Source organism: Kitasatospora sp. NBC_01246, from assembly GCF_036226505.1.
Classification (GTDB): Bacteria; Actinomycetota; Actinomycetes; order Streptomycetales; family Streptomycetaceae; genus Kitasatospora.
In genome coordinates, this window is record NZ_CP108484.1 from 855,143 (window position 1) to 1,311,608 (window position 456,466).

A 456,466-nucleotide genomic window follows, 5' to 3' on the forward strand; every position below is an offset into this window, starting at 1 on the left:
GCGCCTACCTCGCCGTGCTCGCCGACGAGGGCGTCGACGCCGGGCTGATGGGCCAGCGGATGCGCGACCTGGTCGCCCGGATCGGCGAGCACCTCACCACACCGGCGCGCAACGGCGGGCAGGTCGCGTGAGTGCGACCGACCAGGACTGGGACGACGGAGAAGCCGAACGCCTCTACGTGATCACGCGCGGCCGCGGCGGACCGGCCGAGCAGACCACGTTCGATCTGGTCACCCTGATCGTCTCCCGGGCGCAGCCGACTCCCTCGATGCAGCCGGAGCACGCGGCGATCCTGCGGATCTGCGGCTCGCCCCTGTCGGTGGCCGAGATCTCCGCCTATCTGCGACTGCCGATGAGCGCGGTCACCGTCCTCCTGGCGGACCTCCTCGCCGAGGAGCTGATCGAGGCCCGAATGCGGGTCCCCCAGGCCATCCTTCCCGAACGCGCCCTGCTGGAGGCGGTGATACATGGACTTCAGAGACTCTGAGACGGCCCTGGGCCCGCAGCGCGCCGACCTCCTGCCGGCCTCGGCCACCACGGCGGTCAAGGTGGTGATCGTGGGGGGCTTCGGGGTCGGCAAGACGACCCTGGTCGGCTCCGTGAGCGAGATCCGTCCGCTGACGACCGAGGAGACGATGACGCAGGCCGGAGCCGACGTCGACGACACGGCCGGGATCGAGCGCAAGACCTCGACCACGGTCGCGATGGACTTCGGCCGGATCAGCATCAACGAGGAACTGGTGCTGTACGTGTTCGGCACCCCCGGGCAGGAGCGGTTCTGGTTCCTCTGGAACGGCCTGTTCGAGGGTGCGCTCGGCGCGGTCGTGCTCGTCGACACCCGTCGGCTCGAAGTCAGCTTCGAGGTCATCGGACGGCTGGAGGACCGTGGCGTGCCGTTCGTCGTCGCGGCCAACACCTTCCCCGAGTCGCCGAGTTACCCCGTCGAGGAGCTGCGGGCGGCGCTCGACCTGCCGCCCGAGGTGCCGATCGTGGACTGCGACGCCCGCACCCGCGAGTCCAGCCGTGACGTGCTCCTCGCCCTGATGCGCTACCTGTACGACCGCCCGGCGCCCTAGGGGGCACGGCCCGGCCACCGCGCTCCCCGGCCGGAGCCCGGGCCGTGCCCCCGCCGCCCTTCACACTCCCCCCGCCCGCGACGGCCGCCTCCGAGTGGCCGCCCCGCCCCGACCCCGGAGCCACCGTGACCTCCCCGTTCCCTGAGGACGCCCTGCCCACCCCGCCGCCCGGCTGCCCCGCGCACGGCCTCGCCACCGGCGGTTCCGGTACCGGCGGCCTGGGCGCCGGCGGCCTCCGGCGGCTCTACGGGCCCGAGGCCGAGGCCGACCCGGCGGGCCTGTACGAGAAGCTGCGCGCCGAACACGGCGAGGTGGCACCGGTCCTGCTGCACGGCGACCTCCCGGCCTGGCTGATCGTCGGCCACTCCGCGAACCTCATCGCGATGCGCACGCCCTCCCGGTTCTCCCGGGACTCCCGCCGCTGGTCGGCCTTCCAGGACGGGCTGGTCTCCCCGGACTCGCCGCTGATGCCGGTGATCGCCTGGCAGCCGCTCTGCGTGTTCGCCGACGGCGAGGAGCACAAGCGCCTGCGCGGCGCCGTCACCGACGGGCTGAACAGCTTCGACCGGCGCGGGGTGCGGCGCCACGTCACCCGCTTCACCGACCAGCTCGTCCAGGAGTTCGGCCCCACCGGCCGGGCCGAGCTGGTCACCCAGTTCGCGGAGCACCTGCCGATGCTCGTGATGACCCAACTGGTCGGCATGCCGGAGGAGTACGGCCCGCACCTGGTCTCCGCCGCCCGCGACCTGATGAAGGGCACCGAGACGGCCATCGCGAGCAACGACTACGTCGTCGCGACGCTGCGCCGGATGATGGAGCGCAAGCGGGTCTCCCCCGGCCCCGACCTGGTGTCCCGGCTGATGCAGCACGAGGCCGGGCTCACCGACGACGAGGTCCTCGAACACCTGCGGGTCGTCCTGCTCGCCGCGAACGAGACGACCGTCAACCTGATCGCGGACACCCTCAAGATGGTCCTCACCGACCAGCGGTTCCGCACCCACCTGTCCGGCGGCCACATGACCCTGGCCGACGCCCTGGACCAGGTGCTCTGGGACGCGGCGCCGATGTCGCTGGTCGCGGGCCGCTGGGCGACCGGCGACACCGAACTCGGCGGGCAGCAGATCAAGGCCGGCGACATGCTCCTGCTCGGCCTCGCGGCCGGCAACTCCGACCCTGCCATCCGCCCCGACCTGGCCACGCCCCTCCACGGGAACCGCTCCCACCTGGCCTTCGGCGCCGGTCCGCACGAGTGCCCCGGCCAGGACATCGGCCGGGCCATCGCCGAGACGGGGATCGACATCCTGCTCACCCGCCTGCCGGACCTCCGCCTCGCGGTCGAGGAGGAGGAGCTGAGCTGGACGTCGGCCTGGATCTCGCGCCACCTGTCCGCCCTGCCCGTCGAGTTCACCCCGAGGACGCCCGAGGGCGAGCGGCGGGCCCCGACCGGCACGCTGCCGCCGCCGCGCAGCGTTCCCTCCACACCGCCGCCCGCCACGCCGCAGGCCGTCGGGGCGCAGGCCACCGCGTCGCAGGCCGTCGGGGTCGAGCCGGCCGGTCCGGCCGTCGCCGAGGACGCGCTCGCCGCCGCCGTGCCCCGGCCGCGGCGCTCCTGGTGGGACGCGCTGACCCGGTGGTTCCGGCCCTGAGCCGCTCCGGTCCCTGAGCGGGGCCCGGCTCCGGGCTTCCGGCTCTGAGCCGGGCCCCGCTCCCCGGTCCGGCTCAGGCCTCGGTCCGGCCCCGCTCCCCGGTCCGGCTCAGGCCTCGGCCTCGTCCAGGTCGACGGCGGCCGTGCCGTGCAGCACCCGCCCGGCCACCCGTGCCTCCTCCAGGCTCCGGGTGAAGACCTCGATGCGCTCCCGCGGCTCCAGGGACATCAGTCCGGGCGGCCACGTTCCCGGCGGCACCACGAGGACGACGGCCCGGCCGCGCCCCTCGGCCGCCGACTCCCAGCCGGGCGAGACCTCGACCGGGGAGGCGGGCTCCCACACCTGCCGGCCGCCGACCAGGACCAGCCTGGCCAGCAGCGGGCCGCGCACCTCCAGCACCCCGGTGGTGTCCGGCGGGTCCCCCGCCGCCAGCGTGAACCCGCTGTCCACCAGGTTCTCGACGAGTTCGCCGTGCAGCGCGGCGCCGACCTCCACGATCACCTCGGCGAGCGGCGGCCCGTCGGCCGTCTCCCGGATCGCCAGCGCCCACACCATCGGCGCCCGCTGCGGGCCCGTGCCCGCCTCATCGGACACCCGGCCCACCGCCCGCCCGCACGCGGCGCTCCGAGCCGAACGGACCGGCCGGGTGCGGCCGGTGACCTCCCGTCCGGGACGGGGCCGGCGCCCACCGGGCACGTCCGCCGGGAGTCACCTCGCGAGGGCCTGGGTGAACCGCACCAGGTTGCCGGCCGGATCGCGGAACCCGCAGTCGCGGACGCCGTAGGGCTGGTCCATCGGCTCCTGCAACACCTCCCCGCCGGCCGCGCTGACCCGCTCGAAGGCGGCGTCGCAGTCGTCCGTCGCGAAGATGACACCGCGCAGCAGCCCCTTGGCCATCAGCTCCGCCATGGCCTGCCGGTCCGCCGAGGAGGCGTTCGGGTCGGCGAGCGGCGGTTCGAGCACGATGTTCACGTCCGGCTGTGAGGGCGCGCCGACGGTCACCCAGCGCATCCCCTCGAACCCGACGTCGTTGCGCACCTCCAGGCCGAGCACGTCGCGGTAGAAGGCGATCGCCTTGTCGTGGTCGTCGACGGCGATGAAGCACTGCGAGAGCCTGATGTCCATGCCGCCCAGGCTACGACCGGGGGGCGGCGCCCGCTTCTCCGTTCCTGACCGGCCGCGTGTGGATCTTGGCGATGCAGGCCGGGACGGCGGCGCCGTCCTCGTGGTCACGGGCCCGGTAGCTGCTCGGGTTCTCGCCGACCAGCTCGGTGAAGCGGGTGCTGAACGAGCCGAGCGACGTACAGCCGACCGCGAAGCACACCTCGGTCACCGTGAGGTCGCCGCGGCGCAGCAGCGCCTTGGCCCGCTCGATGCGGCGGGTCATCAGGTAGCTGTAGGGCGTCTCGCCGAAGGCGGCGCGGAAGCTGCGGGAGAAGTGGCCCGAGGACATCAGGGCATCCCGGGCCAGGGCGGCGACGTCCAGTGGCTCGGCGTAGTCGCGGTCCATCCGGTCCCGGGCCCGCCGCAGCCGGACGAGGTCGTCGAGCTCTTGCGGCTTCACCCGGCCAGTCTCCCACAGCGCCCCGGACCGGGGCCGGGCGCGGACCCCACCGCCCGCCCGCGCGGACGCCGGGGTCGGCGCGGACGGGGGCGGGGGGTCAGGCTCCGACGTAGGCGGCGAGGTGCTCGCCGGTCAGCGTCGAGCGGGCGGCCACCAGCTCGGCCGGGGTGCCCTCGAAGACGATCCGGCCGCCGTTGTGGCCGGCGCCGGGGCCGAGGTCGATGATCCAGTCGGCGTGGGCCATGACCGCCTGGTGGTGCTCGACGACGATGACCGACTTGCCGGCGTCGACGAGCCGGTCGAGCAGGCCGAGCAGCTGTTCGACGTCGGCGAGGTGGAGACCGGCGGTCGGCTCGTCGAGGACGTAGACGCCGCCCTTGTCGGCCATGTGGGTGGCCAGCTTGAGCCGCTGCCGCTCGCCGCCGGAGAGGGTGGTGAGCGGCTGGCCGAGGCTGAGGTAGCCGAGCCCGACGTCGGCCAGCCGGCCGAGGACGGCGTGCGCCGCCGGGGTGCGCGCCTCACCGGCGCCGAAGAACTCCTCCGCCTCCGTCACCGACATCGCGAGCACCTCGCTGATGTCGCGGCCGCCGAGCCGGTACTCCAGCACCGCCGCCTGGAACCGCTTGCCCTCGCACTCCTCGCAGGTGCTGGCGACGCCGGCCATCATCGCGAGGTCGGTGAAGACGACCCCGGCGCCGTTGCAGGTCGGGCAGGCACCCTCGGAGTTGGCGCTGAACAGGGCCGGCTTCACCCCGTTGGCCTTGGCGAACGCCTTGCGGATCGGGTCGAGCAGCCCGGTGTACGTCGCGGGGTTGCTGCGCCGCGAGCCGCGGATCGGGCTCTGGTCGACCGAGACCACGCCCTGCTCGGCGCCCAGCGGGCCCTTGACCAGCGAGCCGTGCACGAGCGAGCTCTTGCCGGAGCCGGCGACACCGGTGACCACGGCCAGCACCCCGAGCGGGATGTCGACGTCGACGTCGCGCAGGTTGTTGGCCGTCGCGCCCCGGACCTCCAGCACGCCGGTGGGCTTGCGCACCTCCTCCTTGACGGCGGCCCGGTCGTCGAAGTGGCGGCCGGTGACGGTGCCGCTGGCCCGCAGCCCCTCGACGGTGCCCTCGAAGCAGACGGTGCCGCCCGCCGTGCCGGCGCCCGGGCCGAGGTCGACGATGTGGTCGGCGATCACGATCGTCTCCGGCTTGTGCTCCACCACGAGCACCGTGTTGCCCTTGTCCCGCAGCCGCAGCAGCAGGTCGTTCATCCGCTGGATGTCGTGCGGGTGCAGACCCGCGGTGGGCTCGTCGAAGACGTAGGTGGTGTCGGTGAGCGAGGAGCCGAGGTGACGGATCATCTTGACCCGCTGGGCCTCGCCGCCGGACAGCGTGCCGGACGCCCGGTCCAGCGCGAGGTAACCCAGACCGATCTCCACGAACGAGTCGAGGGTCTGCTTCAGCGCGGTGAGCAGGGGCGCCACCGACGGCTCCGTGAGGCCGCCGACCCAGACGGCCAGGTCGCTGATCTGCATCGCGCAGGCCTCGGCGATGCCGATCCGCCCGATCTTCGACGACCGGGCGCCCTCGCTGAGCCGGGTGCCCTCGCACTCGGGGCAGGTGGTGAAGGTGACCGCCCGCTCCACGAACGCCCGGATGTGCGGCTGCAGCGATTCCTTGTCCTTGGACAGGAAGGACTTCTGGATTTTGGGGATCAGGCCCTCGTAGGTGAGGTTCACGCCCTCGACCTTCACCTTGGTCGGCTCCCGGTAGAGGAAGTCCTGCATCTCCTTCTTGGTGAACTTCCGGATCGGCTTGTTCGGGTCGAGGAAACCGGACTCGGCGTAGACCCGCACCGTCCAGAAGCTGTCCGACTTCCACCCGGGGATGGTGAACGCGCCCTCGGCGAGCGACTTGGAGTCGTCGTAGAGCTGGGTGAGGTCGATGTCGGAGACGCTGCCCCGGCCCTCGCAGCGCGGGCACATGCCGCCGGTGCGCTGGAAGGTCGCCTTCACCGTCTTCTTGTCGCCGCGCTCGACGGTGATGGCCCCGCTGGCCCGGACGGAGGGCACGTTGAAGGCGTAGGCGCTCGGCGGGCCGATGTGCGGCTCGCCCAGCCGGCTGAAGAGGATGCGCAGCATCGCGTTGGCGTCGGTGGCGGTGCCGACCGTGGAGCGGGGGTCGCTGCCCATCCGCTGCTGGTCGACGATGATCGCGGTGGTCAGCCCTTCGAGGACGTCGACCTCGGGCCGTGCCAGCGTCGGCATGAAGCCCTGGACGAAAGCGCTGTAGGTCTCGTTGATCAGCCGCTGCGACTCCGCCGCGATCGTGCCGAACACCAGGGAGCTCTTGCCCGAGCCGGAGACACCGGTGAGCACCGTCAGCCGGCGCTTCGGGATCTCGACGCTGACGTCCTTGAGGTTGTTCACCCGCGCGCCGTGCACGCGGATCACGTCGTGGCTGTCGGCAGCGTGCGGCGCAGTCGGCTGCGCGTCCGTCCTCTTGGCCATGCCTGTCGTCTCTCCATCCGTCGTGCGGGCCGCCCTCGCGGGCTGTCTCGGCGGCACCGGCTCGATCCAACCAGGTCCCACCGACACTCTCGTGTCCCCGGCCGGGCCGGCGGACCTCGCCGATCCGGCCGTGTCGCCCGCGGGGTCGCGGAACCAGGCTAGGCACGAGCGGGCGGTCGCGGCTTCTCGGATCCTGATCGGTCCGGGTGCCCGCCCGGCGGCCGCGCGGTCGCCTCCGGTCGCGGTCCCCGGTCGCCGGTCGCGGTCTTCGATCGCGGTCCTGGGTCACGGCCTCCGGCACGAGGGGACCTGACACGGCGTGAGCATAGGATCCGATGGTTCACGGAGCATCGATACCGGCGGAGGCGCCCCCCATGTCCGATCAGCGCGTTGTCATCGTGACCGGCGGCGGTACCGGCATCGGGGCGGCCACCGCCCGGCTGCTACGGGCCGAGGGCTGCCGGGTGGTGGTCTCCGGGCGGCGGTCCGAGCCGCTGGAGCGGGTGGCCCGGGAGACCGGCGCGCTCGCCCGGGTGTCGGACACCACCGACCCGGACGACGTGCACGCCCTGGTGGAGGAGACCGTCTCCGCCTTCGGCCGGCTGGACGGGGTGGTGCTCAACGCCGGTGTCGGCCGGGGCGGTTCGGTCGGCGACGTCACCCTGGACGACTGGGAGCTGGTGATGCGCACCAACCTCACCGGTCCCTTCCTCGTACTGCGGGCCGCCCTGCCCCACCTGCTGCGGTCGCGGGGATCCGTGGTGGCGGTCTCCTCGGTCTCCGCCCTGCGCAACGGGGTGGGGAACGCGGCCTACGCCACCTCGAAGGCCGCGCTGCTGCAGCTCTGCCGCTCGCTCGCCGTCGACTACGGCCACCGCGGGCTGCGGGCCAACACCGTCTGCCCCAGCTGGGTGCGCACGGAGATGGCCGACCGCCGGATGGCCCGCTTCGCGGACGAGGAGGGGCTGGCCGACACCGACGCGGCGTACCGGGAGGCGACCCGGCTGACGCCGACCGGCCGGCCGGGCGAGCCCGAGGAGGTGGCCGCGGCGATCGGCTGGCTGCTGTCCCCGGCGGCGAGCTACGTCAACGGCGCGGTCCTCACCGTGGACGGCGGGGTCACCGCCCTCGACCCGGGCACCACGGCCTTCGACTTCCGGCTGGAGCCGCGGCACGGCGCCTGACACCGCCCGGGCTCGTCCGCCCGCGCGAGCCGGTCGCCGACTGGTCGGCGCTCCGCACGCCCTGTCGAACCCGCCGTCCGGGCACGGGGCCCGCTGCCCGCCCTGCTGCGGCCGCGGGACGCCACCCTCCCGCTCTGCTCGCCCTCCCGGGGCCCCGGACCCGGACGACACGATCCGGGCGGGGCTCGGCGACCTCGCCGCGCCGCGGCCGGGCAGCGGCCTGCTCCGTCCGGTGCGGGCGGCGGTGGCCGCCCGGGCCGCTCCGGCCGGTCCGGTTCCCGGTGCGACGGGGCCCCGGTGGCGAACCCGGCCCGGGACGGCAGGCATGAAACGACCGATCCGGGTCAGACGAGGCACGCACCGCGCCCGTTCGTCGTCGACAAGGAGCCGTAGCGTGAGCGACATCTCCCACCTGCCCGGCACACCGGAGCACCGTTGGAACCGGCCGCAGCACGCCGCGTGCCGGAGCACCGACGGCAGGCGCCTCTTCCAGCGCGTGGGCGCCGCCGACGCGGGCCACGGCGAGGCCGAGGAAGCGGCCAAGGCCCTCTGCGGTGACTGCCCGGTGCGGATCGAGTGCCGCCGCCACGCCCTCGCCGCGCGTGAGCCGTTCGGCGTCTGGGGCGGGCTGGGCGCGGAGGAGCGCCACGCCCTCTTCGTCCACGACCGGACCGTCGTCCGCCCGGCCGCCTGACATCCCGGGCTTCCTGCGTTCCCGGACGCCTGACGTCCGGGCCTTCCTGACCTCCCGGGGTCGGTCGCACCGCCGGACGGCTCCGCAGCCCTGGAGCCGGGACCGATCCCCGAGCCCGGCCGGCCGAGGCCATGCCGCGGCCGGCCGGGCACCGGCAGCCCCGCACACGCGGGCGGCGGTGGCGCGGCGGGGCTCCTCGCCCGCGCCGCGCCACCGCCGCGGGCGGCACGGCGCACACCGTGCCGCCGTGGTGGCGGTCAGCCGCGCCGGACGGCCAGCTCGACCTCGCGGGCGGTCCCGTCCCCCGGCGCGGGGAGGTGGTGGCCGGTGGGCTCGAAGCCGGTCTTCCGGTACATCGCCCCGGCCCGGCCGTTGGCCTCGTGGACGAAGAGCCGCACCCGCTCGACGCGCGGCTCGGCGAGCGACCAGGACCAGTCCAGGGCGGCCTCGAAGAGCCCCTGCGCGACACCGCTGCCGCGCGCCTCGGACCGCACGAAGACGCCGACGACATGGGTCTGCGCCTGCTCCGGGACATCACCGAAGAAGGTCGCCGTACCGGCGTGCTCGACCAGCACCGAGACGGTGCCGAGCCAGCGCCCGTCGGCCGCCTCCGCGACGAACTGCCGCGCGGCGACGCCCTCGGCCGCACCGGCGGCGCGCTCCTGCCAGAACTCGTCCGGCTGGGCGGCCGCCTTCTCGTAGCTGTCGTGGAAGGCGATGGGCGCCGCCGGATCGAGCAGCGCGTCCAGCCGGAGCTGCTTGATCTTCGGCCAGTCCTCGGCGTCCACCGCCCTGATGATGTGCTTCATGCGCATGATCATCCCACCGCCACCGGCCGCCCCCGCAGCGGGGGAGCCGCCCGCCCGAACGACGGGACGAAGGCCCGCAGCTCGGCGACGAGCAGCAGGTCCCCGTCCCCGGAGGCGGGCGGCGAAGGAGTGGACACCCCGAGTGGATCTTCGAGGCTCCCGGGCCGGTTCCCGTGATCCGCGTCACCGGGGCCGCCCGGGGCGGGGCGACGGACCTCGGGCACCCGCCCCGCCGGTGCGGTCAGCGGCCGAGCACCGCGTCCGCGGCCTGGCCCGCCTGGGCCTGCTCGATGCGCTTGGCCAGCAGGACGGCGAGGCGCTGCGCCGTCGCGGTGTCCACCGGGCCGTCCTCGGTGGTCACGGTGGCGACCACGGTGCCGGCCCGCATCACGACGGCGATGCCGTCCCGGCCGCCGGGCTCGCCCTGCCAGGCCCGGCTCTCGGTGCCGATGGCGGGCAGCTCCACGGCGTGGTAGCGGGTGGCGTCTCCGTACGCCGCGTACGCCGCCTTGAGCTTGTCCTGGGCGGCCGCCTTGGTCGGCAGGGTGTCGACGAGGAAGCGCGCGACCACGTCGCCGGAGCTGAACCTCGCCTCGCCGCTGAGCGGCTTGCCGTTGCAGGCCGCGGGGTTCTGGCAGTCCGCGGAGTGGTCGGTGAGGTCGACCCGCCGCTTCTCCTGCTCCCAGCCGGTCATCGCGGCCTGGTCCGGCATCAGCTGCAGGACGGCCCGGTAGTCGAGCAGCGGCGTCGCGGCGTCGCTCCAGACGGGCATCGGGACGGCGCCGGCCGCCGGGCCGCCACCGGGCGCGGCGGTACCGCCGGACGGCGCCGCGCCGGGCGCCGGGGCACCGCCGCGGCGGCCGCACCGGGCGAGGCGCCCGCGCCGCCGGTGGAGGCCTGCGGCGACGCGGTGCCCGCACCCGCGCTCGCCTCCGCGCTCGCACCGGCCGTCGCCGTGCCCCGGCCGGCCGCCGCGGCGCCGTCGCCCGAGGCCTTCGAACCGCTGGAGCCGCAGGCCGTCAGGACCCCCAGCAGCACCCCGGCCGTAGCCACCGTCATCGTGCGACCGACCAACTTCACAGCACTCTCCCTCGTACCCCGGTGTCCGTGGACCGCCAAGGAACCATAGCCCCGACCTCCCCGGCTCCGTCCCGCCCCTCCCCCTTCGCCGGTCGGGGCCCGTTCTCCGGGCTCCCGCGCCCGGCTGCGCCCGGGCCCGGCCGCGGATACGCTGACGCCGACCCCCGCCGTCAGCGCCTGAGGCCCCCATGAACCACTCGCTGGTCCTCTCCGCCGTCCCGCGGCTCGCCGGCTCGGCCGTCCTCGGAGCGGCCCTCGGAACGGTCGTCGCCGTCCTGACGGGCGTGCCGCTGGGCGTCCTCGCCGGCATCGCCGGAGCGGAGACGGCCTTCGTCGTGGCGGGGTGGATCGTCCTGTGGCCGATGGACGCCGCCGCCACCCGCCGCAACGTCCGGCGCGAGGAGTTCCGGCCCGCCCTGGAGGAGTTCGCCGTCGTCACCGCCGCGCTGTGCGGACTGGTCGGCATCGTGCTGCTGTTCCTGGCCAGCCGCTCCGACCTGAGCCGGGCCGCGGCCGCGACGGCCCTCTGCGGCGTGTTCACGGCCTGGGCGGCGCTCCACCTGATGTACGCCACCCGCTACGCGTACATCTACTACGGGAGCCCCGGCGGCGGGATCGACTTCAACACCGAGGTCCCGCCCCGGTACAGCGACTTCCTGTACTTCAGCTACAACCTCGGCATGACGTACCAGGTCTCCGACACCAGCGTCTCCAGTACCGGGCTGCGGGCGGTCGTGCTGCGGCACTGCCTGCTGTCCTACGTCTTCGGCGCCAGCATCCTGGCCACCACCATCAACCTCGTCGCCGACATCGCCACCGGCCGCTGAACCGCCGCCCGGCCCGGCGCTCCGGACCGCCTTCGGACGGCCGCCGGGTCAGTGCCCGGCCGGGGCCAGCAGGGCGTCCGCGAGCGCGGTGCGGGCGTAGAGGACGGAGCGGCCGCTGCGGTGCGCGGTCACCAGGCCGGCGTTGCGCAGGGCCGTCAGGTGCTGGGAGACACCGGCCGCGGACAGGCCGGACCGCTGGGCGAGCCGGGTGGTCGACGCGGGCGTGTCGAGCTCGGTCAGCAGCATCGTGCGGGAGCGGCCCAACACGGCGGCCACCGCGTCCGGGGAGGTGGTGGCCCGGGGCTCCCAGAGGTTGCCGATCCCGCGCGCCGGATAGGCGAGCTGCGGCGGCTCAGGCGCCACCGACCGGGTCAGCACCTTCGGCCAGGCGAACGCGGAGGGCACCAGGAGCAGCCCGGAACCGACCTGGTCACGGGTCAGCGCGCAGTGCCGGCGGACCAGCCGCAGGGTGCCGTCGTCCCACCGGACGGAGTCGTGCAGCTCGTTGAGCACGTGGGCCGAGCCGTGCTCCGCCACCTGCCGCGCCCGGTGGAACACATCGGCTTCGAGCAACCGCCGGATCCGCTCCCAGTAGGGCGCGAGGGCGAGCTCCCAGTAGGCCTCGACCTCCGCGGCGACCTTCGCCAACGCCTCCTCCGGAGCCTCGGACAGGATCCGGAACCGGGCAGGCGCCCCGTCGTCGCGCTCGGCGGCCAGCATCCCGAGCTCGACCCGCACCCGCTCGGGCGCGGTCCGCCGGATCGCCTCCAGCTCGGTGGCGAGCGTGGGGAACGGACCGGCCGGAGTCGGATTGAGGAAGTCCGCGAGGTAGCCGTCGACGGGCACGAGCTCCGCCAGCCACCCCCGGTCGAGCCCCGCCCGCACCAGCCGCGGCCGGACCTGCTCGGCCCACCGCCGGTACAACGGCTGCTCGTCCGCCCGCCGCAGCAGCCGGAAGCTGGTGACGACCTCCCACATCGGCGACACCGCGAAGCGCGTCTGCGCCAGGTCCGCCGCGGAGAAACTCAGCCCCGCCTGCATCCGCCCCACCCTCCCTCGCCCTCCGCCCGAGCCTAATCGACGGGGCCCGGGGCATCGACGAACTCGCCCTCGAACCGACCTCCTTGCTGCCCTCCCAGCGTCGACCGCCTGCGGGAGGACTCGCGGGAGACGCCGCCCGGGTCGGGCATCTACATCGTCCGGCCGGGCACGGGGGCGCGGGACGTGACCATGGTCTGACCAGGTCCGGCCGGGCAGGGTGGACCTGGATGCGACCAGGGGGCGGGGGCGTCGGGCCGGGGACTCGGGCGGCGGTCGCCCCTTCCGTCACCACGGCCCCGGCCCGTACCGCCACGCCTCCGGGCCGCACCGCGTCGACCGGTGGCAGGTACGCCCTGGTCCGGTGCCCGATCCTCAGCCCGGCCGCTTGGCCATGATGACCACGCCCGGTCCGACGTGCTCGTCCGCGGGGAGCCGGAGTTCGGCGACCGGGCGCAGTCCGGCCTGCTCGATCAGGTGCGTGAGCTGCTCGGGCCGCCACTTGTGGGTCGTCCAGCGGACGGGGACGCCTCCGTAGGCCTCGGTGCGCAGCGCGTCCTCGTCGCCGACATGGGTCGCGGTGATGAAGTGTCCGCCCGGCACCAGGGCGCGCGCGAACATGGCGAGGACCTGGGGAAGGACGTCACGCGGGAGGTTGAACAGTGACCACCAGCCGAGCAGGCCGCCGTGGGAGGCGTCGGCGAGGTCCAGGTCGGTGGCAGAGCTGACGCCGAACCGGCACTGCGGGTGGAGGCGGCGCGCGTTCTCGATCATGCGGGGGGAGAGATCGACGCCGGACACGTCGAGGCCGCGCTCGGCGAGGTAGGCGGTCACCGTTCCGGGCCCGCAGCCGACGTCGAGCACGGGCCCGAGGCCGCTCACGGTGTCGGCGAAGGCGTCGATCGACGCCTTGAGCCACGGGTGGGTCCGGATGTCGCCGATCCCCGTGGTCGCCACCATGTGGGCGTAGTTGTCGGCCACGCGGTCATAGGACTCGCGGACCACGTCGAGATCGGACGGTCGGTCGATGGGGTGAGCGCGCATCAGCCAACGATAGGCCTGTGCGACGGTCTGCCGCCGGGGTCTTGTGGCCGTGGTCGCCGCTTGCCCGGGGGACCGAGCCTGCCGGCTCGGCCGCGGTGACCCGGTCCGGCGGGCATCAGGGCGTGCCCTGACGGCCTGTTGATCGTTGCTTGATTGGTCCGTCACCAACACCCCGTCGGCCGAGACGCGTACGGGACGTGATGCCGGAACGCCCGTGGCGAGGACGGGCCGACGGGTGGCGGCGGTGCGCCGGGACCGCCGGCGCACCGCGAGTCGAGAGAGGGAGCACCTGTGCGTATCACCGACCTGGCCCGCTGCGAGGCCCGTCCGGGGCGTGTCATGGAATGGACCCTCCACCCGTCCACCATCGACGCCGCCACGGCCCTGGCGGACGACCTCCGCCCGCTCTCCCACCTCCAGCAGTCGCACCTGCGCACCGCGCGGACCGTACGCGACAACGGCCTGACCATGCCGACCTGGATCGGCACCCGGTTCAGCCTGCCCGGCCCGGCGGATCCGGCCGTGCTGGAGGCCACCCTGCTCGACTGGACCCTGCGCCACGAGACGCTGCGCAGCGGATTCCGCCGCCGCACCGAGGGCGTCCGCCGGTTCACGATCGGCGCCGGTTCGGTGGCCCTGCACCGGCACGAGGCAGGGGTGTTCGACCGGGCGGAGGAGCTGGTCACCTACCTGCAGAACCGTTTCGACGCCGCGACGAACGCGCTCGAATGGCCGAACTACATCTACGCGGCCGTCCTGCGCGAGGACGGCACGGACGTCTACCTCGCCTTCGACCACAGCAACGTGGACGCGTACTCGCTGTTCCGCATCCCCGCCGAGGTCCACGAGCTCTACGACACCCGCCGGGGCGGCGGCGAACCGCGAGCGGTCGAGGTCGGAAGCTACCTCGACTTCTGCGAACTCGAATGCGCGCACGCGGAGCAGGTCGACGAGATCCACTCGGCGGTCGCCCGCTGGCGGGAGTTCATCGCCGGCTGCGACGACCGGCTGCCGAGGTTCCCGCTCGACCTCGGTCTGGAGCCGGAGGAGCCGATGCCCGCCCAACGGCTGATGACCGAGATGCTGGTGGGCGAGGAGCACGCCGCCGGGTTCGAGCGGTACTGCCGCCCCTTCGGGGGCACGCTGGCCGGCATCCTGGCCGCCAGCGCGCTGATCGCCCGGGACCTCGGCGGGCACGACGTGTACCGGACGGTGGTGCCGTTCCACACCAGGGCGGCCTCCCAGTGGCAGGACTCGCTGGGCTGGTACGTCGGCGTCGTACCCATCGAGATCCCCGCGGCCGACGCCCCCGACTTCCGGAGCGCGCTGGCGATGGCACGCTCCGAGCTGCACGCGAACCGCCGGCTTGCCCGCACCCCGCTGGCCCGGATCCTGCACCTGCTCGGCTCGGACTTCCGTCCGACCTCGCCCGACCTGCACTCGCTCATGTCGTTCGTCGACGCCAGGGCCGTCCCCGGAGCCGAGCGCTGGACCGAGCAGAACGCCTGCGCGACGGTCCGGGTCTCCCACGGCGACCAGGCCTGCGTCTGGATCACCCGACTCCACGAGGGTCTGCACCTCGCCTGCCGCCACCCCGACACCACCGTCGCCGCCCAGTCCCTGCGCGCCTACGCGGACGCGCTGCGCGACACCGTCGTACGGGTCGCCGAGGACGGCGGCGACCTCGTGCCGGGGAGGAAGCACGCAGTGGTGGACGCCCTCGCTCCCCTGCCGGCCTGAGTGGCCCGAGCGGCCTGAGTGACGAGGGCGGCCTGAGTGACGAGGCGGCGGCCGCGTCGGGGGCCGGCTCCGACCGGCGGTCCTCGCGTTCACCCGATTCCGGTGGACGAGATCCGCCGGATCGGACGGTTGGACGGCTGGTCCATCGCGGGGCATCGCCCGGGTCAGTAATAGCCCTTGGTGCCGTCGAGGAGCTCCCGGACGATGTCGGCGTGGCCGGCGTGGCGCCCGGTCTCCTCGACGAGGTGGATCAGCATCCAGCGGAGGTTGGCGCCACCGGAGCGGAAGCCGGAGTGACGGCCGACGTCGTCCAGGGAGGCCGCGGCGACGATCTCGTTGCTCCGGGCGCACTGGGCCTCGTACTCCGCGAGCAGCTCGGCCAGGGAGCGGTCGCCGGGCTGCCAGTCGGCGTCCTCGCCCGACTCGGCGAACGACGGGTTCTGCTTCTCGTCGCCGCCGAGGAACAGGACCTCCAGCCAGGTGTGCTCGGTCCAGCGCATATGAGTGATGAGACCGGCCATCGTCATGGCCGGTGAACTCGGGAGGACGGAGCGACGAGCGTCCTCCTCCGTCAGCCCCTCGCACTTCCAGCGAAGAATCTGCCGCTGCAGGTCCAACCAGCCGATGAGCGCGGTACGTTCGTCGGCCTGAAGTGGGGGGCGTTCCAGTTCGGGTGTCATATCGGCGCAGGCTACCGGCCTGCCCGGGGCCCTGGCACCTGGTTTTCCGGACGGCCGGCGTCGAACGGCCGGCGTCGGCCGGTCGGTGTCGGCCGGTCGGTCGAGCGACTCGCCCACGGGCGGGTGACGCGGGGTGGCGGGCGGGCGCGCCGCTGCTAGAAGTCCGGAAGCGGAGAAGCTCCCGTAACGGATCGAGGCAGCAGTGAACTCCCTTGCCGAGGCAAGCCTCCGGCTGGATGCCGAGCCGGTCGACTACGTCCTGCTCGCCGTCTACTTCGCCCTGGTGCTGGGTATCGGCTCGCTCGCCCGCAGGTCGGTCTCCTCCAGTCTGGACTTCTTCCTGGCCGGCCGGTCGCTGCCCGCCTGGATCACCGGCCTGGCGTTCATCTCGGCCAACCTCGGGGCGGTGGAGATCTTCGGGATGACCGCCAACGGCGCGCAGTTCGGCATCCCGACCGTGCACTACTACTGGATCGGCGCGATCCCGGCCATGGTCTTCCTCGGCCTGGTCATGATGCCGTTCTACTACGGGTCCAAGGTGCGCAGCGTCCCGGAGTTCCTGCGGTTGCGGTTCGGCCGCTTCGCGCACCTGGTGAACGCGCTCAGCTTCGCGCTCGCCCAGGTGCTGATCGCCGGGGTCAACCTGTACGCGCTCAGCACGGTGGTCAACGCCCTGCTGGGCTGGCCGCTGTGGTCCTCCGTCCTGGTGGCGGCGCTGATCGTGCTGGCGTACACGACCCTGGGCGGGCTCTCGGCCGCGGTGTACAACGAGGTGATGCAGTTCTTCCTGATCGTCGCCATGCTGGTGCCGATCACCCTGGTAGGGCTGCACCGGGTGGGCGGCTGGGACGGGCTGAGCGACCGGATCCGGGCGGTGAACGCCGACGCGGCGGAGCAGTTGAACGCCTGGCCGGCCAGCAACCTGACCGGGATCGCCAACGCCACCCTGTCCGTGCTGGGCATCGTGTTCGGCCTCGGGTTCGTGCTGTCGTTCGGCTACTGGACGACGAACTTCGCGGAGGTGCAGCGCGCGCTGGCGGCGAGGAACATGTCGGCGGCCCGGCGCACGCCGCTGATCGGCGCGTACCCGAAAGCGCTGATCGCGCTGGTCATCGTGATCCCGGGGATGCTGGCCGCGGTCCTCTCGCCGGAGCTGGCGCGGTACAAGGCGGCGGGCGGCACGTCGACCGAGGGCGTCACGTACAACAACGCGATCGAACTGCTCATCCGCGACCTGCTGCCCAACGGCATGCTGGGGGTGGCGATCACCGGGCTGCTGGCGGCCTTCATGGCCGGCATGGCGGCCAACGTGAGCTCGTTCAACACGGTGTTCACCTACGACCTCTGGCAGGCGTACGTGGTCAGGGGCCGGTCGGACGCGTACTACCTGCGGGTGGGCCGGACGGTCACCGTGCTCGGCTGCGCGATCGCGGTCGGCACCGCGTTCATCGCCAGTGGCTACAACAACATCATGGACTACCTCCAGACGCTGTTCTCGTTCTTCAACGCCCCGCTGTTCGCCACGTTCATCCTGGGGATGTTCTGGAAGCGGACGACGCCGCTCGCGGGCGGGATCGGGCTGATCGTCGGAACGGCGGCCGCCGTGACGGTGGACCAGCTCGTCCGCCACGACGTGCTGCACCTGGCGGGTCAGGGGCCCAGCTTCGTCGCGGCGAGCGCCGCCTTCGTCCTGGACATCGCGGTCAGCGTCGCGGTCTCGCTGGCCACCCGGCCCAAGCCCGACAGCGAACTGGTCGGCCTGGTCTGGTCGCTGACGCCCAGGGACCGGCTCAAGGAGGGCGACACCGCCGAGGACGCGGGCTGGTACCGCAGCCCCGCGCTGCTCGGGGCCGGGGCCCTGCTGCTCGCCACCGTACTCAACGTGATCTTCTGGTGAGAGGAGCGAGGACATGACGGATCCGACGACGGGGGCGGCCGGGCCGGCGGCCGTGAAGGCCGGGATCTTCGACCTGCGCCTGATCCTCGCGCTGCTCTTCTGCGTCTACGGCACGGTGCTGACCGTGCTGGGCGCCACCGCCACCTCGCAGGCCGACCTCGACCGGGCGGGCGGCGCGAACGTGAACCTCTGGGTGGGCGTCGGCATGCTGGTCGGGGCGGCGCTCTTCGCCGGCTGGGCGAGGCTGCGACCGGTCCGGCTGCCGCCGGGAGCGGCGGAGCCGACGGGCTCCACGACGGGCACCACGGGGCCGGAGCAGTAGGGCCGCCGCGGGTACGGGGTGGGGCGGCCGGCCGTGGCGGACGCCCGTCCACCGGCGGCGGTGTCACCACCAGGCTGCGGTGTCACCACCAGGCCGGACGCTGCCAGGGTTCCACGGTCACCCGGCCGACCGGGAGGATCACGGCGTTGCGACGGCGCCGCAGGGCGTCCGGGGTGTCGGCCCTGAGGAGAGCCGCCTCCCGCGCCTGGCCGCTGCTGTCGGCCCACTCGACGAAGGTCTGGGTGCCGGCCCGGCCGTCGGGGAAGGTCACCGGGACGGTGACGCACCAGGGGCTGCTGCTGCGCCCGCTCCAGGCGGCGACCTGACCCGCGCCCCGGGCGGTGCAGGACGCCGCCGGCACCGGGGCGGACTCCGATGGCGGGGCGAAGACGGATGCGAACATGGCTCTCTCCGGGTGTGACGCGCCTGCGGAAGCCGTGCTGTCTTCTTCCGGGTGGCGGATTCCGTCGCCGAGCGGCGTTTCGGACCGGCGGCGCTGTGGGGGCGATGCGGGTGGGGGCGGTGCCGTGTTCGGTACCGGAAGGAGAGCGGGGTGTGCTCCATCATGTTTCAACAGGTTCAAACACTTATGAACAACATGAAACGCCGATTGCGGAAGGGCGTCAAGACCTACCGGACGGAAATGTTCGCGTGCGGGGCGGCTCGCCGCAGTGGTCCGTTCACCGGCTCGGAACCCGCCGGGGAGCGCTTCGCCCGGATCCTGGTGCGGCCCACCCGGTCCACGATCAGCGAGTTCCGCACGGAGCTCACCGGCCTCACCCAGTGCGGGCTCCACGCGGGGGTCGGATTCGCCGAGGCGCGCCGAACGCCGGCGGCCGAACACCCCACAGGACGCCACCCGTGGGCCGGCCGGGGTGACGACGACCGCCACCGGTTCACCCGGCAGTGCCGGGCCACCCGGACCCCCTACCCCTTCGGCCGGCACCACACCAACGCCAAAGCCGCCTCACCGAGGCGTACGGCCTGCGCAGCCGACCCGGCATCGCGCAGGCCCTGGAGATCCGCCGGGCTCCCCCTGGAAGGCCGCCACCACTGGGGCGAGGACGACGCCTGGAACATCGCCGCGCTCAGCCCTCCACCTGTCCGAGCGGACCGACCGGCCCCGGCGTCGGCGGCTTGAATCCGCCCTCTGGCCGAGGGGCGCCACTGCCATCGGTGGATCCGGTCGGCAGGCCGGGACACCTCGCCGACGGTAGACGCCGCGCCGGGGCGAGCAGCCTGCGGCCCGGGTGGTCGGGTCGGCTCAGTCGCGCAGATGGGCCGTGAGCACGTCGCCCGCCGGGTAGGGGCGTTCCGCGGGGAGCAACTGCCGGGCGGCGTCCAGTGCTCCGTCCCTCACGTGGGCGTGGATCGCCTGCGCGAGCGCGGTGACGTCGCGGATCGAAACGATCCACTCCTCCGCGTAGCGCTCAGCGGCCTCGCCCGTGAGGCCGAGTTGCAGGGACCGGTGAGCGAGCGGCCGCAGGTGCAGATCGCGTTCGGGGTCCCACTGCACCCGGGCCGGGGCTCGCTTCAGCCGGCGCTTCCAGTCGCCGCGGTCGGGATGCAGTCCGGGTTGGTAGTGGGCCAGGCAGGCGTTCTCCAGGGCCCATTCGAAGCCCTCGCGGGTGATCTCGACCGCCAGCACGGTCTCCTGGCCCTCCTTGCCCGCCCATCCGCAGCGATACATCATCCAGAGGAACGAAGGCTTGATCCACGTCATCCGGTCCCGCCGCCAGGCTGCGGGAAAGCGACCGTCCAGTGCGGCGGGCAGGCCGATCTCCGGCGCGTACGCCTGGTAGACCGTCACTGTCGTGTCCGTGTAGCTGGCGCGGATCTGGTGCTTGGGTTCTGACACGGTGACCAGAGTCGACGGTGGACGCGCTCGGCGCCATCGAATTACCCCGTCGAACGGCGCTGGTTGAGCGCTGAGCGCTACCAGGCCTCTCGGGCCGGACTCGGGCGGTGCCGTCCCCCCGCTCCTCCGGATGCTCCTATAGACGTCAAGCCGCAGGAGCAAGATCGGGTTGGGTGATTCGTGAGGTTGGAGTGCTGGTCAGTGCGCGGTAGACCTCGCGGGCGACGAAGCCGACCCCCGCGCCGCAGAACGCCGGGCCTGGCGCCACTGACCGGTGGCACTCGCAGGTCGGTACGGGCCGGCCCGGGTCGGCCCGCGGGGCTCTGCCACCTCACTCGATGTCACTCGATTCCGAGGGGTCCGACGCCCAGGTCCTCACGCATGAGGCGACGCATCCGCGCCATGGCCTCGCGTCGCCGCGCTATCAGGGGCGCGTCGTCGGCCGAGCCGACCGCCGCTCCCCGGGCGTAGGCGTCGCGGATCGCCCGCAGGCAGTGGAACGCCTCGTTCCCGGCCTCCACGACCGGCGACGGGCCCACGAGCCACAGGCGTTCGCTCGCCGTGTAGATGCCGGTGCGCCGCACCGCCTCCCGCACCGCCGCGTCGCGGGCCGAATCTGACATGTGGTCGCCCAGGGCGACGGCCCGGATCTCCTCACCCGCGGCCTTGAGCGCGGAGACGTACTCCGTGTAGACCTCGCGCCGCACGTCCAGCGCATGCCTGGCCTCCTCCCGCCGCCACCGGTTGCGGTCGGCGATCAGCGTGGCGGCGATGCCGATGACGGCACCGGTCAGTGTGGAGAGCAGAGGCGTCCAGTCCATGGGCCCCAGCTTGTCCAAGCCGCTGCGCCGGTACCAGTGGCTTTCGCTGCGAACGTCCGGGGCCGGCCACACGGGAGCCCTGCCGCGCGACGGGAGGGACCGGATCCGGGACGGCCCCGGGGCCGTCCCGGTCGGGTGCGCGCGGTACTTCAGCGGCCGGGGACGACGATGCCCTGGGTGGACGGCCTACCTTGTGCCGAGCCGTGCCGTGTCCGCGGCCAACCCGGGTTGTCCGCTGGTCACCTGGGCCGCAGCCGAGTCCGGTGGATGGACAATCGGACATGCCTGCACTGTGGGCTTCACCAGGCCATCGGACAACGTGTCGAGGCCCGCGACGGGACACCCCGGGGCTTCCGGCACGGAGACGGTCCCCCGGCAGTCCCGTCCCGGCCCTGGACACCCACCGCACTCGAAGGAGCTCGCCATGCTCAAGAAGCACCTCGCGACGGTACTCGCGGCCACGGTCCTCGCCGGAGGCTTCGTCGGCCTCTCCGCCGGCGCGGCCCACGCCTACCCCCGGGTCAACAAGTGCGGGAGCGCGTACGACTTCAAGCAGAGCTGGGACATCACGGACAACGCCCAAACGAGCGTGGTGGTCGGCTTCATCGACATCTACTACAACAGCGGAAACGGGATCAACTGTGCGATCGCCCGCGGGAAGGACGGGACCGTCACCGGTCACCACGACATCCGGGTCGCGATACGACGCTCCGGAACGAGCGACTGGATCCAGGACGGCGCCGGGAGCAACTACTCCAGCTACGCGGGCCCGGTCTACACGTACGCCAAGGGGGCCTGCATCGACTTCGTCGGCGGGCTGATGTACAACGAGTTCGCAGGTCAAGGGGCATCCGGCTACAGCTCCAAGCACTGCGGCTGAAGCGAGGAAGACGTACAGCGGCGAGGAGAGTCCCGAGCGCCGGGGCCCGGCAGACGGAATAGTCCGAGCAGGGCCGAGGCTGGGCTGATCATGAGTGAGATTCTTGTGACGGGCGCGACCGGCAACGTCGGCCGACACGTCGTTGCTCGGCTCCTGGCCGCGGGCGCCGGGGTGCGGGCGCTGGCGCGTGATCCCGAAACGGCGGGGCTGCCGGAGGGAGTGAAGGTCGTCAGCGGGGACCTGTCCGCGCCGGCCACGCTCGATGTGGCGCTGGAGGGGACCAGCGCAGTGTTCCTGGTCTGGCCCTTCCTGACGACCGAGGGCGCGCCCGCCGTACTGGAGGCGCTTGCACGACGTACCGGGCGCATCGTCTATCTCTCGTCGTCGGGCGTCAACGAGGCGGCCGAGCGGCAGACCGATCCGATCAACCAGCTCCACGCCGACATGGAGCGCATGATCGAGGAATCCGGCCTGGAGTGGACTTTCCTGCGGTCGAACACCATCGCGTCCAACGCGCGGGGGTGGGGCGAGCAGGTCCGCGCCACGCGCACCGTTCGCGGTCCCGGTATCGCCGCTACCGCGGTGATCCACGAGGGCGACATCGCGGCTGTGGCGGTTCCTGTCCTGACCGGTGACGGGCACGTGGGCGCGAGGCTTGTCCTGACGGGTCCGCAGGTACTGAGCAGGGCCGAACAGGTCCGTGCGATCGGGGAGGCCATCGGTCGCCCGGTGGCGTTCGAGGAAGTCCCCGTAGAGGTCGCGCGACGGCAGATGCTCGCTGACGGCAGGCCACCCGCACTCGTCGAGGCGCTGTTGGCCAGCGCCGAGACCCGGCCCGCATCGAACGTGATCACCTCCACCGTGGAAGAGATCACCGGAGTTCCCGCGCGCACGTTCCGCACCTGGGCGGAGGAGCACGCGGAGGAGTTCCGCTAGGTTCGCCGTCCGGGTCCAGGACACCGGCCGCCCCTCACCCAGCACCAGGTCCCGGCGATCCTCGGCCGCCGGGGCCTCGTCGCACTGCCTGGATGGTCCGCGTGAACATCGAGATGTCCAGCCGGATCCGGGTGCGAGCCGCGGACGCCACGGACTTGCCGGCCCTCGTCGCCATCGACGCGATCGCGGCCGCCGGCGACGAAGTGCGGGCCCGGAGCATTCGTCGGTGGTTGGACCAGGGATCCGTCAGCGTGGCCGAAGATCCGTCAGGCATCCTGGGCTACGGCGTTCTGGAGTACACGTTCTTCGAACAGGGCTTCGTGACCATGGTGACGGTCTCGCCGGGCGCACGCCGACGGGGCGTCGGCGCCCGCCTTCTCCAGGCCGTCGAAGCAAGCTGCTCCACCCCGAAGCCGTTCACCTCGACGAACGTCTCGAACCATCCCATGCAGCTGCTGTTGCAACAGCTCGGCTGGCACCCGGCCGGCCTGGTCCACGGCCTCGACGAGGCGGACCCCGAACTGTTCTACCTCTGCCCGCCCGAGCGACTCCGGCCACGCTGGATCGGACTCGGCCCACACCGGCGGGTCGGACCGCGCACCGGTGAGCTTCCCGCGTCACGCTGGTCTCCACGCCGGACACCCACGACGGAAGGCTGGCCATGCGGAAGCTGATCTACGGCATGAACCTGACCCTGGACGGCTACGTCACCGCCGCCGGGGACGACATCGGCTGGAGCGGACCGCCGAGCGACGAGCTGTTCCAGTGGTGGCTCGACCAGGAGCGGGCGAGTGGCCTGACCCTGTACGGGCGCAAGCTGTGGGAGACGATGAGCTCCTACTGGCCGACCGGCGACGAGCAGCCCGATGCCACCCCGGGGGAGATCGCGTTCGCGCGGAACTGGCGGGACACACCGAAGGTGGTGTTCTCCTCGACGATGACGGCCGAGGAGGTCGACTGGAACACCCGCCTGGTCACCGGCGACGCGATCGCCGAGATCACCCGGCTCAAGGCCGAGGACGGCGGCCCGATGACCATCGGCGGCGCGACGCTCGCCGGGGCGGCCATGCGCGCCGGGCTGATCGACGAGTACGCGATCGCCACCTATCCGGTCCTGGTGGGCGGCGGGACACCGTTCTTCACCGCGCTGGACAGCTGGGTGGACCTGAACCTGGTGGAGACGCGGACGTTCCCCGGCGGCGTGGTCATGACCAGGTACGAGACGAGGCGTTGAGCAGCGTGAGGTACCGGGGCTCGCGGGCCGAGGCGCGCGGCCCCCGTTCGGGCCGGGTGGCGACCACCCGATCCCGTGGACGAAGCGTGGCGCGGTCAGGGGTGGGGCCGGCTGGCCGACGTGCCGTTCACCCGGCGGGCACCGCCGTCGCCGGTGGGGGCGTCGTGGTCGCGGTCCTTGCGGTTGGGGGCGAGCAGGTCGAGCAGTGCGCTGATGCTGAGCCCGGCCTCGGCGGGGTGTCTGAGCAGGGTGCCGGAGGCGATGCTGTAGTGGGTGCGCCGCCCGGCGCGGTCGCGGGTGAGGTAGCCGCCCTGGTCGAGGTCGGTCACGATCGCCTGGACGGCGCGCTCGGTCAGCTGGACCTCCACGGCGATGTCCCGCAGCCGGATGCCGGGGTCGCGGGCGATCGCGGCCAGCACGCGGGCGTGGTTGGTCACGAACGTCCAGCTTGTTCTCGCCGTGGGTTCCTCGAGTGCCATGCCCTCTACCGTAAGACGAAAGATTCAGATTTCGCTACACATGAATCGAATTTCGGGTATCTCTTGACGTGAATGTGGCTGCGGGCCACGCTGGAAGGGTCTCAGCCCGCCCCTTCCCTCCCCAAGGACCCGGCCATGACCGAAGATCCGTCCGCTACCGGCGCCGCAGGGTGCTCCGCCGTGCAGCCGCCGTCCGTACCGCGGCGCCTGACCGGCGGCCCGGACCTCACGGTCACCGCCGGAGCACACCGCACCCTGGTCCAGGTGGCCGGGGAGATCGACATGGACAGCGCGGACGGCCTGCGCGAGACCCTGGAACAACTGCTCCACCAGAGCGGCACCGGCCTCGACCTCGACACCTCCGCCGTCACGTTCTGCGACAGCTACGGCCTCAACATGCTCCTGCGCCTGCGCCTGACCGCCCTGCGCGCCAAACGCCGCCTCACGATCACCGACCCGGGCCCCCGCCTGGAGCGGCTCCTGGCCCTCACCGAGACCACCGCCCTGTTCACCCTCGACGGCCACCCCGACGGGGCCACACCGCCCGGCGGCACCCGCCCCGCCGACGCCAAAACCGGCCTCCACACCAAACCCGTCCGCACCACCGGCCTCCTCAATGACACCCCGGCCGAGCCCCCCGGCTCCATCCTCGAGGGGAAGCACCTGCCATGACCACCCCCGCCCCGGCCACCGGCCGCGCCCGCGGCGCGGTCCGCCGGCTCACCGCGCCCGCCCCCGCACGGATCCGCGCCGGAGCCGCACGCCGGCTCCCGGCCGTCGCCGAACGCCCCGGCCTCGCCGGCCTCGCCGACCAGCACGACAGCTTCGACCAGCGAGGCAGTGCGCCGTGAGGGACGCCACGCGCTACGCCATCGCCGTCCGCGGCCCGAACGGCACGACACGCACCGTCATCGTGCACCGCACCGACCGCCTCGGGCCGGCCCACGAACCCGTCTACGAGGACACCACCGGCGGATTCCGCTTCCAGATCAACGGCTCGACCGCCGAAGTCCTCGTCCTGCCCACCGGCTACGGCACTGCCCACCCCTGCCTGGAAGCCGTCCCGATGCCCTGACCCGCCCCACCGGCGGGGCCCGCTCCGGGCCGTCGCGGATGCCCGGCCCGCTCAGGCCGTCAAGATTTCTCCGTCCATCGGTCACGTTCCTTCGGCGAGGTCCGTCGATGAAGTGAGGCGGACCGCCTGACCGACCGATGGAAGGACCACACGGTGCTGACGAACATCATGTACGTAACGCTCTATGTCACCGACCAGGACCGCGCGCTGAGGTTCTACACGGAGCAGCTCGGCCTGGAGAAGCGCGTCGACTACCCCGGTCCTGACGGGCGCTTCCTCACCGTAGGTGTCTCCGGCGGCCCGTTGGAGATCATCCTCTGGCCGCACGCCGCAGCCTCGGGGCAGCCGGCCGCGCTGCGGCCGGGCACGACGCCCGGTCCGGTCTTCCTCGAATCGGACGACCTGCGGGCGGACTTCAAGGTGCTCCGCGAGCGCGGTGTGACCTTCGACCAGCCCGAACCGGAGGACTACGGGTACGGGATCCGGATCGAGGCCGTGGATCCCGACGGGAACCGGATCTCGCTGCGCCAGCGGGCGACCTGGCAGAGCAAGGGCGATGCCTGATCCTTCGTAAGGCCCGGTGGGGCCGGCGCGGGCCGGCGCCGGCCCCACCGGGCCCGAACCGATGCCGGCGGTCATGGCCAGGGCATTGACCGCAGACCCCGACGGCTGCGGGCGGGATCACGGCTGCTTGCCCCACAGCCACCCCTGCGCCCCGGCGCCCCACCCGTATGGCGCAGCCCTGTCCACCCGGGGCGATCGTTCGAGTGCGATGGATTTCCCGGAATCCACCCGCCCGGCCGAGCCGCTCTGCCATGCTCGGCCCGACATCATCGGACTCCGGGTGACCGGTGTCTCACGCAGGGTCAACCCAGGTCGGAGTGGGCAGTGCAGTACACGATCAGTGCGACGGCGTTCCTCGCGATCATCATCTTCGTCCGGCTCCGGCGCCCCACCCATTCCCGCAGCCGCGTCGACGAGGGCTTCACCGTCTTCACCGCCGTCGTGTTCGGTGTCCTGATCGCCACCACGGCCTGGGGGCAGGCGATCCTCCAGCTCGTCGGCATCGCCGTCCAGGCCACCCACTGACCGGGGGACGGGAGCGGACCCCGACGTCCGAGGGGCCGCCCGGTCCGGGATGCGGTGACCGGGAGGCGGCGGTCAGCATGGAGGAACGGCCCTGACCAAGGCAGGCCGCCGGGCCGGCAGTGTCCGCCGGCTCGACGTCCCGAGAACGCCGTCTCCCCGGCAGGAGTGGCCCATGAACGACTACCCCCCGATCGCGAACCACGGCTTGGTGGGAGACCTGCAGACCGCGGCGCTGATCGCCTCCGACGGGACCGTGGACTGGTGGTGCACGCCCCGGTTCGACTCGCCCAGCCTGTTCGCGTCGCTGCTCGACAGCGACCGCGGCGGCCACTGCCGCCTCGCCGCCGACCTCGGAGAAGACGCCACGGTGCGCCAGCTCTACCTGCCGGACACGCCGATCCTCATCACCCGGTTCCTGGCCGAGCAGGGCGTCGGCGAGGTCATCGACTTCATGGAACCCATCACCTCCGACGAGCCGGCCGCACGGCACCGGCTGATCCGGGTCGCCCGAGTGGTCCGCGGCAGCCTCCCGTTCGAGCTGATCTGCCGACCCCGCTTCGACTACGGCCGCGCCTCGCACACCCTCGACCGCCTCGACGACGGAAGCGCCGTCTTCCACGGTCCCGACGACGACCTGCACGTCCAGGCGACCGAGCAGATCACGCTCCACGCCGACGGCCACGACGTCTCCGCGCGTTTCACCCTGCACGCGGGCGAGAGCGCCGCGGTCGTCCTCACCAGCGAGACCGGCGCGCCGGGCACCCGTGGCGGGCACCCCGGCGGGCCACCGCCGACCGTCGAGGAGGTGACCGCGGCGTTCGACGCCTGCCGGGACTTCTGGCTCGGCTGGCTGCGCTCCTGCCGTTACAAGGGCCGCTGGCACGAGATGGTCGTCCGCTCCGCGATCACCCTCAAGCTGCTCACCTACGCGCCGACGGGTGCCCCGATCGCGGCGCCCACCATGGGCCTGCCCGAGCAGATCGGCAGCGAGCGCAACTGGGACTACCGCTACACCTGGGTCCGGGACGCGTCACTGTCGGTGCGCGCGCTGATCGACCTCGGCTTCACCGACGAGGCCGACGCCTTCCGGCGGTGGATGCGCGAGCGGCTGGAGGCCGGCGGCACCGCCTCCGGCGAGCCGCTGCAGATCATGTACCGCGTCGACGGGGAGCCCCACCTGACCGAGGAGGCCCTCGACCACCTGGAGGGCTACCGGCGCTCCGCCCCCGTGCGGGCCGGCAACGCCGCGGCCGACCAGATCCAGCTCGACATCTACGGCGAGGCGGCCTACGCCCTGGCCCAGAGCGAGGACATCGGCGGCATCCGCGGCTGGCAGGTGTTCGCCGATCTGATCGACTGGCTGTGCGACCACTGGGACCGCCCGGACGAGGGCATCTGGGAGACCCGCGGCGGACAGAAGAACTTCACCTACAGTCGGCTGATGACCTGGGTCGCCTTCGACCGGGCGATCCGACTGGCCACCACGCACTCCCGCCCCGCCGACCTCGCCCGCTGGCGCGAAGCCCGCGACACGGTCTTCCGGCAGATCATCGAGCGCGGCTGGAGCGACAACCGCCGGGCCTTCGTCCAGCACTACGACAGCGAGGTGCTCGACGCCTCCCTGCTCCTCATGCCCCGCGTCGGATTCCTGTCGCCCACCGACCCGGACTGGCTCAGCACGCTGGACGCGATGACCGACGAACTCGTCAGCGACAGCCTGGTCTACCGCTACGACCCGGCGGCCTCGCCCGACGGCCTCCAGGGGTCGGAGGGCACCTTCAGCCTGTGCAGCTTCCTGTACGTCGAGGCCCTCGCCCGCTCCGGCCGCGTCCACCAGGCCCGCTACGCCTTCGACAAGATGCTCACCTACGCCAACCACGTCGGCCTGTTCGCCGAGGAGATCGGCCCGTCCGGCGAGCAACTCGGCAACTTCCCGCAGGCGTTCACCCATCTCGCGCTGGTGGCAGCGGCCATCGCCCTCGACAAGGAGCTCGACCGCGCCGAACAGCAGCCGGGCGCCTGATCCTCCCGCCGTGAGAAGAGGCCGATCGTGACCGAGGATCCCGCAGCCGGCGAACAGCGCCGTCCGGCCCGGCCGGGCGCCGGGTCCCGCATGCTGGCGCCGCTCGCGCTGGCGCAGTTCATCTGCAGCTTCGCCGGCTCCAACATGAACGTGATGATCAACGACATCAGCCGCGACCTGAACACCACCGTCCAGGGCGTGCAGGTCGCGATCACCGTGTTCCTGCTCGTCATGGCCGCCCTGATGATCCCGGGCGGCAAGGCGACCGACCGGTTCGGCCGCAAGCGCTGCTTTCTCGCCGGCCTCGCCGTCTACGGGGTCGGCGCGATCCTCAGCGCGGTGTCCCCGGGGCTGGGCGTGCTGATCCTCGGCAACTCCGTCCTCGAAGGCGTCGGCACGGCCCTGCTCATCCCCCCGGTCTACATCCTGACCACCCTGCTGTACCCCGACCTGACCTCCCGAGCCCGCGCGTTCGGGGTCATCATGGCCGCCGGCGGCGTCGGGGCGGCAGCGGGCCCGCTGATCGGCGGCCTGATCACCTCCGCGATCAGCTGGCGCGCGGCGTTCGTCTTCCAGGCCGTGGTGATCGCGCTGATCATCCTGCTGAGCCGCACCCTCGTCGACCCGCTGCCCCCCGACCCCGACCGCCACTTCGATGTCCGGGGCGCCGTGCTGTCCGCGGGCGGGCTGGTCCTGATCGTCATGGGCATCCTGGCCGCCGACAACAACCTGTGGCTCGCCGGCGGCCTGATCGCCGCCGGAGCCCTCGTCCTGGCCTGGTTCCTGCACTGGATCCGCAGCGAGGAACGCGCCGGCGTGGAACCGCTGCTGTCGACCGCGCTCTTCCGCGACCGCACCTCGAACCTCGGCCTCGTCACGCAGAACGCCCAGTGGCTGCTGCTCATGGGAACCTCGTTCACCGTCGCCACCTACCTCCAGGTGGTCCGCGGCTACGACGCCATCGAAACCGGCGTCATCTTCACCGCCGCCACCGTCGGGGTGCTCGCCACCTCGCTCGCCGCCGAACGCCTCGCCGAGCGCTTCGCGCAGCGGACCCTCATCATCACCGGGTTCGCCCTCGCCGTCTGCGGCATCGCCGTCCTGCTCGCCCTGGTCGCCGGCAGCCCCAGCGCCTGGGCGTTCGCCCCCGGCCTGCTGCTGATCGGCCTGGGCCTCGGCGTCATGCTCACCCCCTCCGTGAACGTGGTCCAGTCCGCCTTCCCGGAGGACCAACAGGGCGAGATCTCCGGCCTGTCCCGGAGCGTCTCCAACCTCGGCTCCTCCTTCGGCACCGCCATCGCCGGCACCATCCTGATCGCGAACCTCACCAAGAACGCCTACGCCGCCGCGATGGCCACCCTCGCCCTCGCCGCCCTCATCGGCCTCGCCACCGCCACCCGCCTCCCCCGCACCGGCCCCACCGCCCCACCCCCGGCCGCCGCCCGGCCCCGGCCGTGACGCGGCGGGGCTGCGGCCCCTACGGGAGCAGGGCCAGCGCCTCCCGGAGGTTGTGTTCGGCGATGCCCTGCATGAACTCCCGGTCGGGGAAGTCGCCGTCGAGCAGTCGCAGGGGGCCGGCCACCAGGGAGAGGCGCATGGCCAGCAGGTAGAGGTCCAGGCGCCGTGGGTCGAGGCCGGGTCGGGCGAGGGCCGCGTAGCGCTCGTGGAAGCGCAGGCGGAGGAAGACGTGCTCCCACTCGGCGTCGAAGTGCATCAGGCCCTCGATGTCGATGAGGACGGCACGGCCTTCGGCGCTCACCAGGACGTGGTCCGGGCCCAGTTCCCCGTGGATCAGTCCGTACTCGGCGCGCGGGGCCACCAGGGCCGCCAGCTCCCGCAGACGGTCGTCCAGCCGGCCGTGCACCGCACCGATCCTCGGGTCGCGGCCCGCCGCCTCCCCGAGGTTCCGCAGGGCCCGGTCGAACACCAGCTGCTCGCAGGAGCTTCCGAGGGCGACGCCACCCAGCTCCAGCACGTCCACCCGGCCGTAGTGGGGCGCGCGGTGTCGCTGCATCAGGTCGAGCGTGCGGGCCAGGTCGTCCAGGACGCCCTCGGCGCGACCGGGATCGGTCTCGAAGAGCGCTTCCAGTGTGCCGCCGGAGACGTCCTCGACTAGGGCGACGTCCGCCGCGTACCGCTGCCTGGTGTCATCCGCCAACAGCAGGTGGGGTACACGCGCCCCGACCTCGTCCAGCCGGCGCCGAGCGGCCAGGAACGGCACCAGCCCGGAGGCCGGCGCGAACGGGTCCGTCGCATCGTCCTCGGCGGCGCCGGGCCAGAAGTTCTCACCGTCCGACCATCGGTAGACGATCACGCTCTCCGTCCCGCTCCCGTCGAGCCGGACCCGGTACACGCCCTTCTTGCTCCCCCCGCGCAAGCGGTCCACCCCTACGATCCGGCACCCCGCCCCCAGCGCCTGACGCACCACGTCCGACAGGTCCTCGGCCTCCGCGAATCTGCGCATCCGCAGAATCTACGCGACACCCCTCGGAGCGGGCACCGCAATTCAGCGCCACGGGCCGTTTCGCCATGGGTTTCACCGGCCGTCGGCCGTGGCCTTTTCGCGAACCCGGTGGTCCACTCCGGTAGTGCGGGCCTCCTGCGGCTCGCTCCGATGCGCCACGCCACGCGGTGAGCCGGGGAGGAGCAGCGGCTCCCCCGGTGGGGGGAGTCGGTACCTTCTTGCGGCGGAGGTGTGACGGGGGGTGGGCTGGGAGGTTGGAGGCAGTCGGGAACGGCCCGACTCCGCTCTCCCGATTGGGGATTGACCATGCGAACGCTCAGCAGTGCCATCGCGCTCACCACCGCGGCCGCGGCCCTCGCGGCCGGGTCGGCCGGGACCGCCGCGGCCGCGCCGGCCACTCCCGCACCGGCCCAGCAGCTCGTGCTGCACAGCTGGACCCTGCTCAACGAACACGGCCCGGGCCCCAACCCGGGCGAGCGGCTCACCGCGTGGGTCGACGCCCGTACGGTCGACGGCCGGCCCCGGGGTCACGTGGTGGTCCAGCACGTGTTCGAGAGGACCGGCACCACCCGGGCCGAGCTCGACGTCGACTGCCTGACCGTCGCCGGGGACGGCGCCATCACCGTGACCGGGCCCATCGCGCAGACCGTGGTCACCCCCTACGGGGGCGAGCCGTACCTGTTCGAGGAGGGCCTGCACCCCGAGGCCGGCCTCACCTTCTACCCGACCGACGAGCAGCACCAGCGCCGGGTCGGCTGGCAGCGGACCGGCGCCCCGGGGGGTTCCGAGGTCGTCAGGTGCGGCGCGGTGTCGCCCAGCCTCTGGATCATCGACGGCGGGACCTTCCTGCGTCGCACGCGCTGACCGCTGCCGGTCGGCGCCGGTCGAGCCGGACCGCTGCGTTCGCGAGGCGATCGACTGGGCTAGCATGCCTCTCCGGCAAACTCACCCATGATCGTCAACAGGGGAGAGCCCGCGTGGAGTTCAGGACGCGCCGGTGCGATGTGGAGCGAAGGACGGACGATGGCGTACGAGATCGTTGCTGAGCAGATCCGGATCGAGGCGGCCGCGGGGGCGCCGCCGATGGGGGCCTACCTCGCACGGCCCGCCGAGCCGGGGGACCACCCCGTCGTGCTCGTCGGGGCCGAGCTGTGGGGGGTGACGGAGGACGTCCGGAAGACGGTGCGGGACGTCGCCGCGCTCGGCTTCGTCGCTGTCGCGCCCGACCTCTACTACCGCGCGGGCGAGGAGGGGACGGCCGCCGGCATGGCGCAGAGCCCCGAGAACCGTACCCGGGCCTTCGCGCTGCTCGACGGGTTCGCCCGGGACGAGGTGGAGGCGGATCTGCGGGCCGCCGTCGCGCACGCCCGGCAGTACGCGGGGGCTTCGACGCGTACCGCCATGATCGGCTTCAGCCTCGGCGGGCACATCGCGTACTTCGCGGCGACCCGCCTCGAACTGGACGCCGTGGTGGCCTACTTCCCCGGCTGGCTGACGACCTCGGGCACGGCGCTGAGCCGCCCGGCCCCGCTCGCCGAGGACACCCCGGCCATCGCCCGGGTGGGCACGCGCATGCTGCTGTTCTTCGCCGGCCGGGACCATGTGATCGGCGCCGCCGAGCGCGAGGAGGTCGTCGCGGGTCTCGCCTCGGCGGGCGTCCCGCACGAGGTGGTCGTCTACCCCGAGGCGCAGCACGCCTTCTTCTTCCCGGGCCACCCGCCGTACGACAAGGAGTCCGCCGAGGACTCGTGGCGCAGGGCGGGGGCGTTCCTGAAGGGTGCGTGACCGCCTGCCGGCCTCCGCGCGCGGACGCCGGCAGGCGGGGGCGTGTGCGGCCGCCGGACCGGAACCGGCCGGTGCCGCAGACGTCTCCCGCACCATGACCTCGCCGCGCGGCGCCTCCGGCAGGAGCGCGAGCCCGCTCCTCGCGTTGTCGGCGGCGTGTGCCAGGCTGGGCTCGACCCACCTGAGGAGGAGCAGCATCATGCACAGGCCGAGCCGGCCCGAGGATCTGGACCACGGTGACCGGGTGTGGGCGAGGGCCGTCGCCTTCGCCCTCCTGGAGGCCGCCCACGGCAACCCCGAGGGCTACTGGCTGGACGAGCACGGGGTGTGGTGCGACGCGACGGGCGGCTCCTACTGGTGGCGCGTCACGCGGTGCGAGGGCGGCGGCGTCGTCTTCTGCGGGCAGGACTCCGACGGCAGCCGGACCCACGTCGACGGCCGGCAGATCGACTTCCTCGCCGGCGGTCCGTCGTGGCTGCCCTGGGAGGCGCTGCGCGAGGACGCCGAGGGGAACCTGTTCGGCTTCGTCTACTGGTGGCAGGCCGGGGCCTGGCACCGCATCCCGTACCCGGAGTCGCTCGACGACGACGGACTGTCCGGCGCCGCCGGGTGGTTGGGCTCGGAGGCGGAGTTCGCCGACGAGGCGGCCGAGCTCGCCGCCGTCCGGCCCGCGGACGCGGCGGCGTTCACCGATGCGCTCGCCCGGTTCGTCCGGCACGCCGAGGCGCGCACCGTGGACGCCGCGGTGGTGGCGGATCTGCTGGCGGCGGCCGGTCCGGAGCACGAGGACCGCCGTCCGCTCCTGCTGAAGCCGGCGCTGGACGTCGCCGAGCGGGCCGGGATCACCCGGCCCGCCGGGCTCGGCTGATCGCCCCGGCCGGGGCCACGGCCGACGTGAGACGTGAGCGGGGCCGCCGCCGGGAACCACCCGGCCGCGGCCCCGCGACCCACCGGCAGGACTACCGCGTGACGGACCCTCAGGCGGCCAGCGTCTTGAGCGTCTCGAACGCGGTGTCCCGGGACTTCTCCGCCAGCGGCTTGAGCGCGGCCATCTGCGGCACGATCGCGGCCAGCGTCAGCTCGGCGTGGACGAAGGTCAGGTCGTCCGCCAGGCCGATCGCGCCCAGGACGGCGCGCAGGTACGGCTCCTGGTAGTCCCAGCCCTCACGGGGGGTGCCGGGGGCGTAGGAGCCGCCCCGGGCGGTGACCACCACGACGGACTTGCCGCTGAGCAGGCCCGGGTCGCCGCCGGGAGCCACCATGTGGGCCGGGGTGACGAGACGGTCCACCCACGCCTTGAGCGTCGACGGGATGGTGTAGTTGTACATCGGGGCGCCGATGATCAGCGTGGTCGCCTCGCGCACCTCGGCGGTGACCGCCTCGCTGAGCGCCCGCTCCTCCGGGGTCTCGCCGTGCTCGCCGCTCGGGTCGAGCAGGGCCTCGCGGACGGCGTGCGTGATGTGCGGGACGGGCTCGGCACCCAGGTCGCGGTAGACGTAACCGCCGTCGGGGTGGTTCTCGCGCCACTGGGTGGCGAAGTAGGCGGACAACTCGCGGGACACGGAGCCGTCGTGACGAATGCTCGCGTCGATGTGCAGCAGGGAAGGCATGAAGGCGACCTCGGGTGGTATCAGGGGCGAATCAAAGCATCGCCACCGGTCGGCCGCGTCAGCGGTGTGACGCGGTCTCCGGTGCCGTCGAACCACGGGTGGTCATGGCCGGACACCCGGCCAGGCCCCCCGGACGCGTCTCCGCCGCCCGTTCGGCGCCGGTACGCGATGTCGACGGTAGACATTGACGCCGACGTCAAAGCAAGCGCTTCAGCACTCCTGCCCACTCGCTGCGTCGACGAACCGGCTCCGCGGCGCCCTGCTCCGCCGCTCCCCCACCTGTCGGGCCGGCGCCCCGTGCTCAGCCGCCGCCCATCCCGCCCTGCGCGGCCACCATGGTCGTCCCCAGCCCGTCGACCGCCTTGGCCAGCCCGGGCGCCCGCTCCCCCAGCCGCGCGGTGAGGGCCGCGATGCGCCCGGCGTGCGTCCGCTGCTCCTGGCGCGACAGCACCAGCCGCACCTGCCCGTGCGCGGCCAGCGCCGCCAGCACCGCGTCCGCGAACGCCACCTCGCCCACCGGCTCCTCGCCACGGACCAGTTCGGCCACCCGGAGCTGCCGGTCCAGCGCCTCCCGGGGGTCGGGCATCGCCACCGGCCGCCGCGGCACGACGGGGCCGTAGGGGTCACGGTCCCGGACCGTCAGCACGCCGAGGACGGCCAGCCGCTGCTCGACGGCGTCCAGCGTCTCCTCGCGGCCGCGTTTGATCCACGACTTCCAGCCGCGCCGCCGTGCGGCCACCTCGGCCAGGACGGCGTCCAGCACCGGGTCCCCGGCGGGGCCGACGCCGGGTGCCACCAGCACCCGGCCCCGGCCGTCCTCGACGAGGTCACCGCGGTGGGCCAGCTCGGCCAGCGCGGCGGCGCGCAGCAGGAACCCGGCCCGGGTGCGGTCCTGGAGGGCCTGGGCCCGGGTGTCGTAGGCCATCAGGTAGGTGGCCAGGTGCAGCGGTCGGCTCATACCGCCGACGATACGGCGCACCGCCCCGGCCGCCATCCGCCCGCAGGAGGGCATCGGCCTCCCACCTGCGGCGTACCCCGCGGCACGCACCCGGACCAGGGAGCTGCCCGGCCCCGGCCGCACCGGCCGGCCCGGGGACCCGACCGTCACCAGCGCCGGCCCCTGCGCCGACTTCTGGCTGCTGGGGCTCGTCGAACCGCGCTGAGCCGAACCGCGTCGACGGGACGGACGGCCCCGGTCGATAGGCGGGCTCCTCCTCCTTCCGGCGGAGCCCGCACGACACCCCCGGGGGAGGCCGTCGCGACCTCGGGCGGACGCCCGCCCCGGCGGGCCGGGGCCAGGCTGGCATCAGCCGGAAGGGAATCCGGCGCTTCTCGGGAGGGACACCGTCATGACCGTCAGCACGTCACCGTCAAGGCTCCGCCGCTCGGCCGCCGGAGCCGCGATCGCCGCCCTGGCGACGGCCGGCCTCCTGGGCACCGCGGCGCCGGCGGCCCTCGCGGCGACGTCCGGTGGCGTCGTGGCAACCGCCCCGGCGCGGCCCGTGACCGACGCCGCCGCGCTGGACCGGGCGATCCGGGCCGTGGTGTCGGAGGGCGGCTCCAGCGCCGTGCAGGCCGAGGTGCGCGAGGACGGCCGCCGGGTGTGGCGGGGCGCGGCGGGCGTCGCCGACCTGCGCAGCGGAGCGCCGGTGCCCGAGGACGCCCGGTTTCGGATCGGCAGCGTCACCAAGACCTTCGCCGCCACCGTGGTGCTCCAGCTGGTCGCGGAGGGGAGGATCGCCCTGGACGCCCCGGTCGAGCGGTACCTGCCCGGGGTCGTACCGAACGGCGGCGCGATCACCGTGCGCCGGCTGCTGAACCACACCAGCGGTCTCTACAACTTCACGGACGACGCCCGGTTCAGCACCGAGGGCGAGGCGGCCGACCGCTGGCTGCGGGTCGGGCGCTGGACCACCTACCGGCCGCAGGACGTCGTCGACCTCGCCAACGCCCACCCGCCGTACTCGGAGCCCGGCCCGTGGCACTACTCCAACACCAACTACGTGCTGCTCGGGATGATCGTCCAGCGGACGACCGGGCGCTCCTGGGCGGACGAGGTCGAGCGCCGCGTCATCCGCCCGCTGGGCCTGTCCGGGACGTCGATGCCCGGCTCCTCGCCCTTCGTCCCCGGGCCGCACGCCCACGGATACCTCCCGCGGGCCGACGGCCCGGTCGACATCACCCTGCAGAACCCCTCCGCCTTCGGGCCGGCGGGCGCCGGGATCTCGACCACCGCCGACCTCACCCGCTTCAATGCCGCGCTGCTCGGCGGCAGGTTGCTGGGCCCGGCCGAGCTGGCCGAGATGAAGCAGCAGGTCACCACGGACACCGGGGGCGGCTACGGGCTCGGGCTGGTGCGGTACCCGACCGCCTGCGGCGACTACTGGGGGCTCAGCGGCGGGATCGCGGGCTACGGCACGATCGTGATGGGCGACGCCGCCGGGCGCCGGCAGCTGGCGATCTCGCTGAATCCCTACGAGCTGAGCGAGGCGACCGGCCGCACCTTCCAGGCGTTGATCGACACGGCCACCTGCGGCGGCGCCGCCGCGCCCACGGCCTCCGCCGCCCCGCCCGGCCGCTGACCCCGGCGCGGCCCCCGGACCGCCGCGGAGCCGGTCCGGGACGGTCCGGACGGGCCGGGGCGGTCCGGGCCGCTCCCGCGCTCAGCCGTTCGGCAGGATCACCGCGCGGCCGTTGATCAGCCCGGCGTGCAGGCGCTCGTACGCCAGCGGGGCGTCGTCGATGCCGTAGGTCTCGACGTGCACCTCGACCGCGCCGGCCCGGGCGAGGTCCAGCACCTCGATCAGCTCGGGTCGGGTGCCCCAGTACGGGGAGGCCACCGACACCTCGTACGGGAGGGTGCCGAAGCCGACCGGCAGGGAGCCGCCGCCGAGGCCGACGATCGTCACGTCGCCCTCCACCGCCGCCATCGCGCCGGCCGAGGCCACCGTCGGCGGGGCGCCGACGAAGTCCAGCACCACCTGGGCGCCGACGCCGCCGGTGAGGGCGCGGACCGCCGCCGGTGCCGAGGCGTCCGAGAGCACCGCCTCGTGCGCGCCCACGGCCCGGGCCAGGGCCAGCTTCTCCTCGGTCACGTCCAGGGCGACCACCCGGGCCGCCGTCATCGCGCGCAGCAGCTGGATCGCGACATGGCCGAGGCCGCCGGTGCCGATCACCACGGCGGTGCTGCCCGGCACCAGCTTGCCCAGCGAGCGCTTGATCGCGTGATAGGGCGTCAGACCGGCGTCGGTCAGCGGGACGGCCCGCACCGGGTCGAGACCGCCGAGCGGTACCAGGTGCCGCGGGTCGTCGACGATCATGTACTCCGCCATCGCGCCCGGGGCACCCAGGCCCGGTGGGCGGATGCCGAGCTCGGCGGCGCGCAGGCAGTAGTTCTCCTTGCCCTCCGCGCATTTGGCACAGCTGCCGCAGCCCCAGGGCCCGTACACGGCGACCGGGTCGCCCTCGGTGAAGCCGGTCACTCCGGCGCCGAGCGCCGCGACGGTGCCGACGCCCTCGTGGCCGAGGGTCAGCGGCAGCGGGAAGGACAGCTGCTCGGCGGGCAGGCTCATCACGGCGATGTCGGAGTGGCACACGCCCGCGGCGGTGACCTTCAGCAGGACCTGCCCGGGGCCGGGCTCCGGATCGGGGACGGTGACCACCTCGGGGGCGGCGCCGGCCGTGCGGTACTGGACTGCCTTCATCGTCGTGACTCTCCTTCGGTGCGGGCGCGTTCGGGACGGGCGTCCGGTGCGCGCGGCGTGCGGTGTCCCCCCGGAATCGGCCGGGTCAGCGGGCCGCGTAGGCGCCGTCGACCAGGTGGTAGCTGCCGTGGACGAAGGAGGCCCGGTCGGAGAGCAGGAAGGCGGTCAGCTCGGCGACCTCCTCCGCGCGGCCGAGCCGGCCGGCCGGGTGCAGCGCGACCAGCGCGTCGCGGGCGGCGGCGTCGGCGTCGCGCAGCAGCGGCGTGTCGATGAAGCCCGGGCCGACGGCGTTGATCCGCACGCCCTGGGCGGCGTACTCCAGGGCGGCCGTCTTGGTGAGGCCGACCACGCCGTGCTTCGCGGCGGCGTAGGCGGGCGAGCCGGCGAAGCCGTTGGTCCCGAGGATCGAGGCCATGTTGACGACGGCGCCGCCGCCGGCCGCGAGGATGGCGGGGATCTCGTAGCGCAGCGAGTAGAAGACGCCGTCCAGGTTGGTGGCCAGCACCCGCCGCCAGTCCTCGGGCTCGTAGGCGCCGGTGGGGGCGGCCGCCCCGGCGATGCCGGCGTTGTTGACGGCCAGGTGGAGGGCGCCGAGCCCGTCGACGGTGGCCCGGACGGCGGCGCGCACCGACTCCGGGTCGGTGACGTCCACGTCGACGGCCAGGGCGCGGGCTCCGGCGGCCGACAGCTCGGCGGCGGCCTCGCGGGCGCCCGCCGGGTCGAAGTCGGCGATCGCGACGGCGGCGCCGCCGGCCGCCAGTCGCCGGGCCACCGCGAGGCCGATGCCGGAGGCGCCTCCGGTGACCAGCGCGGTCCGGCCGGTGAACTCCTGGGTGTAGTCGATGCCGGTCATGGCGGTCGTTCCTTTCGTACCGGTGCGCGCCGGGTGGGCGCGCTCGTTCACACCGCCGTGCCGTCGGGTGGCGGTTCGGCGGTGAGCAGCTCGAAGGCCTGCTCCAGCAGGTCGGGCAGGTCGGGGGCCGCGCCGGTCGCGGGGTGCCGGACCCAGGCGCGGGAGGCGGCCTGGAGGGCCGCGACCCCGAGGCCGATGGCGACGGCCGGGCGCAGGTCGTGCTCGGCGTCCAGGCCGAGCCGGGCGGCGGCGATCCGGATGGACGCCTCCTCCTCGTCGACGCAGATCCGCCGGTAGGCGGCGGTCAGCGCGGGTTCCGCGGCGATCAGGCCGAACAGCTCGCGGACGCCGGGGCGCCGGTGCCAGGCCGGGTCGAGGTCGTCCCGCAGCCAGACCCGCAGGGCCGCGCGGTACGCGGTCAGCGGGGTCTCGGCGGCGGGGCGCTCGGCCAGGGCCGCGTTGATCCGGGCGAAGTCGGCCCGCAGGCAGTCCAGTACGGCGTCCTCCCGGGAGGGGAAGTACCGGCTGAAGGTGCGCCGGGAGACGTCGGCCAGGTCGGTGACGTCCTCCACGGAGACGGCGGCCAGGCCCCGCTCCAGGACCAGCCGCAGGGCCGCGGCGGCCAGCGACTCCCGGGTTCGGCGTGCCTTGCGTTCGCGCCGGCCCTCGGGGGCCGCTCCCGCTGCCTCTTCGATGCTCACGTCGTCCACCGTACACCCGGAAATGTCCCACTGGGACATGAGTCCCGGCGAGACATCCGACAGGTCAGCTCGGTTCGGGATGGAACCGGTGCAGGCCCTTGCGGTCGTAGTAGGTGGTCATCGCGAAGCCGAAGACCAGGGCCGCGACCGTGCCGATCGCGATCATCACCCAGGCTCGCGCCAGCCCGGCGTCGGCCTGCGCGTCGAAGTAGAGGATGGCCCGGACGCCGTCGCTGAGCTGGCGCATCGGCTCGAACACCGCCAGCCCCCGGTAGAAGGTCGGCAGCGCCTGGAGCGGGATGGTCGCCCCGGAGGACGGCAGCGACAGGGCGATGAAGACGAACATGCTGATCAGCTGCCCGATCCCGCCGAACGCGGCGATCAGTGCCTGCGCGCCGAGCCCGACCGCCGCGCTGGCGCAGACCGAGAAGACCCAGAGCAGCGGCAGGTGCGAGGCGTCCATCCCGAGCACCACCACGGTCGCCAGCATCACCAGACTGGAGGTCAGCACCGAGAGGCAGACGGACATCACGCAGGTGACGGTCAGCGTCTGGGTGCGGCTGATCGGCACCAGCGGGTGCTGCATCCGCAGCGGCCCCAGCTCGCTGGCCGCGTAGCCGAGCGCAACGTCCACACCGTTGCTGATCACGTTGGCGCCCAGGAAGCCGGCCAGCACGAGGAGCAGCGTGTAGTAGAACGCCGTCAGGCCCAGCCCGCTGTGCGGGCCGATGGGGTGGCCGACCTTGACCTCGACGGCCGCCGGGTCGGCCAGCTGGAGCAGCGTCGCGTTGATCGCCGCACCCCCGCCGGCCGCCGGCTGGGCCTGCGCCTGCGCCTGCGCCGTGAGGGTCTTGCCGAGCTGCGTCGAGGCCTGTTGCGCGGCCGCCTGGGTGATCGAGGAGGCCAGCGAGGACGCGAGACTGCCCACCCCGGGGTTGGTCAGCACCGTCAGCGTGGGCCGCGGCGGCATCGGCTGCGCGGGCGCGCCCAGCGCGGCCACGGCGGCGGTGAAGCCGGCCGGGACCTCCAGCGCGCCCGCGAGCTTGCCCGAGGCCAGCTGGTCGTCGGCGGCGGCCTGGTCGAGCAGCCGCCAGGAGACCTGCCCCTGCGGGTCCGGCGCGGCCGCGATGCCGGCCGTGATCTGCGCGCCGAGGTTCTGCGGCTGGCCCGCCACGACGGCCCCCTGGTCGGCGTTGACCAGGCCGATCGGCAACCGGTGCAGGTCCGCCCGGGGGTTGATGATGCCGCCCAGGTAGAGCAGCGACAGCAGGAAGGCCACCGTGCCGACGATGACGGTCGGGACCATCCAGACCTTGGGGTTGCGGAGCACCTGCCAGGCCCGTACCCGTACCACCGCCACCCCGCCCTCGGGCCGCTTCGAAGTCATGGCTCTCCCGTGCGCGTCGTCCGGTCGTCCCGCCCCCGCCAGAAGGTAGCGGCCGACCTCCGTCCGACCGGCGCGCCTCGCCCGAACAGCCCGCAGGCCGACCCGGTCGGCAGCGTCCGGACCGGGTCGGAGGCGGGACCTCCGGTCCCGCCCTGGCGCACTGACTAAGCGCTTGCTTAGACTCTCCCTCGTCGCGGGAGGTCCGCCGTACCGCGCTCCAGCTCAGTCCAGCCACCGGGAGCCGCCATGTTGTCCGCAGAGAACCGCCAGATCCGCCTCGCCCGCCGGCCGGTGGGCGAGATCGGCCCCGAGGACTGGGAACACGTCACCGAGCCGGCCGCGGCGCCGGGCGAGGGCCGGTTCGCCGGCCGCACCCGCTACCTCTCGCTGGACCCGGCGATGCGCGGCTGGCTGGACGACCGCCCCTCCTACCTGCCGCCGGTCGGGATCGGCGAGGTGATGCGGGCCGGGTCGGTCGTCGAGGTCACCGAGTCCAACCACCCCGGCTTCGCCATCGGCGACCTGGTCGCGGGCCTCTTCGGCGTCCAGGAGCACGTGGTCTCCGACGGGAAGGGCGCCGTGCGGATCGACCCCGCGCTCGCCTCGCCGTCGACCTTCCTCGGCGCGCTCGGCAGCCCGGGCATGACGGCGTACTTCGGCCTGCTGGACGTCGGCGCGCTCAAGGAGGGCGAGACGGTGGTGGTCTCCGGCGCCGCGGGCGCCGTGGGCAGCATGGTCGGCCAGATCGCCAAGGCGAAGGGCTGCCGGGTCGTCGGCATCGCCGGCGGCGCCGAGAAGTGCGCCGTGCTGACGGACGAGCTCGGCTTCGACGCGGCGGTCGACTACCGCGCCGGGAACGTCCGGAAGGCGCTGCGCACCCTGGTGCCGGACGGCATCGACGTGTACTTCGACAACGTCGGCGGGGAGATCCTGGACGCCGCCCTGGCCTGCCTGGCGATGCGCGCCCGGGTGGTCGTCTGCGGCGCGATCAGCCAGTACAACGCCACCGACGTCCAGGGGCCGTCGAACTACCTGTCGCTGCTGGTGCGCCGGGCCCGGATGGAGGGCTTCGTGGTGTTCGACTACGCGCCGCGCTACAAGGAGGCCGCGCGGGAACTCGGCGGCTGGATCGCCGAGGGGCGGATCAAGGTGCTGGAGCACGTGGTCCGCGGCACGGTGGACGACTTCCCGCAGACCCTGCAGATGCTCTTCCGGGGCGAGAACACCGGCAAGCTCGTGCTCGAACTCGTCTGACCGGCCTGGGCGGCGCGGCGGCGGTGAGGGCCCGCGCGGCGGCGCGGCGGGCGGCGGCGCGACGGCGGTGAGAGCCTCGGACCTCGGCGGCGCGACGGCGGTGAGAGCCTCGGACCGCGGCGGCGCGACGGGCGGCGGCGCGGCGGGCGCTCAGACGGTGAGCGGGCCGTCGGACGGCGAGACCGGTGCGGGCAGTTCGGTGCGCCCGCGCAGGTGGCGGTCGACGGCGGCCGCCACCGCCCGGCCCTCGGCGATCGCCCAGACGATCAGCGACTGGCCGCGCCCGGCGTCGCCCGCGACGAACACGCCGTCCGCCCCGCCTGCGAACTCCTCGTCGCGGACGAGGGTGCCCCGCGGGCCGACGGCGAGGCCGAGTTGGCCGACCAGCCCGCCGTCCCGGCCGGGCCCGGAGAAGCCGGCGCCGGGGAAGCCCGGGCCGGCGAAGCCGAGGGCCAGCAGGGCGAGGTCCGCCGGGAGGGTGCGTTCGGTCCCGGGCCGGGGGCTGCGGTCGCCCCGCCGCGCCTCGGCGAAGCGGACGGCCGCCAGCCGGCCGTCCGGGCCCGCCTCGAACCCCACCGTGGCCGCCGCGAACACCCGGGGCTCGGCGGCCGGGCCGCCGGCCTCCTCGTGCGAGGTGGTCACCCGGTAGACCTTGGGGTGCACGGGCCAGGGCTGGCCGGAGGCGCGGCGCCCGGGCGGGCGGGGGTTGATGTCGAACTGGGTGACCGTCGCGGCCCGCTGGCGCAGCGCGGTGCCCAGGCAGTCGGCGGCGGTGTCGCCGCCTCCGACGATCACTACGTGGCGGCCCTCGGCGGAGACCGGCGAGACGGGGTAGTCGCCCTCGTCGACCCGGTTGGCGAGGGTCAGGTAGCTGATGGCCTGGTGCACGCCGGCCAGCTCGCGGCCGGGTACCGGGAGGTCGCGGCAGCGGGTCGCGCCGACCGCGACCACCAGGGCGTCGCTGCGGGCGCGCAGTTCGTCGGCGGGCAGGTCGTGGCCGACCGCGACACCGGTGCGGAAGACCGTGCCCTCGGCCCGCATCTGGTCGATCCGCCGGTCCAGCCGGTGCTTCTCCAGCCGGAACGCCGGGATGCCGTAGCGCAGCAGGCCGCCGATCCGGTCGGCGCGTTCGTAGACGGTCGTGGTGTGGCCGGCCCGGGTCAGCTGCTGGGCGGCGGCCAGCCCGGCGGGGCCCGAGCCGACCACGGCCACCCGCAGGCCGGTCAGCCGCTCGGGCGGCTGCGGCAGGTCGTAGCCGCTCTCCAGCGCCCGGTCGGCGATCGCCAGCTCGATGTTCTTGATCGTCACGGCCTCCGCGTCGATCGCCAGTACGCAGGCGCTCTCGCACGGGGCGGGGCAGAGCCGGCCGGTGAACTCGGGGAAGTTGTTGGTGGCCAGCAGACGCGCGGCGGCCGCGCGCCAGTCGTCGTGGGCGACCAGGGTGTTCCAGTCCGGGACGAGGTTGCCGAGCGGGCAGGCGTGGTGGCAGAAGGGCAGACCGCAGTCCATGCAGCGGGCGGCCTGGTCACCGGCGACCGGCAGCGTCGCGCCCTCCCGGTAGACCTCGCGCCAGTCTCCCAGCCGCTCCTGCGGGTCCCGGCGCTCACGGGGGCGCCGGGGCGTGGTGAAGAAGGCCATGCGGTCGGCCAGGGGATCAGCCATCGCGGTCTCCGGCGGGGCGTGCCATCGCGGGGCGGTGGCGCCGCCGTCCCGCGCCCCGACGGGCGCGCGACCGCACTGCGCACCACCGTGTGGCCACCGTACGCCTGCGAACCGCCCGGCGACAGCGGCCGGCCGTCGCCAGGGCGCCTCGGTCGGCCATGCTCGGGCGCCGGGTGGCCGGAAGTGAACGTTCCGGTCCGAATTGACGGCGTACCGTCGTATGGTCTTAGCGCCGTGAGCGGTCGAACCCCTTGATCCCGCCGACGGCGCCGCCCTAGGATCCAAATGAAATGTCACATGGCAATGGAGCCGTCGTGGGGGATCACACCGTTCCGAGCCGGGGTACCGCCACGAGCGCCCTGCCCAGGCCGTTCTACCGGCTCGCCGTCGGGGACGCCGTCTCCAGCTACGGCAGCCAGCTCAACATGGTCGCGCTCAGCCTCTTCGCCTACGAGGCCGCGGGCAACGCCCTCGGCACCGCCGGGTACCTGACGCTGCGTCTGCTCGGCGGCTTCGGCGCCGGCGTGCTCGCCGGGCGCGTCGTCGCCCGCCTCGACCGCCGGCTGCTGATGGTCGGCTGCGCCTTCACCCAGGCCACCGGCCTGGTGGCGCTCGCGATCGTCCCCGACCACCTCCGGATCCCGGTGCTCTACCCGCTGGCCCTGCTCTTCGGCGCGGCCGGCACGCTCAGCGCCGTCGCGCTGCGCAGCAGCGTGCCCGAGATGGTCGGCCCGGAGCACCGGGCCCGCGCCAACGGGGTGCTGGTGACCGGGCGTTCGACGGCGATGGTGCTCGGGTTCGCCTCGGCCGGCGTGCTGGTGGCCTGGGCCGGGTTCCAGGCCGCGCTGCTCACCGACGCCGCCAGCTTCGTCGTGTTCGGCACGGTCGTGCTGCGACTGCCGCTGCGCACCCGGGCCGAGCGCGACGGAGCGACGGAGCGCCCGGCGGCCGAGCCGGGCGGGCGGTTCGCCGGGCTGGTGCTGCTGCGCACCCTGCCGGTGATCGGCGCGATGGTCGCCATCCGGCTGGTCGACGCCTTCGGCTCGGCCGCGCACAACATCGGCCTGCCGGTGTTCGCGACCCGGACGTCCCCGGAGAACCCGGCCGCCGTGCTGGGCCTGTTCTGGGCCACCTGGGCGGTCGGCAGCCTGGGCGCCCACCAGCTGGTCTCCCGACTCCTCGTCAAACGCGGCCGGGAGCCGGGCGAGCGGGCCTTCGCGGTCGGCACCGCGCTGATGTCCACCTGCTTCATCCTCGCCTTCACCGGGCTGCCGACCCCGCTCTTCCTCGTCGTCGCGCTCGGCGCCGGGCTCGCCGACGGCTTCACCGAGATCTCCTACACCACCCGGATCCAGGCCGTCGACGACGACCGGCGCGGCCAGGCGTTCGGGCTGGTGGCGAGCGCCGAGAGCCTCGGCATGGGCGTCGGGATGCTGCTCAGCGCCGGGCTGATGGAGCGGTTCAGCCCGCTCACGGTGGTCGGCTTCTCGCACGCCGTGCCGATCGCGCTGGCCGCCGGGTTCCTGCTGATGGTGGGGGTCGGCGCCCGTCGGCGGCGCGCGCCCGCCGCGCGGCCCGTCCCCGCCGACCACTAGCCGCGTACCGGCCCTCCCCCACCGGGCGGCCGAGCCCCGGGCGACCGCCCGCGGTACCCGCCCGACCGCCGTACCGGCCGCCCCGGCCGCCGCCCGCCGTCACCCCGCCGTACCGCGCCCCGCCCGCCCTTGTCGCAGAGCCCAGGAAGGTACGACCCGCATGAGCGTCCCCGGCCCCGACCGCCCCAGAGCCGACGTGGTGGAGGGCCGGCTGCTGCGCCACCCCGGCCTGGCCGGCTGCGCCCTCGTCCCCGGCGGTTCCCCGGGTGGCGCCGAGCCGATCGTCTACCTGGTGCCGGCCGACGACCGGGACCACGCCGGACTGCGCCGCTGGGCCGCCGCCCACCTGCTGGAGGACGCCCCCGACGCGGAGATCCGCCTGGTCGACGGCATCCCCCGGACCGCGGAAGGGGCGGCCGACGCCGCCGCCCTGGCCGCCGCCCGCGACCCGCGCGAGCACCCCCGCCCCGCCCGCCGGCACCTGAGCGAACTCACCGGCCGCTGGCGCCCGTTCGGCGCCGCCGCGCCGGCCGCACCGGAGCCGCCGGCGGAGCCCGCGCCCGCGCCCGCGGCCGGCGGGCCCGCCGTCGCCGTCGGACCCGCCCTGACGGCGCTGCCCGACGGCCCCGCCGACCTGCCCGACGCGCTGCTGCGCGCCGCCCGGCTGCACCCCGAACGCGGCCTGCACCTGGTGCGCGCCGACGGCGGCGCCACCACCCTGCGCTACCCCGAGCTGCTGGACCGGGCGCTGCGCGTGCTCGGCACCCTCACCGCGGCGGGCCTCGGCCCGGGCGACCGCGCGATCCTCCAAGTCCCGGACCTGGAGCACTACTTCCCCGCGCTCTGGGCCTGCCTGCTGGGCGGCGTCCTGCCCGTCACGGTGGCCCGCCCGCCGGGCTACGACCGCCCGGGCCCCGTCCTGGAGAAGCTGGTCAACGCCTGGGAGACGCTGGAGCACCCGCCGGTGCTGGCCGCCGGTGAGGCCGTCGCCGGGCTCGCGGGCATCGGCCGGCTCGACCCGCGGGCCGCCGGTCTGCGGGTGATCCCGGTCGACCGCTCCGCCGCGCAGCCGCCCGCCGCGCCGCACGGCGCCGGCGGCGATGTCGCGATCCTCCAGCTGTCCTCCGGCTCCACCGGGCGCTCCAAGGCGATCCGGATCAGCCACCGCGGCATCCTGGAGTACGTGGCGGGCGCCTGCGAGCAGGGCTTCGCACCCGGCGACCCGACCGTCAACTGGCTGCCGCTCGACCATGTCGCGGGCCTGCTGATGTTCCACCTGCGGGACGTCGTGGCGGCCTGCGACCAGACCCACATCCCCACCGAACTCGTCCTCGCCGACCCGCTGTTGTGGCTGGACACGCTGGAACGCCGGGGCGCCGCGCACTCCTGGTCGCCGAACTTCGGCTACCGCCTGGTCGCCGAGGCGCTGCGGGCCGCCCCCGAGCGGCGCTGGGACCTCTCGGCCGTCAAGTCCCTGATCAACGCGGGCGAGCAGTGCACCGAGGGCGTCGCCGAGGAGTTCCTGGCCAGGCTGGCCCCCTCCGGTCTGCGGCCCGACCACCTGCTGCTCGCCTGGGGCATGGCCGAGACCTGCACTGTCATCACCTACAAGCGCTACGGCGAACCCGGCGCCGTCCAGGTCCTGGCCACCGACTCGCTGACCGGAGCGCTGCGGCCGCTGCCGGAGGGCTCGGACGAGGCGGCCACCCGTTTCCTCTCGATGGGCCGCCCGGCCGCCGGCGCGCGGCTGCGGGTCGCCGACGACCGGGGCGCCGTCCTGCCCGAGCTGCGGATCGGACGGCTCCAGGTCTCCTCCGGCCGGGTCACTCCCGGCTACCTGAACAACCCGCGGGCGGACCGCGAATCCGCCACCGCCGACGGCTGGTTCGACACCGGGGACCTCGCCTACCTGCGCGACGGGGAGGTGATCCTCACCGGTCGGCGCAAGGAGATCATCATCATCAACGGCGTCCACCACTTCTGCCACGACCTGGAGGACGTGGTGTCCGCCGTCGACGGGGTGCTCTCCGGTCACGTCGCCGCGTGCGGGGTGCCCGACGAGCGCAGCGGCAGCGAGCAGTTGGCGGTCTTCTTCGTGGCCGCCCCGGAGGCGGGCGAGCCGCACCGGACGGCGGGCGCCGTACGGGCCGCGCTGGCCGAGCGGTTCGGGCTGTCGGCCGCGCTGGTGCTGCCCGTCCCGGCCGCCGACTTCCCCCGCACCACCAGCGGCAAGATCCAGCGCACCGCGATCCGCGCCCGGCTGCTGGACGGCGGCCTGGACGCGCTGATCACCCGCCTCGACCTCGCCGAGGGCAACGCCCGCACCGTGCCGGACGTCGTCCGCCGCGCGGCCTGGGAGCCCCGGCCCGCGCCGGACGCCGCGCCGGTGCCACCGCCGGGGACCGTCCTGCTGCTCGGGCCGGTGGGACCGGGCACGTTGTCGGACGCACTCGCCGCCGTGCTGCCGGACACCGTCCAGGCGTCCCAGGCCGAGTCCTTCGCCCGGCTGGGCGACGGCTACGCGCTCGACCAGCGGCGGGCCGGGAGCTGGCCGCGGCTGCTGGACGAGCTGGAGGCGGCCGGCCGCCGCCCGCACCGGGTGCTGCACCTGTGGGCGCAGGTTGCCGAGCCGGACGAGGTGCTGTGCGGCGAGGCCCTGCTCGGACTGACCCGGGCGCTGGCCCACCGGTACGGCGGTGGTCCGGACGGGGTCGAACTCGTCACTGTCAGCGCCGGGTTGCACGCGCTCGCCGACGGCGAGCTGCCGCGGCCGGTCGCCGCGCCGACCGCGGCCCTGACCGCCGGGGCCCGGGCCGAGCGGTTGCTCGCCGGGGCCCGCCACCTCGACCTGCCCGCCGACGCCCCGGCGGACCCGCGGGCCGTGCTGGCCTTCCTCGCCGACCCGCGGCGCGAGCCCGAGGCCGCCTGGCGCGACGGGCGCCCCTACGTACCCCGGCTCGGCCCGCTCGCCCCGCTCACCGCGCCGGAGGCCGCCGCCGCACCGGCCTGCACGCTGCTCTCTCCCGGGGCCCGCTGGCTGGTGACCGGCGGACTGGGCGGCCTCGCCGGGGAACTGCTCCCGGAACTGCTCCGCAGGTACGGCCCGCACCTGCTGCTGGTGGGGCGCACCGACCCGGCCGCGGGTGGTCCGGCGGCGGCCGCGCGCCGCGCCGCGCTGGAGCGCCTGGTGCGGGCCGGCGGCCGGGTCGAGTACCGGACGGCCGACGTGACGGACCGCCGGGCCCTGGCGGCCGCCGTCGCCGAGGCCGAACAGGCCTGGGGCGCGCCGCTGGAGGGCGTCCTGCACCTGGCCGGCGAGTACCGGATCGGCCTGCTGGAGGAGCTCGGACCCGAGCAGTGGCAGGAGGCCGTCCGGGCCAAGACCGCGGGCACCGACGCGCTGGCCGAGCTGGTGGCGGCCCGCCCCGGTGCCCAGTTCGTCGGCTACTCCTCGATGATCGGGTTCCAGGAGGCGGTCGGCTCGGCGGGGTACGCGGCAGCCAACCGCTCCCTGGAGGCGGCGGTCGAGCGGCTGCGCCGGGAGCACCGGGTCGCGGCCTGGACGGTCTCCTGGGGCCTGTGGCGGGGTGTCGGGATGAACCGGGAGGCCTCCCACGACGCGGCCGCCGCCGAGCGCGGGATCGCCGTGCTCGACGCCGCCGAGGGCCGGCGGCTGGCCACCGCGCTGCTCGCGGCCCCGCCCGGTCACTACTACGCCGGTCCCGACAGCACCCGCCCCGCCGCCCGGCGCCGACTGCTGGCGGGTGAGCCGCGGCTGGTCGCCGACGCCCCGGAGCCGCGCGCCGCCGGTCCGGCGCGCCCGGTGGTGGCGGCGCCCGCCCCGGCCGAGCTGCGCCGCGCCGTGCTGGACACCTTCGAGGCCGTCCTCGGCGAACCGGTCGACCCCGGCCGGCCCTTCCACGAACTCGGCCTCGGATCGGTGCAGTTGATGCGAGTCCAGGCCGCGCTGGCGGCGGGCCCGGCGCCCGGGCTGGAGCCGACCGCGCTGTTCCGGCACCCCACCGTGGACGCGCTGGCGGCCCGGCTGGCCGGCGGTGCGCCGGAGGCGGCACCGACCTCCACCGCGCCCGCGCCGGAGGTGCCCGCCGACCGGCGGGTGGCGGTGATCGGCCTGGCACTGCGGCTGCCCGGCGCGGACACCCCCGAGGAGTACTGGCGCAACATCGTCGACGGCGTGGTCAGCACCACCCGGTACACCCCCGAACAGCTCGCCGCCGCCGGCATCCGCGCCGAGGAGTACAGCCACCCCGACTTCGTCCCGGTCACCGCGCCGATCGCCGACATCGGCCACTTCGACGCCGAGGCCTTCGGCATCAGCGCCGCCGAGGCCGCCCTGATGGACCCCCAGCAGCGGCTGCTGCTGGAGACCTGTGCCCGGGCCCTGGACGACGGCGGCTACGGCGACACCGCGCCGGACACCCGGGTCGGGGTCTTCGCCGGCACCGGCATGACGCTGTACTCGCTGCGCGGCTACCTCCAGCACGCCATCGGCACGGCCGCCGACCCGGCCCGGCCGGTCGAGGCGCTGCAGGTGGCGATCGGCAACCAGGCCGACTTCGCGGCCACCCGGGTCGCCTACCGGCTCGGCCTCACCGGGCCCGCCGTCGGCGTGCAGACCGCCTGCTCCACCTCGCTGGTCGCCGTCCACCTGGCCGTCCAGTCGCTGCTGACCGGCGACAGCGACCTCGCCCTCGCGGGCGCCGCCGCCCTGCACGTCCCGCAGGCCGCCGGCTACCGCTACCAGGAGGGCTCGATCCTGGCGCCCGACGGCGTCTGCCGGGCCTTCGACGAGCGGGCCGCCGGAACGGTGGGCGGCAACGGCGTCGCCGCCGTCCTGCTCAAGCGCCTCGACCGGGCGCTGGCCGACGGCGACACCGTGCACGCGGTGATCCTCGGCTCCGCCGTCAACAACGACGGTGCGGGCAAGGTCGGTTACACCGCGCCCGGCCTGGACGGCCAGGCCGCCGTGGTCGGCCGGGCACTGGACGTGGCGGGCGTGCCGGCCGACAGCATCGGCTACGTCGAGGCGCACGGCACCGGCACCCCGCTCGGCGACCCGATCGAGGTCCAGGCGCTCACCCGTGCCTACCGGGCCCGTACCGGGGCGGTCGGCTTCTGCGCCCTCGGCTCGGTCAAGCCGAACATCGGCCACCTGGACACCTGCGCCGGGATGGCGGGTCTGATCAAGGCCGTCCTCGCGCTGCGCCACCGGGCGATCCCGCCGGTGACCCACCTGACCAGGCCCAATCCGGCTCTCGGGCTGGCCGGCAGCCCCTTCACGCTCCCGACCGAGGCATCGCACTGGCCCACCGGGGATGCCCCGCGCCGGGCCGGGGTCAGCGCGCTGGGCGTCGGCGGCACCAACGCCCACCTGATCCTGGAGGAGGCACCGGCCGGCACCCCCGCGGACGCCCCCGCCGCCCCCGACAGCGAACCGCCGGTCGCCCTGCTGCCGCTGTCGGCCCGCAGCCCGCAGGCGCTCACCGACCTCGCGGCCACCGTGCTCGACCGGCTGCGCGCCGAACACCCGCCCCGCCCGGCCGACCTGCTGCTCACCCTCGGCGCGGGCCGCCGCCCGCTGCGCCACCGGCTCGCCGTCACCGGCACCGGGCCCGCCGAACTCGCCGACGCGCTCGCCGGGTTCGTCGCCGGGCGGCCCTCCGGCCCGGCGCACTCGGCGCGGGACGCCGGGCGCGGCACACCGGCCCCCGTCCTGCTCTACACCGGACAGGGCGCGCAGTACCGGGGCATGGCCGCCGGGCTGTACCGGGCGTACCCGGTGTTCCGGGAGGTGCTGGACACCTGTGACCGGCTGCACCGCGAGACCTGGGGGGAGTCGCTGCTGCCCCTGCTGCTGGAGCCCGATCCCGACGGCGAGGAGCAGCCGTGGACCACCGAGGCCGCGCAGCCCGCGCTGTTCGCGGTGCAGGCCGCGTACACCGCGCTCTGGGAGGAGTTCGGGCTGCGGCCGGCGGCGGTGGCGGGGCACAGCGCGGGCGAGTACGCGGCGGCCTACGCGGCCGGGGCCTGCTCACTGGCCGACGGCCTCTTCCTGGCCGGGGTGCGCGGGCGGCTGATGCACCGTTCGACGGAGCCGGGGGCGATGACGGTGGCCACCGCGTCCGCCGAACGCCTCGGCGCGCTCGCCGAGTGGCTGCCCGGGGTGGACCTGGCCGTGGTGAACGGCGCCGGGCAGTGCGTCCTGGCCGGGCGGCCCGGGGACATCGCGGGAGCGGAGGCGGTGCTCGCCCTGGAGGGTGTCGGAACCGAACGGCTCACCGCCGACCGGGCGTTCCACTCCCGGCTGATGGAGCCGATGCTGGAGGCGTTCCGGCGCCGGCTGGAGCAGATCACCCTCCGGCCGCTGCGGGTCCCGCTGGTGAGCAATCTGGACGGCGTGCCGCTGGCACCGGGCACGGTGCCCGGCCCCGACCACTTCGTCCGCCAGACCCGGGAGACCGCGCGCTTCGACCGGGTGCTCGCGACGCTCGACGGGCTCGGCCACGGGCTCTTCCTGGAGGTCGGTCCGCACCACACCCTGAGCGGGCTGGGCCGGCGCGAACTCGCGGGGGCGGTGTTCGTGCCGAGCGGACGCCGCGGTCGCCGCACGGAGCGCCAACTGCTCACCGCACTGGGCACGCTGTGGACCCACGGGGTGCCGGTGGACTGGGCGGCGGCCGCCGCCGCCCGGCGGTGGCCGGACGGGCCCGCGCGGCGCGTCCCGCTGCCGGGCCGACCGTTCCACCGTACCTACCACTGGTTCACCGCGCCCGGCGCCGAAGACACGGCCGACGCCTCGACCGCATCGCCGCCCGCGACCGCGGCCCGGCCCGTACCGGCGCCGGGGCCCGCACCGCTGTCGGGTTCCGTACCGCTGTCGGGTTCCGTACCGCTGACCGTGGCCGGGGCCCGTCCCGGGCCGGCGGCCCCGCACGTAGCCGAACGCACCGTCCTGGAGGAGCCCGTCATGACCGACACCCCCGCGCCGGACCCGCTGGAGCAGGCGGCCGCCCTGGTCCTGGGCCGGGTCGTCGCGCAGACCGTGCGTCAGCTCGGCGTGGCGGAGGAGGCGGTGGGCGCCGAGGACCCCTTCTTCGACCTCGGGGCCGACTCGCTGTCGATGATCAACATGATCCGGGACCTGGAGCGCGCCTTCGGGGTGCGGGTCCCGATGCGCGAGCTGTTCGAGGACGCGGACACCCCGGCGCGGCTGGCCGGGCTGATCGCCGGGCGGATGAGCGCCGAGGCGCTGGCCGGCCTGGTGCCCGCGCCGACGGCGGCGGCTCCGGAAGCGGTGCCCGCGCCGGTACCGGAGCCCCTGGCGGTGGCACCGGCCGCGCCCGCGCCGACGCCCGGACAGCCGGCGCCCACCCCGGCCCCCGGACAGCCGGCGCCCACCCCGGCCCCCGCCACCCCGTCCCCCGTCGCTGCGGCCCCCGCCACCCCGGCCCCCGTCGCTGCGGCACCCGTCACCCCGGTGGCGGCCGCCGCTCCCGACGGGGCCGGCGCGGTGATCGAACGCCAGCTCGCCCTGATGGGCCAGTTCTCCCAGCTGATGGCCGACCAGCTCGCCCTGCTCGCCGGCTCCCCCGCCACGCCCGCCACGCCGACCGCGCCCGCCTTGCCCACCGCCGCAGCCGCCACAGCCGCCGCAGCCGCCGCAGCCGCCGCAGCCGCCGCCGTCACGGTCGCACCGGAACTCCCCGCCACACCGGCCCAGCCGGCCACCCAATCGCAAGCACAGGTGCACGGCCCGCGCGTCACGGTCGCCCGGGACTCCGGGATGGCCGGGGGCGGCCTGACCGGCGAACAGCGCCGCCACCTTGACGAGTTGGTCGAACGCTTCACCGCCCGCACCGCCGCCTCCAAGGCGCTCACCCAGCGCCACCGCCGGGTGCTCGCGGACAGCCGGGCCGTGGTCGGCTTCCGCTCGGCCACCAAGGAGATGCTCTACCCGCTCGCCGCCCGCCGGGCGCAGGGCTCCCGGCTGGAGGACGTCGACGGCAACTCCTACGTCGACATCACGATGGGTTTCGGCGTGCTGCTCTTCGGCCACGAGCCCGCCTTCGTCCAGGAGGCCGTCCGCGAGCACCTGGCCGGCGGTCTGCGGCTGGGTCCGCGCGGCGCGGAGACCGGCGAGGCCGCCGAACTGCTCGCGGAGCTGACCGGCACCGAGCGGGTCGCGTTCGCCAACTCCGGGACGGAGGCCAACGCGGGGGCGATCCGGCTGGCCCGGGCGTACACCGGGCGGGACACCATCGTGATGTTCGAGGGCTCGTACCACGGGCACTTCGACCACACGCTGGGCCGCCCGGTGGGCCACGGGGCCGAGCGCGAGACGGTCCCGGTGTCGATCGGCATCCCCGGCAGCGCGGTCGCCGACCTGGTCGTGCTGCCGTACGGGGAGCCGGAGAGCCTGCGGGTCGTCGACGAGCTGGGTGACCGGATCGCCGCCGTGCTCGTCGAACCGGTGCAGAGCCGCCACCCCTCCCGCCAGCCCGCCGAGTTCGTCCGGGGGCTGCGCGAGCTGACCGCCCGCCGCGGCATCGTGCTGATCTTCGACGAGATGCTCACCGGCTTCCGGCCGCACCTGCGCGGCGCCCGCGGGTTCTGGGGCGTGGAGCCCGACCTCTCGACGTACGGCAAGGTCCTCGGCGGCGGCTTCCCGATCGGCGCCATCGCCGGGCGGGCGGCCGTGATGGACGGCATCGACGGCGGCTTCTGGCAGTACGGGGACGCCAGCCACCCGCCGAACGACACCACCTTCTTCGGCGGCACCTACATCCAGCACCCGCTGTCGATGGCCGCCTGCCGTGCCGTGCTGCGGCACTTCAAGGAGCAGGGGCCGGGCCTTCAGGAGCGGCTGAACGCCCGGACCGGGGAGCTGGCGACCACCCTCAACGGCTTCTTCGAGGAGGAGGAGTTCCCGCTCCGGCTGGCGCACTTCGGCTCGCTCTTCCGCTTCGAGCCGCGTGCCGACATGGAGCTGCTCTTCCACCACCTGCTGGTGAAGGGGGTCTACGTCTGGGAGTGGCGCAACTTCTTCCTCTCCACCGCGCACTCCGACGGCGACGTGGAGTTCGTGGCCGACGCCGTCCGCTCCTCCCTGCGGGACATGCGGCGCGGCGGCTTCTTCCCCTCGACGCGCGGGGTGGCCGTGCCGTCCGTACCCGCCCCGCGCCTCGAACTGCCCGAGCCCACCCCCGTCCCCGCGCCCGTCCCTGCGCCCGTCCCCGTCCCCACCCCCGTCCCTGCGCCCGTCGCCGTCCCCGCGCCCGCCGGTGACCCGGACCGCGAGGTCGACTTCAGCCTCTCCTTCTTCGGCGACTACCCGCTCGACACCCGGCCCGAGGACCGCTACCGGATCGTCCTGGAGAGCGCCCGGTTCGCCGACCGCAACGGCTTCCACGCCGTCTGGCTGCCCGAGCGGCACTTCCACTCCTTCGGCGGCATCTTCCCCAACCCCTCGGTGCTGGCCGCCGCGCTGGCCCGGGAGACCGAGCGCGTCCGGCTGAACGCGGGCTGCGCCGTGCTGCCGCTGCACCACCCCGTCCGGGTCGCCGAGGAGTGGTCGGTGGTCGACAACCTGTCCGGCGGGCGGGTCGGCCTAGGCTGCGCCAGCGGCTGGCACCCCAACGACTTCCTGTTCTTCCCCGACCGCTACGGCACCCACAAGGAGCTGATGCACCGGCAGGTCGACACGATCCGGGCGCTGTGGCGCGGCGAGCCCTACCGGGGCCGCAACGGCAGCGGCGAGGAGATCGAGGTGCACCTGCACCCGCGCCCGCTCCAGGAGCTGCCGCCGATGTACACGGCGATCGTCGGCAACCCGGACAGCTTCCGCGAGGCCGCCCGCCACGACCTCGGCGTGATCACCAATCTGATGACCCAGAGCGTCGAGGAGCTGGCCGCCAACGTCGCCCTCTACCGGCGCACCCGGGCCGAGCACGGCCTGGACCCCGGGGCCGGGCGCGTGGTGGTGCTGGTGCACAGCTACCTCGGCGCCGACCTCGCCACCGCCCGCGAGCAGGCCTACCGCCCGTTCTGCGGCTACCTGCGCTCCTCGCTCTCGCTCTTCGGGCAGGTCGCCAACAGCCTCGGCCTCACCCTGGACTACGAGAACACCCCGGAGGAGGACCTGGAGTTCGTCCTGGAGCGCGCGTACGAGCGGTACTGCGCCTCGCGCGCGCTGATCGGCACCCCGGAGAGCGTGCGGACCGTCCTGGACTCGCTGCGCGCCGCCGGCGCCGACGAGATCGCCGCCTTCGTCGACTTCGGCCTCTCGCCCGAGCAGGTCGCCGCCGGCCTGCCGTACCTGGACGAGCTGCGCCGCACCGCCCAGCGGCCCCGCGAGCGGCGCGCGCCGCTGTCGTACGCCCAGCAGCGGATGTGGTTCCTGCACCGGATGCTGCCCGACAGCTCCCGGTACAACGAGGTCAAGGCCATCGCCCTGGACGGGCCGCTCGACCACCGCGCGCTGGCCGGCGCCCTGCACGCCCTGACCGAACGGCACCCGGCGCTGCGCACCGTCTTCCGCGAGCAGGACGGCGAGCCGTACCAGGTGGTGCTGCCCGCCACCGGTGCGCCGCTCCCGGTCGAGGACGCCCCGCCGGGGCGGGACCGGGAGGGGGCCGTCCGCGCGCTGGTCGCCGAGGAGGGCGCCCACCGCTTCGACCTGGCCACCGGCCCGCTGCTGCGCACCCGGCTGCTGCGTCTGGCCGAGGAGCGCCATGTGCTCGTCCTCGCCATGCACCACATCGTCATCGACACCCTCTCCGCCGTGGTGATCACCCGCGAGCTGGGCGAGCTCTACCGGGCCGCGCAAGCGGGCCGCCGTCCCGAACTGCCGCACCTGCCCACCGACTACGCCGCGTTCGCGGCCCGGGAGCGGGCCCTGGTGGCCGAGGGCGCGCACGCCGCGAGCCTGGCACACTGGCGCGAGGTCCTCGGCGGCGAGCTGCCGGTGCTGGCGCTGCCCACCGACCGGCCGCGCCCGGCCCTGCCGGACGGCCGGGGCCGTGCCTTCGTCCGCCTGCTCGACGGCGAACTCTCCGCCCGGGTAAGGGAGCTGGCCCGCTCCCGGCGCTCCACCCTGTTCATGGTGCTGCTCACCGCGTTCGCCGGCGTGCTGCACCGCTTCAGCGGCCAGGACGAACTCGTGCTCGGCACCCCCGTCGCCAACCGCGAGGAGGGCACCGAGGACCTGGTCGGCTTCTTCGTCAACACGCTCGCCCTGCGCCTCGACCTGTCCGGGGAGCCCGACTTCGAACGGCTGCTCGCCCGGGTGCGGACCACCGCACTGGACGCGTACGAGCACCAGCGGCTCCCGTTCGAAGTCCTGGTGCAGGAGCTGAACCCGGCCCGCGACACCAGCCGCAACCCGCTCTTCCAGGTGATGGTGGAGTTCGAGAACCACGCACTGTTCGAGCTCGACCTGCCCGGCATCGAGGCCCGGCCGCTGGACGACGTCGTCGACAAGTCCGGCTTCGACCTCACCCTGTTCCTCACCAACCTGCCGGAGGGCATCCGCTGCCACGTCGAGTACGCCACCGCGCTCTTCGACCGGGAGAGCGTCGAGCGCCTGCTGACCGCCTTCGAGCAGCTGCTGGCCGCCGCCGTCGCCGACCCCGCCCGCCCGGTGGCCGAGCTGCTGCCCGGCGGCCGCGAGGTGGCCACCCCGGCCCTGCCCGGCACCCCGTCGCTGCGCGAACGGCTGGCCCGCACGGCGGCCGCGCACGCCGACCGCACCGCCGTCCTCACCCCGGACGGCACCCCGGTCACCTACCGCGAGATCACCGACCGGGCCGAGCGGCTGGCGGCGCTGCTGGCCGCCGCCGGGGTCACCGCCGGCACCCCCGTCGCCACCCTGCTGCCGCGCTCCGCCGACCAGGTCGCCGCGCTGCTCGCGGTCGTCCGCCTGGGGGCCGTCCACGTACCGATCGACCCGGTGCACGGCGCCGAGCGCTGCCGGCTGATCGCCGCCGACAGCGGCGCGCCCGTCCTGCTCACCCGCACCGGCACCGATCGGCTCGGCATCGCCCTGCCCGCCGTCCTGGCCGACGACGAGAGCGCGGTGCCGCCGGCACCCGCCGCCGTCGACCCCGATCCCGAGTCACCCGCCTACTGCCTCTACACCTCCGGCACCACCGGCCGGCCCAAGGGCGTCGTGATGCCCTACCGCGGCCTGCGGTCCCTGGTCGACTGGAACACCGACCAGCACGGCCCGCTGCGCACCCTGCAGTACGCCTCCTGCGGGTTCGACGTCTGCGTCCAGGAGACCCTCACCGCCCTCGCTGGCGGCGGCACCCTCGTCCTCGTCGACGAGGCGACCCGCTACGACGCCCGGGCGCTGGCCGACCACCTCCGGCGCACCCGCACCGAACGCATCCACCTCCCGCACACCACCCTGACCGGCCTGCTCGGCGCCCTGGCCGAGGCCCCGGTGCCCGACCTGCGCGAAATCGTCTCCGGCGGCGAGCAGCTGCTGCTCACCCCGGCGCTGCGCGCCTTCCTGCGGGCGAACCCGCGGTGCCGGCTGTTCAACCACTACGGGCCGACCGAGACCCATGCGATGACCAGCGTCGAACTCTCCGCCGACGGCCCCGACCACGCCCCGGTCGGCCGCCCCGTCCCCGGCAGCCGCGTCCAGCTGCTCGACCCGCACGGCCGGCCGGTGCCGGAGGGCGCGGTCGGCGAGATCCACGTGCTCGGCGACCAGGTCGGCCTCGGCTACCTGAACCGCCCCGAGGAGACCGCCGCCGCCTTCGTCCGCACCCCGCAGGGCCTGCGCTACCGCACCGGCGACCTCGGCCGGCTGCGGCCCGACGGCACGCTGGACCTCCTCGGCCGGATCGACGAGCAGGTGAAGATCCGCGGCTACCGGATCGAACCCGGGGAGGTGGAGAACGTGCTGCGCGCCGTCCCCGGGGTGCGGCAGGCCGCCGTCGCCGCGCACCACGGCCCGCAGGGCACCGCGCTCGCCGCGTACGTCGTGCTCGCCCCCGGAGCCGCCGAAGCCCCCGAAGACCCCGAGGCTCCGGCAGCTCCGGCAGGTCCGGCAGCTCTGCCAGCTCCGGCAGCTCCCGACGCGGCCGCCGCCCTCGCCCGGGTGCGCGACGAGCTCGCCGACCGGCTGCCCGAGCACATGGTGCCCCGGCTCTGGGCCCGCGTCACCCACGTGCCGCTGACCCGCAACGGCAAGCTGGACCGCGCCGCACTGCCCCCGGCCGTGCCGATCGGCGCCGACGCGGACACCGCCCCCGCCACCGAGCTGGAGCAGCGCCTCCAACAGCTCTGGGCGAAGGAGCTGGACGTCCCCGCCCCGGGCGTCGAGACCTCGTTCTTCGATCTGGGCGGGCACTCGCTGGCCGCCACCCGGCTGCTCAACCTGGTCCGCGAGGAGACCGGCCTGGAGATCGGCATCCTCGACTTCTTCCGCCGGCCCACCATCCGCGGCATGGCCGACCGCGCCCGCGCCGCCGCACCGGCCGAGACCTTCGAGCGAGGGACGCTGTGACCGCCGTGCCCACCGGACCGACCGCATCCGCCGTGCCCGCGCCGACCGAGGACTGGCAGCGGCTCGTCCGGCTGCTGGACGAGCGGGAGATCGTCCTCTCCACCGAGGGCGGCCGGCTCGACTACCTCGCCCCGCCCGGAGCGATGGACGCCCCGCTCGTCGCCCTCGTGAAGGCCGAACGGCCCCGGCTGCTCGCCACCCTGACCGGCGGCGGGGCCGCCGAGGCCGCCGCACCGGCCGGCATCGCCCAGGCCCGGATGCACCGCAGCCACGGCCGGGTGGCTGACCCGAGCCTGTGGAACATCACCCAGCGGATCACCCTGCGCGGGCCGCTCGACCCCGCCCGCCTGCAACGGGCCCTGACCGCGCTGACCGCCCGCCACCGCAGCGTGCGCACCCGGTACGCGCCCTCCGACCTCGGGCTGCTCCAGCAGGTCCTGCCCGCGCCCGACGGCCTGCCACTGCCGGTCGCCGCGGTGGGCGGCGGCGCGGAGGCGGTGGCCGCCACCACCCGCGAGGAGGCCGCCACCCCGTTCGACCTCGCCGCCCCGCCCCTGCTCCGGGCCCGGTTGCTCCGGCTGGGCCCCGAGCACCACGTCCTGCTGCTGACGATCCATCACATCGTGCTGGACGGCTGGTCCCTGGCCACCCTGCTGGCCGATCTCGGCACGCTGTACGGGGACCACCGGGCCGACCTGCCCGAGCCGGGATCGATGATCGAACACGCCTGCTGGGAACGGACGGTGGTGACCCGGGAGGCAGTGCGCCGGGCCACCGCCCGGTACGCCGAGCGGCTGGCCGGGCTGCCGCTCACGGTGCCGCTGCCCACCGACCGGCCCCGGCCCGAACGGCGCTCCGGGCACGGCGGCGTGCTGCCCTTCACGCTCACCCCCGAGCTCACCGCGGCGCTGAACCGGTGCGTGGCCCGCCGCTCCACCACCCCGGCGGCCGTGGTGCTGGCCGCCGTGGGCGAACTGCTGGGCGAACTCACCGGCGCCGACGAGACCTTGGTGATGCTCTCGACCGCCAACCGGCGGCGCCGGGAGCACGAGCGGCTGGTCGGACTGCTCACCACCAACCTGCCGGTCCGGCTGCCGAGCCGCGTGCCGGGCGGGTTCGCCGGGCTGGTCGACCGGGCCGGCGAGGCCCTGGCCACCACGCTCGACCAGGCGGACGTCCCGTTCGGCCTGGTCACGGAGGAACTGCGGGCGTTGGGACTGGCGCTCCCGCCGTCCTTCCCCCAGGTACTGCTGGCCGTGCAGACCACCCCGGCGCCGGTCCTGGAGCTGACCGGCCTGGACGTCGTGGTCGAGGACGTTCCGGGCAGCGGCGCCCGCTCGGACCTGCTGCTGATGCTCACCCCCGAGGGGAACGGCCTGACGGGCCTGGCCGAGTACGACGCCGACCTCTTCGACGAGGCCACCGTCCGGGGCTGGCTGGACCGGCTGGTGCGACGGCTGGCCGAGCAGGTGCCGCCGCTGGCGTGACCTTCCCCCGGGTCAGGCCCCCGGAGGCCGACCCCGGAGCCGACCCCCAGCGCCCGTCAGGCGCGCAGAAAGGCCTCCAGGGCGGTCGCCAGCGCCACCGGCACCTCGTGCATCGGGTAGTGCCCGGAGTTGGCCAGGACCTCCAGGTCCGCGTTCGGGTAGTGCGCCAGCCAGGTGCCGCGCATCAACTCCGCGGACAGCGCGAGGTCGTGCTCACCGACGAAGACCTTGACCGGCAGGGTGCTGCCGGCGATCCGCGCCGCGAAGTCCTGGGTGGTCCAGTCGTCGAGGTAGCCGGCGACGGCCTCCGGGCTGGAGCCGGCCACCGAGCGGGCCGTCATCGCGTCCAGCCAGCGGCCGCAGGCGCGGTGCCCGGTCACCAGGTCCAGGATGGCCCGCCGGTTGGCGGGCTGCCGCGGGGCCTGGTGGAACAGGTCGTACGCGTCGCCCTCCAACGGATAGGCGCTCGCGGGCACCGGGGCCAGCCCCACCAGCTTGCGCACCCGGTCCGGCGACTCGGCCAGGACGCGCTGCGCCGCCTTGCCGCCCATCGAGTGCCCGACCACGGAGAAGGTGTCCCAGCCCAGCTGGTCGGTCAGGGCCAGCGCGTCCGAGGCGATCTCCGCCAGGGTGAACTCGCCCTCCACGTCGCGCCGTTCGCCGTAGCCCCGGTAGTCGAGGAAGGCGTAGCCGAAGGCGTCCGGGTCCAGGTGGTCGAGGAACGCGCCCCAACCCGCGCTGGTGCCGAACCAGTCGTGCAGGACGAGCACCTTGTGCTCGCCGGTACCGATGGTGCGGTGACTGATCGTCATGGCGGCGCTCCCGTTCGCGATGGTCTGCCGCTCTCCTCCCCCGGCCCGCCGTTCACCAACCCCACCGGCCACCGACGCCACCGCGCCCGCCCCGGGAGCCGGGGCCGCCCGGCCCCGCGGGGTCCTCAGGCGGGCAGCTGCTGGCGGTAGGCGTCCAGTGCGGGCGCGGTGGTGGTGGCGAGGAACTCCGTGACGGTGTACTCCGCCAGACCGGCCAGGCTGAACGGGTCGGTCCGGACGATCTCCTCGACGACAGCCCGGTCCGGGGCCACGGCGATGATCACGCCGCCGTCGCGGGGCTCCTTGCGGCCCGAGGCGAGGAAGGTCCCGGCCTCGTAGTGCTCCTTCAGCCACTCCACGTGCCGCGGGAGCACGGCGTCGATACGGTCCAGGGGCGCGGTGTAGGTCAACTCCAGAACGAACATGGGTCCAGGCTAGTCCTCCCTCCCGACGGAATGTCAGCGGGGCTGCGGTCCGGAGATTTTGCCGAACGGTGGACCAACGCACCCCGCGTCCCGGATAGCGTGCGGGCATCCCCGTGATCACGGGCGCGGCCGGACCGCGCCGGAAGAGGTGTGCCATGAACCGGATCGACGTCCCCGCGACCGCCGCCGTACTGCCCGGGGCCTGGCGCTCGCGCGTCCTCGGCCGGATCGGCACGGCCGCCGTCAAGGTGCTGCGGATGGACGAGCTGCCGCTGGCCGAGGAGCGGCACCCGCACGCCGAGGCGCTGCTCGTCCTGGACGGCCGGCTGGACCTGCTGGTCGCCGGCACGGCCGTCCCGCTCGGCCCCGGGGAGCTGTACGTGGTGGCGGCCGGCGTCCCGCACGCGGTGGCCCCGGGCAGCCGGGGCACGCTGGTGATCGTCGAGGTGGACGACGACGGCGCCGGACCGGCCTGAGCCCGCCGTCCGGACGGCCCGCGCCCCGTTCACGCCCTCAACGGCGCAGGGGACTGCCCGGAGACGGGCCGACTGCGGTACAACTGCGCTGATATGACGATTGATCGGAGATATCTGCCATGAGCAAGTCAGCTCTGCCCCGCCGCGGTCTGCTCGTCGGCGCGGCGGCCACGGTCATCGGCTGGAACACCGCCGGCCGCAGCTGGGCCGTCGCCGCCGGCCAGGGCGCCCCCACCGACGGCCCGGCCACGGCGGACGCGGTGGCCGCACTGCCCCGGCTGGACGGCAGCCTGGTCACCGACCCCGCCACGCTCACCCGGTTCACCGGTGACTTCGGGCACCTGGTGACCGCCGCGCCCCGGGCCGTACTTCGGCCGGGCTCGGTGCGCGACATCACCGAGGTCGTCGGCTTCGCCCACCGCCACCGGATCCCGGTCGCCATGAACGGCCAGAGCGGCGGCGGTGACCCCGCGGAGCTGGAGTCGCACTCCGGCTACGGCCAGGCCACCGCACCCGGCGGCATCGCCGTCGACGCGCGGGGCCTGGACCGGATCCTCTCCCTCACCCCCGGCCGGGCCGTGGTGGAGGCCGGCGTCACCTGGGCGCAGCTCACCGACGCCGCCCTCGCCCAGGGCTGGATGCCGCCCTGTCTGACGGACTACCTGCACCTCTCCGTCGGCGGCACGCTCAGCGTGGGCGGGATCGGCTCCGCCGTGCAGCGCCACGGCCTGCAGGTGGACACCGTCGAGTCGGTCGACGTGGTCACCGGTACCGGCCGGCTGCTGACCGCCTCCGCCACCACCAACCGTCAGCTGTTCGAGGCCGTCCTGGCCGGCGGCGGACAGGCCGGGATCATCGTCCGCGCCACGCTGCGGCTCGTCCCGGCCCGCCAGCGCGCCCTGGTGTTCAGCCTGTTCTACGACGACCTCGCCGACTACCTCGGTGACCAGGAGCGGCTGATGGCCGAGCGCCGCTTCGACCTCCAGGCGGGTGAGGCGGTGCTCGACGCCGCGGCCGGCACGTGGCGGTACAAGATCGAGACGGTCGCCCACTACGACGGCGCCACACCCCCGGACCGGGACGCCCTGCTGCGCGGGCTGCGCTGCCTCCCCGGCGAGACCACCGTCGTCGACCAGAGCGCCCGCGACTACGCCTTCCGGGTCGACGGCTTCGCCGGCTACCTCAAGGCCGCCGGCCTCTGGACCCAGCCCAAGGCCTGGCTCAGCGTCTTCCTGCCCGCCTCCACCGCGGCCGCCTTCGTCCGCGAGGCCACCGCGTCGCTCACCCCCGCGGACCTCGGCGCCGGGCTCCTCCTGCTCTACCCCTACCGCACCGCCGCCCTGACCCGCCCGATGGCCGTGATGCCGGACGCACCGGTCGGCTGGCACTTCGACCTGCTCTCCTTCCCCGCCCCCGGCGCCGACACCGCCGCCATGCTCCGCCGCAACCGTCGCCTCTACGACCGGGCCGTCGCCCTGGGCGGCAAGCGCTACCTGATCGGCGCCGTCCCCGGCATGACGCCGACGGACTGGCGCCGTCACTACGGCTCCCGCTGGGCGGCCGCCGTCGCGGCGAAGCGCCGCTACGACCCGGCCGGCATCCTCACCCCCGGCCAGGGCATCCACACCTGATCCGCCGCAGGCCTGCCCCGCCCCCGCGGCGGGCGGGGCAGGCCTGCGGGGAGGCACGGTGAAAATCGGTTCGGATCGGCGTGCGCCCGTGAGAGTGTCGACGGGGGAGAAGTGCGAGCGCGTGGACGCGGCCTGACGGCGCGTCACCCGAGCGGGTCGTGGGCGGACGGAGCGCCGCGGCCGGCCCGGGCCGACAACCGGTCGGCCGAGGCGGCGACCCCGGTGGACGGAACGAGGGACGAACCCGATGGAAGCTGCACGCGTGATCGCCCTCGTGGCCGCGACGATCACCACCGGACTGAGCGCGGGGCTGTTCTACGCCTACGCCTGCTCGGTGATGCCGGGACTGCGCACGACGGAGGACCGTACGTTCATCGACGTGATGCAGCGCATCAACGTGGCCATCCTCAACGGCTGGTTCCTGGTCGGGTTCGTCGGTGCGCTGGTCTGCACGGCGGTGGCGGTGGCACTGCACCTGCCGTCGGACGGTCACGACGTCCTGCCGGCCGCCGTCGCGGCCCTGGTCTGCTACACGGCGACGCTCGCGGTGACCCGGAAGATCAACATCCCGCTGAACGACGCGCTGGCCGCCGCCGGGGAGCCCGGGCGGATCCCGGAGCCCGCCGCGGTGCGCGAGCGGTTCGAGGCGCGCTGGGTGCACTGGAACATCGCCCGGGCGCTGCTCTGCACGGCGGCCCTCGGATGCCTCTGCTGGGCGCTGGTGCTGCACGGCAACGCGAGCGGCTGAGCCCCGCCCGGCACCGGGCGGGGCTCAGCGCGCGGCCGGCGGCCTCGGCGGGTTGTTGCGCAGCGGAGCGATCTCGCGGTCCAGCGTGGCGACATCCATCGCTATCCGCCGGGCGATGTCGCGCGGACCCGCCTCGGCCGGCAGCCGCCGGCTCCAGGAGCGGGCCCGGGCCGGGCCGTCGTGCGCCATGTGGAAGTTCAGCCGCAGCCCGCCGCCCAGATCGACCAGGCTGATCAGGAAGTGGATGTCGGACAGGTCGATGGTGACGTCGTTGCCGATGCAGGAACAGCCGACCAGATCGCCGATCTCCTCCTCCGCGAGGTACTTGGCGAGCTGGACGGCCTTTCCCTCGACACGGAACGGTCGCAGTACGGGATCCACGCTGGCTGTCGCCTCTTCCCCGGTGTTCGCTGGACTCCTGCCGTTGCCGACATGATTCTAGAACCGTCCTTGGAGTCCAAGTCACCGGCATCACAACGGACTTGGCCAGACAGCACGTGGGGGCGCAGGGGCGCACCACGACGGAGGGGCGGCGAGCCGCCTGCGCGGTGCGGTCCGCCGGCTACCGCGTCTTCTGCTCCTTCCGCGCCGTCGCGGGCTCCCGCTGTCCCGCCCGCTGCCGCCACAGCAGCGGCAGGGCCGGCGCCGCCACGACCGCGAGCAGGCCGGCCAGGCCGATCGCGCGGCCGGCGCCGATCGCCTGGACGTCGCGGAAGGCCGCGGTGATGGCGTCCGCGGTGGCCTGGTCGACCGAGGAGAGGATCTGGTCGGCGAGCTTGGAGTCCGTGACCGCGTTGCCCAGTTGCTGGGCGTCGTCCTCCGAGAGCCCGGCCGCCCGCGCCCGGCTGATCGCCTGGTCGGTCTCCACCGCCTGCTGGACCGCGACCGTCACGGCCACCCCGAAGGCGCCGCCCAGCATGCTGGTGACCTTGAACATCCCGGAGGCCGTGCCGGCCAGCTCCTCCGGCGGCCCGGCGACCGCGGTGTCGGACAGCGGGACGGACATCAGCCCGAGACCGGCGCCGAGCACCAGCAGCCCGGTGGCCAGGACGGCGTAGTGGTAGGTGTCGCCGATCACGGCGGTCACCAGGGTGCCGATGCCCAGCAGGAACAGGCCGACGGCCACCGGGAGCCGTGCCCCCCGCCGCGCCGCCACCCGGCCGCCGAACGGGTTGAACAGCAGGATGGTCACGGTGGACGGCAGCAACAGCAGCCCGGCCGCGACCGGACCGTAGCCGCGGACCTCCTGGAGGTAGAGCGTGAGCAGGAAGCTCACCCCGGCGAAGACGATGTTCATCACGGAGTTCGCCGCGAGCGCCCCGTCGAACGGCCGGGAGGCGAACAGCCGCAGGTCGAGCAGCGGATCCCGGACCCGCCGCTCCACCAGCACGAACAGCGCCGCGAGCAGTACCGACGCGACCAGCAGAGCGATGATCACCGGGTCGGTGAAGCCGTCCTCCTGACCGGCCGTGCACCCGTAGAGCAGGCAGAACGCGGCCGCGGCGCTGATCACCAGGCCGGTGAAGTCGATGTGCCGGGTGGCGTTCGGGTCGGTGGACTCCACGGCAGACCGGCGCACCAGCCACCAGGCGATCACCGCCAGCGGGGCGTTGATCCAGAAGGTCGACCGCCAGCCGGCCAGGCCGGTCAGCACGCCGCCGACGGCCGGCCCGGCGGCCTGGCCGACCCAGGCCACCGCCATCCAGGCCCCGAACGCCCGGGGCTGCTCGCTCACCGGGAACATCGGCGGGATCAGCGCCAGCGTCGCGGGCAGGATCAGCGCGGCGCCGAAGCCCATCGCGGCCCGCCCGGCGATCATCCCGGTCACCCCCGGCGTGAACGCCGTCAGCAAGGAGACCACGCCCAGCAGCACCAGGCCGGTCTCCAGCATGCGCTTGCGCCCGAACACGTCGCCCAGCTTCCCGGCCGCGAGCACCAGCGCACCGGTGGAGAGGCTGAAGGCGTTGTTGGCCCACTGCAGGGCGGGCAGCGAGACCGACAGTTCGTCCGAGATCGTCGGCACCGCCACCCCGAAGTCGGCGAACGACAGCCAGACCATGCCGGCCGCGACGCACATCCCGGTCATCGCGGTCCACCGCTGCGGGGAGTACCCCCCGTCCGGCTCCCCGGACGTTCCGGCCATGGGTCCGCTCCCTCCTGCGCCCGGCCCCGTGCCGAACGGACCTGCCCACTATCCGGGCCCGCCCGGCGCCGGACCGGTGGCACACGCCGCGCATCCCCTGAACGGCCCCGTCGGCGTGGCCCTGCCCCGAGGCGCGCGGTCAGCCCCGTCACCGTGGCCGGCCCCGAGGCGCGCGGTCAGCCCCGGGCCCGGTGCTCGTACTGGTAGGGCGTCATGGTGGTCAGGACGGCGAAGCCGAGCCGCTCCAGGATCGGGCGGCTCTGGTCGGAGGCGTCGACCCGCAGGTACTCGTAGCCGAGACCGGCGGCGATCCGGGCCCGGTGCGCCACCAGCGCGCGGTAGACGCCGCGGCCGCGCCAGGCCGCCAGCGTCCCGCCGCCCCAGAGCCCCGCGAAGCCCGTTCCGGGATACAGCTCCATCCGGGACGCGCACACCGGAACCTCCCGGCCCTCGTGGTGGGCGATCGCGAGGTGCACCTTCAAGGTGTCCGGGCTCTCGGTGAGCTGGGCCAGGATGCGGCGGCCGAGCCGGGTGCCGTCGGTGCCGAAGGCCTCCTCGTGGACGGCGACCACCTGGGCCACGCCCGCCTCGTCGGTGACCTCGCGCAGCTCGATGCCGGCCGGCTCCGCCGTGTCCGCCATCCGGCGGGTGAGGTCGCCGAGCTCGGCGACCATCAGGGTCTCCGGCTCCTCCGGGGTGAAGGCGGCGGCGGTGAGGCGCTCGCCGAGGTCGGCCGGGCGGTCGTGTCCGTACATGGTCCACTCGAAGTCCTGGCCGAGACCGGCGTAGTGGCGGACCTGCTCGGCGATCACGGCGTCGGCGCCGGTGGGATCGAGGTCGGACCAGACGATGCCGTTCCAGACGCTCTCGGGACCGCTCTGGCGCACGATCCCCGGGGACTGCTCGATGCGCGCGGCCGGGGTCTCGCGCGAGATGCCTCGGCGCATCCGGGAGTCGACGAGGGCCAGCAAGGTGTCGTGATCGGTAGTCATCCGGGCACTCCATCATCCCGGTGAGCTGCGGGGCAATCGGAATTCCGGTGGGTGGCCGGTGGCCGGTGGACGGCCGGGGTCGGCTCTCCTCGCCCCGGCCGCCCGAACGCCCTCGGTCAGCGCCGGGCCGCGGTCACCACGGTCGCGTCGCGGTCCTCGCACGAGGCGACCGCGCCGTCCAGCCCGGCCGCGCCGACCACGGCGAGGGCCGCGGGCACCTGGCGCTCACTGGTCTCGAAGAACAGCGCCCCGCCCGGGGCCAGCCAGTGCGGCGCCTCCCCCGCCACCCGGCGCAGCACGTCCAGCCCGTCCGCGCCGCCGTCCAGGGCCGGGCGCGCCTCGTGCACCCGAGCCTCGGCGGGGAGCAGCGCGATGTCGGCGGTCGGTACGTAGGGCACGTTCGCCAGCAACACGTCGACCCGGCCGCGTAGTTCGACGGGCAGCGGATCGAACAGGTCGCCCTCGAACACCCGGCCGCCGGCGCCCGCCAGGTTGCGGCGGGCGCACCGGACGGCGGCCGCGTCGACGTCCGCCGCGTACACCTCGACCGGGTGGGCGGCCGCCGCCGCGAGGGCGGCGGCCAGCGCGCCGCTCCCGCAGCAGAGGTCCACCACCAGGGCGTGCGCGGGCGTCAGCCCGAGCGCCGTCTCGACCAGGAACTCGCTGCGGCGCCGGGGCACGAAGACGCCCGCATCGACGGCGATCCGCAGACCCCCGAACTCCGCCCAGCCGACCACGTGCTCCAGCGGGCGGCCCTGGGCGCGGGAGCGGACCATCGCCGCGAGTTCGGCGGGAGTGGCGGCGGCGTCGAGCAGGATGCGCGCCTCGTCCTCGGCGAAGACACAGCCGGCCGCCCGGAGGCGGGAGGTCACCGAGGAACGCAACAGTGCGGAAGAGAAGACAGACAACAGAAGAACCCCATCAAAGACACAGGCGAAAGATCAATCCGCCAGGACTCCCCGAGAGGGACCGCCGCCGAACCGGCAGAGCGCCACTACGCGCTCGGTGCCACGTCTTCACAGCTGTTCCCGGGGAGCACCCGCTCCGTCGTACCGGTAATGGGTCTCACCTCCCGAGGTCGTGGTTCTGTTCGGCGCCGCCACCCTACCGCACGCTCCGCACCCGGAAGGCATCGTGGCGAGGGGCCCTCACCCGGTGGCATCCAGGTCCGTTGCGCTCCTCCGCCACACCCGACAAGCCGCCGACGCCGTGCTGTGCGACATCGACGGCGTGGCCCGCTTCTTCGACCAGCACGAGGTGACCCGCCTCGAACACTCCGCCGGGCTGGGGATGACGGGGCTGCTCCACCGCGAGCCCGAGGACCTGCGCCGGGCGCTCGCCCCGCTGTTCGACGGCCCGCGCGCCCTGGCCGGTAGACCGTCGGCCAGGGCGCGGACCTCGGGCCTCGGGCCTCGGGCCTCGGGCATCGGACCTCGGGCCTCGGGCGGGGTGACCGGGCCTCAGGCGAGGTGGTCGGCGACCAGGGTGGCGAACTCCTCCGGGGTGAGGATCCGGATGCCGAGCTCCTCCGCCTTGGCCCGCTTGGAACCGGCCTTCTCCCCCGCGACCAGCAGGGTGGTCCGCTTGGAGACGGACGAGGAGGCCTTGCCGCCGGCCCGCTCGATCAGCTCGTTGACCGCGTTGCGCGAGAGCTCGGCCAGCGGACCGGTCATGGCTCCGGTGACGACGACGCTCTCACCGGTCAGCGGGCCGGCCACCGCACCGGCCACCGCCTCCCCCTCCGCGCCGTCGGCGGACGCGACGGGCGCGGTCGGGGTGGTGACGGCGGTGCCCACCCCCAGGGCGGCCAGCCGGTCCAACAGCGTTGCCACCCCGGCGAGTTCGGTGACGATGACGGCGGCCTTCTCGCCGCCGATGCCGTCCACCCCGGCCAGCGCCTCGGCATCGGCGGCGCGGATCGCCGCCATACTGCCGAAGTGTGCGGCGATCCGGCGCGACATCGTCCGGCCCGTGCCGCGGATCCCGAGCGCGCAGAACACCCGGTTGAGCGGCTGGGTGCGGGCGGTCTCGATGGCGGCGAGCAGGTTGTCGGCGCTGGTGTCGCCCATCCGCTCCAGGGTGAGCAGTTGCTCCTTGGTGAGCGTGAAGAGGTCGGCGAGATCGGCGACCAGCCCCGCCTCGACGAGCTGGACGGCGCGGGTGCCGCCGAGGCCCTCCACGTCGAGCTGGTCGCGCCCGGCGGCGTAGATGATCGAGGCGACGGCCTGGCAGGCCCGGCCGCGCACGCAGCGCCAGCGCTGCTCGGTGGTGTCGATGGCGTCACCGCAGCGCGGGCAGGTCTCGGGGAAGGCGATCGGCTGCTCGGCGCCGGTGCGCTGGTCCACCAGGGGGGCCTCGACACGCGGGATGACGTCGCCCGCCCGGTAGACGAACACCTGGTCGCCGATCATCAGGCCCCGGCGCTCGATGTCGGCCGGGTTGTGCAGGGTGGCGTAGGTGACGGTGACACCGTCGATGACCACCGGCTCCAGGACGGCGCGCGGCGCGATGATGCCCGTCCGGCCGACGTTCCACTCCACCCCCAGCAGCCGGGTGACCTTGTGCTGGGCCTGCAGCTTGCGGGCCACCGCCCAGCGCGGGGCGCGCGAGCCGGAGCCGGCCTGCTCCTGGTCGGCGGCGGAGTCCGCCTTGACCACGACGCCGTCGATGCCGAACGGCAGGGCGGCGCGCAGCGCGGCGATCTCGTCCACGCGCTGCCCGACCTCCTCGATCGTGGCGCAGCGCTGCGGGTGGGCCGCCGTGCTGGCGGCGGTGTTGGCGCCGAGAGCGGCGAGGCGCTCCAGCAGCTCGCCGTGCCCGAGGTCGGGCAGCCCGATGGCGCCGTAGGCGAAGAAGGTGAGCTCGACGCGGTAGGCGCGGTCCTTGGCCCGCAGGGTACCGGCCGCGCCGCTGCGGGGGTGCGCGAACGGGGTGGCGCCGTGCTCGGTGCGGACGGCGTTGGCGTGGTCGAACTGCTCCTGGGTGAGCAGGACTTCGCCGCGCAGCTCGATGTCCAGGGGTTCGCCGAGCCGGGCGGGCAGGCCGAGCACCGCGTCGGCGGCGGGGGTGATGTCCTCGCCCGCGAGGCCGTCGCCGCGGGTCAGCACCTGGGTGAGGCGGCCTGCCCGGTAGCGGGCCGCGATCGCCAGGCCGTCCAGCTTCGGCTCGACGCACCAGCCGGCCACCGGCCGGCCCAGCCTGCGCTCCAGGCCCTCGACCCAGGACGCCAGCTCCTCGGCGGAGAACACGTTGTCGAGCGAGAGCATCGGCACCGAGTGCGGGACGTCCCCGACGACCGCGCCGCCGGCCACCTTGCCGGTCGGGGAGTCGGGGAGCACCTCCTGCGGGTGCTCGCGCTCGTACGCCTCGATGGCGCGCACCAGGGCGTCGTACTCGTCGTCGCCGAGCGGGGTGGCGCCGTCGGCGTAGTACGCCGCGGCGGCCCGCACCGCCGTGGAGACGGCGTCGGCGTAGGCGTCCGGGGAGGCCAGGGCAGCGGGAGAGGCCATGGTGGCTGCGTCCTTCATACCGCCATGATGGCTCCCGGCACTGACATTCGACCGCAGGGCCGTTCGACCGCCGGGCGCGGGTGTCTCCGGACGGCCGGGGCGGGCAGGCCGCCCCACCGGCCCGCGGACCGTCGGCCTTTCCGTCCCCGGCGACCGGGGTCGGGACGGCGTCCGCCGCGACCGGGGTCAGCCGACCGGCGGCGCCGCGGTCCGGTAGGAGTCGACCGCCTCCGGGAGGACGAGGCAGGGCAGCAGCCAGTCCCAGAACGCCTGCAGCCGGCCGGCCAGCTCCTCCCGGCCGCGCGCCGCGCCGCCCAGCACCTCCAGTCCGCACGCGGCGGCCACCAGCAGGGACTCCGGACCGACCCCGCCCGAGCGTTCGCGCAGCTCACCCGCCCGGCGCGCGCCCGCCAGCAGCTCCCGGACGGCGCCCGCCCAGACGCCCTGGAAGCCGCGGACCCCGGCGACCGGCCCGTCCTCGCCCTGCCAGGCCCCGTCCTCGCGACCCAGCCGGAACGCCGCCCGGACCACCGGATCCGACTCCAGCGAGGCCACCAGCCAGTAGCCCGCGTCGATCAGTGCCTGGACGGACGTGGATTCCGTCCGCAGCGCGCAGCAGGCCTCCCGCAGCGCCCGCTCGGCGTGCTCCACCACGGCCCGCGCCAGCTCCTCCTTCGAGCTGAAGTGGAAGTAGAGCGCGCCCTTCGTCACCCCCGCCGCCGAGGCGATGTCCGCGAGCGTCGCGCCCGCGTAGCCGGACCGGTCGAACAGCTCCGCTCCCGCCGCGACCAGACGCCCGCGCGTCCGCTCCGATCTCTCCTGCACCAACCGGCCCTCCATTCCGCCCGCCCGCACCACGCCGGGCCCGACCCGGCGACCGCGCCGTCCGTCACCCGTGCCGCGGGAGCCGGCCAGGTCCGCGCCGGACCGTCGTCGCGCCGCCGGTGGGACGTCCCCGCCCCACCGTGACACCCCGGCCGACCGCCACCGGTCGCCCGAACTCCCGCGCGTCGACGATGCCGTGACTGATGGTCACCGGGTAACCCCTCCGGTGATCTGCCGACGCATCCTTGGCACATTGGTTTGCCCGGGCGGCCGGGCGGCCGGCCGGCGGAGGGTGGGCACGGCCGGGGCGGCCCCGCGCCGGACCGGCGTCGACCCCGCATCGGAGCGCGAGAAACGGGACGAGCGGTTTGTCAGCCACCAAACCGGACGCGCTGTACGGTTCGTCGTGACACGGGCAGGGCCCCGGCGGACGGGTCTTCAGCAGGCCGCGGCCGCGCGGGCGGCGGCGACCTCGGCGACCACCCTGGCGCCCCGGTCGGCATCCATCTCCAGGGAGGCCAGCACCCCGGGCACGGCCACGCTCGGCAGCAGGTGCTGGAAGAGGCCCGCGACGCGTCGCTCCAGGTCCGCGCGGCTGGCGAGCTTCTGCGACTGGACCTGTACACCCGCCCAGGCCGCCGTCACCAGCCAGGCGGTGTCGGCCGGCACCACGTGCGGGAGCAGTTCGCCGCGCTCCCCCGCGGCCGTCAGCAGCGCCTCGAACCGGGCGATCCACCCGGGGACGGCGCCCCCGCCCAGGTCCCCGAGGCCGTCCTGGCCCAGCGACAGCCGAGCGCCCGCGCTCAGCACCGTGTCACGCGGCAGCAGATGGGCCACCACCATGCCGGTGTCGACGAACTCCTGCAGTCTGCAGGCGCGTTCGGGTACGGAGTCGTGGGCGAACTGCTCCTCCACCACCCCCTGGGCGAGGTCCCGCTTGGACGCGAAGTGGAAGTAGACCGCTCCCCGGGTGACGCCGGCGCGGGCCACCACCTCACCGATCGTCGCCGCCTCGTACCCGCACTCGTCGAAGACCGATGCCGCCGCCTCCAGAATCAGCCGGCGCGTCCGCACCGCCCGCTCCTGCCGCACCACACGACCACCCCGCCCACCGCACCGATCGAACAAAACCAGACAGCCCGTATCTTAACCGGCAGGCAATCCCGTACCGAACCTGCGGTTTTCTCCGGCCCGGCGGTTGCTTCGGGGGTCAGAAAACCGACCGTGCGGTATATCGGGAGGTCTGCGGCGCGCTCCTGGCCCACCGCGAGGCGTCGGGATCCCGCCGGATTCACGGGAACGGCGTGGCGGGAGCCGCGTTCAGGGCGTCGTCGACCCGCTTCCAGAAGGCCCGGAAGTCCGCGGGAGCCGCCCGGTCGGCGGCGTACTGGGCGGAGTGCGCCTTCAGCACCTCCAGGTACTCCGGGGTGAGGATGACCGAGAACTCCCATCGGTCGGGCCCGCTGTAGGCCGGGACGGCACGGTTGCGCGCCTGGGCCAGTTCGTCCGAGATCATCCGGAGGTCGAGCAGGTACTCGGCGAGCCGGTCCCCCTCGGGCGGGGCCGCCCGCAGCCGCTCGGCGAGCCCGTCGAGCAGCACCTTCATCCGGTCGTAGTCGTGGTAGTCCAGCTCGACGAGATAGGTGAACTCCCTTGTCTCCACCCGGTTCTCACGCACCTTCTGACACCAGACCGGGGCCAGCTCCCGGGCGGACGGGGCCGAGCGCGGATTCCTGCGCAGGAGGGTGGCCAGTGCCCTGAGGTTCCCGTCCCCGATGTTCCCCTGGTACTCACGGGCGACGGCCGGGAGGGTGACCCGGGTGGGCTGCAGGGTACTGAAGTGCGCCAGCACGACGCCGTGTTCCTGCTCGTCCAGCGTTCCCCACTCACCGTGCGGGCCGCCGCACGCGTCCGCGAGTGCGGACAGGCAGGCCGCGACGGCCATCGCCTCGCTGCCCCGCCACTCCCGCTCCAGCCACTGCTCGAAAGCCGACCCGTTGTTCACCGGCTGCCCTCCCTCTCGGTCCTGTCGATCGGTGCTCCGCGGTTCCCCGTCGTCGAAACGCCTGCGGCCGGCGAGCGCGCCGAGCCCGAGCGTGAGTCGCTTCTGCAGGCCGTCGAACCGGGACCGGGCGATCTGGTGACCGGCGTCGGCCGCCTTCTCGTACCAGCGCAGCGCTTCGCTCGGGTTGCCGAGCCACTCCTCGTAGAGGGTCCCCAGGAAGAGCGCGCCGAACGCGCTGCCGAGCTGCGCGGACCTCCGGTACCAGTGCATGGCCAGCTCGGCGTCGGCGGCCGACGGCTCCTCCGGCAGCTCCCCGCGCAGCCTGGCCCGCATCCGGCCCTCGACGATCAGCCCCAACCGGGCCATCGCGTCGGCGTTCCCGGCCCCGGCGGCCAGCCGGTGGAGCTGCTCGATCCTCGGCAGGTTCTGCGTCCCGTCCCCGCCGCTCCACTCCAACTCCAGGAGGCAGGCGGCCTCGTAGGCCTCCCGGGCCTGCTCCTCGGTGAGCAGCCCTTCCGGCAGGGCGAACGGGTCGGGCGGCGGCGGCAGTCGCGGCGCGGTGGAGGAGCCGCCCGGGAACGTCACGTGGTAGTGGACCCCGCCCATGACGAGCCCGGCCTGGACCACCGACATCGACACCGCCGTCCCGACGGAGAGTTCGTTGCGGACCACGCCCGGCATGTCCGGCGTGGCAGCGTCCGCCACGTCCGGCACGTCCCGCGCATCCGGCCCGGCGACGCCCGGCACGGACGGCGCGGCGCTGTCCGCGCGGTGCTCCGCGGCCTCGTCCAAGAGGTCACCCCACTCGCTGCGCGTCCGGACGGCGTCGCCGGTGCCACCGGCCGGCGACGGGGCCGGACGGACCGGTCGACAGCGCCGGTGCAGGGATGCTACCCGCGTCAACCACGGTGCAGGACACGCGTTCTGGCCAATCTGACGATGAACGGCAGAACACGGCACCCTGCTCCCCCGCGCGACCTCCGGGAGCTGCCGGACCGATTCGGAGTGAGCCGCCGGACCCACCCGTAGGGAACCGCCGCACCGGCCCGGAGTTCGGCATCGGGCACCGCCGGACCCTCCGGGCCGGTCCGCCCGTCCGGGTGAACAGCGCATGCGGCACCGGGGCGGAACGCCTAGCGTGGCCCGGGGCACCCCGCCCGGCCCGCCGCCCTCCCCGGACGGGCGCGACCGCGCCGCGGGGCTCCGACCCTCCGGCTCCGCCCCCGTTCCCCTCAGGAGATCCCCGTGACCACGACGACCCCGCTGGCCGATCTCACCGGCGACTACGTCCTGGACCCGGCGCACACCCGGATCGGCTTCGTGGCACGCCACGCCATGGTGACGAAGGTGCGCGGCGCGTTCCAGACCTTCGAAGGCAGCGCCCACCTCGACGGCACCGACCCGAGCCGCTCCACCGCCCGGGTGTCGATCAGCGCCGAGAGCATCGACACCGGCAACGAGCAGCGCGACGGGCACCTGCGCACCAACGACTTCCTCGACGCCCCGAACCACCCGAGGATCACCTTCACCTCGACGGGCGTCGAGCAGCTGAACAGTGCCGAGTACCGGGTCAGCGGTGAGCTGACCATCAAGGAGACCACCCGCCCGATCACCATCGACTTCGAGTACACCGGCAACGCCCGAGACCCGTACGGCAACCTCCGGGTCGGCCTGGAGGGATCGGTCGCCATCAGCCGGAAGGACTACGGCATCACCTGGAACGCCGCCCTCGAAGGCGGCGGCGTCCTGGTCGGCGACAAGGTGGTGCTGGAGTTCGACATCTCGGCGATCAAGCAGGAGTGACCCGGCCCGGGTGTACCCGAGGGCCTGTGGCGGAGACCGCCACAGGCCCTCGGCGCGTTCCGGGGCACGCCTCGCGGTTACTCAACCCCCTGGTTGAACAAGCACGCGGCACGGAGTAGCCTCGTATTCAACCAAACAGTTGCGAAGAGAAGCAGAGGTGCGCTGATGGCCTCCGATCCGCTGTCCAGGGCGTTCGTCGCCCTGGCCGACCCGACCCGGCGCGACATCGTCGCCCGGCTCTCCGTCCGCGACGCCGGGGTCGGCGAACTCGCGGAGTCCTACGCCATGTCGATGCAGGCCGTCTCCAAGCACCTCAAGGTGCTGGAGGAGGCGGGGCTGGTGAGCCGCAGTCGCGACGCCCAGCGCCGGCCGTGCCACCTGGAGCCCCAGGTGCTCGATCTGATGACGGTCTGGATCGAGCGGTACCGCCGGCAGGCCGAGGAGCGGTTCGGTCGGCTGGACGCCGTCCTCGCCGCCATGGAGGACGGCGACGAGCCCGGAGCGGCCGTCCCGGCCCCGGAATCCCCCGAAGAGCACGAAGAGCACGAAGGAGCAGCGTCATGACCTCCAGCGACGACCGCCGGACCACGATCGAGGCGGACCCGGCACTCCCCGTCATCCGCATCGTCCGCGAGTTCGACGCCCCACCGGCCCGGGTGTTCCGCGCCTGGACCGAGCCCGAGCTGGTGGCGCGGTGGCTCGGCCCCAGGGACCGGGTCATGAAGATCGACACCTGGGACGCCCGCACCGGCGGCAGCTACCGCTACTCCGCACTGGCCGGGGACGGGGCCGGGGACGGGGCCGGGCCGGCGAGTGAGGTGATCGCCTCCTTCTACGGCTCGTTCCACGAAGTCCGCCGGGACAGCCGGCTCGTCCAGACCTTCACCTTCGAGGGCGTACCGGACGGCGTCTCACTGGAGACCGTGGTCTTCGAGCCGGTCGGCGAAGGCCGCACCCGGGTCAGCTCGCTCTCCCTCGTCGACAGCCTGGCCACCCGCGACGCGATCATGGCGAGCGGGATGGACCGCGGCGTGATCGAGGGCTACGCGCAGCTCGACGAGCTCCTCGCCGCCGGCTGACCCCGGCGCGCCGCCGCCACGGGGGCGGTCGCTCAGGACAGCACGGCGACCGCCTCGACCTCGACGAGCTGGTCCGTGTAGCCCAGGACGGTGACGCCGAGCAGGGTGCTGGGCACGTCGTGGCTCCCCAGGTAGGAGCGGTAGACCTCCCACGCCGTCACGAGGTCCTCCTGCCGGGAGGAGGCCACGTACACGGTGGTCCGGACGAGGTCGGTCAGGGCGGCGCCCTCGTCCTCCAGCACGGTGATCAGGTTGCGCATGACCTGGTGGGCCTGGGCCCCGACGTCGCCCACCGCGACCGTCCGCCCCTCCGCGTCGAGCGGGCAGGCGCCCGCCAGCCAGAGCGAGCGCACCGGCGCGTCCACGGAGGCGGCGTAGGCGTAGTCCACCGCCTGGGTGAGCCGTGGGTTGCGGATCAGCCGGACCGTACCGCTCATGGGGGCTCCGAAGGTCGAACGGATGTCTGCTCCCCATCCTCGACAGCCGCCTGATCGCCGGTCAAACCATTAACCGCCGCCCGCTCCTCCCGCCGCGCCCCCGCACTCCCGGTTCACCGGTGCGGGTGATGGCGGGTCGCCCCGCCGGACGGCGATCCTGGTGCCCCACCGAACGAAGGGGTTCCGCGATGGTGCTTCGACTGCCCGGCCGCGGTGTCGGCCGCCGCCGGATCCTGGGGCTGGCCCTGGGCGCGAGCGCCGTACCCGTCCTCGCGACCGTCGCGGCCCGGGCGGCACCGGCCGCGGCGCCGCTGCCACCGGCCGCCCTGGGCCGCCGGGTCGCCGAGGTGGCGGCCGCGCAGATCGGCGTGCCGTACGCCTGGGGCGGCGGCGACCGGCTGGGCGCGGGCATCGGGTTCTGCGACGAGGAGAACGGCTACCTCGACGGCCAGTGCCTCGGCGAGCACACCGTCGGCTTCGACTGCAGCGGGCTGTCCCTCTACAGCTGGTACCGGGCCAGCGGGGGCGCCGTCGACCTCGCCCACTACACCGTCGCGCAGTACCACCGCTCCGAGCCGGTCGCCCGGGCCGACCTGCTCCCCGGCGACCTGCTGTTCTTCTCGCGCGCGGGCGCGCCACTGCACCACGTCGGCGTCCACGCGGGCGACGGCGCGATGATCCACGCCGAACGCACCGGCACCCTGGTCACCCGTCTGCCCGGTGTCTTCGAAGACCCGCGCTGGGCGGCCGAGTTCGCCGGCGCCCGGCGCCCGCTGCCGCTCGGCTGAGCGAGCGGAAGCGACCGGGAGCCCGCCCGCCCGCTCTCAGAGCGCCCCCGGCAGGTCGTGGTGGACCCGGCGCAGCAGGTCGTGCAGGGTGCGGCGCTCCCGCGGGTCCAGCGGGGCGAGGATCTCGTCCTGCACCGCGCGGGCCTCGGCCTCCAGTTCGGCCAGGACCGCCCGGCCCGTCCCGGTGATGCTCACCGAGACGCGCCGGCGGTCCGCCGTGTCACGGATGCGCTCGACGCAGTCGGCGGCGGCCAGCCGGTCGGCGACCTTGGCCATGTCGCTGGGGTCCACGCCCAGCCGCCGGACCAGGTCGCGCTGGGCGTGCGGCCCGAAGTCGGCCAGTGCGGCGAGCACCGCCATGTCCCAGAGCCGCAGGCCGCGCCCGGCCAGCCGCTCGGCCAGCCGGCTCCGCGCGGCCCTGCCGGTCCGGGAGAGCAGGTAGGTGCTGAGGTCCAGCAGGGTGGGCGGGGTGGAGCTCTCGGGAGTCACCCCATCAGTCTAGGGTCCAGCCCTATAGTGGGTCAGCACCTACTAATTGCGGTGGGCCGCCCGCCGCCCCGAGCCCAGGAGTCCCGACGTGGATGCCCTGTACACCCGCCTGCTCGTCTCCCGCTTCGCCGAGTGCTTCGCCTTCTACCGCGCCGTCCTGCCCCCGCTCACCGGCGCCGCCCTGGCCAAGGGCGAGGCGGCGGGCCCGTACGCCAACTGGGAGGCCGACGGCCGGACCGTGCTCGCGCTGTACGACCGCGCGATGATGGCCGCCGCCCTGGGCACCGAGCGGCTCCCGCCCCGCCCGCCGGCCGCCCAGGACTCCGCGATGCTGGCCGTCCGCGTCACCGACGTGGACGAGGCGCTCGCCCTCTGCCTCCGCCGCGGCGCCCGCGTGGCGGCCGAAGCCACCGACCGCCCCGCGTGGGGCCCGACCCTGCGCACCGCCCACCTCCGTGACCCGGAAGGCCACCTGATCGAGCTGCAGTCCTACTGACCGCCGCCCCCGGCCGGCCGGCTACTCCCCGGCCGGGGCGGACCCCCACAGGTCGGGGCTGCCCGCCCCGACCAGGGACCGGATCCGGGCCAGGGCCTCGTCGGCCGGGATCGGGGCGAGCCGGCGGCCGTCGCGCAGGCGCAGGGCCACCTGGCCGTCGGCCGCCTCCCTCGGCCCGATCACCGCCTGGTACGGCACCAGCCGGGCCTCCCGGATCCGGGCGCCCAGGGTGCCGTGCTCGGGCCCGGCGACCTCGGCCCGCAGCCCCTGGTCGAGGCAGCGCTGCCGCAGTCGCCCGGCCTGGTCGGCCTCCCCCTCGGAGACCGGCAGCAGGACCAGCTGGGTGGGCGCCAGCCAGGCCGGGAACGCGCCGCCGTACAGCTCGATCAGATGGGCGACGACCCGCTCGACGCTGCCGATGACACTGCGGTGCACCATCACCGGGCGGTGCCTGGCCCCGTCGGCGCCGATGTAGTGCAGGCCGAACCGCTCCGGCTGGTGGAAGTCGATCTGCACGGTGGAGAGGGTGGATTCGCGACCGGCGCCGTCGGCGATCTGGACGTCGACCTTCGGTCCGTAGAACGCCGCCTCCCCCTCGACCGCCTCGAAGGGCACGCCGGACCGCTCCAGCACCTCGGTCAGCAGCGCGGTGGCCCGCTCCCAGAGCGCCGGGTCGGCCACGTACTTCCCGCCCTCGCCGGGCAGCGAGAGCCGGTAGCGGGCGGGGCGGATCCCGAGCGCCCGGTGCGCCTCGCGGATCAGCTCCAGCGCGGCCAGCGCCTCGTCGGCCGCCTGCTCGGGGGTGCAGAAGATGTGGGCGTCGTTCAGCTGGATCGCCCGGACCCGGGTGAGCCCGCCCAGCACGCCCGATGGTTCGGACCGGTACATCCCGCCCAGTTCGGCCATCCGCAGCGGGAGCTCGCGGTAACTGCGCGCCCGGGAGCGGTAGATGAGGGCGTGGTGCGGGCAGAGGCTCGGGCGCAGCACGACCTGTTCGGCGCCCAGGTCCATCGGCGGGAACATGTCGTCGCGGTAGTGCGACCAGTGGCCGGAGATCTCGTACAGCTCGCGTTTGCCGAGCACCGGCGAGTACACGTGGCGGTAGCCGGCCCGCTGTTCGCACCCCCGGACGAACTCCTCCAGGGTGTGCCGGACGGCGGCGCCGTCGGGCAGCCAGTACGGCAGGCCGGCGCCCATCAGCGGGTCGGTGTCGAAGAGGTCGAGTTCACGGCCGAGGCGGCGGTGGTCGTGCATGGTGGCGGTCTCCACTCGGGTCTGCGGGGTCGCACCTGCGGGGGGCTCTCCGCAGGCGGCGCTCCTGGGCCGAGTGGGCGGGAACGACGAAGCCCCGGGGCACTCGGCCCCGGGGCTTCGGACTAGGTCAGCAGTCAGCGCACCGGGACTCTCTCCGGCGTCGTCGTCAGGACGGCTGCAGCGCGCTTCATGCCTCCCACGGTAACAGGGCGGCGACGCTCCCGGCGATCCGTTTCCGGTGCTCGCCCGCGCCCCGGAGCCGATCGGGAGCGGGCGTCCTCAGTACAGCACCGCGCAGCCCCGCTCGCCGAGGGCGGCGAGCAGCCGGGGCGGCGGTGTGACGTCGTTCCACCGCAGGTCGAGCTTCTCCAGGGCCGGCAATCCGGCCAGCCAGTGCGGCAGTTCGGTGATGCGATTGCTCCGCAGGTCCACCCGGCGCAGCAGCGGGAGCCCGGCGAGCACCGGAGGGATCTCGGTGAGGGCGTTGTCCCGCAGGTCGAGCTCGCGCAGCGCGGCGAGTCCGGCGGCGGACGGCGGCAGAGCGGTCAACGCGTTGCCGCGCAGCCACAGTTCGCGCAGGGCGCCGAGCCGGCCCAGGGTGTCCGGCAGGCGGGTGAGCCGGTTGTGCTGGGCCCGGAGCTCCACGAGGGCGGTCATCCCACCGAGGGCGTCCGGCAGTTCGCCGATCCGGTTCTCGCCGACGTTGAGGTAGCGCAGGGCGCCGAGCCGGCCGAGGGCGTCCGGCAGCCGGGTGAGCGCGTTGTCGTGCAGGTAGAGGAAGTCGCGCAGTGCGGTGAGTTCACCGAGTTCCTCCGGCACGGCGGTGAGCGCGTTGTGCCCGAGGTCGAGGGTCCGGAGACGGCGCAACCGTCCGATGGCGGGCGGCAGTTCGGTCAGGCCGGTCTCGGCCAGGATGAGGACGGTCAGGTCGGTGCGGTCCCAGACGGATTCCGGCACCGCACCGAGCGGCTGCCGCCAGAGGTTGAGGGTCAGGTCTGTCACCCGGGCATTCTCCGCCGGTGCGACGCCCCGGCGAAGCCCGGGGCCGCTACGCGCCCGGGAGGTGGAGGGTCCCGTCGAGGACGGTGACGGCGGTGCCGGAGAGGTGGACGCGGTCGCCGTGGAGGGCCGTCCGGACCAGGCCGGTGCGGGCGGAGACCTGGAGGCCGGCGAGCTGGTCACGGCCCAGCCGGGCCGTCCAGTACGGGGCGAGCGCGGTGTGGGCGCTGCCGGTGACCGGGTCCTCCGGGATCCCTCGGGCCGGGGCGAAGAAGCGGGAGACGAAGTCGTACCCGGCGTCGCCGCGGGCCGCGGGCGCCGTGACGATGACGCCGCGCAGGTCGTCGCGGAGCGTCAGGGCGGCCAGCGCGTCCAGCCGGGGCGTCAGGTCGCGCACGGCGGCCTCGTCCGGCAGGACGGCCAGCAGGTCGCCGAGCCTGCCGGTGTGCCAGGCCGACTCGGGCTCGACGGTCAGCGCCTCGGCCAGCCCCTCGGGGACGGGGACCTCGGTGCCGGGTGCGGCCGGGAAGTCCAGGGAGACGCCGCCGGCCTCGTCGGTGTGGGTGACGAGGACCCCGTGGTACCGGCTGCGGAACCGCACCGTGCCGAGGATCCCCCGCTCGGTGCGGAGCGTGTGCGCCGTGGCCAGGGTGGCGTGCCCGCACAGGGTGGCCTCGACGGTGGGGGTGAACCACCGGATCGCCCAGTCGGCTTCGGCGCCGCCGGGCAGCGGGAGGGCGAACGCCGTCTCGGAGTGGTTCAGCTCGGCGGCCACCTGCCGCATCCAGGTGTCGTCCGGCCACTCCCCGGCGGGCAGCAGGCACACGCCGGCCGGATTGCCGGCGAACGGACGATCGGTGAAGGCGTCGACCACGTGAATGCGCATGGCGGGGACGATAGCGGTGGCCCCGGCGGGTCGCCATGGCCAATCGGAGGTGATTGGCCTGGTGCCGGGCGGGCGGGCGGTCGCGCCGCCCGCCCGGCACCCCTGACCGCGGTCCTGACCGTGGTCCCGGGCGGGCCCGTGTCACATGTTGATCATGTGCCCGGCCAGGCCGTGGACGGCCTCCTTGACCGCCTCGCCGAGCGTCGGGTGGGCGTGCACGTTGCGGGCCACCTCGTGCACGGTGAGGTCCCACTGCTGGGCCAGCGTCAGCTCCGGCAGCAGCTCGGTGACCTCGGGGCCGATCAGGTGGGCGCCCAGCAGCTCGCCGTGCTTGCCGTCGCTGATCACCTTGACGAAGCCGATCGGGTGGCCGAGCCCGTGCGCCTTGCCGTTGGCGGTGAACGGGAACTTGGCGACCTTGACGTCGTACCCCTGCTCGCGGGCCTGCGCCTCGGTGTACCCGAAGCTGGCGATCTGCGGCTGGCAGTAGGTGGCGCGCGGGATCATCACGAAGTCGAGCTCCATGGTCTCGGCCCCGCCGATGGTCTCGGCGGCGATCACGCCCATCGACTCGGCCGCGTGGGCCAGCATCAGCTTGGCCGTCACGTCACCGATCGCGAAGATGTGGTCGACGCTGGTGCGGCCCCGGCCGTCGACGTCGATCGCGCCGCGGTCGGTGAGCTTCACCCCGGTGTTCTCCAGGCCGTAGCCGTTCACCCGGGGCGCGAAGCCGATCGCCTGGAGCACCTTGTCGGCCTCCAGCACCTGCTGCTGACCGTCGCGGGTGACGGTGACCCTGACCTTGGCGGCCGGGTCGCTGTCGTCGATCGACTCCACCCGGGTCGAGGTGAGCACCTCGATGCCGAGCTTGCGGTACTGCTTGCCGAGCTCGGCGGAGACCTCGGCGTCCTCCAGCGGCACCATCCGGTCGAGGAACTCGACGATGGTGACCTTCACACCGTAGTTGTGCAGCACGTACGCGAACTCGACGCCGATCGCGCCGGCGCCCGCGATGATGATGCTGCCCGGCAGCTCCTCGGTGAGGATCTGCTCCTCGTAGGTGACCACGCGCTCGCTGAGGCTGGTGCCGGGGAGCAGCCGGGTGGTGGCGCCGGCCGCGATGATGCAGTGGTCGAAGGTGACGACCTCGAAGCCGCCGCCGCTCATCGCGACCTGGAGGGTGCGGTCGTCGACGAAGGTGCCCCGGCCGTCGTACTCGGTGATGCCGTTCTTCTTCATCAGGTAGTGGACGCCCTTGACCCGGCCGTCGGCGACGGTCCGGCTGCGGCGGAACGCCTCGCCGAAGTCGAAGCTCACCGTGCCCTCGACCTTGATGCCGAAGGTCTTGGCCTCCTTGGTGAAGATGTGCGCCAGCTCGGCGTTGCGCAGCAGGGCCTTGGAGGGGATGCAGCCGACGTTGAGACAGACCCCGCCCCAGTACTTGGCCTCGATGACGGCGGTCCGCAGGCCCAGCTGGGCGGCCCGGACGGCGGCGGTGTAGCCGCCGGGACCCGCGCCGAGGACGACGACGTCGTAGTGCGTGCTCATGATGCTGACTCCTCCGAGGGTGTCACGGTGACGTGATCTCGGTGCCATGGTGTCAGGAGCCCGGGCAGCGCACTCATCGGCCCCGGCCGATCGGCCGCCGTCCGGGTGCGGCCCGGGAGCGCGACGGGGAAAGGGCGCGGCGCAGCGGGGAACGGCGGGGAACGGCGGGGAACGGCGGGGAACGGCGGGGAACGGCGGGGAACGGAGCGGCGCCGGGGCCCCGCCCGGTGGCGGGGCCCCGGGCGGTCAGGCCGACACCTCGTGGGTGTGGCCCTCGTGGAGGCCGCCACCGCTGCCGGCCTGGCCCTCGGTGTGCTGCGGCGCCACCGGCGCGTGCAGGGAGGAGAGGTCCCAGGCGTAGGTGCCGACGGCGTCGGCGATCACGTCGATGTTGACGTCGAAGGCCAACAGGTCGAGGTTGCCCAGGTTGTCGCAGGCCTTGTGGTAGCACGTGTCGAACGCCACCCCGGCCGTGCCGCCGTAACGCGCCGCCTGCGCCGCGGACTTGATCACCTCGGCGCCGGTGTCGGTGCCGCCCGCCGGGATCCCCGCGTCGATGAACGGGCCGTAGTCGGAGCGGCCGGTGAAGTCGGTGCCCTCGTGCGGCAGGCCCCGGCGGTCCAGGTAGTCGGTGATGTGCCGCTCCAGTTGCGCCGAGCCGTCCGGGCCGGGGCCGGAGCCGACGTGGTCGGAGTCGTCGCCGTCGTAGACGAACTGGGCGGAGTTGGGCGAGGCGATCATGTCGAAGTTCAGATAGAGCTTGATCTTCTTCTGCTCGGCCTCGGAGAGTGACGCCACGTAGGCCTCGGAGCCCTTGAGGCCGAACTCCTCGGCCGACCACCAGGCGAACCTGACCTTGTTCCTGACCGGCCGGTCGCCGAGGTTCTTCGCCACCTCCAGGACGCCCGCCGAGCCGGAGCCGTTGTCGTTGATGCCCGGGCCCGCCACCACGGAGTCCAGGTGGGAGCCGATGACGACGGTGTTCGCCGGGTCGCCGCCGCGGGTCTCGGCGATGACGTTCCAGGTCTTGCGCTTCTCCATGAGGGTACGGATGTCCAGGCCCACGGTGACCGGCCCGGCGGCGGCTTTGGCGACCAGCGCCTCGCCCGCCGCCCTGCTGATCCCGCCGGTCGGGACGCGGCCGGCGGTCGGCTCCCCGAGGGTGCCGTTGAGGTCGCCGTCCGCGTTGTTGTAGACGAGGACGCCGGTCGCACCGGCGTCCGCCGCCGCGGCCGCCTTGACGGCGAAGCTGCAGCCGCCGCGCTTGATCAGCGCGATCCGGCCGGTGAACGCGCCGGCCGCGTAGTCCCCCGCCTCGCAGCCGGTGGTGTCGTCCGCCGGGACGACCGCGAGCGGGGCGGTCAGCCCGGCTGCCGGCCCGCCGACGGAGTACGTCATGGCGATCACCGGTACATCCTCGGCCTGGGGGGACACCACCGTCAGTTTCTGCGCGAGGGCCTGGAAGAAGGTGTACTCGAATTCCTGCTTCGACACCTTCAGACCGGCCTGGCGGGCCTGCTCGTAGACGTAGCGCGCCGACTCGTCGTGGCCGCGGGAGCCCGCCACCCGGTTGCCGCCGTTGCGGTCCGCGATCCGCTGCAGCGCGGCCAGCGTCCGGCGGGCGCTGCCGGCGCTGCTCTCCTCGACGAGCCGGGCGGCCAGCTTGGCTCCCTTGCGGCCCGGGTCCGGTGCGGCCGCGGCGCTCCCGGCGCCGACCAGCAGCAGCGGCGTCACCAGGGCCGCGACCGCCAGCGCGGAGCTCGCGACCCGGGTGGTCCGGGCAGCGCCCGGGCGGGGTAAGACGGTCGGGCGGCGGGTCCGAACATTCACGGCTGGTCCTTCCGAGAGTCCATGGAGATCCCGATTTGACATGCCCCAGGCCACCTTGCCAACCCTGCCGCGAAAGCTGACCGGATGCGGACATCCGACGGCGCGGCGATCCTGGATGAGGAGGGGCCGTCTCATCCAGGAGTGTGACCGAATGTCCATGATCGACAAGATCAAGCAGATGCTGAAGGGCCACGAGGACCAGGCGGACAAGGCCGTCGACAAGGCCGGTGACACCGTCGACCAACGGACCCAGGGCAAGTACAGCGGCCACGTCGACACGGCCCAGGACAGGGTCAAGGACCAGTTCCGCGACCAGCCTCCCCAGTAGCCCGCCGACGCAGTCCGGACCCACGGGTCCGGTACCCCGGCCGGGTGAGCGCGACGACGCGCGCACCCGGCCGGGGTACCGCGCGTCCACGGCCGGACGAGCGCTCCCCCCGGACCGTACGGGCGCCCGCGGGGACCCTCCCACCAGGAGGGCTTTACACAGTCATTACCATTGGCACGGTAGCGCTTCCGCGTGTCGCACACGGCGCGGCGCCGTTCACCCGTCCGGGTGAGCGGCAGCCCCGCCGGGCCGGCCCAGTTCCGGCGGACGGCCGGCCCTGTTCCGGCGGACGTCGCGCACGCCAGCGGGAAGCCCTGACGAGAGGACAGCCGCCGTGTCGATCCCCCGTGTCCGGACCACTCCCCTGCCCGGCGTCGGCGTCCAGTACGACCTCACCACCCGAGAACAACGGCACCTGTCCGTCATCGCCCACCGGGACGGCTCACGCAGCCTCAACGTCTACCGCTCGGACGACCCCGACGCCTGCGCCCAGGCGTTCCGGCTGACGGCCGAGGAGTCCACCGCCCTGGTCGACGCCCTGACGCCCGCTCACCACAACCCGGACCTGCTGCACACCACCGACCTGGGCCTGGTCGCCGAACGCCTCCCCGTCGAGGGCGCCTCGCACTGGAACGGCCGGGTGCTCGGCGAGACCCGGATGCGCACCGAGACCGGCGCCTCGATCGTCGCCGTGCTGCGCCGCACCGGCGCCGTGCCCTCCCCGACCCCCGACTTCCGGCTGGCCGGCGGGGACATCCTGATCGTGATCGGCACCCGCGAGGGCGTGGACGCCGCCGCCGCGATCCTGGGCAGGGAGTGATCGGATGCACACCGCAAGCGTCTTCATCGAACTCGGCTCGGTCATCCTGGTCCTCGGCCTGCTCGGCCGAATAGCCGGCCGGTACGGGTTCTCGCCCATCCCGCTCTACCTACTCGGCGGACTGGCCTTCGGCAAGGGCGGCCTGCTGCCGCTCAGCGCCAGTGAGGAGTTCGTGGCCACCGGCGCCGAGATCGGCGTCGTCCTGCTGCTGCTGATGCTGGGTCTGGAGTACACCGCCGCCGACCTGGTGACCAACCTCAAGGCCCAGTACCCGGCCGGCGCCGTCGACTTCGTGCTCAACGCACTGCCCGGCGCGGCCGCCGCCCTGCTCCTCGGCTGGGGCCCGGTCGCCGCCGTGGTACTGGCCGGCGTCACCTGGATCTCCTCCTCCGGGGTGATCGCCAAGGTGCTCGGCGACCTCGGCCGGCTCGGCAACCGGGAGACCCCGGTGATCCTCAGCATCCTGGTGCTGGAGGACCTCGCGATGGCCGTCTACCTGCCGATCCTGACCGCGCTGCTGGCCGGCGCCGGCCTGCTCGCCGGCTCGCTCACCCTCGCCATCGCGCTCGCCACCGCGGGCGCCGTGCTCTTCGTCGCGCTCCGCTACGGCCGGGTGATCTCGAAGTTCGTCTCGCACGACGACCCGGAGAAGCTGCTGCTGGTCGTCCTCGGACTGACCCTGCTGGTGGCCGGCCTCGCGCAGCAGCTCCAGGTGTCCGCCGCGGTCGGGGCGTTCCTGGTCGGCATCGCCCTCTCCGGCGAGGCCGCCGAGGGCGCGCACACCCTGCTCAGCCCGTTGCGGGACCTCTTCGCGGCGGTCTTCTTCGTCTTCTTCGGGCTCAGCACGGATCCGACGAGCATCCCGCCCGTCCTGCTGCCCGCGCTGCTGCTGGCCGTGGTCACCGCGCTCACCAAGGTGGCGACGGGGTACTGGGCCGCCCGCCGGGCCGGGATCGGCGAACGCGGCCGCTGGCGGGCCGGCGGCGCGCTGGTCTCGCGCGGGGAGTTCTCCATCGTCATCGCCGGTCTGGCCGTCACCGCGGGCATCGAGCCCGAACTCGGGCCGTTCGCCACCGCGTACGTGCTGATCCTGGTGGTCACCGGCCCGCTCGCGGCCCGGTACACCCAGCCCGCGGTGGAGCGCCTCGGGGCGCTGCGCGGGCGCTGGGCTCCGGCGGCCCGGGTCTCGCCGGGCGCCGAACGGCTGCCCGGCGCCGGGGCGAGCGACGCCGCCACGGCGCCGGAGGCGATCACGTTCGAGGGGCCGGAGCCGGCGGATCTCGTTCAGGACGGGTTCGCGCAGGACGGGTTCGCGCAGGAGCAGCCGGCCAACGGGCTGCCGCGCTGAGGCCGGGGCCCCGGGGCGGATCAGTCGGACCGGTCCGCCCCGGGGCCGGGCTCCCGGCCCGACCCGGGCCGGCGGCCGGGCTCGGGGTCCGGCACCGCACCGCAGTTCTCGCAGGGCTGCCGCCCGGCCCGCTCGCGCAGCCGGCCGCACTCCGGGCAGACCCGGTCCAGCCAGCACGCCGATTCGCCGCCTTCGTCCATACCGCCGATTCTGCCCGGCCCACCCCCGCGACGGCGAGTAGACACTGTCTACTCGCTCCTGGTAGACAGTGTCTATGACTGATCAGGGTTCGGGCCTGCGCACCCGGCTGGTGGCGGCCGGCGTCGAACTGGTGACGGCTCAGGGGGTCCACGCGCTCTCGCTGCGCGAGATCGCCCGCCAGGCCGGCGTCTCGCACGGCGCGCCGCGCCGCTACTTCGCCACCCACGTCGAGCTGCTGTCGGCCATCGCCCGGCACGGCTTCGACGAGCTGGCCACCGACCTCACCCGTGCGACGGCCGGCGCGGGCCCGGGCCCGCGCGAGCGGCTCGCCGCACTCGCCCGCGGCTACCTCGGCTTCGCCGCCGCCCAGCCCGGCATGTTCGAGCTGATGTTCCGCCACGACCTGCTGGAGGGCAGCGGCATCGGCCTGCGGCAGACCAGCCTCCCGCTCTTCCGGACCTTCACCGCCCTGGTCGCCGAGGTGCGGCCACCGAGCGGCGCGGAGCCCGCGGCGGCGGCCGCCGCACTCTGGGCCAACCTGCACGGGCTCGCCCAGCTCCGCGCCTGGGGCAGCCTCCAACTCGCCACCGGCAGCGACGACATCGAGCCGCTGCTGCACGCCGCCCTGGCCGCCCACCTGGGCCCGGAGGCCCGGTGAACACGCCCGCGCGCCGGCGCCTGACCCTCGCCGGGAGCATCACCGGCGCCTCGATCGTGGCCCTGGACGGCACCGTCCTCACCGTCGCCCGGCCCGCCATGCAGCACGACCTCAACGCCTCCTTCACCGCCGTCCAGTGGACCAGCACCGCCTACCTGATCGCGGTGGCGAGCCTGCTGGTCTTCGCCGGCCGGCTGGGCGACCGCTACGGCCACCAACGCGTCTTCGCCGTGGGCGTGCTGGGCTTCGCCGCCGCCTCGGCCGGGATCGGCCTGGCGCCCGGCATCGGCTGGGTGATCGGCCTGCGCGTCGCCCAGGGCGTGGCGGGCGCGCTGCTGCAGCCCGCCACCCTGGGCATGCTGCGCGCGGCCTACCCGGCCGACCGGCTCGCGATGCCGATCGCCCTGCGCACCAGCGTGATCGGCCTGGCGGCCGCCGCCGGACCGGTCGTCGGCGGGGCGCTGACCACCCAACTGGGCTGGCGGGCGGTCTTCTTCCTCACCGTCCTCCCCGCCGTCGCGGCCGGGCTCGCCGCGCTGGCCGTGCGGATTCCGCAGCCACCCGCCGACCGGTCCACCGGCGCCCTGCGCGCGCTCGACCTGCCGGGCGCCGCCCTGCTCGCGGCGGCGCTGGTCTGCCTGGTGCACACGCTCGTCGGGGTGCCCGAGCACGGCCGGCCGGCCGCCACGGCGTTCGGCCTGCTCGCCGCGGCCCTGCTCGGCACCGCCTTCGTCCACCAACAGCGGCGCGCCGCACACCCGTTGCTGCCGCCGCGGGTGTTCGCCTCGCCCACCGTCGCGTCCTCGCTCGGCGTGCTGCTGACCGCGTCCGCGGCGCTCTTCGGGACGCTGTTCCTGGCCACCTACTTCCTCCAGGACGTGCTCGGGCTGGACCCGTTCCAGTCCGGCGTCCGGGCGTTGCCGCTGGCCGTCACGATGGTCGCCGCCGCCCCGGCCGCCGCGGTGCTGATGCGCCGCCACGGGGCCCGGGCCACCGCCGGGGCCGGGATGCTGCTGCTCACGCTCGGCACCCTGCTCGCGGCCCGGTTCGACGAGTCCACCGGGGCCGTCGCGATCGGCGGCAGCTTCCTCCTGCTGGGCAGCGGGTTCGGGGCGGTGATGGTCACCGCGACGGCCGCCCTCGTCCGCGACGCCTCGGTGGCGGACGCGGGCGTCGCCGGCGGGCTCCAGCAGACCGTGATGAACATCGGCCCGGCCCTGGGGACCGCCGCCGCGACCACCCTCACCGCCGGCCGTCCGCTCGTGACCGCCATGGGCCCGGCCCTGCTGGTCCTCGCGGCCACGGCGGCGGTCGGCGTCCTGCTCGCCCCCCGCCTCCCGACCCGGGCCCGGGCCCGGGCGGCGGGGGTGGTGGAGGCGACGCGGCCGGGGCACTGAACCGGTCACTCGCCCGCAATGGCGTACGGCGTCCCGGTCGGTGCCCTCGGGCCCGTCGATCGCTTCACGCCGTCGACTTGTCGACGATTTCGGCGGTTTCCACGTACTCGATGGACGGCGCCGCGCCATGGAGACCGGCTGCTCGCCCGCGCATCGGGGTGGGCGTCACTCCACCGGGGCCCGAAGCGGGGTCTGCCCGGTGGGTTCGGCCGCGCCGACCGGCTCGGCGGGCTCGACCACCGGGCCGGGGGTTCGGCGGCGCTTCGGGGCCGGCAGGCGCATCAGGATCAGCTGGGTCAGCGCGCCCACCGCCATGCCGGTCCAGAGGCCGTTCACCCCGAGCGGCACCGACAGGGCCACACCGGCGGCGAGCTGGACGCCGAGTCCGAGCAGGCTGGCCGTCACCAGGCGGCGGCCCGCGCCGGTGGCCTGGAGCACGCCGCCGAGGGTCACCACCAGGGCGTAGGGCAGTACGTAGAGCCCGGCCATCCGCAGGTAGCCGACGGCCTGGGCGGCGACCGCGTCGTCCCGGGTGAAGAGCGCGGTCACCGGCACCGCGAGCGCCGCGCAGAGGACGGCGGCGCCCGCGCCGAGGGTGCCGGCCAGCCGGGCGGTGTCACGGCCCAGGGTGCGCAGCCCCGCCGTGTCGCCCGCGCCGGTCAGCCGGGCCGCCTCGATGGCGGCGGCCTGCCGTACGGCGTAGAAGGCCATGGTCACGACCAGCATCACGCGGTAGCCCACGCCGTAGCCGGCGACCGCCGGTACGCCGAAGGACGCGACCAGGGCGAGCTGCACCGTGCCGACGCCCATCCGGGCGGTGAAGTCAAGGCCGAACGAGGCTCCGGCGGAGACGATCCGGCGGGCCTCCGGCAGGAGCCCGCCCGCCGGGGGCGCGGTCCGGCGGTGCCGGCGCCGGAGCAGCAGCGTGACGGCGAAGGTGAGGGCGCGCGCGGTGGTCAGGGCGAGCGCCGCGCCCGTCACGCCGAGGGCCGGGAACGGTCCGGGTCCGAGGATCAGCAGCGGGTCGAGGAGGAGCAGCAGGGCGTTGGTCAGCAGGGCGAGCCGCATCGGCGTGCGGGTGTCGCCGGTGCCCTTGAAGAGCTCGTCGGCCACCCGTTGGCCGAAGAAGAGTCCGGCGGCGGGGAAGGCGATCGCGAAGTAGTCCGCGGCGAGTCCGGCGGCGGGGCCGTCCAGGAAGGCGTCCGCGATCGGGTGGCGCAGCAGGAAGCCGGGGACGGCGAGCAGCAGGCTGCCGAGGGCGCAGAGCCGCCAGGCCGCCCGCGCGGTCCGGCCGGCCGCCGCGCGGTCCCCGGCGCCGACGGCGTGCGAGATCCGGACGGTGGTGCCGGAGGCGACCACCAGGACCAGGCCCAGCAGCAGGTTCTCGACGGTGCCCGCGAGGGTGACGGCGGCGACGGCGGGCGCGCCGAGCCCGCCGACCCAGTACGTGCTGATGACCGAGGCGATCACCCCGGACAGGAGTCCGGCGTAGACCGGCCCTGCCAATCCGATCAGCCTCGGCAGATGTCCTCGCACGTCGCCCCCCGGTTCCGTCGGCAGCGCTCGGCCGCCCTCTTGGTGTCTCGAACAGAGATACATCGTTTAGAGGCACATCGGCAAGAGGTACCATGACGCCCGAACCGCGCGTGCGACGACGGAAGGGCTTCACCGGTGCTCACCCTCGCGATCCTCGGCTTCCTGTACGACGAGCCGCTGCACGGCTACGAGTTGAAGTCACGGATCACCGGCCTGACCGGCCACGCCCGGCCGGTCAGCGACGGTGCGCTCTACCCCGCCATCGCCCGTCTGGAGAAGGCCGGACTGCTGGAGCGCCGCAGCGAGCCCGGCAGCGGTGCCGCGCCGCGGCAGGTCCTGGAGCTCACCGCGGCGGGCCGGGCCGAACTCGAGGGCCGGCTGGCCGACCCGGCCGAGGCCGAGATCTCCGACCAGATCCGCTTCTTCACCGTGGCCGCCTTCCTCGACCGCCTCACCGACCCGGTCGCGCAGGCCGCGGTCCTGCGGCGCCGGCTGGCGTTCCTGGAGGCGCCGAGCAGCTTCTTCTACGACGCGCAGGGCCGGCCGGTCGCGGCCGAGCAGGAGTCCAGCCCGTTCCGGCGCGGCATGCTGCTGGTCGCCCGCGCGTCCGGCGCCGCCGAGCGGGCCTGGCTGGCCGGGACGATCGCCGATCTGGAGGGCGGCCGGGCGTGCTGAGGCGGGCGGTGGGAGGGGCTCGGAAGGGCCGCCGCCCGCAGTCGCCCGGGGCGTGCTCGGGCCCCGGACAAGGGTGCGAGACGGTCCGCCGATTCCTGTTCCGGGCCTGGCGCAACTGGGGCGTGTCGTCGCTATGATGATCCGCCTCACACCATGGCGCCGCCGCGGGGTGAACCGTACGCGCCGGGCCATGCCCGCACCCCTGGAGGCCGCCGTGCCCACTGCCGACACCGGAACCGCCCGCCCGCAGCAGCTGACGCGCGACGGCATCCCCGGCTGGTTCTTCAAGGTCGACCAGGAGGCCTTCGCCCACTTCCTCACCGAACAGAGCGCGGCCGGGCACACCGGCGACATCCTCGAACTGGGCACCTACCTCGGCCGGAGCGCCGTCCTGCTCGGGGACCACCTCCGGCCCGGCGAGCAGCTGACCGTCTGCGACCTGTTCGACTCCGAGGCGGGCGACGCCGACAACGCCGCCGAGATGACGATGTCCTACCGCAAGACCCTGACCAGGAGCGCCTTCGAGGCCAACTACCTCACGTTCCACCCGCGGTTGCCGGTCATCGTGCAGGCCCCCACCTCGGTACTGGCCGACCGCCGGATCCCGGACGGCAGTTGCCGCTTCGTCCACATCGACGCCTCGCACCTCTACGAGCACGTGGCCGGGGACATCGAGGTCGCCCGGGCGGCACTGGGCGAGAACGGGCTGGTCGCGCTCGACGACTACCGCTCGGAGCACACCCCGGGCGTCTCGGCGGCGGTCTGGCAGGCGGTGTTCACCGGCGGGCTGCGGCCCGTGCTGCTCACCCCCATGAAGTTCTACGGGACTTGGGGGGACGCCGAGGAACTCCAGCGGGTGCTGCTCGGCCGGGACTGGCGGGCCGGCGGCTACACGGTGGACGAGGACGCCATCGCCGGTGCGCGGGTGGTGCGGCTGAAGTACGCGGTCAAGCCGGGCGCGGCCCAGGCGCACCGCTCCGCCCCGCGGCGCCTGGCGCTGGACCTGCTGCCGCCGGTCGCCACCCGCGCGACCCGGCGGCTGCTCCAGGCGCTGCGCGATCGCCGCGCGGGCCGGCCGGCGGTCCGTACCGGCTGGTCCCGCGCCGGCTGATCCCGTACCGGCTGGTCCCGCGCCGGCGTTCGCGGGGAGGGGCGGGCGGCCCCGGCCGGGACGGGCAGGGTCGGCCGCCCCTCCCGCCGGGGCCGGGCGGATGGCGTCGATCCCGCTCGGTAGGCTGTCACGATGCACCGGACCACCACCGCGCCGACCCCCTCCGAGCTGCCCGGATGAGCGTCTTCCTGCCTCCCGAGCCGCCGGCCTTCGCCACCGCCTCACCACGCGAACGGGTCGCGCGGGTCCTCACCGAATCGCTGGCGCCCGCCCATCTGGTCATCGCCCTGCTGCTGCTCGTCGGCGCGCACAGCACCGAGGGCTGGTCCGGGGCCGGCTGGGGCCTGCTGGCCGCGCTGTTCTGCGGCGTGGTGCCGCTCGGCATCATCGCCCTCGGGGTGCGGCGCGGCGCGCTGACCGACAAGCACATCCGGGTCCGCCGCCAGCGCGTCGTCCCGATGGCCGCCAGCCTGCTGTCGGTGGTGGCGGGCGTGGCCCTGCTGTACGCGCTGGACGCCCCGGCGGAGGTCGCCGCCCTGGTCGTGGCGATGCTGGCCGGCCTGGTGTCGGCGCTCGCCGTCACGGTCTGGTGGCAGATATCCCTGCACAACGCCGTGGCCGGGGGCACCGCGATGATCCTGGTGCTGGCGTTCGGCCCGGCGGCGCTGCCGGTCGCGGCGGCCGCGCCGGTGGCGGTGGGCTGGTCGCGGCTGGTGCTGAAGGCCCACACGGCCGCGCAGGTGCTCGCCGGGACGGCGCTCGGCGGTGTCTGCGCCGTGGTGTTCGCGCTGCTGCGCTGAGCCCCGGCCCTCCCTCGGCCCGCCCCGGTCCCGCGCTTGGGCTCCCCGGACTCGGCGGCCGCACCGCACCGCACCGATAGGGTCGGCGGGTCGCCGTCGGGCCCTGAGGAGGTCGCGTTGGAGCCGGTCACGCTGCCGGACGCGGAGCAGCTGCCCGAGGCGCTGCTCGAACTCGCCGTCCCGTTCGAGGAGGTGAACGCCGTCCTGGCCGCGCGCACCCGGCTGGCCCGGGACGGCGGGCTGCGGGCCGCGTTCGACGAGGCCCTGCGCGAGCAGGTGGCGGCGGTCGGGACGCTCGGCCGGCCGTCCGGTCTCTACGGCAGCCGGCCGGCGGGGTTCGAGGCCGACGGACACCTCCTGACCCTGCTCTTCGTCGCCCTCGCCCCGCACGTCCGGGCGTACCACCGTGCCCTCGGGATCGGCCCGGCGGTGACCAGGAGCACCCTGGCCGACCTCGGCCGGCAGCTGGTGGTGAGCCGTTGGCGGGGCCACCCCGGCGGGCTGGGCAACCCCTCCTGGCTGACCCTGCACTTCCGGGGCGAGCTGTACCAGCTCGGCCGGCTCCAGTTCCAGCGCAAGCGGCTCACCGGGGCGGACGCCGAATCGGCGGCCGCGGCCGGGTTCGGCCCGTGGAGCCTGCAACTGCACATCCCCGACCACAGCGGACCGCTCTCCGCCGAGGCCTGCGACCGTGCGCTGGCCCGGGCCCGCGACTTCTTCGCCCGGCACTTCCCCACCGAGCCGTACGCGACGGCGTTCATCTCCTCCTGGCTGCTGGACCCTCAGCTCCGCCGCCACCTGCCGGAGGACTCCAACATCGTCCGGTTCCAGAAACGGTTCACCCCGCTGCGTCCGCCGGGCGAGCCGGCGGACGACAACCCGCTCCGCTACGTCTTCGGCGACAGCGGCCGGCCGCTGGAGTCGCTGCCCCGGGACACCCCGCTCCAGCGGGCCCTGGTGGACCACCTGCGCGCGGGCGGCCACTGGTACGTCGTCGGCGGGTGGCTCAGGCTCGGCGAGGGCGACGTGCTCGGCGAGGACGACGCCTGACCGGTGGTCAGGACCGACACGGCCCCAGGGGCGCGGAGCGGCCGGCCGGGATCCGGAGGCCGGGCCCCGGGGTGCCCTGCGCGCCCACGGCGGATTCTCCTACGCCATTCCGATTGATATGACTGCGCATCACTCACACGAGGGAACTTCATTTAAAGATTTGCCCACGGAACATTAAAGGTCGCATAGTGGGAGTGCCTCATTTGGCCCTAGTGATGGCCAAGTTCAGGCAAAGTACGGTGCGCGTCGCGCCCGGGCGGTAGCCGGCTGTCAGCCGGTCCCGCCGCCCGCCGCGCCGCGCCCACCTCGGCAGGTGAGGAGAAGGCAATGCTTCACGAAGACACGGCGCCGGGCTACGGGCAGCGCCTCCGCGAGGACGTCGCGGCCCAGGGGACGACCCCGCTCATCGGCGTCTACGACATGTACTCGGCCTCGATCGCGGCCGAGCACTACAACGGCATGTTCGTCTCGGGCTTCGGCTTCGCGGCGTCCTACTACGGCCTGCCGGACATCGGCTTCATCGCCTGGCCCGACATGGTGGCCTTCGTCGAGCGGCTGCGCGGCGCGTTCCCGCAGCACCACCTCCTGGTCGACATCGACGACGGCTACGTCGATCCGGAGGTGGCCTGCCACGTGGTGCGCAGGCTGGAGCGGATCGGCGCCTCCGGCGTCATCCTGGAGGACCAGAAGCGCCCGCGCCGCTGCGGTCACGCCGACGGCAAGCAGGTCCTGCCGCTGGAGGAGTACCTGGAGAAGCTCGACCAGGTCCTCGCCGCCCGCACCGACCTCGTGGTGGTGGCCCGGACGGATGCCACCGAGGAGAGTGACATCCTGCTGCGGGCCGAGGCGCTCGCGGCCACCGACGCCGACATCGTCCTGGTGGACGGAGTGCGCAGCGAGGAGTGGATCCGCCGGATCCGGCAGGTCGTGGGGGACAAGCCGCTGCTGTTCAACCAGATCGCCGGTGGCAAGTCCCCCCGGCTCTCGCTCTCCGAGCTGGGCGAGCTCGGCGTCGACGTCGCCATCTACAGCACTCCCTGCCTGTTCGCGGCGCACCGCGCGATGGACGAGGCGCTGGCCGGGCTGAAGGTGGCCGACGGCCGACTCCCGGCCCCCGCCGAGGACAGCCCCCAGATCGGGGTCCGGGAGTCCACCGAGTTGCTGGAGCGGAACATCGCCCGCCCGCGCCGGCGCGAGGCGGTAGGAGCGTGACGTCCGCATCGCGCGGCGGGGCGCGGCCGGGCCCGGCGTGGGGCGGCTCAGTGTCGGGGGGCTCGGCGTCGGGCGGCTCGGTGTCGGGGGGCTCGGCGTCGGGTGGTTCGCGGCGGGGCCGTTCGGTCCCGCGCGGGCCGGCACCGAATCGCGCACCGGTGTCGGCCGGGGAGGTACCTCCGAGGCGTCGGGCCCTGTGGCATCCGGCCCTGTGGCGCCCGGCCGTCGCCGCTCTGTTCGGCGCCTGCGTTCTGCTCGGTGGGGCCGCCTCGCCCGCGGTGGCGGGCGGCAGCCTGATCACCGTGATCGACAACTCCCACTCGGACTCGCTGGTGAGCACCGACTCGCTCCTGGAGATCGACAAGTCGGGCAACCTCCAGTCCGGACAGGGCACGGCGGGCAGTGACCAGGGGCCGGCCAATGCCCTGGTGGGCACGGTGCTGGGGATCGCGCCGGTCACCGCGGTCGACTCGTCGGCAGGGAGCGACGAATGAGCGGCGGGCTCCGGCACCGGGCTCATGGACCCGGTGCCGGCCCGCCGGGTACGCCGGATCAGCCAGGTTCGTCGGGCCCGCCCGGCCCGCCGGATCGGGCTGCTGCGGGGCCGGACGGCCCGGAGGCCGTGGCAGCGAGCCCGAGTGCGGGGCCGGCCGCCGCGGTGGCCGCGCCGCCCGGGCCCGGTCCGGCTCGACGCGGGCGCCGGCTGCGCGGGCTCGACCCGTACGTGGCGGCGCTGGCGGGCACCGTCCTGCTCGCCACCTTGCTTCCCGCCACCGGTCGGGCCGCCCGGGGGGCCGAGCTGGCCTGCGACCTCGCGGTCGGGTTGCTCTTCTTCCTGTACGGGGCCCGGCTCTCCGCCCGCGAGACGCTGGCCGGGCTGCGCCACCTCCGGCTGCACGGCCTGGTCCTGGCCTGCACCTTCGTCCTCCTCCCCCTGCTCGGGCTCGCCACCGCCGCCCTGACACCCCGTCCGCTCACCGAGCAGCTGCAGACCGGCGTGCTGTTCCTCTGCCTCGTCCCGTCGACGGTGCAGTCCTCGGTGGCGCTCACCGGCGCCGCTCGCGGCAACGTCCCGGCTGCCATCTGCGCGGGCACCTACTCCAGCCTCGCCGGCCTGCTCCTCACGCCGCTGCTGGCCGCCTGGTTGCTGGGCGCCCACACCGCCCTGTCCGCCGACGGCCTGCTGCGGATCGGTGCGCAACTGCTCGCGCCGTTCCTCCTCGGGCAGGCGCTGCGCCCGAGGATCGGCGGGTTCCTCACCAGGCACAAACGCCTCCTCACCCCGGTGGACCGGGGCTCGATCCTGCTCGTCGTCTACACCGCCTTCAGCGCGGCGGTGGCGCAGGGCATCTGGAGCCTGACCACCCCCACCGCCCTGCTCGGCCTGCTGGCGGTGCTGCTCGCCCTACTCGCCACCACCCTCGCCCTCACCGGGCTCGGCGCCCGCCTGCTGGGGCTCGACCGGGCGTCCGGCATCGCGGCCGTCCTCTGCGGCTCACAGAAGAGCCTGGCGAACGGCCTGCCGATGGCGACCGTCCTGTTCGGACCGCAGGCCGGGCTGCTGGTGATGCCGTTGATGGTGTATCACCAGCTCCAGCTGATCGCCGGCACGCTCCTCGCCGGCCGCTGGTCACGGGCGCCGGACCCTTCCGAGGAGGAGCCGGCCGCCGGCGGCGGGGAGAGCGGCGTCCACGCCGAGTGGGAGTCGGAGGCCGCGGTGTCCGGTGGCGAGGAACCGCTCCCGGTCGGCCGGTCGCAGGACTGACCGGTCCGCCGAGCGCTGCCCGAGAACGTCCACCCGGCCCACCGGAACCACCGGGCGCGAGCACGGAACTCCCCCCGAGCGGCCCTGGCCAGCAGGTCGGGGCCGCTCCTCGCCCGGCCGTACATGGTGGAAACACTCCAAGATCGTCTCGCGATCATTGTTCCTGGCAGGGCCCACGGCCCGCATGCGACCTGGAACAGACTGGCAGGGCGCGGTGGCCCGGTCGGCCGCCGCGCTCCTGTCACGGCCGACCCAAGGACTGCCATCGTGAACGAGCGTGTTCTCACTCCCCGCAACCGGGGTTTCCTCTTTCTCGACTCCCACCCGGCCGGGTGCGGGCGGTTGGTGGCCGACATGTGGCAGGCCTGCCCCGCCCCGGCCGCTCCGCCGGAGGGCGACGGGCCGGTGGCGCTGGTCATCGGTTCCTCCGCCGGGTACGGTCTGGCGGCCACGCTCGCCGGTCTCAAGCGGGCGGGTATCCGCGGTATCGGTGTGTCCTTCGAGAAGGCCCCCACCGCACGCCGCACTGCGACGGCCGGCTGGTACCGCACCGCCGCCACCGCCGACCTGGCCCGCGCCGCCGGGCGGGACATGGTCTTCCTCAACGGTGACGCGTTCTCCGACGCGATGAAGGAGCAGGTCGCCGATCTCGTCGAGCAGCGGTTCGGCGGCCGACTGGACCACCTGATCTACTCGGTGGCCGCGCCCCGGCGTACCGACCCGGAGACCGGCGCCACCTACGCCTCGGTCCTCAAGCCGATCGGCGGGGTGAACCGCACCAAGACCCTGGTCTTCGACGAGGACGGCGTGCCCGAGGTCCGCGAGGTCGAGACCGGGCCGGCCGAGGGCGACGACGTGGCACAGACCGTGGCCGTGATGGGCGGCGCCGACTGGGAACGGTGGATCGACCACCTCGCCGGGCGGGGGCTGCTCGCCGAGGGGTTCAGCACCGCCGCGCTCTCCTACATCGGCTCGTCGCTGACGGCGGCGATCTACCGGCAGGGCACCATCGGCGCGGCCAAGGCCCACCTGGAGGCCACCGCCCGGACCCTCGACGCACGGCTCGGCAGGACGGTGGGCGGGCGGGCCGTGACCTCCGTCAACGGCGCCGCCGTCACCCAGTCCTCCACCGCGATCCCCGGCATCGCCCTCTACACCGGCCTGCTGCGCGGCGTCCTCGGGGGCGGCCTCGTCCCGCCGATCCACCAGCTCGCCGCCCTGTGGGACCAGGTCACCGGCACCGCCCCGCTCGCCCTGGACGACGAGGGCCGGGTCCGCCTGGACACCTTCGAACTGACCGACGACGTCCAGGCCGCCGTCGCGGCCCGCTGGGAGAGCGCCACCACGGCGACCATCGCCGACCTGGCCGACCTCGACTGGTTCCGCGCCGAGGTCCGCCGCCTCTACGGCTTCTCGGTGCCCGGCATCGACTACACCGCCCCGGTCGCCACCGCCATCCCCTGGCCCGACCACACCTCCTGAGGAATGCCCCCCGGCCGGGACGGGCGGGCTGCCGCAGGCCCCGCCGGGGTGGTCCGCCCGGCCTCCGGGGCGAGGTGCGGGCCGCGGGCGCGGCTCAGCGGACGTAGTAGGGCCGGTTGTGCGCGGCGACCGGCGGGGACTGGTAGGTCCAGACACCGGCGGCGGGCGCCGTCCCGATCAGGCGGTCGAGGTCGGCGACCGCCTCGTCGGCCGACTCGGCCCCGCCGGCGCCCACCGGCCGCTCGCCGAGGGTGAGCCGGACCCGCTCCGCGGTGCGGTCGTCCAGCGCGTAGAACCGGTAGGTGTCATGGACGTCGAGCGGCCCGGCCAGCAGCCGGCCCTCCTCGTCGGTGCCGTAGCCGGTGATCGGCGTGTTGTTGACCGCCTCGGGCGTGAGGCCCACCAGGTCGGCCTCGACGGCGAACAGTTCGCCGTCCTCGCGGCTCAGCCCGTCCGGACCGAGCGCGGCGCGGCGGCAGGAGACCGACCAGCGCTCGCGCACGGACGCGGCGTTGAGCGAGGGCAGCTCCGCCTCGAACCAGCCGGGCCGCTTCGGCTCGGCGTAGAGCCTGCGGCCCGCGTCGATGGCGAGCGGGTTGTCGCAGAGGACGTGCATCCGGGCGATCCCGAGCAGCTTGGTCTGGTCGTAACCGCGGCTGTACTGGCCGTAGTTCAGCTCGGGGAGGCGGTCCTCGGCGAACGCGGGGTGGGCGATGACGTTGATCTCCACCTCCTGGGTGATCCCGCCGCCGCCCGGGTACTGCGCGAAGTAGAGCTGGTAGTTCAGCGAGACGCAGGCCATGCCGTCGAACAGGGCGACGGCCAGGCCCGGGTGGCGCTTGGCGAGCAGGTCGCGGCACGGGCCCGGGGAGACCAGGTAGTCCACCCCGATGTTGTGCAGCGCGCCGTAGTGGAACGGCAGGTGGTAGGGCTCGGGGACGGGCGGGAGCGGGAGCGCGGTCATCGGGACTCCGTCGGTCGTCGGGCGGGCACGGGCAGGTCTACCGGCGCGGCAGGTGCGGCAGGCACCGCAGGCGCCACCGGTGCGGCTGGTTCGGCGATCGTCACCGGTCCGTGCAGCGCCAGCAGGTCGCGGTGGATCCGGTCGGCGCTGCGCAGCGCGAGCGCCGCCATGGTGAGTGAGGGGTTGGAGGTGCCGAGCGAGGGCATCGATCCGCAGCCGACGGCGTAGAGGTTGGGGTGGTCCCAGCAGCGCTGCCACTGGTCGACGACGGAGTCGGTCGGCGAGTCGCCCATGAGGTGCGTGCCGCCGGCGTGGCCCGCCCCCCGGTAGGCGTACGGGCGGCCCTCGTGTTCGAGTCGGCCGGGCCAGCGCGGCCCGGCCTCGTAACGGGTGTGGTCCTCGGCGCCGAGCAGCGCGAACAGCTGGTCGGAGACGGCGCGGGCCGAGGCCATGCCGCGCCGCACGTACGGCGAGAGGTCGTAGTGCAGGGCGGGGCGCGGCAGCCCCAGCCGGTCCCGGCGGTCCGGGTCGAGGGTGACGCGGTTGGCCGGGTCGGCGGGCTGCTCCAGCTCGAACTGGAGGGCGAACTGCCGGCCGAGCCGGTCGCCCAGCCGCTCCCTCAGCTCCTTCCCGCGCACTCCGGCGGCCAGCAGTTCGGCCAGCTCGACCTGCGGCGGGCCGGCGGCCCAGGACCAGCCCCAGTTGCCGATCTCGACCCGGAACGGCGCGCGGCGGGTGCGGCCGCCCCCGAAGCGGAACGCCTCCAGCCCGCTGGTCGACCCCGGGCCGCGGTAGGGGCCGACGGGGTCCGGCATGAGCCCCCAGGTGAGCAGGGCCGGGTGGTCCATCAGGTTCCGGCCGACCTGGTCGCTGCGGTTCGCCAGGCCGGAGAGGAGCAGCAGCCGGGCGTTCTCGATCGCGTGGGCGGCGAGGACGACCAGGTCGGCCTCGACCCGGTGGGTGGCTCCCCCGGAGAGGTAGTCGACCCCGGTGATCCGGCCGGTGCCGTCGGCGAGTACGCGGGCGGCCACGGCGTCGGTCCGCAGTTCGACGGTCGGTGCCCAGCGGGCCTGGGTGCGCAGCGGCGTGTACTTGGCGCCGCTCGGGCAGATCGGGACGCAGCTGGCGCTGCCCGCGCAGGGCGTGCCCGGTTCGTGCGGCGCGTCCCCGGCACGACGGTTCGGCAGGCCGTGGCGGGCGTGCGGGGTGGGGACGACGGCGAGGCTCGCCGCCTCGGGGGCGGCGGGGTCGCGGACGGTGCGGCCGTCCAGCGCGCGGGCCAGCCGCCGGTCGAGGTAGCTGGCGGGGATGGCGCGGGTCGGGAAGGCGTAGCCGTCCGGGATGGGCAGGCCGACGGCCTCGCGCTGCTGGTCGGCGTCGGCGGCCACGCCCAGCTCCCGCTCGGCCAGGCGGTAGTACGGTTCGAGGTCGTGGTAGCCGATCGGCCAGTTGCGGCCGTGACCGAGGTCGCCGGTGCGGAAGTCCTCGGGGTGCATGCGCGGGGCGAGTCCGGTCCAGAGCAGGCCGGTGCCGCCGTTGACCCGCAGGTAGCCGCTGGCGTACGGCAGGGGTCCGTGCTGGACCAGGTAGCCGGTCGCGTCGAAGCCGCCGTCCGGCCGGCCGGCGAGGTCGCCCACGTCGGGGGACGGCGCGTCCTCGCTGAGCGGGTACGGGGAGGTGGGCGTCCCGCCGCCGGCGGCGCGGTAGGCCGTCGCGGTGGCGGCGGCGGGCCGCGCGGGGTGCCCGGCCTCCAGGACGAGGACGCGCCAGCCCTGCGCTCCGAGCCGCTCGGCGACCAGCGAGCCGGCGAAGCCCGCGCCGACCACGACGGCGTCCCAGCGCGCGCTCATCGGCCGCCGCCGTACTGCGGCGCCTCGGCCCAGCTGCCGTGTCCGGGCGCGGCGGTGCCGGGCGCGGCGCCCTGGAAGGTGCGCCACATCAGGCCCCGGTCGTAGGCGCGGGGCGAGGAGGGCTGTTCGCCGGGCCAGGCGCCGACGTACCAGAGGTGGACGAGGGCGTGTTCGTCGCGGACCCGGCGGGCCAGCAGGGTGCAGTGGTGCTCGTGGGCCATGCCGGTGGCGCGCAGTTCCCCCTCGTCGAAGCCGGTGAGGCCGGCGGAGATCCGGAGGAACTCGTCGAAGTCCGCGAGGGCGTCGTGCTCGGCACCGTCGTCGTCCTCACGGTCCTCGCGGTCGCGACCCGCGTGCACACGGTCCGCATGGCGACGGTCCGCGTGGTCGTCGACGTCGAAGCGGTCGGCACGTCGGTGACGGCCGTCCTGCCCGTCACGGCCCCAGAAGCGGTCGTCGTGGTCGTCGATGGCTGGCAACCGGGCACCCCCACACATGAGCACTGCATGGCCGAGACATGACACAGCAGCGGCACGGCAGACCGCCGTTGCGATCATTCCTCCCGACACCGGGGCGAGAGGCTCGATGCCAGAAACTGATCGACCCTGATCGACACGAGACCATTCAAAGCGCGATTTCGATCATCCAAACCATCAGAAGTGTACGAATCAGCCGCGTCCAGCGGGGCACCCGAGGGCGCGGGCCGGCCCGGGCGACAGCGTTCCGCGCCGCACGGCGGTCGCCCGGGCGGCCCAGCGCAGCGCGCGAAGGCGCCGGGCGGCTGCGATCTTCGGAGCACACGGCGGTGTACCGCCGTGCCTGGTGTCGAGACCTGGAGGCCCGGATGTGGCAGGCTCCCCCCGCGCCCGCTCCCTCGGACAGCGAGTGGCTGCCGGTGCTGGACATGTCCCCGCCGGGCCCGCAGAACCGGCTCACCGTGCTGGTGCGGATCCTGTTGCTGATCCCGCAGTTCATCGTGGTCTGGGCGCTGTCGGTGGTGGCGTTCTTCGTCACCGTGATCGGCTGGTTCGGTGCGCTGTTCCTCGGCCGGCTACCGGGCTTCGCCGCCGACTACCTGTCGGGGTACGTCCCCTACGAGACCCGGGTGAACGCGTACCTGCTGCTCACCCACGACCGCTACCCGCCCTTCGCGTTCCGGACCCCGGGCTACCCGGTACAGGTCGAACTGCGGCCCGGTGAGCTCAACCGGCTCGCGGTGTTCTTCCGGATCATCCTGGCCATCCCCGCGATGATCATCCAGGCCGTGCTGTACAGCGGCTGGTGGACGGTCGCCTTCATCAGCTGGCTGGTGGTCCTGATCCTCGGCCGGATGCCGCAGGCCCTGTTCGAGGCCACCGCGGCGATCCTGCGCTACCGGATGCGGTACCTGGCGTATCTGCTGATGCTCACCTCCGCCTATCCGAAGCGGCTGTTCGGCGACGAGCCGACCACCGCGCCGAGCGGGCCGGTGTCGGGGACCCACCCCCTGGTGCTGAGCAGCGGCGGGCGCGGCCTGCTGGTGGCGTTCCTCGTGATCGGCGTGCTCTCCTCGGCCGCGGGCTCGATCACGTCGACGTTCACGGACGACGACGACACCAAGAGCGTCACCGGCCCCCCGGTGCCGGGCCCACTCGCACCCGGACCCGGCTCCTCTGCCGTCCACCACGCCCGGCTCCTTCCCTGACCCGGCCCACGCCGCGGGCCTGAGCGCTACGACGCGCCGCTCTCCCCCAGGTACTCGGCCACGACGTTCTTCGGGACGACCATCCGCCAGGCCTCGACGACCAGTTCACGCATCTCGGCCGCGTCGACGGCGTCCGTGCGGACCTGCACCCAGTTGAACCGCTCGTCCGCCGGCTCCGGCATCAGGAACTTCTGCGGCTCGGCCGCGACCAGGGCCGCCCGCTCCTCCTTGAGGAAGGCGAAGCCCATGACCGTCTCGTCCCGCGAGAACGCCAGGTAGACGATCCCCCGGACCCGGAACTTGACCCGGTCCCTGACCAGTGCCTCCTCGGTACGCGGCAGGGACCGGGCCAGGGTGCGCACCTCTTCGACCGTGATCGCCATGCGGCGAGCCTCTCACGCCGCACTGACAGCGGCCGGGACCACACCGCCGAGACCACACGCCGGCCCAGGTGTCCGGTTCAGGCGCGGGACCGGGCCTGCTGCCAGAGCGCGGGATCCGTGAAGTGCACGTCGTAGCGGTCCTGTTCGGGGAGGAGCCGGTCGAAGGTGTCCAGCCCGGCGGCGACCCGGCCGAGATGGCGGAAGTACCCGAAGCGCTCCACCGCGGGTGACATCACCACGAGCAGGGCGACCGTCCGACCGGGCGCCGCGCCGAACGCGTGCGGCAGCCCGGGCGGGACGACCACCAGGTCGCCCACGGCGGCGACCCTGGACCGGTCACCCAGCAGGAACTCCGCGACGCCGCCGAGCACGTAGAACAGCTCGGCGGACCGCGCGTGGTAGTGCGGCCGGGCGCCGTCCGCCCCCTCCGCCAGGACGAGGCGGTTGACGCCGAACGCTCCGCCGCCCGGCGCGTCGGCACCACTGCCGCCGCCGTCGGCCAGCAGGTGGAAGGCGCTGCCCGCGGAAAGGGCGACGCGCTCGGCGTCGGCCGCCCGGACGAGCAGCGGCTCGCGGATCGCTTCGGGGGTGGTGGGGTACGGGGTCGGCATCGGTACGTCCTTCGTGGGTAAGCGACTGATCGGATCCATTCGAACGCGGGAATAGCGGTCGAACCAGGAGCAGTTGGCGATGACACCGATCAGTGATCGCGATCGGTCGGGGACGCGGCGGAAGACGACGACGGACGGGGAGCATGGAACTCCGGCAACTGGCCTACGCGGTGGCGGTCGCCGACGAGGGCGGGTTCGGGCGCGCCGCCGATCGGCTGGGCATCGTGCAGTCGGCCGTCAGCCAGCAGGTCATGCGGCTGGAGCGCGAGCTGGGGGTGATCCTCTTCGACCGTTCGACCCGGCGCGTCCGGCCGACCGCCGCCGGTGAGCGCCTGCTGCCGGAGGCCCGCGCCGTCCTCGCGGCGGCCGACCGCACCCGCCGGGTGGCGGCCGAGATCGCCGCCGGGGCCGAGGGCGTACTCCGGCTCGGCGCCGTCCACGGGCCCGGCGACCGGCTCTACGACGTCCTGTCCGCGCTGTCGGACCTCGCGCCGCAGCTACGCGTCCGGCTCACCCGGGCCGCCCCGCCGGAACGGCTCGCCCAAGTCCGCTCGGGCACGCTGGACGCCGCCTTCGTACGCGGCCCGGCCGCCGTCCCCGGGCTGGAGCTGCTCCCGCTCTGGAGCGACCCGCTGTACGCCGCCCTGCCGGCCGGCCACCCGGCGGCCGCACTCGATCCGCTCCGCCCGGCCGACCTGCGCGACCTGCCGCTGCGCCTGGCCCCCCGCGCGCGGAACCCGCCCTTCCACGACCTGATCACCGCCGCCTGGCAGGCGGCCGACCTCGGCACACCGGTCACCGGGCCGCCGTTCACCACGCTGCGCGAGACGCTCACCGAGATCGCCGACGACGCGCCCTCGTGGACGGTCCTCTACCGGGTGTCCGACCTGCCCCCGGTCCCCCGGATCGCCTACCGCCCACTCGCGGGCCTCACCGTCACCACGTCACTCGCGGTGCGCAGCGGCCCGCCTCCCCCGGCACTGCGCCGGCTCCTTGAGGCGGTCCACCGCAGTTCGGCCCCGACGAAGCCGTCACCCGCCACGGGGACCGGCCGTTAGGCGAACCCGGACAGGTCCGCCAGCACCACGGCCACCAGCTCGCGGCGACTGCGCACACCGAACTTGTCGAAGACGGCGGTCAGGTGCTCCTGCACGGTGTTGGCGGAGATGTGGAGTTCGTCGACCAGCTGGCGGGTGGACCGCCCCCGGATGACCAGGGCGGCGACCCGGGTCTGGGCGTCGGTGAGTCCGTGGGCGCTGAGCAGGACCGCGCCGAGTTCCGCCGGTCGGGCCGGTTCCACCACCACGCCGATCTGCGCGCCCAGGCGACTGGTGTGCAGGGCGAGCCACCGGCCGGAGCGCCCTCGGACGCGGACGGTCGAGGGCACCGGCCCGGCGGCGGCCGCGAGCACGCTGACCGGGAGCAGACCCGCGTCCTGCCGGTCGCCGTCGGGGAAGTCGGTCAGCCACTGCTCGGCCTCGGGGCTCATGGACACCGTCCTGAACGCGGAGTCGAGCAGGATGAGGCCCACTCCGTCCGGGCCGGTGGTGGCGTTCGGAGGCGGTAGCGCGGTCACCGCCGTGCGCAGACCGGTCGCCAGAACCGGAGCGACGCGTCGGACCAGGGCGATCTCCTCATCGGTGAAGCCCGGGGAGGAGGCCTCCCGGTGCAGGCAGAGCACTCCCCAGCAGCGGTGCCCGGTGACCAGAGCGGCGCGCAGTTCGTCGCCGAGCCCCAGCGGGGCCATGATCTCCCGGTAGCGGGCGCTGTCCGTCCGGCTGCCCTCGGTGGCCCGGTCCAGCGACCCGACCGGATCCGCCGCCCCGGCGAGGCCCGCGAACTTGTTGACGTCCGCCTGTCCGAACTCGTTGTCGAGGAACAGCGCCGTCGCGGGGCCGAGCGGGTCCTCGGCGGTCGCCGAGGTGAACAGCAGCGTCACCGGATCGACGGTCGCGGAGAAGGCCGCCTCCGCCGGCACCACCCGGCGCAGACGGCCGACGATCTCCGAGCCCAGCGCGGCGGTGTCCAGCCCGCTGCGGCACCGTCGCTCGATGTCGGCGAGCCGGCGTTCCACGACCGCGCCTGCCACCACGTACATCAGCGTACGCCGCCCGACTACCCCGGGCCCGGGACGAGCCCGAGCTGGCGCAGCAGCCCCAGCTCGTCGAGCCGGCCCCAGCGCTCGACGATGCGGCCCTCCCGGAGCCGGAAGATGTTGATCCCCCGCAGCGTGACGGTACGGCCGGTGGGCGGCGCGCCGAAGATCTCGCCACGCTGGGTGCCACTGGCGCTGAAGTGCTCCACGACCATGTCACCCTCGGCGACGAGGAAGTCGGGCATGGCGTGCCAGTCGGGGAACGCGCCGCGGAACAGCACGGCGGCCGCGCGCATGCCCTCACGGCTGGTGTCGGTGCCGACCGGCGGGTCGTGGTTGAGGAAGTCCTCGGCGAGGTACTCGTCGACGGCCGCGAGGTCGCCCTGGGTGAACAGTGCGTCGATGAAGGCACGCACGATCTCCCGGTTGTCTGTGGTTCGGGTCTGCTCGATGGTGTCCATAGCCACAGTCTTGGACGCCGCCCGGGCCCCCGGTACCCCAAGAACCTGGGGTTTCGCCCCCGGGACACCCGGTGGAAAGGGCCCCGACCGGGTCGCCGGTCGGGGCCCTCACACGCAGGCAAGCTCAGACGGCGCCGAACTCACCCGTCCGAACACCGGCGATGAACGACTGCCAAGCATCGGCGGGGAAGACGAGCGCCGGGCCCTCGGGGTCCTTGGAGTCACGCACGGGAACGGTGCCCGGGAAGTCCGCCGAAACCTCCAGGCACTGACCGCCGTTGTTGGAGTAAGACGACTTGGCCCAGGACGCGCCGGAAAGATCGGGGTTCATGGGACTAGCTCCTTCCGAGCCTTGTGGATTAGTGCCAGGGACGCCGCCTTGGGCAGCGCTTCTACCACCAGCTGATCGTACTCTCTCTCCCATGTCGAGACCGCTTCACGGGTTCGTTCGAGATGACCGCGTGCATGTGACTCGGCATAGCCGACAACCGAGCCATCCGACAGGTCAAGCAGGGTCACTGGCATGGTGAATGGCAGGTTCTCACCCAACCCAAACGGTGCGACCTGGATGGTGACGTTCGGACGGGCTGCCAGTTCCGCGATGTGGTCCAGCTGTTTGACCATGACGGCCGGACCACCGATCAGTCGAGCCAGACAACTCTCGTCCAGCACGGCATGGATCCTCGGCGGAGTCTTCCGATCGAGTACTCGTTGACGAGTAGCCAGGAACTCGACCCGCTGTTCCGCCGCAGACTGGGTGATCGCCCCTCGCTGTACGGCCGCGAAGGCCAGCGCCTCGGCGTACTCGGCCACTTGAAACAGTCCAGTGACGATCGTGAGGGCAAACTCCCGCAGACGGCGGCACCGCGCCTCCGCGTCGGCGAACTCGGGGAAGCCCTCCAGCAGGCTTGCCTTCGAGTATCGACACCAGAGTTCGTAGAAGGTACCTCCGGTCTCGAATACCTCGTCAGCTCTAACCGCAAAGTTAGAAGTTACGGACTTCTTCGCTCGTTCGACGTACGAGACCATCGCATTCGAGTAGCCCATCCGCAGCCCCAGCTCGGTCTGGGACCATCGCATGGCCCGCCTCGACCTGCGGAGTTCTGCGCCGAAGCGTGCGAGTGGCGATGCTGCTGCGTCAATTTCATTGCTTTGCATGCGCGTTGCCCCCCGTAACCAGACGGAACAGTCAAGGTTAGACCCTGGCAATCGTAGAGCCACTCGGGCCACCATGGCTACACCCCGCAACAACTCGGGGACTCACAGCAACCAATGGAGCCCGCATGCCCAGCCGCCCCCGCACGCCCGCGTACCAGCCGAAGATCGGCGAAGTCGTCCGCGACCGGGCCCACCGCTCCCCCGACGGGCAGCCCGCCGAAGGCGTCTACATGGGCACCCTCGGCGGCGCCGCCTACCTCCGGCCCGAAGCCGGCGGCTGCGAGTGGACCACCCGGCCCGAGGACCTCCAGCGGCTCGACCAGCCCCGCCACATCCCCGTCCAGCACCCGAGCCCGCCCCGCGCGAACAGCGCGGCGTGAGCCCGGCGTCCAGGCTCCTCGCGGTCACCCTCACGATCCCCGCGCTCAGCGCCGGAGCGGCCGCCCTCGCCTGCCGGCCCATCCGCGACGGGCCGCTCACACCCCGACTCCTCCTCTTCGGCCTCATCCTCACCACCGGCGTCGTCGCCGGACTCCCCACCGCCTACACCTGGCGACTCCAACCCCCTCCACCCCAGGAGCAAGCCGTGCTCTACCCCCTGCCCGACATCCTCACCAACCCGCCCCGCCGACGCCTCGGCCACCAGACCCTCGCCCTCGACCCCGACGGCGCCGTCCTCCTCGTCGCCACCACCTACCAGAACGGCCTCACCCTCCCCGGCGGCAGCGCCGAACGCAACGAACTCCCCCACCTCGCCGCCCGCCGTCACACCGAGACCGAAACCGGCCTCGTCCTCCCCCTGCGCAGCATCCTCGCCACCGACTACACCGACGCCCGACTCCTCCCCGAAGCCATCGACTTCGTCTACTGGGGCGGCCGCCTCACCCGCGCCCAACAAGCCACCACCACCCACCACCGACCCCCGCACCACATCACCGGCCTCCACTTCATCCACCCCGACCACCTCGCCGACACCATGGACCCCGACCAGCACCACCGCGTCACCCAAGCCCTCGACGCCCTCACCCGCGGCGCCCACCTCCCCTTCCTCCTCCGCGGCATCCCCGCCGAATAGCAGCCGCCGACGTGGGCCCCGTCGGCTAGCGACCGGAGCACGGGTCCCGGTAGGCGACTTCGGGCACGTACTTCTCCCACTGCGAGCGGCTGATGGCGCCCGTGCTGTAGGAGCACAGTCGGGCGGCGAGGTGGGCGGGGTCGGTGTCGAGCAGCGAGACGCGCTGGTTGGAGGCGACCAGGAGCGTCGGGCCGGCCGCCACCAGCGCGACCGCGCGGATCGATCCGCCGCTCGGGTTGGCGACGGGAGCCGTCAGGACGGGAGCGGTGGGGTCACGGACGTCCCAGAGTTCGAGGGCCGTGCTGTTCCAGACAGCCATGAGCCGGCCGTTCTCGGCGAACTCGATGCCCTCGACGTCCTGCAGCGTCTGGACGGAGGTCCGGGGTCGGGGGTGCTGCGGATCGGTGATGTCCCAGAGGGTGACCGTGCTGCCGCTGTTCCCCACAGCGGCGAGCAACCGGCTGTCCCTGCTCAGGCCGAGCGCGTTGCCGAAGGCCCCGGGCAGGGTGACCCGTGAGGCCGGTTCGCCTCCCCCGGTGAACCGGAACAGTTCCAGGGACGAGCACTTGCAAGTGCGGTCCGGGGTGCTCGTGACGGCCATGACCGCCCCGGCCGCGGTGCCCCGGGACACCGCGGAACCCATGTTCCACCCGTCGCCGGAGTCGCCAGCGGCGTCCGGCGGCTTGATCGTCGAGGAGCCGGCGCGCCTCGGCTTCGCCGGGTCGCCGATGTCCCACCATTCGAACCCGCTCTTGCTCGCCAGGTAGGCCGTGCGTCCGTGGTCCAGGACGCCGGCGTCGTAACTCCCGGCGTCGGGGGCGGGGATCGAACCGACCTCCACCGCGTCGAGCGCGTCGCCGACCCGCCACAGGTGGAGTGACCCGCCGCCGATCACCGCCATGACGGCGCCCGGGGCGGACCAGGTGACTCCGACCGTCAGGATCGTTCCCAAGGAGGTAGCGGGGAACTCGGCGGTGCCCAGGGAGCCGGCCTTGACCGGATGGTGCGGATCGCTCACGTTCCAGAGCTGGACCTCGCCCTCCCACCCGATGGTCAACAGTCCGCGCTCACGGATGAACGCGGTGCCCCGCACCGAGACCGGCAGGGTCGCGACGAGGACGGGGCCCTCGGGTTCGGAGATGTCCCAGATCCCGACGGACTGCGTCTGCAGGGGCGGCATCTGCATCGGGGGCTGCTGGGGCGCGGCCATCAGGTGTCCGTCCGGACTGAACGACCAGGAGGCGGGGCCGCCGGGCTGCCGGGCCTGGTCGACCTGCCGCCCCGGTGAACGCCACCGGCGCACCACACCGTCGGCGCCGGCGGTCAGCAGCCCGCCCGCCCCGCCGGTGGCCATGGCGTAGACGCCGAAGGCGGTCTTGGTGCAACTCGACTTCGTGGAACCCAGGTCCGTGTCCTGCGGGGACAGGGAGGCGAAGCAGAGGTCCCCCTTGGGATCCTTGACGTCCGTCCCGCCGTAGGCGAGGAGGTCGCTGTCCCGGCCGAAGGCCACCCCGCTGACGTTCGCGGAGCCGTCCATACCGACCCTGATCGGATCGGGAGCGCTCGGATCCTTTACTCGCCAGAGACCGACCTCCCGCTGGCTGCCGGCGGCCAGCAGGGTGCCGTCGGGGCTGAACGCGATCGATTTGTAACCGGTCTCCAGGGCGGAGAGGCCGGCCGGGTCCGCCGGGTCCGCGAGGCCCCAGACCTGGGTCTTGCCGCCCTGGACGGTGGAGGCGAGCAGGTTGCCCTGCGGTGCGAAGGCGACGGCCGCGAGAGCGGTCGGCCCCTCCTCGGTGGGATTGCGCAGCCGGGTGAGCCCCTTGGGGGCGGAGCGGTCGGCAATCGACCAGAGCAGGGTGTCGCCGTTCCCGCCGGCCGCCGCCAGCAGAGTGCCGTCCGCGCTGGTGGCCATGGCCGGGACGGTCACCCGCTGGTCCGACGGGTCGAACAACCTGGGCAGCCGGGCCGCGATCACGGGCTTGCCGAGGTCCGCGAGGCTCCACAGGCACAGGCCCTCGCCGCCGCAGCCGCCCGCCAGGTGGGACCCGTCCGGGGTGAGGGCGATGCCCACCATGCCGGTGTCGACGGTCGACCGGAGGGCCGGGGCGGACGGATCGGCGAGGTCCCAGATCCGCACCGCTCCGTCCTCGTTCAGCGCAGCGGCCAGCGTCCCGTGCAGGGCGGTCGCCAGGATGAGGACCGGGCCCCCGGCCTCGCCGACGACGCTGTTCAGCAAGGTGCTGCTCAGGTCGAACAGCTGGGCGGAGGCCTCCGGGGTGGGGGAGGCGCGGTAGGCGGCGACCGCGAGCTGGGCGGCCAGCCCGGGATCGGTGCTGCCGAGCGTCTGCGCGCGTGCTGCCAGGCCCTTGGAATGGACGATCGCGGCCTGCCGGGCGGCGGCGTCCGACTGCCGCTCGGCCAGCACTCCCCCGGCCGTAGCGGCCACCAGCAGGACGCACAGCAGCGCGGCCGTCCACCGCCACCGCCGTTTGCGCGACCGCCGGTGGACCCGCCCGCGTTCCAGGTAGTCCCGTTCGGCCTCGTTCAGGTACCCGGGCCGGCCGCGCAGCCACGGCTGGGCGCCCGCCAGTGCCGTGGTGGTCGGCAGCAGGTCGCGGGGCCGCCCGCTGCGCTCCCAGCGGTCCCGGTCGTGCCGCAGGACCTCCCGCCAGGCGAGGAAGGCCCGGTCCTCCTCGACCCAGCCCCGGAGCTTGTCCCAGGCGTTGATCAACGCCTCGTGCGCCAGTTCCACCGTCTCAATGCCCTCGGCGCTGCGGCCGGTGACCAGCAGGCGGTCGGCGGCGAGGGCCTGGGCGATGCGCCACTCGTCCTCGCCGAGGTCGGTGCGCAGCGCGGTCCGCCGGGTGGCCGACAGCGCGCCCATCGGCACCCGGACGAGCTGGGTGAACAGGCGGCGGGCCACCTGCTCGTCCTCCGCAGGCACCTCCCGCCGGAGGACGCCGGCGGCGTAGACGCCCAGGGCGCCCTTCACCCCGCCGAGCCCCTCGTACGCCTCGTGGGTCAGCAGGCCGGCACTCTGGTCGCGCCAGAGCAGGTCCAGGGTGAAGCCCAGCAGCGGCAGAGCGCCCGGCTCGGCTCCGGTGTCGTCGAGCAGACGCTCGGCCAGGTTCGGCGCGTAGCGGACCCCCGCGACGGCCTCGACCGGGGCAGTGACGACCTCGGACAGCTGCTCGCGGCTCATCGGCCCCAGTGCGTAGACCTGCCGGCTGATCACCGGGCCGAGCTGCGGATGGGCGAGGGCCGCCTCCAGGAAGTCGGCCCGCAGGGTCGTCAGGATCCGGACGGTGCCCGGCAGGGTGTCGGTGAACAGCGCTGCGGCCAGTTCGTCGACGGCGGCCCGGTCGAACGCCAGCAGTTCCTCGAACTGGTCGATCACCAGCAGCAGTTGGCGGGCGCCGTGCCGTTCCAGGAGCCGGGGCGCGAGATCGGCGATGCCCTGGGGCCGGGCCAGCACGGCGGCCAGGTCGGGGATCCGCAGCAGACGCTCCGTCTCCGACAGCTCCGGCTCCAGCAGCGGCAGCAGCGCGGCGGCGAGCGCCGTCAGCGGGGTGCTGCCGGAGTCCGGCCGCAGGATCACCGCCAGCGCGCCGGAGGCACGACGACGGGGCACCACCCCGGCCATGGCCAGCGACGACTTCCCGGAGCCGGACGGGCCGACCACGGTGACCCAGCGCTCGCGGGCCGACAGGAGGGCCACCTCCTCGCTCTCGGCCCGCCGGCCGTGGAACACGTGCGCGTCCGACTCCCTGAACGAGGTCAGGCTGCGGAACGGCGACGGCGCCAGCGCGACGGCCCGCAGTTCCGGCCAGGCCACGATCAGGCCGTCGGTGGGGATCAGGTAACTCGCCGCCGGGTCCCCCGCCTCGGCCACCACCACCATGCCGACCACTCCGCCGAGCCGGTCGTCCCACACCGGGCTCCCGCTGAACCCTCCGGAGACCCGGTAGCCGCCCGCGGCGAGGTCGACCTGCATCAACCCGCCGCCCTGCCGGTCCCGCAGCACGCCCGAGTGCCAGACCCCGTCCGACCGCCCGACCGGGAACCCGAACACCCGCACCGGGTTGCCCCAGACGTCCTCAAACCTGGTCTCCACCGGCCGGACCGGACGGGCGCCGGCCAACGGGGCGGCCAGGCGCAGCAGCGCGACGTCCCCGCTACCGTCCGAGGCGCGCGGCACCCAGTGCACGACGACCGCCATCGCTCCCGCCACGGCGGGCCCGTCGGGGCCCTCCGGGCCGGGGGACCCGTCCGGGCCGGGCGACCCGGGCGAGCCGTCCAACCTGTGCGACCCGTCCGGCGCGGGCCTCGCCGGTGACCTGGGCAGCAGCGGCAGGTCCACGAAGACCCAGGACCCGACACCCGCCTCCACGCCCTGACCGGCGAGCGCCGCCGAGACCACGTGCGCGCAGGTGAGCGCCAGCTCGGGGGTGACCAGGAAGCCCGCACCGACCGGTCGGGCCAGCGCGTCGTGCACCCGCAGCACCGCCGCGTCCAGCGCCTTCGCCCCGCTCCCCGTTCCCGTTCCTGGCACCGGTCCCGTTCCCGGCCCCGTCCCTCCGACTGGGCCGGTGCCCGGCCCGGGGCCCGGCCCGGTCACGGCGCGGGCTCCGCCGCCGGCTCGACACCCCCGCCCGGTTCGTCGACCGGGGACCGGTGCCAGGTCAGCGAGACCTTGAAATTGGCCTGGGCCGAGGTACTGGAGATGATCACGTCCGCCTCGGCGGACAACGACAGTCCGAACTCGATGCCGATCTCGTCCGGCGCGTGGACCATGCCCCGGAACCCATCGACGAAGTCCTGCGCCACCGGCCGCACCCCGGCCAGCAGCTCACCCAGGGACCGGGTGGCACGGGCCACCACCTGCCCCGGCCGGGCGACCTGCACCAGGCCCTCCGCGGCCTGCTCGATCTCGACCTTCACGATGTCCGACCGGCCGTCCGCCGCACCGACCGGCAGCTCGACGAGATATGCCATGTCTCCCCCTCGGGACCTCGGCGGCCCCCACGCGTGGCTGTCCCCCACCCGGTCTACCCCGCCCCGCTCCCGCTGACCCGGCATCCACCGAATCCGCCCGAACCGCACCGGTCCGGGGGTCCGGGCACGGGCACCCGGCGCGGCACGGGTGGGCGGTTCACCCGGCGCCGCACCCCTGCCGCGGGCTCCTCGTCCCGGCCAGCACGGGCTCCTCGCGCACACACCGGCGGGCGGGGGGATGATGTGCTTCAGGAAGCGCGAGGAGGTTCCGGCCCATGGACATCTCGCTGACCACCGACCGGCTGATCATCCGGGACTGGTCCCCGGACGACGCCGAGGCCGCTCTGGCGATCTACGGCTCGCCGGACGTCGCCCACTGGCTGACCCCGGCGATGGACCGCGTCGCCGATGTGGCGGCGATGCGGTCGGTGCTGCAGGCCTGGCAGGAGGCGCAGCCGAACCTGCCGCCCCCTCGGGGCCGGTGGGCCGTGCAGCGCAAGGAGGACGGGGCCGTCGTCGGCGGTCTCGGCATCCGGCTGCTGCCGCCGTTCGAGGACGACCTGGAGATGAACTGGCAGCTCGCCCCCGACGCCTGGGGCAAGGGCTACGCCACCGAGGCCGGCCGCGCCCTGATCGCCTGGGCGTTCACGCAGGAGGCCGAGGAACTGTTCGCCGTCGCCCGGCCGAACAACACCCGCGCCATCGCGATGGCGAAGCGGCTCGGCATGGAGTGGGTCGGCGAGACCGGTAAGTACTACGGGCTGAACCTCCAGGTCTACCGCGTCCGCCCGAGCGACTTCAGCGACTGACGGGGCGCACCCGACGCCCGGAGGATCGCCCGCCTGCCCGTCTGCCTGCCCGTCCGCCCCCTCGGCCGCCTACCCGCCCGTCGTAGCCGGGCCGGTCGTAGCCGGGCCGGTCGTCGTCGGGCCCGCCGTGGCCGGGCCGGCCGTCGTCGGGATCGGCGGCGCGGCCGGGGCCGGGCCGAGGGTCGTGGTGCCCGGGGCGGCGCGGTGGCCGAGGCCGGTCCGGTAGACGTCAAGGGCGCGCTCCACCCGGCCGGTGCGGCGCAGCAGGTCGCCCAGGAGGCGGCAGAGGTCGGCGAGGTCGCCCGCCGCGCCCGCTCGTTCGAGCAGGGCGAGGGCATCGACGTAGTGCCGCTCGGCGGTGCCCGGGTCGTCCCGGTCCTCGGCGATGAGTCCGAGCAGCCGGTGCGCCCCGGCGGCGTGGACGGTGCCACGGTCCGGGCCGATCCGGTCGAGGAGGCTGCGCAGCAGGTCGTCGGCCTGGGCGTGCCGGCCGCGGCGGCGCAGGACGTCGGCGAGTTCGACGTCCACCTGGTGCGTGAACAGCTCCGCCTGCCGGGAGGCCAGCATGGCGCGGGCGGTGCGCAGTTCGTCCTCCGCGCGGGCCAGGTCGCCGGCCTGGGCGTGCACGTAGCCGCGCATCCAGTGGCACTTGGCCAGGTCGGAGGTGAGGCGCAGGCGCTGGTAGAGCAGCTGCGCCTTGGCGAGGGAGGCGTCGGCCTCGGCCGCCCGGCCGTCGGCGATCAGGGTGCGGGCCACGCTGCGGTGCAGCCCGGCGACCAGTGCGGGGTCGGTGGCGTCGGGGGCCAGCGCGAGGGCGAGCTCGGCGGCCTGGGCGGCGCGGGCGTGGGCGCCCATGTCCATGTAGGGGCCGATGGCGGCCGAGTACAGCAGGAGCAGCGCGTCGGGGTCGTGCAGGCCGCCGGCGTTGAGCCGGTCGATGGCGGTCTCCAGCAGGTAGCAGGCGTACCGCAGTTCGCCGGCCAGCAGGTGGGCGACGGCCCGGCCGCGGATCGCGGCGGCGCGGCGCGGCAGCGGCTCGTCGGCCAGGAGGCGCTCGGCCTGCTCGAAGTGCTCCCTGGCGTCGTCGAGGCGGCCGGCCTCCAGTGCGCAGTCGCCGAGGCCGAGCAGGGCGGCGGGGCGGACGGACTCGACGCCGTAGTGGTCGGCGCGGTCCCGGACGGCGGTGAAGCGGCGGGCCGCCTCGGCGGTGTCGCCGTCGGCCAGGGCGCTCTGGGCGTCCGCCAGGGCGATGCCCAGCTCGGTGGCCAGGTGGGCCGGCCGGCCGGTGGCGAGTTCGTCGAAGGTGACGCCGAGGCGCTCGGCCAGGTGGCGCAGCGCCGCCTCCGAGGGGTGTACCCGGCCGGCCTCGACGGTGGAGACGTAGGCGGCGGTGTAGGCGGGCTCGGCGAGCATGCGCTGCGTCAAGTGCCGCTCCCTGCGCAGTTGTCGGACGCGTCGGCCGATGTCGGCCGGGTCCTGTTCCGAGGTCATGTGCGCCCTTTCCGTCCGGTGTCGGCCCGTTCTCGTCCCGCCCTATTGTCGTGGACGTGACAGTGTCTTAGATTAACTCCCTGTTTCAGTCCGATTATCTCGACACTTAAGCACCCCCGCCGGCGTTCCGCCGCACCGTGCCCCAGCACCGCCCCCGCCCCGCCCACCCCCGCCCCTCCCGGAGGTCCCCGTGCGTCACCGCAGGCTCGCCACCACCGCCCTGGCCGGCGTCACGGCCCTGGCAGCCCTCTGCTCCTGGGCCGTCCCGGCCACCGCCGCCCCGGCCACCCCGCCGGCGACCGGCGCGCCCGTGACCGGCGCGCGAACCGGCGCCCACCAGGTCGAGGCGTTCGCCGAGGACGGCAGCATCAGCCGCGCCCGGGTGCCCGCCGCCTCGCCGTTCGTCGCCCCGCAGTCGCTGGCCGGGCCCCCGGCGGGCGACGGCACCGTCACCCCGCTGGTCAGCAACGGCAGCACCGACAGCAAGCTCGACGTGGTGGTGATCGGTGACGGCTACACGGCCGCCGAACAGCAGAAGTTCCTCGCCGACGCCGCCACCAAGTGGCAGGAGATCACCGGCGTCGAGCCCTACACGACCTACCGCTCACTCTTCAACGTCTGGGCCGTGCAGGCCGTCTCCACCGAGTCCGGCATCACGGGCGACCCGGACCGGGCCACCGTGCGGCAGACCGCCCTCGGCTCCTACTTCTGGTGCGAGGACGTCGAACGCCTGCTCTGCGTCGACACGGCCGCCGTCGACCGCTACGCCGCCAAGGCGCCGAAGGCGGACCTCGTCCTCGTGGTCGCCAACAGCGCCAAGTACGGCGGCGCCGGCTACAACGACGTGGTCTCCCCGCTCGGGTACTCCGGCATCGCCACGGTCTCGGGCGGCAACGACCGCTCCGGGCAGGTGGCCGTGCACGAGACCGGCCACTCCCTGGGCCTCCTCGCCGACGAGTACTCCTACGAGGGCCAGGGCAGCTACGAGGGCGACGAACCCACCGAGGCCAACATCACCACGCTGACCGCCGACCAGCTGCGCCGCACCCGCGCCAAGTGGTACCGCTGGCTCGGCCGGACCTCCCCCGACGGCGGCACCGTCGGCGCGTACGAGGGCGGCGGCTACTACCCGACCGGCCTCTACCGGCCCACCGACAACTCGATCATGCGATCGCTCGGCCGCGAGTTCAACCTCCCCGGCCGCGAGGCCATGATCGCCGGGTTCTACCGCTACGCGACCACCCTCAGCAGCCCCACCCCCACCACCACCCCGCTCACCCCCGCCGACCGGCTCGCCGTAGAGCTGCCCGCCCCCGGCACCCGGCTGCGCTGGTACCTCGACGGCTTCGAGCTGATCACCTGGCGCGACCGCACCGCGGTCACCCTCGCCGACCTGCCCCTCTTCGGCCCGAAGGGCCTGCGCCACCGGCTCTCCGCCGTCGCCACCGACCCGACGACGGCCGTGATCGACCCCAAGCTCCGGGCCACCCTGACCGACACCCTCTCCTGGGGCGTCCACCGCTGACGCGCCGTACGCCGTGGAGTGGGACGTCGGACCGGCCGACTCCCCACTCCGGGGCGGCAGCACGCCGTCGGGCCACCGGCACCGCCGGGACGCACGGGCCCGGGCCGCTGTGTCAGAGTGGCCCGTGCCCCGGGGCGGGGCGGGGGCGTAGGACGGTGGGGTCGGTGGGCGACGGACAGGAGCGGTGGCGCGCCGCGCAGGCGGTACAACTGCTGGGCTGGGTCGCCTCGTTGCTGCCACCGGAGGCGCACCGCCGGGCGATCGCCGAGCTGGGCGGCGCCGAGCACGTGGCCGCCGAGGCCGCGCGGGTGCGGGGGCCGGGCCACCGTCCGGCCCGTACCGACAGCGGCCCGGTGGCCGCCGGGACGGGCGGCCCGACGGCGGGGCTGCGCGCGGCCCGGTCGGTGCTGGAGTGCGACGCGGTGCTGGCCGCCGCCCCCGTGGACTGGCCGGCGCTCGCCGCCGCCCATCGCCGGGAGCCGTTCGAGCGGCGCCAGCGGCGCGCCCTGATCGCGCGCCGGGACTGCCCCGACGCGTTCACCGCCGAGCTGCTCACCCCCTGGGAGCCGGCGGTGGCGAACCGTCTGGTGGCCCGGCAGCAGGAACTGCCGCCCTGGGCCTGGCGACCGGGGCTCGCCCGGATCGGCGAGCTGCGGCCGTCACTGCTGCGCCACGTGCTGACCGGGGAGAACGCGGCCGACCTGCTGCACGCCACCCCGAGGGTCGACCTGCTGGTCGCGGCCGTCGACGGCTATGACCACAACCACCGGCAGGTCCACGGCTTCTGGGAGGCCGTCGGCGTGGCGCTGCGGGCCGGGACCGGCGCCGATCCCCGGGCCTGGCGCACCGCCGCGGAGCGGTTCCCCGGCCACCGCGGCAGCCTGCGCGGCCTGCTCCGGGGCCTCGGCCGCCCGGCAGCCGGTGCCGCCGGGCGGCCCGACCTGCGGGTTCTCGTGCAGGCGCCGCCGGAGGTGCTGGCCGCGCTGGTCGGGCGGCTCGGCGACGACGAACTGGCCGCGATGGCCGAGCACCCGTTGCGCCGGCTCCGGACCAGGGAGTACTTCGCCCGGACCGTCCTCGACCGGATCCACCGGGCGGGAGTGCCGCCCCGGGCACTCTTCGCCCGCTGGGCCCTGGGCGTGTACGGCAACGGGGACGCGACCGCGATCCGGGCCTGGCTCCACGGCCTGGACGACCGGCTGGACCAGTTCATCGACCATCTCGCCCACACGGACGCCGAGTTGCGCCGCCTCCTGGCCGAGCGCCGACCGCCGGAGCCACCCGCCGCGGACCTGCCGGCCCGGCTCCGGCGGTGCGCCGGGCCGGTCGAGGCACAGGCGGTGCTGGACGGCAGCCGCCACGCCTGCGGCGGCCCGCCGTGGGCGGAGCTGGTGCGGGCCCACGCGCGGACCCCGCTGCCCGAGCCGGTGCTGTGCGTGCTCGCCGACCGCGCCGGGTTCCCCGACGAACTGGCCCGTGCCCTGCCCCGCGAGCGGCTGACCCGACTGGCCCCGCACGGGCCCGCGACCGCCCGGGCCGCACTCGCCGACCTGCGGACGACCTCCACCGCGTCGGACCTGATCGAACGCGTCCGCCGGGCGGCGGTGCTCGACGACCGCGAACTGCTCGCCGCGATCCGGCCCGCCCGGGAAGCCCTGCGCCACGGCCACCACCTCCCCCGGCGGGCACCCGGACGCGACGCCTGGGCCACTCGCTGCGCCGAACTGGTCGGGCGGGCCGCCGAAGCGGCGGGCCCCGGTTTCTGGCGGACGGCGGCCGAGCTTCTGCCCGGCCACGACGGCTCGCTCCCCGAGTTCCTCGCCGCTGTGGGATCACTGCCGCGCACCTGATGCGCGCCGCCGGAGAGTCAACTGCTCGACGGTTCAACGTTTGAGACCGCAGTCCTTGCCCGCGGACGGTACCCCCCCCCGGGGGCCACCCCTTCTGTGGCAGAGTGGAAGGGTCGGGAGACCGACCTGGTCGTGGGTGGCCTCCTGGCGGAGCCGGTGACGAGGTCTCCCATGGCTGAGCTGAGCCAGATCCTCTCCATCGCGCCGGCGGCCCTGGCGGCCGCGGGTCTGATGGGTGGGGAGGGTGCGGGCCCGACCGGCGGAGCACTCGCGGCGCTCGACGTGCCGGAGCGGGAGCCGTGGGCGTGGCGGCTGCCGCCTGGGATCCGCACCCGGATCGCCGGGGACACCGGGCTCCAGGACGAGCTGACCCGCGCCTGGGACGAGGCCGTCGCGGGCACCGCCCCCGTCCGGCTGGCCCTGCACGACGTACCGCCCAGCCACCGGCGCCCGCTCGTCGAACGGTTATCCGCCCTGTGCCCCGCCGTCGGCGCGGTATACGTCGCGGACGTGAGCCTGGCACCGGATCCGCCCTGGCACCAGCCCCTACGGGTCGGCGCCGTAGGGGCCGACCCGGCCGGGGAACTCTTCGACGGCCTGCGCTCCGATTCGAGAATCGCGGACACCTCCACCCCCGGTGAGCCGGACGACCTCCTGGTGGTCTCCGGGGCGACCGGGCTCGCCCTGCTGGAGCAGCACCGCGACGGCGTTCGCGCCACCTGCGTGCTGTGGTGCGCCCCGCAGCCGCCCGGGCCGGCCGAACTGGCCCGGCTCGACGGCGCGGCGCGCGGTCTCGGGGCCTCCGGCTGGATCGTCGCCGACCTCTCCGGGACCGGTGCCGCCGACTGGCTCCGCCTGCTGGTCCGCGGGCTGCTCGACGATCGCCCGCTGGACGAGGCGGCGGCCCGGGCGGGCTCCTGGCTGACGGTGGCCCGCCCCGGGCTGGTCGAGCGCCGCGCGCTGTCCGACGCACTGCCGTACCCGGCCGGGCCCGGGGGAGCCAGCGAGGCGGTTCACCAGGCAGACAACATCTCACCGCCCTCGCTGCCCGCACCGGCGGAGCGGGTGACGATCCGCCCTGTCACGCGGGCCGGCGCCCTCCGACACCTCGGAGGCCGGTTCAAGCGCGCCGTCACCCCCGCCCTGCGGGTGCCCCGCCGGGCCGGGCCGGCGCCCGGCCGGCCCGATGCCCGCTTCCTCCAGGCGCTCGTCGCCGTCCGAGCGACGGGCGAGCCGCGCCGGCAGGCGTTCCTGCCCGGCGCCGTGCACGACATCCACCTCCGCGTCGGGCCCGGCAGCCCCGAATGGCACGCGGCCACCGAGGAGTTCCCCGAGGAGGGGCTCTCGTTCCGAGGAACCGGGGCGCGCCTCGTCGTCGAGTTCTACGAGGAGCGGAGCACTGCGAGCCGCCACACCTCCAAGGCGATCGTCCTGCCGGACCGGGGCGCGTCCAGTGAGGCCGTGTTCCCGGTCGCGGTGGGGCCGGACGAGCAGGAGATCCGCTGCGGCGCCCGCGTCTACCACCGGGACCGGCTGTTGCAGCGGCTGGAGCTGACCGGCCCGGTCGGAGCGGCCGACCGACCCGTCGCCGGTCGGGAGATCACCGTGCACGGCGAGGTGTTCAGCTCCCTCAGCGACAACTCCGACAGCACCGACAGCACCGACAGCACCGCCGGTACCGCGGGCACCGGTGACCACCGGGCGGCGGTCATCCGCATCGACAGCGACGACCGGGCCGACATCCGCCTGAACGGGACGAGCACCCCCGTGCGGCTCGCCGACCTCGACCGGTTCAGGGCCCTGATCCAGCAGCTCCTCACCGACGACCTCGACCGGCAGCTCGGCGCGCCGGCGACGGAACTCCCGCCGCCGGACGCCCTGCTGCGCGGCCTCGCCCAGCAGGGCAGCACCCTGTTCGACCAGTTGGCGACGCTCGGCCTGGGGAGCCTGAAGGACGTCACCTTCCTCCAGGTGGTCTCCGCCGAGGCGGCCGAACTATGGCCGGTGGAGTTCGTCTACGACTACGGCTACCCGCGGGACGGCGCCACGCTCTGCGCCCACTGGCGCGAGGCCCTGGCGGCCGGCACCTGCTCCTGTCGCCGCGGCGCCGGCAGCACCGACGGCACCGGCCGCCGGACGATCTGCCCACTCGGGTTCTGGGGCCTGCGCATGGAGATCGAGCGGCGGGTGGAGCGGGACCGGCTCACCGGCACGGTCGTCGAGCCGGACGCCACGGAGCGCGGCCGGGCGCTGCGGCCGGTCGACAGCGTGCTCTTCGCGGCGAGCGACAAGGTCCGGGCGCAGGACCGCACGGCCACGGCGGCGCTGCTCCGCACCTCGTTCGGCGCCGACGGGCTGCACACGGCGGCGAGTTGGCGAGCCTGGCGGCAGGTGGTCAGGGCCCAGGGCCCGCCCCTGCTGGTGGCCCTGCCGCACAACGCGAGCGACGAGGGCAGCACCGCCGTGCTGGAGATCGGCAAGACGAACCGGCCGAGCAGGCTCGCCGCCGTGCTGATCGACCGCCGGTACATCCTGTCCGACCGGCACGACGGCGGCACCGGCCCGGTCGTGATGCTGCTCGGCTGCACCATGGCGCAGGCCGAGGTGCGCTGGCAGAACGTCGCGGCGAAGTTCCTCCAGGAGAGCGCCCCCGTGGTGGTCGCGACCCTCGTACCGACCCTGGGCCGGCAGGCCGCCGTGATGGCGGGCATCGGGGCCGCGACGCTCGCCGACCGGGCCAGCGACGGGAAGAGCATCGGCGAGCTGGTGCGTGACATCCGCCGGCTGCTGCTCGCCCGGGGGTTCACCCTCGCCATGTCGATCGTGGCCTTCGGCGACGCCCGCTGGCTCGTCGAGAGCCCGGCCGGCAGCACGGCCATCAGCACGACCGCGAACGCGAACGCGGCCGGAACCCCTGTGGGAGGCACGCCGTGATCACCGTGCAACTGCTGCCCGCCGCACACGGCGACGCGCTGTGGATCGAGTGGCCCGGGCCGGGCGGCGAGGTCCACCGGATGCTCGTCGACGGCGGACCGAACACCACCTACCGGGCCGTCTTCGACCGCGTGTCGGCGCTGCCGAAGCCGGACCGGCACCTGGACGTGCTGGTGGTGACGCACGTGGACGCCGACCACATCGAAGGCGTCGTACGCCTCCTCCAGGACCGGACCGCGCTCGGCCTGTCGATCGGCGACGTCTGGTTCAACGGCTGGCCGCAGCTCACCCAGGACGCCGACCTGCTCGGCGCGGACCAGGGCGAGATGCTCCAGGCCCTGATCGGCAGCCAGCACCTCGCCTGGAACGCGGCGTTCCGCACGGCCCGGGTGGAGGCGCCCGCCGTCCGGGTCCCGGCCCGCGGGCCGCTGCCCTCGGCCGTGCTGCCGGGCGGCGCCCGCGTCACCGTGGTGTCCCCCGGCGGGGCGGAGCTGCTCGCACTGCGCAAGGAATGGACCAAGGTCCTCAAGGGCCTCGGGGTGACCCCCGGACGCCCCGGGGAGGCGCTGGAACGACTGGCCCGCCGCAAGGACCTGCGCGGCCTGGCCGACGACCTCCTCGGCGGCGAGCGGGTGGACGGCTCGGTCCCCAACGGATCGAGCATCGCGTTCCTGCTGGAGGTCGGCGACCACCGCGTCCTGCTCACCGGCGACGGCCACGGCGACGTCCTGGCGCGCGGTCTGACCCGGCTCCTGGCGGAGCGCGGTCCGGAGCGAGGTCCGGAGCGAGGTCCGGAGCGCGGCGCGGAGCGCGGCGCGGACCGGCTGGCGGTGGACGCCCTCAAGGTGCCGCACCACGGCAGCGCCGCCAACACCACGGACGAGCTGCTGGCGCTGCTCGCCACCCGCCGCTTCCTGATCTCGACGAACGGCGACAAGTTCAAGCACCCGGACCGGGCGGCCGTGCTGCGCCTGATCGGCACCCCGGAGCGGACCCCCGGGCCGCCGGAGCTGGTGTTCAACTACCGCAGCCCGACGACGGATCCGTGGGCCGACCCCGACCGGCAGCGGACGCTCGGCTACACCGCCGTCTACCCGCCGGACGCGCCGGGCCCGCCGACCCCGGCAGGCCCGGGAGGCCCGACAGGCCCGGCGAGCCCGGCAGCTCCGGCGGCGGGCACGACCGTGGAGGTCTGACATGGCGAAGATCGGTGTGGCCCTCTCCGGTGGCGGCTACCGCGCCACCATGTGGGGCATCGGAGCCCTCATCTACCTGGCCGACGTCGGCCGGCACCGCGAGGTGGTGGCGATCTCCTCGGTGTCCGGCGGCTCGGTCGCCAACGGCGTGGTCGCCCACGAGACCGACTACCGCGACGGCCCCGGCACGGAGTTCGCCGACCGCGTCCGCCCGTTGATCCGCCACTGCGCCCACACCGGCCTGTTCTTCTGGGGCCCGTCGACCAACGCGTACGTGCGCTCGCTGTTCGTGCTCGGCGGCGCGGCCGCCGCGGTCACGCTCACCGGGGTGGTCGTCGCGGCGGTCGACGGCGTCCGGCTCCTCTCCGGCCTCCTGCTGGTGGCCGGTCTGCTGCTGTCCGCCGGTGCGCTGCTGTTCTTCGAACGGCGCAGCGCCGTCGTGGACACGGCCCTGGCGCGGGAGCTGTTCAACCGGGACGGCGTCGCCACCGGGCTGCGCGACGTGCGGCGCTCGGTCGACCACGTCTTCTGCGCCACCGAACTGCAGAGCGGCGACCACTTCTACCTCTCGCCCGCCTTCACCTACGGGTACCGCTTCGGCACCGGCGGCCCGGGCGACCTCGCGCTGTCCACCGCGGTGCAGGTCTCGGCCTGCCTGCCGGGCGCCTTCGCCGTCCGGCGTCTCGCCGCCGCCCGGCACTACGCGGCGGCCGGTCCGAACGGGTCCGCCGCCGGTCCGAACGGCGGCGATCCCGCCGCGACCGCCGCCGAGCTGGTGCTGACGGACGGCGGGGTCTACGACAACATGGCCGACCAGTGGCTCACCGCGCTCGCGGACCGGGCCCGGCGCGCCGACCGGCCGCCCGCGCAGTACGAGGTCGACGAGATCGTCGTGGTCAACGCCTCCGCCGGGATGACCTGGCGCCCGCTCCCCCGGTCCCGGCTCCCGCTGGTCGGCGAACTGGCCGCCCTGCTGCGGATCAAGAGCGTGATGTACGACGTCACCACCAGCCATCGGCGCAACACCCTGGTGCGGTGGTCCGAGCGTCCCGCACCCGAGGGCGCCCCGGTGAGCGCGCTGGTCCACATCGCGCAGTCCCCGTACCAGGTGGCCGACGCGTACGCCGCCGCCGGGGACCGCTGGCCGGAGCGCGCCACCCGCGCCAAGGAGGTGCTGGACGCGCTCGGCGACGACCCGCGGAGCCGGGCCGCCTGGCAGGACCTGGCCCGCCGCAGCAGCGGCACCCCGACCGTGCTGCGCAAGCTGGGCGCCGACACCACCACGGACCTGCTCTTCCACGCCTACACCCTCGCCGCGTGCAACCTGCACGTCCTGCTCGGCCACCCGCTGCCCCCGACCCTGCGGGACCGCCAGTACTTCGCCGACCTCGTCGGCCGCCGGGCCGAGCCGTGACCGGACGCCCGGCCGACCGAGCACCCGGCCGGGCGGGGGCGGGCGGGCGGAACCACCCGGCCCGGCGGCGGGCCCGCACGAAGGGTGCGGCCCGCCGCCGGGCACGGAGTGCGCGGAGGGTCAGCAGCCGCCGGCCGGCCGGTCGCGGACCACCAGGTCGCTGCGGCCGGCGGTGGCGTCCACCCAGACCACCCGGGTGCCCTGCTCGGCGGCGGGCCGGTACTGGCCGCCGCGGTTGCAGGAGACCCGCTCCGGCGTGCCGCCGGCGAGCGGCACCTGCCAGAGCTTGGGCAGCGCGGCGTTGCTCCACTCGCCCCGCTGCTCGTCCGTGCCCACCTGGTAGGTGACGGCCCGGTCGGAGGCGGTGAGGGTCCCGTTCGACGGGGCGTTCGGCCCGTCACCGGACACCACGTCGGTCACCCCGGAGCCGTCCACCGCGCCGGAGCGGATCGAGGTGCGCCTGCCGCCGTCGCCGGAGGTCTCCGTCCAGACCAGCCGCCCGCCCGTGAGCAGGGCCGGTCCGACCTTCGCCTTCGAGGCCGGCACCACGTACTGGGCGGTGACCTTGCCGAGCGCGATCGAGTAGACGGTCGGCGCGTAGACGTCGGCTCCCTGGTCGCCCACCCAGCGCTCGGTCCAGCCGAGGACGCCGTCCTTGAGCGTCACGCTCAGCACGTCGTGGCCGGCGGGCAGCGGCAGCGGCACCGCCGGTCCGCCGTCGTGGGAGAGGAACACCCGGTTCAGGTTGACGCTCGGGTCGCTCGCCCGGAACGCGATGTCGCCGCCGGACACCCGGACGTCGGCGGGGAGCCGCGACGGGGAGGAGTAGAGGGTACGGACCGGGCCGCCGGCCAGCGAGCGGGTCAGCACCTCCATCTTCCAGCTGTCCTGGCCCTGGCCGCCGAGCGAGATCCACGCGGCGGACGTGCCGTCGGTGGCGGGGTAGCCGTGCGCGCGCCCGTCCTCCGGGCTGAGCCGGGTCGGGCCGCCGCCTCCGGTGATCGGGCCCGTGTACAGCGCCTCGGTGGCACCGGGCCGCTCGGCGCTGGCCATCACCCAGCGGCCGGCCGCGACCGCCGGGGCGCCCGTCCCGGTGATGCCGCGCAGCAGCGTGCGGCTGTCCGCGCCGATCCGGCTCTGCCAGCCGGCCCGGATCCCGTGGGCGTCGAACGCTCCGGCCACCGTCCGCAGTTGGGCCCGGCTGAGCCCGAGGTCCTGGCCCGCGGCGAGGACGGCGTTGCGTCCCGCGACGAAGTCGTCCAGCGGGGTGAGGTAGGCGGCGAGCGCCCGGTAGATCACCCGGTCGGCGGTGAGCGGGTCCAGGGTGCGCCGGATGTCCCAGAGCGCGCCGCTGAAGATGGTGGAGTTGAGGTGCACCCCGCCGCTGTCGACGTCGGTCGGCACGCCGAGGTAGTCGTCGACGGTGGTCCGGTGGTTGTCCAGCCGCCGGCTCCCCGCGCAGGCCTCCGGGGTACCGGTCCGGCAGAGGTTCTCGCCGAGCAGGCCCGCCTTCGGGTCGGTCATCGGGATGCCCCGGGCGGTGACCTCGATGGCGTTGCCGAAGTAGTCCGCCAGCGCCTCGTCCATCGCGCCGGTCTGGCCGGCCATCAGCAGCCCGGCGGTGTTCTCGACGACACCGTGGGTCATCTCGTGGCCGACCACGTCGAGTGCGACGGAGAACGGGCGGAACTTGTCGTCGCCACCGCCGTAGACCATCTTGGTGCCGTCCCAGGACGCGTTGGCGAGCGGCTCGCCCCACGCGGTCGCGTTGACCACCGAGACGATCGGGCCGGCCTTGCCGTCCAGCCCGTCCCGGCCGAGCCGGTCGCGGTAGAAGTCGTAGACGATACCGGCGTTGACGTGCGCGTCGGTGGCGCCGACGGTGCCGGTGGCGGCCGGGAAGTCCGGACCGGGCGCGTGGACCACGGCGAGGTCGGTGGGCAGCCCCCGCCCGACCCCACCGCCGGCCGCGTCGTAGGTGGTGACGGCGGCGGGCCGGGTGAGGTCGCTGAACTGGTAACTCCCGTCCGGAAGGCGGCCGATGTCCACCTTGACCGGGCGGCCGAAGAAGTCCGGCGCGGTGCCGGTGGCGGGCTCGACCCCGGCCGCCGCCCCGGTGGCGGTGCCCTTGGCGGCGCCGGTACCCGTGGTGCCCCCCGGGGCCGAGGAGCGGGAGTCGTGGACGAGGGCGACCACCCCGAGGTTCGCGTCCACGTAGACCTCGCGGGCCTGCCCGCCGCCTGCCGGGTCCGCGGCCCGCACGGTGAAGTGCCGGGCCAGCCGGCCGGTGCCACCGGGCACGACCACCGCACCGTGGTCCTCCACGGTGGCCCCGGCCCGGGCGCCCGGGTCCTTGACCTCGCCGAGCGCCAGGTCGCGCAGCACGGCGGCGGGGACGGTGGCCGTCGTCGGCGCGGTGAGCCCGGTGAAGTACTTGCCGCCGACGGACTCGACCCGCTGACCGGCGCCCTCACCGGTCAGGTGGACCAGGTACTGCGCGCCCAGCACGGGCACACCGCCGTGGTACTGCTGGAACCTGACGGTGCTCCGGCCGTCGGCGCCGCGCTCGGCGGCGACCTCGGTGAGCTGCCCCGGGTCGATCCGGTAGCGCTCCGGGTGCGCCGCGAGGTGGGCCCGGGCGGCGTCGGCCGGGCTGCCCGGCGCCGACTCATGAAGACCGGTGACCAGTTGCGGGGTGGCGGTCTCCTGGCCGTCCACCAGCGTGGGGACGGGATCGGTGTCGGCGGCCGGCGCGGCCGGAACGGCCAGCGCGGCCGGTGCGGCGAGGCCGAGGCTCAGAACGGCGGCCAGGCCGGCGCCGAGCGCCTTGGGCGTGCGAGAGCGTTGGTGCACTGCGGTCCTCCCGTGGACAGCGGAACGGATGTCCGTGACACCTACGCGGGCCACGGCCGATGACGGCTCGTCAGTCACCCACGGACTCTTCGCCGTCGCGGAGTTGACGGCAGGCCGGAGGACGCGCGGGCCACGCGGGCCCCGCGGCTGACGATCACCACGAGAACCATAAGTCGCCGGACACGATATGTCGATAGACGGTATATGCAGTCCTCCAGAGGGAGGCGCACGCACCGTGCGCCGCCGGATTGACTCGTTCGGGCGACATCGGCGGCACCGGCGGATGGAACCGGGCGCGGTGGGTAGTCCCGCTGCGCCGCCCGCGGCCGGCCGCCGGTCACCCCGCCGCCCCGGCCGGCGCTGTTGGAGAAGTCGACGGAAGGAAGCCCGTGAACGACACCTCGCCGGTCCTCGACCCGGTGGAGAACGCGCCCGCCGGGGAGGCGTTCGAACCCCGGAAGTCGCCGGGCGTGCACTTCGCCACCATCGACCACGTCACCGCGGCCCTCACCGGCTGGGTCGGCGACCGCTTCGACGAGGCCTGGCGCCGGTCGCCCGGGGTCAGCCCCGCCGGAGCACGCCGCGGACGAAGGCCGCCTGGCCGATGTGCTGGAGGTCGTCGGAGATGACGCTGACCAGGCGCACGCCCAGGGTCACGGGCGGGCTCCAGGCCTCGTCCACGACCCGGTCCAGCGCGGGGCCGGTCAGACCGCGGACGAAGGACAGCGTCCGCTCGTGCACCGCGTCGTGGTAGCCGGTGAGCAGCTCCGGGGAGTCCACGCGGACGGCCGCGACATCGCGGGCGCGGTGACCGTAGCCGGTGGCGGCGGCGGGGAAGCCGAGGGCGAAGCGGTCGAACCAGCCGTCGGCGGTCCAGATCTGTTCGGTCCCGGCGGCATCGGCGATGTGGTCGTCCTGGATGCGGGTCAGGTGCCAGACCAGCCAGACGATCGAGTTGGCCTTCGGGTCGACGCGCTCGGCCAACTCCTCGGCGGTGAGGCCGTCCACCACGTCGTGGACGGCCTCGTGGATCCGGCCGAAGGCATCGGCGAGCAGATCGGCGCTCTTCATGGGGCTCCCCCGTCCGGGCGCACCGCCCGTCGGCATCGGTGACTGCCTGCATTGTGGACCAGCGGAGTCCGCCCGGCCCGGACCGACAGGCCCGGGGGCGGGCGCGCACGGCCCCGGACCCGGGGCGGCGCCGGCCCGCCGGCCGTCGCCCCGCGCGACGCACACGGCGGAGCACGGGTGGCGGGTGCACGGCCCGGGCCGGTGCTTACCGAAGCATGACGCGATGCCCTGCGTCGCTCCCCCGGCCGTCACCGGCCGGTAGCGTCGCCGGGCATGAGGATTCTGGTCACCGGCGGCGCCGGGTTCATCGGTTCGGCCGTCGCGCGAGCCCTGGTCACGGCGGGTCACGAGGTCCGCGTGCTGGACGCGTTGCTGCCCGCCGTCCATCCGTCGGGGGCCGCGCCCGAACTGCCGGCCGGCGTGGAGTTCCGCCACGGTGACGTCCGCGACGCGTCGACGGTGGAACGGGCGCTGGCCGGGGTGGACGCGGTCTGCCACCAGGCGGCGATGGTCGGTCTCGGCCTCGACCTCGACGACGCGCCCGAGTACGTCGGCTGCAACGACCTCGGCACCGCCGTCCTGCTCTCCGCGATGGCCCGGGCCGGCCTGCGGAGCCTGGTCCTGGCCGGGTCGATGGTGGTCTACGGCGAGGGCCGGTACACGTGTCCGGCGCACGGTGGGGTGGCACCCGGCCCACGGCGGCCGGAGGATCTCGACGCCGGCCGGTTCGAACCGCCGTGCCCGGTGTGCGGCGCCGCGCTGCGGCCGGGCCTGGTCACCGAGGACGCGCCGGGCGACCCGCGCAACGTGTACGCCGTCACCAAGCTCGCCCAGGAGCAGCTGGCCGCCGCCTGGGCCCGCGCGAGCGGCGGGTCGGTGCTGGCGCTGCGCTACCACAACGTCTACGGCCCGGGCATGCCGCGGAACACCCCGTACGCCGGGGTGGCCTCGCTGTTCCGTTCCGCGCTCGCCCGGGGCGAGGCTCCCCGGGTCTTCGAGGACGGCGGTCAGCGCCGGGACTTCGTCCATGTCGACGATGTCGCGGCGGCCAATCTGGCGGCCCTGGGGTCCGTCGGCGGCCGCCCGCCGGGCAGTACCCGGGCGTACAACGTCGGCAGCGGCGAGGTGCGCACGGTCGGCGAGACGGCCCGGGCGCTGGCCGACGCCCACGGCGGCCCGGCGCCGGTGGTGACCGGCCAGTACCGGCTCGGGGACGTCCGGCACATCACCGCCGACTCCTCCCGGCTCCGGGCCGAGCTGGGCTGGCGGGCCCGGGTGCCGTTCCGGGCGGGCATGGCCGAGTTCGCGGCGGCGCCCCTGCGGGTCTGACCGGGTCTGCCCCGGGCCTGCCCCGGACCGGCCCGACCGGGCCGGTCCGACCGGGCCGGTCCGACCGGGCCGGTCCGACCGGGCCGGTCCGACCGGGCCGGTCCGACCGGGCCGGTCCGGGGCCCCCGAGAACGGCGCCGAGAACGGCCCGGCCCGGGCGGTCAGCCGCGCGCCGCCGGGAGCGCGATCTCGAAGCAGCAGCCCCCGGTGACGTTGTGCACCCGGGCCCGGCCGGCATGCGCCTCGACGATGCCGCGGACGATGGCCAGCCCCAGCCCGGCGCCGCTGTCCCCGCCCTCGCCGCCCTCGCCGCGATCGCGCCGCGGCGTGCGGGCGGCGCTGCCCCGCCAGCCGGTCTCGAAGACCCGCGAGAGGTCCTGCTCCGGGATGCCGCCGCAGCCGTCGGTGACCGAGAGCACCACCTCGTCCACCTCGCGGCGGGCGGAGACGGCGACCACACCGTCCTCGGGCGTCGAGCGGATCGCGTTGACCAGCAGGTTGCCGAGCACCCGGGTGATCTCACCGCTGTCCACCTCGACCGGCTCGGCGGCGACCTGCCGGCCCTCCAGACGGACACCGCGCTGCCGGGCCAGCGGGTGGGCGCCGGCCAGCGCGTCGTCGACCAGGTCGTAGACCGACACCCGGGCGAGCGACAGGGACAGCGCGCCGGCCTGGATCCGGGAGAGTTCGAAGAGGTCGTCGACCATCCCGGTGAGCCGCTCGACCTCGGAGCGGATCCGCTTGAGGTACTGCTCCGGCCTTTCGGCCACGCCGTCCTCCAGCGCCTCGGCCATGGCGCGCAGCCCGGCCAGCGGGGTGCGCAGGTCGTGGGAGATCCAGGCGATCAGCTCGCGCCGCGAGGCGTCCAGCGCCTGCGCCCGGGCGCGCGACTCGGCGAGCCGGGCGCTGGTGGCGGCGAGTTCCTCGCTGAGCTGGGCCAGTTCGAGCCCGAGCGGGTGCGCCGGCGCGGTGAAGCCGGCGTCGCTCCCGACGGTGCGGGCGGCTTCGGTGAGCGCCCGGCTGCCGGCCACCACCTGGCGGCCGAGCAGCGCGGCCGTGAGCAGTGAGACCACGGAGGCCATCCCGAGGACGGTGATCACCACCCCGAGGTCGTGTCCGGAGAGGAACATCGCCTGGGCGACGGCGAACGTCCCGGAGGTGACCGCGAGGACGGTGACGACGGCGACGCAGAAGAGCGAGAGCGCCATCGAGCGGCGGCGCAGCAGTCGCACCGCCACCCAGCCGAGCAGACCGGCACCGGTGGCGCCGAGCCCCGCGAACAGGGCGATCAGCAGCAGGTCCTTCACTCCGAGCCGTCCTTGCGGTCCGTGCGGTGTTCCGTCGTCGCCCCTGGCGCGTCCGCCGTCACCGGGTCGTAGCGGTAGCCGACGCCCCAGACGGTGGTGATCAGGGTCGGTGCGGCGGGGTCGTCCTCGATCTTCTCGCGCAGCCGGCGGACGTGGACGGTGACGGTGGACAGGTCGCCGAAGTCCCAGCCCCAGACCCGCTGCATCAGCTCCTGCCGGGCGAAAACCGTCCGGGGGTGCCGGAGGAGGAACGCGAGCAGGTCGAACTCCCGGAGTGTGAGGAGGAGTTCACACCCCTTGCGGTGCGCGCGGCGGGCCTGCGGGTCGAGCGTGATGTCCCCGGACACCAGCGGTCCGGGGACCGTGAGGGCGGGCGCGGCGGCCCGGGAGCGGCGCAGCACGGACTGGACCCGCAGCACGAGTTCACGCGGGCTGAACGGCTTGGTGACGTAGTCGTCCGCGCCCAGTTCCAGGCCGAGGATGCGGTCCGCCTCGTCGCCCTTGGCGGTGAGCATGACCACCGGCAGGTCGGCACCGGCCTCGGTGGCGCGCAGCCTGCGCAGCAGTTCGAGGCCGTCGATCCCGGGCAGCATGAGGTCCAGGACCAGCAGGTCGGGGCGGTGCCGGCGCGCCAGGTCGAGGCCCTGGTTCCCGTCGCTCGCCCGGTCGACCCGGTGGCCGGCCCGGGTGAGGTAGCCGGCGACGACCTCGGCCACGGTGAGGTCGTCGTCGATCACCAGGATGCGGGCGGGGTCGGGTGGTCCGCCGGAGGCGGGGCTCTCGTTCACCTCGCCGAGGATACGAGCTGCGGGCGGGGCCGGACGGGTCGCGCCGGCGCACGTTCGGGTTCCGTAAGATCGCGGGCGCGGCCGGGCCGGGGCGGTGCCCGCCGTTGGACTTTCGTAAGGGCGCGGTTCGGCAGCCGCCGGGCCGGCCGCCCTTAGCGTGGCCGACGTGATCTCTCCGACTCCCCCCGTACCGTCCGCCGGACCGCCGTCCGCCGATGTGATCCTGCCCTGTCTCGACGAGGCCGCGGCGCTGCCCTGGGTGCTGGGGCGGATCCCCGCGGGCTGGCGGGCGATCGTCGTCGACAACGGCTCCCGCGACGGCTCCGCCGACCTGGCGCGCTCGCTGGGCGCGACCGTCGTCGAGGAGCCGCGGCGCGGCTTCGGCGCCGCCTGCCACGCCGGACTGCTCGCCGCCACCGCCGAGCTGGTCTGCTTCCTGGACTGTGACGGTTCGCTGGACCCCGCCCAGCTGCCGCGGGTGGCCGCGCCGGTCCTGGCCGGTACGGCGGACCTCGTGCTGGGCCGGCGCATGCCGGCGGCCGCCGGGGCCTGGCCGCCGCACGCCCGGCTGGCCAACGCCGTGCTGGCCCGCCGGCTGCGGGCGCGGACGGGGGCGCCGCTGCACGACCTCGGGCCGATGCGGGCCGCCCGCCGTGAGCGGCTGCTGGCCCTGGGCCTGGGCGACCGCCGCTCCGGCTACCCGCTGGAGATGGTGCTCGCCGCCTCGGCGGCGGGGATGCGGATCGCCGAGACGCCCGTCGACTACCTGCCGCGCACCGGTCGCTCCAAGGTCACCGGTACCGTGCGCGGCACCCGGCAGGCCGTCCGCGACATGCGGGCCGTGCTGGCCGCGCCGCCGGCCACCCTGCTGGTGATCGCCAAGTCGCCCGCCCCGGGGCGGGTGAAGACCCGGCTCACCCCGCCCTGCACACCCGAGCAGGCCGCGGCGCTGGCCGAGGCCGCGCTCGCCGACACGCTGGCCACCCTCGGCCGGGTACCGGCCGGGCGGCGGCTGCTCGTGCTGGACGGCGAGGCCGGGAGCTGGCTCCCGCCCGGCTGGCAGGTCGTGCCGCAGCGGGGCGGCGGGCTGGACGTACGGCTGGCGGCCGCCTTCACGCACGCCGCCGAGGCCACCCCGGAGGCGCCGGCGCTGCTGGTCGGCATGGACACCCCGCAGGTGGACGCGGCGCTGCTCGCCGAGCCGCTGTCGCCGGCCCGGCGCGGGGGCGCCGACGCCTGGTACGGGCCGGCCGCCGACGGCGGGTTCTGGGCGCTCGGGCTGGCCCGGCCGACCGGGGAGCTGGCCCGGCGGCTGCTGCTGGGGCTGCCGATGTCCACGCCGGAGACCGGGCGCGCCCTGCTCGACCGTCTGACCGCCGAGCGGCTCGCCGTCCACCACCTCCCGGTGCTCACCGACGTGGACACCGTCGCCGACGCGCGGCTGGTCGCCGCCGAGGCTCCGCACAGCGGCTTCGCGGCCCGCCTGCGCGCGATGAGGCTCGCCGACGCGGTCGAGGCCCACGACGCGGTCGAGGCGGCCGACGCGCTCGGGACCGGTGGCCCGGAGCAGGCCGACGACGCGCGCGGGACCACCTCGGAGGTGACGCGATGACCGTCGCCGCCGGAGCGTGGGTGGACGACCCGTTCGCCGAGGCCGTCCGCGCTGGGCGGGGCCCGCTCTGGCTGCGCGGCGAGGACGGCCACCGGATCCCGCTCGACGTCGAGCGCTGGTGCGCACCCGCCGCCGGGGCGGACCACGGGCTGCTGGAGCGCTGCCGCCGGCTGACCGCGCCGGTGGTGGACCTCGGCTGCGGACCCGGCCGGCTGGTCGCGGCCCTGCTGGAGCTGGGCGTGCCGGCGCTCGGCGTCGACATCACCGGAGCGGCGGTGGACCGCACCCGGCGCCTCGGCGGCCCGGCCCTGTGCCGCTCGGTGTTCGACCGGCTGCCCGCCGAGGGCCGCTGGGGCGGGGCGCTCCTCGCCGACGGCAACCTCGGCATCGGCGGCGACCCGGGGCTGCTGCTGCGCCGCGGCGCCGAACTCCTCGCGCCGGGAGGCGTGCTGCTGGTCGAGGTGGATCCGCGGGAGATCGACGAACGGATCACCGTCCGGGTGGAGGGCTACGACGGGCGGCTCGGTCCGCCGTTCGCCTGGGCCCGCTGCGGCGCGGCGGCCACCGCCCGCCGGGCCGAGCGCGCCGGGCTGGTCGAGACCGAGCGCTGGTCCGCCCTCGGCCGCCGGTTCCTCGCCTTCAGGAGGGCGGACCGTCCCCGCTGACGGGCACCGCTTCGGCGTCCGCCGCCGGGCGCTCCTCCGACCACAGCGGGTGCTCGCGCCCGGCCCAGCGCCGGTCGACCAGCCCGGTCCGCATGCCGCGCCGGGCCTCGGGGTCCCGGACGGCCATCCAGACGTGCCCGGCGGTCACCACGGCGATGGCCGCCGCGAGCCAGTCGTGGACGAAGGTCGCGCCGGTCCGCCAGGCCGTCGGCGCCAGGTGGGTGAGCCACATCAGCAGGCCCGTCCCGAGGATCACCAGCATCGCGCCCAGCGTCCACTGGGCGTAGAGCTTCTGCCCGGCGTTGAACTTCCCCGCCGGGCGGTACGAGGCGCGGGCCCAGGTCGCCCGGAGCCAGACCCAGTCCGCCGGGTGGAAGCGGCTCAGCCTCGACACGTCCGCCCGCACCGCCCGGAAGGCGAGCCCGAGCAGCAGCGGTACCGGCAGGGCCAGTCCGCACCAGACGTGCACGGTGACCACCAGGCGTCGGCGGCCGACCAGTTCGGCCAGCGGCGCCAGGTAGAGGCAGGCGGCGGTGGCCAGGCAGACCAGCATCAGGGCCGCGGTGGTGCGGTGCACCCAGCGCTCGGCGCGGGCGAAGCGGAGCAGGAGGTCAGGCGGTCGGGGCATCGTCACGTCCGTTCGAGCGGCCGACCCAGGCGTCGACGTCGTAACCGTTGCGCTCCCAGTACCCGGGCTCCACGGTGTCGGTCACGGTGATGCCCGACAGCCACTTCGCCGACTTGTAGAAGTACATCGGCGCCACGTACAGGCGCACCGGTCCGCCGTGGGAGTGGGAGATCGGGGCGTCCTGGAGCTTGAGCGCGACCACCACGTCGTCCCGCCGGGCCTGCTCCAGGGTGAGGCTCTCGGTGTACTCGCCGTCGAAGCAGCTGAACCGGACCGCCCGGGCGCCCGCCGAGACGCCGGCGGCGTCCAGCAGGTGTGCCAGCGGCACGCCCTCGAACGGGGTGTTCGGCACCCGCCAGCCGGTCACGCACTGCACGTCGCGCACGATCCGGCGCTGCGGCATCGCCTGGAGATCGGCCAGCCGGTAGCTGCCGGGGCGCTCCACCAGGCCGTCCACCGTGAGGCTGTAGGTGTCGGGGCCCCGGGAGGGCACCGAGGCCACCACGGAGTAGTACCGGAAGCCGCCGCCGCCCGGCAGCAGGCCGGTGAGCCCGGTCGGGTCCTGGCCGGCCAGGGCGTCCTGGGCGCGTTGGAGAAAGGGTCCGGCCGCCACGCCGGCGGCGCCGAGGCCGACCAGGCCGAGCACCACCCGCCGGCCCACCGGGGTGCCCCGGGATCGCTTCGCTCTACTGTCCACGGCTCGATTGGAACAGCCGGCCCGTACCCGCGACCAGCCCCGACGCCGAGCCGTCAGGCTTTCGTCATCTCCCGCGCGCCCGCCGAGGCCCGTTCCCCGGCCGCGCACCGCCGGGCGCGCAGGAGCCCGCGCACCGCCGGCACCCCGAGCACGCAGGCCAGCGCGGCCCCGTACACGGCCTGCTGCGCCGGCCCGCCGCCGACCAGGTAGAGCACCTGCCCGGCGGCCGGGACGGCCAGCCACTCCCAACCGCCGTCGAGCGCGACCAGGGCCACCACCAGCAGGCCGTACCAGGGGTAGGCCGGCGCGACGAGCAGCAGGGCCGTCCCGGTCACCAGCAGCGCGCCCCGCCACGGGCGGCGGGGGTCGCCGTGCCGCAGCACCCGCCACACCACCGCCGCCAGCACCAGGGCCGCCGCCCACGGCGCCCAGCGGTCGGGCAGCGCCAGCCGCAGCAGCCCGAACCGGTCCAGGTGCCCCTGCTCGTAGCCCTCCTCCCGCAGGTAGCCCGGCAGGTACCCGAGCACCGCCGGGCCCGAGGCGGCGACATGGGGCAGGTACGCCAGCCCGAACGCCCCGAGCGCCGCACCGAGGACGGCGACGTCCCGGCGGGTCGGACGGCGGGCGAGCGCCCCCGACAGTGCACCCGACAGCGCCCCGGGCAGGGCGAGGGCCGGCAGCAGCTTGGTGGCGACCGAGGCGCCGAGCAGCACGCCCCCGGTGCCGGGCCGGCGGCCGGCCACGCAGCCCAGCCCGACGGTCATCAGCAGCGCGCCGAGGGTGTCGACGTGCGCGTCGTTGACCGCCCACACGGTGATGCCGGGGCACCACCCCCAGAGCGCCGCCCGCCGGCCGCCCCGCCCGACCACCAGCAGCGCGCCCGTGGTCGCGACCGCCAGCAGCGCGCCGCCCACCTGCACCCCGCGCACCCCACCCCCGAAGGGGTGCACGGCGAGGAACCAGGCCTGCGCGACCGGCGGGTAGATGGTGCGCACGGCGGGCCGGTTGATCCGGGTGCAGTCGCCCGCCGCCGTCCGCCGCTCGTCCCACCCCCTGCAGCCGTCCGTCACCGGAAACAGACCCGGGTCGCGCAACCGGGCCAGCGCCGGGTCGTCCGGGGCGTGCGCGTAGGGGGAGATGCCGGCCGCCTGCACCCGGCCGTCCCAGACGTACCGGTAGGCGTCGTCGCTGGTCCGGGGCGGTGCGAGCAGTCCGACGGCGGCGACCGCCACGCTCCCGGCCAGCACCAGCGGCGCCACCCGGCGGGCCGGCACCCGCCGCAGGAGCAGCAGCGCCAGCACGAACAGGCCCGCGTCGAGGGCGTACCAGCCGTGGAGCGGGCCGCGGTCGGCGAGCGTGCCGCCGCCGGTCACGGTCGTCGCCAGGGCCGCCACCAGGGCGGCGAGGGCGAGCGTGCAGGGCAGAAGGGTCCGAGTGGCCACCCGCTCACCCTGCCACCGCGGCGGCGGCGCGAACGGCCGCGGCGGCTCCCGTTCGACTTCCGTAAGCACGTCGTACCCGCCGCGCGGGGCCGGGTGGCGCTTCGATGGGGGCGTGGATTCCAAGCACCCCGGCGCCCGGCGCCGCCCCCGCCTCGCCCTCCCGCCGCCGCCCGCGTCCCTGCGCCGCGGCCCGTTCCGGGACGGCGTCTTCCGCTCGGCCCTGCACGAGCCGCGCACCGCCGTCGTCCTCGGCCGGTGGCTGGGCGCCGCACTGGTGGTCTGCTTCCTGACCGGTCTCCTCAGCCACCTGCTCCAGGACCCGACGGGCCGGCTCGCCGGCCTGCTGCCCGCGCGCCCGGTGAACGGCTACCGCGTCACCCAGGGACTGCACGTCGCCGGCGGGATCGCCGCCGTCCCGCTGCTCGGGGCCAAGCTCTGGACGGTCTACCCGCGGTTGTTCGAGTGGCCGCCGGCCCGGAGCGCGGCGCACGCGCTGGAGCGGCTGGGCATCGCCGTCCTGGTGGCCGCCCTGCTGCTGGAACTGTTCACCGGCCTGCTGAACACCCTCCAGTGGTACCCGTGGCCGTTCCCGTTCCGGCAGACCCACTTCTGGGTCGGCTGGCTGGCCACCGGCGGCCTGCTGGTCCACCTCGCGGCCAAGGCGCCGCTGATCGCCCGGAACTGGCGCCGGCCCCGGCTCACCGTCCCCGGGCGGCGCGCCTTCCTGACCTCGGTCGCCGCGGCGGTCGGCGCGGTGACGCTCACCACGGCCGGGCAGAGCGTGCCCTGGCTGCGCCCGCTGAACCTGCTGGCGCCGCGCCGGCCCGACCTGGGCCCGCAGGGGCTCCCGGTGAACCGCACCGCCGCGCAGGCCGGGACGGTGGAGGTGCCCGCCGGCTGGCGGCTGCGGGTGGACGGCCCCCGGCCGTACGAGATCGGTCTCGACGAACTGGCCCGGCTCCCCCAGCACGAGGCGGTCCTGCCGATCGCCTGTGTGGAGGGCTGGAGCGCGAGCGCCCGCTGGGGCGGCGTCCGGGTGGCCGAGCTGATGGCCCGGGCCGGTGCGCCGGCCGGCTCCGCCGTGCGGGTCACCTCGCTGGAGGAGGAGGGCCCCTACCGGGTGATGGAGATGCCCGCGCAGTACGTCGACGACCCGCTCACCCTGCTCGCCCTCCGGGTCGACGGCGAGACGCTGGACGCCGACCACGGCTTCCCCGCGCGCGTCATCGCGCCGAACCGCCCCGGCGTGCTGCAGACCAAGTGGGTCGCCCGGCTGGAGGTGTCCCGATGACCGGCTGGCTCCGCGGCTCCGCCCTCGCCGCCGGTCTCGCCCTGATCGGCTACGGCCTCTACGGCCTGCTGACCGACGTCTACCTCACCGCCCCGGCGCAGGTCCTGGTCTGGGGGATCGGGGCGCTGGTCCTGCACGACGGGGTCTGGCTCCCGCTGCTCTGCCTGGTCGGCGCCCACCTGGCCCGCGGACCGGTGCTGCGCGGCTGGCTGGTCGTGGCCGCCGCCGTGACCGCCGTCGGACTCCCGGCCGTGCTGCGCGCCGACGACGACCACGGCAACTCCTCGCTGCTGCCGCTGCCCTACCTGCGCAACTGGCTCGCCGTCCTGGCCGCCACCGCCGTACTCGCCCTGCTGATCGGGCTCGTCCGGCGGTGGCGCCGGCCCCGGCCGGTCAGTCGCCCGGTACGCCGGGAAGACCGGTCGTGAGGCCGTCCAGTGCGTGACCGCACGGGCAGGCGCGCTCGGTGGGCAGCAGGCCGATCGTCTTGAACAGCACCGTGCGCAGCCGCTCGACGTTGCGCGCGAAGACGGCGAGCACCTCCGCGTGGGTGACCCCCTCGCCGCTCTCCACCCCCGCGTCGAGGTCGGTGACCAGGGCCACCGAGGTGTAGCAGAGGCCGAGTTCGCGCGCCAGGACGGCCTCCGGGTGGCCGGTCATCCCGACCACCGACCAGCCGTTGGCGGTGAACCACCGGGACTCGGCGCGGGTCGAGAAGCGGGGGCCCTCGATCACCACCAGGGTGCCGCCGTCCACGGGCTCCCAGGCGGCGCCGGCCGCCGCCGAGAGCGTGGCCCGGCGCCCCTGCGGGCAGTACGGGTCCGCCATCGACACGTGCACCACCTCGGGCACCGAACCGTCCGGCAGCGGCAGTCCGTCGTAGTAGGTCTGCGCCCGGCCACTGGTCCGGTCCACGAACTGGTCCGGCACCAGCAGCGTCCCCGGTCCGTACTCGGGCCGCAGCCCGCCCACCGCGCAGGGCCCGAGCACCTGGCGGACGCCGAGCGAGCGCAGCGCCCAGAGGTTGGCCCGGTAGTTGATCCGGTGCGGCGGGAGGCGGTGGCCGCGGCCGTGCCGGGGCAGGAAGGCGACCCGGCGGCCGGCCACCTCGCCGACGAACAGCGCGTCGCTCGGCTCGCCGTACGGGGTACGGGTCCGCACCTCGACCATGTCGTCCAGCAGCTCGTAGAGCCCGGAGCCGCCGATCACCCCCACATCCGCGCGGGGCAGGATGATCTGATCGTCCGTCACTGAATCCACCTCTCTCGCCTGACTGTGCCGCCACTGTAGGAGCCGACGCCGGGAGATCCCGCGCGTACGGCCTTACGATCCGCGAACGGCTGCCGGGCGGACCGCGTGAGTGGCGTCGCCGCCAGAAGAGGGCGCGCCTCCTCGGGCCCGCGACGGGCGGCTGCTCCTGCGCCCTCCTGCCCTGCGCCCTCCTGCCCTGGCTCCGGACCCCTCGGGAACGCCAGCCCATATGATCAACTTCTCGGGGCGCCGGCCGAGGGCCGCCGCCCGTACATCGAATACAGGGGGATGATCACATGGTCGAACTGTCCACCGGACCGATGACCTGGGTGATGGCCGGCGACAGCATCACCCAGGCCGTCCTGCACACGCACGGCGCCCGCGGGTGGGTGGAGCACGTGCACGAACGCGTCGGCTGGCAGCTCGACCGGCTGACCGACATCGTGGTCAACACCGGGGTGTCCGCCTGGCGCGCCACCGACGTCCTCGGCGCGTACGACCACCTCATCGGCCGGTTCGCCCCCGACGTGCTGTCCATCTCCCTGGGCACCAACGACGCCCGCGCCGGGCTCGACGGACTCGCCGAGTTCCACGCGTCGATGCGCGAGATCATCGCCAGGACCGACGGTGCCCAGATCGTGCTGCACACGCCCCTCGTGGTCAGCCGGGCCGGACGCGCCGCCCGCGCCGAACTGCCCGCCTACTGCCAGGCGGTGCGCGAGATCGCCGCGGACACCGGGGCCCTGCTGGTCGACCACGAGGCCTACTGGCTCGCCCACTTCCCCGACAGCGAGCCGATCGCCTGGCTCGACGACCCCGCGCACCCCAACGCCGTCGGCCACCGGCACATGGCCGACCTCACGCTCCGCACCCTGGGCCTGGGCGAACTCACCGAGCTGTGACGGCCCCGGGCCACCGGGCGGCCGGTCACGGCCGGCGGGCGAGCAGCCCGACCGTCCCGGCGCGCCGGTTCCAGGCGATGACGGCCAGCGGCACCATGAAGACGAACGGCGTCCCGGCGTTCTCGCCGTGCATCGCGGTGAGCTGGGTGACGAACGCGAACGCCAGGAAGACGATCAGCGCCATGGCGGCCGGCCCGGCCAGGCGGCGGACCAGCAGGCCGACCGCGCCGGCCAGTTCCACCAGCCCGGTCAGGTACATGAACCAGTGGCCCGCACCGATCGCGTCGAAGACCTCCGTCGCGGCGGGCAGTGCGAGCAGCTTCGGGAGCGCGCTGGCCAGGGCGAAGAAGAGGGCGAGCAGCACCCGCAAAGCCAGGACCACACCGGCCATGGCCCTGCCGGACCTCGCGGTGGTCGTCACGTCAGGGGCGGTGAGGGTGGTGATGTCGGACATGTCAGGTCTCCCCGGGTAGCGGGCGATGCTTTCCCAGGTTTGACCGCCGCCACCGCGCGAACTCATCGGTCCCGGAAGAACTGTTTCGTTCGCCGCCCCGGCAGCCCGCTCATGCCCCCTGACGACCCCGGTGACGAGGACGACCGGCTCCGTGCGGCGCGCGCCCGGGCCGTGGCGGCGTCGCCGGAGTGCGGGTCAGACGAACGGGAAGTACCGCGTGAAGGCCTGCGGAGTGACGGCGAGGAAGCCGTCGAAGGGCGCGTCGAGCTGCTGGATCAGCAGGATGGTGAAGGCGATCAGCCCGGTCAGACCCATCACCATCACCACGTGGGTGGCGCTGCGCTTGATGCCGAACAGGAACATGAACGCCACCGTGAGTGTGCCGCCGATGACCAGCCCGACCCAGAGCACCGTGGAGAGGCTGCTCATCGCCGACGCCTCCCGGCCCCGGCGGGCGTCGTCGAGGGTGGTGAGGACGGCGAGCATCTCCTGCGAGGCGTTCTGCTGCGTGGGCGTGTCGTCCTGCGAGGAGGCCTGACTGACCGTCCGCAGCTGGTTCAGCAGCCCCCAGCCGTCCGGGCCGAGCGGCTCGCGCGCCGCCATCCGCGGCCACTCGGCGTGCACGACCTGGACGGCGTAGGCGGTGGCCGTGGTGCGCAGCGCGTCGCGGCGGTCCGGCGGCAGGAGGTCGGCGAGCAGGTAGGTCTGGTGGAGGGCGCCGGCCTCGTCCTGGGAGTGGTTGAGGGCGCCGCTGTGGATCTCCCAGACCGAGACCATCGAGAGGCCGAGCACCAGCGCGTACAGGACGCCGACCATCATCGCGATGTACTCGGCGACGTCCTCGCGCGGCTCGGCGTCCTCGGGGACGGGGAAGAAGCGCCCCTTCAGCAGGACGATGGCGGCGGCCACCAGGGCGGCGCCCAGGACGACGGCGAGTGTCTGCAGCAGGTTCGACACGGTGGTTCCCGGGGGTTCAGCGGCGGAAGCGGGAGAGCGCCGCGACCGCGGCGGCGGCGGGCAGCAGGACGACCAGCAGGACGGAGGCGACCGGCAGGGCGTCCGGCGAGCGGCCGCCCGGGCGCGGGGTGCGACCGGACCCGGCGGCGTGGTGCGGGCCGACCGGGGTGGCGGCGGCGGCGGGGGTGGCGACCTCCACCGAGGGGTTGCGGGTGACCGCGGGCGACGGGGACGGCTCCGGGGAGGGGGCGGGGACGGTCGGAGCGGAGGGCGCGGGGGTCGCCGCGAGCGCCGCAGGCACCGGGACATCGGCGGGCAGGGCGGGTAGGGCGGGCACCGCAGGCACGGCGGGCGGCTCGGGGGGTGGCGCGGGAGCCCGGGCCGGGGCGGGAGCAGGGGCGGGAGCGGGAGCGGGAGCAGGGACGGGAGCGGGAGCGGGAGCAGGGACGGGAGCAGGGACGGGGGTGGGAGCGGGAGCCGCCGGGGCGGCCGGGGCCGGCACCGCGGCTCCGGGCCCGGGCGGCGGCACGGCGGGGGCATCCGCCGGGGCCGGTTCGCCCGGTGGGGTCGTCCCGGGCGGCGGTTCGGCCGGCGCCCCCGGCACCGTGGTCCCGCCCGGTGTGGTCCCGGGCGGGACCACGGGCCCGGGGGCGGTGCCCGGCGGGTTCTCCGGCGGGTTCTCAGACGGGTTCTCCGGCGGGTACTCCGACGGTCCGGCGGCCAGCGTGACGTCCGTCCCGGCGCGCGCGACCAGCAGCGGCGGCGGCACCGGCTCGCCGCACGGGCCGACCGTGGTGATGCCGTCCGAGCCCGTCACCTCGGCCGCGCTGCGGTACGTGCCGGGCGGCCGCCGGAGCACCGCCGCGCACCGCACCGTCCGGCCGGGCCCGAGCGCCACCGGCGCCGCCGGGCCGTCGCCGCAGTCGATCCCGTCCGGCACCAGCACGTCACGCAGCCGCAGGTCGTACAACGGCCGGTCACCCAGGTCGGCCACCGTGTACCGGAGGTCGGCGGTGCCGGATCCGGGCGCACCGGGGGCGGCGTCGACCGCCAGCCCGAGCGCGCTGACCACGCCGGTGTAGCCGGACGGGGCGGTGGCCGCCACCTCCCTGTCGGAGTGTCCGGACCGGCCGCGCGCGGTGGCGGTGGTGTCGTGGACACCGGCCTCGGCGGTGAGCCGGAGCGTGCAGACGACGGTGGCGCCGACCGCCAGCGGTTCGGCTTCGGGGCAGGGCACCGGCCGGCCGGCGTCGGTCACCCGGATCCCCCGCAGGCCGGTCTCCCCGGCGTTGGTGAGCCGGTACTCCTTGACGACGGCCGTGCCGCCCCGGACGGCGGGGCCGGGCGGTCCGGTGACGGTCACGGTGTTCACCCGGACGGCGAGCGCCAGCCCGGCGCAGTCCCCGTCCCCGGCAGGTGTCGCCGCCAGGCTCGGCAGTGCCAGCAGGAGGAGGAGCAGGAGCCGACCGCCGTGGCCACCCATCCGTGCCCCCTCGGTACCCGACGATCCGCCAACCCGTTCATCCTTGGGTCCGACCATCCTCGGAACCGGTCCGGAACACGCGGCCACCGTCCGACACGCCGCCCGATTCACCCGGCCGGCGCTGCGGGGCGCCCGGGACCGCTCCGCCCTCAACCGGCGCGGCCGCCGTCCGCCGCACGCCCGCCCCGCGCCCGCACGCCGCCGTGGACCGGAGGCGAGCGGGAGGGAGCGGAATCCGGCCGGCGACCGCGGGCCGTCCCGTCGGCTCTGCCCTCGGCGAATCTGCGGCGGGCAGAGAATCGACCTGCGGGGATCCTCCGGGGGCAAGAGTGGGGTCGACGGCATCCCGCATCGACAAGGAGATCCCGATGACTCCCCTCACCACCGCCCCGCCCCGCGCGGACGAGGGCTCCCGGCCGCCCAGCCGCTTCGACGACCACCTGGCGGCCCAACTGCTCGCCCAGCGGATCGTCCTCCTCGGCACGGAGGTCGACGACGTGTCGGCCAACCGGGTCTGCGCCCAGCTGCTGCTGCTGTCGGCGGAGGACCCGCGCACCGACATCTGCCTCTACATCAACAGCCCCGGCGGCTCGGTCACCGCGGGCCTCGCCATCTACGACACCATGCGGCTCATCCCGAACGACGTCTCCACCCTGGCGATGGGGTTCGCCGCCAGCATGGGCCAGTTCCTGCTCACCGTCGGGACGCCCGGCAAGCGGTTCGCGCTGCCGAACGCGCGGATCATGATGCACCAGCCCTCGGCGGGCATCGGCGGCACCGCCGCGGACATCGAGATCCAGGCGGAGAACCTCCAGTTCACCAAGAAGGCCATCGAGCGGATCATCGCCGAGCACACCGGGCAGAGCGAGGAGACGATCACCCGGGACGGCGACCGGGACCGCTGGTTCACGGCCGAACAGGCCCGGGAGTACGGGATGGTGGACCGGGTGCTGGAGTCGCTCGCCGACGTCCGCCCGGCCTCCTCGCGGCCGCGGATGGGGCTCTGACATGGGGTCGTACACGGTTCCCTACGTCATCGAGCGCACCGCACAGGGCGAGCGGTCCTACGACGTCTTCAGCCGGCTGCTGAACGAGCGGATCATCTTCCTCGGCACCGAGATCGACGACGGTTTCGCCAACGTCGTCATCGCCCAGCTCCTGCACCTGGAGTCGGAGAACCCGGAGCGCGAGATCTCGCTCTACCTCAACTCGCCGGGCGGGTCCTTCACTTCACTGATGGCGATCTACGACACGATGACCTTCGTGCAGGCGCCGATCTCCACGTTCTGCGTCGGACAGGCCGCGTCGACGGCGGCGGTGCTGCTGGCCGGCGGAGACCCCGGACGGCGGTTCGTGCTCCAGCACGCACGGGTCCTGCTCGGCCAGCCGGCCAGCGGCGGCCGGCAGGGGACCGTCTCCGACCTCAGCCTCGCGGCCAAGGAGATGGTCCGCATCCGCTCCCAGGTCGAGGAGGTCCTCGCCCGGCACACGCGTCACGACGTGGCGACGCTGCGGGCGGACATGGACCGGGACAAGGTGCTCAGCGCCGAGGAGGCCGTCACCTACGGGCTCGCCGACGAGGTGCTGAGCCGGCGGAACGCGCTCGTCTGATCCCGCCCGGGGCCGTGGGTGCGGGCCGGTCGGACGGCGAGCGCACGGCGGCCGGCCCGGCGGCGTGTGCCGCCGGGCCGGTCCGCGCGACGCGCGGTCGCGGTCAGGCCGCGAGGCAGAGACCGTCGTGGCGCGACGGGGACGACACCCGCCCCCGGCCCACCGAGCCGTGACCCACCGAGCCGTGACCCACCGAGCCGTGCGCCACCCGGCCGCGCCCGCCCCGGGCCAGCTCGCCCCGGGCCAGCTCGTCCTGGGCGAGCGAGAGCAGGTCGGCGAGGCCGAGGCCCAGGGAGCGGGCGGCGGCCGCGAGCACCTCGGAGGAGGCCTCCTTCCGTCCGCGTTCCAGCTCCGACAGGTACGGCACCGAGATCCGGGCCGCCTCCGCGACGTCCTTCAACGTCCGCTCCTGGGCCAGCCGCTCGCGCCGCAGCGCGTCGCCGACGAGGTCGCGCCACAGGGGTTCCCGGGGCGCGGGGGTCGGGGGGACCCCCGCCTGCCGATGCGGGGGGCGGGCCGCCGCACCGGGGCCGGGTGAGACCGGCGGGCGCAGCGGGATGACGCGGGCTTCGTTCGGCGTAGGAGTGCTCACACCTTCAGCCTAGGGATCCCGGGCGCCGGGGGAAGGGCACGGCGTTCTGCCCTGGGTGAAGCCGCGGGGAACCGCGACCGGGCCGCGGCTCCCGCCCGTTGTCCGGGGCGTGTTCGATCGGCCGTCGACCGCTGAGGCGCCGCGCCGGCGTGGCGAGCCGCCCCGCGCCGGACCCGCCGGCGGGTCAGCTCCTCGGGGGTGCGGCCGGTCCGCGGTGGCGGCCGGCCCGGTGCCGGGCCGGGGCCGCGTCAGTCGACGACGACGACCATCTTCCCCAGGGCCCGGCCCGCCTCCATCACCCGATGGGCCTCGACGATCTCACCGAAGCGGAAGACCCGGGTCGGGCGGGCCTTCAGGACGCCCGCCTCGACCTCGGCGCAGATCGCCTCCAGGGGCACGTCGGCGAGCGGGAACGCCGGTGTGCCCAGGACGAAGGCGCTGCCGAAGAAGCTGAGCCCGACCGCACCGGGCAGGTCGGCCATCGGGTCGAAGTCGGCCACCGGTGCGAAGCCGCCGAGGAAGCCGACCTGGCAGACCCGGCCCCGTGGGCGGACCGCGGCCAGCGAATCGCGCAGCACGCTGTTGCCGACGATGTCGAGCAGGGCGTCGACGACGAGGCCCCGGCGGCCGACCTCCGCGGCCAGGTTTCCGTCGTCGATGAGCACGTCGACGGCCCCGAGGTCCTTGAGCAGGGGCCCGTGATCCGGGTTGCGCGTGGTGGCCAGCACGTCGGCGCCGTGCCGGACGGCGAGGTTGACGGCGGCCTGCCCGAGCGAGGAGGTCGCGCCCCGGACCAGCAGCGTCTCCCCCGGCCGGAGGGCGAGGTTGCCGTGCAGGGCGCTGTGGGCCGTGGCGTACACCTCGGGCACGGCGGCCAGATCGGCCCAGGAGAGCCCGGACTCCACGGCCACCACATGGGTGGCCGGGACGGTGACCAATTCGGCGTAGCTGCCGTTGCGGGTCCGCCCCATCCCGCCGAGGATCGCAACCACCCGGGTGCCGACGGGGAGTTCGCCCGAGGGGTCGGCCTCGACGAGGCCGGCGCACTCGATCCCGGGGACGGCCGCCACCGGGCCCCAGGCCCCGCTGCGCATGTACGCCTCGGCGTGGTTGAGACCGAACGCCTTGACCCGGACGAGGACCTCGCCGTCGGCGGGTACCGGGTCGGGCAGTTCGGTGACGGCGAGCACCTCGGGGCCGCCGTGGGCGGAGATGACGATGGCCTTCATGTCCGAACCTCATTCTTGAGTAGTCATTCAACTATGGGGCCGAAAAGAGGGCCACCGCGTACGGTGGCCCGGGAACGCCGCGCCCGTCAGGAGAGCGCGACGAAGGCGTTGTCGACGACGGCCCGCAGGACCGCCGCGTCGGGATTGGCCTTGCCGACGACCATCAGCCCCTGGCAGGTCGCCACCAGCAGCTTGGCGCTGCCGGCCGCGTCGAGCGAGCTCCTGACCTCGCCCCGGCGGACGGCGTTCTCCAGGGCGTGGGTCATGCAGCGCTCCAGGCGCGCCAGATGGCCGCGCACGACGGCCGCCGCCTCGTCGTCCTCCGCGGCCTTCTCGATGGCGGTGTTGACCAGGAGGCAGCCCTGCCGCCCCTCGGGGCTGAGCAGGTCGCGCACCAGCCCGTCGAAGTAGCCGCGCACCTGCGCCACCGACGCGGCCGGCGCCTCCAGCTCCCCGAGCTTCTGCGGGACGACCAGCTTCGAATAGCGCTCCAGCGACTTCACGAAGAGCGCGTGCTTGCCCCCGGGGAACGCGCTGTAGATGCTGCCGGGCTTGACCCCGGTCGCCTTCACCAGATCCTCGATGGAGGTCGCCCGGTAGCCGCGCTCCCAGAACCGCCGCATCGCCTGATCGAGGACGGCGTCGGGGTCGAACTCACGTGGCCTGGGCATGAGGGAAAACATACCTGAGCGTTCATTCAAGAACAAGCCCCGCCCACCCGCCGCGCACGGTGGCCCCGCGGCGGGGCCGAACCCGGCAATTCCATGGTTCCCGACAAACCGTCACCTATCCTGACAGCGCAGGGACTGACCGCGCTGGGCAACACGCCCACCCACCCCGGCACCGTCGACGCGGCGGTGTCCTCGGACGGGCGCCACCTCTACGCCCGGACCGGGGTCGACGGCGTCGTGGACGAGTTCGCGGTCGACCCCGACGGCTCGCTCACCGCGCTGGGCTCGCAGACCGTGCCCCAGGGGGTCGGCGGCGAGGGCATCGTCGCCTTCTGACGGGCGCGCCCGCGGCTCCCGGAACGCCTGTGCTCCGCCGCCCGGTGGGCGGCGGAGCACAGGGCTGTCGGGCGGGACCGGACGCGGGATCAGAAGGTGAGGTTCCAGGCGTCGATCGTGCCGGTGTCGCCGGAGGCGCCGTCCTTGACCCGGAGCTTCCAGGTGCCGTTCGCCGCGCTCGCGGAGGCGTTCACGGTGTACGTCTTGGCGACGTCGTCGGCGCTGTCGCCGTTCGCGAAGTCCTCCAGCAGGTAGACCGTGCCGTTCGGGGCGACCAGGGAGATCACCAGGTCACCGCGGTAGGTGTGCTTGATGTCCACGCCGACCTTGAGGGCGGCGGGGGCGTTGCCGGTCACGCCGGTGACGGCGATCGGGCTGTCCACCGTGGCGTTGTCGGCGATCGCCGCGTCGGTCAGGTTCTCGAAGTACTTGCCGGTCGGCGGCGTGGTGGTGCCGCCGACCGCCTTCAGCGCGTCGACCTGGCCCTCGCCGAAGAAGGCGTTGTTCGCGGTGGTGCCGGTGCAGCGGCCGTCCGAGCCGGGGCAGGCCACGTCGTTGGCCTGGGTGGCGAGGCGGGCCCGGATGCCGGCCGGGGTGAGCGTCGGGTCGGCACTGGCGATCAGCGCGGCCACGCCGGTGACGTGCGGGGAGGCCATCGAGGTGCCGCTCTTGGTCCCGTACTTGCCGCCGGGCAGGGTCGAGTAGACGCCGTTGGCGCCGTCGCCGCCGGGGGCCGCGACGTCGATGACGCCCTTGCCGAAGTTGGAGTAGGAGGCCTTGGCGCTGCCGCTGCCCATGGCGGCGACGGTGACCACGCCGGGGAGCTCGGTCGGGATGTCCAGGCAGGCGTTGCTGATGGTCCGGGTGACCGGCGTCGAGTCGTTCGGGCTCTCGCTGTCGGTCGTCTTGTTGGCCAGGTCGTAGTCGGAGTTGCCGGCCGCGGCGACCTGGAGCGAGCCCTTGCCCTCGGCGTACTCCTGGGCGCGCTTGACGCCCTCGATGATGGCCGCCTGGTCGACGTTGTCCGGGCAGTTGAACTGCCACGGGTCGGTGTAGTAGCTGTTGTTGGTCACCTTGAAGCCGTGGTCACCGGCCCAGACGAAGCCGCAGACGGTGTTCTCGGCGTAGAAGAGGGTGCTGGTCGGTTCGGCTATCCGGACGGAGGCTATCCTCACGCCCGGGGCGACGCCGACGACGCCCTTGCCGTTCTTGGCCGCCGCTATGGTGCCCGCGACGTGGGTGCCGTGGGTGTCGACGTCCCGCCAGGCGCCGGTGCGGGTGTCCGCCTTGCCGTAGGCGCAGGAGGCCGAGTCGGCGGCGTCGAAGTTCGGCGCGAGGTCCTGGTGCTGGTCGTCCACCCCGGTGTCGAGGACGCCGACCTTGACGGTGGCGGAGCCGGTGCTGACGGCCCACGCCTGGTCGGCCTTGATCTGGGTCATGTCCCAGCGGTTCGACTCGGTGAGGGTGGTGGCCGCCTGGGCAGGGTTGGCGGGCAGCGCGGGGTTGTAGGCGTCGGCTGGCACGTCGGAGGTGCGGGTCGCGCCGACCTGCTGGACACCGGCGGCGCCGCGCACCGCGGTCGCGAAACCGGCCGAGGTGGAGTGGGCCACGATCACGCCGATCGCGTCGTAGCTCGCGAAGACCGTGCCGCCGTTGGCGGTGACGGCGCTCCTGGCGGCCGCGGTGTCGGCGGGTGCGCTGATCACCAGGTAGGCGCGCGTCCCGGCGGCCCAGCCGGCGGCGACCTGCGGGGCGGTGGCGGCGGCGGGCGCCGCGGCGGCGATCGGCATACCGGCGGCGGCGGGCACCCCGGCGGCCGTGGGGGCGGCGGCCGCGAGGGGGGCGGCGGCGGCCGTCACGCCGGGGACGGCCAGCGCCAGGGCCGAGAGGACGGCGAGCGCGGCGGCCGGGCGACCGAGCCGCCGGGATATCAGGGGTGACACGTGTGTCCTCCGATCGGCCCGTGCGTGAGGGGTTCGCACGGAGTTTGAACGCAACATGCCAGATCGGTGAGCACTTGGGGAAGGCTTTACGCGTGACAGCTTGTCACAAGCGTGTCAACTTTTGGTGTCGCCCGGGGGCGCCGCCCGCGGGCCGCGTCGCCCGGCGCCCCCGGAGCAGGGCTCGTTCGTGCACGAGCCCGACTCCCCCCGCCGCTGGGGCCGTTCACCCCCGGAGCCGCGCGGTCACCACCTCCAGCACCGCGTCCCGCTGTTCGGCCAAGTAGAAATGGCCGCCCGGGAACACCTCCAGCTCGAAGGCGCCGGTGGTGTGGCGGGCCCAGCCGCCGGCCTCGTCCAGCGAGACCCGCGGGTCCGCGTCCCCGGTCAGCGCGGTCACCGGCGGCGACACCACGGCGTCCGGCGCGCACCGGTACGTCTCGATCGCGGTGTAGTCGCTGCGCAGCGCCGGCAGGATGACGGCCCGCAGCTCCGGGTCGGCGAGGACCCGTGCGTCGGTGCCGCCGAGCTCGGACACCTCGGCGAGCAGCTCGTCGTCCGGGAGCCGGTACACCGCCGACTCCCGGGGCCGGGAGGGCGCGCGGCTGCCGGAGACGAACAGGTGGGCCGGGCCGGCCGCGCCGGCCGCTTCGAAGCGGCGCGCCACCTCGAAGCAGACGGCCGCGCCCATGCTGTGCCCGAAGAAGGTCAGCGGCAGGTCGGTCCAGGGCAGCAGTGCCTCGTACACCCGGTCGGCGAGACCGGTGACGGAGTCGATCCCGGGCTCGCCGAAGCGGTCCTGCCGGCCGGGGTACTGGACGGCGAGCACGTCGGCGTACGGCGCGAGGGCGGTCGCGTAGTCGAGGAAGTAGCTCGCCGACCCGCCCGCGTGCGGGAAGCAGACGACCCGGGCGGGCGCCGTGTCGTGGGAGTGGAACCGGCGGAACCACGGGCTCTCGGTGGCGGTACTGCGGGCCATGCGGGACGACCTCCCTGAAGACGGGTCAGCTGCTGCGCTACCTCCCCAGTGTCCCCTGCCGCCCCACCGCGCACCACGGGCCACCCGGCACCCGGCACCCGCGACCGGTCCGTCGCCGCGGCGGAGCCGCGCTACCGGGCCGGCTCGGCCGGGCCGAAGCGGACGGCCTCCGCGCGTTCCCGGGAGACCCGGTCCAGCAGCAGCACCGAGGCGGCCTCCGGGGTGGGCGTGCCGGCCGCGCCCGCGGCGTGCCGGGTGAAGGCCGCCAGCAACCGGTCGAGGCCCCGGCGGTGGCGGGCGAAGGCCCGGCGCGGGGCCCAGCGCCCGCGCTCCCGCTGACCGGCGAGCGCGGTGACGGCGCCGACGTCCAGCAGGACGAGGTGCAGTTCACGGCCCTGACGGGCGGCGACGCCGGACAACCAGCGGCGCATCCAGGCCCGGCTGCCGCAGTCGTGCACCAGCAGCGGACCGCCCCGGCGGACGGAGGCGCGCAGCAGGCGGAAGTGCTCGATCCGGGCCCACGGCCGGTAGACCGCGTACGGCAGGGCGGCCGGCATCACCGCCGCGCAGGCCTCGTGCACGGCCCGGGGATCGACGGTGGCGGCCGCCCCGCTCCGGTCCGACCAGCGGCGCAGCAGGGTGCTCTTGCCGCTGCCGGGGAGTCCGGAGACCACCACGACCGCGCCCGGCGGGTAGCGGACGGTGAAGGACTCACCGGCCGCGTCCCTGAGATCGACCAGGCCCCGCGGTTCCATCGCTGTCTGCGCCCCCTGCCGTACCGCGGTCCGCCCGCCCGGCGTGGTCGGCCTGTCCATGGTGCTCACTCATCCCCGTCGGTGCCCGACCTGGAACGATAACAACACCGACCGCCCTCCGGACCGCACGGTCCCCGGCCCGGCCCCCGGGACCGCTCCCCCGACCCGGCCGCCGGACGGCGGGGTGATGTGATGGACTGTCAGATCGGACGCGGGTATCGAGAGTCGGGAGACGGCGCGTGGCGAGGACGCGGACGGCGGGGCGGGCGGCGGGCACCGGGACGGCCACGCACACCGGGCTGGTCCTCGACGGGCTGGCCCGCGATCCGGCCCGGGTCGCGCTGCGGTACGGCGAGTCGTCGCTGACGGCGCAGGAGTGTCTGGACGACGTGCACCGGTTCGCCCGCGCGCTGGCCGCCACCGGTCTCGGGCGCGGCGACGGCGTCACCGTGCTGGCCGGGAACCGGCCGGAGGCGGTGCTGGTGCGCCTGGCGGCGAACCTGATCGGCTGCCGGGTGGCGATGCTGCCCACCGACCGGTCGGTGGCGGACCAGGTCGCGATGGCCGAGGAGGCGCGGACCGCCGCCTTCGTCTTCGCCCCGGAGCGGTTCACCGCGACCGCGCGGCAGCTCGCCGGGGCGCTCCCCGCCGCGCTGCCGCTGGCCCTCGGCCCCACCCCGGTCGGGGCGGACCTCACCGCCCTGGCCGCGCCGCTCCCGCCCGTCCCGCCGGCACCCCGCTGGCGGCCGGACGACGTGATGGCGATCCGGTTCACCGGCGGCTCGACCGGCCGGCCGAAGGGAGTGCTGCGCCGCTTCGCCCGGCCGCCCCGGCCGGAGCTGGTGGCGGCGTCCACCTTCCTGCTCTGCACGGCCCTGTGCCACGGCGGAGGCACTACGGCCGACCTGGCCCTCGCGGCGGGCGGCACGGTGGTGCTCCAGGACGGCTTCGAGGCCGAGGCGGTCCTGGCGGCCGTCGAGCGGTACCGGGTGTCACGGGTGTACCTGCCGCCGCACCTGCTCTACCGGGTGCTCGACCACCCCGCACTCTCCCGGACCGACACCGGCAGCCTGCGCCGGGTGACGTACACCGGGTCCCCGGCCGCCCCGGAACGGCTGGCGGAGGCGACCCGCCGGATCGGCCGGGTGCTGCACCAGACGTACAGCCTGACGGAGTGCGGGCCGGTCACCCGGCTCACCCCGGACGAGCACCTCGATCCGAGGCTGCTCACCACCGCCGGGCGGCCGCTCCCGGACACCGAGGTCCGGATCGTGGACGAGGCGGGCGCGCCGCTGCCGGTCGGCCGGACCGGGGAGATCCGCGTGCGGACGCCGACGGTGATGTCCGGCTACTGGCGTGATCCGGCGCTGACGGCCCGGGTGCTGCGCGGCGGCTGGCTGCACACCGGGGACCTGGGCAGCCTGGACGCGGCCGGGTACCTGACGGTGGCCGGGCGGCGGGGGCCGATGGCGATCGTGGACGCGCACAACGTCTTCCCGCGCGATGTCGAGCGGCCGCTGCTGGCGCATCCGGCGGTGCGGGAGGCGGTGATGTTCGCGACCACCGGCCCGGACCGGCTGGAGCGGGTGCACGCCGCGGTCACCACCCGGCCCGGGGCGGGGGTGACGGCGCGGCAGCTGCACCGGTGGGCGCGTGAGCGCGGCGGTCCGCACGGTGATCCGTCGACGATCCTGGTGCTGCCGGAGCTGCCGCTGAGCGCGACCGGGAAGCCGGACTTCGACGCCCTGCGGACCCTGCTGGCGCAGGCGGGACCGGAGGAGGGACGGGAGGCCCCGGAGGCGGCCGACGGGGTCACGGGCGGCCGGGTCACGGGCGGCTGACGGGATCGCGGGGGCGGGGTCACGGGCGGCGGGGTCACGGGCGGCCGACGGGGGCGCGCAAAGGCTCCGGGGGCGCGTATCGAGGAGCACCGCGCGCCGCCGACGCTTCGAGTGCCCGCGCGTGCTCCCGGTGCTGCGGCGGATGTCCCACGGAACCGCCCGTGGACACTCGATCCTACGGCGCGTCCTGCCGATATCCCCGGCACAACTCCCGTCGCACCGCCCACCGGAGGCATCTGCCGTGACCTGGCTCCGCGTCCTCACCGCGCTCGGCATCCTCGCCGTGGCGGCCAGCGCCGTACTCGTCTTCGCGCTCTGCACCGCCGCCGCCCGGGGCGACCGCGGCAGGCGCGGCGAGCCGGAGCGGGACCTCCGCTCCGAGGCCGAGCGCAGCGGGCTGATCCGACGCGTCGGCGACGACGGCTGAGCCTGCCCCGGAAGCCCCAACACCTCTGATCAGCAGGGCTGTTGCCGGGAAGCGGGGGTAGTAGGTGGCGGGCAGCGGGTAGCGGCCGTGGCTTCGGGCCCACCCGTAGCGGGCACGCTATCGACGCCAGGACACAAGGTGTCCTAGGGTGAACAACGTGTCCTCGCCCGTCGCTCCCGGCGGGCGGCACGGCGGCCACGCCTGCCCAACGGCCCCGCCGCGCCCGGGCGTTCCCCTACGAAGGAGAAGCACAGCCGATGGCAGAGACCCTCACGGCCACCAAGGCGGAGCTGGTGGACCTCGCCCACCGCAGAATGCAGAGCGCCATCCCCGACAACGGCTGGACCACCCGGCAGAAGCTCGCGCTCACCTGCCGGATCCTGTTCGACGCCGGACACGACTCCGGCCTGGCCGGCCAGATCACCGCCCGCGCCGAGGAACCCGGCACCTACTACACCCAGCGGCTCGGCCTGGGCTTCGACGAGATCACCGAGTCCAACCTGCTGCTGGTGGACGAGGACCTCAACGTCCTGGCGGGCGAGGGGATGGCCAACCCCGCCAACCGCTTCCACAGCTGGGTCTACCGGGCCCGCCCGGACGTCGAGTGCATCATCCACACCCACCCGCTGCACATCTCCGCGCTGTCGATGCTGGAGAAGCCGCTGATCGTCTCGCACATGGACCTCTGCCCGCTCTACGACGACTGCGCTTTCCTGGAGAAGTGGCCCGGCATCCCGGTCGGCAACGAGGAGGGCGAGATCATCACGGCCGCGCTCGGCGACAAGCGCGCCCTGCTCCTCGCCCACCACGGACAGCTGGTGGCCACCGGCACCGTCGAGGAGTCCTGCGTCCTCGCGGTGCTGTTCGAGCGGGCCGCCCGGCTCCAGCTGCTGGCCTCGGCCGCCGGACGGATCCAGGAGATCCCCGAGCTGCTGGCCCGCGAGGCGCACGACTGGATCTCCACCCCCAAGCGCGGCCAGGCGTCCTTCGCCTACTACGCCCGCCGCGCCCTGCGCGCCGGCCACGGCGACGCACTCGACTCCCTCACCCCGGAAGGCGGTCGCTGACATGGCCGGTCCGACCCTGGAAGGGATCATCGCCTACCCGGTGACCCCGTTCTCCCCCACCGACGGCGGTCTCGACACCGCACGCCTGGGCACCCTGATCGACCGGCTGGTCGAGGCCGGCTGCCACGCCGTCGCCCCGCTCGGCTCGACCGGGGAGAGCGCCTACCTCGACGACCAGGAGTGGTTCACCGCCGCCGAGGCCTCGGTGGCGGCGGTGGCCGGGCGGGTGCCCACCGTGGTGGGCATCGCGGAGCTCACCACCCGCAAGGCCGTCCGCCGGGCCCGGTTCGCCGAACAGGTCGGCGCCGACGCCGTGATGGTCCTGCCGCTGTCGTACTGGAAGCTGGACGAACGCGAGATCGTCCGCCACTTCACCGAGGTCGCGGGCGCCGTCTCCGTCCCCGTGATGATCTACAACAACCCGGCCACCAGCGGCGTCGACCTCTCCCCCGAGCTGATGGTCTCGCTGGTCGAACGGGTCGAGAACATCACCATGGTGAAGGAGAGCAGCGGCGACGTGCAGCGGATGCACCGGCTCAGCCAGCTCACCGGCGGCGAGCTGCCGTTCTTCAACGGCAGCAACCCGCTGGCCCTGGAGGCGTTCGCCGCCGGCGCCGCCGGCTGGTGCACCGCCGCGCCCGGCCTGATACCCGAGGCGGTGCTCGAACTCCACCGGGCGGTGCGGGTCGGCGACCTGGACGCCGCCCGGCAGTCCTTCTACCGCCAGCTGCCGCTCCTGCAGTTCATCCTGCGGGGCGGCCTGCCCACCACCGTGAAGGCCGGCCTGGCCCTGCGCGGGCTGGACGTCGGCGAGCCGCGCCGACCGCTGCTGCCGCTGGACGACGAACGCACCCGCCACCTGGCAGAGTTGCTCGCGACACTGGATTGACGAGGCGTCAGGGCAGGCTGGGAACCCGGTCCGACGGGCCGGCCGGATCGTCGTGGATCACCACGAGGATCGCGGCCGGCTCCGGACCGGTGCTCCGGCAGCGGTGCGGCAGCGCCGAGTTGAAGTAGACGCTGTCCCCCGGGGCGAGCCGGACCGTCCGCTCGGGGAACTCCAGCTCGACCGCCCCGGCGTGGACGAAGAAGAACTCCTCACCCGCGTGCGACTTGAAGGGCGAGTCGCCCAGCTCCAGCGGCGGGTACATCATGAACGGCACCATCCGCTTGCCGCTGAGACCGGTCGCGATGCCCTCGTAGTGCGGGGCGCCGGGGCCCGTGCCGCCGGCCATCGGCGTCCGCTCGCCGGCCCGGACCACCGTGATCAGCTCGGGCTCCACGTCCTCCGCGAACAGGCGGCCGACGTCGACCTTCAGCGCGTGCGCCAGCTTGAGCGCGGTCGAGATGGAGGGGTCGCTGAGCCCCCGCTCCACCTTGGAGAGGTAGCTCTTGGTCACCCCGACCTGGGCCGCCAGCGCCTCCAGGCTCAGCCGGTTCTGCTTTCTCAGCACTCTCACGCGGCTGCTCATGCGGTACCTCTCGCCCCGGAACGTCCGGTCCAGTATCCCATCGCGCCCGGCCCCGCCGCCCCGGGGCCGGGCGGCGGGTGCGGCCGGGCGGCGGGTGCGGCCGGGCGGACGCGTCAGTGGCCCGCGATGTCGTCCGGGCGGACGGCGATGTGGTCGGCGCCCAGGTCCACCGCGACCCGGTGCTCCATCCCCAGCGCCTCCAGGAACTTGACCGGCAGCTGCACCCGGCCGGTCCGGTCGAGCATCACGTACTCGGTCTCGTTCACCGACTCCTCGCCGTACTCGTCGGTCACCGTCCGCCGCAGCACCTCACTGCTGGTACGGCCGTCCCGGATCGCGACCGTGCGGCGCACCTCACCGGCGACCATCGGGTCGTGGGTGACGATGACGACGGTGGCACCCAGCTCGCGGTTGACCGTGCGGAAGGTCTCGAAGATCCCCGCCGCGGTCTCGGAGTCGAGCTCACCGGTCGGCTCGTCGGCGAGCAGGACGGGCGGGTTGTTGGCCATGCCGACGGCGATCGCCACCCGCTGCTGCTGGCCGCCGGAGAGCTCACCCGGGCGCCGGTGCGCGAGGTCGCCCAGCTCCATCGCCTCCAGGAGCTCGGCGACCCGGGCCGCCTGCTGCCGGGAGCGGGCCGCGCCGCCGCCGCGGCCCCGCAGCTGCATCGGCAGCGCGATGTTCTCGGCCGCGGTGAGGAACGGCAGCAGGTTGCGGGCGGTCTGCTGCCAGATGAACCCCACCACCTCGCGCCGGTACCGCAGCCGCTCCCGCGCCGACATCTCCAGCAGGTCGCAGCCCGCCACGGTGGCCGTCCCCGCGGTCGGCATGTCCAGCCCCGCCAGGATCGTCAGCAGCGTCGACTTCCCGCTGCCCGACGCGCCCACCAGGGCCACCAGGTCGCCCTGACGGATCGTCAGCTCAAGGCCCTGGAGCGCCTGCACCTCCACACCCTCGGCGCTGAAGATCCGCACCAGGCGCTCGCAGACGATCGCCGCGTCCCCCGCGACCACCCGCGGCGCCGAGGCCGCCAGCGCCCGCTCCCGCAACTCGTCGAGCGTCGGGCCCTCGACGACCGCCCCGCCCTCGGACACACTGCTCACCACTGATCTCCTGTCGCCGCTGCTGCGCCTGGGTGCGCTCCTGGTCGCGATCGCCACGTGCTGGTTCCCCTGCCGAACGCCCGGCCGGGGGCTCCGCCACCGCCGAACGCGCCGCTGCCGAACGCCCCGCCGTCGGCCGGTGGCCGCGCGGGCCGGGTGACGGTCATCGCTGGTCCCCCGCCCGCAGTTCGGTGCTGATCTGGCGCCGGCCGGAGATCAGCGCCTCGGCCAGCACACCCGCGGTGACCAGCGCCGCCAGACCGAGGACCTGGAACAGCACCGGCAGCGGCGCCGGCCGCAGCCCGGTCGGAACCGGTGCGCCGACCAACGCGGACAGGTCGATCGCCGGACCGAGCAGGGCGACCGCGATCCACGCCACCACGCCGCCGCCGACGGCCGCGACCAGGGTCTGCGGCAGCGTCTCGGCCACGATCAACGCGAGCCCCTGCCGGGGCCGCAGCCCCATGGTGCGCAGCCGTGCCAGCACGGCCGCCCGCTCCGGAGCCGCCCGGAGCAGCGTCAGCAGGACGGCGAGCAGCGCGAACCCGGCAGCGCCGATCACCGCCGCCCAGAACAGCCGGGCCGCCGAGTGCTGCAACGGGTCGTTCGCCAGCTCGGCGGAGCGGGCGGCACTGGTGCGGACCAGGTACCCGGTCGGCACCGCGTCGGCGTCGGACTCGGCCGGTGCCTGGGCCGCCGGGGCGGTCCCGGACGGCGAAGGCGCGGCGGTCGGCCCGGGCGTCGACGCCGAGGCCGAGGCCGACACCGCGGCGCCCTCCGGGGAGCCGTCGCGCGGCTGCACCGGTGCCAGCTCGCGCATCAGCCCCTTCAGCTGCCGCTCGTCGATGTCGCCGGTGGCGAACCACAGGTTGGCACGCTTGAGTTCGGGAAAGCGCGCGGTCGAGGGGCCGGCCGGGAGCACCACGAAGCGTCGGGTGGAGCTCTCAAGTGCCGGGGTGCCGTCGAGGGTACCGGCCGACCTGGCGAGCAGCTCCCACCCGTTGGGCATCCGCAGCCGGTAGCCCCCGTCACCGATCCTCCGCGCGAGTTCGGTGCTGAACAGGGCCGGTACGGGGGTGTCGATCCCGCCGTCGTCACCCGCGAGGACGGCCGGGTCGAAGGCGCCGCGACCGACGGCCCGGGACAGCTCGGCGTACGTCCCCGGGTCCACGACCAGGGTGCTGACCCGGATCGGCCCGGCGTCGCTGCCCAGCAGGAACACGTCGTTGTCCCACCACACGGCGGTGGCCGTCCGCACCCCGGGCAGCGCGCCGGCCGCCGTGAGGAAGCCGGGCGGGAGCACGGCGCCGGTCGGTGCTCCGACGACCGCGTCGCCACCGACCGCGCTCCGGACGGCCTGCGCCCGGCCACGGTCGACGGCGTCCAGCACGGTGGCGCCGAAGCCGGCCGTCGTGACCGCCAGCATCAGCGCGAACACCGGCAGCACCGACGGACGCGGCCGGCCGCCCGATCCCCGCGCGGCCCGCGCCAGGCCCAGGAAGCCGACCACCCCCGAACCCCGGCCCGCCGCCCGCGCCAACAGGCCAACCAGCACGGGCTGCACCCGGGCCAGCACCAGCCCACCCGTCAGCGCCAACAGCAACGGCGCCGCCACCAGCAACGGGTCCAGCCCGTCGCCGGGCGGCACCACACCCCGGCGCCGGACCTCCAGCACCGCCGCGACCGTCACCGCCCCGACCACCAGCTCACCCACCAGCCGGCGCCAGCCACCCGGCGCACGCCGCGCCGACCACAGCAGCGCCGCCCGGACCGGCAGACCCAGCGCCGCGAGCAGCAGCACCACCAGCGCCGCGACCATCGATCCCCACCACCGGGGGGTCGGCAGCCACCACCACACCAGTCCGGTCGCCACCACCGCGGCCGGCACCACGGTCACCGCGCCCTCGCCGAGCAACCGCCGCACCACCCCGCCCCGCGAACCGCCGCGGGCCTGCAGCAGCGCCAGCTCACCGTGCCGCCGGTCCCCGGCCAGCCCCGCCGCCAGGCAGAGCACCACCACGGCCACCCCGGCCAGCCCGGCCGGACCGACCGCCGCCAACGGCGCCGCCGCGTCACGGCGCGCCACCGCCTGCCCGAACAGCTCGGGCAGCTCCGAGCCGACCCGCAGGTCCTCGCGGCCGGTCAGCGTGGTGAGGCGCAGCGCCGTGGAGCCGGCGAGGTAGGAGGAGATCTCCTCCTTGGTCCGGTCCAGCTGGTCGGCGCGCAGGGCGGCGGTGTCGACCGGCAGCCGCCAGAAGTCCGTCGCGCCGCCGCCCCACGGGGCGATCCGGTCCGTCGCGCCGGGGGAGACCACACCGCCGGTGCGCCATTTGACCTTGGCGGTGGCCTCCCGACAGGCCCGCTCGGGGCACGGCAGGCCCACCCAGTACGGGTCGTCGGGGTCGTTGGCCACGTAGACGCCGACCACATCGGCCCGGACCGGCTCGCCGGTGAGCGAGGATCCGGCGTCGACGAGGTCGCCGAGGTGCATGCCGATGGTGTCGGCGGCGGCCTTGCTGATCGCGATCGGCACCGGGCCGTCGCCACCGCCGGCGCCGGGCCACTGGCCGGCCACCAGGGTGACCCGGTCGGTGAGGCCGTGCAGCGAGACCAGGTCGAGCTGGGGCGGCACCTCGTCGGGGCGTGCGTACCCGGTGTTGAGCATCGGGCGCGACTTGTTGCTGCGCGTTCCGTAGACCGGGCCGCTCGCCGCGAACCGGAAGGTCTCGTTCGGGTAGGAGGCGAGCTTCGCCGCCACCCTGTCCAGGTCGGCGGCGTCGTACTGGTGGCGCCCGGTGGCCAGCAGGCTGGTCCAGGACGGGCCTCGGTCGTGCAGGAACTCGCGCAGCGCGTCGTCGGTGCCCCGGTCGACGGCGCGCGGGAAGGCGGCGGCCAGCAGGACGGTGACGAAGGCCAGCGCGGCCATCAGCGCGGCGGCCAGCGGCGCCGTCCGCAGCCTGGTCCGCACCCAGGGCGCGGGGCGGTGCTCCGGCCTCGGCGCAGGGCGGGGGGTACCGGTGTCGGCCGGGGTGGTCACATCTCCTCCACGTACCGCAGCCGGGCGGCCACGTCTCGACGGCGGCGGCGCCCACTCAGGGAGGCCGACAGCAGGGCAACGGCCGTGATCGCGGCCGCGAGCAGCAGGGCCGGGCCCAACGGCAGGTCGACCAGCACCTCGGGCACCGGACGGTGGGCGGACGGGGTGAGCACCACCAGCGGCACCACCAGGTGGACGGTCAGGGCGCCCAGGGCCAGCCCGACCAAGCTGCCCAGCGCGACCAGCACGCCCTGCTCGGCGGCGACCGTCCGGCTCAGCCGGCGCCGCGGGGTGCCGAGCGCGAGCAGCACGGTGAACTCCCCCGCGCGTTCGCGGGCCGAGGCCGCCGCCGCCGCGGCGAAGCCGATCGCCGCCAGCACGGCGCTGACCAGGGCGATCGCGGCGAGCGCGTTCTGCGGCGCGGCACCGATCGGGTCCGCGAGCAGCTCAGCCGCCACCTCGTCGCGGACCACCAGCTGCTGCCCCCCCGGTTCGGCGCGCAGCTTCGCGGCGGCCGCGGCCGGCACCCCGTCCCCCGGCCCGGTGGCGGGCAGCCACCACTCGGAGACGGCCGGCAGCTGCCGGCCGCCCGCGCCGATCTGCCGCGCGACGGTGGCCAGGTCGACGACGACCGCCCGGTCCCCGACCACCGGCAGCGACTCGACCACGCCCGTCACCTCGACCTGCAGCGTGACGCTCGCGAACGGCACCTGGACGAGGTCGCCGACCGCCGCTCCCACCGCGGTCAGATAGGCGCGGGTGGCGACCCCGGAGATCCCCTTCGGAGCCGGGGCGCCGGCGGGGGCGACGATGGCCTCCGCGCTGTTCCTGCCGCCGTGCCCCTTCTCGTAGTGGAGCTTGAGCAGCTGCCGCTCGCGCTCGCCCTCCGCCACCGGTAGGACCGCGGAGGAGGACAGCTCGTCGTCCGAGGCGGCGACGGTGGTCCAGGCGAGGCCGGCCGGGGCGGCGACGGGGGTGGCCGGTCCGGTGGCGCTGTCGGCGAGGCCGATCCGCCCGACGGTCAGCGTGCCGCTGAGCGGGACGACGCGGTCCGAGCCGAACACCACGACCAGCCCGGCCATCGTGAGCGGCGCGGCGGCGGAGCCGACCGGCGCGCCGGTCAGCGCCGAGAGGTCGGCGGTGGCCACCGCGCCGCCCTGCTCGGGGACCCCGGCCAGCGGGGCCCGGAAGGTGGCGCCGAACCGGTCGCGCAGCATCAGCCAGACCTCGGGGCGCGCGTCTGCCTGGGCGGCCGGCACATTGGTGAGCTCGACGTCGATGCGCCGGGGGCTGCCCGGCAGCGGGAGCCCGGCCTGCGCCCCGGTCGGGGCCGGCCCGGCCAGCGGCGCGAACACCTCCCGGGCGCTCTGCCCGCCCAGCAGGTCCGCCCGCACCGGCACCCGGTCCGCGAACCCGGCGGCGTCCAGCGCCAGCAGCTGACCCGCCGCACCGCCCGGCAGCGAACTCTCCTGCCGGACCACCGGAACCAGCCGCTCACCGCCCGGCAGCGCCCCGTACCGGCCGCCCTGCCCCATCGACGCCGTCGCCGACCCGAAGATCCGCAGACCGCCCGCCGACACGAAGTCCGCCTGGTCCCGCTGCGATCCCGACCAGCTGGCATGCTGACCCAGCGCCAGCACCCCCGTCGACACCGCCAGCACCAGCAGCAGCACCGGCCCCGCGGCGCGCCCGGGCCGGCGTGCCAGCTGCCACCCCGCCAGGGCCGGCGCCAGGCCCCGGCCCCGCGCCGCCAGCCTGCCGCCCAGCCGGGCGGCGAACGGCAGCAGCCGCAGCACCAGCAGGGTGCCGGCGCACAGCAGCAGCGTCGGAGCCGCCACCAGCACCGGGTCCAGGCCCAGCTCGCCGTCGGAATCCGCCGACAGCCCGCCGCTGTAACGCGCCAGCTGGAAGTAGGCCAGCACCGCCAGCGCCACCACCGCGAGGTCGGCACCCGAGCGCACCGCGCCCGCCACCAGCGCCTGCCGGCGCCCCGCCCGGCGCAGCACCGCGCCACCCGCGCCGCGGAACACCGCCGGAGCCGCCGTCAGCACCACACAGGCCAGCGCGCACACACCCGCGACCGGCCACAAGGTCCAGCTCAGACCGGTGTCCAGCGGCACCCGGGACAACGCGCCGAACCGGGTCAGCGCCCGCAGCAGCACCGGGACCAGCAACGGCGCCAGCACCGCCGCCGGCAGCGCCAGCAGCACCGACTCCGCCGCCGAGAACGCGCCCAGCCGCACACCCGAGGCACCGCGCGCCGCGAGCAGGGCGTTCTCCCCCACCTGCCGGGCCGCCATCAGGTGCACCACCAGCAGCAGCACCGCGGCGGCGAGCACCACCAGTTGCAGCGCGCCGATCAGCAGGGTGGAGCGGGCGACCAGCGCGCTGGAGTCCAGTTCCTGGAGGAACAGCGGCAGTTCGGTCGAGACCTGGAGGCCGGCCGAGGTGCCGAGCTCCGCGGCGAGGCCCGCGGCACGGTCCCGGACGGCGTCGGCCTCGGCGGCGCGGACGGTGGAGAAGTCGGCGCCGAGCAGCCAGCTCCGGCCGTTCTGCGGAACGCCGGCGGCGGTGAAGGCGCTGTCGTCGACCAGCAGCGGCCCGTAGGTGGTGAAGCCGCCGACCAGGATCTCGCGGCCGCCCACCGGGTCCAACCGCCAGTACGGGTCGGCGAGATCGGTGGCGCGGTAGACGCCCGTGAGCCGGACGGTGAGAAGCGCGCCGCTCAGGCGGTCGTCCAGCCGGACCTCGGCGGGCAGCGCCCCGGCGCTCAGGCCCAGCCTCGCGAGCGCCGCCTGTGGCACGGCCGCCTGGACCGGCCCGGCCCCGGACGCGGCCGCCGCCGGCCACGCGCCCGCCACCAGGGTGACCCGGTCGTGGTCGAGCGTGGCGAGCAGGGTGAGATCGGTCTGCTTCGCGGCGGCCTGGCCGGCGGCGGGAGCGGCGGCGGTGGCGGCGGCCGGAAGGCCGTAGGAGCGGCTGCGGGTCAGGCTCTCGTGGTGCACGGGCAGTCCGCCGAAGAGCCGGCCGGCGTAGCCGGCGACCGCCGCGTCGTCGGCGGCCCGCTTGTCCTGGCCGTGCTCGGCCTTGACCAGAACGGTGGTCCGGGCGGCCTGGCCGGGTGCCTGGAGCGCCTGCCGCAGCCCCGCCTCCCCCACGGTGCGGTTGAAGGCCACCAGCGCGGTGAGCACCGCCGTGGTGATCAGCACCGTGAGCAGGACGGCGCCGGCCAACGGCAACCGCCCGCGCAGACGGCGCACGACGAAGCCGAGCATCCTGTTGCCTCCCCCGGAACATCCCGGTCGCGCCCGGCGCCGCCGTCCGGGCACTCTCCAGCCACGGGATGGACGCCTGTTACGCACCGCTACGGTGATCACCGGCGCTTGATCACCGGATAGCGGACGATGCTGTCAGATTCGCTCTTCAAACGGAAGGGACTTGCGCGAATCATGTAACTAGTGAGCAAATTCTCCGCGTTGGCAGTACATCGGACCCCCACCCGGCGAGACAGGAACAACGGGCCGGCCGTGGCACGCGGTTCAGCGTTCGATCAGAATGCCATGCACACCTCAGCTTGAACGCCCGTCATCAGTACTTCACTTCAGTCGAGGAACACCCAGGGGGACGCCCAATGACGCAGCAACCGGCCGCCACCGTCACCACCGACATGGTCACCGTCACCGACCTCACCCACAGCTTCGGCACCGGCGACCGCACCGTCCACGCCCTGCGCGGCGTCTCCTTCACCGCACGGCGCGGCGAACTCACCGCCCTCAAGGGCCGCTCCGGCTCCGGGAAGACCACCCTCCTCAACCTCGTCGGCGGCCTCGACACCCCCACCGGCGGCACCATCACCCTCGACGGCACCGACCTCGCCGGCCTCGACGAGAACCAGCGGCTCGCCCTGCGCCGCGACCGCATCGGCTTCGTGTTCCAGTCCTTCGGCCTCATCCCCGTCCTCACCGCGAGCGAGAACGTCGGGATCCCGATGCGCCTGCGCAACGTCCCGACCCCCCAGCGCGAGGAGCGCGCCCGCACCCTCCTCGCCCTCGTCGGCCTGAGCGACCACGCCAACCAGCGCCCCGCCGAACTCTCCGGCGGACAGCAGCAACGCGTCGCCATCGCCCGGGCCCTGGCCAACCAGCCCGACCTCATCATCGCCGACGAACCCACCGGCCAACTCGACTCCGAGACCGGCCGCGCCATCATGGAACTGCTGCGCGCCGTCGTCCGCAGCGAAGGCGTCACCGCCCTCGTCGCCACCCACGACCCCACCCTCATGGAACTCGCCGACCACGTGATCGAACTCCACGACGGCCGGATCACCGAACCCACCCCCTGACCCCGTGGGTCGGCCCTTTCGGGGCAGCGGACCGTGCCCGGAGAGGCACGGCCCGCTGCCCGGCCGGCCCCGGTCCACCCGCTCAGAGCGCCCTGAACTCAGAGCACCCTGAGCGCGGACTCGCAGGCGCGGCACCGACGGGTCCGCTGGGACGGCGGGTACCAGGGCTGTCCCGGTCCGGACGGCCGGTAGTTCTCGCGCTCCAGGTCGCCCGTGCCGATCCCGCAGAACGTGACCGGCCCCGGGTCCTCCGGCACCTCCGGGTCGGCCGGGGCCGCGTGCACCCAGCGGATCCGGGCGCCCACGTCGACCTCTCCCGCGTCCAGCACCTCCGTGGACGGCTCCAGCTCGACCAGTACGATCACTCCGCTCATACCTCGACCCTGCCCCCGCCCCGCACCGGCCGCATCCCGACCGCCGGGGCGGCGCCCGGAATCCCCGCCGGAGCGAATACCGGAATCCGGAGCCGGACCCGCCGGGATCCGCCCCGCACCGGAATTCCCGCGGGCCCGGACAAGGCGGAGCGCATTCCGAAGTACGGCGGCTTGCAATTCCCGACCCGCACCGCCGAGCGGCCGAAATCCCCCCGCCACCAGGGCCTCACCGCGGAACACCCGATCCGTCGCCGGGAATCACCCCTGCCCCGGGAATACGCTTCCCCGGACGGGAGCGCGGGGCGCCGGGCGGCGGCGGACTGGGCATTCCTCAGGCGCGCTGCCGGTCGATCTCGGCCTGGGCCTGCCTGGCCGCGTCGGCGAGGATCTGCGCCGCGTCTCCCCCGCCGACGACCTTGACGGCGGCCGCCGCGAACAGGGTGTTCACCGTGCGATGTCGCTGGTCGCGGGCGGGCCGCTGATCCAGGTGGCCGGCCGCACCGGGTCGAGCAGACCCATCGCGTCGGGAACGATCTGGTCGGCACGGTCGGCCGCCTCCCGCTCGCCGCCGCCGTGCTCCCGGACGGGCCCCGCGGGTGACGCTCGCTCGCTCGGCGGCGGCATCACCGCTCCGGGATGCGGCCGCACATCACGTTGCCGGGCTCCGCCGGGTCGGCGCTGATCCAGAACTGCGCCCACAGGAGCGCGAAGTCGGCCCGGCTGAGGTACCCGTCACCGTCCAGGTCGAGCAGCTCGAAGACGTCGTCGGTCGCCACGCTCCGGCCGTGCCAGGTGTCGACCAGACTGCGGTGCTCGGCGCGCGAGATGCGGCCGTCCCCGTTCTCGTCCACGGCGTCGAAGACGGTGTCGGCCGTCGCCGTGACGACTTCGCGCAGGGCGGGGAGCCGGTCGACGAGCGCCAGGAACTCGTCCATGTCGACCGTGCCGTCGTGGTCGGTGTCGGCGACCGTGCGCAGGTGGTCCCACCAGCCCGTCATGAGCGCCTCGACCCTGGCCCTCAGCCCCGCGTCCCGCTGGACGGCCGGCAGTCGGCTCCACCGCTCCGCCAGGGCCCCGAAGTCGCTCTGCCGCAGGCAGCCGTCCCCGTCCGTGTCGAACGCGGCGAAGACGTTGCGGAGCTTGCGCTGCTGGAACTCGCTGGCCATCGACGGGCCTCCCCCGTGCCGAACCGCTGCCGTACCGAAACCACTGCCGTACCGGACCGCTGCGCCACCACGCGTGGCGACAGGATGGTGACGATAAGCGGCCGAAGCGGGCACCCGCCGGACTTCGGCGAAGAACGGGAGAATCCCGCCAGATCCGCCGCCACCTGTGCTAGAAGCCGCCCCACCCGGGGAGTTGGGCGACCCTGCGGCCGGGGTACGTGCCGGGGACGGCGCTCGGCCGGGCGGGGAAGGAGCAGACTGTGTCGGAGCAACGGCGGTCCGTCCTGCGGTACACCTGGCGCGGGAGCGAACGGGTGGCGACCGAGGTCGTCGCCTACGGCGTCGAGGGCGAGCCGCTGCCCGGCCGCCCGGGTGTGCCCCCGTGGGAGGCCGTCGGGGGGCGCACCACCGACCGGGTGCGCCTGACGGTGACGGACGACGAGGTGCGCCGCTGGCAGGACGCGCTCGCCGCCTACGTCCGCGCGGTCGATTCGGCCTCCGCCCGGCTCAGGGAGGTCTGGGCGAAGGTTTCCCGCCGGGGCGCGCTCAGGAGGGTTCCGGGAGCCCGTCGGCGCGGGGCGGTGCGCCTGGGCCGCGCCGAGGAGGTGTACACCGCCCACCTGGCGGCCGCCACCCTGGCCTACCGTCCGGTGCGTCAGGAGGTCGAGGCACGCGTCGCGGTGGCGCGGGAGGAGGAACGAGCGGTCCGCGCTCGCGAGCGGGACCGCGCGGAGGCCGCACGGCCGGCCCACATCGCCGCCCTGCGGCAGTGGAAGCAGCGGTGGACCGACCTCGCCCGGGCGGCGGACCTCCGGACGTGGACCTGGCGCTACGAGGAGCAGACCCTCCTCGTCCTTCCCCAGGACGCCGGCCGGCCCGGGCAAGCGGCGCTGACCGCGCGCGAGGTGGCGAAGCTCCTCGTCGTACTGGCCGGACGCGGGTGCACCCGGGTGGAGTGGGAGCGGGAGGCCCGCCGCTCGGTGGAGGAGATCGTCGGCCCCGGACAGTTCCCCGCATGGTGGCGGGACGTGCTGAGCGCGACGGTGAACACCCGGACCCGGGAGGCGGCGGAGCAGGAGATCACGTCCACGGCCGAACGGCTGGGCGCCGCCCTCGACACGGCCGGCCGACCCGGCATGCGGGTCTTCACCGTGGGCAGCCAGCAGTCCGTGTCCGGCTGGCACCTCGCCCTCGACCGGCCGCCGCGCCTCACCCGGCCGGGCGTCGAGCTGCCGGTCGTCCCCTCGGAGCCCGCCAATCGCGGCTGGAGACTCTGGAACTACGACGGCAGGGTCCTCCCCTACGACACGCTGACCCTGACGCTCGACCGGTCGCGGCGCGATCCGGTCGGCTTCGCCGAGGTGACGAAGGAGATCGTCTACAGCACCTTCACGCGCTCGGTGTGGTACCGCCGGACCCCGGCTCAGTTCGCCCGGTCGTTCCTCGACGACGAGGCCAGGCACTACAGCCCCTGGCACGAGAACGACCTGAGCTTCCGCCTCGCCGACCACGCGGACGCCCGCGAGTTCGTGCCCTACGTCATGGCGCTCGCAGGCATGGTGACGTCCGCCCTCCTCGGCGTCGCCCAGCACCACGGTGTGGCGCTCTGACCGGCTTCAGGCCGGTGGACTCGGCGAAGGCCACGGCGCCGGCGCCGACCGCCGGGACCGGCGTGGCCGGCCGTCGGTCGGGGCCCGCCAGGCGGCGCGGAGTCACGCGCCGACGGCGTACCGGCGGGTCTGCGGGTACCTGGCGTGATCACCCGCCAGCCAGTCCGTCGTCCGCGCAGGCCGGCAGCGCCCGGTGGGCGTCCGGGGTGTTGCCGTCGCGTTCGACCTCGCTCTCCTGGCGGTGGGAGTAGAGGTCGTTGCGCAGGTCCAGGTTGTCCGCGAAGGCGTCGATGAGTGCCTGCACGGTGGGATGGCCGGGCAGTTCCGCCGGGAGGTCCCGCCCGTGGGCGTAGCGGGGCAGGATCGTGGAGAGCGAGGTCCCGGCGGGTCGGCGGCGCGTCCGGAGGTACTCCACCGGGTCGGGGACGCGGCCGTGGAGGGTGTTCGACAGCGGTAGGCCGTCAGCGGTCCGCGGGTGTCTTCGGTTCAGACCGTGCGGGCCGGGGAGCCGATCGCCACCTGGCGCAGGAGTTCGTCGTTGCCGCCGGTCCGCTTCAGCCGGTCCAGGAGCAGCTCGGCGGCCTGCTGGACGTCGAGAGCGCTCAGCGCCCGGCGCAGGGTCCACGCCGCGGGCGTGCGGGCGGGGCCGAGGAGGAGCTCCTCGCGGCGGGTGCCGGAGGCCTTGACGTCGACTGCCGGGAAGACGCGCTTGTCGGCGAGACGGCGGTCGAGTCGGAGTTCCATGTTCCCGGTGCTCTTGAACTCCTCGAAGATCAGGTCGTCCATCCGGGAGCCGGTCTCGACCAGGGCGGTGGCCAGGATGGTGAGCGAGCCGCCGTTCTCGGTGTTGCGGGCCGCGCCGAAGAGCTTCTTCGGGAGCTGGAGGGCCGCGGCGTCGATGCCGCCGGTGAGGGTGCGGCCGTTGGCGGGGGCGGCGGAGTTGTGGGCGCGGGCGAGGCGGGTGAGGGAGTCGAGCAGCACGACGACGTCGTGGCCGAGTTCGACCAGTCGCTTGGCGCGCTCGACGGCGAGTTCGGCGAGCGCGATGTGCTCGCGGGCGGGCCGGTCGAAGGTCGAGGCGATGACCTCGCCCCGGACCGAGCGCCGCATGTCGGTGACCTCCTCCGGACGCTCGTCGACCAGGACGACCATCAGGTGCGCCTCGGGGTGGTTCCGGGCGATCGCCGCCGCGATCGACTGCACGACCATCGTCTTGCCGGCCTTCGGAGGTGCCACGATCAGCCCGCGCTGGCCCTTGCCGATCGGGGCCACCAGGTCGACGGCCCGGCCGATCAGCTCCCGCGGACCGGTCTCCAGGCGCAGCTGCTCCTGCGGGTACAGCGGCGTCAGTTCGTGGAACGCGGGCCGGTGCCGGGCCTCGTCGACGGTGCGGCCGTTGACGGTGTCGATGCGGGTCGATGCCGGGCGGACGGTGCCGCCCCCGCGCGGGGCGGGCGTGCGCGGGGCGGTCGCGCCGGTCAGCACGTCGCCGGTCCGCAGGCCGAGTGCGCGGACCTGGTCGGCGGGCAGGTGCACGTCGGTGGGCCCGGGGAGGTAGCCGGAGGTGCGCAGGACGGCTTTCCCCTCGCGGATGTCCAGCACGCCGGCGACCGGTACGAGGTCGCTGTCCGCGGCGGCGGCCGGCTGCGCGGGCCGGCTGCCCCGGCGTTCGGTGGCCGCGGGCCGGGAACCGGACGCCGGCGCCGGTGGCCGGCCGGGAGAGCGCTTGGCGATGATCGCCTCGACGAGTTCGTCCTTGCGCAGCCGAGCGGCGCCCGGAACGCCCAGGGCGGAGGCGAGTTGGTGGAGGTCGGTCTTCAGCAGGCCGTCCAGCGGCGCGGGGGTCGACGGTGCGGTGGTGGTCGTCACGAGAAGGTACTCCTGTGCTGTCGGATGATGGCGAAGGGTGAGGGGCGCCGGGCGGCCCCGGTGGGGCGGCAGGAACCGGCGACGAGCTGTTCGGCCCGGCGGGGCGCCCGGAGCGGGCTGCGGCGGTGCTCGGGCGGGACACGCGGCCCCGGCGCGGCCACGAAGGGGCCGGGCACACGAAGGGGCTGAACAGGGGAAGTTGGCTGCCTGCCGGGCGGGCACCAGTCGGGTGCCGGCGATGCGTCGGGCAGGAGACCGCCGGAGGAAGCGGTTGGTATGACGGGATCCGGGCCGCTACGGCGGGGACTTCGGTGTGCAGTGCGCCTGGTTCCCGCACCCTGAGGGTGGGCTTCCAGCATCGCCATAGGCAGGGTAGCACCTCGGGGTCTCGGCGTGACGCGGCATTTCCGTGCCACCCGGCCCCGGTGCCGGCACCGGGGTACCCGCTGCCGCCCGCCCCTGCCCGGGGTACCAGCTGTCCCCGCCCCTGCGCGGACGGGTGCGGTGAGCGGGGCGCGCCGGCGTACCACCCACCCCTCGCCCCTCTGTTGACCGGCTCATGATCACTCTTAATGATCATGGGCAGTACAGTGACCTCCTGTATCGATGTGTCGACAGAGGGGGATACAGATGAAGGTCCGTACGACGGCGGGGCTGGCGGCGCTGGTCGTGGGCGCGTCGCTGCTCGGGGTGCCGATGGCAGCGGCCGAGGACACGCCGGTGGCGCTCACCACCACGTTCAACAACCCGGCGGGGCCGGCCGCCTCCCAGGACGCCATCCGCAACCAGCTGATCTCCCTGATCAAGCGCACGCCGACCGGAGCCGAGATCAACGGCTCGATGTACCTGTTCACCGACGGCGGTGTCAGCGCCGCGCTGATCGCGGCCAAGCAGCGCGGCGTGAAGGTCAGGCTCGTCGTGGACGGGGACGCCGTGCCGGCCTACGAGCCCGGCAGCAACCCGCCCAAGGCCACCGGGTCCGAGTACGCGACGCTCGCCGCGCCGACCGGCCTGGGCACCGACCAGAACGCCGACTCCTGGGTGCTGGCCTGTCCGGACACCCGCGGTTGCATCGGCAACCGGGCGCTGAACGACGACGACGACGGCGCGATCAACCACAACAAGTTCTTCCTGTTCTCCAAGGTCGGCAGCACCGAGAACGTGGTGTTCCAGACCTCTGCGAACCTCACCACCAGCCAGCGCAAGAACCTCTTCAACAACGCCGTCACCGTCCCCGACGCCGGCTCCGGCCTCTACGCCGCCTACCGGACGTACTGGCAGGACCTCGTGACGTACGGCTCCTCCGGCAACGGCCTGGCGACGAACTACCTGAGCCAGCAGGCCGGCCCGTACAAGACGTACTTCTTCCCCCGCCAGGAGAGCGCGGGGACGGCCTACAACGACGACGCGTCCACCGACACCGTCGTCTCCCTGCTCGGCAACACGGACTGCGCGGGCGGCGCCACCCGGATCCGGATCGCCATGTACGCCTTCACCCGGGTCCAGGTCGCCGACAAGCTGGTCGAGCTGAAGAAGGCCGGCTGCCAGGTGGAGCTGCTGCACAACGGGGAGAGCGGCAACCTCGGCACCACCGTGAAGAACGCGCTGGCCGGCAAGCTCGACCTGGCCGCCCGCTGCTGGGGCACCGCGCCGAACGGCGACGGCACCACCCGGTCGATCGGCATCCACTCCAAGTACCTGCTGATCGAGGGCACCTACCTGGGCGCCGCCAACCGCAAGCTGGTGTTCACCGGGAGCCACAACTACACCTACCCGAACCTGCGGTCCCACGACGAGACCCTGCTGAAGATCGACGACCCGGCCGTCCACGACGCCTTCAAGGCGAACTTCGAGGCGATCAGGACGAGCGGAGCCTGCACCGCCTGGTGACCTGCCGCCGCACCGGCCGGCCGCGGGCAGCCAGGAGCGGCCGAGCCGGCCGGTGCGGCCGGGTCTGCTGAGCGGTCGGTAGCCCCCCGGCCGCACCGCGAAGGCAGCCGACCGGAATGTCCGACGGTGGGTCGACCGCGAACCTCGGTGCTCGGCGAAGAGCTCCACCGAGGTGGGACAGCCCACGCACGGACGGCTTCGGCCAGGGTGCTGCCAGGACCCCTGTGACCGCACTCACCCCGCTCGTTCCGCCCCCACCGCCCGCCGCTGATAATCCGTCACTTGTACGCTGTCGGCACCGGAAGTCAACGGAGGGGGCGATGATGACCAATCTGCCGACCACGGTCGACGGACTCGGAGGTCTTGCCGAGGAGGGCGCCATCGTTCTCGCCGGTGCCCTGGCCACGGGTGCGTTCGGTGTGGCCCGCGCGAGGATCGCCGCGATGTTCGGACGGCTGGGCCCGAACCACGAGGCGGGCGTGGAGACACAGTTGGACGCCGACCAGGAGCTCGTCCGCGACGCGGCCCCGGAGGAGCAGGACGAGGTCCGCCAGGACATCGCGCCCGTCTGGCGGGGCAGGCTCGCCCGTCTGCTCAGGGACTGCCCCGAGGTCGAGCCGGAGCTGCGCGACCTGCTCGCCGCGCTCCGCGAGGCGCTGCCCGAGGAGCGCCGGGGCTGGGTGCAGACGATCGTGGCCCGCGACAACGCCACGGTCTACGGCGCGCAGGGCGGGAACGTCATCCACTACCAGGGCGCCCACGCCCGCGAGGTGCCACCCCCGGACGGCGCTGCCGCGGACGGCGGGCAGGCCGAGGCGTGAGCGACGCCCGTACGGGACGCGCCGACGGGACCCCGCCCGACCGACAACAGGCCACACCGCCCGTGCCGGCCCCACCAGCCGGGCCGGCCCCACAGGCCCCACCCGCCCAGCGGGCCCAGGGGGCCCGGCACGTCCAACACGTCCGTGCCGAGGGCGGCTTCGCCTACGGTGCCGTCGGCGCCGACATCCACGTGTTCGGTGACGGTACGCCGGTCTACCTGCTGCTGCGCCACCGGCGCCCGGCCGGTCCCGACCCGGCCTGGCTCAGGTCGCAGCCCAGCCGACTGCTGGACGCGCGTGCCGAGGTCGTCGACTTCACCGGCCGCGACACCGAGACGGCGGAGCTGCTGGCCTGGCGTGACGCCGAACCGAGGTTCGCGGTGCGGTGGCTGCACGGGGAAGGCGGCCAGGGCAAGACCCGGCTGGCCGGGCGGCTGGCCGAGGAGTCCGAGCGGGCCGGCTGGGTGGTCGCGGAGGCCGTCCACGGGACGGACACCCATCCGCCGGCCGACGGCAGCCAGGATCTGCGTCTCGACGGGAGCGCCGGGGTACTGGTGCTGGTCGACTACGCCGACCGGTGGCCGCTGTCCGACCTGAGCTGGCTGTTCCACAACATGATGCTCCGGCAGCCGGTCCCCGCGCGGGTGCTGCTCATCGGCCGGTCGGCGGGACAGTGGCCCGCGCTACGGGGCAAGCTGGACCGGCTGCGGGAGAGCATCCACACCTCCGACCAGCTGCTGCGGCCGCTCGCCGACGACGGACAGCTCCGGGGCGCTATGTTCGACGCGGCCAGGGAGTGCTTCGTCCGCCACTACCCCGAACTCGGCGCCCCGGCCCCGATCCGGCCGCCCCGGGACCTGCGTCACGCCGACTTCGGGCTGACGCTGGCCCTGCACATGGCCGCCCTCGTCGCGGTGGACGCGGCGGCCTGCGGCCGCACGCCACCGACGGACATGATCGGCCTCACCACCTACCTGCTGGACCGCGAGCGCGAGAACTGGAGCCAGCTCCAGGAGAACAGCGGGCGGGGCCTGGACTACGGCACGCCCGACGAGGTGATGGCGCGGACGGTGTTCACGGCGATCCTCTCCGGGCCGGTCGCCCGCGCGAGAGCCGTGACCGTCCTGGAGCGGGTCATGCCCGGCGTGCCCGTCGACCGGGCCCTGGCCGACCACGCCGTCTGCTACCCGCCGTCCGACCGCGGCACCGCGCTGGAGCCGCTGTTACCCGACCGGCTGGCCGAGGACTTCCTCGCCCTGCTCCTGCCGGGCCACCCCGTCACCGGCTTTCCCACGGACGCCTGGGCCACCACTGTCCCCGCACGGCTGCTCACCGACGAACGCACGGCGTTCTGCGCGCCCCGCGCCGTCGCCTTCCTGGCCGCCGCGGCCGACCGGTGGCCGCATGTGGGCGGCACCGTGCTCTACCCCGTGCTGCGGAACCGGCCCGACCTCGCGCTCCGAGCGGGCAGCGCGGCCCTGAGCGGCCTCTCCGCCATCGGCGCCGACAGCGCCGACGGCGCCCACGGCCGCCCGATCGACCCGGAGCTGCTCACGGTGCTGGAGCACGTGGAGCCGCTGCTGCCCGAGGGCGAGCACATCGACCTGGACGCCGGCGCCCTGGCCGTGGTCGAGCGGCTGACCGCGCACCGCCTGGACGGCAGCACGGACCCGGCCGAACGGGCCGGGCTGTACGGGACGCTGGGCAGGCGCCGGACCAACGCCGGCAAGTGGGGGCCCGCCCTGGCGGCGGCGGAGGAGGCCGCCAGGCTCAACCGCTGGCAGGCCGGGAACGACCCCCGGCACCGGGCCCGGCTGGCGGACTCGCTGACCGAACTCGGCAACGCCCTCGCCCGGCACGGGCGCTGGAGCGAGGCGCTGTCGCAGTCCCAGGGCGCCACCGCCCTCCTGCGCGAGCTGGCCGAGCACGACCCTGGCCACCGCCCCGCCCTGGCCCGGTCGTTGACGGACCTCGGAGGACGGTTCGCCGACTGCGGCCGGGCGCGCGAAGCCCTCGACGCCGCCGAGGAGGCGACGGCCCTGCGCCGGCGACTCGCGGCCGAGGACCCCGAGCGACAGTCGGCCCAGCTGGCCCGGGTCCTCAGCGGCCTGGGCGCCCTGCGCCTGCGACAGGGCCACCGGGACGAGGCCGTGGATGCGGCGGAGGAGGCGGTCGCCGTGCTGCGCGGGCTGGCCGCGGTCCGGCCGGGCGACCACCTCGGGGATCTGGCACGGGCACTGGGCAGCCTGGGGCGGGTGCGGCTGGAAGCCGGACGCCGCGAGCGGGCCGTCGAGGCGGCGCAGGAGGCGGTCGGCCTGTTCCGGCGCCTGGCCGGGGCCAATCCGGCCGTACACCGGCCGCATCTGGTGACCTCCCTGGTCCACCTGAGCGCGACGCTCCCCCGCCGGACCGAACACGGCGACCGGACCTCCGGGCCTGCCCTGACCGCGGCCGAGGAGGCCGTGGTCCTGGCGAGGGAACTCGCCGAGGTCGATCCCGCGATCCACCGGCGCGGCCTGGGCCGGGCCCTGGAGGCGCACGGCGACCGGCTGGCCGAACTCGGCCGGCGGGACGAGGCCGTCACGGTGCTGCGCGAAGCCGCCGACCTCTATCAGGCACTGGGCTCCGGCGGCAGCACGGCACCCTGGGAACTCACCGGCCTGCTACGGCGGTTGGCGGCCCTGTACGGCGAGTCCGGGGCGGCCGGCGACAAGGCGCACATGCTCCTCAACCTGAGCGCCCTGCCCTTCGGCGCGCCCGAGGAGCGCGTCGAGGCGGCCCGGCAGGCCGTCGAGCTGTACGCCGGGACGGACGAACGCGCCGCCGAGGCCGCCGCGCTGCTCAATCTGGGCACGGCGCTGGCCCGGGCCCGGCGGTACGAGGAGGCCGTGTCCGTCGGCCGGCGCGCCCTCGGGACCTCCCGCGAACTGGGCTTCCGGGAGTTCGAGGCCGTGTCGCTCAGCAACCTGGCGGACCACCTGCGGCGCGCCGGGCGGTACGGGGAGGCGGTCGAGGCCGCCGACGCCGCCTGCGCCCTCGACGAGGAACTCGGCCGGGAGCACGGCCACCCCTTCTACACCCGCGGTGAGGCCCTCCTCCAACTGGGCCGGAACGAGGAGGCGGTGGTCGCCCTGGAGCGGGCCGCCGACCTCTACGAGCGCACGGGCAGGCGGGAGTACGAGGACAGCGGCGATCCCCTGGAAGAGGTCGACGCCCGGCACAGCCTCGGAACGGCGCTGTCGCGGAGCGGGCGACTCGCCGAGGCGACCACCGCGCTGCGACGTGCGGTGGCGCTCTACGAGGCCGCCGGAGAGCCCCGCCGGGCCAGGCAGGCCTCGCTCACCCTCTGCGCCAACCTGGTCGGTTCGGGGCGACTGGACCAGGCCCTCCCCCTCGCCGAGCGACTGCTCGCCCGCTGCCGGGCGGCGGGCGACCGGGAGCAGGAGGCCGTGGCACTCTCCCAGTACGGCGCCGCCCTCCTGGAAGCGGGCCGGGTCGACGAAGCCCTCCCGCTGTGCCGCGAGGCGGCGGCGGCGCTGAACGGCCCGACCAGGCCGGACGATCCCCGCCACCCGGCGGCGGCCTGGCACAACCTGGGCCGGGCCCTGGAGCGCTCCGGGCGGCCGTCGGAGGCCGTCGCACCGTGGCGCGAGGCCGCGCGGATGTGGGCGGAGCTCGGCGACCGCCGGTACGAGCGGGACGCCTGCTACGGGCTCGGCGTCGCCTGCTTCGCCCTCCACGACCAGGCGGAGGCCGTAGACGCCTTCGAGCGGGCCGTGCGGCTGAGCCGGCGCACGGCCGACCGGTCGAGCGAGGCCGGGGCCCTGCTCGGCCTCACCGGCGCGCTGGTGGAAGCGGAGGAGTTCGCCGAAGCGGTCGACGCCGGGCGCCTTGCCGTCGAACTGCTGAGGGAGTTGGGCGAGCACGGCAGCGAAGGACTGGCGCTCGGTCAGCTGCACGACGCACTCACCCGGCTCGGCCGACCGGACGAGGCCACCGCCACACTGGAGCAGGCGGCCGCCGCCCACCGCGCCGATCGCGACGCACGTGGCGAGGCCGCGGCACTCGTGCGGCTGAGCAACAGCCGGATTCGGGCGGGCCGTCCCGACGAGGCGATCAGCGGTGCCCGGCGTGCCGTCGATCTCTACGCGGCGGCCGGCGACCGGCTGGGCGAGGGGTCGGCGCTCCACAGTCTCGGCACCGCGCTGTCGGACGGCCGGCGCTTCGAGGAGGCCGCGGCGGTCAACGGCCGCTGCGCCGACCTGATGCGGGACCTCGGTGAGCTCTGGCACGAGGGGTCGGCCCTGCTCAATCAGTGCTCCGCGCTCCAGGAGACGCAGCGGTTCGACGCCGTGGCCGACGTGGCGGACCGGGCTGCGGCCGTCCATCGGACGATCGGCGACCGGCCCGGGGAGGTCAAGGCGCTGATCCTGCTGGCCATGGCGTCGCGGGAGACCGGCCGGGCCGAGGAGCGCCTCGCCGCCGCCGGCCGGGCCACGACGGTGCCGCTGGAGCTCGGCGACCCGCTCCGGGCGATGGCCTGGTTCGAGTTCGGCGCGGCGCTCCATCAGGCCGGGCAGCAGGAGCGGGCGGCCGGAGCCTTCACCGAGGCCGCCGCGTCGTACCGGGCCTCGGGCAACCCGCGCTCGGCCGCGACAGCGTGGCTGAACGCGGGCGAGATGCATCTGCGGATCGAGCAGTGGCCCCGGGCGGTCGAACCCTGCCGACAGGCCGCCACCCTCTTCGCGGCTCCCCCCGCCGACCACGGGAACGAGCTCACCGCCCAGGTCTCGCTCGGCAAAGCCCTGCTGGGAGCCGGTCACTACGTCGAGTCGTCCCCGGTGTGGCGGCGGGCGGTCGATCTCGCCCGGGCCCTGGGAGCGCGCGAGACCGAGGGCACCGCCCTGTTCATGCTCGGCGCGGTCCTGGTCGACCTCGGAGAACTGCAGGAGGGCATCACCGTCAGCCGCGAGGCCGCGGCGCTCCTCCAGGCCTGCGGTCTGCGCTCCCAGGCCGAAGGGGCGATCCGCAACATGCGGGTGGGACTGGGAAAGCTGCGCGGCGGGTGACCGAAGCAGCTGACTGCGGCGTGCGGGCCCGGCGGTGTCGGTGAGCCGCGGCGTCGGGGAGCCGCGGTGTTGGTGAGCCCGCGGCGTCGGGGAGCCGCGGTGTTGGTGAGCCCGCGGCGTCGGGGAGCCGCGGTGTTGGTGAGCCCGCGGCGTCGGGGAGCCGCGCGCGGCCGGAGAAGCGGCAGGGGAACCGGGCAACGCGGCGGGGCTCACGCCGGTCGGCGGTCGCCTCGTCGGCCGGCACCGTTGGACGTCAGGTCCGGGTCTGCCGACAGGTGGGCGCGGACGTAGGGGATGGCGACAGTCTCCACGGGCCGGTCGGGGTTGAAGGCAGGGTGGACGTTCACTTCGAAGACGACACCGCCGCTCTGCGCGGCGAGGTCGACGCCGGCGAAGGGCAGTCCGACGGACGCGGTGGCGGCCACCGCGAGTTCGGCGAGCCTCGGGGGAAGCCGGTCGGGGCCCAACACGGTGGTGCCGGCCCCCTGGGAGACGTTGCACGGCCGGTCCGGGTCACTCTGGTGGCGTTCGAAGGCGTGGACGACCTTTCCGTTCAGCACGATCACGCGGTGCTGGTTGCGGCGGCCGTCGGCCGTGAAGTTCCCCGCATCGCGGGAGATGAGCCAGCCCTGCCCGGTGCTCCGGTAGAAGGCAGCGGCGGCCTTCAGCTGCTCGGTGCCGGTGACGTGGAAGACGTCCGCTCCGCCCATGCCGAGTACGGGCCGTGCCCACACGTCCCGGCCCAGGCGGCGGAACGCGCTCAGCATGTCGTGCCAGGAGCCGTTCATTCGCAGAGTCTCCATCTGCGCGACGGAGTCCCGGCTGAACCGCTCGACCATCAGGGACTTGTCCGTCGCGACCCGCCACGCCTCGGGATCCGCCGCGAGCGTCCGCGCTCCGAACCGACGCAGCAGGTCCTGGAATCCTTCGAGGTGGCGTCTGCGGTGGGGAGGTATCTCGAAGACCACGACCACCGGTTCGACGGCCACCGGGGCGCGGCCCGGCCGGCGGACCGTGAGGAGGCCTCCGGCCCGCTCAAGGCCTGCCGTCACGGGCCCGTCGTCGTACAGGAGCCGCGCGTCCAGCCGCACCGGACCCAGGCCCGTCACCCGGGCGATGGCGTCGGCGAGGATCTCGCGGCTGCCCTCCTTGGACCCGTGGTCGGTCACCAACAACAACGGCATCATGGTCTCAGTCAACACCATCGCGGCGCCAATTCCGAGCGAGAGAACACGAATTGGGCGGCAATCAGTTCCTGGTGGCATCCCTGTCCGGGTCTTCTGCCCGAGGCGTTCGCCGTTCGCGGACCGCCGGGGATCGCGACCCGCCCGGAGACCGGGGAGAGCGGGTACCTGGTGTCCCGAGTACCCGCTCTCACAGGCGGCTCGACGGTCGCCGATGGTCCCGGCGGCGCCCTGGCCGGGTACCGGTGCCGGACGGTCACGCGTCACGCGGTCACGCGTCACGCGGTCACGCGGTCAGGCCGTCACGCGGTCAGGAGGCCGTCGTCGAGCCGGACGTCGTGGAGCCTGAGCCAGGCGTCCAGCCGGACCGGGGGCTCGGTGTACACCGATCGCTGCATCATGGAGTAGGCGTTCTCGACTGGCGCGGCGAGGTGGGACCGGACGGCGTCGAGGTTCAGCAGCGGCCGCGCCGGGGCGTCCCGGTCGCCGGCGATCCGGGCGAGCTCGCGGTTGATGGCCCGGTCGTAGCCGAGGTCCTGGGTCGAGGGGTAGGGGGCCTTTCGGCGCTGTGCGATCGACCGCGGCAGCAGGTCCTTGGTGGCGTGGCGCAGCAGGCTCTTCTCCCGCCCGTCGAAGGTCTTGAACGCCCACGGCGTGTTGTAGACGTACTCGACGAGCCGGTGGTCGCAGAACGGCACCCGGACCTCCAGGCCGGTCGCCATGCTCATCCGGTCCTTGCGGTCGAGCATCATCTGGAGGAAGCGGGTGATGTTGAGGTGGCTGGCGAGGCGCATCCGGCGTTCGAGGTCGCTGTCCCCGGGCAGGTGGGTGACCTGGCCGACGGCGGTGCGGTACTCGTCGGCGACGTACTCGGCCAGGTTGAGGGACTTGACCAGGCCGGGGTCGAGGAAGCTGGTCGCCTGCTCGCTCACCGGGACCCGGTTGATGGCGTGCCACGGGAAGGTGTCGGCCTGCGAGGCCACCGGGTCGTGGAACCAGAGGTACCCGCCGAAGACCTCGTCGGCCGACTCGCCGGAGAGGGCGACGGTCGAGCTCTCGCGGACCGCCTTGAACAGCAGGTAGAGCGAGGGGTCGTGGTCGCCGATGCCGTAGGGCAGGTCCCAGGCCCGCAGCACGGTGTCGCGGACGCCGGGGTCGACGAGCTGGGCGGTGTCGAGGAGGATCTCGCGGTGCTCGGTGCCGACGTGGCGGACGAGTTCGGCGGCGAACGGGGCGTCCGGCGCGTCCCGGAACTGCTCGGGCTTGAACTCCCCGGCCAGTCCGACGAAGTCGACGGAGAAGGTGCGGACCCGGCTGCCGTCCTTGGCGTCGAGCGAGCGCTGGGCCAGCGCGGTGAGGGCGCTGGAGTCGAGGCCGCCGGAGAGCAGCGCGCAGAGCGGTACGTCGGAGACCATCTGCCGGCTCACCGCGTCCTCGATGAGCTCGCGGACGGTGGCGACGGTGGTGTCGAGGTCGTCGGTGTGCGGGCGGGTCTCCAGCGACCAGTAGCGCTCCTCGCGCAGCCCGTCGCGGCCGACCCGCAGGATGTGGCCCGGCCGTACCTCGTAGAGGTTCTTCAACGGGGTCCGGCCGGGCACCCGGGCGAGGGCGAGGGCATCGCGCAGCCCGTCCAGGTCGAGCGTCGCGGTGCTCCGCGGGTTGGCGAGGATGGCCTTGGGCTCGGACCCGAAGAGCACGCCGCCGTCGATCGGGTAGTAGAAGAGCGGCTTGACGCCGAGGCGGTCGCGGACCAGGAGCAGCTCCTGCGTCCGGGTGTCCCAGATCGCCAGGCCGAACATGCCGTTGAAGCGGTGGACGAACTCGCTCCCCCACTGGAGGTACGAGCGCAGCACCACCTCGGTGTCGCTCCTGGTGAGGAAGCGGTGGCCGAGCAGGACCAGTTCCTCGCGGATCTCCTGGAAGTTGTAGACCTCGCCGCTGTAGCTCAGGACCACGAGCGGCCGGCCGTCCGGACCGGTCTCCGGGGTGGTCATCGGCTGGGCGCCGCCCTCGATGTCGATCACCGCGAGCCTGCGGTGGCCGAGCATCGCGTGCGGGGCGGTCCAGACGCCTTCGGCGTCGGGCCCCCGGCAGGCCATGGTGTCCGTCATGGCCTGCGCGGTCGCTCCCTCCCTGGTCAGGTCGCGACCGAAGTCCACCCAGCCGACTATTCCACACATCTCGGACATCCCTTTCGTCGAGTGATCGAGCGCGTTTCAGTGGTACGTATCGACCTTCGACGGCTCCGCCGCCGGGGTACGCGAGGACAACCGGTGCGCCAGCTCGGACAGGCCGAGGGCGGCCACCGCCAGCCCCGCTCCGATGAAGCTGATCCGGTCCGCGCCGATCGAGCTCATGCCGACCGCCCCGATGACGCCGGAGAAGGCGATGGCGAGGTAGAGGAAGGCCGCGTTGAGCGAGATCAGCAGGGGCGCGGACTCGGGTTCGAGGGTGATCAGACGGGTCTGCTGGGGGGCCGTGATGGCCCAGGCCGCGACACCGTACGCCACGATGACGACCAGCGCGGCCGGGTAGGAGCCGGTGGTCAGCGGGAGGACGACGAGACTGAGGGCCAGCAGCACGATGGCGCCGCCCACCACCGGCCGGGCACCGATCCGGTCGACCAGCGCGCCGGCGTAGAAGTTGCCGACCGTCCCGGTCAGACCGAAGGCGAACATCAGGACCGCCAGCCTGGTGCCGCTGCCGCCGGTCGCGTCGGAGAACACCTCGGCCATGTAGGTGTAGACGATGTAGGCGGCGGTGAAGGCGACCAGCGTGGTCGCGAGCACGGTGACCACCCGGCGGTCGCCGAGCGGGGCGAGCCGCTGGCGCAGCCCGCCGGGGGCCGGCACGGACACCCGGGGCACCAGGGCCAGCACGCCGATCAGGCCCAGCGCCGTCAGCGCCGTGATGAACCACATCGTCGCCCGCCAGCCGAGGACGCTGCCGACCACGGTGCCGATCGGCGCGCCCAGGGCCGTCGCCGCCGTCAGCCCGGTGGTCACCGCGGCGATGGCCCGGCCCCGGCGTTCGGGTTCGACCAGACTGGCGGCCGTGACGCTGGCCGCGGGGATGTAGAGGCCGGCGCCCGCCGCGGCGATCATCTGCGCGACCAGGACGACCGCGAAGGACGGGGCGAGCCCGGTCGCGATCACGCCCGCCATGTAGAGCAGGACGGCGAGCTTGAGCACCCGGTGGCGGGGCCAGCCGGCGGTCAGGGTGCCGAGGACCGGCGACATCACGGCGCAGGTCAGCGCGAACACCGTGACGGTCTGGCCGGCGGTGGCGATCGAGACGTCCAGGGACTTGCTGAACTCGGGCAGCACCCCGGCGAGCACGAACTCGTCGGTACCGAGCGCGAAGGTGCCGAAGCCGAGCATCAGGACGGCTCGCCACGCACTCCTCGCCGATACCGCCTCGGGTTCGTCCTCGGCCATCAGCGCTGTTCCCGTGCCGGAATCGGTCAGCCGGGCCATGGGCCCTCCTTCATTCGGTACCGATCGGTTCTGTTTATGAGGACGGTACCGCTCGGTGCCGTTTGGGGTCAAGATCCGCTACCGTGGACCCATGGCGACCCATGCACGCGACCGCCTCCTCCAGACCGCGGAGGAGCTCTTCTACGCCGAGGGGATCCACGCCGTCGGCGTGGAGAGACTGCTGGCCGTCTCCGGGGTCGGCCGGGCGTCCTTCTACCGGCACTTCACCGGCAAGGACGCCCTGGTGGCGGCCGTCCTGACCCGTCGGGACGAGAGCTGGCGCGCCTGGCTCGAAGACGCCGTGGACGCCCGCGGGGGCGGACCGCTCGCGGTCTTCGACGCCCTCGCGGAGGGGGCGGCGGACGTCAACTTCCACGGCTGCGCGTTCATCAACGCCATGGCGGAGGTGTCCGACCCCGCCAGCGAGGTGTACCGGCTGGCGGCAGCGCACAAACAGGCGGTGACCGACTTCCTCGACCGCCTGCTCGAAGCCGCCGGGCACAGCCGGCACTCCGAACTCGCGCCGCAGTTCGCCCTGCTGATGGACGGCGCCATCGTCACCGCGATGCGCGAGCGCAACGCCGCACCGGCCCTGCTGGCCCGCCGGATGGCGGAGCGGCTCCTCGGCTGAGCGCCGCCCCCGTCCCGGGAGGGCCGGCGCGGCCCCGGCGGCCCCCGCGTCGGGCGGGCGGCGGCACGGCCCGGGGCGGGCGGCGTCTGCGGCGGTCGTGGCACGGGCTCTCCCCCTCTCTCGACTGTCCGGTTCGTCGGTCAGGGCCGGTGCCCGCCCCGGGCCACCGGCGGTGCGTCCGCCGCGGCCCGGCCCGGTGTCCCGATGGCGGCGGCGATGACCAGACCCCGCTTGTGCGTGATCGAGACCCCAATGGCCGCGATGCCGCGCTCCCGGGCCCTCAGCGCGGCCTCGCCGCCGAGCCGGACCACCGGCGCCCCGCCGTCGGCGCGCAGGACGCTCACCTGCCGGGGGGTCACTCCCCCGCCGAAGCCCGTGCCGATCACCTTCAGCACGGCCTCCTTGGCCGCGAACCGGCCGGTGAGGAACTCCCGGGCCCGCTCCGCCCCGTAGGAGTCCGCGATCTCCAGCTCCGCCGGCGCGTAGGCGTACACCCGGAACCAGGGCCGGCCGAGCAGCGCCGCCAGCTCGCCCTCCTGGAGGACGTCGACACCGATCCACACGGTCAGCGCACCCCCCGCCGAGGCGGCCGGACGACGCCGGCCCGGACGGCGGGTACGGCGCGGACGACGCCGGCACGGACCGGGCTCACCGGAGGAACGTGCCCTTGAGCACGCCCTGGAAGACGGCCAACCGCTGGATGTGCCCGGTGCCCTCCATGAACTCGAAGGCCCGCGCGTCCCGGTACAGCTTGTCGAGCAGCGGATCCGCCAGCAGGGCGCCCGGGCCCAGCAGTTCGGCGGCGGCCAGGGTGCTGCGCTCGGCGAGCTCGGCGGCACGCGTCTTGACCCCGGCGATCCGGTCCGCTCCCGTCCGGCCCGCGTCGATCGCGGCGGCCACCTCGTAGTTCCGGTGCCGCAGCGCGGCGAGGGCGTCCACCAGCTCGTCCAGCCGCAACCGGTCCGTACCGGTGAGCCCCGGACGCTCCTCCCGCACGTGGTCCAGCACCGCGCGGACCAGCCCCAGCGCCGTCCCGGCGAGCACCGGACGGAACCGCTGCAAGGTCCGGATGGCGCCGACCAGCCCGCGCCGGCTGGGCTTGAGCGTCTCGTAGCCGAGGATCTGCTCGCGCTCCACCCGGACGTCCTCGAACCGGATCGCGGAGATCCGCGCGCCGCGCAGGCCGACGGTCGGGATCAGCTCGGCCCGCAGGCCAGGCGCCGTGGTGTCCAGCAGCACCGCCTCGATGCCGAGCGGTCCCGGTGCCCGGCGGCAGAACACCACGCCCAGCTGGGCGAAGGCGGCGTTGCCCACGTAGCGCTTGGCGCCGTTCAGCCGGAAGCCGTCCCCGTCCGGGGTGAGCGCCGTCTCCAGTTCGGCGGCGGCGGACCCCTTCTCGGGCTCGGTCAGTCCGAAGAAGGTCCAGGTCGATCCGGGGGCCGCCACCCGCTCGTAGTAGGCCTGCCGCTGCTTGTCGTCACCCAGCGCGGCGACCGCCACGCCGGACATCAGCGGGCCGGGGCAGGCGAGCATGAAGCCCGCGTCTCCATAGCTCAACTCCTCGATGGCAATCGAGTGCTCGAGACAGGAGCTCATGTCGTAGGTGTGTCCGTCGATGCGCAGCGGCCGCTCCAGGTACTCCACCGGGACGGTGGCCTTGCGCATGATGTCCACCACGGGGAGGTGCAGCCAGCGGTCGATCGCCTCCGGGTCGCGGTCGATCTCCAGACCGATCCCGCGCAGCTCTCCCGCGGACTCGCGGATGTGGGACCTGAGCGCGGCTGTCCGGTGCGGGTCCGGCTCACTCATTCCCGTCCTCGTCTCGTTCTCGGCGGTCCGGCAGGAGGTAGGTGTTGCCCAGCAGTTCGGCGAGGTACAGCAGCCGGCCGGGGCCGTCGGCCACGAAGCCGCTCGCGCCGTACAGCTTGATCGCGACGCGGCCCGCGTCCACCAGCCCGCAGTGGATCCGGTGGCGGCGCGCGGCGGTGCGGTCGGGGATCGCCAGCAGGTCGGCCGCCTCGGTGAGGGCCAGCGCGACGTCGGCCACCGCGCTCCGCACCAGTTGACGGTTGAGCAGGGTGGCGCCCTCCGAGATGCGGTCGTTGAGCCGGACCACGACGGCGTCGAGCAGCCCGCGGAGCAGCTCCCGGTGGAGCCGGAGCAGCCCGTCGGCGAACAGCTCCCGGGCCCGGTCCGGCGACGGCGCCCCGGGGCCGGTCACGGCGAGCGCGTCGAAGCCGCCCGGCACCGGGGTGCCCTCCGGCAGGCGCCCGGCCGAGGCGACGGCCCAGCCGCCGGTCGAGCTGACCAGCGCGCCCGGGCCTGCCAGCTCGTGGCAGGCGTCGAGCGCGGCGGCGAAGTTCCGCAGGGCCGCCGCGGCCCCGGCGCTACCGGTGCCGACGCCGCCGGGCGCCGTCCAGGGCGGGGTGTCGACCGGCGGCATCAGAGCGCTCCCCTGCCGGAGGCCGCGGTCCCGGCGGAGTCCGAGGCCAGCACGGCCAGGTGGCTCTCGCCGGAGCGCGGGTCGGTGTCGCAGAGCAGCACCGTGGCGTACCGGTGCTGCCAGGAGCGCCAGTTCCGGGCCAGTGCCAGCCAGACGCTGGTGCAGTAGCTGCCGGGCTCCACCCGGTGCCGGGGGCCGTCCTGGTCCAGCCCCCGCCGGTCGAACCAGGACCCGGTGACCACCAGCGTGCCCGCCGGGTCCTTGGCGGCCAGCTCCCCGAGGCGGTCGAGGGGCGACTCGGTGGCGGGGATCGTCTCGACCCCCGCCACCCGGGGTCCGCCGGTGGTTCCGAGGACCAGCACCACCCCGGAGTCGACCAGGCCGTTGTCGTGGACCAGGGGGAACCGGGTCGGCAGGGTGGTCTGTTCGAGGACGGCGAGCACCGCCGTCCGGCTCCGGCCCGCCCGCTGGAAGGCGGAGACGACCCGCAGCGCGGTGAACGGTGCGGCCAGGCCCTGCTGGCCGATGCCGAGGTTGTTGGCGGACCCGCCGCCGAGCAGCCGGTCGAGGTAGGGCGCGATGGCGACGAACGGCGTCACGTCCGGCAGCGCCTGCGCCACGATCACCAGGTCGGGCGCGCTGTCCCGGACGCCCTCGATCGCCGCGAGCCGGTCGACCAGGTCGCGGTGGGTGACGTTCGGCGCGGCGCGCAGCAGGTCCGGCGCCACCTCCAGGCCGAAGGGCTCGACCAGGTCGCGGTAGTAGGAGAGCGTCGCCGGGTCCTCGTCGTACGGCCGGCGCGGCGGGGAGACCACCGCGCCGGCGCCCTGGAGGGTCGTGGACATCGCGGTCTCCCTCATGCCCCGTCGGCCTGGGCCAGGACGTAGTCGGTGAGGGTGCCCACCGACTTGAAGTCGTCCATGTCCAGGGCTTCCGGGTCCACCGAGATCTCGACCGTGTCCTCCAGGACCATCAGCAGTTCCAGGACGGAGGTGGAGTCCAGGTGCAGGTCCTCGAAGAGCCGGGCGTCCTCGGTGATACCGGTGACGGCCCGCTCCAGGACCTCGCTGAGAGCGGCCTCCACCGCGGACACCACGTTCTGACGTTCCATGTTCCGGTTCACTCCTCTGTGCCGGGGCTGTCGGGGCCTGTCTGGGCTGGGCTGGGCTTGGCTGGGCTTGGCTGGGCTGGGCTGGGCTGGGCTGTCAGGGCTGTCGGGGCTGTCGGGGCTGTCGGGGCTGTCGGTGGCTCTGTCACGGTCGCGCGGTCGGGGACTTCGCGGCTGCCGGGGCTGCCGGGGCTGCCGGGAACGGCCGCCGACCGGTCAGTCGAAGTCGACGAGGTGCTGCTTGGCGAGGATCTCCTCGCGGCGGTCCCGCTCCCGGACCAGGTGCGCGGCACCGTTGTGGACCAGGACCTCGGCGGGGAATCCGTGGCTGAGGAAGAGCCCGGGGGAGGCGGTCGGCCCGTAGGCGCCGGAGCGCTCGACGCCCAGCAGGTCGCCGGCCTCGACCGGCGGCAGGGCGACCTTCTTGCCGATGACGTCGTTGGGCGTGCAGAGCGGCCCGGTGACGGTGTACGTGTCGCTGGGCTCGTCCCGGTACCTGGTCAGCGAGCGGATCGGGAAGTTGCGCTTGACGAAGCTGCCGACGCCGACCGCCGCCATGTGGTGGTTGGTGCCGCCGTCGGCGACCACGAAGCGTTCGCCGAGGGACTCCTTCACGTACAGCGCGCGCACCACGTACGTACCGGCGTGCGCGGTCAGGTAGCGGCCGAGCTCGTTGATCAGCCGGCAACCGGGGTGCGCCCGGACGAAGGGCTCGACGACCTCGTTGATGCCGGCGAGGACGGCCCCCAGGTCGAGGTCCTTCTCGTTGTCGAAGTAGGCGACGCCGAAGCCGCCGCCGAAGTCGACGGTCTCCAGCGGGATGCCGAGCGTCTGCGACAGTTCCTCGGCGATCACCAGGATCTGCCGGGTGTTGTGCACCAGGTCGTCGGCGTTCAGGAACCGGGTGCCCATGTAGGCGTGGAAGCCGCGGACCCGGACCCGGCGCAGTGCGTCGATCACCGGGCGGGAGCGGCGCAGCAGTTCCGCGTCGATGCCGAACTGGCGCGGCTTGCCGCTCATGGCGAGGCCCGAGCCCTTGGTGTGGAAGTCGGGGTTGACCCGGAGCAGGACCGGCACCTCCGCCCGCCCGGCCTGTTCGGCGATCTCCTCCAGGAGGCGCAGCTCGTCCAGCGACTCGCAGACGATGGCGTGCAGGTTCGCCGCGACGCACGCCTCCAGCTCGGCGCGGGTCTTGCCCGGCCCCAGGAAGATCACGTTCTCCGGCGCGATGCCGGCCCGCTGGACGGTCATCAGCTCGACCAGGGAGGAGATCTCGGCGCCGGCGCCGAGCGAGCCGAGGTAGCCGCAGACGGCGACGTTGGGGTTGGCCTTGAGCGAGAGGAAGACGTCCACCGCGGGGTGGAGCCCCTCGCGCAGCGACTGGTAGACGGTGCGCAGCACCTCGGCGTCGTAGACGAACAGCGGGGTGCCGAACTGCTCGGCGATCCGCGAGACCGGTACCCCCTGCACCCTCAGTTCGCTGGTGTTCATGGCGTCCTTTCGGTGGTGCCGAGACGGTGGAGCGCCTCGGTGGTCCGGCGGTCGAGGTCGCCGAGGCCGTGCCGGTCGGCGGCGAAGAGCAGGGTGTAGAGCCGGCCGTCGAACGGGAGGGAGGTGCCGGCCTGCGCGTTGACCGTGCCGAAACAGGTGACGACCAGCCCGGTGCCGTCGACGGGCGGCCGGGCGAGGTCCCCGAGGGCGTGGGCCACCTCGTCGAAGGAGACCGGGGCGGAGATCCGCAGTGGGTAGTGCTTCGCCAGCGCGGCCCCGCCCGGGGCGAGGAAGCGCTCGGTGACCTGCCCCTGGTAACTGGACATGTTCAGACGGGCGTTGATCTCCAGGACGGGGTACACCAGATCGTCCCGCCCGAGCAGCGCGTCCACGCCGACCACGCCGAAGAAGCCGTCCTCGAAGAGCCGGGCACCCAGCCGCTCGGCGGCGGCGACGAGGCTCTCGTGCTGGACGGGCGAGAGCGCGGCGGGCATGACGTGCCCGAGGTGGACGCCGCCGGAGGTCAGGGCCTCCTTCGCGAAGTCGAACCTCACCCGCCCGTCCCGGGCGATGGTGAACTGGTAGTTGAGATCGAACCGCTTGGGCAGGAACCGCTCGACGACGACGTGGATCGCGTCGTCCCCGCTGCTCCGCGCGCGGCGGTCGACCATGCGCAGCAGCCGGTCGGCCTTCTTGCGGCTGTCGAGCACGATCAGGCCCTTGCCGGAGACGCCGTAGGCGTCCTTGACGATCACCGGCCCGCCGTCGCGCAGCGAGTCGTCGAGCGCCCGGTGGAGCTCGCCCACCGTCTCGCAGGTGAAGCCGGGGATCGCCCGCAGGCCGAGCTCCTCGGTCAGCCGGCGGCTGTAGATCTTGCTGTTGACCCGCGCCGAGGTCTCCGGACCGGGCACCGCGGGGCGCAGCCCGGTCCGCCGGCAGATCTCCTGCTCAAGGGGGGAGTTGCCCATCGGCATGAGATAGGCGCCGCCGCCCGCGAGCACCCGCAGCCGGTCCAGCAGCTCCGGGGAGTCGAGGACGGCCCCGCTGGTGCCGTCCTCGCCGGCCGGCGCCCGGGTGATCAGTTCGGTGGGCGCGCCGAGCCCGGTCTTCTCCGCGTACGCGCGGTAGCCGGGATCGAGCGGGCGGTCGAGCAGCAGGTGGTCGGTCGGCTCGGCGAGCAGGGCGCCGAGCTCCTCCATCCGCTGCACGGTCGCGGCGGTGGTGGTGATCCGCGCCGCCGGGAGCCCGGTGTGGCCGCGCGCCCACTGGTTCTCCACCTCGAAGTTGCAGAGCCAGACGAACCGCGCTTCGCGGTCGCCGGTCAGCGCCTCCTTGAGGTCCGCCGTGTAGGCGGTGCCGGTCATGGGGTGCCTCCCTCGCGGTGAGTGATGACCATGGCGCCGAAGGTGGCGCCCAGGCCGACCGAGACCAGGACGTAGTGGCCGCCGTCGACCAGCCGGCCCCGCTCGCGCAGGGTGGTGTAGTTGAGGAACACGTCCGAGGCGAAGCAGTGGCTGTAGAGCGGGATGTTGTCCAGGAAGAAGCGGTCCGGGTCGGCGCCCATCCGCTGGATGGTGTGGCGCCAGGAGACGGCGTTGACGTTGTGCGGGATGACCAGGTCGATCTCGTCGAAGCTCAGGCCGGCCCGGCGGACGGACTCCTCGATCACCTCGCCGAGCACGGTGGCGTAGTCCTGGCCGAAGGCGCTGATCTCCTGCGGGGTCATCTCCAGGCCCGCCGCGTAGGCGCCGAGGGTGCGGGTCAGGTACGAGCGCACCTCGTCGCCGGGGCCGCCGACGGTCAGCAGGCAGGCGGAGGCCGCGTCCGCCATCACCGCGCTGTTCGGGATCAGCTGGACCTTCGGGGAGTACGCCCGCTCCCCCGTGACCATCAGCGCGTACGCGCCCTCGGGCGCCTCGGCCCGCAGCAGCTCGCCGGCCAGGTCGATGGCGCCGAGGCTGCTGACGCACGCCTGCTGGGTGAGGGCGAAGGCCTCGGCGTCGTGCAGCCCCAGCTTCGCCCGGATGACCCGGGCGGCGTCGATGTGCGGCGGGGCGAGCGTCTGCATGGTGTGCGCGTAGATGACGTAGTCGACCCGCCGTCCTGCGGGAAGCGCCGCCAGGGCACGGCGGGCCGCGGGAAGCACCAGGTCGAAGAGGCCGGTGCCGGGATCGAACCGCAGCCGGTCGAGGCCGTAGATCTTCCGGAACACCCCCACTTCGGCGCGGCGCAGCCCCAGGCTTCCGGCGAGGTCGTCGATCCGCACGCTCCGTTCGGGGAGGAACGACTCGATCCTCTCCAGTGTGGTCACGCCACCCATCCGGGTACTCCCCTCATCCGCCCGCTCCTCATCCGCTCCCTCCTCATCCGCCCGCTCCTCATCCGCCCGCTCCTCAGCGGCCGGCGAACTCGGCGCGGACCAGCCAGCTGCGCGCCACGCCCCGGCGGTCGCGGGGCTGCACCTCGTACGGCCAGCGCCCCTGGCCCGCGCCGGGCTCGCCGGGCTCGCGCAGCTCGCGGACCTTCCAGCCGGTACCGGCCAGGAACTCCTCCGGCTCGTCGGTGCCGAAGAGCCAGGGCGTGCCGTCCTCGCGCAGGCCGGCCAGGAATGCCCTGGAGAAGGGGCTGCGCAGCAGCGCCCGGCTGGCGAAGTCGACGGCCAGCCGGCTGCCGGGGGCCGAGACCGAGCCGAGCACGCCGAGCAGGTGGGAGGCCTGCTCCTCGGTGAGGAAGAACATCAGCCCTTCGGCGACCCAGAGCGTGGGCAGTTCCGGGTCGAAGCCGGCGCGGTGCAGGGCGGGCAGCCACTCCGTGGCGAGGTCGGCCGACACCTCGCGGCGCTCCACCGTGGGCTCCGCCCCGAGCGCGGCCAGCCGGGCACGCTTCTCGTCGATGAGGCCGCCGTGGTCGACCTCGTACACCGTGCTGCCGGGCGGCCAGGCCAGCCGGAACGCCCGGGTGTCCATCCCGGCGGCGACCAGGACCACCTGCCGGATGCCGCTGTCCGCCAGCAGCGCCTCGATGCTGTCGTCGAGGTACTTGGTGCGGATGGCGATGAACGGGATCAGGCCGCCGCCGCCGTACTTGTCGAGGAGCTCGAAGCCGCGCGGGGCCGCGAGATCGCGCGCAAACCTGTCCTGGAACATGGCGTCACCGGGGCGCTCGGACTCGACGGCGCGGGCCGCGGCGGTCCACTGGGCCGTGTACGAGACAGCTTCCATGGGGATGGCCTCCTACGGGAGTCGGGCCGGGGTGAAGAAGGCCTTCTCGATCGACGAGAGGGTCTGGAGGTCCTGCATGTCGATGCTGTCGAAGTCGATCTCGACGCCGCTGGCGCTCTCGATCGTGTAGACCAGCTCCACGAAGGAGAGCGAGTCGACGAGGCGGCTCTCGATGAGGTTCTCGTCGGGCTCGATGGATTCCCGGTCCGGGTGCCTGGCCAGGATCCACTCGCGGACCTGGTCGATTCCTGCCGAAGCCATTGCCACTCCTCGGGTGTTGGGGCGATAGGGGGATAGGGCGATCCGGGCATGCTCGGGCCGTGCTGGATGCGTCGGGACGTACGCACTCCACGCAGCCCGTGCCGGATGCGCTCGGGCCGGTGCGGGATCTACGCGGCCCGGTGCGGGATCTACGCGGAGGCTCCGCGGCTCAGGCGAGCTGCCGGACCGCGGTCCGCACCGCGTCCAGGGCCTCGACCGCGTCGCCGTGGTGCAGGTCGACCAGGACGGAGAGCCACCGCTCCAGGCCGAACGCCACGCAGCTGGTGAAGACGAACTCGTTCTCCGGCCCGCGGATGTCGCAGCGCTCGCCGAAGAAGTTGCGGTGCGTGTTGACGGAGGAGACGGCCAGGTCGCCGACCTGGAACTCGTACTTGACCGGGCTGAGCTTCTGGAGCAGGGCTCGGGCGCCGTCGGCCCGGAAGAACGGGTCGAAGGCGGGCACCTTCTCCAGCCGCAGGGACAGCGCGTCGGCGAACGCAGCGATCCGCTCGGCGAAGGACCCGAGGACCTGCTGCGTGTGCTCGTACGAGCCGAGTGCGACGACCTCGCGCATCTGGAAGCTGAGCAGCCGCCGCAGGCCCTCGTACCGCTCCTCGTTGCGGAAGCAGCGGTTGACCAGGGTGATCAGCGCGTCCGCCGCCACGACGGAGTTCTCGTAGTACAGGAAGGCGCTGTAGCAGGTCGCGTGGGGCAGGCCGACCTGTGCGCCGCGCAGTGCGGCGGGCGCGAACCGGCCGTCGACGGGCTTGTTCTCGCCGCTCTCCAGGTCGAGTCCGGCACCGACGAGGGCGAGGTGCGGGAAGTTGACGTAGACGTCGAACTTCTCCAGGTCCGACACCGGGTACAGCGGCGGCGGGAGGATCTCGCGGGCTCCGGCGGAGCGGCCCCAGCCGGCGAACGTACGGTCGAGTTCGAGGAGCAGGTCGGTCTGGTCCGGGTCGAGGATGACCAGTCCGCCGGCGGGGCCGGTGGTTCGGGGGGCGGTGCCGGCCATCAGATGAGCCCCGTCCTCTCGAGGTACTTGGCGGTCTTGCGGTAGACGCTCTGCTCGAACTCGGCGCGCTGCGGGGATTCGAGGAGCTGCCGGCGCAGGCCGTGCGGGTCCTTGATGCCCGCGTCCCGGTACACCTGCGGGCTGTAGAGCGTCTCGAAGCTGTAGGTCATGTAGCGCCGGATGTAGCCGGCGATGTCCCGCATCTCCTCCTCGGTGGAGGTCTGCCGGACGTCGGCGGCCAGCGCGGTGACCAGTTCACGGCCGAAGGCGATGTGCCGCGACTCGTCCTGGTGGTGGATCCGGTTGATCCCGCGGATCGTCTCGTGCAGGCGGTCGTCCAGCGCCATCCGGGAGTTGAAGTGGTCCACCAGCTCCTCGAAGATCAGGATCCGGGCGAAGACCAGCAGGCTCTCCACGTTCGAGCGGGGGATCTCGACGTTCGCACCGGCCGGCTGCCGGTAGATCTTCCTGCCGTAGCGCAGGCAGAACTCGGCGAAGAACCACATGTGCTCGTTCTCCTCACCGATGAAGTGGTGGAAGAAGTCCGAGGGCGTCTCGAAGCCGGTGGTGTGAATCCGCTTGGTGACCTCGATGAGAAGTTCCCGAATTCCGTGCACATTGAGGCTGTAGAAGTTGATGCTCTCGTACCGCGACAGTGCGTGGAGCTCCTTTTCGGTGAGCCGCCGGGCAGCCTCGGTACCGTGGGTGGTGGTGAGTTCGGGGCTCATCCACCACATCTCCTCGGGCAGGCTGTCCGGCCATTCGAAGAGTTTGTAGGGGTTGTAGTAGTCATCGATCGACTTCGTGGTCAGACGGTCGAGTATTTCCAGGAACCGGCCGTCCTGGTCGATCAGTTTGCTGACCATGCTGGCGTTGACCTCCGAGTTTCCCCGGCCGCCTCGTGGTGACCGGCGGCTCCAATGCCGTGCCGTTTTCCGGCACTCTTCGAAGGTAGGGAAGTCCCGGCGGGCGCCGCAATGACCTGATGTGGTGTGGCCACATACGGCCATATCGAAGCGGCGACGCCCGCCGGGACCGACGGCACCGGGCCGGTCAGCCGGCGGCGCCCCGGACCGGCAGGAGTCCGGCCTGGACGGCGGCCGCGCCCGCCTGGAACCGGCTCTCGGCGTTCAACTCGTCCATGATGGTGGCGAGGTGACGGCGGAAGGTCCGCGAGGACATGCCGATGCGCCGGGCCACCACCTCGTCCTTGAGCCCCGAGGCGAGCAGTTCCAGGATGGCGCAGCGGACCTCGTCCAGGGTCTCGCCGTACCTGACCACGTTCGAGTCGATGTCCGTCCCGGACGCCCAGGCGTGCTCGTAGGAGCGCACCAGCCGGGCGACGATGGCCTGCTCGTAGACGACGGTGACGCCCGCGTCGTCGCCCCCGGGGTCGGCCAGGAAGGCCACCTCGCCACCCACGATGACCAGGCGCTCGAAGGCCTGGGTCGAGGTGCGGACCCGCGCGCTCGCCTCGGCCAGCGTCCGCAGGCTGCCGCGTGAGGCCAGGCTGCTGCGGGCGGTGTGCGGGTACAGGACCTGAATCGGGACCCCGGGCGGCAGCGCCGACAGGCCCAGCACGTGCGAGTCCTGCCCCTGGACCGGGGCGAACGGCTCCATGACGAGGATCTCGGACGGGCGGTCGCGCAGGGCGTCCGCCATCCGCAACCCGGTCTGCTCCCGGTCCAGCCCGCTGAGCACCGGCTCCCTCCGCAGCCGGGTGCGCTGGAGGCTGCTGTAGGTGTCGGCGAACGAGCCCAGCGTGTCCTGGAAGTCCGTCAGTTCACGGCGCTTCTCGCGGATCGCCTGCTCCAGCGGCATGAGCAGTTCCAGTTGGGCGATCTCGGGGCTGCGCGCCACGAAGCGCCCCTGCTCCTGGCAGTACCTGACGAGCTTCAGGCAGCGCAGGGCGGAGAGCGCCTGTTCCGCCCGCTCGGCCGTGATGCCCAGGTCGGTGGCGAGCTCCGGGAGGGTCACCCCCTTGGCCACCAGCAGCCGCTCGTAGACCCGGACCGCCAGCTCCTCGTCGATCGAGCACAGTCCCCGCTTCACGCTCTGTCTCCGTCCGCTCGTCCGGTGGATCCGACACCCAGATCCGCGGTGATCGTCGCGACCACCGCGGCCAACTGCTGATCGAGGAAGAAGTGGCCACCGGGGAAGGAGGTGAGCCGGAACTCCCCTGTGGTGTGGCCCTTCCAGCCGAGCGCCGCCGCCGGGTCGAGATACGGGTCGGCGTCCGCGAACAGGAAGGTGACCGGACAGGTCACGGTGGTGTCGGGCCGGGCGGTGTAACGGGAGTTGGCCCGGTAGTCGTTGCGGATGACGGTCAGGATCGACTCGCGGTACTTCGGGCGGTCCAGCAGCCTCGCCGGGATCCCGCCCAGCTCCCGGAGTTCGTCCAGGACCTCGTCGTCGCCCCGGGGGATGTTCAGGCCGAGCCCGGCGGACGGCGAGCGGCGGCCCGAGACGAACAGCCGCACCGGCGCCCGCCCGGCCGCCTCCAGCCGGCGGGTCACCTCGAAGGCGACGACCGAGCCCATGCTGTGGCCCAGGACGGCCAACGGCAGGTCGTCGAAGCCGAGCAGTTCGGCGCCGATCCGGTCGGCCAGCGCGCCGATGTCGTCGATCCCGCGCTCCCCGGAACGGCCGCGCCGCCCGGGGTACTGGACCGACAGCGCCTCGACGTCGCCGGGAAGGGCGGCCGAGAGCCGGCGGTAGGTGCCCGCCGAGGCCCCGGCGTGCGGGCAACAGACCAGGCGCAGCCCGGCCTTCGGTGCGGGGTCGAATATCTGGATCCATCCCGTGTTATTGGTCAAGCCTTGTTCTTCCATCCCAGTTGTCCCGTCCTATCCGATCACTGGGCAGCGGAGACGCAAATGATTGACGCAGGCGTGGAAGTTCTTCGGTGAGGAGAGTCGGCAGAAGGCAGGTGCGGCGCTTTCCTCGGGCCGTGATCGCCGTCGGGGCGGAGTCGACGGCGGCAACTCGCGTTCTCCATGGTGAGGGCCGCAACACGGTTCGCGGCCACAGCAGTTGCCAGGACGTCAGCTTACCTTGCGCCACTTTCATGTCAACCAATCAGAGTCCGTGTGCGACGTGTTCCCCGTGGGACTGCTGGTGAGGATTGGAAGGCCATGAAGGAACACGCGCCATCCTGCCCGGACGCACCCGGGAGGCGCCTCGACCACCTCTTTTGCGACCGCCCGCCCCCGGGATCGCGGTCCGTACCGCAACGAAGCGGTGGCGAAGGCCATTCACCTCTATGACAGAGATATCTCGACGGTGCACATCGCATATCCGCGGAACGGCCCCGCGAAAGTCCGTCCCTGCACCACCCGGAGGCCCTCACGGGCTTCTTCGGCGTCAAGCCCGCGTACTTCTTCGGTGACGAGGTCGCAAAGGAGGCCGATTCGACGCCGTCGAGGAGGCTCCGCCGGTCGGCCCTGTCGGCACTGTCGTCAGCGGCGGCAGCGGCGGCAGCGGCAGCGCCGAGGCAGCGGCGGCCTCCCGCCGCTGCCCCGGCGGCCTCACTCCGAGGCCGAGGACACCGGCGCGGCAGGGGGCTCGGCGGGCGCCGTGCGGCCGTCCGCCCGGCCCGAGGTCCAGGCGAGGCCGGCCGCCGACACGGCGAAGGCCGCCCCGACCGGGAGCAGGTGCCCGGCGGAGCCGAGGGCCTTCAGGCCGATCGCCCCGAGGACGCTGGACAGCGAGACCGCCAGGTACAGCACGGCCGCGTTGAGCGAGACGACGAGGGACTCGGAGCCCGCCGGGGCGAGCGCGATGATCCGCTGCTGCTGCGGCGCGGTCAGCGACCAGGAGGCCACCCCGCAGAACGCCACCGACACCAGCGCGGCCGCGAACGAGCCCCGGGCTTCCAGCATCGCCAGGAAGACGGCCGCCAGCCCCAGGGTCGCGGTGATCACCACCTTGCGCGGCCCGTACCGGTCGGCGAGGTGCCCGGCCATCAGGTTCCCGGCGGTGCCGGCCACCCCGAAGACCAGCAGCAGCAGCGAAACCCGCCCACCGTGTCCCCCGACGGCCGGCGCGAAGACGGAGCTGATGTACGTGTAGGGGAGGTAGACGCCGACGAAGGCCAGCAGGGTGCAGGCGAGCACGCCGGCCACCCGCCGATCGGTGAGCGGGGACAGGCGCCGGTGCAGCCCGGCCGCGGTGCCGAGCCTGATCTCGGGCAGGCGCAACGCGATCACGGCGGCGACCGGGACCGCCAGGGCGGTGACGACCCACATCGTCGCCCGCCAGCCGATCGCCTCACCGAGAGCGGTGCCCAGCGGCGCGCCGAGGGCGAGCGAGGCGGTCAGGCCCACGGTCACGATGGCGATCGCCCGGCCGCGGTGGCGCTCACCGGCGAGCGCCGCCGCCGTGGCGCCCGCGTTCGGGGTGAACATCGCCGCACCGGCCGCCGCGATCACCCGCGAGGCCAGCACCAGCCCGTAGCCGGGGGCGACCGCCGTCACCACGTTGCCCACCCCGAACACCAGCAGCGCCGTGACCAGCACGGTACGCCGTGACCAGGTGCCGGTCAGCGCCGCCAGGACCGGGGAGAGCACCGCGTAGGCGAGGGCGAAGACACTGACCAGCTGGCCCGCCGCGGCGACATCGACGTGCAGTGAGCCGGCGATGTCGGGGAGCAGGCCCGCGATGACGAAGGCGTCGGTGCCCACGGCGAAGGTACCGAGGGCCAGGAGCATCGCGGCGGGTCCCCAGGGGGCCGCCGGGGACGCGTCGGCGGGGTCGGTCACGGTGCGACTCCCGGTTCGATGATCGGCGTCTGTTACGACCGGCATCGTAACGGCAGGGGCCTCCCCCACTGGTGTCGACAGCGCGGCCGACCGTCGGGTTCCGGCCAAATGCCCGTCGGAGAAGTTCCGTTGGAGCCTTCGACGGCCGACGACCCTGCGGCGACGCCGGTCCCCCGCAATTCCCCCGCGGCGGCCGAAAGACGTCAGAAAGGTCGATGTCCATCGGACAAGACGACTACTATCGAAGCACGGAGAGCCTCCTGCCGAGCGGCCCGGGCGGATGGGTATCGTCGGCACCGGTGCACGGCCGCACCGACGAGCAGGGTGGAGCGGATGCACGCGATCGAGGAGACCTGGCTGCCACAGCCCGACCTTGCGGCGGTGGACATCGGCACCGTGCTCCAGGCACTGGCCGATCCGGTGCGCCTGCAGATCCTCCGGGCGCTCGACGCCTCCGCCGAGGAGTCGTGCACGTCGCTGGACCTGCCCGTCAAGCGCTCGACCGTCTCGCACCACCTGCGCACCCTGCGCGAGGCCGGTGTCGTGGCGACCAGGCTGGTCGGCAACAGTCGGCTCAGCCGGCTGCGCCGGGACGACCTCGAAGCCCGTTTCCCCGGACTCCTGACCTCGATCCTCACGGCCGCCCCGGCGACCGCCCCACCGGCCGTCCCGACCGGCTGACCCGGCGGGCCCGGTGATCCGGACCGCCACCGCACCGCCGCGCCATCGCGTCCACCCAACCGCCCCACCGGCGAGAAGGAGCACAGCATGGGCCGCTACGCCCACCTGGCGTACACCGACGAGGTGCGCCTGGTCCAAAGGGAACAGGGAAGCGAGTTGTCGGCCATCCGCCAGCTCGCGCACGGCGACGAGCCCGAGGAGCTGACGGACGCCGAGGCCGACTTCATCCAGTCCCGCGACGGGTTCTACCTGGCCAGCGTCAGCGAGACCGGGTGGCCGTACGTCCAGTTCCGCGGCGGCCCGCCCGGCTTCGCCCAGGTCGTCGACGAGCGGACGATCGCCTTCGCCGAGGTGCGCGGCAATCGCCAGTACATCAGCACCGGCAACATCCGCGCGGACGGCCGGGTGGCGCTGTTCTTCATGGACTACGCCCGCCAGGCCCGGCTGAAGCTCTTCGGCCGGGCCTCGGTGCAGGACCTGGAGGAGAATCCGGAGCTCGACCGGCGCCTGCTCGCCACCCGGACCGGGGGCCGGGTGGAACGCCTGATGACCATCCACGTCGAGGGCTTCAACTGGAACTGCCCCCAGCACATCACCCCGCGCTTCTCCGAGGCCGAACTCCGGCCCCACCTCGACCAGTTGCAGGACCGGCTGGCCGCATTGGAGGAGGAGAACCGCCTACTGCGAACGCAACTGGAGCAGCGGGCCGGGTAGACCGGCCTGAAGGTGCGCGGACCTGAGAACGCCGCCCCTCCTTTACTCCGGCGCCTTTCACCTCCATCTCATCTGCTGACCGGATGGCCGGCATGGCTCCGTGTGTGCGGTCAGGACGGCAAGGTGACCGACTGGGCGTGGTGGAAGACGTTCTTCTCGTCCCAGGTCTTCTTGGCCTTCCGCAGTCGGGCGTAGTTCTGCTTGTAGTAGAGGCGCTGGTAGGCCGGGTGCTTCTGGTCGGCCGTTCCGAGGTCGACGTCGGGGTAGTTCACATAGGCGCCGTCGGTGTCCGTGTCGATCTCCGGGATGCCGTTGGTGGCCTTGTAGACCGCTTGGTAGAGCCCGCTGAGGTAGGCCAGGTGCGCGGCGTCCTGCGCGGGGTCGGTCCAGTAGGTCTGGTACTGGAGCTTCATCACGGAGTCGCGCTGGGGGATCGCGGCTTCGGCGGGCTTGTGCTCGTTGATCCGGCAGCCGTAGGAGTCGATCTGGACCAGCGTCTGGGTGAGATCCATGCCGGGGACGGTTTTGGTCAGCCACTCCCAGAAGGCGTCGATGTGTGTGGGGGTGAAGCGCCGCCGCTGGTAGGCGGACTTGTACTTGCCGCGCTGATTGGCCCCGGAGGGGTTCAGCGTCATGGTGGCCTGGAACCACGGCATCTGTCGGCGCTTGTCCGGATACGGCAGGAGCACGCCCCCGGCGGCGTAGCTCTGGACCACGGCCCTGCTCGTCAGCCCGGCCTCCATCGCGGCCAGGAACTCCTCCAGCGGCGACGGATCGTCCTCGTCCCACTGGCTGAGCAGGACGACGTTCCCGTTCGTCCGGTGGGTGAGTTTGAGGATCGCGAAGAGGCCCCGGTAGACCGTCTCCTTCGGACCGCTGTGCTGGGCGAAGAAGGATCCGAAGTTCTCCACCAGGCGGCGGAAGTCCTCCGGGTGCTTGAGCAGGTCCGCCCAGGACCAGGCCACGCTGCTCAGCCAGACCCGTGGCGGCGGCTTGGGGAGGCGGGCGAAGTGGTAGCGCAGGACGACGCCGAAGTTTCCGCCGCCCCCACCGGTGTGCGCCCAGAAGAGGTCGCTCTCCGGCGAGGTCGCGGGGTCGTCCCGGTGGGCCGTGGTCAGCTCCACCGTGCCGCCGCGGACCGTGACCACGTCCACCTGGACGAGGTGGTCGACGGTCAGCCCGTCTCTTCGGGAGAGCAGCCCGTACCCGCCGCCACTGACGTGACCGCCCGCCCCGACCGAGTAGCACGACCCCGCGGGCAGCGTGACGCCGTACGTCCGGAACAGGCTGGTGTAGACGTCCCAGTTGGTCGCGCCGCCCTCGACGCAGTAGGTAGGGGCGCCGAACTTGTCCCGCGCCGCGCGGACACCGCGCAGAGTGCTGAGGTCGAGGATGACGCCCCGGTCGTTGTCGACGAACCCCTCGTAGCAGTGCCCGCCGCCCCGGATCGTCGGCCGCAGCCCCTTGTCGAGCGCGGTCTTCAGCGCCGCCACCGCGTCCGCGTCGCTCCCCGCCAGCCGGATGTAGGCCGGTCTGCTGGACCAGCGCTGGTTGAAGCCCTGACTGAGCGTCTGGTACCGCGGATCGCCCGGGAGCACCGACTGCCCGCCGAGGACGCCGGGGGCGCCGGCCGAATCGGCCGCGGCCGGGCCGGCCGCGCCGACCCCCAACGAAACGGCGGAAACCCCGGCGGCAGCCATTCCGGCACTGCCCAGGAACCCGCGGCGAGAGAATTCTTGACTCATGCCAGGACCCACTTTCTCGATTCTGAGAAGCTGGCGTCCGCACGCTAGCACGGGCATTCGCCCATGTGAATACCTGTACGAATTAGTGTGACTGTACGTCCTTTTCAATCCCCCTTCGAACTCTCCCGATTCAGAGCCATTGTCAGTGGCGCCGGTTAATGTCCCCTCGTCGACCCCGGGCCCCGGGGTGACAGCTCGATCCCGGGCCTCGCACCCCGGGGCCGCACGACCCTCGGAGAATGTGATGCGAAATAAGATCGCCAATATGATGAATGCGCCTCGCGCGGGCGAATTCCCTGCGCTCGGCCACTGGACGACCCTGCCGGCCGTCGTCGGCGGGGTCGGCCCGGTCACCCGTCGACGTCGTCCGGCCCGCCGGATCCGCCACGCCCTGCCCTGCCCGGCTATGAAGGCGCGGACGGCGGCGCCGGCCGCGCTCTCACGCGGGACGGCTCGCACGCCCCCGGGAGTCCGGAGGTCCGCCCAGGGCGCCTTCCGAGCACCGGTCCCCGACCCCCGTGGGAGGCGCCCGCGACGCCCCCGGAGCAGCCCTCGTCACCCGGAGGGAGCACGATCCGTGTGGCGTGGCTCACCATGGGAATTCCGACCTGACGATCCGTCAAAACCACTGACGGGTCGTCACATCCACCACGAGTAGGCCCACTTATGAACTGATGCAACGTCAGATTCATTCAGTTCAAGGCAAGTTGAGCAGAGTGTCGGGCAGTACGCCGTTCATCACACGGGGCTACCATCGGTGAGGTTGTCCGCTCCGGCCCCGGAGTGGGGTCACCCGATAGACTGAGTGGTCCCACCGCCCCAAGGGCCGGACACGGTCGGAACCAGGGGCGAGGACGAGGAGCGCACGGCAGCCATGACCGCTGAACCGAGCCACACAGAACAGACCGCGCGGGCCCCGCAGGCCCTCTTCCCCGGTCGCCCGGCTCCGGCCCCGCGCACCCTGGTCGACATCCTGGACGCCGCCGTCCGCACCCACCCCAACGAGCCGGCCCTGGACGACGGGCACACCGTCCTCGGCTACCGGGCACTCGCCGCCGAGGTCGAGCAGCTGCGCCACCGGCTGAACGGCGCCGGAATCGGCCCCGGTGACCGGGTCGGCGTCCGCGTCCCCTCCGGCACCAACGACCTCTACATCGCCATCCTCGCCGTACTGGCCGCGGGCGCCGCCTACGTCCCGGTGGACGCCGAGGACCCGGACGAGCGCGCCCAGCTCGTCTTCGAGGAGGCCGCCGTGGCCGGCGTGCTCGGGGCCGAGCGCGTCCTGACCCTCACCGGCGACCGGCGGCCCGCCGTCCCCGCGGACACCCGGCCGACCCCCGCCGACGACGCCTGGATCATCTTCACCTCCGGCTCGACCGGCCGGCCGAAGGGCGTCGCCGTCACCCATCGCAACGCCGCCGCGTTCGTCGACGCCGAGGCCGCCCTCTTCCTCCAGGAGGAGCCGATCGGCCCGGGCGACCGCGTGATGGCCGGCCTCTCCGTCGCCTTCGACGCCTCCTGCGAGGAGATGTGGCTGGCCTGGCGCTATGGCGCCTGCCTGGTGCCCGTCCCCCGCTCGCAGGTGCGCAGCGGCGCCGATCTCGGCCCGTGGCTCGCCGAGCAGGAGATCACCGTCGTCTCCACCGTCCCGACGCTGGCCGCGCTCTGGCCCGCCGAGGCACTGAACGAGGTCCGGCTGCTGATCTTCGGCGGCGAGGCCTGCCCGCCCGAGCTGGTGCAGCGCCTGGTCACCGAGGGCCGCGAGGTGTGGAACACCTACGGCCCGACCGAGGCGACCGTGGTGGCCTGCGCCGCGCTGCTCACCGGCGACGGTCCGGTCCGGATCGGCCTGCCGCTGGACGGCTGGGACCTCGCCGTGGTCGACGAGGCCGGCGAGCCGGTCGCCGCGGGCGGCACCGGCCAGCTGGTGATCGGCGGCGTCGGTCTGGCCCGTTACCTGGACCCGGTCAAGGACGCCGAGAAGTACGCGCCGCTGCCCTCGCTCGGCTGGGACCGCGCCTACCGCAGCGGCGACCTCGTCGAGGCCGACCCCGAGGGCCTGCTCTTCCTCGGCCGCAGCGACGAGCAGATCAAGCTCGGCGGGCGCCGGATCGAGCTCGGCGAGGTCGACGCCGCGCTGCAGGCCCTGCCGGGCGTCGCCGGTGCGGCCGCCGCCGTGCGGACCGCCCGCGGCGGCAACCAGCTGCTGGTCGGCTACCTGGTCACCAAGGACGGCTGGGACCGGGAGGCCTCGGTCGAGCGGCTGCGCGCCGAGCTGCCCGCGGCTCTGGTGCCCCTGCTGGCGTCCGTGGAGTCCCTGCCCACCCGCACGTCCGGCAAGGTCGACCGCAACGCCCTGCCCTGGCCGCTGCCCGACCTGGAGACCGCCGGGCCCACCGAGCAGCTCTACGGCACCGAGGCCTGGCTGGCCGAGCAGTGGACCGAGATCCTCGGCGTGCCGGTCGGCGGCCCGCGCGAGGACTTCTTCGCCATCGGCGGCGGCAGCCTGGCCGCCGCCCGGCTCACCACCCTGCTGCGCGCCCGCTACCCGAGCGCCGCCGTGCTGGACATCTACCAGCAGCCGACGCTGCGCAAGCTCGCCCGCCATCTGGAGCGGTCGGTGGCGGACAGCGGCGAGACCCGCACCGTCGCCCTGGTGCCGACCAGGGCCAAGCTGCTCCAGCTGCTCCTGCTGATCCCGCTCTTCACCGTGGTCGGCCTGCGCTGGACGGTCGCCCTGCTCACCCTCGGCAATGTGCTCGCCTGGTTCGGCGACTACCCCTGGGCACCGACCGCCTCGTGGTGGGTGGTCGGCGCGGGCGCGCTGGCGCTGTTCTCCCCGGCCGGCCGGCTCGCCATCGCGGCCGGCGGCGCCCGGCTGCTGCTGCGCGGCCTGCGGCCCGGCAGCTACCCGCGCGGCGGCAGCGCCCATCTACGGCTCTGGACCGCCGAGCGGCTGGCCGAGGTCAGTGGCGCGACCTCGCTCTCCGGAGCCTGGCTGACCCGCTACGCGCGGGCGCTCGGCGCCAAGGTCGGCCCGGAGGTGGACCTGCACTCGATGCCGCCGGTCACCGGGATGCTCAAGCTGGGCCGGGGCTGCGCCGTCGAGGCCGAGGTCGACCTCTGCGGCTACTGGCTGGACGGCGACCGGCTGGAGGTCGGCCAGGTCAAGGTCGGTTCGGGGGCCGTGGTCGGCACCCGCTCGACCCTGCTGCCCGGCGCCCGGGTCGGCAAGCGGTCGCACGTGGTGGCCGGTTCCAGCGTCACCGGGCACGTGCCGACCGGCCAGCGCTGGGGCGGCGCGCCCGCCGCCAAGCTGGGCCGGGCCGAGCGGACCTGGCCGAAGGACCGGCCGGCCCGCCAGGCGCGCTGGGCGGCGCTCTTCGGCGCCAGCGGCGCAGCGCTCAGCCTGTTGCCGGTGCTGCCCGCCCTCGCCGGGCTCGTGGTGCTCTCCCGCTTCGTCCAGCCCGGCCAGGACCTCGGTGCCGCACTCGGGGGCGCCCTGCTCGGCCTCCTCCCGGCCACCCTGGCCTACGGCCTGGTGTATGCGGCGCAGCTGGTGGCGGCCGTGCGGCTGCTGAGCATCGGGCTGGCCCCGGGCGTGCACCCGCTGCACGGCCGGATCGGCTGGCAGGCCTGGACGGTCACCCAGCTGATGGACCAGGCCCGCGAGATCCTGTTCCCGCTGTACGCGGGTCTGGTCACCCCGCTGTGGCTGCGGGCGCTGGGGATGAAGGTCGGCCGGGGCGCCGAGGTGTCCACCGTGCTGGCGCTGCCGAGCCTGACCACGGTCGGGGACGGCGCGTTCCTGGCGGACGACACCCTGATCGCCCCGTACGAGCTGGGCGGCGGGTGGCTGCGGCTCGGTGAGGCGAAGGTCGGTGAGCGGGCGTTCCTCGGCAACTCGGGGATGACCGCTCCCGGGCGGGCCGTCCCGGCGCGCGGGCTGGTGGGGGTGCTGTCGGCGACGCCGAAGAAGGCCAAGAAGGGCAGCTCCTACCTGGGCATGCCGCCGATGCGGCTGCCGCGCTCGGCCGACCAGGCCGACCAGAGCCTCACCTACGAGCCGCCGGCCCGGCTGCTCTGGGCCCGCGGGCTGGTGGAGGTGGCCCGGCTGCTGCCGGTGCTGGCCTCCGGCGCGCTCGGTGCGCTGACCCTCGCGTCGCTCTCCTGGCTGTCGGCGAACTGGTCCCCGGTGGCGGCGGCGCTGCTCTCCGGGCTGGTGCTGCTCGCGGCGGGCGGGGCGGCCTGCGTGGTCGCGGTGGCCGCGAAGTGGCTGCTGGTCGGGCGGTTCCGGGCGGTGGAGCACCCGCTCTGGAGCGGCTTCGTCTGGCGCAACGAGCTCGCGGACACCTTCGTCGAGGTCCTGGCGGTGCCGTGGCTGGTGGGCGCGGTCCCGGGCACGCCGGTCCTGAACGTCTGGCTGCGGGCGCTCGGCGCGCGGGTCGGGCGGGGTGTCTGGTGCGAGAGCTACTGGCTGCCGGAGGCGGACCTGGTCACCCTCGGTGACGGGGTGACCATCAACCGGGGCTGCGTGGTGCAGACCCACCTCTTCCACGACCGGATCATGCGGATGGATACTGTCATCCTCCGCGAGGGCGCCACCCTGGGCCCGGGCGGCATCGTGCTGCCCGGCAGTACGGTGGGCGCACGCAGCACCCTGGGCCCGGCCTCGCTGGTGATGCGCGCCGAGTCCGTCCCCGCCGACACGCGGTGGCTGGGCAACCCGATCGAGGTGTGGCAGGCCACCTCGTGACCGCCGCCCCCTCCGACCCGCCCGCCACCTCCACGTCCCCCAGTTCGCAGGGAGCGCACGACCCGGTGAAACCCCGCCCGGTGAACCACCAGCACGCCTCGGCGGCCCGCGCCGCCGCCCCGGACCCGTACTTCCCGAACAGCGGGGACACCCGCTACCGGGTGCACCGCTACGAGCTCGCCCTGGACTACCGCCCCGGGCCCAACCGGCTGGGCGGCACCGCGCGACTGAGCGCGGTCGCCGGGACGGCGCTGCCCGAGTTCGCGCTCGACCTCGCCGAGTTCCGGATCGGCCGGGTCCTGGTGGACGGCAAGGCCGCCCGGTACACCCACCGGGCCGGCAAGCTGCGGGTGCGGCCGGTCAAGGCGCTCGCGGCCGGCGCCGCGTTCACGGTCGAGGTGCACTACACCGGGAACCCGCGGCCGGTGCGCAGCCCGTGGGGCGGCCTCGGCTGGGAGGAGCTGACCGACGGCGCGCTGGTCGCCAGCCAGCCCGTCGGCGCCCCGTCCTGGTTCCCGTGCAACGACCGGCCCGCCGACAAGGCGACCTACCAGATAGCGGTGACCACGCCGTCCGCGTACACCGTGGTGGTCGGCGGCCGGCTGCTCACCCGCACCACGCACGCCTCCAGCACGACCTGGGTGTACGAGCAGAGCGCACCGACCTCGACGTACCTGGTGACGGTCTCGATCGGCCAGTACCGGCCGGTCGTGCTCGCCGAGCGCCCGGCCGTCCGGCAGACCGGGTACGTGCCCGAGCGGGTGGCCGGCGACTTCGCGGTGGACTTCGGGCGGCAGCCGCGGATGACCGCGTACTTCGAGGAGATCTTCGGCCCCTACCCGTTCGGCGAGTACACGGTGGTCGTCGCCGACGAGGAGCTGGACGTCCCGGTGGAGGCGCAGGGCGTCGCCACCTTCGGCACCAACCACCTCGGCGGGGGCTGGGAGCGGGAGCGGCTGATCGCCCACGAGCTGGCCCACCAGTGGTTCGGCAACAGCGTGTCGATCGCCGACTGGAGCCACATCTGGCTCAACGAGGGCTTCGCCAAGTACGCGGAGTGGCTCTGGTCCGAGCGGGCCGGCGGCCCGTCGGCCACCACGCACGCGGCGGCCGCGCACGCCCTGCTGGCCGGCCTCCCCCAGGACCTCAGGCTGGCCGACCCGGGCCGGAAGCTGATGTTCGACGACCGGCTCTACCAGCGCGGCGGCCTGACCGTCCACGCGCTCCGGCTCACCCTCGGCGACGCCGCGTTCTTCCCGATGCTCCGGGAGTGGGCCACCGCCCACCGGCACGGCGTCGTCGGCACCGCCGACCTGCGCGCCCATGCGGGGCGCTACGCCGATCACTCGCTGGAGCCCCTGTTCACCGCGTGGCTGGACCGCCCGGAGCTCCCGCCGCTGCGGGGGCTGAGCGGGCCGACCGGCTCGCCGCGACCGGGCTACTGACGGTCCGGCCCGGACCCCTCGCGGTGAGGGGGCCCGGGCCGGACCGCCGGCCGGGTGTCAGCCCGTGAAGCCGGCCGTGATGGAGGTGAACTGCCAGTCGTTCTGGGCGATGCCGGAGCAGGTCTCCTGCAGGCCGCCGCCCGCGCAGCCGCGGTCGCGGTTCACCGACCAGAAGGCCAGCCGGGCGATGTGGTGGCTGTTGGCCCAGTCGCGGATCGCGGTCCAGTTCTGGACGGTGGTGACCTCGTTGTTGTCGCTGAGGCCGTTCATGCCGGAGATGCCGACGTGCGCGTAGGCGGTGGCGTCGTCCCAGCCGAAGGTGGACTTGAGCTTGGCCTTCAGGCCCTCCGCCGCACTCACGGTGGCGGCGTACATGTCGGTGGAGGCGTTGCCGAAGTCGAACGGCATGATGGTGAACACGTCGATGTCCGCGCCGAGCGCCTTGGCCTGCTCGATCAGCCGGTTCCCGTAGGAGGTCGGGCCGGTGGTGCCGGTACCGAAGGTCAGGATGGTGCGCAGGCCGGGGTTGTTCTGCTTGACGATCTTGAGCGCGCCGAGGATGCGGTCCTGGACGACGGTGTTCTCGAACTCGTCGGTGTTCTCGATGTCGACGTCGATCGCCTTCAGACCGTAGGCGTCGATCACCTTCTGGTAGGCGCCGGCGAGATCGGCGGTGGTGGCGCAGTTGGGACCGAGCTTGTTGCCGCTCCACCCGCCGATGGACGGGACGACGTCGCCGCCGGCCGCGCGGACGGCCTTGATGGTGGCCTGGTCGACCCCGTTCAGCAGCGGCCGCTGGCTGTCCCAGGTGGGGTTGCAGCCGTTCTGGGCGAGGACGAAGGCCAGGGTGAACCACTTCACGCCGGTGGCGTACATGACGGTCGTGGGGGCCGGCGGGTTGCCCCAGCCGTTGTAGAGGTAGGGCGCGGCCTGCTTGAACCCGGTCGGGGTGCCGCCGCCCGGGTCGGTGGTGACCACGAGGGCGGCGGAGGAGCCGGAGGTGTTGCCGGCCGCGTCGCGGGCCTTGACGGTGAAGCTGTACGCCGTGGCGGCGGTCAGCCCGTCGACGGTCGCGCCGGTGCCGGTCGTGGTGGCGACCTTGGTGGCGCCCTGGTAGACGTCGTAGCCGGTCACGCCGACGTTGTCGGTGGCGGCGTCCCACGCGAGGGTGACGCCGGTGGCGGACTTGCCGGTGCTGCGCAGATTGCCTGGGGACGTGGGTGCCTGGGTGTCGCCCGGGGTCCCGCCGCCTGGGCCGTCCAGGCTCAGGTCGTCGGCGTAGTAGGTGCCCTGGCCGTACCAGCCGTTGACATAGACCTCCGCGCTGGTCTGCGTGGCGCCGGTGGTGAAGGAGACGCTCAGCCGGGTGTAGTCGGCGGCCGAGGTCCAGGCGGAGCCGGCGCCGGTGACACCGAGGTAGACATAGCTGCCGCGGACCCAGCCGGACAGCGAGTACGTGGTGTTGGGCTGGACGGCGACGGTCTGCGTGCACTTGGCGTTGTCACTCGCGGAGGCGGCGCCCGCCAGCGCCTTGCCGCCGCCGTGCACGGGGGTGGAGACCACCGAGCCGAGTCCGCCGGTGCAGGACCAGCCGGACAGGGTGCCGGTCTCGAAGCCGGGGTTGCCGAGTTGGTTCGCCGCGTGGGCGGCGGTGGGGGCGGTGAACGCGGCGGCGGCCGCGAGCAGGGCTGCCGCGCCGACGGCGGGCAGTCGGGTGCGCTTGAGCACCGGGGACCTCCAGTGGGGGTGTGGGGGTGGAGGTGCGGGGAGGAGCCCAAAATGGACTGGACCAATTCATGCTGTCAAGTACCGTCCGGCGAGCGGACGGTGAGCGGGCGGCGAGCGACGGGTGAACGGGGCCGGGAGCGGGCCGGAGCGCCGGGAGAGCGAACGGAGACGCGGCCCGGGGACGCCGAAGGCCGCGCGGCCCCGGGTGCCTGGTGGCCCCGGGGCCGCGCGGCCTTCGGCCACCGGCCCCTCCCCCGGAACGTGTGTTCAGGCCGGGAGCGGCAGGCGCCGACGCGTCAGCAGTTCGACGGCGCCGCGTTCCCGGCGAAGCGGTCGGCGATCCAGGTCAGGTACTCCTGCTGCGCCTCGAACGGGATCGTGTTGTGGGTCGCGCCCTGGTAGGTCGAGTATTCGACCGGCCGGCTGAACCCGCAGGCCCGCTTGATGTACTGCTCGGTGGAGTGCGGGTTGATGACGGTGTCCGCCGTTCCCTGCATGACCAGCACCGGTGCCACCGTGGCGGCGTAGCCCGGGGTGTTCTCGTAGAAGCGCCGGCTCCAGACCTCCGGCACATCGCGCAGCGGCTTGAACAGCGTGTCCAGCTGGTGGTTGTCCGCGACGTTGTTCTGGATCACGTCGGCGAAGTGCTCGATGCAGGCCACCCCGTCGCCCTCCAACGCCTGGAGTCCGGCCGGCTGCAGCACGTCGGTGGCCCGCAGCTCGGGGTAGGCCGCCAGGAAGCCCCGGTAGACGTTGATCCGCAGCGCCGCGTTGTGGGCCTCCGAGGACTCGTTGCGCGGACCGGGCGGCACGAGACCGGCGAACTGCGGACCGAGGTCGGCGGCCGGCGCCAGCGCGGCCACGCCGACCAGGTCGAGGTCCGGACTGTAGCCGGGCGCGTCCTGACCGACGAACAGCCCCGCGCCGCCGCCCTGCGACCAGCCCAGGACGGCCGTGCGCCGGCCCGCCCGGGCCGAGCGGATCTGCCGCACCGCGGTGACGGAGTCCAGCACGTTGTGCGTCTCGGTCGCGCCGACCACGTACTGGTGGACGCCCGGCGTCCCCAGGCCCTGGTAGTCGGTCGCCACCACGACGTCGCCGGCGCCGAGGAACTGGGTCAGCGCGGGCACTCCGACGTCGATCGAGAAGGGGCTCTGGTAGCTGAAGTAGTCGACGAGGTCCCGGGCCGGGTTCGGGGCGGCCGACGGGGCGCACTGGCGCGGCCCGCCGACGGTCCCGTGGGCCCACGCCACGACGTTCCGGTCGCCGCGGCGGGGGACGGCGTCGGTCGGCCAGGCCACCAGGCCGGAGACGGCGACCGGGGTGCCGTCGTGCAGCGTCGAGCGGTAGAGGATCCGGCAGGCCCGGGCGTGGTCGGGCGCCTCGATGGCGCGGGCCCAGATCAGGTCGCCGTGCCGGCCCTCGGGCAGCGGGGACGGGGGCTCGTAGAAGGCGTCGCCGCCGGGGCCGACCGGGACACCGGGGGCGCACCGGCCGGAGTGGTCCGGGCCGCGGCCGTCGTCGGTCGCGGCCGCCTCGGTGCTCAGTGCGGGCAGGGCAAGAAAGGTCACGAGGGCAGCCGCAGTGACTGCCCGTAGCCAGGCTCTCATCAGGTATCCCATCGCCGGAGGCCGGCTGCCCCCGGCCGGCCCCGGAGGCGGCCGTGCCGTGCGAGCCGGCTTGTCATGGTCGAGCCGAGGCTACTCCTCGTAGACCGGCAATCGACTGACCGTCACCACCGCCGCGTGTTGGCGGCTCCGGCCCGGGGCGGAGCCGCCGTGAGCGGCGCGGCGGGCCCTCGGCGGGACTCCCCCGGCCGGCCCGGGAAGGAGGTGGAGGACCGTGGACGACCGACGTAGGTTGAGGGAGCCGTCCGGCCCCGCCGACGGCATCCGGCGACGGTCGACACCGGCCCCGGTCCGCGTTTCAGCCCCTGCACCGAATGATTCAGAGGATCAGATGACCGACCAGTACGACGAGCTCCTCCCGACGACCCGCCGCGCGCTGCTGCACCGGATCGCGGTCGCACAGGCCGAGGGCCGGACGCCCTCCCTGGTCGCCGCGGTGGTCCGGGACGGCAGACTGGTCTGGAGCGGAGCGCGCAGCATGATCGACGGTCATGCGCCCACCGTCGACGTGCAGTACCGGATCGGCTCGCTCACCAAGACCTTCGTCGCCGTCCTGGTGCTCCGGCTGCGCGACGAGGGCCTGCTCGACCTGGCCGACCCGCTGGAGCGCCACCTGCCCGGCACCCCGGCCGACGGCGCCACCGTCGCCCAACTGCTCGCCCACTCGGCCGGCCTCGCCTCCGAGACCCCGGCGCCCTGGTGGGAGCGGACCGACGGCACGCTGCGCCCCGAGCTCGCCGACCTCCTGGAGGGCGACAACCCGCGCAAGCACCCGGCGGGGCGGCTCCACCACTACTCCAACCCCGGCTACGCCCTGCTCGGCGCGCTGGTCGAGCGCCTGCGCGGCGAGCCGTGGCACGAGGTGCTGCACCGCGAGGTCCTGGCTCCGCTCGGGATGGACCGCACCACCCTGCTGCCCGAGCACCCGCACGCCGGCGGCTTCGCCGTCCACCCCTGGGCCGACGTCATGCTGCCCGAACCGCTGACCGAGACCGGGCTGATGGCACCGGCCGGGCAGCTCTGGTCGACCGTCGCCGACCTGGCCCGCTGGGCCGCCTTCCTGACCGCCGGCGACCCGAAGGTGCTGACCGCCGAGAGCCTCGCCGAGATGCGCGTACCCGCCGTCGGCCCGGGCGGCGAGAACTGGTCCGGCGGGTACGGGCTCGGGCTGCAACTGCTGCGCCACCAGGACCGGGTGCTCTACGGCCACACCGGTTCGATGCCGGGCTTCACCGCCGGCCTCTGGATCAGCGAGGCGGACGGTCTGGCGGCGATCGCGGTCGCCAACGCGACCAGCGGCGGCGACACCCCGCGGGTCGCGGCGGAGCTGATCTCCCTCACCGCCCAGCACGAACCCCGGCTGCCCGAGCCCTGGCGCCCGCTGTCCTCCCTCGACGAGGACCTGCTCGCGCTCACCGGCCCCTGGTACTGGGGCGCCGCCGGCCACACCCTGCGGCTGAAGGCCGACCGCGTCCTGGAACTGGCCCCGCTCACCGGCGGCACCCGCAGCTCCCGGTTCCGCGCCGAGCCGGACGGCTCCTGGACGGGGCTGGACCACTACTACGCGGGCGAGACGCTGCGGGTCGTCCGCGCCGCCGACGGCTCGGTCAGCCACCTGGACGTCGGCTCCTTCGTCTTCACCCGCCGGCCCTACGGTCCGGCCGAGGCCGTGCCCGGCGGGGTCGACCCGGCCGGCTGGCAGGCCTTCTGAGGCGTCGGGCCTCCCCCGGCCCGGGTGTGTCGCCGCCGCGGGGCTCCGACCCGCCGTGACGGGCGCCCGGTGCTGCGCGGCGGGCCTACGCCGCGCCGCCGCGGGGCTCCGGCGCTTCGGCGTCGGGGGCCCGCGCTCCGGCCGGGGAACCAGGCGGACGGGCCAGGCGCAAAAGGTGGGCCGTGCGCAGCGCGTGCGACGCGAGCAGCGTGCCGACGACCGTGCAGGGCGCCAGCGCGGCGTCCGTCGCGCCGCTCTCCCACCCGAGGAAGGCGCCGACCGCCAGGAACGGGACGACCCCCGTCACGGGGGCGATCACCATCGCGAAGGCGAGGGTGCTCCGCCTGCGGTCCTCCTCCCAGCACCGGTCGGAGGTGATCTGCAGGGCGCCGGCCATCGCCACCACCAGCATCCACCAGGGCGAGGTGGCCAGTCCGACCAGCCTGGCGAGCAGGTGGAGGAGGAGCAGTACGACCGCGAGCTGGGCCTGCACCCGCAGGATGTCCCGCAGCTCCGCGGCGATCTCCCGCCGCCGCGCCGAGCCCGGTTTCCACCCCATGGAGCGGAGCATACGGTGGCGCCCGCACACCGAACAGGTGTCCGGCAGACAGTGAGTGGCCCCATTCAGCAGGTGCACATCCAAGCTCTGCCGAACGGCAACGTGGACGCCAGCCGACACGGAGAAACATACGGATACCGGTTCGCACGCCCCACGACCGAGAGTGCGGGCCGGTGCCACGGCGAACCGTGGCCGCCGTCGTCCGTGCCGCCCTGGAGGGTCTGCCATGACCACCGTCCCCACGTACGCTCCGCCCGCCGTCACCCCCGGCCACACCTCGGTGCTCCCCATCCCGCTGCCGGCGCAGCAGACCGTCGTCCGGCCGCTCACCGTCCGTCCGGTCCCCGCCGTTGTACCCGCCCCGGCCGCTCCCGTGCCAGCCCTCTCCGCACCGGCGCTCTCCGCACCGGCCCTGTCCGCACCGGCCCTCCTCGGCAAGGTGCCGGCGCCCGCCTACACCGTCGCGCTCGCCCGCGACGAGGCCGACGTGCGCGCCGCCCAGCTGCTGCGCCACCAGGTCTTCGCCGCTGAACTCGGTGCCCGGCTGCACAGCCCGGTGGCGGGGCTGGACGTCGACCCGTTCGACGCGTTCTGCGACCACCTGCTGGTGCGCGAGGGCGAGGACGGCCCCGTGGTGGGGACCTACCGGCTGCTGCGCCCGGCGGCCGCCCGACGGGCCGGACGGCTCTACTCCGACGGCGAGTTCGACCTGCGCAACCTGTCCCCGCTCCGCGACGGCCTGGTGGAGCTGGGCCGCTCCTGCATCCACCCGGACCACCGGGGCAACGGCGCGGTCATCAACCTGATGTGGGGCGGCATCGCCCGCTACCTCGCCGACACCGGCAACACCTGGGTCGGCGGCTGCTGCTCGATCCCGCTGGACGACGGCGGCGCGACGGCGGCGCGGGTCTGGGACACCGTCAGCGCCAAGTACCTCGCCCCCGAGGAGTACCGGGTCGCCCCGCACCGGCCGTGGGACCCCACCGGCCTGCCCCGCGCCGAGCGGGCCGCGCTGCCGGCACTGCTCCGCGGGTACCTGCGGCTGGGCGCCTGGGTCTGCGGCGCGCCCGCCCACGACCCGGACTTCGCCACCGCCGACCTCTACGTGCTGCTGTCCCTGGAGCGCACCGATCCGCGCTACCTGCGGCACTTCCTCTCCGGGCTCGCTCCGGCGGCCCCGGCCACCGGACCGGCCGCGCCCGGCGGTACGGAACCCGCGCCCGGGCCGCTCTCGTGAGCGTCTGGCTGCCGACCGCCCCCTGCACGCCGGAGACCTGCCTGACCGAGGCTGCCCCCGTGGTGGCGCTCCCCCGGCGGATCCTGCGCCTCGGCGCGTTCCTGGTCGTGCTGGTGGCGGGCCTCGCGCTCACCCCGTCGGTCCGGGCCCTGCCCGGGGGCCCTCGCGACGCGCTGGTCCGGTTCTGGGCACGCACCCTGCTCCGCGCGCTCGGGGTCACCGCCCGGATCGCGCCGCCCCCGGCCTGCGGCGGCGGGGTGCTGGTGGTGGCCAACCACGTCTCGTGGCTGGACATCCCGCTGATCGCGGCCGGCCGGCCCGGCCGCTCGCTGGCCAAGACCGAAGTCCGGCAGTGGCCGGTGCTCGGCCCGCTGGTGGCCTGGGGCGGCACCGTCTTCCTCGACCGCGACCGGCTGCGCACCCTCCCCGGCACGGTCGCCGCGGTCACCGAACTGCTGCGCGCGGGACGGCCCGTGGTCGTCTTCCCCGAGGGGTCGACCTGGTGCGGGCGGGAGAGCGGCCGGTTCCGCCCGGCGCTCTTCGAGGCCGCCGTCCAGTCCGGTGCTCCCGTGCAGCCGGTGACGGTCCGCTACCGGCTCGCGGACGGGCGGGCGACCAACGCGCCGGCCTTCGTCGGCGAGGACGGCCTGCTCGCCTCGATCGCCCGGGTGGTGTCGGTCCGTGGACTGGTGGCCGAGGTGACCTTCCTTCCCGCGATCCCGGCACCCGCGGTCCGGACCGGTCAGCCGGCGGACCGGCGGCAGCCGCGCCGGGAGCTGGCCCGTGCCGCCCAGGCGGCCGTGGAGGCGACCGGCCGGTGAGTGCCCGTTGGTGACTGCCCGTTGTGAGCACCCGCTGTGAGTGCCCGCTGGTGAGTCAGACCGGTGGGGTCGGTGCGGCCGGGTGCCCGCGGCGGATGCCCGTCGTGCCCGGCGCCGCCCGGTGATCGACGGGCGGTGGGCCGGGCGAGTAGCCTCACGGCATCCGCCCGTCCACCACGGCTCGCCGCCGTCGACCGCCGTGCCACACCGTCCGACTCCCCTGCGACCGGCAGCCGTTCCACGGGACCGCCCCCGCCCGCCGCCGGGGTCGGCCGACGCCACGCCCAGGAGGACTCCCGCCGTGCCCGAGCTGTACCCGATCGGCAAGCCCTACGCGCAAGGACTCCTGGAGGTCGGCGACGGCCAGCGAATCTACTGGGAGGCCTCGGGCAACCCCGCCGGCAAGCCGGCCGTCGTGGTGCACGGCGGGCCGGGCTCCGGCCACAGTCCGAAGAACCGGCGCTGCTTCGACCCCGAGCGCTACCACCTGGTGCTGTTCGACCAGCGCGGGTGCGGACGGAGCCTGCCGCACGCCGCCGACCCGACGACCGGTCTGGAACACAACACCACCGCCCATCTGATCGCCGACATGGAACGGCTTCGCGAACACCTGGGCATCGAGAAGTGGCTGCTGTACGGCGGCTCCTGGGGCTCGACCCTGATCCTCGCCTACGCGCAGACCCACCCCGAGCGGGTCTCGGAGATCGTGATCTGCGGGGTGACCATGACCCGCCCCGAGGAGACCGACTGGCTGTACCGCGGCGTGGGCCGGCTGCTGCCGGGCCCCTGGGAGGCGTTCCGCGACGGGCTGCCGCCCGCCGAACGGGACGGCGACCTGGTGGCCGCGTACAGCCGGCTGCTGAACAGCCCCGACGAGGCCGTCCGCCGCAAGGCCGCACGGGACTGGGCGACCTGGGAGGACGCGGTGATCGCGCACGAGTCGCTGGGGAAACCGAACGCCTACTCCGACCGCCCGGACGACGCCTTGATGGCGTTCACCCGGATCACCGCGCACTATTTCGCGCACGACGCCTTCCTGGAGGACGGCCGACTCCTGCGCGACGCCGGACGGCTGGCCGGGATCCCGGGCGTCCTGATCCACGGCCGGCTGGACCTCGGATCGCCGCTGAAGACCGCCTGGGAACTGGCGAAGGCTTGGCCGGACGCTGAGTTGACGGTCATCCAGGACTCCGGCCACACCGGGAGCCCCGCCATGGGCGAGGCGGTGTTCGCAGCCATCGAACGGTTCGCCGGACCCGCCCGGAACTGACCACGACGGCTCGCTCCGGCCGTCTCGTGCCGGCGGCGAGACGGTCCGCCGGCCCGACCGGGAGTCGGACCTGCGGCGAGACCGAGACGGTGGAGTTGCCCGGCCGTTGCCCGGCCGGGGGCCGTCCGGGCCCGGTCGGCCGTGTGCCCAAGGGCCGCTCCCGGCCGCCCGATCGGGCCCCTACGATACGAGCATGATCGCCTATGCCCCCGCGGCCCTGTTCTTCGTCCTGTGCGGGATCGGGGTGCTCCGTGACCGACGCCGATTCAGCAACGCCGTCCTGCTCGGCATAGCCGTCTCCTTTCTCGCCCTGGCGCTGCTCGCCGAGTTGCGCAAGGCCCCGACACTGGTCGCCGAGGTGGCAGCCGTCGCCATCATCCTGCTGCCGGCGGTCGGAACGCTGGCGCTGGTCGGCTTCCTGATCGCCAACGGCCTGACGATGGTCCGCAAGGAGGGCAGACGGCCGGCCAATCTGCTGTCCCTGCTCGCGGGCCTCGGCATCCTCTCCGTGATCAGCCTGCTCGTCGCCGCCGTGGTGACCCGCTCGTACCGGCTGGGGGTCCTCGCCGGCACCGCCGTGCTGGTGGTCGGTTACATCTCCTTCCTGTTCGTCTGCTTCGTGGGCTACGCCTTCCTGTACGGCCGCCACCGCCCCCGCCGGGACGTCGACTTCGTCGTGGTGCTCGGCTCGGGCCTGATCGGCGGCGACCGGGTGCCGCCGCTGCTGGCGAGCCGGCTGAACCGGGGCCGTGAGGTGTACGAGAAGCAGGCCGCTCGCGGCAACCCACCGGTGCTGATCACCTCGGGTGGCCAGGGACCGGACGAGAAGCTGCCCGAGTCCCACGCGATGGCCGACTACCTCGTGCAGCGCGGCTTCCCCGAGGCACACCTCGTGCGTGAGGAGCACTCGCGCACGACGGAGGAGAACCTGCTCTTCTCCAGGGCGATCATGGAGCAGGCCAAGCCCGGGTACCGCTGCGTGATCGTCACCAACAACTTCCACGCGTTCCGTGCCGCGCTGACGGCCCGTAAGGCGGGTGTGACCGGGCAGGTCTTCGGCTCCCCCACCGCGGCGTACTACTGGCCGAGCGCGACGATCCGGGAGTTCGCCGCCGTCTTCCTCTCCCACAAGCTGATCAACTTCGGTATCTGCGGCTTCCTCGCGCTGTGCGGAGTGCTCGCCGCCGCGCTCTGACGCACCGGGCACCCCGTCCTTCCGGGCCCCGGCCGCCAGAACCCGGGGAAACGGCCCGGGCCCGCCATGTCATGCCGTCGGACGCGGCGCCAGGACCGCACAGGTGGTCGTCCCGTGCGCGTACAGCTTGCCGTCCTCCACGCCGACCACCCGCGCCTCCGCCGTCGCGAGGGTACGGCCGACGTGCAGCGCCACGGCCTCGCACCGCAGCTTCCCCGAGTCGGCGAACACCGGGCGCACCATGTGCACGTTCAGCTGGGTCGTGGTGTAGGCCGTGCCGGCGGGCAGTCGGCTCATCACGGCGCAGCCGAGCGCCGAGTCGAGCAGGGTGGCGAGGTAGCCGCCGTGCACGGTGTTCATCGGGTTGAAGAGATGCTCGCCGACCTCGCCCTCGAAGACCGCTGTGCCCGGCCCGGCCTCGACCAGTCCGAAGCCCAGGGTGCTGGCGATCGGCGGAGCCTGGATCCGTCCCGCGATCATCTCCTGCAGGATCTCCTCCCCGGTGAGGTGCGGGAACGCGGAGACCGGCGGTCCGGCCTGCCAGTGGTGGGTACGGCTGTGCGACGCCTTGTCCGGCACGGTCTGCTCTCCCTGGAATCCATACGTGGTCATGGGACCAACCTGCCCGGTCCGCCCGTCCGGCTCAACTGCGATTCGCACTACGGAGCGGCTCCGCCCATGGCGGCACCGGCCATGACGGGCGCGCCGACAACGGGTGACCGTCACATGTCACCCGACGACCGGACGCGCCACGCTGCACGGCAGTCCACCGAACTCCGCCCCCACCCAGGAGTCCTCCATGGTTCTGCTGCCCGTGCGCGTGTCGACCGCGCCCGCCGTGACCGCCCCGTCCACCGCGCTCGTCCCACCGACTGGATCCGACGTGCCCGGATCCAGCGCACCCGGATCCAGCGCGCCCGGTACCACTGAGACCGGGACCGCCCGCCCCGTGCCCGTCGCCGGACCGGCCCGCCCGGGCCGGCGGCTCGCGCGCCGCGCCGCGGCTGCGCTGCTCGCGGCGCTGGCACTCGCCTCCACGGCACCGGCCTCCGCCGTCGCGGCCGCCACCCCGGGCCCCGGCCGTACCGCGGCCTCCGCGACTTCCGCCGCGCATGTGGCCGCCCCTGCCGCTTCCACGGCGGGCGGGACCTTCCAACAGGTCACCGGGTTCGGTGGCAACCCCGGGAACCTGGCGATGTTCTCCTACACCCCGGCAGGCCTGCCGACCGGCGCACCGCTGGTGGTCGCGCTGCACGGCTGCACCCAGACAGCCACCGACTACTACCGCAACTCCGGCTGGACCACCCTGGCCGACCGGTACGGCTTCGCGGTGGTGTTCCCGCAGACCGGCAGCGCCAACAACGCCCTCTCCTGCTTCAGCTGGTTCGACGCCGCCAAGGACAGCCGGGGCGCGGGCGAGGCCGAATCGGTGTCCGAAATGGTCACCGAAGCCCGGGCCCTGTACGGCTCCGACGGGCGCCGGGTGTTCGTCACGGGCCTCTCGGCCGGCGGCGGTATGGCGGCCGACCTGCTGGCCGACTACCCGGACGTGTTCGCGGGCGGGGCGATCGACTCCGGCCTGCCGGCGCACTGCGCCACCACCCAGGCCGCCGCCTCGGGGTGCCAGAACAACGACCAGCGGCTCACCCCGGCCCAATGGGGCGACCGAGTCCGCCGGGCGTACCCGGGCCACAGCGGGCCGTGGCCCCGAGTGGCGATCTGGCAGGGCACCGCGGACACCACCGTCAGGCCCGTGAACGGCACCGAGCTGCGGGACCAGTGGACGGATGTGTGGAGCATCGGCCAGAGCGCCTCCGCCACCCGGAACCTGCCGGGTGGGACCACCGAGTCCGTCTACAACGACGCGAGCGGCCGGCCCGCCGTGGCGCTCTACTCCGTCGCGGGGATGGGTCACGGACTCGCGGTCGACCCGGGCCCGGGGGCGGACCAGTGCGGGGCCGGCGGCGCCTACTTCCTCGACACGATCTGCTCCAGCTACTACACCGCGCGGTTCTGGGGCTTGGACGGCGGCGGCCCGGCCACGCCCTCGCTGCCCGCACCGGCGGGCCTGACCGCGACCGCCACCGGCCAGGACTCGATCGCGCTCGGCTGGCAGGCCGTCACCGGTGCCGCGTCGTACGTGCTGTACCGGAACGGAACGCGGGCGGCCGCCCCGGCCGGCACCTCGTACACCGACGGCGGCCTGAACCCCGGGGCCTCGTACACCTACACCGTGGCCGCCGTCGACGCGGCGGGCGCCGTGGGAGCCCGGTCGGCGGCGGTGACGGCGAGCACTCCCGGCGGCGCGCAGCAGTGCTTCACGGACAGCAACTACGACCAGGTGAAGGCGGGCCGTGCGACCCAGGCCGGCGGCCTCACCTACGCCCTCGGCTCGGGGCAGGCCATGGGCCTCTGGAACACCTTCACGATCCACACGCTGAAGGAGACCGGGGCGGGCTACTTCGTCCTCGCCGACGGGCAGTGCTGACCCGCAACCGGCCGCGAGTCGGCCCCGGCACGGGCCCTGATGCGGCCCCCGACTCCGGGCCGGGCCCGCGTGGCAGCGGTGTCCGGCCACCGTGCCACCGCCGGTGGGCCGGCCTCCGCCCAACCTTCTGAGCTTCCTCATCCGTGCTCCTCTCCGGGGCGCAGACCGGCGAACAGGTCGGACTCGGGGAGGACCGTCTCCACCAGGCTCCGGGCCAGGTGGTAGTCCTCCGTCGGCCAGACCTCGCGCTCGATCTCACGCGGGTGTGCCATGAACCCGGTGCCGGGCTGTATCTGGGTGGCGTGCGCGAGCAGGGCGGCGTCCCGTACGGCGAACTGCTCGGCGCAGCGGATCCGGGTGGTGGTGGCGAGGGCGGGCGGGGCGTCGGGCCAGCCGGCCAGCACCTCGCCCATGGCCGAGTCGACGCCGCGCACCGTCATCGCGTCGTGCATGGTCTGGAACCAGGCCCGGGAGAGCGCCAGGTGGTAGTAGAGCTTGGCCGCCTGCCACGGCTCGCCCGCCTCCGGAGAGCGGTCGGGGTCGGCCGCGCCCTCGACCGCCTCAACGGTGACCCGATGGGTCATCACATGGTCGGGGTGCGGGTAGCCGCCCGTCTCGTCGTAGGTGACGACGACGTGGGGGCGGAACTCGCGGATCAGCGTGATCAGCGGCTCGGCGGCGACGGCGGGCGGCAGGAGCGCGAAGCAGCCGTCGGGCAGTGGCTCGCCGGGGCCCGGTAGCCCGGAGTCGGTGAAGCCCAGGAAGCGCTGGCCGACACCGAGGATCTCGCGTGCGGCGGCCATCTCCTCGCGCCGGATCCGGGTCAGCTCGGCCCTGGTCCCGGGCCGGTCGAGTGCCGGGTTGAGCACCGAGCCGCGCTCGCCGCCGGTGCACGTCGCGACCATGACGTCCACCCCCTGGGCGGCGTAGCGGGCGAGGGTGGCCGCCCCCTTGCTGGACTCGTCGTCGGGGTGGGCGTGCACGGTCAGCAGCCGGAGTGCGGAGGGGTGAGTGAACATGCGCGGTTCCTTCGGTCCGAGTGGCATCGAGCAGCGGTCCGGTCCGGTGGCCCGCCGGGAGACAACTTAGGTCGGACCCATTGACTGGGTCAAGCCTAATTTCTGTACCCGACCCAGTGAATCTGCGCTACGCTCACGCCATGACCGAGGGCACCCCCAACCTGCGCGAGCTCAACAAGCGCCGCACCCGCGAGGCGATCTCGAACGCCGCCACGCGGCTCTTCATCGAGCACGGCTTCGACCGGACGACGATCGCCGAGGTCGCGGTGGCCGCCGGGGTCGCCAAGATGACCGTCACCAACCACTTCCCGCGCAAGGAGGACCTCGTCCTCGACCTGCACCGGGAGATGATCGCCGCCCAGGCCGAGGCGGTCGCCGGGCGCGCGCCCGGCGAGTCCGCGCTGGCGGCGCTGCGCCGCACCTGCCTCGCCTCGATCGACCGGCACGACCCGGCCCTCGGCTTCGCCGATCCGCCGTTCGCCCGCACCGTCATGGAGAGCCCCGCCCTGCTCGCCCGGCTGCGCGAGATCCACGAGCAGAGCGAGAACGCGCTCACCGCGGCCCTCGCCGAGGCCACCGACTCCCCACCGGGCGACCTCACCGCCAGACTCGCGGCCGGCCTGCTGGCGGCGATCCGCCGCGCGCTCTTCACCGAGGTCTTCCGCCGCGTCCTGGCCGGCGAGGAGCACGAGGCGATATCGGCGGCCATCCGACCGTCCGCCGTCCGGGCCTTCGACCACCTGCGGAGCGCGCTCGACGGGTACGCCGTCCGGCCGACCGGCTGACGCGCCGCCACACACCGGGCGCGCCGACGACGGCATCCCCCGACCGGCCCGCTCGTCGTACAGGCACACCGGCACGGCGAAAAAGCGCAGGTCCCGACACTTGACGAAAGGTTGACTTGTTCACGGCAGAACGTTGGCGGGCCCCGACCCTATGGTCGGCGCATGCCCCCACAGCCCATCGGGCGGACAGCCCTGCCCGTCCTGCCCTACCGCAAACCCACCCCCGGCCGGGACTACTGGGTGCTGGACAACGTGCTGCCCGATCCGGACGCGGTCCGCGAACGGTGCCTCGCCCGGGGCGACTGGACCGAGGGGTACCCCTACCGGCCCGAGACATGGCCCGGGCTGCGCACCATGCCCGGCCTGGAGCCGGCCGAGCTCGCCCGGGTGGAGGCACTGGTCCGCAGGACGACCGGTACCGCCAAGCTCTGGGTCCAGAGCACGCCCGGCGGCGGAACGCTCAACCACAACTGCGTCCAACTGGTCGGCGCCGGCGAGTCGGAATCCCGCCCCCACACCGACTCCCGCGCGCTCTGCCGCTACGCGGCCGTCCTCTACCTCAGCCCCGGTGCCCCCAAGGAGGCCGGCACCAGCTTCTACCGACAGCAGTTCCCCGGCGGGCGCCTCGGCGGCAACCTCGTCGACGCACCGCACAACAACCTCGTCGAGGCGCTCGGCACGCGCCGCGTCCCGGGTGACGCCTTCACCGAGGACGTCCGCGTCCCCAACCGCTACAACCGGCTCCTGCTGTACCGCGCCAACCTGATCCACAGTGCCACCGGCTACTACGGCATCCCGCTGGAGGAGCGGCGAATGACGGCCGTCTTCTTCTGGATGGCCTGACCCCGGAGCGCCCTGGCACCGGGCCCCGGAGCGCCCGGCCCCGGATCCCTGACGCGACCCGTCCGTGCAGCTGAACCCCGGAGCACCGGCCCCGCCGCCCACCCTGGTTCACGGCACGCCCACCCGGGGAAACAGCGCTCATGGACAGCGACCTCCCGCCGCACCCGGAGCCCGGCACAGCGACCGGTGCGACCGACGACCCCGGCAGCGACACCCCCAGCGACACCCCCAGCGACAGCGGCGACGACACCGACAGCACCAGCGGGACCGACAGCGGCGACGGCGCCATCGGCGGTTCGGTGACCGAGGCCGTACGCCCCGATTGGTCCGGCATCGACCGGATGACGACCCTCGACCTCCTCCACCTGATGAACGACGAGGACCGCACCGTGGCCGAGGCCGTGGCCACGCAGCTGGAACCGATCGCCGCCGCGGCCGACGCGATCGCCGCCCGGATGGCCCGGGGCGGCCGACTGGTGTACGTGGGAGCGGGAACGGCCGGGCGGCTCGGAGTGCTGGACGCGAGCGAGTGCCCGCCGACCTTCAACACCGCCCCCGGCCAGGTCGTGGGCCTCATCGCGGGCGGCTCCGCAGCGCTGGTCCGCGCCGTCGAGGGCGCGGAGGACCGGCCGGACCTCGCCGTCGCCGACCTCGAAGCACTCGCTCCGACGGCCGCTGACTGCGTGGTGGGCGTCTCCGCCTCGGGCCGTACGCCGTACACGGTGGCCGCGATCCGACAGGCCCGCGCCGCCGGGGCGCTGACCGTGGGCCTGGCCTGCAACCGGGGGTCCGCCCTGGTGTCGGCGGCCGCGCTGGGCATCGAGGTGGTGACGGGGCCGGAGGTGCTGGCCGGATCCACCCGGCTCAAGGCGGGCACCGCACAGAAGCTCGTCCTGAACCTGCTCTCGACGGCCGTCATGGTTCGGCTCGGCAAGACCTACGGAAATCTGATGGTCGACGTGCGGGCGGGCAATGCCAAGCTTCGCGACCGGGCCCACCGGATCGTGGCCACGGCCACCAGCGCGGACGAGGAGACCGTCCGGAGCGCGCTGGCCGTGACGGGCGGCGAGGCCAAGGACGCCGTCCTGGTCGTGCTCGCCGGAGTGGACGCGCCGACCGCCCGCCGACTGCTCGCCGCCTCGGGCGGCCGACTGCGCGAAGCCCTGGAAGCGGCCCGGACGGTGGACTGACGGACGGTGGACTGACGGACGGCCTCGGCGGCACGCACTCGTGGCGGCCGCAGAGACGCCGCCGGAGCACACCGAGCCGGCTTGCCGTTCGTCGACGGCGTGCTTGTTCCGCCCGACGATGTAGCGGCGGATCATGCTTGAACTTGGTGATCTCCATGATCTCCCGGCGCTCGGGCAGGGTGAACGCCCGTGGCCGCCCGCCCTCGTGCTTCGGGAAGAGTGGTTCGAAGCCGTCGGCGTTGAAGTGGTGGATCACGTCGCGAACCCGGTCCGTACTGGTGAAGGTGACCTCGGCGAGCTTCGCCACAGGCACACGCGGGGCAGACAGCAGCACTATCTGTGCCCGCCGCCAGGGCACCACCACCCGGCGACCCGGTGGACGATCCGCAGCAGCCGGCTGCCCTCGTCACCATCGATCTCGCGGACCTGTACGTGGACGCCGGGTCGCCAACCATGCGGTGCGGGACGGGGATCCGTTGCGTCGGTCTACAGCTGATCGAATGTCCAGGTGAGGACCACCTGTCCCGTTTCCGGGACGCCGCCGGCGCGGCGGTACGTGGCCAGTGCTGCCGCGTTCTCCTCGTCCGTGATGGTCCACACGCCATAGCAGCCCCGTTCACGGGACAGGTCGGCGAGTGCCGACACCAGAGCCCGGCCGACGCCACGCCCGCGGAAGGACTCGTCCACGCCCAGCTCGTACAGGAACATCTCGGTTCCCTTGTCCGGATGGGTCATCTCGACACCGGTGACGATCCCCGCCGGGACGTCGTCCACATAGGCGATGAGGAGGTGATGGCGCTCGTCCGTCAGGAACCGTTCGGTGGCCTCCCGCCCTGGGACGGTGTCGAAGAGATGTCCAGCGGCGTCGACCGCCTCGACCTGAGTGACACGACGGATCTCCATTCGAAGATCCTGACACGTTCCGGCATCGGGGGCGGCCATTTTGCCGCAGAGCGATCCCGACGCCGAACCCATCTCTACGGCCTTCGGAACCCCGTCGCTCTGACCTCTGTCGGTACCTCAGCAGGGCGAACGTCGCCTGATGCGGCACTGAGCCCAAGGCCGCCGTCGGCCGGACAACCACGATCGCCGACGGCGGCTACCCCGGAACCGGCCTCGTCATCCCGCACCGCCGGCTCGGAGGCGACGAACTGACCGACTGGCAGGCCGAACACAACCACGACCACCAACGGGTCCGCGCCCGCGTCGAGCCCGCCTTCGCCCGGATGAAGACCCGGAAGATCCTGCGCGACCGCCGCCTGAGAGGCGACGGTGTGCGCCACGCGATGCACGGCGTTGCCCGTCCGCACAACCTCGCTCTCACGGGATGACTCCCGCCGCATGCGCGACCTCAGAGGTTCCCGGGAGGGGAGTCCCCACCTCGCAGTCTCGGAGGGGAAATCAGGCGAGGCAGAACTCGTTGCCCTCGATGTCCTGCATCGTGATGCACGACTCGTTGACGCCATCGGCGCGCTGCGTCAGCACGTGCTTCGCCCCGAGCGCCATCAGCCGTGCGCATTCGGCCTCGAGTGTGGCCAGGCGCTCGTCACCCACGAGCCCGGTGCCGGCCCGCACATCGAGATGCACCCGGTTCTTGACGACCTTTCCTTCGGGGACTCGCTGGAAGAGCAGGCGCGGAGCCACACCCGCGGGATCAGTGCACGCGAAGTAGATCGCATCCTCGGGCGGCAGTGAGCGGAAGCACTCCTCCCACGTAGCGAAGCCCTCCGGGACCGCCGGCATGACGTACCCCAGCACCTCGCACCAGAAGGCGGCGAGGCGCACAGGCTCCGCGCAGTCGAAGGCCACTTGGAACTGTTTGATCGTTGACATTGGCGCACAATAACAGGGGCGCTGCTCATCTCCGCAGGTCAGGGGATCCACAGGTGGTCAGGCGGCGCGGTGGACGGCAGCGCCGACGGTGCGGACTACGGCACGGTAGGCGGCGGGTACGCCACCTACCGGCGGCCGGTTGCCGAGGATCGAGCAGGCGATCTCCGCCGCCCTGGGTGGGGCGCGCCGTGGTCAATGTCGGGGCCGGCGCGGGGTCGTACGAGTCGGCGACGCTGGAGGTGACGGCGGTCGAGCCGTCGGCGTCCATGCGTGCCCAGCGCCCCGCGCACCTGTCTGCCGCCGTCGATGCCGTGGCCGAGCAGCTGCCGTTCGGCGACGACGCGTTCGACGCGGCATTGACCGCCTTCAGCGTGCACCAGTGGAGCGACCTCATGACGGGCCTGCGCGAGATGCGGCGGACGGCGCGTGGCCCCCTCGTCGTGTTGACCTGCGACCCCGCTCTCGTCCGGGACTTCTGGCTTTACGAGTACGCGCCGGAGGTGCTGGACACCGAGGCGCGCCGCAACCCGGCGATCGCGGATCTGACCGAGGCTCTCGGCGGACCCGCGTCGGTGACCCGGGTGCCGACACCCGTCGACTGCACCGACGGCTGCAACGAGGCGTCCTACGCTCGCCCCGAGATGCTGCTCGACCCCGGTGCTCGACAGGCGTGCTCGGCGTGGAGCTTCGTCGACGAGCAGTCGCGCGAACGGTTCGCCGCGGATCTGCGGGCCGACCTGGACAGCGGAGCACGGGACACCCGGTTCGGCGCTCGGCGGCAACAGCCCTGCCACGAAGGCTCGCTGGTGGTGATCCGGTCCGGTCCGGCCTGATACCGGCGGCGCAGCACTGAGACGCGCCGCGGCCACTCCCCGGCACGGATCCGGGTACAGCACGACGCTCAGCACGGACAGTGGCGGGCCCCTCCAGCGGTACGCCGAACGGTGGGAAGGCCGCCCGCCACGCGATCGGACCCCGCCCGGGGCTCACCCGGCAGTCACGAGAGACGGACGGCTTCCCGCGCCACCACCTCGCCGAAGCGGGGCAGGTCGAGGTCGACCGCCGACCGGTGCTCCGCCTCCGTCAGGGCCGCCATCGCATCCTCGACGAACACCAGCTCGTAGCCGTGGTCGGCGGCTGCCCGAGCTGTCGACTCCACGCCCAGGTTGGTCGCGATGCCGGCGAACACCAGCGTGTCCACGCCGCGCCCCTGGAGCAGGTCGTGCAGCCCGGTGTCCTGGAACCCGCCGATGGTGCGCTTCACCAATACGGCATCGGCGGTCGCCGCCACCTCCGCGACCAGCCCACTGCCGGGCGGCTGCTCGGCGACGTTCGGGCGCTCGACGCGCAGGGCGACGACGGGGGCACCCGCTGCCCGGAAGGCCGCCGCCAGTTCCAGCGACGCCCTGAGCACCTCGGTCCCCGCGTGCGGGGCCAGCGGCAGGGCGACGATCCGGTCCATCAGGTCGACCAGGACGAGCGCCGTCCGGCCGGAGTCAAGGGTTCGCATGGCGGATCACGGTAGCGGATCACCGTGGCCGGATGCCTGCTCCTGGGCGGTCGCGCTCCGGAATCCTCGATCAGCACCCACCGCCCGTACTCGACGTCTGCGACGTGGTAGGTCATCCGCAGGATGTCGGCGGCCTCGCTCAACAGCGGCAGGCCGCGCGAAGCCACGACACGAGCCCTGACGAGCGACGGCCGAAACAAGGTGCCTTCCGACCGGGCAACCGGGCAACTGATCGGACCGCCGCAACGCCGTCCGGCCGCGCCGTCGGACGGCATCGGCCAGGCCGCCGACAAGAGTTGAACGCCAACGCCGTCCTTGACGCCCTCGGCGGGTTGTCGATTTCATGGTGTGAACGTCGCCCGGTCCCGAGCATCGACCGCGATGTGGGTGCCTCATGCCCCAGGGGGGTGATGTCCGCACCTCCGTCCGCGACGCACCACCCAGCGACGACACCGCACCGGCCGCCCACCCCGAGAACACCGGAGCTTCCCCGCACCCGAAGGTGGGAGCGCTCCCGCACTCCTCATCCCGCCTCATCCCGCCCCGCCCCGCCCCGCAAGAACCACCCACACGAACCATCCGTCCCGCCCCGGCCGGTGCCCACCGGCGGAGGCCCGCCCGGACCGCCGCCGCACTCCTCGGAGAGGAAGACCGACGTGTCCCACCCCCTACGCCGCCTGCGCAGGATCGTGACAGCGCTCGCTGTCACGGCGGCCGTGCTCCTGTCGGCCCCGCCCGCGCAGGCCACCCCCACCACCCCGACCAGCGCCCCGATGCCCGGACCGACCGCAGCGACGGGAGCAACCGGCGCCACCGCCCCGGGCTCCGGCTACTGGCACACCAGCGGGCGCCAACTGCTCGACGAGGCCGGCCGACCCGTCCGGATCGCCGGAGTCAACTGGTTCGGCTTCGAAACGGCCGACCACGTTCCGCACGGCCTCTGGGCCCGCGACTACGGCAGCATGATCGACCAGATGCGCGCCCTCGGCTTCAACACCATCCGCCTGCCCTACAGCGACGACCTCTTCCGGGGCTCCGTACCGACCGGCGTCAACCACTCCGGCGGCATGAACGCCGACCTCCAGGGCCTGACCTCGCTCCAGGTGATGGACCGGATCGTCGACCGGGCCGGATCCGCCGGGCTCAAGGTGATCCTCGACCGCCACCGCCCGGACGCCGGTGGGCAGTCGGCGCTCTGGTACACGAGCGCCGTCCCGGAGAGCACCTGGCTCGCCGACCTCCGGGCGATCGCCGCGCGCTACGCCGGCAACCCCACCGTCATCGGCATCGACCTGCACAACGAGCCGCACGATCCGACCTGTTGGGGCTGCGGCGACCCGGCGCTCGACTGGCGCCTGGCGGCCGAGCGCGGCGGCGAGGCCGTCCTGGGGGCCAACCCCTCGCTGCTCGTCCTCGTCGAGGGCGTGCAGAGCTTCCAGGGCAGTTCGACCTGGTGGGGCGGGAACCTCCGCGGTGCGGCGGCGTACCCGGTCCGGCTGGGCGTGCCGAACCGCCTCGTCTACTCCCCGCACGAGTACGCCACGAGCGTGGCGCGCCAACCGTGGTTCGACGACCCGGCGTTCCCCGCCAACCTGCCCGCGGTGTGGGACTCCGACTGGGGCTACCTGTTCCGACAGAACATCGCGCCGGTGTGGATCGGCGAATTCGGCTCCACCCTGCAAGCGGCCGCCGACCGGACCTGGCTGACCGCGCTCACCCAGTACCTGCGGCCCACCGCGCAGGCGGGCGCGGACGCCTTCTCCTGGACGTTCTGGTCCTGGAACCCGAACTCGGGCGACACCGGCGGGATCCTCAAGGACGACTGGACCACCGTGGACACGGTGAAGGACGGCTACCTCACCGCCGTCAAGGCCCCGGGGTTCGCCGCCGGCAGCGGGGTCGGCGACACCCGGTCGCCGACGGCCCCCAGCAGTCTCACGGCGACCGCTGTCACCGCCACCTCCGCCACCCTCGGCTGGGCCGCCTCCCAGGACGACACGGGCGTCACCGGCTACGACGTCCACCGGGGCGCCACACTGGTGGGCACGGTCACGGGCACCACGTACACGGACACCGGCCTCACCCCGGCGACCGCCTACACCTACACCGTCACCGCCCGGGACGCCGCCGGGAACGTCTCGGCCGCCTCCGGGGCGACGACCGTGACCACCGCGGGGCCTCCCGACACCACCGGCTGCACGGCCGGTTGGCACACGGACAGCCAGTGGGACACCGGGTTCACCGCGACCGTGACGGTCACCAACACCGGGAGCCGGGCCGGTAGCACCTGGACGGCCGCCTGGGACCGGCCCGCCGGGTGGCAGCCGACCGGTACCTGGAACGCCGCCGTCACGCAGTCGGCGAGCACGGTCACCGCGACCGGCCTGGCGTACAACAGTGCCTTGGCGCCCGGCGCTTCGACGACCTTCGGCCTTCAGGGCAGCGGCCGGCTCGGCTCCTCCCCGCCGGTGCCGACGTGCAGCGTCACGCCCTGACGGCAGCAGGGCCTCCGCCCACCCGGCACCACCAGCCACCGGGCACCACCACCAGGTACCAGACACCAGGCCGTACCGCAGACAGCCCACCCAGACCCACCCGACACTCGCCGAGGCCCAGCACGGACCCTGCTGCGGGAGCGCTCCCACGCATTTGCGTCGAACGCCTTGACGCCCCCGAGCGTTCATGGGTTGATAGCGGGGAGCCGGAGTCTGACTCCATCTCATGCGCACAGCAGCCGAATTGAGAGTCCTCCCGCAGTTCGGCAACCATCCCGGCCGACCCGCCGGAAACCTGCACCGGGATCGCTCTCATCTCTGATGGGAGCGATCCCACTCCGGCGCCCCGGACCGGCGCCCTTACCCCTGGGTCCCCCACCCGAAAGGACTCCCCCATGCCTTCCGGCCACCACAACGGCGGACGCACCCGCCGCAGGCCCGTGCTCCACCGGCTGCGCGCCCTCGCCGCCGTCGCGGCGCTCGGCGCCACCAGCCTCCTGCCCGTCGCCACCGCCTCCGCCTCCGCCGCTCCGGCGGAGGCCTCAACGCCGGCCGCCCGGGTCGACAACCCCTATGCCGGCGCGGGCGTCTACGTGAACCCCGAGTGGGCCGCGAACGCCGCCGCCGAACCCGGCGGCAGCGCCGTCGCGGGCCAGCCGACCGCCGTCTGGCTCGACCGCATCGCCGCCATCAACGGCACCGCCGGCCACCTGGGCCTGCGCGGACACCTCGACAACGCCGTCCGGCAGGCGGCGGGCAAGCCCTTCGTCGTCCAGCTCGTCGTCTACGACCTCCCCGGCCGCGACTGCGCCGCCCTCGCCTCCAACGGCGAACTCGGCCCGACCGAGATCGGCCGCTACCGGACCGAGTTCATCGACCCGATCGCCGCCGTGCTGGCCGATCCCGCCTACGCCGGCCTGCGGATCGTCACCACCGTCGAGATCGACTCGCTGCCGAACCTGGTCACCAACGCGGGCGGCACCGCCACCGCCACCCCGCAGTGCGACACCATGAAGGCCAACGGCAACTACGTGAACGGCGTCGGGTACGCACTGGCCAAGCTGGGCGCCGTCCCGAACGTCTACAACTACGTCGATGCCGGCCACCACGGCTGGCTCGGCTGGGACTCCAACCTCGGCCCAGCCGTCGACGTCCTCCACCAGGCCGCGACGGCCGCCGGCTCCACCACCGCCAACGTGCACGGCTTCATCGTCAACACCGCCAACTACTCGGCCCTGAAGGAGCCCTACTACACCATCGACGACTCGGTGAACGGCACCTCGGTGCGCCAGAGCGCCTGGGTGGACTGGAACCGCTACGTCGACGAGCTCTCCTACGCCCAGGCCTTCCGGCAGAAGGCCGTCAGCGCCGGGTTCGACCCGGCCGTCGGCATGCTGATCGACACCTCGCGCAACGGCTGGGGCGGCGCGGCCCGCCCGACCGGGCCGGGCGCCCGAACCAGCGTGGACAGCTACGTGGACGGCGGCCGGACCGACCGGCGGTTCCAGACCGGCAACTGGTGCAACCAGTCCGGGGCCGGCCTCGGCGAGCGTCCGCGGACCGCACCCGAGCCGGGCATCGACGCCTACGTGTGGGTGAAGCCCCCGGGCGAGTCGGACGGCGCCAGCCAGTACATCCCCAACGACGAGGGGAAGGGCTTCGACCGGATGTGCGACCCGACGTACACGGGCAACGCGCGCAACAACTTCCACCTCTCCGGCGCCCTGCCGGGCGCGCCGCTGGCCGGGGCCTGGTTCTCCGCCCAGTTCCAGGAGTTGCTGAAGAACGCCTACCCGCCGGTGACCGGCGGCGGCACCGGCGACACCACGCCGCCGAGCACCCCGGCCGGGCTCCGCGCCACCGCCACCACGGCCGCCACCGTCTCGCTGGCGTGGACGGCCTCGACCGACAACGTCGGGGTCACGGGGTACGACGTCTACCGCAACGGCACGGCGGTCGGGTCCACCACGGGCGCCGGCGGCACCACCTACACCGACGGCGGGCTGACCGCCTCGACCGCCTACCGCTACACCGTGGTCGCACGCGACGCGGCGGGCAACGCCTCGACGGCCTCGGCGGCCCTCACCGTCACCACCGCCGCGGGCAGCGGCGGCGGGAGCTCCGGCTGCACCGCGACCTACCGGGTCGGCAGCGACTGGGGCAGCGGCTTCAACGCCGACGTCACCGTCACCAACACCGGCACGGCCGCCGCCACGCACTGGAAGGTGACCTGGACCTGGGGCGGCACCCAGCAGGTGAGCAACCTCTGGAACGGCGTCCTCGCGCAGTCCGGCCCGAGCGTGACCGTCACCAACGCCCCGTACAACGGCGCGCTGGCGGCGGGCGCGAGCACCGCCTTCGGGTTCGGCGCCGGTTACTCCGGCGGCAACACCGCGCCCACGCTGAGCTGCACGACGAGCTGACGCCCGACCGGCCCGGTGTCGGCTCCGCCACGACGGCGGGGCCGGCACCGGCGCTGTCCCCAGCGTTCCGGCCAGTCAGGGGTTCCCGCCACACAGGGGGCTCCCGCCACACAGGGGCTCCCGCCAAGCCGGTACTCGCGCCGGGGCCGCGGGCAGGCCCCCGTCAGGCCGAGTCGCGGACCACCAGCTCGGTCGCCAGCACCACCTGCCGGCTGCCCCGGTGCCGCCCGGCGATCTCCTCCAGGAGCAGCCGGGCCATCGTGCGCCCCATCTCCTCGATCGGCTGGCGGACGCTGGTCATCGCCGGTTCGGTGTGCCGGGCCACGATCGAGTCGTCGAACCCGATCACCGCGACCTGGTCCGGAATCCGCCGGCCGGCCGCCCGGAGCACCTGCATGGCCCCGGCGGCCATTACGTCCGAGGCGCAGAACACCGCGTCGAGGTCGGGCCGCCGCTCCAGCAGCGCCCGCATCGCCTGCCGCCCGCCCTCCTCGGTGAAGTCGGCCAGACCGACGAGGTCCTCCTCGTACGCCTGCCCTGCCTCTTCCAGGGCCCGGCGGTAGCCGTCCAGGCGGGCCAGCGCCACCTCCATGTCCAGCGGGCCGGTGATGGTGGCCACCCGGCCGCAGCCGCGCCGCAGCAGGTGCCGGACGGCCATCCGCGCACCGCCGGCGTTGTCGGCGTGGACATAGCTGAGGACCTCGTGGTCGTTGCGCCGGCCCGCCAGCACCGACGGGATCTCCAGGCTCTCCAGCAGGCCGGGCAGCGGGTCGTCCCGGTGCACCGCGACGAGCAGCACGCCGTCCACCCGCTGGGCCGACAGGTACGCGGCCAGCCGGTCGCGCTCGCGCTGGTTGCGGACCAGGATCAGCAGCAACTGCATGTCGGTCTCGCTGAGTTCGGCCGCGACGCCGCTGATGATGTCGGAGAAGTAGGGCTCGGAGAAGAGCCTGGTCTCCGCCTCCGGGACGACCAGGGCGACGGCGTCCGTCCGGGAGGTGACCAGGGCCCGCGCCGCCCGGTTCGGCACGTAGCCGAGTTCGGCGATCGCGGCCTGGACCGCCTCCCGGGCCTTGTCGCTCACCCGGGGCGAGCCGTTGACCACCCGGGAGACCGTGCCGCGGCCCACGCCGGCGAGGGCGGCCACCTCCTCCAGGGTCGGCCGTGCCGAGCCCCGTGACCCACTGCCCGACGCGCCGGCCGTCCCACTCGCCGCCTGTGCCATCGTCCACCTCTCCAAGACCTCGCCACGGGGGCCGCCGCGCCGGGCGGGCGCCCCGGAGACCATCCTCCTCCACCGGGGCGCGGCGCGGGTGCGAGGGGGCAGGTGCCGGCCCGGTGGGCCGCCCGCCGCAGGACACGTTCCCGCAACGGATGGCGCGATCCGCCTTGACACCCGACCCGATCACCCAGCAACCTTCCCCTAGTGCTTGGGAGCGCTCCCACGACAGTGCGCCCACCCTAGCGGTCCGCCGCCACCGGGGCCAGCCTCCGACGCCCGACCGGAGCCGGAGGGGCTGTCCGACGCTCGATCAACAAGCTTGCCAGTGAGCCGAATTGGCCGCCGTAACACTGACTGATCAACCCCGGCCGGGCACCACGCACGCGTCCGCCGAGTACTGCCGGAACCAGAGCCCGAGCCGGAACCAGAGAGCCCGAGCCGAAGCCCGAGCAAACCCGTACCCGGCCCCCGGGAGCACCGGCCACCCGGCCACCCGGCCACCCGGGAGCACCGGACACCGGCCACCAGACACCCGCCACACCCACCACGCACAGGCACCGAGGAGAACCCCCATGCGTCCCACCACCCGCGCACGCCGCCGGGCCGTCCCCGTCACCACCGCACTGACCCTCTCGGCCCTCCTGCTCACCGGCTGCGCCGGCGGCTCCGACGCCGATCCCGCCACCGGCGCAGCCGCCGACGGCGGCGGCAAAGTCACGCTCTCCGTCGGCGACTTCGGCACCTTCGGCTACCGCGAAGCCGGCCTGTACGACGAGTACATGGCCGCCCACCCCTCGATCACCATCCGGTACGAGACCGTCCAGGACGGTCAGAAGTACTGGGACGCCCTGGCCACCCACCTGGCCTCCGGCAGCGGCCTCAACGACATCCAGGCCGTCGAGGTCGGCTACATCGCGCAGGCCACCGGCACGCTCGGCGACAAGTTCACCGACCTCTCCAAGGCGGAGGGCGTCCGGGCCGACGCGTGGCTGCCGTGGAAGGCCAAGCAGGCCACCACCGCCAAGGGCGCCCTGATCGGCCTGGGCACCGACATCGGCCCGATGGCCGTCTGCTACCGCAAGGACCTCTTCGAGCAGGCCGGACTGCCGACCGACCGCGAGGCCGTCGGCAAGCTGTGGAGCGGGGACTGGGCGAAGTTCGTCGAGGCCGGTAAGCAGTACCAGGGCAAGGCCCCGGCGGGCACCTTCTTCACCGACTCGGCGAGCGGCCTCTTCAACGCGGCCCTCTCCGCGGAGTCCCAGCAGTACTCGGACGCCTCCGGCAAGCTCGTCTACCGGGACAGCCCCGGGGTGAAGAAGGCCTGGACGACCGCCGTGGACGCGTCCCGCGCCGGTATCAGCGCCGGTCTGCGGCAGTTCCAGGACGACTGGAACACCGCCTTCAGCAACGCCCGGTTCGCCACCGTGGTCTGCCCGTCCTGGATGACCGGCATCATCAGCAAGTACTCCGGCGACCCGGGCAAGGGCAAGTGGGACATCGCGCAGGCGCCGGTGGCCTCCAACTGGGGCGGCGCCTTCCTCACGGTGCCCAAGGCCGGCAAGCACCAGAAGGAAGCCGCCGCGCTGGCCGCCTGGCTGACCGCGCCCGAGCAGCAGGCCAAGGTCTTCGCCAAGGTCGGCAATCTGCCGTCGACCACCGCGGCACTGGCTCAACCCGCCGTCCAGAACGCCACCTTGGACTACTTCGGCACCACCCCGACCGGGAAGATCTTCGCCGCCACCGCACAGAACATCGCGCCGGCACCGATCGGTGAGCAGGACGGCACGGTCAAGACCGTCATCACGGACAACGGGATCCTCGACATCGAGCAGCACGGCACCGACCCGGCCAAGGCCTGGACCAACGTCACCAAGCTGATCGACGACAAGGTCAACGGCTGAGCGCCACCCCTCCGGCCGTTCCGGTGCCGGGCCCGTCCGCGGCCCGGACCGGCCCGGCCCGGCCCGCCACCCCTGGAAGGACTCCCCCGTGGCCACCACCCACCGGCCCGCGACGGACAGCGGCCCGCCCCGGCCCGCGCCCGCAGGGCGCCGCTCCGGCCCCGCCGCGCCGCCCCCCAGCTGGCGCTCGCGCCTGCACCGACTCGACCTCAAGGCCTCGCCCTACGCGTACATCGCGCCCTTCTTCCTCTGCTTCGCGGCCTTCGGCCTGTTCCCCCTGCTGTGGACCGGCTGGCTCTCGCTGCACCGGGTCGACCTGCTCGACCCGGGGGTGATGGAGTGGCGCGGGCTGGGCAACTACACCCGGCTCTGGGGCACGGAGCAGTTCCGCACCGCGCTGCTCAACACCTTCACCATCGGGGTGCTGTCCACCGTGCCGCAGCTGCTGATGGCGCTCGGGCTGGCGCACCTGCTCAACTACCGGCTGCGCGGCCGCGGCTTCCTGCGGGTGGCGGTGTTGGCGCCCTACGCCACCTCGATCGCGGCGGCGACCCTGGTCTTCGTCCAACTGTTCAACCCTGACTACGGGTTGGTCAACTGGCTGCTCTCGCTGGTGGGGGTCGGCCGGACGGACTGGTACGCCGACACCTGGCCCGCCCAGATCGCCGTCGCCACCATCGTCACCTGGCGCTGGACGGGCTACAACGCGCTGATCTACCTGGCCGCGATGCAGGCCGTCCCGAAGGACCTCTACGAGGCCGCGAGCCTGGACGGCGCCTCCCGCTGGCAGCAGTTCACCCGGATCACCGTGCCGTCCATCCGGCCCACCATCCTGTTCACGGTGATCGTCTCGACCATCGGGGCCACCCAGCTGTTCGGCGAGCCGCTGCTCTTCGGCGGCGGTGTCGGGGTCAGCGGCGGATCGGCCCACCAGTTCCAGACCTTGAGCCTCTACATGTACGAACTCGGATGGCCGAGCCGTCAGTTGGGCCGCGCGTCGGCCGTCGCCTGGACGATGCTGCTGATCCTGTTGCTGATCGGCGCCGTCCAACTGCTGCTCGCCCGCCGGGGCCGTGCCGGACAGGGGCGCTGAGATGACCACCACCCTCGAACCCACCCCGACGGCGCGGCCGTCCACCGCCGGCCGTGCCCCCCGCCGTCTCGCGGGCGCGCTGCGCGCCGTCCGGCGCCGGCTGCGGCCCGGTGCCGGGGAGCAGGACAAGGCCGGGCCGCTGACCTACGCCGTCCTGGTGGCCGCCGCCGTGCTCTCGCTGTTCCCCCTGTACTGGACCTTCGTCGCCGCCTCCTCCACTGGGGAGCGGGTGGCCCAGGCACCGCCGCCGCTGCTGCCCGGCGGATCGCTGTGGACCAACATCACCACCGCCTGGGAGCAGGCCGACCTCGGCCGGGCGCTGCTCAACTCCACGGTCGTGGCGGGCTGCGTCGCACTGAGCACGGTCGCGTTCTCCACCCTGGCCGGGTTCGCCTTCGCCAAGCTGGCGTTCCGCGGCCGGGGCGCCCTGCTGACCGTCGTCGTCGCCACCATGACCATCCCCCCGCAGCTCAGCGTGATCCCGCTCTACCGGATCATCACCGACCTGGGCTGGGGCAACCAGCTGAAGGCCGTCGTACTCCCCTCCCTGGTGGCCGCCTTCGGGGTGTTCTTCATGCGGCAGTACCTCGCCGAGGCGCTGCCGGTGGAGCTGATCGAGGCGGCCCGGGTGGACGGCGCGCACAGTCTGCGGATCGTCTGGCACGTCGTTCTGCCGGTGGCCCGGCCGGCGATGGCCGTGCTGGGAATGCTGGTCTTCGTGCAGTCCTGGAACGACTTCTTCTGGCCCTTCGTCGTCCTGACCCAGCAGAACCCGACCGTCCAGGTCGCGTTGTCCGCCATCGGCGGCGGCAGCGCCTACGAAGTCAACCAGGCGGTCATCATGACCGGCGCCCTGGTCGGCACGCTGCCGCTGCTGCTGCTCTTCGCCGTCCTGGGCCGGCACATCGTCGGGGGCATCACCGCCGGCGCCGTCAAGAGCTGAACCCGCCCCACGCCGCCGTCAAGAGCTGAACCGCCGTCGAGCGCTGACCCCCGCCCCGCCCACCACCTCCCGGGAGCATCCCCGCCATGACCTCCACCGTGCCGCCCGCCCGCACCGATGCCGTCCCCGCGGCCCGCACCTCCGCCCGCACCTCCGCCCGCACCTCCGCCTCCACCCCCGCCTCCACCCCCGCCGCCCGCACTGCGGCCGAACCCCCCGCCCGGGCCTTCCCGCCCGGCTTCCGCTGGGGCGCCGCCACCGCCGCCTACCAGATCGAGGGCGCCGCCGCCGAGGGCGGCCGGACGCCGTCGATCTGGGACACCTTCAGCCACACCCCCGGCCGGACCGCCGGCGGGCAGACCGGCGACGTGGCGGTCGACCACTACCACCGGTTCCGCGAGGACGTCCGGCTGATGGCCCGGCTCGGCCTCACCTCCTACCGGTTCTCGCTCTCCTGGCCACGGATCCAGCCCACCGGCCGCGGCCCCGCCCTGGAGAGCGGCCTGGACTTCTACCGGGCCCTGGCCGACGAGCTCGCGGAGCACGGCATCCGGCCGGTCGCCACCCTCTACCACTGGGACCTCCCGCAGCACCTGGAGGACGCCGGCGGCTGGCCGGTGCGCGAGAGCGCCGAGCGCTTCGCCGAGTACGCGGCCCTCGCGGCGCAGGCCCTGGGCGACCGGATCGACACCTGGGTGACCCTCAACGAACCCTGGTGCAGCGCCTTCCTCGGCTACGGCTCCGGCGTCCACGCACCCGGCCGCACCAGCCCGGCCGACGCGCTCCGCGCCGCCCACCACCTCAACCTCGGGCACGGCCTCGCCGTCGGCGCCCTGCGCGCCGCCCTGCCCTCGACCGCCGAGATCGCCGTCTCGCTCAACCTGCACGCCGTCCGCCCGCTCACCGGCCACTCCGACGACCTCGCCGCGGCCCGGCGCATCGACGCGGTGGGCAACCGGATCTTCACCGGTCCGATGTTCGCCGGCGCTTACCCGGACGACCTGCTGGCCGACACCACCCACCTGGTCGACTGGGCGGACCTGGTGCGCGACGGCGACCTCGCCGAGATCTCCCGGCCCATCGACCTGCTCGGGCTGAACTACTACACGCCGACGGTGGTCTCCGCCGCCCGCGACGGCGAGGCCGCGACGGCCCGCCACGACGGCCACGGCGCGAGCCCGCACTCCCCCTGGCCGGGCGCCGACGACGTCACCTTCCACCGCGCGCCCGGCGAACTCACCGCCATGGGGTGGCCGATCGACCCGACCGGCCTGACCGAGCTGCTGACCGCGCTGCACCGGGAGCACGGGCTGCCGCTCCTCGTGACCGAGAACGGCGCGGCCTTCGAGGACGTGGTCGGCCCCGACGGCAGCGTCGACGACCCCCGGCGGATCGCCTACATCCGCGCCCACCTCGCCGCCGTCCACCACGCCCTCGAAGCCGGCGCCGACGTGCGCGGCTACTACCTCTGGTCGCTGCTCGACAACTTCGAGTGGGCCTACGGCTACGCCAAGCGCTTCGGCGCCGTCCACGTGGACTACGACACGCTCGCCCGCACCCCGAAGGCCAGCGCCCACTGGTACGCGGAGGTGATCCGCCGGGGCGGGATCGACTGAGCGAGGGGCCGGGTGCCCCGGGCCTCAGCCGGCCAGCTCGTCGCGCCGCACCAGCGCGACGGCCCGGCCGTCGACCAGGACGAGCGCGGCGTCCTGGCCGGGCCCGAGCGACTCCCGGGCCTCGGCGAGCGACTGGCCGACGCCGACGGTCGGCAGGGCGGGGCCCAGCAGGGCGGTGACCGGGCCGTCCGACGCGGCGCGGCCCTCGGTGACCGCTCGCTCGACGGCCGCCGAGGAGAGGGAGCCGAGCACCTCGGTGGCGCTGACCCCGTACGGGCGCTCCGGCCGGGCCAGCACCACCGGCGCGACGCCGCCGGGCACCTCGCGCAGCACGGCCAGGGCGTCGGCCACCGAGGCGTCCGAGGCGACCGCGACCGGCCCGCCGGGCCGAGCGTCCAGCAGGGACCGGACGGTCGGCCCGGTGTCGTCGGCGCCCCGCGGCTCCTCCAGGAACCCCCACCGGCGCAGCCAGTCGTCGCTGTACAGCTTGGAGAGGTAGGACCGGCCGGAGTCGGGCAGCAGCACCACGACGAGGTCGTCGGGGCCGAGTCCGCGCGCGACCCGGAGCGCGGCGGCCACCGCCGTGCCCGAGGAGGGGCCGGCCAGCAGTCCCTCCTCACGGGCCAGCCGCCGTGCGGTCAGCAGGGACTCACGGTCCGGGATCCGCTCGACGTGGTCGACGACCTCGCGGTGGTAGGACTCCGGCCAGCGGTCCTCCGCCGTGCCGGGGTGCAGGAAGTGGCCGATGCTGTCGACGAAGTAGGGGCTGCCGTCGCCACCGCCGTAGCGGGAGGACTCCGGGTCCGCGCCGACCACCGTGACGCCGCCGCCGGAGGCCTTCTTGAGGAAGGCGCCGGTGCCGCTGATCGTGCCGCCGGTGCCGACCCCCGCGACGAAGTGGGTCACCCGGCCCCCGGTCTGCTCCCAGAGCTCCGGACCGGTGGTCCGCACGTGCGCGTCGGGGTTGGCGGGGTTGTCGTACTGGTTGGCCAGCCAGGCGCCGGGGATCTCCTCGGCGAGCCGGCGCACCACGTTGAACAGGTGGTCCGGGTGCTCGGCCGGCAGCGTGGTCGGGGCGAGCACCACCTCGGCGCCGTACGCCCGCAGGATGTCCGACTTCTCGACGGCGGACCGGTCGGCCACGCAGGCGATCACCCGGTAGCCGCGCCGGCGGCCGACGATGGTGAGGCCGATCCCGGTGTTGCCGGAGGTCGCCTCGATGATCGTCCCACCGGGCCGGAGCAGGCCGTCCCGCTCGGCCGCCAGGACCATCGACAGCGCGGCGCGGTCCTTCACGCTCCCGCCGATGCTGAGGAACTCGGCCTTGGCGTAGACGGGGGTCGCGAGGCCGGCGCCGAGCCGGGCCAGCCGGAACAGCGGCGTCCCGCCGATCGCGTCGACCACCGATTCGTGAACCGTCATGCGACTCCTTGCCCCGGTACCCCGCCGCGCGCGGCCACTGCCGCGTACGCCACGGCCCCGGGCGAACGCCTGCGACCGCTGGGACGAAAGGCTTTCACCGCACGATCGCCCGACGCAAGAGGACCCGGCGCGAGAGGACCCGGCCGGGTCGGCAGGCCGGGCCCAGAGCCGGACGGACGGGCCCGGCCGGGCGGGTCACGCCTCCTGGGTGTCGAGCCAGTTCAGCAGGACGGCGCGGTCGGCGAGGGTGCCGGTGGGGTTCGCCGGGTCCAGCAGCCAGTGCCGGATCCGCCCGACGGTCTCCGGATCGAGGTCCAGGTACAGGCGCCAGTGTGCCCGGGTGTGGCAGTTCGGGTCGCGCGGCTCGTCACAGTCGTGGCAGTGGGTGAAGAAGGCGTCCACCATGCGGTGCACGATCAGCTCGTCGGACATGAAGGCCGCGTTTCCCTCTCTCGGTGCGTGCTGCCGGCCTCCACGGGCCGGCGCTCCACTTCCAGGGTGCGGGGCGGCCGACCCGGACGGGAGGGACGAACGTCCCGCGCCCCGGCCCGTCCGGCGCCCGCCCGGGCCCGGGAACGCCGGAGGCCCGGTACCCGTGGGGGTGGGTACCGGGCCGTTCGAGGGGCGGTGGTCAGCCGCGGCCCGAGGACTTCTGCGTGCGACGGGAGACCGAGTCCAGGACGACGGCGGCCAGCAGCACGGCACCGGTGATCATGTACTGGATCGCCTGGGCGGCGTGCACCATGTCCAGGCCCGTGGTGATGGACTGGATGACCAGGATGCCGAGCAGCGCCGACCAGGTCTTGCCGCGCCCGCCGAAGAGGCTGGTGCCACCGATGACGGCGGCCGCGATGGCGCTCATCAGCACGTTGCCGCTGCCCAGCGTCTTGTCCGCCGAGCCCTGCTGGGAGGCGATGAACAGGCCGCCGAGACCGGCCAGGCCGGCCGAGATCATGAAGACCGAGATGCGGACCCAGGCGACGTTGATGCCCGCGCGGCGGGCGGCCTCGATGCCACCGCCGACGGCGAAGATCTGCCGGCCGTAGGAGGTGCGGCGCAGCACGAAGTCGGTCAGCACGACGACGCCGAGCAGGATGACCAGCGGCAGCGGCAGGCCGCTGTCCTGGTTGAGGGTGTAGGCGCCGGCCAGGGCGAGCACCGCGAGGGCGCCGGTGCGCAGCGCTATCTCGCCGGTGGTGCGGGCGGGCAGTCCGGCGGTGGTGCGGCGGCGGGCGTCCAGGAGCTGGCCGCCGAGGAACAGCACGATCGCGAGGACGGCCGCCAGCCAGGCGAAGGCGATGTCGCCGTCGCCCAGGAAGTAGGTGTCCAGGTTGGCGACGACGCCGTCGTTGATGTTGTTGACGGTGCCGAGCTTGCCGAGGACGTAGTCCTGCAGACCGCTCCAGGCGAGCATGCCGGCCAGGGTGACGACGAAGGCGGGGACGCCGATCCTGGCGAAGAAGAAGCCGTGCAGGGCGCCCATGGCCACCGCCGCGACCAGGGCGAGCAGGATCGCCAGGCCCTCGTTGAGGCCCTGACGGACCGCCAGGACGGAGGTGATGGCCGAGGTGACGCCCGCGATGGAGCCCAGCGAGAGGTCGATCTCGCCGAGCAGCAGGACGAAGACGACACCGACGGCGATCAGGCCGGGACCGGCGATCCACTTGGTGATGTTGGTCAGGTTGTCGGCCTGGAGGAAGTGGCCGGTGACGCTCTGGAAGATGACCGCGATCAGGACCAGGCCGATGACGACGGGCAGCGAGCCGAGGTCCCCGCTCTTGATCTTGCGGCGGAACTCCTCCACGTAGCCCGCGACGCCGCCCTGGCGGACCAGCAGACGCGGGTCGGCCACCGGTGCCGGGGCGTTGGTGGGGGTGGTCTGGCTGGTGCTCACTTCGCTTCCTCCGCGATACGTGCCTGACGCCGGGTGACGGCGTTGTCGGTGGCGCCGGTGATGGCGGAGATGATCTCCTCGGGCGAGGTGCCGGCGACCGGGAAGACCCCGTTGTTGCGGCCCAGGCGCAGGACGGCGACGGTGTCGGCGACCGCCCGTACGTCCGCCATGTTGTGGCTGATCAGGATCACGCCGAGGCCGCGCTGGCGCAGCCGCTCGACCAGGTCGAGGACCTGCGCGGTCTGCTCGACGCCGAGGGCCGCGGTCGGCTCGTCGAGGATCACGATCCTCGGGTCGCCGACGAGGGCGCGGGCGATCGCCACGACCTGGCGCTGGCCGCCGGAGAGCGCGGCGATCGGGATCCGCACGCTGGGGATCCGGATCGAGAGCGTGTCCAGCAGTTCCTTGGCGCGCCGCTCCATGGCGACCTCGTCCAGCGTGCCGAAGCGGCGCAGCTCGCGGCCCAGGAAGAGGTTGGCGACGACGTCGAGGTTGTCGCAGAGCGCGAGGTCCTGGTACACGGTGGCGATGCCGAGTGCCTGGGCCTCCTGGGGGCGGGTGACCCGGACCGGGCGCCCGTCCCAGGTGATCTCACCCTCGTCGATCGGGTGAACTCCTGCGATCGTCTTGACCAGGGTGGACTTGCCGGCGCCGTTGTCGCCGACCAGCGCGACGACTTCGCCGGCGTGGACGTCGAGGTCGACATCGGTGAGTGCCTGGACAGCGCCGAAGCGCTTGGAGACCGCGCGCAGCGCCAGTACGGGTGCGCCTGTCACGTGAACCATCTCCTGCGGGGTAGTGCGTGGGGTGGGGTGGGGTTCCTGCGGGCAGGAGGGCCGGCGCTCCCCGGGCGGTACGGGGAGCGCCGTGGCCTTCGAGCCCGGCGGGCGCGCTACTTGACGCCGGCGGTGGTGCAGGCGGCGGCGAAGTCCGCGGTGCAGATGTCGGCGGCCTTGTAGAGGCCGTCGGCGATGACGGTGTCGTTGATGTTGGCCTTGGTGACGACCTTGGGCTCCAGCAGCTTGGCCGGGATGCCCTTGTCCGTGTCGCTGTCCACCGTGGACGGCGCCGCGGCCTTGAGGTCCTTGCCCTGCAGGAGGTTCACGGCCAGCTCGGCGGCGCTGTCGGCGAGCGGCTTGTAGGCCTTGTAGATGGTGTAGGCCTGGTCCCCGGCGACGATCCGCTGGACGGCGTCGAGGCCGGCGTCCTGACCGCCGACCGGGACGCTGACGCCCGCGGCCTTCAGCTGGGTGATGATGGCGCCCGCCATGCCGTCGTTGGCGGAGTAGACGGCCTGGAAGCCGTCCTTGCCCAGCTGGGTGATGGCGGCACCGGTCTTCTGGCCGGCGACGGTGGGCTTCCACTCGCCGGACTGCTCGTAGACCACCTTCTTGACCTTGCCGTCGAGCACCTTGTGCGCGCCCGACTTGAACTGCGCGGCGTTGGGGTCGGCCTCGTCACCGTTGATCATGATGATGTCGGCGTCGGCCGCCTTGGCGCCGAGCGCGTCGACCAGCGCCTGGCCCTGCAGCTCGCCGACCTTCTCGTTGTCGAAGGAGACGTAGGCCGAGACCGGGCCGGTGGCGAGCCGGTCGTAGGCGATGACCTTGACGCCCTTGCCGGCCGCCTCCTTCACCCAGGACTGGGTGGACTTGGCGTCGAAGGCGTCCAGGATGATCACCTTCACCCCCTGGGCGATCAGGGTGTCGAACTGCTGCTTCTGCTTGGCGGCGCTGCCCTCGGCGTTGCTGTACTGCACCTTGCAGTCCGAGCAGAGCGCCTTGACCTTCGCCTCGATGAACGGCCGGTCGAAGGACTCGTAGCGGGTGGAGGAGGCGTTCTCGGGGAGCAGCAGGCCGATGGACTTGCTGTCCCCGGAGCTCGCGGAGTCCTTCTTGTCACTGCCGGCCTTGCCGCAGGCGGCCATCGAAAGGGCCATCGAGACCGCGGCGGTGCCAATGACGACGCGACGCATCGTTGCGTTCATGTGGGGAGTGCCTCCGTGACGGTGCCGCAGCGCTGCGGCGGGGTGGGAGGAGTTAATCCGTCTTCGGCATATGACGTCAATAAGTAAATCCAAGCCCTCACGATTCAGATCTTTTCGTTATCTTCGTGAACGCCTACTCGTCATTGAAGCTTGGAGGAACCTCCGAGTATCAATCTGGCAGGACATGACAGAACGGACATATGGTTTCGCTTCGACGCTCACCACCTGGTGCGAACATGAGAATCGATCCGCGAATCCAAAGGGCCGGTCGCCGATCCCCTGGCTGTCGCACTCTTGACAAGAGCAGAGCAAAATGCTTCGTGCGTTCAAGACTTAGATCAACAGGACGGAAGGCTTGAGGATCTGACGTTCCGTCGGCGGCGGCCGGGATCACCGTGCGGGCCCGCCGGCGCCCGAACGTGGTACAGGAGGGGCGGCCGCGGCGCACCCCCGGAACGCCGTGGACCCGCCGGACGTGATCGTCCGACGGGTCCACGATGTTCGGGAACGTGCTCGTAGGGGGTGCCTACCGGCGGACGGCACCCACCACCCGGGGCCCGGGTCCGCCGGGGCCCCGCACGCTCAGCCCCACCACTGCTCCGGCACGGCGGCCGCCTCCGGAGCACCGCCGGACCGCACCGCCTCCTCCCGCGCCCGGGGGCCGGCCGTCACCAGCAGCTCACCCGGCCCGGCCTCGGCCACCCGGTAGCCGGACTCCCGGAGCACCGCGGCGACCGCCCCGGCCATCGCCGTACGGATGCCCTCGACGGGCGGTGGCGCGGCGTCGCCCGGCCCGCCGGCGCCGTCCCCGCCGGGCTCGGCGCCCTGCCCGGCGTCCTGGTCCGCGCCCGGCGACCAGCCGACCAGCACGCCCTGGGGCAGTTCCGCGATCCGCAGGCCCGAGGGCCCCGAGGGGTCCCGCTCGGTGTCGAACCCGGCACGGGCCAGGGCCGCTGTCACGTCCTCGTAGAGTTCCCGGTGATCCACCATTGGCGCAGCGTAGGCCGGGGACCGCACCCTCCCCGCGCACGGCGCGCGCCGAAACGGTTCGGCTCCCCGGCAACAGCACCCGGGCGCACCATTCCCGGCCCGAAAGCGGCCGGTCAGCGGCACGCACACCCCCGGACGGGCCGACACGAGCGGCCGTCCGGGCCGATGGACGTGCACAGTCGGCCCCCTGCCGACAGCATGACAGAGTAAGCGCTCCATCACTTTGAGCAACGGGGCCAGCGGGTCGGCGGATCCGCGCGCCGGCGACCCCGGCGGCCCCGTATCGAGAGGTCCCATGATCACATCACTCCGCCGGCCGGCAGCTCCGCAGGCGGGCTCCCCGGACGGTACGCAGCGGACGCCGGGGAGCCCGTCGTGAGAGCCCACCAGCAGTCGCGCCCGGGACCGGTCACCAGCACACGCTCGGCGCCCGCGAACAAGGCCGAGGCCCTCGCCGACTGGGCCGACGGCCGGCTCGGCATCTACGCCCTGTCCAAGGCCAACCTGCGCAAGATCTTCCCGGACCACTGGTCCTTCATGCTCGGCGAGATCTGCCTGTACACCTTCATCATCATCATCCTGACCGGCGTCTGGCTGACCCTGTTCTTCCAGCCGTCGATGGCCGAGGTGACGTACGAGGGCTCGTACATCCCGCTCCGGGGCATCCGGATGTCCGAGGCGTACGCCTCGACGGTCGACATCAGCTTCGACATCCGCGGCGGTCTGCTGATCCGGCAGATCCACCACTGGGCGGCGATCGTGTTCGTCGCCGCGATGCTGGTGCACATGATGCGCGTCTTCTTCACCGGCGCGTTCCGCAAGCCGCGCGAGATCAACTGGATCTTCGGCGCGCTGCTGCTGTTCCTCGGCATGTTCGACGGCTTCATGGGCTACTCGCTGCCCGACGACCTGCTCTCCGGCACCGGCATCCGGTTCATGGAGGGCGCGGTGCTGGCCGTCCCGCTGGTCGGCACGTACCTGCAGTTCTTCATCTACGGCGGCCAGTTCCCGGGCTTCGTGATCGTGCCCCGGCTGTTCACCGTGCACATCCTGCTGATCCCGGGGATCATGCTGGGCCTGCTGGTGGCCCATCTGATCCTGGTCTTCTACCACAAGCACACCCAGTTCTCCGGGCCCGGCCGCAAGGAGGAGAACGTCGTCGGCATGCCGCTGATGCCGGTCTACATGGCCAAGGCGGGCGGCTTCTTCTTCCTGGTGTTCGGCATCATCAGCGCGATGGCGGCGATCGCCACGGTCAACCCGATCTGGGCCTACGGCCCGTACCGGCCGGACCAGGTGTCCACGGACGCCCAGCCCGACTGGTACATGGGCTTCTCCGAGGGCCTGATCCGGATCATGCCGGGCTGGGAGATCGGCCTCTGGGGGCACACCCTCAACATGGGCGTCTTCGTGCCTCTGATGATCTTCCCACTGGTGCTCTTCGCCATCTGGACGTACCCGTTCCTGGAGGCCTGGGTCACCGGCGACCGGCGCGAGCACCACATCGCGGACCGCCCGCGCAACGCGCCCGTGCGGACCGGCTTCGGCGCCGCCTGGGTCAGCCTCTACGTGATCCTGCTGATCGGTGGCGGCAACGACCTCATCGCCACCCACTTCCACCTGTCGATCAACGCCATCACCAACGCGGTCCGGATCGGCTTCTTCGTCCTCCCGGTGGTGGTCTTCGTGATCACCAAGCGCTGGTGCCTGGGCCTCCAGCGGCGCGACAAGGAGAAGGTGCTGCACGGCCGCGAGACCGGCGTCATCAACCGGCTGCAGCACGGCGAGTTCGTCGAGGTGCACGCCCCGCTCCCGCAGGGACGGCTGTACACGCTCACCTCGCACGAGCAGCCGCAGCCGATGGAGCTGCCGGCCGAGGTGGACGAGAACGGCGTGGTCCGCCGGGCCGGCCTGCTCACCCGCACCCGGGCCCAGCTCTCGCGCGGCTTCTTCGGCCGGGGCAGCCAGATCGCCAAGCCGACCGCGCAGGAGCACGAGGAGATCACCAGCGGCCACGGCCACCACTGACCTCCCGCACCCCGCACGACCGGGCCCGCCACGCCGTCCAGCGCGTGGCGGGCCCGTCGCGTGCGGCCACCCCGCAGGCTCCGGCACGCGGCCGCCGCCCCGGTCAGGCCCGCAGCGCGACCGGCACCACCGCGAGCAGGGCCGCGGCGAGCGCCACCGAGAGGCAGACGGCCGCCCAGCGCGCGCAGATTCGCCGGCACTCGCTGCGGTAGCGCGCGGCCAGCTGGCGGCACCGCTCCACCGCCCGGTCGACGACGTCCTCGGCGTAGCGCAACCGGTCGGCCGCGTAGGCCCGTTCGAGGTCCTCCCGTTCGGCGGGCGACAGCCAGGGGAACCGGCCCGCGAACGCCTGGGCGTCCCGCTCGGCCGCCGCCACCTCGGCCTCCCAGGCCAGGTAGCCCTCCAGCCGGGCGATCTCCACCCGTGCGTCCACCCGGGGCCGGGCCGGCCCGCCGCCCTTGCCCGGCCGAGGGGTCCGCGCTCTCGGCGGGCGCTCTCTGCCACCCATGACCGCTCCTTGTCCAGCACCCGGGCACCGCGGCGAGCAGCACTGCGGCAGCGGCGCGCACCAGTCGATTGGGTCGGCCGAACGCTCCACCGGCCAGGACAGGCCGGCGGTCGATCGCACCGCAACCACGCAACTACTATCAGTGACCGACGGCGGCCCACGGGACGACTCGCCGGGTCCGGCCGCACCACGGGGCGCCCGCCCGGCCGCCCGCGCTGGGCCGATCGGTGCGACGGCGACCCCACGGAACGCCCGCACGACCGGCGCGGCGGCCCGCCCGGGCGACCCGCCCGCACCCCGAAAACCGGGTGGACACGCTCTGCACACAGGCGTGTACGATCAGCGATCACGGCGGCGCTCTGCCCGACCGCCGGTCCGGCCTGCCCCGGTCCGCCCGGGGTCCGAACCAGGAGGTCAGCCATGCCCGATGCCGGTCGGTTCAGCGAGTCGGGCGAGCAGGGCTCGCAGGCCGTCATGGAGGCGGCCGCGGTGCTGGAGCGCGAGCTGTCCGCCGGGCTGACCGACGCCGAGGCCGCCGGCGACCGGCTGACCGGCGAACACCACGTCGACCAGGAGGAGTTCGACCGCCTGGTGCGCCGGGTCTCGGAGAACACCCACCAGCTGATCGAGGCCGTCAGCAGCCGTCTGCTCGGCAGCACCACCGGCGACGCCGCCGACCAGACCCAGCGCCTCGCCGCCAACGCGCACGACGTCCTCGACCTGCTGCTCAACCTCAGCTCGCTGGCGCCGGCGCTCGCCAACCGGACCATGGAGAGCACCTTCGGGCCCCGGCAGAGCCCGGCCGAGCGCCCCGGCGGGGCCGACGGCCGGCACGGGTGACGACCACCGCCCGGCCGCTCGCCGGCGCCGCCTGCCGGTCGAGCCGGTACTCGCCCGGCAGGCGGCGGACGTGCTGGTGCCCCCTGCTCGTGGGGCAGTGGCCGGTGGCGTACCTGCTGCGGCCGGCCCGGGTCTGGGCGGCGCCGGCACCGATGGCGGCGCTGCTGTCGGTGGTCGCCGCGATCTTCACCATCAACCCGGGCACCTGAGCGTCAGGCGAAGGCCGAAGGCCGGCCGAGGGCGACCAGGCGGTGGTCCTTGGTCCCGACGTAGATCCGGCCCTTGTCGGTGGCCGGCACCGAGAACTTGCTGACCGTGCCGATCGGGAAGGAGCGGCGCAGCTTCAGCGTGCCGTCGACCGGGACGGGGTCGTAGGCACGCAGTTCGCCGCCCTCGCCGTACTGGCCGGTGCCGGACCAGATCACCCAGACCAGGGCGGAGCCGGACCGGGTGCCGTCGGAGGTGACGACGGGTGAGCCGGACATCTTGAGGAAGTCCTCGGCGCTCGTGCCGGCGCTGGTCAGCCGCGGGTCGCCGGCCGCGGTGACGGAGTACTTGAGGGCGCGCAGCCTGCCGTAGTTCTCGACGGTGTAGACGTAGCCGCCGTCGCCGCCCCAGACCGCCGGGTGGCCCCAGACGCCGCCGTGCGGGCCGGTCACGCCGACGGCCCGGTCGGTGCCGCCGGGGCCCTGGCCCATGCCGCCGAGGTCGTCCCGGTCGAGCAGGAAGATCCGGCCGTCCTTGCCGACCTGGACCAGCAGGCGGGGGTGGGCGGGGGTGCCGAAGTGGGCGGCGGGCAGGGCGACCGGGCCGCCGGAGCCGAGGTCGGTGTCCCGCTTGTCGAGGGTCGCGTTGTTGCTGGGGCTGAAGAAGTCCTGCGGGGTGAAGCCGCCGTCGTCGTCGACGGCGAAGCGGATCACCGACTCGCCGAGGCCGCCGGGCGGGCTGGAGCCGGGGCCCCGCGCGGGTGAGGCGCCGGCGCCCTGGCCGTTGGCGGTGGTGAGGATGATCCGGCCGGGTCCGTCCGAGACCGGCCCGCTGCCGGCCATCCAGATGGAGGCCCGCTGGGTGTCGGAGCCGGCCACCGTCGACCAGAGGGTGAGCTTGCGGGTCCGGGTGTCGAGGCCGGCCAGGGTGCCGATGTAGTCGCCGATGCCGCAGAGCGAGCCGAAGCCGAGGTAGAGCCGCCCGTCGAGGAGCAGCAGTCCGGGCCGCTGGAGCGAGCGGTAGGCGTTGAACGGCTTGCCGGGCGCGTTCACCGGGTCCCCCTGGACGGTCACCGGCCAGCCGCTGCGCTCGGCACCGGTCTGCGCGTCCATGGCGTGCACGTAGTAGTGCGGGTGCCGGTCGTCCGGCCCGTCGTCGACCTTGCCGGTCAGGTAGACGGTGCCGGTGCCCGGGTCGTACACGGGGGTGGAGGTGGTGCCGACGTTGGGACCGGGGTCGGAGCAGCCGATCGCGGCGGAGCGCCAGGGGGCGCCCGTCGTCCGGTGCCAGCGGACCCTCCCGGTGGCCGCGTCGACGCCGTAGACGTGGTTGGTCTCGGTGGCGACGACCACGGTCGGGCCGATGACCAGCGGCTGGGCGAACACCTGGCCGTCGAGCGGGGTGCTGAAGCGGATGCCGAAGTCGGAGGCGTCGACCTCGCCGGGGGCGAGCCCCGGTTCGGCCTGGTCCCAGGCGGTGCGTTCGGTGGTGACGGAGACGGTCGTGACGTCCGCGTGGGCGACCGCTGCCGGGGCGAGCAGGGCGATGCCGGTGAGCAGGGCGGCCGCCCGGGCGTACGGTCTGTTGGTTCGGTTCATGGCGCCCATGCTTCGGCGGTGGCGGCACGGCCACCAGCGGGCGTGGTCCAGTCGGCGCACCCGGAGCGGCTCGGCCGCCGCCGAAGGCGGTCATTCGCCCGACGGCGGGGGCGCGGTGATCTATCGTCGTCGCTGCACGCGTCACGGGGCGCGCGACGACGGAGGGCGAGGCACGGTGCGGTTCGCAGTCATCGGCACAGGGACGGTCGGGCGGACGCTCGCGGACAAACTGGTGGCGCTCGGCCACGAGGTGACGCTGGGCTCCCGGAACAAGGACAACGAGACGGCCGTCGCCTGGGCGGAGCAGGCGGGGCCGAACGGGCGGCACGGGACCTTCGCCGACGCGGCGGGCTTCGGCGAGGTGGTGCTGAACGCCACCGGCGGGACGGTCGCGCTGGAGGCGCTCCGGGCGGCGGGCGCCGAGCGGCTGGCCGGGAAGCTGCTGGTGGACGTCTCCAACCCGCTGGTCTTCTCCGCCGAGGGCGAGGTGACGCTGGATCCGGTGAACACCGACAGTGTGGGCGAGCGGATCCAGCGGGAGTTCCCGGAGGCCCGGGTGGTGAAGGCGCTCAACACCCTGACCGCGCCGCTGATGGTGGACCCGGGGCGGCTCCCGGGTGAGCACAACGTCTTCGTCGCCGGGAACGACGCGGGGGCGAAGGCCGAGACGGTCGCGCTGCTGGGCGAGTTCGGCTGGCCGGCGGAGTCGGTCGTCGACCTCGGGGACATCGCGGGCGCCCGGGCGATGGAGATGATGATGCCGTTCTGGCTCCGCCTGATGCGGGCCTACGGCACGGCCGAGTTCAACTACTCCATCAGGCGCGCCGGGTAGCGCGCCGGGAGGCCCGTGCCCCGTCCCCCCGGTCGCGGGGGGACGGGGCACGCCGCTACCGGGAGCCCGGTCCGGCTCCGGCGGGTACGCGCTTCTCGGGCTCGTCCTCGACCGGCTCCGGGGTGCCCCGGGCCGGCCGGGGAATCCGTACCCCGGCCGGGGCGACGGCGCCCGGCCCGGCCGGGGCAGCGGTACCGGCCACGCGGGCCGCCTCGGTGAGCGCCAGCAGGCGGTCCGCCTCGGCCTGGATGGCGTCCTTGTCACCGATCTCGGCGTCCGGCAGGGCGTCCGGCAGCAGGTCCTCGATCAGCCGCAGCGGCCGGTAGGCGAGGCCGAGCAGGCCCCAGACCGCCAGGACGGCGCCGACCACGACGAGCAGCAGGCCCGCGCCGCGCCCCGGGCCGGTGCCGAGCACCAGGCCGACGGAGTCGGCGAGCGCGCCGCCCGGCCGCATCAGCGGCTCGAAGACGTGGTCGGAGAGCGGCCCCGCGGTGAGGAAGCCGAGCGGCATCATCGACATCGCGAGCATCTGGTTGGTGGCCAGCACCCGGCCCTGGAGCTCCATCCCGACCTTGGTCTGGATCAGCGCCATCCAGTGCGAGTTGAGGATCATCAACGCCGCCCAGAGGCCGAAGAGCCCGCAGGCGGTGATGGCCGCCTGCGGCCGGCAGCCGGTGACGACGGCGGCCACGCCGACCAGCGAGGTGAAGCCGATCATGCCGACCGCGCGCCGCCTGGTGCCGCCCCACAGGGCCATCACCAGCGCGCCCGTCAGCGCGCCGACGCCGCCGACGGCGGTGATCACGCCCAGCTGCACGGCCGAGCCGCCGGCCAGCACCATCGGGGTGACCAGCACCGTCGCGACGGCGAACAGGTAGTTGAAGACCACGAAGAAGACCACCATCGCCACCAGGCTGTGCCGGCGCACGATGTAGCGCCAGCCGGTGACCACCTCGCGCAGCAGCGGCTCCTCCTGCCGGTCGAACAGCGCGTCGGGGAAGCGGACCAGCAGCAGGCAGGTGACCCCGGTCAGGAAGGTCGCCATGTCGAAGAGCACCACACCGTGCAGGCCGATCAGCGAGACCAGCACGCCACCGGCCAGGACGGCCATCATGTCGCCCGCACCGGTGCCGAGTTGGGCGAGGCCGTTGGCCTGTCCGAGGTAGCGCTTGGGCACCAGCTGGGTGATCGCGGCCAGATAGGCCGGGCGTTGGAAGGCCGAGCAGACCGCCCCGACGCAGGCCACCAGATAGATGTGCCAGACCTCCAGGAGGTCGGCCCAGAGCAGGAGACCGAGCGAGAGCATCGCGGCCGCGGCCACCGTGTCCGTGACGATCATGATCTTGCGGCGGTCGATCCGGTCGGCCAGCGCGCCCGCGATCGGCAGCAGCAGCACGGCGGGCAGCACCGCCACCACCGAGATCATCGCGAAGTCGAAGGCCGAGCCGGTCTGCTGGTAGACCCAGACGCCGAGGGCGAAGGTGGAGAGGCTGGTGCCGATCATCGAGACGAACTGGCCGATCGCCACCTTGGCGAAGGTGCCGAGCTCGGCCCGGGCCGCCGGCCGCTTGGCCGCGACCTGCTCGGCCACCGCCCCGGTGGCGGTGAACTCGGCCAGCACCCGGGCGAGTTCGTCGGCCTGGTGCTTGAGGAAGTAGTGCCCGGCCCGTGGGATGACGGCCAGGTCGACGGCCTCGCCGAAGTGCTCCCACTCGGCGTACCGCTCCTCGTACAGCTGGGTGGCGCGGTCCTTCTCGCCCACCACGCAGAGGATCGGCGCCGCGATCCGGGCCGGGCGGGCGTCCCCGTACGCCTGGGTGTAGAAGTCCTCCGCCTGCCGGACGTCGTGGCGCAACGCCCGTACCAGGAAGTCCTGTTCCTCCTGGTCGTAGACGTCGGTGAAGCCGCCCATGGCGCGCAGGTAGTCGAGGTAGGAGCGGTTGGAGAGCATCCGGTCGCCGGGCAACCGCTTGGCCATCCACTCGGCGAACCGGCCGGGCAGCCGGGCCGCCGGGAAGGTCCCGCCGAGGGCGACGCCGCGCAGGTCGACGCCGGCCGCCTCCAGCCGGGAGCCGAGCGCGGTGGCGAGCGCACCGCCGAGGCAGTGGCCGTAGAGCAGCACCGGGCCCTCGATCCGCTCGGTGATCTGCTCGACCAGGTGGTCCGCCAGGGCGCCGAGTTCGACGAGCTCGTCGTCGGGCCTGCTCGGATCGTGCCCGGGCAGCTCGACGGCGTACAGCCGGTGGCCGGCCGGCAGCGCGTCCGCGAGCGGCTGGAAGGTGATCGGACTGCCGCCGCCGTACGGCACGCAGACCACGCTCACCTCGGCAGGCGCCGTGCCGCGGGTCAGCCGGTGCAGCAGGGTGCGCGGTCCCTCGTCCCCGGTGCCGGCGGCCCGGGCGTCGAGCAGCGCGGCGAGTTCGCGGACGGTGGGGTGCTGGAACAGGTCGATCACCGAGAGGCCCCGGCCGATCAGGCGGACGGCGTGCACCGCGGAGAAGGAGTCGCCGCCGAGCGCGAAGAAGTCGTCCGCCGGGCCGGGTTCGTCGACGGCCAGCACGGTGCGGTAGGCGGCGGCCACCTCGTGCTCGGTGGCGGAGGACAACGCGCCCCCGCCCTCGGCCGGGCGGGCGGCGGCCGGCTCGGGCAGCGCGGCCCGGTCGACCTTGCCGTTGGCGTTCAGCGGCAGGGCGTCCAGCACGACCAGCGCGGCGGGCACCATGTAGTCCGGCAGCCGGGTGCGCAGCGCGGCGCGCAGGGCGGCCGGGTCGGGGGCGGCCGCCGGGTGGGCGGGCACCAGGTAGCCGACGAGGGTGCGGGCGGCGCCCTCGCCGCGCGCCACCACCACGGCCTCGCGCACCTCGGGGCGGCCGGTGAGTTCGGCCTCCACCTCGCCGATCTCGACCCGGAAGCCGCGGATCTTCACCTGGTGGTCGATCCGGCCGAGGAACTCGACGGCGCCGTCCTCCCGGCGGCGGACCAGGTCTCCGGTGCGGTAGCTCCGGCGGCCGTCGACCCGGACGAACCGCTCGGCGGTGAGGTCGTCCCGACCGAGGTAGCCGCGGGCCACGCCGGCGCCGGAGACGTACAGCTCGCCGGGGACGCCGATCGGCACCGGGCGCCGCCGGGCGTCCAGGACGTGGGCGCCGACGTTGCCGAACGGCAGGCCGAGCGGCGCGGTGGCGGCGTCCCCGAGGTCGGCCGGGACGGCGGCGCCGAGCATCGACACCGTGGTCTCGGTCGGGCCGTAGTGGTTGTGCAGCAGCAGGTCCGGGCGGGCGGCCCGGATCCGGGCCACCAGGTCGGGCCGCAGGGCCTCGCCGGCGCAGATCAGCAGCCGGCCGGGGAGGATCCCGGCGAGCCCGGCGCCGTGGGCCGCGAGGCCCTCCAGGTGGCTGGGGACGAGCTTCATCGCGTCGATCCGGTGGACAGCCGTGTAGGCCGCGAAGGCGTCCGGATCGGTGGCCTGGTCACGGGTGAGCAGGTGCAGGCAGCCGCCGCCGGTGAGCGCGCCGAACACGTTGGTGGTGCCGAGGTCGGCGGCGAAGGTGGAGACCAGGGCCCAGTCCCAGCCCCGCTGGTCGCCGCCGATCCGCTCGCGCAGCCCGTGCAGGTAGTTGCGGACGTTGCGGTGCTCAACGGCGACGCCCTTGGGCGCCCCGGTGGAGCCGGAGGTGAAGATCAGATAGCAGAGGTTCTCCGGGCCGGCCCCGGCCTCGGGGGCCGGGCACGGCGCCACCGGGGCGTCCAGCGGCTCCGGGACGACGACCGGGGTGCCGGCCACCCGGCCGGCCAGGTCGTCGGTGGTGACCACGGCGGCGGCCCCGGCGGCCGCCAGCAGCGCCCGGATCCGCTCGTCCGGGTAGACCGGGTCGAGCGGCAGGTAGGCGCCGCCGGCCTTGAGGATGCCGAGCATGCCGACGACCAGCGCGGCCGAGCGCTCGACCAGCAGCCCGACCGGACGGTCCGGACCGACCCCGAGCGCGCGCAGCCGGTGGGCCAACGCGTTGGCGCGGTTGTCCAGTTCGGCGTAGTCGAGGACGCCGTCGGCGCCCCGGACGGCCGGTGCGCCGGGGGTGCGGCGGGCCTGCTCCTCGACCAGGCCGTGCAGGGTGGCTCCGAGGTCCCAGTCGCGCGGGGCGCCGTCCCACTCGGCCAGCCGGCGCTGCTCGGAGGGGGTGAGCAGCGGCAGCTCGGCGAGCGGCCGGTCGGGGGCCTCGGCCATCGCGTCGAGCACGGTGCTGAGATGGCCGAAGACCCGTCGTACGGTCGGCTCGTCGTACAGCTCGGCGCGCCAGACCAGGTCGGCGCAGAGCTCTCCGCCGTGGTCGACGACGGCGACCGAGAGGTCGAACTTCGCGGTGTCGGTGCCGATCGGCCGCCAGTCGGCCCGCAGCCCGGGCAGGTCGAGGTCGGCCCGGTCCTGGTTGTGGACGTTGAGCATGACCTGGAAGAGCGGGGTGTGGGCGAGTTCGCGTTCCAGGCCGAGGGAGTCGACCAGCCGCTCGAACGGCAGGTCCTGGTGGCCGAAGGCGCCCAGGGTGCCTTCGCGGACCCGCTCCAGCAGCTGCCGGACGCTCGGGTCGCCGGAGAGGTCGGTGCGCATCGCCAGGGTGTTGACGAAGCAGCCGACCAGCGGCTCCGTCTCGCTGCGGGTGCGCCCGGCGACCGGCGTGCCGACCACGACGTCCTGCGCGCCGGTGTAGCGGGACAGCACGGTCTGCAGGGCGGCGAGCAGCACCATGTAGACGGTGCCGCCGGTCTGCTCGGCGAGCGCCCGGATGCGGCGGGTGCGCTCGGCGCCGAACTCGACGGTGATCCGCCGGCCGTCGGTGCCGGCCACCGCGGGACGCGGGCGGTCGGTGGGCACGGTAACGGTGGCGGTGGCGCCGCGCAGGCGCTCCTGCCACCAGGCCTGCTGGCGGGCCAGCTCGTCGGCCAGCTCGGTCTGCTGCCAGTACGCCACGTCGGCGTACTGGAGGGGCAGCGGCTCGAAGGCCGGTGCGCGGCCCTCCCGGCGGGCGCCGTAGGCGGTGGCGAGGTCGGCGAAGAACACGCCGATCGACCAGCCGTCGGCGGCGATGTGGTGCAGCACCAGGCTCAGCACCGCGCCCTCGGCGGTGCGCAGCAGGGTGGCCCGGACCGGCAGGTCCGCCGCGAGGTCGAACGGGCGGCGGGCGTCCTCCTCCAGCCGGGCGTCCACCTCGTCGGCGGGGATGTCGGCGGTGGCGAGGATCAGCGGGGCGGCGGTCAGCGGCCGCGGCCGGACCTCGCCGTCGACGGTCGGGTAGACGGTGCGCAGCACCTCGTGCCGGTCGAGGACGTCGGTGAGCGCGGCGGCCAGTGCGGCGGTGTCCGGCTCGCCGGTGAGGTGGAGGGCGAGCGGGATGTGGTAGGCCGCGCTGTCCGGCTCGTACTGGGCGAGGAACCACATCCGGCGCTGGGCCGAGGAGAGCGGGGCCGGGGTGCCCTCGGGGCGGGGCGCGACGCCCCGGCGGGCGGGCTCGCCGGTGCCGGCGTCCCGGGCGGCCTTCGCGGCCTTGGCCGCGGCGAGCCGACGGCGGAGCAGCTCCTGGCGTCTCGCCTCCCGGTCCGGCCGGTCGCCGGTGGTGTGCTGGTCGCTCATACCGTCTCCCCCGTCAGTGCGCCGATGCCGTCCTCGGCGTCCATGCCGTCCATGCCGTCGATCTCGTCGATCTCGTCGAGCAGTCGCTCCTCTATTCGGCGGGCCATCGCGGCCAGCGTGCGGGACTCGAAAACGCTGCGCAGCGGCAGGTCGATCTCGAAGGTGTCGCGGACCCGGGCAGCCATGCGGGTGGCGAGCAGCGAGTGGCCGCCGAGCGAGAAGAAGTCGTCGTGCCGGGAGACCCGCTCGACGCCGAGGACCTCCTGCCAGAGGTCGGCCAGCAGTTCCTCGCAGTCGCCCTCCGGCGGGGCACCGGCACCCCCGGAGGGCGGCACCGGCAGCGCGGCCCGGTCGATCTTGCCGCTGGGGGTCAGCGGCAGCCGGTCGAGCAGGACGAGCGCGGCGGGCACCATGTAGTCGGGCAGCCGGGCGCCGAGCGCGGTGCGCAGCGCGTCCTCCCCGACGGTGCCGTCGGTGACGGCGTACCCGGCGAGGACGGGACCGGCCGGGCCGTCGGCCAGCCGGGCGGCGCCGGCGGTGACACCGGGGACGGCGGTCAGCGCGGCCTCGATCTCGCCGAGTTCGATCCGGAAGCCGCGCAGCTTGACCTGGGCGTCGGTGCGGCCGTGGTACTCCAGCCGGCCGTCGGCGCGGCGGCAGGCGAGGTCGCCGGTGCGGTACATCGGCGCGCCCTCGGGGCGGCCGGGCTCGGGGACGAACCGCTCGGCGGTGAGGTCCGGGCGGCCGTGGTAGCCGAGCGCGACACCGTCGCCGGCGATGCAGAGCTCGCCGATGCCGTTGACCGGGACGGGCCGCCCGGCCGTGTCGAGCAGGTGCAGCCGGGTGTTGGCGACGGGCGCGCCGAGCGCCACCACTCCTCCGTGGGCGGCGAGTTCGGGCGTGACCCGCTGGATGGTGGACCAGACGGTGGTCTCGGTGGGGCCGTAGAGGTTCCAGAGCGCGCCGGTGCGCTTCAGCAGGGTCTCGGCGAGGTCTGCGGTGAGCGCCTCGCCGCCGCAGAGCGCGGTCAGCCCGGGTCTGCCCGGCCAGTCGGCCTCCAGCAGCAGCCGCCAGGTGGCCGGGGTCGCCTGGAGGTGGGTGACCGCGCGCCGCTCCAGCCAGTCGGCCAGCGCACGGCCGTCGGTGGCGGTGGCGCGGTCGGCGATCTCCACCCGGGCGCCGGTGACCAGGGGCAGCCACAGCTCCAGGCCGGCGATGTCGAAGGTCACGGTGGTGACGGCGGCCATCACGTCGCTCGCGGTGAGGCCGGGTTCGCGGCCCATCGAGGTGAGGAAGTTGACGATCGCGCGGTGCGGGACGGCCACGCCCTTGGGCGTGCCGGTGGAGCCGGAGGTGTAGAGCAGGTAGGCGCGGTCCTCCGGCCCGACCGGGACGGCCGGCAGCTCCGGTGCGGCGGCCGCCTGCGGGCCGTCGACCAGGACGACGGTCCGCCCGTCGAGCAGCGCGTCCCCGGCGGTGGACCGTTCGGCGACCAGCAGGGTGACGCCGGCGTCGTCGAGCACCGCCCGGTTGCGGGCCAGCGGCTGGTCGATGTCGAGCGGCAGGTAGGCGGCGCCGCTGCGCAGCACGCCGAGCAGGGCGGCGGGCAGCAGCCGGCCGCGCCGGACGGCGACCGCCACCAGGGTGCCGGGGCCGGCCCCGTGCCCGGCCAGCAGATGGGCCAGCCGGCCCGCGGTGGCGTCGAGTCCGGCGTAGTCGAGGACGCCGTCGTCGGCGGAGACGGCCACCGCCTCCGGGGTGCGGGCGGCCTGGGCGGCGACCAGCTCGTGCAGACGGAGGTCGGGCAGCGCCGCCGCGGGGCCCTCGGCGGGCGCCACGGCCTCCGGCCCGGTGGCCGGGAGCATCGCCAGCTCGCCGAGCGGGCGGTCCGGTTCGGCGACGGCGGCGGCCAGCAGGGCCACCAGGTGGTCCAGCGCGGCCCGGACGGACCGCTCGTCGTAGCGCGAGGTGCGGTACTCGGCGGAGAGCAGCGGGCCCTCGGCCGGGAACTCCAGGAACAGCGACAGGTCGGTCTTGGCCGTGCCGTTGCACACCTCGGCGACGAACTGCAGGCTGAGGCCGGGGAGTTCGAGGCCGGCCACCGGGTGGTTCTGGACCGCGAGCAGGACCTGGGCGATCGGTGAGGCGGTCAGCCCGGCGGAGCCGCCGACCCGGCGGACGTGCTCCAGGAACGGGTAGCCGCTGTGCTCGGCGGCCTCCAGCACCACCGGACGCACGCGCGCGACCAGTTCGCGGAAGGTGTCGGTGCCGGCCGCGTCGAAGCGGAGCGCGACGGTGTTGATCAGCGAGCCGAGCACCTGCTCCAGCTCGGGCACCGGCCGGACCGCGAACGGGCTGAGCACCGCGAGGTCCGTGCGGCCGCTGTAGCGGTGCAGCACGCCGCCGAGCGCGGCCAGCACGGCCATGTAGAGGCTGGCGCCCTCCTGCGCGGCCCAGCGCTCGGTGGCCCGGATCAGCTCGGTGTCGAGCCGGCGGGCGATCCGGCGGCCGGCCGTGTCGTACGGGTTGGGGTGCGGGCGGTCGCCGGGCAGGTGCTGGTCGGCGTCGAGGCCGAACAGCCCGTCGCCCCAGCGCAGCGCGCCGTCGCGGGCGGCCGCGTGGGCGCGCTCCTCCCAGCGGGCGATGTCGGAGAACTGCAGCTGAGGCTCGGCGAGTTCCCCGCCCTGGTAGGCGCGGCCGAGTTCGGCCAGCAGCAGCCCGGCGGCCCAGCCGTCCATCGCGGCGTGGTGGACGGTGATCAGCAGCTCGTGCCGGTCGGTCCCGGTGCGCACGGCGAGGGCGCGCAGCAGCTGCCCCCCGGCGAGGTCCAGCGCCCGGGCGGCCTCGGTGCGCAGCGCGGCGTCCAGCTCCTCCTCACCGGCTCCGGCGAGGTCGAGCAGCGGCACGTCGACGGGGTACGGCGGGCGGATCTCCGCGGTCACCTCGCCGTCGCGGTCGGCGAACGCGGTGCGCAGCACCTCGTGCCGGCGGACCACCTCGCTCAGCGCCCGGCCGAGGGCGAAACGGTCCAGCGTGCCGACGGCGCGGAAGCGCAGCGGCACGTTGTAGAGCGGACTGCCGGGCTCCAGCGACTCGTGCAGCCAGAGCTCGCGCTGGAAGCCGGTGGGGCGGGCGGGCAGCGCGGCCTCCCGCACGGGCGGGGCGACGGACGGACGGCCGCCGCCCCCCTTGGCGACCCGGACGGCGAGCGCGGCGACGGTCGGCGCGGCGAAGAACTCGGCCAGCGGGACGCGGGTGCCGTAGGCGCGCTCGATCCGGGCGAGCAGTCCGGCGGCGAGCAGCGAGTGCCCGCCGAGGTCGAGGAAGACGTCGTGCACGCCGACCCGCGGGACGCCGAGCAGTTGCTGCCAGAGCTCGGCGATCCCGGTCTCGACCGGGGTGCGGGGCGCGACGAACAGCTCCTGGTCGCCCCGGCTCCGGGCGACCGGCGGGAGCGCCCTGCGGTCGGTCTTGCCGTTGGGGGTCAGCGGCAGCCGCGCCAGCACGCCGACGGCCAGCGGCACCATGTAGCCGGGCAGCGCCGCGGCGCAGTGCGCGCGCAGCTCGGCCGCGGTGGGGTCGGCGGCGCCGGGCCCGGGCTGGACGAAGGCGGCGAGGTAGTCGCCGGCCTCGTCCCGCTGGACCACGGCGGCGGCGGCCTCGACGGCGGGGTGGGTCGCGAGCACCGCCTCGATCTCGCCCAGCTCGACGCGGAAGCCGCGTACCTTCACCTGGTGGTCGACCCGGCCGTGGTACTCCAGCTCCCCGCCCGGCAGGCGGCGCACCAGGTCCCCGGTGCGGTAGCAGCGCTCGCCGTCGACGGTGACGAAGCGCTCCTCGGTGAGGTCCGGGCGGCCGTGGTAGCCGCGGGCGAGGCCCTCGCCGGAGAGGTACAGCTCACCGATGCCGCCGTCCGGTACGGCGCTCCGGCGCTCGTCGAGCACGTGGCCGGTGGTGCCGGGCAGCGGGCGGCCGATCAGCGGCTCCTCGCTGCCGCCCCGGTCGACCAGCGACCAGGTGGAGTAGACGGTGTCCTCGGTGGGCCCGTAGAGGTTGTAGACCCGCTCGACCCGCGGTTCGCCGTAGACCTGGTCGGCCAGCCGGCGCGGCAGCGCCTCGCCCGCCAGGTTGACCACGCGGACGCCGCCCGGCAGGCCCCTGCCGCCGGGAAGGGCGCCACCGCGCAGCAGCGCCGCCATGGCGCTCGGCACGGTGTTGACCAGGGTCACCTCGTCGCGGGCCGGCAGCTCGGGCAGGGCGAGGACGTTCTCCGCCACCACGACCGTGCCGCCGACGGCGAGCGGGAAGAACAGCTCGTAGACCGAGATGTCGAAGCAGACCGAGGTGCCGAACAGCACGCCCGCGACGTCGGCCGGCCCGTAGGTCCGGGCGGCCCAGCGGAGCATCGCGTTGACGCCGCGCTGGGTGACCGCGACGCCCTTGGGCCGGCCGGTGGAGCCGGAGGTGTAGAGGACGTAGGCGAGGGAGTCGGCGCCGGCGCCCGGGGCGAGCGGTGCGCGGGGGCTCTCGGCGTCCGTGTACAGCAGGGTCGCGCCGGCGCCGGCCAGCAGGTGCTCGTGGGCGCGGTCGGTGAGGACCACGGGCGCCTGCGCGTCGCCGATCACCAGCTCCAGCCGGTCCCGCGGGTAGGCCGGGTCGAGCGGCACGTAGGCGCCGCCGGCCCGCAGGACCGCCAGCAGGGCGATCACGAGGTCCGCCGTGCGCGGCAGGCAGACCGCCACCAGGGTTTCGGCGCGTACTCCTGCGGCGGCCAGGCGGCCGGCCATCGCGTCGACGGCGGCGGCCAGCTCGCGGTAGGTCAGCCGCCGGTCGCCGTCGATCACCGCCGTCGCCCCGGGGGTCCGGCCGACCTGTGCGTCGACCAGATCGGCCAGCGAGGCCGTCGGGTCCGGTGGAGCCAGTGGAGGAAGTCCCGTCGAACTCATCAACTCTCCTGAGGGATGGCCCTGCGCCGACTTGTGGTCGGCTGGAAATGGGCGGTGTGCCCTCGGAGATGGTGGGGTAACGGTCTCCGGATGACCAGCACATCTCCATCACTCGTTCGATATGCCGGAAAGATCACCTGCCCATCACCACGGAGCGGTACGAGTACGTGACGGTTCGTCGACGATTCCTGCCGGTTGCCGAAGCCCGTGACATCCGCGCGCGGTGCCGATACGGTCTCCCCAGTAGCCGACGGGGCATCAGCTCCGGGGCGGCAAAGGGCCTTCGACCTCGGATGTCTTGACCTGAACCCGTCATTTCGGTGCCTGAAGCAGCGTCAGCCGACCACCCCCGAAGGCTCACGACCCCCTCGGCAGCGCCCGCCGTGCGCGGCCGGCCGCACCACCGCCGCGCGACCGCGCGATCCGGCCCGCCTTCACGCGGTACGCACATGTCCGCAGCGGGTCCGCCCCTTCGCCCGGATTCCGGCGGATCGGGGCGGCCCGGCCCCGTCCAGACACCCGGCCCGGCACCCGACCGGCGCCCGCCCCTGCACCCGGCCCGGCGCCCGGGTGCAGGGGCGGGGCTGCGGCGGCCCCGCGAGGGGTGAGAATGGACGCCATGTCCCGACGCCGCTCCGCGCCCCGCGCCGCCACCCCCGCACCCCGCCTGCTGCCCTCCTCGCCCTGCCCCTGCGGCCTGTCCGCCGCGTACGGCGACTGCTGCGGCCGCTACCACCGGGGCCTGGCCGCCGCGCCGACCGCCGAGGCGCTGATGCGCTCGCGCTTCAGCGCCTTCGCCGCCCACGACGAGGCGTACCTGCTCCGCTCCTGGCACCCCGACACCCGGCCGGACGCGATCGACGTCGATCCCACGCTGCGCTGGACCGGGCTGGAGGTGCTCTCCACCACCGACGGCGGCCGCTTCCACGCCGAGGGCACCGTCGCCTTCCGCGCCCACTACACCGAGGGCCGCGACCAGGGGATCCTGACCGAGCACAGCCGCTTCGTCCGGTACGAGGGCGCCTGGGTGTACCTGGACGCCCTCGCGGTGGACTGACCGGCCCCCGGACCGGACCGGGCCGGACCGGGCCGGGGGCCCTGACCGGGCCGCCGGCGGCGCACCGGCGGCGGCTACAGGTAGTCGTCCAGCCGGGCGAGGGCGAAGCCCTGCGCGGTGACGTCGTTCACGACCTTGCGGAGCAGGTCGGGCATGGTGCCCGGCCACAGGTCGGTGCCCCGGAAGTGGGTGAGGATGATGTCCCCCGCGTGCAGCCGCTGGTCGTCGTAGCGGTACTCCATGTGGTCGGGGAAGGCCTCCTCGTTCCAGAGCGGCACCGCCTCGATGCCGCAGGAGGCGGCGGCCCGCAGGGTGTCGTCGTTGTACTCGCCGTACGGGGGCCGGAACAGCCGGGGCCGGGTACCGATCTGCCCCTCCAGCTGGTCCTGCTGGCGGCAGATCTCGTCCCGCTGCACGTCGTAGCCGAGCACCTTGAGGTTGCGGTGGTTGATGGTGTGGTTGTTCACCGCGTCGCCCTGGGCGGCGAGGTCGCGGAAGTAGCCGTAGTCGGCGCGCGCGAGGTAGTCGGCGACGAAGGTGCTGAGCGGGATTCCGAGCTCCGCCGCCATCCGGGAGAACTCCGGGTCCTTCTCCGCGCCGTCGTCGACGGTCAGGAAGACGATCTTCTCGTCGGTCGGGACGCGGTACACCACCGGCGGCCGCCCGTCCTGGAGCCGCACCCCCTGCACCGGCTTCAGCTCCGGCTTGGACACCGGTGGACGCGGCGCCCGCAGCGGCAGCCGGTCCACCCCCCAGCGCCGCGCGGTCTCCAGCGCCTCGCGGACGGCCGTCTCCCGGCGCGCCACCGCCTCGCTGCTGGTCTCCTCCTCCGCCCGGGCCAGACCGGGCAGCGCCAGCGGCACGGCCGGCGGCCGGGGTCCGCCCCGCTCGGCGGTGGAGGTGGCGGCCGGGGCGGCCGGGGCGGGGGCGGCGCTCAGACCGGCCCGCGAGGACGGCGCCTGGTGTCCGGTCGGCGCGGCGCAGCCGGCGATCACCGCCGCCAGGCAGACCGCCGCCACGAGGCCGGTTCCGGCCCGGCGACTCCCCCTCAGCCCTCCATTAATACGATGATCTGATGGTGTGTCCATGGAGCACTGCTCCCCCGCCACGCCCACCGGCCAATCCCACCGTCACCCACCCGGCGCAACACCGGTCCGCGCAGGTCACCGGGCCGTCCAGCCCGGATAACCGTTCGCGCCGGGCACCGTCCGACGCCGATAATCCGGCGCATGACCACCACCACCCCGCGCACGAACGACCGCTGGGCCATCGAACGGGCCGATGTGAACTCCGAGGAGGCGCAGGCACTGCTGCGCGCGTACTACATCGACGTCGCCAACCGGTACTACCGGCTGCACCTGGGCCGGGACGGCACGCCCGAGGAGATCGAGACCGGCCTGGCCGACTCCCCCAGCGACGACCTCGCGGAGCCGACCGGCCTCTTCCTGCTCGGCCGCCTCGGCGGGGCCCCGCAGGCCTGCGCCGGCCTGCGGGTGCTCGACGACCGCACGGTGGAGCTGACCAGGGTCTTCGTCCGGCACGCGGCCCGCGGCACCGGCGGCGGCGGGCTCCTGCTCGCCGCCGTGGACGAGGGCGCCCGAGCACTCGGCGCCGAGCGCGTCGTGCTCGACACCCGGCTCGACCTCGTCGAGGCCCGGGCGCTCTACACCCGGCACGGGTACCGCGAGATCCCGGCGTACACCAGCGGGGCGTACGCCGAGGTCTGGTACGGCAAGGACCTCACCGAGCAGTAGGGGCAAGGCGGTTGACGCCGGTCGCGACCCACCGGCCGGCGGGGCGGGGGCTGGAGGGAGCAGTACGCGCGGCGGCCCCGAAGTCCAGCCCGGGCGGCGCATCCACACCGGAGATTCGTCGCGCCCCGCGGCTCGCGCGGGGCGACGGCTCGCGGCGAGGGGGCCCGGCGGGGCGGTTTCCCGTCCCCAGCTCCCGCCCCCGCCCAGGAGTCGCGTGGCGGGCGGGGGTGAGAGCATGAAGAACGGCCGCCGGACCTGGCCAGGTGCTCCGACGGCCGTGGCCCCGTCCGTCAGGGGGCGGAGCACTTCGAACGCTATGACAGTCCGCAGCCACTCGGCTACCGCGGTGGGCCGTCCGGGGGATGCCGCGTGTCGCGCGGCCTCCCGGACCGTCCGACCGATCCGCTACGATCCGTGCTCGAAAGGTCGCCCTGCGGCACCGGCGGACCTCGCCGCCGCACTCCGGGACACGACACGAAAGCGGTGATCACCCTGGCCAGGCCGCGCTCCAGCCTCGTCATCGCACTGGCACTCGCGACGGCGGTGCTCGGCGCCGCGGTGCCGCCCGGCACGGCCGCGGCGGACGCTCCGGCCGCCGGCGTCGGTGACCCGGTCTTCCCCCAGCTCGGGAACGCCGGCTACGACGTGCAGGGCTACGACCTCGACCTCCGCTACCGCCCCGACAGCCGCACGGTCGACGGCACCGCCGTGCTGACGGCGCGGGCGCTCACCGCCCTGCCCAGCCTGGAGCTGGACGCGCTCGGCCTGGACGTGCACGCCGTCCGGGTCGACGGCCGGCCGGCCGCGTTCCGCGCGCACGACGAGAAGCTGACCGTCGTCCCGGCCCGTCCGGTGCGCCGCGACGCCACGCTCCGGGTGACGGTCGACTACTCGGCCGACCCCGCCGCGAAGCTGCCGCACACCGGCTGGGTCCCCACCCCCGACGGCTTCGCGGTGGCCGGTCAGCCGGACGGCGCGCACACCGTGTTCCCGTGCAACGACCACCCGAGCGACAAGGCCCGCTTCACCGTCGCCGTCACCGCGCCGGACGCGCTGTACGGGGTGGCCAACGGCCGGCTCACGACGACCGAGCGGCGCGACGGCGGGCAGACCACCCGCCGGTACGTCTCGCGCGAGCCGATGGCCACCGAGCTGGTGCAGGTGTCGGTCGGCGACTACACGGTGCGCGAGCGCACCGGCCCGGGCGGGCTGCCGCTGCGGGACGTCGTCCCGACCGCGCGCGCCGCCGATCTGGAGCCCGCCCTCGCGCTCACCCCGGGCCAGCTGGCCTGGGCCGAGCAGCACCTCGGGGCCTTCCCGTTCGAGACGTACGGGCTGCTGCCCGCCAACACCGACGACCCGGCGGCCTTCGGCTTCACCGGGCTGGAGACGCAGACCCTCACCCTCTACAAGCCGAACTTCCTGCGCCAGCCCGAGCCCCTGATCGGCTCGCACATGATGCACGAGCTGGTGCACTCGTGGTTCGGCGACAGCGTCTCGCCGCGCACCTGGGCGGACCTCTGGCTGAACGAGGGCCACGCCGACTTCTACGGCCTGATGTACCGCTACGAGCGCGGCTGGCCGGACTCGGGCGGCTTCGCCACCCTCACCGACCGGATGCGCGACGTGTACGCCAAGGGCGACCAGTGGCGCCACGACTCCGGGCCGGTCGCCTCGCCGACCGCCGCCGACCTCTTCGACAGCCAGCGGTACACCGGCGGGGCCCTGGTGCTGTTCGCCCTGCGCGAGTGGGTCGGGGCGGCCGCCTTCGACCGGATCGAGCGGACGTTCCTCCGCCGGCACCGGGACGGCACGGCCACCACCGCGGACTACATCCGGACCGCCTCGGAGGTGTCCGGCCAGGACCTCACCGCCTTCCTCACCGAGTGGCTCTACGGCGACCGGACCCCGGCCATGCCGGGCCACCCGGACTGGACCGTCACGCCGGTCACGCCGACCGACCGCGCGGCCGACCGGTCCGTCCCGGCGCCGCGCGGCAGCGGGACGCTCTGAGCCGGCTCCCCTCCGGGGTGCCGGACCCACCCGGTGCGGCGGGCCCCTCCCCGCCTCCCGGCCGGCCACCGTCGCCACGGCCCCGCCGTACGCCGGAGCGCGCCGGTCCGGTGCGCTCGGGCGCCCATCGCGCGCCCTGTACGACGGGGGTCCGCGGGCGCATCGTGGTCACACGGCCCGCCCGCCGCCCGGCCGAGTTCCGGCCGGCTCGCGGGCCGTCCAAGGTCCGCGCGCCGGCCGGCCCCGGCGGCCCGCTCCGGACGATGCCGAGGCCCCGCCCGTGACGCCCGGCGGGGGCCGCGGCGCCGGTCCGCGACGCACTGCTGGAAAATGTGCCCTTCCGGCAGGCAACCCGTTCGACCTCCCATCGCGTTCAGCAGCCGTGAGTAGGACGACGACGGCACGGCCACCACGGCCGGCGATGACGGCGGGAACGACGGGAGCACCATGGCGGGGGCGGCACGATGAGGGATGCGACACCGGACTTCGAGGAGTTCGTCGCCGCCCGCAGCCCGCGCCTGCTGCGGATGGCCTGGCTGCTGACCGGCGATCCGCACCTCGCCGAGGACCTGCTGCAGACGGCGCTCGCCAAGGTCTGGCCCCGGTGGGAGAAGATCGCGATCGATCGGCCGGAGGCGTACGTCCGGCGGGTGCTGGTGAACTCGCACGTCTCCTGGTGGCGGCGCCGTTGGCACGGGGAACTGCCGCACGGCGAACTGCCGGAGCAGCCCGTGACCTCGGACCCGTTCGAGGAGCTGGTGGTCGGCGAGGTGGTGGCCGCCGCCGTCCGGGCACTCCCGCCGCGGCAGCGCGCGGTGGTCGTGCTGCGGTATTTCGAGGACCTGAGCGTCGAGGAGACCGCCGAGGCACTCGGCTGTACCACGGGCACGGTCAAGAGCCAGACGCACCGGGCGCTGCAGGCCCTGCGCGGCAAGATGCCCACCCGGGAGCTGCTGCTGGAGGGGGGACGCCGTGACCTGGTCTGACCCCGACCGCCCCGACCGCCGGCCCGGACACCCCGGGTTCGGCGACCCCGTGCTCGGCGCCCCCGACGGCCTCTCGATGGCGGACGCCGAGGTGGAGGACGAGCTGCGCGTGCTGCTGCAGCGGGCCGCCCCGCACCTGCCCGCGCCCGCCGACCGGATGGACCGGATCCGCGAACTCGCCGCCCGCAACCGCCGCCGGCGCCGGGCGGCCGGGCTCGGGGCCGGGCTGACCGGGGGCCTGCTCGCCGCCGCGCTGGCCGCCGCCCCGGCCATCGCCCCCGCGCCGACGCACACCGCCCTGCGTCCCTCGGCGGGCGGACCGGCCGCCGACGCACCCGGGAACGGGGCCCCGTCGCCGAGCCTGCCACCGGAGGGCGCGAGCCCGGCGCCGAGCGTCTCCCCGAGCTCCCTGCCCGTCGCCGAGGACGACTGGCAGGCCGTCCGGTACCCGGAACTCAACAGTGTGATCATCCGGGTGCCGCCTGGCTGGTCCACCCTGGTCGTGCGCTCCCCCGACCCGCTGCGCGCGACCGGGTACACGGCCAGCCAACCGCTGGCGGGCGGGCCCGAGTGCGCACCCGAGCCGGGCTACTGCACGCCCCTCACCGCCCTGGCGACCGACGGCGCACTCGTCAGCATGACCCTGCTCAGGGACCCGGCCTACCTCGGGAAGATCGCGGGGAGCACGATGGCCGTGCAGGACTCCACGATCGACAAGGAGTGCAGCCTCCGCGGCGGCACCAGCCAGCTCACCGGGTACCGGACCATCGCCCTGGGCGACGCGGTGGCGGTGGTCGAGCTGACCGCCTGCCTGAACCACGCGTCCACCCGGACCCTGGGCCTGGTCCAGAAGATCGTCGACTCCGTCCGGATCACCGGCGGCGCCTCGGGGGTCGCCGACGGCAGCCTGGTCGACTGAACCCGCCCGGCCCCGCTCCGCCCACCCCGCATCCCGAAGGCGGTCCCACCATGGCCCTGCCCCGTCGCACCCTCGTCGGCCTGATGCTGCTCCTGCTGGGCTGCGCGCCCGCCACCGCGGGCTCGGCGGCCGCCCCGTCCGCGCCGCCGCGTCCCGGATCCCCGGCGTCCCGGGACGCGGCCGAGCCCCCGCCCCGGTGCACCCGGCGCCGCCGGCACCCCGCGAACCGGCCCCGGCGGGCCTGCCGGGCCGCCGGGCCGGCCCCCGACCGGGGCGGCTCACCGCGGCGGCCCGGCAGGCCCTGGTGGTGAGCGGAACGCCGCCGCCGGGCGAAGGATCCCGCTGACGGCCGCCCGCCCCTCGACGTCCTCGGCGGCGGGCCGGACATCCGTCCTCCGACGGCGGCGGGACCGCGGGTCGCGGGCGGCAGACAGCCCCGGGCCCGGCCGGGTGACCGACTGGGCCCGGGGCGGACGGTGGTCAGTAGCGCAGCACGGCGGCGATCCGGTCGCGGCCGGCGAGCTCGCCGGAGGGGACGAACTGCACCTTGGCGCCGGTGTCCAGGGCACGCTCGACGATCTCGTCGACCATGTCGTCGCGGACGTCCGGCTCGTCGGCGGTGGTGGGCACCAGGTGGCTGTCCGTGACCCGCACCGGCTCCCAGTAGTCCTCCTCGACCGCCAGCAGCGCCGCCCGGCCCTCGTTCACGTTCTGCCAGACCTCGTCGATGCCGGCGGCCAGCGCCTTGACGCTCTGGGCCGAGTCGAGCCGCGCGTGGAGTTCGGCGACGGCCTGCTGCTCCTGCTTCGCGACGATGGGGCGGACGGCCTCGGCGACGGCCGCGGCCGAGGCGTGCCCCAGGCCGCCGCGCGGCACCTGGGCGGCGGCCCGCTTCACGGCGGTGCCGACCTCGTCCAGCAGGGCGAGCGCGGCGGCCTCGCCGAGCACGTACAGCGGGCGCGCGTCGGCCTCCAGGACCGCGGCCAGCGCGGTGTCCGCGTCCCGCAGGAAGCGCCTGGTCTCCTCGTCGCGGAAGGTGCTCGGCACGTCGCCGATCCGCTCCTTGCGCTCGACGTCCCAGTCCGGGCCGACCTGGTCCAGGGGGAAGGCGCCCGCCGTGTGCTCGGACAGCCGCGACGCCGTACCGCCGAACAGCGCGACCCGGTCGGCGGCGACCGTCAGCACCCAGTACGGCGCGCCGGCCGCGTAGGCGGAGACGAGGTTGCGGGTCAGGAAGGTTTCGGAGAACACCACCCGGGCGGCGACGCTCCGGGGCAGCGACCAGACCTGGTGCTCACCGGGCGCCACGAAGATCGCCAGACCGTCCTCGGCGTGCACCAGGTCGATCTCCCGCAGGGCCCGGTCCAACTGCTCCACCACGTCCAGCCGGTCCGCCCGGGACACGGCCTCGTCCGCGTGCAGCCGGTTCTTGGCCTCCGCGATCAGATTGCGCAGGCGCACCGGGTCCTGGGCGTTGTCGGGCTCGCTTCGGTGGGTGGGCAGCAGGATGGAGACGGCCGGGTAGCGCCGGGGGCGGCGCAGTTCGGCGAGGACGGCAGGCGTGAGCTCGGCTGCGTGCATCGGATGCCCTTCTTGTCGCGGTTGCCTCGACATGCTCGGCAGAATCAGATTCTCTTATGGTTTGCCAGCTTTGCCGGATTTGCCTCTCCACCCCTCCCCATCCAAACCCGCTCCTATGCCCGGCGCCACCGAAAAGGTGTCCGTATCCACGGTGGGACCGGGCGCACCGGACCCAGCGGGAGGCCCGCCCCCGCCCACGGAAGATCCGCCGCTCAGCTGAGACGCGATCAGAACCCCCTGATCGTCGGAGAGTTATGTCGTACGGCGGGCCCAGCTCCTACGCTGAGCGCTGTCGCGCGCACCGGCCGGCCACCGCGCTGGACGTGTCCGGCATGCTGCTCGCGGCGCGCGGCCGGCACGGCGGCGCGCGGCGGGCCCTGGCCGAGGCCGGCGGAGCTGCACCGGCGGGTGCACGGCCACGACCACCCCGCGTGGGCGGAGAACCGGTGGCGGCTGGGCCGGGTGGTGGCGGCCGCCGGACAGGACGCGCGGGCCCGCGGGTTGTTCGTCGAGGCACGGGCGGTGCTGGCCGCCCGGCTCGGCCCGGAGCACCCCCGGCTGGTACCGATCGACGCCGCGCTCGCCCGGCTCGGCCCCCGCCCGCGTGACGAGGACGGGTGAAGCCGGTGGCCCGGCCGTAACCCGGGTGGCGCAGTGTCGTTGGGCGGGGCATGAAGAAGCGCAGCTTGCTCGCCGTCGCCTCGCTCGCCGTGGGTGTCGTGGCCTCCCTCACCGCTCCCAGCGCGCACGCGGGCGCGATCGGCGGCCGGGGGGACCTGTCCGGCCCGCTCCAGCAGGGCGGCACGCTGAACGCCGCGCCCGACGCCCTGCCGGGGCAGGTCGGCGACGCCGGCGGGGTGCTCGGCGAGGCCACCGGTCACGTGACCGGTCAGGCGGACGGCCTGATCGGCCTGCCGTCCTGACGCCAGTCCGGGCGGTAGCGGCCGTCCCGGCGGTACCGGCGCTCGGTGGTCAGCCGAGCGGGGCGCCGAGGTCCTGGGTCCAGTAGAGGCCGCCGGGCCCGGTGGTCACGCCGATGCCCACGTCCTTGAAGCCGCAGTCCAGCATGTTCGACTGGTGGATCCCGCCGTCCATCCAACGGGAGACCACGGTGGCGGGGGCGGTCGGGCCCCGGTCGAGGTTCTCGCCCCACTGGGACCAGCGGTAGCCGGCCGCCGACAGCCGGGCGTCCGCGCGGGCGCCGTCGGGGTTGACGTGGTCGAAGTAGCTCCGGGCCACCATGTCGTCCGAGTGCTTCTGCGCCGCCGCGTGCAGCTTGGGGTCGATCCGCAGCGGGGCGCAGCCGACCTTGGCACGCTCGGCGTTGACGAGGTCCACCAGCTGGCGCTCCGGGCTGGGCGGCGTGGCCGGGCGCGCGGTCACCGGGGACGGCGGCGCAGTGACGGCCACCGGCGGCTCGGTGGGTGTCGAGGTCGGCGCCGGCGGGGCCGCCGGGGTCTCGGTGACGGGCGGTTCCGGTACGGACTGCACGGGTATCGCGGGCACCGGCAGGCTGTCGGGCAGGGTGTCGGGCGCGGCGCTCGGGGTGGTCGGTTCGGGCGCGGCGTGCTCGGGTCGCGGATGCGGCCAGACCAGGGCGAGGGTCGCGACGGCCAGCACCGCCGCCGTACCGCCCGCGACGGCCGTCCGACGCCGGATCGGGCCGAACCGGCCCTGCGCTCCCCCCGGTCCGGACGCTCCCCCGGAGCCCGTGGCACCGCCCCCCGGCCCGCCGGCGGAGCCCGGCGGCGGGGTGGAGCCGGCCGCGGCGGCCGCGGCCTGGAGCTGCAGCCCGGTGGGCGAGTCCAGCGGGATCGGCACCAGCGCCAGGCCGGCCAGCAGGCCCTCGGCGGGGAAGAGGTCCCGGCCGAGCCCGTCGCAGCCGGCGCAGCCCCGGATGTGCCGGGCGATGCGCTTGCGCCACACCGAGTCCGGGGTGCCGTCCCAGCCCGCCGTCAGCTCGACCAGCTCCGCGCAGCGCGGGTAGGCGGTGAGCGCCCGGACCACCACCCGGCCCGCCTCCAGCTGCTTCTTCATCCGCTGGACCCGGACCGCGGTGTGCTGCGGCGTCAGGTCGAGCGCCTCGGCGAGTTCGGCCCGGCTGAGTTCGCCGCAGGCCTCCAGCCACCAGAGCGCGAGCAGCTCCCGGTCGTCCGGGTCCAGCCAGCGGGTGGCCTCGGCGACCTCGCGGCGCTGGCCGGACAGCCCCAGCCGCAGGATGGTGAGGTCGGTGAAGTCGGCCCGCGGGTCGGCGAGCTCCCAGGCCTCGTCGAGGCCGCCGACGGTGCTCTGCTGCTGGCCGGTGAAGCGCCGGCGGACCTGGTTCATGGTGATCGCGACCAGCCAGGAGCGGAAGGATTCGGGGTCGCGCAGCCCGTCCAGGCCGTCCAGCGCCCGGATCATGGTCTCCTGGGCCACGTCGTCGACGTCGGCGTGGCCGTTCAACGCACGGCCGGCGACGTTGTAGACCAGCGGCAACCAGGCGGCGACCAGCGCCTCCTGGGCCTGCCGGTCGCCGGACTGGGCCGCCAGCACCAGGGTCGTCCCGGTCCTGCTCTGCACGTCAACGTTCATGGGTACGCACTCCGTCTTGCCGTCATCCGTCCGCCGTTGCCTCCTGGGAGACCTCGGGGAAGTGCTCAGATAACAACAATTCGCGCGGATTCGGAAACGGGGGTTCGAGCGGGGGCCGGAGATCAGGACGGGGAGGCGAAGACCTGGGTCCACCAGGGGCCGCCGGAGCCGGTCTTCACACCGACGCCGATCTGCTTGAAGGAGCAGTTCAGGATGTTGGCGCGGTGGCCGGGGCTGTTCATCCAGGCGTCCATCACGGCAGCCGGGTCCTTCTGACCGCGGGCGATGTTCTCGCCCCAGCTGCTCCAGCGGTAGCCGGTCGCCTCGATCCGGTAGTCCGCGTGCCGGCCCTCGGGGCTGGCGTGGTCGAAGTAGTTGCGGGCCGCCATGTCCTCGCTGTGGCCCTGGGCGGCAGTGGCCAGCCGGGAGTCGGCGGTGAGCGGTCCGCACCCGTTCTGGGCGCGCTGGGCGTTGACCAGGTCCACGACCTGCTGGGCGTACTGGGCCGCGGTGCCGCCCGCGGGGGCGCCGCTCGCGGGGGCCGCGGTGGTCCGGGGCGGCGTCGCGGCCGCGCTCGTCGAGGCCTTCGGGGCGGTGCCCGCGCTCGCGGTGGAGGTCGGCTTGGCGGTCGCCGAGGCCGTGGCCGGGGCGGACGCGGTCGTCGCGGCGGCAGCGGCCGAGGGGCTCTGGCCCGCGGCGGCCGAGTCGGACGGCGCCGGGGTCGCGGTGGCGGCGTGGGCCGGGTCGGCGGCGGACGGGCTGTCGGTGGGCGAGGGCTTCAGCGCCGGGTCGATGACACCGGACCCGGGGATCTGGATCCCGTTGTGGTCCCCGGCCTCCGCCGCGATCTGCGGGTCCAGGGCCACCGTCCACTGCCCGTCCCGGTCGGCGGACCCGTGGTAGTAGCCGTACCCGGCGCCGGCCAGCGCGGCGATCACCCCGGTACCCGCCACCGCGGCGACCACCGCCACCACCGGGCCGACGCTGCGACGGCGGCGGCCCCGACGGCCGCGCCCCCGGTGGCGGTCGGCCGCGCGCCGTGCCGCGCGGCCGCCGTCGGAGGCGTCCGGGCCCCCGACGGCGGGGAGGATCGTCGTCCTGTCTTCGCTGTTCACCTGGGCACACTTCCTGTTCGGGCCGGCCGGTACGGGTGCCGACACCTGGGAGACCCCCCGGCGGCGCGCCGATAACAGAAAGTACGAACGAATTTCCGATGCTCCGGCCTGTGGCCGGTGGCCGGTGGCCGGTCGGACCGGGGGAACCGGGGGGACCTAGGCTTCCGGAGCCTGTCAGCCGGCGGCGTCCGGCGCCATGGCGTAGGTCACGAGCACGGTCCGGTGGGGGACCTGGCCGTCCGTGCCGCGGGCCCGGTGGCCGTCGTCGGCGGTGCTCCAGCGGACGGCGTGCCGGCCGCGCCCGGCGGCGGTCGCCCTGAACCGGGCGAGCGGCGCGTCCACCGCAGCGCCGGCCCGGACGTCCGCGGCATGACGGGCCGTCGGATCCCTTCCACTGGACGGTACGGCCAAGAGCCCCGGCCGGTGCACTACGCGGTGGCGCAATCCCTCCGGCCGCGCCCGGGGCGTGTCCTGCGATCCGGAACGGGCCGCGTCGCGGATGCTGGAGCCTCCCCGCCCGATCCGTTCGCCGGTCCGATCCGCGCCTCCCGCGTCCCGGTCGGCCCCGATGCCGCGTCCGGCCCCGCTCTCGGGTCCGGCCGGCACTCGGGTCCGGCCGGTTCTCGGGTCCGGCCGGTTCTCGGGTCCGGCCGGCGCCGAGCCCCCATCGAGGAGCCCCCATGCTGCTCCGGCACCTGGCCCTGACCTCCCGCGCCGTGGCGGGCGAGCCCGGCCGCCGGGCCAAGACCACGCTGCTGGCGGACTGCCTGCGCGAGCTCGGCCCGGCCGAGGCCCCGGCGGCGGTGGCCCTGCTCTCCGGAGAGGCCCACCGGTTGCGCACCGGCATCGGACCGGCGGCCCTGCGCGACCTGCCGCCCGCCGTCGCCGAGCCGTCCTGGGGCGTCCGGGAGACCGAGCAGGCCCTGGAGACCATCGCCGGGGTGCACGGCCCGGGCGCCAGGGCCGAGCGGCAGCGGCTGCTGGCCGAGCTGTTCGGGCGGGCCACCGAGGTCGAGCAGGCGTTCCTGCGGGCGGTGCTGGTCGGCGAGCTGCGCCAGGGCGCGCTGGACGCGGTGGTGGCCGACGCCGTCGCCCAGGCCGCCGGCGTCCCGGCGGCGGCGGTGCGGCGGGCGCTGATGTTCCGGGGTTCGGCCCGCGCGGTGGCCGAGGCCGCGCTGACCGGCGGCGTGCCCGCCCTGGAGGCGTTCCGGCTGGAGGTCGGCCGCCCGGTCCGGCCGATGCTGGCCGCCTCGGCACCGGACGTCGCCGCCGCGCTCGACCGGATCGGCCCGGCCACGCTGGAGTGGAAGCTGGACGGCATCCGGATCCAGGTGCACCGGGACGGCCGGGACGTCGCGGTGTTCACCCGGAGCCTGGACGACATCACCGCCCGGGTGCCCGAGGTGGTCGAGGCGGCCCTCGCCCTGCCGGTCCGCTCGGCGGTACTGGACGGCGAGGCGATCGCGCTCGGCCCCGACGGCCGCCCCCGGCCGTTCCAGGAGACCGCCGCGCGGACCGCCTCCCGGCAGGACCCGGACCGGCTGCGCGCCGAAGTGCCGCTCAACGCCTACTTCTTCGACCTGCTGCACCGCGACGGCGTGGACTTCGTGGACCGGCCGGGGCTGGACCGCTGGGCGGCCCTCGACGAGTCGGTGCCGGCCGCCCTGCGGGTGGCGCGCACCGGGACGGCGGACCGCGAGGCCGCCCTGGCCTTCTTCCGGGACACGCTGGCGCTGGGCCACGAGGGCGTGCTGGCCAAGGACCCCGCGGCCGGCTACGCGGCCGGCCGGCGCGGAGCCGGGTGGATCAAGGTCAAGCCCCGGCACACCCTGGACCTCGTGGTGCTCGCCGCCGAGTGGGGCAGCGGCCGACGGCGCGGCTTCCTCAGCAACCTGCACCTCGGCGCCCGGGCCGCCGGCGAGCCCGGCCTCGGGCCCTGGGTGATGCTCGGCAAGACCTTCAAGGGCCTGACCGACGAGACGCTCGCCCGCCAGACCACCGAACTCCTCGCCCGGGAGGTCGAACGGGACTCGTACACCGTGCGGGTACGGCCGGAACTCGTCGTGGAGATCGCCTTCGACGGCGTCCAGCGCAGCCCCCGCTATCCCGCCGGGCTCGCCCTGCGGTTCGCCCGGGTGCTGCGCTACCGGCCCGACAAGAGCGCGGACGAGGCGGACACCGTGGCCACCGTCCGGGAGATCGCCGCGGCGGAGGGGCTCAGCGAGGCCGGACCCGCCTCGGAAGGGTGATGACGGTCGGTCAAACCGCCTTTGCCAGAGCTTTGTTCGGGTTGAGTGTGGAATCGGCCATTCTGCACGAGTATGGCGACGCACCCTTCGTGTGCGACAGAGCGACGGCTACGTTGGCGTGGACGGCGGGGGGCAGCCGGCCCGGGCGATCCGGTGCCACACCACTGAGAGGTGTCCGTACATGCAGGTGAGCATCGACCAGGACCGCTGCTGCAGCTCCGGCCAGTGCGTCGTCACGGCGCCGGAGGTCTTCGAACAGGACGACCACGACGGCCTGGTGAGGCTCCGTCTGACCGTTCTGCCGCCGGCGCGGTTCGCCGACGTGCGGCTGGCCTCCGAGCTCTGCCCGGGCGGCGCGATCACCGTCGCCGAGGAGGCTCCGGAGAGAGACCGGGAGCGGACGGGCCCCGCGGCCGGTTAGGGGCCGCCGCCGGGCCGGTGCTCCCGCCCGCCCCGGGCCGCCCGCCGTCCTCCTTGAGCGTCCGCCCTCCTTGAGCTTCCGTCGTCCTCCTTGACCACCCGCCGGGCCCGACCGGTCCGGCGCCCCCACCGGCCGCCGCCCACGGCGGCCTTCCCCACGTCACCCGGCATCCGGTTCCCGGCCGCCGGACGGGCCCGCGTGTCCACCCCCCGGGGCCCGCCGCCCGTCCGCTGCCGCCCGCCCCTGCCGCCCATCGCTCCGCCACGCGAGGAGACCCCACCTTGACGAGCACGCCCACCGCCCCCGCCCCGCTGCTGCCCGCCCCGCACGACGGCGTCTGCCCGTTCAGCCCGCCCCCCGTCTACACCGAGGCCGCCCGCGCGGGCACCGTCACCCGCGCCGCGCTGCTGGACGGCTCCTCCTGCTGGCTGGTGACCGGATACCACGAGGTCCGCTCGCTGCTCTCCGACCGCCGTTTCAGCGCGGACGTCCGCCGTCCGGAGTTCCCGTCCTTCACCCCCGGCCGGCGGGCAATCCTCGCCGCCAACCCCAACTTCCTCCGCCTCGACGACCCCGAGCACTCCCGGCTGCGCCGCATGGTCACCGGGGACTTCCTGGTCAAGCGGGTCGAGGCGATGCGCCCCGAGGTCCAGCAGATCGTCGACGAGGCCCTCGACAGCATGACCGCGTCCGGTGGCCCCGCCGACCTGGTCGGCGACTTCGCGCTGCCGGTGCCCTCCCTGGTGATCTGCCTGCTGCTGGGCGTCCCGTACGAGGACCGGCAGATGTTCCAGGAGCTCAGCCGCGTCCTGGTCAGCACCACGGTGGAGGAGGCCGAGGTGCGCCGGGCCCAGACCGAGCTGCTCGACTACCTCGGCGGCCTCGCCGCGCAGAAGCGGCGCCGCCCCGGCGACGACATCCTCAGCCGGCTCGCCGCCCGCGACGACCTCAGCCTCCGCGAGATCGCCGCCACCGGAATGCTGCTGCTGGTCGCCGGCCACGAGACCACCGCCAACATGATCGGGCTCTCCACCCTCCTGCTGCTGCGCCACCCCGGGCAGGCCGCGCGGCTGACCGACCCGGCGGCCGTCCCCGGCGCGGTCGAGGAGCTGCTGCGCCACCTCACCATCATCCACATGGGGCTGCCCCGACTGGCGCTGGAGGACGTCGAGCTGGGCGGCGTCCGGATCCGGGCCGGCGACGGGGTGGTCGCGATGCTCTCCACCGCCAACCGGGACGAGGAGCTCTTCGGCGCCCCGGGCCACCTCCCCGCCGACGAGCTGGACGTGGACCGGGACGCCCGGCGCCACCTCGCGTTCGGCTTCGGAGTGCACCAGTGCCTGGGCCAGCCGCTGGCCCGGGCGGAGCTCCAGATCGCCCTCGCCACGCTCTTCCACCGGCTGCCCGGGCTACGGCTCGCCGTGCCGGAGAGCGAGCTCACCTTCCGTTCGGACGCGTTCATCTACGGCCTGAAGGCGCTGCCGATCGCCTGGTGAGACCCGCCACCGGAGCGGATCCGCGCCCCGGAACGGGCATGACGCGGGCGCGGCCGGGCAGAAGGGGTGACGCAGGCACCCGTCCGGTCCGGCCGATCCGGTCGGCCGCGACCGCGGAGCCCGGTCGGCCCCGGCGCACGGGGCTCCCGGGCTCGGTTGGCCGCGGCGCGGGCACCGAGGCAGGCTGGAGGGGCGAAGCAGGAGCCCGGCCCGGCGGCCGGCCCGCACCACGGCAGGCTGTGGTGCTCTCGGGCGACCCCGGCCGGCCGAGGAGACGGAGCCCGCGATGACCGATATGAGCGCACGGTCCGAGGTGAGCGTCGATCGGGAGGAGGACATCCGCGCGGCCGACCCCGAGGAGGGCATCACCTCGATGCAGAACCAGCACGCGCAGGACACCTCGCAGGCGGAGGGCGCACCTCCGGAGGAGCCCGAGGCGTACAGCTGACCTTCCAGGACGAAGGATCTCCACGAGGCCGCCCGCCGGACGGGCGGCCTCCGCGACCGCGGGTGTCGCTGCCCGCTCGGCGGCGGCCCGGCGGGGAAGGATGGGCGCATGAGCGAGCAGCAGCAGAGCGCATCGGCGGCGCAGGGCGCACGGCCGACCGGGAGGCCCGGGGACCCGCGGGCGTCCTGGGCCACCTGGACCACTCAGTCGATCATCAGCGGACCGGGCGGAGTCACCACCGCCGAGGTCGGCCCGATCTCCGGCGACCTCACCGTGCACACCACGTGGGTGGACGGCGAGGCCCGGCTGACCGTGCAGTACACCGGGGCGCTGGACTGGTACACCGTGGCCGGCAGCCCCGTGCCGGCGACGGACGAGATCACGGCGCGGGCGATCCACCAGGCCATGGTCAACACCGTGAAGACCGGGCGCGGGGCCTCTGCCCCGCAGGCGCCCGGCGTCTGAGGCGCACACGGGGGTGACCCCGCTCCCGGGTGCCCGGGAGTGGGGTCACCCCCGTGTGGCGTTCCCCGACGCGAGTCGCTCAGGGCCGCGGCTCGCCCCGCTCGCCCTTCAGCGGCGGGGCCGCGGCGGCCCAGTACGCGCGGTCCGCCGTGCTGCGCCGGTGCCTGAGGTCCTCCCGGACCTCCTTGGCGAGCTTGCGGGTGTCACGCTGGTTGACGGTGGCGCCGATGCCTGCCCCCACCAGCAGTGGGATCAGCGAGGGCAGGCGGCGCAGCGTACTGCGGGTGAGCCGTTTGCGGACCTGCTGACGGACCTCGGAGCCGAGCGCCATCGCGGCGAACCCGGCCGGCTTCACCAGCAGCGTCGCGTCGATGCCCCGGCGGTTGGCCCAGGCCGCCACGTAGGCGGAGGCCCGCTGGGTGGCCGTGCCCTGGGCCGCGAGGCCGTACACCTCGTGCAGTTCGGCGATCAGCTTGATCTCGACGGCCGCCACGGCGAGCGTCTCGGCGGCGATCTCCAGCGCCATCGCCGGCGGCACGGGCAACATCGCCGCGGCCCCGACGCCCGCGCCGAGCGCGCCGGAGGCGCGGCTGGCGCCGCTGACCAGCAGGTCGGCCAGCCGCTCGGGGTCGGCCGCGTCCGGGTGCTGGGCGCGCAGGGTGGTCAGGCTCCGGACCGGGATGCGCGGCGCGGCCTGCATCAGCTGGTCGGCGAGGGCCCGGCCGCCGTAGGCGGCACCCTTCGCGGCGGCCAGGCCGCCGCTGCCGAGCCGCCGGGAGACGGACCCGAGCAGGGCCGTGGCCCGGCGCTTGTCGCGCTCCGCGCGGTACTCGGCGAGCTGCCCGGCGGGCCCGCCCTCGACGCCGGGGGCGGGCCGTTCCAGTTGTTCGACGAGGTCCGCCAGTTCCTCGGCGACCTGTTCGGGGGCGGGCTCCGGCTGCCGGGAGCGTCCCGGTCTCCTGAAGATTGCCATGCTCTGCGGTTACCCGGTGAACCGCGGAGGTACGCGCTATTCGGTGATCTCCACCCCGCGCCAGAAGGCCACCCGGCCGCGGACGTGCTCAGCGTCCGGCAGCGGGTCGCGGTAGTACCAGGCCGCGTCGGGGTTGAGCTGGCCGTTGATGTCCAGCGTGTAGTACTCGGCGGTGCCCTTCCAGCCGCAGACGGTGGTGGTGTCGGACGGGCGCAGGTACTCCGCGCGCACGGATTCGGCCGGGAAGTAGTGGTTGCCCTCGACCACGGTGGTGTCGTCGCTCTCGGCGACGACCGTGCCCTGCCAACTCGCTGTAGTCATGAGCCGATTCTGCCCGAGGCCGCGAGGGGACAACCGGCCGGGCGTGACCCGGCCCGCCGCCGGCGCGGTCCGGTGGGCCGCAGGCGGCGGAGGGCTCCCCGCTACGGCAGTGGTTCGGCGTGCACCGGGAAGTGCGGGGACTGGTGCCCCCCGCTGGCGAGCATCCGGACCTCGCCCGAGTCGCTGATCTCGGCCCGGACGATGCCCGTGGCGTCCTCGTAGACGGGGTGGCCGCCGGGACCGGTCGTACTGGTGCGGGAGACCACGACCACGTCCTGCGGGGCCTGGGTGCCGGGCGTGCCCGGGAAGGTCAGTACGTAACGGTTCGCGGGGTTCATCGCCGATCTCCTCGGTCCACCTGGTCCCAGCTGTCCCTGGCGCCCATGCTGCCCCTACAGGTCTGCGCCGGGCCGACCGGCGGCTTCCCGCCGTCGGATCAGGCGGCGGCCCCCGTGGTCCGGGCGGGAGCGCCGCGGACCTCCAACTCGTCGAGCAATCGGGCGGTGGCCTCGGCGACGGCTTCCACGGCGCGGTCGAAGGCCTCCTGGTTGTGCGCCGCCGGGGCGCGGAACCCCGACACCTTCCGCACGTACTGGAGGGCGGCCGCGTGGAAGTCCTCATCGGAGGCGTCCGGCGTCACGGGCGGTCTCAACGTCTTGATACTGCGGCACATGACCCCAGTCTCGCGCGCGGGGGCGCCGCTGGCGACCCCCATGTGTCACCGTCCGGCCATGGGCGGCACCTGGTGGGGTCATCCGATCGGATTAGGATTTCGCCCAGACGAATTGCCCGTCATCCCCGCGCCGCCCCGCTCCCCCACCCCGCCCCCACCGGGTCGCCCCGCCCGGTCACCTGTCTGCACCGGCCCGACGACCGTGCCGGACCCCCTGCCCGGCTCCCGCCCGGGCGTCACCCCGGAGTCCCCCTTGCCACTCGCGCTGGTCGCCCTGGCCGTCACCGCGTTCGCCATCGGCACCACCGAATTCGCCGCCATGGGGTTGCTGCCCCAGGTCGCCGAGAACCTCCACGTCTCCATCCCCCAGGCGGGGTGGCTGATCTCCGCCTACGCCATCGGCGTGGTGATCGGCGCACCGCTGCTCACCGCGCTCGCCGCCGGACGGCCTCGCAAGCCCGTGCTGGTCGCGCTGGCCGGCCTCTTCGCGACCGGCAACCTGCTCTGCGCGATCGCGCCCGACTTCTGGTCGCTGGCGGCGGCCCGGTTGATCACCGGGCTGCCGCACGGGGCGTTCTTCGGCGCCGGGGCGGTCGCGGCCGCCGAGCTGGTCGCCCCGCACCGGCGGGCCCGGGCGGTCGCCGTGATGTTCTCGGGCCTGACCGTCGCCAACATCGTCGGGGTCCCGGCCGCGACCCTGCTCGGCCAGCACCTCGGCTGGCGGGCCACCATGCTGGTGGTGGTCGCGATCGGCGCGCTCGGCACCGTCGCCATCGCGCGGCTGGTACCCCAGCTGCCCACACCCGCGCAGTCCGGCCTCCGGCACGAGCTGGGGGCGTTCCGCAGCGGACAGCTCTGGCTGGCCCTCGGCACGGTGGTGTTCGGCTGCGGGGGATTCTTCGCCTGCTACAGCTACATCACCCCCCTGCTCACCGAGGTCTCCGGCTACGCCACCGGATCGGTGACGCTGGTGCTGGCGCTGTTCGGGGTGGGCATGACGATCGGCAACGTGCTGGGCGGCATCGCCGCCGACCGCGCGCTGCGGCCGACCCTCTGCGCCGCCTTCCTGCTGCTCGCCGCCACCCTGGCGCTCTTCGGGGTGACCGCCCGCACCGAGTGGTCGGCCGCACTGACGGTGGTGCTGGTCGGGCTCTTCGGCTTCGCGATCGTCCCGGCCGTGCAGACCCTGGTCCTGCAGAAGGCCCGCAACGCCCCGACCCTCGCCTCGGCGACCGTGCAGGGCGCGTTCAACCTGGCCAACGCCCAGGGCGCGTACTTCGGCGGCCTGGCCCTGGACGCCGGGCTCGGCTGGACGTCGCCGACCCTGGTCGGCTCGGGCCTCGCCGCCTCGGGTGCGGTGATCGCGGTGATCGCCTGGGCCGCCGACCGCCGCCGCCCCGGGACGGCCGCCCCGGTACCGGTCCCGGCCCTCGGTCACCCCCTGCCCACCGCCGAGGCAGTCGCCCGCACCTGACCGGCCGGGCGGGGGCGCGCCGGGCGAGGCGCCGCACCCGATGGCCTCGCCCCGTTCGACGCCTACGCCGTCCGACGCTCCACCGGCTCGATCTTCCGGTGGGCGTCGGCCAGGAGGCGGTAGCCCTCGCCGTTGAAGGTGACGCCCGCCCGCTCCTCCTCGGTCAGCTCGCGCCGGATCCTGGCCGGCACCCCGGCGACCAGGGAGCCCGCCGGCACCTCCATGCCCTGCGGGACCACGGCCCCGGCCGCGACCAGCGAACCGGCCCCGATCCGGGCGCCGTTCAGCACCGTGGAGTTCATCCCGACCAGCACGTCGTCCTCGATCACGCAGCCGTGCAGGACAGCGTTGTGGCCGACCGAGATCCGCTCGCCGATCACCAGCGGGAAGCCCAGGTCCGCGTGCAGCGTGCAGTTGTCCTGGATGTTGCTGCCCGCGCCGACCGTGATCGCCTCGGCGTCGCCGCGGATCACCGCGCCGTACCAGACGCTCGCCCCGGCGCCGACCGTGACCGACCCGACCACGACCGCGTTGGGTGCGACGAAGGCGGTCGGGTCGATGTCGGGCACCCGGTCCCCGACTGCGGCGATCAGCGGCTCTGCCATGTCTCGTCCTCCTGGCGACAATCGACCGTCATGTGCCGGTCATGATGGCACCCCGGTCGTGGGCCGCCCCCAGCACCCCGGTGATCGCGCCGGGGAGGTCACCGGACCACGCCGGTGGCCGCGAGGGTGCCGGTCGCCGTGGGCGGGGTGGGCGGGGTGGCCGCGGTGGCCGGGTGGGTGTCGCAGAGGGCGGTGGCGACCAGGGCTTCGACGGTGGCGTTGGCCGCCGGGAGGTCGGAGAGGTCGTACGGGTTGACGGAGGCCGTGAACTGTCGCCGGCCGTCCGAGGCCCCGTACATCAGGGTGGTGTAGCCCGGGATTCCGCCGCTGTGGCCCCAGTACTCGCCGCAGGCCGTCGACGTCCGCTGGAGGCCGAGGCCGTACTCGGCGGGACCGCTCTGCGGGGTGGTCCGCTTCATCTCGGCGAGTTGGGCCGGGGCGAGCAGCCGCCCGCCGAGCAGGGCGGAGACGAACCGGGCGAGGTCGGTGGTGGTGGAGATCCCGGCCCCCGACGCACCGGCCATGCTCGGGTCGAGCAGGGTGACGTCCGCCGGTCCGGAGGCGAGCTTGTAGTAGCCGTGGGCGTGCGGGCCGGGGACGAAGGGCGAGTTGAGCGGCATCGAGGTACCGGTCAGGCCGAGCGGGCGGATGATCCGGCGCTGGACCTCGTCGGCCCAGCCGCGGCCGGTGAGGCGCTCGATCAGCATCCCGATCACCACGTAGTTGGTGTTGGAGTAGTGCCAGCCCTGCCCGGGGGCGAAGTACGGGGGGTGCTGGGCGGCGAGGCCGACGAGCTCCCCCGGCGCGTACGGGCGCCAGCGGCCGACGTCGAGCCACTGCTGCAGGGCGGCGGGGTCCTCGTCGAAGGAGAAGGACGGGTCCTCGGTGTAGTTGAACAGGCCGCTGGTGTGGTTCAGCAGTTGGCGGACGGTGATCTGCCCGCCGTTCGGCACCACGCCGGGCAGGCGGCTCTCCACCGGGTCGTCCAGGCCGACCCGGTGCTCCGCCACGAGCTGCAGGACCACCGTCGCCACGAAGGTCTTGGTGACGCTGCCGATCCGGAACCGGCCGTCGGCGGTGGCCGGGGCGCCGGTGGCGAAGTCGGCCGTCCCGGCCGCGCCCTTCCAGACCGTGCGCCCGCGCTCGGCGACCAGCCCCAGCGCGGCGGAGGCGCCGCCCTGGGCCACCGGCCCGCGCACGGCCGCGTCCAGCGCCGCCCGGTCGACCCGGTCGATGCCGCCGTCGGCCACCGGCCGTCCGGACCCGGGCGCGGCGCCCTGGGCACCCGCGACGGGGGCGAGGGCCCCCACCAGGCCGGCGCCGGCCAGCGCGACCGCCACCGCCCGTACGGCCAGCCCCCGCCGTCGCCGCCCCCGGTCCCGCCCGCCTTCCGGGCCCGTCCACTCCGCCCGGCCCGCCCGATCCCTCGTCGTTCCCGTCATGCCGCCGCCCTCCGGTGTCCGAACGGGCGGACTTTCCACAACATCCGCCCCGGTCCTGTCGACTGACACTCTGACAGCGGGGGGAGACGTACACGTCCGACCCAGGTCCCGAGCCTCTCCACCGCTGGTCCGATCTTCCGTCGGCGTGTCGCTCCACCCACAGGCGGAACAGGACCCTGACAGGCTGAGGGGCACCCCTCCGCCCCAGGGCGGAGGGGTGCCCCCGGGTCCGTCAGGGTCAGGCCAGCGGGGCCTTGACCCGGAGGACCTCGATGAAGGCGCGGATCCAGGCGGGGTGGTCGGGCCAGGCGCGGGCCGAGACGACCACGCCGTCGACGACCGCCTCGCCGTCGACGTACTCGGCGCCCGCGGCGGCCACGTCGGGCTCCAGGGCCGGGTAGGCGGCGCTGCGGCGGCCGGAGAGCACGCCGGCGGCCGCGGTGATCAGCGGGCCGTGGCAGATCTGCGCCACCGGCTTGTCGGCGTCGAAGAAGTGCCGGACGATCCGCTGCACGTCGGCGTTGTTCCGCAGGTACTCGGGGGCACGGCCGCCGGGGATGACCAGGGCGACGTACTCGGCCGGGTCCACGTCCGCGACGGCGAGGTCGGCGGGCCAGGTGTAACCGGGCTTCTCCGTGTAGGTGTCGTAGCCGTCGACGAAGTCGTGGACCACGAACTGGAGCCGCTTCTTCGTCGGCGCCGCGATGTCGACCTCGTAGCCCTCCTCCAGCAGCCGCTGGTAGGGGTAGAACACCTCCAGCGACTCCGCGGCATCACCGGTGACGAGCAGGACCTTCGATGTCATCGCCGACATCCCTCCATGTGATCGGTCGTCAGACATGGTGCTGGCCCGCGCCGGTGGCGGCCGGGGCGGGCCGGGAACAACCTCCCGCACCCGGCCGGGCCGCCGCAACGGGGCACACCGCTCGCACACCCGGCGCGTGACGCGTGGCACGCGCCATGGGCGAGCCGTGTGCGCCGTCGCCAGGGCCTACGCGCCCCTTCCCGGGCGGCCCCTAGACTCCCTGGTACCCAGGTCAGCCCATGAAGGGAGTCCGCACGATGTCGGACCGCACCAGCTACCTCGTCCTACCCGGCTACCAGGGTTCCGGGCCCGCCCACTGGCAGACCCGGTGGGAGGAGGCCGACCCGGCGGCCTTCCGGCGCGTCCAGCAGGAGGACTGGGACTTCCCTGAGCCGGACGCCTGGGTGGCCGCCCTCGATGCCGCGATCGCCACCGCGGCGGCCGACGGGCCGGTCGTCCTGGTGGCACACAGCCTCGGGTGCGTCGCGGTGGCCCGCTGGGCGGCCTCGGCCGCCGCCGGACGGACCGCCGCCGTCCGGGGTGCGTTGCTGGTCGCACCCGCCGACATCGACAACGCCGACGTCCCGGCGCTCGCGGGCTTCCGCCCGGTGACCCTGGAGCGCCTGCCCTTCCGCTCGCTGGTGGTCTCCAGCACCGACGACCCCTGGGTCACGCCGGAGCGTGCCCGCGCCTTCGCCGAGGCGTGGGGCGCCCGGTACGTGGAGCCCGGCGCCCACGGACATCTCAACGCCGACTCCGGGCTCGGTGACTGGCCGGACGGCCGGAAGCTGCTCGCCGAGCTCTGAACAAGGACTGAGGGGCGGGAGGTGGGGGGAGCCGGGCGCTCCCCCCACCGTTCTGGGATAGGACCGTGATCACCCTCCGGAGCAGAATCGGGGCACACCGACTCCTCTGGAAGGACACTCAGTTGATGAACCGCCTGTCCCGCCCGCTCGCAGTCGCCGCGCTCGCCGTCGCCGCCGTACTGGCCGGCGGGGCCGGGGCCGCCCAGGCCGCCGGCGTCGACCTCCCGGCCCACGGTCCGCTGACGGTGGCCGACCAGCCCGACAGCCAGTTGTCCGCCGCCAACCGGTGTGATGTCGAGTACACCGTCGCGTACTACAGCTACCGCACCCAGGGCTACCCGGAACTGGAGTCGATGCTGCACGCGGAGAAGTCCTACGCCCTCTGCCAGGTCAACGGCTGACCCGGCCCCCGCTCCGTCCGAGGCGCACCCGGCCCGCACCGGGTGCGCCTCGGGTGCGTTCCTGACGGGTGCACGGCGGATCTTCGCCCGCAGTTCGCCCGAACGCCACCCGGCCGGGCGCCGCTGCTCCTAGTCTGCGGGCGACGACCATCAGCGTCCCGCCCCCAGCGCGAGCCAGGAGCCTCCATGACGAACCGTCCGCTCGACGGCAGCAGCTCGACAGATTCCTCCGCACCCGGCACGGCCTCCTCGCGCCGCCGGTTCCTGCGTGCGACCGGCGCCGCCGGCCTCGGTGCGGCCGCGTTCGCGGCGACCGCGGGCGAGGCGTTCGCGGCCCCGGCCGACGAGCAGCCGGACGCCGCCGAGGGGCGCGCGGACGCCGGAGCGGCGGCCGGCACCCGCTCCCCGGTCCGCACCGGTACCGGCCTGGACCGGCTGCCGCACCCGCTGGTCATCGGCCACCGCGGCGCGCCCGGCTACCGCCCCGAGGAGACCCTCGGCTCCTACGAGCTCGCCCTGGAGCTCGGTGCGGACGTCATCGAGCCGGACCTCGTCCCCACCAAGGACGGCCACCTGGTGATCCGGCACGAGAACAACATCGTGGAGACGACGGACGTCGCCGACCACCCCGAGTTCGCGGGCCGGAAGACCACCAAGACCATCGACGGCCTGCCGCAGACCGGCTGGTTCACCGAGGACTTCACGCTCGCCGAGCTGCGCACCCTGCGCGCCAAGGAGCGCCTCCCGCAGCAGCGCCAGCGCAACACCCTGTACGACGGCCGGTGGCCGGTGCTCACCTTCCGCGAGCTGGCGGACTTCGCCAGGAAGCGCGGACGCGAGCTCGGCCGCGAGGTCTGGCTCTACCCGGAGACCAAGCACCCGAGCTACTTCCGCTCGATCGGTCTGCCCCTGGAGGAGCGGCTCGCCGACGAGCTGCGCCGCGCGGGCCTGGCCGGCCGGCGCGGGCGGGCGATCCTGCAGTCCTTCGAGCCGAGCAGCCTGCAGCGGCTGGCCAAGCTGGTCGACAACCCGCGGATCCAGCTGCTGGGCGGCGCGACCACCCAGCCGTACGACTTCGTGCTGTCCGGGGACCGGCGCACGGTGGCCGACCTGGTGACCCCGGCGGGGCTACGCTGGATGGCCGGCTTCGCCCACGGCATCGGCCCGACCACCCAGCTGATCGCACCGGTGGACGAGAGCGGCAAGCTGCTGCCGCCGACCACGCTGGTCCGCGACGCGCACGCGGCCAACCTGCTGCTGCACCCGTACACCGTCCGCAACGAGAACGCCTTCCTCCCGCTGGACTACCGCCGCGGCACCGACCCGAACGCCTACGGCGACGCCATCGGGTGGGCGCGCCACCTCTACGAGCTGGGCGTGGACGGCTTCTTCACCGACCAGACCGACACCAGCGTGCTGGCCCGGCAGGACTTCTGGGCCGCGAACGGCGTCCACTGACCGACCGCCCCCGAACCCGGCGGTGCCCCGGACCGTAGGGCGGTCCGGGGCACCGTCGTCGGCCGGTCCGGTCAGCCGTCGTTCTGCGAGCCGTCCGGCCGGTCGGCGTCGCCCCGGCCGGTCTGCTCGGTGTGCTGGTCGGTGTGCTGCTCGGCGGGCTGGGTCGAGCGCGGCCGCCCCGGGTCCGCCGTCCGGCCGCCGGGCGCGCCCGCACCGGTCGGGGCGGTGCCCGGCGAGGCCGTGCCGGAGCCGCTCGGGCTCCCGCTCGGGTTCGGATCACGCTTGGGCGGGTCCGGGATGTACACGGTGTCGAAGGTGTCCCGCGGCATGCCCTTCAGCGCCTGGTTCATCGCCAGCTGCCAGATCGGGCCCGGGCCGGTGGCTCCGAAGATCTCCTGGTAGTACTTGCCCCCGATCCGGATGTTCTTCATCGGCACGCCCTTGGCCGGGCCGCCGAGCCAGACCGAGGCCGCCAGGTTGGCGGTGTAGCCGCTGAACCAGGCCGACTTCTTCTCGTCGGTGGTACCGGTCTTGCCCGCGATCTGCCGGTCGCCGTCCAGCCCGAGCTCGCGCGCGGTGCCCTTCTCCGTCACCCCGAGCAGCACGGTGTTGATGACGTCGGCGGTGTCCTCGGACATCACCCGCTCGCACTTGGCGGGGACGACCGGGACGTCCTTGCCGTCCACCGTGGTGATCCGGTTGATCGCGAGCGGCGCGCAGTAGGTGCCCTCGGCGGCGAAGGTCGCGTAGACGTTGGCCATCACCAGCGGGCTCACCTCCTGGGTGCCGAGCCCCAGCGCGGGCAGTTCCTGGAGCGGATCGCCGCTGGCCTTGGTCGCCACGCCCAGCTTGTTGGCCATCTGCTTGACCGCGCAGAGGCCGATCTCCTGCTCCATCTGGACGAAGTAGGTGTTGACCGAGAGGGCCATCGCCTGCTTCAGGTCGTACGGGCCGGACTCCTTCTCGGACTCGTTGGGGATCGAGCCGCCCTTCTTGCCCTTCTCCAGGTTCTTCCAGGTGCCGTCGCAGGTCTTCATCGTCGGCCAGTCCATCCGGTTCGGCGCCGGGTAGATCTGGGTCGCCGGCAGGCCGGCCTCCAGCGCCGCGGCGGCGACGATCGGCTTGAAGTTGGAGCCCGGCTGGAAGCCGTTGCCGCCGCCCATCCCCGCGTCCGCGTTGTAGTTGACGACGGTCTGGTTCTTGTCCGGGTCCAGGCCGTAGGGGCGGGTCTGGGCCATCGCCAGGATCTTGCCGCTGCCCGGTTCGACCATGGTGATCGCCGCCGAGACCGGGTCCGTCACGTAGACCTTCTTGGTGACGGCGTTCTGGGCGGCGGCCTGCTTGTCCGGGTCGAGGGTGGTGGAGATGTTCAGGCCGCCCTGGTCCCACAGCTTCTTGCGCTCGGCGGCGCTCTTGCCGAACACCGGGTCCTGCTTGACCACGTGCCGGACGTAGTCGCAGAAGAAGCCCATCCCGGCGTTGGCGGTGATGCAGCCGTTCTGCGGGTCCTTGTACTTCAGCCCCAGCGGGGTCGCCTTGGCGTCCCGGGCCTGCGCGGCGGTGAGGTGCTTGTTCTCCACCATCTTGTCGATGACGGTGTCGCGGCGCTTCTGGGCGGCGACGGGGTGCAGCTTGGGGTCGTACTGGGACGGGTTCTGCACCAGACCCGCGAGCATCGCGGCCTCGGGGACGGTGAGGTCCTTGGCGTCCTTGCTGAAGTACCGCTGCGAGGCCGCCTGGATGCCGTACGCCTGGTGGCCGTAGAAGGTGATGTTCAGGTAGTTGGTGAGGATCTGGTCCTTGGTCAGGTCCTCCTCCAGCTTGATGGCGTACTTGAGTTCCTGGATCTTGCGGCCGAGGGTCTTGCGCTGGGCCTCCAGGACGGCGGCCTGGTCGTCGCCGGCCTTCTCGACGTTGACGTTCTTCACGTACTGCTGGGTCAGCGTCGAGGCGCCCTGGACGGTGGTGCCGCTCTCGGCGTTCTTGGTGGCGGCCCGGAGCACACCCTTGAGGTCGACCGCGCCGTGCTCGTAGAAGCGCGCGTCCTCGATGTCCACCTGGGCCTGCCGTATCAGCGGTGACATCTGGTCGGCGGGTATGACGGTGCGGTCGCGCTCGTACACCTTGGCGATCAGGCCGCCCTTCGCGTCGAAGATCTGCGAAGCCTGGCTGAGCGGCGGGGTCTTGAAGTCGTCCGGGATGCTGTCGAAGTTGTCCGCGGTGTTCTTGGCGGTCAGCCCGAGCGCGCCGGCCGCCGGCAGGGCCACGCCCGCCAGCAGGACGCCGGCCAGCGTGCTGTAGCCGAGGAACTTCACCGCGTGACCCGCCATGGCGAGCGGACTCTCGCGGCGCCGGGTGCGCGGGACCCAGGTGTCGCCCGGGTCGGGGGAGGAGATACGGCGACTCTTCCGTGACATAGGCGGAACACTACGTCCACGAAAACCCTGCATGGGACGGGTGTTGGCCAAGCTTTGTCACAAATCGGCGACAGATTCACCCCGTCGGAGCCGGTCGGCCACCCGGCCCCGCCGGCGCCCCGAAGCCCGAAGGACCGTTCGCCCACGGTGATTCCGTCTCGCCGGCCGCCCCCGGGGTCCGGACCCCGACACACCCGCCGGCTCCGCCCGTCAGTCGCCGCGGCGCTTCTTGCGCAGACCGAACACGGCCCCCACCACGGCGAGGAGGAACAGGACGCCGAGCGTCCGGTCCGACGGCCCCTCGGACGAGGACGACGAGGACGACGAGGACGACGATCCGTCGGCCCCGCCCGCGGCCGCCGACCCGGACGGCGGCACGGCCGCACCGGAGGAGGGCGCGGCCGAGGGCAGCGGCTGGACGGTGTCCGGGAGTTGGTCGTCGTCGAGCGGCGAGCGCCAGACCGGACTGTCCTTGCCCTCGGTGCCGTAGAGCAGCGCCCGGCCGTCCACCGTGAAGGTGACCGACTCGCCCTGGCGCTGGAAGGGCGTGGAGAGCGGGCCGAGCTTGACGGGCGCGCCGTCCTTCCAGCGGTAGAGGGTGGCGTCGAAGTAGCCGCGCAGGACGAGCCGGGTGCCGTCCGGGGAGAAGGCCCCGTCGGTGATCCAGGGGACGTCGACCATCCGCCGGAAGGTGTTCACCCCGGCGGTGGAGAGCTTCTCCGGCCCCTGGTAGAGGCCGCCGCCGCCCTGCTTCTTGCTGGCGATGTAGGCCCGGCCGGTGACCGGATGGACCATCAGCGCCTCGGCGTCGCGCGGGCCGTCCTCGTAGCGCACCCGGTAGCGGACCGTCTCCACGGTCTGGTCGCGCAGTTCGGCGGGCTCGGCGAAGGCGTAGATCCAGACCTCGGGCCACTTGCCGCCGAGGTTGTCGCCGATGTCCCCGACGTAGATCCGGCCGTCCGGGCCGATCGAGATCGCCTCCACGTCACGCGGCTCGATGCCGCGCAGCGTGACGGTGGCGACGGTGCGCCCCTGCGAGTCCACCGCGTAGACGTAGGGGCCGTCGTCGCTGTCGTTGTGCGTCCAGTAGACGCCGGGGTGGGCGTGGCTGGCGGCGAGGCCGCTGGACTCGGTGATGCGCGGGTCGGAGATGGTGAACGCCTGCCCGGGCCGGTCGGCCGCGCGGGCGGGCGGTGCGGCGACCACGGCGGTCCCGAGGGCGGCGGCGGTCGCCAGGGCGGGTGCGAGCAGCGCCGCCGCGGCGCGGGCCGCCCCCCGGCCCGGACCCCGCCGCGTTCTCGTTCGCGTCCTCAGCACCCGGCGATCCTCCCACGACAGTCGGGCCAGGCGCCTTCCCTTCTTCTCGTCATCTTGACGAGATCAACCGCCGCCGAATATCGTCGGAGTGACGAAAAGGGGAAAGGAACCTCCCATGGCCGACATCACCAAGCGCTTCGGACTGCGCCACCTGCGCGCCGTCCCCACCGCCCACATCCGGCACCTGAACCGCGGCAAGGTCGTCCACGACGGCCCGGGCCTGGCGTTCTGGTTCCGGCCGCTCACCGCCGCCCTCTCCGAGGTGCCGGTGGACGACCGCGAGCTGGCCATGCTGTTCCACGCCCGGACCTCCGACTTCCAGGACGTCACCGTCCAGGCCACCCTCACCTACCGGATCACCGAACCCGCCGTCGCCGCCGCCCGCGTCGACTTCGGCCTCGACCCCGACAGCGGCGCCTGGCGCGCCGCCCCGCTCGACCAGCTCGCCACCCTGCTCACCGAGACCGCCCAGCAGCACGCGCTCGGCCTGCTCGCCCGCACCCCGCTCGCGGCCGCGCTGGCCGACGGCGTCAGCGCCGTCCGCGACCGGATGGCCGAGGGGCTCGCCGCCGAACCGCGGATCACCGAGACCGGGCTCGCCGTGATCGCCGTCCGGGTGGTCGCGCTGCGCCCCGAGCCCGAGGTGGAGCGCGCGCTGCGCACCCCCGCCCGTGAACTCGTCCAGCAGGAGGCCGACCGGGCCACCTTCGAACGGCGCGCGGTCGCCGTCGAGCACGAGCGCGGCATCGCCGAGAACGAGCTGGCCAACCGAATCGAGCTGGCCCGGCGAGAGAAGCAGTTGCTGACCCAGCAGGGCGCGAACCGGCGCCTCCAGGCCGAGGACGAGGCGGTCGCCGACCGGGTCCGCGCCGAGGCCGAGGCGGAGCGCCGGACCAGGCTCGCCACCGCCGAGGCGGACGCCGCCCGGGCGCTGGGCGAGGCCCGGGCCGCCGCCGAGGCCGCCTGGCTCACCGCCCACCAGCAGGCCGACCCGGCCGTGCTGCGGGCACTCGCCCTGATGCGGCTGGCCGAGCACCTGCCCCGGATCGAGAACATGACCGTCACGCCGGACCTGCTCACCGGGCTGCTCAGCCGGCTCTCCCAGAGCGCGGGCGACCAGTGACCCTCGCACCCCGGGCCGTCCTGGTGCACCGCCGCACCGAGTACGAGGAGCTCCTGGCCCACCACGGCACGCCCGGCCAGGCCTCGTTCTTCCTCGCCGCCCGCGGCCGGTCGATGGCCGAGGCCGAGGAGCGCCACCGCCGGCAGGCCGAAGCGCTCGCCCGGGCGGCGGCCGCGGTGCCGTTGGAGTGGCGGCGCAGCCGGGTCGAGCGGGCGGACCTGCCGCGCTTCCTGTTCGAGCCCGAGGACGTGGTGGTCGTGGTCGGCCAGGACGGGCTGGTCGCCAACGTCGCCAAGTACCTGGACGGCCAGCCGGTGATCGGCGTGGACGCCGATCCCGGCCGCAACCCCGGCGTCCTGGTCCGCCACCGCGCCGACGCGCTGCCCGCCCTGCTGCCGGCCGCCGTCGCCCGCTCGGGCGCCCGGCACCTGGAGGAGCGCACCATGGTCGAGGCGGTCGCGGACGACACCCAGCGGCTGCTGGCCCTCAACGAGGTGTACGTCGGACAGCCCGGGCACCAGACGGCCCGGTACCGGCTGGCCGTCGAGGGCGAGCCGGGCGAGGGCGAGGGCCGGGATACGACCGGCCGGAGTTCGAGCCGGTCCGTCCCGTCGAGCACGGCCGACCGCCCGCGGTCCGCCCCGCCCGAGCCGCAGGCCTCCTCGGGCGTGCTGGTCGGCACCGGTACGGGCGCCACCGGCTGGTGCCGCTCCGCCTGGCTGGAGCGCGGCGGCCCGCTGACCCTGCCGGAGGCCGCCGCGCCCGCGCTGGCCTGGTTCGTCCGGGAGGCCTGGCCCTCCCCCGCCACCGGCACCAGCCGGGTGCACGGGGTGCTCGACGGCGGCCGGCAGCTGGTGCTGACCGTCGAGTCGGACCGGCTGGTCGCCTTCGGCGACGGCATCGAGACGGACGCGCTGGAGCTGACCTGGGGGCAGAGCATCCGGCTCGGTGTGGCCGCGACCCGCCTACGGCTGCTCGGCTGAGCGGGGCGTGGCGACGACGGCCCCGGGAGGGCGCTACGGCAGGGTCAGGATGCGCGGTCCCTCCTCGGTGATCGCCACGGTGTGCTCGAAGTGCGCGGCCCGGCTGCCGTCGGTGGTCCGCAGGGTCCAGCCGTCCTCGTCGGTCAGGTAGTCGGACCGGCCGCCGCCGGTCAGCATCGGTTCGATGGCGAGCACCAGCCCCGGCTTGAGCGGGTAACCCCAGCCCGGGCGGCCCTCGTTGGGCACCGACGGCTCCTCGTGCATCCGGCGCCCGATGCCGTGCCCGCCGAACCCCTCCGGCACCCCCCGGCGGGCCCGCCGCGCGACCGCGGCGATCGCGTGCCCGATGTCACCGGTCCGGTTGCCGACCACGGCAGCGGCGATCCCGGCTTCGAGCGCCCGCCGGGTGGCGTCGATCAGCGCGGCGTCCTCCGCGCGGGGCGTCCCGACGACGAAGCTGACGGCGGCGTCGCCCGCCCAGCCGTCCAGCACCGCCCCGCAGTCGATGCTGACCAGGTCACCGTCGCGCAGCCGGTAGCCGTCCGGGATGCCGTGCACCACGGCGTCGTTGACGGAGGCGCAGATCACCGCCGGGAACGGCACGGGCGCGAAGGACGGCCGGTACCCGAGGAACGGCGACACCGCGCCCGCCCCGCTCAGCACCCCGCGGGCCACCTCGTCCAGCTCCAGCAGGCTCACCCCCACCGCGGCCGCCCGCTCGACGGCGGCCAGCGCCTCGCCGACCACCCGCCCGGCCTCCCGCATCGCCGCCAGCGCCGTGTCGTTCTTGAGTTCCACCATGGCCGTGCCTTCCCGCATCTCTACCCAATTCTTATACCGGTATATCTATCACGGTCCAGTCGGGTCTAGGATCGGCGCATGGTGAGGACTCCGCTGACCCCCCGGGAACGCGAACGCGGCGAGCGCTTCGGCGCCCTGCTGCGCGCGGCCCGCGGCACGCGCAGCATGGTCGAGATCGCGGCGGTGGCGGGGATCTCCTCGGAGACCCTCCGCAAGATCGAGACCGGCCGTGCCCCCACACCGGCCTTCTTCACGGTCGTGGCACTGGCCTACGCGCTCGACCTCTCCCTCGACGACCTGGCCGCCGCCTGCGCCCTCCCGCACGACGGCGAAGCCCTGTCCGCCTAGGGCGGCACACCGGGCGGGGCCGGACGGACGTGAACGGCCGACCGGAAACCGGTCGGCCGTTCACGGGGGGCGAGCGTCAGGCGGGGCGGGTGTCAGGCGGTGATGCCGCCGTCGAGGACGAGGTCGGCGCCGACGGTGTAGGCGGACTCGGGCGAGGCGAGGTGGAGGACGGCGGCGGCGATCTCCTCGACGGAGCCGGCCCGGCCGACCGGGACGTCCGACTTCATCCGGTCCGCCTTGTCGGCGGCGCTCTCGCCCGGGCGGCTGGACATCGGGGTCTCCACCGGCCCGGGGCTGACCGAGTTGATCCGCACGCCCTCGGTTATGTGGTCGCGGGCCGCGCTGCGGGTCAGGGCGCTGACGGCGGCCTTGGTGACCGCGTAGGCGCCGAGGCCCGGGAGCCGCATGTGGACGCCGAGGTTGGAGGCGATGTTGACGATGGCCCCGCCGCCCTGGGTCCGCATGTGGGCGATCTCGTGCTTCATGGCGAGCCAGGTGCCGGTCAGGTTGGTGTCGACGACCCGCTGCCAGTCCTCCTCGGCGAGGTCCGCGATCGGTGCCACCGCGCCCAGGATGCCGGCGTTGTTGACGGCGATGTCCAGGGCGCCGAGCCGGGCGACGGTCTCCCGGACGAGCCGGGCGGCGTCGGCGCCGTCCGCGACGTCCCCGACGAGGGCGACGGCCTTGCCGCCCTCCTCCTCGATCAGCCGGACGGTCTCGGCCAGCGGGCCCTCGGTGCGGCCGGCGACCGCGACGCGGGCCCCCTCCCGGGCGAACGCGAGGGCGATGCCCCGGCCGATGCCGGTGCCGCCGCCGGTGACCAGGACGGACTTGTCGGCGAAGCGCGTGGTCATGCTGAGTACTCCTCGGTGTGGGTGAACGGGGGTCGTGCGGGTCGGGAGCGGGCCAGCAGGGTGACCGCCGCGGCGGTCAGCGCGAGGCCCGCGGCGGCCGCCGCGAGGGCGGCGGCGTAGCCGCCGACGGCGGTGGGACGGGTGGCGGCGAGCGCCATCAGGGCGGCGACGCCGGCGGTGGGGCCCAGCTCCATCGCGGTGTTCAGGACGCCCGCGGCGAGACCGGCGCGCCCGGGCCGGACGCCCCCGGTGGCGAGGACGGCCGAGCCGGCGAAGGCGGGGCCGGCCCCGGCGGGCAGCAGGAGCAGACCGGGCAGCAGTCCGGTGGCGAAGGGAGTGGCGGGACCGACGCCGGCCAGCAGCGCCAGGCCTCCGGCGGCCACCGCCAGGCCCCCGACGGTGACGGCGGCCGGTCCGTGGCGGGCGATCAGCGGTGCGGCCAGCCGACCGGCGGCCAGCAGGACCGCCGCGTACGGGAGGAAGGCCGCCGAGGTCGCCAGCACGCCCCAGCCGCGGACCTGTTGGAGGTAGAGCGGGAGGATCAGGAAGACCAGCGCGGTGCCCGCGGCGGTCGCCATGACGGCGACCAGGGCGGCGGCCCGGCGGCGGTCGGCGAGGAAGCCGGGCGGCAGCAGCGGGTCGGCGGTGCGCCGTTCGGCGGCGGCGAAGGCGAGCAGCAGGGCGGCGCCGAGCACCAGCGGAAGGAGCACCACGGGTTCGCCCCAGGTGTGCTCCCCGGACCCGACCAGGCCGTAACTGACCGCGGAGACACCGGCGGTGGCGAGCGCCGCACCCCGCAGGTCGAGCGCCGGGGGTGCGCCGGGGGCCGGCTCGGCAGCAGGGAGCAGGCGACCGGAGAGGGCGAGCCCGGCCAGCGCCACCAGGACCGGCACGGCGAACATCCAGCGCCAGGAGACCCAGGCGGTGACTACGCCGGAGAGCAGGCTGCCACCGGTGGCACCGAGCGCCGAGAGGCCGCCCCAGGTGGCCATCGCCCGGCCGTAGTCGGCGGACCGGGGGAAGAGCGAACGCACCACCGCGACCGCCGCCGGAGCGGCGAGCGCGGCGCCGACGCCCTGGGCGAAGCGCGTCACCAGCAGGACGGCGAAGGTGGGGGCGAGCGCGCCGGCCACCGAGGCGACGGCCAGCAGGACGAGGCTGACCCGCAGCATCCGGCGGCCGCCGTGCCGGTCGGCGAGCCTGCCGCCGAGCAGCAGCAGGGAGCTGAAGGAGAGTCCGTACGCGGCGCTGAGCAGCAGGATGCCGGACGGGCCGAGGCCGAACTCCCGGCCCACCAGGGGCAGCGGGACGGAGAGGATCATGATCGTGAAGATCAGCGTCGCCTGCACGGCACCGAGCAGGGCGAACCCCGACCGCGGTGACGCCGGCGACGGGGCCGACGGAGCCGGCCGCGAAGGCGCCCGCGCGGTGGCGCGGGCGGGCGCGGGCCGAGAAACCGGCGAGTCCACCCGTGCGGGTGTCGAAACCCCCTGTGCCATCGAATCCCCCTAGTTGATAATGACCGTTCGGTCCAGAATTTGGACAGCACAGTGCGCCGGTCGCGAGGCCGTCGGAAGCCCCCCGGCCGGGCCGTGGCGCCGGCCCGGGCGGCGCGCTCAGTCCAGCAGGCCGAGCGCCTGCTCGGCGGCGGCCCGCAGACGGGCCTCGCCGTCACCGGCCTTGCCGATCACCCGCATGCCCTGCATCAGCACCAGCAGCATCCGCGCCAGCGCCACGGGGTCGCGCCCCGCGGGCAGTTCCCGCTGCGCCTCGGCCCGGACCAGCGCGGCCGTGAGCACCGTCTCCAGGTGGTCGAGACTGGCGGACACCCGCCGGGCCGCGTCCGGGTCGTGCGGAGCGAGCTCGACGGCGGTGTTGGTGACGAAACAGCCGCGCCTGGGGCCGCCCGCGCCGTCCTCGCCGGCCTCCCGCGCGAAGCGCCGGACCAGGCCGCGGACGGCCGGCAGCACCGGGCCGGGCTGCGAGAGCTCGGCCAGCAGCACCGGATTGTGCTGCTCGCCGTAGCGCTCCAGCGCCCGCAGGTAGAGCTCGTGCTTACTGCCGAAGGTGGCGTAGATGCTGGCACGGGCGATCCCGAGCTCCTCGACCAGCTCCGCCATCGAGGTGGCCTCGTAGCCGCGCCGCCAGAACAGCTCCAGGGCCGCCTGGAGCGCCGCGTCGGGGTCGAATTCCTTGGTCCGTGCCATGTCTGAACCTTAGTCATATTCAGACCGATCGGTCAAGAAAGAGGAGAGCGACCGCCACGGCGAGTACCGGATACCGGGCGCACCGGGCCAGAGGGCGGGCCGACAGCGGACGGTTGACATGCGAACGACGGACGGTGAACAAATTCGAACACGGTGGACTTGACAGAGTGTTGTCAGGCGATTCCAGATAAGGGTACCCTTACCGCCGCCCGTCCCCCACCCCCTCCCTCCAGGAGACGTCCATGCCCGCTACTCCCCAGCAAGCGGTCGACACCGTCCGCCCCCTCGTCCTGACGGTCTTTCGCGTCGTCGTCGGGCTGCTCTTCGCCTGCCACGGCGCCGCCTCGCTCTTCGGCGTCTTCGGCGGCGCCAAGGGCGGCGGCTCCGTCCCGGTCGGCCAGTGGCCCGGCTGGTGGGCCGCACTGATCCAGCTCGTCGGCGGTGTCCTGGTCCTGGCCGGACTCGGCACCCGGACCGCCGCCCTGCTCTGCTCCGGCTCGATGGCCTACGCGTACTTCACCGTCCACCAGGAGCACGCCCTGCTGCCGCTGCAGAACGGCGGCGAGGCCTCGGTGCTGTTCTGCTGGGCGTTCCTCGCGATAGCCGCGCTCGGCTCCGGACCGTTCGCGGTGGACCGGCTGCTCCCCCGGTGGACGGCCGACCGGGCCTACGGCTCCGCGTCGGCGGAGCAGAGCACCCAGCCCACCGCGGCACGCTGACCGAAGCCCGGCCCGCCGGCCCGCTCGGGTCGGCGGGCCGGGCCTCACCGCAGGGCCGACCGGGGCTCACCCCTCGGCGAGGTGGCGTTCCACCGAGGCCACCTTGGCGGTGAGCCCGTCCGTGACCCCGGCCCGGTCGTCGATCTTGATGACGGTGCTGACCCGTCCGCTGTAGGCCTTCACGGCCTCGATCGCCGCCCGGATCACCGGCATCACCTCGTCCCACTCCCCCTCGACGCTGGTGAACATCGCGTCCGTGCGGTTCGGCAGCCCGCTCGCGCGGACCACCCGGACGGCGGCGGCGACCGCCTCCCCCACCTCCTCGCCGACCCCCAGCGGGGTGACCGAAAACGCTGCGATCACGGCTCTGCTCCTCCTCCGACTCGGCGCTGTCCCGGTGCCCGGTCCGTCGGGTGTCCCGGCACCGCGACCAGGCTAGCCGCCCGGCCCGGCCGGACCGGCCGACGACCCGGCACCCTGCCGAGCCGGTCTGCCCGGCAGGTCGGACGCCCCGTCAGGCCGGACGCCCCGTCAGGCCACCGTCGGCAGCGGCGGTTCGACCGCCAGCGGCGCGGAGCTGCGGGCCCGGTGCTGCTCGGCCCAGGTGCTGAGCGCCACCGTGCAGGCGTGGTCCAGGTGGCGCAGCCCCGACCAGTCCAGCTCGACCGGGCGGTCCGCCGGCAGCCGCTCCAGGGCGTCCAGCAGCCGGGGCAGCCGCAGGAAGGTCGCGTTGCCGCTCAGGCGGACCCGCAGCGGTGCCCGGGTGAGCTCCGGGCCGGCGGCCCCGCCGGCGGCAACGGGCTCCGGGGCCTCCGGGGGCGGCAGTTCCTCCACCGCGATCTGCAGGTGCGAGGTCTGCCAGGCCGACTTGACCACGGCCAGGCCGATCCCGATCAGCACGCCCTCGAACAGGTCGGTGGTGATGATCGAGACCGCCGTCACCGCGAGCACCACCGCCTCGCCGCGGTGTTCGCGGCAGAGCCCGACGATCCGCCGGACCGGAACGAGCTTGGCGCCCGCGTGCACCAGGACGGCGGCCAGCGCGGTGAGCGGGACCAGGCCGAGCACCCCCGGCAGCAGCGCGGTGAACAGCAGCAGCCAGAGCCCGTGCAGGACGCGGGAGGCCTTGGTGCGGGCGCCGGCCTGGACGTTCGTCGCGCTGCGGACGATCACCGCCGTCATCGGGAGCGCCCCGAGCAGGCCGCAGAGCGTGTTGCCGACGCCCTGCGCGGTCAGCTCACGGTCGTAGTCGGTCCGCGGGCCGTGGTGCATCCGGTCCACCGCGGCGGCGCTGAACAGCGTCTCGGCCGAGGCGATCAGGGTGAAGGCGAGGACGGTACCGACGCCCGCCGTGCTCGCCAGCCCGCCCAGCGCGTCGCGCTCCGGCAGCCGGACCACGTCCAGCAGGCCGGAGACCCGGATCCGGGCGACCGGCAGGTCGGCGGAGGCCGTGACGGCGGCCGCGAGGCCGACGGCGGCGAGCGGTGCGGGCACCGTCCGGGCCACCTGGGCGGGCAGGTACTTCCAGAAGGCCAGCACCAGCAGGGTGGCGACGCCGAGGGCGACCGCGGCCGGCGTCGCCGCACCGGTGACGGCGTCGCGCAGCAGCGCCGGCAGGCCGGCGATCTTCTCGGGCCCGGTCGAGGGCGCCCTGCGGTCGGCGAGCGCGTAGAGCTGGCCGAACAGCAGGGTCAGGCCGATGCCCGCCAGCATGCCGTGGACCACGGACGCGGACATCGCACGGAACCAGCGGCCCAGCCGCAGGGCGCCCATGGCCAGTTGGAGCAGGCCGGTGGCGAGCACCAGGAGGCCCAGCGCGCCGGCGCCGTACTCCTGGACGGCCTCGTAGACCAGGACGGTGAGCCCGGCTGCCGGGCCGCTGACCTGGAGGCTGCTGCCCGGCAGCGCACCGACCACCAGGCCGCCGACGATCCCGGTGACCAGGCCGAGCTCGGCGGGCACCCCGGAGGCGACGGCCACGCCGACGCAGAGCGGCAGGGCGACCAGGAAGACCACCAGGGAGGCCGGCAGGTCGAAGCGCCAGGGCACGGCGCGCACGGCACGGACGGGACCGCGACGGGCCCGGCCCGGCGGGGCGCCCTCGCCGGAACGGCCCGGCGGACTCTCGGACCGACCGGGCGGGGCGCTCATCGCGTCACCGCCGCAGCGGTGCCGGGGCGGACGAGGGGACGGCAGGCGGGTCGGAGCATGGATACGTTCCTTCCGCGCACCCGCCGACGGGCGGACGCGCTGCTGGGTGCGTCCGGACGGGCGGACGCCGGGGCGGGCGGGCCGGGCGGGCGGTCGACGCCGGAGCGGGCGGACCTGGCGGGCGGACGGCGAGGACGGACCTGGCGGGCGAACGGGTCGCGCGCCGGTTGACGCACATCGCGTCGGCGCACCGGGCGCGACCTCGGCGGGGCACCCGGCGGCCTCCACGGCGCGTACGGCGCGGGCGGCGTCGGTACGGGCGGCCGTCCGGGCGGGCCGGGCGGCGGCGATGGGTGTCGGGGCGGAGCGGGTGCGGTCAGGGGGCGGTGCCTCGGTCGGCTGCGCGCGGACCGGGCGGGCCCGGTCCGGGAACGGGACCCGACGGCCGGAGCTCCCCCGCTCCCCGGTCGATCCCCAATCCCCCTGCCGCGGCCCGAGTTGAACATGGCAACCATGACGGGTCCGGCGTGCCACCGACGGTACCCAGAGCCTCGCGCGGGGCCGACCTCGCCCACCGAATCTTCACACGAGCCGCACACCGGCGCCGCTTTCCGCGCCGCCTCGGGGCTCCGGCCGGGTACGCGCGTTCGGCCCGTGGACTGGCACACGAACGAGACCGGTGCCGGAAGCGCGCGCTTTGCACGAAGGGACGACCACCGGGCCCGCCCGGGCCCGGCGGACTGGAGGAACGGGCGATGGTCCGGCCGTGCCCGCCGTGACAGCCTGGCCGGACGGCCGGCCCACCCCCTCCCCGCGCCCGCCCCCTCCCCGCGCCCGCCACCTGCGGTTTCCCGTCATCCCCGCGGCGCGACCCACTTCCACATTCTGTTGAAGGCCCCCTTGACGCCCCGACGGGCCCCGCCTTACTTTGTTTCCGCATACAGAAACCGTTCTTCCGTATGGTGGAATTCTGGAGATGAGCCCTCCGACCCACTGCGGGCCGATGCAGGAGATACCCGATGCCTCGTATGACAGCCGCCCGCGCGGCAGTGGAGATCCTCAAGCTCGAAGGCGTTGAGGTCGCGTTCGGCGTGCCGGGCGCAGCGATCAACCCGTTCTACCGGGCTCTCAAGGAGGGCGGCGGCATCCGGCACACGCTGGCCCGGCACGTCGAGGGCGCCTCCCACATGGCGGAGGGCTACACGCGCGCCAAGGCCGGCAACATCGGTGTCTGCATCGGCACCTCCGGCCCGGCCGGCACCGACATGATCACCGGCCTCTACTCGGCGATCGCCGACTCGATCCCGATCCTGTGCATCACCGGCCAGGCGCCGGTCTCCAAGCTGCACAAGGAGGACTTCCAGGCCGTCGACATCTCCTCGATCGCCAAGCCGGTCACCAAGAAGGCCACCACCGTGCTGGAGGCCGCCCAGGTCCCGGGCGTCTTCCAGGAGGCCTTCCACCTGATGCGCTCCGGCCGTCCGGGCCCGGTCCTCATCGACCTGCCGATCGACGTCCAGCTGACCGAGATCGAGTTCGACCCCGAGACCTACCAGCCGCTGCCGGTCTACCAGCCGCGGGCCAGCCGCGCCCAGGCCGAGAAGGCGATCCGCTTCCTGCTGGAGTCCGAGCGCCCGCTGATCGTCGCCGGCGGCGGCATCATCAACGCCGACGCCTGCGACCTGCTGGTCGAGTTCGCCGAGCTGACCGGCGTCCCGGTCATCTCCACCCTGATGGGCTGGGGCACCATCCCCGACGACCACCCGCTGAGCGCCGGCATGGTCGGCGTCCAGACCTCGCACCGCTACGGGAACGCGACCTTCCTGGAGTCGGACTTCGTCCTCGGCATCGGCAACCGCTGGGCCAACCGCCACACCGGGTACAACCTGGAGGCGTACACCAAGGGCCGCACGTTCGTCCACGTCGACATCGAGCCCACCCAGATCGGCAAGATCTTCGCCCCGGACTACGGCATCGCCTCCGACGCCAAGGCCGCGCTGGAGCTCTTCGTCGAGGTCGCCAAGGAGCTCAAGGCCGAGGGCCGGCTGCCCGACTTCACCGCGTGGGCCGGATCCGCCCAGGAGCGCAAGGCCACCCTCCAGCGCCGCACCCACTTCGACAACATCCCGATGAAGCCGCAGCGCGTCTACGAGGAGATGAACAAGGCCTTCGGCCCGGAGACCCGCTACGTCACCACGATCGGCCTCTCGCAGATCGCCGGCGCGCAGATGCTGCACGTCTACCGGCCGCGGCACTGGATCAACTGCGGCCAGGCCGGCCCGCTCGGCTGGACCATCCCGGCCGCGATCGGCGCCGCCACCGCCGACCCGGGCACCCCGATCGTCGCGCTCTCGGGCGACTACGACTTCCAGTTCATGATCGAGGAGCTGGCGGTCGCCGCCCAGCACAAGGTCCCCTACATCCACGTCCTGGTGAACAACGCCTACCTGGGCCTGATCCGCCAGGCGCAGATCGGACTGGACATCAACTTCCAGGTCAACCTGGAGTTCGAGAACATCAACACCCCGGAGCTCGGCGTCTACGGCGTCGACCACGTCAAGGTCGCCGAGGGCCTCGGGGTCAAGGCCATCCGCGTCACCGACCCCGACCAGCTGGGCGCCGCCTTCGAGGAGGCCAAGAAGCTCGCCGCCGAGCACAGCGTCCCGGTCGTGGTCGAGGCCATCCTGGAGCGCATCACCAACATCTCGATGAGCCGGACCGTCGACATGAGCGACGTGACCGAGTTCGAGGAGCTCGCCACCCTGCCCGAGCACGCCCCCACGGCCATCAAGCCGCTGGCGCTCTGAGCCGCGCGGGTCCGGCGCCCCCACCGGCGCCGGGCCTGCGCCCCCCGGGCGCGGGGGCCGGCACCCCCGGGCCGCGCCGGGCGCACCACGGCGCCCGCCCGGCGGCGAGCCCGCCCCGTCCGGCGCGACCGCGTTCGGCACGCCGGTCGTCCGGGTACGTACCGGTGTACCGCCCGCACGCGACCGCAGCGCGCGGGCTTCCGTAGCCCGGGAGGCCACTCCGTGCCCTTCACCATGAGCTTGTCCGAGCGCGAGGCCTTCCTGGCGGGCCCGCACGTCGGCGTCCTGGCCGTCGGCGACGACGGCGCCCAACCGGCCGGGCGCCTGCTGGCCGTCCCGATCTGGTACTCCTACCGGCCGGGCGGCGTCCTCACCATCCTGACCGGCCGGGACTCCGCCAAGGCCCGCCGGATCCGCGCCAGCGGGCGGTTCGCGCTCTGTGCCCAGCAGGAGGAGCCGCCCTGCCGCTACGTGAGCGTGGAGGGCCCGGTGGTCGCGATCGAGGACGGGGTCGACCCGGCCGAGCGCGCCGCGATGGCCCACCGCTACATGCCGCCCGCCACCGCCCGCGCCTACCTCGCCGCCACCACCGAGCAGCTGACCGCCGACATCGCCATCCGGATGCGCCCCGAACGCTGGCTCAGCGCCGACTTCGCCGCCGTCGCCGCCCGCTTCGACGCGCGGACCGAGGCCCGGACCGACGGCCGGCCCGAGGCCCGCTCCGACGCCCGGTCCGGCCGGACGGGAGCGGAACAGGGGGCGGAACACCCGGAGCCCGGTCGTGGTTGACCGGGGCGGGGCGGCTACCGTTCCGTGACGAGTGCTGCACCGATATCCGACCATCCGAAGGGGACTTCCGTGAGCCTGTACGACATCCCGCTGCGCACCCTGTCCGGCGAGACCGCCTCGCTGGCCGACTACAAGGGCAAGGCACTGCTGATCGTCAACGTCGCCTCCAAGTGCGGCCTGACGCCCCAGTACGCCGGCCTGGAGCGGCTCCAGGCGCGCTACGCCGAGCGCGGCTTCACCGTGCTGGGCTTCCCGTCGAACCAGTTCGCCGGGCAGGAGCCGGGCAGCGCCGAGGAGATCCAGACCTTCTGCTCCACCACCTACGGCGTCTCCTTCCCGCTGTTCGAGAAGACGGACGTCAACGGCGCCGACCAGCACCCGCTGTACGCGGCGCTGACCCGGACCGCCGACGCCGAGGGCCAGGCCGGTGACGTGTCCTGGAACTTCGAGAAGTTCCTGGTCTCGCCGGACGGCACCGTGGCCGCCCGGATCCGGCCCCGCACCGAGCCGGAGTCGGCCGAGGTGATCACCGCGATCGAGGCCGTCCTGCCGGCCTGATCCGCACCACCGCCGGAGGAGCCCCGGGGCAGCCGCCCCGGGGCTCCTCCGCGCCCGCCCCCGGCATCACCCGCCCCAGCGCCCGAGCTTCTCCGGGTTGCGCACCGCCCAGATCTGCGCGATCCGCTCGCCGGAGAGGCCGAACGCGGCCACCGTCACGGTGACCCCGCCCCGCCGGGCCGCCAGTCCGGGGCGGCCGTTGACCGAGCGCTCCAGCAGCTCCATGCCCGGCGCCAGGTCGCCGATCCCGACGATGTAGCGGGCGATCCGCTCGGCGCCCGTGACCGGGCGCGGCGCGGCGCCGGCCAGCCCGCCGCCGTCGGCGGTCATCGTGGCGTCGGGGTCGAGCAGGCCGACCAGCGCGGCGATGTCCTTGGCCTCCCAGGCCTGCTTGAACTCCCTGATGATGCGGGCTTCTTCTTCCCGCACGCGCGGTGCCACCGGCGGCCGGGCGGCGCGGATCCGGCGGCGGCCCGAGGAGGCCAGCTGTCGGCAGGCCGCCGGCGTCCGCCCGACGATCGCGGCCACGTCGGCGAAGGGGTACTGGAAGACGTCGTGCAGGACGAAGGCGACCCGTTCGGCCGGGGTCATCGATTCGAGCACGACGAGGAACGCCATGTCGACGGACTCGTCCAGGGTGACCAGGTCCGCCGGGTCGCCGCCGGCGCCCGGCCGGCCGTGCAGCCACTGCGTGCCGTCCGGCAGCGGCTCCGGGATCCACTCGCCCACGTAACGCTCGCGCCGTGCCCGCGCCGAGCCGAGCACGTCGAGACAGATCCGACTGGCCACCGTCGTCAGCCACGCCCCGGGGGACTCGACGGCCTCCCGCTGCTGCCGGGACATCGCGTACCAGCGGGCGCAGGCCTCCTGGACGGCGTCCTCGGCCTCGGCCAGCGAGCCGAGCAGCCGGTAGGCGATGTCGATCAGCTGCCGGCGCTCGCCCACGAGCACGCTCAGGCCCGGGTCGGGCCGGTCCGGTCCGGGCTCGGTTCGACTGGTCATGGTCGTGACGACTCCCTCGTTCGGGCCTGACCGCACCATGATCCACAGGTCGTCCCGGTGGGCCCGGGCCGGGGTGGCGCCTGACGTTTCCGGTGGCTGTGTCGTCGGACCGATGAGCGGCCGGTTCACCGGCCCTCGGACACGGTCGAGAAGAAGCAGAGTCGAGCAACAGAAGGAGGGGCCCCCTCATGCCCACCCGTACGACGGCACCGCAGCACAGTCCCAGGCTCTCCGCGCTCCTGCGGGTCGCGATCGCCCTGCAGACCGCGGCCATCTTCTTCCAGGCGGTCACCGCCGGGCTGTTGCTGTCCACGTCCTACGGAGAACCGCTGCACAGCGGCGGGGCCCGCGGGATGTACGCCACGACGATGCTGTACGTCCTCGCCTCGGTCCTGAGGTGGCGGCCGGGCGGCGGTTCGCCCCGGCCCGTCCTCCACTCGACCGGATTCCTCGTCCTCGCGTCGGCGCAGGTGGTCCTGGGCGTCCAGCACGTGGCGAGCCTGCACGTCCCGCTGGGCGTCCTGATGTTCGGGCTGAGCCTGCTTCAGCTGGGCCGGGCGACGGCGGGCCACCTCCGGCCGGCGGCGCCGGTTTCGGGTCCGGCTTCGGCGTCGAGCGCCGGTGCGGCGAATTCGCCGGCTCCGACGGACGCTCCGCGGAAGCCGCGGAGCACGAGCCAGCCGGCGAGGGAGAGCTCCCAGGCGAAGACCGGCACGGCCGCGGCCGTGCCGGGCCCGGAGAGCTGAGCGTAGCGGCCGAACAGCACGGCCACCGCGGAGGCGCAGATCAGCGGCCCGCCCACCAGGCCCAGCACGGTGATCACCCGCGGCACGGCCCCGGTCCGGTGCAGGAGCACGGCCAGCATCAGGGTGTTGACGCCGAGGATCAGATTGGGCCCGAGCAGGAAGGTCCAGTCGTGGACGGCGATGAGCGCCTTGGCCGCCACGGCGAAGGAGGAGGCACCGGCGTCGGAGGCCGCCGGTGCCTCCCGGCGCAGCGTCACCACCGCGAGCACGCTGACCAGCCCGAGGACGATGACGACCGCCTCCAGCAGCCGGACGCACACATAGCCGAGCGCGAGCCCTTCGTGCCGGCGCCGGAGGACCGGAAAGAGCGTCACCCCGGTGCCCGCCACCGCCAGGGCCAGGACCACCTCGCACAGCGCCCCGAGCAGGACCCTGTTGTCGGCACCCGCGCCCAGCACGTAGTCCGTGCCGTCCAGCAGCGGTCGGTACAGCGTCAGCCCGGCCACGGCGGCGACCTCGGTCACCAGGAACAGCACGCCCGCCGCGATGCCCTTGCGTCTGTCTGTGTCCATTGCGGAACTCCCCACCCAGTAGCAGAGGTGTACGGCGTACACCTGTCGATGACGATAGGCGTACGCCGTACACTCGTCAAGATGAAGCAGTCAGCGGACGGAACGCGGCGGGCGCCGCTCAGCCGGGAACGGGTCCTGCGAGCGGCGGTGGCGTTCGCCGACGGCGCCGGGACGGACGCGATCAGCATGCGCAAGCTCGCCCAGGAGCTGGGCGTGGTGCCGATGGCGCTCTACAAGCACGTGGCCAACAAGGACGAACTCCTCGACGGCATGGTGGACCTCGTCGTCGGCGAGATCGGCCCGCCCGGCGAGGGCGGCTGGCAGCCCACGATGCGCGCACGCGTCCTCGCCGCACGCCGGGTCCTACTGCGGCACCCCTGGGCCGCGGGCGTGATCCAGTCCCGCACCAGCCCCACCCCGGCGGTCCTCGGCTACCTCGACTCGATGGCCGGCCTGTTCCGGACCGGCGGTTTCTCGGTCGGCCTCACGCACCACGCGATGCACGCCATGGGCAGCCGGCTGCTGGGCTTCAGCCAGGAACTGTTCGACGACACCGCCGCCACCCCCGACCCGGCGGTGCTGCGGCAACTGGCACGCGCCTACCCCCACATCGCGGAAATCGCCGGCGCCGCCGGACACGACGAGGCGTCGACGGTCGGCGGCTGCGACGACCAGGCCGAGTTCGAGTTCGCGCTGGACCTGCTGCTGGACGGGCTCGAACGGCTACGGGCCGCAGAGCAGGTGGCTCAGGAGCGGTGACGGCTCAGGGACAGTGGTAGGGGAACGAGACGGAGACGCTCCGGGGGCCCGGGGAGAGCAGCTCCAGGGTGGCGGTGGACGGGAGCGAGCCCTGGCCCTCGAAGCTCCAGCGCAGCACCAGCTCGGTGCGGTGCGTGCCGGAGCCGACCTCCTGCGCCAGCTCGCCCGAAGTGGTGCCGTCGCTGCGCAGCCAGCGGTAGCGGAGGGTGCCCGCGGCGCCGTTGGTCTCCACCGCGGCCGTGATCACCGCGGTGCCGCCGCAGCCGGGGCCCGCGGGGTCGGTGCTCGCACCGACCCCGGTGACCGCCAGGGCCGGCATGGTGAAGCGCCAGAACAGGAAGGCCAGGAGGGCCAGCAGCAGCACCGGGACCAGCACGCGCCACACCCGGCGCCGGCGGGGCGGCCGCTCCGCCTCCGGGAGGGCGGCACCGTGCCAGACGGCGGCGGCCTGCGGCGGGACACCGGGGCCGAACCGCCGCAACTCCCCCGGGGCGAGCGGCTGTTCCGCCGGTACTCCGGACACCGGGGCACCGTGCGAAGGGGTGCCGTACGACGGGGTCCCGGTCTCGCCGGGCTCCGGTGCGCCGGGGAGCGTGGCGGTCTCCCCCCGCGTGGGTGTGCCGACCAGCGTGGCGGTCTCCCCCGGCGCCGGTGCGCCACCCCAGACCCGGGGGTCCAGGAAGGTCGCGCTCGCGGCCCCGGTCTCGTCGAGCCGGACGGTGGCCTCGGGGTCGGGCCCGGCCGCGACCGTACGGTCGGCTGCGGTCCCGTCGAGCCGCACCGGCTGCTCCGCGTCGGGCCGCGTCCGGCCGGTGGCCTCGGCATCGGCCTTCGGCCCGAGCGTGACCGTCCGGTCCGCCCCGGGCTCGTCGAGCCGGACGGTGGCCTCGGGGTCGGGCCCGAGGCGGACCGTCCGGTCGGCGCTCCGCGCGCCCGCGGCGAGCGGAACGGTCCGGTCCGCGGCCGCGCCCGGTGCCGGGGCGGAGTCCGGGGTGGAGTCGGGGCGGGGCGTGGACATGGCTGCTCCAGGGGAACGCGACGGGAAGGGCGGTGCGGGGCCGGCGGCAGGGGTTCGGCCGCAGGGGCTCGGCGGTAGCGGTCAGCGGCGGCGGATCAGCGCGGCGGGTCGCACAGGTAGGCGGCCACCTCGGCCGAGGTCTTGCCCGGCTTCGCCGCCGCCGGGGTGGTGGAGACCCGGACGCCCCAGGTCGGGAAGGTGTCCGCCGAACCGAAGTCGTGCGGCCGGGTGACGGTGGCTCGGCCGTCGCGGAGCACTACGGTCTCCGTCGCGACGGTGATCGACCGGCCGCCCGAGCTGTGGTACCAGTTCAGCGTCAGGGTGCCGGTTCCCGCGCCCTGGGCGACCACCGTGACCGTGGCGGTCAGGCTCCACCGGCCGCTGCAGGTCAGCGAGTCCAGGTTCACCGTGGTCACCGCGAGGGTCGCCGGGGCGACGGTGGCCGTCGGGCTCGGGGTGGGCGGCGCCGACGGCGGGGCGGTGGTGGCGGGCGGGGCCGACGGCGGCGCGGCCGTGGGAGTCGCGCCGCCGGGCGGTAGCGACGGCGCACCGGGGGTGGGCGCGCCCGTCGCGGGCGGGGTCGCCTTGCCGGTCGGCGGCCTGCCGGTCGGCGTGGCCGCGGGCGAGGTGCTCGGAACGCCCGAGGTCGCCGACGGCGAGGGCGACGCGGCCGGTGTGGCCGCCGGATCGGACGGACCGGCGTCCGGGGTGCCGGTGGCACCGCCCGCGTCGGACGACGGACCGGCCGCCGGGCCGGTCGCGCCGAGCGTGGTGGTGGCCTCCGGGGAGGCGCCGCCGACCACCGTACGGGCACCGCCGTCGGCCGCCCCGGCGATCGCCATACCGGCCAGCGTGGCCAGGGTCAGCGCGCCGGCCGCGACCCCGACGAGCGCCTTGCCGCGGCTGCCGAGCCGGGCCCCGCGCCGGGCCGGGGAGAGCCGGGCCGGGGTCTGCCGCACCAGGGTGGCCGAGCCGCTGCCGCCGGGCAGGGCGGTGTGGGCCAGCGAGGTGCCGCCCGCCGCGCCGCCGGTGCCGGGCAGCAGCAGCCCGAGCAGCGCCACCAGCGCCGTGAGGTCCAGCCGTCCCTTCTCCTCCCACTGCGGCCCGTACCCGGCCGCCGCGACGGCCTCCAGCTCCTCGACCAGCTCGGCCGCGCTCCCCGGGCGGGCCCGCGGGTCCTTGGCCAGGCCCGCCAGGATCAGCGGCCGGACCGGGTCGGGCGCCAGCTCGGCCGGGATCGGGGCCTCGGTGTGCTGGACGGCGAGTTCGGCGAACGTCACCCCGTCGTACGGGCGGCTGCCGGTGAGGCACTCGAAGAAGGTCACGGTGGCGGCGTAGACGTCACCGGCCGGGGAGGCGGGCCGCCCCGCCCACTGCTCGGGCGGCATGTAGGCGGGGGTGCCGGAGACGTCGCGGTCGTCGCCGCTCGGCACGGCGATGCCGAAGTCGACCAGCTTGGAGGTACCTGCGACGTCGACCAGGACGTTGCCCGGCTTGTAGTCGCGGTGCACCACACCGGCCTCGTGGGCGGCCGCCAGGCCCAGCAGCGAACCCTTCAGCACGACCAGGGCCGCCTGCGGGGTGGTGGCGCCCTCCGCGCGGAGCAGGTCGCGCAGCGCGATCCCGTCCACCAGCTCCATCACGATGGCGGCGCCCCGCTCGCCCTCCACGTACTCGTAGAGGCGGGTGACGTGCGGGGAGTCGACGGCCGCGAGGACCAGCGCCTCCTCCCGCAGGGCGGGGGTGCCGAGGGAGTCGTGCAGGTACTTGATCGCGACGGGGGTTCCGGTCACCCGGTGGTGGGCGAGCACGACCCGGCCGCTCGCGCCGGCGCCGAGCTCCCGGTCGTGCAGGTAGTCGGGGAGCTCCCAGGGGCGCGCGTCCTCGATCCCCGGCACCTGGTCCCGCGGACCCTCCGGGGCCCGGCCCCGGGAACCCGCCGGAGACCCGCCCCGCGGATCCCCCGGGGTCGGCTCCTGCGCACCCGCCGCCCCACCGGTGGGAGCGTCGCCGCTCCCGGTCGGTCTGCCGCCCTGTTGCTTCCCGCTGTCCATCGTGCGCTCTCTCCCCGTGACTGCCCGGCCGCTCCTGCGGCGTCGCACCCTACGACACCGCGGCTACCGCCTGGGACGCGGCCCGAGAACAGCGGGTTCCGGCGCCCCGGAGCCGCCGGGTCACGATTCGGGTGCTTCGCACACCGTGCCAACCACCGAGCCCGTCCGGCCCGGTCACGGCTCCAGCAGCAGCCGGGTGCCCGGCGGCAGCTCGCCCGCCCGGGCCGCGTCGCGCAGGTGCCGCAGCAGGGTCTCGCGCAGCGCGGCCGCCGCCCGGGTCAGCGGCACCTCGTGCCCGTGCGCGACGGCGATCGTCCGCCCCAGGCCCGGCCCGGCGAACGGGGTGACCGCCAGGCCCGAACGGGCCGCCACCATGCCCGGCACCACGGCCGGCCCGAGCCCGGCCCGGACGAAGCCCAGCACCGCGTCCATCTCCCCGCCCTCCACCGCGAACTCCGGCTCGAAGCCGGCCTCCCGGCAGGCCGCCAGGGTCGCCTCCCGCACGTCGTAGCCCTCCCGGAACATCACCAGCGGCCGGCCGCGCAGCTCGGCCACCCGCACCCGCCGGCGCCGGGCGGCGGTGGCGGCCCGGGCCACCAGCACCAGCTCCTCGTGCAGCAGCTCGGTGACGGCGAGGGCCGGCGCCGCCTCCCCGCTCGGCGGGGTGATGATCAGCGCGACGTCCAGCTCCCCCGCCGCCAGCGTCCGGACCAGGTCGCGCGAACCGCCCTCGCGGACCACCAGCGCCACTCCCGGGTAGCGGTCCCGGAAGACCCGCAGGACGTCCGGGACCAGGCTGGTGCACAGGCTCGGCGGCGCCCCCAGCCGGACCCGGCCGCGGCGCAGCTGCACCGTCTCCTGGACGGCCAGCCGGGCGCTCTCGGTGTCCGCGAGGATGCGCCGGGCCAGCGGCAGCAGGGCGTCCCCGGCGTCGGTGAGGGCGATGTTGCCGCGGGTGCGGTGGAACAGTTCGGCGCCCAACTCCCGCTCCAGGGCGCGGATCTGCTGGGAGAGGGACGGCTGTGCCACATGCGCCGCCTCGGCCGCCCGGGTGAAGTGGCGGGTCTCGGCGACGGCGAGGAAGTAGCGGAGTTGCTGCAGCTGCACCCGGCCAGGATAGGCCGCTCCCCAGCGCGGACCATAGCCTGCGGCTATCACGGTGAGCCGCGGCATGTCTTGGACGTACCGTCGGACCCGTCCCTACCGTGGTCGCCATGACAACCGCGACTCGGACGGCCCGGCATCCGTCCACCCTGGTGACCCTGTGGCGGTCGACCGTCGGCAAGAAGGCGGTCATGGCCGTCAGCGGACTGGTCATGCTGCTGTACCTGGTCGCGCACATGCTGGGCAACCTGAAGGTCTTCTTCGGCCCGGACGACCTGAACGGCTACGCGCACTGGCTGCGCACCCTCGGCCAACCCGTCCTGCACTACGAGTGGTTCCTGTGGATCGCCCGGTTCGGCCTGCTGGCGGCCGTCGGGCTGCACGGCGTGGCCGCGTACCAGCTGAGCCGGCGCGACCTCAGGGCGCGCCCCAGCAAGTACGTGCACCAGCGACGGCGGGCCGGTTACGCGACCCGGACGATGCGCTGGGGCGGGGTGATCCTGGCCCTGTTCATCGTCTGGCACATCCTGGACCTGACCACGCTCACCGTGAACCCGGCCGCCGAGCACGGGCACCCGTACCGGAACATCGTGGCCTCCTTCTCGAACTGGTACAGCTGCGTGATCTACATCGTCGCGATGCTGGCCGTCGGCATGCACATCCGGCACGGCTTCTGGAGCGCCGCGCAGACCCTCGGCGCCAACAACGCCCGCCGTGACCGCGCGTTGAAGCTGACCGCCAACGGCCTGGCGCTGGTGCTGACCGTCGGCTTCCTGTCCGTCCCCGTGGCCGTGATGACCGGAGTGGTGAGTTGATCCCCTACAGCGAGTACAGCGTCGGCGATCCGGTCGCCGACACCCGGGCCCCCGGCGGGCCGATCGAACAGCGCTGGGACCAGCGGCGGTTCGAGGCCAAGCTGGTCAACCCGGCGAACCGGCGCAAGCACACCGTGATCGTGGTCGGCACCGGCCTGGCCGGCGGCGCGGCCGGCGCCACACTGGCCGAACAGGGCTACCACGTCGTCCAGTTCTGCTTCCAGGACTCCCCGCGCCGGGCCCACTCGATCGCCGCCCAGGGCGGCATCAACGCCGCCAAGAACTACCGCAACGACGGCGACTCCGTGCGCCGGCTGTTCTACGACACCGTCAAGGGCGGCGACTTCCGCGCCCGCGAGTCCAACGTCCACCGGCTGGCCCAGGTCTCGGTGGAGATCATCGACCAGTGCGTGGCCCAGGGCGTCCCGTTCGCCCGCGAGTACGGCGGCCTGCTGGACACCCGCTCCTTCGGCGGCGTGCAGGTCTCCCGCACCTTCTACGCCCGCGGCCAGACCGGCCAGCAGCTGCTGCTCGGCGCGTACCAGGCGCTGTCGCGCCAGATCGCGGCCGGCAACGTGGAGATGCACGCCCGCACCGAGATGCTCGACCTGCTGGTGATCGACGGGCGGGCCCGCGGCATCGTCGCCCGCGACCTGGTGACCGGTGAGATCAGCACCCACACCGCCGACGCCGTGGTGCTCGCCACCGGCGGCTACGGCAACGTCTTCTACCTCTCCACCAACGCCAAGAACTCCAACGCGACGGCGATCTGGCGCGCCCACCGGCGCGGTGCCTGGTTCGCCAACCCGTGCTTCACCCAGATCCACCCGACCTGCATCCCGCGCTCCGGCGAGCACCAGTCCAAGCTCACCCTGATGAGCGAGTCGCTGCGCAACGACGGCCGGATCTGGGTGCCGAAGGCCAGGGGCGACACCCGGGCGCCGGGCGAGATCCCCGAGGACGAGCGGGACTACTACCTGGAGCGGATCTACCCCTCCTTCGGCAACCTGGTGCCGCGCGACATCGCCTCCCGGGCCGCCAAGAACGTCTGTGACGAGGGGCGCGGCGTCGGCCCCGGCGGCCAGGGCGTCTACCTGGACTTCGCGGACGCCATCCGACGGCTGGGCCGCGACGCGGTGGCCGCCAAGTACGGCAACCTGTTCGAGATGTACGAGCGGATCACCGCCGAGGACCCGTACCGGGTGCCGATGCGGATCTACCCGGCGATCCACTACACGATGGGCGGACTCTGGGTCGACTACGACCTGCAGACCACCGTCCCGGGCCTGTTCGCGGTCGGCGAGGCCAACTTCTCCGACCACGGCGCCAACCGGCTCGGTGCCAGCGCCCTGATGCAGGGCCTCGCCGACGGCTACTTCGTCCTCCCGCCGACCCTCAACGACTACCTGGCCCGCAACCCGCTGCCCGCCGTCCCGGCCGACCACGCCGAGATCGCCTCGGTGGAGGCCGAGGTGACCGACCGGCTGAACCTGATCCTGGCGGTCGGCGGCGACCGGACGCCGGACTCCTTCCACCGCGAACTCGGCGAACTCCTCTGGGACGAGTGCGGGATGGCCCGCGACGAGGCCGGACTGCGCCGTGCCCTGACCCGGATCCCGCAGCTGCGCGAGGAGTTCTGGCGCCGGATCCGGGTGCCCGGCACCGGGCAGGAGCTCAACCAGTCGCTGGAGAAGGCCAACCGGCTGGTCGACTACTTCGAACTGGCCGAGCTCATGTGCCTGGACGCGCTGCACCGCGCCGAGTCCTGCGGCGGCCACTTCCGGACCGAGAGCCAGACCGAGGACGGCGAGGCGGCCCGCCGCGACGACGCCTTCTCCTACGCCGCCGCCTGGGAGTTCACCGACACCGGCAGCGCCCCCGTCCTGCACCGCGAGCACCTCGACTTCGAGCACGTCCACCCCACCCAGCGGAGCTACGCGTGAACCTCACCCTTCGGATCTGGCGCCAGGCGGGCCCGGACACCCCCGGCTCGATGACCACCTACCAGGTCACCGGGATCAGCCCGGACATGTCCTTCCTGGAGATGCTCGACACCCTCAACGAGGAACTGATCACCCGCGGCGACACGCCGGTGGCCTTCGACCACGACTGCCGCGAGGGCATCTGCGGCGCCTGCGGCATGGTCATCAACGGCCAGGCCCACGGCCCCGAGCGGACCACCACCTGCCAGCTGCACATGCGGCACTTCGCCGACGGCGACACGATCGACGTCGAGCCCTGGCGGGCCGCCGCCTTCCCGGTCGTCAAGGACCTGGTGGTGGACCGCTCCGCGTTCGACCGGATCATCGGCTCCGGCGGCTACATCACCGCCCCCACCGGCAGCGCGCCCGACGCCCACGCCACCCCGGTGCCCAAGGAGGCCGCCGACACCGCCTTCGAGCACGCGGAGTGCATCGGCTGCGGCGCCTGCGTCGCCGCCTGCCCCAACGGCTCGGCGATGCTCTTCACCTCCGCCAAGGTCGTCCACCTCAACGTGCTGCCCCAGGGCGCGCCCGAACGCCGCTCCCGGGTGCGCGACATGGTCGCCACGATGGACGCCGAGGGCTTCGGCGGCTGCACCAACACCGGCGAGTGCGCCACCGCCTGCCCCAAGGGCATCCCGCTGCCCAGCATCGCCGCGATGAACCGCGAGTTCCTGCGCAGCGCGGCGGGCTGAGCACCCCGCCGGCCGTCCCGCCGCCGCTCCCCGCCGGGTGCCGCCGGGACGGCCGGGGCGCGCGGGGCGGGCGCACGCGCCCCGTGCGGGTGGTGGTTCGTCAGGACCGCTGCTGTACTCCGGGAATTCGCGCTACGGTGGTCCCCGCGCCAAGGAGGGTCATATGCCCGAGGTTCAGTCCTGCGCCGGGTGCGGCGGGTCCGGGGGCACCGAGAAGACCGAGGCCACGGTGGAACTGGACGAGGAAGGGAGCATGGTGCCGAAGCTCAACACCTTCTGGTCGCCGTGCAGTCGATGCCACGGATCCGGGACGGTGATCGTCGGATGAGGCTGGTCTTCGAGTGCGTCGAATGCGGCGGCCACTACCTGCCGCCGGAGACCATGGCGTACCCCGACGGGCCCGCCTCGGCGCTCTGGTGCGCGCACTGCCAGGCCGCGAAGCGGGCGGCGGGCCTGCGTGAGGACCCGCTGCTGGCGCGGATGGCGCTGGCCGGCGCCCGGGCCGCACTGGCCCACCGCGCCACCGAGGACACCGGGGCGACGCGCGCCGACATCCGGCCGTCCAGGCCGCCGCTGTCGCGCCGGGCCCGGTCCGGGCCGGGCGGGGTGCGCGGCAAGCTGGCCTGAGCCGGGCCCTCCTCGGTCACGATCGGAACAGGCCGCGGGTCAGCACAGGCGGCGGTCGGAACTGGCCGCGGTCGGATCAGAACAGCGCCTCCTGGGTGTCCGGCTCCTCGGGGCGCGTCCGGGGGCTCACCACCAGGCCCGACACCGGGCGGCCCGCCGCCGGGGCGAGCGTCCACCCGGTGAGTCTGCGGGTGTCGAGCAGCAGCGGTTCGGCGCCGCCCGGCTGGTCCAGCAGCAGATGGCGCCCGATCGGCGGGCGGAGCGTACCGGCCACCACCGCGCCGGGGGCGAGCGCGTCGATGTGCCCGTAGGACACCGGCGCGCCGTCGGCCAGCCCGAAGATCCCGACCTGGTCCACGACCGGGTGGTCGGGCAGCAGCTCCACCGCGTGCCCGTCCAGCAGCCGGTGGGCCGCGGCGCGGGCTCCGGTCAGCAGCGCGCGGCGGTACTCCGCGTCGCCGTGCCGCCACCAGTGCGCCGTCTTCACCCGGCCCGTGAAGCGTTCCCGGGCCATCCCCGAGGCGGCGACGGTCAGCTCGGCCCGGCGGACGGCGGGCAGCGCGCCGCGGGCGGCGAACGTCCAGGCGAGCGCGCCCTGTTCGAGCAGCCGGGCGGTGCCGCGCGACTCCCCGGTCAGCCCCACCTTCAGCAGCCCCTCGCCGAACCAGGCGAGGTAGAGGCGGTAGGTGCGCCCGTCGTCGAGGATCTGGTCCCGGGCGAGCGCCAGCCCGCGGTCGACGCTCTGGCAGGCGGCGCACTGCACGGCGCCGCCGTCCGGGTCGATGACGGCGTGGTGCGGGCACGGCGTGCGCTCGGTGGCCCCCACCAGCAGGGCCCCGGTGCAGCGGCGCGGCCCGCCGATCAGCCAGCCGATCTCCGCCCCGGGCACCACCACCCGCTCGTGCACCCGGTGCCCGTGGACCGCACGGAGCACCGGCTGCCCGTCGCGCCAGTGCAGGCCGGTGGAGACCCACCCGCCGCCCGCCTGCTGCGGCACCTTCACGCTCACCCTCCCGTCACCGGCTCACCCGTCCGTCCATTCGTCCGAACCAGCGAGGCTACCCGCTCCCTCCGACAGTCCGCCCGTGCGCGCCGACGACGGCCCCCTCGGGGCGACCCGCCCCGGCGCCCGGGGCGGTGATCACCCGTACGCGTGGCATCCGGCCGGGCCCCGCCGTCGTTGCTCCGGGCATGAGCCATACGAACCCGCCCCGTGCCCTGCACGTCGTGTCCACTCCCCCCGAAGGCACCCCGCGGGCCGTGGAACTGACGCAGTCGTGGGACAGCAGCGCGGCGGAACGGGCCGCCGACGCGCTGGACGCGCTGCGCACCGTCGAGGTCCCCGTGGGCGCCGTGCGGGCCGCTCTGCTGATCCTGGCCGACCTCGTGCGGCGGCCCGGCGAGAGCGAGGAGATGCGGGCCGCCGCCCGGGACGTGTGCGCCGTCCTGGCCGGGCTCACCGACGCCCTCACGGCCTGACGGGGCTCCCCGGGGGCACCCGGGCACGGGCGACCGGGACCGCGCCACGGGGTACGGTCGGCGCCATGATCGACAGCGCCCACGGGCCGAACCCCGCCCCCGACCCGGCCCCCGGCCCGGTCACCGCCGACGACCTCGCGCTCGTCCTCCGGCTCGCCGCCGCCACCCTGCGCGGCGTGCCGGAGGACGCCGACTGGTCCCGGCCCGCCGGAACGCTCAGCTGGGACTGCTGGGCCACCGTCGAGCACCTGGCCGACGACCTGCTGGCCTACGCGGCCCAGCTCGGCCCCCAGGACCCGCCGCGGGACCGCTACGTGCCGTTCCGGTCGGTCCGGCTGTCCCCGGGCGCGCCGAACAGCTTCGTCTACGCGCAGCCCGAGAGCGGCGCGGACGGGCTGGTCCAGGTGCTGGAGGCGAGCGGCGCGCTGATGGTCGCGATGGCGCGCACCACCCCGCCGGACACCCGCGCCTACCACCCGTGGGGCCTCGCCGACCCGGCCGGGTTCACCGCGATGAGCCTGGTGGAGACGCTGGTCCACCTGCACGACGTCGCCGAGGGGCTCGGCCTCGCCTGGGAGCCTCCGGCGGACGTCTGCCGGCGCACCCTCGCCCGGCTCTTCCCCGACGTGCCGGCCGTCGGCGCCGCCGGACCGTGGCCGACCCTGCTCTGGGCCACCGGGCGCGGCGACCTCCCCGGCCGCCCCCGGCGCACCGACTGGCGCTGGGACGCGGCGGTCCGCCCGGGCGGGTAGCCCCACCACGTCACTCCCCGCCGGGGGTCGGCGCCGCGCACGGCGCCGGCAGCCGACCGGAGACACCGGCGCCGAGGTGGTCGAGGCCCACGGTCCGGCCACCGTCGACCGGCCGGTCCGCCCCGGCGCGCCGCACGGTGGGATCGTGCCGCTCCGGGTCGTCTCCGAGCAGCCCGCCGAGCCGCGGAGCGCCGGCGAGGCGTACGCGGGGTCGCCGACGACGTGGAAGCGGGGTCACCGGCGGCCATCCACCGGGACTTCGTCGGCAGCCGCACCGGCCCGGAGGCGATGCTGTGCCCGGTCGGACCACGGGCTGCGCCCGGCGGCCGGGCGGGAGTTCGGCTTCGGCGAGTACCGGACGCCCACCGGCACTTCCTCGCCCGCGACGCCGTCGCAAGGGTCGTCGTCCGGGTGGCCGGACGACACCGGGCCCCGCCGGACGCCGTCGCAGGTCATGGGCGCTTGGCCGGTTCACCCGTCCACGTTCTATTGTGGCGGGCGCGGCGACGACGCGGCCGGGAGGCGGCGCGCGGGCGCGGCCGGGCGTGAAGCGAATGGGGTGGACGGTGGCGGGGCGGCGGAACGACGGGGTACTGGCGGTCTGGGCGGAGACGCAGCGACAGGAACAGCGCCGGGAGGAAGCCCGGTGGCGCGCCCAGACGGCCGAGCAGCGGCGGCGCGAACGCGAGGAGCGCGAGATCCAGCGGGCGGCCGCCCGGGGCGAGCGCGAGGCGGTGCGGGCGTACCAGCAGTCGCGGGAGGCGGAGGCGGCCCGGCGGACGGCGGAACTCGACGACCGGGTCGCGGAGTTGAAGGGACTGCTGGCAGCGGGCCTGGGGCGGCCGGCGTTCAGCCCGCAGGCCCTGCTGGCACCCGCCGCGCTGCCGCCCTTCGAACCGGGCCGGCTCGGCGAGCCGGTGCCGATGCCCGATCAGGCGGACTACCAGGTGCCGCCGCCGACCCCCGCCCAGGCCCGCAACCCGGGGGTCCGCCAGCAGTACGAGCAGTACGTGGCGCAGGCCCGGACCCGGTTCGAGCAGGACTGGTACGCGGCGCAGGCGGCCGAGGCGGACCGGCAGCGCCGGCTCGCCGAGTACCACCGGCAGTACCTCGACTGGGCGGCCCAGCACCGCCGCCAGGACGAGGACCGGGCTTCCCGGACGCAGGAGTTGCTGCGCCGGCTGCGCGACGGCGAACCGGACGCGGTGCAGGAGTACTTCACCGCCGTGCTGTACGCCTCGGCGGGCTGGCCGGAGGGGTTCCCGCACCGGCTGGTCGCGGCCTGGGAGGCGTCGACCCGCCAACTGGTCGTCAACTGGGAGCTGCCCGGCCCGGACGTCGTCCCGGCCGCCGGCCGGGTGCGGTACGTGAAGTCGGACGACCGGGAGGCCGAGGTGGCCCGGCCGGCCACCGAGCGCAAGGCGCTCTACCGCGAGGTGCTGGCGCAGAGCGCGCTGCGGGTGGTGGCCGAGCTGTTCCGGGCGGACGCGGACGGCACGTTGGCGTCGGTGGTGCTGAACGGCTTCGTGCGCGGCATCGACCCGGCGACCGGCCGGGAGGCCGAGCGCTTCCTGTCGACGGTGACCGTGGACCGGTCCGAGTTCGCGGGTCTGGCGCTGGACCGGGTGGCCGCCGTGGAGTGCTTCCAGGGGCTCGGCGGCGTGCTGTCCGCCCGGCCGGAGCGGCTGGACGAGGTCCGGCCGGACCGGCTGCCGGAGACGGTCGGCGGCAACGTCGCCGGTCAGGGCGGCGAGGACGAGCCGGACCTCTTCGAGATGGACCCGATCGAGTTCGAGGAGCTGATCGCCGAGCTGTTCCGGCTGCGCGGCTTCCGGGTGATGACCACGGCACGCAGCGGGGACGCCGGGGTGGACGTGGTCGCCGAGGACCTCGACCCGGTGACCGGCGGACGGATCGTCATCCAGGCCAAGCGCTACCGCTCGACGGTCTCCCCCACCGCCGTCCGGGACCTCGACTCCACCGTGCGCCACCACGGTGCGATCAAGGGGATCCTGGTGACCACGGCCGGTTTCGGCCCCGGCTCCTACGAGTACATCCGCAACAAGCCGCTGACGCTGGTGAGCGGGCCGGAGCTGGTCGAGCTGCTGGCCGAGCAGGGCCTGCGCGGCCGGCTCGGCGGCGGCGCGAACGGCGAGGGCAACGGCGGCGGCGGCAACGGCGGCGGCGCGAACGGCGGCCGTCCCGGGGCCGGTCGGGCAGCCGGCCACGGCTCACCCGCCCCGGCCGACGGCGCCGAGCCGGACGAGCGTCCGACCCTCCTGCGGCTCTCCTGGCAGAGCCGCACGGCCGGCGGGGACGCCGTGGAGCTCGACGTCTCCGCCTTCCTCTGCGCCGACGGACGGGTGCTCGACGACGAGCACTTCGTCTTCTTCAACAACCCGCAGGACCCGGACGGCGCGGTCCGTCTGCATCCCACCCGCTCGGTCCCCGGCGAGCCCGCCCGGGAGGCCGAACTCAGCCTGCACCTGGGCCGGGTGGCGGCGGGGGTGGACGAAGTGGTGGTCGCGGTCTCCACCGAGGAGGAGGAGTCGCCCGCGCTGCCGCTCGGCTACGTGCACGGGCTGGCCCTGACCGCCTCGTTCGGTCCCGGCGCCGAGGGCCCGGCGCACTGGGCGGCCGTCACCGGCGGGGTGTCGGACAGCGCCCTGGTGATCGGCTCGTTCCACCGCAAGGGCGGCGACTGGCAGTTCACCCCGGCCGGGACAGCGGTGGCGGGCGGCCTGGCCGGGCTCGCCCAGCACTGGGGCGTCGCGGTCGAGTGATCCGCCGGACGGCGGGGCGCCCGGGCGCCTCAGGGACCGAGGTCATACCTGAGGAGGAGCGGGCCCCCCGCCGGACCGTCGGGACGGCGGGGGGCGGCCGTACCCGCGGGCGACACTTCGGACCGGAACGGATTGGGAGGATTGAACGGAACCCGATCATCCCGTTCCGTCCCCGCAGGAGTTCCCCCGTGACGATGTCCGCAACCGCCGTCCGTACCGGCCGGGCGGCCGCCCGCGCCACCGGCCTCAACAAGGTCTACGGGGACGGGGAGACCCGCGTCGTCGCGCTCGACAACGTCAGCGTGACGTTCCCGCAGGGCGAGTTCACCGCCATCATGGGCCCCTCCGGCTCCGGCAAGTCCACCCTCATGCACTGCATGGCCGGCCTGGACACCGTCTCCTCCGGCTCCTCCACCATCGGCGACACCGAACTCGTCGGGCTCAAGGACAAGCAGCTCACCCAGCTGCGCCGCGACCACATCGGCTTCATCTTCCAGGCCTTCAACCTGCTCCCCACCCTGACCGCCCTGGAGAACATCACCCTCCCCATGGACATCGCCGGCCGCAAGGCCGACAAGGCCTGGCTCGACCGCGTCGTCGACACCGTCGGCCTCTCCGGCCGCCTCGGCCACCGCCCCAGCCAGCTCTCCGGCGGCCAGCAGCAGCGCGTCGCCTGCGCCCGCGCCCTCGCCGGAAAGCCCGACATCATCTTCGCCGACGAACCGACCGGCAACCTCGACTCCCGCTCCGGCGCCGAAATCCTCTCCTTCCTCCGCAACTCCGTGCGCGAACTCGGCCAGACCGTCGTCATGGTCACCCACGACCCCGTCGCAGCCGCCTACGCCGACCGCGTCGTCTTCCTCGCCGACGGCCGCATCGTCGACGAACTCGCCGGCCCCACCGCCGACACCGTCCTGGACCGCATGCGCCGCTTCGACGCCAAGGGCCGCACCAGCTGACCCCCCGCCGACAGCAGCCCGCCCCACCCCAGACTCCAGGACACCCCATGTACCGCACCGCACTGCGCAACGTGCTGGCCCACAAGGGCCGACTCCTGATGACGGTCCTCGCCGTCATGCTCGGCACCGCCTTCGTCGCCGGCACGCTCGTCTTCACCGACACCCTCGGCAACGCGCTGCGCTCCCAGAGCGCCAAGAGCTACACCGACATAGCCGTCACCATCAGTGACCGCAGCGCCGTCGACCGGGGGTACGACCTCAGCGGCGGGAGCACCACCAACCCCACCCTGACCGAGTCCACCCGCAAGGCGGTCGCCCTGCTGCCCGGCGCCGCCGAGGCCCGCGGCGTGGTCACCGGCTTCGCCGGCATCGCCGACCGCAAGGGCGCGCTGATCGGCGACGGCTTCTCGACCACCGGCACCAACTACGTGCCGGGCGCCGACGGCACCGACCCGCGCTACCCGCTCGTCGACGGCCGCGGCCCGCGCGGCTCCGGCGAGGTGGCGCTGGACGTGAAGACCGCCGACAAGGGCGGCTACAAGGTCGGCGACACCGTCCGGGTGGCCGTCAACGGCCCGGTCATGGAGCTGAAGCTCACCGGCACCCTGCACACCAACGACCCGCGCGTCGTCTCCGGCGGCTCGCTCGCCGCCTTCGACACCGCCACCGCCCAGCAGCTCTACCTCAGCCCGGGCCGCTTCGCCGAGATCGACGTCAAGGGCAGGCCCGGCGCCGACGACCGCGCGCTGCTCACCGCCGTCCGGCAGGCCGTCCCGCAGGACGACTCGATCGAGGCGAAGACCGGCCGCGAGCTGGCCGACGAGCAGGACCGGATGATCCAGGAGGGCACCAAGGGCATGAGCGGCGTGCTGCTCGGCTTCGCCGCGATCGCGCTGTTCGTCGGCATCTTCATCATCGCCAACACCTTCACCATGCTGGTCGCCCAACGCACCAAGGAGCTCGCCCTGCTGCGCGCCGTCGGCGCCAACCGCAGGCAGGTCACCCTCTCCGTGCTGGTCGAGGCGCTGCTGGTCGGCCTGACCGCCTCGGTGGCCGGACTGCTCGCCGGCATCGGCATCGCCACCGGCCTGCGCTCGCTGCTGAACGGACCGATGGAGGCCAACCTGCCGGACGGCCCGCTGGTGGTCGCCCCGTCCACGGTGCTCGTCTCGGTCGCCATCGGAGTGCTGGTGACGGTGCTCGCCGCCTGGCTGCCCGCCCTCCGCGCCTCCCGGATCGCCCCGGTCGCCGCGATGAGCTCGGTCGAGCAGCCGGCCACCCAGAAGAGCCTGCGGGTGCGCAACACGATCGGCCTGCTGTTCGCCGCGGCCGGCGTCGGCGGCCTGCTGGCCGGCGCCGCCGGCAAGGAGGGCAAGCTGGTCGGCGCCGGCGCGGGCGCGCTGCTGATCGGCGTGTTCGTGCTGACCCCGTTGCTGGCCCGGCCGCTGATCGCGCTGTTCGCCCCGCTGCTGCGCAGGCTGTACGGGACGCCGGGCAAGCTGGCCCGCGAGAACGCCGTGCGCAACCCGCGCCGCACCGCCGCCACCGCCTCGGCCCTCACCATCGGCGTCACCCTGATCACCGCGCTGACCGTGATCGGTGCCTCGGTGAACAAGGCCGTGGACGAGGAGACCGAGAACGACACCAAGGCCGACTACACCGTCGCCATGCAGAACTCCTCGATGCTGTCCCCCGAGGTCGCGACGCAGGTCGCCCGGACTCCGGGCGTGAGCGCGATGAGCGTGGTGCGCACCGTCCTGGTCGGGACCGGCGCCGGCGACGCGGCCGGCACCGGCGACCGCGACGACCGCGAGGTGGTCACCTCGGTGGACGCCGCGACCATCGACCAGCTGGCCACCATCACGGTGAAGGCCGGTAGCGCGGACGCGTTGAGGCGGGGCGAGCTACTGGTCGGCTCCGGCACCGCCGACCGCCTGCGCCTGAAGCCCGGTGACCCGCTGGCCTTCACCTACCCGGACGGCACCAAGGGCTCGCTGACCGTCGGCGGCGTGCTGGAGGCCGGCACCGCGCTGGCCGGTCTGGTCGCCCCGGACTCCGTGGTCGGCCCGCACGCCGCACCCGGCACCGGGCCGCAGAAGGTCCTGGTCAAGGGCGTGAACGGCGCCGACGCCAAGCTGAAGCAGGCCCTGCGCGACGCCACCGGCGGCAACCCGCTGATCGCCGTCAAGGGCGAGAAGGACATCAAGGCGGAGAACCGCCAGCTGGTCACCGCGGTGCTGAACATCATGTACGGCCTGCTGGGGATGTCCGTGGTGATCGCCGTCCTGGGCGTCGTCAACACCATGGCGATGTCGGTGTTCGAGCGCCGCCGGGAGATCGGCATGCTGCGGGCGATCGGCCTGGACCGGCGCGGCATCGGCCGGATGGTCCGGCTGGAGTCGCTGATGATCGCGCTCTTCGGCGGCGTGGTCGGCGTGCTGCTCGGCATCGTGACCGCCTGGGCGGGCACCCGCACGATGGCTGACACCTTCAAGGGCATCACCACGGTGGTGCCGCCGGTCCAGATCCTGGGCTTCCTGGTCGCCGCCGCCGTGATCGGCCTGCTCGCCGCCCTCTGGCCGGCCCGCCGGGCCGCCCGGATGGACATCCTGGGGGCGATCAAGAGCGAGTAGCGCCCCGGGAGGGCCACCGACACCGAAGAGCTCCGCCCGCCGGGAAGGACACCGGCGGGCGGAGCTCTGTGCATGAACGATTCGTCAGCGGTGGGTCCGGTCAGCAGCCGTTGAGGATCGAGGAGAGGGTGCTCTTCTCGGCGGTGTCCACGGAGAGGCCGTAGAAGTACTTCACCTGCACCCAGGCGCGGGCGTAGGTGCAGCGGTAGGAGGTCTGCGGCAGCCAGTGGGCCGGGTCCTGGTCGCCCTTGGAGCGGTTGGAGCTCGCGGAGACGGCCAGCAGCTGCGGGCGGGTCAGGTCGTTGGCGAAGGCCTTGCGCTGGTCCGTCGTCCACGCCCAGGCACCGGAGCGCCAGGCCTCGGCCAGCGGCACCAGGTGGTCGATGTCGAAGGAGGAGGCGTTGGTGGTGGTCGCGTTGTCGTAGACCGAGGACCAGGTGCCGCTGACGGAGGCACAGGCGGAGTCGGTGACCACGCCGCTGCCGTCGCGCTTGAGGACGGTCTCCCGGGTGTTGCAGGTGCCGGCGATGGTGATCCAGTGCGGGAACAGCGTCCGGTCGTAGGTGTCGTCGTGGGTCTCGGCGCCCGTCGCGATGGAGGCCAGGTAGGTGCGGGCCGTCGCGGCCGAGACCGGGGTGGGCAGGGCGGCCTGGGCGGTGCCGGCGCCGGCCAGCAGCGCGGTGAGGGCGAGCAGCAGGGCGCCGAGGGCGGCCGGCAGGGCGCGGTGCGGCGTGCGTATCGCAGGCATACGGGGACTCCAGGGTCGGTGTGCGGGCAGGCGGAAGCCCCCGGGCGGAAGCGGCCCGGGCTGGCAACCAGCATGGCGCGTCGGGGGTTTACGCGGGTAGACCCTGGGATGAACTTTTTGACTGGTGGTCAGCTCGGCGCGGGGTACCACGCGGGCGCCGCGCGGCGCGGGGCGCGGCCGCACGGCGCTGTGCGGTGCCGTACGCGGGGGGAGCAGCGGGCGGCCGGCACGCCGGGCGGCGCCCCCGGGGGTGATGACGGGGATCGGTCCCGCCGCCCTCGCGGTCCTCCTCCTGGCGTACGGGCCGCCGCGGTAGCGCGGCAGTCCGCGGCACCGTGGCCGGACGGGACCCCGGACATGCCGAACCGCCCCGTCCGGCGGGGGCCGGGCGGGGCGGTTCGGGTGCTGTGCGGTTGCTGTGCGGGTGGCCGCCGGTGGGCCGTCAGGCGGCGGTCTTCGCCGGTCCGGCGTTCGCGAGCGGCTTGGCCGGGCGGCCGCCGAAGAGACCGAAGAAGATCGCCAGGGTCGGGATCAGGTAGGCCGCCCAGACGACCAGCTGGAGGACGGTCGGGTCGGGCTGGAAGTTGAAGACGCCCTTCAGCAGGGTGCCGTACCAGCTGTCCTTGGGGATGGTGCTGCTGATGTCGAAGGCCTGGCTGTGCAGGCCGCCGAGCCAGCCGGCCTCCTGGAGGTCGTGCACGCCGTAGGCGAGCACACCGGCCGCGACGACGACCAGCATGGCGCCGGTCCAGGTGAAGAACTTCGCCAGGTTGATCCTCAGCGCGCCCCGGTAGAACAGCCAGCCGAGCACCACCGCGGTGGCCAGGCCCAGGGCCGCGCCGATCACGGGGTTGTAGCCGTCGTCGGTGGCCTGCACCGCCGACCAGATGAACAGCGCGGTCTCCAGCCCCTCCCGGCCCACGGCCAGGAAGGAGGTGACCACCAGCGCGAAGGTGCCCATCGCCATCGCCGCGTCCAGCTTGCCGTGCAGCTCGGTCTTCAGGTGCCGGGCGGTGCGCCGCATCCAGAACACCATCCAGGTGACCAGACCGACCGAGATGATCGACAGCGAGCCGCCGAGCGCCTCCTGCGCCTCGAAGCTCAGCTGCGAGGAGCCGAACTGCAGGACGGCGCCGAAGGCCATGCTGAGGACGACGGCCGCCACCACGCCCGACCAGACCGGCAGGAGCTTGTCCTTGCGGCCGGTCTTGACCAGATAGGCGATCAGGATGCAGACGACGAGGCTCGCTTCGAGGCCCTCGCGCAGGCCGATCAGGTAGTTGCCGAACACGCTGGCTCCTGGGGGTGAAGAGGTGGTACGCGGGTGGGCGGGAGCGCCAGGTCAGCCGAAGAGGGCCTGGCCCCACCACTCGCCGGGCTTGCGGACGCCCGCCGGGCAGGCGAAGTGGGCGGAGCCGACGTGCTGGATGTACTCGTTGAGCTTGTCGCTGGAGGCGAGGCGCTGCTGGAGGGGGACGAACGCCTTGCGGCTGTCCCGCTGGTAGGCGAGGAAGAACAGGCCGGCGTCCAGGCGGCCGAGGCCGTCGGTGCCGTCGGTGAAGGAGAAGCCGCGGCGCAGGATCATCAGGCCGCTGTTGCTGTCCGGGTGGGCCAGGCGCACGTGGGAGTCCTCGGGCATCGCCTTGAGGTCCGGCGCGTCGTGCTCCTTGGGCTTGCCGTACGGCGCGCCCTCGCCCTTGGTGCGGCCGAAGACGTCCTCCTGCTCCTTGAGCGAGGTACGGTCCCAGGTCTCGATGTGCATCCGGATCCGGCGGGCGACCAGGTAGGAGCCGCCGGTCATCCAGTCCGGGCCCTCGCCGGGGGCGACCCAGACGTGCTCGGCGAGCTTCGCCGTGTCGCTGCCGGCGATGTTGTGGGTGCCGTCCTTGAACCCCATCATGTTGCGCGGGGTCTGCGCGTCCGGGGTGGTCGAGGACGTCTTGCCGAAACCGAGCTGCGACCAGCGGATGTTGACCGTGCCCATGCCGATCCGGGCCAGGTTGCGGATCGCGTGCACGGCGACCTGCGGGTCGTCGGCGCAGGCCTGGACGCAGAGGTCGCCGCCGCTGCGCTGCGGGTCGAGCTTGTCGCCCTTGAAGTTCGGCAGGTCGATCAGGGCCTCGGGGCGCCGGGCCTTGAGGCCGAACCGGTCCACGCCGTCCTTCTCGAACAGGCCGGGGCCGAAGCCGATGGTGAGGGTGAGCCGGGAGGCGGGCAGGCCCAGGGCCTCGCCGGTGTCGTCCGGCGGTGCCTCGGGCAGGCCGCTGGCGGCGCCGGTGCCGACCTCGCGCCCGCCCGTCATCGCGGCGGCCGCCTTGGACCACTCCTTGAGCATCTTGACCAGCGACTCGCGGGTGGCGGTCGCCGAGACGTCGAACGCGGCGAAGTGCAGCCGGTCCTGGACGGGCGTGGCGATGCCCGACTGGTGCTCGCCGTAGAAGGGGATGTTCGCGGGGGTGGCCGCCGGCGCGGGGGTGTCGTCGTCCTGCCGGGTGGCGGCGGCCACCGAGCCGACCCCGGCGGCGCCGATCGCGACGCCCGCGCCCGCCCAGCCGATCACGGCCCGGCGGCTGATCGGGCCGCGGTCGGCGCCGCCCCGCCCACTCGCGGCGGCGTCGGCGTCGGTGCCGGCCGGCGTCCCGCTCTGCTGCTGGTTCTCGGCGTCCATCGACGGGCGGCCCTTCTCTGCGCTGACTCACGGATGCCGTGGCGGCCACGGGGCCGCCACGGCGATGTGGTGGAGGCTAACCCGGCTACGGGAGCCGACACCTCCTGGGGTCCTGCTTGTCGACCGGTACTGCGTGTCGACCGTTACTTGACGACGACCGCGGCGGCCAGCTTCGACAGCGGCTCGCCCAACGAGTTCACCGCGTCGGAGAAGGTCTTGCGCTCGGCCTCGGTGACCTTGTCGTAGGAGGTGTAACCGCCGTCGGCCTGCTTGTACTTGGCCAGCAGTGCCTGGATCGCGGTGAACTCCGCGTCCAGGGTCTTGGCCAGCTCGGCGTCCTTCTCCGAGGCGACCGGCTTGAGCAGCTCGTAGGCCTTCTGCGCGCCCTCGACGTTGGCGGCGAAGTCCGCCAGGTCGGTGTGGCTGTAGCGGTCCTCCTCGCCGGTGATCTTGCCGGTGGCGACCTCGTCCAGCAGCTCCTTGGCGCCGTTGGCCATGCTGGTCGCGGTGATCTCGGCCGCCGGGATCTTCGTCTGCCAGTCCTTCAGGTCCGTCACCAGCTGGTCGGCGAGCTTCTTCTCGTCGTCGCCGATCCTGGCGTCGGCCCAGAGCGACTTCTCCAGCTTGTGCCAGCCGGTCCACTCCTGGCCGGGCTCCAGGCCGTCCTCGCGGGTGTCGGTCTTCGGGTCGATGTCGCCGAAGCTCTCGGCGACCGGCTCGGTGCGCTCCCAGCCGGTGCGCGACGGCGCGAAGAGCGACTTGGCCTTCTCCAGGTCCCCGGCCTTGATCGCGTCGGCGAACTGCGTGACCACCGGGATGGTGGCGTCGGCCTGCTCCTGGGCGTACGTGCGGTACGCGTCCACGGCGGCGGTCAGCCGCGGGTCGGTCGAGGCGCCGGAGGAGGCGGCGTCACCGGTGACGGTGATCTTCTGGCGGATGCCGTCGCCGACCATGCCCGGCTTGCAGGCGATCTCGTACGAGCCGGCCTTGATCTCGGCGGTGATCGACGCCTTGGTGCCGGGGCCGATGTTCTCGCGCTCGGTGATGATCTTGTCACCGTCGCCGTAGACGTAGACCTCGGTGGTCTTCGAGCCCTTGTTCGCGATGTCGATCACGACGTGGCCGGCCGGGAAGCTGGTCTTGGAGACCTCGCAGGCGCTGTCGGTGGCGTTCACCTTGACGGCGTCGGCAGAGGCCTTGTCGTCCTTCTTCTGCGAGCAACCGGCCAGCGCGGCGGTCGCCACAGCGAGGGTGAGCAGCGCGGCTGCGGTGGAACGACGGGCGGACATGAGGGCTCCAGCGGGGAGGACAGGCGGTTCCGGGCATGGCTGAGCGTGGGTACGGGAACCGGGGCCACCGGTGCCCCCACCCACTTAGCTAAGGCATACCTTAGGGATATCTGATTTTGCCGTCTACACCGGGGCCGCCTTCGATCCGCGCAGGTGGGGGCGGGCCAGGCGGCCACGGTGCCGTCAGCCCACCGACCAATTCCGGCCACCGCCGGTGGCCCGTCCCACGCCCCGCCCCGCCCGGGAGCCGCCCGGCGCGCGGGCTCAGCGGCCGGGCGCCCGGGGCACCGAGGTGCTCAGCGGCCGGGCGCCCGGGGCACCGAGGTGCTCAGCGGCCGGGGGTCCGGGGCACCGAGGTGCTCAGCGGCCGGGGGTCCGGCGGGCGGCCGCGCGGGCGCTCCAGCGGCCCTCGTGCCGGCTGATCCGGATCGGGTGGCCGAAGCAGGCGCTCACCAGCTCGGTGGTCATCACCTCGTCCACCGGCCCGGCCCCGACGCACTCGCCGTCACGCAGCAGCAGCGCGTGCGTGGTGCTCTCCGGCAGCTCCTCCAGGTGGTGCGTGACCAGCACGCTGGCCAGCTCGGGGTGCTGATGGCGCAGCAGGTCCAGGCTGTCGAGCAGCAGCTCGCGGGCCGTGAGGTCGAGCCCAGTGGCGGGCTCGTCGAGCAGCAGCAGCCGGGGGCTGGGCATCAGGGCGCGGGCGATCAGGGCCCGGCCACGCTCCCCCTGGGAGAGGGTGGGCCACGGGGACTCCGCCATGGCCGTCATGCCGAGGGTCTCGATCAGTCGCTCACAGCGGTCGAGCTCCTCGGGGGACGGCTTGCGGTGCAGGTCCGGTTCGATGGTGTTGGTGAGGCCGGTCAGCACCACCTCGCGGACGGAGAGCGGCGAACGCAGCGGGTGGCGCGGGTTGACGTGACCGAGGTGGGCGCGCAGCTCGCGGATGTCGACCCGGCCGAGCCGGCGGCCCAGCACGTCCACCGTGCCCCGGGTGGGGTGGGAGACCGCGCCGAGCAGCGCCAGCAGCGTGGACTTGCCGGCGCCGTTGGCACCGAGCAGCGCCCAGTGTTCGCCGGGCTCGATGGTGAGGTCGATCCCGCGCAGCAGGTAGCGGCCGTCCCGGACGACGTCGACGTCCCGGGTGCGCAGCAGCGGGCCGGCGGGCAGCGGTTCGGACGTGCTCATGGCGGGCGGGCCTCCGTGGGATCGGCGCCGGACAGGGTGCGGGCGCGGCGCCGCACCGGGCGGGCTGGCACCGGCCGTCCGCGTGCAGAGTACAACCGTCGGAGCGGCGGCGGCCCGGGGTGTCCGAGGTGTGGACCGGCTCCGGCGGTCGCCCCGCTCCGGGGCGCGCGGGGGCGGGCCGGGGCGCGGACCGACCGGCCGGTCCGCACGCCCCTGTTGGTGGCGGGCAGTTGGCGGGAGGATCGGAGCGGAGCACGATGCGAAGGGGGCTGGACGGATGGGGTGGGACGCGGAACCGGCGGGGCGTGCCGGAACGCTGCACGGGCGGTTCGAGGAGCAGGCGCGCCAGACGCCCGACGCGGTCGCCGTCCGCTGCGGCGCGCGGGAACTGACCTACGGTGAGCTGGACGCGCGGGCGGACCGGCTGGCCCGCCACCTGGCGGCGGCCGGGCTGGAGCCCGGCGGCCGGGCCGCGGTGGCGCTGGGCCGGGGCACCGAGGTGTTCGTCGCCCTGCTCGCCGTGCTGAAGGCCGGTGGCGCGTACGTACCGCTGGAGCCGGGGGCGCCCGACCCGCTGCTGCGCCATGTGCTCGCGGAGGCCGATCCGGCCGTGGTGGTGACCGAGGAGAGCCACCGGGTCCGGCTGACGGACGCCGGCGGGCGGGCCGTCGTCTGCGTGGACGCGCCGGCCGGGGCGGGCGAGGCGGCGACGGTCGGAGCGGGCGAGAAGGTCGGAGCCGTCGGGGCTGTCGGGGCCGTCGCCGCAACCGAGGCGGTCACCGCGCTGCCCACCGGCCCGCCGGTGGTGGCCACCGGCCCGGACGACCTCGCCTGCGTCTTCTTCACCTCCGGCTCGACCGGACTGCCCCGGGGCGTGCTGATCGAGCACCGCAACCTGCTGGCCGCCTACCGCGGCTGGCGCTCGGTCTACGGGCTCCGCGCCTCCGACCGGATCCTGCAGACGGCGAGCCTGGAGTTCGACGTCTTCACCGCGGACTGGGTGCGCGCGCTCTGCACCGGCGCCACCCTGGTGGTCGCACCGCGCAACCTCACCCTGGACCGCAGCGCCGACATCGCCGACCTGCCGGCCCTGGTCGCCGCCGAAGGCATCACCGTGCTGGAGCTCAACGTCCGCACGGCGCGCCGCCTGCGGGCGCACCTCACGGCCTCGGGCGGGTCGCTGACCGGTGTTCGGCTGCTCACCGTGGGCGCCGAGAAGTGGTACCTGGACGAGCAGTTGGGCCTGCAGGGGCTGCTCGGCGCGGACGTCCGGGTGCTGAACGTGTACGGCCTCGCCGAGGCCTCCGTGGACAGCAGCTACTTCGACGCGGCCGGGGCGACCGGCGGCGAGGGCAGCGAGCGGGTCTCGCTGGTCGGCCGGCCGTTCCCCGGCGCCCGGGTCCATGTGCTCGGCCCGGACGGCGAGCCCGCCCCGAGCGGGACGGTCGGCGAGATCGCGGTCGCCGGCGCGGGCCTGGGCCGGGGCTACCTCAACCGGCCCGAGGAGACGGACCGCCGGTTCCGGCCCGCGGCCTTCGACCCGGACGGCCGGGTCCTGCTGACCGGCGACCTCGGGCGGATCCGCGCGGACGGCGTACTGGAGTTCACGGCCCGCGCCGAGGCCGTGGTGGGGCCGGTCGACTCCGCCCGGGCCACCGCCGTGGTCGAGCGGGTCACCACGGCCGCGGCCGCCGAGGGCGTACTGCGCTCGCACCCGGCGGTCCGGGAGGCCGCCGTCGCCGAGGTGGAGCCGGAGCCCGGGCGGCGGGCGCTGGTCGGGTACGCGGTGATCGACCCGGAGGCCGAAGGGGCGGACGCGTGGTCGCTCTCCGCCTACCTGACGAAGCGCCTGCCCGTCGGCGACCTGCCCACCGCGGTGGTGCCGCTGTCGGCGCTCCCCCGCACCAGGGCCGGCAAGCTCGACCGCGGCTCCCTGCCGCTGCCGGCGCCGCGCGACTCCACCGGCCCCCGGGCCGGGAAGGCCGGCACGGGCGGCTCGGCCGGTCACAAGGGCGCCGGCTTCAAGGGCGCGGGCGGGGGGACCGGCTCCGGCCGGGCGGCCGGCGCCGGCGGGCCCGGCCTGTCCGGCTGCGGCTGGCTCCTCATCGCCCTGCCCTTCGCCTTCGCGGCCTGGCTGCTCACCGACTCCCTCTGGCCGGGCTCCACCGACCTGTCCCGGGTGCCGGACCCCTTCGCCTCCTACTTCCACGTCCTGTACATCGCCGAGTGGCTCTCGTTCGGGCTGGGCGCGGCGTTCCTGCTGGCCGGATGGCCGATGCTCACCGCGCACGGCAGGCCGCGGGGACTCACGCTCGCCACCCACCTGTCGGTGTTCTGGCTGCTGGCCTCCTGGTGGCCGCAGGACAACCTGTACCGGACCAGCTCACCGGTGGACTGGTCGCGGCAGTCGCTCCTGGTCTACGTCTTCAACGTCGCGCTGATGATCGCGGCCGTGGTCGTGGTCCGCTTCCTCGCCTGGCACCCGCCGTCCGCGCGGAGGTGAGGCGGCGGCGGGTCGAGGCACGCGGGCCCGGCCGGTCCGGCACCCCTCAGCGCAGGGCCTCGAACATCCGGCCCAGCGCGTGGTTCCCGGCTCCGATCAGCGCCTGCGCGGCCTCCAGCGCCTCGGCCTCGCGCGCGGCGAGGGCCAGTCCGACGGCGGGCTCCCGCTCGTAGCCCGCCGTCGCGACCAGCGGCAGGACGGTCACGCCGAGGCGGGCGCAGCGCGGGCGCAGCCGGTCCAGGTGGTCGTGGAGCGCCTCCTGGGAGATCCGGGCGCCGAGCGGCAGCGCGTCCAGGGTGCGGACCAGGTGGCCGGGGCCGCGGACCAGGTCCAGCCGGGCCCGCAGCACGAAGGCGATCGCCGGGCCGGTGAGCCGCAGGTTGATCTCGGTGGGGGCGAGCCGGCGGTCCCGGTCGGTGACGAAGTCGACGTCGTACCAGCCCCGGTGGCCCTCGGCGGCGAGCCGCTCGCCGACCGCGAGGCCGAACCGTTCGGCGATCGCCGCCGCGCCGGCCGGCACCACCCCCGGGCCGACCGTCACCCCCTGGTAGCGGGTGCCGTGCACCGCCATCTCGCCGACGCCGACCGGGTGGACGCGGCCGTCGTCGCCGACCACCGCGTCGAAGGTGAGGTCGCGCAGCCGGTCGGCACGGCCGCCGTCGATGTACTCCTCCAGCAGCACGTCCCCACCGGGCGCCGGCAGTTCGGCCCCGGTCAGCCGGCGCAGCAGGGCCCGGCCGCCGCCGGCCGCGAACACGTCCTGCGGGGTCACCACGACCGTCCCGTAGCCGCCGACGCCGTACGGGCTCTTCAGCACGGTGGTGAGGCCGCGGCTCGCGCGGGCGGTCAGCCGGCGGGCGGCGCGGCGCCGGGAGCCCGGCTGCTCCTGGTGGGGGACAACGATCCCGTGGTGTTCCGGGGCCAGTTCGGTGAACAGGACGTGCGCGGCGGCCTTGGACTCGTAGCGCCGCACGGCCGCCAGCTCCGCGCCCTCGCCCTGGGCCGCCGTCCGTCCCCACGGCAGCACCGGGAGACCGGCGGTGGCGATCCGCTCCGCCAGGGCCGGCCGGTCGGCGAGGGCCTGGGCGAGCGTCCGATCCGGCGCGATCCCGCTGTACAGCTCGACCGGCCCCCACTCCAACTCCCGGGCGAGCCAGTCGATCCAGGCCCGCTCGACCTCCCCCGGCAGGACCAGCAGCGCGGGCTCGGGGCTGTAGCAGCTCGCCATCCCGGCGTAGTGGTGTGCCTGCCGCAGGCGCCGGGACCGCTGGTCGGGGTCCGTCCCCGGCGCGAGGAACTGTTCGTTGAAGTCGGCGACGTTCCCGAGGTGCACCGCCCGCCGCCCGCCCGTCCAGGCGCCCAGCCATCCGTCCATCCCGCGAGCGTACGGGCCGGCGGGACCGCCCGCAGGGGATCGGCGACACCGGGCGACGGCGCTCGCGCCCGGTCCCGCGCGGAGGGGCAGTCGGAGGGGCGGGTCAGGGGGACTGGCCGGAGGCACCGGCCGGAGGCACCGGCCGGAGGCACCGGCCGGAGGCACCGGCCAGAGGCACCGGTCAGAGGCGCGGGAGGCCGGTGCCGGCGGGGGGGGCGAACCCCTCCGCATGCAGAGCGGCCAGTTCACCGTTGGTGAAGGCGCGGCGCCAGAGGTACCGGGTCGTCACGGTGGGCTCCCGCGGCATTTGTTCACTACCTATCAAGTTCGATCAGGACAGAACACGGAATGGTCAAGGTCTCTTCAAATATCTAGCCAACGTTGTCAGTTCACCGTCAAACTCTGACCCAGCTCGTATCCCTGCAGCTACCCCCGACTGGAGTCAGAGTGAGCCCCATCTCCTCTCACCGCCGCAACCTCGCGGCCGGAGCCATAGCGGTCACCGCCGCACTCGTGGCCGCCACCTTCCAGACCGCCACGGCGTCGGCCGCCCCCACCGACCACGCCACCGCGATCGCCCAGGCCAGGGCCAACGTCACCCACAACGCTGGGGTGTTCGGCTTCGGCGACGGCCAGGACCTCCAGGTCAAGGACGTCATCATCGACGCCGACGGCACCCAGCACGTCCGCTTCGACCGCACCTTCCAGGGCCTGCCCGTGGTCGGCGGCGACCTGGTCGTGCACCAGGACGCGCGCGGCCGGCTCAAGGACTCCTCCCGCGCCGCCGCGCACGAGGCCGCGGTGGCGTCCATCGTCCCGAAGGTCCCGGCGCAGACCTCCGCGAGCCGCGCCCTCCAGTCCGCGCCGTCCATCGGCTCCGCGACCAGCTCCCCCGAACTGGTCGTCTGGGCCGCCGACGGCACGCCCCGCCTCGCCTGGAAGACCACCGTCGCCGGTGTCGGCGACCACGGCCAGCCCGCCGGGAAGGTCGTCGTCACCGACGCCTCCACCGGCGAGCAGATCGAGAGCTACGACTCCGAGCACCAGGCCAGCGGCACCGGCCACTCCGAGTACACCGGCGACATCACCATCGACACCACCGCGCAGTCCGGTGGCTTCGCGCTGATCGACCCGGTGCGCAAGCACACCACCAGGGACGCGCACAACGTCTCCGCGGGCTCGCTCAAGGCGAGCTCCGGCACGCTGTTCACCGACACGGACAACACCTGGGGCGACGGGAAGAAGTTCTCCACCGACCGCGCCACCGCCGCCGTCGACGCCCACGCCAACACCGCCTGGACGTACGACTACTACAAGAACACCTTCGGCCGCAGCGGCATCAAGAACGACGGCAAGGGCGCCACCGTCTTCGTGCACGTCGGCACCGACTGGGACAACGCCCAGTGGTCCGACAGCTGCTTCTGCATGATGACCGGTGACGGCGACGGCTCCAAGGACCCGGAGCAGGTCGACCTCGACACCATGGGCCACGAGATGACTCACGGCGTCACCAGCGCGACCGCCAACCTGCGCTACAGCGGCGAGTCCGGCGGCCTCAACGAGTCCACCAGTGACATCTTCGGCACCATGGTCGAGTGGTACGCCAACAGCAAGGTGGACACCCCCGACTACCTGTTCAGCGACCAGTCCACCCCGCCGTGGCTGCGCCGGATGGACAAGCCCTCGCTGGACGGCGGGTCCGCCGACTGCTGGACCAGCAAGGTCGGGCAGCTCGACGTGCACAACTCCTCGGGCGTCGGCAACCACTTCTTCTACCTCGCCAGCGAGGGCAGCGGCAGCAAGACCATCAACGGGTTCACCTACAACAGCCCCACCTGCAACCAGTCCACGGTGACCGGCATCGGCAACCAGAAGGTCGCCAAGATCTGGTACCGCGCGCTGACCGTCTACATGACCTCCACCACCAACTACAAGGCCGCCCGCACCGCGACCCTGAGTGCGGCGAAGGACCTGTACGGCGCGACCAGCACCGAGTACAAGGCCGTCGCGGCCGCCTGGAGCGCCGTCTCGGTCAGCTGACGACCCGCTCCGCGCACCAACGGCGGCCCGTCGCCCCGGGGTTTCCCGGGGCGACGGGCCGCCCCGGCGTGCCCGGGCCGGCGTTCCGGACCCGCCGGGGTCTCAGCCCAGGACGCGGACCGGGGAGTCGGCCAGGAACGCCGCGATGTCCTCCACCGCCTGGCCGTAGAACGTCCGGTAGGTGTCGCCCGACACATAGCCGAGGTGCGGGGTCGCCAGCAGCCGCGGCGCGGTGCGCAACGGGTGGTCCGCGGGCAGCGGTTCGACGTCGAAGACGTCCACCGCCGCACCCGCGATCCGGCCCTCGGCCAGGGCGGCGAGCAGCGCGTCCTGGTCGACGATCGCCGCCCGCGAGGTGTTCACCAGGTACGCCCGCGGCTTCATCGACGCGAACTCGGCCTTGCCCAGCAGGCCCCGGCTGCGGTCGCCCAGCACCAGGTGGACGGAGACGAAGTCGCTCTCCCGCAGCAGCTCCTCCTTGGTGGCGGCGCGCCGGACGCCGACCTCGGCGGCCCGCTCCTCGGTGAGGTTCGGGCTCCAGGCGACCACGTCCATGCCGAACGCGAGGCCGACCCGGGCCACCAGCGCCCCGATCTTGCCCAGCCCGAGCAATCCCAGCCGCCGCCCGGCCAGGTCCGCGCCGAGGGTGCTCTGCCACGGGCCGCCCGTGCGCAGCGCGTCGTTCTCGGTGACGATCCCCCGGGCGAGCCCGAGCAGCAGCGCCCAGGTCAGCTCCACCGGCGGCGTGGACGAACTCGCCGTCCCGCAGACCGTCACCCCGTGCGCGCGGGCGGCCGCGTAGTCGATCACCGTGTTCCGCATCCCGGAGGCCACCAGCAGCCGCAGCCGGGGCAGCCGGGCGAACACGGCCGCCGGGAACGCCACCCGTTCGCGCAAGGTCACGATGATGTCGAAGTCGGCGACTGCGTCGACCAGTTCGTCCTCCGAGCCGAAGTGTCTTGGGAAGGAGGTCAGTTCAACCCGGTCGGTGACCGGTGACCAGTCGACGATGCTCGTCGCGACACCCTGGTAGTCGTCGAGTACGGCGCAGCGAAGTTTCATACCGGCACTCTCGCAGACCCGTTGGGCCGGGGGGACAGGGGCCGGGCCGTCCACCCGACCGGGGACCGCGTCAGACCTCCCCCAGCACCGTCCGGATCACGTGCCGGGCGTTGCGTGCCATCGCCGGGTTGGTGCTCCGGTAGTACGGCAGCGCGATCAGCGCCTGCGAGAGGGTCCGCCCGCGGCCGCGGATCCAGGTCGCGTCGTCCACGCCCAGCGCCTCGCGGAAGACCTCCCGCGCCCGGGCGGGCAGGAGATTCCACGCCGGGAACAGGTCGCAGGCGGGATCACCCGTCCCCAGGCAGCCGAAATCGATGACCGAGGTCAGCCTGCCGGCTTCCACCAGCAGGTTGCCCGGCATGAGATCGGCATGCAGCCACACCGGCGGCCCGTCCCAGCCCGGGGTCCGCAACGCCTCCTCCCACACGGCCGTGGCGGCATCGCAGTCGACACCCTCCTGCGGGATCCCGCGCAGCTCCTCGATCGCCGCCCTGGTCTCCACGTCGAGCGAGGCGACCGGCCCGCCGCGGTGGGCCGGTGGCGCACCGGGCAGGGTGATGCTCCGCATCGCCGCCACGAACCCGGCCAGGTCCTCGGCCAGCAGCACCGGTTCGCTCAGGGCCTCCACCTCCGGGTTCTCCCCCGCCAGCCACCGGTAGACCGACCACGGCCAGGGGAAGCCCTCGGCGGGCACCCCGTCACCGAGCGCCTCGGGGACGGGCTGGGGCAGCTGGGGCGCGAGCCGGGGCAGCCAGGCCCGCTCCAGCAGCACGTCGCCGACCCCGCCCCGCGTCAGCGGCAGCCGGACGACCATGTCGTCGCCCAGCCGGTACATCGCGTTGACCGTCCCGCCGGACGGGAACCGCTCGACCGCCAGCCCCGCCCACTGCGGGAACTGCCCGGCGATCAGCCGCCGTACGAGGTCGACGTCCGTGGGGTAGGTGCCGGGATGCATCTGCCCTGTACTCATGTTCATGGCAGGTAATCGAACGGCCTGACGCCGGCGGACGTCAACCGCTTTCCGGCGACCGCGGCTGCGCGGCACACCCAGCGGGGGTCCGCTCCACTGACGGCCTCGCCGCTCCCAGCCGCCGCTCCCAGCCGCCGCCCGGCCGGTCGCGCCGGCGTCCCTGCCGACCTGCCCGGGCGGCGGGGCCTCGGGGTGTACTGCGGCTCAGCCCCGTTCGAGGGCCGTGGCGCCGGCGACGACCAGCCGAGCGCGGTCGCCCGGACGGACCGGCCGCGGGCGCGGCGTCGGGGTGAGGGGCGTCGGGGTGAGGGGCGACTGTCCGGTGGACATCCGGGCCGGCCTGGTGCTGGTGACCGTGTGTCATGCCCGACAGGCTAGGAACGTAACCGAACCGGAAGCCACGGATCCGTCAATCGCCCATGACCATGGGGCGTGCGATTGCCACCCATGGTGGATTCCTTGCGCGCAATGGCCGGTTCGCCTCCGCACGGCACCGGTTCACATGCCGGCGGGGTACGCGACCCCGAGGGCGCCGCCCGGGCCCCGGTACCTGGTGCCCGGTGCTCGGTGCCCGGTACCCGGTGCCCGGTGCTCAACAGGGCGTCAACGCCCGACCCCCCGATGAACCGGTCACCCGGCTCGAAGGTCGACAGGAATATACAGACCGGTCTACTGTTTCCACATGGGAGTCAAGGGAGAAGAGACCCGCGCCCGGCTGATCGCCGGCACGCGCAACCTGATCGAGGCACAGGGCTACTTCGGTACCGGCCTCAACCAGATCGTGGCGCAGAGCGGCGCACCGCGCGGCTCGCTCTACTTCCACTTCCCCGAGGGCAAGGACCAACTGGTCGCCGCCGCCCTCGCCCAGGCCGGGCAGGAGGTCGAGGAACTCCTCCGGACGCCCGTCGGCCGCAGCCCGGAAGCGACGGCACTGGTCGACCGGCTCGTCGAGGTCTTCATCGCCCGCCTGGAGGAGTCCGACTACAGCAAGGGCTGCCCCGTCGCGACCGTGGGCCTGGAGGTGGCGGGAAGCAACGAGCCTCTGCGCCGCGTCTGCGCCGAGGTGTACGCGAGCTGGCAGCTCGTGCTCACCGAACGCCTCACCGCCCAGGGGTTCGGCCCCGCCGAGGCGGAGACCGCTTCGGGCCAGGCGCTCGCCGTACTGGAGGGCGCCGTACTGCTCGCCCGGGTGCGTCGCGACCGCCGCCCCCTGGAGGACGCCCGGCACGCCGTCCGCCACCTGCTCGGCGCGAAGAAGATGTGACCGACCGGCCGCGCCCGCCCTGACCTCAGGTGCGCGGCCCACCGGACCGCCCGACCCCGCAGTCGGCCGAGCTCCGATCGGCTCCGCTTGATCGTCGCCTGAAAATATACCGACCGGTCTACCGAATCTCAGCTGACGCATTGATTCCACCCCAGGCCACCGAGGAAATCAACCGACCGGTCTATCGAATCTGAGCCCTCACCCTCCCGCCACCGTAGGCCGCGCCTGGAAATCTGCCGACCGGTCTACATACTCACCTGCCCTCCCCGCCGCCTCACTCCCACCCAGGCATCTCCCAAAAATATGCAGACCGGTCTACAGAAAAGGGCCTCCAGATGAACTCCACCACCCCGCCGCAGCACCGGCTAACCCAGCCCCTGCCGCGCACCCTGGTCCTCGGCGCGACCGGTTTCCTGGGCCGCTGGCTGGTTCTCGAACTCCTCGACCGCGGCGAACCGGTGGCCGCCGGCATCCGGGGCGGGCACGGATCCGCACGGGACGGGCAAGTGCGCCACTGGCTCCGCGAGCACGGCGCCGACGACACCGCACTGACCACCGTCGCCGCCGACCTCACCCGCCCCGGCCTCGGCCTCGGCCCGACGGACGAAGCCCGGCTGACGGACATCCGCGACGTCCACAACCTCGCCGCCCTCTACCGGTTCGGCCTGGAGCGCACCGAGGCGGACGCCGCCAACGTCGACGGCGCGCTGCACGTGCTGCACTGGGCCGCCACCCGTCCGGGGCTCCGGCGGCTCGTCCACCTCTCGGGCTACCGGGTCGGCCGGGACGCCACGCCGCGCTACCCACTCCCGGCCGCCGAGACCGACGCGCTCTACACCCGCCTCGGCGCCTACGAGGCCTCCAAACTGGTGGGCGACGCCGCCGTCCGCGTCACGGCCGCCCGCCTCGGCGTACCGCTCACCACGGTCAACCCGAGCAGCGTGGTCGGTCATTCGGTCACCGGCGAGGCCGGACAGTACCTCGGCCTGGCCGAGCTGGTCCGCCAACTCGCCCATCGGCGCCTGCCGTTGCTCCCGGGTTCGGCGCGGACCTTCCTGCCGGTGGTCGCGGTCGACCACCTGGCCCGGTTCCTCGCCGCCGTACCGGAGTTCGACGACGGTCCGGCGCACTCCCACACCGTGCTCGACCCCGCGACGCCCCCGCTGCCCGAGCTGATCGGTCTGCTGGCCGACCACCTCGGAGTGCCCGCACCCCGCGCCCTCGTCCCGGTCGGCCTGGTCCGCCGGTTGCCCCGCGCGCTGACCGGCGCCGACCCCGAGACGCTCAGCTTCCTCTCGGAGGACGGCTACGACACCACGTCAGCCGACCGCCTGGCCCGCGCCGCCGGTCTTCACCACCCACCCGTCGCCGACGTCCTGCGCCGCTGGGCGACCCGCCTGGTCGCCGACGGCTTCGGCACCACCGCCACCGCCACGGACCCCCTCGCACCCGGCCCACGCGCACCAGGCCGACCGAACCCGGATCGCGCCGCTTCCCGAACCGGCCGGTTCGCCAGGTTCGGCCGGTTCGCCCGGTTCACCGGGTTCGGCGACCGGCGCCGCTGACCGGGTCGGCAGCACGGTTCACCCCCGGCTCGGGCCGCATCGGGGGGTGAACCGTGCTGCCGCCGTCCGAGCAGCGGACGCCCGGCGGCCTCAGCCCTCCCCGGCGCCTGTCCGTTCGAAGGCGAGCAGGGTCCAGGTCACGCCCGGGCGGGCGTGGAGGTCGGGACGGGTGACGTGGGTCAGCAGGGTCAGGCCGTGCCGGTCGGCGAGCGCGACGGTCTCGTCGGCCGGGACGTCGAACATCCGGCGGCCGGGCGGGACGGGGCCGTGGCGGAGGGAGAGCATCACCCGACCGGCGGGCGCGAGCAGACGGGCGAGCGCTGCCATCGCCAACAGACGCTCCCGGTCGGCCAGATGCATCCAGACGGCGGTCAGCAGGACCAGGTCGAAGCGCTCCTCCGAGGCGGTGACGGCAGCCGCTTCGGGCAGCGCGTCGTCCACCCAGCGGATGTCGCTGTCGGCGTGGATCCGCTGCCCGATCCGGCGCAGCTCCTCGGTGGGCTCGGCGGCGACGACCCGGTGGCCGAGGGCCGCGAGGGCGGCCGCGTCCCGGCCGGTGCCGGCACCGAAGTCCAGGACGGTGCTCGGCGCCCCGGGGAAGAGGTGCAGCAGTTCGCGGTGGACCTGCTCGAAGGTCACCTCCTCGTACTGCACGGCCAGTTCAGCCGCCGCCTCGGCGTAACCTGCGGTGCCGGCCGGTCGGTTCACGTGCCCCCCTGGTGTGTCGGACGGCTCCGGTCAGGCCGGATCGCCCGCTACCGCCGGGACGATCTTCCCCCGATTGCCGCAGCGCTCCAAACCGCGCTTCTTCGCTTCGGCGGCCACCACCGGCGCGAACGCCCGGCAGCCCCGAAACAGGTGGCGACCCGCATGCCCTCACGCCCCAGCGCCGGTCACCCGGAGCGCCCCACACCTGGAGCACCCCCAGCCGGAGCACCCCACGGCCGGAGCACCTCCTCCACCGCGGCGTCCTCCGAATGGACGGCTGATCCGACGACAGCGCGCGCCCCTCCCCCCACCGCTCACTCCACCCTGCTGCCGCCTCCGCACCGCCGACCCCGCCGCCGGCCGCCCGCCGGCCCGCCCGCCGCCCGGTGACGCCCGTTCCTCAGGCCTCGCCGGCGTGCCAGGCCGGCCACTGCCAGGGCCGGTCCACCCAGTGCACACGGGACTCGTCGCGTGGATCGAGGTCGGGGAAGAGCTGGTGGATCCGTGGCTCGAACTCCTCCGGGGCCAGCGGCTCCCAGCCGTGGCCCTCGAAGTGGACCAGGCGGTAGCGGCTGTCGGTACGGAACTCGGCGACCTCGACCAGGGGCTTTGACGTGCTGTTCGTTTCCATGCCCCCAGCATGTGGCGGACCTCCGCCGCCCGCACCCGGGGTACGGCCGGCAGCGTGCAGCCGGGAACGGAGTGCGGAGCGAAGTGCGGAACGGACGGCGCGACAGACCCTCTTCCGAGTCATGTCCCGCCGTCGGCGCGCTCGTTGAGTACGGCGAACGGGTCGCCGGACGAGGCGGACGGACTGCACCGGGATCGAGGTCGACCCGGGCGGTGGACCCGGCAGTGGCGCAGCGGCGATTCGGCGGCGGCGAATTCGGCAGCAGGAGGACGACGGCATGAGCGGGCAACCCGGCGATGGACAGTGGCAGTGGCCGACGCAGGCGTGGGAGCCACCACCGGTACCCGTCGCGTCCCCGGTCGCGTCGCCCGTCGCACCCCCGCCCGCCGCACCCGTGCCGTCCGCGGCCAGGCCGCAGCGCCGGGCGTGGGCGGCAGCGGCCGCCGGGATCGTCGCCGTGCTGGCGTCCGTCCTGGTGATGTGCGGCCCCGGATCGGGCGAGGAGTCGTCCGGCGTGGTGGCCTTCCCCGGCACGTCCCCGTCGCCCTCACCCTCGCCGTCGGTGCCCTCGGTCCCCGACCTGCTGCCGGTACCGGCGCCGCCGACCACCACCGCCCCGGCCTCGGCGGACGCGGCTCCGGGCGGCGCCGCGGGCCCGACGGCCGGCCCCGGCACGGCGTCCGAGGCCTCGCCGGGGGCGGAGCGGTCGGGCGTGGACGGCTCGCCGGGCGCGGCACGCTCCGCTGCCGCCCGGGCGAGGCAGAGCCGGACGCCCCGCCCGGCACCGGCCCGGAGCCCGGAGGCCCCGGGGGCCGGCGTGTCGGCGCCCCCGGGGCCGTCGGCCGCCACGGGTACCCCGGGTGCGACGGGCGGCGGACCGGCCACGACCGGCGGCGGCTCGATCTGCGACCAGGCCGAGCGCTTCGGCCGCTGGCCCGCCGGCTCGGAGCAGGCCAGGCTCTGCCACAACATCTACGGCTGACCGGTCGCCCCAACGATCTTTCCCCGACAGCCCGGCCCGCCACCACCCCCGGGGCCGGGCCGGGTGCCTCACCCCGCCGGCAGCAGCCCCTTGTCCAACCGGGGCGCCAGCACCTTCGCCAGCGTGTCGGTGATGTGCCCCGCGTCCCGGTAGAGCACCACCCCCTCCAGGACCGCCGGGCAGTCCGGACCGGTCTCGGGGCAGAGCAGCGGCCCGAGGTCCAGCACCCGGACGCGGTAGCGCTCGGCGAGCCCGCCGGCGAGCAGCGGGTCCTGCTCGAAGGCCGTCTCCCGGGGGAAGAAGCAGGCGTCCGAGCGGCCGTCCGAGGCTGCCAGGCAGGTCGGGATGTCCTTGCCGGGCATCGGCGTGTCGCCGAGGTAGGCGAGCGGCGCGCCGATGGCCGAGAGGCGGTCCAGCGTGCGGCTCCAGCCCTCGGCGCGCTCCGGCCCGCTGCCGTACCGGTTGAGGCCGGCCATCACGATCAGCCGTGGCTTGGGACCGGTGGCCAGCCGGGTGAAGGTGTTCTCGCGCCAGCGGTCGCACTCGTCGAAGGTCCGGCCGAGGACGTTGTTGCGCACGGTCAGGGTGGCCAGCGGGCAGCCCGGCTTGACGAGCACCTCCAGGGCCCAGTTCCGCTGCCCGGCCAGGGCGAGCGCGCCCGAGATCCACTGGCCCGCGTGCGAGTCGCCGATCAGCACGATCCGGTCGGGGCTGTCCTCCGCGCCGAACAGGCAGCGCGGGCTGTTCTCGGCGCCGAGCGGGATCTCGCAGCCGTGCCCCGGGGGGAAGTCCTCGCGGGCCCGGGCCAGCGAGGGCGTCAGGCTCAGGACCCGGCTGCCGGGGGCGAGCAGGGCGGGGCCGTCGACCGCGCCGGCCGGGACGGCGATCGGCCCGGTGGTGTCGCCGAGGGCCCGGACGGTTCCGCCGCCCAGGGTCAGCCCGGCGATCAGCGGGATCACCAGCGCGCTGGCACCGACCGCCAGACCCCGGCGAGGGGCCGGGCTGCTGCCGTAGCGCAGCGGCTGTTCGACCAGCCGCATGGTCAGCCAGGCCGGGACGGCGCTCGCCGCCGTGAGCGCGACCAGGGTGGTCCAGGGCAGCGCGCCGTAGCGGGCCTGGGCGATGGTCAGCACCGGCCAGTGCCAGAGGTACCAGACGTAGGAGAGCCGGCCGGCGGCTCGCAGCGGACGGGCCGCGAGCAGCCGGCCGACGTCGGTGGCGCCGAGCGCGCGGTGCGCGGGTCCGGCGAGCAGCACGGCGGCGGTGCCGAGGACGGGCAGCAGGGCGGCGCTGCCGGGGAAGGGGGTGTTGCGGTCGTACCGGAGGACGGCGACCACGACCGCCGCCGCACCGGCCCAGCCGAGCAGACGCAGGGCCCGGCCGACCGGCCGTCCGGAGCGGCCGGCCCGGGGCAGCCACCCGGCGAGGGCCGAGCCGAGCATGGCGGCGCAGGCACCGGCGGCGAACTCCCAGAGCCGGCTGGCGGTCGAGAAGTAGCCGAGCGGCGCGGAGCCGGCCGTCCAGCGGATGCAGAGCAGCAGCGAGACGCCACCGATCGCGGTGGTCGCGACGGCGATCGCGGCGGTGCGCCGGCGGCCCCTCAGGTAGCGGGCGAGGCCGAGCAGCAGCACGCCCCAGAGCAGGTAGAACTGGTTCTCCACGCCGAGCGACCAGAAGTGCTGGAGCGGGCTCGGGTCGCGCTCGGCGCCGAGGTAGTCGGTCTGCTGGCCGACGAACCGCCAGTTGGCGAACTGGCCGGCCGAGGCGATCAGGTCCCGGGCCAGGTCGGTGCCGCGCAGCGGGTCGAGCAGCGCGCCGCCGGCCAGTGCGGTGGCGACCAGGACGACCGCGGCGGCGGGCAGAATCCGGCGGGCGCGGCGGGCGGCGAAGTCCCGGAGGCCGATCGGTCGGGCCAGCAGCAGGCCGGTGATGAGGAATCCGGAGATGACGAAGAAGATGTCGACGCCGACGTAGCCGCCGGTGAACGCCGGCACGGCGGCGTGGAAGGCGAGGACGGCGAGGACGGCGACGCCGCGCAGTCCTTCGATGTCGGGGCGGAAGGCCGCCCGCTTCCGGGGCTCCTCGGCCGGCTGCGCCTGCGCCGCCACGGCGGTGCCGGCTGCCGTCAGCAGCACGAGGTCGGCCGCAGGGTCGGGGTCGGCGGCCGCACCGCCGGCACTCGGCGCGGCGCCGGCGGCGGTGGCGGCGAACACCGTAACCGCACCCGGCTCACGAACACGATCCGGGACAGCAACAGGAACAGGAACAGGAGCGGTAACGGGAACAGCAACAGGGACAGGAACGGGAACGGCGCGCGGCGGTTCGGCGTTCGGTGGTACGGCCGTTGACACGGCGGGGCTCCTTGCAGGGCTGGCAGCGGCGGTTCGGGGGCCGCGCGGCCGAGTGGGGCGGCCTGGCGGGTGAGGTCGTTCCGCGCCGGTGGGGCGACGCGCAAGGGCAAAGGGAGATCAACTAACAGACGAACTCAGCTCATTGATGGAGCATCAGAAGAGCAGCGGGTCCGCCCAGCCGGAGGCCAGCAGGCCGCAGAGCAGCAGGACGGCGGTGACGGCGACGGCCTCGGCGCGCCCGAAGCGCAGATCGGCGGCCGCCCGCTCGGCGGCGGTTCCCCGGACGGTGTCCCCGCCGGTGGCGCGCCGAACGGGCGCGGCGACGTCGCCGCCCTTGCCGCCGCGCAGCAGCGGCCAGAGGGACCGGACGAGCGGGATCATCGTGTGGGCGGTGAGCCCGAGCAGCCCCACCAGCGCCCAGTACGGCTGCCAGCCGTGCAGCGCGACGGCCCGGCCGAGACCCACGGCCCCGGCGACCACGACCAGGCCGAGCCAGCCGACCCCGATCCGGGCGACCGTGCGGGCCAGCGAGCTGCCGCCGGAGACGGCACCGGTGGGCACCCAGTCGGCGCTGCGGCGGCGCAGCGCGTGCGCGATGGCGACCACGTGGCAGAGCCCGCCGAGGAGTTGGACCCGGGTGACCTCGAAGCGCCAGCGGGTGCGGGACATCGCGGGCAGCAGGACGAGGGCGACCCAGATCGGCGGCAGGAACGGCAGGACCTGCCAGGGCTCGATCTCGTCGGGCGCGAAGAACAGCATGATCAGGGCCGGCAGCGGGATGGCGAAGACGTTCACCGCGCTGGTCAGGTAGCCGAGGATGCCGTTCCAGAAGCAGAGCCGGGCCGAGCGGCTGAGCGGCCCGCTGCGGAAGCCGGGATCGCCGACCAGGGCGAGCGAGCCGAGGCACCAGCGGTACTGCTGGCTGATGAAGGCGGGCAGGCCGGTGGGCGACATGCCCTTGGCGACCAGCGCGGGGACGTAGCGGGTGGTCCACCCGGCGCGTGCCAGCGAGAGGCCGGTGTAGAGGTCCTCGCTGTGGTCGATCTCGGCGAAGCCGCCGACCCGCTCCAGCGCGGCGCGCCGGTAGAGCGCGTTGGTGCCGCAGCAGACGGTGCCGTCCTGGGCGTCGCGGGAGGGCTGGATCCAGCGGTAGAAGATCTCCTGGGTCGCGCCGGCCGCCCGCTCCAGCCACGACATGTCCGGGTCGGTGTCGAAGCACTGGGGGCTCTGCACGATGCCGACCTCGGGGGTGTCGAGGTAGGGCACCAGGTGGTGCAGGAAGTCGGGGCGCGGGCAGAAGTCGGCGTCGAGGACGGCGATGATGTCGCCGTTGCCCTCGGCCAGGCCGTGGTTGAGGTTGCCGGCCTTCTTGAACCGGCCCCGGTCGGGCCGGGCCCGGTACTGGAAGCCGTAGGACTCGGCGAGTTCGCGCACTTCGGGACGGGCGGCGTCGTCCAGGACGAGGACGGTCAGCGCGCCCGGCCAGCGGACGGCGGCGGTGTGGCGGTAGGCGTTGTCCAGCACGGCCAGCGGCTCGCCGGCGGTGGGCAGCAGCAGGTCGACGCCGGGGTGGCGGGCGGGCTGCCAGGCGCGCAGCAGCAGGTCGTGCGAGTCACGGGTGAACCGGCGCGCCCGCTGGCCGTCGGCCAGGGAGAGCACCCAGGTCACGGCGTTGAGGACGGTCAGCACCAGGAAGGGCCAGAGCAGCGGCCGGCTGAGTGCGAAGAGGCCGAGCGTGACGGTCGCGCCGGTGTAGGAGAGGGTGGCGCAGAGCAGCACCCAGCGGCGCTGCGGGCCGAAGTACCAGTAGAGCTCCTGATCGTCGGGTGGGCTGGGCAGTCGCAGCGAGTCGTCCGCGACGGCGAGGCGCGGACCGGTGTCGGATGCGGGCATGGCGGTGCCATGGAGTACGGGCATGCGGAGATGGCCCCCCTGGGCTCGGACGGAACGTGGCCGTTCGTTCCGCCAGCCTCTCACATTGGCCTAGACCAATAATGAACGAGGTGTGACATCTCCACATCGCCGCAGGTCAGGACTTTGACATTGCGTCACCGCACTGATGGAACGTCACCATTACTGCTCGGTAAGGTCCTTCACCAGCTTCTCGAACCGCAGGTCGGGGCGGCGCGGGACGCCGAAACGCTCGTCGCCGTAGGGGAACGGCGAGTAGACGCCGGTGCGGTGGAAGCCCCGGCGCTCGTACCAGGCGATCAGGTCGGCACGCTGCTCGATCACCGTCATCTCCAGCTCGACGGCGCCCCACTCCCGCGCGACGAACCGCGCGGCCTCCTCCAGCACGGCCCGCCCGACGCCGCCGCCCTGCCGGCCGGGGCTCACCGAGAACATGCCGAAGTAGGCGGTCGGGCCCCGGCGTTCGAGCTGGCAGCAGGCGACCAGCTCGCCGGCGCGCTCGACGAGCAGCACCACGCCGTCGGGGTGGGTGACGGCGGCGGTGACGCCCTCGACATCGGTGCGCTGGCCGTCCAGCAGATCGGCCTCGGTGGTCCAGCCCGCCCGGCTGGCGTCGCCGCGGTAGGCGGACTCGACGAGGGCGAGCAGCGCGGGCACGTCGGCCACGGTCGCGGTACGGAAGTCGAGGCTGTCCGCCTCGGGCCGGGCGGTGTCCGGGGTGGTCGCGGGCACGGTGGTCCTCTTCTCATCGGTAGGGCGGCGGCCGTTCGGGTGCCGACTCAGGCATCGTGCCACAACGGCACCGCACCCCCTGGCGGCCGAGGCCGCCGCCGCAGCCCGGCCCCGACGGAGGCGCCCCCGCCTCACCCGGGCCCACCGCGCGTCACGGCGCGCAGGGCGGCCCGGGCCGCGTTGGCACCGCACATGCCGTGCACCCCGGCGCCCGGCGGGGTCGCCGCCGAGCAGAGGTAGACGCCCGGAATGCCCGTGTCGTACGGGTGCGGCGCGGTTCTCGGACGCAGCACCGTCCGGACCGGGCCGTTGGCGCCGGTGCAGATGTCCCCGCCGACGTCGTTCGGGTTGCGGCGCTCCAGCTCACCGGGGCCGGTGGCGACGGAAGCGAGGATCCGGTGCCGGAAACCCGGTGCGAACCGCTCGATCCCGGCGACGAGCAGGCCCTCGACGTCACCCGGGTAGCCGTGCGGCACGTGCGCGTAGGCATGGACGGGGTGGACGTCGCCGGCCGAGCGGCCGGGGTCGGCGAGGTACTGCTGGGCCACCACCAGGAACGGGCGCTGCGGCATCCTCCCCCGGGCCACCTCCCCCTCGGCGAACGCCACCTCCTCCAGCGTGCCGCCCACGTGGACGGTGCCGGCCCGGCGGCAGTCCGCGTTTCGCCACGGGATGCCGCCCGCCACCGCGAAGTCCACCTTGAAGGCCGCCGGCCCGTGCCGGTAGCGCAGGTACGCGCGCCGGACGGGGCGCGGCAGGGCGGGCCCGCAGATCGCCGCGGCCGCGCGGGGGGCCACGTCGAGCAGGACGACCGGGCACGGGCGCAGCTCGACCAGCGAGGTCACCCGCACCCCGGTCTCGATCCGGCCGCCCAGCTCGCGCAGCCGCCCGGCCAGGGCCGCCGTGATCGCGCCCGAGCCGCCCTCGGCGACCGGCCAGCCGCGGTGGTGCGCGGCGGCGATCAGCAGCAGTCCGGCCGCGGAGGTCAGCGGCCGGTCCAGTGGCTGGAAGCTGTGCGCCGCGGCCCCGGCGAACAGGGCGCGGGCCCGTTCGGTGTGCCAGCGGCGGGCGAGCACGGTCGCCGGCAGGAGGGCCCGGCTGCCGAACCGAGCGAGCCGCACCGGGTGGGCGGGTACCCGGACGATCGGGCGCAGGGTGTCCTCGGCCAGCTCGTCGAAGCCTTCCGACAGGTCCCCGAACAGGCGCAGCCAGGCCGCGCCGTCCGGCCCCAGGGCGCGGGCGGTGACGCGTACGGACCGTCCGGCGGTGACGGCGTCGCCGCCGTCCAGCGGGTGGGCCAGGTCGACCTCGGGCAGCCGCCAGCGCAGGCCGTGGCGGGCGAGGTCGGCGGAGCGCAGGAACGGCGAGGCGATCCCGAAGGGGTGCACGGCGGAGCAGTGGTCGTGCAGCACCCCGGGGAGGGTGGCCTCACCACTCCGGGCGCCGCCGCCGATCTCCGCCGCCGCCTCCAGGACGGTGACGGCGAGGCCGCGTTCGGCCAGGGTGACGGCGGCAGCGAGGCCGTTGGGGCCGGAGCCGACCACGATCGCGTCGCTCATCACCGGGCCTCCCGTCGAGGTGCCGCCGCGCCCTCCGGGTCACGGGACGGCGGTTCGCGAACCCACGATGCCAGCCTGGCGGACTGCCCGGTCCGGCGCACCCGCTGGCGTAACCGGCGGGCCGGGCCCGACGGTGCCACGGCCACCCGGGGGCCACCCCCACGAGGTGGCCGGACCTCTGGCCACCCTGGCGGGTACATGGCTACTCTGCTCTCCGTCCGGGTCAACTCCCGGGCACCAGAGGCCTCATGGGCCCTCACCGGACCATGACCGGATCAGAGGAGTGTTCATGCTCAGCACGTCCCGCTCCGCAGGCCCCACCGGTACCGCCGCACCCTCGAAATCCCGCCGTCTACCGCTCCTGGGCGCACTCGCCGCAGCCGTCGCACTGGTCACCGGCGTGACCGCGCCGGCCTACGCGGCCGAGCCCGCGCCCGCCCCGACCACCGGCGGGCAGGCGGACCGCCACCTGCCCGCCCTCCACCCCGAGCTCGACTTCGCCGGCTCCACCGTGGCCGCCAACGAAGGAAGAGCGAGCACCGCGGGCGTCGCCGCCCTCGCCGCCACCCAGACCCCCGGGCTGGACGTCTCCAGCTACCAGGGCAACGTCAACTGGGCTTCGGTGAAGGCGAACGGCGCCCGCTTCGGCTACGTCAAGGCCACCGAGGGCACCACCTACACCAATCCGTACTTCGCCCAGCAGTACAACGGCTCCTACAGCGCCGGCCTGATCCGCGGCGCCTACCACTTCGCCCTGCCGGACCGTTCCTCCGGCTCCGCCCAGGCCACCTGGTTCGTCAACCACGGCGGCGGCTGGTCCCGCGACGGCAGGACCCTGCCGCCCGCCCTCGACATCGAGTACAACCCCTACGGCGCCACCTGCTACGGCCTCGGCCAGAGCGCCATGGTCAGCTGGATCCGCTCCTTCAGCGACACCGTCCACGCCCGCACCGGCCGCTACCCGACGATCTACACCACCACCAACTGGTGGTCCCAGTGCACCGGAAACAACGGCGGCTTCGGCACCACCAACCCGCTCTGGCTCGCCCGCTACGGCTCCACCGTCGGCACCCTCCCGAACGGCTGGGGCTACCAGACCTTCTGGCAGTACGCCGACTCCGGCACGTTCCCCGGCGACCAGAACCTCTTCAACGGCGCCTACGACCGCCTCCAGGCCCTCGCCAACGGCTGACCCACCGCGCCCCACCGCGGGCTCCCGCCACTTCACCGCGGCGGGAGCCCGCTGACCCTCCCGGGCGGTTCCCTCTGATTTCTCCCCCACCCCACATGAACCGGGCGAGGCGGGGCAGTCGGGGTGGCGAGCGCCGCCGGGGCATTCCCGGCGCAGCACACCGTGCGGAAGGGAGAGAGTCGTGAGCAACGACGTCAACATCTGGGAGTTCCGCTCCACCTCCGGCTACGTCACCGGGTCCGACCTCGTCGACTTCCGGGTGGAGGCCGTGGACGGCCACATCGGCAAGATCGACAAGCTGTCCGAGCAGGCCGACGCCCGGTACCTGGTGGTCGACACCGGGCCGTGGATCTTCGGCAAGCACGTCCTGCTGCCCGCCGGCACCGTGGTCCAGGTCGACTTCGAGGAGCGCAAGGCGTACGTCGACCGGACGAAGGACGAGATCAAGAACGGGCCGGAGTTCGACCGGGACCGACACGACCACGACGACACCGACTACCAGGAGAAGTACGCCGGGTACTACGGTCCCTTCTACGGCGGACCGGCGATCTGACCCGCCCGCCCGTACCCGCGGGTTGACCCGGCCGCGAAGCCCGGCCGGCACGGACGAGCCCGGGCGGCCGCCCCCGACACCAGGGGGCGGCCGCCCGGCTGTACAAGGGGAGGCAGGAATGGCGGAGATCCTCGGGGCGGACGGGCACACCGTGGACCTGACGGGCTACCGGGTCGAGGGGCCCGACGGGAAGATCGGCCGGGTGGACCGGCACTCGGACTACGTCGACGAGCGGCACCTGGTCGTCGACACCGGCTTCTGGGTGTTCGGCCGGGAGGTGATGGTCCCGATGAGCGCGGTCACCGCCGTCGACGAGGACCGCCACACCGTGCTGCTCTCCCTCTCGCACGCCGAGATCGACCGCCTCTACCGCACCGAGACCTCCGGCTGACCCGGCCGGCGGGCCCGGGGCCCAGGGCGGGCGGCGGCGCTCCCCCGAACAGGGGCGGCCCGAGCGGGGGATCTCCCGGGGGCACGGCGGCGCAGCACCGGGGGCGGGCCACCGGGCGTGCTCTGCTGGCGGCAGGACCGCGAGGTCCGTCCCCGCCACACTCCCGACCGTTCGAGGAGAACCCCATGCCCCGCCGCCTCGCCGGACTGCTCGGCACGGCCACGGCCGCCTCCGCCGCCCTCGCCCTGCTGGCCGCCACCCCGGCCGTCGCCGTGGCGCCGCCGCTCACCGCGCCCCGGATCATCGCCCACTTCGACCTGGCCCAGGGCCTCCAGCCGGAGAACATCGCCCTCGAACCGGACGGCTCCGCCGACCTCACCTTCTCCTTCGCCCGCGCGATCGGCCGCGTCGACCCCGACGGGAACCTCACCCTCCTCGCCACCCTGCCCGCCCCCGCGGACCCGAACACCCCGGTGCTCGGCGCCGCCGTCGTCAGCGGTATCGCCCGCGCCCACGACGGCACCCTCTACTTCGGGTACGCCACCGGCACCGCCGATCTGACCGGGATCTGGCGGCTCTGCCCCGGCGGCGCACCCGAGCGGATCTCCGCCTTCCCGGCGGACAGCCTCCCCAACGGCCTCGCCCTCGACGAGCGCGCGGGCCTCCTCTACTCGGCCGACTCGGCGCTCGGCGTGATCCGCACCGCCCCCGTGGCAGGCGGCGACCCGACGGTCTGGTCCGACGACGCGCGGCTCAGGCCCACCGCGGCCTTCGGCGCCAACGGCCTCAAGCTCCACCACCACGCCGTCTGGGTCGGCAACACCGACACCGGCACCCTTCTGCGCATCCCGCTCGGCCGGAACGGGACCGCGGGCCCGGCCGAGGTCCGCGCGACCGGTCTCCCCGGGCTGGACGACTTCGACTTCGCGGGGCACGGCGACGACGTGATCGCGGCCCTCAACAGCGGCAGTGAGGCCGCCCACATCGCGGCGGACGGGACTCATCACACCGTCCTCACCGGTGCGGACGGCCTCTCCAACCCCACCTCGGTGGCCGTCCGCGGGGACACCGTCTACGTCCCGAGCGCGGCGTACTTCACCCGGACCGACCCGAACCTGCTGCTCGCCACGGTGGAACGGTAGCGGTCGGCCGGCGGCCCGGACAGGCCCGGGCACGCCCCGCACGGACCCCGCACGGACCCCGCACAGCACCGCCGGAAGACGGCTCAGCCGGGAGACGGCTCACCCGGAAGTAGCTCGCGCGGGGGATGCCGATCGTCTCCGGGGAGGACGCCTCCTCGCCCCTGCCGCGCCACGGTGGAGCCATGACGATCAAGCACTGCGGGCCCGGCCCGACCCGGCCGGACCTGCGTCGGACGCCCCTACCGACCCCGGGCGGGAGGCCGGCCACCGGCCGGCGGCCCACCCCGGGCGGGAGGCCGGCCACCGGCCGGCGGCCCACCCCGGACGGGTGGCCCGGGGCGGTCGCCGCGGCATGGGGGCTGCTGTTCGCGGTACCCAGCTTCGTCTGGGCTGCGGGCAGCACCCTCGGTGCCCGGTCGACGGTGTCGCCGTCCCTGCTGAAGCTGGCCGACGACCGGGTCACCTGGTTCGTGGCCGTCCTGTGGGTGACCGGATTCCTGAAGCTCTTCGGGGCGCTGGTGGGCGTCGGCCTGACCCGCCGGCGCGGCGGGCGGACCAGCCGCCCCCTGGTGCTCTGCGGCGGCGGAGCGGCGGTGCTGCTCCTCTGGCACGGCGCTCTGTTCGTGGGCCACGGCGTGCTGGTGGAGGCCGGGGCGCTCACTCCCGCACCCGACCTGGTCGGGCTGACCCGCTGGTACCTCTACCTGTGGGGGCCGTGGTTCGTCGGCGGAGGCCTGGCCTTCGCCGCCGCCACCACCCGGTACGTCCGCCGCCACGAGGACCGGCGCGGGCTGCGGCGCTTCGGCGCCGCGGGGGCGCTGGGCGCGTTGCTCCTGTCGTTGGCGTCGACCGTCACCGGGATCGGATGACGACCGTCGCGCGCCCACCGGCCACGCGACGGTCCACGACTGCTCGGCGGGGGCGAGCCCCCGCCCGCCGGTCACAGCAGGCGCTTGATGTCGCCGCGCGCCCGGTAGAACCCGCCGTTGCCCGACTCCAGCACCTCCGCCACCACGTAGCGGGCCCCCGGCACCCGGATGTCCTTGGGGAACTGCACCCGGCGGTTCCGGTCGAACCCGGCCGACACCACCCGCACCCGCACCCGGGTGCCCTCCTGGACGCACTCCACCTCGATGCCCCCGGCCGCACCGGCCGAGCCGGCCACCACCACCTCCAGCTCGGTGCCCGCCACCGCCGCCTGCCACCCGCTGCCGTCCACCTCGGCGGCCTGCGGCACCTGGCCGCCCTCGGCCGCCTGGACCGCCTGCTCGCTCGCGTCCAGGCAGGCCAGCGAGCCGTCGGTGGTCACGATGTAGAGCCGGCCGTCGCGGTACTGCATGCTGTAGGCCGAACCGCAGCCCGTGCCGAGCTTCCACAGGCGGGTGCCGTCCGCGGCGAAGCAGTAGACCGAGGAGTGGTTGTCCCCGGCGAAGACGTACCGGCCGTCGGGCGAGGACGCGCAGGAGAACACCGCGGCGTCGCAGCGGTAGCGGGCGGCCTCGGAGCCGTCCGTCTTGCGCAGCCGGTGCACCCAGCCGCGCGAGGTGCCGGCGAACACCTCGTCGCGCTCCTGCCAGCCGAACAGCACCTCGCCCTCGGTCGGCGTGTGCCAGACCGGGTCGCCGCTGCGGGCCGCGTAGCGGGCGACGCCGCGCGAGTGACCGTGGAAGACGCCGTCGTCGTCGCAGCGCACCATCCAGCCGTCGGAGCCGGTGGCCTTGCGACGCCACTGGAACTCGTCCTCGTGGTCGACGGTGGTGATGCCGCCGCGCGCGTCGGCCACGCCGAGCACCCCGTCGTGGATGTCCAGCCAGTAGATGTCCACGTCCTCGGCGATCTCGTACGCCACCCGCGGCACCTTGCCGCCCAGGTCGTACACCTTGCCGTCGTCGCACCCGGCGTAGATCCACCAGTCGTCGGCCACGATGCACTTGACCCCGTCCGGCAGCCCGTACCGGCCGGTGACCCGCCCGTCGTGGGTGAGGATGTAGACGTCGCCGCGCTCGTTGCCGACCCAGGCGTGCTCCTCCCCGACGAAGATCCCGAACGCCGCGGCGCCCGAGCTGAAGCGCCACAGGACCGGCGCCTGACGGGCCGTCGACCCGCTGCTGACGATCGCCCGGCGGGTGACCGCCCGTCGCTGCCGCACCCCGCGCACCGCCGGGGCATAGCCCTTGCGGACCTTCTCCCCCAGCTTCTTCGCCGCGGCGGCGGCCGCCTTCTCCACCGTCGGGTAGGAGGTGCTCTTCTCCTGGCCGCTCTCACCGATCCGCCCGTACCTGACCGTCACGACCACGCCGGCGATCCGGACCTCGTAAAACTTGTGCGCGCTGCCCGCGTCCTCGGACAGCTCCAGATAGGTGACCTGCTCGTCGGCGGCGACTGGCATGGCAAGGGCCCCTTTCGGGCGACGTCGGAAGCGTCGTCGCACGGGCCGTACCCGCCGACACCGCACAAGCTAGCCATTGCCACCGACAACCCGACGGGCACCCCCACCGACGGCCGCACGGCCGCGCTCCCCGGGCGGCGGCCGTACCGACGGACGGCCACCGCCCGGGTCGTCCGGCGGCTCAGCCCAGCCGGGCGGCCAGCCGGCGCAGGGCCGAGGAGAGGGCGGACGGCCGGGTCGACGAGCGGGCCGACGGCCGGCGCCGCGCCCGGTCGGTGTCGCACGCGGTCGGACCGCCGCCGAACTCCTTCGCAACGGAAGGCAGTTGCTCGGCGGACGAGGCGGACGGGGCGGTCGCTGCCGGCGTGGCGGGCAGGGAAGGCGTGGTGGTGCGGCAGGCCTCGGCGCGCACCAGCGCGCCCATGGCGGTGTAGACGTCGAAGGGCATGGTGGATCTCCTGCGGTGTGAACCCGACGGTGGACACGGCGGGACCGCGCGGGGGCCCAGGACCCCCGAGCACGGCCCCGGGGCCGGTCAGCAGCGCAGGACGGTCCCTCGCCCGGCCCCGTCGGGGCGGGCGGGATCGGTGCCGGGGCGGCCCGCCGCGCGACCGGGCGGGGCACCGGCCACGAGGCCGGCCACCGTCCGTGGCGCCGGGGGCAGCAGGCCCGGCAGCGGAGCCCGGGTGTGCTGGCCCGCCCGGTGGGTGGAGGCGGTGCCCGAGGTGCTCCCGTGGTCGCGCCGGCGTTCGCCGGGCTCGGGGCAGGTGTCCGGGTCGAGCGGCACGGCGGGCGCGGCGGGCGTCTCCTGGACCGTCACACAGCGGTCCAGGGCGAGGCGGTGGAGGGAGTCGACGGTCCCGGCCCCGGTCAGCAGGGCGAGGACGGCGGCCAGCAGGACCGCGAGCGCGCAGCGGGTCGCGACGTCACCGTGCCGAACCGTACGCCCCATCCGCGCCCTTCCGAACGACCCCCGTCGTCCAGCTAACCGCCGCCTCCGCCCGACACCCGCCCGCCCCACCCGATGGAGTGAAGGACTTCACTCACCCGGCGGATCCGGAAGGCGGGCGGGGCGCGAACCCGGCGGCGGACGGATCGGTCGGCGGCGGACGGACCGGCCCGGGAGTGCCGGAGGCGTCGGACCGCGCGTGCCTACCCGATCTGCACCACGGCGGCCCACTCCGGCGGGGCCTCCGGTTCGTAGTCCAGGTCCTCCTCGTCCAGGTGCGAGTCGGTCCGCGCCCGGGGGAACAGCCCGACCACCGTCCGGCACGGCGGCCGCGACTCCGGCCAGGGCGTCTGCCCGTCCGTCAGCACCACGACGACGTCCGGCCGGGACGGGCCCCGCAGCGCCCGGGCGAAACCCGTCCGCAGGTCGGTGCCGCCACCGCCCACCAGCGGGATCCCCTCGGCCCGGCAGAGCGGGTGCGCGACCCGGGCCGCCGCGTCGCACGGGAGCACGGTGACCAGGTCGCGGCGGCCGCCCACGGCCCGGGCGATCGCGGCCACTTCGAGCAGCGCGCTGCCCAGTTCGGCGTCGCTGACCGAGCCGGAGGTGTCGATCACCACGGCGACCCGGGGCGGTCTGCGCCGCAGGCTCGGCAGCACGACGCCGGGCAGCCCGGCCGAGCGCCGCGACGGCCGGCCGTAGGTGTAGTCCTCGCCCGCGCCCGAGCCGGCCGCCGCCGTGCGGACCGCCGCGCCCAGCAACTCCCGCCACCGCTGCGGCGGGTGGAAGGCCTCCTCGGCCCACCGCTGCCACGCCTGCGGCGCGCTGCCCGGCCGGGCGGTGATGCCCTGCGCCACCCGGAACCGCACCGCGTCCCGCTCCTGGGCGCTCAGCCCGTGCGCGCCGTCCGGCCCGAACTCCCACTCCCGCTCCAGTCCGTCGGCGCCGCTGCCGCAGTCCAGCCAGATCAGGCTCTCGGTCAGCGGCCCGAGGCTGAACAGGCGCAGGTAGTCCTCCATCAGACCCCCGTCGGGGAGCCCGAGGGAGGTCGGGCGGACGGCGCCCTCGGGCTCGACCAGCCCGTCGCCGAAGGCATCGTCGTTGATCTCGCAGTCGGCCGCGATGTTCATCCGCAGCCGCTCCCCCGGGCCGGTCAGCCCGCGCTCCTCGGCGACCCGGTCGCTGCGCCCGTGGTGGTCCCGCAGCAGGTGCGAGACCTCGTGCACCCAGACCGCGGCCAGTTCCTCCACCGGCGTGCGGTCCACGAAGACCGGTGAGACGTAGCACCGCCAGTGCCGGTCCACCGCCATCGTCGGCACGCGCTGCGACTCCACGGTGTGCAGCGCGAACAGAGCCGTCGCCAGGTAGGGCCGGACCTTCGCCGCGTGCAGCCGGGCGGCGAACAGCTTGTCGAGGTCCAGCCCCCGGGGCCCGTCCGGCACCGCCGCCCGGCCCGCACTCATCGAACTCCCCGGACTCATCCGGCTGATCGGGCTCCCCTGACTCCCCTGACTCCCCTGACTCATCGGCCCGCCTTGGCGGCGACCCGGGCCACCGACCGGTCGGCCCGGTTCGACAGCGAGACCACCCCGGCCAGCCGCTCGATCGCGGCCGGGACGTCCCAGTCCGGCCGGCGCAGCGAGGCGAGCGTGGTCGCCGGGACGACCACCAGGTCCGGGGCGCCGGTCTCGGTCGCCCGGACGAGCAGCGTCCACGCCGCGTCCCAGCGGTCCTTCTCCGGCCGCTTGCGGACGGCGGCCACCACCCCGTCGAGCACGGCCTGGCGGAGGTCCCCGCGCTCGGGCAGTTCGGCGCCGGCCGGATCGGCCAGCAGCTCCTCCGGGTCCGGGAGGTCCATCCGGTCCAGGCTCGCCAGCAGCTCCAGCCCGGGTCCGTCCCCCACCGTGCCCCTGACCAGCAGGGAGAGGACGTCCCGGGAGGAGCCGGCCGCGGTGGCGAAGGCGACCAGGCAGAGCGCCGTCTCCCAGCTCCGGGGCGACGGCCAGGCGCCGCCCCGACGGGTCTCGTTGGCGGGCAGCCGGTGGACGAGCGCGGGGCGGGCGGCGAGCAGGCCGCAGACGGCGCGCCGGGCGAAGGCGACCGACTCCGCCAGCCGCCGCGGGTCGAGCCGCGGCAGGGTGGCCCGGGGCCACGTCCCGCCGAGGCCGCGGACCACCACGTCGTGGTCGTGCACCCACTGGAGGTGGACGAAGCGGTTGGCCAGCGGCGGGCTCAGCTCCCAGCCGTCGGCCGCCGAGGCGCGCGGGTTGGCGGCGGCCACGATGCGGACCTCGGGCGGCAGTTGCAGCGCGCCGATCCGCCGCTCCAGGACGAGCCGGAGCAGGGCGGCCTGGACGGCCGGCGGCGCGGTGGACAGCTCGTCGAGGAAGAGCAGCCCCCGGCCGGCCCGGACCAGGCGCACGGCCCAGTCCGGCGGGGCCATCGGGACGCCCTGCTGCGCCGGATCGGAGCCGAGGACGGGCAGGCCGGAGAAGTCGGACGGCTCGTGCACGCTGGCGATCACGGTGGTCAGCGGCAGGTCCAGGGTCTCGGCCAGCTGGGTCAGGGCGGCGGTCTTGCCGATGCCCGGCTCGCCCCACAGCAGGACGGGGCGGTCGGCGGCCACCGCCAGGGTGAGCGCCTCCAGTTGGTCGTCGGGGCGCGGTTCGGTACCGGTCTCGCGCAGCAGGGCGAGCAGTGCATCGGCGACGTCGAGCTGGGAGGCCCGGTCCGGGTCGGCGAGGGTGGCGGCCGCCGAGAACGGGACGGCCGGGGAGTCGGACAGGGACGTGGACAGGGACGTGGACATGGGCATGTTCGATCACCTCGGAGTCTGGGGGGAGTACGTGAATGTGGGGAAAGGGCGGCGGGCGAGGCCCCGGATCAGCGGGCGGTCGCCCCGAGGGCCCCGGAGCGGCGGTCGCGCGGGCGGCGGCGGTACGGGCTCGGGCTGTGCTCGACCAGGCCGGCCCGGAACAGCCCGTAGCTGATCCGTCGCCGCGCGGCCGACTCCAGCTCGTCCCGCAGCGCGCCGCCGCGCAGCAGGGCGTCGGGGCCGAGCAGCCCCTCGACGACCGCCAGCGCACCGGCGGTGTCGCCGTGGTCGAGCCGCTCGCGGACACCGCGGAGGCCGGCGGGGCGCCGGTGCGCCTCGTCGATGGCCTGCAGGCAAGGCAGCGGTGTGCCGGTCAGCGCGACCAGCAGCTCCTCCCGGCGGATCTCCGCCGGGTCGTGGTCCAGCGCCGTCAGCACGCCGTCGACCAGGCCGATCCGGTGCCGGGCCCCGCGACAGTCCACCGGGCGCGGCTGCCCGGGCCGGTCCTGGAGCGGGGCCGGTCCGGCCGGCGCGTGGCCGGGCGCGAGCGCCGCGGCGACCAGCGGGTGCAGCCGGTCGGCCCCGATCGCACCGGTGCGGAGCAGATCGAGGTCGGGGAGCACCCAGGTCGCCGCGTCGGGCAGCACCGGCAGGACCGGGCCGGCGCCGCCGACGGGCGCGGCGACGATCCGCCGGGCGGGCGGCCCCGGGCCGTCCCGGTCCGCGACCGGCTCCAGGAGCAGCCGCCGCCGCGCTCCCAGGCGGACGTCCACCGGCCCGGCGGCGCGCCCCTCGGCGGCGAGCAGGATGTCGGCCTCGGCGGCCCAGCGGTCGACGGCGCAGCGGAGCCCCGGTGCGTCCGGCAGGGGCGGCGGCTCGCCCCGCGGACCGGGCTCCCGGTCCGGCCGGGAGCGGCCGTCGGCGCCGGACCGGTGGCGCAGTTCGCCGCTGCGGTGGGCGTCCCACAGGTGGCGGTGCAGGTCGAGACGGAACCGCCGGTCGGGGCGGGGGTGGGGGTAGCGGGAGGCACCGGCCGCGCGGTGGGAGCCGTCCCAGAGGGCGAGGCTGATCCGCTGGCCGGCGTCCGCCCAGGCGGGCGGCGTCCGGGCGACGAGCCGCACCGGGGGCCCGCCGTCGGGCCGGTGGGCGTCGTAGCGGGCCAGGGCGACCGTCAGGCCCGGGCGCAGCAGACCGTCCGGGGCGATCCTCGGCAGATGCCAGCGGAGCAGGTCGGGGGCCAGTCGGCGCAGGTCGGCGCGGAGTTCGGCGGCGAGGGCCCGGCCGTGGGTGCGCGTGACGGTGCGCAGGTCGAGGTCGACGTCGATGTTCGCGGCGGCGCAGGCTCCGGCCCAGTCGCCGGCCTGCCGGCGGGCCGTCGCGGTCTCGATCATGGACGGCGGCACGGCGAACTCGCGCACGCGCAGCCAGAGGGAAAGGCGGGAAGGCCTGTTCGCGGTCGAGGTGAGCATCAGCACTCACCTTGCGCGGACGGGGCCCCCAATCCGAATGCGGAAGGAGTAGTCATCGCGGGGAGCGTAGCGCTGGTGCCGTCGGGCTGTCAGCCGCTTTTCCGCAGGCTTGCCCCGACGGACCGGGCGCGACCCGACGGACCGGGCGTGCCCCGGACCGGTCGGTCCGGGGCACGCCGTCGGCTCGGCTACGGCACCTTGGCGTCGGGCAGCCGGACGCCCTTCACCAGGCAGTCGCGGAACTCGTACCAGGGCGCGGGGCCCGTCCAGCGCAGGAAGCCGGCGGCCCCGGTGCCCTCCGACCGGTTGGCGAACCGGCTGCCGTCGTACAGCAGCTTGCCGGCGGTGGTCGCGGTGCCGGAGGTCACCTGGTGCGACCCGAGCAGGGCGCAGTCCTGGTAGCGGATCACCGGCCCGCGCGAGGGGTTGACGGCGTCGAAGCGGTACACGTGGGGGACGACGGTGTCGTCCACCCAGGACTCGAACGAGCGGGCCGTGTCGTCGCAGGACACGAAGGTGATGCTGCCCTTGTACCAGGAGGAGTCGATCACCTTGTGGCCCGGGCCGCGGATCTCGAAGCGGATGCCCTGGGCGTACAGGCGCATCACCGAGTCGGCGCGCGGCGAGTTGGCGCCCAGCTTGAAGAAGGTGCCGGTCGACTTGGCGTCGACCAGGATGTACGACCCGCCGATGAAGTTCATCGAGCCGCCGCGCTCGTTGCGCACGAAGACGCCGGACTGGAACTCCACCTTGCAGTCACGGAAGGAGAAGTTGAGGAACTGGTCCTGCTGCTGCTCGGTCGGTGTCCCGCCCATCACCAGGAAGGCGTCCGCGTAGCTGCCGCTGATCTGGCAGTGGTCCCAGCCCATCTCGCTGTTGAGGTTGGAGTTGGCGGTGGGGCCGTCGAGGACGATGCCGGCCTTCCAGGTGCCGCGCCAGTCGACGTCGGTGTACCAGGTGTCCTGCACGCCGAAGGTCTTGGAGGAGTACGAGTAGTTGAACGTCGCGGTGGCGTCCTGGCTCTCGAAGGTCAGACCGCTGATCCGGATGTTCCGGTAGCGGTCCATGTTCCGCCAGAACACGGTGTCGCGGACCGTCGGCGCGTACACGATGCGGGAGAGGCGCTTGCCGAACCCCGTGATCGAGATGCCGTCGATGACGCTCTGCTTGGTGCGGTCGGTGTTCTGGGTGGCCGGCAGCAGGCTGTCGGGCTGGGTGAGCAGGTAGGTGCCCGGCGGGATCAGCAGGACCTTCCTCGGGGTGACGCCGGTCTCCGGCGCACCGGCGAGGACCTCGGCCACGGCCTCCCGGAAGGCGGTGTCGCTGGGCGTGGCCCCGGTCGGGTCGGCGCCCTTGGCGACCACGTCGACCACGTACCCGCCCGCACCGGCCGCCACCGCGGCGGGCGCGGCGAGGGCGCTCTGGCCGCCGAGCGCCAGGCTCCCGGCCACGGCGCCCGCGCCGGTCAGCCCGGCGAGCAGGGCGCGCCGGCCCGGACGGCGCCCCGGGCCGCCCTCGTCCTCGGGCCCGGAGGCCCCGGACCGCGTGCCGTGCGTGGAATGTGTGGACATCGCCAACCCCCGTCGATCAGAACTGTCGGGGCCACGACCCTTGAGTGGATCATGACCGAACACCGTGATCATCTGGCATGTCCCGGCCCCGGCACAAGACTCCGGACCGCCCGGATCGGCCCGCCCGGCCCACCCGGCCCGCCCTGAACGTCCGGGGCCCGGACCCGGGCCACCCGGGCGGGCGCACCGGACGGCGGGCCCGGTGGCGCGTCGGTAGCTTGGGCGGGACAGCCGCGGCACGGAGCAGCTGGGCCGCGCAGCAGCGCAAGACCGGGCAGGTTCAGATGGTCAGTGGCGAACTCGATCTCACCGGGCTCCGGCGGGTCTACGGGCGCCCGGGGAGCAGGCTCTTCTACACGCTCGTCTGTCGCAACGCCCGGCACTGGGGGTGGACCGAACCGGGCCAGTCGAAGTGGCGGTGCTGGCAGGCGCAGCGCCGGCTGGAGGGCGTCCTCGGCCGGAAGCTGTCGCTGCCCGCCGGGTCACGGGTGCTGGACGCCGGCTGCGGCGCCGGGGTGGTGGCGCGGCAGATGGCCTCCCGGTTCGGCCTGCGGGTCACCGGCGTCGACGTGCTGGACTTCCACGTCCGCGAGGCCCGCCGGCTCAGCGCCCGCGCGGCGCTGGAGGAGCGGACGAGCTTCCTCTGGGGCGACTACCACGACCTGGAGTTCCCGGACGGCTCCTTCGACGGCGTCTACTCGATGGAGACCCTGGTGCACGCCTACGACCCCGAGCGGGCGCTGGCGGAGTTCCACCGGGTGCTGCGGCCGGGCGGACGCCTGGTGCTGCTCGGCCCGGTGGGCGCGCCGCCGGAGGAGATCAGCCCCGAGGGGCACGCGGTGCTGGACCCGTTCATGGACGCGATGGTCTTCCCCGGGGCCAAGCGGTACGACTCCCGCAGCCTGAGCGTGCTGCTCGCCCGGGCGGGCTTCCGGGTCGAGGAGGCCCTGGACGCCACCGCCCGCTATCGGCCGACCTCCGACGCGCTCTACGCCTACTTCCGGCTGCCGTACGCCCTGCTGCGGCTGTTCGGGCCGGCCGAGAAGTGGCTCAACCTGCGGTCGGTGGTGGAGATGTACCAGGTGCGGGAGTACGTCTCGTGGTTCGTGCACACCGCCGTGAAGCCTTAGCCCCGCGCCCCGACCCGCGCACCCGACCCGCGCCCCGCCCTCAGCCGACCCGGGCGCCGAGCATCCGCAGCACCAGCTCGCCGTAGCGGCGCCCGAGTTCCTCCGGGCTCTCGCTGCTGCGGTCGGTGTACCAGCGGGACACGTCGATGCCCAGCGAGGTGACGGCGCGGGCCGCCGTGCGGACCTCGGCGACCTCGAAGGCGCCGGCCGCGACGCCCGCCGCGATGAGGGAGCTGACCTCGCGCTCGATGTCCAGCCGCAGCGCGGCGACCACCGTGTAGGCGTCCTCCGGCAGTGCGTGCAGCTCGTAGTTGACCACCCGGCCGACCGTCCGCGCCCGGGCGTGCCAGGCCGTGAACTCCTCCACCAGGCGCCGCATCCGGGCCACCGGCTCGCCCTCGCCGGCCACCGCGTCGCGGACCAGGGTGAGGGTGGCCGCGTGGCCGGCCCGGCTGATCTCGGCCAGCAGGGCGGCCTTGGACGGGTAGTGGATGTAGAGCGCGGCCGGGCTCATCCCGGCGGCGGTGGCGATGTCCCGGGTGGTGGTGGCGTGGAAGCCGCGCTCCGCGAAGGACTCGACGGCGGCCTGGAGCAGCCGGAACGCCGCCTCGGGGCGGGCGTCGGCGGCGCCGGGCAGGGCCGGCCAGAGCTCGGCGATGGGCGTGCTGGTCATGGCGCCATCCTCGCAGATGAGTCGTACCGGAATTCCGGCTGCGCCGGCCGGGAGGCCCGGCCGACTGTTGACAGGGTCCCCCACCGACAGCATGCTAAGCAAGCGCTTAGTCACGAGCCCGGTCGGGTGGTCCGTCCGGCCGGCCCGGCAACCCTTGGCGGCCGGGCCGGCCGGACGGCGCGGGACCCGACAACTCCGCAGAACCGTGCGAAAGGACCCTCCGTGGTGCACTCCTTCAAGGGCCAGGTGGCCGTCGTCACCGGATCCAGCCGGGGCATCGGCCTCGGGATCGCGCGCGAGCTGGTCGCCCGCGGGGCCCGGGTCTGCCTGACCGCCCGCACCGCCGAGCCGCTCGCCGAGGCCGTCCGCGACCTGGGCGGCCCCGAGGTCGCCATCGGCGTCGCGGGGAAGGCGGACGACCCGGCCCACCAGGACGAAGCGGTGGCCCGCACGATGGAGGCCTTCGGCCGGCTGGACCACCTGGTCAACAACACCGGCATCAACCCGGTCTTCGGCCCGGTCCTGGACACCGACGAGGCGGCCGCCGCCAAGATCCTGGCCGTCAACGTGCTCGCCCCGCTCGGCTGGACCCGCCGCGCGCACGCCGCCTGGATGGGCGAGCACGGCGGCTCGGTGGTCAACGTCGCCTCGATCACCGGTATCCGCGCCTCCCTGGGCATCGGCATGTACGGCGTCTCCAAGGCCGCCCTGATGCGGCTGACCACCGAGCTGGCCGCCGAACTCGGTCCCCGGGGCATCCGGGTGAACGCCGTGGCGCCGGCCGTGGTCAAGACGAAGTTCGCCGCGGCGCTCTACGAGGGCCGCGAGGAGCAGGTCGCCGCCGCGTACCCGCTGGGCCGCCTCGGCGTCCCGGAGGACGTGGCGGGCGCGGTCGCCTTCCTGCTCTCCTCCGACGCCGCCTGGATCACCGGCCAGACCCTGGTCGTCGACGGCGGCGTCACCCTCGGCGGCGGGATGTGACCGCCGTGACGGACGAACACGGGAGCCCGGCCGCCGAGTACGCGGGCCAGGGCGTGGTGGTCACCGGCGCCGGGCGGGGGATCGGGGCCGCGCTGGCCCGCGCCTTCGCCGCGGCCGGTGCCCGGGTGGTCGTCAACGACCTCGACGCCGCGGCCGCCCGGAAGGTGGCCGCGGACTGCGGCGCCGCCGCGGTGCCCGGCGACGCGGCCTCCGCCGAGGGTGTCGCCGCGCTGGTCAGCGCCGCCCGGGCGGCGCTCGGCGACATCGACGTCTGGTGCGCCAACGCCGGCGTCGCCCCGGTGGGCGGGGCCGGCGCGCCGGCCGCCGCCTGGGCGAGCGCCTGGGAGGTCAACGTGCTCGCCCACGTACGCGCCGCCGACCTGCTGCTCCCCCGCTGGCTGGAGCGCGGCAGCGGACGGTTCGTGGCCACCGTCTCGGCCGCCGGGCTGCTCACCATGCTCGGCTCGGCCCCGTACGCCGTCACCAAGCACGGCGCGCTCGCGTTCGCCGAGTGGCTCGCCGCCACCTACCGCCACCGGGGCGTGCGGGTGCACGCCCTCTGCCCGCAAGGGGTGCGCACCGACATGCTGGCCTCGACCGGCGCGGTCGGCGAGGCCCTGCTGGCACCGACCGCGCTGGACCCGGAGGACGTCGCCGGGGCCCTGCTGACCGCGCTGCGCGAGGACCGCTTCCTCGTCCTGCCGCACCCCGAGGTCGCCGAGTACTACGCAGCCCGCGCCACCGAGCCGGACCGCTGGCTCGGCGGCATGAACCGGCTCCAGCGGGAGCTCGAAAGGAACGAGGCGCTGTGAGGGCCTGGCAGGTCACCGAGCTGGGCGAGCCGCGCGAGGTGCTGCGGCTGGCCGAGGACGTACCGCGCCCGGCTCCCGGGCCCGGGCAGCTGCTGGTCCGGGTGAAGGCCGCCGCGGTCAACTTCCCGGACGCGCTGATGGTGCGCGGCCAGTACCAGGTCCGCCCGCCGCTGCCGTTCACCCCCGGCGTCGAGCTCTGCGGCGAGGTGGTCGCGGGCGAGCGCGCCGGGGAGCGGCTGATCGGCACCCCGCTGCTACCCGCCGGCGCCTTCGCCGAGTACGCCCTGCTGGACGCCGCGGCGGCCTTCCCGGCCCCGGCGGCGCTGGACGACGCGGAGGCCGCCGCCCTGCACATCGGCTACCAGACCGCCTGGTTCGCGCTGCACCGGCGGGCCGCCCTGCGGGCCGGCGAGACGCTGCTGGTGCACGCGGCGGCGGGCGGGGTCGGCAGCGCCGCCGTCCAGCTCGGCCGGGCGGCCGGCGCGCGGGTGATCGCCGTGGTCGGCGGCCCCGCGAAGGCGGCCGTCGCCCGCGAGCTCGGCGCCGACCTGGTGGTGGACCGGACCGCCGAGGACTTCACCGCGGCGGTCAGGGAGGCCACCGGCGGACGCGGCGCGGACGTGGTCTTCGACCCGGTCGGCGGCGCGGCCTACACCGGCTCCACCCGGTGCGTCGCCTTCGAGGGCCGGATCGTGGTGGTCGGCTTCGCCGCCGGCGAGATCCCGGCGCCCGCGCTGAACCACGCGCTGGTGAAGAACTACAGCATCCTCGGCCTGCACTGGGGCCTCTACAACACCCGTGACCCGCAGGCCGTGCTGGCCGCCCACGAGGAGCTGACCCGGCTGGCCCGGGCCGGTGTGGTGCGACCGCTGGTGAGCGGGCGCCTCCCGCTCTCCGGGGCGGCCGAGGCCGTCCAACGGGTCGCCGACGGCCGCAGCACCGGCCGGCTGGTGGTGCTCGGGGAGTAGCACCGGCGGGGCCGCACCCCGGTCACCCGGCCGAGTCCGCGGCCGCTCCCGCGCCCTGCGCGATCACGTCCAGGGCCGGGCGCGGCGGGCGGCCGAGCAGGGTGGCGAGGTCCCCCGGCTTGCCCGGCCCGGCCAGGAAGCCGTGGGCGATCGCCGAGTACGTCCCGGCCACCATCGGCACCTGGAAGTCCGCGGCGCCCGAGGCCGCCACGGCCGCCCGCGCCCCGGCCAGCGTGCCGGGCCGGTACTCGACCGTCCGTCCGCCGGCCCGGGACAGCGCCGCCGCGACGTCCGCGCCGCCCACCGCCTCCTCGCCGACCAGCTCGTAGACCCGCCCGGCGTGCCCGGCCGGGGCCAGCGCCACGGTGGCCGCGACCTCGGCCAGGTCCGCGCGGGCGACCGCCGCCAGCCGGCCGTCGCCGAGCGGCGCGGTGATCACACCGTCCCGGTCCGGCGTGGCCAGCGAGCCCAGCAGTTCGGCGTAGAGCCCGTTGCGCAGGATCGTCCAGCGCAGCGAGGCGGACTCGCGCAGTCGCCGCTCGGTCCAGCGGTGCGCCAGCGCGTAGGCCAGGTGGTCGCCGTCGCCGGAGAGGCTGGTGTAGACCACGTGCTCGACGCCCGCCCGCTCGGCGGCCTCGATCGCGGCCCGGTGACGGGCGGTCACCACGTCGTCCTCGCCGTAGCCGGCCGAGATCAGCAGCAGCGTCCGCACCCCGGCGAAGGCGGCCGCCAGGGTCCGCGGCCGGTCGAAGTCCACCGTCCGGACGGGTACGCCGGCCGCCGGGGTCCGCTCCGGGGTGCGGCTGCCGGCCAGCACCCCGTCGAGCCCGCCCGGCCGCGCGGCCAGCCGCTCCAGCACCAGAGCGCCGAGTCCTCCGTTGACACCGGTGACGAGAAGCACCACGACCTCCAAGATCGGTTCCGGGCCCGCGGCTCTCCGCGCCGCCCGGTGACCATCCTCGGTACCCTGACCGTTCGGCGTAAGGAGGCACTTCGATGTCAGTGGGGCACACCGCGGTAACCACCCCCCGGCCGGTGGTCTGGTGCGAGGACGGCGTGGACTGCGGGATCCGCGGGCTGCTGGACCGGCTCGGCGACAAGTGGTCCGTCCTGGTGGTGGTCGAACTCGCCCAGGGCGTCCGGCGGTTCCGCGAACTCCAGCGCGCCGTGCCGGGCATCTCGCAGCGGATGCTGACCCTGACGGTACGCCGGCTGGAGCGGGACGGGCTGGTGTCGCGGACCGTCCACCCGACCGTCCCGCCGCAGGTGGACTACGAGCTGACCGCGGTCGGCCACAGCCTGACCCATCTGATCCGGGCCATGGTGGACTGGTCCTACGACCACCACGACGCGATCCTCGACTCCCGGCGCGACTGGGACGCCGCCAACCCGGACTCCGAGATCCGCTGACCGCGCCCGGGGCCGGTGCCGCCCCGGCCCGCCCCCGGGCCGCCCCGGGCCCGTGTCAGCGGGCGAACTCCATCTCCGGGAAGCGCGGCGAGGGCCCGTCCAGCAGGTGGTCGTCGTGCCCGCGCAGCCACCGGTCGAAGAACGAGGCCACGTACGCCCGGGTGGCGAGCACGGCCCGCTCCGGGCGGACGTCACCGACGTCGGCCCGCAGCGCCTCGCCGTCCACCGCGCCCTGCCGGGCGAGTTGGGGCAGCAGCGACTGCGCGTCGGTGTACGAGCCGTGCTGCGAACCGGCCAGTGTGACGTCGGCGCGCCAGCCCCGGCTGTGCTGCCAGAGGGCGTCCCAGCCGGGCTGGTGGTGGTGGTCGCCGGAGTCCGCGCTGTGGGTGCCCATCAGCAGGAACGGGCGGTCCAGACCGTCCTCGGCGACGCTGCTCAGGAAGACGCCCTCGCCGGTCGGCCCGGGGAAGTGCAGTTGGCCGTCCATGTTGACGCCGGCGGTGACGCGCGGGTCGTCGTGCATGGTCTGGACGGCGGTGAAACCGCCGGCCGAGTGGCCCACCATGCCGATCCGGGTCAGGTCCAGCGAGCTCCCGAGACCGGCCGGGAGCCGCCGGTCGGTGCGCAGCGCGGCCAGTTCGTCCAGGACGAAGCGGGTGTCGTCGACCCGGGCCCGCATCGCCTTGCGCAGCAGGGCGCCGATGTCGAGGTCGGGCGTGCCGAGCATGCCGGGGAAGACCGACGTGGCCAGGCCGCCGTCCGGAAAGGCCACCTCGGAGGCGTCGTAGGTGTGGTCGACGGTGACCACCACGTAGCCGCGCGAGGCGAGGTCCTCGACCAGGCCGGTGCCCCAGGTGCGGGGGTCGCCGAGCCCGGCCGAGTAGAGCACCACCGGGCGCGGGCGGCCGCCGCCGGGCAGGGCGGGCGCGTCCTGGCGGGCGTGCGTGCGGATCGCCGACCAGTCCGTCCGCCCGCTCGCCGCGCGGTAGTTGAAGACGGCGGCGCCGCCGTCGCCGCCGAAGTGCTCGGCGGCGCCCGGCTCCATGGAGCGGGCCCGTTCGTCGCCGACCGCGGGGCGCGCGGTCGGGTACCAGAGGCTGATCATCAGTTCCCGGGCCCGCCCGGGCTGCCACGGGTCCGCCCGTCCGGCGTCGGTGAGGTGCAGCGAGGTGGTGCCGACCGGGTACGGCCCGGTGGGCTGCGGCAGCCAGGCGCGGGCCAGGCGCTCCGGCACGGCCGGCGCGTCCAGCGCCGCCGCCGGCGCGACCGCCGTGCCCAGCACCGCCGTGGCCGCCAGCAGCGCCGCGATCCCGGTCCGCCTGCCCTGCCCCGAGCCCCGCCTGCGCGTGACACCCCGCACGACTTCCCTCGTCACTCCCCGCATGGCTCCCCCAGCTCCTCACCGTCGACGGCCGCCGCCCACCGGCCCGGCCCGTACCGTGACCGTACGGGCCGGGGTGGTGCACGAACGTCATACCGCGGAGCCAATTGCCGCCGTGCTACCGCGGTATGACACGCCGGGCGCGGTGCCCGACGGTCACCCGCCCGGCGGCCCGCGCCCAGGGGGGTTGGCAAAGTCGCGTCGCGGACCCGGCGGGACTCTGCCGACACCCCTTAGCGGTCGGCCGCCCGGTGGCGCTTGAGCTCGCGCCGGGCCAGCGAGCGCTTGTGCACCTCGTCCGGTCCGTCGGCCAGGCGCAGTGTGCGGTTGCCGGCCCAGAGCTGGGCGAGCGGGGTGTCCTGGCTGACGCCGGCCGCGCCGTGGGCCTGGACGGCCTTGTCGAGGATCCATTCGACGGTGCGCGGGGTGGCGATCTTGATGGCCTGGATCTCGGCGTGCGCGCCGCGGTTGCCGACGGTGTCCATCAGCCAGGCGGTCTTCAGCACCAGCAGCCTCAACTGCTCGATCCGGACCCGGGATTCGGCGATCCAGTCCTGCACCACGCCCTGCTCCGCGAGCGGGCGCCCGAAGGCCACCCGGTCCAGCGTCCGGCGGCACATCAGCTCGACGGCGCGTTCGGCGATGCCGATGGCCCGCATGCAGTGGTGGATCCGGCCGGGTCCGAGCCTGGCCTGGGCGATCGCGAAGCCGGAGCCCTCGGCGCCGATCAGGTGGCCGGCCGGGACCCGGACGCCGTCGAAGTGGACCTCGGCGTGGCCGCCGTGGTCGGCGTCGTCGTAGCCGAACACCTTCATGCCCCGCCGGACGGTGACCCCGGGGGTGTCGCGCGGGACGAGGATCATGCTCTGCTGACGGTGCGGCTCGGCGCCGGGGTCGGTCTTGCCCATCACGATGAAGATCCGGCAGCGCGGGTTCATCGCGCCGGTGATGTACCACTTGCGCCCGGTCACGACGTACTCGTCGCCGTCGCGCTCGATCCGGGTGGCGATGTTGGTGGCGTCCGAGGAGGCGACGTCGGGCTCGGTCATCGCGAAGGCGGAGCGGATCTCGGCGTCCAGCAGGGGCCGCAGCCACCGCTCGCGCTGCTCGGCGGAGCCGAACTGGGCGAGCAGCTCCATGTTGCCGGTGTCCGGGGCGGCGCAGTTGAGGGCGGGCGGCGCGAGCTGCGGGCTGCGCCCGGTGATCTCGGCGAGCGGCGCGTACTGGAGGTTGGTCAGGCCGGCGCCGCCCTGCCCCGGCCGGTCCGGGTGGTCCGGGTGGTCCGGGTGGTCCGGCCGGTCCGGGTGGTCCGTGTGGTCCGGGTGGTCCGGCAGGAAGAGGTTCCACAGGCCCTGCTTGCGGGCCTCGGCCTGCAGCTCGGCGACGATCGGCGGCACGTCCCAGACGGGCCGGGCGGGGTCGGCCAGCTCGGCCTCCAGGACGGCTTCGGCCGGGTACACGTGCCGGTCCATGAAGGCCAGCAGGCGCTCGCGCAGCTCTTCGGTCCGGGCGTCGTAGGCGAAATCCATCGGTCGGTGCTCCTACCGGGCGGTGAGGGTGGTCAGGCCGTGTTCGGCGAGGACGGGTGCGATCTCGGCGGCCCGCTCGAAGCCGGCGCCGAGGGTGCGGCCCTGCCGGAAGCGGAAGTGGATGCCCTCGGCGACGACGGCGAGCTTGAAGGAGGCGAAGGCCACGTACCAGTCGAGGTCGGCGGCGGCGCGTCCGGTGAGTTCGGCGTAGCGGGCGACGAGTTCGGCGGCGGCGGGGAAGCCGGGGGCGGTGGCGGCGGAGGGGATGATGCCGCCGCCGACACCGGCGAGTTCGGTGTACATCACCAGCAGGCCGACGTCGGTGAGCGGGTCACCGAGGGTGGACATCTCCCAGTCCAGGACGGCGGTGATGGCGTCGTGCCCGTCGACGAGCACGTTGTCCAGCCGGTAGTCGCCGTGGACGAGCGCGGGCGCCGGGGAGTCGGGCAGCCGGGCGGCGAGCAGCTCGTGCAGCCGGTCGACGCCGGGCAGGTCGCGGCTGCGGGAGGCGGCGAGCTGGGTGGACCAGCGGCGCAGCTGGCGCTCCAGGAAGCCCTCGGGGCGGCCGAAGTCGGCGAGGCCGACGGCGGCCGGGTCGATCCGGTGCAGGGCGGCGAGGGTGTCGACCAACCGCTCGCCGAGGGCGTGGACGCGCTTCTCGCCGAGGGCGGCGAGCGGGCCGGCGTCGCGGTGCGCGGTGCCGGGGACGTACTCCATCAGGTACCAGGGCGCGCCGAGGACGTCCGCACCGGTGTCCAGCAGCAGGGTGGCGGGGACGGGGACGCCGGTGCCGCGCAGGGCGGTCATCACCCGGTGCTCGCGGCCCATGTCGTGGGCGGTGGCCAGCACGTGCCCGAGCGGCGGGCGGCGCAGCACCCAGCGGGAGGTGCCGTCGGTCAGCAGGTAGGTGAGGTTGGAGCGGCCGCCCTCGATCAGCTCGGCCCGCAGCGCGCCCCGGACGGTGCCGGGCAGTTCGCGGTCCAGATGGCCGCGGAGCCGGTCGAGGTCCAGCCCGGGCGGGTCGGCGGGGGTGTCGGGCATGGGCTCACTCTCCTGGTCAGCGTTTCTGACTAAGCGCTTGCTTAGCATTCAGCGGAGGGCTGTGCGCTGTCAATGCCGCCGTACCGCCACAATGTCGCCATGAGGTTGATCCACACCCTGGCCGGCGCGCTGATCCTGGTGCTCACCGTCGCGAGCATCCTGCGCACCCTGGTCGTGCCGCGCGGCCTGTACTCCTCCCTGGTGCACCGGCTCTGGCGGGGCCTGCGGGCGCTGCTGCGGCTGTCCGCCACGCCCTTCGGCGGCTACCGCGCCCAGGACCGGGCGCAGACCTGGCTGGCGCCGCTGATCCTGCTGGGCATGCTCGGGGTGTGGCTCGGCAGCATGCTGCTCGCGTACACCCTGCTGCTGCACGGCACCTCGCGGCTGAACTGGGCGGTCTCCTTCCGGGAGGCCGGCTCCAGCCTCTTCACCCTCGGCTTCGCCAGCGGGGACCGGCTCCACCTCTCGGTCATCGACTTCATGGCCGCCGCCAGCGGCCCGCTGGTGATCGCCCTGCAGATCGCCTACCTGCCGACCCTGTACGGCGCCTACAACCGCCGCGAGGTGGAGGTGACGCTCCTCAAGTCCCGGGCCGGCGAACCCGCCTGGGGCCCGGAGCTGCTGGCCCGGCAGTCCCTCGTGGACACCGAGACCGCGCTCCCCCAGCTCTACCGCGACTGGGAGCGGCTCGCCGCCGACATCGGCGAGAGCCACTCCAACTACCCCGTACTGCTGTCGTTCCGCTCCCCGCAGCCGAACCGCAGCTGGGTGGTGGGCCTGATCGCCGTCATGGACGCCGCCGCGATCCACCTGGCGATCAACCCGCGCTCGGCGCCGCCCGAGGCCCGCCTCGTCCTGCGGGCCGGCTTCACCGCGCTGCGCGACGTCGGCAGCTCGCTGCGCGTCGCCTTCGACCCGGACCCGGCGCCGGACAGCCCGATCCGCCTCAGCTTCACCGAGTTCGACGCGGCGGTGGCGATGATCACCGCCGCCGGGTTCCCCCGCGAACGCTCCGCCTCCGACGCCTGGCCGCACTTCCACGGCTGGCGCGTCAACTACGAGGCCCTGGCCTACGAACTGGCCCGCCGCAGCGACGCCGTGCCCGCCCTGTGGACCGGCCCGCGCGACTTCACCGCCCCGCCCATCCCCCCGGCCCGCCCCGCCGACCGCCGACCGGAGGCACCGCCCCAGGGCTGGTAGGCCGGCGGCCACCCGGCCGGACGTCAGTACCCGGGTGCGCCGCCGTCGGGCCACCGGCACGCCCGGGCCATCGCCACCAACGGCGGCGCCTCGGCGGTGGGCGGGACCTCGTTCACGACCTGGTAGCCCCACGCCTCGTACAGGGCGAGCACCTTGCCGCCCCCGGCCGCCGGGTTGACCATCAGCATGACGCGCCCCTCGCCACGGCCGCCCGTGAGCCCCTCGTGGATCCGGCGCGCGGCACCGGTGCCGCGCCAGCGTGCGCGCACCCCCAGCTCCCTGAGCGCGAAGGTCGGCGCGGCCGTCAGCTCCGGAGGTGTCGCCCTGGCCAGCCGGGCCCACCAGCGGTCGCCGGACTCCACGGTGTTGCCGTACGCGTACCCGACCGGCTCGGTGCCGTCGTACCCGAGGACGGCCTCGAACCCCGGCTGCCCGCTGTGCAGCTCCAGGCGCTCGACGAAGGCCGCGACGGCGTAGTTCGGCAGGTGCAGCAACGGCGCCCGCACCTCCGCGTACAGCGCGACCAGCGCCCGGCGCAGGGCCGCCGTCAGTTCCCGGTGGTGGCGCAGCACCGTCTCCGTCATGGGGCAGCCCTCTCCGGCTCGCGAACGTCCTGCTCCCACGGTTCCGCACGAACACCGCCCGCCGCCAGAGGGGGTTCGGCACGCCGCCGAACCGGCCGAGCACGTCGGCCGCGCTCCGGGACCGGGTATCGCGGCCCCGGCCGTGGGGCGGCGGTCGCGTCGGCCGGCCGCCGCACGGGCGCGGCGCGTCAGACGTCGACCGGGGCGGCGGTGGCCAGCGAGCGCTCGGCGGCGGAGAGGATCTCGACCACCCGCAGGCCGAAGGCCGCGCCGCAGGGGTGTGGCTCGCCGGTGCGGGCGGAGTCGCGCAGGGCGTCCAGGGCGCGGTGGAGCGCGGCCAGCGGGCCCTCGCCGCGCTCGGGGAGGTGGACGACGCCCGACTCGCCGCGCAGCTCCATGCCCGTGCCGCCGGCCGCGAGCGGGGCGGTCAGGCTGAGCGCGAGGGTGCTGGACGCGCCACCGGCGTGCAGCAGCACGAGGTGGACGGTGTCCCGGGGGCCGGCGACCGCGGTCACCCGGACCGCGTCGCCCAGCACCGGGAGCAGCACCGAGAGCGCGTGGGGGCCGACGTCCCAGAGCGCGCCCTTCTCCTGCCGCCAGGGCGAGGCCGCGTACGGGCTGGTGCTGTCGGGTGCGAAGACCGAGCCGAGCCAGTCGGAGCGGCCGGTGAACCAGCCGCCGGTGGCGGCCTGCTTCTCGATCCACGGCAGCTGCTCGCCGCCGAAGCGGACGGTGAAGAAGACCACCGTGGCGACGCCGTGCGCCTCGGTGGCCTGGACGACACGCCGGGCGTCCGGGACGGTCAGCGCGACCGGCTTGTCCAGCAGCAGGTGGCAGCCGGCCTCGGCGGCGCGCACCGCGAGGTCCGCCTGGACGGTCGGCGGCAGCGCGATGGAGACGGCGTCCACCTCGGCGAGCAGCCGGTCGAGGTCCTGGTGGCCGGGCACGCCGTGCGCCTCGCCGAGCGCGGCGGCCGCCTCGGGCCGGCGGCCCCAGACGCCCGCGAGCTCGAAGTCGGGGTGCTCCGCCAGTACGGGCGCGTGCACCCGCTCCGCCCAGGGGCCGGTGCCCAGCAGTCCGATCCGCATGCTCTCTCTTCTCCCTCGCTCGTCCCTGCCCGGCGCCGTCGCGCGCTGCTCAGCGCTGGACGCGGGCCAGGGTGAACCCGTCGTAGCCCTTGCTGCCGACCGTCTGTACGGAGGTCGCGGACACCCGCGGCTCGGCGGCGATCAGGTCGTGCAGCCGGCGGATCGCGACCACCGCCGGGTCGTCGCTGTCCGGGTCGGCGACGGCGCCGCGGCGCACCACGTTGTCGACCACGATCAGCGAGCCCGGGGCGGTGAGCTCCAGCGCCCGGGCGAAGTACTCGGGGTTGCTCTGCTTGTCCGCGTCGATGAACACCAGGTCGAACGGCTCGGCGCCGTCCGCCACCAGCGCGGCCAGCGAGTCGGCGGCGCGGCCGAGCCGGACCTCGGCGACCTTCTCCAGGCCCGCCCGCGCGAGGTTCGCCCGGGCGACCTCGGCGTGCGCCGGGTCGATCTCCAGGGTGATCAGGGTGCCGTCGGCGGGCAGTGCCCGGGCCAGCCAGATCGCGCTGTAGCCGCCGAGCGTGCCGACCTCCAGGATGCGCCGCGCGCCCTGGGTGAGGGCCAGCAGGTGCAGCAGCTTGCCCTGGTTGGGCGCCACCGCGATGGGCGGCAGCCCCGCGGCTTCGGCGGCGGCCGTCGCGGCCTCCAGCACCGGGTCGTGCCCGACCAGCCGCTCGGAGAAGTAGGCATCCACCGCGTCCCACGTCTGCTCCGCCACAACGCCCTCCACCTGCTGCTTTACATGCCACCGCCGGGGTAGCCCGATGCTACCCCGGCGGGAGGACAGCTCTGCTGGAACGCTCCGTGACGATCAGTCCACCGCGGGAGCGCCCACCGCGGGCTCGGCGGCGGCGGCCGCCGCCTCCTCGGCCTCCCGGGCCCGGGCGGCCTTGCCGGCCCGGCGCTTCATCAGCCAGGCCGAGAGGGCGCCGCCGGCCGCGGCCAGCAGCAGACCCACCCAGGAGAAGCGCGACAGCCACTGCTCGGCGACCTTGCCGACCTGGTACACCAGCAGGGTGGTGCCGCCGGCCCAGACCACGCCGCCCAGCACGTTGGCGATCAGGAACTTCCAGTACGGCATCTTCAGCGCGCCCGCGAGCGGGCCGGCGAAGATCCGCAGCAGCGCGATGAAGCGGCCGAAGAAGACCGCCCACATGCCCCACTTCTGGAACGAGCGCTCGGCACTGGCCAGGTGGTCCGGCCCGAAGTGCTTGGGGAACTTCCGTCCGAGCTTCTCGAACAGCGGCTTGCCGCCCTTGCGCCCGATCGAGTAGCCGATCGAGTCGCCGATGATCGCCCCGAGGATCGCGCAGACCGCGACCCAGACCGGGCTGACCACACCGCGGGCGGACAGCAGGGCCGCCGACACCAGGGCGATCTCGCCGGGCAGCGGGATGCCCAGGGACTCCAGCCCGATGATCAGCGCGACCAGGGCGTACACCGCACCCGGTGGGACGCTCTCGATCCAGGCGTCGATGTGCAAGGCCGTACCTCCGTGGCAGGACGAGATCCGTTCGTGGGACGGGCCGTGCCCGGTCCGGCGGGTCTCGACGACGATCCGATGGCGGCACCAGGCCGCTCCCCGAAAGATGCAGCCTAACGTGCCGGGCGGCCTGTCCCCCCGGCCGATCACCCCCGATTACGACGTACGACACACCTCCGTGGTTCCGGATGGCGGCACCCGGCGTCGGGAAGCGGGGCCGGGCCCGCACGCCCCGGCGGACGGTGGCCCGGTGGTCGGTGTCGGAGCGCGGGCGGCGTCCGGGGTCAGACGCGGTACGCGGCGACGTAGCGGGCGGGGTCCCGGTGGAGGTCGCCGCGCCAGCGTCGCAGGCAACGGTCGGCGAACGTGCTGCCGGTCTCGACGAGGTCGTCCAGCGGGTCGAGGCAGGCGGGGACGTGCGGAGGCTCGACGCCGGCGGCGACACGGGCGGACAGGCCGGCCCGGGCGAGGCGGAGGAGTTCGGCGGCGAGGGGTCGGACGGGGTCGCCACCGAGCTTGGCGGACAGGCCCAGGGCGGGGAGCGCGGCGAGTGCGGCGTGATGGTCCTGCGGGGTGTAGTGCCCGAGCAACTCCCAGACTGCGGCTCAGGATTCGGGGTGCTACGTCAGACCGGTCCACAGGGAACGGCGACCCGGCCCCGCGCTCCGGGCACCGGGTGCGGGAGGGAACGCGGGAACGCAAAGCTCGTATCGAACATCGACACCGCACCTCTCCGCCGCGGGACTCCCGCCCAGCCTCGGCGAGGCATCGTTCGCATGCCACCCAGCGGCACCCATCCGGCGACCGCCCGGTGGCGCCGGGCCGGCCCCCGCCGGCGACGGATCAGCGCGCGCCGGCCCTGGAACGGCGGTGGTAGTCCACGGTGACGATCGCGAGCAACGGGCCCCAGAGCAGCAGCGGGGCGTAGCAGAGGGTCATGGCCAGACCCGCCAGGCCGTGCGGGGCCTCCGGGTTGCCCATGGCGTTCGGGCCGTACCACCCGCCGAAGCCGGCGGCGAAGGTGAGCGCGGTGACCGCCACCGCCCCCAGTCCGGCGGGGACCACGGCGGCCCATGGACGCACCCGGCGGCCGCCGATCAGCGGCAGCCAGCTGGGGGTGACCCGGCCCCAGGGGCGGACCAGGCCCAGGGAGAGGAAGGCCAGCGTCTCGGCGAGCGCGCTCAGGGCGAGCACGTAGAGGGTGGCCCAGCCCGGCATGTGGGCCGTCATCTGCCGTTCCATCGCCCCGGAGAATCCGACCGGGATGCCGACGCCCAGGGCGACCCGCCAGAGCCCGGACGGGACGGCGGTCAGCGCCGCGACCTTGGCCACCCGGACCGCCCACGGTGCGGCGGGCCGGTACGGGAGCGGGGTGGCGACGGCACTGGTGGTGGGGGTGACCGCGGTGTCCAGCATCGGAGTTCCTCTCGTCGTTCGGTGTGCCTCCAGCCTGGCGGCGGGGCCGGTACCGGCGGCAGATGCCGATCGGGAGGTCCGCGGGCGCCCCGCCGCCCCGGCATGTGCCGTTCGGCACGGGTGGCGGCGCCGCCCGGTGCATAGGCTGGGCGCATGATCGGGGAATGGGGGAGCATCGTGCCGGTGCTCGCGGTGGCGGCCGCAGTGCGGATCGGACGGCCACGGCCGACGGCGGCGGCGGGGGTGGTCTCGCTCGCGCTGACCGCCGTCGGGGCGGCGCTGGGCGGCTTCGGCGAGGACGGCCCGGCGGGGCCGGTCGGGGTGGCCGAACTGATCGGGCTGCTGGTCCTGGTGACGGTGACGGTGCGCACCGGCCGGGGCCGGGTGGCCGTCGGGGTCCTGGCGGCGGCGCTGCTCTGCTGGCCGCTGCGCTATGCCGCGCCGGTCGAGGGCTGGCAGCAGGTCGGACTCCTCGGCTTCGGCGCGGTCGGGGCCCTGGGGGCGGCGCTGGTCGGCTTCTACCTCTGGTCGCTGGACGGCCTCCGGCGCCGCGAGGTGGCGGCCGCACGCCGGGCCGAACAGCTGGAACTCGCCCACGACCTGCACGACTTCGTGGCCCACGACGTCAGCGGGATGGTCGCGCTGGCCCAGGCCGGCGGCTTCCTGGCGGAGCCGCACCCCGAACTGGCCGGGGTGTTCCGGCGGATCGAGCAGTCCGGCCAGCAGGCGCTCTCCTCGCTGGACCGGACGGTCGCCCTGCTGCGCACCCCGGACGAGGACGCCGCCGGCCGCCGGGCCCCGCAGCCCGGCCTGGCCGAACTCCCCGCGCTGGCCGAACGGTTCACCGCCTCCGGGGCCGCCGAGGTCCGGCTCGACCTGCCGGAGCGGCCGGTCGGCCGGGAGGCCGGGGCCACCGTCCACCGGATCGTGGTCGAGGCGCTGACCAATGTCCGGCGGCACGCCCCCGCCGCCCGATCGGTCACCGTGTCCGTCCGCCGACTCGACGGGCAGCGGCTGGAGTTGACCGTCGCCGACGACGGCGGAGCGGTGGAGAGCCCGCCCCGGCACCGGGGCGGGCACGGCCTGAGCGCCCTGGCCGCCCGGGTCGAGGCGCTCGGCGGTACGCTCGACGCCGGGCGCGCCGGGCAGGGCTGGCTGGTCACCGCCACGTTTCCGCTGCCGGCCGAAGGGGCCTCATGAGCATCCGCGTCCTCCTGGCCGACGACCACGACGACGTCCGCGCGGCCTACCGGATGATCCTGGACGCCCAGCCCGACCTCACCGTGGTGGCGGAGGCCGCCGACGGCCTCGCCGCGTTCGAACAGGCCCGCCTGCTCCGCCCCGACGTGGTGCTGGCGGACATCCGGATGCCGAAGCTGGACGGCCTGGAACTGACCCGGCGGCTGGCCGGGCCCGAGGTAGCCGACCCGCTGCGGGTGGTCGTGGTGACCACCTTCGACCTGGACGAGTACGTGCACGCCGCGCTCCGGCACGGCGCGGCCGGCTTCCTGCTCAAGCGGTCCAGCCCCGCCCTGCTGGTCGAGGCGGTCCGGGCGGCGGTGGCCGGTGACACCCTGATCAGCCCGCAGGTCACCGTCCGGCTGCTGCGTCAACTGGCCGCCCCCGCCCCGGCGTCGCCGCAGGCGGAGCCCGTCGAGCCGCTGACCCCGCGGGAGACCGAGATCGCCGGGCTGGTCTCGGGCGGGGCGACCAACGCGGAGATCGCCGAGCAGTTGTTCATCTCGGCCGGCACGGTCAAGAACCACCTGGCGAACATCCAGCGCAAGCTCGGCGTGCGGAACCGGGTCGGCATCGCCGCCTCGGTCTGGGGCGACCGCCGATAGCGGGAGGGCCGTCGATAGCGGGACGGCCGGTGATAGCGGGACGGCCGGTGATAGCGGGACGGCCGGTGATAGCGGGACGGCCGGTGAGGCCGGCGGCCGCCTACGGGGGCGGCAGGAGGCTTCCCAGCGGGCCGAGGTCGAGGTTCAGGTCGGCGCGGTTCAGGCCGTAGCGGGCGCAGAGGTCGTCCATCCTGTCGTGAAGCGCCATCAGGGTCGCACCGAGTCGCTCCTCCTGCTCCTCGCTGAGGTCCCCGGCGTCGACCCGGCGCAGCGCCTGGCGCTCCATGAGCTGCCGCAGGAGTTCGACCAGGGTGAGCACGAGCTGGACCAGGTCCCGTTCGACGTTCTCGGGGTCGGTGCCGTCGGTGTTGATCCTGCGGGCCGGGTGGGGCTGCCGGTCCCGCACCCGACGGCCGTCCTCGGGGGACGCGGGCAGCAGGCGGAACGCGCGATCGGCGGCCGCGGCGACCTCCGCGTAGCGACGGTCCCGGCCGTCACGCTCGGCGCGGTCGGCGCGGCCGGTGTCACCGTCGCGGCCGGCACCGCCGGTCCGACCGGCGTCCGAGGGGCTCACGGCCCATCACCGCCGAGCCGCCTGCCGTCCTGCCACGGGGAGAGCTCCGGGCCGCTGATCGAGACGATCAGGGCCCGCAGCGAGATGCGCACGAGGTCGACGTCGGCGACGGACAGCACGATGTCGCCGGTGAGGACGACACCCCCGCCCAGCAGCCGGTCCAGGAGGTCGACGAGGGCGATCCGGCGGTCCGGCAGCGGCTCCTGCCCGCCGTACCGGTCGCCCGGCCCGGGCTGCTGACCGTTCATACCGGCCGTTCACCACCCGTCGGCTCGTCCTGGGGCAGGACGGCGAAGGAGTAGGGCGCCCACGGGCCGGTGACCTCGACGCGGACCCCGTTCAGCCCCTGCCCCGCCCGCAGGACGTCCTCGCGGAACACCCCGGCCCGCTCCACGGGCACCAGGTAGGCGTCGTTGAGCACGTTCTCGCCCTGCTCCCCCACCGGCTCCCCGCTGTGGACGCGGTGGTGCGCCCGGGCCACCGCCAGTCGGGCTGCGGCGGCCTCCACCCGGGCCGCCGCCTGTTCCGCGGCGCGGTAGCGCTCCGCGTGCCGGTCGCGCACGGCCCTCCGGGCGTGCAGGTAGGCCCGGCCCGGCCCGACGTCCGCGGGCGGCGGACCCTCGGGCACCGGATCCGGTGCCGGAGCCTCGACATAGATCTTCACGCCCCATTCGACCTGCGCCGCGAGCCGGGCGAGCGCCGCCGTGAACTCGTCCTGCCGGGCGTCGAGGGCGCTGCGCACGCCGTCGTCGTCGAAGTACACCGTCGCGAGGCGCAGCGGGAGGACGGTGGTGACCGCGGCGAGCGCGGCGACCACGGCGTGGTGGGCCCGGGCCGCGGTTTCGAGCCACTGGAGGTCCTCCAGGTGCTCGGCGAGGGCGTCCTGCCGGAAGTCCTCGGCGGGTACGCGGCTGACGGCCGCCGCGAGCCCGGGGTCTTCGGCGTGCAGGAGCAGCACCGGGGCGCCGGCGATCCCGTGCGCGCCGGCGGCGGCGGGCCCGAGGGCTTCGGTGCTCCTGGCGACGGCGTAGGCGTAGACGACGGTGCCGGCCATCACTCCTCCCGGGTGCGTCGCGTGCGGGGCGCCGGGGCGGCGCGCTTCGCGCGTGCGGGGCGGCGGACGGGGGGCTCCTCGGCGGCCGGGGGCAGGCCCGGCTCCGCCCGCAGCCGGGCGAGTTCGCCGCGCAGGCGCTCGTTCTCGGCCTCCAGTTCCCGTGCCGGCTCCCGGTCGGCGGCCGGCAGGCGGTCGCCCCGGGCGCGCGAGGAGAGCGAGGGATCGTGCTCCCACCAGTCGATGCCCATCTCCTTGGCCTTGTCCACCGAGGCGACCAGCAGGCGCAGTTTGATGGTGAGCAGTTCGATGTCGAGCAGGTTGATCTGGATGTCACCGGCGATGACGATGCCCTTGTCGAGGACGCGTTCGAGGATGTCGGCGAGGTTGGCGGAGGAGCCCTGGGCGTAGGGCGGTGCGGCTCGGGAGGAGGTGGAGCCGAACCTGTCGGCGATGGGTTGTGTCACGACCGTTCGGCCTTCCTCTCCTGGTTCGGGCCCCTGGCCGGGGCCGGACGCATCACGGCTCCCCGCGCTGCCATGCCCTGATCTCGTCCAGCCGGTCGAGGAGTTCGTCCTCCCGCCGGTCGAAGGTCTCCTCGTCGATGTCGCCGGCGAGCAGGGCCTGCTCCAGTTCGGCCAGTTCGCGTTCGACGGGCGCGGGATCGTAGTACTGCTGCTCGGCTGCTTCCTGGATGCGTTCGGCCACCCACACGGCGCCGCGGACGGGTGCCAGCGGCAGGGTGAGGATCTGCGTGATCAGACCCATGGCTTCCTCGCTTCCTCCGCATCATCTTCTCCGCGTCGCTTTCTGCGCGTCCTCGGACTCAGACGAAGCTGTACGCGGGCAACGGACCGTGCAGGCGCAGGTCCACGCTGTCACCGAGTTCGGCTGCGAGGCCCTTCTCGGCCGTCAGGAAGGCGTCCTCGGCGTCACGGGCGACGAGGAACGAGATGCTCAGGAAGACGTCGCCGGACGGCGGGGAGGATCGCTCGTCGCGCGCATGGGGCCGCAGTGCCTGGGTGATGCCGGCGGCGAGGGCCTCCTGGCGGGCGCGCACCTCCTGGGAGACGAGTTCGCCGAGCACCACCGGGGCGTCGGGGGCGGCGCGCCCGCCGCGGATCTCGTCGTTGAGGCGCCGGGCCTCCGGCGACTCCGCCAGGATCCGGCGCAACAGGCTCTCCTCGTCCTCGGTGGCCTTGAGGTGGAACTCGGCGCACCCGTCGAGTTCGCTCAGCCGGGCCGCGTACTGCTCGGCGTTTTCGGTGAGGGCCGCGCGGACGGCGTCGTCGTCGGGGGCGGTCAGGCCGAAGCGCAGCGGGAGAACCGTGCCGCCGGCCATGAGGCGCTCCTGCACCGCCTGGTGGGCGGCGAGGTCGCGGCGTTTGGCGCGCAGGCCGGGCGGCGCGTCGCTGACGACCGCGGTCAGCCGTCCGCCGTCGACGGTCCGCAGGGCGGCGGGGTCCGCTCCGACTCCCGCGAGGCCGCTCAGGTCGAGCGGATGCGTGCCGGCGACGATGGAGTAGACGTAGACGGCCATGGTTCACTCCTCGCGGTGCCGCGCCGGTCGGCGGGCCGGGCGCTCGCGCTTCTCGGCGGGCTCCTTCTCCTCGTCGCGGCCGCCGCGCACGGCGTCGGTGACGGCCTCGACGGCGCCGGTCAGCGCACCCTTGCTCTTGCCCTTGGCCCCGCCCTCGGTGACCTCGCCGACGATGTCGGTCAGCTGGGCGGGTGCCTTGCGCCCGGACTCCAGGTCCAGACGGTTGCAGGCCTCCGCGAAACGGAGATAGGTGTCCACGCTGGCGACCACGATGCGGGCGTCGATCTTGAGTATCTCGATCCCGACCAGGGAGACCCGGACGAAGACGTCGATGACCAGGCCACGGTCCAGGATGAGTTCGAGGATGTCGTACAGGTTGCCGGACCCGGCGCCGCCGGGCCCCGCACCGCGGGAGGCCACGCCCCCGCCTGCTGACTGCGGTACGACTGTCACGCTGGGCTCCGTTCCCGGTCGCTCGCAGCGATGTGCGGGTGGCCGTTCCTCTCGTGTCGGTCGGGCGTTCCGGCGGCCGCGGTACGGCGGACCGGCCGGGACGGCGTTTCGGGCGACGGCGAGCCTTCGGGCGACGACGCGTCTTCGGACGACCGCGCGGTCTTCGGGCGCCGCCGAGTCAGAGCCGGTCGATCTGGCCCCGGCTGTACCGTCGCGTGCGCTCGTAGGCGACCAGTTCACCCTCTGCGTCCAGGGTGACCCGGTAGGTGGCCATCACACTGGTGGTGGGAGGAATCCGCTCCAGCTCCAGCACTTCGACGTCCGCCTGCCAGCCGTCCTCGACGGGCTTCACCGCGGAGACCGACTCCGGGGCCCGGCCCAGCAGTTCTTCGAGCTGCCGGGCCGCACACCGGATGGCCTGCGGCGCGGACACCTTGCGTGGCCGCCGCCGTGGGGCCGCCGCGGCCCGCCGGGCCGTAGGAGTACGGGCCGGTGGGCTGTCCTCGTCGGAAGGACGCCGCGTCCTGCGCGCGGGCCCCTCGGGATCTGCGGCCATGACCATCTCCGGGCTGTTGTCCCGGCCGCACGCCTGCCCCGAGCCGGGATCAGGCAAACGCGCGCGCCCCGAATAGGAACATCCCAGCTGGGAACACGCGTCGGTGGGGCGGGGTGCGGCGACCCGGACCGCGACATGTGCACGAAGTGCTGCCCTCCGCGCGATGCTCCTCGGCCCTTTGGCCATGCCGCCTGAAGGGAAGACCTCATGAACGACACCACCAAGATCGCCCTCGCCGCCGCGGTCGCCGGCGGGTACGTCCTCGGTCGAGCGAAGAAGGGCAGGATGGCCTTCGCCGCGGCCACCTACCTGGCCGGCCGCCGCTTCGGCCTGGACCCGCGTCAGCTGGCGACCGAAGGGTTGCGCAAGCTCGCCGACACCCCCCAGGTGGCGGAACTCAACGAACAGGTCCGCGGCGAGCTGCTCTCGGCCGGACGCAAGGCGGTCGCCGCCGCTGCCGACCGCCAGCTGGCCAACCTCGCCGACACCCTGCGCGACCGGACCAGGAACATCGGCGCGAAGAAGCAGGAGGAACCGCCGGACGAGGACGAGGAGGAGTACGGGCCGGAGGAGGACGAGGAGGAGCCCGAGGAGCCGGCCGACTACGAGGAGGAGGACGCCGAGGAGGACGAGGCGGAGGAGGACGAGGCCGAGGACACGGGGGACGACCAGGACGACGAGGCCGGTGACGACCGGGACGAGACCGAGGACCGGGAGCCGGAGGACGAACAGGGCGAGGACGAGGAGCCGCCACCGGAGCCCCCGAAGCGCCGACGCAGCGCCCGCAAGGCGGACGCGGAGGAGGAGCCCGAGCCCGAGCGGCCCCGGCGCCGTCGCCCGAGCGCGAGCGCCGCACCCCGCTCCCGGAGGCGGCCGCCGAAGGAGACGGACTCCGCCGAACCGGCCGCCGAGAAGCCCGCCCGGAAGAAGCCGGCTTCGGCCACAGCGCGCGAGAGCCGCCCCGCGGCCAAGAGGAGCGCGCCCGCCGGGAAGACGACCGCCGAGAAGACGGCGCCTGCCCGGAAGACGGCACCGGCCCGGACGGCCGCGGCGAAGAAGACGGCGCCCGCCAAGAAGACGACGACCGCGGCCCGGGCGAAGCCCGCCGGCAAGGCGGCCACGACCGCGAAACGGGCTCCCGCGAAGAAGGCCCCGGCCAAGAAGGCCACCGCCAAGAAGACCGCCGGGACGAAGCCGGCGGCCCGGTCCGGGCGCGGGAGGGCATCATGACCACCACGCAGCGCGGCGCCCCTGACACGGACGACGTCTCGGGCCTGGAAAAGCTTCGCGAAGAGGTCGTCCACTACCTCGGCGCGCAGGCCGAACACCTCGCCGAGAAGGCCGGGGGCAAGCTCACCGAGGTGACCGACCAGCTCAGCGACGTCGCGGCGAACGGCGGGACCCTCCCCGCGGTCGGCGCCCGCGTCCTCCAGGGCGACTCCCCGGTGAAGGCCTTCGTCGGGGAGAAGGCCAAGAGCCTCAAGGACAACGTCGTCGGCAAGTTCAAGGAAGCCTTCGGCAAGGGCGGCAAGGGCGGCAAGAAGGCCGGCAGCACCAAGGTGATGAACATCGTCGAGGTGCTCGACGTCGGTGTCCCGCTGCGGCTCGCGTACGACCGGTGGACCCAGTACGAGCAGTTCAGCGGGTTCACCAAGGGCGTGCGCAGCGTCAACAAGGGCGATGACGTCAGCAGCGACTGGAAGGTCAAGGTGGGTCCCTCCACCCGCAGCTGGAAGGCGACGGTCCAGGAGCAGGTGCCGGACGAGCGGATCGTCTGGAGTTCGGAGGGCGCCAAGGGCACGACGCACGGCGCCGTCAGCTTCCACGAGCTGACCCCGACCCTGACCAGGATCGTCCTGGTCGTCGAGTACTTCCCCTCGGGGCTCTTCGAGAAGACCGGCAACCTGTGGCGCGCCCAGGGCCGCCGGTTGCGCCTGGACTTCAAGAACTTCCAGCGTTACGTCACTTTCGGTGACGACGAGGTCGACGGCTGGCGCGGGGAGATCCGCGACGGCGAGGTCGTCCGCACCCACGAGGAGGCCATGGAGGACGAGGAGGCGGCCGACCAGGACACCGAGGACGGCGAGGACGACGAGGCGACCGGCCAGGACGCCGAGGACGACGAGGGGTACGCCGACGAGGACGAGGACGAGGAGCCGGAGGACGAGTACGCGGACGACGACTACGCCGAGGACGAGGACGAAGGGGAAGAGGAAGAAGCGGAGGAGGACGACGGCCCCTACGCGGAGGACGAGGAGTACGGCGAGGAAGGCGAGTACGAGGAGGAGGACGAGGAGGCCGAGGACGAGGAAGCCGACGCCGACCGGCCGGCAGGCCGCGGCGGCCGCTGAGACGCGGCCGACCGCGCCGGCACGGCCCCGCTACGGGCCGTCCCCCGCCTGGGCGAACGATCGGTCGCGCTGCCGCGCCGCACCCCGTCCGGCGCGGCAAGGTGGTTCGAGTGCGCGTGCAGAGCGCACAGTCCGCCGAGTCCGCGAGGTGATCCGCATGTCCGAGGACGGGAGAGAGGCGTTCATCGCCGTCCGGCCCCGCCACGTCGTCCAGGCCACCGCGGACCGGCTGGTCCAGCACGCCGACGCCGCCGCCCGGGGAGCGCTGCGCGCCTACCGCTGGGCCCTGGATCCCCACCGGCCCGCGCCGGTCACCGTCCGGGCCGTCGCCCTGCCGCTCGCCGAACTCGACCTCGCCGTGGAGGAGCGCGCCGCCATCGACGCCGCCCGCGACCCCGCGCTCCCCGAACCCGAACGCGCCCGGGCCCGCGGCGCGGCCCACGCGCTGGGCTGGCTCCTCGGCTTCCGGCCGCTCACGGGGTGACCCCGATGACCATCTCCCCCGGCAGCGCCTACGCCCTGCGCCTGCGCGACGCGGTCGGCACGGTCCGCCCCGCCGTCGTGACGGCGAGCACCCGCACCGGTCCGGCCGGGCACCGCGTCTTCGCCGACAGCGACGGCGCCCTCCAGGTGGAGATCGCCTGCACCGGTGAGCACCGCATCCTGCGGAGCGCGCGAGGGCTGCGCATCATCTCCGCCGCCTGCCTGTCCTGACCGCGGGGCCGCCACCGGACGCGGTCAGCCGTCACCGGGCGCGGTCAGGGGCCGGACGACGGCTCCGGCCCCTGGCGGATGAACGGCTCCGACCCGACGGCCGGCTGCCACTGCGCGTCTACCCGCCCGGCGGACATGCACGCCGCCCGGCCGGGTCGGCGCAGCGCGCCCGCGACACCTCGTGCAGCGCCCGCCGGGGTCGACCCCGCCGGCGTCCGGCCCGCTACGCCGTGCGCGAGTCCTGGCCGCTCTCCCGGTTGAGGAGGTGGCCGATACAAGCGTCCCAGTCGATGTGCCGGCCCTCGGTGCCCCCGGGTACGGCCCGGTAGGTGCGGGCCAGGAAGTCGGCCAGGTCGCGGGTGCGGGCGAGCAGCAGGGCCACGCCACGGCTGTCCCCGTCGGAGATGGCGATCCAGGTGTGCTGCCGGTCGGCCGGTTCGATCCGGACGTCGCCCTCGCCGCAGACGCGCTCCAGCCCGGCGGCCAGCAGGTCACGGCCGAAGGTCCAGGACACGGGTACCGGTTCATCGGGGAAGAAGCAGTGGACGGCGTACGGGTCGTCGCTGCTGTAGGACAGCTCCACGGCTACCGACACGAGCGTGTCCGGGTCGGTCTGCAGGCACATCGTGGTGCGGGTCGGGAACACATCCATCCCTCTGGTCTCCCCAGTTTCGTCACGGCGGGTCTGCCGTCTGCCCCGCCGGAGCAATGTCACGCACTCCCATCCGGGTCAAGTTCGGCCGGACCCGCCGCCGGCGGGGCGGGCGACGGCCGCGGCGGTGACGACCGGGCCGCCGAAGCCGGCCGGACCCCTCGGAGTCGGACGCCGCCGGTCCCGTACCGCAGGTCCGACCCCGACACCCGCTCCGCCCTGGTCAGGGGCCCGCGGCGTGGTCAGGGCAGCGGGACCGGTCGGTACAGTTCCGGGTGAGGGCCTCGCCCTGACGCCGGGTGCGGTGCACGAGCCCGGAGGAGGACCGTCACCGCCCGGCATCCATCAGAGCATCGCCCCGTGTGAGGCAGGTCACCGGAACCCGGCGCCCGCGGCGGACAAGGCAGGGTGTGGACTACTCATCGCACGCCCGGATACGCGCGGGGGACCCCGAAGCGTTCAGGGAACTCTTCCGTGACCATGCCCCGCTGGTCCATCGGCACGCCGTCCGCGTGAGCGGTGACCGGGACCTCGCCGAGGACGTCGTCTCGCTGACCTTCCTGGAGGCCTGGCGGCTGCGGGACCGGCTGCTCGACCACGAGGCCGGCCCGCGCCCGTGGCTCATGGGCATCGCCGTCAACGTGCTGCGCAACACCCGTCGTGCCGCACGCCGCCACCAGGCGGCCCTCGGGCGTCTGCCCGCCCGCGACACCGTCCCGGACTTCGCCGACGAACTCGTCGGACGCCTGGCCGACGCCGACCAACTCGCCGCCGCCCAGAGGGCGCTGGGCAAGCTGCGCCGCGCGGAGCGCGAGGTGTTCACGCTGTGCGTCTGGTCCGGGCTGGGGTACGCCGAGGCCGCCGCCGCCCTCGGGGTCCCGATCGGCACCGTGCGTTCGCGCCTCTCACGCGCCCGCACCCGGCTGCGCAAACTCGCCGGACAGGAACTGACGAAGGAGCGGGAACCGCTTCCGCGTCCCGGACAAGTACAGGGCGGCCGCACCCACGCGGCCCGGTCGTACGAGTCGCACGAGTCGCACGAGGAGACGTACGGATGACCCGCAAGTTCTGGAAGCGGACCGAGCCCCTGACCCGCACGGAGCCGGACCACACGAAGCCGGACCACACGGAGCTCGCCCGGCTGCTGCCGCCCCCGTCGGCCCCTCCGATGCCGCTCGACCGTCAGCTGCTTTTCGAGGAGCACCTGTTGAACGAGATCCGCACCCATGCCCCCGCACCCGCCCCCGCGGCCACGAAGCGGCCGGTCCGGCGCGTCCTGCTGATCGCCCTCCCTGTCACCGCTGCCGCGCTCACCGCCGTCCTCGCCGTCGGCGCGCTGACCAACGGCGTCGGCGAACCGCGTACGGGAGCGGCCTCCGTGGAAGCGCCCGTCGTGCCGGTCGAGGAGGGCAGCGCCCTCCAACTGGTCTCGACCGTCCAGCAGATCGCCGCCGCCGTGAGCACGCAGCCGACCCCGGAGCCGAAGCCCGGCCAGTACATCTACGTCAAGAGCAAGGTCTCCTTCCTGTCCTTCTCGCACAACGGCGACACCGACGAGTCCAGGACGTGGGTGCAGCCGCTGCACCAGCGCGAGGTCTGGCGCACCCCCGACGCGCTCAAGGGCTGGCTCGACGAACCCGGCTACCAGGCCGAGGGCGGCATCACCCTGGACAGCGACGGCCCCCACTCCAAGCCCGTGAACGGCCAGGACGTCCCCGGCGCGCCGCTCCGCCACTCGTACGACTGGCTCAAGGCCCAGCCGACCGACCCGGACGCGCTGCTGAAGGTGATCTACACGACGGTCAGCGGTCCGCGGGACCGGGACCAGCAGGCGTTCGAGACGATCAGGGCGATCGTCAACGAGCAGCTCGTGCCGGCCCAGAGCGCCGCCGCGCTCTACCGGGCCGCCGCGAAGGTCCCCGGCGTGATCGTCGTGCAGAACTCCCAGGACGCCGTCGGCCGCACCGGTCTCGCCCTGGCCCGCCTGGACGTGCAGAACGGCGAACGGATCGAGCTCGTCTTCGACCGTACGACCTTCACCTACCTGGGCAGCCGCGGAATCCAGGTCAAGCAGGTCAACGACATCAAGCCCGGCACCGTCACCGAGCGCACCGCCGTCCTGGAGCGGGCCGTCGTCGACGCCCAGAAGGAACGCCCCGCCCCGGGCACGACCGCCTGAGCCGAGCCCCCGACGCCGGGCCCCGGCCCACGGGGCCCGGCACCCCTGCTCCGCGACCGCACCTCCCAACCCCACCTCCCGCCGCACCATCCGTCCGCCACCGCCGCCGCGCATCGAGCCCTACCGTCGATCAATCACCCGCCGACGGGTGTAACGAGTGGTAGGTACACTGAGCGGCATGACGAAGAAGGAGGCGCTGACCCGCGCCGCGGCCGAACTCCTCTGGGAACGCGGGTACACCGGCACCAGTCCGGCCAAGGTCCTGGAGCGCGCGCAGGCCGGACAGGGCAGCATGTACCACCACTTCTCCGGCAAGGCGGAGCTGGCGCTGGCGGCCATGGCGCGGATGAGCGAGGAGCTCCGCACCCGGGCCGAGACCGCGCTGGGCGGCGAGGGCGGGGCCGTCGACCGCGTCAACGCGTTCCTCGACCTCGAACGCGACCCGCTGGCGGGCTGCCGGATGGGGCGACTGACCCAGGACTACGACATCGTCACCGACGAGCGCCTCCGCGCCCCGCTGGCCGAGTTCTTCGGCTGGCTCGACGAACGGCTGACCGCGGTGCTCGCCGACGGGGTGCGCACGGGCGAGTTGCGGCCCGCCACCGATCCCGCGGCGACGGCCTCGCTGGTCATGGCGGCCGTGCAGGGCGGGTACGTCCTGGCCCGGGCCCAGCAGCGGCCCGCGGCCTTCGACCGCACGGTCGAGGGGCTCAGGCAGGTCCTCGCCGACCTCCGGACCCACTCGGGCGAGAACTGACGACGAGGTGCCCGCCGGGCGTGCGGGCGCCCCGGGGAGCCGGTGACGGGGGCGCCCGCACGGTGGTCAGGCGGTGGGGAGCAGGAGGAGTTTGCCGGTGGTGTGGCCGGACTGGAGGGCGGTGTGGGCCGCGGCGGCATCGGCGAGGGGGTGCCGTGCGGCGATGGTGAGGGTGAGGCGGCCCTCGCGCAGCCAGTCGAAGACCTCGGCCGCGCGGGCGCGCAGTTCGGTGGGGTCGGTGGCGTGATCGACCAGGGTGGGGCGGGTCAGGAAGACGGAGCCGTGGCCGGCGAGGGACTGGGGGTCGAGGGCGGGGGCGGGGCCCGAGGCGGCACCGGCCAGGACGAAGGTGGCGCGGCGCGCCAGGCAGGTCAGGCCGGCGCCGAAGGTGTCGCGGCCGATGCCGTCGAAGACGACGTCCACGCCGCGGCCGCCGGTCAGCTCGCGCGCCCGGGCGGCGAACTCCTGCTGGGTGCGGACGATCACCTCCTCGGCACCGGCCGCGGCGGCGGCGGCGGCCTTGGCCGGGCTGGAGACCGTGCCGATCACCCGGACCCCGGCGGCGGCGAGCAGGCGCGTCAGGTGGGAACCCAGGCCGCCGGCGGCGGAGTGCACCAGCGCGGTGGCGCCCTTGCGGGCGGGCCAGGTGCTGGTGGTCAGGTAGTGGGCGGTGAGGCCCTGGAGGAGGACGGCAGCGGCATCGGTGTCGGGGATGTCGTCGGGCACCGGCACGGTGGCGTCGGCCCGCACGACGACGAGTTCGGCGTAGCTGGCGGGGGCGGCCCACCAGGCGACGCGGTCGCCGACGGCGGGTGTGGTGACGCCGGGGCCGGTGGCGACGACGGTGCCGGCGCCCTCGCAGCCGGGGGTGAAGGGGGCGGTCGCGCCGGTACGCCCCTCGCGTTCGTAGACGTCCTTGAAGTTGACGCCGATGGCACCGGTACGGACCAGGACCTCGCCGGGGCCCGGCACCGGGTCGGGGAGGTCGACGGGGGTGAGGGCCTCGGGGCCGCCGGGCTGGTGGACCACCACTGCACGCATGGGTGTTCGTTCTCCTCGGATCGTCGGTCGGGGTGGGAGGGGGAAAGCCGGGAGGCCGGAGCTGCTCGGGGTCAGCGCACGCTGCGGTGCACCGCCCAGCTGACGGCCACGAAGCCGGCCGCGACCAGCGCCAGGCAGATGCGCAGGCCGCCGGCGCCGGTGCCGGCCAGGACCGGGCCGAACAGGGCGATCGCGACCGCTCCACCGATCTGGCGGAAGGCGTTGAGGGAGCCGGAGGCGAGCCCGGATCGGTCGGGGGGCAGGGCCCGCAGCGCCAGGGTGGGCAGCGAGGGGCCCATCAGGCCGGCGCCGAGCCCGAGCAGGCAGCTGCCGGCCATGAACAGCCACCAGTCGGGGGTGGCGGCCAGCGGCAGCAGGGTGAGGGCGCCGACGGCGGCCGTGGCCGCGCCGATGATCAGCAGGACCCGCACCCCGATGCGCTGGACGGCGCGGGCCAGGACGAAGGAGGCCAGGCTCCAACAGAGCGCGAAGGGGACGAAGGCGAGGCCGGCCCCGAGCGCGTCCCGCCCCCAATGGCGTTGCAGGTGCAGGGAGATGGCGAACTGAGCGCCGTAGGCACCGAACTGGTAGAGCGCGCCGACGGTGAGGGCGGGGGTGAAGCCGGGGCGGCGGAAGGCGTCCAGGGGCAGGACGGGGTGGGCGGCGCGGCGCTCGGCGACGACGAAGGCGACGGCGGCGGCGAGGGTGGCGGTGGCCAGGACCAGGGTCAGGGGCGCGCTCCAGCCCAGCGCTCCGGCCTGGACCAGGGTGCCGATGCCGGAGCCGACCAGGGCCGCGGTGGCGAGCTGGCCCGGCACGTCCAGCCGGACGGCGCGCACCGGCGAGGGGGCGACCTTGCGCCCGCAGACCACGGCTGCGGCCAGTCCGATCGGGACGTTGACCAGGAAGATCGCCCGCCAGCCGACGCCCGCGGTCAGCGCGCCACCCGCCACCGGACCGGCCACCAGGGCCAGCGAGCTGACGCCGCCCCAGATGGTGAAGGCCCGGGCACGGGCGGCGCTTTCGGGGTACATGTGCGCGATGACCGCCAGGGAGGCGGGCAGCAGGCCGCCCGCGGCCACGCCCTGGACGGCGCGGGCGGCGATCAGGGCCCCGATGCCGGGGGCGGCCGCGCAGGCGGCCGAGGCGGCGACGAAGAGCAGCAGGCTGACCTGGAACAGGCGGCGGGCACCGAGCTTGTCGGCGAGGGCGCCGCCGCCGAGCAGACAGGCGGCCATGGCGACGGTGTAGGCGTTGACCGTCCACTCCAACGCGGCCAGGGAGCCGCCGAGTTCGGCGCTGAGGTCGGGCAGGGCGACGTTGAGCGCGCTCCCGTCCAGCAGGACCATGAAGAAGCCGAGGCAGACCGAGCCGAGGGCGCCCGCGCCGGGGCCGGAGGTGCCGGCCGGCCCGCCGGCGCCGGGGCGGCGGCGCGGGAGCAGGGCGCGCCCGGGGGTCTCGATGGCCTCGCTCATCGGGCGGCCCTCCTTCGGATGGGAAGTCGTCGGTCCTGGTCCGCGAGAGGCGTTCGCGGTCTATAGTGTTCGATGGAGGTCGATCACCATGAATGAAAGTCGCAGCCGTGACGGTTCGTCAAGTGCAATGACTCCGGCGGGTGACAGCCTCTCCCGACGGGCGCGCGGCCTGGAGCACACGGACCCGGCGGAGGTGACGCTGCACGAGGTGCTGCAGGTGCTCGCCGATCCGGTGCGGCGCACGATCGTGCGCGAGCTGGCCGGCAGTGCGGACTGGAGTCGCGCCTGCGGCACGTTCGAGCTGGGCGTCAGCAAGGCCACCCGCAGTCACCACTTCACGGTGTTGCGCCAGAGCGGCCTGGTCGAGCAGCGCGACGCCGGCGCCCGGCGCTACAACCGGCTGCGCCGAGCCGAGTTCGACGCGCGCTTCCCCGGCCTGCTCGCCCTCGTCCTGACGGAGGACACGACCGGCACCGGCAGACCCTCCGACGACGCCGACTGCGCTCCGGGCATTGCCAGTTGACAAACCCTGTCATAGCTTTGTCGCAAACAACGGACGCGCGGGGACGGCCGCGGGCAGCACCGACCACCCCTCGCGGGGTACGCCGGGGGGCGGGCCTGGGCCGTTCCAGGTCGCCGGAGCCCGACCGCCGGCCGCGGGACTTCCCCGCGGTCGCCCTCGGGGCCGCGCCACGCGGGCCCGAGACCCTTCGGCGAACGGAGCCGGAATGCGAGTGGCGAACGCGTCCGACCGCACCGGCATCGAGGGTCCCTCCTCTCGGGGGCGATCGGCGCACCGGGACGGCGGCGGTGGCGGGAGCGGTGACGGTGGCGGAGCAGCAGCGGGAGCGGTGACGGCGACCGAGCGGTGACGGAACGGCGGCAGTAGCGGTGACGGTGACGGAGCGGGAACGGCGGTGACATGGTGACGACAGTGGAGCAGCCGGCGACGGGCCGGCGACCGAGGCGCTTCCACCCGGAGCGGCGCGCCGAGCAGACCCGGCCGGCCGTCGGCCAGGTGTCGCCCGACCACCGCTCACGCCTGGAGACGGACAACCCCCGCCGCTCGCCGCGGATACTCGGCCCGCTCGCCGCAGGCCCGGCCGTACCACCGGCCGAGCGCGGCGCCGACCGGGCGCGGGCCGGTTCCGCGCGGGCGCAGGCCGCCACCGCACCGACCGGGCCGCCCGGGGAGCCCCGGGCGATGGCGCGCACGCCCGGACGCCCGTCGGCGGGAGTCGGGAGCCGACAGGAGGCCCGGCAGGCACCCGCGGCCCAGCGGTCGCGAATCTCGACGACGCGGGCGGCGGTCGGGACGGGGAGCGGGGCGAAGGACGGACCGCACTGCCGAGCCGTCGAACAGTCACGAGAACTGCCTTCCGGCGCCGATCACTTGGCACCCGTACCGACGACTCCGACACACCGGGCGGGCGCGGGGGTGCGGGGCCGGCAGGGGCGCACCGCGAAGACCGACCGACCGGCGGGCCGGGCCCTGGACAGCCTGGGCACCCCGAACAGCCCTGACGAGCCGGCGGGCCGGACGCGACCGAGGACGGCAAGGGGCGCGCTGCGACGGCACAGCGGGTGCGCCGTGCGGTCCGGCGCGCCGACCGCCGAGGCGCAGCAGGCAGTCGGCCTGGTGCGCGGTACCGGCCGGCGGGCGGTGCCGCTGCCCCTGCGGTCCGGGTCGTGCCGGATGGACGGTGACCACGAACGCGCGCCGTCCTTCGTCGAGGAGGCGCGCAACAGGGACCTGCTGACCCTTCATGACCACTGGTGCGCGCAGATGTCGTGCAGCCGCCGTCTGCCGCCGGGTGCGCAGGCGCGGGGCCGGACATGGCCGCGGACGGTGCGGGCGGAGAGCGCTGGGTTCGCGAGGTGTCTGGATCTGGTGACCGGCGCACGGAAGGCGCCGGCCGCGGCCGTGGATCCGGTTCGACCACAGGGCTGTCGCATGGTCTGCACTGTGAGTTCCTTCCCCCTATGGAAACCCCCAGGTGGGGGCACCTTGCGTACCACCAGGCATCAGAATGGACCCCGTCGCGTTCCCTCGGCCGCCGGCGGAGTCACTCCCTGATTGCCAGTCAGGTTCGTTCACCAGTTCTGGCGAGCGTAACCCATTCGCGTTCGCACTGACCAGAGCTGACGGGATGTCACTCGCCACTCGGATGCCGCTTGACTTGATCCGAGAGCCGTGGTTAGCGTAAAGCCGCACTGACCGCAGGCGACATGACAAGGTTGCGCCACTATGGCGCCGCGCCGCCCGCCGCCCGCCGCCTGGGACGTCCACCCTCGGGCCGCCCCCGCGTTCCTCCCGGTTCATCCGGCCCTACCGGCCGTGGGCCGGGCATTTCCTCGCGCCATCCCGTTGTCCAGACCTGTGTGCTGTTCGAACAGCGGTTTCACGACCATCGCCGTGCCCCGCTCCGCCATGCCCGTGCGCACCACGGGGTGGAGCGGGCGAAGCGTCATGCCGCCGCCCGGCAGAAAGGCACGCCCGCCATGAGACCTGGCAACACCGCGTCGCACTCTCCGACGACGCGCCACACCGACTCCGACGACGCGCCGCAGACCACCACCGCACCACCGAGCACCACCGCACCGCGCACCACCGCCGCACCACAGGGCACCACCGCACCGCGCACCACCGCCGCCGCGGCGACGGCGGCCGCCGCAACACGCCCGGTCGGCGACAAGACGCCCGGCGACGAGGCGGCCGCCGACCCGGTGCGCGAGAGCATGCGGCGCCTGCCCGGCCCGCTCCAGCTGCCGCTCACCTTCCTGACCGGGCGCCCGCTGGCCGGCCAACGCCCGGTGGCCCTGTCACCCGGCTTCCACCTGGCCACCGCCTCGCTGTCCGTGCTGGCCGGCGCCGCGGTCTCGGCCACCGGCTTCGTCCTGGGCACCTGGTTCCTGCTCCTGCTGCTTCCCGGCTGGGCGATGACCCTGCACGGCCAGCGGAACCTGCGGATGATGATCTACCACCAGTGCTCGCACCGGAACATGTTCGGACACCGCCGGCTGGACACCGTCATCGGCAACGTCATCTCAGCCCTCCTGGTGATCCAGAACTTCGAGCGCTACAGCCGCGAACATGTCGCCGACCACCATGCCGTGCACCACATGACGTTGCGCGACCCCACCGTCCAGGCCTTCCTCATCAGCCTCGACCTGCACCCGGGCATGACCCGGCGCCGGATGTGGCGCAGGGTGCTGCTCAAGGCCGTCTCGCCCCGGTTCCACCTGGCCTTCGCGATCTCCCGGGTGCGCTCCTTCTGGCACAACGGCGCCGCCGCCGAGAAGGCCGTCGCCGTCGCCCTGTACGGCGGCGGCGGGGTCGCGGCCGTGCTGCTGGGGGCCTGGCCGGCCGTGCTGGTGGTCTGGTTCGTGCCGGTCGGCGTGCTCTACCAGATCAGCAACACGCTGCGGCTGTGCGTGAAGCACACCTTCCCCGCGCCCGGAACCACGGTGCGCCGCGGCCGCGAGTACTTCGGGAGCCTGACCAATGCGATCTTCATCGGTGAGGCGGCGCCCGCCCCCGGCCTGCCCGCGGCCGCCGCCGCGCTGCGCTGGCTGCGCTGGAGCGGCCGGATGGCGCTGGTGCACTTCCCGACCCGCTACCTGGTGTTGACGGGCGACACCGTCGTGCACGACTACCACCACCGCTACCCCGCCAGCCGGCAGTGGCACGACTACATCTTCGCCCGCCAGCAGGACCTCGTCGACGGCCACCGCAACTGGCCGGCCTACACGGCCGAGTGGGGCCTGGTCGCCGCGATCAACCGGGTCTTCGACTCGCTCTCGGCGGCCGACCCGGAGGAGTTCGACGTCGCCCGCATCCGCTCGGTCAGCAAGCGCGAGCTGTTCGCCGCCTTCGACGACTGACCGGGCGCCCGCACCCGACGACCGCCAGGCCCTCGGGTCGGTCCGCCCCACACACCACCCCGTACCCGCCCGCACTCCACGGATAGGCGGTTCCCCATGCCCACGCCCATGCCCCTGCCCACCCGTCCGACCGGCGCCCCCGAACGCGGCGGCCGCCTGGTGATCCTCGGCGTCGCAGCCAGCGACAGCCACGCCGTCGCCAACCACCTGATCGCCCACGCCCTGCGCGCCGACGGCTTCACCGTCGTCAACCTCGGCACCTGCACCCCGGTCGACGAGTTCGCCGACGCGTGCGAGCGCCACCCGCAGGCCGAGGCCGTCCTCATCGGCAGCCTCAACGGACAGATCCACGAGGACCTGCACGGCCTCGCCGAGGCCAAGCGCTCCGGCCGCATCCACTGCCCGGTCGTGGTCGGCGGCAACCTCTCGGTCGGCAGCGTCAAGGACGAGTCCTCCGTCACCCGCCTCTACGACCTGGGCGTCGACCGCGTGCTCGCCAGCGCCGCCGACCTCGTCCCCACCCTCGACGCCCTGCACGCCCCCACCGCGTCCGACCGCGTCCCGGCCGCCGCCGCCCGGTGACCCCCGTGCCCACCGCCCCCGCGCCGCCCACCCTGGAGGAGTCGGCGGCCTACATCACCCGACTCGGCAAGCCCACCGCCGCCGAGGTGCTGGCCCGCGCCCGGACCAGCGGACGCACCGCCCTGCAGCCGCGCTGCGGGGTCGGCGGGCACCGCGAAATGGCCGTCCTGCTCAAGGAGCTGGAGACCGAAGGCCGCCCCGACCTGCTCACCCTCACCATCGACTCGCACACCCGGCTGCGCCGCTTCGAGCACGCCGCCCGGGCCCTGCGCACCGACCACCGCACCCTCAACGGCTATCCGCTGGTCACCCACGGCTGGCAGCGCGGACGGGAGCTGAACGAACTGGTCGCCGTCCCGCTGGAGATCCGGCACGGCTCCCCCGACCCGCGCGAACTCTTCGCCACCGCCGTGGCCTGCGGCATCACCTCCTTCGAGGGCGGCGGCATCTCCTACAACCTGCCCTACTCCAAGGACGTGCCCCTCGCCGACTCGCTGGCCGCCTGGACCGAGGTCGACCAGCTCTGCGGCGAACTCGCGCACCTGGGCGTGGTCATGGACCGGGAGCTGTTCGGCACCCTCACCGCGGTCCTGATCCCGCCGTCCATCAGCCTGGCCATCAGCGTGCTGGAGGCCGTCGCCGCGGCCGCGGCGGGCGTGCGGTGCGTCAGCGTCTCCTACCCGCAGAGCGGCCACCTCGCCCAGGACGTCGCCGCCCTGCGCGCCGTGCCCGTCCTGGCCGCCCGCTACCTGCCCGCCGGCCTCGACGTCCACGCCGTGCTCCACGAGTTCATGGGCGTCTTCCCCCGCCGGCGCCACCACGCCGACGACCTCATCTTCTACGGCGCCATCACCGCCCGCCTGGGCGGCGCCTCCAAGCTCATCACCAAGACCTACCAGGAGGCCCACGGCATCCCCGACGCCGCCGCCAACGCCGCCGGGCTGCGCCTGGCCGCCGTCGCCCGTTCCCCCCTGCTCGACTTCATCACCGTCGACGAGGGCGCCGTCGACGAGGAACTGGAGTGGATCCTGCGCGAGACCGCCGAGATCGTGGAACCCGTCCTGGCCGCCCCGCGGTTGGACAGCGCGATCGTCACCGCCTTCGCCGCCGGCCGCCTCGACATCCCCTTCAGCGCCAGCCGCCACGCCCGCTCCGAGGTCATCCCGCGCCGCGACCGCGACGGCGCCGTGCGCTACCACTCCCCCGGCCGCCTGCCGCTCTCCCGCGCCAGCACCGAACGCAACCGCCGGCTGCTCGACGGCCCCGCCCGCCCCGGCGCCGGCACCACCGAGCTGCCCGGCGCGGAGCTCTTCCAGGCCCTGCGCCGCGACATCGACTACTTCCCCCTGCTGTTCGGCGAACTCCCCCAGGACGCCGCCGCCCCGGGCGGCTCCGCCGCCGACAGCGCCACCTCCACCCCGGGAAAGGAACCCGCCCTGTGACCACCAGCCAAGCCATCCTCCGTGTCGGGATCGTGGGCGCCGGACCGCGCGGCGTCGTCGCCCTGGAGCGGCTGTGCGCCAACGCCGCGCTGGTGGCGCCCACGGTCCCCGTCGAGGTGCACCTCATCGACCCGTACCCCGCCGGCGGCGGCCGCGTCTGGCGACGCGACCAGGACCGCTCCCTGCTGATGAACACCGTCGCCTCCGACGTCACCGTCTTCACGGACGAGTCCGTCCCCTGCGAGGGCCCCATCCTGCCCGGCCCCACCCAGTACCAGTTCGCCCGCCTGGTCGCCGAGGGCCGCGTCACCGACGTCACCGACGCCGAACGCCAGGAGGCCTCCGGCATGCTGCCCTGGTCCTACGGCAGCCGCGCCTTCAACGGCGCCTACCTGCGCTGGGCCCTGCAGGAGATCATCCGCACCGCCCCCGCCCAGGTCACCGTCCACGTCCACGCCACCCGCGCCACCGCCGTCGACGACACCGACCGCGGCACCCAACTCCTGCGCCTGGACGGCGAGGAGCAGCCCCTGGAGTGCGACGCCGTCGTCCTCGCCCAGGGCCACTTCGACGTCGCCCCGACCAAGGGCCAGCAGGACCTGAAGGACTTCGCCGACCGCCACGGCCTGCTCTACCGCGAACCCCTCAGCCCCGCCGAATGCGACCTCGACGCCATCCCGGCCGGCCGGCCCCTGGTGCTACGCGGCCTGGGTCTCAGCTTCTACGACTACGTCACCCTCTTCACCCAGGGCCGCGGCGGCCGCTTCGAGCGCGACGGGGACGGCCTGCTGCACTACCACCCGTCCGGCCGCGAACCGCTGCTGTACGCCGGCTCGGGGCGGGGCGTGCCCTACCTCGCCCGCGCCGAGGTGCACCTGGAGGTCGTCCCCCGCTACCAGCCGCGCTTCCTCACCGGCGAGGTCATCACCCGCCTGCGCCGCGCCGCCGGCCGGGGCGAACTGGACTTCCGCGCCGACCTGTGGCCCTACATCGCCAAGGAGGTCGGCTACGTCTACTACCGCAGCCGCCTCGCCGACGCGCCCGAGGCCGAGCGCGAGGGCTTCCTGGCCGCCTACGCCGACCTGGACTGGGACACCCCCGCCATGCGGCAGCTGATCACCGACCGGTTCGAGGACCCCGACCAGCACTGGGACTGGGACCAGGTCGACCGCCCCAGCCTGGAGCGCCGCTTCGCCGACCGCGCCGCCTACCGGGACTGGATCACCGGCCGCCTGGGCTGGGACCTCGAACAGTCCGCCATGGGCCCGGCCCGCAGCCCCTTCAAGGCCACCGCCGCCATCATGCGCGACCTGCGGGACGAGATCCGCCAGGTGATATCCCACCAGGGCCTGCGCGGCGGCTCCTACCGCGACCACGTGGACCGCTGGTTCAGCGGGCTCAACAACTACATCGCCAGCGGCCCGCCCACCGCCCGCGTCGAGGAGCTCGACGCCCTCGTGCGTGCCGGAACCGTCCACCTGGTCGGCCCGCGCATGAAGGTCGAGGCCGACGAGGCCACCGGGCGCTTCCTCGTCTCCTCCCCCTTCGTCGACGAGGCTCCGCTGGCCACCGAGGCCCTCCTGGAGGCCCACCTCGCCCTCACCGACGTGCGCCGCGCCACCGATCCGCTGCTGCGCCGCCTGATCGAGACCGGCGGGGCCCGCCCCCACGTCATCCCCGACGCGCAGGGCGAGCCCTACACCACCGGCGGCCTCGACGTCGCCGAGGTCTCCTTCCGCCTGCTCGACTCCGGGGGCACCGCCCACCGCGGCCGCTTCTCCTACGGCCCCCCGGTCGAGTCCGTCCAGTGGGTCACCGCCATCGGCGCCCGGCCCCACGTCGGTTCCCGCACCCTCATCCAGGGCGACGCCATCGCCCGCGGCTGCCTGCACACCGGCGTGGAGAACCTGCGCCGCCGTGCTCTCGCCCTCGCCTGACCGCACCTCCCTCCGGCCCCCTTACCCCGATCGCAGGAGAGTCCCCACGATGACCGACACCGCCGCCCGCCGCATGATGGACCTGCTCATCGGCCCCTGGGCCACCCAGGCCGTGCACACCGCCGCCACCCTGGGCCTGGCCGACCTCCTGGCCGCCGAGCCCGCCACCGCCGCCGAACTCGCCGAGCGCACCGACACCCACCAGCCCTCGCTGACCCGGCTGCTGCGCTTCCTCGTCGAGCTCGACGTGCTGGCCACCGACGCCGACGGCCGCTACCGGACCACCGACCTGGGCCGCACCCTGCGCACCGAGGAGCACGGCTCCATGCGCGACCTCGCCCTGCTCTACGGCGACGAGTTCTACGCCGGCTGGGGCCAGTTGCTGCACACCGTGCGCACCGGCGAGAACGCCTTCGAACACGTCCACGGCGCCGCCATGTACCCCTACTTCGCCCGCACCCCCGAGCTCACCGCCCGCTTCGACCGGGCGATGGCCGCCAGCTCCTCCTTCTTCGAGCCCGTCCCCGGTCTCTACGACTTCTCCCGCGCCCGTACCGTCGTCGACATAGCCGGCGGCAACGGCGCCCTGCTCACCACCGTGCTGCGCGCCCACCCCGCCCTGACCGGCGTCCTGTTCGACACCGCGCACGTCATCGAAGCCGCCCGCACGGAGCTCGCCGACTCCCCCGACGCCGACCGCATCGGCTTCGAGAGCGGCGACTACTACGAGAAGGTCCCCGCCGGCAGTGACGTCTACCTGCTCTCGCGCGTCCTGCACGGACGCGACGACGAGGCGTGCGTCCGGGTGCTGGAGCGCATCCGCGAGGCCGTCACCGCCGACGGCGCCCTGTTGATCATCGAGCGCGTCATCCCCGAGGACGGGACCCCGTCCCTGGCCGCCTGGTTCGACGTCCACATGCTCGCCATCGCCGGCGGCTTCGAGCGCAGCACCGCGGAGTACTCCGGCCTGCTGGAGCGGGCCGGCTTCACCCTCGCGGCGGTCCACGACCTGCCGCTGGACAGCCGGCTGCTGGTCGCCGAGCCGCGCTGACCCTGTACCCCGGACCCAGGACCTCGCCGTTGCCACCCTGCCGGGCCGCGCGGGCGCGGCCGGCGCCGGACGGACCCGCCTGCCCAGCCCTCCGGGGCCGGGCGGGCGGGCGTTCGCGCGTGCGCCGGGCCGGCGGGTCAGTCCGCGTCGGGCGACACCAGCGTCAACAGCCGGTGCGGCTTGGCCAGCGCGCGCGAGACCGGGTCCTGGCGCAGCCGGGCCTGTGCGCTCGGGCCCGGCTGCATCGTGATGTGCTCGGGAGCGACCACTCCGCCGCACACCGGGCAGGCGCCCAGCGGGTCGAGCCGCGTCCCGCAGGCCGCGTGGCTGAAGACCGTGCGCGGCCCGCCGCTGGAGGCGTTGCGCTCCCCCCACTGCGCCAGCCCGTAGATCGGCTGCCACAGCTCGCGCCCGGCCGCCGTCAGGACGTAGCCGTAGCGCACCGGGGAGCTCTGGTAGGGCTCCTTGTGCAGCACGCCCGCGGCCACCAGGGCCTGCAGACGGCTGGTGAGGACCGCACGCGGGATGTCGAGGTGAGCGAGGAAGTCGTTGAAGCGGTGGACCCCGTAGAAGGCGTCGCGGACGATCAGCAGACTCCAGCGCTCCCCCACCACCTCCAGCGCCCGGGCGAGCGAGCAGTCCTGCTGTGCGTAATCGGTTCCGAGCGCCATGCGGACCAGTCTAGCCGAAGGTTCCTTCACCGAACCCGGCGTGATAGATTCAGTTGAGTTCAATGAACAGACCTTAGATCGCACCCTCTCCCACCTCCCATCGCAGCGAGGACCACCCCGATGACGCCCAGCCCGCCGCCCCAGGGCCGCCGCCCGGCCCTCACCCTCTCGATCGCCGCCTTCGGCACCCTCCTCGTCCTCGTCGACTACACCTCCCCGCTCACCACCCTGTCGCCCACCGCCGCCGACCTCGGCCTCGGCTCCTCCGCCCAGACCTGGGTGCTCACCGGCACCCTGGTCGGCCTGGCCGCCCTGCTCCTCACCATGGGCAGTGCCGCCGACGACTACGGCCGCAAGCGGGTCTTCGGCGCCGGCGCGGTGCTGCTCCTGATCTCCACCGCCGTCTCCGCGGCCGCCACCGGCCCCACCCAGTTCCTGATCGGCCGCGTCCTCCAGGGCTGTGCCGCGGCGGCCGTGCTCGCCCCCACCCTCGGCCTGATCGGCCACGTCTACCCGGTCGGCCCCGGCCGGGTGCGGGCGCTCGGCATGTGGGGCGCCTCGGTGGGCCTGGGCATCGCCGTCGGCCCGGTCTACGCGGCGCTGCTGGAGCGCGCCGGCGGCTGGCGCTCGGTGTACTGGGTGCTCTCGGTGCTGTCCGCCCTGCTGATCGCGCTCACCGCGTACGGCTTGCAGGAGTCCCGCAACGACCGGCCCCGCAAGCTCGACCTGCTGGGCGTCGCCACCCTCGGCGCCGGTGCCTCCTGCCTCATCGCCGGCCTCGCCGAGGGCCGGCACGGCTGGGGCCGCACCCCCGTCCTGCTCCTGCTCGGCCTCGGCGTGCTGCTGCTCTTGCTGTTCGTCCTGGTCGAGGCCAGGATCGCCGAACCGATGCTCGACCTCGCGCTGTTCCGCAGCCCCGGCTTCATCGCCTCCAGCGGCGGCGCGCTGTTCACCGGCCTGGCCATCGTCGGCCTGATGAGCTACCTGCCGATGGCCCTCCAGAAGTCCGCCGGGGAGACCCCCCTGGTGGCCTCCCTGGTGCTCGCGATCTGGTCCGGCCTGTCCGTCGTCTCCGCCCTCCAGGCCCGCCGCCTCGCCAACCGGATGTCCGCCACCACCCAGGTCGCCGCCTCCCTGCTGCTGTGCGGCATCGGCGAGGCCGCCCTCTACGGCATGACCCCCGACGGCTCCTGGACGCACTTCGCCCCCGGCCTGGTGCTCGCCGGCGTCGGCAGCGGCGTCCTCAACGCGGCCCTCGCCCGGCTGGCCGTCAGCAGCGTGCCCGCCGACCGCGCGGCCATGGGTTCGGGCGCCAACAACACCGCCCGCTACCTGGGTTCGGCCCTCGGCGTCGCCATCACGCTGACCGTCGCCGGCCAGGCGACCGACGACCGCGGGCCGCGCTACGCGATGGCCGCCGGGACCGACCACGCCGTCCTGGTCGCCGCGGTGCTGTGCGCGGTAGGGGCGGGTGTGGCCCTGTGGGCGCGCTTCGCCGAAGCCCGCACCCCCGCCGCCGCACCGCCACCCGGCGGCACCGCGGGCGGCGCGGGCGCGGCGGGCACGGTCCAGAGCCCGGCGGTGTCCCGTGGCTGACCAGCGCGCCGACCACGGCACCCGGCCCGGCGCCGCCCCGGACCTCTCCGCCGCCGGCTCCGTGCACCACATCAACGCCGGCATCCTGGTGGAGCCCGGACGCGGCCGGATCGTCGTGCGCGCCGGTGACACCGTGCTCGCCGACAGCCAGCGGCCGATCGTGGTCCTGGAGGGCCGCTACCCCGTCCGCTACTACATCCCGCCCGAGGACGTGCGCCGCGAACTGCTCGCCCCCTCCTGGGAGAGCACCTACTGCCCCTACAAGGGCAACGCCGTGCACTACGCGCTCGCCTCCCACGGCGAGGGCGGCTCCATCGCCTGGTCCTACCCCGTCCCGCTGAGCGGCATGGAGGCCCTGACCGGGCTGATCGCCTTCTACCAGGAACGCGTCGACATCGACGTCGAGCCCTCCGACTGACCCCGGGTCACCCCGGCGCCGTCAGGCCCGCCCCACCCGGGGGCGGGCCTGACGGCGTCTCACACCGGGGACGGCGCTGGGCCAAGGCGCCTCGCTAATGCCGAGGCCCCCTCCTGATCCACCGCGGGATCCCGCCGGCTACGGCTGCCCGGCGAAGTCCAGGACGGTGACCGAGGGGCGGTGGGTGGCCAGCGGTGGGACGGTGAGGGCGAGCGGGAGGAGGACCCCGAGCAGGCCTCGGGCGCCGACCGGCCGGACGTCGCGCACCGCGGCCACCGCCGGACTCGCGGTGCGCAGCCCGCCCCGCTCGCGGGCGTCCATCGCCCACGGCATCGGCGGCGGCTCGTAGTCGTGGGAGCGCATCCTCCCGGTCAGGGTGAGCCGGCTGAACCAGCGCGGTACGGCGTCCAGCACCAGCGAGCCGCCGGGGAAGCGTTCGGCGCAGCCCGCGATCAGGGCCTTCACCCGGGGCGGCGGGAGGTACATCAGCAGGCCCTGGGTGGTGATCAGGACCGCCTGGTCGCGGTCCACCTCCTCGGTCCAGCCCAGCTCGGTGGCATCGGCGGCCAGGTAGCGCTGGCGCGGGCCGGGCGAGAGCAGTTGCTCGCGCAGGGCCACCGACTCGGGCAGGTCCACGGTGAGCCACCGGGCCCGCCCGTTGTCGACCCGCCAGTACTGGGTCTCCAGCCCCTCGCCCAGGCAGACCACGGTTCCGCGCGGCTCCCGGGCCAGGAAGTCGGCGACCTCGCGGTCGAAGCAGGCCGCCCGGAGCGCCTGGAGCTGGGCGGACAGGGCGCTCGCGCCGAAGCGCTCGGCGAAGGGGAAGTCGATCCGCTCGACCAGCTCGACGGCCTTCGGGTCGTCGAGCACGGTGTCCGGCCGCCGGGCCTCCACCGCCCGGTGCCAGAGCGTCCACAGGGCCGTCTCCGGCACTTCCCCCAGCTCGGGCCGCTCGCCGCTGCTCATCACGCGCTCCCTCGGACTCTCGGACGTGCTCCTGGCTCGGACCCGCCGATTCTGACACCGCGGGGCGTGAACCAGGGCGCGCGGCGCTCCGGCGCGCCGGGCGCGCGGCAGCCCGTCAGCCGACGCTGAAGGCGCCGTCCGGGGGCGGCGGGGAGTCCGTCGCCGCGGCGTCGGTGACCGCCGCCGTGCGGCCGGTGAAGGCGGCCAGGTCGGCGCCCTCGGTGAGCCGGGCGGGGAAGATGTCCGCGGCGAGACGGCGCGAGAGGTCGGCCACCGGGAGCGGACCGGTGGAGCCGGCCAGCAGGATGTTGCCGTAGCGGCGGCCGCGCAGCACCGGCGCCTCGGCGATCAGGCAGGCCTGCGGGAAGACGGCGCGCACCGTCGCCGCCTGGGCGCGGGCGAAGGCGAGCGGCGGGCCGTCCGCGAGGTTGGCGGCGTAGCAGCCGCCGGGGCGCAGTGCGGCGGCCGCCAGCCGGAGGAACTCCACCGAGGTGAGGTGCGCCGGGGTGCGCGACCCGTGGAAGACGTCGGCGACGACGAGGTCCAGCGAGCCGGCCGGGACGGCCGCCAGGGCCGCCCGCGCGTCGCCGACCGTCGTCGTGATGTCCGCCCCCGGGCCCTGCCACGGCAGGTGCTCCTCGACGAACGCGAGCAGCGGGCCGTCGACCTCGGCCACCCGCTGGCGCGAGCCGGGGCGGGTGGCGGCGAGGTAGCGGGGCAGGGTGAGGGCGCCGCCGCCCAGGTGGAGCACGTCGACCGGCCGCCCGGCGGGGGCGAGGGCGTCGACCAGGTGGCCGATCCGCCGGGTGTACTCGAACTCCAGGTGGGTCGGGTCGCCGAGGTCGACGTAGGACTGCGGGGTGCCGTCGAGGGTCAGCAGCCAGCCGCCGTCGCGGTCGATGTCGGGCATGAGCTTGGCGTACCCGAGGTCGGTCGGCCGCCCGACCGGGACCGGCTCCTCCTCGTGCGGGCCCGGCGGGTTCATCCGGACGCCGGCAGGTAGGCGCCGAGCCAGCGGTCGAGCTCGGTGAAGACCAGGGTGCGGGCGGACTCGCCGGACAGCACGAGGTCGTGCATGCCGTCCTCGATCCGCACGATCGTGACGTGCCGGCCCAGGCGCGGGCCCTGGGCGGCGATGTCGTCGGCCCGCAGCACGGCGTCGGCGTGGTGCAGCCCGGCCTGCCAGGTGGTGGTGGCGATCGAGGCGGTGGAGGCCATCAGCAGCACGGGGACGTCGATGCCGAGCCCGCGCCGGACGCGGCGCTGGCCGCGGTCGATGGCGGCCAGCCAGCCGGCGTAGAGCGGGAAGCCCTCGGCCGGCTTGAGGCCCAGGTCGAAGTCCCATTCGCCGCGGTGGTCGCGGTGCAGGCTGTGCACGTAGTGCGGGTTGAGCGTGGAGGGCAGCTTGCGGGTGGCGGCGAGGCGGCCGAGGGCCTGCACGGCGGGGCCGCCGAGGGTGCGGACGGCCGGGGCGGCGGGCATCGAGAGGAACGGGCTGTTGAGGAAGAGTCCGTCGACCACGCCCCGCCCGGCGCGGCGCCCGGCCCACAGGGCGGTCACCAGGCCGCCGGTGGAGTGGCCGTTGACCAGCAGTTCGCGGTGCCCGTCGGTCTCCCGGACGACCCGCACTGCGGCGTCGAGTTCCTCGTCGTAGGCGGCGAGGTCGCGGACGAAGTTCGGCGACTGGTGCGGGCGCAGCGAGCGGCCGTACTTGCGCAGGTCGAGGGCGTAGAAGGAGAAGCCGCGCTCGACGAAGTGGTCGGCGAGGTGGGTCTGGAAGAAGTAGTCCACGTACCCGTGGACGTAGAGCACCGCGCGGTCGCTGCCCGGGACGAGCCGGCGTACCAGGGTGGCGCTGACGGCGCCCTCCTCGTCGGGGGCGAGCGGCAGCTCGACCGCCTCGTAGGGGGCACCCAGGATGTCTTCTCGGAACTCCATGTCCGCCGTACCCGTTCTCTGCTCCGCCTGCCGTGGCAGGACCGCCCATCCGGAGCACCGACGATACCGGCCGGTAGCTCCGCCCTGCTCGGCGGGCGCCGCCCCCGGGCGCGGCGAAAGGTCCGGCGGACCGCGCCGGCGGGCCGCGCGGCGGGGCCGGACCGGACTGCTCCGCCCCCGATGCGCCTGCTGTGCGCCCGCGGTTCTGTGACACGCTGCCCGGGCCACTGTCACCTTCCTTGCCCGCGAGGCGAGTTGAGGAGCGAACATGCCGCACGGAGACCATCCGCAGCCGGGCCCCCGCGACCCCTCCCTCTACCGCACAGCGGCGGAGGCGATCGCCGCACCGCCGGAGCGGCTGGCCTACGTCGCCGGATTCGACCGGTCGGCGCAGCGGCCGGACGCGCTGATCACCGTGGACACCGATCCGGCCTCGCCGAGCTACGGCCGGGTGCTGAACTTCGCCGAGCTGCCGGGGCTCGGTGACGAGCTGCACCACTTCGGCTGGAACGCCTGCTCCAGCGCGCTCGCGCACGCCTGCCACCGGAACCCGGAGCGGCGCTACCTGCTGCTGCCCGGGCTGCGCTCCTCCCGGCTGCACGTGATGGACACCCGGCCGGACCCGGTGCGGCCGCGGCTGGTGAAGACCGTCCCGGCCGAGGAGCTGGCGGCCAGAGCGGGGTACTCCCGCCCGCACACGCTGCACTGCGGGCCGGACGGCGTCTTCCTGTCCTGCCTCGGCAGCGGGGACGGCGCCGACGGGCCGGGCGGGGTGGCGCTGCTCGACCACACCACCTTCGACGTCCTGCGGGCCTGGGAGACGGAGCGCGGACCGCAGCACTTCGCCTACGACGTCTGGTGGCACCTGGGGACCAACGTGGGCGTCACCAGCGAGTGGGGCACGCCGTGGATGGTCGAGGACGGCGTGGTGCCGGAGCTGCTGCTGGGCCGCAAGTACGGGCACGCGCTGCACTTCTGGGAGCTCGACTCGGGGCGGCACCTGCAGCGGGTCGACCTCGGCGACCAGTACCAGATGGTGCTGGAGCTGCGGCCGGCGCACGACCCGCAGGCGGAGTGGGGCTTCGTCGGCGTGGTGGCCAACGTCGAGGACCTCTCCTCCTCGGTCTGGCTCTGGTACCGGGAGGGGGCGGCCTTCACCGCGCGCAAGGTGATCGAGATACCGGCCGAGCCGGCGAAGCCGGAGGACCTGCCGCCGGCGCTGCAACCGTTCGGCGCGGTGCCGCCGCTGGTGACGGACCTCAACCTGTCGGTGGACGACCGCTGGTTGTACGTGTCCGCCTGGGGCACCGGGGAGTTGTTCCAGTTCGACGTCTCGGACCCGTTCCACCCGCGCCCGGCGGGCTCGGTGCGGCTCGGCGGGGTGGCCGCGCGGACGCCGCACCCGGCCGAGCCCGGCCGACCGCTGAGCGGTGGCCCGCAGATGGTCGAGATCAGCCGGGACGGCCGGCGGCTCTACCTCACCAACTCGCTGTACGGCGCCTGGGACGACCAGTTCTACCCGGACGGCATCGAGCCCTGGATCATCAAGCTGGACGCGGACACCGAGGCGGGCGGACTCAGCGTCGACCCGCACTTCTACCCGCACGGCGCGGAGTTCGGCGGTCTGCGGGTGCACCAGACCCACCTGGCGGGCGGCGACGCCTCCTCGGACTCGTACTGCTTCCGCTGAGGTCGGGGCCGGGGCTCAGCGCCGCGCCTGGAGCGGGCCATGGCGGTCGCGGGCGGGCGGCAGACCGGTGGCGACCGGCCGCGGGTCGCGTGGGTCCTCCCCGGGCAGCGGCGGGCCGAGCCGCAGTGCGTCGCCGACGGCGGTGTGCTCGACCAGGCCCTCGCCGACGCCGCCCGGACCACTGCGGCGCACCTCGAACCCCACCTCGTTGTCCGCTTCCCCCGGCGGGCAGCCCATCGCGTACTGCCGCCAGCTGTGCGGCAGCCGCGGGTGTTCCACCGTGCCGTACTGGCCGGCCCGGCCGGACCGGCCCACCGGCCTCGTCGGGCCCCCGTGTTCAGGACTTCCGCCCCCGCCGTCCGCACCAGGGGCGGCACCCTGACGGGCGCGGCGTCCCGCCTCCGGTGCTCTCCCTTCACCGCAGGCGGGACGCCGCGCCGTCGCCGGCCCGGCTCAGGCTCCGGCCGGGCCGGCCGCTTCGCCCCCGGTCGCGCGGCGCAGCCGGCGCCGGCGTGGGGGCTGGTCGGGCAGCCACCCGAAGGTCAGGCAGGCACCCACCACTCCGAGGATCATGCCGATCAGGAAGCCCCCCAGGTTGGAGGTGACCCAGCTGGCCAGCGAGCTGATCACCGCGAGCACGGAGTAGAACAGCCGCTGGGCCGGGTTGAACAGGATCAGCACCCCGCAGATCGCCATCACGGCCGGTACCAGGTAGCCGGCCATCCCCTGCATCCCGATGTGCAGGATGACCGGCAGCGGTGCCTTCAGCGTGAAGAGGACCTCGGCGCCGCCCAGCAGCACCAGCAGACCGCCCCAGAACGGCCGCCGGCCCCGCCAGGCGCGCCAGCCACGCCCGGTGAGCGACGGCCCGGCGGGACCGGCGGACGCCACGGGCGTCGACGGCGGTGGGGGCGCGACGGCCACCGTGCTCGCGGCAGCGTCGGCGCCGGAAGCACCGGAAGCACCGGAAGCACTGGAAGCGCCCGGAGCAGCGGAGCCACCGCCGGCACCGGACACCCCGGCGACGACGGCCGCCCCGGCCTCCGCGGCATCGGCGCCCCGCCCGGCCGGGCCGGCGCCGTCGGGTACAGGATCGGTCACCGTCAGCAGCCCTCCGAGCTGAAGCTCAGCCGCAGGTGGGGGAGCTTGAACGCACCGGCGGTGGTGGCGTAGTTGTGCTGCCGCAGGTTGTTGATGGTGACGGTGTCGGCCTGTTGCCCGAACACGCCCGGCAGGCCCTGGACGCCCGCCTTGGTGTAGGTGCTGGCGTCCCCGCCGATCTCGATGTTCTTGAAGGACGCGTCACCGGAGAGCATGTCCGAGTCGGTGGTCAGGTCGGTGGCGGTGACGGGGGTGCCGTCGTCGCCGGCCTTGATCAGCAGATTGATGCCGCCGAGGTCGACGCTCTGGCAGAGCTTGGTGAGCTGGGCCTGCTTGATCGCCGAGACGGCGACCAGGACCTGCCCGCCGGTGTCACCCTCGTTGGGGCTGCCCTCGATCATGTGGTCCAGGCTGCCGAACTGTTCGAAGCCGACGCCCTCCAGACTGTCCGCCGTGACGGTGAACGGCATGCCGGAGATGGCGAACTGGGCGGCGAGGACGCCCTGCGCGGTGAGGGTCATCAGGACGGCGCCGGCGACGACGGCCGGTACCGCCATCAGGGCGGTGCGCCGGAGGCGGACCCGCCCTCTCGACTCGACGGGCGCGTCGGTGCTTTCGGGCGTGGGGGCGGCGTCATCGGACGTGGCCATGTGTGCTCCCTAGGGTGGTGGGATGTGCAGGCACTGGCACGTTGTCCTGGCGCGGACAGCGTTCTGCGGTCCGGCCGGGTGGGCCGCCCCTCGGCAGCGGGGCGGGCCCGGTCGGACCGCAGATGGATTACTGGGAAGCTACTGCTCAGTAGACGGCGGGTCAATACGGGTGCACGAAGGATCATCGTCCGCGACCGAAGGGCCCGCTTCCAGGGCCGGTTCCGAAGCCGGAACGGGAGCCGGGACGGGAGCCAAGGCAGGCGCCGGCACCAGGTCCTGAGCCGCGGCCAGCCGCCGGGCGGCCTCCTCCGGACCGAGGAAGGGCGCCAGGCAGAACAGGCTCAACATCGGCAGTTCGGCCGGGAGTTCGCCGGTCCGGCCGGCGTCGACACAGCGGTAGAGGGTGCTGTAGACGCCACCGACCACCGCGTCCACCAGCGGCTGCGCCTCGACGCCGCACGGCAGTGGGGGCACCTCGGCGAAGAACGCCCGGAACCGGGTGAGGAGTTGCTCGCGCTCACGGCGGCCGGCCGGGCCGACCGACTCCACCTCGATCACCGCCATGGTGGCGAAGGCGGGGACGCGGGCCAGCAGGTCGAGCATCGCGCGCAGGGCGTCGTGGATCCCGGCGCACCAGTTCGGGGCCGCCGCGAAGGCCGCCGCCATCCGTCGGATCACCACGCCGGTGCCGTGCCGGTGGGTGGCCAGGAAGGCGTCCTCCTTGCCGCTGAACAGCTCGTAGAAGACCGGCCTGGTCACCCCGGCCGCGCGGCAGATGTCGCTCACCGTCGCCCGCTGGTAGCCGTGCTCGGCCACGGTGTGGACCAGCCCGTCGAGCAGGCGTTCCCGCTGGGTGGCGGCGACCACGCCGGGGGGCAGCCGGCTCGGGCCGCGCTTGATCGACCGCGCCGGGTCACGGCCGGTCCGCGCCCCGGGCAGCAGCAGTGCCTCGGCACCGTGAACGGCATCCAGGTCCATCGCCAACTCCTGTGCTCAGTATTGACATTGACGCAAGGGCTGGTTTACAACACTCGCAGGTTTCCAATCGAACGGCGCTGAGCCGACGGAAACCTCCACGCGTTCCGACTGTTCAGTATGGCGAACGCATGCCCGGCGGTGGCAGCCGTCGACGTGCACCACTCAGGCACCTCATCGCACGGCCCGCACCGCCGCGGTCCCCCGCACCACCGCACCTCCCGCACCTCCTCGCCGGACGGCGGGGCCCGTGGCGCCGGGCCCGCCGACGGCACCGGACGCGTGTCCGCAGGTTCTCAGCACCCCCACTCCGCTCCACCCTGCCGCGTGCACCGCGGCAGCTCCCGCCGCGCGATCCCAGCGCGAATCCGCGGGCTCCCCCACCCAGCTCGTACGGAGAGAGGCACCCTCATGCGCATCAGCCGCACCCTCGGCGCCGCGGCCCTGGCCGCCGTCGCCCTGGCGACCGCAGCCGTCACCCCGGCCCAGGCCGCCGGTTCAGCCGTGCTGACCCACACCTCCGTCGGCGGCCCCGCCGTCGCCGTCGGCGACGTCCTGACCGCCAACCTGGTCCCCGGCAGCTACGCCACCTTCTACTCCAGTGCCACCGGCACGAGCGGCATCAAGTGCGCCGTCTCCGCCTTCTCCGCCACGGTGACCAGCAACCCGGCGGCCCCGGGCGTGGCCACCGAGAGCCTCAACAGCCACACCTTCAGCTCCTGCACCGCGAACGTCATCGGTGTCACCGGCGTCAAGAGCATCACGGTCAACAACCTGCCGTACACCAACTCGGTCAGCGACGCGGCCGGCAACCCCGTGACGCTCAGCCCGACGGCGGCCGGTCCGCTGCAGACCACGGTCGTGCTGAACACCATCCTCGGTACCACCACCTGCGTCTACCGCGCGCCCGGCAGCATCTCCGGCACCACCGACAACGCCGGCCAGACCATCGGGTTCGCCTCCCAGGCGTTCGCCAAGGTGTCCGGCCCGAGCACCTGCTTCGCCACCGGCTACTTCACCGCCACCTACGGGCCGGTGATCGACAGCTCGGTCGCGGGCAACCCGCACGTCTACATCAACTGACCCTCTGCGCACAGCAGTAGGCGGAAGACGACGGGGAGCGGCGTGCGGCAGTCATGACTGCCGCACGCCGCTCCCCCCTGCTCGGGACCGCCACGCCCGCGGATGGTTCCGGTCAGCCGGGCGTCAGAGCGCCCAGACCTGGTCCGCGCACTCCGGGACACAGTCGGACTGGGTCAGCTTGGAGCCCGGGGAGGTGTCGCCCGACCAGGCCACCAGGCAGCGGTCGCGGAAGGAATTGCGGATCCGGTAGCCGTAGGCGGCCTTCTGAATACCTACCGGCCGGCTGGATTCCCGCCTTCGATTCGGTCACGGATCATCGACGGGGCGTATGACGGCCCGTCGGTGATCCGGATTCGGACCCGTGCTCGCCGGAGCCCCGGGACGGCGAAGTGACCGGCCGGTAGGGTGCTGCTGCACGGACGGACCGACGGGAGTGGGGCACATGGGCGGCGACGGCACGGGGTTCTTCGAGTCGGCGGAGCACGCGGCCGCCCAACTGGCCGAAACCGGCTACCTGGCCTCCACCGCGGTGGCCACCACCGTCTTCCTGGCCGACCGCCTGGGCAAGCCCCTGCTGGTCGAGGGCCCCGCCGGGGTCGGCAAGACCGAACTCGCCAAGGCGGTGGCCGAGATCAACCGGGCACGTCTGGTCCGGCTGCAGTGCTACGAGGGCATCGACGAGGCCCGCGCGCTCTACGAGTGGAACCACGCCAAGCAGTTGCTACGGATCACCGCCGGCCGGGACGAGGGCTGGGACCAGGCCCGCACCGACATCTTCGGCGAGGAGTTCCTCCTCACCCGGCCACTGCTGACCGCCATCCGCGGCGACGAGCCGACCGTGCTGCTGATCGACGAGATGGACAAGGCCGACGTCGAGGTCGAGGCCCTGCTGCTGGAGGTGCTGAGCGACTTCCAGGTCACCGTGCCGGAGCTGGGCACCATCACCGCGACCCGGCGGCCCTTCGTCCTGCTCACCTCCAACGCCACCCGAGAGCTCTCCGAGGCGCTGCGCCGGCGCTGCCTCTTCCTCCACCTCGACTACCCGGACGCCGAACTGGAGCGCCGGATCGTCCGGCTCAAGGTCCCCGGCCTGGACGCGACGCTGGCCGAGTCGCTCGTCCGGGTGGTCGGCGCGCTGCGGGCGATGGGCCTGCGCAAGGCGCCGTCGGTGGCCGAGACCATCGACTGGGCCCGCACCCTGCTGGCGCTCGGCGCGGACACCCTGGACGAGGCGGTGGTCCGGGACACCCTCGGGGTGATCCTCAAGCACCAGGACGACATCCTGAAGGCCACCCGGAAGCTCACCCCGGCATGACGGACCGCCCCGCCCCCGCGGCGGCCGCGACCACCGGGGCCGCCGACCTCGCGGGCCGGCTGACCGGGCTGGTCCGGGCCCTGCGCGGGCACGGGCTGCGGGCCGGTCCGGCCGAGACCGTCGACGCGGCGGCCGTCCTCGACGTGCTGGGCCTCACCGACCGGGAGCAGCTGCGGGCCGGCCTGGCCGCCGCGCTGCTGCGCTCCGAGGCACAGCGGGCCGTCTACGACGCCACCTTCGACCTCTTCTTCCCGCTCGGGGTGGGCGCCCCGGAGTCGGCCCGCGGCGGCCCGTCCCCGGACGGCCCCGAGAACGCCGACGACGCCCGGGCCGCCGCCCGCGATCTGGCCGACCCCGTGCGCGAGGACCTGCGCGAGCGCCTCGCCGCCGCCCTCGCCGCCGACGACCGGGCCGCCCAGGCCCGGCTGGCCGGCGAGGCGGTGGCCGCGTTCGGCCGCTACGGCGCCGGCTCGGTACCCGGCTCTGACGGCTGGTCCGCCCACCAGACCCTCGGCCGGCTCGCCCCCGAGACCCTGCTGGCCCGCGTCCTGGCGGCGCTGCGCGCGGGCGCCGCGGCGGACACCCCGGCCGACCTCTCCGACGGCCTCCTCGCCGACGAGATCCGCCGCCGCGTCCAGGCCTTCCGCGCCATGGTCGGCACCGAGGCCCGCCGCCGGGTGGCCGAGGTACGCGGCACCGAGCGGATCGCCGAACGGGCCGTCGCACCCAGCGCCGACCGGATCGACTTCCTCGCGGCCGGCCGCGACCAGCTCACCGAACTGCGCCGCACCGTCCACCCGTTGGCCCGGAAGCTGGCCACCCGGCTGGCCGCCCGGCGGCGGCGCGCGGCCCGTGGGCAGATCGACCTCCGCCGCACCCTGCGCCGCTCGCTGTCCACCGGGGGCGTGCCGTTGCGCCCCGCCTACCGGCTGCGCCGGCCGGCCCGCCCGGAGATCGTGCTGCTCTGCGACGTCTCCGGCTCGGTGGCCGGCTTCGCCGACTTCACCATGCTGCTGGTCCGCGCGATGAGCGAGCAGTTCAGCAAGGTCCGGGTGTTCGCCTTCGTCAACCGCACCGCGGAGGTCACCGAGCTGCTGGCGGGCAGCGGGGCCGATCCGGCCGGGCTGGCCCGGCGCATCCTCACCGAGGCCAAGGTGATGGGCCATCACGGCAACAGCGACTACGGCTCCGCCCTGGGCGAGTTCGCCGACCGGCACCTGGACGCGGTCGGCCCGCGCACCAGCGTGCTGATCCTCGGTGACGCCCGCAACAACCACCGCGACCCGAACCTGTCCGCCCTGCGCCGGATCGCCGGGCGGGCACGGCGGGTGTACTGGCTCAACCCGGAGCAGCCCTCGCTGTGGGGCGGCGGCGACTCGGCGGCGACCGCGTACGGGGAGGTGGTGGAGATGCACTCCTGCCGCAACGCCCGCCGGCTGGGCGAGCTGATCGCCCGGCTGCTCCCGGTCTGACCGGCCGGGGAGCGGCCGGCGCCGCCGGGCGCGGGCTCCGGTTCCGGTTCCGGTTCCGGTTCCGGTTCCGAGCCCGCGGGAGCGTCAGCCGTCCAGCCCGCGCAGGAAGTCCAGCAGGGCGGCAGTGACCTCGGCCGGCCTCTCCTGCTGCGTCCAGTGGCCCGCGCCGGGGAGCGTGACGTGCCCGTACAGCCTGGGGGTGAGGCGCTCCAGGATCCCGCGCAGCGCGTCCGGGCCGATCAGCGCCGACACCATGTCCCGGTCCCCCGCCACGTAGAGCGCGGGCACGTCGATGCCGCGCCCGGCGAAGGCGGTGAGCAGTTCGTTGTTGCGGTCGATGTTGCGGTACCAGTTCAGCGGACCGGTGAAGGCGTGCTCGCCGTGCCCGGCGTAGTCGGCGACGAAGGCCGCGATGTCCTCCTCGGTGAGCCAGTCCGGCAGCTTCTCCGGCTCCGGGACGGTGTCCAGCAGCGTCTGCCCGTCGGGGACGACCCAGGCCTGCGGCCGCTCGGCGCCGGGGCGGTCGCCGGAGCCGCTGAACAGGACGCGGCGGAAGGTCGAGCCCGGGTCCCGGGCGAACTCGGCGTCGGCCACCCCGGGCCGCTGGAAGTAGATCTGGTAGAAGCCCTCGCCGAACCGCTCCCTGGACAGTGCGAGCGGCGGCAGCCCGGAGACCGGCAGCGGCGGCACGCTCAGCCCGGCGACCCCGCGCACCAGGTCGGGGCGGAGCGCGGCGGTCGACCAGGCGACCGGTGCGCCCCAGTCGTGGCCGACCAGCACCGCGGGCCCCTCGCCGAGCGCGGCGATCAGGGCCGTGACGTCACCGACCAGGTGGAGCAGGGTGTAAGCGTCGACGGCCGCGGGCCGCTCGCTGCGGGCGTAGCCGCGCTGGTCGGGGGCGACCACCCGGTAGCCGGCGGCGGCCAGCGGGGCGAACTGGTGCCGCCACGAGTACCAGCTCTCCGGGAAGCCGTGCAGCAGCAGGAGGAGCGGGCCCTCCCCCTGTTCGGCGAGGTGGAGCCGGACGCCGTTCACCTCGATGTCGCGGTGCGTGATGTCGCCGTACGCGAGGTCCCCGTAGGCGGAGCCGGCCTCGCGCGCGGCGCCGTTCGCCCCGCCGCCGGTCCGCCCGCCGCCCACCTGCCCGCCGCCGGTCCGCTCGCCGAAGGCCTCGCCGGTGTCCCTGGTCACGTCGCCCACCCCTGTTCCTCACGCCGTCCGGATCGCCGCCGGACGGATGACGTCCGACCGGTCGCTATCCACCCTGCCCAGCGGAACGCCGCGGGAACCCCCGGATCTCCCCCTCCCGCGGCCGCGCCCCGGGGTGGGGTCACCCGGCCTGCGCGAGCTTCTCCTGCGCGTCGGCGAAGTCCTCGGCGGTGGGCGCGTCGTCCTGGGTGAGCCGGTGGCGCCAGTACCCGGCGAACTCCACCGACGCCTTGGCCAGTCCGCGCTCCTCCACCAGGTGGCGCCGGATCGCCCGGACCGCCGAGGCCTCCCCGGCCAGCCAGGCGAACGGCGTACCGCCGGGCAGGTCGGCGGCGCGGACCGCGTCGGTCAGCGGACCGCCGGGGGCGGCGCCGTCGCGGTACACCCAGCGCACCGTCAGGTCGGCCGGGGTGGCCAGCGGCTGCCGCTCCGCCTCGTCGGCCACCTCGGCGTACACCACCGCCCGGATCCCGGCGGGCAGCGCCGCCAGCAGGGTGGCGATCGCGGGCAGCGCCGTCTCGTCCCCGGCCAGCAGGACCCAGTCGGCCCCGGCGACGGCGGTGGCGAGCGGGACGGGCCGGGCGTACAGCTCGGAGGGGCCGACCATGCCGAGCCGGTCGCCCGGCCGGGCACGGTCCGCCCAGGCGCTCGCCGGGCCGCCGTCGCCGTGCAGCACGAAGTCGACCTCCAGCCGCCGGGTGCCGGGCCGCCGGCCGCGGACGGTGAAGCTGCGCATCCACGGCCGCTCGTCCTCCGGGACGGCCAGGTAGGCCTGGTACCAGCCCGTCGGATCGTCGCCGCCGCCGGGCAGCACGGGCTCGGTCCGGCCGGGCTTGGGGAAGCAGAGTTTGATCTGCTGGTCGGGGGTGCGGCCGACGCTGTCGTCGAGCGCATCGGCCTCGAAGGTGATGCGGGCCGTCCGCGGGGTGACCCGCTCGACCGCGACGACCTGGATGTATGTGACGGGCAATGCCACCGTCGGACCCTCCGGTTTCGGCTCCACTGATAACCTTACGCCATAAGCGATTACCTCGACGAGGATACTTTACGGCATAAGGAGTTCGCTACCGTGACCGTCTTCGCGGGCCAGGGTGACCCCCACAGCTCGATGTCCCTGCTCTGGCGCGGGCCGGAGGAGCGGCGCGCCGGGCGCAGCGGCCCCAAGCCCGCCCTCAGCGTGGACGCGATCGTGACGGCCGGGATCGCGGTCGCCGACGCCGAGGGGATGGCCGCGCTGTCCATGCGCGCGGTCGGCCAACGGCTCGGCCGCACCGCGATGGCCCTGTACACGTACGTACCGGGCAAGGCCGAGCTGCTCGACCTGATGCACGATCGGGTGCTCGCCGAGCTGCCCACCGGCCACGACCCCGCCGCGGGCTGGCGGGCCGCCGCCACCGCCTGGGCCGAGGAGGCCTTCACCTGCTACCTGCGGCACCCGTGGGTCCTGCAGATCTCCCAGGCCCGGCCGGTCCTCGGCCCGGCCGAGCTGGGCGCGATGGAGGCGGTGCTGCGGATCCTGGACGGCGCCGGTCTGGCACCCCGACAGCTGCGCGGCGTGGTCGCCGCCCTCTGGCAGCTGGTCCGCGGAATGGCCCGGACCGCCGCCGAGGCCCGTGCCGCGGCCGTGGACACCGGGGTCGCCGACGAGGAGTGGTGGTACGCGCGGTCCACCCAACTCGCGTCCCTCGCACCGGACTTCGCGGAGCGCTTCCCACTGCTGACCGCGCTGGAGAGCGCCGGGGGCGCCCCCGAGGCCGGGGACGGCGCCGGTGACCTGGAGGAACGGACCCGCGAGGCCTTCCGCACCGGGCTCGCCGTCCTCCTCGACGGTGTCGAGGCGGCCGCCGCCCGGTCGTAGCGCCCGGCGGGCCCACCGGCACTGTCCGCTGCCCAGGTGACGGTTGGTCTGAGCGGGTACGCCCGGTCACCGATCAGCGTAGGCGGGCGCTCCACCGGTCACCCTGTTCGCACGAGCTGTCGGACGCTTCGACTATGTCTTCCTTCAACCGACTGCTCACCCGCGTCCGCCGCCGGGCCGGCGCCCTGGCTCTCCCCTGTACGGTGCTCTCGACCCTGGTGCCGGTCCTCGCCCTCGGTGCCGGGGCCGTCCCCGCCGTGGCGGCGCCGCTGCCCGGCGGCCTCGGCCCGTGCGTACCGGGCAGCTGCCCGCCCAGCTACCCGACGTCGATCAACAACCTCCCGTTCACCGGCCGGGACAACGGCATCAACATCTTCGTCGGCAACCAGTTCCAGGTCGCCGGGCGCGCCGCCGAGGCCGAGGGCCGCGTGGTCGTCCTCGACAGCTTCGCCCAGGCCAAGGAGGCCGGCGTCAGCTCCATCTACAACATCGGCATCGCCGGCGTCGGCTCCCGGGTCCCCCCGCCGGACGGCGCCGACTTCCTCACCACCGGCGGCGGCATCACCATCGCCCCCGGCCAGACCCTGGTCGCCGAGGGCGGCGTGGTCCGGCACGCGGGCACGGTCACCGGCACGGTGACCGGCACCCTCGTCACCGACCCCGACGCCGTCCGGCCCTACAGCGGACTGCGCGACCAGCTCACCACCGCGTCCGACTGCTACGCCCGCGTCGACGGCACGCCGCGCACCCCGACCGGCACCGCCGTGAACCAGGGCGGGCAGACCCTGTTCACCGGGGACGGCAGCTCGGCCCTCCAGGTGTTCAACGTCGACTTCGACCTCACCGGGCCGACCGGTGGCCAGCAGGGCGTCGTCTTCGCCGGCATCCCCTCCGGCGCCACGATCCTCGTCAACGTCCTCGGCGCCACCCGGGCCCTGAACACCTACAGCGGCGGCATCAACGACTCCGACGACCCGCTCAACGCCTACCGCGACCACCTGCTGTGGAACTTCCCCGACGCCACCGCCGTCACCCTGGCCGGCACCGGCCAGTTCCAGGGCAGCTTCCTGATCGGCCGGCAGGCCTCGCTGACCACCGTCACCCTCGCGGGGATCAACGGCCGCTTCTTCACCACCGGCTCGCTCACCCACACCAGCCTCCCCGTCGGGGGCGGCGGCCAGGAGTTCCACTCCTACCCGTTCAACGGCGACCTCCCCTCCTGCACCACCCCGCCGGTCACCGGTGAGGTCCGCGTCCTCAAGACCGACGCCACCACCGGCGCCCCCCTCGCCGGCGCCGTCTTCGAACTCTGGCACGAGACCAACAACACCCCCGGCCTCCAGACCACCGGCACCAACCCCGACACCCGACTCGGCGCCACCTGCACCACCCCCGCCGACGGCATCTGCCGACGCACCGTCGACACCGGCACCTACTACTGGCGCGAAACCACCGCACCCACCGGCTACGACCTCCCCACCGACCCCGTCTTCGGCCCCCTCGCCCTCACCCCCCAGAACGCCACCACCGGCGTCCAGGTCACCGCGGCCGACCAACCCCACACCCAACCACCCGTCACCGGTGAGGTCCGCGTCCTCAAGACCGACGCCACCACCGGCACCGCCCTCGCCGGCGCCGTCTTCGAACTCTGGCACGAGACCAACAACACCCCCGGCCTCCAGACCACCGGCACCAACCCCGACACCCGACTCGGCGCCACCTGCACCACCCCCGCCGACGGCATCTGCCGACGCACCGTCGACACCGGCACCTACTACTGGCGCGAAACCACCGCACCCACCGGCTACGACCTCCCCACCGACCCCGTCTTCGGCCCCCTCGCCCTCACCCCCCAGAACGCCACCACCGGCGTCCAGGTCACCGCGGCCGACCAACCCCACACCCAACCACCCGTCACCGGTGAGGTCCGCGTCCTCAAGACCGACGCCACCACCGGCGCCCCCCTCGCCGGCGCCGTCTTCGAACTCTGGCACGAGACCAACAACACCCCCGGCCTCCAGACCACCGGCACCAACCCCGACACCCGACTCGGCGCCACCTGCACCACCCCCGCCGACGGCATCTGCCGACGCACCGTCGACACCGGCACCTACTACTGGCGCGAAACCACCGCACCCACCGGCTACGACCTCCCCACCGACCCCGTCTTCGGCCCCCTCGCCCTCACCCCCCAGAACGCCACCACCGGCGTCCAGGTGACGGCCGGAGACTGCCCCTCGCCGACGCCGCCGCCGGACGGCTCGATCGACCTGACCAAGCGGGACGCCAAGACCGGCGAACCGCTGGGCGGCGCGCAGTTCCAGCTCTGGCGGGAGACCAACGGAGTCGCCGGCCTGCAGACCGGCGGAGCGAACCCGGACACCCGCACGGGCCCGGGCTGCACCACCTCGGCCGAGGGCGGCTGCGCCTTCACGCACCTGCCGGCCGGCCAGTACTACCTCCGGGAGACCGCCGCGCCCGACGGCTACCAGCTCCCGCACGACCCGGTGACCGGCCCGTACCGGGTGGACGCCGATGACTGCGTCACCGTGGACCTCACCAACAAGCGGCACCACCACGACGACGACTGCTAGCCGAACGGCTGCCGTCCCCAGGGCGCGGCGCCCGGTACGCCGGACCCGCCGGAGCACCCTCCGCTCCGGCGGGTCCGGCGCGTCCGGGCCGGCCCGCCCCGTCCGGGTGCCGGGGCCCGGACGGAGCAGCGCACACGGCGCCCCGGCCGCGCCGCGGGTACGTTCGCGGTGTGCAGCAGAGGTCACACCATGTCAGAGGACCGGCCGCGGCCGGTGCCGTCGCCGCCGCGCTGGTGCTCGCCACCGCGGCGTCCGCGGCCGTCGCGCAGGACGCGACCACCGTGGTCGGCGGCGAGCGGCTGGGCCGCCCCGCCGTCCAGGTGGCCCCGCTGGCCGGGGCGCCCGCGCTGCCGGTCGAACTCACCGGCCGGTCCTGGCTGGTCGCCGACGCGGCCACCGGTGACGTCCTGGCCGCCCGCAACGCCCATCTGCCGCTGCCGCCCGCGAGCACCCTGAAGATGCTCTTCGCCGACACCGTGCTGCCCAAGCTGGACCGCTCCCTGGAGCACAAGGTCGCCCCGGCCGAGCTGGCCAACCTGGGCGTGGGCAGCAGCCTGGTCGGCATCAAGGAGAACCTGCCCTACCGGGTGGAGGACCTCTGGCGGGGCGTCTTCCTCAGCTCCGGCAACGACGCGGTGCACGTCCTGGCCCACATGAACGGCGGCCTCGCCCGGACCGTGGCCCAGATGCAGGACCGCGCGGTGGCCCTCCAGGCCCGCGACACCCACGTGGTCTCGCCCGAGGGCTACGACCAGGAGGGGCAGGTCTCCTCGGCCTACGACCTGACGCTGTTCGCCCGGGCCGGGCTGCGCAACCAGGACTTCCGCTCCTACTGCTCCACCCGCACCGCGCGCTTCCCCGGCGGGGTGGACAAGACGACCGGTCAGCGCACCGCCTTCGACATCGCCAACACCGACCGGCTGCTCGGCAAGTACCCGGGCCTGATCGGGGTGAAGAACGGCTACACCACCGGCGCCGGTGCCACCTTCACCGGCGCCGCCGAACGCGGCGGCCGCACCCTGCTGGTGACGGTGATGCACCCGGAGTCGCAGACCAAGGTGTACGACGAGGCGGCGAGCCTGCTCGACTGGGGCTTCGCCGCGGCGGGCCGGGTGGAACCGGTCGGCCACCTGGTGGACGAGCCGGCCGCCGCCGCGTCCGCCCCCGCCGAGGCCCCCGCGACGGGCGTCGTGCCGCACGCGATCCAGCAGGCCCACCACGCGCTCGGCCCGGCCGGGTGGACGGCGCTCGTGCTCGGCGGGGCGCTGGCGCTGTGGGCGGCGGGCCGGACCCGGGCCCGGCGGCTGCGGCTGCGCCCGGCTGCCGCCGAGGCCGCCGCCCCGCTCGCGTTCGCCCGGACGGGTGCCACCGCGCTGGGCGGCTCGACGGCGGTGGGCGGTCGCGGCCGCCGCGCGGGCGGCCCGCGCCCTGCGGTCGACGGTGCGGTCGGCCCGTCGGCGGCTGCACAACCACCGGGCCTGACTCCCCGGCGGCCACCGCGCCGCCGGCCGCGGCCGTCCGGACCGCGTCGTCCGTCGGGCGGTGCTCCGCCGGCCCGGCGTGCGGCCGGGCGCCGCCCGCACACCACCGATGGAACGGAGCCTGCGATGACCGACCTGCCCTTCGACGACACCACTGACTTCGAGGACGCCGACCGGGGTTTCCTCGGCGCGCTGGTGCCCGCCGTGGTCCGGGCCGCCGACGGGCGGGTGGTCTGGGACAACGACGCGTACGGCTTCCTCGCCGCCGACTGCCCGGACACCGCCCGTCCGAGCCTCTGGCGCCAGGCCCGGCTCTGTGCCCGGCAGGGGCTCTACGAGGTGGCCGAGCGGGTCTACCAGGTGCGCGGCCTCGACCTGTCCAACATGACGCTGGTCGAGGGCGAGCGCGGGGTGATCGTGATCGACCCCTTGATCTCCGCCGAGACGGCCGCCGCCGCCCTCGCGCTCTACCGGGAGCACCGCGGTGACCGGCCCGTCACCGGCCTCGTCTACACCCACTCGCACGGCGACCACTTCGGCGGCGCCCGCGGCGTCCTGCCGCCGGGCAGTGAGGAGGGCGTCCCGGTCATCGCGCCCGCCGGCTTCCTGGAACACGCCGTCAGCGAGAACGTCTACGCGGGCAACGCGATGACCCGGCGGGCCATGTTCATGTACGGCGACCGGCTGCCGAAGGCCCCCGACGGGCAGATCGGCGCCGGCCTCGGCATGACCACCTCCACCGGCACCATCACGCTCGTCCCGCCGACGGTGGACGTCACCCGCACCGGCCAGGAGGAGACCGTCGACGGCGTGCGGATCGTCTTCCAGCTCACCCCGGGCACCGAGGCCCCGGCCGAGATGAACTTCCTCTTCCCCGACCTGCGGGCACTCTGCCTGGCCGAGAACGCCACCCACACCATGCACAACATCCTGACGCTGCGCGGCGCGGTGGTCCGCGACGCCCGGATCTGGGCCCGCTACCTGGACGAGGCGATCGAGTACTTCCACGGCCGGTACGACGTCGCGTTCGCCTCGCACCACTGGCCGACCTGGGGCCACGACAACGTGGTCGCCTTCCTCTCCGAGCAGCGCGACCTCTACGCGTACCTGCACGACCAGACCCTGCGCCGGCTCAACGACGGGCTCACCGGGACGGAGATCGCCGAGGAACTGCGGCTGCCGCCCGCGCTGGAGCGGCGCTGGCACGCGCGCGGCTACTACGGCTCGCTGAACCACAACGTCAAGGCCGTCTACCAGCGCTACCTCGGCTGGTTCGACGGCAACGTGGCGCACCTGTGGGAGCACCCGCCGGTGGCCCAGGCGCAGCGGTACGTCGAGGTGGCCGGCGGCGGCGACGCCGCGCTGGCCAAGGCCCGGGGCTACGCGGACTCGGGGGACCTCCGCTTCGCGGCCACCCTGCTCAACCACGTGGTGTTCGCCGACCCGTCGAACCGGGCGGCCAGGGAGGCGCTGGCCGGCGTCTACCGGCAGCTCGGCCACGGCGCGGAGAACGGCCCCTGGCGCAACTTCTACCTGGCGGCCGCGGGCGAACTGCTGGACGGCCCCGGGACGGTCCTGCTCGACGCCGCCAACCCCGCGATGACGGCGGCCCTGACCACCGCCATGCTGCTCGACTCGATCGCGATCCGGATCGACGGGCCGCGCGCCTGGGACGAGGCGCTGACCATCGACCTGGTGCTGACCGACGAGCGGCTGCGGTACCGGGTGACACTGCGGCACGGCGCCCTCACCCACCGGTCGTTCCCGGCCGGGGACGCGCCCCGGTCGCCGGCCGGGCTGACGCTCACCCTGACCAGGCCGCAGTTGCTCGGCCTGCTGGCCGGCCAGGCCCTCGACACCGTCCGGCACGAGGGCGACCCGGGGCTGCTGCCGCGGCTGTTCGCCCTCGTCACCACCCCGGAGCGGGCGTTCCCCGTGGTCACCCCCTGACGACGGTCACTCCCCCGGCCCACGGCGCGGCCTAGAATGCGGCCATGAGCGCCGCCACCCCCGACCCCGCCTCGCAGGACCGGCTCGCACGCCTGGTCCGGCTCTCCGCCGGGAACTACCTGCTGGTCACCACCTACAAGAAGGACGGCAGCACGGTACCGACCCCGGTCTGGGTGGTCCGCGACGGCGACGCGCTGGGCGTCTGGACCGTCACCGACTCCTGGAAGGTCAAGCGGATCCGCAACCGCGCCGACGTCCTGGTCGGCCCGTGCGACGTCAAGGGCCGGCCGACCGGCGAGCAGTACCCGGCGACCGCCGAGATCCTCGGCCCCGAGCGGACCGCCGCCTACCGGACGCTGCTGCGGCAGAAGTACGGCCTGCTGGGTGTGCTCACCCTGCTCGGCAGCCGGGTGCGGCGCGGCGAGCGCGGCACGGTCGGCATCCGGATCACGCTGACGGACTGAGCGGCTCCGGCAGGGCCGGCCGGTCCTGCGCCCGGGCGCAGGTGTCCAGGACCACCCGGGCGACCAGCTCAGGGTCGTCGTTCATCGGCACGTGCCCGCAGCCCGGCAGCCGGACCAGCCGGGCCGCCGGGAGCTCCCGCAGCGCGCGCACGCCCTGACGGCGCAGCAGGATGCGGTCCCGGCTGCCCCAGGCGACGGTGACCGGCACGTCGCCGGCGGCCCCGGTGAACCGCAGCCCGCGGCCGGCCGCGAGGGTGGGGCCGAAGCCGGTCGCCTCGCGCAGCGCCCTGGTCTCGGCGACGGCGGCGGCGGGCTCCCGGCGGCCGGGGCGGGCGTAGATGGAGCTGACCAGGAGCGCGCGGCCGGCCGCGGAGCGGGCGATCCGGCCGACGGCGGGCGGCGGCAGCAGCCGCGCGCCGAGCCGCATCCCGCCCAGCACCGCGTAGGCGTAGCGGCGTTCGGCCTCGGTCCAGAAGCCGGCCGGGGCGAGCGCCGTCACCGAGCGGGCCAGGCCGGCCCGGCCGAGGCCGAGGGCGAGCAGTCCGCCGAGGGAGTTCCCGGCGACGTGCGGGCGTTCGATCCCGAGTTCGGCGCAGAGCCTGCCGAGTACCGGCACCACCGCCTCCAGCCCGTACGGCACGCCCGGCGGCAGGGCGGGCGAGGCGCCGAAGCCCGGCAGGTCGACGGCGATCACCTCGTGCCGCTCGGCCAGCGCGGGCAGCACCGGCTCCCAGGCCTGCCAGTGGTGGCCCACGCCGTGCAGCAGCAGGAGCGGGCGGCCGGACCCGAGCCGCTGGTAGCGGACGGTCACCTCCCCCGGTCCGTGCGGGGCGGGCAGCGCGAAGGTGACGTCGGCGGGCATGCGGCTCCTCTGCTGGACGCGATGTCAGCAAGGATTACCGACGAGTAGCCCGCCCGGCAAGAGGTGCGCCCTGCCGGCCGCTCAGTACCGGACGGCCCTGACCACCACCGGCAGCAGCGTCTCCTCCGCCGGCCGGCGGCTGAACGCGACCGGGGAGGCCTGCGCCCCGACGGCGAGGTGCTCCGCGCCGACGATCGAACTGTCCACGGTCTTCCCGCTGGTGTCGGTGAAGTCGACCTGCACCGCGTACGAGGCGGTGTTCACCCCGTCGTTGGTGATGGTGACCACGACGGCGTGCAGCCCACCGGTCTGCGCCCGCGGCACCCCGGTGATGGTGACGTCGCCCAGCGCGTTGCCGCCGTTCTCCAGCGTGCCCAGCGCGGCCGCCGCGTTCTGCCGCACCTGCTCGCCCTGTGCCGAGGCGGAGGCCGCGAACGAGGCGGCGGCGGCCGAGCCGGACTCGGCGGCCGCCGACGCCGACGCGAGCGCCGACTCCGCGGTCGAGGCCAGCGCGGACGGCGGCTCCCCGGAGAACGACGACGGGTTGGGCGCCGTACTCAGCGTCGAGGCCTCCGAGCGGGTGACCGACGGATTGGTCGACGAACTGCTGCACGCGGCCAGCACCGCGGCCCCGGTCAGCGCGGCCACCAGCGCCACGGCCCGCGGCCCGGACCACCCCCGGCGAGCACCCTCGGCAGGACGGTTCGGGAAGCTATGGAGTTCACGCACCGGAGTTCCCTCTTCTGATCGGCGTCCAGCGGCCGACGACCGCTACGTCCCCATGCTTCGCAACGACCGCCCCCGCCGCGAAACCTGCTCCCCCGTTCGGGTACCCCCGGCCTCACCGACACCGTCGCCGACACCGGCCTCGGCTGCGGCCGGCGCTCCTGTTTCCGGCTCGACACCCCGCTGATGGACGGCGGCCCCGGCGCGTTCCCGGGGGTGAGGGCCGGGGTGGTGTTCCGGGCGTGGTGTTCCGGGGTGATGTGCGGGTGGTGGGAACCGGTGGGGGTGGTGGGCCGACTGGTGGGGGGTGAGTGAGATGACGCCGGGTGGCCGGCCGTGGAGTGTGGTGGCGGGGTTCGCCCTGCTGTTGGTGGTGGTGTTCGTGGCGGCGTTCGCGCTGGGGCGCGGGGCCGGACCGGTGTCGCCGGGGCTGACGCCCGGGAGCGGCGGGGGCGGCGGCGCGCCGGGGATGAGCGGGCACGACATGGGGGCGGGCCGGTGAGCGCCATCGCGGACGCGCCGGCCGGGGCGCCGGTCAGCACCGACCTGACGGTCGGCGGGATGACCTGCGCGGCCTGCGTCGGCCGGGTGGAGCGGACGCTGGCGCGGATCGACGGGGTCACGGCGGGCGTCAATCTCGCCACCGGGCGGGCGCGGGTGCTGCACCCGGCCGGGGTGGCCGTCGGGGACTTGGTCGCCGCGGTCGAGCGGGCCGGGTTCACGGCCACGCCGGCCGGGGCCGGGCAGCCGCCGGTGGACCGCGCCGAGGAGCCCGCGGAGCGGTGGCGACTGCTGGTGACCGCGCTGGCGGCGGTGCCGGTGGTGGTGCTGTCGATGGTGCCGGCGCTGCAGTTCCCGGCCTGGCAGTGGGTGTGCTTCGCGCTGGCCGTCCCGGTGGTGACGTGGGGGTCGGCCGGCTTCCACCGGCGGGCCCGGCAGGGGCTGCGGCACGGCACGGCGACCATGGACACGCTCGTCAGCCTCGGCGTGGTGGCGTCCTTCGGCTGGTCCGCGTACGCGCTGGTGTTCGGCGGGGCGGGTGGGCTCGGCATGCGGATGCCGTTCTCGCTGACCGCCGACGGCGGGGGCGGCGCGCACGTCTATCTGGAGGCGGCCGTCGGGGTGCCGCTGTTCGTGCTGGCGGGCCGGCTGCTGGAGGGCAGGGTGCGGCGGCGCACCGGTTCGGCGCTGCGGGCGCTGGCCGAGCTGGGGGCCAAGGAGGTGTGCGTCCGGGATCCGCGGTCCGGGCAGGAGCGGCTGATCCCGATCGAACAGCTGCTGCCCGGCAGGGAGTTCGTGGTCCGCCCGGGCGAGCGGGTGGCCACCGACGGGGTGGTGGTGGAGGGCGGCTCGGCGCTGGACCTCAGTCTGCTCACCGGCGAGAGCGCGCCGGTGGAGGTCGGCCCCGGCGATGCCGTGGCGGGTGCCACGGTGAACGTCGGCGGCGCTCTGGTGGTCCGGGCCACGGCCGTCGGTGCGGACACCCAACTGGCCCGGATCACCGCCCTGGTGGCGGACGCGCAGGCCGGCAAGGCGCGGGCGCAGCGGCTCGCGGACGCGGTGGCCGGGGTGTTCGTGCCGTGCGTCCTGGCGGTGGCGGTCGCGGTGCTCGGCTTCTGGCTGGGGGCGGGCGCCGATCCGCAGGCGGCGGTGACGGCCGCGGTCGCGGTCCTGGTGGTGGCCTGTCCGTGCGCGCTGGGCCTGGCCACGCCGACCGCACTGCTGGCGGCGACCGGCCGGGGCGCGGAGCTGGGCGTCCTGGTGCGCGGGCCGGAGGTGCTGGAGAGCCTGCGCCGGATCGACACCGTGGTCCTGGACAAGACCGGGACGCTCACGACCGGGCGCACCGAGCTCGGTGAACTCACCGTCGTGCCCGGGGTGGAGGCGGACGAGGTGCTGCGGCTCGCGGGCGCGGTCGAGCAACGCTCCGAGCACCCCGTGGGCCGGGCCGTCCTGTCGGCGGCCCGGGCGCGCTGCGGGTCGCTGCCGGCGGTGGCGGCCTTCGCGGCCACCGCCGGGGTCGGTGTCACGGGCAGCGTCGAGGGGCGGGCCGTCCGGGTGGTTCGGCCGGAGGACTCCTCGGCGGAGCTGCCCGCCGTCCTGGCCGGAGCGCGGGACCGGGCCGGGGCGGCCGGCCGGACACCGGTCCTGGTGGAACTGGACGGCCGTGCGGTGGCCCTGCTCGCGGTCGGGGACGCCCTGCGCTCCGGCAGCTGGCGGGCGCTGCACCGGCTGCGCGCGCTGGGGTTGGAGACCGTCCTGCTGACCGGGGACGGCCCGGGGGCGGCCCGGGCGGTGGCCGCCGAGCTGGGCATCGAGCGGGTGCACTGCTCGGCCTCTCCGGCGCGCAAGGCCGAGGTGGTCGCCGAGTTGCGGGCCGCCGGGCGGACCACGGCGGTGGTCGGCGACGGGGTCAACGACGCCGTCGCGCTGGCCTCGGCTGACCTCGGGGTGGCGCTCGCCTCGGGCAGTGACGCCGCGATCGGGGCGGCCGGGCTCACCCTGGTGCGGGGCGACATCGAGGCGGTGGTGGACGCCGTCCGGCTGGCCCGGCGGACGCTGGCCACCATCCGGGTCAATCTGCTCTGGGCGTTCGGCTACAACCTGGTACTGATCCCGCTGGCGGCGGTCGGGCTGCTGAACCCGATGCTGGCGGCGGTGGCGATGTCGCTGAGTTCGCTGCTCGTGGTGGGCAACAGCCTGCGGCTGCGGACGTGGCAGCCGGGGCGCGGCGCGGGCCGTCCGGGCGGCGGGCCGCGCCGGGGCGCCGCGGGGGTGGCCGGGTGAGCGCCCGGTCCGGCGGCCGGAGGGCCGCACGGCTGCGGGTGGTCGGGCCGCCGGTGGCCGCGGCCGCGGTGGCGCTGGCCCTGCTCGCCGGCTGGACGGCGGTCGGCGGGGCCGGGCGCCAGCGGCCGGTGGAGGCGGGCCCGGGCTGGGTGCTGCTGCCGGCGACCAGCGGGGCGAGCGCCACGGCGGCGTTCTTCACCGTCCGCAACCCGGGCGACATACCCGACGAACTCACCGGTGCGAGCTGGGAGTTCGGCGGCCGGATCACGCTGAAGCGGCATCGGCACGAGGGCGCGGCGGGCCGCTGGGAGCCGGCCGCCGTGCTGCCCGTGCCGGAGCGCGGCGAGCTGGCGATGGCGCCGGAGGACGCCGACCTGATGATCGTCGACCCGCCGGAGCTGCGGGCGGGGCAGTGGGTGGAGTTCACCCTCAGCTTCCGCCACAGTCCGGACCTGCGGGTGCGGGCGGAGGTCGTACCGCCCGGCGGGCGGCGCGCGGGCTGAGCCCGGGCGGCCGGCTGAGAGCAGGCGACGGACCGGGGCCGGGCGGCGGGCTGAGAGCAGGCGACGGACCGGGGCCGGGCGGCCGGCGGCGGTGCTCGCGGGCGAGCCGTCGACTCCGGCCAGAACGGGTGGCGTCATCGGTCTTCCTTCCGTTGCGGATCACGGACCACTGCGGCCGGGGCCGGTGCGTCCTGACCCGCCGTCGACTCCCCCACCCTCGTCCCGGGAGCGGCCCCGGTGCCAGGGACCGGCGGGCCCCGGCACCGGGGCCGGAAGTCCCGCCGGGTGTGTACACGACGGACCGGGCCCGGGCGAGGTCCGATGGTCCCGCCGCGGGTCCCCGTCCCGAAGCGCGGGGCTATCCCCGCCCGCCGCCGAGGGTGCGCGGGTAGGCCGGCTGGGCGGCGGCGGACTGGCGCAGCTCGGTGGCGATCAGCGCGGCCTGGACGCGCCGCTCCACGCCGAGCTTGGCCAGCAGAACGGGAGACGTGGTTCTTCACCGTCTTCTCGGCGAGGTAGAGGCGCTCGCCGATCTGCCGGTTGGTCAGGCCCTCGCCGATCAGGGCCAGCACCTCCTGCTCGCGTCCGGTCAGCTCCGGCCCGGTGGCGGCGGGCGGCGGCGGGGCCGCGTCGTTGCGCAGCCGGGTGAGCAGCCGGGTGGCGGCGGCCGGGTCGAGCATCGACCGGCCGGCGGCGACCGTACGGACGGCGGTGACCAGGTCGGTGCCGCTGATCTGCTTCAGCACGTAGCCGGCCGCGCCCGCCATCACGGCGTCGAGGAGCGCCTCCTCGTCGTCGAAGGAGGTGAGCATCAGGCAGGCCAGGTCGGGCATCCGGGAGCGCAGTTCGCGACAGACGGACACCCCGTCACCGTCGCCGAGGCGGACGTCCAGGACGGCGACGTCGGGGCGCAGGGCGGGGACGCGGACGAGGGCCTGCGCGGCGGTGGCGGCCTCGCCGACCACCTCCAGGTCGGGTTCGCCGTCCAGCAGGTCGTGGACGCCGCGGCGCACCACCTCGTGGTCGTCCAGCAGGAACACCCTGACCGGTGCCGGGGTGTCGGTACCGGCCGTCTCGCTCGCCATCTCGCGGCTCCACCTTCCTCGCGCCCGGCACACTGCCGCGGGCCCACCGCATCATCGCCGACCGGAGGGTGCCGGCCCAGGGCCCAACGACCCCATTCGGGCCGGCTGCCCCGAAGCGGCCCACCGACGGCACGGCCCACCCGGCGTCTCCCGGCCGACGCCGGCCCGGCGCGGCGCCCGGTCAGGGCCGGTGGCGGCGGGCGTTGGCGAGACCGATCAGCAGGAACGCCGTCGAGACCACCCCCGCGCCGGCTGCCGCTCCGCCCAGCCGGGAGGCGAACGGCCCGCCGGCGGTGAGCAGCAGGGACAGCGCACCGAGCGCGGCGACGGCGAGCCCGACGAGCAGCCAGCCCGCCAGGATCCGGGCCGCCGGGCGCGGGCCGCGTGGCACGGGGCCGGCGTCGAGCGTCGCCCAGCGCCGCCCGGACTCACGCTGCTCGCCCCGCCGGTGGCGGTACGCGCGGACCCGCAGGACCGCCCCGGCGACCAGGCCCGTCAGGGCGAACCCGGCGGCGGGCCGCCAGTCGGGGACGGCCGGCAGCACTCCCCCGGCGAGCGCGAGCCCCGCCCAGCAGACCACGCAGGCCGCGGCGGCGGTGCGGTGTCGCGGGGCCCGGGGGCCACCGCGACACCGCACCGGCGGCGGACCGGCGCTACCGGCCGGCGGCCCCGGCCGGGGTCAGCCGGTAGCCCGTCACCAGCTCCGGCCGGATGGCCACGAGGTGGTCCGTACCGGCGTCCACCCAGGGCGTCAGCAGCGCCCGGTACCGGGCCAGCAGGACCGGGTCGGTGACCGGGCGGGCGTAGCCGGTGACGACCACGCTCCAGCCGAGCCTGGTCCGCGGGTCGATGGCGTCGGCCTCGTAGGCGACCACCACGCCCGCCGCGTCGGCCCCGAGCGCGGCCGCGCCCAGCGCCGCCGCGTCGTCCGCCCGGATCACCACGGTGTCGTCGACCAGCAGGTGGTTGACCGGGCGGACGGCGGGCAGCGCCCGCAGCGTGAAGACGATCCGCCCGAACGGCGCGCTGCCGAGCAGCCGCAGCGCCTCGGCCCGGTCGATCGGCACCAGCCGGCGCGGCGGGGCCCCGGTGTGCGGCGGCCGACCGCCGCCGGGCGGCTGCCCCGCGAGGCGGCGCAGCGTCCGCAGCCGGTGGCGGACGGCCCCGTCTCTCACGAGGTGGCCGCGATCAGGCCGAGCAGGCCGTCGAAGCGCCGGTAGAGCACCCGGCCGCGCCGCGTCCCGGGCTGGGCGAAGAACAGGAACGGCAGGTCGGCGGCGCAGAGCCGGTCGACGGCTCCGGCCTCCGTCAGTTCGGGTGCGCCGACCGGGCTGAGGGTGAACGGGACGGCCGGGCGGGTGGGCGGCCCGGCGGCGCCGGTGCGCGCGAGCCGGTAGCCGGTGGGGCCGGTGCGGTAGACGACGGCGTCGGTCTCGGTGGCCGGGTCGGTGAACAGGTGGATGTCGAAGTCCATCGCGTCCATGGTCCGGGCCGCCGCGTCGGGCGAGCACCACACCAGGTGGGCCTCCTTGCGCCGCGCGATGTGGCGCGGGCCGGCCGAGGACGCCGCCACGGCGGGCCGGACGCCGGCGCGCGGCAACCCGGTGCACGGGTGCGCGGCGAACGGCGCCGCCACGGCGGCCACCGGCGCACCGTCGGCGCGCGACGGCCCGCCCTGCGCGGGAACGGCGGAGAGCAGACCGGCCCCGGCCGCCCGGCGCGGCCACGGCAGCGGCGTCCAGCCGGTGGTGACGGCCGTGATCCGGGCGCGCAGCCCGTCGGCCAGCCGGTCCAGGGCGGTGGACCGGTCGGCGGCGGCCTCCTGGACGCGGATCCGCCGCCCGTCCACCTCGGCGTTCACCTGCGCCAGCACGGCCCGCGCGCCGACCGGCCGGATCCGTACCCGGACCGCCTCGACCAGCGCGTCCGCCCCGCCCACCACTGCGGCGATCCGGGCCCTGGCGTCGATCGCGACCCCTCGCGCGAGCCCCTCGTCCACCTGTATCGCGACCAACTCGCCCACCTCAGGCCTCTCCTGTCCCGTCACGAAGTCCGCCGTCCCGTCACGTCTGCCCACCGGTACGCCCCGCACACCCGTCGGGCGCTCACGATCCCGCCAGCGGTCGGCGCCGGAAAGGGCCGAAGGGCCCGTTCGCGCGCGCCCGCGCGGGGCCCCCGGGGCCCGGGTCGTGCGCACCCCACCCGGCGGGCGGCCCGCCCGGCCCGGATCATGCGGGCGGAGCGCCACAAAGATGGGGGGCCGTCCCCCATGCCCCGGCGGCCGGGGCAGGGCAAGGATCAGCACGAGGGCGGCGGCTTCGACGGCGACGCGGCCCTCTCGCGGCATCGGAGGTGCGGTGGTGGCAGAGGTGGACGCCGTGCGCGGAGCGCACCCCGACGGGGGCGGCGTACCGGTTCAGGGCCCGGTCGCACCGGCGTCCGCCAAGGCCGCCACGACGCCGCACCCTCCGATGCCCGGCGACCCGCCGGCCCGGCTCCACGCAGCCGCCCCGGCCCCGCTGCACGCCACGGCGCCCCGGGTCCGGCGCACCCGGGCGGACCGGGCCGTCTGGTGGGAGCGGGCGCTGACCCCCGGTCTGCCCCGGCCGCCGGCCCGCCCCGACTGGGCCGCGTTCACCGAGGCCGCCGTCGCCGCCGCCCCCGTGCGGCCGATCGTGCCGCGCGCCGCCTACCCGGGGCTGACCGGCTTCGCCCTGGTCCTGGCGCCGTTCGCCGAGCGCGCCCTCGTCCGGCTGCCGGCCGTGCTCGACCCCGCCGCCCACCGCCCCGGCCGGCCCGGGCGGCTGGACGTCCCCGCCCTGCGGGCCGGCTTCACCGCCCGCCTCGCCCGGCGCCTCGCCCGGATCGCCGCCCGCACCCTGGTCCTCGAACTGCACACCGCGCGGACCGGCGGGCGGCTCGCGGGCACCACCCCGCAGGAACGGTTCCGCTCCTTCCTCGCCCTGACCGCGCGCCGCGACGGCCTCGCCGGGCTGCTCCGCGGGTACCCCGTCCTGGCCCGGCTGCTCGCGCAGACCTGCCTCGACGCCGCCGACACGCACGCCGAACTGCTCACCCGCTTCGCCGCCGACCGGCCGCTGCTGGTCGCCGGCCTGCTGCACGGCACCGACCCCGGGGCGCTGGTAGCCGTCGACTCCGAGGCCGGCGACCGCCACCGGCGCGGCCGCGCCGTCAGCGTGCTGCACTTCGCCAACGGCGCCGCCGTCGTCCACCGCCCCCGCCCGCCCGCCGCCCACCGGCACTTCAACGCCCTGCTCGGCTGGTTCAACGCGCAGCCCGGCGTGCCCCGGCTGCGCGCGCTCGGGCTGCTGGACCGGGGCGACCACGGCTGGACGGAGTACGCCGAGGCCCACCCCTGCCGCACCGGCTACGAGGTCGAGCGGTTCTACCGGCGCCAGGGCGCGCTACTGGCGCTGCTGCACGCCCTGGACGGCACCGACCTGCACTACGAGAACCTCGTCGCGGCCGGGGACCAGCCCGTCCTGGTGGACGTCGAGACACTGTTCCACCCGCCGGCCCGGGCCTGCCCGGCACCGGACCCGGCGGCCCGGGCCCTGGAGGAGTCGGTCCACCGGGTCGGCCTGCTGCCGCAGTTGCTGCTCGGCGACGAGGGCGCCGTGGACGTCTCCGGCATCGGCGGCGGCCGACGGTCCACCTCCCCGGTGGAGGGCGTGGACTGGACGGGCGCCGGCACCGACGAGATGCGGCTGGTCCGGCGCGCCCGCCCGCTCGCCGAGGCCCGCAACCGGCCCCGGCTGGACGGCGCGCCCGCCGACCCGGCCGAGTACACCGACGCGCTGGTGACCGGCTTCCGGGCCGGCTACACCGCCATCACCGGCGGGCGCCACCAACTCGTCGGCGCCCACGGCCTGCTGCGCTCCTTCGCCGAGGACGAAGTCCGGGTGGTGCCCCGCGCCACCCGGGTGTACGCACGGCTGCTGGACGAGTCGACCCACCCGGACGTGCTGCGCGACGCCGCCGCCCGGGGCGCCGTCCTGGAACTGCTGCGCACCGACGCCGTCGCCGACCCCGGCCGCCCGGAACTCGCCGACCACGAGCTCGCCGACCTCCGCTCCGGCGACGTCCCGCTGTTCACCACCCGCCCCGGCAGCCGCGACCTGTGGACCTCCACCGGCCGCCGGCTCCCCGGCGAACTCGCGGAGACCGGGCTGGCCCGCGTCGAGGCCAAGCTGGCGGCCCTCGGCGAGGTCGACCGCAAGGACCAGGAGTGGATCGTCCGGGCCGCGATGGCCGGCGCCGCCCCGACCCCCGCGCACCGGCCCGGCCGGCCGGCGCCGGAGAACGTCTGGGCCACCGCGCCCGAGCCCGAGCAGCTCCTCGCCGCCGCCCGGGGCGTGGGCGACCAGCTGGTCGCGGCCGCCTACCAGGGGCGGTCCCGCACCAACTGGCTCGGCCTGGAGCTGCTCGCCGACCGCTACTGGCGGGTCCGCCCGCTCGGCGCCGACCTGGCCGGCGGGTACACCGGCACCGCGCTGTTCCTCGCCCAACTGGCCGCCCTCACCGGCTCCGACCGCTACGCCGAGGTGGCCCGCCGGACCCTCGCACCCGTTCCCGGCCTGCTCGACACCCTCGGCGCGCACCCCGACCGGCCGGCCGCCGTCGGCTCGGGCGGCTTCGCCGGGCTCGGCGGCATCGCCTACGCACTCACCGAGATCGGCCGCACCCTGGACGACCCGCTGATCCGGCAGTGGACCGGCCCGGCGGTCGCGCTCACCGCGGCCGCCGCCGCCCGCGAGACGGACCCCGGGGTGCACAGCGGCACCGCCGGCGGCCTGGCCGCGCTGCTCGCCGTGCACACCGCCACCGGCCGGCCCGGGGCGCTGGCCGCCGCGACGGACTGCGCCGACCGGCTCGCCGCCCTGCCGGTGCCCGCCGCCGCCGGCTTCGCCCACGGCTCGGCGGGCACCGGCTGGGCGCTGCTGCGGTACGCGGACACCGTCGGCGAACCCGCCGACGGACCGCACCACCGGGCGGGCCTGGCGGCCCTGCACGCCGCCACGGCCGCGCGCGCCCGGGAGTCCTCCTGGTGCCGAGGCCGCCCCGGGATCGCCCTCGCGGTGGCCGACAGCCCGTCCGCCCGCGCGGACCGGCGGCTCGCCGAGTGGGTCCAGCGCGCCGTCCGCAACACCGCGCGGGCCGCCCCGACGGCCGATCAGAGCCTGTGCCACGGCGAGTCGGGCGTACTGGAGCTGCTCGGCCGAGGCGGCCCGGCCACCGGGCGGACGCCGTGGGTGCGCCGGGCGGCCTCGCTGCTGGCCGGCGTCGACCAGGACGGCCCGCGCTGCGGCACCCCCGGGTCCGTACCGCACCCGGGCCTGCTCACCGGCCTGGCCGGGATCGGCCACGGGCTGCTCCGGCTGGGCTTCCCCGAGCGGGTGCCGCCCGCCCTGCTGCTGCGCCTCCGCCCCCCGGCCGAAGGGCCGGCCCCCTGACCGCACGCCGCGTACCGTCCACGACGACCGAAGCGGCGCGGCGGGCGAGCACCGCTCGCCCGGGCCGAACCCGGCCCCACGCGCTCCACCGACGAACGGGAGTACCGCACCGCATGAACGACACCGACCTGGCACAGACCTGGAACCAGCCGGAGGCCCGGCCCGAGGAGGCGGTGGACCATCCCGCCGGGGACATCCGGCTGCGGGCCGGCGGCGGGCTGGGCCTGCGCTCGCAGCTCCTGTCCGCCGCCGGCGGCTCCGTCTCCCCGGCCTTCGAGTTCCCCACCATGACCGTCCCGATCTGACCGGACCGATCCGAGCGGCCAGGGGCACCGGGCAACGCCCGTGACACCCCGACAGCGATCGCCACGTCCCGGCCGTGAACGGCCCGGCGAACGGGCCGCACCACACCGACGCCGGACCGTGCGCCCCTGAGGGCGCGGCGGCCGCCACCGGGGACCGGGCAGCGCCCCGGTGGCGGACCGGAGCGGCGTCTCGCCGATGTGGCCGTACGGTGACCGGCCCGTGCCGGACAGGTGTTCGCTTCGTGGCCGATTCACCACTCTACAGATCGGAGAGGCCGTCAAGTAGCCTGCGGGCCATGCGGACCACTTCGTCGATCACCGTCGGCCGGGCAGCCGAGCTCGGACGGCTCGGCAGCGCGCTCGCCGCCGCCCGGCAGCGGTCCGGACGGGCGGTCTTCCTGCTCGGCGAGGCCGGGATCGGCAAGTCGCGGCTGGCCGGCGAGTGCGCCTACCAGGCCTACGGGCTGGGCCTGCCGGTCCTGCGCGGGCGCGGCAGCTCCACCGGGACGGTCACCCCGTTCCGGCCGCTGATCGAGGCGCTCTCCTCCCGCTTCCGGGCCGCCGGCCCGCCCACCGACCCCGAACTCGACCCGTACCGGCCCGCCCTGGCCCGGCTGGTGCCCGAATGGCGCGGGGCGGCGGCCTCGGCGGCCGGGGCCGGCGCGTACCCCGAGACGGTGGTCGAGCTCGCCGAGGCACTGCTGCGCCTGCTCGCGGTGCTCGGCCGGGACGCGGGCTGCGTGCTGCTCCTGGAGGACCTGCACGACACCGACGCGGAGACGGTCGCCGTCCTGGAGTACCTGGTCGACAACCTGGCCGGCCTGCCCGTCCTGCTGGTCGGCACCCTGCGGGCCGAGCCGGGCCCGGCGCTGGACCTGGTCCGGGCCGCCGAACGCCGCCGAGCCGCCGCCGTCACCGAACTGCGCCCGCTGCCGCCCGCCGACGTCCGGGCGATGGCCGCCGCCGTCCTGGAGAGCGACGCCGCCGACGTCCCGGCGGCCGTCCTGGAGACGCTGGCCGACCGCGCCGACGGCTCGCCCTACCTGATCGAGGAACTGCTCGCGGACATGCTGGCCGGCGGCGCGCTGCACCGGGCCGGCGGCCGCTGGGAGGTGGCCGGGGGCCTGCGCACCGGCGTGCCGAGCACCATCGTCCGCAGCTGGGGCCGGCGGATCGACCAGCTGGACCCGCCCGTGCGCGACCTGCTGCTCACCGCCGCCACCCTGGGCAGCCGGTTCTCGGTGGCCACCGTCCAACTGATCACCGGGTACGACGACCGGACGCTCTTCAGCCACCTGCGGTCGGCCTCCGAGGCCAACGTCATCGTGCCCGACGGCGCCGCGCCGGACCGCTACGCCTTCCGCCACACCCTCACCGCCGCCGCCGTCACCGCCGCCCTGGCCCCGGCCGAGCGGGCCGCCGTGGCCCGCCGGGCGGCCCGGGCGATCCTCCGCGCCGATCCTGAACTCGCGGACGAACGACGCCAGTTGGTCGCCTCCCTGCTGCTGGCCGGCGGGGACCGGACGGGCGCCGCCGTGCACTTCGCCGAGGCCGGCCGACGCGTGCTGGAGGCCGGCGCCGCCGGCTCGGCGGTGGTGCTGCTGGAGCGGGCGCACGAACTCGCCGGGGACGCCGAACGGGCCGCCGTGACCGAGCAGTTGCTGCCGGCCCTGGCCGAGGCGGGCCAGCTGGAACGGGCCTTCGAGCTGGTCCGCACGCTGCCCCCGGTCCGGCCGGAGCCGGCGGCGGCCCGCCCCGCGGCGGTCCGCGGCCCGGCCACCGACCGCCGGATCGACCTGCACACCCGGCTCGCCTGGGCGGCCGTGATGGCCGAACGGGCCGCCGAGGCCGCAGCCCAGGTCGCCGCCGCCCGCGCCCTCTCGGGTGCGCACCCGCGCCCCGAGCAGGACGCCGCACTCGTCGTGGTCGAGGGCCACCTGGCGCTCCTGCCCGACCACGCGCCCGCCGCGCCCACCGCGCCCGAGGGTGACGCGACCGCCGCCGGGGCCCCGGGCGACGAGCACCCCGGACGGGCCCGGCTGGCCCGCACCGAGGCCCTGGCCCGCCGGGCCGCCGAGGTCGCCGAGCGCTGCGGACTGCCGGTGGTCGCCTGCCAGGCCTGGCAGTTGCTCGCCCTGCTGGCCCGCGAACGCGGCTTCGACGACGCCGACGCCTGCCTGGAGCGGATGCTCGCGGTGGCCGAGGCCCACGCCCTGCCCGTCTGGCGGGTGGAGGCGCTGCTGCGGCTGGGCGCCAACGCCTTCATGCGCACCGGCGACGGCGCCCGCCTCGAACGCGCCCGGGAGGCCGCCGCCGGCCTCGGCGCGATCGTGCTCACCCAGACCCTGGACGGCCTGCTCGCCATGAACGCCGTCCTGCGCGGCGAATGGCGGACCGCCCGCGAGATCGTCGACCGCTGCCTGGACGCCACCGCCCGGCTGAACAACGTCCCCGCGCACCGCTACCTGCTGCTCGGCTCGGCGACCCTGGCCGCCCACCGCGGCCGGGGCCGGGAGATGGAGCGCGAACTGGTCCGGTTCCGCCAGGCCGGCGGCGAGGAGTCCTTCCTGATGCCCCTGCGGCACGGCCTCTGCCGCGCCATCGGCGCGCTGCTCGCCGAGGACCGCGCCGGGGCCCGGGCCGAACTGGCGGCCGGCCTCGCCTGGGAGCAGGAGCACCCCAACGTCTTCTACCTGGCCGGCCGGCACGGGCTGCACCCGCTGCTGGAGGTCGCCGAGGGCCACTGGCAGCGCCCCGACCTGACCCGGGCCACGGCCGCGCCCGCCACCGAACTCGCCTGGAACCGGCAGTTCCTGGGCTTCGCCGAGGCCGTGCTGCTCGGCCGCGAGGGCCGGCCGCGGGACGCCGCCCGCGCGGTCGACGAGGCCCGCGCGGCGGCGGCGCCCTTCCCGCTCGCCCACCACCTGGCGCTGCGGCTGACCGCCGAAGCCGCCCTCGCCGACGGCTGGGGCGATCCGGTGGGCTGGCTGCGCACCGCCGAGGAGTACTTCCACGAGGCCGGCGTCCAGCCGGTGGCGGCCGCCTGCCGGGCCCTGCTGCGCCGGGCGGGCGCCAGCGTCGCCCAGCACCGCGGCGGCCGCGACGCCGTCCCCGCCGGGCTGCGCAGCTGCGGGGTGACGCTGCGCGAGTACGAGGTCCTCGCCCTGCTCACCGACCGCCCCGGCAACCAGCAGCTGGCCCGGACGCTCTCCATCTCCCCCCGCACGGTGGAGAAGCACGTGGCCAACCTGCTCGCCAAGACCGGCCGCCCGGACCGCGCGGCCCTCTGCGACCTCGCCGCGGAGCTCTGCGCCGGACCGTGACGGGCCGGCCGCCCCGCCGGTCCCGCCCCGCCGACCGCGCGGCTCTCCACGGCCTCGCCGCCGGACCGTGACGGCTCCGGGACCGGCCCCCGGCTCAGGGAGCGAGCCGGACGATCTCGCCGAGTTCCAGGGCCGCGTACACCGCGCCGTCCGGAGCCACCGCGATGCCGTGCGGTTCGGCGGCCGGCACCGGCAGCTCGTACCCGGCGTAGTGGCCGTCGGCGGTGAGCGAGCCGAGCCGGTTGCCGGCCCACTCGGTGAACCAGAGCCGGCCGTCGGGGGCGGCCGCGACGGCGTGCGGCCGGGCGGCCCGGTCGGGCAGCGGATGCTCCGTCACCCGGCCGTCCACCGTGATCCGGCCGACCTGGCCGGCGCCGATCTCGGCGAACCAGAGCGCACCGTCGCCACCGGCGGCGATGCCGACGGGCGCGGCCCCCTCGGTCGGCAGCGGGTGGACGGTGATCTCGCCGTCGACGGTGATCCGGCCGACGGCCCCGGCCTGGTTGAGGGTGAACCAGAGCGCGCCGTCCGCCCCGGCCGTGATCATCGACGGGAAGGCGCCGGTCACCGGCAGCGGGTACTCCGTCACCCGGCCGTCCACGGTGATCCGTCCGATCCGGTCCGCGTTCAGCTCGGTGAACCAGAGCGCGCCGTCCGGGCCGGCCGCGATCCCGTACGGCCCGGCGGCCTCGGTCGGCAGCCCGAACGACCGCTCCCGGCCGTCGGTGCCGATCCGTCCGATCCGGTGGTCCCGCATCCGCGCGTACCAGAGCGCGCCGTCCGGCCCGGTCGTGATCACCGACGGTCCGGACCCCGCGGAGCCCGTCCCGAACCGCCGCACCGACCCGTCCGCCGCCAGCCGCCCGATCTCCCCGGCGTGCACCATCGTGAACCAGACACCGCCGTCCGGCCCCACCGTGATGCCGTACGGACCGGCCTTCCCGTCCGCCACCCGGAACCGCTCGAACTCCCCGCGCATCCCCGCTCCTCGACTGTCGCGACGTGATCGTCTCCATGCTGTCACGCCGTCACCAGCCGTTGTCGGTGGCGTCGTCTACCGTCCTGGGCCATGGGGATCTACCTGGTGAGCGTGGCCGCCGACGACTGGCGCGACGAGGAGGTGCTCGGGCCGGTGGCCGGGGCGGTCGACGCCGAGCTGGGCCGGCGCGGCCTGGCGCCGTTCGTCTGTCCGGAGCCCGTCCGGGCCGGGCGGCGCCCCGGCACCCGGTTCGAGGAGAAGCTCCACCGTCCGATCGGCAGCTTCGACCGGCTCTGCCGGGCGCGGTCCGACGACACCCACGAGGCGCTGCTCGGCTGGGAGGTGCTGCTGCCGGTCGACCTCGCCGACTCCGTGGTCCTGCCGGCGCGGTCGGAGGACGACGACCCGACGACGGTCGGCGGCGCCCGGCGGGCGCTCGCCGCCGCCCGGCGCCTCGCCGACCGGCTCGCGCTGCCCGCCGGGATACCCGAGCACTGCGACGGCCTCGCCCTGGGCCGCTGGTTCGACGGCCCGGCGGCCGTCGCGGCCGCCACCGCCCCCGGCCCCTGGAGCGAGGACCTGGACGCCGCCTACTACGCCGCGGTCTACCTGCGGGCGGCCGAGCACGCGCTCCGGCGCGGCTGCCCGGTGGCCTACTCCTGACCCGGCTCCCCGCCGGCGTCCCCGTCCTCGCGGTCGTCCCCGCCCGCGCCGGCCGGAGCCGCCCCGCGTAGGCCGCGGCCGACGGGGTCCGCGGTGCCGCGCAGGACGGAGACCACGCCCACCCCGGCGGCGCAGATCGGGACGGCCAGCAGCGCCCCCAGGATGCCCGCGATTCCGGCACCCGCCACCACGGCGACCATGATGGTGGCCGGGTGCAGCTCGACGGTGCGGCTCTGGATCACGGGCTGGAGGATGTTCCCCTCGACGACCTGGACGGCGAGGACGATGCCGAGCGCCCAGAGCGCCGTCCCCAGCCCCCCGTCGGCCAGCGCGACCAGGACGGCGACCGTCCCGGAGAGGAAGGCCCCGACGAACGGGATGTACGCGCCCATGAACACCAGCGCGCCGAGCCCGGGCGCCCCGGGGATGTCGAGCACGAGCAGGCCGACGGTGATGAAGAAGGCGTCGATCAGGGCGATCAGGGTGGTGCCCCGCATGAAGCCGGCCATCGCCTCGAACGCCCGGTCCGCGCAGGCGACGACCGTCTCGGCGCCGCCGCCCGGGAGGTGCGCGCGGAGCGCCTCCGGGGTGCGGTGACCGTCGCGGAGGAAGAAGAAGACCAGGGCGAGCGCCAGCACCGCGCCGGTGAGGATCTGGGTGGCGAGGCCGAGGCCGGAGAGCACGCCGTTGGTCACCGTGGAGATCAGCGAGCTGGTCTCGCCCGAGGCGTTGTCCAGCGCGTGGCGGATCTTCTCGCCGACCGGTCCGAGCCAGTCGGCGAGCCGGTCCCCGGCCTCCTGGAGCGACTCGGCGATCTGCGGGGCGCTGTGCACCAGCGAGTTGACCAGCAGGGCGATCACCCCGCCGACGGCGGCGACCAGGAGGGCGCAGGTCAGCCCGGCGGCGGCGCCGCGGCCGAGCCCGCGGCGGACCAGCCACGGCATCACGGGGTAGAGCAGCGAGGTGCCGAGCAGCGCCAGGATGACCGGCACGGTCGCCGCGCGCAGTTCGACCAGGGCGAAGACGACCAGCGAGGCGACGGTGATCAGGAGGATGACCGCGACCGACCAGGCGGCCGCCGCCCGGACCGGGGGCGGCAGCATCAGATAGGGCCTGCGGTGGTCCGCCCACCGCTCGCCGGGAGCCCTGTCGGGCGGAAGCTCCCCCACCATGTCCACCTCCGCCTGGCTCGACCGGTCCAATTTCCCCATCTCAGCAGATGATCTGACCGATCGCCCGTTATGTCCGACCCCTGGCGTGCCCGGCGCGACCGCGCGGCGGGATCGGGCTTCCGGACGTCCACGCCCGTCGCCGACCACCGGCAGAGCCGATTCAACCGGCCCCGGCCCGGCCGGGCCCGGAGGAATCGCGGAGCCTCACCCCATCGGGAACGGCGCCTCGCACCCCTGTGGCCCGGTCGAACGCCGGACCTACCCGGCCTCCTCGAAGCGGACCGCCCCGCCCCCGCCGGCGAAGGCCAGCACCCGCTCGGCCTCCGCCTCCGCCTCCCGCCGGTCATCCCGGCCAAGCGCCGCGAACGGACGGACCGCCACCGCCCGCTCACCGGCCGGGCCCTCGGTCAGCTGCCAGCTCCCGGCGACCAGGCCGTCGACCAGCACCGTCCCGAGCACGATGCCGTTCTGCGTCATCACCCGCGGCCGGTACTCCTCGGGCAGCACCCGGGTGCGGTCGGCGTGCGAGAGCAGCAGGTTGTCGAAGGGCGCCAGCAACCGGACGGGCGCCGGGACGGCCGGGTCGGGCCGGGGCGCCCCCGGCAGGTCGTACAGCAGCCGGCCGTGCTCGTCGCGGAAGGTGACCAGCTCCGGCGCGAGCCGCTTCAGCACCGCGCCCAGCCGGCTGAGCCCGCACCACTTCTGCAGGTCGGCGACGGTCGCCGGCCCGAAGGCGGCGAGGTAGCGCAGGGCCAGCGCGTCCAGCGAGGGCGCCCGGTCCAAGGGCCGGCCCAGCCAGGACTCGGCGGTGGTGTGCGCCGCCGCCCCGCTCCGGCCCCAGAGGCCGCGCGGCGGCACCTGGACGAGCGGCAGCAGGCAGCGCGCGGCCTGGGCCAGGGCGGCGGGGTCGCGGTCGGGCCGGCCGGCGGCGAGCACCCCGCCGAGCTGCTGGAAGGTCAGCGGCCGCTCCTCCAGCAGCACCCGCGCCTCGTCGGCGAGCGCGGTGAGGTCCAGCCCGGCGAGCCGCTTGCCGTAGGCGGAGCGCAGGCCCTGGTCGAGCACCGGCTGGACGAGCGGGCGCAGCGTCCGGCAGTCGTCCGCCGTCACCAGGTGGATGGTGCCGCGGTGGAGGGCGATCCGGACCACCTCGCGCCGCTGGAACAGGTCGTCGAGCAGGTCGGGCGTGAAGCCCTCCAGCCGGCTGAGCAGCCCCAGGTAGGGCGGCTGCGGCACGGCCTGGGCCTGCAGCCCGCCGAGGTGGCCGACCATCGCGGCCGGCGTCATGGCGCTGCGGGCGAGCAGGTGCTGACGGGCCAGCAGGGCGCGGCCGAGCGCGCGGGTCCCGAGGACGGGCGGTCCGGTCACCGGCGGCCGTCCAGCACGTCGCGCAGCACGCCGATCCGGTTGCTGGTGATCGAGTCCACCCCGGCGGCACGCAGCCGGCGCATGGTGCGGCGCAGGTCCGCGGTCCAGGTGGAGACGGCGAGGCCGGCGCCGTGGGCGGCGGCGGTGAACTCGGCGGTGGCCAGGCCGAACGGCGGGTTGAGGTAGCGCGGGCGCAGGTCGTCCAGCAGGGCGCGGGCGGGCAGTCGCGGCTGCTTCCAGGTCAGCGCGATCTCGGCGTCGGGGGCGAGCGCGCGGACGGCGAGCATCGCGGTGGCGGGGCCGCAGAAGCCGACCCGGTGCTCGGCGCCGAGTCCGGTGACGGCCTCCCAGGCGGCGGCGACGGGGTGCGGGTCGTCCAGGTCGATCAGCAGCCGGGCGGCCGGGGACGCGGCCGCGGCCTTGAGCGCCTCGGCGAGCGTGGGCACGGCGAGGTCTCCGTCGCGCAGCTCGTCGAGCTGGTCGAGGGTGACCCGGCGGAGGGCGCGGGGATCGCCCCAGAGCCGTTCGAGGGTCGCGTCGTGCAGCAGGACGGGCACGCCGTCGCGGGTGAGCCGGACGTCGACCTCCACCGCGTCGGCGCCGGCGGCCAGCGCGGACTCGACGGAGGGCAGGGTGTTCTCGCGGTACCGGTACGGGTCGCCCCGGTGGGCGACGGCGAGCACCGGGCGACGGGTGGCGTCGGAGGCGGCGGTGGGGTTCATCGGGGCCCTCATCGGATCAGCCCCGCGAGCCACGGGGACAGGTACTGGTGGGTGACGGACTCGCGGTAGCTCGGCTCGCCCGGCACGGTGACGATCAGCGTGCAGGAGGGCGGGAAGGTCCGCTGCTTCACGTGGACCAGCCCGTTCCAGACCGCGTCGAGGAAGGCGGGCACGCTGTCGCGCGGTACGTCGAAGGCGATGTCCTCGACGGTGACGACCGCCTCGTCGTGGGCGAAGAGCCGGACGGTGAGCCCGGGGCGGCCGGTGATCTCCAGCAGGGCCTCGTGCGGGATCGCGTCGAGTCCTTCGGCGCGGTCGTGGCCGCCGACCAGTCCGGCGAAGGTCTGGTCGCGCCCGATGTCGTGGGAGGCGCGCACCTCGCGGCCGTGCCGGGCGGCCATCGCCTCGACCGCGAACACGGCGCTCTGGGTGGACGGCAGCGGCGGGTGGGGCATCGAGTGGCGGTCCTCTCGTCGGCGGGGGTTCGGCTGTGCGCTCGCCCGGCTCTCCCGGGCGGGTGGTCAGCGCAGTTCGACCATCACATTGGTCGACTTGATGACCGCCGTCGCGGGCGCTCCGGGCACCAGCCGGAGCTCCTCCGCCGACTCCCGGCTGATCAGCGAGACCACCCGGAACGGCCCGGCCTGGATCTCGACCTGCGCGGCCACGTCACCGAGCACCACGTCGGTGACGATGCCGGGGAACCGGTTGCGGGCCGAGGACGGCCGCCCCTCGGCCTCGGCGTTCTCGGGCCGGGCGAGCTCCCGGGCGAAGGCGGCCAACTGGGCGCCGGGGATGATCCGGTGGCCGTGCTCGTCCCGCTCGGCGGCGACCCGGCCGGCGTCCACCCAGCGCCGCATGGTGTCCGAGCTCACGCCGAGCATCGCCGCGGCCTCGCCGATCCGGTACGGGTTGACCGGCGCGTCGGACTGGCCCATGTGCGACTCCTGACGGTGGTTCGGTAGCACGTCCGGTGGCGCGTGCGGTGTCACGTGTGACACCCCGTCCGGCTTCCCGGCGGGGCGGCGGCGCGGTCCGGCCGCCCCCGCCATCCTGCCGTACCGTCCGCCCGCCCGGCCAAGCGGAGCACCGTACGCCCGCCAGGGCCGCCCCCCGCGCCCGGTCCGGTGCGCCTAGGGCTCGCCGAAGAGGTCGCGCCGGACGGCGTCGCCGGCGGTGAGGACGGCGCCGGCGAGCACCGCGCCGCCGCCCGCCGTACCGGCCCGGACCTCGGTGCGCAGCGGGGAGAGCCCGGCCAGGCGGCGTTCGACCCGGCCGGCGAGTTCGGCCCCGCCGGCCCGGCCGACCTCGCCGCCGAGGACGACACAGCCCGGGTCGAGGACGACGCAGACCGCCGAGGCGCCGACCGCGATCCGCTCGGCCAGCTCGTCCAGGAACGGCCCGCCCGGCTCGCCCTCGCCGCACGCGCCGAGCGCCGTCCGGACGGCGGCCTCGGCGGCCGCGGCGTCGTCGGCCGGGCCGGCGGGCAGGCCGTGGGCGCGGGCGAGGCCGCAGACCGCCGCGCTGCCGACCAGGCCGTGGAACCCGCCCTCGCACCCGGCGGCGCTGGGCAGGCCCGCGGTGCCGGGGACGGGCAGGAAGCAGATCTCGCCGGTGCCGCCGGAGGCGCCGCGGCGCAGCCTCCCGTCGAGGATCACCGCGGCACCGACGCTGTGGCCGAGCCAGACCAGGACGAAGGTCTGCTGCCCCCGGGCGACGCCGATCCGGTACTCGGCGCGGCCGGCCAGGTTGACCTCGTTCTCCAGGATCACCTCGGTGCCGGGCAGTGCCTCCAGGGCGGTGAGCAGTTCGGCGTGCCAGCTCGGCAGCGCACCGGTGCTGTAGAGCCGGCCGGTGGCGGGGGCGACCAGTCCGGGGGCGCCGACGGCGACGGTGTGCAGCCGGTCCACCCCGGCCCGGCCCGCGGTCTCGCGCAGGGTGCGGACGATCCGTTCCGCCGTACCGGCGTCGCCCCGGCCCTCGACCGCCAGCTCGGCGGAGGCCAGGGTGTGCCCGGTCAGGTCGGCGACGACCAGGCTGACCCCGCCCGCCCGGACGTCGATCGCGGCGAGGTGGGCGCGCGAGGCGACCAGCGCGTACAGCCGGGCGTTGGGGCCGCGCCGCTGCTCGCCGCGCTCGCCGACCACGGCGACCAGGCCGGTCCGCTGCAGTCGTTCCAGCAGGTCGGCGACGGTGGGGCGGGAGAGCCCGGTGAGGTCGCGGAGCTCGGTGGCGGTCAGTGGCCCCTGGTCGAGCAGCAGGTTGAGCGCCAGCCGGTCGTTGATCGCCCGGGCGGTGCTCGGCGTGGCCGTACGCACGGTGGTCATGGGCGTCATCCTTCCAGAGTGTTTCTATCAGGGTCCCTTCCTGATAATTTATCGGACGACGCCACCCGCGCACGAACCACGCGATGGCGGGCATCACTCAACAGGAACCACCCCACAGGGCACCGTCGCGCCACGGCGCGGCCGGGAGGGAACACCGGATGACCGACAGCCTGACCACAGGACCACCTCACGGCCGGCCGGCCGCCGGGCCCCTGGCGCACCCGCGCCGCGCCAGGGCGAGCATCGCGCTGGTCTTCGCCGTGCACGGCGCGGTCGGCGGCACCTTCGTCACCCGCATTCCCTGGCTCCAGGACCGGCTGGACCTCTCCCCCGGCCAGCTCGGGCTCGCCCTGGTGATGCCGGCCATCGGCTCCTCCCTCGCGATGCCGCTGGCCGGCCGGTTCGTCCACCGCTACGGGGGCCGGGCCGCGGTGCGCGGGCTGCTGTCGATCTGGTGCCTGGCGCTCACCCTCCCCGCCCTCGCCCCCTCGCTGCCGCTGCTCTGCCTGTTCCTGCTCGCCTACGGTGCGACGGCGGGCATGGCGGACGTGGCGATGAACGCCCAGGGCGTGGAGGTCGAACAGCGGCTGGGCCGCTCGATCATGTCCGGACTGCACGGGATGTGGAGCGCGGGCGGGCTGGTGGCCTCGGCCTTCGGCATCCTCGCCGCCCACCAGGACCTCGACGCCCGGCTCCAGCTGGCCGTCACCGCCGTGGTGCTCCTCTGCCTGGCCCAGCCGGTCTGCCGGGGCCTGCCCGACCTGCGGGCGGCCGAGGAGGACGAGGCCCCGCCGCGCTTCGCCCTGCCGCCGCGCAGCTCGCTCGTGATCGGCCTGGTGGGCTTCTGCGCGGTGTTCGCCGAGGGCGCCTCGATGGACTGGAGCGGCGTCTACCTCAAGGACGTCACCGGCGCCTCGGCCACCGTCGCGGCCGCCTCGTACACCGCGTTCGCGCTCACCATGGCCGCCAGCCGGCTGGCGGGCGACGCGGCGATCCGCCGCCTGGGCGCCGTGCGGGCGACCAGGATCAGCGGCGCGGTCGCCACCACGGGCGGCGTCCTGGTGGTCCTCGCCGACAGCCCGGCCCCGGCCATCGCGGGGTTCGCGCTGATCGGCATCGGCATCGCCGTCGTCGTCCCGCTCGCCTTCGCGGCCGCCGGCCGGATCGGCACCAACCCGAGCCAGGCCATCGCCGGCGTCGCGACGGTCACCTACACCTCGGGCCTGGTGGCGCCGGCCATCATCGGGGCGCTCGCCCAGGCCACCTCGCTCACCGTCTCCTTCGGCGTGGTCGCGGCGCTCGCCTTCGCCCTGCTGCTGAGCGCCGGCGCCCTGCGCCGGGCCGAGCCGGGCGCCGGGGCGGCGGCCACCGACCACCCGCCGACCGCCGGGAAGCGGGCCACCGAAAATGTGATCGCACCGTTCTCGAAATAGCCTTACCAAGGTAATTCTCGGGCGATATAGTGGCCCCGCACAATTGAATTCTTCGCTAATATCGCCGACTGTCGGATGCATGGAGCATCCGGCAGTTCCGCGACCAGTGGAGGAATTCTCCCGTGTGCTACGACGCCGACTCCGCGCCCCCCGCCTTCACCCCCGCCGGCAGCGCCCTGGCCGAATCCGCCGATCTCACCCTCGTCTCGGGCGACGGCACGGAATTCGCCGCCTTCCTGGCCCGGCCGGTCCGGCCGACCGGCCGCGGCGTACTCGTCCTGCCGGACAACCGGGGCCTTTCCGATTTCTACCGGGCGACCGCCGTCCGGCTCGCCGAACAGGGCCACCCGGCACTCGCCGTCGATTACTACGGGCGCACCGCCGGCGCCGGGCCGCGGGAGCGCGGGCCGGAATTCGGCGAGCTCCCGCACCTGTTGCCGCACCTGCTCGCCCTCACCCCGGACGGCCTCGACGCCGACCTCACCGCGGGCATCGGCCGGCTGCGCGCGACCGGCGTCACCGAGGTCGTCGCCCTGGGCTTCTGCTTCGGCGGCCGCCAGGCGTTCCGGGCCGCCGCCCCCCGGTTCGGCCTCGCCGGTGTGATCGGCTACTACGGCTACCCCGACGCCATCAACGGCGCCCCCGGCCCCATCCAGCTCGCCCCCGGGCTGACCGCCCCCGTGCTCGCCTTCTGGGGCGGCGCCGACGAGCACATCCCCGCCGAGACGGTCGCCGCCTTCGACGCGGCCCTCACGGCAGCCGGCTGTTCACACGAGTTCATGACTTTTCCTCAGGCGCCGCACAACTTTTTCGAACTGGGCGCCGTCGAACACACCGACGCGGCCAGGGAGTCCTGGCTGCGCCTGCTGGCCTTCGCCGCCGCCCCGGGCCCGTCCGGAGCGGCCTGACCCGGCCGGCGACCGTCACGTCCACAGCACAGGGGGACTCATGACCGGCCGAACCAGCAGCAAGCGACGCGTCGGCTCCGCCGCCGCCGTCGTCACCCTCGCCCTCGGCGGCGCCCTGGCGGCCGCCGCGCCCGCCTCGGCGGCGGGCATGAACTACAAGCCGATCAGCACCGCCACCGACGTCGAGGTCCGGGTGCAGTCGAGCGGCAAGTGCCTGGAGGTCGCCGACTGGCGCACCGACGACGGCGCCCCGGTCCGCCAGTGGACCTGCACCGGCGGCGACAACCAGAAGTGGCGGTTCACCGACGGCTACGCCGTCAACGTCCACAGCGGCAAGTGCCTGGAGATCCCCGGCTACTCCACCGCCCCGGCCGCCCGGGCCGACCAGTGGACCTGCGACAAGGGCGCCAACCAGCGCTGGGGGGTCGTCAACGACAGCCAGGGCTCGCTGGCCGTCGTCAACTTCCACAGCGACCTCGTGCTCGACGTCAACAGCGGGACCGCCGCCGACGGTGCCCCGGCGATCCAGTGGTACCCGACCGGCGTGTCCAACCAGCGCTGGTACTTCAACCCGTCCGTGGTGCTGTAGAGCCGGCCCCGCCCCGGCGGGGAGCACCGCCACCCCGCCGGGCACCCCGGCAGACCCGAGCACCGCACCGACCCAGGGGGACCAGATGACCGACCGCTCCACAACGGGGCGACGCCTCGTCCCGACCGTCACCGCCCTCGCCCTCGCCACCGGCCTGGCCGTCGCCGCACCGGCCGGCCCGGCCCGGGCGGCGACCTCCGCCCCCTTCCAGATCGGGAACCTCGCCACCTACAAGTGCCTGGAGGCGGCCGACTGGCGCACCGACGACGGCGCCCCGGTCCGCCAGTGGACCTGCACCGGCGGCGACAACCAGAAGTGGGTCTGGACCGACGCCGACCAGCTCGTCAACGTCCACAGCGGCAAGTGCCTGGAGATCCCGGGGTACAGCGGCGACCCCGGCACCGCGGTCGGCCAGTGGACCTGCAACGGCGGCGCGAACCAGGTCTGGAGCGACGCGAGCCGGCTGCACAGCGGGCTCCGCCACCTCGTCAACGCCCACAGCGGCCGCTACCTCGACGTGGCCGGTGGCAGCACCGCCGACGGCGCGCCGGTGATCCAGTGGGGCCTCAACGGGGCGGACAACCAGGTCTGGTACTACTCGCCGTTCCCGCCCGGACCGCACCACTGACCATGCCGAAGCCCGCCCGACCACCCGACACCAGGGGGATCCGATGACCGCGCTCCGCACCGCTCAGCTCCGCACCTCTCCGTTCCACCGCCTCGGCGCGGCCACCGCGGCGCTCGCCGCGGCCGGCGTGCTCACCGCCGCCGTCCCGACCACGGCGCAGGCCTCCGTCCCGGTCGTCGTGACCAGCCCGACCGAGGTCCGCAACGCCATCACCAACAAGTGCCTGGAGGTCACCGACTGGCGCACCGACGACGGCGCCCCGATCCGCCAGTGGACCTGCACCGGCGGCGACAACCAGAAGTGGGCCTGGACCGACGCGAACCAGCTCGTCAACGTCCACAGCGGCAAGTGCCTGGAGATCCCCGGCTTCAGCACCGCCTGGGGCGTCCAGGCCGACCAGTGGGACTGCAACGGCGGGCTCAACCAGATCTGGTCGGAGACCGTCGTCCACCACAGCGGCATCCGCTCGCTGACCAACCGCAGCAGCGGCCTCGTGCTGGACCTCCCCGGGACCAACCCCGCCGACGGCACCCCGATCATCCAGTGGGAGCGCAACTACGGCTTCAACCAGGCCTGGATCTACTCCCCCGCCCAGCACGGCACGCCCAGCTGACCGGCGGCCGCGTCAGAAGCCGCCGCCTCAGGGCCGCCCGGTGACCGGCCGGTCGCCGGGGGGGTCACCGGGGTGAACCCAACGCCCGGAGCACCGGGCCGCCCGGTTAGGCTCGGGCGGTGCCCGCACCCGCACCCGCACCCGCATCGCCCGCGCCCCCGCCGACGCCCGACCCGACGCCGCCCCGGCCCGCGTCGCGGCTGCGCGCGCCCTGGCCGCGGTTCGCCCTGCTGGTGGTGATCCTCGCCGCGGCGGCCGGCTCGCTGCTGCTCTGGAGCCCGTCGACGCTGCTCTCCGACGGGCTCCCGGCCGGGGTGCCGGAGTACTGGCTGGCACCCGCGTTCACCGCGGTCTACGCGGTCGGCACGCTGGCCTTCGTGCCCCGCCCGGCGCTCAACGCGGCGGCGGGGCTGCTGCTCGGCATCCAGCAGGGCATCCTGCTGGCCGTGCTCGGCACCACCCTGGGCGCGGCGGCGGCCTTCGCCCTGGGCCGGCTGCTCGGCCGCGACGCCCTCCGCCCCTATCTGCGCGGGCGCCTGCTGACCGCGCTGGACCGCCGGTTCACCGAGCAGGGGTTCCGCAGCGTGCTGCTGCTGCGCCTGCTGCCCGGGCTGCCGTTCCAGGCCGGCAACTACGGCGCCGCGTTCTCCGGCGTGCGGTTCCTGCCGTTCCTGACCGCCACCGCGATCGGCGTGGTACCGACCACGGCGGTGTACGTCACGGCCGCGGCCAGTGCCGGGGAGCCGGGTTCGGCCGCCTTCCTGCTGTCGGCCGGCGCGATCGCCGTCCTGGCCGTCGGCAGCCTGGTGTCGGTGTGGCGGGCCGCCGCCCGCCGCCGCGTCCCGCAGGCCTGAGCCGGACAGCCCGGCCGGCGGCCCGGCGCGCCCGGCGACTATTCGGTCGCCCCGGCCCCACCGGGTGCGCCAGGATGGCCGCCATGACCAACGACCCGATCCCCGCCGTCGACCGGCCCGAGCCCCCGTTCGCGGCGGACGAGACGGCGATGCTCACCGCGTGGCTGGAGTTCCACCGCGCCACCCTCGCCCGCAAGTGCGAGGGGCTGGGCGCCGACCAACTGCGGCTGCGCGCCGTCCCGCCGTCCTCGCTCTCGCTGCTCGGCCTGGTCCGGCACATGGCGGAGGTCGAGCGCTACTGGTTCCGGATCATCCTGCTCGGCGAGGAGCCCGGCACCGCGGGCCTCTACTGGACCGAGCAGCACCCGGACGGCGACTTCGACTTCGTCGACTCCGCCGACGCCGCGGAGGACTTCGCCACCTGGCAGGGGCAGATCACGGCCGCCCGGGCCGCCTGCGAGGGCCTGCCGCCGGAGACGGTCGGCAAGCGACCGCGCCAGGGACGGGAGGTGACGCTCCGCTGGATCCTGGTCCACATGATCGAGGAGTACGCCCGGCACAACGGTCACGCGGATCTGCTGCGCGAATTGGTCGACGGCGTCACCGGCGAGTGAAATCGTTCCCACATCGTTGACAGAAGGTCAATTCGGCGGTGACCACGACCGATATGGTCTACGCGCGCAACCGTCCGCCGTTCCGCTGCGTCGCAACTGTTGCCCGGGTTCGCCCGGGTTTCCGGCGCGGCACGACTCGTACGGGGGTCGCGAGCGGGCACGGGACCGGTGATCAGTGCGATACTCGGACAGTTCCGACGAGTGGATGACGTGTCAAAAGGACACGCGCACCGGGGGACCTGTACGGAACGAGGCAGGGAGGCGCGGCATGGGAGCACTTCGCGACGAGCACCACAACGGGTGGCTGATGCCCTCCGGGAACTACCCGGCCGCGGTGTACGACGACGAGTGGATCGAGCAGGAGACGGTACCGTCCTCCCCGGCTCCCACGAAGATCGTCTCCCTGCGGCCGACGGGCTTCGAGGCCGCGCGAACGGTCGGCGAGCACATCCGGGCGAGCATCCCGGTGGTCATGGACCTCACCGAGATGGACGAGGCCGAGGCCAAGCGCATGGTCGACTTCGCCTCCGGGCTGATCTTCGGCACCTGCGGCGGGATCGAGCGGATCGCCCGCCGGGTCTTCCTGCTCACGCCGGCGGACGTCGAGGTGATGGTCATCGACCGACCGCTGGACGAGACCGGGTTCTACAACCAGAGCTGACCGGCAACGGTCGCCGACACCAGACCCGCGACCGGGGACGGCCACCGCCGTCCCCGGTTTTGCATGCCCGGACGCCCACCGGGCCCGGCCCCACTGGCTCCGCGCCCCACCAGCCCCACCGGCCCACCAGCCCGCACGCACCCCGCCACGACACCGGGGCCTCGAATGAGGCATCCAAGAAAAGATTGAGACACCGACGTCTCACTTGGCGTAGACTCGCCCCATGGCCACCGACCGCGACTCCGTCCTCGAAGCCGCCGTGGGCGTGCTCTCCCGCCGCCCGACCGCCCATCTGGACGAGATCGCCCGGGCCGCGGGCATCAGCCGTGCCACGCTGCACCGGCTCTTCCCCGGCCGCGAGGCGCTGATCCGCGAGGTCGGCCTGCTCGGCCTGCGCACCTTCGGCGCCGCCCTGGACGCGGCCGCCGTCGAGGACGGCGACGCGCACGCCGCGCTGCGCCGCCTGGTCGACCTGATCGTGCCGGATGCCGCGCTCTGCGCCTTCCTGGCCGGCGAGAACCAGCTGTACGACGACGAGGACATCAACGAGCTCTGGGACGCCCAGATCAGCCGGCTGCAGGCGCTCTTCCTGCGCGGCCAGCAGCAGGGCGTGTTCCGCGTCGAGCTCTCCGCCGGCTGGCTCAGCGAGGCCTTCTTCGACCTGGTGGCCGGCGTCGGCTGGGCCGTCCAGGACGGCCGGCTCGCCCCCCGGGACGGCGC

At 74.6% G+C, this 456,466-nt stretch carries 401 protein-coding genes and 9 pseudogenes (2 of these 410 cut by a window edge); 199 read left to right on the forward strand and 211 right to left on the reverse strand.

Going from position 1 to position 456,466, the window contains the following annotated elements; all coding sequences use genetic code 11:
* The 4 genes from OG618_RS03890 to OG618_RS03905 form a co-directional block, all read left to right on the forward strand.
* A protein-coding gene (locus OG618_RS03890) for a roadblock/LC7 domain-containing protein (RefSeq protein ID WP_329485730.1) crosses the window boundary here: on the forward strand, positions 1-131 show its end. 277 nt of this gene lie to the left of the window's left edge; the window shows 131 of its 408 coding nt (coding positions 278-408); the start codon falls outside the window, past its left edge; its stop codon occupies positions 129-131.
* Entirely contained in the window at positions 128-487 is a 360-nt protein-coding gene (locus tag OG618_RS03895) for a DUF742 domain-containing protein (RefSeq protein WP_329485732.1), read from the forward strand. The genes OG618_RS03890 and OG618_RS03895 overlap by 4 nt, the downstream gene beginning before the upstream one ends.
* Positions 468-1,076 carry a GTP-binding protein gene (locus OG618_RS03900; protein WP_329485733.1) on the forward strand — a complete coding sequence of 203 codons (609 nt, stop codon included), beginning with the start codon at positions 468-470 and terminating at the stop codon, positions 1,074-1,076. Before OG618_RS03895 ends, OG618_RS03900 begins: the two co-directional genes overlap by 20 nt.
* A gap of 125 nt (positions 1,077-1,201) precedes the next feature.
* Positions 1,202-2,722 (forward strand): cytochrome P450, encoded by a 1,521-nt coding sequence (locus OG618_RS03905; protein WP_329485734.1) that lies wholly within the window; start codon positions 1,202-1,204, stop codon positions 2,720-2,722.
* A gap of 108 nt (positions 2,723-2,830) precedes the next feature.
* On the opposite strand, the gene OG618_RS03910 is transcribed toward OG618_RS03905, so the two are convergent.
* The 4 genes from OG618_RS03910 to OG618_RS03925 all read right to left on the reverse strand — a co-directional run bounded on the left by OG618_RS03910 (position 2,831) and on the right by OG618_RS03925 (position 6,783).
* Positions 2,831-3,316: a hypothetical protein gene (locus OG618_RS03910; protein WP_329485736.1), complete on the reverse strand. Its 486-nt coding sequence runs from the start codon at positions 3,314-3,316 to the stop codon at positions 2,831-2,833.
* A 114-nt stretch (positions 3,317-3,430) separates the two neighbouring features.
* Positions 3,431-3,847 carry a VOC family protein gene (locus OG618_RS03915; protein ID WP_329485738.1) on the reverse strand — a complete coding sequence of 139 codons (417 nt, stop codon included), beginning with the start codon at positions 3,845-3,847 and terminating at the stop codon, positions 3,431-3,433.
* 10 nt (positions 3,848-3,857) lie between these two features.
* Positions 3,858-4,232: a helix-turn-helix transcriptional regulator gene (locus OG618_RS03920; RefSeq protein ID WP_329491999.1), complete on the reverse strand. Its 375-nt coding sequence runs from the start codon at positions 4,230-4,232 to the stop codon at positions 3,858-3,860.
* A 151-nt stretch (positions 4,233-4,383) separates the two neighbouring features.
* The gene (locus OG618_RS03925; protein ID WP_329485739.1) at positions 4,384-6,783 is read right to left on the reverse strand and encodes an excinuclease ABC subunit UvrA; all 2,400 of its coding nucleotides are present in this window, start codon (positions 6,781-6,783) and stop codon (positions 4,384-4,386) included.
* A gap of 374 nt (positions 6,784-7,157) precedes the next feature.
* Here OG618_RS03925 and OG618_RS03930 point away from each other — a divergent pair, with 374 nt between their 5' ends.
* Both OG618_RS03930 and OG618_RS03935 read left to right on the forward strand, forming a co-directional pair.
* Positions 7,158-7,967, forward strand: a complete 810-nt coding sequence (locus tag OG618_RS03930) for an SDR family NAD(P)-dependent oxidoreductase (RefSeq protein ID WP_329485740.1) — start codon at positions 7,158-7,160, stop codon at positions 7,965-7,967.
* A gap of 394 nt (positions 7,968-8,361) precedes the next feature.
* A complete protein-coding gene (locus tag OG618_RS03935) occupies positions 8,362-8,661 on the forward strand; it encodes a WhiB family transcriptional regulator (RefSeq protein ID WP_329485741.1) in 300 nt (99 codons plus the stop codon).
* Positions 8,662-8,918: 257 nt separating this feature from the next.
* Here OG618_RS03935 and OG618_RS03940 read toward each other — a convergent pair whose 3' ends face one another.
* The 3 genes from OG618_RS03940 to OG618_RS03950 form a co-directional block, all read right to left on the reverse strand.
* Entirely contained in the window at positions 8,919-9,470 is a 552-nt protein-coding gene (locus OG618_RS03940) for a GNAT family N-acetyltransferase (RefSeq protein WP_329485742.1), read from the reverse strand.
* An 8-nt stretch (positions 9,471-9,478) separates the two neighbouring features.
* The gene (locus OG618_RS03945) at positions 9,479-9,607 is read right to left on the reverse strand and encodes a hypothetical protein (RefSeq protein WP_329485743.1); all 129 of its coding nucleotides are present in this window, start codon (positions 9,605-9,607) and stop codon (positions 9,479-9,481) included.
* Positions 9,608-9,711: 104 nt separating this feature from the next.
* The gene (locus tag OG618_RS03950) at positions 9,712-10,242 is read right to left on the reverse strand and encodes a hypothetical protein (RefSeq protein ID WP_329485744.1); all 531 of its coding nucleotides are present in this window, start codon (positions 10,240-10,242) and stop codon (positions 9,712-9,714) included.
* 496 nt (positions 10,243-10,738) lie between these two features.
* Between OG618_RS03950 and OG618_RS03955 the strand changes: the two genes are divergently transcribed.
* Entirely contained in the window at positions 10,739-11,377 is a 639-nt protein-coding gene (locus OG618_RS03955; protein WP_329485745.1) for a DUF1345 domain-containing protein, read from the forward strand.
* Between the two features lie 48 nt (positions 11,378-11,425).
* Here the strand turns inward: OG618_RS03955 and OG618_RS03960 are convergent, their stop codons facing one another.
* The gene (locus tag OG618_RS03960) at positions 11,426-12,418 is read right to left on the reverse strand and encodes an ArsR/SmtB family transcription factor (protein ID WP_329485746.1); all 993 of its coding nucleotides are present in this window, start codon (positions 12,416-12,418) and stop codon (positions 11,426-11,428) included.
* A 372-nt stretch (positions 12,419-12,790) separates the two neighbouring features.
* Entirely contained in the window at positions 12,791-13,459 is a 669-nt protein-coding gene (locus tag OG618_RS03965) for a class I SAM-dependent methyltransferase (protein WP_329485748.1), read from the reverse strand.
* 291 nt (positions 13,460-13,750) lie between these two features.
* Here OG618_RS03965 and OG618_RS03970 point away from each other — a divergent pair, with 291 nt between their 5' ends.
* Positions 13,751-15,199, forward strand: a complete 1,449-nt coding sequence (locus tag OG618_RS03970; protein WP_329485750.1) for a condensation domain-containing protein — start codon at positions 13,751-13,753, stop codon at positions 15,197-15,199.
* Positions 15,200-15,363: 164 nt separating this feature from the next.
* Here the strand turns inward: OG618_RS03970 and OG618_RS03975 are convergent, their stop codons facing one another.
* Positions 15,364-15,879, reverse strand: a complete 516-nt coding sequence (locus OG618_RS03975) for a DinB family protein (protein WP_329485751.1) — start codon at positions 15,877-15,879, stop codon at positions 15,364-15,366.
* A 202-nt stretch (positions 15,880-16,081) separates the two neighbouring features.
* Here OG618_RS03975 and OG618_RS03980 point away from each other — a divergent pair, with 202 nt between their 5' ends.
* Together OG618_RS03980 and OG618_RS03985 are read left to right on the forward strand one after the other, a co-directional pair.
* Complete coding sequence (locus OG618_RS03980) at positions 16,082-17,776, forward strand: sodium:solute symporter family protein (protein WP_329485752.1); 1,695 nt, start codon at positions 16,082-16,084, stop codon at positions 17,774-17,776.
* A gap of 13 nt (positions 17,777-17,789) precedes the next feature.
* Positions 17,790-18,098 (forward strand): hypothetical protein, encoded by a 309-nt coding sequence (locus OG618_RS03985; RefSeq protein WP_329485753.1) that lies wholly within the window; start codon positions 17,790-17,792, stop codon positions 18,096-18,098.
* An 82-nt stretch (positions 18,099-18,180) separates the two neighbouring features.
* On the opposite strand, the gene OG618_RS03990 is transcribed toward OG618_RS03985, so the two are convergent.
* A complete protein-coding gene (locus OG618_RS03990) occupies positions 18,181-18,501 on the reverse strand; it encodes a hypothetical protein (RefSeq protein WP_329485754.1) in 321 nt (106 codons plus the stop codon).
* A 240-nt stretch (positions 18,502-18,741) separates the two neighbouring features.
* Here OG618_RS03990 and OG618_RS03995 point away from each other — a divergent pair.
* A pseudogene (locus OG618_RS03995) lies at positions 18,742-19,188 on the forward strand (hypothetical protein); the annotation flags it as partial.
* Positions 19,189-19,362: 174 nt separating this feature from the next.
* On the opposite strand, the gene OG618_RS04000 reads toward OG618_RS03995, so the two are convergent.
* Both OG618_RS04000 and OG618_RS04005 read right to left on the reverse strand, forming a co-directional pair.
* Entirely contained in the window at positions 19,363-19,956 is a 594-nt protein-coding gene (locus OG618_RS04000) for a DUF4291 domain-containing protein (RefSeq protein ID WP_329485755.1), read from the reverse strand.
* A 341-nt stretch (positions 19,957-20,297) separates the two neighbouring features.
* Positions 20,298-20,777 (reverse strand): hypothetical protein, encoded by a 480-nt coding sequence (locus tag OG618_RS04005; protein ID WP_329485756.1) that lies wholly within the window; start codon positions 20,775-20,777, stop codon positions 20,298-20,300.
* A 424-nt stretch (positions 20,778-21,201) separates the two neighbouring features.
* Here OG618_RS04005 and OG618_RS04010 point away from each other — a divergent pair, with 424 nt between their 5' ends.
* The 4 genes from OG618_RS04010 to OG618_RS04025 all read left to right on the forward strand — a co-directional run bounded on the left by OG618_RS04010 (position 21,202) and on the right by OG618_RS04025 (position 23,827).
* The gene (locus OG618_RS04010; RefSeq protein ID WP_329485757.1) at positions 21,202-21,657 is read left to right on the forward strand and encodes a hypothetical protein; all 456 of its coding nucleotides are present in this window, start codon (positions 21,202-21,204) and stop codon (positions 21,655-21,657) included.
* A 90-nt stretch (positions 21,658-21,747) separates the two neighbouring features.
* Positions 21,748-22,593: an NAD(P)H-binding protein gene (locus OG618_RS04015; RefSeq protein WP_329485759.1), complete on the forward strand. Its 846-nt coding sequence runs from the start codon at positions 21,748-21,750 to the stop codon at positions 22,591-22,593.
* A gap of 101 nt (positions 22,594-22,694) precedes the next feature.
* On the forward strand, positions 22,695-23,267 hold the full coding sequence (locus OG618_RS04020) for a GNAT family N-acetyltransferase (RefSeq protein ID WP_329485760.1): 573 nt from the start codon (positions 22,695-22,697) through the stop codon (positions 23,265-23,267).
* The gene (locus OG618_RS04025; RefSeq protein ID WP_329485761.1) at positions 23,255-23,827 is read left to right on the forward strand and encodes a dihydrofolate reductase family protein; all 573 of its coding nucleotides are present in this window, start codon (positions 23,255-23,257) and stop codon (positions 23,825-23,827) included. Before OG618_RS04020 ends, OG618_RS04025 begins: the two co-directional genes overlap by 13 nt.
* A 95-nt stretch (positions 23,828-23,922) precedes the next feature.
* On the opposite strand, the gene OG618_RS04030 is transcribed toward OG618_RS04025, so the two are convergent.
* A complete protein-coding gene (locus OG618_RS04030; RefSeq protein WP_329485762.1) occupies positions 23,923-24,306 on the reverse strand; it encodes a helix-turn-helix domain-containing protein in 384 nt (127 codons plus the stop codon).
* A 135-nt stretch (positions 24,307-24,441) separates the two neighbouring features.
* On the opposite strand from OG618_RS04030, the gene OG618_RS04035 reads away from it, so the two are divergent.
* The 7 genes from OG618_RS04035 to OG618_RS04065 all read left to right on the forward strand — a co-directional run bounded on the left by OG618_RS04035 (position 24,442) and on the right by OG618_RS04065 (position 29,951).
* Positions 24,442-24,978 carry an STAS domain-containing protein gene (locus OG618_RS04035; RefSeq protein WP_329485763.1) on the forward strand — a complete coding sequence of 179 codons (537 nt, stop codon included), beginning with the start codon at positions 24,442-24,444 and terminating at the stop codon, positions 24,976-24,978.
* Positions 24,975-25,157 carry a hypothetical protein gene (locus OG618_RS04040; RefSeq protein ID WP_329485764.1) on the forward strand — a complete coding sequence of 61 codons (183 nt, stop codon included), beginning with the start codon at positions 24,975-24,977 and terminating at the stop codon, positions 25,155-25,157. The genes OG618_RS04035 and OG618_RS04040 overlap by 4 nt, the downstream gene beginning before the upstream one ends.
* Complete coding sequence (locus OG618_RS04045) at positions 25,154-25,381, forward strand: DUF6296 family protein (RefSeq protein ID WP_329485765.1); 228 nt, start codon at positions 25,154-25,156, stop codon at positions 25,379-25,381. The genes OG618_RS04040 and OG618_RS04045 overlap by 4 nt, the downstream gene beginning before the upstream one ends.
* A gap of 153 nt (positions 25,382-25,534) precedes the next feature.
* The gene (locus tag OG618_RS04050) at positions 25,535-25,945 is read left to right on the forward strand and encodes a VOC family protein (protein WP_329485766.1); all 411 of its coding nucleotides are present in this window, start codon (positions 25,535-25,537) and stop codon (positions 25,943-25,945) included.
* A 324-nt stretch (positions 25,946-26,269) separates the two neighbouring features.
* Positions 26,270-26,470, forward strand: coding sequence for a hypothetical protein (locus OG618_RS04055; protein ID WP_329485767.1), 201 nt, complete (start codon positions 26,270-26,272; stop codon positions 26,468-26,470).
* Between the two features lie 91 nt (positions 26,471-26,561).
* Entirely contained in the window at positions 26,562-28,493 is a 1,932-nt protein-coding gene (locus OG618_RS04060) for a glycoside hydrolase family 15 protein (RefSeq protein ID WP_329492000.1), read from the forward strand.
* A gap of 90 nt (positions 28,494-28,583) precedes the next feature.
* The gene (locus OG618_RS04065; RefSeq protein ID WP_442906926.1) at positions 28,584-29,951 is read left to right on the forward strand and encodes an MFS transporter; all 1,368 of its coding nucleotides are present in this window, start codon (positions 28,584-28,586) and stop codon (positions 29,949-29,951) included.
* A 19-nt stretch (positions 29,952-29,970) separates the two neighbouring features.
* Here the strand turns inward: OG618_RS04065 and OG618_RS04070 are convergent, their stop codons facing one another.
* Positions 29,971-30,957, reverse strand: coding sequence for a phosphotransferase (locus tag OG618_RS04070; RefSeq protein ID WP_329485768.1), 987 nt, complete (start codon positions 30,955-30,957; stop codon positions 29,971-29,973).
* Between the two features lie 306 nt (positions 30,958-31,263).
* On the opposite strand from OG618_RS04070, the gene OG618_RS04075 reads away from it, so the two are divergent.
* The 3 genes from OG618_RS04075 (at position 31,264) to OG618_RS04085 (ending at position 33,610) form a co-directional block, all read left to right on the forward strand.
* Positions 31,264-31,821 carry a hypothetical protein gene (locus tag OG618_RS04075; protein WP_329485769.1) on the forward strand — a complete coding sequence of 186 codons (558 nt, stop codon included), beginning with the start codon at positions 31,264-31,266 and terminating at the stop codon, positions 31,819-31,821.
* A gap of 159 nt (positions 31,822-31,980) precedes the next feature.
* Entirely contained in the window at positions 31,981-32,742 is a 762-nt protein-coding gene (locus tag OG618_RS04080) for a dienelactone hydrolase family protein (protein WP_329485770.1), read from the forward strand.
* Positions 32,743-32,941: 199 nt separating this feature from the next.
* Entirely contained in the window at positions 32,942-33,610 is a 669-nt protein-coding gene (locus OG618_RS04085; protein ID WP_329485771.1) for a hypothetical protein, read from the forward strand.
* A 109-nt stretch (positions 33,611-33,719) separates the two neighbouring features.
* Here the strand turns inward: OG618_RS04085 and OG618_RS04090 are convergent, their stop codons facing one another.
* Entirely contained in the window at positions 33,720-34,352 is a 633-nt protein-coding gene (locus OG618_RS04090) for an FMN-dependent NADH-azoreductase (protein ID WP_329485772.1), read from the reverse strand.
* A gap of 301 nt (positions 34,353-34,653) precedes the next feature.
* Positions 34,654-35,310 (reverse strand): GPP34 family phosphoprotein, encoded by a 657-nt coding sequence (locus tag OG618_RS04095; RefSeq protein WP_329485773.1) that lies wholly within the window; start codon positions 35,308-35,310, stop codon positions 34,654-34,656.
* 391 nt (positions 35,311-35,701) lie between these two features.
* On the opposite strand from OG618_RS04095, the gene OG618_RS04100 reads away from it, so the two are divergent.
* Complete coding sequence (locus tag OG618_RS04100) at positions 35,702-36,934, forward strand: serine hydrolase domain-containing protein (RefSeq protein WP_329485774.1); 1,233 nt, start codon at positions 35,702-35,704, stop codon at positions 36,932-36,934.
* 81 nt (positions 36,935-37,015) lie between these two features.
* Here OG618_RS04100 and OG618_RS04105 read toward each other — a convergent pair whose 3' ends face one another.
* The 4 genes from OG618_RS04105 to OG618_RS04120 all read right to left on the reverse strand — a co-directional run bounded on the left by OG618_RS04105 (position 37,016) and on the right by OG618_RS04120 (position 40,997).
* Entirely contained in the window at positions 37,016-38,056 is a 1,041-nt protein-coding gene (locus OG618_RS04105; RefSeq protein ID WP_329485775.1) for an NAD(P)-dependent alcohol dehydrogenase, read from the reverse strand.
* An 85-nt stretch (positions 38,057-38,141) separates the two neighbouring features.
* Positions 38,142-38,909, reverse strand: coding sequence for an SDR family NAD(P)-dependent oxidoreductase (locus OG618_RS04110; protein WP_329485776.1), 768 nt, complete (start codon positions 38,907-38,909; stop codon positions 38,142-38,144).
* Positions 38,910-38,956: 47 nt separating this feature from the next.
* On the reverse strand, positions 38,957-39,610 hold the full coding sequence (locus OG618_RS04115; RefSeq protein ID WP_329485777.1) for a TetR family transcriptional regulator: 654 nt from the start codon (positions 39,608-39,610) through the stop codon (positions 38,957-38,959).
* A gap of 64 nt (positions 39,611-39,674) precedes the next feature.
* Entirely contained in the window at positions 39,675-40,997 is a 1,323-nt protein-coding gene (locus OG618_RS04120; RefSeq protein WP_329485778.1) for a YhgE/Pip domain-containing protein, read from the reverse strand.
* Positions 40,998-41,243: 246 nt separating this feature from the next.
* Here OG618_RS04120 and OG618_RS04125 point away from each other — a divergent pair, with 246 nt between their 5' ends.
* Entirely contained in the window at positions 41,244-42,251 is a 1,008-nt protein-coding gene (locus OG618_RS04125) for an NADP-dependent oxidoreductase (RefSeq protein ID WP_329485779.1), read from the forward strand.
* Positions 42,252-42,401: 150 nt separating this feature from the next.
* Here the strand turns inward: OG618_RS04125 and OG618_RS04130 are convergent, their stop codons facing one another.
* A complete protein-coding gene (locus tag OG618_RS04130) occupies positions 42,402-43,901 on the reverse strand; it encodes a glutamate synthase subunit beta (protein ID WP_329492002.1) in 1,500 nt (499 codons plus the stop codon).
* Between the two features lie 326 nt (positions 43,902-44,227).
* Between OG618_RS04130 and OG618_RS04135 the strand changes: the two genes are divergently transcribed.
* The 3 genes from OG618_RS04135 (at position 44,228) to OG618_RS04145 (ending at position 60,532) form a co-directional block, all read left to right on the forward strand.
* Positions 44,228-45,508, forward strand: a complete 1,281-nt coding sequence (locus OG618_RS04135; RefSeq protein ID WP_329485780.1) for an MFS transporter — start codon at positions 44,228-44,230, stop codon at positions 45,506-45,508.
* Between the two features lie 160 nt (positions 45,509-45,668).
* Positions 45,669-59,045: a non-ribosomal peptide synthetase/type I polyketide synthase gene (locus OG618_RS04140; RefSeq protein WP_329485781.1), complete on the forward strand. Its 13,377-nt coding sequence runs from the start codon at positions 45,669-45,671 to the stop codon at positions 59,043-59,045.
* A gap of 5 nt (positions 59,046-59,050) precedes the next feature.
* A complete protein-coding gene (locus tag OG618_RS04145) occupies positions 59,051-60,532 on the forward strand; it encodes a condensation domain-containing protein (protein ID WP_329485782.1) in 1,482 nt (493 codons plus the stop codon).
* A gap of 56 nt (positions 60,533-60,588) precedes the next feature.
* Here OG618_RS04145 and OG618_RS04150 read toward each other — a convergent pair whose 3' ends face one another.
* On the reverse strand, positions 60,589-61,344 hold the full coding sequence (locus tag OG618_RS04150; RefSeq protein ID WP_329485783.1) for an alpha/beta fold hydrolase: 756 nt from the start codon (positions 61,342-61,344) through the stop codon (positions 60,589-60,591).
* 125 nt (positions 61,345-61,469) lie between these two features.
* A complete protein-coding gene (locus OG618_RS04155) occupies positions 61,470-61,769 on the reverse strand; it encodes a YciI family protein (protein ID WP_329485784.1) in 300 nt (99 codons plus the stop codon).
* Between the two features lie 155 nt (positions 61,770-61,924).
* Here OG618_RS04155 and OG618_RS04160 point away from each other — a divergent pair, with 155 nt between their 5' ends.
* From OG618_RS04160 to OG618_RS04170, 3 genes are all read left to right on the forward strand, one after another.
* Positions 61,925-62,245, forward strand: a complete 321-nt coding sequence (locus tag OG618_RS04160; RefSeq protein WP_329485785.1) for a cupin domain-containing protein — start codon at positions 61,925-61,927, stop codon at positions 62,243-62,245.
* A gap of 119 nt (positions 62,246-62,364) precedes the next feature.
* Complete coding sequence (locus OG618_RS04165; RefSeq protein WP_329485786.1) at positions 62,365-63,876, forward strand: FAD-binding protein; 1,512 nt, start codon at positions 62,365-62,367, stop codon at positions 63,874-63,876.
* 247 nt (positions 63,877-64,123) lie between these two features.
* Complete coding sequence (locus OG618_RS04170; protein WP_329485787.1) at positions 64,124-64,624, forward strand: anthrone oxygenase family protein; 501 nt, start codon at positions 64,124-64,126, stop codon at positions 64,622-64,624.
* Positions 64,625-64,648: 24 nt separating this feature from the next.
* Here the strand turns inward: OG618_RS04170 and OG618_RS04175 are convergent, their stop codons facing one another.
* The 8 genes from OG618_RS04175 to OG618_RS04210 all read right to left on the reverse strand — a co-directional run bounded on the left by OG618_RS04175 (position 64,649) and on the right by OG618_RS04210 (position 74,890).
* Complete coding sequence (locus tag OG618_RS04175) at positions 64,649-65,005, reverse strand: hypothetical protein (RefSeq protein ID WP_329485788.1); 357 nt, start codon at positions 65,003-65,005, stop codon at positions 64,649-64,651.
* 181 nt (positions 65,006-65,186) lie between these two features.
* Positions 65,187-66,767, reverse strand: a complete 1,581-nt coding sequence (locus tag OG618_RS04180; RefSeq protein WP_329485789.1) for an MFS transporter — start codon at positions 66,765-66,767, stop codon at positions 65,187-65,189.
* A gap of 176 nt (positions 66,768-66,943) precedes the next feature.
* Positions 66,944-67,759, reverse strand: a complete 816-nt coding sequence (locus OG618_RS04185; protein WP_329485790.1) for a GNAT family N-acetyltransferase — start codon at positions 67,757-67,759, stop codon at positions 66,944-66,946.
* A gap of 116 nt (positions 67,760-67,875) precedes the next feature.
* Positions 67,876-68,631, reverse strand: a complete 756-nt coding sequence (locus OG618_RS04190; protein WP_329485791.1) for a putative protein N(5)-glutamine methyltransferase — start codon at positions 68,629-68,631, stop codon at positions 67,876-67,878.
* A 588-nt stretch (positions 68,632-69,219) separates the two neighbouring features.
* A complete protein-coding gene (ligA, locus tag OG618_RS04195; RefSeq protein WP_329485792.1) occupies positions 69,220-71,286 on the reverse strand; it encodes an NAD-dependent DNA ligase LigA in 2,067 nt (688 codons plus the stop codon).
* Between the two features lie 168 nt (positions 71,287-71,454).
* Complete coding sequence (locus tag OG618_RS04200) at positions 71,455-72,093, reverse strand: ScbR family autoregulator-binding transcription factor (protein ID WP_329485793.1); 639 nt, start codon at positions 72,091-72,093, stop codon at positions 71,455-71,457.
* A 438-nt stretch (positions 72,094-72,531) separates the two neighbouring features.
* Positions 72,532-73,167 carry a ScbR family autoregulator-binding transcription factor gene (locus OG618_RS04205; RefSeq protein WP_329485794.1) on the reverse strand — a complete coding sequence of 212 codons (636 nt, stop codon included), beginning with the start codon at positions 73,165-73,167 and terminating at the stop codon, positions 72,532-72,534.
* Positions 73,168-73,384: 217 nt separating this feature from the next.
* The gene (locus tag OG618_RS04210; RefSeq protein ID WP_329485796.1) at positions 73,385-74,890 is read right to left on the reverse strand and encodes a tetratricopeptide repeat protein; all 1,506 of its coding nucleotides are present in this window, start codon (positions 74,888-74,890) and stop codon (positions 73,385-73,387) included.
* 453 nt (positions 74,891-75,343) lie between these two features.
* Here OG618_RS04210 and OG618_RS04215 point away from each other — a divergent pair, with 453 nt between their 5' ends.
* From OG618_RS04215 to OG618_RS04225, 3 genes are all read left to right on the forward strand, one after another.
* Entirely contained in the window at positions 75,344-75,901 is a 558-nt protein-coding gene (locus OG618_RS04215; protein WP_329485798.1) for a YceI family protein, read from the forward strand.
* 165 nt (positions 75,902-76,066) lie between these two features.
* The gene (locus OG618_RS04220) at positions 76,067-76,465 is read left to right on the forward strand and encodes an ArsR/SmtB family transcription factor (RefSeq protein WP_329485799.1); all 399 of its coding nucleotides are present in this window, start codon (positions 76,067-76,069) and stop codon (positions 76,463-76,465) included.
* A complete protein-coding gene (locus OG618_RS04225) occupies positions 76,462-76,980 on the forward strand; it encodes an SRPBCC family protein (RefSeq protein WP_329485800.1) in 519 nt (172 codons plus the stop codon). The genes OG618_RS04220 and OG618_RS04225 overlap by 4 nt, the downstream gene beginning before the upstream one ends.
* 32 nt (positions 76,981-77,012) lie before the next feature.
* On the opposite strand, the gene OG618_RS04230 is transcribed toward OG618_RS04225, so the two are convergent.
* Entirely contained in the window at positions 77,013-77,417 is a 405-nt protein-coding gene (locus OG618_RS04230; protein ID WP_329485801.1) for a RidA family protein, read from the reverse strand.
* Positions 77,418-77,605: 188 nt separating this feature from the next.
* Between OG618_RS04230 and OG618_RS04235 the strand changes: the two genes are divergently transcribed.
* The gene (locus OG618_RS04235) at positions 77,606-78,205 is read left to right on the forward strand and encodes a C40 family peptidase (protein ID WP_329485802.1); all 600 of its coding nucleotides are present in this window, start codon (positions 77,606-77,608) and stop codon (positions 78,203-78,205) included.
* A gap of 36 nt (positions 78,206-78,241) precedes the next feature.
* Here OG618_RS04235 and OG618_RS04240 read toward each other — a convergent pair whose 3' ends face one another.
* Positions 78,242-78,694 (reverse strand): MarR family winged helix-turn-helix transcriptional regulator, encoded by a 453-nt coding sequence (locus OG618_RS04240; RefSeq protein WP_329485803.1) that lies wholly within the window; start codon positions 78,692-78,694, stop codon positions 78,242-78,244.
* Between the two features lie 88 nt (positions 78,695-78,782).
* Here OG618_RS04240 and OG618_RS04245 point away from each other — a divergent pair, with 88 nt between their 5' ends.
* Complete coding sequence (locus OG618_RS04245) at positions 78,783-79,190, forward strand: VOC family protein (protein WP_329485804.1); 408 nt, start codon at positions 78,783-78,785, stop codon at positions 79,188-79,190.
* Positions 79,191-79,211: 21 nt separating this feature from the next.
* On the opposite strand, the gene thrS is transcribed toward OG618_RS04245, so the two are convergent.
* The 5 genes from thrS to OG618_RS04270 all read right to left on the reverse strand — a co-directional run bounded on the left by thrS (position 79,212) and on the right by OG618_RS04270 (position 85,629).
* The gene (gene thrS, locus OG618_RS04250; RefSeq protein WP_329485805.1) at positions 79,212-80,459 is read right to left on the reverse strand and encodes a threonine--tRNA ligase; all 1,248 of its coding nucleotides are present in this window, start codon (positions 80,457-80,459) and stop codon (positions 79,212-79,214) included.
* Between the two features lie 264 nt (positions 80,460-80,723).
* On the reverse strand, positions 80,724-81,446 hold the full coding sequence (locus OG618_RS04255) for a leucine-rich repeat domain-containing protein (RefSeq protein ID WP_329485806.1): 723 nt from the start codon (positions 81,444-81,446) through the stop codon (positions 80,724-80,726).
* Between the two features lie 46 nt (positions 81,447-81,492).
* Positions 81,493-82,329, reverse strand: coding sequence for a PhzF family phenazine biosynthesis protein (locus OG618_RS04260; RefSeq protein WP_329485807.1), 837 nt, complete (start codon positions 82,327-82,329; stop codon positions 81,493-81,495).
* A 141-nt stretch (positions 82,330-82,470) separates the two neighbouring features.
* Positions 82,471-83,877: a dihydrolipoyl dehydrogenase gene (lpdA, locus tag OG618_RS04265; RefSeq protein WP_329485808.1), complete on the reverse strand. Its 1,407-nt coding sequence runs from the start codon at positions 83,875-83,877 to the stop codon at positions 82,471-82,473.
* A gap of 246 nt (positions 83,878-84,123) precedes the next feature.
* Positions 84,124-85,629, reverse strand: coding sequence for a M28 family metallopeptidase (locus OG618_RS04270; protein WP_442906927.1), 1,506 nt, complete (start codon positions 85,627-85,629; stop codon positions 84,124-84,126).
* 229 nt (positions 85,630-85,858) lie between these two features.
* Here OG618_RS04270 and OG618_RS04275 point away from each other — a divergent pair, with 229 nt between their 5' ends.
* From OG618_RS04275 to OG618_RS04285, 3 genes are all read left to right on the forward strand, one after another.
* Positions 85,859-86,035, forward strand: coding sequence for an antitoxin (locus OG618_RS04275; RefSeq protein WP_329485811.1), 177 nt, complete (start codon positions 85,859-85,861; stop codon positions 86,033-86,035).
* A gap of 334 nt (positions 86,036-86,369) precedes the next feature.
* The gene (locus OG618_RS04280; protein ID WP_329485812.1) at positions 86,370-86,855 is read left to right on the forward strand and encodes a cation:proton antiporter regulatory subunit; all 486 of its coding nucleotides are present in this window, start codon (positions 86,370-86,372) and stop codon (positions 86,853-86,855) included.
* 4 nt (positions 86,856-86,859) lie between these two features.
* Positions 86,860-88,203, forward strand: coding sequence for a cation:proton antiporter (locus OG618_RS04285; RefSeq protein WP_329485813.1), 1,344 nt, complete (start codon positions 86,860-86,862; stop codon positions 88,201-88,203).
* 20 nt (positions 88,204-88,223) lie between these two features.
* Here the strand turns inward: OG618_RS04285 and OG618_RS04290 are convergent, their stop codons facing one another.
* On the reverse strand, positions 88,224-88,403 hold the full coding sequence (locus OG618_RS04290; protein WP_329485814.1) for a hypothetical protein: 180 nt from the start codon (positions 88,401-88,403) through the stop codon (positions 88,224-88,226).
* Between the two features lie 74 nt (positions 88,404-88,477).
* Here OG618_RS04290 and OG618_RS04295 point away from each other — a divergent pair, with 74 nt between their 5' ends.
* Both OG618_RS04295 and OG618_RS04300 read left to right on the forward strand, forming a co-directional pair.
* Complete coding sequence (locus OG618_RS04295) at positions 88,478-89,062, forward strand: TetR/AcrR family transcriptional regulator (RefSeq protein ID WP_329485815.1); 585 nt, start codon at positions 88,478-88,480, stop codon at positions 89,060-89,062.
* On the forward strand, positions 89,059-90,459 hold the full coding sequence (locus tag OG618_RS04300; RefSeq protein WP_329485816.1) for an MFS transporter: 1,401 nt from the start codon (positions 89,059-89,061) through the stop codon (positions 90,457-90,459). Before OG618_RS04295 ends, OG618_RS04300 begins: the two co-directional genes overlap by 4 nt.
* A gap of 165 nt (positions 90,460-90,624) precedes the next feature.
* Here the strand turns inward: OG618_RS04300 and OG618_RS04305 are convergent, their stop codons facing one another.
* Entirely contained in the window at positions 90,625-91,965 is a 1,341-nt protein-coding gene (locus OG618_RS04305) for an MATE family efflux transporter (protein WP_329485817.1), read from the reverse strand.
* A 165-nt stretch (positions 91,966-92,130) separates the two neighbouring features.
* Here OG618_RS04305 and OG618_RS04310 point away from each other — a divergent pair, with 165 nt between their 5' ends.
* From OG618_RS04310 to fabV, 8 genes are all read left to right on the forward strand, one after another.
* Complete coding sequence (locus OG618_RS04310; protein WP_329485818.1) at positions 92,131-92,670, forward strand: PadR family transcriptional regulator; 540 nt, start codon at positions 92,131-92,133, stop codon at positions 92,668-92,670.
* Positions 92,671-92,860: 190 nt separating this feature from the next.
* Positions 92,861-93,781, forward strand: coding sequence for a class I SAM-dependent methyltransferase (locus tag OG618_RS04315; RefSeq protein ID WP_329485819.1), 921 nt, complete (start codon positions 92,861-92,863; stop codon positions 93,779-93,781).
* Positions 93,782-93,957: 176 nt separating this feature from the next.
* Positions 93,958-94,581, forward strand: a complete 624-nt coding sequence (locus OG618_RS04320; RefSeq protein ID WP_329485820.1) for a hypothetical protein — start codon at positions 93,958-93,960, stop codon at positions 94,579-94,581.
* A 117-nt stretch (positions 94,582-94,698) separates the two neighbouring features.
* Positions 94,699-95,631: an acyltransferase domain-containing protein gene (locus OG618_RS04325; RefSeq protein WP_329485821.1), complete on the forward strand. Its 933-nt coding sequence runs from the start codon at positions 94,699-94,701 to the stop codon at positions 95,629-95,631.
* A gap of 327 nt (positions 95,632-95,958) precedes the next feature.
* Complete coding sequence (locus OG618_RS04330; RefSeq protein WP_329485822.1) at positions 95,959-96,843, forward strand: isocitrate lyase/PEP mutase family protein; 885 nt, start codon at positions 95,959-95,961, stop codon at positions 96,841-96,843.
* 302 nt (positions 96,844-97,145) lie between these two features.
* Entirely contained in the window at positions 97,146-97,337 is a 192-nt protein-coding gene (locus tag OG618_RS04335; RefSeq protein WP_329485823.1) for a hypothetical protein, read from the forward strand.
* 164 nt (positions 97,338-97,501) lie between these two features.
* Positions 97,502-98,608, forward strand: coding sequence for a bile acid:sodium symporter family protein (locus OG618_RS04340; RefSeq protein WP_329492003.1), 1,107 nt, complete (start codon positions 97,502-97,504; stop codon positions 98,606-98,608).
* Between the two features lie 267 nt (positions 98,609-98,875).
* Complete coding sequence (fabV, locus tag OG618_RS04345; RefSeq protein ID WP_329485824.1) at positions 98,876-100,090, forward strand: enoyl-[acyl-carrier-protein] reductase FabV; 1,215 nt, start codon at positions 98,876-98,878, stop codon at positions 100,088-100,090.
* A gap of 94 nt (positions 100,091-100,184) precedes the next feature.
* Here the strand turns inward: fabV and OG618_RS04350 are convergent, their stop codons facing one another.
* The 3 genes from OG618_RS04350 to OG618_RS04360 are packed head-to-tail and all read right to left on the reverse strand — an operon-like array spanning position 100,185 to position 103,383.
* Positions 100,185-101,054: a hypothetical protein gene (locus OG618_RS04350; protein WP_329485825.1), complete on the reverse strand. Its 870-nt coding sequence runs from the start codon at positions 101,052-101,054 to the stop codon at positions 100,185-100,187.
* Complete coding sequence (locus OG618_RS04355) at positions 101,051-102,904, reverse strand: GMC family oxidoreductase (RefSeq protein ID WP_329485826.1); 1,854 nt, start codon at positions 102,902-102,904, stop codon at positions 101,051-101,053. Before OG618_RS04355 ends, OG618_RS04350 begins: the two co-directional genes overlap by 4 nt.
* Positions 102,901-103,383, reverse strand: a complete 483-nt coding sequence (locus OG618_RS04360) for a hypothetical protein (RefSeq protein WP_329485827.1) — start codon at positions 103,381-103,383, stop codon at positions 102,901-102,903. The genes OG618_RS04355 and OG618_RS04360 overlap by 4 nt, the downstream gene beginning before the upstream one ends.
* A gap of 365 nt (positions 103,384-103,748) precedes the next feature.
* On the opposite strand from OG618_RS04360, the gene OG618_RS04365 reads away from it, so the two are divergent.
* Complete coding sequence (locus OG618_RS04365) at positions 103,749-104,588, forward strand: DUF4389 domain-containing protein (RefSeq protein WP_329485828.1); 840 nt, start codon at positions 103,749-103,751, stop codon at positions 104,586-104,588.
* A gap of 26 nt (positions 104,589-104,614) precedes the next feature.
* On the opposite strand, the gene OG618_RS04370 is transcribed toward OG618_RS04365, so the two are convergent.
* Both OG618_RS04370 and OG618_RS04375 read right to left on the reverse strand, forming a co-directional pair.
* Complete coding sequence (locus OG618_RS04370) at positions 104,615-104,971, reverse strand: MmcQ/YjbR family DNA-binding protein (RefSeq protein ID WP_329485829.1); 357 nt, start codon at positions 104,969-104,971, stop codon at positions 104,615-104,617.
* 77 nt (positions 104,972-105,048) lie between these two features.
* Positions 105,049-105,582 carry a cupin domain-containing protein gene (locus OG618_RS04375; protein WP_329485830.1) on the reverse strand — a complete coding sequence of 178 codons (534 nt, stop codon included), beginning with the start codon at positions 105,580-105,582 and terminating at the stop codon, positions 105,049-105,051.
* A 143-nt stretch (positions 105,583-105,725) separates the two neighbouring features.
* Here OG618_RS04375 and OG618_RS04380 point away from each other — a divergent pair, with 143 nt between their 5' ends.
* The gene (locus OG618_RS04380; RefSeq protein WP_329485831.1) at positions 105,726-106,640 is read left to right on the forward strand and encodes a LysR family transcriptional regulator; all 915 of its coding nucleotides are present in this window, start codon (positions 105,726-105,728) and stop codon (positions 106,638-106,640) included.
* On the opposite strand, the gene OG618_RS04385 is transcribed toward OG618_RS04380, so the two are convergent.
* The 4 genes from OG618_RS04385 to OG618_RS04400 all read right to left on the reverse strand — a co-directional run bounded on the left by OG618_RS04385 (position 106,637) and on the right by OG618_RS04400 (position 109,371).
* Positions 106,637-107,674 carry a LuxR C-terminal-related transcriptional regulator gene (locus OG618_RS04385; RefSeq protein WP_329485832.1) on the reverse strand — a complete coding sequence of 346 codons (1,038 nt, stop codon included), beginning with the start codon at positions 107,672-107,674 and terminating at the stop codon, positions 106,637-106,639. The two genes, OG618_RS04380 and OG618_RS04385, sit on opposite strands and share 4 nt — an antisense overlap.
* Before the next feature lie 23 nt (positions 107,675-107,697).
* Positions 107,698-108,138, reverse strand: a complete 441-nt coding sequence (locus OG618_RS04390; RefSeq protein ID WP_329485833.1) for an ester cyclase — start codon at positions 108,136-108,138, stop codon at positions 107,698-107,700.
* A gap of 124 nt (positions 108,139-108,262) precedes the next feature.
* Positions 108,263-108,469 (reverse strand): DUF397 domain-containing protein, encoded by a 207-nt coding sequence (locus OG618_RS04395; RefSeq protein WP_329485834.1) that lies wholly within the window; start codon positions 108,467-108,469, stop codon positions 108,263-108,265.
* Entirely contained in the window at positions 108,466-109,371 is a 906-nt protein-coding gene (locus OG618_RS04400; protein ID WP_329485835.1) for a helix-turn-helix domain-containing protein, read from the reverse strand. The genes OG618_RS04395 and OG618_RS04400 overlap by 4 nt, the downstream gene beginning before the upstream one ends.
* Positions 109,372-109,421: 50 nt before the next feature.
* On the opposite strand from OG618_RS04400, the gene OG618_RS04405 reads away from it, so the two are divergent.
* Both OG618_RS04405 and OG618_RS04410 read left to right on the forward strand, forming a co-directional pair.
* Entirely contained in the window at positions 109,422-109,676 is a 255-nt protein-coding gene (locus OG618_RS04405) for a hypothetical protein (protein WP_329485836.1), read from the forward strand.
* Positions 109,673-110,371 (forward strand): NUDIX domain-containing protein, encoded by a 699-nt coding sequence (locus OG618_RS04410; RefSeq protein WP_329485837.1) that lies wholly within the window; start codon positions 109,673-109,675, stop codon positions 110,369-110,371. Before OG618_RS04405 ends, OG618_RS04410 begins: the two co-directional genes overlap by 4 nt.
* 25 nt (positions 110,372-110,396) lie before the next feature.
* Here OG618_RS04410 and OG618_RS04415 read toward each other — a convergent pair whose 3' ends face one another.
* Both OG618_RS04415 and OG618_RS04420 read right to left on the reverse strand, forming a co-directional pair.
* Positions 110,397-114,926 carry an nSTAND1 domain-containing NTPase gene (locus OG618_RS04415; RefSeq protein WP_329485839.1) on the reverse strand — a complete coding sequence of 1,510 codons (4,530 nt, stop codon included), beginning with the start codon at positions 114,924-114,926 and terminating at the stop codon, positions 110,397-110,399.
* Between the two features lie 62 nt (positions 114,927-114,988).
* Positions 114,989-115,369 (reverse strand): CU044_2847 family protein, encoded by a 381-nt coding sequence (locus OG618_RS04420; RefSeq protein ID WP_329485840.1) that lies wholly within the window; start codon positions 115,367-115,369, stop codon positions 114,989-114,991.
* Between the two features lie 275 nt (positions 115,370-115,644).
* On the opposite strand from OG618_RS04420, the gene OG618_RS04425 reads away from it, so the two are divergent.
* Positions 115,645-116,178 carry a GNAT family N-acetyltransferase gene (locus OG618_RS04425; protein ID WP_329485841.1) on the forward strand — a complete coding sequence of 178 codons (534 nt, stop codon included), beginning with the start codon at positions 115,645-115,647 and terminating at the stop codon, positions 116,176-116,178.
* Between the two features lie 69 nt (positions 116,179-116,247).
* Here OG618_RS04425 and OG618_RS04430 read toward each other — a convergent pair whose 3' ends face one another.
* Positions 116,248-117,669, reverse strand: coding sequence for a helix-turn-helix domain-containing protein (locus OG618_RS04430; RefSeq protein WP_329485842.1), 1,422 nt, complete (start codon positions 117,667-117,669; stop codon positions 116,248-116,250).
* A 190-nt stretch (positions 117,670-117,859) separates the two neighbouring features.
* On the opposite strand from OG618_RS04430, the gene OG618_RS04435 reads away from it, so the two are divergent.
* The 5 genes from OG618_RS04435 to OG618_RS04455 all read left to right on the forward strand — a co-directional run bounded on the left by OG618_RS04435 (position 117,860) and on the right by OG618_RS04455 (position 126,588).
* A complete protein-coding gene (locus OG618_RS04435; RefSeq protein WP_329485843.1) occupies positions 117,860-119,194 on the forward strand; it encodes a M64 family metallopeptidase in 1,335 nt (444 codons plus the stop codon).
* 164 nt (positions 119,195-119,358) lie between these two features.
* On the forward strand, positions 119,359-121,044 hold the full coding sequence (locus tag OG618_RS04440; RefSeq protein WP_329485844.1) for a hypothetical protein: 1,686 nt from the start codon (positions 119,359-119,361) through the stop codon (positions 121,042-121,044).
* Positions 121,045-121,215: 171 nt separating this feature from the next.
* Positions 121,216-123,978, forward strand: a complete 2,763-nt coding sequence (locus tag OG618_RS04445; RefSeq protein WP_329485845.1) for a hypothetical protein — start codon at positions 121,216-121,218, stop codon at positions 123,976-123,978.
* Positions 123,975-125,174, forward strand: a complete 1,200-nt coding sequence (locus tag OG618_RS04450; protein ID WP_329485846.1) for a ComEC/Rec2 family competence protein — start codon at positions 123,975-123,977, stop codon at positions 125,172-125,174. Before OG618_RS04445 ends, OG618_RS04450 begins: the two co-directional genes overlap by 4 nt.
* Before the next feature lies 1 nt (position 125,175).
* Positions 125,176-126,588, forward strand: a complete 1,413-nt coding sequence (locus OG618_RS04455; protein ID WP_329485847.1) for a hypothetical protein — start codon at positions 125,176-125,178, stop codon at positions 126,586-126,588.
* 120 nt (positions 126,589-126,708) lie between these two features.
* Here OG618_RS04455 and OG618_RS04460 read toward each other — a convergent pair whose 3' ends face one another.
* Both OG618_RS04460 and OG618_RS04465 read right to left on the reverse strand, forming a co-directional pair.
* Positions 126,709-129,441 (reverse strand): M4 family metallopeptidase, encoded by a 2,733-nt coding sequence (locus tag OG618_RS04460; protein ID WP_329485849.1) that lies wholly within the window; start codon positions 129,439-129,441, stop codon positions 126,709-126,711.
* Between the two features lie 561 nt (positions 129,442-130,002).
* Positions 130,003-130,512, reverse strand: a complete 510-nt coding sequence (locus OG618_RS04465; protein ID WP_329485850.1) for a mycothiol transferase — start codon at positions 130,510-130,512, stop codon at positions 130,003-130,005.
* 273 nt (positions 130,513-130,785) lie between these two features.
* Between OG618_RS04465 and OG618_RS04470 the strand changes: the two genes are divergently transcribed.
* Positions 130,786-131,841, forward strand: coding sequence for an NAD-dependent epimerase/dehydratase family protein (locus OG618_RS04470; protein ID WP_329485851.1), 1,056 nt, complete (start codon positions 130,786-130,788; stop codon positions 131,839-131,841).
* Positions 131,842-132,002: 161 nt separating this feature from the next.
* Here the strand turns inward: OG618_RS04470 and OG618_RS04475 are convergent, their stop codons facing one another.
* Positions 132,003-133,148 carry a sensor histidine kinase gene (locus OG618_RS04475; protein WP_329485852.1) on the reverse strand — a complete coding sequence of 382 codons (1,146 nt, stop codon included), beginning with the start codon at positions 133,146-133,148 and terminating at the stop codon, positions 132,003-132,005.
* Positions 133,145-133,936: a response regulator transcription factor gene (locus OG618_RS04480; protein WP_329485853.1), complete on the reverse strand. Its 792-nt coding sequence runs from the start codon at positions 133,934-133,936 to the stop codon at positions 133,145-133,147. The genes OG618_RS04475 and OG618_RS04480 overlap by 4 nt, the downstream gene beginning before the upstream one ends.
* Before the next feature lie 166 nt (positions 133,937-134,102).
* Here OG618_RS04480 and OG618_RS04485 point away from each other — a divergent pair.
* The 3 genes and pseudogenes from OG618_RS04485 to OG618_RS04495 all read left to right on the forward strand — a co-directional run.
* Positions 134,103-134,831 (forward strand): annotated as a pseudogene (locus OG618_RS04485) (glycosyltransferase family 2 protein); the annotation flags it as partial.
* A gap of 123 nt (positions 134,832-134,954) precedes the next feature.
* Positions 134,955-135,548, forward strand: a complete 594-nt coding sequence (locus tag OG618_RS04490; protein WP_329492004.1) for a TIGR04282 family arsenosugar biosynthesis glycosyltransferase — start codon at positions 134,955-134,957, stop codon at positions 135,546-135,548.
* A complete protein-coding gene (locus tag OG618_RS04495) occupies positions 135,545-136,213 on the forward strand; it encodes a class I SAM-dependent methyltransferase (protein ID WP_329485854.1) in 669 nt (222 codons plus the stop codon). Before OG618_RS04490 ends, OG618_RS04495 begins: the two co-directional genes overlap by 4 nt.
* Here the strand turns inward: OG618_RS04495 and OG618_RS04500 are convergent.
* From OG618_RS04500 to OG618_RS04510, 3 genes are read right to left on the reverse strand one after another with little or no spacing between them, the layout of a single operon-like run.
* Positions 136,188-136,841, reverse strand: a complete 654-nt coding sequence (locus OG618_RS04500) for a cytochrome b/b6 domain-containing protein (RefSeq protein ID WP_329485855.1) — start codon at positions 136,839-136,841, stop codon at positions 136,188-136,190. The genes OG618_RS04495 and OG618_RS04500 overlap by 26 nt on opposite strands.
* On the reverse strand, positions 136,825-137,538 hold the full coding sequence (locus OG618_RS04505) for a molybdopterin-dependent oxidoreductase (protein WP_329485856.1): 714 nt from the start codon (positions 137,536-137,538) through the stop codon (positions 136,825-136,827). The genes OG618_RS04500 and OG618_RS04505 overlap by 17 nt, the downstream gene beginning before the upstream one ends.
* 53 nt (positions 137,539-137,591) lie before the next feature.
* Positions 137,592-138,980 (reverse strand): hypothetical protein, encoded by a 1,389-nt coding sequence (locus OG618_RS04510; protein WP_329485857.1) that lies wholly within the window; start codon positions 138,978-138,980, stop codon positions 137,592-137,594.
* 112 nt (positions 138,981-139,092) lie between these two features.
* On the opposite strand from OG618_RS04510, the gene OG618_RS04515 reads away from it, so the two are divergent.
* On the forward strand, positions 139,093-140,271 hold the full coding sequence (locus OG618_RS04515; RefSeq protein ID WP_442906758.1) for a molybdopterin-dependent oxidoreductase: 1,179 nt from the start codon (positions 139,093-139,095) through the stop codon (positions 140,269-140,271).
* Positions 140,268-140,699 carry a hypothetical protein gene (locus tag OG618_RS04520; RefSeq protein ID WP_329485858.1) on the forward strand — a complete coding sequence of 144 codons (432 nt, stop codon included), beginning with the start codon at positions 140,268-140,270 and terminating at the stop codon, positions 140,697-140,699. The genes OG618_RS04515 and OG618_RS04520 overlap by 4 nt, the downstream gene beginning before the upstream one ends.
* Here the strand turns inward: OG618_RS04520 and OG618_RS04525 are convergent.
* On the reverse strand, positions 140,665-141,522 hold the full coding sequence (locus OG618_RS04525) for an S-methyl-5'-thioadenosine phosphorylase (protein WP_329485859.1): 858 nt from the start codon (positions 141,520-141,522) through the stop codon (positions 140,665-140,667). The genes OG618_RS04520 and OG618_RS04525 overlap by 35 nt on opposite strands.
* Positions 141,523-141,818: 296 nt before the next feature.
* On the opposite strand from OG618_RS04525, the gene OG618_RS04530 reads away from it, so the two are divergent.
* Positions 141,819-142,424 carry an SGNH/GDSL hydrolase family protein gene (locus OG618_RS04530; protein ID WP_329485860.1) on the forward strand — a complete coding sequence of 202 codons (606 nt, stop codon included), beginning with the start codon at positions 141,819-141,821 and terminating at the stop codon, positions 142,422-142,424.
* Between the two features lie 25 nt (positions 142,425-142,449).
* On the opposite strand, the gene OG618_RS04535 is transcribed toward OG618_RS04530, so the two are convergent.
* From OG618_RS04535 to OG618_RS04545, 3 genes are all read right to left on the reverse strand, one after another.
* Positions 142,450-142,878 (reverse strand): DoxX family protein, encoded by a 429-nt coding sequence (locus OG618_RS04535; protein WP_329485861.1) that lies wholly within the window; start codon positions 142,876-142,878, stop codon positions 142,450-142,452.
* Positions 142,879-143,073: 195 nt separating this feature from the next.
* A complete protein-coding gene (locus OG618_RS04540) occupies positions 143,074-143,835 on the reverse strand; it encodes a bestrophin-like domain (RefSeq protein ID WP_329485862.1) in 762 nt (253 codons plus the stop codon).
* A gap of 16 nt (positions 143,836-143,851) precedes the next feature.
* Positions 143,852-145,318, reverse strand: coding sequence for a hypothetical protein (locus OG618_RS04545; RefSeq protein WP_329485863.1), 1,467 nt, complete (start codon positions 145,316-145,318; stop codon positions 143,852-143,854).
* Positions 145,319-145,686: 368 nt separating this feature from the next.
* Between OG618_RS04545 and OG618_RS04550 the strand changes: the two genes are divergently transcribed.
* Together OG618_RS04550 and OG618_RS04555 are read left to right on the forward strand one after the other, a co-directional pair.
* A complete protein-coding gene (locus OG618_RS04550; RefSeq protein WP_329485865.1) occupies positions 145,687-146,325 on the forward strand; it encodes a ClpP family protease in 639 nt (212 codons plus the stop codon).
* 1 nt (position 146,326) lies between these two features.
* Positions 146,327-146,929 (forward strand): ClpP family protease, encoded by a 603-nt coding sequence (locus OG618_RS04555; protein ID WP_329485867.1) that lies wholly within the window; start codon positions 146,327-146,329, stop codon positions 146,927-146,929.
* Positions 146,930-147,032: 103 nt separating this feature from the next.
* On the opposite strand, the gene OG618_RS04560 is transcribed toward OG618_RS04555, so the two are convergent.
* The 3 genes from OG618_RS04560 to OG618_RS04570 form a co-directional block, all read right to left on the reverse strand.
* Complete coding sequence (locus OG618_RS04560) at positions 147,033-147,521, reverse strand: helix-turn-helix domain-containing protein (protein ID WP_329485868.1); 489 nt, start codon at positions 147,519-147,521, stop codon at positions 147,033-147,035.
* Positions 147,522-147,769: 248 nt separating this feature from the next.
* Complete coding sequence (locus OG618_RS04565) at positions 147,770-148,750, reverse strand: zinc-binding dehydrogenase (protein ID WP_329485869.1); 981 nt, start codon at positions 148,748-148,750, stop codon at positions 147,770-147,772.
* Between the two features lie 86 nt (positions 148,751-148,836).
* Positions 148,837-149,421, reverse strand: a complete 585-nt coding sequence (locus tag OG618_RS04570; RefSeq protein WP_329485870.1) for a TetR/AcrR family transcriptional regulator — start codon at positions 149,419-149,421, stop codon at positions 148,837-148,839.
* 93 nt (positions 149,422-149,514) lie between these two features.
* Here OG618_RS04570 and OG618_RS04575 point away from each other — a divergent pair, with 93 nt between their 5' ends.
* A complete protein-coding gene (locus tag OG618_RS04575) occupies positions 149,515-149,757 on the forward strand; it encodes a hypothetical protein (protein WP_329485872.1) in 243 nt (80 codons plus the stop codon).
* Between the two features lie 89 nt (positions 149,758-149,846).
* Here the strand turns inward: OG618_RS04575 and OG618_RS04580 are convergent, their stop codons facing one another.
* From OG618_RS04580 to OG618_RS04590, 3 genes are all read right to left on the reverse strand, one after another.
* Positions 149,847-151,700: a S8 family peptidase gene (locus tag OG618_RS04580; protein WP_442906759.1), complete on the reverse strand. Its 1,854-nt coding sequence runs from the start codon at positions 151,698-151,700 to the stop codon at positions 149,847-149,849.
* A gap of 223 nt (positions 151,701-151,923) precedes the next feature.
* Entirely contained in the window at positions 151,924-152,676 is a 753-nt protein-coding gene (locus OG618_RS04585) for a thioesterase II family protein (protein WP_329485874.1), read from the reverse strand.
* A 131-nt stretch (positions 152,677-152,807) separates the two neighbouring features.
* Positions 152,808-153,491, reverse strand: coding sequence for an AAA family ATPase (locus OG618_RS04590; protein ID WP_329485875.1), 684 nt, complete (start codon positions 153,489-153,491; stop codon positions 152,808-152,810).
* 179 nt (positions 153,492-153,670) lie between these two features.
* On the opposite strand from OG618_RS04590, the gene OG618_RS04595 reads away from it, so the two are divergent.
* The 4 genes from OG618_RS04595 (at position 153,671) to OG618_RS04610 (ending at position 157,655) form a co-directional block, all read left to right on the forward strand.
* Positions 153,671-155,272 (forward strand): AMP-binding protein, encoded by a 1,602-nt coding sequence (locus OG618_RS04595; protein WP_329485876.1) that lies wholly within the window; start codon positions 153,671-153,673, stop codon positions 155,270-155,272.
* Positions 155,273-155,513: 241 nt separating this feature from the next.
* On the forward strand, positions 155,514-155,699 hold the full coding sequence (locus OG618_RS04600; RefSeq protein WP_329485877.1) for a hypothetical protein: 186 nt from the start codon (positions 155,514-155,516) through the stop codon (positions 155,697-155,699).
* Positions 155,700-155,956: 257 nt separating this feature from the next.
* Positions 155,957-156,766, forward strand: coding sequence for an aldolase (locus tag OG618_RS04605; RefSeq protein WP_329485878.1), 810 nt, complete (start codon positions 155,957-155,959; stop codon positions 156,764-156,766).
* A 1-nt stretch (position 156,767) separates the two neighbouring features.
* Entirely contained in the window at positions 156,768-157,655 is an 888-nt protein-coding gene (locus OG618_RS04610) for a dihydrodipicolinate synthase family protein (RefSeq protein WP_329485879.1), read from the forward strand.
* Positions 157,656-157,662: 7 nt separating this feature from the next.
* Here the strand turns inward: OG618_RS04610 and OG618_RS04615 are convergent, their stop codons facing one another.
* The 4 genes from OG618_RS04615 to OG618_RS04630 all read right to left on the reverse strand — a co-directional run bounded on the left by OG618_RS04615 (position 157,663) and on the right by OG618_RS04630 (position 165,653).
* Complete coding sequence (locus OG618_RS04615) at positions 157,663-158,226, reverse strand: helix-turn-helix domain-containing protein (protein WP_329485880.1); 564 nt, start codon at positions 158,224-158,226, stop codon at positions 157,663-157,665.
* A gap of 125 nt (positions 158,227-158,351) precedes the next feature.
* The gene (locus OG618_RS04620) at positions 158,352-159,341 is read right to left on the reverse strand and encodes an ABC transporter ATP-binding protein (protein WP_442906760.1); all 990 of its coding nucleotides are present in this window, start codon (positions 159,339-159,341) and stop codon (positions 158,352-158,354) included.
* A 163-nt stretch (positions 159,342-159,504) separates the two neighbouring features.
* The gene (locus OG618_RS04625) at positions 159,505-162,378 is read right to left on the reverse strand and encodes a hypothetical protein (RefSeq protein WP_329485881.1); all 2,874 of its coding nucleotides are present in this window, start codon (positions 162,376-162,378) and stop codon (positions 159,505-159,507) included.
* Entirely contained in the window at positions 162,375-165,653 is a 3,279-nt protein-coding gene (locus tag OG618_RS04630; protein WP_329485882.1) for an FtsX-like permease family protein, read from the reverse strand. Before OG618_RS04630 ends, OG618_RS04625 begins: the two co-directional genes overlap by 4 nt.
* Positions 165,654-166,009: 356 nt before the next feature.
* On the opposite strand from OG618_RS04630, the gene OG618_RS04635 reads away from it, so the two are divergent.
* Positions 166,010-166,720 carry an ABC transporter ATP-binding protein gene (locus tag OG618_RS04635; RefSeq protein WP_329485883.1) on the forward strand — a complete coding sequence of 237 codons (711 nt, stop codon included), beginning with the start codon at positions 166,010-166,012 and terminating at the stop codon, positions 166,718-166,720.
* A gap of 98 nt (positions 166,721-166,818) precedes the next feature.
* Here OG618_RS04635 and OG618_RS04640 read toward each other — a convergent pair whose 3' ends face one another.
* The 3 genes and pseudogenes from OG618_RS04640 to OG618_RS04650 all read right to left on the reverse strand — a co-directional run bounded on the left by OG618_RS04640 (position 166,819) and on the right by OG618_RS04650 (position 168,260).
* The gene (locus OG618_RS04640) at positions 166,819-167,094 is read right to left on the reverse strand and encodes a hypothetical protein (RefSeq protein ID WP_329485884.1); all 276 of its coding nucleotides are present in this window, start codon (positions 167,092-167,094) and stop codon (positions 166,819-166,821) included.
* A gap of 444 nt (positions 167,095-167,538) precedes the next feature.
* Positions 167,539-167,625 (reverse strand): annotated as a pseudogene (locus OG618_RS04645) (lactate utilization protein C); the annotation flags it as partial.
* Positions 167,626-167,717: 92 nt separating this feature from the next.
* The gene (locus OG618_RS04650) at positions 167,718-168,260 is read right to left on the reverse strand and encodes an EF-hand domain-containing protein (protein WP_329485885.1); all 543 of its coding nucleotides are present in this window, start codon (positions 168,258-168,260) and stop codon (positions 167,718-167,720) included.
* A 260-nt stretch (positions 168,261-168,520) separates the two neighbouring features.
* Between OG618_RS04650 and OG618_RS04655 the strand changes: the two genes are divergently transcribed.
* The gene (locus OG618_RS04655; protein WP_329485886.1) at positions 168,521-169,870 is read left to right on the forward strand and encodes a hypothetical protein; all 1,350 of its coding nucleotides are present in this window, start codon (positions 168,521-168,523) and stop codon (positions 169,868-169,870) included.
* A gap of 148 nt (positions 169,871-170,018) precedes the next feature.
* Here OG618_RS04655 and OG618_RS04660 read toward each other — a convergent pair whose 3' ends face one another.
* From OG618_RS04660 to OG618_RS37990, 3 genes and pseudogenes are all read right to left on the reverse strand, one after another.
* A complete protein-coding gene (locus OG618_RS04660; RefSeq protein ID WP_329492008.1) occupies positions 170,019-170,360 on the reverse strand; it encodes a terpene synthase family protein in 342 nt (113 codons plus the stop codon).
* A complete protein-coding gene (rho, locus tag OG618_RS04665; protein WP_442906928.1) occupies positions 170,357-171,658 on the reverse strand; it encodes a transcription termination factor Rho in 1,302 nt (433 codons plus the stop codon). Before rho ends, OG618_RS04660 begins: the two co-directional genes overlap by 4 nt.
* Positions 171,638-171,961: pseudogene (locus OG618_RS37990) on the reverse strand (hypothetical protein); the annotation flags it as partial. The pseudogene OG618_RS37990 and the gene rho, both read right to left, overlap by 21 nt.
* A gap of 408 nt (positions 171,962-172,369) precedes the next feature.
* Between OG618_RS37990 and OG618_RS04675 the strand changes: the two are divergent.
* From OG618_RS04675 to OG618_RS04685, 3 genes are all read left to right on the forward strand, one after another.
* Positions 172,370-173,629 (forward strand): phospholipase D-like domain-containing protein, encoded by a 1,260-nt coding sequence (locus OG618_RS04675; RefSeq protein WP_329485888.1) that lies wholly within the window; start codon positions 172,370-172,372, stop codon positions 173,627-173,629.
* Positions 173,630-173,949: 320 nt separating this feature from the next.
* Positions 173,950-174,450: a hypothetical protein gene (locus OG618_RS04680; RefSeq protein WP_329485889.1), complete on the forward strand. Its 501-nt coding sequence runs from the start codon at positions 173,950-173,952 to the stop codon at positions 174,448-174,450.
* A 62-nt stretch (positions 174,451-174,512) separates the two neighbouring features.
* Entirely contained in the window at positions 174,513-179,519 is a 5,007-nt protein-coding gene (locus OG618_RS04685; RefSeq protein ID WP_329485890.1) for a tetratricopeptide repeat protein, read from the forward strand.
* Positions 179,520-179,728: 209 nt separating this feature from the next.
* Here the strand turns inward: OG618_RS04685 and OG618_RS04690 are convergent, their stop codons facing one another.
* The 3 genes from OG618_RS04690 to OG618_RS04700 all read right to left on the reverse strand — a co-directional run bounded on the left by OG618_RS04690 (position 179,729) and on the right by OG618_RS04700 (position 184,179).
* Complete coding sequence (locus OG618_RS04690) at positions 179,729-180,724, reverse strand: ATP-grasp domain-containing protein (protein ID WP_329485891.1); 996 nt, start codon at positions 180,722-180,724, stop codon at positions 179,729-179,731.
* Between the two features lie 281 nt (positions 180,725-181,005).
* Positions 181,006-182,883 (reverse strand): asparagine synthase (glutamine-hydrolyzing), encoded by a 1,878-nt coding sequence (gene asnB / locus OG618_RS04695; RefSeq protein ID WP_329485892.1) that lies wholly within the window; start codon positions 182,881-182,883, stop codon positions 181,006-181,008.
* A gap of 36 nt (positions 182,884-182,919) precedes the next feature.
* Positions 182,920-184,179, reverse strand: a complete 1,260-nt coding sequence (locus OG618_RS04700; RefSeq protein ID WP_329485893.1) for an MFS transporter — start codon at positions 184,177-184,179, stop codon at positions 182,920-182,922.
* A gap of 91 nt (positions 184,180-184,270) precedes the next feature.
* On the opposite strand from OG618_RS04700, the gene OG618_RS04705 reads away from it, so the two are divergent.
* Positions 184,271-184,810, forward strand: coding sequence for a TetR/AcrR family transcriptional regulator (locus tag OG618_RS04705; RefSeq protein WP_329485894.1), 540 nt, complete (start codon positions 184,271-184,273; stop codon positions 184,808-184,810).
* A gap of 140 nt (positions 184,811-184,950) precedes the next feature.
* Here OG618_RS04705 and OG618_RS04710 read toward each other — a convergent pair whose 3' ends face one another.
* The 15 genes from OG618_RS04710 to OG618_RS04780 all read right to left on the reverse strand — a co-directional run bounded on the left by OG618_RS04710 (position 184,951) and on the right by OG618_RS04780 (position 199,109).
* On the reverse strand, positions 184,951-185,373 hold the full coding sequence (locus OG618_RS04710; protein ID WP_329485896.1) for a holo-ACP synthase: 423 nt from the start codon (positions 185,371-185,373) through the stop codon (positions 184,951-184,953).
* An 85-nt stretch (positions 185,374-185,458) separates the two neighbouring features.
* The gene (locus OG618_RS04715; RefSeq protein ID WP_329485897.1) at positions 185,459-186,619 is read right to left on the reverse strand and encodes an acyl-CoA dehydrogenase family protein; all 1,161 of its coding nucleotides are present in this window, start codon (positions 186,617-186,619) and stop codon (positions 185,459-185,461) included.
* Entirely contained in the window at positions 186,612-187,253 is a 642-nt protein-coding gene (locus OG618_RS04720; RefSeq protein ID WP_329485898.1) for a hypothetical protein, read from the reverse strand. The genes OG618_RS04715 and OG618_RS04720 overlap by 8 nt, the downstream gene beginning before the upstream one ends.
* Entirely contained in the window at positions 187,253-188,098 is an 846-nt protein-coding gene (locus OG618_RS04725; RefSeq protein WP_329485899.1) for a hypothetical protein, read from the reverse strand. The genes OG618_RS04720 and OG618_RS04725 overlap by 1 nt, the downstream gene beginning before the upstream one ends.
* 11 nt (positions 188,099-188,109) lie before the next feature.
* Complete coding sequence (locus OG618_RS04730) at positions 188,110-188,364, reverse strand: acyl carrier protein (protein ID WP_329485900.1); 255 nt, start codon at positions 188,362-188,364, stop codon at positions 188,110-188,112.
* Between the two features lie 213 nt (positions 188,365-188,577).
* Positions 188,578-189,852 (reverse strand): type III PLP-dependent enzyme, encoded by a 1,275-nt coding sequence (locus tag OG618_RS04735; protein ID WP_329485901.1) that lies wholly within the window; start codon positions 189,850-189,852, stop codon positions 188,578-188,580.
* Positions 189,849-191,216 carry an ATP-binding protein gene (locus OG618_RS04740; protein WP_329485902.1) on the reverse strand — a complete coding sequence of 456 codons (1,368 nt, stop codon included), beginning with the start codon at positions 191,214-191,216 and terminating at the stop codon, positions 189,849-189,851. Before OG618_RS04740 ends, OG618_RS04735 begins: the two co-directional genes overlap by 4 nt.
* Positions 191,213-192,172 carry a 3-oxoacyl-[acyl-carrier-protein] synthase III C-terminal domain-containing protein gene (locus tag OG618_RS04745; protein WP_329485903.1) on the reverse strand — a complete coding sequence of 320 codons (960 nt, stop codon included), beginning with the start codon at positions 192,170-192,172 and terminating at the stop codon, positions 191,213-191,215. The genes OG618_RS04740 and OG618_RS04745 overlap by 4 nt, the downstream gene beginning before the upstream one ends.
* Before the next feature lie 73 nt (positions 192,173-192,245).
* Positions 192,246-193,073, reverse strand: coding sequence for a class I SAM-dependent methyltransferase (locus OG618_RS04750; protein ID WP_329485904.1), 828 nt, complete (start codon positions 193,071-193,073; stop codon positions 192,246-192,248).
* Between the two features lie 12 nt (positions 193,074-193,085).
* On the reverse strand, positions 193,086-193,334 hold the full coding sequence (locus OG618_RS04755; protein WP_329485905.1) for a phosphopantetheine-binding protein: 249 nt from the start codon (positions 193,332-193,334) through the stop codon (positions 193,086-193,088).
* A 169-nt stretch (positions 193,335-193,503) separates the two neighbouring features.
* Positions 193,504-194,349 (reverse strand): hypothetical protein, encoded by an 846-nt coding sequence (locus OG618_RS04760; protein ID WP_329485906.1) that lies wholly within the window; start codon positions 194,347-194,349, stop codon positions 193,504-193,506.
* Positions 194,349-195,215, reverse strand: a complete 867-nt coding sequence (locus tag OG618_RS04765) for a diiron oxygenase (RefSeq protein WP_329485907.1) — start codon at positions 195,213-195,215, stop codon at positions 194,349-194,351. The genes OG618_RS04760 and OG618_RS04765 overlap by 1 nt, the downstream gene beginning before the upstream one ends.
* Positions 195,216-195,402: 187 nt before the next feature.
* Positions 195,403-196,401, reverse strand: coding sequence for a LuxR C-terminal-related transcriptional regulator (locus OG618_RS04770; RefSeq protein WP_329485908.1), 999 nt, complete (start codon positions 196,399-196,401; stop codon positions 195,403-195,405).
* Complete coding sequence (locus OG618_RS04775) at positions 196,398-197,165, reverse strand: thioesterase II family protein (protein ID WP_329485909.1); 768 nt, start codon at positions 197,163-197,165, stop codon at positions 196,398-196,400. The genes OG618_RS04770 and OG618_RS04775 overlap by 4 nt, the downstream gene beginning before the upstream one ends.
* A 711-nt stretch (positions 197,166-197,876) precedes the next feature.
* On the reverse strand, positions 197,877-199,109 hold the full coding sequence (locus tag OG618_RS04780; protein ID WP_329485910.1) for an MFS transporter: 1,233 nt from the start codon (positions 199,107-199,109) through the stop codon (positions 197,877-197,879).
* Positions 199,110-199,442: 333 nt separating this feature from the next.
* Between OG618_RS04780 and OG618_RS04785 the strand changes: the two genes are divergently transcribed.
* Positions 199,443-199,790 (forward strand): ArsR/SmtB family transcription factor, encoded by a 348-nt coding sequence (locus OG618_RS04785; protein WP_329485911.1) that lies wholly within the window; start codon positions 199,443-199,445, stop codon positions 199,788-199,790.
* 87 nt (positions 199,791-199,877) lie between these two features.
* Positions 199,878-200,504: a pyridoxamine 5'-phosphate oxidase family protein gene (locus tag OG618_RS04790; protein WP_329485912.1), complete on the forward strand. Its 627-nt coding sequence runs from the start codon at positions 199,878-199,880 to the stop codon at positions 200,502-200,504.
* Between the two features lie 110 nt (positions 200,505-200,614).
* Here the strand turns inward: OG618_RS04790 and OG618_RS04795 are convergent, their stop codons facing one another.
* On the reverse strand, positions 200,615-202,204 hold the full coding sequence (locus tag OG618_RS04795) for an FAD-binding oxidoreductase (protein ID WP_329485913.1): 1,590 nt from the start codon (positions 202,202-202,204) through the stop codon (positions 200,615-200,617).
* Between the two features lie 919 nt (positions 202,205-203,123).
* Between OG618_RS04795 and OG618_RS04800 the strand changes: the two genes are divergently transcribed.
* A complete protein-coding gene (locus tag OG618_RS04800) occupies positions 203,124-207,005 on the forward strand; it encodes a Pls/PosA family non-ribosomal peptide synthetase (protein WP_329485914.1) in 3,882 nt (1,293 codons plus the stop codon).
* 65 nt (positions 207,006-207,070) lie between these two features.
* On the forward strand, positions 207,071-208,450 hold the full coding sequence (locus tag OG618_RS04805) for a M1 family metallopeptidase (RefSeq protein WP_329485915.1): 1,380 nt from the start codon (positions 207,071-207,073) through the stop codon (positions 208,448-208,450).
* A gap of 57 nt (positions 208,451-208,507) precedes the next feature.
* On the opposite strand, the gene OG618_RS04810 is transcribed toward OG618_RS04805, so the two are convergent.
* Together OG618_RS04810 and OG618_RS04815 are read right to left on the reverse strand one after the other, a co-directional pair.
* The gene (locus tag OG618_RS04810; RefSeq protein WP_442906762.1) at positions 208,508-210,178 is read right to left on the reverse strand and encodes a carbohydrate binding domain-containing protein; all 1,671 of its coding nucleotides are present in this window, start codon (positions 210,176-210,178) and stop codon (positions 208,508-208,510) included.
* 296 nt (positions 210,179-210,474) lie between these two features.
* The gene (locus OG618_RS04815) at positions 210,475-211,749 is read right to left on the reverse strand and encodes a lipase family protein (protein WP_329485916.1); all 1,275 of its coding nucleotides are present in this window, start codon (positions 211,747-211,749) and stop codon (positions 210,475-210,477) included.
* Between the two features lie 388 nt (positions 211,750-212,137).
* On the opposite strand from OG618_RS04815, the gene OG618_RS04820 reads away from it, so the two are divergent.
* Positions 212,138-213,517: a serine hydrolase domain-containing protein gene (locus OG618_RS04820; protein WP_329485917.1), complete on the forward strand. Its 1,380-nt coding sequence runs from the start codon at positions 212,138-212,140 to the stop codon at positions 213,515-213,517.
* 85 nt (positions 213,518-213,602) lie between these two features.
* Here the strand turns inward: OG618_RS04820 and OG618_RS04825 are convergent, their stop codons facing one another.
* Positions 213,603-214,076: a hypothetical protein gene (locus OG618_RS04825; protein ID WP_329485918.1), complete on the reverse strand. Its 474-nt coding sequence runs from the start codon at positions 214,074-214,076 to the stop codon at positions 213,603-213,605.
* Positions 214,077-214,449: 373 nt separating this feature from the next.
* Between OG618_RS04825 and OG618_RS04830 the strand changes: the two genes are divergently transcribed.
* The 4 genes from OG618_RS04830 (at position 214,450) to OG618_RS04845 (ending at position 218,599) form a co-directional block, all read left to right on the forward strand.
* Positions 214,450-215,313 carry a GNAT family N-acetyltransferase gene (locus OG618_RS04830; RefSeq protein ID WP_329492010.1) on the forward strand — a complete coding sequence of 288 codons (864 nt, stop codon included), beginning with the start codon at positions 214,450-214,452 and terminating at the stop codon, positions 215,311-215,313.
* Entirely contained in the window at positions 215,310-216,134 is an 825-nt protein-coding gene (locus OG618_RS04835) for a lysophospholipid acyltransferase family protein (RefSeq protein WP_329485919.1), read from the forward strand. Before OG618_RS04830 ends, OG618_RS04835 begins: the two co-directional genes overlap by 4 nt.
* Before the next feature lie 301 nt (positions 216,135-216,435).
* A complete protein-coding gene (pip, locus tag OG618_RS04840; protein ID WP_329485921.1) occupies positions 216,436-217,404 on the forward strand; it encodes a prolyl aminopeptidase in 969 nt (322 codons plus the stop codon).
* 193 nt (positions 217,405-217,597) lie between these two features.
* Positions 217,598-218,599, forward strand: a complete 1,002-nt coding sequence (locus tag OG618_RS04845; RefSeq protein ID WP_329485923.1) for a YdcF family protein — start codon at positions 217,598-217,600, stop codon at positions 218,597-218,599.
* A 69-nt stretch (positions 218,600-218,668) separates the two neighbouring features.
* Here the strand turns inward: OG618_RS04845 and OG618_RS04850 are convergent, their stop codons facing one another.
* Positions 218,669-219,211 carry a PaaI family thioesterase gene (locus OG618_RS04850; protein WP_329485924.1) on the reverse strand — a complete coding sequence of 181 codons (543 nt, stop codon included), beginning with the start codon at positions 219,209-219,211 and terminating at the stop codon, positions 218,669-218,671.
* Between the two features lie 187 nt (positions 219,212-219,398).
* Here OG618_RS04850 and OG618_RS04855 point away from each other — a divergent pair, with 187 nt between their 5' ends.
* Positions 219,399-221,087: an extracellular catalytic domain type 1 short-chain-length polyhydroxyalkanoate depolymerase gene (locus OG618_RS04855; protein ID WP_329485925.1), complete on the forward strand. Its 1,689-nt coding sequence runs from the start codon at positions 219,399-219,401 to the stop codon at positions 221,085-221,087.
* A 137-nt stretch (positions 221,088-221,224) separates the two neighbouring features.
* On the opposite strand, the gene mca is transcribed toward OG618_RS04855, so the two are convergent.
* Entirely contained in the window at positions 221,225-222,106 is an 882-nt protein-coding gene (gene mca, locus OG618_RS04860) for a mycothiol conjugate amidase Mca (protein ID WP_329485926.1), read from the reverse strand.
* A gap of 140 nt (positions 222,107-222,246) precedes the next feature.
* On the opposite strand from mca, the gene OG618_RS04865 reads away from it, so the two are divergent.
* The 3 genes from OG618_RS04865 (at position 222,247) to murQ (ending at position 224,924) form a co-directional block, all read left to right on the forward strand.
* Complete coding sequence (locus tag OG618_RS04865; protein ID WP_329485927.1) at positions 222,247-222,891, forward strand: TetR/AcrR family transcriptional regulator; 645 nt, start codon at positions 222,247-222,249, stop codon at positions 222,889-222,891.
* A gap of 162 nt (positions 222,892-223,053) precedes the next feature.
* Positions 223,054-223,734 carry a DUF6445 family protein gene (locus OG618_RS04870; RefSeq protein ID WP_329485928.1) on the forward strand — a complete coding sequence of 227 codons (681 nt, stop codon included), beginning with the start codon at positions 223,054-223,056 and terminating at the stop codon, positions 223,732-223,734.
* Positions 223,735-223,874: 140 nt separating this feature from the next.
* Complete coding sequence (gene murQ, locus OG618_RS04875; RefSeq protein ID WP_329485929.1) at positions 223,875-224,924, forward strand: N-acetylmuramic acid 6-phosphate etherase; 1,050 nt, start codon at positions 223,875-223,877, stop codon at positions 224,922-224,924.
* Positions 224,925-225,060: 136 nt separating this feature from the next.
* Here the strand turns inward: murQ and OG618_RS04880 are convergent.
* A pseudogene (locus OG618_RS04880) lies at positions 225,061-225,341 on the reverse strand (helix-turn-helix domain-containing protein); the annotation flags it as partial.
* A 69-nt stretch (positions 225,342-225,410) separates the two neighbouring features.
* On the reverse strand, positions 225,411-225,827 hold the full coding sequence (locus OG618_RS04885) for a GNAT family N-acetyltransferase (RefSeq protein WP_329485930.1): 417 nt from the start codon (positions 225,825-225,827) through the stop codon (positions 225,411-225,413).
* A 155-nt stretch (positions 225,828-225,982) separates the two neighbouring features.
* Between OG618_RS04885 and OG618_RS04890 the strand changes: the two are divergent.
* A pseudogene (locus OG618_RS04890) lies at positions 225,983-226,255 on the forward strand (transposase); the annotation flags it as partial.
* 70 nt (positions 226,256-226,325) lie between these two features.
* On the opposite strand, the gene OG618_RS04895 reads toward OG618_RS04890, so the two are convergent.
* The gene (locus tag OG618_RS04895; RefSeq protein ID WP_329485931.1) at positions 226,326-226,757 is read right to left on the reverse strand and encodes a VOC family protein; all 432 of its coding nucleotides are present in this window, start codon (positions 226,755-226,757) and stop codon (positions 226,326-226,328) included.
* Between the two features lie 176 nt (positions 226,758-226,933).
* Here OG618_RS04895 and OG618_RS04900 point away from each other — a divergent pair, with 176 nt between their 5' ends.
* On the forward strand, positions 226,934-227,590 hold the full coding sequence (locus OG618_RS04900; protein ID WP_329485932.1) for a class I SAM-dependent methyltransferase: 657 nt from the start codon (positions 226,934-226,936) through the stop codon (positions 227,588-227,590).
* 164 nt (positions 227,591-227,754) lie between these two features.
* On the opposite strand, the gene OG618_RS04905 is transcribed toward OG618_RS04900, so the two are convergent.
* Complete coding sequence (locus OG618_RS04905; RefSeq protein ID WP_329485933.1) at positions 227,755-228,267, reverse strand: isochorismatase family protein; 513 nt, start codon at positions 228,265-228,267, stop codon at positions 227,755-227,757.
* A 656-nt stretch (positions 228,268-228,923) separates the two neighbouring features.
* On the opposite strand from OG618_RS04905, the gene OG618_RS04910 reads away from it, so the two are divergent.
* A complete protein-coding gene (locus OG618_RS04910; protein ID WP_442906763.1) occupies positions 228,924-230,762 on the forward strand; it encodes a cellulase family glycosylhydrolase in 1,839 nt (612 codons plus the stop codon).
* Between the two features lie 395 nt (positions 230,763-231,157).
* Positions 231,158-233,185 (forward strand): glycoside hydrolase family 6 protein, encoded by a 2,028-nt coding sequence (locus OG618_RS04915; RefSeq protein WP_329485934.1) that lies wholly within the window; start codon positions 231,158-231,160, stop codon positions 233,183-233,185.
* A gap of 163 nt (positions 233,186-233,348) precedes the next feature.
* Here the strand turns inward: OG618_RS04915 and OG618_RS04920 are convergent, their stop codons facing one another.
* A complete protein-coding gene (locus OG618_RS04920; RefSeq protein WP_329485935.1) occupies positions 233,349-234,410 on the reverse strand; it encodes a LacI family DNA-binding transcriptional regulator in 1,062 nt (353 codons plus the stop codon).
* A 569-nt stretch (positions 234,411-234,979) separates the two neighbouring features.
* Between OG618_RS04920 and OG618_RS04925 the strand changes: the two genes are divergently transcribed.
* The 4 genes from OG618_RS04925 to OG618_RS04940 all read left to right on the forward strand — a co-directional run bounded on the left by OG618_RS04925 (position 234,980) and on the right by OG618_RS04940 (position 239,960).
* Positions 234,980-236,308, forward strand: coding sequence for an ABC transporter substrate-binding protein (locus tag OG618_RS04925; protein WP_329485936.1), 1,329 nt, complete (start codon positions 234,980-234,982; stop codon positions 236,306-236,308).
* Positions 236,309-236,396: 88 nt separating this feature from the next.
* The gene (locus OG618_RS04930) at positions 236,397-237,401 is read left to right on the forward strand and encodes a carbohydrate ABC transporter permease (protein WP_380383733.1); all 1,005 of its coding nucleotides are present in this window, start codon (positions 236,397-236,399) and stop codon (positions 237,399-237,401) included.
* Position 237,402: 1 nt separating this feature from the next.
* On the forward strand, positions 237,403-238,344 hold the full coding sequence (locus OG618_RS04935; protein WP_329485937.1) for a carbohydrate ABC transporter permease: 942 nt from the start codon (positions 237,403-237,405) through the stop codon (positions 238,342-238,344).
* Between the two features lie 86 nt (positions 238,345-238,430).
* Complete coding sequence (locus tag OG618_RS04940) at positions 238,431-239,960, forward strand: GH1 family beta-glucosidase (protein ID WP_329485938.1); 1,530 nt, start codon at positions 238,431-238,433, stop codon at positions 239,958-239,960.
* Positions 239,961-239,984: 24 nt separating this feature from the next.
* Here the strand turns inward: OG618_RS04940 and OG618_RS04945 are convergent, their stop codons facing one another.
* The 6 genes from OG618_RS04945 to OG618_RS04970 form a co-directional block, all read right to left on the reverse strand.
* Positions 239,985-241,382 (reverse strand): pyridoxal-phosphate dependent enzyme, encoded by a 1,398-nt coding sequence (locus OG618_RS04945; RefSeq protein ID WP_329485939.1) that lies wholly within the window; start codon positions 241,380-241,382, stop codon positions 239,985-239,987.
* 195 nt (positions 241,383-241,577) lie between these two features.
* Complete coding sequence (locus tag OG618_RS04950) at positions 241,578-241,814, reverse strand: hypothetical protein (RefSeq protein WP_329485940.1); 237 nt, start codon at positions 241,812-241,814, stop codon at positions 241,578-241,580.
* A 199-nt stretch (positions 241,815-242,013) separates the two neighbouring features.
* Positions 242,014-243,276: a sugar ABC transporter permease gene (locus OG618_RS04955; RefSeq protein WP_329485941.1), complete on the reverse strand. Its 1,263-nt coding sequence runs from the start codon at positions 243,274-243,276 to the stop codon at positions 242,014-242,016.
* Positions 243,273-244,061 carry an ATP-binding cassette domain-containing protein gene (locus tag OG618_RS04960; protein WP_329485943.1) on the reverse strand — a complete coding sequence of 263 codons (789 nt, stop codon included), beginning with the start codon at positions 244,059-244,061 and terminating at the stop codon, positions 243,273-243,275. Before OG618_RS04960 ends, OG618_RS04955 begins: the two co-directional genes overlap by 4 nt.
* A gap of 107 nt (positions 244,062-244,168) precedes the next feature.
* Entirely contained in the window at positions 244,169-245,263 is a 1,095-nt protein-coding gene (locus OG618_RS04965; protein ID WP_329485944.1) for a sugar ABC transporter substrate-binding protein, read from the reverse strand.
* A 582-nt stretch (positions 245,264-245,845) separates the two neighbouring features.
* Positions 245,846-246,253 (reverse strand): hypothetical protein, encoded by a 408-nt coding sequence (locus OG618_RS04970; RefSeq protein ID WP_329485945.1) that lies wholly within the window; start codon positions 246,251-246,253, stop codon positions 245,846-245,848.
* A 375-nt stretch (positions 246,254-246,628) separates the two neighbouring features.
* Here OG618_RS04970 and qcrB point away from each other — a divergent pair, with 375 nt between their 5' ends.
* Positions 246,629-248,281: a cytochrome bc1 complex cytochrome b subunit gene (gene qcrB / locus OG618_RS04975; RefSeq protein WP_329485946.1), complete on the forward strand. Its 1,653-nt coding sequence runs from the start codon at positions 246,629-246,631 to the stop codon at positions 248,279-248,281.
* Between the two features lie 103 nt (positions 248,282-248,384).
* Here the strand turns inward: qcrB and OG618_RS04980 are convergent, their stop codons facing one another.
* Entirely contained in the window at positions 248,385-248,789 is a 405-nt protein-coding gene (locus OG618_RS04980; protein WP_329485947.1) for a cytochrome C oxidase subunit I, read from the reverse strand.
* Between the two features lie 420 nt (positions 248,790-249,209).
* On the opposite strand from OG618_RS04980, the gene OG618_RS04985 reads away from it, so the two are divergent.
* Complete coding sequence (locus tag OG618_RS04985) at positions 249,210-249,629, forward strand: hypothetical protein (RefSeq protein WP_329485948.1); 420 nt, start codon at positions 249,210-249,212, stop codon at positions 249,627-249,629.
* A 212-nt stretch (positions 249,630-249,841) separates the two neighbouring features.
* Here the strand turns inward: OG618_RS04985 and OG618_RS04990 are convergent, their stop codons facing one another.
* Positions 249,842-251,434, reverse strand: a complete 1,593-nt coding sequence (locus tag OG618_RS04990; RefSeq protein ID WP_329485950.1) for an outer membrane protein assembly factor BamB family protein — start codon at positions 251,432-251,434, stop codon at positions 249,842-249,844.
* A gap of 175 nt (positions 251,435-251,609) precedes the next feature.
* Here OG618_RS04990 and OG618_RS04995 point away from each other — a divergent pair, with 175 nt between their 5' ends.
* The gene (locus OG618_RS04995; protein WP_329485951.1) at positions 251,610-252,266 is read left to right on the forward strand and encodes an NADPH-dependent F420 reductase; all 657 of its coding nucleotides are present in this window, start codon (positions 251,610-251,612) and stop codon (positions 252,264-252,266) included.
* Positions 252,267-252,321: 55 nt separating this feature from the next.
* Here the strand turns inward: OG618_RS04995 and OG618_RS05000 are convergent, their stop codons facing one another.
* Together OG618_RS05000 and OG618_RS05005 are read right to left on the reverse strand one after the other, a co-directional pair.
* Positions 252,322-257,892: a non-ribosomal peptide synthetase/MFS transporter gene (locus OG618_RS05000; RefSeq protein WP_329485952.1), complete on the reverse strand. Its 5,571-nt coding sequence runs from the start codon at positions 257,890-257,892 to the stop codon at positions 252,322-252,324.
* Entirely contained in the window at positions 257,889-262,838 is a 4,950-nt protein-coding gene (locus OG618_RS05005) for a non-ribosomal peptide synthetase (RefSeq protein ID WP_329485953.1), read from the reverse strand. Before OG618_RS05005 ends, OG618_RS05000 begins: the two co-directional genes overlap by 4 nt.
* Before the next feature lie 619 nt (positions 262,839-263,457).
* On the opposite strand from OG618_RS05005, the gene OG618_RS05010 reads away from it, so the two are divergent.
* Positions 263,458-263,895: a YchJ family protein gene (locus tag OG618_RS05010; RefSeq protein ID WP_329485954.1), complete on the forward strand. Its 438-nt coding sequence runs from the start codon at positions 263,458-263,460 to the stop codon at positions 263,893-263,895.
* A 74-nt stretch (positions 263,896-263,969) separates the two neighbouring features.
* Here the strand turns inward: OG618_RS05010 and OG618_RS05015 are convergent, their stop codons facing one another.
* A complete protein-coding gene (locus OG618_RS05015; RefSeq protein WP_329485955.1) occupies positions 263,970-264,914 on the reverse strand; it encodes a polysaccharide deacetylase family protein in 945 nt (314 codons plus the stop codon).
* Positions 264,915-265,124: 210 nt separating this feature from the next.
* Between OG618_RS05015 and OG618_RS05020 the strand changes: the two genes are divergently transcribed.
* From OG618_RS05020 to OG618_RS05035, 4 genes are all read left to right on the forward strand, one after another.
* Positions 265,125-265,649 (forward strand): GNAT family N-acetyltransferase, encoded by a 525-nt coding sequence (locus OG618_RS05020; RefSeq protein ID WP_329485956.1) that lies wholly within the window; start codon positions 265,125-265,127, stop codon positions 265,647-265,649.
* Positions 265,650-266,141: 492 nt separating this feature from the next.
* The gene (locus tag OG618_RS05025; protein WP_442906929.1) at positions 266,142-267,662 is read left to right on the forward strand and encodes a M1 family metallopeptidase; all 1,521 of its coding nucleotides are present in this window, start codon (positions 266,142-266,144) and stop codon (positions 267,660-267,662) included.
* A gap of 464 nt (positions 267,663-268,126) precedes the next feature.
* Positions 268,127-268,648, forward strand: a complete 522-nt coding sequence (locus tag OG618_RS05030) for a SigE family RNA polymerase sigma factor (protein ID WP_329485957.1) — start codon at positions 268,127-268,129, stop codon at positions 268,646-268,648.
* Positions 268,635-269,567 carry a hypothetical protein gene (locus tag OG618_RS05035; RefSeq protein WP_329485958.1) on the forward strand — a complete coding sequence of 311 codons (933 nt, stop codon included), beginning with the start codon at positions 268,635-268,637 and terminating at the stop codon, positions 269,565-269,567. Before OG618_RS05030 ends, OG618_RS05035 begins: the two co-directional genes overlap by 14 nt.
* Positions 269,568-270,047: 480 nt before the next feature.
* On the opposite strand, the gene OG618_RS05040 is transcribed toward OG618_RS05035, so the two are convergent.
* The gene (locus tag OG618_RS05040; RefSeq protein ID WP_329485959.1) at positions 270,048-271,148 is read right to left on the reverse strand and encodes a baeRF3 domain-containing protein; all 1,101 of its coding nucleotides are present in this window, start codon (positions 271,146-271,148) and stop codon (positions 270,048-270,050) included.
* 408 nt (positions 271,149-271,556) lie between these two features.
* Between OG618_RS05040 and OG618_RS05045 the strand changes: the two genes are divergently transcribed.
* The gene (locus tag OG618_RS05045; protein ID WP_329485960.1) at positions 271,557-271,769 is read left to right on the forward strand and encodes a hypothetical protein; all 213 of its coding nucleotides are present in this window, start codon (positions 271,557-271,559) and stop codon (positions 271,767-271,769) included.
* Positions 271,770-271,819: 50 nt separating this feature from the next.
* Positions 271,820-272,071: a hypothetical protein gene (locus OG618_RS05050; RefSeq protein WP_329485961.1), complete on the forward strand. Its 252-nt coding sequence runs from the start codon at positions 271,820-271,822 to the stop codon at positions 272,069-272,071.
* Positions 272,072-272,120: 49 nt separating this feature from the next.
* Here the strand turns inward: OG618_RS05050 and OG618_RS05055 are convergent, their stop codons facing one another.
* From OG618_RS05055 to OG618_RS05065, 3 genes are all read right to left on the reverse strand, one after another.
* On the reverse strand, positions 272,121-273,722 hold the full coding sequence (locus OG618_RS05055; protein WP_329485962.1) for a sigma-70 family RNA polymerase sigma factor: 1,602 nt from the start codon (positions 273,720-273,722) through the stop codon (positions 272,121-272,123).
* Between the two features lie 122 nt (positions 273,723-273,844).
* Positions 273,845-274,837, reverse strand: coding sequence for a CAP domain-containing protein (locus OG618_RS05060; protein WP_329485963.1), 993 nt, complete (start codon positions 274,835-274,837; stop codon positions 273,845-273,847).
* 174 nt (positions 274,838-275,011) lie between these two features.
* Positions 275,012-275,179 (reverse strand): hypothetical protein, encoded by a 168-nt coding sequence (locus tag OG618_RS05065; RefSeq protein WP_329485964.1) that lies wholly within the window; start codon positions 275,177-275,179, stop codon positions 275,012-275,014.
* A gap of 338 nt (positions 275,180-275,517) precedes the next feature.
* Between OG618_RS05065 and OG618_RS05070 the strand changes: the two genes are divergently transcribed.
* The 5 genes from OG618_RS05070 (at position 275,518) to OG618_RS05090 (ending at position 279,916) form a co-directional block, all read left to right on the forward strand.
* Positions 275,518-277,086 carry an ATP-dependent DNA ligase gene (locus OG618_RS05070; RefSeq protein WP_329485965.1) on the forward strand — a complete coding sequence of 523 codons (1,569 nt, stop codon included), beginning with the start codon at positions 275,518-275,520 and terminating at the stop codon, positions 277,084-277,086.
* A gap of 181 nt (positions 277,087-277,267) precedes the next feature.
* On the forward strand, positions 277,268-277,507 hold the full coding sequence (locus tag OG618_RS05075) for a ferredoxin (protein ID WP_329485966.1): 240 nt from the start codon (positions 277,268-277,270) through the stop codon (positions 277,505-277,507).
* Between the two features lie 281 nt (positions 277,508-277,788).
* A complete protein-coding gene (locus tag OG618_RS05080; protein ID WP_329485967.1) occupies positions 277,789-279,003 on the forward strand; it encodes a cytochrome P450 in 1,215 nt (404 codons plus the stop codon).
* A 286-nt stretch (positions 279,004-279,289) separates the two neighbouring features.
* Entirely contained in the window at positions 279,290-279,451 is a 162-nt protein-coding gene (locus OG618_RS05085; protein ID WP_329485968.1) for a hypothetical protein, read from the forward strand.
* Positions 279,452-279,559: 108 nt separating this feature from the next.
* Complete coding sequence (locus OG618_RS05090) at positions 279,560-279,916, forward strand: hypothetical protein (protein WP_329485969.1); 357 nt, start codon at positions 279,560-279,562, stop codon at positions 279,914-279,916.
* A 79-nt stretch (positions 279,917-279,995) separates the two neighbouring features.
* Here OG618_RS05090 and OG618_RS05095 read toward each other — a convergent pair whose 3' ends face one another.
* From OG618_RS05095 to OG618_RS05110, 4 genes are all read right to left on the reverse strand, one after another.
* On the reverse strand, positions 279,996-280,889 hold the full coding sequence (locus OG618_RS05095) for a hypothetical protein (protein ID WP_329485970.1): 894 nt from the start codon (positions 280,887-280,889) through the stop codon (positions 279,996-279,998).
* Between the two features lie 36 nt (positions 280,890-280,925).
* Positions 280,926-281,210 carry a DUF427 domain-containing protein gene (locus OG618_RS05100; RefSeq protein WP_329485971.1) on the reverse strand — a complete coding sequence of 95 codons (285 nt, stop codon included), beginning with the start codon at positions 281,208-281,210 and terminating at the stop codon, positions 280,926-280,928.
* Positions 281,211-281,311: 101 nt separating this feature from the next.
* Complete coding sequence (locus OG618_RS05105; protein ID WP_329485972.1) at positions 281,312-281,548, reverse strand: DUF6296 family protein; 237 nt, start codon at positions 281,546-281,548, stop codon at positions 281,312-281,314.
* Between the two features lie 98 nt (positions 281,549-281,646).
* Positions 281,647-281,883: a DUF2277 domain-containing protein gene (locus OG618_RS05110; protein ID WP_329485973.1), complete on the reverse strand. Its 237-nt coding sequence runs from the start codon at positions 281,881-281,883 to the stop codon at positions 281,647-281,649.
* A gap of 253 nt (positions 281,884-282,136) precedes the next feature.
* On the opposite strand from OG618_RS05110, the gene OG618_RS05115 reads away from it, so the two are divergent.
* Entirely contained in the window at positions 282,137-283,357 is a 1,221-nt protein-coding gene (locus OG618_RS05115) for an MFS transporter (RefSeq protein ID WP_329485974.1), read from the forward strand.
* Positions 283,358-283,419: 62 nt separating this feature from the next.
* Here the strand turns inward: OG618_RS05115 and OG618_RS05120 are convergent, their stop codons facing one another.
* From OG618_RS05120 to OG618_RS05130, 3 genes are all read right to left on the reverse strand, one after another.
* Complete coding sequence (locus tag OG618_RS05120) at positions 283,420-283,962, reverse strand: gamma carbonic anhydrase family protein (protein WP_329485975.1); 543 nt, start codon at positions 283,960-283,962, stop codon at positions 283,420-283,422.
* A gap of 98 nt (positions 283,963-284,060) precedes the next feature.
* Positions 284,061-285,404: a serine hydrolase domain-containing protein gene (locus tag OG618_RS05125; protein WP_329485976.1), complete on the reverse strand. Its 1,344-nt coding sequence runs from the start codon at positions 285,402-285,404 to the stop codon at positions 284,061-284,063.
* Positions 285,405-285,642: 238 nt separating this feature from the next.
* Positions 285,643-286,209 carry a DJ-1/PfpI family protein gene (locus OG618_RS05130; protein ID WP_329485978.1) on the reverse strand — a complete coding sequence of 189 codons (567 nt, stop codon included), beginning with the start codon at positions 286,207-286,209 and terminating at the stop codon, positions 285,643-285,645.
* A 257-nt stretch (positions 286,210-286,466) separates the two neighbouring features.
* On the opposite strand from OG618_RS05130, the gene OG618_RS05135 reads away from it, so the two are divergent.
* From OG618_RS05135 to OG618_RS05145, 3 genes are all read left to right on the forward strand, one after another.
* Positions 286,467-287,015 carry an RBBP9/YdeN family alpha/beta hydrolase gene (locus tag OG618_RS05135; protein ID WP_329485979.1) on the forward strand — a complete coding sequence of 183 codons (549 nt, stop codon included), beginning with the start codon at positions 286,467-286,469 and terminating at the stop codon, positions 287,013-287,015.
* A gap of 125 nt (positions 287,016-287,140) precedes the next feature.
* Positions 287,141-287,416: a hypothetical protein gene (locus OG618_RS05140; protein WP_329485980.1), complete on the forward strand. Its 276-nt coding sequence runs from the start codon at positions 287,141-287,143 to the stop codon at positions 287,414-287,416.
* A gap of 186 nt (positions 287,417-287,602) precedes the next feature.
* Positions 287,603-288,874 carry a glycerophosphodiester phosphodiesterase gene (locus OG618_RS05145; protein WP_329485981.1) on the forward strand — a complete coding sequence of 424 codons (1,272 nt, stop codon included), beginning with the start codon at positions 287,603-287,605 and terminating at the stop codon, positions 288,872-288,874.
* A gap of 71 nt (positions 288,875-288,945) precedes the next feature.
* Here the strand turns inward: OG618_RS05145 and OG618_RS05150 are convergent, their stop codons facing one another.
* Together OG618_RS05150 and OG618_RS05155 are read right to left on the reverse strand one after the other, a co-directional pair.
* The gene (locus OG618_RS05150) at positions 288,946-291,291 is read right to left on the reverse strand and encodes a transglycosylase domain-containing protein (protein WP_329485982.1); all 2,346 of its coding nucleotides are present in this window, start codon (positions 291,289-291,291) and stop codon (positions 288,946-288,948) included.
* A 210-nt stretch (positions 291,292-291,501) separates the two neighbouring features.
* Positions 291,502-292,542, reverse strand: a complete 1,041-nt coding sequence (locus OG618_RS05155; RefSeq protein ID WP_442906930.1) for a hypothetical protein — start codon at positions 292,540-292,542, stop codon at positions 291,502-291,504.
* Positions 292,543-292,723: 181 nt separating this feature from the next.
* Here OG618_RS05155 and OG618_RS05160 point away from each other — a divergent pair, with 181 nt between their 5' ends.
* Both OG618_RS05160 and OG618_RS05165 read left to right on the forward strand, forming a co-directional pair.
* Positions 292,724-293,731, forward strand: a complete 1,008-nt coding sequence (locus tag OG618_RS05160) for an SPFH domain-containing protein (RefSeq protein ID WP_329485983.1) — start codon at positions 292,724-292,726, stop codon at positions 293,729-293,731.
* Complete coding sequence (locus tag OG618_RS05165) at positions 293,728-294,714, forward strand: hypothetical protein (protein ID WP_329485984.1); 987 nt, start codon at positions 293,728-293,730, stop codon at positions 294,712-294,714. The genes OG618_RS05160 and OG618_RS05165 overlap by 4 nt, the downstream gene beginning before the upstream one ends.
* 33 nt (positions 294,715-294,747) lie before the next feature.
* Here the strand turns inward: OG618_RS05165 and map are convergent, their stop codons facing one another.
* Positions 294,748-295,515 (reverse strand): type I methionyl aminopeptidase, encoded by a 768-nt coding sequence (gene map, locus OG618_RS05170; RefSeq protein WP_329492015.1) that lies wholly within the window; start codon positions 295,513-295,515, stop codon positions 294,748-294,750.
* Positions 295,516-295,593: 78 nt separating this feature from the next.
* Here map and OG618_RS05175 point away from each other — a divergent pair, with 78 nt between their 5' ends.
* Positions 295,594-295,863, forward strand: a complete 270-nt coding sequence (locus tag OG618_RS05175; protein WP_329485985.1) for a helix-turn-helix domain-containing protein — start codon at positions 295,594-295,596, stop codon at positions 295,861-295,863.
* 92 nt (positions 295,864-295,955) lie between these two features.
* Here OG618_RS05175 and OG618_RS05180 read toward each other — a convergent pair whose 3' ends face one another.
* Together OG618_RS05180 and OG618_RS05185 are read right to left on the reverse strand one after the other, a co-directional pair.
* On the reverse strand, positions 295,956-296,717 hold the full coding sequence (locus OG618_RS05180; protein WP_329485986.1) for an SDR family NAD(P)-dependent oxidoreductase: 762 nt from the start codon (positions 296,715-296,717) through the stop codon (positions 295,956-295,958).
* Complete coding sequence (locus tag OG618_RS05185) at positions 296,714-298,039, reverse strand: MFS transporter (protein WP_329485987.1); 1,326 nt, start codon at positions 298,037-298,039, stop codon at positions 296,714-296,716. The genes OG618_RS05180 and OG618_RS05185 overlap by 4 nt, the downstream gene beginning before the upstream one ends.
* Between OG618_RS05185 and OG618_RS05190 the strand changes: the two genes are divergently transcribed.
* A complete protein-coding gene (locus tag OG618_RS05190; protein ID WP_329485988.1) occupies positions 298,038-298,229 on the forward strand; it encodes a hypothetical protein in 192 nt (63 codons plus the stop codon). The genes OG618_RS05185 and OG618_RS05190 overlap by 2 nt on opposite strands.
* A gap of 104 nt (positions 298,230-298,333) precedes the next feature.
* Here the strand turns inward: OG618_RS05190 and OG618_RS05195 are convergent, their stop codons facing one another.
* On the reverse strand, positions 298,334-298,924 hold the full coding sequence (locus OG618_RS05195) for a TetR/AcrR family transcriptional regulator (protein WP_329485989.1): 591 nt from the start codon (positions 298,922-298,924) through the stop codon (positions 298,334-298,336).
* A gap of 242 nt (positions 298,925-299,166) precedes the next feature.
* Here OG618_RS05195 and OG618_RS05200 point away from each other — a divergent pair, with 242 nt between their 5' ends.
* A complete protein-coding gene (locus OG618_RS05200; RefSeq protein WP_329485990.1) occupies positions 299,167-299,643 on the forward strand; it encodes a DoxX family protein in 477 nt (158 codons plus the stop codon).
* 66 nt (positions 299,644-299,709) lie between these two features.
* Here the strand turns inward: OG618_RS05200 and OG618_RS05205 are convergent, their stop codons facing one another.
* Both OG618_RS05205 and OG618_RS05210 read right to left on the reverse strand, forming a co-directional pair.
* On the reverse strand, positions 299,710-300,006 hold the full coding sequence (locus OG618_RS05205; RefSeq protein ID WP_329485991.1) for an MTH1187 family thiamine-binding protein: 297 nt from the start codon (positions 300,004-300,006) through the stop codon (positions 299,710-299,712).
* A 168-nt stretch (positions 300,007-300,174) separates the two neighbouring features.
* The gene (locus OG618_RS05210) at positions 300,175-301,794 is read right to left on the reverse strand and encodes a SulP family inorganic anion transporter (RefSeq protein ID WP_329485992.1); all 1,620 of its coding nucleotides are present in this window, start codon (positions 301,792-301,794) and stop codon (positions 300,175-300,177) included.
* A 1,028-nt stretch (positions 301,795-302,822) separates the two neighbouring features.
* Here OG618_RS05210 and gcl point away from each other — a divergent pair.
* The 3 genes from gcl to OG618_RS05225 all read left to right on the forward strand — a co-directional run bounded on the left by gcl (position 302,823) and on the right by OG618_RS05225 (position 305,948).
* On the forward strand, positions 302,823-304,601 hold the full coding sequence (gene gcl / locus OG618_RS05215; protein WP_329492016.1) for a glyoxylate carboligase: 1,779 nt from the start codon (positions 302,823-302,825) through the stop codon (positions 304,599-304,601).
* 222 nt (positions 304,602-304,823) lie between these two features.
* Positions 304,824-305,390 (forward strand): pyridoxamine 5'-phosphate oxidase family protein, encoded by a 567-nt coding sequence (locus OG618_RS05220; RefSeq protein ID WP_329485993.1) that lies wholly within the window; start codon positions 304,824-304,826, stop codon positions 305,388-305,390.
* Positions 305,391-305,459: 69 nt separating this feature from the next.
* On the forward strand, positions 305,460-305,948 hold the full coding sequence (locus tag OG618_RS05225; protein WP_329485994.1) for a glutathione peroxidase: 489 nt from the start codon (positions 305,460-305,462) through the stop codon (positions 305,946-305,948).
* A 66-nt stretch (positions 305,949-306,014) separates the two neighbouring features.
* Here the strand turns inward: OG618_RS05225 and sigJ are convergent, their stop codons facing one another.
* Entirely contained in the window at positions 306,015-306,950 is a 936-nt protein-coding gene (gene sigJ / locus OG618_RS05230; RefSeq protein WP_329485995.1) for an RNA polymerase sigma factor SigJ, read from the reverse strand.
* A 188-nt stretch (positions 306,951-307,138) separates the two neighbouring features.
* On the opposite strand from sigJ, the pseudogene OG618_RS05235 reads away from it, so the two are divergent.
* A pseudogene (locus OG618_RS05235) lies at positions 307,139-307,507 on the forward strand (hypothetical protein); the annotation flags it as partial.
* Here the strand turns inward: OG618_RS05235 and OG618_RS05240 are convergent.
* Positions 307,495-308,268, reverse strand: coding sequence for a DUF4386 domain-containing protein (locus OG618_RS05240; RefSeq protein ID WP_329485996.1), 774 nt, complete (start codon positions 308,266-308,268; stop codon positions 307,495-307,497). The pseudogene OG618_RS05235 and the gene OG618_RS05240 sit on opposite strands and share 13 nt — an antisense overlap.
* A gap of 81 nt (positions 308,269-308,349) precedes the next feature.
* Here OG618_RS05240 and OG618_RS05245 point away from each other — a divergent pair, with 81 nt between their 5' ends.
* Positions 308,350-309,027, forward strand: a complete 678-nt coding sequence (locus OG618_RS05245) for a TetR/AcrR family transcriptional regulator C-terminal domain-containing protein (RefSeq protein WP_329485997.1) — start codon at positions 308,350-308,352, stop codon at positions 309,025-309,027.
* Positions 309,028-309,031: 4 nt separating this feature from the next.
* On the opposite strand, the gene OG618_RS05250 is transcribed toward OG618_RS05245, so the two are convergent.
* The 3 genes from OG618_RS05250 to OG618_RS05260 form a co-directional block, all read right to left on the reverse strand.
* Positions 309,032-310,045 (reverse strand): hypothetical protein, encoded by a 1,014-nt coding sequence (locus OG618_RS05250; protein WP_329485998.1) that lies wholly within the window; start codon positions 310,043-310,045, stop codon positions 309,032-309,034.
* Positions 310,046-310,140: 95 nt separating this feature from the next.
* Positions 310,141-311,943, reverse strand: coding sequence for a protein kinase domain-containing protein (locus tag OG618_RS05255; RefSeq protein ID WP_329486000.1), 1,803 nt, complete (start codon positions 311,941-311,943; stop codon positions 310,141-310,143).
* Between the two features lie 330 nt (positions 311,944-312,273).
* Positions 312,274-313,206 (reverse strand): LysR family transcriptional regulator, encoded by a 933-nt coding sequence (locus tag OG618_RS05260; protein WP_329486001.1) that lies wholly within the window; start codon positions 313,204-313,206, stop codon positions 312,274-312,276.
* A 107-nt stretch (positions 313,207-313,313) separates the two neighbouring features.
* Between OG618_RS05260 and OG618_RS05265 the strand changes: the two genes are divergently transcribed.
* The 5 genes from OG618_RS05265 to OG618_RS05285 all read left to right on the forward strand — a co-directional run bounded on the left by OG618_RS05265 (position 313,314) and on the right by OG618_RS05285 (position 317,322).
* On the forward strand, positions 313,314-314,018 hold the full coding sequence (locus OG618_RS05265; protein ID WP_329486002.1) for a succinate dehydrogenase cytochrome b subunit: 705 nt from the start codon (positions 313,314-313,316) through the stop codon (positions 314,016-314,018).
* Positions 314,018-315,961 carry a fumarate reductase/succinate dehydrogenase flavoprotein subunit gene (locus OG618_RS05270; RefSeq protein WP_442906931.1) on the forward strand — a complete coding sequence of 648 codons (1,944 nt, stop codon included), beginning with the start codon at positions 314,018-314,020 and terminating at the stop codon, positions 315,959-315,961. The genes OG618_RS05265 and OG618_RS05270 overlap by 1 nt, the downstream gene beginning before the upstream one ends.
* Positions 315,958-316,695, forward strand: coding sequence for a succinate dehydrogenase/fumarate reductase iron-sulfur subunit (locus OG618_RS05275; RefSeq protein WP_329486004.1), 738 nt, complete (start codon positions 315,958-315,960; stop codon positions 316,693-316,695). Before OG618_RS05270 ends, OG618_RS05275 begins: the two co-directional genes overlap by 4 nt.
* 163 nt (positions 316,696-316,858) lie before the next feature.
* Positions 316,859-317,023, forward strand: a complete 165-nt coding sequence (locus OG618_RS05280; protein WP_329486005.1) for a hypothetical protein — start codon at positions 316,859-316,861, stop codon at positions 317,021-317,023.
* Positions 317,020-317,322 carry a hypothetical protein gene (locus OG618_RS05285; RefSeq protein WP_329486006.1) on the forward strand — a complete coding sequence of 101 codons (303 nt, stop codon included), beginning with the start codon at positions 317,020-317,022 and terminating at the stop codon, positions 317,320-317,322. The genes OG618_RS05280 and OG618_RS05285 overlap by 4 nt, the downstream gene beginning before the upstream one ends.
* Positions 317,323-317,398: 76 nt before the next feature.
* On the opposite strand, the gene OG618_RS05290 is transcribed toward OG618_RS05285, so the two are convergent.
* Positions 317,399-318,325 carry a DUF2797 domain-containing protein gene (locus tag OG618_RS05290; protein ID WP_329486007.1) on the reverse strand — a complete coding sequence of 309 codons (927 nt, stop codon included), beginning with the start codon at positions 318,323-318,325 and terminating at the stop codon, positions 317,399-317,401.
* A gap of 224 nt (positions 318,326-318,549) precedes the next feature.
* Between OG618_RS05290 and OG618_RS05295 the strand changes: the two genes are divergently transcribed.
* The 5 genes from OG618_RS05295 (at position 318,550) to OG618_RS05315 (ending at position 325,928) form a co-directional block, all read left to right on the forward strand.
* Entirely contained in the window at positions 318,550-318,801 is a 252-nt protein-coding gene (locus OG618_RS05295) for a hypothetical protein (protein ID WP_329486008.1), read from the forward strand.
* 65 nt (positions 318,802-318,866) lie between these two features.
* Positions 318,867-319,553 carry a maleylpyruvate isomerase N-terminal domain-containing protein gene (locus tag OG618_RS05300; RefSeq protein WP_329486009.1) on the forward strand — a complete coding sequence of 229 codons (687 nt, stop codon included), beginning with the start codon at positions 318,867-318,869 and terminating at the stop codon, positions 319,551-319,553.
* 554 nt (positions 319,554-320,107) lie between these two features.
* Positions 320,108-322,336, forward strand: coding sequence for a restriction endonuclease (locus OG618_RS05305; RefSeq protein ID WP_329492017.1), 2,229 nt, complete (start codon positions 320,108-320,110; stop codon positions 322,334-322,336).
* A 188-nt stretch (positions 322,337-322,524) separates the two neighbouring features.
* On the forward strand, positions 322,525-323,295 hold the full coding sequence (locus OG618_RS05310; protein WP_329486010.1) for an ABC transporter ATP-binding protein: 771 nt from the start codon (positions 322,525-322,527) through the stop codon (positions 323,293-323,295).
* A 47-nt stretch (positions 323,296-323,342) separates the two neighbouring features.
* Positions 323,343-325,928 (forward strand): ABC transporter permease, encoded by a 2,586-nt coding sequence (locus tag OG618_RS05315; RefSeq protein WP_329486011.1) that lies wholly within the window; start codon positions 323,343-323,345, stop codon positions 325,926-325,928.
* 100 nt (positions 325,929-326,028) lie between these two features.
* Here the strand turns inward: OG618_RS05315 and OG618_RS05320 are convergent, their stop codons facing one another.
* The 5 genes from OG618_RS05320 to OG618_RS05340 all read right to left on the reverse strand — a co-directional run bounded on the left by OG618_RS05320 (position 326,029) and on the right by OG618_RS05340 (position 331,818).
* Positions 326,029-326,676 carry an HNH endonuclease family protein gene (locus OG618_RS05320; protein ID WP_329486012.1) on the reverse strand — a complete coding sequence of 216 codons (648 nt, stop codon included), beginning with the start codon at positions 326,674-326,676 and terminating at the stop codon, positions 326,029-326,031.
* A 442-nt stretch (positions 326,677-327,118) separates the two neighbouring features.
* Positions 327,119-327,967 (reverse strand): iron uptake transporter permease EfeU, encoded by an 849-nt coding sequence (efeU, locus tag OG618_RS05325; protein WP_329486013.1) that lies wholly within the window; start codon positions 327,965-327,967, stop codon positions 327,119-327,121.
* Positions 327,968-328,018: 51 nt separating this feature from the next.
* A complete protein-coding gene (gene efeB / locus OG618_RS05330) occupies positions 328,019-329,344 on the reverse strand; it encodes an iron uptake transporter deferrochelatase/peroxidase subunit (protein WP_329486014.1) in 1,326 nt (441 codons plus the stop codon).
* Positions 329,345-329,487: 143 nt separating this feature from the next.
* The gene (gene efeO, locus OG618_RS05335; RefSeq protein WP_329486015.1) at positions 329,488-330,633 is read right to left on the reverse strand and encodes an iron uptake system protein EfeO; all 1,146 of its coding nucleotides are present in this window, start codon (positions 330,631-330,633) and stop codon (positions 329,488-329,490) included.
* 360 nt (positions 330,634-330,993) lie between these two features.
* A complete protein-coding gene (locus OG618_RS05340) occupies positions 330,994-331,818 on the reverse strand; it encodes an ABC transporter ATP-binding protein (protein ID WP_329486016.1) in 825 nt (274 codons plus the stop codon).
* Positions 331,819-332,095: 277 nt separating this feature from the next.
* Here OG618_RS05340 and OG618_RS05345 point away from each other — a divergent pair, with 277 nt between their 5' ends.
* The gene (locus OG618_RS05345; RefSeq protein ID WP_329486017.1) at positions 332,096-334,321 is read left to right on the forward strand and encodes an amino acid adenylation domain-containing protein; all 2,226 of its coding nucleotides are present in this window, start codon (positions 332,096-332,098) and stop codon (positions 334,319-334,321) included.
* A gap of 46 nt (positions 334,322-334,367) precedes the next feature.
* Here the strand turns inward: OG618_RS05345 and OG618_RS05350 are convergent, their stop codons facing one another.
* The gene (locus OG618_RS05350; RefSeq protein WP_329486018.1) at positions 334,368-335,696 is read right to left on the reverse strand and encodes a hypothetical protein; all 1,329 of its coding nucleotides are present in this window, start codon (positions 335,694-335,696) and stop codon (positions 334,368-334,370) included.
* A gap of 447 nt (positions 335,697-336,143) precedes the next feature.
* On the opposite strand from OG618_RS05350, the gene OG618_RS05355 reads away from it, so the two are divergent.
* Positions 336,144-337,736: a M4 family metallopeptidase gene (locus OG618_RS05355; RefSeq protein WP_329486019.1), complete on the forward strand. Its 1,593-nt coding sequence runs from the start codon at positions 336,144-336,146 to the stop codon at positions 337,734-337,736.
* 102 nt (positions 337,737-337,838) lie between these two features.
* Here OG618_RS05355 and OG618_RS05360 read toward each other — a convergent pair whose 3' ends face one another.
* Both OG618_RS05360 and OG618_RS05365 read right to left on the reverse strand, forming a co-directional pair.
* A complete protein-coding gene (locus tag OG618_RS05360) occupies positions 337,839-338,798 on the reverse strand; it encodes a D-2-hydroxyacid dehydrogenase family protein (RefSeq protein WP_329486020.1) in 960 nt (319 codons plus the stop codon).
* A gap of 70 nt (positions 338,799-338,868) precedes the next feature.
* Positions 338,869-339,768 (reverse strand): aminoglycoside phosphotransferase family protein, encoded by a 900-nt coding sequence (locus tag OG618_RS05365; protein WP_329492018.1) that lies wholly within the window; start codon positions 339,766-339,768, stop codon positions 338,869-338,871.
* 682 nt (positions 339,769-340,450) lie between these two features.
* On the opposite strand from OG618_RS05365, the gene OG618_RS05370 reads away from it, so the two are divergent.
* Together OG618_RS05370 and OG618_RS05375 are read left to right on the forward strand one after the other, a co-directional pair.
* The gene (locus OG618_RS05370; protein WP_329486021.1) at positions 340,451-341,032 is read left to right on the forward strand and encodes a TetR/AcrR family transcriptional regulator; all 582 of its coding nucleotides are present in this window, start codon (positions 340,451-340,453) and stop codon (positions 341,030-341,032) included.
* Positions 341,033-341,367: 335 nt separating this feature from the next.
* Positions 341,368-342,597 carry an SDR family oxidoreductase gene (locus OG618_RS05375; protein ID WP_329486022.1) on the forward strand — a complete coding sequence of 410 codons (1,230 nt, stop codon included), beginning with the start codon at positions 341,368-341,370 and terminating at the stop codon, positions 342,595-342,597.
* A 90-nt stretch (positions 342,598-342,687) separates the two neighbouring features.
* Here the strand turns inward: OG618_RS05375 and OG618_RS05380 are convergent, their stop codons facing one another.
* Positions 342,688-343,305 carry a class I SAM-dependent methyltransferase gene (locus OG618_RS05380; RefSeq protein WP_329486023.1) on the reverse strand — a complete coding sequence of 206 codons (618 nt, stop codon included), beginning with the start codon at positions 343,303-343,305 and terminating at the stop codon, positions 342,688-342,690.
* 400 nt (positions 343,306-343,705) lie between these two features.
* Complete coding sequence (locus OG618_RS05385; protein WP_329486024.1) at positions 343,706-343,936, reverse strand: hypothetical protein; 231 nt, start codon at positions 343,934-343,936, stop codon at positions 343,706-343,708.
* Positions 343,937-344,213: 277 nt separating this feature from the next.
* Between OG618_RS05385 and OG618_RS05390 the strand changes: the two genes are divergently transcribed.
* Positions 344,214-344,918 carry a hypothetical protein gene (locus OG618_RS05390; protein WP_329486025.1) on the forward strand — a complete coding sequence of 235 codons (705 nt, stop codon included), beginning with the start codon at positions 344,214-344,216 and terminating at the stop codon, positions 344,916-344,918.
* Between the two features lie 68 nt (positions 344,919-344,986).
* Here the strand turns inward: OG618_RS05390 and OG618_RS05395 are convergent, their stop codons facing one another.
* The 4 genes from OG618_RS05395 to OG618_RS05410 all read right to left on the reverse strand — a co-directional run bounded on the left by OG618_RS05395 (position 344,987) and on the right by OG618_RS05410 (position 351,471).
* Entirely contained in the window at positions 344,987-347,131 is a 2,145-nt protein-coding gene (locus OG618_RS05395; RefSeq protein ID WP_329486026.1) for an acyltransferase family protein, read from the reverse strand.
* Positions 347,132-347,422: 291 nt separating this feature from the next.
* Positions 347,423-349,186, reverse strand: coding sequence for a glycosyltransferase family 2 protein (locus tag OG618_RS05400; RefSeq protein ID WP_329486027.1), 1,764 nt, complete (start codon positions 349,184-349,186; stop codon positions 347,423-347,425).
* Between the two features lie 156 nt (positions 349,187-349,342).
* Positions 349,343-349,912, reverse strand: coding sequence for a GNAT family N-acetyltransferase (locus tag OG618_RS05405; protein ID WP_329486028.1), 570 nt, complete (start codon positions 349,910-349,912; stop codon positions 349,343-349,345).
* Between the two features lie 131 nt (positions 349,913-350,043).
* On the reverse strand, positions 350,044-351,471 hold the full coding sequence (locus tag OG618_RS05410) for a phytoene desaturase family protein (RefSeq protein ID WP_329486029.1): 1,428 nt from the start codon (positions 351,469-351,471) through the stop codon (positions 350,044-350,046).
* Between the two features lie 289 nt (positions 351,472-351,760).
* Here OG618_RS05410 and OG618_RS05415 point away from each other — a divergent pair, with 289 nt between their 5' ends.
* The 5 genes from OG618_RS05415 to OG618_RS05435 all read left to right on the forward strand — a co-directional run bounded on the left by OG618_RS05415 (position 351,761) and on the right by OG618_RS05435 (position 355,618).
* Positions 351,761-352,663 carry a lysozyme gene (locus OG618_RS05415; RefSeq protein ID WP_329486030.1) on the forward strand — a complete coding sequence of 301 codons (903 nt, stop codon included), beginning with the start codon at positions 351,761-351,763 and terminating at the stop codon, positions 352,661-352,663.
* A gap of 181 nt (positions 352,664-352,844) precedes the next feature.
* Positions 352,845-353,216, forward strand: a complete 372-nt coding sequence (locus OG618_RS05420; protein WP_329486032.1) for a PRC-barrel domain-containing protein — start codon at positions 352,845-352,847, stop codon at positions 353,214-353,216.
* Positions 353,217-353,334: 118 nt separating this feature from the next.
* Positions 353,335-353,607: a hypothetical protein gene (locus OG618_RS05425; protein ID WP_329486033.1), complete on the forward strand. Its 273-nt coding sequence runs from the start codon at positions 353,335-353,337 to the stop codon at positions 353,605-353,607.
* A 185-nt stretch (positions 353,608-353,792) separates the two neighbouring features.
* Complete coding sequence (locus tag OG618_RS05430; RefSeq protein ID WP_329486034.1) at positions 353,793-354,749, forward strand: hypothetical protein; 957 nt, start codon at positions 353,793-353,795, stop codon at positions 354,747-354,749.
* Between the two features lie 182 nt (positions 354,750-354,931).
* Positions 354,932-355,618, forward strand: a complete 687-nt coding sequence (locus OG618_RS05435; RefSeq protein ID WP_329486035.1) for a DUF3995 domain-containing protein — start codon at positions 354,932-354,934, stop codon at positions 355,616-355,618.
* Between the two features lie 71 nt (positions 355,619-355,689).
* Here the strand turns inward: OG618_RS05435 and OG618_RS05440 are convergent, their stop codons facing one another.
* The 7 genes from OG618_RS05440 to OG618_RS05470 all read right to left on the reverse strand — a co-directional run bounded on the left by OG618_RS05440 (position 355,690) and on the right by OG618_RS05470 (position 363,942).
* On the reverse strand, positions 355,690-357,138 hold the full coding sequence (locus OG618_RS05440) for a WGR domain-containing protein (protein WP_329486036.1): 1,449 nt from the start codon (positions 357,136-357,138) through the stop codon (positions 355,690-355,692).
* A gap of 181 nt (positions 357,139-357,319) precedes the next feature.
* Positions 357,320-357,586: a hypothetical protein gene (locus OG618_RS05445; protein ID WP_329486038.1), complete on the reverse strand. Its 267-nt coding sequence runs from the start codon at positions 357,584-357,586 to the stop codon at positions 357,320-357,322.
* A gap of 87 nt (positions 357,587-357,673) precedes the next feature.
* The gene (locus OG618_RS05450) at positions 357,674-358,090 is read right to left on the reverse strand and encodes a hypothetical protein (protein ID WP_329486039.1); all 417 of its coding nucleotides are present in this window, start codon (positions 358,088-358,090) and stop codon (positions 357,674-357,676) included.
* 200 nt (positions 358,091-358,290) lie between these two features.
* Positions 358,291-359,550: a vWA domain-containing protein gene (locus OG618_RS05455; RefSeq protein ID WP_329486040.1), complete on the reverse strand. Its 1,260-nt coding sequence runs from the start codon at positions 359,548-359,550 to the stop codon at positions 358,291-358,293.
* Positions 359,551-359,609: 59 nt separating this feature from the next.
* Positions 359,610-360,896: an AAA family ATPase gene (locus OG618_RS05460; protein ID WP_329486041.1), complete on the reverse strand. Its 1,287-nt coding sequence runs from the start codon at positions 360,894-360,896 to the stop codon at positions 359,610-359,612.
* 74 nt (positions 360,897-360,970) lie between these two features.
* Positions 360,971-362,371 carry a hypothetical protein gene (locus OG618_RS05465; RefSeq protein ID WP_329486042.1) on the reverse strand — a complete coding sequence of 467 codons (1,401 nt, stop codon included), beginning with the start codon at positions 362,369-362,371 and terminating at the stop codon, positions 360,971-360,973.
* A 188-nt stretch (positions 362,372-362,559) separates the two neighbouring features.
* The gene (locus OG618_RS05470; protein ID WP_329486043.1) at positions 362,560-363,942 is read right to left on the reverse strand and encodes a hypothetical protein; all 1,383 of its coding nucleotides are present in this window, start codon (positions 363,940-363,942) and stop codon (positions 362,560-362,562) included.
* Positions 363,943-364,160: 218 nt separating this feature from the next.
* On the opposite strand from OG618_RS05470, the gene OG618_RS05475 reads away from it, so the two are divergent.
* Positions 364,161-365,072 (forward strand): class I SAM-dependent methyltransferase, encoded by a 912-nt coding sequence (locus OG618_RS05475; protein WP_329486044.1) that lies wholly within the window; start codon positions 364,161-364,163, stop codon positions 365,070-365,072.
* A gap of 40 nt (positions 365,073-365,112) precedes the next feature.
* On the opposite strand, the gene OG618_RS05480 is transcribed toward OG618_RS05475, so the two are convergent.
* Entirely contained in the window at positions 365,113-365,745 is a 633-nt protein-coding gene (locus OG618_RS05480) for a TetR/AcrR family transcriptional regulator (protein WP_329486045.1), read from the reverse strand.
* 222 nt (positions 365,746-365,967) lie between these two features.
* Here OG618_RS05480 and OG618_RS05485 point away from each other — a divergent pair, with 222 nt between their 5' ends.
* From OG618_RS05485 to OG618_RS05495, 3 genes are read left to right on the forward strand one after another with little or no spacing between them, the layout of a single operon-like run.
* The gene (locus OG618_RS05485; RefSeq protein WP_329486046.1) at positions 365,968-366,726 is read left to right on the forward strand and encodes an SDR family oxidoreductase; all 759 of its coding nucleotides are present in this window, start codon (positions 365,968-365,970) and stop codon (positions 366,724-366,726) included.
* Positions 366,727-366,731: 5 nt separating this feature from the next.
* A complete protein-coding gene (locus tag OG618_RS05490) occupies positions 366,732-367,538 on the forward strand; it encodes an SDR family NAD(P)-dependent oxidoreductase (protein WP_329486047.1) in 807 nt (268 codons plus the stop codon).
* Complete coding sequence (locus OG618_RS05495) at positions 367,535-368,506, forward strand: NADPH:quinone oxidoreductase family protein (RefSeq protein ID WP_329486048.1); 972 nt, start codon at positions 367,535-367,537, stop codon at positions 368,504-368,506. Before OG618_RS05490 ends, OG618_RS05495 begins: the two co-directional genes overlap by 4 nt.
* A gap of 22 nt (positions 368,507-368,528) precedes the next feature.
* Here the strand turns inward: OG618_RS05495 and OG618_RS05500 are convergent, their stop codons facing one another.
* Positions 368,529-369,407, reverse strand: coding sequence for an NAD(P)H-binding protein (locus OG618_RS05500; protein WP_329492019.1), 879 nt, complete (start codon positions 369,405-369,407; stop codon positions 368,529-368,531).
* 95 nt (positions 369,408-369,502) lie between these two features.
* Between OG618_RS05500 and OG618_RS05505 the strand changes: the two genes are divergently transcribed.
* Positions 369,503-369,916, forward strand: a complete 414-nt coding sequence (locus OG618_RS05505) for a winged helix-turn-helix transcriptional regulator (RefSeq protein WP_329486049.1) — start codon at positions 369,503-369,505, stop codon at positions 369,914-369,916.
* Positions 369,917-369,971: 55 nt separating this feature from the next.
* Here OG618_RS05505 and OG618_RS05510 read toward each other — a convergent pair whose 3' ends face one another.
* From OG618_RS05510 to OG618_RS05520, 3 genes are all read right to left on the reverse strand, one after another.
* A complete protein-coding gene (locus tag OG618_RS05510) occupies positions 369,972-371,291 on the reverse strand; it encodes an alpha/beta hydrolase family protein (protein WP_329486050.1) in 1,320 nt (439 codons plus the stop codon).
* Positions 371,292-371,530: 239 nt separating this feature from the next.
* On the reverse strand, positions 371,531-372,826 hold the full coding sequence (locus OG618_RS05515; protein WP_329486051.1) for an acyl-CoA dehydrogenase family protein: 1,296 nt from the start codon (positions 372,824-372,826) through the stop codon (positions 371,531-371,533).
* A 12-nt stretch (positions 372,827-372,838) separates the two neighbouring features.
* Positions 372,839-373,867 carry a phosphotransferase family protein gene (locus OG618_RS05520; RefSeq protein ID WP_329486052.1) on the reverse strand — a complete coding sequence of 343 codons (1,029 nt, stop codon included), beginning with the start codon at positions 373,865-373,867 and terminating at the stop codon, positions 372,839-372,841.
* 99 nt (positions 373,868-373,966) lie between these two features.
* Between OG618_RS05520 and OG618_RS05525 the strand changes: the two genes are divergently transcribed.
* Positions 373,967-375,067 carry a hypothetical protein gene (locus OG618_RS05525; RefSeq protein ID WP_329486053.1) on the forward strand — a complete coding sequence of 367 codons (1,101 nt, stop codon included), beginning with the start codon at positions 373,967-373,969 and terminating at the stop codon, positions 375,065-375,067.
* Between the two features lie 23 nt (positions 375,068-375,090).
* Here OG618_RS05525 and OG618_RS05530 read toward each other — a convergent pair whose 3' ends face one another.
* The 6 genes from OG618_RS05530 to OG618_RS05555 form a co-directional block, all read right to left on the reverse strand.
* A complete protein-coding gene (locus tag OG618_RS05530) occupies positions 375,091-375,651 on the reverse strand; it encodes a GNAT family N-acetyltransferase (protein WP_329486054.1) in 561 nt (186 codons plus the stop codon).
* Positions 375,652-375,839: 188 nt separating this feature from the next.
* Positions 375,840-376,739, reverse strand: a complete 900-nt coding sequence (locus OG618_RS05535; RefSeq protein ID WP_329486056.1) for a Gfo/Idh/MocA family protein — start codon at positions 376,737-376,739, stop codon at positions 375,840-375,842.
* A gap of 49 nt (positions 376,740-376,788) precedes the next feature.
* On the reverse strand, positions 376,789-377,457 hold the full coding sequence (locus tag OG618_RS05540) for an O-methyltransferase (protein WP_329486057.1): 669 nt from the start codon (positions 377,455-377,457) through the stop codon (positions 376,789-376,791).
* A gap of 93 nt (positions 377,458-377,550) precedes the next feature.
* Positions 377,551-378,222 carry a DedA family protein gene (locus OG618_RS05545; RefSeq protein ID WP_329486058.1) on the reverse strand — a complete coding sequence of 224 codons (672 nt, stop codon included), beginning with the start codon at positions 378,220-378,222 and terminating at the stop codon, positions 377,551-377,553.
* Positions 378,223-378,506: 284 nt separating this feature from the next.
* The gene (locus OG618_RS05550) at positions 378,507-378,812 is read right to left on the reverse strand and encodes a hypothetical protein (RefSeq protein ID WP_329486059.1); all 306 of its coding nucleotides are present in this window, start codon (positions 378,810-378,812) and stop codon (positions 378,507-378,509) included.
* Positions 378,813-379,065: 253 nt separating this feature from the next.
* Positions 379,066-379,638 carry a hypothetical protein gene (locus tag OG618_RS05555; protein WP_329486060.1) on the reverse strand — a complete coding sequence of 191 codons (573 nt, stop codon included), beginning with the start codon at positions 379,636-379,638 and terminating at the stop codon, positions 379,066-379,068.
* 153 nt (positions 379,639-379,791) lie between these two features.
* Between OG618_RS05555 and OG618_RS05560 the strand changes: the two genes are divergently transcribed.
* The gene (locus OG618_RS05560) at positions 379,792-380,838 is read left to right on the forward strand and encodes a sensor histidine kinase (RefSeq protein WP_329486061.1); all 1,047 of its coding nucleotides are present in this window, start codon (positions 379,792-379,794) and stop codon (positions 380,836-380,838) included.
* Positions 380,835-381,482: a response regulator transcription factor gene (locus OG618_RS05565; RefSeq protein WP_329486062.1), complete on the forward strand. Its 648-nt coding sequence runs from the start codon at positions 380,835-380,837 to the stop codon at positions 381,480-381,482. The genes OG618_RS05560 and OG618_RS05565 overlap by 4 nt, the downstream gene beginning before the upstream one ends.
* Before the next feature lie 100 nt (positions 381,483-381,582).
* On the opposite strand, the gene OG618_RS05570 is transcribed toward OG618_RS05565, so the two are convergent.
* The 8 genes from OG618_RS05570 to OG618_RS05605 form a co-directional block, all read right to left on the reverse strand.
* Complete coding sequence (locus OG618_RS05570) at positions 381,583-382,056, reverse strand: gas vesicle protein K (RefSeq protein ID WP_329486064.1); 474 nt, start codon at positions 382,054-382,056, stop codon at positions 381,583-381,585.
* Positions 382,053-382,304, reverse strand: a complete 252-nt coding sequence (locus OG618_RS05575; RefSeq protein WP_329486065.1) for a gas vesicle protein — start codon at positions 382,302-382,304, stop codon at positions 382,053-382,055. Before OG618_RS05575 ends, OG618_RS05570 begins: the two co-directional genes overlap by 4 nt.
* Complete coding sequence (locus OG618_RS05580) at positions 382,301-383,110, reverse strand: GvpL/GvpF family gas vesicle protein (RefSeq protein ID WP_329486066.1); 810 nt, start codon at positions 383,108-383,110, stop codon at positions 382,301-382,303. The genes OG618_RS05575 and OG618_RS05580 overlap by 4 nt, the downstream gene beginning before the upstream one ends.
* The gene (locus OG618_RS05585; protein ID WP_329486067.1) at positions 383,110-383,574 is read right to left on the reverse strand and encodes a gas vesicle protein; all 465 of its coding nucleotides are present in this window, start codon (positions 383,572-383,574) and stop codon (positions 383,110-383,112) included. The genes OG618_RS05580 and OG618_RS05585 overlap by 1 nt, the downstream gene beginning before the upstream one ends.
* A gap of 52 nt (positions 383,575-383,626) precedes the next feature.
* Positions 383,627-383,875, reverse strand: coding sequence for a gas vesicle protein GvpG (locus OG618_RS05590; RefSeq protein WP_329486068.1), 249 nt, complete (start codon positions 383,873-383,875; stop codon positions 383,627-383,629).
* Positions 383,876-383,933: 58 nt separating this feature from the next.
* Positions 383,934-384,647: a GvpL/GvpF family gas vesicle protein gene (locus OG618_RS05595; protein ID WP_329486069.1), complete on the reverse strand. Its 714-nt coding sequence runs from the start codon at positions 384,645-384,647 to the stop codon at positions 383,934-383,936.
* 3 nt (positions 384,648-384,650) lie between these two features.
* Positions 384,651-385,100: a gas vesicle structural protein GvpA gene (locus tag OG618_RS05600; RefSeq protein ID WP_329486070.1), complete on the reverse strand. Its 450-nt coding sequence runs from the start codon at positions 385,098-385,100 to the stop codon at positions 384,651-384,653.
* 178 nt (positions 385,101-385,278) lie between these two features.
* A complete protein-coding gene (locus tag OG618_RS05605) occupies positions 385,279-385,656 on the reverse strand; it encodes a gas vesicle protein GvpO (RefSeq protein WP_329486072.1) in 378 nt (125 codons plus the stop codon).
* A gap of 207 nt (positions 385,657-385,863) precedes the next feature.
* On the opposite strand from OG618_RS05605, the gene OG618_RS05610 reads away from it, so the two are divergent.
* The 4 genes from OG618_RS05610 (at position 385,864) to OG618_RS05625 (ending at position 388,721) form a co-directional block, all read left to right on the forward strand.
* Entirely contained in the window at positions 385,864-386,886 is a 1,023-nt protein-coding gene (locus OG618_RS05610; RefSeq protein WP_329486074.1) for a histone protein, read from the forward strand.
* A complete protein-coding gene (locus tag OG618_RS05615; protein WP_329486075.1) occupies positions 386,883-388,007 on the forward strand; it encodes an SRPBCC family protein in 1,125 nt (374 codons plus the stop codon). Before OG618_RS05610 ends, OG618_RS05615 begins: the two co-directional genes overlap by 4 nt.
* A 157-nt stretch (positions 388,008-388,164) precedes the next feature.
* On the forward strand, positions 388,165-388,491 hold the full coding sequence (locus tag OG618_RS05620; RefSeq protein ID WP_329486076.1) for a hypothetical protein: 327 nt from the start codon (positions 388,165-388,167) through the stop codon (positions 388,489-388,491).
* A gap of 5 nt (positions 388,492-388,496) precedes the next feature.
* Entirely contained in the window at positions 388,497-388,721 is a 225-nt protein-coding gene (locus OG618_RS05625) for a DUF6296 family protein (RefSeq protein ID WP_329486077.1), read from the forward strand.
* 223 nt (positions 388,722-388,944) lie between these two features.
* Here the strand turns inward: OG618_RS05625 and OG618_RS05630 are convergent, their stop codons facing one another.
* Complete coding sequence (locus OG618_RS05630; RefSeq protein ID WP_329486078.1) at positions 388,945-389,373, reverse strand: SsgA family sporulation/cell division regulator; 429 nt, start codon at positions 389,371-389,373, stop codon at positions 388,945-388,947.
* Between the two features lie 410 nt (positions 389,374-389,783).
* Here OG618_RS05630 and OG618_RS05635 point away from each other — a divergent pair, with 410 nt between their 5' ends.
* The 3 genes from OG618_RS05635 (at position 389,784) to OG618_RS05645 (ending at position 392,309) form a co-directional block, all read left to right on the forward strand.
* Positions 389,784-390,431: an RNA polymerase sigma factor gene (locus tag OG618_RS05635; protein WP_329486079.1), complete on the forward strand. Its 648-nt coding sequence runs from the start codon at positions 389,784-389,786 to the stop codon at positions 390,429-390,431.
* Positions 390,428-391,552: a CU044_5270 family protein gene (locus OG618_RS05640; protein ID WP_329486080.1), complete on the forward strand. Its 1,125-nt coding sequence runs from the start codon at positions 390,428-390,430 to the stop codon at positions 391,550-391,552. Before OG618_RS05635 ends, OG618_RS05640 begins: the two co-directional genes overlap by 4 nt.
* Positions 391,553-391,730: 178 nt before the next feature.
* The gene (locus OG618_RS05645; protein ID WP_329486081.1) at positions 391,731-392,309 is read left to right on the forward strand and encodes a helix-turn-helix domain-containing protein; all 579 of its coding nucleotides are present in this window, start codon (positions 391,731-391,733) and stop codon (positions 392,307-392,309) included.
* Between the two features lie 66 nt (positions 392,310-392,375).
* On the opposite strand, the gene OG618_RS05650 is transcribed toward OG618_RS05645, so the two are convergent.
* Both OG618_RS05650 and OG618_RS05655 read right to left on the reverse strand, forming a co-directional pair.
* Positions 392,376-393,350: a quinone oxidoreductase family protein gene (locus OG618_RS05650; protein ID WP_329486082.1), complete on the reverse strand. Its 975-nt coding sequence runs from the start codon at positions 393,348-393,350 to the stop codon at positions 392,376-392,378.
* A gap of 71 nt (positions 393,351-393,421) precedes the next feature.
* On the reverse strand, positions 393,422-394,825 hold the full coding sequence (locus tag OG618_RS05655; RefSeq protein ID WP_329486083.1) for an MFS transporter: 1,404 nt from the start codon (positions 394,823-394,825) through the stop codon (positions 393,422-393,424).
* A gap of 127 nt (positions 394,826-394,952) precedes the next feature.
* Here OG618_RS05655 and OG618_RS05660 point away from each other — a divergent pair, with 127 nt between their 5' ends.
* The 6 genes from OG618_RS05660 (at position 394,953) to OG618_RS05685 (ending at position 403,722) form a co-directional block, all read left to right on the forward strand.
* Entirely contained in the window at positions 394,953-395,348 is a 396-nt protein-coding gene (locus OG618_RS05660; protein ID WP_329486084.1) for an ArsR/SmtB family transcription factor, read from the forward strand.
* 1,979 nt (positions 395,349-397,327) lie between these two features.
* A complete protein-coding gene (locus OG618_RS05665) occupies positions 397,328-398,710 on the forward strand; it encodes a fatty acid desaturase (RefSeq protein WP_329486085.1) in 1,383 nt (460 codons plus the stop codon).
* A gap of 96 nt (positions 398,711-398,806) precedes the next feature.
* Positions 398,807-399,292 carry a cobalamin-dependent protein gene (locus OG618_RS05670; protein WP_329486088.1) on the forward strand — a complete coding sequence of 162 codons (486 nt, stop codon included), beginning with the start codon at positions 398,807-398,809 and terminating at the stop codon, positions 399,290-399,292.
* A 5-nt stretch (positions 399,293-399,297) separates the two neighbouring features.
* Complete coding sequence (locus OG618_RS05675) at positions 399,298-400,734, forward strand: methylaspartate mutase (RefSeq protein WP_329486090.1); 1,437 nt, start codon at positions 399,298-399,300, stop codon at positions 400,732-400,734.
* A complete protein-coding gene (locus OG618_RS05680) occupies positions 400,731-402,671 on the forward strand; it encodes an FAD/NAD(P)-binding protein (RefSeq protein WP_329486091.1) in 1,941 nt (646 codons plus the stop codon). Before OG618_RS05675 ends, OG618_RS05680 begins: the two co-directional genes overlap by 4 nt.
* A 49-nt stretch (positions 402,672-402,720) precedes the next feature.
* Positions 402,721-403,722 (forward strand): methyltransferase, encoded by a 1,002-nt coding sequence (locus OG618_RS05685; protein WP_329486092.1) that lies wholly within the window; start codon positions 402,721-402,723, stop codon positions 403,720-403,722.
* A 137-nt stretch (positions 403,723-403,859) separates the two neighbouring features.
* Here OG618_RS05685 and OG618_RS05690 read toward each other — a convergent pair whose 3' ends face one another.
* Positions 403,860-404,393 carry a winged helix-turn-helix transcriptional regulator gene (locus OG618_RS05690; RefSeq protein WP_329486093.1) on the reverse strand — a complete coding sequence of 178 codons (534 nt, stop codon included), beginning with the start codon at positions 404,391-404,393 and terminating at the stop codon, positions 403,860-403,862.
* Positions 404,394-404,513: 120 nt separating this feature from the next.
* Between OG618_RS05690 and OG618_RS05695 the strand changes: the two genes are divergently transcribed.
* Together OG618_RS05695 and OG618_RS05700 are read left to right on the forward strand one after the other, a co-directional pair.
* Positions 404,514-405,989, forward strand: a complete 1,476-nt coding sequence (locus tag OG618_RS05695) for an MFS transporter (RefSeq protein WP_329486094.1) — start codon at positions 404,514-404,516, stop codon at positions 405,987-405,989.
* The gene (locus tag OG618_RS05700) at positions 405,982-406,407 is read left to right on the forward strand and encodes a DUF427 domain-containing protein (RefSeq protein ID WP_329486095.1); all 426 of its coding nucleotides are present in this window, start codon (positions 405,982-405,984) and stop codon (positions 406,405-406,407) included. Before OG618_RS05695 ends, OG618_RS05700 begins: the two co-directional genes overlap by 8 nt.
* Positions 406,408-406,545: 138 nt before the next feature.
* Here the strand turns inward: OG618_RS05700 and OG618_RS05705 are convergent, their stop codons facing one another.
* From OG618_RS05705 to OG618_RS05715, 3 genes are all read right to left on the reverse strand, one after another.
* Positions 406,546-407,373 carry a class I SAM-dependent methyltransferase gene (locus OG618_RS05705; RefSeq protein WP_329486096.1) on the reverse strand — a complete coding sequence of 276 codons (828 nt, stop codon included), beginning with the start codon at positions 407,371-407,373 and terminating at the stop codon, positions 406,546-406,548.
* Positions 407,374-407,488: 115 nt separating this feature from the next.
* Entirely contained in the window at positions 407,489-408,358 is an 870-nt protein-coding gene (locus OG618_RS05710; protein ID WP_329486097.1) for a spermidine synthase, read from the reverse strand.
* Complete coding sequence (locus tag OG618_RS05715) at positions 408,355-409,311, reverse strand: alpha/beta hydrolase (protein ID WP_329486098.1); 957 nt, start codon at positions 409,309-409,311, stop codon at positions 408,355-408,357. The genes OG618_RS05710 and OG618_RS05715 overlap by 4 nt, the downstream gene beginning before the upstream one ends.
* Before the next feature lie 268 nt (positions 409,312-409,579).
* Between OG618_RS05715 and OG618_RS05720 the strand changes: the two genes are divergently transcribed.
* Positions 409,580-411,001 carry a selenium-binding protein SBP56-related protein gene (locus tag OG618_RS05720; protein WP_329486099.1) on the forward strand — a complete coding sequence of 474 codons (1,422 nt, stop codon included), beginning with the start codon at positions 409,580-409,582 and terminating at the stop codon, positions 410,999-411,001.
* A 15-nt stretch (positions 411,002-411,016) separates the two neighbouring features.
* On the opposite strand, the gene OG618_RS05725 is transcribed toward OG618_RS05720, so the two are convergent.
* The 4 genes from OG618_RS05725 to OG618_RS05740 all read right to left on the reverse strand — a co-directional run bounded on the left by OG618_RS05725 (position 411,017) and on the right by OG618_RS05740 (position 413,730).
* Positions 411,017-411,316, reverse strand: coding sequence for a hypothetical protein (locus tag OG618_RS05725; protein ID WP_329486100.1), 300 nt, complete (start codon positions 411,314-411,316; stop codon positions 411,017-411,019).
* Between the two features lie 138 nt (positions 411,317-411,454).
* The gene (locus tag OG618_RS05730; RefSeq protein ID WP_329492020.1) at positions 411,455-411,892 is read right to left on the reverse strand and encodes a DUF6114 domain-containing protein; all 438 of its coding nucleotides are present in this window, start codon (positions 411,890-411,892) and stop codon (positions 411,455-411,457) included.
* 212 nt (positions 411,893-412,104) lie between these two features.
* Positions 412,105-412,752, reverse strand: coding sequence for a DUF6230 family protein (locus tag OG618_RS05735; RefSeq protein ID WP_329486101.1), 648 nt, complete (start codon positions 412,750-412,752; stop codon positions 412,105-412,107).
* Between the two features lie 138 nt (positions 412,753-412,890).
* Complete coding sequence (locus OG618_RS05740; protein WP_329486102.1) at positions 412,891-413,730, reverse strand: TetR/AcrR family transcriptional regulator; 840 nt, start codon at positions 413,728-413,730, stop codon at positions 412,891-412,893.
* A gap of 408 nt (positions 413,731-414,138) precedes the next feature.
* Between OG618_RS05740 and OG618_RS05745 the strand changes: the two genes are divergently transcribed.
* The 3 genes from OG618_RS05745 to OG618_RS05755 all read left to right on the forward strand — a co-directional run bounded on the left by OG618_RS05745 (position 414,139) and on the right by OG618_RS05755 (position 417,597).
* On the forward strand, positions 414,139-414,810 hold the full coding sequence (locus OG618_RS05745; protein ID WP_329486103.1) for a Tat pathway signal sequence domain protein: 672 nt from the start codon (positions 414,139-414,141) through the stop codon (positions 414,808-414,810).
* 442 nt (positions 414,811-415,252) lie between these two features.
* Positions 415,253-416,125: an AAA family ATPase gene (locus OG618_RS05750; protein WP_329486104.1), complete on the forward strand. Its 873-nt coding sequence runs from the start codon at positions 415,253-415,255 to the stop codon at positions 416,123-416,125.
* Positions 416,122-417,597 carry a VWA domain-containing protein gene (locus tag OG618_RS05755; RefSeq protein ID WP_329486105.1) on the forward strand — a complete coding sequence of 492 codons (1,476 nt, stop codon included), beginning with the start codon at positions 416,122-416,124 and terminating at the stop codon, positions 417,595-417,597. The genes OG618_RS05750 and OG618_RS05755 overlap by 4 nt, the downstream gene beginning before the upstream one ends.
* An 84-nt stretch (positions 417,598-417,681) precedes the next feature.
* Here OG618_RS05755 and OG618_RS05760 read toward each other — a convergent pair whose 3' ends face one another.
* Together OG618_RS05760 and OG618_RS05765 are read right to left on the reverse strand one after the other, a co-directional pair.
* Entirely contained in the window at positions 417,682-418,653 is a 972-nt protein-coding gene (locus OG618_RS05760; protein WP_329492021.1) for an alpha/beta fold hydrolase, read from the reverse strand.
* Positions 418,654-418,927: 274 nt separating this feature from the next.
* A complete protein-coding gene (locus OG618_RS05765) occupies positions 418,928-419,782 on the reverse strand; it encodes a siderophore-interacting protein (protein WP_329486106.1) in 855 nt (284 codons plus the stop codon).
* Positions 419,783-419,875: 93 nt separating this feature from the next.
* On the opposite strand from OG618_RS05765, the gene OG618_RS05770 reads away from it, so the two are divergent.
* The 5 genes and pseudogenes from OG618_RS05770 to OG618_RS05790 all read left to right on the forward strand — a co-directional run bounded on the left by OG618_RS05770 (position 419,876) and on the right by OG618_RS05790 (position 427,153).
* Positions 419,876-420,664 (forward strand): TetR/AcrR family transcriptional regulator, encoded by a 789-nt coding sequence (locus OG618_RS05770; protein WP_329486107.1) that lies wholly within the window; start codon positions 419,876-419,878, stop codon positions 420,662-420,664.
* Positions 420,665-420,798: 134 nt separating this feature from the next.
* Positions 420,799-423,258 (forward strand): SpaA isopeptide-forming pilin-related protein, encoded by a 2,460-nt coding sequence (locus OG618_RS05775; protein WP_329486108.1) that lies wholly within the window; start codon positions 420,799-420,801, stop codon positions 423,256-423,258.
* A 320-nt stretch (positions 423,259-423,578) separates the two neighbouring features.
* A pseudogene (locus tag OG618_RS05780) lies at positions 423,579-424,238 on the forward strand (D-alanyl-D-alanine carboxypeptidase family protein); the annotation flags it as partial.
* Between the two features lie 627 nt (positions 424,239-424,865).
* Entirely contained in the window at positions 424,866-426,689 is a 1,824-nt protein-coding gene (locus tag OG618_RS05785) for an alkyl/aryl-sulfatase (protein ID WP_329492022.1), read from the forward strand.
* Positions 426,690-426,733: 44 nt separating this feature from the next.
* Entirely contained in the window at positions 426,734-427,153 is a 420-nt protein-coding gene (locus OG618_RS05790) for a PPOX class F420-dependent oxidoreductase (RefSeq protein WP_329486109.1), read from the forward strand.
* Here the strand turns inward: OG618_RS05790 and OG618_RS05795 are convergent.
* Positions 427,137-428,015 (reverse strand): alpha/beta fold hydrolase, encoded by an 879-nt coding sequence (locus OG618_RS05795; RefSeq protein ID WP_329486110.1) that lies wholly within the window; start codon positions 428,013-428,015, stop codon positions 427,137-427,139. The two genes, OG618_RS05790 and OG618_RS05795, sit on opposite strands and share 17 nt — an antisense overlap.
* Before the next feature lie 81 nt (positions 428,016-428,096).
* Complete coding sequence (locus OG618_RS05800; RefSeq protein ID WP_329486112.1) at positions 428,097-428,744, reverse strand: hypothetical protein; 648 nt, start codon at positions 428,742-428,744, stop codon at positions 428,097-428,099.
* Positions 428,745-429,048: 304 nt separating this feature from the next.
* On the opposite strand from OG618_RS05800, the gene OG618_RS05805 reads away from it, so the two are divergent.
* The 3 genes from OG618_RS05805 to OG618_RS05815 are packed head-to-tail and all read left to right on the forward strand — an operon-like array spanning position 429,049 to position 432,031.
* The gene (locus OG618_RS05805; RefSeq protein WP_329486113.1) at positions 429,049-429,243 is read left to right on the forward strand and encodes a hypothetical protein; all 195 of its coding nucleotides are present in this window, start codon (positions 429,049-429,051) and stop codon (positions 429,241-429,243) included.
* A gap of 5 nt (positions 429,244-429,248) precedes the next feature.
* A complete protein-coding gene (locus tag OG618_RS05810) occupies positions 429,249-431,528 on the forward strand; it encodes a heavy metal translocating P-type ATPase (protein WP_442906932.1) in 2,280 nt (759 codons plus the stop codon).
* Positions 431,525-432,031: a copper chaperone PCu(A)C gene (locus OG618_RS05815; RefSeq protein WP_329486115.1), complete on the forward strand. Its 507-nt coding sequence runs from the start codon at positions 431,525-431,527 to the stop codon at positions 432,029-432,031. Before OG618_RS05810 ends, OG618_RS05815 begins: the two co-directional genes overlap by 4 nt.
* A 358-nt stretch (positions 432,032-432,389) precedes the next feature.
* Here OG618_RS05815 and OG618_RS05820 read toward each other — a convergent pair.
* The 4 genes and pseudogenes from OG618_RS05820 to OG618_RS05835 form a co-directional block, all read right to left on the reverse strand.
* Positions 432,390-433,116, reverse strand: a pseudogene (locus OG618_RS05820) (response regulator).
* Positions 433,117-433,297: 181 nt separating this feature from the next.
* Positions 433,298-433,696, reverse strand: coding sequence for a hypothetical protein (locus tag OG618_RS05825; protein WP_329486116.1), 399 nt, complete (start codon positions 433,694-433,696; stop codon positions 433,298-433,300).
* A gap of 73 nt (positions 433,697-433,769) precedes the next feature.
* Positions 433,770-434,255 (reverse strand): pyridoxamine 5'-phosphate oxidase family protein, encoded by a 486-nt coding sequence (locus tag OG618_RS05830; protein ID WP_442906933.1) that lies wholly within the window; start codon positions 434,253-434,255, stop codon positions 433,770-433,772.
* A gap of 32 nt (positions 434,256-434,287) precedes the next feature.
* Positions 434,288-435,139: a sigma 54 modulation/S30EA ribosomal C-terminal domain-containing protein gene (locus OG618_RS05835; RefSeq protein ID WP_329486117.1), complete on the reverse strand. Its 852-nt coding sequence runs from the start codon at positions 435,137-435,139 to the stop codon at positions 434,288-434,290.
* 337 nt (positions 435,140-435,476) lie between these two features.
* On the opposite strand from OG618_RS05835, the gene OG618_RS05840 reads away from it, so the two are divergent.
* The 3 genes from OG618_RS05840 (at position 435,477) to OG618_RS05850 (ending at position 442,218) form a co-directional block, all read left to right on the forward strand.
* The gene (locus tag OG618_RS05840) at positions 435,477-438,590 is read left to right on the forward strand and encodes a type 2 lanthipeptide synthetase LanM family protein (protein ID WP_329486118.1); all 3,114 of its coding nucleotides are present in this window, start codon (positions 435,477-435,479) and stop codon (positions 438,588-438,590) included.
* A gap of 113 nt (positions 438,591-438,703) precedes the next feature.
* A complete protein-coding gene (locus tag OG618_RS05845) occupies positions 438,704-438,895 on the forward strand; it encodes a hypothetical protein (RefSeq protein WP_329486119.1) in 192 nt (63 codons plus the stop codon).
* A gap of 296 nt (positions 438,896-439,191) precedes the next feature.
* Positions 439,192-442,218, forward strand: a complete 3,027-nt coding sequence (locus OG618_RS05850) for a helix-turn-helix transcriptional regulator (protein WP_329486121.1) — start codon at positions 439,192-439,194, stop codon at positions 442,216-442,218.
* Between the two features lie 94 nt (positions 442,219-442,312).
* Here OG618_RS05850 and OG618_RS05855 read toward each other — a convergent pair whose 3' ends face one another.
* Positions 442,313-443,197 (reverse strand): Vgb family protein, encoded by an 885-nt coding sequence (locus tag OG618_RS05855; protein ID WP_329486122.1) that lies wholly within the window; start codon positions 443,195-443,197, stop codon positions 442,313-442,315.
* A gap of 90 nt (positions 443,198-443,287) precedes the next feature.
* Between OG618_RS05855 and OG618_RS05860 the strand changes: the two genes are divergently transcribed.
* Entirely contained in the window at positions 443,288-443,860 is a 573-nt protein-coding gene (locus tag OG618_RS05860; RefSeq protein ID WP_329486123.1) for a hypothetical protein, read from the forward strand.
* On the opposite strand, the gene OG618_RS05865 is transcribed toward OG618_RS05860, so the two are convergent.
* The 6 genes from OG618_RS05865 to OG618_RS05890 all read right to left on the reverse strand — a co-directional run bounded on the left by OG618_RS05865 (position 443,851) and on the right by OG618_RS05890 (position 449,446).
* The gene (locus OG618_RS05865) at positions 443,851-445,032 is read right to left on the reverse strand and encodes an AI-2E family transporter (protein ID WP_329486125.1); all 1,182 of its coding nucleotides are present in this window, start codon (positions 445,030-445,032) and stop codon (positions 443,851-443,853) included. The two genes, OG618_RS05860 and OG618_RS05865, sit on opposite strands and share 10 nt — an antisense overlap.
* A 258-nt stretch (positions 445,033-445,290) precedes the next feature.
* Positions 445,291-446,397: a winged helix DNA-binding domain-containing protein gene (locus tag OG618_RS05870; protein WP_329486126.1), complete on the reverse strand. Its 1,107-nt coding sequence runs from the start codon at positions 446,395-446,397 to the stop codon at positions 445,291-445,293.
* Positions 446,394-447,119 (reverse strand): glycerophosphodiester phosphodiesterase, encoded by a 726-nt coding sequence (locus OG618_RS05875; RefSeq protein ID WP_329486127.1) that lies wholly within the window; start codon positions 447,117-447,119, stop codon positions 446,394-446,396. Before OG618_RS05875 ends, OG618_RS05870 begins: the two co-directional genes overlap by 4 nt.
* Positions 447,120-447,127: 8 nt before the next feature.
* Complete coding sequence (locus OG618_RS05880) at positions 447,128-447,574, reverse strand: hypothetical protein (RefSeq protein WP_329486128.1); 447 nt, start codon at positions 447,572-447,574, stop codon at positions 447,128-447,130.
* A gap of 66 nt (positions 447,575-447,640) precedes the next feature.
* Entirely contained in the window at positions 447,641-448,057 is a 417-nt protein-coding gene (locus tag OG618_RS05885) for a TOBE domain-containing protein (protein WP_329486130.1), read from the reverse strand.
* A 195-nt stretch (positions 448,058-448,252) separates the two neighbouring features.
* The gene (locus OG618_RS05890) at positions 448,253-449,446 is read right to left on the reverse strand and encodes an ROK family transcriptional regulator (RefSeq protein ID WP_329486131.1); all 1,194 of its coding nucleotides are present in this window, start codon (positions 449,444-449,446) and stop codon (positions 448,253-448,255) included.
* Between the two features lie 158 nt (positions 449,447-449,604).
* Here OG618_RS05890 and OG618_RS05895 point away from each other — a divergent pair, with 158 nt between their 5' ends.
* The 9 genes from OG618_RS05895 to OG618_RS05935 form a co-directional block, all read left to right on the forward strand.
* A complete protein-coding gene (locus OG618_RS05895) occupies positions 449,605-450,879 on the forward strand; it encodes an MFS transporter (RefSeq protein WP_329486132.1) in 1,275 nt (424 codons plus the stop codon).
* 122 nt (positions 450,880-451,001) lie between these two features.
* Positions 451,002-451,787: a dienelactone hydrolase family protein gene (locus tag OG618_RS05900; RefSeq protein WP_329486133.1), complete on the forward strand. Its 786-nt coding sequence runs from the start codon at positions 451,002-451,004 to the stop codon at positions 451,785-451,787.
* 40 nt (positions 451,788-451,827) lie between these two features.
* Entirely contained in the window at positions 451,828-452,376 is a 549-nt protein-coding gene (locus OG618_RS05905) for an RICIN domain-containing protein (protein WP_329486134.1), read from the forward strand.
* A gap of 85 nt (positions 452,377-452,461) precedes the next feature.
* A complete protein-coding gene (locus tag OG618_RS05910) occupies positions 452,462-453,004 on the forward strand; it encodes an RICIN domain-containing protein (protein ID WP_329486135.1) in 543 nt (180 codons plus the stop codon).
* Positions 453,005-453,047: 43 nt separating this feature from the next.
* A complete protein-coding gene (locus OG618_RS05915; protein ID WP_329486136.1) occupies positions 453,048-453,617 on the forward strand; it encodes an RICIN domain-containing protein in 570 nt (189 codons plus the stop codon).
* A 119-nt stretch (positions 453,618-453,736) separates the two neighbouring features.
* Positions 453,737-454,471 carry a TVP38/TMEM64 family protein gene (locus OG618_RS05920; protein ID WP_329486138.1) on the forward strand — a complete coding sequence of 245 codons (735 nt, stop codon included), beginning with the start codon at positions 453,737-453,739 and terminating at the stop codon, positions 454,469-454,471.
* 83 nt (positions 454,472-454,554) lie between these two features.
* The gene (locus OG618_RS05925) at positions 454,555-455,085 is read left to right on the forward strand and encodes a DinB family protein (RefSeq protein WP_329486139.1); all 531 of its coding nucleotides are present in this window, start codon (positions 454,555-454,557) and stop codon (positions 455,083-455,085) included.
* Between the two features lie 268 nt (positions 455,086-455,353).
* A complete protein-coding gene (locus OG618_RS05930) occupies positions 455,354-455,746 on the forward strand; it encodes a cell division protein SepF (protein ID WP_329486140.1) in 393 nt (130 codons plus the stop codon).
* Positions 455,747-455,969: 223 nt separating this feature from the next.
* Positions 455,970-456,466, forward strand: the 5' portion of a protein-coding gene (locus tag OG618_RS05935) for a TetR/AcrR family transcriptional regulator (protein ID WP_329486141.1). It continues 58 nt past the right edge of the window; 497 of the gene's 555 nt are visible here — the first part of the coding sequence; its start codon is at positions 455,970-455,972; its stop codon lies off the right edge, out of view.

Excerpts from the sequence above, each read along its gene's own strand:
- OG618_RS03900 (WP_329485733.1), top strand. The coding sequence starts at position 468 with ATGGACTTCAGAGACTCTGAGACGGCCCTGGGCCCGCAGCGCGCCGAC.
- OG618_RS03915 (WP_329485738.1), bottom strand. The coding sequence starts at position 3,847 with ATGGACATCAGGCTCTCGCAGTGCTTCATCGCCGTCGACGACCACGAC.
- OG618_RS03920 (WP_329491999.1), bottom strand. The coding sequence starts at position 4,232 with ATGGACCGCGACTACGCCGAGCCACTGGACGTCGCCGCCCTGGCCCGG.
- OG618_RS03925 (WP_329485739.1), bottom strand. The coding sequence starts at position 6,783 with ATGGCCAAGAGGACGGACGCGCAGCCGACTGCGCCGCACGCTGCCGAC.
- OG618_RS03930 (WP_329485740.1), top strand. The coding sequence starts at position 7,158 with ATGTCCGATCAGCGCGTTGTCATCGTGACCGGCGGCGGTACCGGCATC.
- OG618_RS03940 (WP_329485742.1), bottom strand. The coding sequence starts at position 9,470 with ATGAAGCACATCATCAGGGCGGTGGACGCCGAGGACTGGCCGAAGATC.
- OG618_RS03950 (WP_329485744.1), bottom strand. The coding sequence starts at position 10,242 with ATGCCCGTCTGGAGCGACGCCGCGACGCCGCTGCTCGACTACCGGGCC.
- OG618_RS03955 (WP_329485745.1), top strand. The coding sequence starts at position 10,739 with ATGAACCACTCGCTGGTCCTCTCCGCCGTCCCGCGGCTCGCCGGCTCG.
- OG618_RS03960 (WP_329485746.1), bottom strand. The coding sequence starts at position 12,418 with ATGCAGGCGGGGCTGAGTTTCTCCGCGGCGGACCTGGCGCAGACGCGC.
- OG618_RS03965 (WP_329485748.1), bottom strand. The coding sequence starts at position 13,459 with ATGCGCGCTCACCCCATCGACCGACCGTCCGATCTCGACGTGGTCCGC.
- OG618_RS03975 (WP_329485751.1), bottom strand. The coding sequence starts at position 15,879 with ATGACACCCGAACTGGAACGCCCCCCACTTCAGGCCGACGAACGTACC.
- OG618_RS03985 (WP_329485753.1), top strand. The coding sequence starts at position 17,790 with ATGACGGATCCGACGACGGGGGCGGCCGGGCCGGCGGCCGTGAAGGCC.
- OG618_RS03990 (WP_329485754.1), bottom strand. The coding sequence starts at position 18,501 with ATGTTCGCATCCGTCTTCGCCCCGCCATCGGAGTCCGCCCCGGTGCCG.
- OG618_RS04005 (WP_329485756.1), bottom strand. The coding sequence starts at position 20,777 with ATGGACTGGACGCCTCTGCTCTCCACACTGACCGGTGCCGTCATCGGC.
- OG618_RS04010 (WP_329485757.1), top strand. The coding sequence starts at position 21,202 with ATGCTCAAGAAGCACCTCGCGACGGTACTCGCGGCCACGGTCCTCGCC.
- OG618_RS04015 (WP_329485759.1), top strand. The coding sequence starts at position 21,748 with ATGAGTGAGATTCTTGTGACGGGCGCGACCGGCAACGTCGGCCGACAC.
- OG618_RS04025 (WP_329485761.1), top strand. The coding sequence starts at position 23,255 with ATGCGGAAGCTGATCTACGGCATGAACCTGACCCTGGACGGCTACGTC.
- OG618_RS04030 (WP_329485762.1), bottom strand. The coding sequence starts at position 24,306 with ATGGCACTCGAGGAACCCACGGCGAGAACAAGCTGGACGTTCGTGACC.
- OG618_RS04035 (WP_329485763.1), top strand. The coding sequence starts at position 24,442 with ATGACCGAAGATCCGTCCGCTACCGGCGCCGCAGGGTGCTCCGCCGTG.
- OG618_RS04040 (WP_329485764.1), top strand. The coding sequence starts at position 24,975 with ATGACCACCCCCGCCCCGGCCACCGGCCGCGCCCGCGGCGCGGTCCGC.
- OG618_RS04065 (WP_442906926.1), top strand. The coding sequence starts at position 28,584 with ATGCTGGCGCCGCTCGCGCTGGCGCAGTTCATCTGCAGCTTCGCCGGC.
- OG618_RS04070 (WP_329485768.1), bottom strand. The coding sequence starts at position 30,957 with ATGCGCAGATTCGCGGAGGCCGAGGACCTGTCGGACGTGGTGCGTCAG.
- OG618_RS04075 (WP_329485769.1), top strand. The coding sequence starts at position 31,264 with ATGCGAACGCTCAGCAGTGCCATCGCGCTCACCACCGCGGCCGCGGCC.
- OG618_RS04080 (WP_329485770.1), top strand. The coding sequence starts at position 31,981 with ATGGCGTACGAGATCGTTGCTGAGCAGATCCGGATCGAGGCGGCCGCG.
- OG618_RS04085 (WP_329485771.1), top strand. The coding sequence starts at position 32,942 with ATGCACAGGCCGAGCCGGCCCGAGGATCTGGACCACGGTGACCGGGTG.
- OG618_RS04090 (WP_329485772.1), bottom strand. The coding sequence starts at position 34,352 with ATGCCTTCCCTGCTGCACATCGACGCGAGCATTCGTCACGACGGCTCC.
- OG618_RS04095 (WP_329485773.1), bottom strand. The coding sequence starts at position 35,310 with ATGAGCCGACCGCTGCACCTGGCCACCTACCTGATGGCCTACGACACC.
- OG618_RS04100 (WP_329485774.1), top strand. The coding sequence starts at position 35,702 with ATGACCGTCAGCACGTCACCGTCAAGGCTCCGCCGCTCGGCCGCCGGA.
- OG618_RS04105 (WP_329485775.1), bottom strand. The coding sequence starts at position 38,056 with ATGAAGGCAGTCCAGTACCGCACGGCCGGCGCCGCCCCCGAGGTGGTC.
- OG618_RS04110 (WP_329485776.1), bottom strand. The coding sequence starts at position 38,909 with ATGACCGGCATCGACTACACCCAGGAGTTCACCGGCCGGACCGCGCTG.
- OG618_RS04120 (WP_329485778.1), bottom strand. The coding sequence starts at position 40,997 with ATGACTTCGAAGCGGCCCGAGGGCGGGGTGGCGGTGGTACGGGTACGG.
- OG618_RS04125 (WP_329485779.1), top strand. The coding sequence starts at position 41,244 with ATGTTGTCCGCAGAGAACCGCCAGATCCGCCTCGCCCGCCGGCCGGTG.
- OG618_RS04140 (WP_329485781.1), top strand. The coding sequence starts at position 45,669 with ATGAGCGTCCCCGGCCCCGACCGCCCCAGAGCCGACGTGGTGGAGGGC.
- OG618_RS04150 (WP_329485783.1), bottom strand. The coding sequence starts at position 61,344 with ATGACGATCAGTCACCGCACCATCGGTACCGGCGAGCACAAGGTGCTC.
- OG618_RS04155 (WP_329485784.1), bottom strand. The coding sequence starts at position 61,769 with ATGTTCGTTCTGGAGTTGACCTACACCGCGCCCCTGGACCGTATCGAC.
- OG618_RS04160 (WP_329485785.1), top strand. The coding sequence starts at position 61,925 with ATGAACCGGATCGACGTCCCCGCGACCGCCGCCGTACTGCCCGGGGCC.
- OG618_RS04165 (WP_329485786.1), top strand. The coding sequence starts at position 62,365 with ATGAGCAAGTCAGCTCTGCCCCGCCGCGGTCTGCTCGTCGGCGCGGCG.
- OG618_RS04170 (WP_329485787.1), top strand. The coding sequence starts at position 64,124 with ATGGAAGCTGCACGCGTGATCGCCCTCGTGGCCGCGACGATCACCACC.
- OG618_RS04180 (WP_329485789.1), bottom strand. The coding sequence starts at position 66,767 with ATGGCCGGAACGTCCGGGGAGCCGGACGGGGGGTACTCCCCGCAGCGG.
- OG618_RS04185 (WP_329485790.1), bottom strand. The coding sequence starts at position 67,759 with ATGACTACCGATCACGACACCTTGCTGGCCCTCGTCGACTCCCGGATG.
- ligA (WP_329485792.1), bottom strand. The coding sequence starts at position 71,286 with ATGAAGGACGCAGCCACCATGGCCTCTCCCGCTGCCCTGGCCTCCCCG.
- OG618_RS04220 (WP_329485799.1), top strand. The coding sequence starts at position 76,067 with ATGGCCTCCGATCCGCTGTCCAGGGCGTTCGTCGCCCTGGCCGACCCG.
- OG618_RS04225 (WP_329485800.1), top strand. The coding sequence starts at position 76,462 with ATGACCTCCAGCGACGACCGCCGGACCACGATCGAGGCGGACCCGGCA.
- OG618_RS04230 (WP_329485801.1), bottom strand. The coding sequence starts at position 77,417 with ATGAGCGGTACGGTCCGGCTGATCCGCAACCCACGGCTCACCCAGGCG.
- OG618_RS04235 (WP_329485802.1), top strand. The coding sequence starts at position 77,606 with ATGGTGCTTCGACTGCCCGGCCGCGGTGTCGGCCGCCGCCGGATCCTG.
- OG618_RS04260 (WP_329485807.1), bottom strand. The coding sequence starts at position 82,329 with ATGCGCATTCACGTGGTCGACGCCTTCACCGATCGTCCGTTCGCCGGC.
- lpdA (WP_329485808.1), bottom strand. The coding sequence starts at position 83,877 with ATGAGCACGCACTACGACGTCGTCGTCCTCGGCGCGGGTCCCGGCGGC.
- OG618_RS04275 (WP_329485811.1), top strand. The coding sequence starts at position 85,859 with ATGTCCATGATCGACAAGATCAAGCAGATGCTGAAGGGCCACGAGGAC.
- OG618_RS04285 (WP_329485813.1), top strand. The coding sequence starts at position 86,860 with ATGCACACCGCAAGCGTCTTCATCGAACTCGGCTCGGTCATCCTGGTC.
- OG618_RS04290 (WP_329485814.1), bottom strand. The coding sequence starts at position 88,403 with ATGGACGAAGGCGGCGAATCGGCGTGCTGGCTGGACCGGGTCTGCCCG.
- OG618_RS04295 (WP_329485815.1), top strand. The coding sequence starts at position 88,478 with ATGACTGATCAGGGTTCGGGCCTGCGCACCCGGCTGGTGGCGGCCGGC.
- OG618_RS04315 (WP_329485819.1), top strand. The coding sequence starts at position 92,861 with ATGCCCGCACCCCTGGAGGCCGCCGTGCCCACTGCCGACACCGGAACC.
- OG618_RS04320 (WP_329485820.1), top strand. The coding sequence starts at position 93,958 with ATGAGCGTCTTCCTGCCTCCCGAGCCGCCGGCCTTCGCCACCGCCTCA.
- OG618_RS04330 (WP_329485822.1), top strand. The coding sequence starts at position 95,959 with ATGCTTCACGAAGACACGGCGCCGGGCTACGGGCAGCGCCTCCGCGAG.
- OG618_RS04350 (WP_329485825.1), bottom strand. The coding sequence starts at position 101,054 with ATGACCGCGCTCCCGCTCCCGCCCGTCCCCGAGCCCTACCACCTGCCG.
- OG618_RS04355 (WP_329485826.1), bottom strand. The coding sequence starts at position 102,904 with ATGAGCGCGCGCTGGGACGCCGTCGTGGTCGGCGCGGGCTTCGCCGGC.
- OG618_RS04365 (WP_329485828.1), top strand. The coding sequence starts at position 103,749 with ATGTGGCAGGCTCCCCCCGCGCCCGCTCCCTCGGACAGCGAGTGGCTG.
- OG618_RS04370 (WP_329485829.1), bottom strand. The coding sequence starts at position 104,971 with ATGGCGATCACGGTCGAAGAGGTGCGCACCCTGGCCCGGTCCCTGCCG.
- OG618_RS04375 (WP_329485830.1), bottom strand. The coding sequence starts at position 105,582 with ATGCCGACCCCGTACCCCACCACCCCCGAAGCGATCCGCGAGCCGCTG.
- OG618_RS04380 (WP_329485831.1), top strand. The coding sequence starts at position 105,726 with ATGGAACTCCGGCAACTGGCCTACGCGGTGGCGGTCGCCGACGAGGGC.
- OG618_RS04390 (WP_329485833.1), bottom strand. The coding sequence starts at position 108,138 with ATGGACACCATCGAGCAGACCCGAACCACAGACAACCGGGAGATCGTG.
- OG618_RS04395 (WP_329485834.1), bottom strand. The coding sequence starts at position 108,469 with ATGAACCCCGATCTTTCCGGCGCGTCCTGGGCCAAGTCGTCTTACTCC.
- OG618_RS04400 (WP_329485835.1), bottom strand. The coding sequence starts at position 109,371 with ATGGTGGCCCGAGTGGCTCTACGATTGCCAGGGTCTAACCTTGACTGT.
- OG618_RS04405 (WP_329485836.1), top strand. The coding sequence starts at position 109,422 with ATGCCCAGCCGCCCCCGCACGCCCGCGTACCAGCCGAAGATCGGCGAA.
- OG618_RS04420 (WP_329485840.1), bottom strand. The coding sequence starts at position 115,369 with ATGGCATATCTCGTCGAGCTGCCGGTCGGTGCGGCGGACGGCCGGTCG.
- OG618_RS04425 (WP_329485841.1), top strand. The coding sequence starts at position 115,645 with ATGGACATCTCGCTGACCACCGACCGGCTGATCATCCGGGACTGGTCC.
- OG618_RS04430 (WP_329485842.1), bottom strand. The coding sequence starts at position 117,669 with ATGACCTCGGAACAGGACCCGGCCGACATCGGCCGACGCGTCCGACAA.
- OG618_RS04445 (WP_329485845.1), top strand. The coding sequence starts at position 121,216 with ATGGCTGAGCTGAGCCAGATCCTCTCCATCGCGCCGGCGGCCCTGGCG.
- OG618_RS04455 (WP_329485847.1), top strand. The coding sequence starts at position 125,176 with ATGGCGAAGATCGGTGTGGCCCTCTCCGGTGGCGGCTACCGCGCCACC.
- OG618_RS04465 (WP_329485850.1), bottom strand. The coding sequence starts at position 130,512 with ATGAAGAGCGCCGATCTGCTCGCCGATGCCTTCGGCCGGATCCACGAG.
- OG618_RS04470 (WP_329485851.1), top strand. The coding sequence starts at position 130,786 with ATGAGGATTCTGGTCACCGGCGGCGCCGGGTTCATCGGTTCGGCCGTC.
- OG618_RS04495 (WP_329485854.1), top strand. The coding sequence starts at position 135,545 with ATGACCGTCGCCGCCGGAGCGTGGGTGGACGACCCGTTCGCCGAGGCC.
- OG618_RS04500 (WP_329485855.1), bottom strand. The coding sequence starts at position 136,841 with ATGCCCCGACCGCCTGACCTCCTGCTCCGCTTCGCCCGCGCCGAGCGC.
- OG618_RS04520 (WP_329485858.1), top strand. The coding sequence starts at position 140,268 with ATGACCGGCTGGCTCCGCGGCTCCGCCCTCGCCGCCGGTCTCGCCCTG.
- OG618_RS04530 (WP_329485860.1), top strand. The coding sequence starts at position 141,819 with ATGGTCGAACTGTCCACCGGACCGATGACCTGGGTGATGGCCGGCGAC.
- OG618_RS04535 (WP_329485861.1), bottom strand. The coding sequence starts at position 142,878 with ATGTCCGACATCACCACCCTCACCGCCCCTGACGTGACGACCACCGCG.
- OG618_RS04545 (WP_329485863.1), bottom strand. The coding sequence starts at position 145,318 with ATGGGTGGCCACGGCGGTCGGCTCCTGCTCCTCCTCCTGCTGGCACTG.
- OG618_RS04550 (WP_329485865.1), top strand. The coding sequence starts at position 145,687 with ATGACTCCCCTCACCACCGCCCCGCCCCGCGCGGACGAGGGCTCCCGG.
- OG618_RS04555 (WP_329485867.1), top strand. The coding sequence starts at position 146,327 with ATGGGGTCGTACACGGTTCCCTACGTCATCGAGCGCACCGCACAGGGC.
- OG618_RS04565 (WP_329485869.1), bottom strand. The coding sequence starts at position 148,750 with ATGAAGGCCATCGTCATCTCCGCCCACGGCGGCCCCGAGGTGCTCGCC.
- OG618_RS04570 (WP_329485870.1), bottom strand. The coding sequence starts at position 149,421 with ATGCCCAGGCCACGTGAGTTCGACCCCGACGCCGTCCTCGATCAGGCG.
- OG618_RS04575 (WP_329485872.1), top strand. The coding sequence starts at position 149,515 with ATGGTTCCCGACAAACCGTCACCTATCCTGACAGCGCAGGGACTGACC.
- OG618_RS04585 (WP_329485874.1), bottom strand. The coding sequence starts at position 152,676 with ATGGCCCGCAGTACCGCCACCGAGAGCCCGTGGTTCCGCCGGTTCCAC.
- OG618_RS04590 (WP_329485875.1), bottom strand. The coding sequence starts at position 153,491 with ATGGACAGGCCGACCACGCCGGGCGGGCGGACCGCGGTACGGCAGGGG.
- OG618_RS04605 (WP_329485878.1), top strand. The coding sequence starts at position 155,957 with ATGGCAGAGACCCTCACGGCCACCAAGGCGGAGCTGGTGGACCTCGCC.
- OG618_RS04610 (WP_329485879.1), top strand. The coding sequence starts at position 156,768 with ATGGCCGGTCCGACCCTGGAAGGGATCATCGCCTACCCGGTGACCCCG.
- OG618_RS04630 (WP_329485882.1), bottom strand. The coding sequence starts at position 165,653 with ATGCTCGGCTTCGTCGTGCGCCGTCTGCGCGGGCGGTTGCCGTTGGCC.
- OG618_RS04635 (WP_329485883.1), top strand. The coding sequence starts at position 166,010 with ATGACGCAGCAACCGGCCGCCACCGTCACCACCGACATGGTCACCGTC.
- OG618_RS04640 (WP_329485884.1), bottom strand. The coding sequence starts at position 167,094 with ATGAGCGGAGTGATCGTACTGGTCGAGCTGGAGCCGTCCACGGAGGTG.
- OG618_RS04650 (WP_329485885.1), bottom strand. The coding sequence starts at position 168,260 with ATGGCCAGCGAGTTCCAGCAGCGCAAGCTCCGCAACGTCTTCGCCGCG.
- OG618_RS04675 (WP_329485888.1), top strand. The coding sequence starts at position 172,370 with ATGAAGGTCCGTACGACGGCGGGGCTGGCGGCGCTGGTCGTGGGCGCG.
- OG618_RS04680 (WP_329485889.1), top strand. The coding sequence starts at position 173,950 with ATGATGACCAATCTGCCGACCACGGTCGACGGACTCGGAGGTCTTGCC.
- OG618_RS04690 (WP_329485891.1), bottom strand. The coding sequence starts at position 180,724 with ATGGTGTTGACTGAGACCATGATGCCGTTGTTGTTGGTGACCGACCAC.
- asnB (WP_329485892.1), bottom strand. The coding sequence starts at position 182,883 with ATGTGTGGAATAGTCGGCTGGGTGGACTTCGGTCGCGACCTGACCAGG.
- OG618_RS04700 (WP_329485893.1), bottom strand. The coding sequence starts at position 184,179 with ATGGCCCGGCTGACCGATTCCGGCACGGGAACAGCGCTGATGGCCGAG.
- OG618_RS04705 (WP_329485894.1), top strand. The coding sequence starts at position 184,271 with ATGGCGACCCATGCACGCGACCGCCTCCTCCAGACCGCGGAGGAGCTC.
- OG618_RS04715 (WP_329485897.1), bottom strand. The coding sequence starts at position 186,619 with ATGAGTGAGCCGGACCCGCACCGGACAGCCGCGCTCAGGTCCCACATC.
- OG618_RS04720 (WP_329485898.1), bottom strand. The coding sequence starts at position 187,253 with ATGCCGCCGGTCGACACCCCGCCCTGGACGGCGCCCGGCGGCGTCGGC.
- OG618_RS04725 (WP_329485899.1), bottom strand. The coding sequence starts at position 188,098 with ATGTCCACGACCCTCCAGGGCGCCGGCGCGGTGGTCTCCCCGCCGCGC.
- OG618_RS04730 (WP_329485900.1), bottom strand. The coding sequence starts at position 188,364 with ATGGAACGTCAGAACGTGGTGTCCGCGGTGGAGGCCGCTCTCAGCGAG.
- OG618_RS04735 (WP_329485901.1), bottom strand. The coding sequence starts at position 189,852 with ATGAACACCAGCGAACTGAGGGTGCAGGGGGTACCGGTCTCGCGGATC.
- OG618_RS04740 (WP_329485902.1), bottom strand. The coding sequence starts at position 191,216 with ATGACCGGCACCGCCTACACGGCGGACCTCAAGGAGGCGCTGACCGGC.
- OG618_RS04745 (WP_329485903.1), bottom strand. The coding sequence starts at position 192,172 with ATGGGTGGCGTGACCACACTGGAGAGGATCGAGTCGTTCCTCCCCGAA.
- OG618_RS04750 (WP_329485904.1), bottom strand. The coding sequence starts at position 193,073 with ATGGAAGCTGTCTCGTACACGGCCCAGTGGACCGCCGCGGCCCGCGCC.
- OG618_RS04755 (WP_329485905.1), bottom strand. The coding sequence starts at position 193,334 with ATGGCTTCGGCAGGAATCGACCAGGTCCGCGAGTGGATCCTGGCCAGG.
- OG618_RS04760 (WP_329485906.1), bottom strand. The coding sequence starts at position 194,349 with ATGGCCGGCACCGCCCCCCGAACCACCGGCCCCGCCGGCGGACTGGTC.
- OG618_RS04765 (WP_329485907.1), bottom strand. The coding sequence starts at position 195,215 with ATGGTCAGCAAACTGATCGACCAGGACGGCCGGTTCCTGGAAATACTC.
- OG618_RS04785 (WP_329485911.1), top strand. The coding sequence starts at position 199,443 with ATGCACGCGATCGAGGAGACCTGGCTGCCACAGCCCGACCTTGCGGCG.
- OG618_RS04790 (WP_329485912.1), top strand. The coding sequence starts at position 199,878 with ATGGGCCGCTACGCCCACCTGGCGTACACCGACGAGGTGCGCCTGGTC.
- OG618_RS04795 (WP_329485913.1), bottom strand. The coding sequence starts at position 202,204 with ATGGCTGCCGCCGGGGTTTCCGCCGTTTCGTTGGGGGTCGGCGCGGCC.
- OG618_RS04800 (WP_329485914.1), top strand. The coding sequence starts at position 203,124 with ATGACCGCTGAACCGAGCCACACAGAACAGACCGCGCGGGCCCCGCAG.
- OG618_RS04820 (WP_329485917.1), top strand. The coding sequence starts at position 212,138 with ATGACCGACCAGTACGACGAGCTCCTCCCGACGACCCGCCGCGCGCTG.
- OG618_RS04825 (WP_329485918.1), bottom strand. The coding sequence starts at position 214,076 with ATGGGGTGGAAACCGGGCTCGGCGCGGCGGCGGGAGATCGCCGCGGAG.
- OG618_RS04845 (WP_329485923.1), top strand. The coding sequence starts at position 217,598 with ATGATCGCCTATGCCCCCGCGGCCCTGTTCTTCGTCCTGTGCGGGATC.
- OG618_RS04850 (WP_329485924.1), bottom strand. The coding sequence starts at position 219,211 with ATGACCACGTATGGATTCCAGGGAGAGCAGACCGTGCCGGACAAGGCG.
- OG618_RS04855 (WP_329485925.1), top strand. The coding sequence starts at position 219,399 with ATGGTTCTGCTGCCCGTGCGCGTGTCGACCGCGCCCGCCGTGACCGCC.
- mca (WP_329485926.1), bottom strand. The coding sequence starts at position 222,106 with ATGTTCACTCACCCCTCCGCACTCCGGCTGCTGACCGTGCACGCCCAC.
- OG618_RS04865 (WP_329485927.1), top strand. The coding sequence starts at position 222,247 with ATGACCGAGGGCACCCCCAACCTGCGCGAGCTCAACAAGCGCCGCACC.
- OG618_RS04870 (WP_329485928.1), top strand. The coding sequence starts at position 223,054 with ATGCCCCCACAGCCCATCGGGCGGACAGCCCTGCCCGTCCTGCCCTAC.
- murQ (WP_329485929.1), top strand. The coding sequence starts at position 223,875 with ATGGACAGCGACCTCCCGCCGCACCCGGAGCCCGGCACAGCGACCGGT.
- OG618_RS04885 (WP_329485930.1), bottom strand. The coding sequence starts at position 225,827 with ATGGAGATCCGTCGTGTCACTCAGGTCGAGGCGGTCGACGCCGCTGGA.
- OG618_RS04895 (WP_329485931.1), bottom strand. The coding sequence starts at position 226,757 with ATGTCAACGATCAAACAGTTCCAAGTGGCCTTCGACTGCGCGGAGCCT.
- OG618_RS04905 (WP_329485933.1), bottom strand. The coding sequence starts at position 228,267 with ATGCGAACCCTTGACTCCGGCCGGACGGCGCTCGTCCTGGTCGACCTG.
- OG618_RS04915 (WP_329485934.1), top strand. The coding sequence starts at position 231,158 with ATGCCTTCCGGCCACCACAACGGCGGACGCACCCGCCGCAGGCCCGTG.
- OG618_RS04920 (WP_329485935.1), bottom strand. The coding sequence starts at position 234,410 with ATGGCACAGGCGGCGAGTGGGACGGCCGGCGCGTCGGGCAGTGGGTCA.
- OG618_RS04925 (WP_329485936.1), top strand. The coding sequence starts at position 234,980 with ATGCGTCCCACCACCCGCGCACGCCGCCGGGCCGTCCCCGTCACCACC.
- OG618_RS04935 (WP_329485937.1), top strand. The coding sequence starts at position 237,403 with ATGACCACCACCCTCGAACCCACCCCGACGGCGCGGCCGTCCACCGCC.
- OG618_RS04940 (WP_329485938.1), top strand. The coding sequence starts at position 238,431 with ATGACCTCCACCGTGCCGCCCGCCCGCACCGATGCCGTCCCCGCGGCC.
- OG618_RS04945 (WP_329485939.1), bottom strand. The coding sequence starts at position 241,382 with ATGACGGTTCACGAATCGGTGGTCGACGCGATCGGCGGGACGCCGCTG.
- OG618_RS04950 (WP_329485940.1), bottom strand. The coding sequence starts at position 241,814 with ATGTCCGACGAGCTGATCGTGCACCGCATGGTGGACGCCTTCTTCACC.
- OG618_RS04960 (WP_329485943.1), bottom strand. The coding sequence starts at position 244,061 with ATGGTTCACGTGACAGGCGCACCCGTACTGGCGCTGCGCGCGGTCTCC.
- OG618_RS04965 (WP_329485944.1), bottom strand. The coding sequence starts at position 245,263 with ATGAACGCAACGATGCGTCGCGTCGTCATTGGCACCGCCGCGGTCTCG.
- OG618_RS04970 (WP_329485945.1), bottom strand. The coding sequence starts at position 246,253 with ATGGTGGATCACCGGGAACTCTACGAGGACGTGACAGCGGCCCTGGCC.
- OG618_RS04980 (WP_329485947.1), bottom strand. The coding sequence starts at position 248,789 with ATGGGTGGCAGAGAGCGCCCGCCGAGAGCGCGGACCCCTCGGCCGGGC.
- OG618_RS04985 (WP_329485948.1), top strand. The coding sequence starts at position 249,210 with ATGCCCGATGCCGGTCGGTTCAGCGAGTCGGGCGAGCAGGGCTCGCAG.
- OG618_RS04990 (WP_329485950.1), bottom strand. The coding sequence starts at position 251,434 with ATGAACCGAACCAACAGACCGTACGCCCGGGCGGCCGCCCTGCTCACC.
- OG618_RS05000 (WP_329485952.1), bottom strand. The coding sequence starts at position 257,892 with ATGAGCGACCAGCACACCACCGGCGACCGGCCGGACCGGGAGGCGAGA.
- OG618_RS05005 (WP_329485953.1), bottom strand. The coding sequence starts at position 262,838 with ATGAGTTCGACGGGACTTCCTCCACTGGCTCCACCGGACCCGACGGCC.
- OG618_RS05010 (WP_329485954.1), top strand. The coding sequence starts at position 263,458 with ATGTCCCGACGCCGCTCCGCGCCCCGCGCCGCCACCCCCGCACCCCGC.
- OG618_RS05020 (WP_329485956.1), top strand. The coding sequence starts at position 265,125 with ATGACCACCACCACCCCGCGCACGAACGACCGCTGGGCCATCGAACGG.
- OG618_RS05030 (WP_329485957.1), top strand. The coding sequence starts at position 268,127 with ATGAGGGATGCGACACCGGACTTCGAGGAGTTCGTCGCCGCCCGCAGC.
- OG618_RS05040 (WP_329485959.1), bottom strand. The coding sequence starts at position 271,148 with ATGCACGCAGCCGAGCTCACGCCTGCCGTCCTCGCCGAACTGCGCCGC.
- OG618_RS05050 (WP_329485961.1), top strand. The coding sequence starts at position 271,820 with ATGAAGAAGCGCAGCTTGCTCGCCGTCGCCTCGCTCGCCGTGGGTGTC.
- OG618_RS05055 (WP_329485962.1), bottom strand. The coding sequence starts at position 273,722 with ATGAACGTTGACGTGCAGAGCAGGACCGGGACGACCCTGGTGCTGGCG.
- OG618_RS05070 (WP_329485965.1), top strand. The coding sequence starts at position 275,518 with ATGCTGCTCCGGCACCTGGCCCTGACCTCCCGCGCCGTGGCGGGCGAG.
- OG618_RS05075 (WP_329485966.1), top strand. The coding sequence starts at position 277,268 with ATGCAGGTGAGCATCGACCAGGACCGCTGCTGCAGCTCCGGCCAGTGC.
- OG618_RS05085 (WP_329485968.1), top strand. The coding sequence starts at position 279,290 with ATGACCGATATGAGCGCACGGTCCGAGGTGAGCGTCGATCGGGAGGAG.
- OG618_RS05090 (WP_329485969.1), top strand. The coding sequence starts at position 279,560 with ATGAGCGAGCAGCAGCAGAGCGCATCGGCGGCGCAGGGCGCACGGCCG.
- OG618_RS05095 (WP_329485970.1), bottom strand. The coding sequence starts at position 280,889 with ATGGCAATCTTCAGGAGACCGGGACGCTCCCGGCAGCCGGAGCCCGCC.
- OG618_RS05100 (WP_329485971.1), bottom strand. The coding sequence starts at position 281,210 with ATGACTACAGCGAGTTGGCAGGGCACGGTCGTCGCCGAGAGCGACGAC.
- OG618_RS05105 (WP_329485972.1), bottom strand. The coding sequence starts at position 281,548 with ATGAACCCCGCGAACCGTTACGTACTGACCTTCCCGGGCACGCCCGGC.
- OG618_RS05110 (WP_329485973.1), bottom strand. The coding sequence starts at position 281,883 with ATGTGCCGCAGTATCAAGACGTTGAGACCGCCCGTGACGCCGGACGCC.
- OG618_RS05120 (WP_329485975.1), bottom strand. The coding sequence starts at position 283,962 with ATGGCAGAGCCGCTGATCGCCGCAGTCGGGGACCGGGTGCCCGACATC.
- OG618_RS05125 (WP_329485976.1), bottom strand. The coding sequence starts at position 285,404 with ATGACGGGAACGACGAGGGATCGGGCGGGCCGGGCGGAGTGGACGGGC.
- OG618_RS05130 (WP_329485978.1), bottom strand. The coding sequence starts at position 286,209 with ATGACATCGAAGGTCCTGCTCGTCACCGGTGATGCCGCGGAGTCGCTG.
- OG618_RS05135 (WP_329485979.1), top strand. The coding sequence starts at position 286,467 with ATGTCGGACCGCACCAGCTACCTCGTCCTACCCGGCTACCAGGGTTCC.
- OG618_RS05140 (WP_329485980.1), top strand. The coding sequence starts at position 287,141 with ATGAACCGCCTGTCCCGCCCGCTCGCAGTCGCCGCGCTCGCCGTCGCC.
- OG618_RS05145 (WP_329485981.1), top strand. The coding sequence starts at position 287,603 with ATGACGAACCGTCCGCTCGACGGCAGCAGCTCGACAGATTCCTCCGCA.
- OG618_RS05150 (WP_329485982.1), bottom strand. The coding sequence starts at position 291,291 with ATGTCACGGAAGAGTCGCCGTATCTCCTCCCCCGACCCGGGCGACACC.
- OG618_RS05160 (WP_329485983.1), top strand. The coding sequence starts at position 292,724 with ATGGCCGACATCACCAAGCGCTTCGGACTGCGCCACCTGCGCGCCGTC.
- map (WP_329492015.1), bottom strand. The coding sequence starts at position 295,515 with ATGGTGGAACTCAAGAACGACACGGCGCTGGCGGCGATGCGGGAGGCC.
- OG618_RS05175 (WP_329485985.1), top strand. The coding sequence starts at position 295,594 with ATGGTGAGGACTCCGCTGACCCCCCGGGAACGCGAACGCGGCGAGCGC.
- OG618_RS05180 (WP_329485986.1), bottom strand. The coding sequence starts at position 296,717 with ATGACCACGCGCTTCGCCGACAAGTCCGTCCTGGTCACCGGCGGCGGC.
- OG618_RS05190 (WP_329485988.1), top strand. The coding sequence starts at position 298,038 with ATGATCGTGAAGATCAGCGTCGCCTGCACGGCACCGAGCAGGGCGAAC.
- OG618_RS05185 (WP_329485987.1), bottom strand. The coding sequence starts at position 298,039 with ATGATCCTCTCCGTCCCGCTGCCCCTGGTGGGCCGGGAGTTCGGCCTC.
- OG618_RS05195 (WP_329485989.1), bottom strand. The coding sequence starts at position 298,924 with ATGGCACGGACCAAGGAATTCGACCCCGACGCGGCGCTCCAGGCGGCC.
- OG618_RS05200 (WP_329485990.1), top strand. The coding sequence starts at position 299,167 with ATGCCCGCTACTCCCCAGCAAGCGGTCGACACCGTCCGCCCCCTCGTC.
- OG618_RS05210 (WP_329485992.1), bottom strand. The coding sequence starts at position 301,794 with ATGAGCGCCCCGCCCGGTCGGTCCGAGAGTCCGCCGGGCCGTTCCGGC.
- gcl (WP_329492016.1), top strand. The coding sequence starts at position 302,823 with ATGACAGCCGCCCGCGCGGCAGTGGAGATCCTCAAGCTCGAAGGCGTT.
- sigJ (WP_329485995.1), bottom strand. The coding sequence starts at position 306,950 with ATGACCAGTCGAACCGAGCCCGGACCGGACCGGCCCGACCCGGGCCTG.
- OG618_RS05240 (WP_329485996.1), bottom strand. The coding sequence starts at position 308,268 with ATGGACACAGACAGACGCAAGGGCATCGCGGCGGGCGTGCTGTTCCTG.
- OG618_RS05245 (WP_329485997.1), top strand. The coding sequence starts at position 308,350 with ATGAAGCAGTCAGCGGACGGAACGCGGCGGGCGCCGCTCAGCCGGGAA.
- OG618_RS05250 (WP_329485998.1), bottom strand. The coding sequence starts at position 310,045 with ATGTCCACGCCCCGCCCCGACTCCACCCCGGACTCCGCCCCGGCACCG.
- OG618_RS05265 (WP_329486002.1), top strand. The coding sequence starts at position 313,314 with ATGACAACCGCGACTCGGACGGCCCGGCATCCGTCCACCCTGGTGACC.
- OG618_RS05280 (WP_329486005.1), top strand. The coding sequence starts at position 316,859 with ATGCCCGAGGTTCAGTCCTGCGCCGGGTGCGGCGGGTCCGGGGGCACC.
- OG618_RS05285 (WP_329486006.1), top strand. The coding sequence starts at position 317,020 with ATGAGGCTGGTCTTCGAGTGCGTCGAATGCGGCGGCCACTACCTGCCG.
- OG618_RS05300 (WP_329486009.1), top strand. The coding sequence starts at position 318,867 with ATGATCGACAGCGCCCACGGGCCGAACCCCGCCCCCGACCCGGCCCCC.
- OG618_RS05305 (WP_329492017.1), top strand. The coding sequence starts at position 320,108 with ATGGGGTGGACGGTGGCGGGGCGGCGGAACGACGGGGTACTGGCGGTC.
- OG618_RS05315 (WP_329486011.1), top strand. The coding sequence starts at position 323,343 with ATGTACCGCACCGCACTGCGCAACGTGCTGGCCCACAAGGGCCGACTC.
- OG618_RS05320 (WP_329486012.1), bottom strand. The coding sequence starts at position 326,676 with ATGCCTGCGATACGCACGCCGCACCGCGCCCTGCCGGCCGCCCTCGGC.
- efeB (WP_329486014.1), bottom strand. The coding sequence starts at position 329,344 with ATGGACGCCGAGAACCAGCAGCAGAGCGGGACGCCGGCCGGCACCGAC.
- efeO (WP_329486015.1), bottom strand. The coding sequence starts at position 330,633 with ATGTCCGCCCGTCGTTCCACCGCAGCCGCGCTGCTCACCCTCGCTGTG.
- OG618_RS05340 (WP_329486016.1), bottom strand. The coding sequence starts at position 331,818 with ATGAGCACGTCCGAACCGCTGCCCGCCGGCCCGCTGCTGCGCACCCGG.
- OG618_RS05345 (WP_329486017.1), top strand. The coding sequence starts at position 332,096 with ATGGGGTGGGACGCGGAACCGGCGGGGCGTGCCGGAACGCTGCACGGG.
- OG618_RS05350 (WP_329486018.1), bottom strand. The coding sequence starts at position 335,696 with ATGGACGGATGGCTGGGCGCCTGGACGGGCGGGCGGCGGGCGGTGCAC.
- OG618_RS05360 (WP_329486020.1), bottom strand. The coding sequence starts at position 338,798 with ATGAAACTTCGCTGCGCCGTACTCGACGACTACCAGGGTGTCGCGACG.
- OG618_RS05365 (WP_329492018.1), bottom strand. The coding sequence starts at position 339,768 with ATGAGTACAGGGCAGATGCATCCCGGCACCTACCCCACGGACGTCGAC.
- OG618_RS05370 (WP_329486021.1), top strand. The coding sequence starts at position 340,451 with ATGGGAGTCAAGGGAGAAGAGACCCGCGCCCGGCTGATCGCCGGCACG.
- OG618_RS05375 (WP_329486022.1), top strand. The coding sequence starts at position 341,368 with ATGAACTCCACCACCCCGCCGCAGCACCGGCTAACCCAGCCCCTGCCG.
- OG618_RS05385 (WP_329486024.1), bottom strand. The coding sequence starts at position 343,936 with ATGGAAACGAACAGCACGTCAAAGCCCCTGGTCGAGGTCGCCGAGTTC.
- OG618_RS05390 (WP_329486025.1), top strand. The coding sequence starts at position 344,214 with ATGAGCGGGCAACCCGGCGATGGACAGTGGCAGTGGCCGACGCAGGCG.
- OG618_RS05400 (WP_329486027.1), bottom strand. The coding sequence starts at position 349,186 with ATGCCCGTACTCCATGGCACCGCCATGCCCGCATCCGACACCGGTCCG.
- OG618_RS05410 (WP_329486029.1), bottom strand. The coding sequence starts at position 351,471 with ATGAGCGACGCGATCGTGGTCGGCTCCGGCCCCAACGGCCTCGCTGCC.
- OG618_RS05415 (WP_329486030.1), top strand. The coding sequence starts at position 351,761 with ATGCTCAGCACGTCCCGCTCCGCAGGCCCCACCGGTACCGCCGCACCC.
- OG618_RS05425 (WP_329486033.1), top strand. The coding sequence starts at position 353,335 with ATGGCGGAGATCCTCGGGGCGGACGGGCACACCGTGGACCTGACGGGC.
- OG618_RS05430 (WP_329486034.1), top strand. The coding sequence starts at position 353,793 with ATGCCCCGCCGCCTCGCCGGACTGCTCGGCACGGCCACGGCCGCCTCC.
- OG618_RS05435 (WP_329486035.1), top strand. The coding sequence starts at position 354,932 with ATGACGATCAAGCACTGCGGGCCCGGCCCGACCCGGCCGGACCTGCGT.
- OG618_RS05440 (WP_329486036.1), bottom strand. The coding sequence starts at position 357,138 with ATGCCAGTCGCCGCCGACGAGCAGGTCACCTATCTGGAGCTGTCCGAG.
- OG618_RS05445 (WP_329486038.1), bottom strand. The coding sequence starts at position 357,586 with ATGCCCTTCGACGTCTACACCGCCATGGGCGCGCTGGTGCGCGCCGAG.
- OG618_RS05450 (WP_329486039.1), bottom strand. The coding sequence starts at position 358,090 with ATGGGGCGTACGGTTCGGCACGGTGACGTCGCGACCCGCTGCGCGCTC.
- OG618_RS05455 (WP_329486040.1), bottom strand. The coding sequence starts at position 359,550 with ATGAGTGCGGGCCGGGCGGCGGTGCCGGACGGGCCCCGGGGGCTGGAC.
- OG618_RS05460 (WP_329486041.1), bottom strand. The coding sequence starts at position 360,896 with ATGTCCACGTCCCTGTCCACGTCCCTGTCCGACTCCCCGGCCGTCCCG.
- OG618_RS05465 (WP_329486042.1), bottom strand. The coding sequence starts at position 362,371 with ATGCTCACCTCGACCGCGAACAGGCCTTCCCGCCTTTCCCTCTGGCTG.
- OG618_RS05470 (WP_329486043.1), bottom strand. The coding sequence starts at position 363,942 with ATGTCCACACATTCCACGCACGGCACGCGGTCCGGGGCCTCCGGGCCC.
- OG618_RS05480 (WP_329486045.1), bottom strand. The coding sequence starts at position 365,745 with ATGACCAGCACGCCCATCGCCGAGCTCTGGCCGGCCCTGCCCGGCGCC.
- OG618_RS05505 (WP_329486049.1), top strand. The coding sequence starts at position 369,503 with ATGTCAGTGGGGCACACCGCGGTAACCACCCCCCGGCCGGTGGTCTGG.
- OG618_RS05515 (WP_329486051.1), bottom strand. The coding sequence starts at position 372,826 with ATGGATTTCGCCTACGACGCCCGGACCGAAGAGCTGCGCGAGCGCCTG.
- OG618_RS05520 (WP_329486052.1), bottom strand. The coding sequence starts at position 373,867 with ATGCCCGACACCCCCGCCGACCCGCCCGGGCTGGACCTCGACCGGCTC.
- OG618_RS05525 (WP_329486053.1), top strand. The coding sequence starts at position 373,967 with ATGAGGTTGATCCACACCCTGGCCGGCGCGCTGATCCTGGTGCTCACC.
- OG618_RS05530 (WP_329486054.1), bottom strand. The coding sequence starts at position 375,651 with ATGACGGAGACGGTGCTGCGCCACCACCGGGAACTGACGGCGGCCCTG.
- OG618_RS05535 (WP_329486056.1), bottom strand. The coding sequence starts at position 376,739 with ATGCGGATCGGACTGCTGGGCACCGGCCCCTGGGCGGAGCGGGTGCAC.
- OG618_RS05555 (WP_329486060.1), bottom strand. The coding sequence starts at position 379,638 with ATGCTGGACACCGCGGTCACCCCCACCACCAGTGCCGTCGCCACCCCG.
- OG618_RS05560 (WP_329486061.1), top strand. The coding sequence starts at position 379,792 with ATGATCGGGGAATGGGGGAGCATCGTGCCGGTGCTCGCGGTGGCGGCC.
- OG618_RS05565 (WP_329486062.1), top strand. The coding sequence starts at position 380,835 with ATGAGCATCCGCGTCCTCCTGGCCGACGACCACGACGACGTCCGCGCG.
- OG618_RS05575 (WP_329486065.1), bottom strand. The coding sequence starts at position 382,304 with ATGAACGGTCAGCAGCCCGGGCCGGGCGACCGGTACGGCGGGCAGGAG.
- OG618_RS05580 (WP_329486066.1), bottom strand. The coding sequence starts at position 383,110 with ATGGCCGGCACCGTCGTCTACGCCTACGCCGTCGCCAGGAGCACCGAA.
- OG618_RS05590 (WP_329486068.1), bottom strand. The coding sequence starts at position 383,875 with ATGGGTCTGATCACGCAGATCCTCACCCTGCCGCTGGCACCCGTCCGC.
- OG618_RS05595 (WP_329486069.1), bottom strand. The coding sequence starts at position 384,647 with ATGGCCGTCTACGTCTACTCCATCGTCGCCGGCACGCATCCGCTCGAC.
- OG618_RS05605 (WP_329486072.1), bottom strand. The coding sequence starts at position 385,656 with ATGGCCGCAGATCCCGAGGGGCCCGCGCGCAGGACGCGGCGTCCTTCC.
- OG618_RS05610 (WP_329486074.1), top strand. The coding sequence starts at position 385,864 with ATGAACGACACCACCAAGATCGCCCTCGCCGCCGCGGTCGCCGGCGGG.
- OG618_RS05615 (WP_329486075.1), top strand. The coding sequence starts at position 386,883 with ATGACCACCACGCAGCGCGGCGCCCCTGACACGGACGACGTCTCGGGC.
- OG618_RS05620 (WP_329486076.1), top strand. The coding sequence starts at position 388,165 with ATGTCCGAGGACGGGAGAGAGGCGTTCATCGCCGTCCGGCCCCGCCAC.
- OG618_RS05625 (WP_329486077.1), top strand. The coding sequence starts at position 388,497 with ATGACCATCTCCCCCGGCAGCGCCTACGCCCTGCGCCTGCGCGACGCG.
- OG618_RS05630 (WP_329486078.1), bottom strand. The coding sequence starts at position 389,373 with ATGGATGTGTTCCCGACCCGCACCACGATGTGCCTGCAGACCGACCCG.
- OG618_RS05640 (WP_329486080.1), top strand. The coding sequence starts at position 390,428 with ATGACCCGCAAGTTCTGGAAGCGGACCGAGCCCCTGACCCGCACGGAG.
- OG618_RS05645 (WP_329486081.1), top strand. The coding sequence starts at position 391,731 with ATGACGAAGAAGGAGGCGCTGACCCGCGCCGCGGCCGAACTCCTCTGG.
- OG618_RS05650 (WP_329486082.1), bottom strand. The coding sequence starts at position 393,350 with ATGCGTGCAGTGGTGGTCCACCAGCCCGGCGGCCCCGAGGCCCTCACC.
- OG618_RS05655 (WP_329486083.1), bottom strand. The coding sequence starts at position 394,825 with ATGAGCGAGGCCATCGAGACCCCCGGGCGCGCCCTGCTCCCGCGCCGC.
- OG618_RS05660 (WP_329486084.1), top strand. The coding sequence starts at position 394,953 with ATGACTCCGGCGGGTGACAGCCTCTCCCGACGGGCGCGCGGCCTGGAG.
- OG618_RS05665 (WP_329486085.1), top strand. The coding sequence starts at position 397,328 with ATGAGACCTGGCAACACCGCGTCGCACTCTCCGACGACGCGCCACACC.
- OG618_RS05670 (WP_329486088.1), top strand. The coding sequence starts at position 398,807 with ATGCCCACGCCCATGCCCCTGCCCACCCGTCCGACCGGCGCCCCCGAA.
- OG618_RS05685 (WP_329486092.1), top strand. The coding sequence starts at position 402,721 with ATGACCGACACCGCCGCCCGCCGCATGATGGACCTGCTCATCGGCCCC.
- OG618_RS05690 (WP_329486093.1), bottom strand. The coding sequence starts at position 404,393 with ATGGCGCTCGGAACCGATTACGCACAGCAGGACTGCTCGCTCGCCCGG.
- OG618_RS05695 (WP_329486094.1), top strand. The coding sequence starts at position 404,514 with ATGACGCCCAGCCCGCCGCCCCAGGGCCGCCGCCCGGCCCTCACCCTC.
- OG618_RS05705 (WP_329486096.1), bottom strand. The coding sequence starts at position 407,373 with ATGAGCAGCGGCGAGCGGCCCGAGCTGGGGGAAGTGCCGGAGACGGCC.
- OG618_RS05710 (WP_329486097.1), bottom strand. The coding sequence starts at position 408,358 with ATGAACCCGCCGGGCCCGCACGAGGAGGAGCCGGTCCCGGTCGGGCGG.
- OG618_RS05715 (WP_329486098.1), bottom strand. The coding sequence starts at position 409,311 with ATGGAGTTCCGAGAAGACATCCTGGGTGCCCCCTACGAGGCGGTCGAG.
- OG618_RS05720 (WP_329486099.1), top strand. The coding sequence starts at position 409,580 with ATGCCGCACGGAGACCATCCGCAGCCGGGCCCCCGCGACCCCTCCCTC.
- OG618_RS05735 (WP_329486101.1), bottom strand. The coding sequence starts at position 412,752 with ATGGCCACGTCCGATGACGCCGCCCCCACGCCCGAAAGCACCGACGCG.
- OG618_RS05740 (WP_329486102.1), bottom strand. The coding sequence starts at position 413,730 with ATGGACCTGGATGCCGTTCACGGTGCCGAGGCACTGCTGCTGCCCGGG.
- OG618_RS05745 (WP_329486103.1), top strand. The coding sequence starts at position 414,139 with ATGCGCATCAGCCGCACCCTCGGCGCCGCGGCCCTGGCCGCCGTCGCC.
- OG618_RS05750 (WP_329486104.1), top strand. The coding sequence starts at position 415,253 with ATGGGCGGCGACGGCACGGGGTTCTTCGAGTCGGCGGAGCACGCGGCC.
- OG618_RS05755 (WP_329486105.1), top strand. The coding sequence starts at position 416,122 with ATGACGGACCGCCCCGCCCCCGCGGCGGCCGCGACCACCGGGGCCGCC.
- OG618_RS05775 (WP_329486108.1), top strand. The coding sequence starts at position 420,799 with ATGTCTTCCTTCAACCGACTGCTCACCCGCGTCCGCCGCCGGGCCGGC.
- OG618_RS05785 (WP_329492022.1), top strand. The coding sequence starts at position 424,866 with ATGACCGACCTGCCCTTCGACGACACCACTGACTTCGAGGACGCCGAC.
- OG618_RS05790 (WP_329486109.1), top strand. The coding sequence starts at position 426,734 with ATGAGCGCCGCCACCCCCGACCCCGCCTCGCAGGACCGGCTCGCACGC.
- OG618_RS05795 (WP_329486110.1), bottom strand. The coding sequence starts at position 428,015 with ATGCCCGCCGACGTCACCTTCGCGCTGCCCGCCCCGCACGGACCGGGG.
- OG618_RS05845 (WP_329486119.1), top strand. The coding sequence starts at position 438,704 with ATGAACGACACCGACCTGGCACAGACCTGGAACCAGCCGGAGGCCCGG.
- OG618_RS05850 (WP_329486121.1), top strand. The coding sequence starts at position 439,192 with ATGCGGACCACTTCGTCGATCACCGTCGGCCGGGCAGCCGAGCTCGGA.
- OG618_RS05855 (WP_329486122.1), bottom strand. The coding sequence starts at position 443,197 with ATGCGCGGGGAGTTCGAGCGGTTCCGGGTGGCGGACGGGAAGGCCGGT.
- OG618_RS05860 (WP_329486123.1), top strand. The coding sequence starts at position 443,288 with ATGGGGATCTACCTGGTGAGCGTGGCCGCCGACGACTGGCGCGACGAG.
- OG618_RS05865 (WP_329486125.1), bottom strand. The coding sequence starts at position 445,032 with ATGGTGGGGGAGCTTCCGCCCGACAGGGCTCCCGGCGAGCGGTGGGCG.
- OG618_RS05875 (WP_329486127.1), bottom strand. The coding sequence starts at position 447,119 with ATGAACCCCACCGCCGCCTCCGACGCCACCCGTCGCCCGGTGCTCGCC.
- OG618_RS05880 (WP_329486128.1), bottom strand. The coding sequence starts at position 447,574 with ATGCCCCACCCGCCGCTGCCGTCCACCCAGAGCGCCGTGTTCGCGGTC.
- OG618_RS05885 (WP_329486130.1), bottom strand. The coding sequence starts at position 448,057 with ATGGGCCAGTCCGACGCGCCGGTCAACCCGTACCGGATCGGCGAGGCC.
- OG618_RS05890 (WP_329486131.1), bottom strand. The coding sequence starts at position 449,446 with ATGACCACCGTGCGTACGGCCACGCCGAGCACCGCCCGGGCGATCAAC.
- OG618_RS05895 (WP_329486132.1), top strand. The coding sequence starts at position 449,605 with ATGACCGACAGCCTGACCACAGGACCACCTCACGGCCGGCCGGCCGCC.
- OG618_RS05905 (WP_329486134.1), top strand. The coding sequence starts at position 451,828 with ATGACCGGCCGAACCAGCAGCAAGCGACGCGTCGGCTCCGCCGCCGCC.
- OG618_RS05910 (WP_329486135.1), top strand. The coding sequence starts at position 452,462 with ATGACCGACCGCTCCACAACGGGGCGACGCCTCGTCCCGACCGTCACC.
- OG618_RS05915 (WP_329486136.1), top strand. The coding sequence starts at position 453,048 with ATGACCGCGCTCCGCACCGCTCAGCTCCGCACCTCTCCGTTCCACCGC.
- OG618_RS05925 (WP_329486139.1), top strand. The coding sequence starts at position 454,555 with ATGACCAACGACCCGATCCCCGCCGTCGACCGGCCCGAGCCCCCGTTC.
- OG618_RS05930 (WP_329486140.1), top strand. The coding sequence starts at position 455,354 with ATGGGAGCACTTCGCGACGAGCACCACAACGGGTGGCTGATGCCCTCC.